Source organism: Alcaligenes sp. DN25 (genome assembly GCF_023674485.1).
Lineage (GTDB): Bacteria > Pseudomonadota > Gammaproteobacteria > Burkholderiales > Burkholderiaceae_B > Alcaligenes > Alcaligenes phenolicus.
Map to the genome: position 1 here is coordinate 172,605 of NZ_CP098408.1, position 455,898 is coordinate 628,502.

Genomic DNA, 455,898 nt, shown 5'->3' on the forward strand with positions numbered 1-455,898 from the left:
TACGCGTCTTCCAGGCCGTCCAGGGCCATGTGGTCATACACGGTGGAGTGACCGTAGCGGTAGCCTTCGCGGCCTTTCAGCAGCAGGTAGGGAGCATTGCTCATGCTTTCCTGACCGCCGGCCACCACTACGTCCACGCTGCCTGCCTTGAGCAGGTCGTGGGCAAACATGGCGGCTTTCAGACCGGAACCGCAAACCTTGTGAATGGTGGTGCAAGCTACACCCTGGGGCAGACCGGCGCCCAAGGCAGCCTGGCGTGCAGGAGCCTGGCCCTGACCGGCTTGCAGCACGTTACCCATGATCACTTCGTCGACCTTGTCGGCCTGAATGCCCGAGCGCTCCATGGCCGCCTTGATGGCGACGGCGCCCAGTTCGTGGGCGGCCAGATCGGACAGGCTACCCATCATGCCGCCCATAGGGGTGCGGGCGATCGAGACGATGACAACGGAATTAGTCATGAAAGACTCCTGGTTGCAAAGAGGAGACCGGCCCGCGTTTGGCAAACTCGTGCAGCTGCCGATCTTTGTTATACGGAAAAATATTTTCGATCCGACCTTGCGTCACTCGCAAGCGGCACTGAGTCCACCATTCAGGCTCCAGCAGTTCTGCATGGTGGGCCATGAAGGCTTTGCGAATACGAGGGTCGGTCAATAGAAAGTAGCCGAATTCTTCGGGAAATACATCGTTCGGGCCGATGGGATACCAGGGTTCGCTGGCCATTTCGGCTTCTTCATTTGGTGCAGGCGGAATGGCGCGAAAGTTCATCTCGCGCATGTGCTGGATTTCGTCGTAGTCATAGAAGACGACGCGGCCCAGACGAGTCACACCAAAGTTCTTGAACAACATATCGCCGGGGAAGATGTCGGCGGCGGCCAGTTCCCGGATCGCCTTGCCGTATTGCTCCACGGCGGCATTCAGGGCGGGGTCGCTGGCTTTGTTCAGATACAGGTTCAGCGGGGTCATGCGTCGTTCAATGTAGACGTGGCGCAGCAGGATGGTGTCCTCGGACTCTTCCAGCAGGCTGGGCACTTCGCGGCGAAGTTCTTCCAGCAAGGCTTCGGAAAAGCGTGCCTTGGGCAAGGCCACCTGAGCGTAGTCCCAGGTGTCGGCCATGCGCCCGACACGATCATGTTTTTTAACCAGCTGGTATTTGCTGCGTACCGTAGCGTGGTCCATGCCCTGCTTTTGAATCCGGTCGCGGATCAGCTTGAACACATAGGGGTAGGACGGCAAGGTAAATACCGTCATCACCATACCGGCAATACCGGGAGCCAGATCAAAGTGATCGTGCGAGTGCGACAGGTGGTGCAGAAAGTCGCGGTAGAACAGCGTCTTGCCCTGCTTTTGCAGACCGATGGCGGTGTACAGCTCGGCCTTGGGCTTGCGTGGCAGCAGGCTGGACAGAAAGTCCACATAGGCCGATGGCGCTTCCATATCGACCAGAAAATAGGCGCGGGTAAAGCTGAACAGCGTGGACAGGTCGTCCGTGGTGTGCAGCAAGGCGTCTATATACAAGTGTCCTGATGGGCGATGCAAAATGGCAATCGAAAACGGCAGCACTTCACCCTGATTGATCAGGCGGCCCACCACATAGGCGCCCTTGTTACGAAAGAACAGGGAGTTCAGCACCTGAATCTGGCAGTCCGAGCCAATGCGCGAGCCATAGCCACGTGGCAGACGGCGGCACAGTTGACGCACGGCCATACGAGCCAGCGTGCGCACATCGCGCGGCAGGTCGGCAAAGGGGGCGGCCAGACCGAAGTCGGCCAGCATATTGGTCAGGCTGGTTTCCAGACCTTCTTCGGTGGGGTAATAGACCCGATACGAAGGCAGCGCGCCGTCCAGATAATCCGTGGCAACAGCTGGACGCACGAAAATGAATTCGTTGCGAAAGTAATGCCGATGCAGCACACGGCAGGAGACGGAGTTGAAGAAAGTCTCGGCACATTCCGGCTGACGGTGGCCCGACAGCAAACGCACAAACTCCGCCTTGGCTTGCAACCACAACTGCTGCTGGGCCTCGTCCAGATGGGCCGGATCGGAAGGCGTGGGCTGATGCAAACGCAGATTCTGGCTAAGCATGGCCGCGCATTCGCGCACCCGTGTCGCGTAGTACTCGATACGTTCGCGCGAGAGCTGCTGAATACCATGCCAGTCGCCTGATTCGTACAAAGACTTGGCGCGCTGGGCGCTGTAGCGAAACAGCGCATAGTGGCGATTGAACCCATCCAGCATGGCCTGGGCCACCTGGATAGCCGTCATCCCCGGTTTTTGAACCGGGGTAATGACGGTGGTTTCGCCAAAATCAGGGTTGGACATGCCTTTGCCTTTTTAGGCGGTTTCGGCGAACAATTCGCGGCCGATCAGCATGCGGCGGATTTCACTGGTGCCCGCGCCGATCTCGTACAACTTGGCATCGCGCCACAGGCGGCCTGTGGGGAATTCGTTGATGTAGCCGTTGCCGCCCAGAATCTGGATACCTTCACCAGCCATCCAGGTGGCTTTTTCAGCGCTGTACAGGATGGCGGCTGCGCAGTCTTTACGCACAGAACGTACATGGCCTGCACCCAGACGGTCCAGATTCTTGCCCACGGCATAGCACAGGGCGCGGCTGGCTTGCAGGGTGGTGTACATATCGGCCACCTTGCCTTGAATCAGCTGGAATTCGCCAATGGCCTGGCCGAACTGCTTGCGGTCGTGGATGTAAGGAATCACCACGTCCATGACGGCTTGCATGATGCCCAGCGGACCACCGGCCAGCACGGCGCGTTCGTAGTCCAGGCCGGACATCAGCACTTTGACGCCACCATTGAGTTGGCCCAGCACGTTTTCTTCAGGGACTTCACAATCCTGGAACACCAGCTCGCCTGTGTGGCTGCCGCGCATACCCAGCTTGTCCAGCTTTTGGGCAACGGAGAAACCGGCAAAATTCTTTTCGATCAGGAAGGCGGTAATGCCGCGTGCGCCGGCTTGCGGGTCCGTCTTGGCGTACACCACCAGGGTGTCAGCGTCCGGGCCGTTGGTAATCCACATTTTGGAGCCATTGAGCACGTAGCGATCGCCCTTCTTTTCGGCGCGCAGCTTCATGCTGACCACGTCCGAACCGGCACCGGGCTCACTCATGGCCAGAGCACCGATATGCTCGCCGCTGATCAGTTTGGGCAGGTATTTCTGCTTCTGGGCTTCTGTACCGTTGCGGTTGATCTGGTTCACACAGAGGTTGGAGTGCGCGCCGTAGGACAGGGCCACCGAGGCGCTGGCACGGGAGATTTCTTCCATCGCGATCATGTGAGCCAGATAGCCCAGGTTCGCACCACCGTATTCTTCGCTAACGGTCATGCCCAGCAAACCCATCTCACCGAACTTCTTCCACAAGTGCATGGGGAACTGGTCATCGTGATCCAGTTGAGCCGCTAAGGGGGCAATTTCGGCCTGGGAGAAGTCGGCGACAGCGTCGCGCAGCATGTCCAGGTCGGAGCCAAGATCGAAATTCAGGCCGTGCAGGCTCATGAGACACTCCGTGGAAATAAATGGGTTGTGGAATTGTATTTATATTACGTTTACGTAAACGTCATATATATGGGTTTTCCCTTATCGGGACTCCAACTTCAACTGTTCGCTCATGGTGTGACAGATGTCGAGCTGGTCCTGAATCTCCTGCAAGGTCTGATCCAGGTCCTGCCGCTGACGCTCCAGGCGCAGGCGGTGCTCGTTCAGGACTTCCTGATAGTGCTTAAGCTGGGAGGCCGTGTCCATCGGGGATTCATACATATTGATCAGCCGCAGAATCTCCGATAACTGCAGCCCCAGGCGCTTGCCACGCAGAGCCAGCTTCAGGCGGGCACGATCGCGGGGCTGATAAATGCGCTGTGTACCTTGGCGCAGCGGGCTCAAGATCCCTTGGTCTTCATAGAAGCGCAGGGTACGAGGCGTGATGCCAAACTCGTGCGCCAGATCCGATATTGTCCAGGTTGTCGTTGTCATTTTTAGTGTGATTTACGTAAACGTAAACTATCATGCCATAGAGCTAGAGAGGGAACTAGGGCCTTTTAGTATGGACAGCCCTTACGCCCTACAAGAGCCATTCATTGGAGCGAGCATGAATCCTAACGAACAAAAATTGAATTATCCCTGGGCAGATACCCTGCCCCCAGCGGGTGGCAGCCTGGAAGTCGCGCCGGGGGTGCGTTGGCTGCGTATGCCTTTGCCTTTTGCGCTGGATCACATCAATTTGTGGCTATTGCGCGACCAAATCGAGGGGCGCGAGGGCTGGACCATTGTGGATTGTGGCGTCGCCCGTCCCGAAGTGCGCGAACTGTGGGAACAGGTCTTCCAGAGCGAGCTGGAAGGCTTGCCCGTGCTGCGCGTGATCGTTACTCACATGCACCCGGATCATGTCGGTTTGGCGGACTGGTTGTGCCAGCGCTGGAATGCACCTTTGTGGATCAGCATGACGGACTACGCGACCGCCAGGCTGTGGTCGGGGACAGGTGGACGCCAGACTGGCGCGGAGGCCGGTGGCCCGAATGGTGTGGCGGCAGAAGCGCATTTTGTCCGTCACGGCCTGCAAGATGAGAAAGCCCGTGAACAGATTCGCAGCCGTGGGGATTACTACCCTTCGATGGTGCCTTCGGTGCCCGAGCGTTTTGTGCGCTTGATGGATGGTCAGCGTGTGGTGATTGCCGGTCGCCCCTGGCGTTTGATCGTGGGCTACGGCCATGCTCCCGAGCATATGTCCCTGTATTGTGAAGAACTGAAGGTGCTGATCTCCGGTGACATGCTTTTGCCGCGTATCTCCACCAATATCAGCGTGTTCGATACCGAGCCCTTTGCGAATCCCTTGCCTTTGTACCTGAACTCCCTGCTGTCCTATCAGGATCTGGCCCCGGATACTTTGGTGTTGCCTTCGCATGGCAAGCCTTTCCGTGGCATGCACGAGCGCATTCGTCAGCAGCAGGAACATCACGCCGAGCGTCTGGAAGAAGTGTTGGAAGCCTGTGCCCAGCCCTGTACCGCCGCCGATATTCTGCCTGTGCTCTTTCATCGCAAGCTGGACTCGCATCAGATGACCTTTGCCATGGGCGAGGCCATTGCTCACCTGCACGCCTTGTATTTTGATGATCGTTTGCGTCGTGAGATGGGCGAGGATGGGGTTTACCGTTTCCAGCGCATTTAAACACTGGGGCGCCTCTTAATAAGAAGGGGCAATATAGCGACTGTTGGCAGAGGCGACCGGGCCCGCTGGCCTGTGGTAGCGTAGAGCTTTTCTTGCTACCGCCTGCCAACACTATGAGCTCTGATCTCGCCCTGGACACCGCCTTGCAACATACGGGTCTGGCCCCGTTCGATCCGCATACCGATGCGGCGCCGGTGGCCGTGCCCATCATGCGCACCAGCACGGTGCGCTTTCGCAATCTGGACGCTCTGGATCGAGCCCAGGCGGACAAGGCAGATCCTGAAAAACGCTCGGTTACCTACGGGCGCTCGGGCATGGATACTCACGCTGCACTGGAGCAGGTGTTCTGTCAGCTGGAATCTGCCACCCAGGCTTTGCTGGCACCGTCCGGCATGGCAGCGATTACCTTGGGTTTGCTGGCACTGCTGGATTCTGGCGATCACGTGCTGATTGCTGACAGTGCTTATGGTCCGGTGCGTTATCTGAAAAAGACCGTGTTGCGCCGCATGGGCATACAGGCCACGTTCTGTGCACCGACCCCCGAGGAAATGGCACGTCATCTGCAGGACAATACCCGCATGGTGTACGTGGAGTCACCCGGCTCCTTGTTGATGCAAATGCTGGATATGCCTGCCTTGGCGGAGTTTGGTCGCAAGCACGATTTGCTGCTGGTTACTGACAACACCTGGGGCTCGGGCTATATCTACCGTCCCTTGGAATTGGGTTTTGACGTGTCTATCGTGGCTGGGACCAAGTATGTGGCAGGTCACTCCGATTTGATGCTGGGTGCGGTGATGTCGGTTGACCCGGCGATCAATAAGCGTCTGCACGACAATCACTATGCGCTGGGTTTTTCCATCAGCGCCGACGATGCCTGGTTGGCCTTGCGCGGTGTCCGTACCCTGCCCATTCGTATGCGTGAAAGCGCCGCCAATGCGTTGGCCGTGTGTCAGTTTCTGGATAGTCGCCCTGAAGTCACCCGTATTTATCACCCGGCATGGCCGCAGGATCCTGGCCATGTCTTGTGGCAACGTGACTGCACGGGCTCCAATGGCATGCTCTCGGTACAACTGAAGCTGAACAATGCTCAGGCACGCGCATTCGTAGATGCCCTGACCTTGTTTGGTATCGGCTTCTCCTGGGGGGGGTTTGAAAGCCTGGTGCAGTTGGTGGATACAGCGTTTCTAAGTGGCCATAGCTACTGGCAGGACAGCCAGGACAGTCTGGTGCGCCTGCATATCGGTTTGGAATCGACCAAAGACTTGTGCGCTGACCTGACGCAGGCTTTTGAGACGGCGGCGCAGGTTTAACGCTTTAACTGACTAGTCAGGCAATGCACAAACCCTGGCTTAAATGAGCCAGGCTTGCACTGACTTTGGGCAGCAGCTGTCGGCCTATGGGCCAGATCAGACTCAGCGGTAGCCCCTCGGTATCGAGTTGCGGCAGCACGGCGATCAATTCACCGTTATCCAAATGCTCCTGCACCAGCCAGGTGGCTAGCTGAGCGATGCCGCCGTGTGCCAATACAGCCATGATCTGGGCCTCGGCATTGCCTACGACCAACCCCCCTCTTTGTTCCTGTCGTTCTGTCAGGCCGTTGTCATGCAGGATGCGCCAGGGGCCGGTACTGCCATCGGCCCGACCATATAGAACCTTTTCGTGGTGCTGCAGGTCGGCTAAGGCTGAGGGGACCCCTGCACGGTTCAAATAAGTGGGTGAGGCGCAGAAAATCAGGCGCTCGCGGCCTAGATGCTGATAGCCCAGGTGGGGTGAGTCCGGTGCCGGACCACCAATGCGCACGGCCAGATCGATGCCTTCTTCCACAACATCCACAAAGCGGTCTGACAAGGACAGGTGCATGTCCAGACGCGGGTATTGCTGTCGGAGCTGCAGCAACAAGGGCCATACCTTCAAGCGCCCGAATGTGGCCGGGGCATCAATACGCAGCTTGCCTAGCGGGGCCTCATGACGAGAGGCCAAGGATTGCTCGGCCTGTTCCAGTTCAGACAGAACGCGTACGCAACTGTGATAGAACGCCGTACCGGCATCGGTCAGCGCCAAGCGCCGGGTACTACGCTCCAGCAGGCGTGCACCCAGGCGCTCTTCCAGACGAGCCACGCTTTTGCTGATGGCTGAACCGCTCAAGTTCAGCGCCTGCCCGGCGGCGGTAAAACTGCCGGCATCAACGCTGGCGACAAAAGCGGCGATGCCTTTCAGTCGTTCGGATGGGATCATGGCGAATCTATTCTGGAATATTTGTCATTAATAGGAGGAAAATTTACCAGAGATAGGATCTATAGTCTTGAATAGACTGGGGTTTCCTTGATTGCTGGAAGTTGAAGATGTCTACCCTGGTCCACTCAAGCCGGCCTGCCCATGCAGGCAGTGCCTTGGCAGTCGTGATTCTGGCTGCAGCCGCCTTTGTTATTGTCACCACCGAATATTTGATTGTTGGCCTGTTGCCCGCCTTGTCCCGAGATTTGGGAATCTCAATCTCCCTGGCAGGGCAGTTGCTGACCCTGTTTGGCTTTACCGTGATGCTGTTTGGGCCGCCCCTGACGGCCCTGTTGGCGCATGTGGCGCGCAAACCCTTGTTTATCAGTATCTTGCTGCTCTTTGCGGCAGCGAACGCTTTGGCCGCTGTGGCCCCCAATATCTGGGTTCTGGCTTTGGCGCGGTTTTTGCCAGCCATGGCCTTGCCCGTATTCTGGGGCATGGCCAGTGAAACAGCGGGCCGTCTGGCGGGACCGGAAGCCGCGGGGCGAGCCGTCTCCAAAGTGTATTTGGGCATTTCAGCCGCCCTGCTGTTTGGCATTCCTTTAGGAACGCTGGCCGCTGACACAATGGGCTGGCGGGGAGCGTTCTGGATGTTGGCGGCCTTGTCCTTGTTGATGGCCTTGTTACTGGCCGCGTGGATGCCAGCAGTACCGGGAACGGCACGCGTGCGTTTGGCTGAACAAGCCCGCTTGCTGCGCGATAGCCGAGTCATGGCACATATTGCCTTGTCGGTATTGGTCTTTACCGCCATGTTTACCGCCTATACCTATCTGGCCGAGGTGCTGGAGCGTGTCATGCAGGTGCCTGCCGCTTGGGTGGGTTGGTGCTTGATGGGCTTTGGCGCGATAGGGCTGGTGGGCAATTACTGGGGCGGACGTCTGGTGGATCGGAGTGCCTTGCGCAGTACGGCTTTGTTTGTCGTCTTGTTGGGCGTGGCGATGAGTCTCGCGGTGATGGGGGCTTCGTCCTTGTATCTTTGGGTACCTGCCTTGGCCTTGTGGGGGCTAGCGTATACCGCGCTGTTTCCGGTGTGTCAGGTACGAGTCATGCAGACTGCGCCGCAGGCTGAAGCTCTGGCAGGAACCTTGAATGTGGCGGCAGCCAATGCGGGAACCGGTTTTGGGGCGATTCTGGGTGGAGCGATGATTGCGCAAAGTGGTTTGCTGGCTGCTGTGTTAACGGCGGCGATCCTGGCCTTGTTGAGCGGTGTTCTGGCGATGCTCTGGAGACGACTACGCGCTTGATCGGGCGAGGTTGAGGTTTATGCCTGGGAACCGCAAGCGGAAACGCCAAGGGCCCTCAAAACCGGAACGAATCCAGTCTTGAGGGCCCTTGGCTGTATGGCTCAGCCAAACCGCTGATTAGCGGTTGGTGACCATCTTCACCAGCTCTTGAGCTTTGGTGATGCTTTCGTCGTAACCATTGGCCAGTGCAGGGGAAGTCACAAACTTGCCGCCTACTGCCAGACTAGGTGTGCCCTGAATCTGGTAGGTGTTGGACAGTTCGTTGGCTTTATTGGCCTTGGTCTGCACACCAAAGGAGTTGAAGGTCTGCTCGAAGCGAGCCTTGTCTACGCCTTGCGCGGCTGCCCAGGCCGTGATGGTCTTGGCATCAAAAATGCGCTCACGTTTCTGGTGGATGGCTTCAAACACCTTGGGATGCAGGTCCAGACGGTCCATGGCTTCCAGGGTGTAGTACAGCTTTTGCAGATCAGTCATGCCGGCATTGAAGGCAACAGGCACACGGCGCAGTACTACGTTGTCTGGCAGGGTCTTGGACCAGGCTTCGACCTTGGGTTCCAGGATGGCGCAGTGTGGGCAGCTGTAGGAGAAGAACTCCAGCACTTCGGTTTTACCGACGCTGTCCGAGGGCTGAGCCGCAGGCAGGGTAACGTAGCCTTGGTCGGCTTGTTGAGCCAGCGCGCTGGTGGCGGGCAACAAGGTCGCCCCAGCCAAGAGACTGGCACCGACCAGGGATCGTACAAACAATGCGTTCAGCTTCATGAATCAATTTCCTTAATGGGGAAGATGAGGTCTATGACCTGTGCAATGGCGGAAAAGTTCACCTTGGGGCTGCCTTTGGCACAAATTGCTTAGGGTCGGACCACCGAAGTATCAATTTTTTCCTCGGCCAGACGGCTGCGTGCCCGGTTCATTTCGTCTATGCCCTTGAAGGGGCCCATGCGTACCCGGTTCACCGTGCTGCCATTGACCTGTGCACTTTGCACTGAAGCGTCAAAGCCTAGCATCAACAAGCGGGCCTTCATGGCTTCGGCGTCCGCATTGTTGCGAAATGCGCCTGCTTGCAGGTAGTAGGGGGTGGAGGTGGTGGCTGGCTTGGTCGCCGCCGGGGGCGCAGCCGGAGCTGGTGTGGCGGGTTTGCTGGTGGCCGGTGCCGGGATGCTTGGTGTGGCAGGCGCTGTGGCCGGAGGCGTTACCGCAGGAGCGGTATTGCGAGTCTCTGGCTGGCGAGCTGGTTCCGTACCCATGGCGGGCAAGGTGGCGATCAGATCACCCAAGGCGTCCGGTGCAGCAGGCTTGGACGGGATGCTGGGCAAATTCACGGGGGGCAAGGTCAAACCGGGAATGGTGTCGCCCGGCGGAGGAGTTTGTCCACTGGAGCTGCCATACAGGTCCCGGTTCGGGTCCAGCAAGTCTCGCCCTTCAGGCAAGGCAACGGTAGGTTTGTCCCGGCTGGCCTTGTCCACAAAGGGCATGGGCACTTTGGTGACAAACAGGGCAACGGCGACCGCCGCGCCCAGACCCAGAATCAGGCCAATCAGAATGCCGGTATAGGTACCGCCGGAACTACTGGATTTTTTACGTGCTCTTGCCATATCTGCCTATGGGTTTACATACGTTCGGGTGCGGACACACCCAGCAGGTTCAGACCATTGCGAATGACTTGGGCGCAGGCCTGGGCCAGACGCAGACGGGCCAGACGCAAGGTGGTGTCGTCTACCGACACGCGCTCGGCGTTGTACCAGGAGTGGAAGTCCGCCGCGCAGTCGCGCAGCCAGAAGGCAATGTGGTGAGGAGCCAATTCGCGAGCGGATTGGGCCAGCACATTGGGGTATTCGGACAGGCGTTGCAGCAGGGCGATTTCGGTGGGGGCGGTCAAAGGCGTGATGTCGGCCTGAGGAACCTGATCCAGCAGTTCTGCCGACTGGTTCAACACGGAGTTGATACGGGCATGGGCGTACTGGATGTAGTAAACCGGGTTTTCTTCGCTCTTGGACAGGGCCAGATCGATATCGAATACAAATTCGGAGTCGGCACGGCGCTGGATCAGGAAGAAGCGCACGGCGTCCTGGCCTACCCATTCGATCAGGTCACGCAAGGTGACGTAGCTGCCTGCGCGCTTGGAAATTTTCACTTCCTGGCCATTGCGCATGACTTTGACCATCTTGTGCAGGATGTAGGCCGGGAATTCCTTGGGGATACCCAGACCCAGACCTTGCAGGCCAGCGCGTACACGGGCAATGGTGCCGTGGTGGTCGGAGCCTTGAATATTGATGGCGTGGTGGAAACCGCGTTCCCACTTGGCCACGTGGTAGGCCACGTCCGGCACGAAGTAGGTGTAACCGCCTTCGGATTTGCGCATTACGCGGTCTTTGTCGTCGCCTGTGCCCAGTTCCGTGGTGCGCAGCCACAGCGCGCCGTCCAGCTCATAGGTGTGACCGGCGTCGATCAGGGCCTGCACGGTTTTTTCAACCTTGCCGGAGGTATACAGCGAGCTTTCCAGGTAAAAGTTGTCGAACTTCAGGCCGAAGGCTTGCAAGTCCAGATCCTGCTCGCGGCGCAGATAGGCCACGGCAAAGCGGCGAATGTCTTCCAGATTGTCCAGATCACCACTGGCGGTGACGGAAGCACCATCGGCAGCCTGAACGGTTGCGCCGGCCAGATAGTCGCGGGCGATGTCCAGGATGTAGTCGCCTTTGTAGCCGTCAGCAGGGAATTGCTCGCTGTCGGGCTCGATGCCACGGGCACGGGCATGCACGCTGGTGGTCAGGTTGTCGATCTGGTTACCGGCGTCGTTGTAGTAGAACTCGCGGGTTACGTCGTAGCCTTGGGAGCTGAATACGCGGCACAGCGAGTCGCCCAGCGCGGCTTGGCGGGCGTGGCCCACGTGCAAGGGGCCGGTCGGGTTGGCCGACACGAACTCCACCATCAGCTTTTCCTGAGTAGGAGCAAGGTGACCGAAGTTATCGCCCTGTTCAGCAATGGTCTTCAGGACAGCCTGGTGCGTGGCGGTGGACAGACGAAAGTTGATAAAGCCCGGACCGGCAATTTCCGCGCCTGCCAGCAAAGCGGCGGCGTTCGGATCCGCCAGGAGGGTATCGACGATTTGCTGAGCCAGCTCGCGCGGGTTGCGACCGGCTGGTTTGGCCAGTTGCATGGCAATATTGCAGGCAGCATCACCGTGCGCAGCCACTTTGGGGCGCTCCAGCGTGATGTTGGGTTCAGCCTGGGGCAAGATGGCACGGACGGCAGCCTGGAGGCAGGCGATTAATTGAGATTGTTGCTCAGCAAGCATAGGAAAGGTCTGGATTGGTAGAAAGACAACTGCGGCGTGTGGAACACGCCCCAGATGGAAGGCGCGACATTGGCCCGCCGGATAGCCCCACATGATAGCGTGATTTGACGCCAAATTCTTTTCAAGAAGCCTGTCGCTCCCATCCCAGGTGGTTATGTAACCACGTATCGTAAGCGTCCATGTCTACCCAACCCACTTGATTTCCGGGACGGATGCGCCAGCTGTTATGGCGTTTGATCACGGTTTCAATGGATTGTTGGGTAGCCTGCCCCAGACGTGGATGCAGGTCCTGATACATCAGGTTTCGACCCGCTCCGTGATAGTCCACACCCCGCAAACTGCCTTTAGTCAGTCGCAGCCCAGGCAGGCGCATGTCCAGTAATACAGGGTGAAGGACGCTAAGGTCTGTGTGCGCCAGTTCCGCCAGCGTCAGGCCCGTCGCCCTGGCCTGCCAATGCATCCAGGCCAGCGCTACCTTATCCAGATCGCTGATGGTTTCTTCGTCTTCATCAGGCAGCACACCGCCGCCAATTTGGCTGTGCGCGCCGATAAAAGGCATTTCCACGGTATTCATGGCCTCTGCCAGGGCGCTTAAAGGGAAGTAGGCGCGGTGTTCATGCATGGCGACGGCATGAGCAACCCAGCTCCAGGCGTCAGACACACCCAGGCGGTATTGGGAGTTGCTGCCGCCTCCCAGCCCGAACTGGGCCACGGTGTCGAACAGCCCTAAAAAACGGGGCGTGATGCAGGCACGGATGGCGCCGCGCTGCGGATCATTCAGCACAAACCAGCCCTGCTGCACGTGGTCCAGAATTCGATTGGAAAAGTCTCGTGCCAGTGCCGCTCCCCGAGAGAAACCCAGCAAGTCCACGGGTACAGCGTTAGGAGCCGGGCCTTGTTCCTGCATGCGATTCAGAAAATTGTTCCATTGCGACTCCAGAATCTGCCCTGCTCGCCAAGCAGTCAGTGCATCCCAGTTCAGGGTGACTGGATCACCCGGCCCTGCGGCATAATGCACCGCCCCATCCTGATACAACTGCGACAGTTTCCACACATTGCTATTGGTAATAGGAGCCTGTCGTGTGCCATCAAAGGCGAACAGGAGCAGGCCGGTGGGATCAATATGACGCAAAGGCTGTTGCTGTGCGTAACCCACGGCCTGGGTTTGTGGCCAGGGCCCCAACGGGTCCGCTTCCAGATACTGTCCGTGATCGGGTAGATAGGTACGCAAGAGATTGTCGTGCCAGCCGGTAGCCGATTCCGCGTACTGCCCCGGCAGACGTAGATTGAATTCCAGGGTTTCAAGCAAAGGTTCGGCCTGTCCTAAAGGGTTCAGGTCGGCAGCCCAAACCGGCTGGGTTTGCTGATCGCTAATCAGCCGCACAGCTCCCATCAAATCACTATGCAGGTAATACAGCTGCCCTTGTCCGTCTGGCTGATAAACAATCATGCCTATTGGTGTCAGCCCGGCATACAGATAGCGCCGGGAGATGAGCTGGCCGGGTGTAGCTGGTAAATCCAGCTCAGCCATTAATTGCTGGCCGTGAAAGAAGAAGGCACGCTCCTGATTGCCTTGCTTGCGCCAGATGCGTTGGCCAAAGGCATCGTGCCGGTATTCGACCAGTGTGGAGCTTGCTGTTTGCACACGCTTCAAGCGACGGTTGGGGCCGTAGTCCAGATTCAGGTTTCCGACGGCTTTCGCCGTGCCGGAGGATGAACGCTGAATGGAGGCGGCTGGCCTCGGGTGGCGTGCAGCCAGTTCACCGTTGTGGCTCCAGGCCAGCCACTGTTCGGGTTCTGTCTGGTCCTGGCGGAAAGCGATGAGCCGGCTTTGGGCGTCGTAGTGCAACAGCCAATGACGGGTTTGCTGTAGCAGCGGGTATTCATGACGATCCTCCAGCACCCTGCCTTGGGCATCCAGACGGCGGGCTTGTGTCCAGGCAGGTTTGCCATCCGGCTGCAAAAGCATCAAATCCACCGCCTGCCCGGTGCTGTTCGCATGGCTGATCAGTTGAAGGCCATTGCCCCAGGCATAGCCCACCTCTTGTGCGTGGATCACGGTCTGGCTTTGCCCGGTTTGCTTGATCCACTCCAGAGACAGCAATCGTCCGCTTTTGTCCCAGTGATAGCGTAGCTGGCCACCTTCCGGCAGGGTGTGCCGCGTCAGCTTGCGCTGCTCGTCGTACTCAAAGCGCTCGGTCCAGCGTTGGCCGGGACTATGGCGGCGTTCCAAACGGCGCTCTTGTAGTAAACCGGCCCGCAATTTGAGCCATTGCGTTTCTGTGGGATGAAGAATGCGCAGCGCGCCAGGCCCGAGCCAGTCCAGCTCACTGCGTTCAGTGTCCTGACCTTGTTGATGTTCAAGACTGCTCAGGCGTCCCTGTTGGTCGTACTGAATTTGGAGCGCGCCTCCTTCGGCATATTCGAGGTGCGTCAGTTTGCCATTCGGGTTCCAGCGCCGTGTTTCGCTTCCATGCTGGCTGGTTGCCCAACTTTGCAAGCGCCCTTTTTCATTCAGCTCCAAACGTAATGCTCCCCAGCCGCCCTGCCTTTTCTCCAGTCGAGAGAGCGTTCCATTTGCCCGGCGTTGCGCTGTCCAAGGTCCGGCCTGCAACCAGCGCCCTTGTGGGTCATATTGCCATTCCGTGCTGTGGGCCGGACAGTCCCTACACAAGCGGCTTTCCAGTTTTTGTAGCCGCTGCAGGCCTTGATGGTCTCGGTAATGGAAGCGATGTCGCTCCGTACCTATGGACCATTCGCTCAGACCCGGCTCATAGCGTGCCGTCCAGTCTTGCTTGAAGGCGTGGGAGATCAACCTATTGACTCGGCCTTGGGCGTCGTACTCCCATTGTTGGATTGGCTGAGGGGCTTGCCCCGGTGCTTGCAGGCTGCTGCCACCCAAACGGTGCGACCAAGGTGTGGGGGCTGGATGATAGAGACGTTGCATGCCGTCCGGACGGCTGACGCTGGCCAGCCAGATTTGTTGATTCTGCCGTTCCAGAAGCAAGCGAAATGGCCCGGCCGGGGTTTTAATATTGATAGCCGTAGCCGTAGCCGTAGCCGTAGCCGTAGCCGTAGCCGTAGCCGTAGCCGTAGCCGTAGCCGTAGCCGTAGTTGCCTCCGTCGTCGCTGCTGCTACTGCGGCCGTTCCCGCTGCCCTTACCGCCCTTGTGACATGGGTCAGGGAACTGGTTTTAGTTTGGGATTGAACCTGTCCTGATGCCTGAACTTGAGTTTGGTTTTGTCCTGGTTCTTTGCTCTGTTCCAGCCCTGGTAGCGACACCGACTCCTGCGTTTGGCTTTTCCAGTCAAACACCAGCGCTTGGCCCAAATGATTACGGACAGTGTTAACCGCATACGCCTGCGGATGCGTGCCCGCAAAACGTTCTATATCCAGCCACTGCTGGGTAGATATACGCACATGGATTAACCAGCCCTGCTCATCAAACCGCAGAATCAAACCATTCGGCCCTTGCCAGAACCAGCCCGAACTTTGCCGCTGTGCAGGTGGGTACAAGCGCGTTTGTCTTCCATCCGGCATGAACAAGGCATGGCCTTGCTGCCGCAATTGCAGGTCGTAATTCAAGGCCCAGCCAGTTTGCCCAAGTGTCGGTGTGGGGTTTTGCCCCTGCCCATTCCAATGACGCTGTAATTGCAGCAAAGGCCAGGCCTGGCTTAGCGGCAGGTCTGTATCACTTTGGTATTTTTGTCCGCTGAGCAAATCCACGGGATTGAGCAAACCCATATCCGTTGCGGGCTCGGCCTGTTCCCCCAAGGCGGCCGCTGGTGCGCAGCGGGTGGAAGATGGAGGCAATGGACATTCAAGCGAGCTTTGTGACCAGACCAGGGACGGCAAGGTGGTCAAGAGCAAGATTAACCATGGCAGAAACGCGGCAGGCATGAAGGACTCTCCAAGACGGGGAAAATCCTGCTATCTTGCAGGGGTGTGTATCCTGAAAGTCGAATCGGAAACACAAAGATCCATAAGGAGAAACCGTATGCTAGTCGTCTTTAAAAGCAAAGCCGCCGCCGATGTTCTGATGTTCTCTGAACATGCCATGCCTATTCTCCGGGCCGCGGGGCGTTCCTATCCTGATGGTTTGCCCGAGCGTGGCGTGTTCACGGCAGAGCAACTGTCCGAAGCTATTGGCAATATTGAGCGAGCGATCGGGCAGGACCGGGAAAACAAGCATTCGCCCCACGAGGACGAAGACGATGAAAAGGAACACCCGATTTCACAGGCCGTGAGTTTCAGCCAACGCGCCTATCCTTTGCTGGATATGTTGCGCCAGGCGAATAACACTGGCGTGCCGGTGATGTGGGAACCGGCTGATAGCTCCTGGTAGTCTCTGGAATGTCGGCCTGCCGACAATTTGGCAGGCCTTCTTTGCTTAAGCTCCAAAGTTGATCTATTTTTTTTCGGAGATCGTCTATGAGCGCTATGGTGCTTGTGATCTTTAGTCCTCGCCAGCACATAGAGCTGGTCACTCCTATACAAACCATTGACGCGGACAGCGGCAAGCAATCGCGTGACTGGTTTGATCGCACCTGGCAAGAGCTTGGCTGTGAACCCCTGCGGGCCAGCGGCAAAGTGCTGTTGCTGGACAAGATTATGGGCGTGGCCGATGCCCTGGGTTACACGCTGCTGTCGCAAGACGATGAGCGCGCCCAGGAATTTGCACGCCATTGCTTGCAAGCGGTGGGCTCCATGCAAGTTACTGTGGATTTGCCGGGTTTGGCGGTCACGTACTGATCTGCGGCAAGGCAAACGAAAACCGGCTCTTGGGCCGGTTTTTTTTCTTTCTGATTCTTCGGCAAGGGTTGCCGTGTGTGCTGTGACACTCTTATCCTTGCCTGCACCATCTTCAACTTCTTCCTTCCCAGCGCCATGGATCTGAACACGCTAGAAAAGTACCTTGATGCCTCACCTGTGCTGCAAGCGCATAAACAGTATTTCCTGGACCTGGCACAACCGGCGGTTGCCATCCGTTTGGGGCAAGGCCAGGGTCAGCTTTTGCAAAGCCGCTTTGGTGGTCAACCTATGGTTCCTCCAGGCTTTACTTGGCCCGAGCATCCGGACGGTGAATATTTATTTGTCGGCCAGATCAATTTTGCGGAGCTGCCGGAAGGACCGGATCGCCCAGCGAATTTGCCCACGAGCGGGCTGCTGTCGCTGTTTTACGGTATGGATCAGGAAGACGCCATTTTCTGGCGCGATGAGGACTATCTGAAGGCTTTTTACTGGCCGGACACCACTGATTTTCACGAGCTTCAGGCCCCTCATGACTGGGGTACAGCAAGTCGGGAAGTGCTGTTCGAAAACTGCATTGATATTCCTCGCCATGGAGAGCTGCGCAAGGATTGGCCAGTGGATATGGACGAGCTGTATGACTGGTTTGAGGAGCTGGAAGAAAGCGGCGACTTGCCGCGCGACTATCTGCTGGGTCGTCCCTCTTGGGACAGTTTGGGCTATGACCCTACGCCGACGCAGGACGAGTATCCCAGTCAGTCGCCATGGCGTTCACTGCTGACCTTGCAGTCCCATGATGATTTGAACTGGTGCTGGCAAGATGGTGCCCGCTTGATGGCCTTTATTGAAGAGGACAAGCTGCGCGCCAAAGACTTCAGCCGTCTTCAAGTGGATTGCGGCTAAACAGGGGGCAAGCTCCGTGTGGTGAGATTGGCCGTTTAGAGGCATATTGGCACAGCCATTTGTACTGTGCCACGAGCATTGGTTTTACGCTCTGGTGCCGAACAGCCGAACAGCCGAACAGCCGAACAGCCGAACAGCCGAACAGCCGAACAGCCGAACAGCCGAACCAACCGGGCTATTCAAACTGACCAGGTCCAGTCCGACCTGGCCCAGTCCGGTTTACCTACGGCGGGGGGCCACAATCTAATGGCCCGCCCACGAAAAACCCGCCTTGTGGGCGGGTTGCGGGCAGAGCGACGATAAGCCGGGCTGCGAAAGCGGGTCAGGCGCGGTTATGGTGAACCGGGCGGGCGCTTGGGTGGGATCACCACCCAAGTCGCGACATGAAGACGGTATTAAGCCGTGGTGGCTTCAGCTTCTTGCTGGGCGATGGTGTGGCGGTTAACCGCACTCAAGATCGCCAGGAAGGAGGAAGTCACGATGTCGGCGTGGATGCCCACACCAAAGCCCGATGGGCTGTCGCCGATACGCATTTCCACGTAAGCGGCAGCGCGGGTTTCAGCACCGGAACCGATGGCGTGCTCGTTGTAGTCCATGATCTTGATAGACAGATCCAAGGCATTCACAAAGGCAGAGATCGCGCCTTCGCCCGAGCCCTTCAAGGTGCGAACCTGGCCGTCGTGCTCCACATCCACTTCAATCGTGAATTGTTGGCCGCTGTCAGCGTGAGGCTGGCTGATGATGTTGTGCTTGAGCAGCTTGTAGTGCTTCTTGCAGTTCAGGTATTCAGATTCGAAAATGCCGTACACATCTGCAGGCGTCACTTCCTTGCCGGAAGAGTCGGTGACGCGCTGAATGGCGCGGCTGAATTCGATTTGCATGCGGCGTGGCAAGACCAGACCGTGCTCTTGTTCCAGCAAGTAGGACACACCGCCCTTGCCCGACTGGCTGTTGACGCGGATCACCGCATCGTAGCTGCGGCCCAGATCGGCCGGGTCGATAGGCAGGTAAGGGACTTCCCAGATTTCGTCGGCTTTTTGTTGAGCCAAACCTTTCTTGATGGCGTCCTGGTGGGAGCCGGAGAACGCGGTAAAGACCAGGTCGCCTGCGTAAGGGTGGCGTGGGTGCACGGGCAACTGGTTGCAGTACTCGGCGGTGCGACGCACTTCGTCGATGTCCGAGAAGTCCAGTTCAGGGTCCACGCCCTGGGTGTACAAGTTCAGGGCCAAGGTCACCAGGCAAACGTTGCCGGTGCGCTCGCCGCTACCGAACAAGCAGCCTTCGATACGGTCCGCGCCAGCCATCACAGCCAGTTCAGCGGCAGCGACCGCAGTGCCACGGTCGTTGTGCGGGTGCACGCTCAAGGTGACGTTGTTGCGCTGTTCCAGATTGTTGTGCATCCATTCGATCTGGTCGGCGTACATATTGGGCGTGGTGGCCTCAATCGTAGCGGGCAAGTTCAGGATGACACGTTCGTCGGCGGCTGGACCCCAGGCTTTCACGACGGCGTTGCACACCTCCAGAGCAAATTCGGGCTCGGTAGTGCTGAACACTTCGGGCGAGTATTCGTAACCCCATTGGGTTTGCGGATACTTGGCCACTTCGTTCTTGACCAAGCGTGTACCGGTCAAGGCAATTTCCTTGATCTCGTCCTTGCTCAAGTTGAAAACAATCTTGCGAAAGGCGGGGGCACAAGCGTTGTACAAGTGAATGATGGCGCGTTTGGCACCGGCAGCCGCTTCAGCCGTGCGCTTGATCAGGTCTTCGCGCGACTGCGTCAGGACGATGATGGTGACATCTTCAGGAATGCGGTTTTCGTCGATCAGCTTGCGAACGAAATCGAAGTCGGTCTGCGATGCGGATGGGAAACCGACCTCGATTTCCTTGAAACCGATTTTGACGAGTTGCTCGAAAAAGCGCAGTTTGCGAGCCACGTTCATGGGCTCGATCAGGGACTGATTGCCGTCACGCAAGTCCGTGCTCATCCAGATGGGCGCTTTGGTAATGCGCTTGGAAGGCCAGGTGCGTTCAGCGAAGTCGCGATCAAAGGCGACAAAAGGACGATACTTTTGAGAGGGGTTTTTCAGCATTGCCATGGGGATACCTGTCGGACAAAAAGTGTTGATTACTTCTTGCCGTCACCAGCGATTGCAGCATTTACGTAGGCCGGTGGCGGCACAAATGACGTAGATGTGGCTGAGTATTGGCTGCCGAACTGCCACGGGACACTAGGCCCGGCAACCGGACGCTAGTAGTAGCAGCTGGGATAGGCTGGAGGCAGGGGCCGAAGAACGGCCTTCACGCACGGAACGCGACAAGGCTGCTTCAGCGGCGGGGCTGAAACCTTGGCAGGCGTAGGAGAATTGGCGTGCGTGAGTCATGACCGTTAGTCAAACACAAAAAAAACAGGAAGGCAAGCTTTAGGCTTGTGGCCCGTGACGTTCGTAGTCGGCTTGCAGCAGGCGGCTTTGCTGCTCGGCCAGTTCGATTTTGCTAAAACGTCCGGAGCGCAACTCGCTATGGGCTCGTTGTAAATCGCCCACAGTCAACGGGCTGCGCTGGTCGGGCCAGCACCACAAAATCACTTCACGGGCCGGACGGCTGAGTGATCGGGCCAGTTGAGCCACCGTGGACTCGTCGATAATGCGTTGCTGGTTGCGTCGCATGACCCCTTGTACGAAGCCATACAAAAGATAGGCAATAATGAGGGTTATGACGCCCACTACCGTCCACCAGAAAAACGGGTTGTACTGCTTGATCAGCGCCAGGTTTTGAATGCTCAAGGCCTGCAGGCCGGAGTAATCCAGGCCACGCCCAAAGCTGATAAGACGGTTGAGCAGGTCCCACCAGATAATGGCGACCACGATAGTGACTACGGTGCAGATAATAGTGGCCGTGGCGCACAGCTTGAACAGTGTGCTGCGCAGAGCCTGACTATCGTTGGCGGTGGGTGTCTGGGCGTTGTCAGTTTTCATGGAAACGATTGTACCTATGCTTACGCGTCAGTCACTAGATTTACGCCAGCAGCAAACGCTGGTTTTGACGCCGCAATTGCAACAGTCTATTAAAGTGTTGCAGCTATCGGGGGCCGAGCTGGAGCAGGAGTTGGCTCAAGCTTTGCTGGATAACCCCTTGCTGGAACGTCTGGACGTGCAGACGGATGTCGCCGCCGAGCCATTGCCCGAAGCCGCTTCGGGCGAGGCGGAATCCTCGTGGGCGAGCCTTGAGTTTCCCAAACATCAGGGAGATTCGGACGACCCTGACTGGACTCCCGAATCGGCCATTGCCCAGGACCTGGCTGCTTATTTAAGCGAGCAGCTGGGACTGTTGCGTTTGAGCGACCGTGACCGCGCTTTGGCCCAGTTATTGATCGATGAGCTGGACGATAACGGCTACCTGCCCGTCTCGCTGGAAGAGGTGCTGGACTGCCTGCCCGACGAGCTGGATATTGATGAAAGTGATTTGCGCTGTGCGCTGGCCCAGGTGCAGTCCCTGGACCCGGCCGGTGTCGGTGCGCGGGATCTGGCCGAGTGCCTGGACTTGCAACTGATGCAACAGGCTCAGCAATTGGAACCCGCCTTGCTCGATTGCGCCCGCTATCTGGTGCGCGAGCATGTCGGCATTCTGGCCTCTCCCAGTCAGTTGCGTCAGCGTTGTGCCGGTCGCTATTCGGCCGAGCTGGTCGAGCGCGCCCATCATCTGGTCTTGAAGCTGGACCCCAAACCGGGGCGGGCCTGGACGCAGGACGTCTCGGCTTATGTGGTACCCGATGTGCTGTTGATTCGCGGCAAGGACAATTGGCAGGCGGCCTTGAATCCCCTGGCTGTGCCACGCCTGCAATTGGTGAATCTGCACGATTACGAAATTGAAGCGCACCCTGCCTTGCTGGCAGAGCGCCAAAAAGCGACTGGCTTGCTGCGCAGCGTTAACAGCCGTTTCGTGACGATTTTGCGGGTGGCCCAAGCGATTGTGCAGATGCAGCAGGACTTCTTCACGCAAGGTGTGTCGGCGCTCAAACCCATGCAATTGGCCGATCTGGCAGCCGAGCTGGATTTGCACGAGTCCACGATTTCTCGTGCAACGCGGCAAAAGTACATGCAAACACCGCATGGAGTGATGGAGCTTAAACAGTTCTTTACCGTGGCCTTGGCCAGTGCTGATGGCAAGGCTGATCTGTCGGCGGCTTCGGTACGGGCACAGATCGCACAGATGATTCGTGACGAGTCGCCAGCCAAGCCTTTGTCGGATCAGCAGATTACCGATCTCTTGCAGGCTCAGGGCCTGACTTTGGCGCGCCGTACGGTGGCGAAGTACCGGGAAGCGGAAGGTTTGGCACCGGCTTCACAACGCAAGATGCGGGCGGCGGCTGGGGTCTAGGAAAACGGGCTACAGCAGGTCAAAGGTTCCTGGCGAGCCTGGCCGAGCAACTCGCAGCCTTGGACGTCAAAACAATAAACAAACAGGGCCTGCGCGCACATATGAACACGCCCTGCAAAAGCCCTCCTTTGCAGCCATCTGCTCCGCTCAATTAAATAGCCAAGGCTCCTGCTTCTTGCGCTGCTGTTCGTAAGCCCGAATAGTTTCCATCTTTTGCTCCGTCACGCTGACGTCATCCAGCGCTAGCAGCAAACGGCGTCGGCGTTCCGGTTCTATCTGGAAGTGAATGCGCTGATCGGGGCCGATCAACATGCCCGCCTCCAGATCGACCATCCATTCAGCCCAGGGATGATTGGTGGCGGTGACAAACAGGGCATCTACCTGGTCGGTGTTGAGTTGTAATGGCAACAGACCGTTTTTAAAGCAGTTATTGCGAAAGATGTCTGCAAATGAAGTGGCGATCAGCACCGAAATACCCAAATCCTTCAGTGCCCAAACTGCGTGTTCGCGGCTGGACCCGCAGCCGAAGTTCTCGCGTCCGAGCAGAATCCGGGCTCCCTGGGCGTGCGGCTGATGCAGGCAGAAACTGTTGATGGGTTCACGCTCGTCCAGTGGTTTGCCGGGGTAGCCAATGTCCGCGTACCGCCAGTTGTCGAAGGCATATTGTCCAAAGCCAGTGCGCGACAAGGATGTCATGTACTGCTTGGGCAAGATCGCGTCGGTGTCTACATTGGCACGGTCCAGCGCAATCAGGCGCGAGCGCACGGAAGTAAAAGGTGTGTTCATGCGGCGTCCCAGTTACGGATATCGACAAGATGGCCCGCAATTGCAGCGGCAGCAGCCATGGCGGGGCTCATCAGGTGTGTACGTCCCAAGGCGCCCTGCCGGCCTTCGAAATTGCGGTTGGAAGTGGAGGCGCAGCGCTCGCCCGGGTTCAGGCGGTCTTCGTTCATGCCCAGGCACATGGAGCAGCCCGGCTCGCGCCATTCAAAGCCGGCTTGCGTGAATATCTGGTCCAGGCCTTCCTGCTCGGCCTGACGGCGTACCAGACCCGAGCCGGGTACGACCAAAGCTTGCAGCACTGTGCTGGCTACGCGTTTGCCTTTGACCATGGCAGCGGCGCTGCGCAGGTCCTCAATACGCGCATTGGTACAGGAACCGATGAACACCCGGTCTATGGTGATGCCTGCCAACGGCTGCCCGGCCTGCAAAGCCATATAGTTCAAGGCGCGTTGGGCATCAGCTTGTTTGCCCGTGGCAGCGGCTAATGGATCAGGTACAAGCTGGTCGATGGCCGCCGCCATATCGGGCGATGTGCCCCAAGTGACTGTGGGGGCAACCTGCGTGGCGTCGATCAGCAAATGCTGATCGTATTGGCAGCCTTCATCGCTGATCAGCGTGCGCCAGTACTGCTCTGCCTTGTCCCATGCCTCTCCTTTTGGTGCCAAGGGGCGGCCGCGCACATAGTCCAGGGTCTTGTCGTCCACAGCGACCAGACCAATACGGGCCCCCGCTTCGATCGCCATATTGCACAAGGTCATGCGCCCTTCCATGGACAAGGCACGGATGGCGGGGCCGGTAAATTCGATGGCACAGTCCCGTCCTCCATCCGCACCCATGCGGGCAATGATGTGCAGGACCAGATCCTTGGCGGTGCTGGTGGCAGGCAATTCACCTTGCACATCGACCTGCAGGCTGCGCATGCGTTTTGCGGCCAAGCATTGCGTGGCCAGAACATGCTCCACTTCGGAGGTGCCAATGCCAAAGGCCAAGGCCGCAAACGCACCATGCGTGCTGGTATGGGAATCTCCTGCCACGATGCTGGAGCCGGGCAAGGTCATGCCCTGCTCGGGTCCGATCACGTGGATGATGCCCTGGCGCTCGTCATCCAGGCCAAAGTAGCGCAGGCCAAACTCCCGGCTATTGATCTCCATCTGGTCGATCTGTGCCTGCGCCAACGGGTCTTCCAGACGCTGATTGCGGCGGTGCGTGGGCACGTTGTGGTCCACCGTGGTCAGCGCAGTTTCCGGGCGACGCACTTGGCGTCCGGCCAAGCGCAAACTCTCGAAGGCTTGCGGACTGGTGACTTCGTACAATAACTGGCGGTCTATGTAGATCAGATCATGCTCATCGTCTACCGTCGCAACGCGATGTGCATCCCAGAGCTTTTGAAAAAGGGTGCGGGCCGTGCTCATGGTTGGCACACCTTCAAGGCGTAGGCTGGTCCTGCTTTGTGCAGGCGACTTTGAACGGGCTCTTGCGTCAGGGCTGCGATTTCTTCGGCCAAGGGCTGGAGCGCTTCCAGACTCAAGCCTGTTTCCACACCGCTGATTTGGAACATATGGGCCAGATCTTCCAGGCTGGCATTGCCGCTGGCACCGGGGGCGTAAGGGCAACCGCCCAAACCGGCCAAGGCTGCGTCAAACCGACGCCCTCCTTCGCGATACGCGGCCCAGGCATTGGCCAGGGCCAGCCCGCGGGTGTCATGGAAATGGGCGGTGACGCCTTGTTCACCATACAAGCTCAAGGCAGCCTGGGTCAGACGTTCCACATCGGCGGGCGAGCCCATGCCGGTGGTATCGCACAGGCTGACGGAGCTGGCTCCCATGCGTTGCACTTGTTGCATCAGTGCAATCACGTGCGCGGGGGCGACGGCGCCGGTAAAGGGGCAGCCAAAAGCGGTGGACAGGGACACGTTGACTGGCGTTTTGCCCGCCGCTTCCAGCACTTGCTCCAGCTGGGCCAGTGATTGCGCAATGTTCATGCGCAGATTGGCCAGGTTATGCGCTTCAGAGGCCGAAAATACAAAGTTCAGCTCGTCCATATTGGCCGCTAAAGCACGCTGTGCACCGCGCAGATTGGGAACCAGGGCGGTGTAGCAGACTTGGGGCGCGCGCGCGGTCAGGCTAGCCAGCTCGTCGGCATCCGCCAGGGATGGGATGGCTTTGGGCGAGGTAAAGGACGTCAGCTCTATCTTGCGCACGCCGCATCGAGGCAGTGCTTGCGCGATACGCAGCTTGTCCGGCGTAGGCACCCAGCGTGGCACAATTTGCAGGCCGTCACGCAAGGTGACATCAGTTAATAACACGGTACTCATTCCACGATTCCTTGTTCACGCAGAGCTTGGCGGCGCTCCGGGCTCATGCCCAGTTCTTGCAGGATGCTGTCTGTGTGTTCACCCAACTCCGGCCCCAACCATTGGGTGGCACCGGGACTGCGGCTTAGCTTGGGGACGATGCCGGGTATGGTCAGTTCCTGGCCGTCCTCCAAGGTGTGTTTCTCCAGCATGCCGCGGGCCTGGTAATGCGGGTCATCAAGAATGTCGGCGGCGGTGTAGATGCTGCCGCTGGGGACTTCAGCCTGATCCAGCACGCTCAACACCTCTTCCAGGCTGCGGGCCCCTGTCCAGTCGCCAATCGTCTGGTCCAGCATGGCGCTGTGTTCCACCCGTCCGGCGTTGTCGGACAGGTGCGGATCGCTGGCCAGATCAGGACGGTTCATGGCCTGCATCAGACGGATGAAAATGGCGTCACTATTGGCGGCAATCACTACCCATTTGCCGTCGCCGGTGGGATAGGTGTTGGAGGGGGAGATGCCGGGCAGGCTGGCCCCGGTACGTTCGCGCTGATGACCGTTCAGTTGATAGTCTGGAATCAGGCTTTCCATGATGGCAAAGACAGATTCATACAAGGCCACATCAATCATCTGCCCCTGCCCGCCTTCCTGACGTAGATGGTGCATGGCCAGCAGCGCGCCAATCGTGCCGTACAGCGAAGCCAGCGTATCGCCCAGGCTGACACCGGCTCGTACAGGGGGCCTATCCGGATAGCCGGTGCCATAACGCAGGCCACCCATACATTCCGCGATGGCGGCAAAGCCGGGGCGACGGTGATAGGGGCCGTCCTGTCCATAACCGGAGACGCGCACCATGATCAGGCGTGGGTTCAGTGCGTGCAGCGTTTCCCAGCCCAGGCCCCAGCGTTCCAGCACGCCGGGGCGGAAATTTTCAATGACGATGTCGCTTTGCAAGGCCAGTTCACGGGCAATTTCCTGGCCCTCGGGCTGGCGCAGATCCAGCGCAATGGAGCGCTTGTTGCGACTTTGTACGCGCCACCACAGGGAGGTGTCCTTGTGCAACTGCCGCCAGCGGCGTAGCGGGTCGCCCTTGCCAGGCGGTTCGATCTTGATGACATCGGCCCCGAATTGGGCCAGCAGGCTACCGGCATAGGGGCCGGCAATCAAGGAACCCAGCTCCAGGACTTTGATGCCTTTGAGCGGGGGTTCGGTAAAGCTGTTCTTATCCATTTCTGTTTCCTCCAGTTATTGATTCTGGGATAGAAAAAGAAAGTAGAAAAGCAATCAAATATTATGCTGCCATCGTAAAAAATGTGGATGGAAAATAAAAAAACCCGCATGAAGCGGGTTTTATTTTTTAAAGCGTTCTGGGTAACCAAAGAATGATTTCGGGGAAGATTGTCAAAATCACAATCGCCAAAATTTCCAGTGCCACAAAGGGCAGAGCCCCGCGTGTAATCTGCTGTAGCGATATTTGTGGGGCAATGCCCTTGATCACATACAGGTTCAAACCCACCGGCGGCGTAATGACGGCCATTTCGCAGGCAATAATCATCACAATGCCAAACCATAATGGATCGTAGCCCAGCGCCACAATAACAGGCAGTAAAACAGGTGTGGTGATCAGGATAAGAGAAACAATATCTAGAAACATGCCCACGACAATCAGAAACAGCAGCACGAACAGGAGAATGACCCAGGCTGGCTGAGACGATGCCGTAATCAGGGCCACCAGCTTTTGCGGAATCATCAAGCGGGTCATGATGTAGCCAAACAGCAGCGCTGCGGCCAGAATCAGCAAAATCATGCCACTGGTGACGGCGGTGGAGCGCAGAATCTGCAAGGCCGTGCGCCAGTTCATTTCCTTGTAGGCAATGGCAATGATGAATGCCCCTGCAGCACCAATGCCGGCCGCCTCTGTCGGAGTAGCAATACCCAGATAGATCGTGCCCAGCACCAGCAGAATCAGCAAGGAAGCAGCCCAGATGTCTTTCAGGGCGGCCAGTTTCTGTGCCCAGGTAACGACTTCCGAATTGCGCGGTGCGGACTCTGGTTTGAATATCGCAACCAGAGCGACATAGATCACCATCATGACGGTGACCATCAAGGCGGGTAGCAAGGCACCAATGAACAGCTTGCCGATGGATTGATCCGCCATTTCGCCATACAGCACAAAGCCAATGCTGGGTGGAATCAGCAAAGCCAGGGCACCGGCCGCAGCAATCGTGCCGCCAGACAGGCTGGGCGAGTAACCACGCTTGAGCATTTCTGGAATGGCAAAGCGACCAATCGTGGCGGCACCCGCCACGCTGACCCCGCTCATGGCACCGAAAACGGCCGAGCTGCCCACACTGGCTACAGCCAAACCACCGGGCAGGCGGTTCAGCCACAGATAGAACAGCTGATACAACTTGCCGCCGATACTGGTGCGGGCGATGACCTCACCCATCAGAATGAACAGCGGAATGGCGATCAGGGAATAGCTGGCCATGCCGCGGTGCAAGGTGGCGGGAATGACGTCCAGGCCGCCCAGGCCGGATTTCATCAGAATGCCGGAAACACTGGCGACACCCAGTGCGGCAAAAATGGGGGTGCCGATAACCATCAGGATGGCAAAGCAGGCCATCATCAGGCTGAAAATGAGCATGGAATCCATGTCAGAACTCCTTGATGCTGTCGTTGGATTCCACACTGTTCGGGATGAACAGCTGGCGCAGAGCAGCCAGGCCCAGCAAGGTGCCACCCAATGGGATCATGCCGTAGGCAATCCACAGGGGGAAACGCAGCATGGAGGCCGAGCGGTAGTTACGGGCAATCGCGGTTTCCACCACGGAAATACCGGCCCACAGCAGTACCAGGCAGAAGAACAAGATGCACAGCTGCGAAATGCAGGTGGCCAGGCGCTGGCCGCGTGGCGAGAAGCGCATGTGGAAGGCTTCCACGCTGACGTGGCGGTTTTCCAGGTGAACCCAGCCGATGGACAGCCAGGAGCAGACCAGCAGCAAGTACACGCACACTTCGGTGATGTAGATGCTGGGGCTATTAAAGACGTAGCGTGCAATGACGCCGTAGGTGCAGGCAATCATCAGAGCGGCCAGTGCAACTTCGGCCACCAGAATGGCGAGCCGGTTGCTACCGCGCGCAAATGCGCCCAGAAAATGAATAAGTGGATTCATGGTGTCTCCACACGAGGGATGCGCGCCGGCTGGTGGTCCGGCGCGCAGTCACGCGTGATCAGGGCTGGCGGGTTTTTTCGATCAGTTCCAGATAAGCGGGACCGTTTTCAACCTGCTTGCTCCATTCATCAATGGCGGCTTGGGTTTGCTGACGCATTTCGGCCAGTTGAGCGGGCTCAACACGATTGATGGTCACACCGGCTTGCTCGTAGCGTTGCAGGGCCTGGCCTACAAAGGCGTTCACGCGCTCAAACTGTTCTTCGTCGCGCTGGTGGGCGGCCTTGCTGATGATTTCTTGCAGATCAGGTGGCAGGGATTCCCACTTTTTGCGGTTGATGGTCAGCACGGACACATCGATACCGAAGTTGGCGATGGACAGGTACTTGGCCACTTCATACAGGTTGCGGCCAATGCCGGTTAGCAAGGGACGTGGGGTGGCGTCGATCACGCCACGGTCAAAGGCCAGGTACAGCTCGGAAGACGGCATGCCGGTAGGTGAGCCCCCCAGCAGTTGCAGGGCGCGTGCGTCCATGGAGCTGGTCGATGCCCAGACTTTGCCCTTGATGTCCGCGGCCGAGTTGATCGGTGCCTTGCGGCTGTAAAACTCGTACGGGTCCCAAGGGGCCAGGCCCAGCACCACGGCATCGTGGGTGTCACGCAGTTCCTGCTCGGCACCCAGCTTGAACAGACCTTGATCCAGGGCACGCTTCAGGTGGGCCGTGCTGTCAAACAGGAATGGCAGGGTAAAGATGTTCAGCGCTGGCACGGTGCCGCTGGGGTACGTGCTGGTCATGTTGACGATATCCACGTCACCGCGCGACAAGGCTGGCAGCTCCTCGTAGCCATCGAACAGCTGACCGGAGTGGAACACGTTGATCTTGATGCGACCCTGGCTTTCTTTTTCCACGGTCTGAACGAAGTTCTCGATGGGTTTCCAGGCGTATTCGTAGGCCGGGGGCAAATAGGTTGAGAAAGTCAGCTCAACTTCTTGGGCTTGGGCGGGCGAGATGCCCAGCGCCAGGGTGCAGGCGGCCATCGCCGCTGTCAGGGCTTTTTTCATGAGAGTCTCCTGTGGTTTCTTTTTTTGTTGCGCGTTTAAAGCGTGTGTAGATGAGCGATCAAGTCTGCCGAGGGCAGGACTTCGGCGTACTTGCTGGCCATATCGATCAGATTGCTGCGATGTTGGGCTGCCGAGCGGTCAGCCACCGCATCTTCAGCCACGAACGGGGCAAATCCCGACTGCAAGCTGTCCACCACGCTGGCACGCACGCAACCGCTGGTGGTGGCACCGGCCACAATCAGCATGTCGCAGCCCTGATGGGCCAGCAAGGCGGGCAGCGGCGTGCCGTAAAAGGCGGAAGCCTGGGTCTTGTACAGGATGATGTCTTGTTCGGGGTCGTAGTCCAGCCGTGGGTCCAGCTCACAGGCAGTCGAACCACGCAGCAGGCAGCGCAAGGACGAGGCCTTGGTCAGCCACAGATTGGCGTCGGCCAGATGGGCTTCGTAGCCGATGATGGTGAAAATAACGCGACCCTTGCCACGCATGGCGCGAATCAGGGTGTTGGTTTGTTCGATCTGGCTGTCGCAGTTCGAGGCCAGTGGCGTCAAGCCAGGCTCGGTAAAGCCGCGTTGAAAATCGATAACGACCAAAGCCGGCTGTTGCCCCATGGGCAGGGTGCCGTCAAAGCCCCCTTTCAGATTGTCGCTGTCGCGCATCTTGTTTCTCCCCTCACTCTCTATTCCTGACTTAAATAATCAGGTTCCGTATTATGTGCGTAGTCTGTCATCGCTAATGACGTGAGTACAGCGTCAAATTGCGATGGTGCTATCGCAATTGATGATGGCAGAGTGCTTGTCGACCCGCCCTTCCTAGGATGGAATACTGGCTTATGAACATCGATCCCAAATCTTTACGGCTGTTTTTATTGGTGCTGGAACGCGGCACCATCTCGGGGGCGGCCGAGCAGTTTCATATTGCGCCTGCCGCGGTCAGCAAGCGCCTGAGCGATCTGGAGCAGCAACTGGGCGCAGCCCTGATTGAGCGCAGCAACAAGGGTGTGTATCCGACGGCAGCGGGCAAATCATTGGCGGCCATGTCCCAGCGCCTGCTGGACGATATGGATGCCATGGGCGCGCTGATGCGCGACTTTGCCGGCGGGGCCACTGGGCATGTGCGGATTGCGGCCAACCTGTCGTCCATCACGCAGTTTTTGCCGCAGGCTTTGAGCTCTTTTATGGCGCGTCACCCCAAAGTGCGGGTGTCCTTGGAGGAACGTATCAGTGCTGGAGTCGCCCAGGCGGTGGCCGATAATAATGCTGATCTGGGAGTACTGATTCGAGGCGTAGGCAGTGCCGAGGTGGAGTACTACGACTATCGCCAGGACGAGCTGGTGTTGCTGGTGCCTGCTACCCATCCTTTGGCAGGACGGGGGGAGTTGGCCTTTGCCGACACGCTGGATTTCGACTATGTGGGGATGCACACTGGCAGTCACCCCAATTTGCTGCTGTTACGTGCCGCCAGCGAACTGGAGCGCACCTGGCGTTGCCGCGTGCAGGTGACCAGTTACGATGCCCAGTGCCGCATGATTGAGGCGGGGCTTGGAATTGGCATGTTGCCGCGTTCTGTGGCCGAGTCCTATGTACAAAGCCTGGGCCTGGCCTTGTGCGTGATCAAGGAGCCCTGGACCTCACGTCGCGTGGCCTTGTGCGTGCGTAGCCGCTATAGCTTGTCGCCCGCCGCGCGCTTGTTGATGGACCATCTATTGCAGAATTGATGCGACTGTCGTTTTCAGGCCAAGACCGCAAGGGCAGGCTGCAAGCCATTCCCAGGGCTATATCGAGGAAAGACAGTTCTTAATGAGAATGACTCTTGATATTTTCAGGTTTCTTGATAATAATAGTTCTCATGTTTATCTGCATATGTAACGCGATCACCGAGCGTCAAGTACAAGAAGCAGTACGTGGCGGCGCTTCCAGCCTGGCAGACCTGCAAGGTCAGCTTGGCGTGGCGTCTTGCTGTGGCTGTTGCGCGGAGACGGCTCAGGACTATTTGCCCGGCGGACGCTATGCCAATCAGACCATGATTGCCAGTCTTGAAACCGCCCGGGTGGATTACGCTGCCAACGACAGCCTGATCCCTGCCCCTGAGTTCGGCCGTCTTGTTTGTCGCGCCTAAGCGCGTGTTTTTGATCAGGATTTTCCATTCCCGCTATTGTTAGTGGGAATGATTGTTATTGGTCCTGTTACTAACCCAAAAGTGCAACGCTTTCTGGGTGTTTAGCTGTTTTTTAAGCCATGGCACATGCGTGCATGGTAGCCTGTCACATTCATCCCCCATTGTGTTTTTGCCTGCATCGCGCCTGAGTGCGATCTGTGGCGTGAGCAGCATTTGTGGGGGCTCGGCGGCTCCTTGGGGGGAGCGCCGTCAGATTTACAGGAGAACAGCATGTTTGGCGATAAAGTGGTAATTCAGCATCTGAACAAGCAGCTAAAGAACGAACTAACAGCAATCAATCAATACTTCTTGCACGCTCGCATGTTGAACCATTGGGGCTTTAACAAGCTGGGCAAACACGAGTATGACGAGTCCATCGGCGAGATGAAGCACGCCGATATGCTGATCGAACGTATCTTCATGCTGGACGGCCTGCCCAACCTGCAGGACATGCACAAGATCATGATCGGTGAGAACGTGCCTGAACTGTTGGGCTGTGACCTGAAGCTGGAACAGGCTGCCCGTCAGACCGTGGTAGAGGCTATCGAGTACTGTGAGTCCACCCGCGACTACGTGTCGCGTGATTTGTTCTTGAAGATTCTGGACGACACCGAAGAGCACATCGATTGGCTGGGTACACAGCTGGAGCTGATCGAAAAAGTGGGCCTGCAAAACTACCTGCAATCGCAGATGGGCGACCACGAATAAGTCTTTGTGTGGTCAGACCAAAAAAAAGCACCCGTTACTAACGGGTGCTTTTTTATTGTCCTTGGCAGCTTCCTGCTCTGGAAACGAAGCCTTCAATTGCAAAGGCAGCGTAGCCTGGGAAGCGACTACAGACAGCTTAGAAGGACTTGCTTGGGCAGCCAGGCACCTTGCCCCAGGCATTGTTCGGACCGCAGTACTTGTTGCGGGCATCCCAGGAACAACTTGGGCGATCGAAAAAGCCTTTTTGGCTACAGGCATTCAACTCTTGCTGCAGCTGTGCCTGCCAGGCACCGTTATTGTTGCCGGCCACTTGAATATCTTGTGGTGGCGGTGGTGGGGGCGTGCCTATATCTACCGGCTGGATAGGCTCGGAGCCACCCAGGTTTACACGAGCAATCCCTTGCAACTCCCGGTTCTGCTCGGTCATGGCAATTTGAATGGCCTGCTCCAGCGAAATGGACGTGGTGGCCAAGGCAATAGGTGGCTTTTCTTCCGTCAGCGTGGACGTGTCAATTTCCCAAGCGATCGGTGTGGGTGCTTGCGGCACTCCCAGGCGGCCATTGGGTAAAGGCTGCGGCGGTTGCGCGGTAAAGGGTTTGCCATCGGCATCAAGCGTAGGCAAGTCTGACGGGTCGGGGGTGCTGACCGCCATGGACTTTTCAGGGCCGTGCGCGATTAGCCAGTTCCCCAGTTCCAGGCCGCCCCACACTGAAGCACCTGCGGCCAGCAGCAAGACAGCAATGATAAAACGCCAGGGCATAAGCGATGTCTCGGTTGAATCAGGGGCAATCCGGTCGGCCGGATGCGCGTAATTAAAAGAAAAGAGCCGTCATTGTAGCGAAATGTCGGCCCTGCTCTTGTGACAGAATTAGACGGCATCCCCGAAAACGTGTCCACCATGTTCACGTAATGCGTGGAATTCAATGCCCGGATTCAGCTCCTGAGCCACGCGCAACTGCGCAGGCGAGCTTGCTAAAAAGGCAGTGGCCTCGACCACGTCATAAGCAATATTGCCCGCGTTGGTCTCGATAAACTTCTTCATGTCCTTGGGGTCTTTGGCTGTTACCCAGCGAGCCATATTGAAGCGGCTGGACGACAGGCGCGCTTCCACACCGTACTCCGTTTTCAGGCGGTGGGCCACCACTTCAAACTGCAGTTGGCCAACCGCGCCCAGCAGCATCATGCCGCCTGCCATATGGGGACGGAACACCTGAATGGCGCCCTCTTCACCCAGCTGGGTCAGGCCGGTACGCAATTGCTTGGTGCGCAATGGGTCTTTGACCTCAATGGACTGGAACAGTTCGGGGGCGAAGAAAGGCAGCCCGGTAAATTGCAGGTTTTCGCCTTCGGTCAGCACGTCGCCCAATTGCAGGATGCCGTGGTTGGGCACACCGATAATGTCGCCAGCAAAGGCATCATCCAGCAGTTCACGGCGTTGCGACAGGAAGGACACCACGTTATTGGGGCGAATTTCCTTGCCGGTACGAGACACTTTCAGTTTCATCCCGCGCTTGAAATGGCCGGAGCTGACGCGCACAAAGGCCACGCGGTCACGGTGGGCGGGGTCCATATTGGCTTGCACCTTGAACACCACACCACTGAACTTGGGCTCGTCCGGCTGCACTTCACGCTGCAAGGCAGCGCGTGGGCCAGGAGAAGGAGCCAGATCAACCAGTGCGTCCAGCACTTCCTGCACACCAAAGTTGTTGATGGCCGAGCCAAAGAAAACGGGGGTTTGCTTGCCAGCCAGGAACAGGTCCAGATCGAATTCGGGGGCTGCAGCATTGAGCAGCTCGATTTCTTCCTGAGCCTTTGCAAAGGGCTCGCCAAAGCGTTCGGCAATCACAGGGTTGTCCAGGCCAGGGATGATTTCATCCTCGCCATGACGTTCCTGACCGGGCTTGAACACACGCATATGATTGGCGCGCAGATTGAACACACCGCCAAAGCGACGTGCCATCCCGATAGGCCAGGAAAACGGCACCACTTCCATGCCCAGGTGCGATTCGATTTCCGACAGCACATCCAGCGGCTCTTGAACTTCGCGGTCCAGCTTGTTCACGAAAGTGATGATGGGCGTATTGCGGGCCCGGCACACTTGCAAGAGGCGAATGGTTTGCGGTTCCACACCGTTGGCCGCGTCAATCACCATCAAGGCGGCGTCCACGGCGGTCAGCACACGGTAGGTGTCTTCGGAGAAGTCCTGGTGACCGGGGGTGTCCAGCAAGTTGATCACGCAGTCGCGGTATTCCATCTGCATGACCGAGGAGGCCACCGAAATACCACGTTGCTTTTCAATTTCCATCCAGTCCGAGGAGGCGTGACGGCTGGCTTTACGGGCCTTGACGCTACCTGCAATCTGAATCGCACCCGCGAACAACAGCAGTTTTTCTGTCAGTGTGGTCTTACCCGCGTCAGGGTGAGAAATAATGGCAAAGGTGCGGCGTTTCTTGACTTCAGAGCGTATGTCACCGGACGACATTGAAAATCCTTGTGGCAGCGCCAGTCTGGCGCGTGGAAAACAGTGAGCGAATTATCCGTAAAGCAGAGCTTGGGGGCAAGCTGATGCGTGCACAAGGCTAACGCGACACGCTGGCCAATACCGTCCCTGCCAGAATAAATAGCGAACCGAACACGCGGTTCAGCAGCCGTACATGGCTGGCCTGACGCAGCAAATGCAACATGCGAGCGGCCAGCGACGTGTAGCAACCCATGGCCACCAGATCCGTAAAGCACAGGGTCATGGCGATCAGCAGGTATTGCAGCGGCATGGGCCGATTCAAGTCCAGAAACTGGGGCATGATGGCCAGCAAAAATACCAGACCCTTGGGGTTGGTGATATTGATCAGGCAACCCCGTATCAACAAATCGCGAATACGAAAGTCGCTGGGTTCCTGACCTGTGACCTGCACCGGCATGGCGTCGGTGCGCAATTGCTTCCAGCCCAGATAAATCAGGTAGGCGGCACCCAACCATTTAAGCGTGGTGAACGCCAGTTCCGAGCGCGCCAGGACTTGGCCCAATCCCAGGCTGATGATGAATATCTGGATCATGATCCCGATATTCAGGCCTATAGCCATCCAGTAGCCACGCTTGAAGCCGTATTTCAGGCCGGAGGACATGGAGGAAATCGCACCTGGGCCAGGTGAAAACGAAATAACCCAAGAAGCCGCGAAAAAGGCGAGCCAGGTGCTCAGTGCCATGGTGTGCTCGGTTCAAAGGCGGGCGCTGTGCCCGCCTTTGGCAGGCACAGCCCCTTTTCAGGGTTTAGGCTTTGGCTTGGGCAGAACTGCGGTTGCTGCGGTTCGGGCCGCGGCTGTCCTGACGGCCACCGGGGCGACCTTGGCCAGCACGGGCTGCGCCACCGCCTGCACCGCCAGGAGCGGCGCTGCGACGTGGGCGGTTGTCGTTGCCAGGACGGCGCGGACGGCTTTCGCCATTGCCACCACGGCCTTCAGCGGAGCGACCTTGACCACCACCGTTAGGGCGACGGGCACCAGGAGCACGAGCGCCAGGAGCGCTGTTGAAGCGGCGCTCTGCGTAGGTGTCTTCCTTGGCTTCTTCAGCCAGAGCGGCGCGCGAAGGAGGCGTCCAGCCTTCCACCACGATGCGTTCGATAGGATTGCGGGTCATGCGCTCGATCTGCTTGAGCAAACGCATTTCGCTGCGATCCACCAGCGACAGGGCCACGCCTTCGCTACCGGCACGGCCAGTACGGCCAATGCGGTGAACGTAGTCTTCAGGAACGTTAGGCAGTTCGAAGTTGACCACGTAAGGCAGTTGATCAATGTCCAGACCACGCGCGGCGATGTCGGTGGCAACCAGTACCACAACCTTGCCGTTCTTGAAGCCGGCCAGCGCACGGGTACGAGCCGCCTGGCTCTTGTTGCCGTGCAGGGCTTCAGCGGCCATACCGTCCTTGGACAGTTTTTCGGCCAAACGGTTGGCGCCGTGCTTGGTGCGGCAGAACACCAGAACCTGGTTCCAGCCGCTTTCGCGAATGATGTGGCTCAGCAGATCACGCTTGTGTGCCTGGTCAGCCAGAATCACTTGCTGGGTAATCAGTTCGTTGGTGGTGTTGCGGGCAGCAACGGCCACTTCGTCAGGGTTGTTCAGCGAACCACGGGCCAGTTCACGGATTTCGTCCGAGAAAGTCGCCGAGAACAGCAGAGTCTGGCGATCAACCGGCATCAGGCTGATGATCTTGCGAATGTCGCGGATAAAGCCCATGTCCAGCATGCGGTCGGCTTCGTCCAGCACCAGGATTTCCACGCCGGTCAGGTCCACGGTGCGTTGACGCACGTGGTCCAGCAAACGGCCAGGAGTGGCTACCAGAATGTCCAAGGGCTTGCGCAGCGCATGGAACTGGGGGTTGATGTTCACGCCACCAAACATGACCATCGAGCGCAGACGGGTGTGCTGGCTGTACAAACGTACCGATTCTTCAACCTGGGCGGCCAGTTCACGGGTAGGGGCCAGGATCAGCGCACGTGGGCGGCCTGGTTTACGGTTTTGCTGAGGGTTGTTCAGCAGACGGTGCAAGATAGGCAGGGTAAAGCCTGCGGTCTTGCCGGTGCCGGTTTGAGCGGCAGCCAACAGGTCGCCACCTTCAATGACCTTGGGGATGGCCTGGGCTTGAATAGGGGTGGGGTGGGTATAGCCTGCGTCGGTTACAGCACGCAACAGAGGTTCTGCCAGCTCAAGAGAGGCAAAAGTGATTTGAGAGTCCAAGAATTTTCCAGTGACTAGCCCAAAAGCCCTCTTTGGGGCCCTACCAATCCAGGCTAAGGTGTTTTGTTATGGCGACAATGCCACGGCAGGGGCAAGAACGCCGCCTGCTGCAAGAGGCGCAGTGATTGGTGCGCTGCGCAATCTGCCATTATAGCGTGAAATTAGTAAAAATCCTCATTGACCATCTTGTATCATTTTGAGCGGTAGCGTTAAAACAACCTGCTTCAAACGTAAACGGTCAGGCGGATTGCCCTGCCGGATTTGACAGAAATTGTTAAGCGCCGCCATAGACGTACTTGTTATGCTGCGGTACGCGGTTTACGCTTGGCGTGCACGGACCGCCGGGCTCTGTTTGGCACGTGCCCGAGCAAATGGGTCGTAACCCGTTTTTGTTGTTTATCTGCTTATTTTTGCAGGAAAAAAATCATGACATCATGGATACGATGGGTCTTTATCAGCAGCGTGGCGGTTTTGCTGTCGGGTTGTGGGTATAACGAGATCCAGCGCCTGGACGAGCAGGTCAAGGCCGCTTGGTCGCAAACCTTGAATCAATACGAGCGCCGCGCCGAACTGGTGCCCAAGCTGGTCAGCTCGGTCAATGCCTATATGGTGAACGAGCGCGCGGTGCTGACGCAGGTTACCGAGGCGCGCGCCAAGGTCGGCACCATTCAGATGAAAGTGGATGATCTGGACAACCCCGAAGTGATGGCTCGCTTCCAGGAAGCCCAGAATCAGTTGTCTTCGGCGCTATCGCGTTTGATCGCCGTGTCGGAAAACTACCCGCAACTGAAAAGCGATGGCCTGTTCCGCGACTTGATGACGCAGCTGGAAGGCACGGAAAACCGTATTGCCACCGAACGCGGCCGTTATGTACAGACGGTGCAGGAATACAACCTGTTCATCCGTCAGTTCCCTACCCTGATTACCGCCAAGCTGTTTGGCTACAAGGTCAAGGAAAACTACGGCGTGGATCGTCAGAGCGAAATCACGCGTGACCCCGAGGTCAAGTTTGATATTCCTGCGACCCCCGCTCCTGCTGGGTATTGATTAATTCTGGAGGTGGAGTCATGAACGTGCACGATCTTGCACTGACTGCTGGGCCTGGGTCTGCACGTTCTGGCAGGCTGGTCTGGGCCTGTGGTTTGTTGATGGCCTTGTTATTGCTGTGCTGGCCCTGGACGCAGGCGCAGGCCAAACCTGAACCGATTCCCGCCATTGCGGGGTGGGTAACGGATACCACGGGCACCCTTAGCCCGGATCAAAAAGACGCCCTGAACCAGCAGCTCAAAGCCGTGGAACAGGAAAAGGGCGCGCAGGTCGTGATTCTGATGGTACCTACCACAGGCGAAGAAACCATCGAACAATACGCGTTGCGTGTCTTTGATCAGTGGGAAATTGGCCGCAAGAAAGTGGACGATGGCATCTTGCTGCTAGTGGCCAAGGATGATCGCCGTATGCGTATCCAGACCGGCTATGGTCTGGAAGGCGCGGTCACGGACTTGCAGGCGGGGCGCATCATCCGCGAACAGATGACGCCTCGTTTTATCGAAGGCAACTTCTATGCCGGTATCCAGGCCGCAGCCGATAGTCTGGTGGGTCTGGTCAACGGCGAAGAGCTTCCCCCTCCTCCTAAAAATGCCCCTGTCACCTCGTCGGGTGAAGAAGGTGTGTTCTGGGAGCCTTTGCTGGCTGTAGGCGCGATTGTATTTTTTGCTTCGCCTTTGTTTGCCGCCTTTGCTGCTGGTGTGTTCACGCTGGTGGTGTCGGGCAGTATTGGCCTGGCCCTGCTTGCCGCTGTTGTCGGTGCAGGCTTGAGCATGATTGGCCGACTCTTTGGGGCAGGCGGCAAGTCCAGTTCCGGGCGTGCCTCGCGCCGGGGTGGTGTCATTGGCGGCTTGGGCGGTTATTCCTCCGGTGGTTTTGGCGGGAATGGTGGCAGCAGTGGTGGTGGCTTCGGCGGTTTTGGCGGAGGCAGCGGCGGCGGTGGTGGCGGTAGCGGAGGCGGTGGCGCTTCCGGTAGTTGGTAAGGCCACAGGGGAGCGACATGAGTGTGAATTGGAAAGAATTGTCGGGTTGGGCATCGGTGCAAGGCCAATGGCTGCGCCGTCGTCATTTCAATGCCGAAATGTTGGGCCATCTGGCTGAGCAGATCCGCAAGGGTGAAGAGAACCATAGTGGTGAACTGGTCGTGGCGATTGAAGCGGTTTTGCCCGCCCATGAAGCCGATAGCGCCCAGCGTGCCCTTGAGGTCTTCGGTCGTTTACGTGTCTGGGACACACCCTTGAACTCCGGCGTCTTGCTGTATCTGGCCTTGGGTCAGCGCCGTATCCACATCATTGCAGACCGGGGCATCAAGGCCGATCAGGCTCAATGGGCACAGATCTGTCAGCAGTTGGAAAAAGATCTGGCTTCGCGTGAGTATTTGTCTGGTTTGCTGGCCGCTGTCAGCGCGATTGAAACCGTCTTACAACAAGGCGCTCCGGCGCAGACTCCAGGCGTGGCGGCAGTCAATGCCTTGCCTGACGAACCTGTACTTCTTTAAGTGATGGCCAGTGCCATGAAACCGTCTGAATCCGTCGGCTCCTGGCAGCAGCAAACTCTGGTTGAAGCCATACGTTTGCGCGAGACCCTGTGGGGGCCTGTTGAAGACCTGTCTGAATCGCGCCGTGCGCGGGCGGCAGGCGGCTCCTTTGCCCAACGTGTGTCGGCTCGGGCCTTGGCGCTGGCGCGACGCGATGGGCTGGAACAAGCCTGGACGCGCTGGTGGCGTGTTGCCCGCCTTCTATTGATTGCCATGGCGGTGCTGGCCTTGCTGGCCGGGGCCGGTACAGCCGCGGGTGCATTGGGCGATGGCAGTCGAGCCGTGAATGTAGTGACGGCTTTGGGTGCGTTGCTGGGTCTGCACATACTGACTTTTATTTTCTGGCTGTTCAGCCTGGCCTGGTCGGGCAAAAGTAGCGGCACAGGCAGTTGGGCCGGGGATGCCTGGTGGTGGCTCAGTCGCCGCTTCGTCAAAGGCGATGCCAGTCTGGTTCCCCAGGCTTTTGCCGCCGTGCTGGCGCGCCGGGGCAGCCAGTCCTGGCTAGCAGGCCTGATCAGCCATAGCTTGTGGGTGTTGGCCTTTTTGTCGGCTCTGAGCACCCTGCTGTTACTGCTGGCTTCACGCCGCTACCACTTCAATTGGGAAACCACGCTTTTGACGCCGGATACCTTTGTCTGGCTGGTTGAAGGCCTGGGCGTCCTGCCCTCCTTATTGGGCTTTGCCCTGCCCGATACCCTCACCATACGTAGCAGCGATGGCCTGCAAATGCTGGACGCCCAGGCTCAGGCCCTGTGGTCCAGCTGGTTATTGGGCGCGGTGGTGACTTATGGTTTGCTGCCTCGTGTGCTGGCTTTGGCCTGGAGCCTGTGGCAATGGCGTAAGCACACGGCTCGCTTGAGTCTGGACGACAGCTTGCCGGGTTTGGCAGAGCTGCGTCCTCGTTTGATGCCTGTTAGCGAGCCGACGGGTGTGGATGAATTGGCGTCGCCCGACAGAGTGGCGCGCATTCAAAACCAGCCAAGCACGCCTTTGGCGGCCAATGCACTGTGTGTGGTGGGGTTGGAGTTGCCACCAGAACATAGCTGGCCCCCTGCTTTCATGCAGGCGCAGATGCAGGATCTGGGGCGGGTGGACTCGCGGGCCGAGCGTCTGGATATTCTGGGCCGCTTGCAGTCTGCCAGCCCTCGTCATTTGTTGATGGTCTGTGATGCCGCTCAGACGCCGGATCGCGGGGTGGTGGCAACGCTGGTTGAATGGGCACAATTGGCGCAGCAGTCCGATGTGGTGTTGTTGGATGAAGCTTTGGCCGACCCGGATCAAACGCGCCGTCGTAGCTGGCATGAGCGTTTGGTGGCGGCAGGCTTTGCGCCTGGGCAGATTCACGATCAATGGCCTGACTTGTCTTTGAAGGAGCCATCATGAGTGCTGCGGCTTTGACGCTGGCGGTGGTGGGTCACACCAATACGGGCAAGACCTCTTTGCTGCGTACCCTGACACGGGACACGGAGTTCGGTCAGGTCAGCAATAGCCCTGGCACCACACGGCATGTGGAAGGCGCCAGGCTGACGGTGGACGGCGAGGCTTTGGTGGAGTTGTTCGACACTCCTGGTCTGGAAGACAGCATGGCCTTGCTGGACTTCATGGATCAGCTCAGCCAAGCCGGTGAACGTATTGATGGGCCAGAGCGGGTACGTCGTTTTCTGGAATCCCCAGCGGCACAGGGCCGTTTCGAGCAAGAAGCGCGCGTGTTGCGCAAGCTGCAATCCTGCGATGCAGGCTTGTATGTGGTGGATGCGCGCGATCCGGTCTTGAGCAAGCATAAGGACGAGCTGACCTTGCTGGCCTATAGCGGGCGGCCTTTGCTGCCTGTACTCAATTTCGTTCGTAGTCCGCAGGCGCGGGTGCAGGAATGGCGCAGTGCCTTGGCACGCTTGGGCCTTCATGCCTTGGCGGAATTCGATACGGTGGCACCGGCTTTGGATGGCGAGGCCTTGCTGTACGACAAGCTGGCGGTGCTGCTGGAGACGCATGCGGGGGTGTTGCAGCAGTTGAAGGTGGATTTGGCGCAGCAGGCAGTATTGCGGCGTCGGGATGCCTTGCGCTTGCTGGCAGAGCTGTTGATTGATGTGGCGGCCTGGCGTGTCAGTACACCCTCGGACAAGGAGTCCATGGAGCTGGCGGCACAGCAGCTAAGGGAGCCGGTGTTGGCCCGCGAGGCCAAGAGTGTGCAGGCTTTGCTCAAGCGCTACAGCTTTGGCCGTCAGGATGTGGTGGCGGATTTGCTGCATTTCGAGGGCGGCCGTTGGGGCATGGACTTGTTTGATCCCCAGGCTTTGAAGGAATTTGGCGTGCAGTTGGGCAAGGGTGTGGCTGCAGGTGCCATGGCAGGCGCCACGCTGGATGTGATGACAGGTGGCCTGAGCCTGGGAACCGGGACGGTTCTGGGCGCCTTGGCCGGTGGTTTGTGGCAAGGCGCGGATAAGTGGGGCCAGCGTTTGATGGGCAAGTTGCGGGGCGAGACGGAACTTAGCGTGGATGATGCCGTGCTGCGTTTGCTGGCTGTGCGGCAGCTAAGCTTGATTGCGGCTTTGGAGCGGCGCGGTCATGCCGCACAGACGCCGATTCGCCTGGGCGAGATTGATGCCGAGAATTTCGATCAGGCCTTGCAGCGGGAATTGAATGTCTGGCGGGCGCAAGGCCTGCCGGAGGAACTGGCGCAGGCACGGATACATCCGACCTGGTCTACCTTGCGCTCAGACTATGCGCCGGATTCGCGGCGGGAGACCTGTGTGCAGAGCTTGGTGCAGCGTTTGCTGGGGGCGCGTAATGGGCCGAATGCTAACGCTGTCAGGCAGGCGCAGGAATAATAAACCCCGGCTTATTTCTTTTCATCTTTCATTAAGTGCGCATAGCAAACCGGCGAGCTGGGTTCATTGCCGTCGTGTATGCGATCTTCTTCAAGCAAAGCCTGAATCACAGCCTGTTTGAGCACCGTCAGGTACGAGGTTTGCGGGTCGTGGGTGGCGGTTAGCAATTGCAGTTCGCCTTTGCGGGCCAGCTTCATCAAGGAGAGCAAGGAATCAGGATCATGCTCTAGCTGTTCCTGATAGCGACGCTGGAATTGCTCGGGCGAAAGATCGCCGCTATGAAAGCTTTTGCGTAATTCACTTGTGGGGCTGGCCTCGTGCAGCCACTGGATGTCGCCCAATTCGCCTTTGCTCAGGCCGCGTGGCCAGAGGCGGTCTGTGAGTACACGGGCCGATTTGCCGGCAGGCTCATGGACGGCGTCGTAAATGCGACTCAAGGTGATGGTGTAGGGCATGACTGGCTCCGGGAGCGTCAGGCTTTTTGTGTTCACGCGCTGGCGGTCAATGACTTATTGTCTATTTTTTCTGTGAGTCAGAGTCGCGTATCGACAGGTATCGGCGAATCGAGCCTCATGCAGACTAGCAAATGGTTGTGTAGCAGCCTTGCAGCCGTGTGTGGTGAGGTTTCGGATCGCCAATCACATTAGCTGCAAGGCTGCTGTTTTGTATTTATACGGCGTTTTACGCTTTCTTGCTGACCAGTCCGTAGACAAACAGGACGATGATGGCACCCACAATGGAACCGATCCAGCCTGCGCCTTCACCAGGCACGTACCAGCCCATGGTTTGTCCCAAGTAGCCTGCGACAAAGGAGCCGACAATACCCAGGATGGTGGTCATTATCCATCCCATTTTTTGATCGCCAGGCATGATGGCTCGTGCCAGCAAGCCTACGATAAAGCCCACAATAATCATGGAGATAATACCCATCGTGCTACTCCTGTTCTGTGTTTGCCGGTCTGGGATTCGGACCGCTCTGCTTATCTTAGGTATGGAGTTTTTAGGCGTCTATCGTTTTGCGTTTTTGAAACAGTTAAAAACGTCAGGTTTTGTAAATGGAGGGTGTGTAATCAGATTTGCTTAAGTCAGCAAGGCAGGTTTACGTTTTTGCACCCACTGTGTGGCCTGCTCATAGGCGTAGGACAGCTGCAGCACCGCCATGTCGGCCTGTGCAGGGCCCATGATCTGCAAGCCCATGGGCAATCCGGCTTCGTTAAAGCCGGCAGGCACGTTCATGACGGGCAGCCCTGCCAGAGAGCCGCCGATCACGATTTCCATCCAGCGGTGGTAGGTGTCCATTCTGCGCCCGGCGATTTCGCCAGGCCAGTGGGTGGTGCCAGCAAAGGGGAAGACCTGGGCGGTAGGCAGCACCAGATAGTCGTAGGTCTGGAACAGCTTGCGCAGGCTTTCGTACCATTTGCTGCGGTTGATGGAGGCTTGATAGACCTGCGCCCCGCTCAGGTTCAGGCCCCCCGCTACTTCCCAGATCGCCTCAGGCTTCATTTGGGCGCGCAGTTCCGGTTTGGCGTACAGGCTCTGTGCGCTTCCGGCTACGGTGAAGTGGCGCAGCGTCAGCCAGGTTTGCCATAGCTGCTCCATGGAGTAGTCGGGCTGGGCCGCTTCAACGGTGCAGCCTATGGCTTCAAAGCTCTTCAATGCGTTTTGGCACAGGTCCAGGATGCCGGCTTCCATAGGCAGGTAACCGTTGTAGTCGCCCAGCCAGCCAATGCGGGTGCCTTTGAAGTCGCGTTGCAGTTTCCCGGCGAATTGTTGTGGGTCTTGACCGATGCTAAGCGGGGCGCGAGCATCGAAACCGGCCTGGGTGGACAGCAGCATGGCCAGGTCGGACACGGTACGGCCCATGGGGCCTTCGTAGCCCATTTGCTGGAAGAACACTTCGGAGGATGGGCCATAGGGCACGCGGCCTTGGGAGGGGCGAAAGCCGTAGACGTTGTTGAAAGCACCGGGGTTGCGCAGGGAGCCCATCATGTCGCTGCCATCAGCGACGGGCAACATGCGGGTGGCCAGGGCCACGGCGGCCCCGCCACTGCTGCCGCCAGCACACAGATCGGGCTGGTAGGCATTGCCGGTGGTACCGAACACGGAGTTGTAGGTGTGCGACCCCAGGCCAAATTCCGGGGTATTGGTTTTACCGATCAGAATGGCACCGGATTGCCGCACGCGCTCCACGACGATGGCATCTTGTTTGGGCAGATAGTCCTTGAAAATCGGTGAACCGCTGGTGGTGACAATATCGACCGTGGCCGCCAGATCTTTGGGTGCCTGGGGCATGCCGTGCATCCAGCCCATGTACTGACCTGCTTTCAGTTGCTGATCGCGCTTGTCGGCCTGGGCCAGCAGGCCGCTGCGCTCTTGCAGGGACACAATGGCGTTGACCTTGGGGTTCACACGGTCGATGTGGTCCAGATAGGCCACCATCACTTCGCGGCAGGAGACTTGGCGTTGTGCGATCCAGCCCGACAGAGTCAACGCGTCGGCCATGATGATGTCTTGAGCCGTGCCTGGACCGGGAGCGGTTTTTGCGAGGGCCTGGCGTCCCAAGGAAGGGGCCATACCCGCCAGCGACAGCAGTCCGGTGGTTTTCAAAAAGCGGCGGCGTGTACCCAGCGGCGTTGGGGAATCAGTCATGTTTGTCTCCGGTGTTTTTGTAGGGCCATCCAAGTGGCCAAGCCATTCTATGCAGGTACAATGCGCGGCTCAAACGCCAAAAAATCATCAAGTTGATGCGGTCTGTGCATAAGCCGGTTCAAGCGTCAGCAAGGGGACAAGCATGGACTTTCGCAAGCTACGGCACTTTGTGGCCGTTTGCGAACACGGTACGTTTCACCGGGCCGCGCAAGCTGTCCACTTAAGCCAGTCTGCCTTGAGCCGTAGCATTCAGGCTCTGGAGCAGGAGCTGGGTGTGCCGCTGTTTGATCGCAGCAGTCAGCGCATTTTCTTGACGCCTTATGGTCGGGTACTGCTGGAGCGAGCCCCCCGGGTTTTGCAGGAAGGCCGTGCCTTGCAGCGCGAGCTGGCCTTGCTGCAGGGCGAGGACGCGGGCAGTCTGCGTTTGGGCTTAAGTTCGACCCCCGCCGCGGTCTTGCTGCATCCGTGCATGGTGGCGCTGCTCGACGAGTACCCGCGTTTGCGTGTGGACGCGGTGATTGGCCGCACGCTGGAACTGATCGAAGGTTTGCGCCGGGAACACTACGATATGGTGGTGCTGGACGTCAGCGCGGTGACTGATGTGCGTGGCCTGGATATTGAGTATTTGCCTGCCATGGAAGGCGATATGCTGGTACGCGAAGGCCACCCGCTGTTGCAGCTGGAGTCGCTGGACTTTGCTGCGATCAGCCAGTATCCCGTGGCCTGCTCCGTGATCAGTGATGATTTGACTGACCGTCTGATTGCCGAGTTTGGCGCCCAAGGCCATCCCGACAGCTTTGTACGCTTTTGTTGTGATAGCTTCAGCATTCAGCGCGATGTGGTACTGGATAGCGATATGGTCTTGATGAGTGTGCTGGCGGCGGTACGGCGCGATATTGATGCCGGTGATCTGGTGCCGCTGGGCTTTTTTTCTTCTTCCTTGTCCGGGCACTATGCCTTGGTGCGTTTGTCGGGTCGCACGCAACTGCCGGCTCTGGATATTGTGTACGATCTGGCGCGTCGCCTGTGCAGGGCCTAGGCTAGACGCCCCGCTTTCTGATCTGCCTTGTTTGAGGGTTTGCTGATGACGATTCCCTTGCCCATTCTGGACCTGAAGCAGTCAGGTGCCGAACACGTTTTTCGCGCTTTCATCGGCTGGTGGCCAGACGCGCAAACCCGCGCCTGGCTGGCGGAGCAGGCGCTGCACGCACATGCGATTTATGGCGGGCGGATGATGCAGCCTGATCACTTTCACTTGACCCTGGCGTTTCTGGACGGCAGCCGTGTGTCGGATCTGCAGACTTTGGCGACACAGATGGCGCAATGGACGGTGCCGCAGATCAAGTTGGATCTGACCATACGGGATGTATTCGAGAAACCAAGGGTAGTGTGGGCCGGGCCGGACGAGTCGCAAACTCAGGCACTGGCGGCCTTGCAGCAGTGGCATGATGAGATCTGGGCCAAGCTGAGTGCTTTAGGCTGGACGCAGCCGCCGCGTCGTTTTCGCCCGCATGTGTCCTTGTTGCGCCATGCGCGGATTGCCGCCGGTCAGTCCCATTGCCATGCTTTGCCCACGCAGGCCTTTGTGGGTGATGGTGCCGGTCTGATCGTGTCCGTTCCCGGTGAGCTGCGTAGCCAATATCATCTGGCCGCCCTGATGAAGCCTGAAAGGACAGGTGCATGAATATCCGCTTTTTAGAAACCTTTATCTGGATTGCCCGTTTGGGTAGTTTCCGTGCGGCAGCGAACAAGCAGCATCTGACACAAGCCGCCGTGTCGGGGCGGATTGCAGCCCTGGAAGCCGAGTTCCAGAAAACCCTGTTCGAGCGGGGCCACCGCGATCTACGCCTGACTCCGGCAGGTCGAAAATTGATGCAGTACGCCGAGCAGATGCTGGGCATGGAGCACGATTTACGTGAAGCACTGGCAGGCTCCAGCCGCTTGAGTGGTCGGGTACGCCTGGGCGTGGTCGAGTCCATTGTGCATACCTGGTTCAAGGATTTGATTCGTCAGCTGCATGCGCTCTACCCCGAACTGGAAATTGAGCTGACCGCCGAGTCCACCTTGCGCCTTCACGACTTGCTCAAGCGCGGCACCATTGATGTGGCCTTGCAGACCGACCCCATCATGGGGGACGGCATACGCAACTTGCCCATGGGCTCCATGCGCATGGGCTGGGTATGCATGGCCGATGAGTCCATGCCGGTACGCAGCGGTTTGCAGGAGCTGGTGCAACGCTGGCCTTTGGTGACCTTCCCTCGTGGTTCCCAGCCGCATCTGGCCTTGGTGCAGCTGCTTGAGCCCTTGCCTGTGGATCAGGCCCGGATTCACTACGTTTCTTCAATTGCCGCCAGCACGCAATTGATCGAAGCCCAGCCTTGCATTGCCACCTTGCCCCTGGCGGCAGTCAGCCGTCAGCTGGACAGCGGTCTGTACCAGGAAATTGTTTGCGAACATGCCTTGCCTGATTTGCGCCTGGTCGCCAGTTGGCGGCCCGACCCTTTAACGCAGACCGCTCAAGCGGTGATTGGCGTGGCGCTGGAGCGCATGCACCATTTTGCTGCCCAGCATCCTGGCCTGGCTTTACCCCCGCCAGACACGCGTGTCTTCGCGATTTAGCCTTTGAGGGTTTTCCCCTTGCCTGCGCATGTGTACTGAGCGTGGGCTTGCTTGATAATCTATATACCGCGCCATTCGCTTGATCTGATCGCTTTTTCTTATTGCCCCAGGCTGAAATAAACCGTTTGGAATCTGCTTGGCAGCCGTTGGACACTCCCACAAAGAGTGTGCAATGACCTTGATTCGGGAGGGCTGTCGTGTCTGCTACTTTTCGCACTGATCGTGATGCGCCGGGGGAACTGTTCATCTGGACAGACATCGCCCCAGAGCATGAGCAGGATTTCAATCAATGGTATGAGCGCGAGCACATGGCTGAACGCGCTGCCATACCGGGTTTTCAATGGTCGCGCCGTTATGTGCGCCAAGGCGCCGGGTGCAAGTATCTGGCCTTGTATCGCACCGAGTCCCTGCGGGTTTTTGGGACGGCAGAATACAAGAAGGCCTTTGAGCAGCAAACGGATTGGTCCAATACCAACTTTGCCCGCATGAGCAATACCCAGCGGCGCGTGATGGCGGTGTCCTTGCTGGGCGGTGCCGGTACCGGCGCCGTGGTCTTGCTGGTGCGTTTGCCGGAGGCAGCACAACTGGATGTGCTGGCAGCTCAGAGTTCAGCCTATCTGGAGCAAACCGATGGCCTGCTGGCCTTGCGTGTGCTGACGCCAGACCCAGAGCTTTCGACCCCTTTGCCGTCCGAGGATACGCAGCAGCGCAGCCTGGACCCCTACCTGGTGGCGGATCTGACCACCTTGAATGCTGCTCGTACCCTGGCTGCCCGTTTGCAGCAGGATCTGGGGGTGGCGACCAACGATGTATCCGAGTTTTCTTTGTTGTGGGATCTGCAGTCACGGGATCTGAATGCAAGCCGCTCATAAGGCGGCCATCACCTCAATTCTTGGGAGAAGCGACATCATGATCAAAAAACTACTTTCCATGGCTTGCGTTCTGGCGCTGGCTGGCACCGCGCAGGCGGCGACCAACTGGAACATGAGTACCGAGCAGCCTGATAACAACTTCCTGACGCAAAACGCGCGTGAGTTTGCGGCAGACATCAAGGCGGCCACCAACGGGGAACTGAATATCAACGTGCAATCGAACTCGGTGCTGCTCAAGCGCCCCGAGGTCAAGCGCGGTGTACAGCAAGGTGTGGTGCAGGCTGGTGAAATGCTGGTGGCGGCCATTGGCAATGAAGATCCTTTGTTCGAGGTCGATAGTGTGCCGTTCCTGGCCTCGTCCTTCGATCAGTCGGAAAAACTGTGGAAAGCCACTCGTCCCTTCCTGGCCGAGCGTCTGGACAAGCAAGGCATTGTGCTGGTCTATGGCTCGCCCTGGCCACCACAAGGCATCTACACCAAAAAGCCGGTGGAGCAGCTCTCTGATCTGGCTGGTGTCCGTTTCCGTGCCTACAGCCCCGCTACCAGCCGCCTGGTTTCCTTGATGGGAGCAGTGCCCACCACGGTGCAAACACCCGAAGTGCCTCAGGCGTTTTCTACCGGCATTATTGATGCCATGCTGACTTCGCCCGCAACCGGGGTGGATTCGCAGGCTTGGGACTACGTGAAGTATTACTACGACGCCCAGGTCTTCATTCCACAAAGCTTTGTGATCATCAATAAGCGCGCCTTCCAGCGCCTGCCTGAAACTGTGCAAAAAGCCGTGCTGGATGCGGGTGCACGTGCCGAGGAGCGTGGTTGGGCCATGTCGCGCGAGCAAACGTCCAAGTTGACGCAAACCATGGCGGATAAAGGCATGGTAGTGGGTAATCTCAGCGAAAAACTGTCCAGCGAAATGCACGCGATTGGTCAAACCATGACCGAAGAGTGGCTGAAGAAAGCCGGTGCAGATGGTCAGAAGTTGCTTGACGCTTACCGTCAACCATAAGCAAGGGGTGCGTCCATGATCGTTCTGGAGCGTATGGCCAGAGTCTGCGGCGCACTGGCCGCATTCTTCCTGTGTTTGATCGGGGTTGTGGTGACTGCGCAGATTGTGGCGCGCCTGTTTTCCATGCAAATACCCGCCTCGGATGACTTTGCGGGCTGGTTTATGGCGGCGTCTATTTTCCTGGCGCTGCCTTATGCCATGTTGCGCGGGGATCATATCCGCGTCACGCTTTTGCTGCAGGTGATTCCTGAGCGTTTGCATCGCCCGTACGAGCTGCTGGCCACCACGATTGGTCTGGTGCTGGCCGCCTGGTGCACTTGGGAGACGGCTCATTTTGTTTATGAGTCCTTTATCTACAAGGAAGTGGCCCAGGGCATGGTGGCGGTACCTCTGTGGATTCCGCAACTGGGTATGCCGATTGGTCTGGGATTGTTGACCCTGATGTTGTTGCGGCGCTTGCTGCACGCGGCGCAAGGTCAAACACTGGAGGCAACTGAACATGGCTGATTTATCTCAGGCAATAGTGCTGTTTGTTGTTCTGCTTGCCTTGCTGGCCAGTGGCGTGTGGGTGGCGCTGGTTCTGATCGCTTGCGGTATTTTGTCTATCTTTCTGTATGCCGACGCGCCTGCAGGCATTATTTTTGCCACCAAGGCCTGGGACTCCTCGGCCAGTTGGGCCTTGACGGCCTTGCCCCTGTTTATCTGGATGGGGGAAATTCTGTATCGAACACGGTTGGCTGAAGATATGTTCAGCGGCCTGGGGCCGTGGGTACAGCGTTTGCCTGGGCGACTGGTGCACGTGAACACGTTTGGTTGCGGTATCTTTGCCGCGGTCAGTGGTTCCTCGGCGGCAACGGCTGCGACCATCGGGCGCATCTCCTTGCCCGAGTTGAAAGCGCGCGGCTACGACGACAGCATCAGCATTGGCTCCCTGGCCGGAGCAGGGACCTTGGGCCTGTTGATTCCACCGTCCATTGTGATGATTGTGTATGCCGTTGCTGCTCAGGTTTCCATCATCCGCCTGTTTGTGGCGGGTGTGCTGCCCGGCATCATGCTGATGTGCCTGTTCTCGCTGTACATCGCGATCTGGTCCTTGCGCCACCCGGACCGTGTGCCTGCTGATGTCGAAACCTTGACCTGGGGCGAGAAAGTTCGCCGTCTGCGCTTGCTCTTGCCCGTGGTGCTGCTGATCATGGCGGTGATCGGCTCGATCTACGGCGGTATCGCCACCGCCACCGAAGCCGCGGTGCTGGGTGTGATCGGCTCTTTGGTCATCGCTGCGTTTGGACGATCGCTTAACTGGAAGAATTTTGTGGAGAGTTTGCTGGGGGCGGCACGGACCTCCTGCATGATTTCCTTCATCCTGATCGGTGCTGCTTACCTGACCAGTGCCATGAGCTTTACCGGACTGCCTGCGAATCTGGCCGCCTGGATCGGCTCCCTGGGTCTGAGCCAATACGCCTTGATTGCCGTATTGACTGTGTTTTTTGTGATTCTGGGTGCGTTCCTGGATGGCATCTCGATTGTGGTCCTGACCACATCGGTCTTGCTGCCTGCCGTGATTGCGGCGGGTATTGATCCAATCTGGTTCGGTGTCTACCTGATCCTGACAGTGGAAATGGCGCAGATCACCCCGCCTATTGGCTTTAACCTGTTTGTGATTCAGGGCATTACCGGACGCAATCTGTTTGAGCTGGTGCGCATGGCGTTTCCGTTTTTCCTGTTGCTGGTTCTGGCGACAGCCCTGGTGACGATATTCCCGCAAATCGTCATGGTCTTGCCCAACGCCATGTAAGGGGGAAGGGAGATGGCAATGGCTTACGTAACTCTGGGTTCTCAGCGCTACAAGGTAGAGCGCGCCTGGACTCAGGCGGACATCAGCAGTATCACCAGTGTGGCGGTGCTGGCTGATGGGCGCATCGCCGCCTTGCTGCGTCGCCCGGCCTGCGTGCTGGTGCTGGCACCGGATGGGCAGGTGTCGGCGCGCTGGCCCCTGGAGGAAATCCTGTGTCCGCACCATATCAGCGCCCGGCCGCAAGGTGGGGTGCTGGTCACGGATCTGGACGGGCATCAGGTTCTGGCGCTGGACGCCCAAGGCAATGAGCAATGGCGTTTGGGCAAACCCGAGCAGCCTCGCTGGCAAGAGCCCTTCAACCATCCCACGCATGCTGTCGAGTGCGCCGATGGGGGCTTATGGGTCACCGATGGCTACGGCAATACGGTGGTCCATCGCTTTGACCCGCAACGCCAATGGCTGGCGGCATTAGGCGCGCCGGGCTCTGGTCCCTTGCAGTTCAGCACCCCCCATATGCTGGCCTGTGCCGCCGACGGCTCGGTCTGGGTGGCTGATCGGGAGAACAACCGTGTCCAGCACCTGGATGCGCAAGGCCGTTATCTGGGCGAGCTGCGCCCCATGCACAAGCCCATGGCGGTAGCTGTGCAAACAGACGGTACGGTGTTAGTTAGTGACCAAACGGCCAGTCTGTCCTTGTTCGATCCGGATTCGGGCACCTTGGTGGGGCGTTGCCGGGTACAAGGCGTGTACGGGCACGGCCTGTCCGCCGGTTTGGATGGGCGCATTTATATAGCGGAAATGTTGCCGGATTGTTTGACCTGCTTACAGCCTGCTTAATTGTCCACAAAGCATGAAAAAGTAGTCGGCGCTATGGAAGCTCTCAGAGCAAATCCATTAGACTATGCGCATGAATACGTCCGTGCCTCTGTATGTTCGTACAGATTCCTCCGGCCAGCTGCAATTGCTAGGCGATTGGTCCTTGCGTCACTACGAAGCGCTGCAAAGCAGTTTGCGCTCGCTCAGTGACAAGCAGGGCCGTTGGTCTTTGGATTTCAGCGAACTGAAGTCGCTGGACACCACGGGAGCTCAAGTTCTCTGTGAATGGCTGGGTGCCGAGCGTGTGCAGGCGGCGCTGGACAGTGCGCAAGGCTTGTCCAAAGAGCGCCATCAATTATTGCAAACCGTTGCCAAGGCGATGAGCCGCATGGACCATGAGCAGTTGGTTCCGGCGCGTTGGGGCATTACAGATTTGTTCGAGCGCGTGGGCCTGTCCATGGTCCATATTTCGCGCAATGTGCGCGAGCTGCTGGGCTTTATCGGCCTGACGCTGGAAACCCTGATTCTGAACATGCTGCGGCCCAGCCAGTGGCGCGTTACGTCGATTGTGGCGCAGCTGGAAGAGACGGCCTTTAACGCCGTCCCTATCGTGGCTTTGCTGACTTTCCTGGTGGGCGCGGTGATCGCGTTTCTGGGGGCGACGGTGCTGGCGGACTTTGGTGCCACCATTTACACCGTAAACCTGGTCGGCTTTTCCTTTTTGCGTGAATTTGCGGTGCTCTTGACTGCTATCCTGATGGCAGGTCGCACCGCCAGTGCCTTTACCGCGCAGATCGGCTCCATGAAAGCGAACGAGGAAATCGACGCTTTACGTGCCCAAGGCTTGAATCCCATGCTGATTCTGGTCATTCCGCGTGTACTGGCCATGTTGCTGGCCATGCCTATTTTGACTTTCGTGGGGATGGTGGCCGGGATCTTTGGCGGTGGGCTGGTCTGCGCCCTGATTCTGGATATTTCACCCACCATGTTCATCAATATCTTCAATCAGGATATTGATTTGCGGCACTTTGTGCTGGGCATGGCCAAAGCCCCGATCTTTGCCTTTTTGATTGCCGTCATCGGTTGTCAGGAAGGTTTCAAAGTGACCGGTAGTGCGCAGTCCGTGGGTGAACATACGACCTCGGCAGTGGTGCAGTCCATCTTTATCGTGATCCTGATTGATGCGCTGGCAGCACTGTTTTTCATGGAGATGGGATGGTAGAGGCCACCGCTCGTCCCATTATTCAAGTACGTGACCTGGATAATCGCTTTGGCGATCACGTCGTGCACGAGCATCTGGATATGGATGTGTATCCCGGTGAAATCGTGGGCGTGGTGGGCGGCTCCGGCACGGGCAAGTCCGTGCTGCTGCGCTCCATTCTGGGATTGCGCCCACCTACTGGCGGCACAGTACGCATTTTTGATCAGGAAATAGGCACGCTGTCACCCGAAGCCCGTTCGCGGCTGGAGCGTCGTTTAGGCGTGCTGTTCCAGCAAGGGGCTTTATTCTCCTCGCTGACGGTGGTGGAAAACATTGCCATGCCCCTGATCGAGCATATTGGCTTGTCCCGGTCTTCTGCAGAACATATCGCTGCCATGAAAATGTCTCTGGCGGGTTTGCCGGCCAACGCGGCCACCAAATATCCGGCAGAGCTGTCCGGTGGCATGATCAAGCGTGCCGCTCTGGCACGTGCTCTGGCGCTGGACCCGGAAATTCTGTTTCTGGACGAACCCACTGCCGGGCTGGACCCGGTCGGTGCGGGGGATTTTGACCAGCTTATTTTGACCTTGCGCGATGCGCTGGGATTGACCGTGTTTCTGGTTACACACGATCTGGATACGCTCTACACCATCTGTGATCGAGTGGCCGTGCTGGCGCAAAAGCGTGTGCTGGTTAACGACACATTGGCGCGTGTAGAGCAAGTTGATAACGACTGGATCCGGGAGTATTTCCACGGTCCACGGGGACGAGCCGCCGAACAGGCCCAAAACCGTCGTCAGGAGCATAGTTAATGGAACCGCGTGCCCATCATGTATTGATCGGGGTCTTTACCTTGGTAGTGGCTGTGGCTGCTGTCCTGTTCTCGCTTTGGCTGGCCAAGGCGGGGCAAGATGCCGAGACCCGCGATTACGATATTGTCTTTCTGGAAGGTGTGCGTGGTCTGTCTCGTGGCAGCGCCGTGCAGTACAACGGCTTGCGGGTTGGTGAGGTGCGCTCGCTGCGCCTGGATCCGCACGATTTGCAGCGTGTGCGTGCGCAAGTGTCAATTCAGGCCGCGATCCCTATTCACGAAGATACCCAGGCGCGCCTGGCACTGGCCGGCATTACCGGCCAATCCGTGATCGAACTTAGCGGGGGGACACCCAATAGCCCCTTGCTGGAAGCCACCGGCGATGGCCTGCCCATGATTGTGGCTTCGCCTTCCCCTCTGGCCCAGTTGATGGCCGGTGGTGAAGAGTTGATGACGCAAATTTCCAAGCTGCTGGAGAACGCCAATACCTTCTTGTCGTCCGAAAACTCCAAGTCCCTGTCCGCCAGTTTGCAAAAGCTGGAAGCCTTGATGGGCCAGCTCTCGACCGCTAGCGAAGGCGTGCCATCCCTGGTCAAGGAGTTGTCCCAGGCCAGCCAGCAAGCCACCACCTTGCTGTCGTCTACACAAGGTCTGGTAGACCGCCAGGGCACGCAAGCCATGAATGCCATCCAGAAATCCATGGAGGATTTCAGCCGTGCCACACAAAGCTTGAACAAGCTTTTGGAGCAGAATTCGGCCGCTATTGGCCGGGGTGCTCAGGGTCTGACCGAGATCGAACCCGCCTTGCGTGAATTGCGTCAGGTGCTGGCCGGTTTCCGTGCCGTCACCTCCCGTCTGGAAGATAATCCAGCCGGCTACCTTTTGGGTCGCGACAAATTACAGGAGTTCACACCATGATGCCCACTGTTGTGCGTCGTTTCTTGCAGATATCGCTAGTCGGTCTGGCCGTCTTGTCCACCGCCTGTTCGGTCCTGCCTCAGGCCGAATCCCTGACGTATTATCAGCTTCCCGCTACCAGTTTGAAGGCCCAGCAAGCGCCCGCTTCGCATAAGAGCCTGATTATTCAGGTGAACCGGCCCCACGCCGAGCGCCTGCTGGCCAGCTCGCGCATTACGGTTCTGCCTCAAGGTAACGAGCTAAGTGCCTACAAAGGCGTACGCTGGGGCGACGATGTGCCCGCCTTGTTGCGTAATCGACTGGCCGATGCCTTGCGTGACTCGGCTCAGTTCCGGGCGGTGGTGCTGGATACCGAATCTGTCATCGCTGATGTGGAAGTGGGCGGGACGTTGGGAGCTTTTCAGGTCGAATATATTAAGGGCGCCCCACGGGTACGGATTCAGTTTGATGCGTTAGTGCGCGATCAGCGCTCGGGCCAGTTGATTCAGACCCGTCGCTTTGTCGCTCAACAGGATGTTGTCGGCACGGCCGTGCCACAGGTGGTTGAAGCATTTGGGCAGGCCACGGATGCCTTGTCCCTGCAGGTCAGCCAATGGTTAGCTTCTTTAACGGTCCAGGCTAATACTCTTTAATGACATGTACGAGTCACGTGATGAGCCCCTGATTACGGGGTGGCAATTTGCCAAGCGCCTGTTGGCGCATGCCCTTATCGGCATTGTTTTCGTGGCCTTTTCTCTGATGCTGGGTGCATTGGGCCATATGTGGTTTGAAGAGAATGTGCACTGGCACGATGCCGCCTTGAATGCGGCCATGATGGTCGGTGGGCTGGGGCCGATGGCCTTGCCTGAAACATGGGCTGGCAAGGTGTTCTTTGCCATTTATGGCGCGTATATCAGTCTGGTACTGGCCGCGACTTTTGGTCTGATTATTGCCCCTGTGCTGCATAGAATCTTGCACACCTTCCATCTGGAAGACTAAGCAACAGAAGAAAGGCCCCGCTCTACGCTTTTCGGTTTGCTGCCGCCTGAGGGGGCTTTCTATTGCCTGGCTATGAATCAGCCTTGTACCCGTTCCTGCTCCAACTTGGCGATCAAAGCGGGTAGCTCGTCCATGCGGCGGAAGGTGTCACGCACACCCAGGCGGCGCAAATCCTCCTCCTTATCAGGAACCGGGCAGTAGCCCAGCACCGTGGCGCCTGCGGCCAGGCCTGCACTTGCGCCAGTCACGCTGTCTTCCACGACCAGGCATTGTTGCGGGTCAACGCCCAGCCCTTGAGCGGCGGCCAGATAGACATCCGGGTATGGCTTGTTGCGTGGCGTTTCAGCGCCGCTATAGATATGGGTGCCGAAGTAATCCAGCAGACCAGTCTGGCCCAGTTGCAACACCAGCTTGGCGCGGTCAGCGCCGGACGCGCAGGCAATCATGCCGGGCTTGTCGCGCAGGATCGCATCCAGCGTGTCCTGAATACCGGGAATGGCCATGACTTCATTGGTCAGTGCGTGGTTGCGGCGCATGCGAAAGGCCATCACCCATTCCATATCCAGATCTTTACCTGTCATCTTGCGCACGGTGGGCAGCTCGTCGGGTAGCGCCTTGCCAATGAACCAGTCATAGCACTGCTCATAAGTCATCACCCAGCCTTCTTCTTGCAACATATCCCGCAGTACACGAACCGTGATTGGCTCGCTGTCTACCAGCACACCGTCACAATCAAACAGCACAGCGGAAAATGTCATGGGTAATACCTTTTAAGCCAATAAAACTAGAAGTCTGTGATGATACAGCAGGCCGTCCGCATACAGAATTCAGGTGCAATATCGGCGCCAGACCTTATGGGTCCGTAGCGTGCTTAGTGAAAACCCCGACTTATAAATAATTGATTATTGATATATTTATATCTAAACTAAAATTTCATAACAAACCTTTCTGCGGAAGTTCCGTCATGGTGAATAAAACAACTCGGGTGGTGGCAGCGGCCTTGCTGGCTTTGGGAATGGCTGGCGCGCAGGCAGCGGAAGTAACGCTGAAAGCGGTATCTGTCTTTACGATGGACACCTTCTTTACCAAGCGCTTCAAACAGTTTGTGGACAAGGTCAACGCAGAAGGCAAGGGCCTGGTGCAGATCAACGTGATTGGTGGTCCAGAGGCCATTCCTCCTTTCGAGGTAGGTAACGCGCTACGTTCCGGCGTGATTGATTTTGCCAATACCACAGCCGTATTCCACGCCAATCTGGTGCCTGAAGCATTGGCTTTGACGCTGACGGAAAAACCCATGAGCGAGCTGCGTCAGAACGGCGGCTACGAGCTGATGGACAAGATTCACCGCGAGAAAGCCAACATCACCTGGCTGGCTCGTACGACAGATGGTTTGCAATACCACATCTATACCAACAAGCCTGTGACCTCGGCAGACCTGTCGGGCTTCAAGCTGCGTGGCGTGCCTGTGTACCTGTCCTTCTTCCGCGAAATTGGCGCAACGCCGCTGCAGATTCCACCGGGCGAGGTCTACACCGCGCTGGAGCGCGGCGTGGTGGACGGCTATGGCTGGCCTTCCGTAGGCGTGATGGAAATGGGCTGGCATGAAAAGACCAAATACCGTGTCGAGCCAGGCTTCTACAACGTGGAAGTGGGTTTCTTCATGAACCAGAAGAGTTGGGAAAAACTGGACGAAGACCAGAAAGCCTTCATGCGCAAGCAAATCGAGTGGATGGAGTCGCAGAACGTGACAGAACACCAGATGGCAATTGATGAAAAAGCGGCTACCGAACAAGCCGGTGTGCAAGCCTTGGTTCTGGAACCTGACGTAGCTCGTGCCTTGCGTACCAAGGCTTACGAAGCAGGCTGGGCCGGTATCGATAAATCCAGCCCCAAATACGCCGCGCAACTGCGCGAACTGTTTGGTGGTTATCAGCCTTAAACAAGATTGCTGATTACGTAGTTTTTGACAGTGGACATTGCGCCCTTGGGGACAGTGTCCACTTTTTGATGGTGCCATACGGGCGGCAAGATGCCCGCTCTTTCAGTGACTTTGATCTGCGGAGAAGACGCGATGTCTGCTGCAACTGCCCCGGAAGGCCAGCCTTCCAACACGACCTGGGGGCGTCCTTACGCTCTGTTAATGAACGCTTGCGGAGCCGTTGCGGCGCTGACTTTCGGGCTGATGAGCCTGCTGGTTTGTGCCGACGTGGTGCTGCGCAACCTGGGTTACGACGCGCTGTCCACCAGCGTGGAAGTAACCGAATACATGCTGATCATTGCCACCTTCGTGGCAGCGCCGTGGGTGCTGTACCTGGGCGGCCATATCCGTATCGACGTGCTGTTCAACAATCTGCCCACGTTTGTCCAGCGCTTGCTGGACCTGATCTCCAACCTGCTAGGTCTGGTGGTTTGTGGTGTGTTGGCCTGGCAATGTGCCGTCGTCGCTCTGGATGCTCACGAGCAAGGAGCCATGGTATTTAAAGCCCTGGTGTTCCCGGAGTGGTGGCTGAATCTGCCTTTGCTGTTTGGGGCATCCATGCTGGCGCTGGAATTCCTGCGCCGCCTGATTTCCCGTCCTGTTGAGCAAGGAGTCTGAGCATGGAATGGCACATGGCCTTGATCCTGCTGCTGGGATCACTTTTTCTCTTGATGGCCATCGGCACACCGGTGGTCTTTGCCTTCCTGTCCGTGAACTTGCTGGGCGCGTGGCTGTTTCTGGGTGAAGCGGCTGGTTTGGCCCAATGGGCGCGTAACACCACCGCCTCTATTGGCAGCTTTTCCTTAACGCCCATCCCATTATTCGTCCTGATGGGCGAGGTGTTGTTCCACACCGGATTGGCCTTCAAAGCCATCGACTCCATCGAACGCATGATCTCGCGCGTGCCGGGCAAACTGTCCATCGTCAGTATTTTGGGCGGTACGACCTTCGCTACATTGTCGGGTTCGTCCATTGCCAACACCGCCATGATGGGCGGCGTGATGCTGCCAGAAATGCTGCGTCGCGGTTATCACCCCACCATGGCCATGGGACCCATCATGGCGGTAGGCGGTATCGCCATGCTGATCCCACCTTCGGCTCTGGCCGTCATGCTAGGTAGCCTGGCGGGCATCTCCATTGAACGACTACTGATTGGCGGCATCCTGCCCGGCATGTTGATGGCAGCAGGCTTCCTGGCCTACGTGGTCGTGCGCAGCCGCCTGCGTCCGCAAGACGCGCCCATGAGCGACGAAGATCCAGCCACTCGCCTGAAAGGCTGGGCCTTGTGGAAACCCTTCGTGTTCAACGTCGTGCCATTGCTGGGTATCTTTATTGCGGTGGTTGGCTCGATGCTGGCCGGTTGGGCATCGCCCACTGAATCGGCCGCGATCGGCGTCGTGGCTTCGGTGATCGCCACCATCGCCTACCGTGCCCTGACCCTGAAAGCACTGTGGAAGAGCCTGATCGAAACTGCCAAAGTGTCGGTTGTGATCCTGTTCATCCTGGCCGCCTCCACCACCTTCGCCCAGCTGCTGAGCTTCTCTGGAGCTAGCGCAGGCTTCCTGGGCATGATCAAAGACTACGACCTGTCGCCCTTCGTGCTGGTTATCTGCATGCTCCTGGTGCTGCTGGTCATGGGCATGGTGCTGGACCAAATTTCCATGATGATGATCGCTTTGCCCTTCTTCATGCCCCTGGCCCTAGCCGCAGGTGTGGATACCGTCTGGCTGGGTGTCATGATCCTGATCGCACTGGAAATTGGCCTGCTGACCCCACCGTTCGGCCTGCTGCTGATCGTGATGCAAAGCGTGGCCCCGCCATCTATCCGCTTGCCCCACATCTACAGCGCCGCCGTGCCCTTCCTGGTCATAGAAGTCGGCATCCTGGCCCTGGTCTTGTTCGTTCCCTGGATTGCCGTGGGCCTGCCAGGACTGATCGGCTAAGACAGAGCAGGCAGTCTGAAAGCGGGACAATAAGGATGTTGTCCCGCGAAGAAAGCTGGAGTCTGGAAAAGCTTTCCAAACTAAAAAACCTCAGTTCGGCAGATGCCAAACTGAGGTTTTTTTATGCTCGATAGTGCTGACCATTTTTTGCCGCCTATTTATGTGCAGCAAAGTGATTGATGTGGAAGCGGCGCATAAAAACTTAAATGATTTTTCTGCCTGTTGCTGAGGTCGATTCTGGAGCCGAGCAGGACGCAGGCAGTGTGTGTATCGACAGCGTTCAAGTCAGTTTTTAAGGCTTAAGCGCATAAGCCGCTACGTTTTTAACCTGTGTAGTAAAGCGCACTCAGACATTGGCAAGTACGGGCTTAGGACAGTGACTGTTTACTCCCATCTTTCCAAGCAATTCCTTTCATCCAGCAGCTCCACGATCAACCTTTACTACGATCAGCGATCCCGTTAAGAACACTAAGTCGGAGCATTCAAATCCCGATCAGCAATCGTCCGATAAAAGATGCTGTGAGCTGATTGAGGGGCTGTCCCGGTGTTGGGGCGGATCAGGTGACTTGCCGCCGGCAGATAATTGCGCAGGGGTGCAAGCACCTTGCTGTTTGAGTCCGACGTTTGTGGTTTGTCCGGGGGACAAACCACCGGACGAGTTCAAGGTGCGCCCGTAGCGATTATCTGACCAGGGCACCGGCGCATAGCGCCGGCAGTTGCCAGCCCCAACACCGGGACAGCCCCTTAATCAGCGTCTTATAGCCACCTTCTTCATCGCGTCGAACAGTGGTTGACTCCAAACCTTGAGTCACCCTGATCTCTAAACTCTGGGCATCTAAACCCAACCCCATCCAATCGAGCCATTCCAAAGAAAGCAGTTGAGAAACTGCCTTTACTCTCGCACAGGATCAGCATAGATCCCGCCATCCCGCAAAGCCAAAGCGACCTTATCCCCTCGCTGGACAGCCTCATCCAGCACACGAGCAATCAACACCGGCCCCGCATCGCTGGCAACCGTAGCCAGCATATACACCCCAGTCTCCTCGCCAGAGATGGCACTACGCGTCAATTCTGTGACCACACCAGACGCACACCCCTCAGCCAGAAACTCATCCCCATGACACCTCGGACACAAGAACCGCGCCGGAAACATCCGATGATCACACTGCATACAACGAAATACAGAAGGGCTCATCACAAGGCCTCCAAAACAAGCGCGGTCGAACACATGCCATAGCGATACTCCACCATGCCGTATCCCGTGACCAAACCGTAACGAGCCTGCGCCACCTGACGCTCCCCCGCCTGACCGCTCAACTGACGCATCACCTCCACCAGTCCATGCAGACTGCAAGCAGCCCCGGCCTGCCCAGCCGACAATTGCCCGCCAGAGGTATTCAAAGGCACACGTCCCGTCGCAATCGACTCGTGAATAAACTGCTTGGCGTTATCAGCCCGAAAGAAGCCCAAATCCTGCAATTGAGCCAGAACCATGACGGGGTAGTCATCATAAATACTGAGGACATCCATATCAGCCGGACTCAGCCCCGAGTCCGCCCACAAAGCCGGAGCCAAAGCCGCCAAACCCGTGCTCAAGCCATCGCCTTGCTGATCATCAATATTATGAAAACTGCGTAAAGCCTTTACCGTAATCGCCGGCTGATTCTGCGCCGCCGGATGATCCGCGCGCATCACAATCAAGGCATTGGCTCCATCCACTACCGGCACACAATCCAGTCGCGTCAAAGGATCCGCCACTTGAGGCGCATTCAAATAATCATCCAGACTCATGGGACTGCGATACGCAGCACCCGGATTCATGCTGGCCCATAGCCGCTGGCGCATCACCAGAGCTGCGTAGTCCTCTCGCTCCAAACCCAGCTTGCGCATTTGATTCGCCGTCAGCATCGCAAAGCGATGATTCGGACTGCCAGCCCCTAAAGGGCGCAAATGATCGTAAGTTGTCTGGTTATAGTTTTCGACCAGTTGCTGGAAGTCCTTGGCCTGAAAATGATCCCCGGCCACAATCGCAATACAGCGGGCATCACCCGCCTGTACCGCACGAATAGCGTGCTGCAGAATATTAAGACCACTGGCGCCGCCATTGCTGTCATCCATAATCCAGCCTACCTTCAAGCCCAGCTTCCAGGCCAGATCAATAGCCCGATCCGGTGCATGGGTAAAGGAGGCTACCCCCAGACCATCAATGTCGCTGGCCTTCAGACCTGCTGCGGCAAGAGACTGCTTGAAAGCCTGGGCCAGCAGCTCGGAGGTGCCAAGTTGACCACGCCGGGTGTAGGTGACCTCGGTTGCGCCCAGCAGGCGCACCGTGTCCAGATTGAAATTAGGCGTCATATTGAATTCCTGTGGCAGCCGTCAGCGGCGAACCTGATAGCCTGCTTTTTCTCTATCCCAGGTGTTGGGACCAATGCCGCGATCACGTAGGGCAAACTTCTGAATCTTGCCATTTTCCGTGGTGGGCAAGACCTGGGCAAACTCAATAAAGCGCGGTACGGCAAAGTAAGGCAGACGGCGCTCGCAATGCTGCAGCAGCTCCTCGCAGCTGACCGTGCAATCCGGACGCAACACAATCATGGCCATGACCTCGTCTTCGGCCAGCTCGGACTTGGCAGCATAGACGGCAACCGTATGGACAGCAGGGTGGCTGGCCAAAGCCTGCTCGACTTCGTAAGAGGAAATGTTCTCACCACGACGGCGAATCATGTCCTTCAGGCGGTCCACAAAGCGGTAGTAACCATCCGCATCGCGCACGACGCGGTCACCCGTGTGGAACCACAGGTTTTTCCAGGTTTCGACTGTCTTGTCCGGTTGACCGTAGTATCCCAGCGCGAAGGCGTAGGGTTCATCGGCGCGCAGTAACAGCTCGCCCACTTCACCGTCTGGCAAGGGATTGTCGTGCTCATCCACGACCAGAGCCTCAAAACCTTCCGACACACGGCCCATATAGCCATTGCGCTGTTCCTGAATGCCACGGCCCATGACATAGTTGGTCTCGGTAGAACCAAAGCCATCCAGCAGATGCATGCGGCAGCGCTCCAGAAACTGGCTATGAAACTGCTCGGGAACACCGGGGCCTAATGCAATGCGCGTCTTGTGCAGCTTCTCTGCCGCCGTCTCAGGTTTGGATAGCAAGATAGGCACCATTGCGCCTAGCAGATAGGTAATCGTGGCGCCGGTTTCATACAGATTGTCAAAGAAACGGCTGGCTGAGAAACGCTTGTCCACCACCATGCAGGCGTCGCTGACCAGAGCCTGGAAAAACGTATTCAAGGCATTGGTGTGGAACATGGGCAGGCAGGTGTACAGCACATCATCGGGCTTCATGCCCAGCTTGCTGGCGGTATAAATGCCCCACCAGTAGAACTGGGCGTGCGGGCACTGAACGCCTTTGGAAGGGCCCGAGGTGCCGGAGGTGTACAGAATGGCCAGCGTATCGCCGGGGCCTATATCGGCAGGCTCGCAGTAATCGCCCAAAGCAGGCAGATCGCAGGTGCTCACCGCCAGTGTTTGTGCCGCTTCCTGGCCTTGAATCAACCAGGCTTGCTGGACGGCGGTAGCGCCAAGGTCCACATCGGCCAGTAGCGGCGTCAGATCCGTTTCCACTACCAGCAAACTGGCCTGGCTATTGCACAAGATGTGCTGCAACTGCGCCCCGCGCGAGGCGGTATTGATAGGCACCACAATCGCGCCCAGCCAGCCGCAACCCAGAACCATATCCAGGAATTCGTGGCGGTTGGTGCACAGCAAGGCAACACGGTCGCCACGTTTGATACCGGCACGGCTCAATCGGCTGGCACTGGCAGCGGCCCTGTGCAAGGTTTGCTGGCCGGTGTAGTGAGTGTTGCGGTCTGAAAACAGCGGAGCATCACCCATGCGCTCTGCGCGCAGGCGCAACAGGGCGGGTACCGTGCGTTGCGTGGCAGGTATTGAAAACAGCGGCAATTCAGAAGCAGGAATGGAATGGGCGTGCATGATCTATCTGTCTCCCGGCCAACGCGCGATCAAGGCGGCAAGCCGATATGCATGGGTGAAATTACTAATATCCTGCAAACAGTATACTGCAATATATTATTTTGAAATTCCTGTCCTTCACCGGAAAAACCCGAAGTAGCAGAGCTCACCAGGCAGTGGTATTTCGCGCAAACCAGGGGCGGAGCAAGGACAGAAAAGGGGGCGTTTTGCAGGCCGGAGCAGGATGGCCAGCAAGACGGTTGATCAGGTTTATGGACGACAGTCGATCAGCAACAAGCAGGCCAGGCTCACGTGTTTGAGCCAATGTGCTTCACAATGACTTTGAATAAGCCCACAGGGGCAACGGGGATAGAACAATGAAGGTATGGCTTAAATTAGCAACGTGTTGTGCGCTGATGTTGGGTGCACAGGCCCATGCTCAAAACAAGAATGTGACGCTGGTTGTGCCTTACCCACCGGGCGGTGCGGCTGACCAGTTGGCGCGGGTGATTTCTCAGGAAATGGGCACACGCTTTGATCAGAAAGTCATTGTGGAAAACCGCCCGGGTGCGGGTGCCCAGGTTGCCATGAACGTGGTGAAAAACGCCAACCCCAGCTCCTTGGGTACGGTGTTGTTCCTGGCCGATAGCGGTGCTTACTCCTTGAACCGCCACCTGTACCAACGTCTGAATTACGACGTGGCTACCGACCTGATCCCCATGACGCTGGCTGCCAAGGCGCCGGTGTTCCTGCTGGTCAATAAAGACAGCCCCTTCAAGACGGTTCAGGATCTGGTGGCTGCAGGGCAGAAGCAGGAGCTGACATACGGTTCGCCTGGTATGGGTACGGGCACTCATCTTTTGGGCGAGATGCTGCGCAAAGAAACCGGCGCTCGTCTGGTGCACGTGCCTTACAAGGGCGCAGGCCCCGCTTTGATTGATGCCGTCAGCGGCCAGATCGACTTTATCTTTGACGTGCTGACTGGCAGCCGTGGCTTCCTGGAAGATGGCCGCCTGCGCGCCATTGCCGCTGCGACAACCGAGCGCAGCCCTTTGCGTCCAGACGTGCCTACGATTGCCGAAGCCGGTATCCCCAATGTGGCATTTACCATCTGGTGGGGTATTTCGGCCAAAGCCGGTACGCCTGACGAAGACGTAGCCCGCCTGACCGAGCAACTGACGGCTGTCCTGAAAGAGGATGCAGTGGTCAAGAAATTCGTGGACTTCGGCATTCAGATCGAGCCTTCCACTCCCAAAGAGTTTGCTGATCTGATCGAGCACGATGCTCAGGCCATGGGACCAACCATCAAGGCCCTGGAAATCACGCTGGACTAAAAGACGTGATGGCTTGAAGAAAAAAGGCGCTACGGCGCCTTTTTTTGTTGTGCGTGGGCTGTTCCGGAACCAAGAGGGGACGCTGTCTTCAGCACACAAGGCAATTGCTTGGGCTGATGGGCTAAACCTTGTATATGGGTTACAGCCGGGGCTTTATATTGCCGGTGATTGAGCAGGAAGCATCGACGGCGGCAATCACCGCCTGCCTTGCAGCTTCCTGCTTATGCTGAATCATTAAGCCAGCAGCTCCGCCTGCTTGAGGCAGTAAGCCGAGCAGCAGATGACCAGATTTTCCATGATCAGATGGGCCGCCTGCTCTTCCTGACGCTCGCTGAAAGCCTGACAAATCCCCTTGGCCCGCTGCATGGTTTCCAGACGGAATTGAGGGTCTTGCAAGCAGGCAATCCGGGCCTGATCGGCCTGGTCATGCAGACGCGCCATCGTATCGACCAGCTGCTTGTTGGGCACCATGCTGATCCAGGCGCTGCGGAACGCCCAGTTGGCCTGAATATTGTCGATGGGATCGCCTTGCTGATGGGTAGCTTCAATACGGCTCAAGGCCTGTTCCATGGCCTGCATACCCACTCTGCTTTGATTCACGCAAGCCAGCTTGGCGGCAGGCGGTTCCAGCAAGAGGCGCACCGAGAAAATATCTTCAATATCCTGGGCGGTGTAGACCCGCAATACAAAACCGCGCGAAGTTCCTTCAAGCACCCCTTCGTTTTTCAGTTGCAGCAAGGCTTCGCGCACCGGCATGCGTGAGACATTCAGGCTGGCGGCAATTTCGTTATCCACCAGCCGCACATCAAAACCGATTTTGCCCAAGGCAATGTCCTGGCGCAGCATGCCGTAGACTTGTTCACGGATATTGGGTTCGCGTTTTTTATAAGGATTGGCAGCCATAAGCTCGCCCGGCGCCTGGCGCACGGCAAAAGACTCAAAGGGCTATAGGATACCAAGTAAGCACCGGGGACTGACGCGTTTTATGTCAGGCCAAGTTGCAGGATAATACCTTGTTTTCAGACCAGTACGCAGCAGGAGGGCTAAGCGATGCGGTGGCGGCATGTGGAAATTTTTGATGCGATTTGCCGTGGCGGCTCGTTGACGCAGGCCGCGCAGCTGCTGCATATCTCTCAGCCAGCGGCCAGCAAAATGTTGGCGACTGCAGAAATGCAGCTGGGCTTTCGATTGTTCGACCGTGTGCGCGGTCGCCTGATCCCGACGCGTGAGGCCAGCATTCTGGCTCCCTACGTTGCGCGTCTGCATCAGAATCTGGATGACGTCAGCCGCTTGGCGCGTAATCTGCGCTCCCACCATGAAGGCTTGTGGCGTATTGGCAGCAGCCCGGCTTTTGGTCTGGAGCTATTGCCGGTGGCCTTGAGCCGTTGTCGTCGGGCTCACCCGGCCATGAGTTTCGAGCTGCGCACACACCATAGCGGGGAGCTACTGCAAGCTCTGGAAACGCGCGACCTGGATATGGTGATGAGCTTTGATCAGGGCGAATCTTCCGGCGTGCAACAGCAGGTGCTGGCCCATACCGAGCTGGTGCACGTTACCTTGCCGGGCATTGCGCCTTTGCGTCATTGGGAGGAGATGGGCGAGCGTGCTTTCATCGCTTTGGACGCTGACGATCCCGTTGGCGCGATGGTGGAGGATCTGCTGCAAAGCTATGTCCCCGATGTTGCCCCCTTCATGCGTGTGCAGACCCATTACGTGGCTTGTGGCCTGGTTTTACAACAGGTGGGCGAGGCCCTGGTGGATCTGGTTACGGCCCGAGCCATGCAAGGCCGAGGCCTTGCCATACACCGCTTGCCCGAGCCTTTGCCGATTCCGGTCAGCATTTTGACGGCTCACGACGATGCCGGTTCTGGCTCGCGTGAACGTGTGTTGGACCACATCCGGCAGGCTCTGCTGGAATGCCGTTTTCCGGATTGAGCAGAATGCTGGTTCCATAACCCAGGGTTATGGAGTGCGCCAACTATTCATTGGCGCTCTGCGGCGACCCCCAAGACAATAGAGGCCAGTTATTGGGGGTATTTCCATGCATGTATGTATCATTGGCGCCGGTGTCATTGGGATGAGCACCGCGTTCATGTTGCGCCAGAAAGGGGTGAAGGTCACGGTACTGGAAGCCGGTTCGCAAGTAGCCGGACAGACCAGCTTTGCCAACGGCGGACAACTGAGCTACAGCTATGTGGCCCCCCTGGCCGATCCCGGTGTGTTCAAGGATTTGCCACGCTGGTTATTGAATAAAGACTCGCCCCTGCGCTTCAAGCCTGCGTTGAGCCCGCAGCAGTGGCGTTGGCTGCTGCATTTTCTGAAAGCTTGCCGAGGCGATGTGGTGCGCCGTACCACCGCGCAGATGTTGACCTTGTCCTATCTGAGCCGCGATATCCTGCACGACTGGCAAGAGCGCTTCAATCTGGAGTTTGCCCATCAAAACAATGGCAAATTGATTGTGTTCCGCAGCCCTGGCCCGTTCCAGCATGCGCGTGAACAGGCGCAATTGCAGGCGGATATGGGATCGTCACAACAAGTGCTGGAAGCGGCCCAAGTGCTGGAGCTGGAACCTTCTTTGCAGGCGTTGGGCTTGCGCTTGCAGGGTGCGATTTACACGCCTAGCGAAGAAGCGGGCGACGCTTATCTGTTTTCCGTGGCCTTGCACGAGCGCATGCAAAACGACAGCGACTACCAGTTGAAGCTGAACACGCCGGTGCAGCGCTTTGTAATGGAAGGGCGCGATATCCGTGCGGTGCAAACCGCTGAAGGCGAGATTCAGGCGGATCAGTTTGTTGTTGCCAGCGGGATGGGTACGGTGCCTTTACTGCGTCAGCTGGGTGGCCGTCCTCTGATCTACCCGCTGAAGGGCTATAGTTTGAGCCTCCCCTTGGAAGGCTTGAATCAGGCCGTGCCGGCTATCAGCGTGACCGACTACGAACAGCGCATTGTGTATGCCCGTTTGGGTGAAGTGCTGCGTATGGCCGCGATGGTAGATATTGGTTTTGATGGCCTGGATATTCCCGCTGCCCGTATGGCAACTTTGAAGCAACAGGTGAAGGATCTGTTCCCTGGCCTGCCGCTGGAGCAGGCGCAGACCTGGGCCGGTTTGCGTCCTGCTACGCCTTCGGGCAAGCCCGTTGTGGGGGCCAGCAAGCTGGCCGGTCGCTTGTGGGTGAATGCAGGCCACGGCGCATTGGGCTTCACCTTGGCTTGCGGTAGCGCGGCGATTTTGGCGGCTCACCTGACAGGCGAGGCTTCGCCTATTGATGATGCTCCATTTCGTCCTTAAGCCTTGAAGTAAATGACGGGTCCCTGGCGATCAATGGTTAGTGGCCGGTCATGAGCTGGGGGGGGCTGAGCGTGCGTATGGAATGATTCGTGCCGCCAAGCTTGCTGCTCATAGTCAGTAGCGATGGTTACACGCTTGTAGATGGGCAAGTTTCCTCTTGGAAGCCTGCTCATTTTTTTCAAGTTTTGCTCTTATACCGTCGCTCGTAAGCCTGGCATGGCTTTGAAGCCCGCCGTCAACAATAGAGATAGGCCATAAATCGCTACCGCCAGCACCGGAATCGACCACAGCGCATTGAAATCCAGTGCCGTGAACAGGTAGCGGTGCATCAGGTCGATCAGCCAGGGGTGGATCAAATACACCCCCAAGGTCAACTCCGCCAGATGGGCACTGATACGCGAGTTGATCAAGGGCTGATCCCAGTCACGCAGCAGCAGAATCAGTGCGATGGACATGGGGATGACGGTGATGCTCAGGTAATCATAAAAGTACGCACCCGTTTGTCTATCGTGCGTGATAGCCAGTGCATAAAAGCCCCAGGCCGTTGCCACGATACTGCTCAGCAGCACCGTGATAGTCAGCCAGCGGGGCACATTCACCGGCACTTTGCGCAGCAGGTAACCGAGCAGGAAATAGGGCAGATAGGACAGGAACCAGGTAAAGAAGGGCGCAGAGTGGGTGTTCAAGTCCGGATTGCTGAGGGTGCTAAGGGCGGACAGCACAAAGGCCGCTCCGGTCAGCGCAGCCAGCTGCTTCAAGTTGGTGTTCTGGACCATGCGACGCAAAAAGGGCGTAAACAGGTACAGGAACACAATCATGTACAGAAACCAGAGATGGAAATAAGGCCGACCCTGTAGCAGCCGCTCCAGATAGGGATAGGGGTCCGCGTCCGGCGTCCACCAATGCTGCTTGAAGGCCGTCCAGCCCAAGTAGAAAGCGGTCCAGAACAGCAGCGGAAGCAAGACGCGCGATGCTCGCTTCCGATAGAACAGCTTCATGCCTTCCTGGGGACGAGGCTCGAGCAAGAGTGCGCCGCTGACCATGACGAATACCGGCACACACCAGCGGGTGGCGGCATCGTAAAGGTTGCCACTCCACCAGTTGGCGGTGCCCAACTCGGCGTTCAGGACGGCATAGGCGGCGATATGCAGGCAGACGACAGAGAAAATCGCCACGATCCGTGCATTGCTGATCCAGTTCATGACAAGACAGAAAAATCAGAGACCTCCCCATCCTAACGAGCAGACGTTTCTGATTTGTCCCCCAAATACGGGATTTAGCGTCCAGTTTTATCTGGATGTGACTGTATGGCTGAAGGTGGTATGTGAATGCGGATTGGATGAAATCATCCCGCTCCCTTTCGAGAGAGACTGTAAAAGGGTGTGTAAATTACCAGCGTTATACGGTTAAATAGCAGGCTTAGCCAGACAGACCCGCCAGGGCATTCCTGAGCGGGCGGTGCTGGGCAGGAGTACGGTGGATGGAGCTGGATTTGAGGGGCTTGGATGTGCTGATTGCCCTGGTCGCCTTGGCGCTGGGTTTGCTGATCGGGCTGTGGCTGCGGGCACGCATGAGTGCGCCTATCGAGCAGGCACTGGAAGATCGCTGCACACGTCTGGAACAAGATCTGGCCCATGCTCAGGAGCAGACTCAGGATGCGCAGGATAGGGCAGTGGAGCTGGACAAAGAGCTGATACGCCGCGATGCCCAGTTGCAGGCTCAGGAGATGCGCAATCAGGCCATACAAGAGGACCTGGAGCATAGCCGCGAGCAGATGCGTTTGCAGTTCGAGTCTTTGGCCCAGCAGATTCTGGAGGCTAAAGGACAGACCCTGCGTCAGGATAGCCAACGTACTTTGGATGAAATGCTGCGACCATTCCGGGAGCAATTGGCAGGCTTCCAGCTGCGTGTGAATCAAGTGCACGATGAATCCGTCAAAGGCCAGACCGCCTTGAGTCTGGAACTGCAGCGCATGCAGGAAATGGGTCTGCGCATGAGTGCCGAGGCTCACTCCCTGGCGGTGGCGCTGAAGGGCGACAAAAAGACTACTGGCAACTGGGGTGAAACTCAGCTGGAAAAAACGCTGGAAGTGGCCGGTTTGGTACGAGGTGTCCACTTCGACACACAATGGCAGGCCCGCGACGAGCAAGGCCGCTTGCGATACCCCGACTTCGTGGTGCACCTGCCTCAGGACAAGCATCTGGTGCTCGATTGCAAAGTATCCCTGGTGGATTACGACCGCGCTATTCGCGCTGAGACTGACGAGGAACGTCAACAAAGCCTGCAAGCGCATGTGCAAGCGCTACGCAATCATATTGATGATCTGGCCTCCAAGGATTACAGCGCCTTGGCAGGCTTGAACAGCCCCGGCTTCGTGTTCATGTACGTGCCCATTGAAGCGGCCTATATGCAGGCTTTGCAGCAGCATCATGGCCTGTTTGACTACGGCCTGGGCAAGAACGTCCTGATGGTCTCGCACACAACCTTGCTGCCTATTTTGCGTACCGTAGCCAATATCTGGATGATGGTGCGCAGCAACGAGCAAGCCCATGAATTAAGTCAGCGCGCAGGTGATATCTACAACCAGGTATCCATCCTGGCCGAGCGCCTGAAAAAGCTGGGCGAAACCTTGGGGCAGGCGGGCAAACACTACAACAGCACGGTGACTGCACTGGCCGGCCAGCAAGGCTTGTACGGCAAAGTCAGCCGCTTTGCCGAGCTCTCGGCCAGGGCTAAACGCACTCAACCTGGCATTGAGCCCTTGCATACGGATATAGAGCACGAGCGTCTGGATTGGGTCTTGCCGGAAGAGGCCGCGCCTGCTCAGGACAAAGAGCCGGATGCTTGATGTGAGAGAAGCAGGCTTGATGATATTGGGCAGATATCAGGCTGACAAAGCATATGGCTTACAGCGATTTACTTCCTATTTTGCTCGTCGTGGCTCAGGCATGGGCGGGGCCATGGAAGGACAGCACTTTGGGCCTTGGTTTTTGTTCTGCCTGCCACAGATCGTAGTGGGACTGCATATTGATCCACATCTCGGCGCTGGTTCCAAGCGCGTCGCGCAGACGTAAGGCCATGTCTGCCGAAATACCGGCAGAACCATTGAGGATGCGCGATAAGGCTGCACGCGTTACGCCAAGACGGGATGCCGCCTCTGTGACACTGAGTTCGCCCAAGTATTCCCGCAAGACTGGGCCGGGGTGGGATGGGTTGTGCATACGCATAGTGTTTTCCTAGTGATAGTCCTGGTAGTCCACCAAAACAGCGTCTTCGCCTTCAAAGTAAAAGGTTAGACGCCAGTTCCCGCTAACCGATATTGTGTAGTGATCTTGTACAGATTGGCCTTTGGGGTTTTTGCCCGATAACTTGTGGAGCTTCCATCCGGGGGCGTTCATATCTTCCGCTTGAGTAGCAGCGTGCAGGGCTGTTAGCTGAATCTGGAGGCGGACAGCATGCTTGGCTTGAATGCCGGATTTGGAGCCGGTTTCAAAGTAAGCCTGAAGACCCTTGTGTCGGAAGCTCTTAATCATTTGTATAGTGTATATGATCGCTATACGATATGCAAATATTGACGTTATTCTTGTCCTATTTGCTGTTTCGCCTGGGGTTGAGTTTTTGAACTGGCTGAGGGGCGTTGAGGCTGGTTTAGTGCGGTCGATGGCTTTTATGGTTGAGCGCCATCATCCTGCTCAATAAGCTCCAGCCATTGCTCCACCAATTGCGGTGCACTGAACAGATAGCCTTGCAGCGCATGGCAGCCGCGACGCAGCAGGAATTCTTTTTGCTGCTCGTTCTCCACGCCCTCGGCCACGACATGCAGGCCTAGCTGTCTTGCCATTGCCAGCACCGTGCGCACAATGGCGTTGGCTTCCTGTTCCATGGGTACGCCCAGGATCAGGCTGCGGTCCATTTTCAGCTCATACAGAGGCAGGCGGCGGATGGCGGCCAGGTTGGAATAGCCAGTGCCAAAGTCGTCCATGGAAAAGCGGATACCCAGGTCTTTCAGCTCGCGCATCATGGAGTTGGCGGAGGAAAAGTCTTCCATCAGCACGCCCTCGGTGATTTCAAAGATCAGGCGATGGGCCGGTGCGCCGCTGGTTTCCAGGATCTGGCGTGTACGGCGGGCAAAGTCAGGGCGGCGGAATTGAATCGGGCTGACGTTGATGGAAATGGGGAAGCTGCATTCCTGGGTCTGCAGCAGCAGATCACAGACGGATGCCATGATCCAGTCGCCCAAGGGGGTGATCAAGTCCGTGCTTTCGGCCAGCGGAATGAACAGGTTGGGTGTCAGCATGCCGCGTGTCGGGTGCAGCCAGCGCAGCAGCACTTCGGCCCCGCTGATGCGGTTTTGCTTGTCGTACTGGGATTGGACAAACAGGCGCAACTGATCCGAACCAATAGCAAATCGCAGGTCGTGCTGCAGGCTCAGGTGTTCTTCAAGCGCCTCTTGCATGCCAGGTTCGTACAAGGTGATCTGGTTGCGGCCATTCTCCTTGGAGCGATACATGGCGGTGTCGGCCTGACGCATCAAGTCTTCAGAGGTCAGCGTACTGTCGGTAATCAGCGCCAGGCCGATACTGCTGCTACTCAGGTAGGAGTGGCCTTCGATGCTGTAGGGCTCTTCCAGACGGGTGCGTACCAGTTCAGCAAATTCCAGTGCTTCTTTGTAGCAGTCGCGCACAGTGCCGGGATGCAGGATTTTCAGGATGACGAATTCGTCTCCGCCCAGGCGGGCCACGATGTCCTGGGGATCAATCATCAAGGACAAGCGGCGCGCGACTTTGCGCAGCAAGGCATCGCCAATCGCGTGCCCTCGTGCATCGTTAATGTGCTTGAAGCGGTCCAGATCCAGGAAGTACAGCGCACCGGGTCGTTTGTACGGCTCTATGGTCTGCAGGTGACGTTCCAGACGCTGCAGCAGCAGGCGGCGGTTGGGCAGCTCGGTGAGCGGGTCATAGAAAGCCAGCCGGTAGTTCTCTGACTGCGTGGCTTTCAGGGCCGAGATATTCGTGGAGATACAGTACAGACTGGTCTGCCGGGTCTCGGGGTCTTTGACCGGCATTTTGATGGAAAAGAACGTGGCGCGTATATCGCCTTTCCGGTCGCGTACCACTTCTTCCACGGCCAGGCGTTCACCGCTGTACAGCACCTGCTCGTCGTTATGGCGGAACTCGTTAATAGTTTGTTTGTTGGCGTACAAATCCTGGTCGGTTTTGCCCACAATGCTGACGGTCGTGTAGTTCAGGTCTTCGCACAGCTTGCGGTTGGCGTACTGATAACGAAACTGATCGTCCTTGATGTAGACGTACGCATCAATCGCATCCAGTACCGTATGCAGATGGTGCTCGGTACGGACCAGTTTCTTGCGTTGACGACGCAGGCCAATGCGCATCAGGGTGACGGTCAGCAGGGCAATGGTCAGCAAGACACCCAGTGTCAGCAAGGCGGGGATAATCCAGGGCTTGGTCGGTTTCTCGATCAGGCGCAGGCCCCATTGGTTCAGTGTTTCTGTGTAAAACGGGTCGTTATTGTCTTGCCATTGCTTGATGTGAGTATCAATGGCGGCCAGCAGGTCCAGGTGGCGGTCCTTGGCCGTGACAAAGTAGGTATTGGTTGGCTCCAGCCGGATGGGGGCGGTTTTCAGGCCATGCTCGCCCGCATGGCGCACTCCAAATAAATGGCCGACTACGGCGGCGTCGGCCTGTTTGCTTTGGACCAGTTTCAGGGCATTGTATTGGGAGTCAGTAATGACCAGCCTGGAACCCAACTCCAGTTTCTGCAAAATATTGTAGAGCTGGGTTAGTTGCAGGGTGCCGCTCATGACAGCAATGCGCTTGCCATTCAAGTCGTTCAGAGCACCGATATGGGTGGTTTTACCTGTGAAGATCTGAGACCAGTCCTCCAGCACGGCGCGACTGTGAAAGCTGTACAGGGCGGCGCGCTCAGGGGAATAAGCCAGGCCGGGCACAATGTCCAGCAAGTCATTTTGCAGGGCATTCAAGCATTGCTGCCAGTCGCATTGCACGGCTTCCAGAGTCCAGCCTTCACGCTTGGCAATCTCCAGCAGGAGTTCGCCCATGATGCCGCCGGGCCTGGCTTGGCTGTCCAGCAGCAGTTTGGGTGGGTTTTCGTAAATACCCACGCGCACAATATGCTGCTGGGAATGCGGTGCAGCATGGGCGGCGGGGGCGACGAAACCCAGAGTGGCCAGCATGCCTAGCACGTACATTGCCCTGCGCAGCGATAGAGTAAAAAGGCGGGGCAAATTCATAGGGTAGAGGCTGCACAAAGCAGGTAATCGGGGGCGGGTGCGGTCATGCAACAATGATGCGACTAATTTAACTGAATATTGAGATGCGGGGCGGATGCTGCCACATTTCGGGCACAAATAGCAGGGAGCAGGCTAATGGCGGATTGTGAAACGGTAGAAGTGTGTGTTAAAGGCCGGGTGCAGGGGGTGGGGTTTCGGGCAAGTGCGCTGCGCCATGCTCATCTATACGGCGTCAAAGGTTGGGTCAGTAACGCGGCCAATGGGTCGGTTGAATTGGTGTTGCAGGGCAGTACGGATGCGATTGACCAGATGGTTAGCTGGCTGCATATTGGCCCTGAACAGGCCCAGGTCGAGCAGGTAGATATCCAGCGTTCTTACACAGACAAACGCTACGATTTTTTTGATATACGTTAGCGCGGCAGCGTTGACGGCAGAAGCTGGTGGGGCGCATTTCACCGACAAACAAGTGATTACGTGTCGGATAGTTTGCGGGCAAACCCTAGGAAAACACTTGTTTTTTTTTAGTCGGTTCAGATTACCATTCGTTTTATTTCCAGCAGAACGTCGATGGAAGCCGAATGGAACCTTTGCTGCGACTGCAACGCATTTTGCCAGAACTGACGCCTGAGTTGCTTCGGGCTGCCCAGTGGGTTGAACGCCATCCTGTTGAGGTCAGCCTTTGGTCCATGCGCAGGCAAGCTCAGGCCTTGTCAGTGGCTCCCGCCACGATGCTGCGTTTGGCACGGGCTGCCGGTTATGACAGCTATGACCGTTTCCGGGCGCCGTTTCAACAAGCCTTGCATCGCAATGACGACACCATGGCTTCGCGGGCTCAATCCTTGCAAGGTAGTCGCGCTGCAGAACAGCAGACCCAGGCCTTGGGCCAGCAGCAGGAGGCAGCCGTGGAGTCTGTCCTTCGGCTTAACCCGGCGGGCAGTCTGGATGCATGTGCCAAAGCCATTCTGGCGGCACCCAAGGTTGGCTTTCTAGGGGCGGGCGCCAGCTTTGCCTGCGCCTTCCAGATGCATTACGCCTATCAACTGATGTGTGGCAACGGGGTGCTGCTTAACCGAGCCGCAGATGTATTGGTGGAGCTGGAAACTGGCCTGGAAAGTGGTGGTGTGCTGCTTGTGATCAGCCAGGCCCCGTATGTGAAGGCCGTCGTGAACAGCGTTCGCTCTGCGGTGGAGCGTGGCACGACCGTGGTGGCCCTGACCGATAGCGTCTTGTCACCCATTGCACAAGGTGCCAAGCATGTATTGCTGTTTGATCCTCATACGGGCAAGCAGCCCATGGCCAGCTTTTTTCATTCCTTGGTAGGGCCTGTGACCGTAGCCGAACATCTGCTGGCTCGTATCGCTGCACAGGGCGGCAAGACAGTGGTAGAGCGTCTTGCGCAGCTGGAGTCCTCATTTCGCCGTCAGGAGATTTATTGGCAGGATGGTGATGTTGCTGTCACTAATCCGCCTTGAGCACCACGATAGAAAGTAAACCGGGCATTCCGGCAATTCAAATGGGGTCCACCCCAAGGGAGACAAAAGATGAAGCACACTGCAAAGAAAACAGGTAAGAAACTGGTGTTGGCATCAAGCACAGCCGCCGCTTTATGTGCCATGTTATTGAGTCCTTTGCCGGCCAGTGCCCAGCAAAAATTTGTCAGCATCGGAACGGGTGGGGTGACAGGGGTGTATTACGCGGCCGGCGGAGCTATTTGCCGGTTGGTGAATAAAGACCGTGGGACCGATGGCGTGCGATGCTCTGTCGAGTCTACCGGCGGTTCGGTGTTTAACGTCAATACCATCAAGGCGGGCGAACTGGATCTGGGGGTGGTGCAGTCCGACGTGGGCTACAACGCCTATAACGGCGAAGGGCAGTTCAAGGACGGCGGTGCCTACACCAAGCTGCGCTCGGTGTTTTCCATCCATCCCGAACCCTTTACGGTGTTGTCGCGCAAAGAAGCCAATATCAGTACCTTTGACGACTTCAAGGGCAAACGGTTTAACGTAGGCAATCCGGGTTCGGGCACACGAGCATCGATGGATCAGTTGCTGCAGGCAATGGGCCTGGATAACAGCTTTTTCTCGCTGGCCTCCGAGCTGCGCCCGGACGAACATGGTCCAGCCCTGTGTGATGGCAAGATTGATGGGTTCATCTATGGAGTCGGGCACCCTTCGGCCAATATTCAGGACCCGACCACATCTTGTGGCGCCAAGCTGGTTCCTCTGACGGGGCCTGCTGTAGAAAAACTGGTCGAAACCTATCCTTACTATGCCAAGGCCGTCATTCCGGGTGGTCTGTATCCTAACAACCCAGACGATGTCCAAACTTACGGTGTTTTAGCGACCTTTGTGACGTCAGAGGATGTCCCTGAAGAGTCCGTTTATAACGTCGTCAAAGCCGTGTTCGACAACTTTGATGATTTCAAGCGTTTGCATCCTGCATTGGCAAACCTGAAAAAAGAAGACATGGTCAAGAACGGCCTGTCTGCTCCTTTGCACAAAGGGGCTGAAAAGTACTTCAAGGAAAAAGGGCTGTTGTAAGGCGGCCTGATATTGACCAGGCTGGCTACGCTGGCCTGGTCGCAAGTGCCACCGCACCGGCAGTGGTCTTGCTTCTGGTTTGGAGTTCCTGGGCTGCCTGGCCCAGGTGATCGGTGCCTGGTCGTTTGACCCGGCTGCATCGGCGCTTCAAACCAGACTTTCCTGGAGATATATGCAAATGACACAACAAGAACAGAAGAAAATGGGGCCGGACGTCGCCCTGACACAGGATGAAACGGCAGAACTGGAAAAGCTGGTTGCAGACGTAGACAGGGGCGGGCGCACTGTTGCGGGCGCAGCGGGCATGGTTTTGTTTCTGGCGGCCATAGGCTGGTCCTTGTTCCAGCTTTGGTACGCTTCCCCGCTGCCCTTTGCCCTGAATATGGGCATTTTCAATGACACTGAGGCGCGTGCCCTGCATTTGGGCATTGCCATGTTTCTGGCCTATCTGGCTTTCCCTGCCCGCAAAAAGTCGGCTCGGGACAGTATTCCAATTCATGACTGGGTCCTGGCTCTGATCGCTGCTTTTTGCGGCTCATATTTGTTCTTTTTCTATAAAGAACTGGCCATGCGCCCAGGCATCCCGACCACAATGGATGTGGTCGTGGCCAGTGTTGGCCTGGTGTTGTTGCTGGAGGCTACACGTCGCTCTTTGGGTGCGCCGATGGCCGTGTTGGCACTGATCTTTATCGCTTATATTTTTCTCGGCCCCTGGTTGCCGGATGCCCTGTCTCATCGTGGTGCTTCATTGCAGCGCCTGGTCTCGCATATGTGGCTGACTACCGAAGGGGTTTATGGGGTCGCACTGGGCGTTTCGGTTTCTTATATCTTTATTTTTGTATTGCTGGGCTCCTTGCTGGATCGTTGCGGGGCGGGCAATTACATGATGCAGGTCTCGTTTGCCTTGCTGGGGCATTTGCGTGGTGGGCCTGCCAAGGTTGCCGTGGTGTCCTCGGCGGTGAATGGCATTGTGTCTGCGTCCTCCGTTGCCAATGTGGTGACGGGCGGTATTTTCACGATTCCCCTGATGAAGAAAGCCGGTTACGGCGGTATTCGGGCCGGGGCCATTGAAACGGCGTCTTCCGTCAATGGCCAGATCATGCCGCCTGTCATGGGAGCGGCGGCCTTCCTGATGATTGAGTATGTTGGCATTCCCTATACCGACATCATTCGACATGCGCTGCTGCCCGCGGTCATTTCGTATATCGCGTTGTTTTATATCGTGCATCTGGAAGCGCTCAAGCTGGGAATACAGCCGATGATGTCATCGGGCAAACCCAGAACGTTCATGCAGAAGCTGGCCGGCTGGGGCATGGGCACGGCGGGTACTTTAATTGTGATGGGACTGGTGTACTGGATAGGCGTAGGGGTTCAGGCGGTAGCTGGTGCCGCCGCTATCTGGATTTTGTTGTTCCTGCTGCTGGTTCTGTATGTGTTTTTGCTGAAAGTGGCTGCAGACCACGAGGACCTGCCCACCGATATCAATGTCAACACACCGGTGCGCCCCGAACCGTGGCCAACGGTGCGAGCCGGTTTGTATTTTCTGATCCCTATCGGCATTCTGGTCTGGTGTCTGACGGTAGAAGTGATGTCTGCGGGCCTGTCGGCCTTCTGGGCCGTTGTGGCCATGTTGTTCCAGATGGCAACCCAGCGTCCCATCATTGCCTGGTTCCGCAAGCAGGCGACAGCTCAGCCATTGCGCCAAGGCGTCGGTGAAGTCTGGGTGGGGCTACAGGAAGGTGCCCGCAATATGGTGGGCATCGGCATTGCTTGCGGGACGGCCGGCTTGATTGTGGGTGCTATCACCTTGACGGGTCTGGGCCTGCGCATGACAGCTTTTGTGGAGCTGGTCTCCATGGGCAATGTGCTGGTCATGCTGTTTTTTACCGCCGCTGTGTGTCTGGTTTTGGGCCTGGGTATGCCTACCACTGCCAACTACATTCTGATGGCGACCTTGATGGCGCCGGTGGTGGTGGAGCTGGGGGCGCAAAGCGGCATGATCATTCCGCTGATTGCCGTCCATATGTTCGTGTTTTATTACGGGATCATGGCGGACATCACCCCGCCTGTGGGCTTGGCCACTTTTGCAGCCGCTGCCATTTCAGGGGAGGACCCGATCAAGACAGGGGTGCAGGGCGTGACCTATGCCATGCGTACGGCCGTGCTGCCCTTCATGTTCATCTTCAATCCCATGCTCTTGTTGATCGGCATACATGGTGTCTGGGAGTTGATTATGGTCGTGGTGGGAGCGACCGTGGCTTCCCTGACATTTGCGGCGGCAACCATGGGATGGCTGCGCATCAAAACAAGCTGGCTGGAGACCGTCTTGCTCCTGTTGGTGACGTTCATGCTGTTCCGACCGGACTGGTTCATGGACCATATCAGCGAGAAGTACCAGAGTCGCCCCGCGTCAGAGTTGATGCAGATTGTTCAGAACACGCCAGACGGAGGCAATCTGGTGGTGCAACTAGCGGGGATGAATCTGGAGGGTAAAGACTTGCAGAAAACAGTGGCTGTATCATTGCCCGGCTTGCCGCAAGGAGATGGGGCGGCCGGCTTGGCAGCGGCGAGCAAGCGTTTGTCTCAGGCTGGGCTGACGGTGATGGCTTTCGGCGATACGGCGCAAATTGCCTCGGTGGCTTTTGGCAGTTCAGCGCGGCGGGCCGGATGGGAGCAGGGCTGGGATATTCAACAGGTGAAAGTGCCACATCCAGATCGTCCTTCCGAGTTTTGGGTTTATATTCCTGCTTTTCTGATTCTGCTCTGGTTGTGGTTAAGGCAAGGCCGCCGGATCCGTCATGATGCCGCCCCACAAGGTGCTGTCCAGAGTTGAGCGAGCCAGCAGCCTCGGCGGCGGCTGATAGTACACTGATGCCACTGGATGGCTGGCCCGCTGCAATAGCGGGCCATTTTCTATCTATTTTGTTTTTGTAATGACACCAATAACAAGTGTGCCGCCCCTGCCTTCGCGCAATGGGGTCAGCCCCAGCAAGGTATGGTGCCCACGCGGGCCCTGGCTTTTGCTGGAGGAGTTCTTGCTGGAACGCTTCCCCCATGTCAGCCCCGAGGTCCTGCTGGACAGACTGGCACGAGGCGATATTCTGGATCAGGACGGGGTGACGCAACATTTTGGTTCGCCTTATCAGCCCGATCGTTGGTTATGGTACTTCCGCATGGTGGAAAACGAAGCGGTCGTCCCTTTCGATATGCCCGTTCTATACGCGGATGAGCGTCTGATTGCTGTGGACAAGCCGCACTTTCTGGCTACAACGCCGGGCGGTCGCTACTTGTACGAAACTGCGCTGACTCGTCTGCGGCGGGACTTCGGAGAGGATGGCATCAGCCCCATTCACAGGCTGGACAGGGAAACGGCGGGTATCTTGCTGTTTTGTCGTGATCCTGCGGCTCGCGGGGCCTACCAGTCCCTGTTTCAGCAGGGCGGGATCGAGAAAGAATATGAAGCGGTCGCGCCGTTTCAGGAAAAGCTGGCAAATGGGCTGCTGTACAGCAGCTGCATGAAAGAAGTGCCCGGCAAGTTTGTCATGTGTGAGGTTGAGGGCGAGGCCAATAGCAGCACCGAAATTATTTGCGAACGCCACTGGCAGGCTGAGCAGGGTCAGGAGCTGGCCTTGTACCGCCTGCGTCCCAAAAGTGGCCGCAAGCACCAGTTACGCGTGCATTTGAGCAGCCTGGGGGCACCTATCATCAATGATGTGTTCTACCCTGAGCTTTTGCCGGAGCGTGACGCGGACGACTTCAGCCAGCCCTTGCAGTTGCTGGCTCGGCACATTGCCTTTGTGGACCCCATAACGGGTGAGCAAAGACGCCTCAGCAGTCAGCGGCAGCTGGAATTGGCTTGAGCCTATTGGCATTGCGCTTGAGTACGCTATTGTCGAACAGCCACAGCCACAGCCACAGCCAGTCTTGCTGCTGGTGCCCTTTATCTAGCCAGCTAGTCCAAGGGACGATGGCGAAAGCCCGAACCTTAATAGTCGCGGAAAGCCGCCTCTATCTCATCGTGCTCCAGTTGAGCAGCCAGACACAGCATTAATAAAATTCGGGCCTTTTGAGCAGGCAAGTAATGCGCGGCAATGGTGTTGTGATCCTGGTCATACGCACTGTCTGTCACAGGTCCTGCATGGATGCGAGAAGCCCGCACACACACCACGCCTAGTCGGTGTGCCCGGCTGACACCTTCCAAGGCTCCGGGGGTCAGGCTGCCGTTGCCAGTCGCCGCCACCACAATGCCTTGCACACCGCTTTGTGCGGCGTGGCGGTACAGTTCGGCCAAAGTATCGGGGTGATCGTAAAAAATCTGCACTTTAGGAAGGCTGTGCAAAGAGCGCACATCGAACAGGCTGCTGTGCGTATGGGGCAGCAGCGTACGCATCATGAAGCGCGGCTGCCCGCCTGCAACCAGACCCAAGGGGCCGGCATCGGGTGAACCGAAGGCGCTGGTCTGAGTGGTGTGTTGTTTGCTCAGGAAACGGGCGCTGTGTATCTGGTCGTTCAGCAGTACCAGTACACCTTGATCCTGTGCCAGCGAAGAGCAGGCTACTTGCACGGCCTGATACAGATTCAGCGGACCGTCGGCACTCAAGGCCGAAGCCGGGCGCATCGCCGCCACCATAACCACGGGTTTGTCGGTTTTCAGGGTCAGGTGCAGGAAAAAAGCGCTTTCTTCCAGCGTATCGGTGCCGTGGGTAATGACCGCGCCGTTGATGTCCGGTCGTGCGAGCAGAGCATTGAGCTTGTGGGATAGCTCCAGCAGCATCAGCGAGCCCATGGCCCGGCTGTCCACGTTGAAAATCTGATGGCACTCCAGATCGGCCAGCTCGGTGATACCGGGCACGGCTTGCAATAGCGTTTCTACGCCCTGGGTGATGTCGTAGTCCGTCAGACCAAGATTGGATTGGGTTGTGGCGGCAATGGTGCCGCCGGTGCCTACCAGGGCCAGTTTGGGGCGAGTCGGCATGTGAGGGTGCTCCGCGTCCAGTTGTTGCGCTAGGGGGTGCGGAGAGCCTGGGGTGGCGCCGGTTTAACGGCGCACTTTCAACCAGCGCTCGACCAGGTGCACCACCGATAGCAGGGTAAAGTTGATCAGCAGGTACAGCAGACCCGCAATAACAAAGGTCTCGATGATGGCGTAGTTCTGGTTCATCAAGCGTTTGGCATGACCGGTCAGGTCCATGACGGCAATGGTCGAGGCCAGACTGGTGCCTTTGATGGCCAGCACAATTTCATTGCTGTATGCGGGCAAGGCCTGGCGAATCGCCAAAGGAAACGCCACGCGACGAAAGCGCATCCAGGCGGACATGCCGATGGACTTGGCTGCCTCGATCTGGCCCACTGGCACAGCCTGAAAACCGCCCCGGAAGACTTCACTGACGTAGGCGCCACTGTTCAGACCAATGGCCAGAATCGCGCAGCGCATGCCGTCGCTGAACAGCCACCACAACGTGGGTGAGTCCTTTACAAAACTCAGGGTGCCCACACCGTAGTACAGCAGGAACAACTGCACCAGCAATGGGGTGCCACGAAATACCGTGCTGTAGCTAAAGGCAAAGCTGCGCAAAATGCGGCTATGGGACTGGCGCATCAGGGCCAGTGACAGGCCGATGAACAGCGACAGCACAATGCCCCACAGACCGATATAGACGCTCATGCCGAACCCCTTGAACAGGGTTTCAACGGTGGTATTGAATAATTCCAGATCAATCATGCCTGGGCTCTCATGCCTTTGCCGGTATAGCGTTCGGCCAGCAAAAACAGGGCCTGACTACAGGCACCAATCAGAAAATAAAGCACGCCTGCAATCAGGTACATGGCCATGGGTTCGCGCGTGTTGGCGGCTCCCAGGGTCGCGGCCCGCATGATCTCGACCAGACCCACCAGGGAGATCAGAGCCGTGTCTTTCAGTGCGGTTTGCCAGACGTTATTGGCGCCGGGCAGGGCGTACCAGAACATTTGCGGCAGGATAATGCGGCGCAGGCGCTGCCAGGGGGACATGCCAATGGCTTTGGCGGCCTCGATCTGGCCTTCGGGAATGGCTTGCAAGGCACCGCGAAACACCTCCACGCTGTACGAGCCTGCAATCAGGCCAATGGCCAAAATGCCGACCAGTGCGGGGAACCAGCGCGTCATCACATCTTCCATGCGCATGAAATCGGCCAGATCGGAGACGACTTGGACCGAGCCAAAAAACAGCAGGTAGATGATGAGCAGCTCGGGGATACTGCGAACAACCGTGGTGTACAGGCTAACGGGGCCACGCAGCCAGCGTGGCCCGTTGGTCTTGATGCTGGCTCCTGTAATCCCAATGACTACGCCCAGGGCCATGCCCAAAACGGAGATCAGCAAGGTCATTGCTGCTCCGCGAAGGAACATCCAGCCCCAGCCTTCGCGCAGCACATTAAAAATGGTCTCTAGCATCAAGTGGTACTTCTCGACTTATTTCTTGCAGATCTCGTAGTTGGCGATGTCGATGTCAAACCACTTTTCGCTGGCGGTCTTGACGGTGCCATCGTCGATCAGCTTGCACAGGGCAGCGTCAACCTTGGCTTTCAGTTCTGCATTGTCTTTGTGAATACCGACGGCAATGCCATAACCCAGAGTTTCAGGGTCGGAGGAGCCTTTGATGACCAGCTTGGACAGGGCAAAGTTGTCCTCGCCGACTTTATGCAGGAACTTGGACTGGGAGGTCAGGTCGGCAAAGGTGCCGTTCAGACGACCGGCGTCCAGATCGATTTGCATCTGGTCCAGGGTCTCGTAGTTCTTGACGGTGGTCTTGGGGGCTTTCTTGGACAGGAAAGCGCCGTGAGTGGTGCCACCTTGAACGCCAATGGTTTTGCCAGCCAGGCCATCAAAAATAGCTTGTTCGTTGTCGGCACCGACCAGTTCACTGTTCTTGGGCAGAACGAAAATGGCGTCTTCAACGGCGTAAGGAATACTGAAATTCACGCGCTTGGCACGCTCGGGGGTGTAGGACATGCCCGAGATGATCAGGTCAAAGCGTTTGGCATCCAGCGAAGGAATCAGGCTGTCAAAGGCTTGCACGATGAATTTGCAATCGCTGTTCAGCTCCTTGCACAGGGCAGCGCCCACGTCGGCGTCAAAGCCGGTGACTTTACCGGCTGCGTCCACCATGCTCCATGGTGGGTAACCGCCTTCGGTACCGATTTTCAGGGTGTCTGCCATTGCAGCCTGGGAGCCCAACAGGGCCAGGCTGGCACAGATCAGGGTCTTGCTGAGGAAACTCATGGTCTGGCTCTCCTTTGTGGATAGGCTGGTCAGAGCCGTATTGGCCCTGCTGGTTTTCCAGCCGGTGTCGTATTCACGAAGCGATGATCTTACTGCATTGGTTGTAGAAACTGCTGTAGACGCTCGGATTGTGGCCTATCGAACAGATCTTTGGGATGGCCACGTTCTTCAATCAGGCCGTTGTGCATGAAAATGGTCTCGGAAGAGACGTCACGCGCAAAATTCATTTCGTGGGTGACCAGGATCATGGTGCGGCCTTCCTGGGCCAGTTGGCGAATCACGCGCAGTACTTCGCCCACCATTTCCGGGTCCAGCGCCGAAGTCGGTTCGTCAAACAGCAAGACATCCGGGTCCATGGCCAGGGCACGGGCAATGGCCACGCGTTGCTGCTGACCGCCGGACAATTCGGCCGGGTAGGCATCGCATTTGTTGCTCAGGCCCACCTTGCCCAGTAGTTCGCGGGCGTATTCAGCCGCTTCACGGGCCGGGCGGCCTTTGACGTGGATGGGGCCTTCAGTGACGTTTTGCAGCACCGTGCGGTGCGACCACAGATTGAAGTTCTGAAACACCATCCCCAAGCGGGCGCGGACTTGTTCCAGCAGGCGCGGATTGTCTGTCTGGCAAATGCCCTTGCGATTGCGATGGCTGCGCAAAATGTCATTGCCGATCTGGATTTCGCCCTGATCGGGGACGACCAGATGGTTAATGCAGCGCAGCAGGGTACTCTTGCCCGAGCCGGAGGCTCCAATAATGGAGAGTACGTCGCCCTTGTGAGCTTGCAGGGAAATGCCCTTGAGCACCTCGTTGGTGCCAAAGCGTTTGTGGATGTCGCGTACCTGGACCGCCGCGTTCAGGTCATTGTTATTCACAGCAACGTCCTTGCGGTCAAAGAGAAAGGGGGTAAGGGTTTCATACGGGTGTCATATCCTGGATGCCCCGATTCTACCGCTTTCCCCCTGTTTTTTTTGCACAAGCGCTGTATTTTGCTCATAAAAAGCGGCATAAACCGGGTACGCCGCCTTATGAGTTTATGGATACAGGCCGCGTACCTGACGAGATTCCAGAATGCGGGCGCAACCCACGATAAAGGCAGCCGTACGCAAGGTGACGTTGTGCTCTTTGGCAACCGCCGCCACCGTGGTGTAGGCCGAGCGCATCATCATTTCCAGACGGTTGTTGATCTCGTCCTCGGTCCAGAAGAAGCTGGAGAAGTCCTGGACCCATTCGAAGTAGGACACGGTTACGCCACCGGCGTTGGCTACCACGTCCGGAACAATGATCACGCCCTTGTCGTTCAGGATGTCGTCGGCTTCCGGGGTGGTGGGGCCGTTGGCGCCTTCGATCACAATGCGGGCGCGGATGCGGTCGGCATTGTTCTTGTTGATCTGGCCCTCCAGCGCGGCCGGGATCAGCAGATCGGTTTCGATATGCCAGAAGTCTTCGTTGGAAATGGCCTCGGCATTGGGCGCTCCGGCCAGACCTTTGTGCTGTTCCATGTGGTTCAGCAAGGCCAGTACGTCCAGACCGTTGGGGTTGTATACCGTGCCGGTGTGATCCTGTACGGCCAGCACTTTGGCACCGGCTTCCTGGAACAGGCGGGCAGCGGTGCCACCCACGTTACCGAAGCCTTGCACAATGACGCGGGCGCCATTCAGGTCGATACCGGCGTCGCGGGCCGCTTCACAACCCACGGTATACACGCCGCGGCCAGTGGCTTCCACACGGCCCAGGCTACCGCCCAGGGAGACAGGCTTGCCGGTGACCACGCCGGTGCTGGTGCCACCGACATTCATGGAGTAGGTGTCCATCATCCAGGCCATGGTCTGGGCGTTGGTGTTCACGTCCGGGGCTGGAATGTCCTTGTTGGGGCCAATAATCACACCGATTTCGCTGGTGTAGCGGCGGGTGATGCGCTCCAGTTCGGCCTGGGAGTGGTTGCGCGGGTCAATACGAATACCGCCCTTGGCACCGCCAAATGGCAGGTTCACGGCAGCCGATTTGATCGACATCCAGGCAGCCAGAGCCATCACTTCGGACAGGGTGACATCCTGGTGGTAGCGCACGCCGCCCTTGCCTGGGCCACGGGAAGTATTGTGCTGAACGCGGTAGCCCTCGAAGTGGGCCACGGTGCCGTTATCCAGTTCAATGGGTACGTCGACAATCAGCGTGCGCTTGGGGCGCTTGAGTGTTTCAACCCATCGGGACAGTTTGCCCAGATACGGAGTGACTCGCTCCACTTGTTCGAGATAAATACCCCACGGGCCGACGTCGTCGGCGTTCAGGTATGACGGCAAAGCATGGGTGGGACGATCTGTCATGAGCTCCTCGATAAGGTTGGGGAAACGGGATACGAGTACACAGTGAAGACGTGTGATTGCGCACAGACGCAGAACCTGGCAAACACGCTGTGGATGGGCTTAGCGGTGGCCGTGTGCAACAGTTATGCTATCGGAAATGGCCGCTGTTGTGTTTGCAGCGTTTGCGATGGTTTTATCTGGGTGCGTGTGCATTGATGGCTTCTTCTGACTCTTCCCTTTCTGGTCGCTTGGCGCAATTGCGCCAACGTATCGAACAGGCTTGCTTGCAGGCCGGCCGCCCTGCTGATGCGGTGGCTCTTTTACCGGTAAGCAAAACCTTTCCTGTGCCCGTGCTGGCTCAAGCCCTGGATTTGGGCCTGTCGCGAATGGGCGAGAACAAGGTTCAGGAGATTCGAGACAAGCAGGCAGAGCTGGCCGATCGCGCGGTGCAGTGGGTGATGATAGGCCATCTGCAGAGCAATAAGGCCAAAGATATTGCACGCTTGGCCAGCGAAGTACAGTCTTTGGACCGTTTGTCCCTGGCTCAGGCCCTGGATCGACACCTGCAAAACGAGCAGCGTAGCCTGGACGTGCTGATCCAGGTCAAGACCTCGCCCGAGCCCAGCAAATTTGGTTTGGCCCCTGAAGAACTGCCCGCCTTCATGCAGTCCCTGCGTTCGCTCGATACCTTGAAGGTCCGTGGTCTGATGACCATGGCCGTCAATAGCGATGACCCCCAGGCAGTCCGCGCCTGCTTTGCCAGCCTGCGCCAGTGGCGCGATCGTCTGGTGGAGTTGGGCCATGAACAGGTGCAAGGCCTGTCCATGGGCATGAGCGGTGATTTCGAGCTGGCGATTCAGGAAGGTTCCACTGAAGTGCGAGTGGGTTCGGCCCTGTTTGGCGCACGCGATTACAGCTAATCGATATCCGCATCGTTACTAATGCCCTGTGCAGGGCTGTCCGCGCATAATGTCTCTGCGCATCCCGGACGGGAAGCTTAAAACTTAAAAAAATAGCGCCAAAAGCGCTGTCTACACGCATGGAGGAGACATCATGCATTGGAAGAACTTTGGAGCCGGTGTGCTGTTGCTAAGCGCCAGCCTGACAGGAACGGCCTTGGCAGCAGACTGGCCCCAGTCTGCCGTCACCTGGGTAGTACCTTATCCCGCAGGCGGCGGTTCAGATGTGATTGCCCGGCTGGTCGCCAAGCAGCTGGAAAGCAGCCTGGGCCAGACCTTGATTGTGGAAAACAAACCGGGGGCCGCCACCATTATCGGCGCGACCTATGTCAGCAACGCCAAGCCGGATGGTTATACCGTAGGCACGGCTGATTCGGGCACACTGGCCTTTAACTCCTCTTTGTACAGCAAGCTGCAATATGACCCGGCTGCCTTCACCTATGTGGGCGGTCTGGCCCGCTTCCCCCTGATGCTGGCAGTGCCACAGGAGTCGCCCTATAAAACCGTGGCCGATCTGTTGGAAGCAGCGCGTAAACAACCTGAAAAGCTGACGTCCTCGTCCGCTGGCAGTGGCTCTCCACACCATTTGGCTTTGGAGATGTTCAAGCAGCGCACGGACACCAAGATCGTGCACGTGCCTTACAAGGGAGCCGCACCCGCCATTCAGGATTTGCTGGGCGGTCAGGTGGATATGTCCTTTGTGGATTCCGCCGCAGCGCTATCCAACATCAAGGCCGGCAAATTGCGGGTGCTGGCGGTTGCCACGCCCGAGCGTAGCAGTCTGTTGCCTGATGTGCCAACCATGGCCGAAGCGGGTATTGCCGACTTCTACGCCTATGCCTGGCAAGGTTTGGTGGGCCCATCCAAGATGGACGAAGGCGCCCGTCAACGCTTGAGCCAGGACTTGATGCAGGCCCTGAAAACGCCCGAGCTGGATCAGCGTATTCGCGAGATGGGGGTGGAACCCATGCCCATGACGCCCGATGAATTCCAGGCTTACGCCCAGCGTGAACGCGCTGAATGGGCCACGGTTATCGAGCGTGCGGGCATCCGTATGGATTGACCTTGATGCGGTCAACAGTGGCCGCATAATCAGGCGGCATATTCATCGCCGTAACGTTTCAGACCGTCCAGGTCCAGCACCTGGACGCCACCATACTTGATCAACAACAGCCCTTCGTTTTCCAGTTGGCGCAGGGCCTGGTTGGCTCGTTGGCGCGACACACGCGCCAGGTAGCCGATCTCCTCCTGGGTAATGTCCAGGCGCAGACCTTTTCCGGGGTAGAGCAGCGGGTTGAACAGCTCTGCCAGACAGCGTGCCACGCGGGCATCGGGGGTAGACAGGCTGTTGTATTCCGCCTTGCCGATAAATTGCGCCACACGTTCATTGAGCTGATGCAGGAGGTAGCGGTTGAAAGCAATGCTCTGGTCCAGCAAATCGTTAAAACTGTGTACGGGCAAGCGGGCCACCTGGCTGTCGCGCAAGGCGACCACATCGTATTTGCGCTCTTCGTTTTTCAGCAAGGAGCCTTCGCCTATCCAGCCACCGGCGGGTACCCCGGTCATGGAAGCGATCTTGCCTTCGGAATTTCCCACCGACACTTTGAGCAAACCCGAGAGCACGCCAATCCACGCGGTGGCGCGTTCTCCCTTGCGTTCGACGATGGCCCCGGCCTCGTATGCGGTGATCAGTGTGTCGCGGCGGACACGCTCTTGCAGCTCGGGTGTCAACAAGCGAAACCAGGCGGCTCGCTCCGATAAAGCATCTACAACATGCATGAGGATTAACCCTCGATAAAGGTCGAATGTCATGTCCGTGACAATCTTCGGGACGGGCAACCGATAACTTGATTATTAACAGGCTGCAAATAGCTTGAGGGCATAACATCTGCCTTCTGCCGCAATCATAAGCAGCCTCCTGGACCATAACAAGCCGGGAAAATTCGGAGGAGACATGGTTGTGCGGATGGATAAAGAGCAGGTAGCGGGTTTACCCGGCACCTTCCCAGCCTGGATAGAACACCATGCCCAGGTGCGCGGCAACAAAGTTGCCATGCGCGAAAAAGACCTGGGAATCTGGCAGACCTGGACGTGGCAAGAGCTGGCTGAACAGGCCGAGCAACTGGCTGCGGGCCTGGCCGGGCTGGGTGTCAAAGACGGTCAGCACGTCGCGGTGATCGGTGAAAACCGCCCGCGCCTGTACCTGGCCATGATGGCGGCGCAAATGCTGGGCGCTGTGCCCGTGCCTTTGTATCAGGATGCGGTAGCCCAGGAAATGCTGCACGTATTGCTGGATGCCAGCATACGCGTGGCCGTGGTCGAGGACCAGGAGCAGGTCGACAAGCTGCTGGAAGTCTGGGACCAGTGCCCCGATCTGGATGCGCTGATCTATGACGACCCACGCGGTCTGCGCAATTATCAGCAAGAACAGCTGCAATACATCGAGCAGGTCATGGAGCAGGGCCGCCTGCAATTGGCGCGGGATCCGGACTGTGTGCGACGCATCTGGAAGGCCATTACGCCTGACCATGCCGCCGCCATGTTCTACACCTCCGGCACCACCGGCAAGCCCAAGGGTGTGGTACTGACTCACGGCGCGCTGGTGGATCGTGGCCTGGCCATTCAGGAACTGGAATCGCTGACCGATGCCGAGGAAGTGCTGGCCTATCTGCCCCCCGCCTGGATCGGGCAGAACATGTTTTCCTACACGCAGTTCCTGGTCACGGGCTTTACGGTGAATCACCCTGAGTCACCCGAAACCGTGTCCATCGATCTGCACGATATTGGCCCGACCTATTACTTTGCGCCTCCCCGCGTGCTGGAAGGCTTGCTCACGCAAGTGACTATCCGCATGGAAGATGCCGGTGCCCTGAAGCGCGCCTTGTACAAGCGTTTCATGTCTCTGGCGCACCGTGTGGGTGTGCAGATTCTGGACAAGCGCCCCGGCGTGGGGATGTGGGATCGTCTGTGCTATGGCGTGGGCAATATCCTGATCTACGGCCCCTTGCGGAATGCCCTGGGCATGAGCCGCGTGCGTGTGGCTTACACCGCCGGTGAAGCTATTGGCCCCGACCTGTTCGACTTTTACCGTTCCATTGGCATCAACCTGAAGCAGCTCTATGGCGCTACCGAGACCTCGGTATTCGTCTGCGTCCAGGAAGACGGCCATGTGCGTGCCGACACCGTAGGCCCACCTGTGAAAGGCGTGGAAATCCGCGTGGCCGATAACGGTGAAATTCAGGTGCGCAGCCCCGGCCTGTTCAAGGAGTACTACCGCAACCCCGAGTCCACCGCCGAGTCCTTTACCGAGGACGGCTGGTACCACACGGGTGATGCCGGTTATCTGGATACCGATGGTCAGTTAAAGATCATCGACCGTGCCAAGGACGTGGGCAAGCTGGCTGATGGTTCCTTGTTTGCACCCAAGTACATCGAGAACAAGCTCAAGTTCTTCCCCTTCATCAAGGAAGCCGTGGCTTTTGGCGATGGTCAGGAGGAAGTGTGTGCCTTTATCAATATTGATCTGGAGGCCGTGGGTAACTGGGCCGAACGTCGCAACCTGCCCTATGCCGGTTACACCGATCTGGCGGGCAAACCCGAGGTCTATGCCCTGATTCGGGACTGTGTGGCTCAGGTCAATGCTGATCTGGCGAATGATCCCAAGCTGGCAGGATCTCGCATCAGTGCCTTCCTGATTCTGCACAAAGAGCTGGACCCCGATGACGATGAACTGACCCGTACCCGCAAAGTACGTCGCGGCTTTATCGCGCAAAAGTACAAGGTTCTGGTCGACGCCCTGTTCAATGGCCTGGACAGGCAGTTTGTGGAGACAGAAGTGAAGTTTGAGGATGGGCGCAGCGGTCGCATTTCGGCAGACCTGCACATTGAGCGCATGACAGACGCAGCAGCAAGGAGCGCATGATGAGTGAGGCGCAAATGCCGGGCCGTCGCATTGGCCCAGTGGTACTGGATTTGAAGAATATTTCGCTGTCCTTTGGTGGTGTGAAAGCGCTGACCGACATCTCGTTCAACATCCGTGAACACGAGATCCGCTCCATCATTGGCCCGAACGGCGCAGGCAAAAGCTCCATGCTGAACGTCATCAATGGCGTGTATGCACCACAACAAGGCGAGATTGTCTTGCGTGACCAGAGTTATGCCCGCATGAACTCGCGTCACACCGCCGAGCAGGGCATTGCCCGCACCTTTCAAAACCTGGCTCTGTTCAAGGGCATGAGTGTGCTGGACAACATCATGACCGGCCGCAATCTGCACATGAAAAGCGGGGTGTTTGCCCAGGCTTTCCGACTGGGTGGTGCCGAGCGTGAAGAGATTCGCAACCGTGAATATGTGGAAGGCATCATCGACTTTCTGGAAATCCAGGCCTACCGCAAAACGCCGGTAGGACGCTTGCCTTACGGCCTGCAAAAGCGGGTTGACCTGGGGAGGGCACTGGCGATGCAACCGAGCATTCTGCTACTGGATGAGCCCATGGCGGGCATGAACATCGAAGAAAAGCAGGATATGTGTCGCTTCATTCTGGATGTGAACGAAGAGTACGGCACCACGATTGTTTTGATTGAACACGATATGGGCGTGGTCATGGATATTTCGGACCGTGTGGTGGTCCTGGACTATGGCAAGAAAATTGGTGACGGAGTACCGGACGAAGTACGACAAAACCCGGACGTCATTCGCGCCTATCTTGGCGCTGGCCATTGAGGGGAACGGACATGGCATTTTTTCTTGAAACCTTGCTGGGCGGGCTGATGAGCGGGATGTTATACGCCCTGGTCGCGCTGGGCTTTGTCCTGATCTTCAAAGCATCGGGTGTCTTTAACTTTGCACAGGGTGCAATGGTGCTGGTGGCCGCGCTGGCCATGGCCCGTCTGTCCCAGTGGATTCCGCAGTTGCTGGGCATGGAGCCGGGCATCCTGGGCAATGTGCTGGCTTTCATTGTCTCGGCCATCTTGATGTTTGTGCTGGCCGTCGTCATTGAGCGCTGGGTGCTGCGCTATCTGGTGAATCAGGAAGGCACAACCTTGCTGATGGCCACGATCGGTATCAGCTATCTGCTCGACGGTCTGGGTCAGATCGTGTTTGGCAGCTCCGTGTATTCCATTGATGTGGGCATGCCCAAAGACCCGGCTTTCATTCTGGAGTCCATGTTTGAAGGCGGTGTGCTGGTCAGTCTGGAAGACTTGAGCTCGGCCGTGGTGGCGGCCTTGCTGGTTGTGGCCCTGGCCATCTTCTTCCAATACACCAGCGTGGGCCGCGCCCTGCGTGCGGTGGCGGACGATCATCAGGCAGCGCAATCCATTGGTATTCCCTTGAACCGTATCTGGGTGGTGGTCTGGACCGTAGCCGGTTTGGTGGCTCTGGTTGCCGGCATTATCTGGGGCTCCAAATACGGGGTGCAGTTCACCTTGTCGACCGCAGCGCTGCGCGCCTTGCCGGTGGTGATTCTGGGTGGTCTGACCTCGGTGCCCGGCGCTATTGTGGGTGGCCTGATTATCGGTGTGGGCGAGAAAGTGTCCGAGGTTTACCTGGGCCCTTATGTAGGTGGCGGCATCGAGATCTGGTTTGCTTATGTGCTGGCCCTGGTGTTCCTGCTGTTCCGACCACAAGGTCTGTTCGGCGAGAAGATTATTGATCGCGTCTGAGGTGGAGTCGATATGATTTACCGCGAAAATGGTCAGTTCAAAAGCAGCTATCGGGCTGACCAGCAGATTTTTCCCATCCGCCAGGATCGCTATGTGGTGTTGGGCTTGTTGCTGGTGGCATTCCTGCTGGTGCCAGCCATGGCATCCAACTACTTCCTGCAAGCTATTCTGATCCCCTTTCTGATCCTGTCTTTGGCAGCGATTGGCCTGAACATTCTGGTGGGCTATTGCGGCCAGATTTCCATCGGTTCGGGTGCTTTCATGGCTGTGGGTGCGTATGCCGCCTGGAACTTTGGTGTCCGTATTCCGGAGCTGCCACTGGTCCTGCAGATCCTGCTGGGCGGCGTGTTCGCCACCTTGGTAGGCGTGGCCTTTGGTATCCCCAGCTTGCGTATCCGTGGCTTGTACCTGGCCGTCACGACCTTGGCCGCACAGTTCTTTGTGGATTGGGCTTTCCTGCGTATTGCCTTCTTCACGAACTATTCGCCTTCCGGCAACGTGTCGGTGCCTGCCTTGAGCGCCTTTGGCTTGCCGGTTCAAACCCCCATGCAGAAGTACCTGTTCGTGCTGATCTTCGTGGTGGTGTTTGCTCTGCTGGCCAAGAACCTGGTGCGTGGTGCGATTGGCCGCCAATGGATGGCCATTCGTGACATGGACGTGGCCGCAGAAGTGATTGGTATTCGTCCGGTCTACGCCAAGCTCACCGCCTTTGCCGTCAGCTCTTTCATCATCGGTGTGGCCGGTGCCTTGTGGGCCTTTGTGCACCTGGGTTCCTGGGAGCCGCTGGCCTTTGACCTGAACCGCTCCTTGCAGTTGCTGTTCATCGTCATCATCGGGGGTCTGGGCTCGATCGTAGGTAGCTTTTTCGGTGCCGCGTTCATGGTCTTGCTGCCCGTGTTCCTGACCAACGTGCCGCACTGGTTTGGTGTGTCCATTGGCGTGGATACCGCCTCGCATATTGAACACATGGTATTCGGTGCCCTGATCGTATTTTTCTTGATTGTGGAGCCGCACGGTTTGGCTCGACTCTGGAGTATTGGTAAGGAAAAGCTGCGCTTGTGGCCCTTCCCCCATTAACAGCAGGTAGGCAGTTCATTACAACAACAGCCCCGCCAATCGGGACGGGGTACTTAGACAAATGGTACTTATCGGAGGACCAGGAGATGACAACACGACTGAAACGCGCTGTGCTCGGTTTGAGTGCTTGCGCTGCAATGCTGACCATGAGTACAGCCGCTGTAGCAGCCGAGGAACAGTACATTCCCTTGCTGACCTACCGCACCGGCTCCTTTGCCCCACTGGGTATTCCATGGGCCGATGGCAAGCTGGACTATCTGGCTCTGGTCAATGAACGTGACGGCGGTGTGAATGGCGTCAAGCTGGTATACGAAGAGTGTGAAACAGCGTACGCCACCGACCGTGGCGTGGAGTGCTACGAGCGCATGAAAGGCAAGAACGGGGGCGCTTCGGGTTTTGATACCCAGTCCACGGGCATTACCTTCGCGCTGACCGACAAGGCCTTTGTGGATGGCGTGACCATTGAGACCATGGGCTACGGCCTGTCGCACTCGGCTAACGGTGCGGTATTCGAGTGGAACTTCCCGCTGCTGGGTACCTACTGGACTGCGGCTGACGTCATGATCCAGGACATTGCCAAGCAAGTTGGGGAGGACAAGCTGAAGGATCAGCGCATTGCGCTGGTTTATCACGACTCGCCCTACGGTAAAGAGCCTATCGCCCTGTTGCAGGCACGTGCCAAGGAACAAGGCTTCAAGCTGGATCTGTACCCGGTGACCGCCCCTGGCGTGGAGCAGAAATCCACCTGGCTGCAAGTGCGCAAGAACCGTCCTGACTTCGTCCTGCTGTGGAGCGCCGGGATCATGACGCCTACCGCCATCCGTGAAGCTCAGGCTGTGGGTTACCCACGCGACAAGATCTACGGCATCTGGTGGGCAGCTTCCGAGAGCGATGTGGTCGATCTGGGCCAGACCGCCAAGGGCTACAAGGGCATCACCATTCACAACAGTGCTGGGGACGGTCCGGTGCATGACGCTGTGCGCGAGATGCACGCCAAAGGCAAAGGCGCTGAAAACGGTGACAAGTACGTCGGCACGCTGGCTCACACCCGCGGCATGATGATCTCCATGATGCAGGTTGAGGCTATCCGCACCGCACAAGAGAAGTTCGGCAAAGGTCAGCACATGACCCCCGAGCAAGTGCGCTGGGGCTTCGAGAACCTGAATCTGGACGAAGCACGCCTGAAAGAGCTGGGCTTTGAAGGCATCATGCGTCCCGTCAAAACCTCGTGCAACAACCACATGGGTGATGACTGGGCCCGTATCGTGCAGTGGGACGGCAGCAAGTTCGACGTCGTGTCCGACTGGTATCAGTCCGACAAGAAGTTTGTCGATCCTTTAGTCAAGGAAATGTCGGCTAAATACGCCGCCGAGAAGAAAATTACGCCTCGCACCTGCGAAGGCTAAACCCAGGCGCCCAGGGTTCGCCCTGGGCACTGCATTGCGTGGGGAAGATTATGAGTGAGACCGTAGGCCAAGTGGATGAGACGCCCATCTTGTTGGACGTCAATGGCATCGAAGTGATTTACAACCACGTCATTCTGGTACTCAAGGGCGTGTCCTTGCGTGTGCCAGAAGGGCGGATTGTTGCCTTGCTGGGCGCCAACGGTGCCGGTAAAACCACGACCTTGCGGGCCGTATCGAATTTGCTGCGCGCCGAGCGTGGCGATGTGACCAAAGGCCAGATCCATCTGCGTGGCGAACGTATTGACCAACTGACTCCGGCTGATCTGGTCAAGCGCGGCGTGGTGCAGGTGATGGAAGGGCGCCACTGTTTTGCGCACTTGAGCATTGAAGAGAATCTGCTGACCGGGGCTTATACCCGTACCTTGTCACGCGGCGATTTAAGCGCCGAGCTGGACAAGGTGTACCAGTATTTTCCGCGTCTGAAGCAGCGCCGTACCAGTCAGGCCGGCTATACCTCGGGCGGGGAGCAGCAAATGTGTGCCATTGGCCGTGCCTTGATGGCCGACCCGGGCATGATCTTGCTGGATGAACCCTCCATGGGCCTGGCACCACAGGTGGTGGAAGAAATTTTCGAGATCGTGCGTGACCTGAATCAGCGCGAGCGCGTCAGCTTCTTGCTGGCCGAGCAAAACACCAACGTGGCCCTGAAGTATGCCGACTACGGCTACATCCTGGAAAACGGCCGCGTCATGATGGATGGACCCTCCCAGGCCTTGGCCGAGAACGAAGACGTCAAGGAGTTCTATCTGGGTGTGTCCGGGGGCGAGCGCAAGAGCTTTCGCGACAATAAATTTTATCGACGACGCAAGCGCTGGCTGGCTTAACTCCCAAGGATTTCCAATGTATCAGCAGGGCCTGGCCTGTATTGAAAGCAGCAGGATCAGCACAGGAGCAGGCCACCGATCGGGATGCACACAAGGTGCCGCCCTGACCCCTTTTGACGTTTTTAGTTTTGGGCAGCTTCTGGCTACACGGGGTGTGGTAGCAGAGCTTGGTATCGACACCTGTCTGTCTGCGGACAGAACGTCGGCTGGGCGCGGGAGTGTTTGAATGCCAATTCATCCCACTGGAGGAGAGATGAGCGAATATTACGACGAGCGCGAAACCCTGGAGCCGGACGAGCGCGAAGCCGATTTACTGTCCCGTTTGCCGCAGGTCTTGCAAGCGGCCGCAAAAGGGGCCCCTGCGATTGCCAAGCAACTGGGTCCGGTTGATCTGGCCGCCGTGCGCAGCCGCGAGGATCTGCTGGCCATTCCGGTGTTTCGTAAAAGCGAGCTGCTGAAAGCCCAGCTGGAAGCGCGCGAGCAGGCTCGCTCCGGGGCGCCGTCTGCGGATTACGCGCAGTCCGTATTCGGGGGCTTTTCCTCCATTGCCTGGGGTGCGGCCCGCAAGGTGTTTGCCTCGCCCGGTCCCATGTACGAGCCAGAAAGCCGTCGTCCGGACTATTGGGGCTTTGCACGTGCACTGTACGCGGCCGGTTTCCGCCGCGAGGAACTGATTTTCAACTGCTTCTCCTACCACTTCACCCCGGCTGGTTCCATGATGGAGACCGCCGCACATGCCCTGGATTGCACGGTGTTTCCAGGAGGCGTGGGTCAAACCGAACAGCAAGTACAGGCCATGGCCGATTTGCGCCCGCATGGTTATACCGGCACCCCCAGTTTTCTGAAGATCATCATGGAAAAAGCCCAGTCCATGCAGATTGCGCTGCCAGGGCTGAGCAAGGCCTTGTTCTCCGGCGAAGCCTACCCGCCTTCCTTGCAAAAATGGTTCAGTGAGCACGGGGTGGCAGGCTACCAGGCCTACGGCAGCGCTGATCTGGGCATGATTGCCTACGAAACCCAGGCCCGCGAAGGCTTGGTGCTCAATGAAAACCTGATTCTGGAAATTGTGCGTCCTGGTACAGGCCAGCCGGTTGCACCGGGCGAAGTGGGCGAGGTGGTCGTGACCTCCTTTAACCCCGACTATCCGCTGGTGCGTTTCGGGACAGGAGACTTGTCTGCTGTCATGCCCGGCCAGTCTCCCTGCGGTCGTACCAACCAGCGTATTCGCGGCTGGATGGGGCGGGCTGACCAGACCACCAAGGTGCGCGGCATGTTTGTGCATCCAGGGCAGGTGGAGCAGATTCGTCTGCGTCACAAGGAACTGGGCCAGGCGCGCTTGGTGGTGCGTGGTGCCAGTGGACAAGACCAGATGGTGTTCCAGGTAGAAGTCGCGTCCAAGCCTGAGGGTTTGGAAGGCGCTTTGGCCGACTCGATTCGTGAAATTACCAAACTGCGTGCCCAGGTGGAGTTCATGGAGCCAGGAGCCTTGCCTCGGGATGGTAAAGTCATCGAGGACCAACGCAGCTACGATTAATTAGCCATGTAGATATGCACACAAGTAGCAGTCGGGCTGCGGTACTATGCTGGAAAATAGTCAATACCTATATCTTTGAGGAGAGCCCGATGCGTTTTGTGCCAGTTTCTGCTGTAGTCCTGGCCTTGATGGCCAGCATGCCTGCTGCCCACGCCGACACCCTGGACAACGTCAAACAGCGCGGTCACGTGCTGTGTGGTGTGACCACCGGATTTGCCGGTTTTTCTGCCCCTGATGACAAGGGCACGTGGACGGGTCTGGATATCGACGTGTGTCGCTCGGTAGCCGCCGCCACCCTGGGCGACGCCAGCAAATTCAAGGCCGTACCCTTGAACTCGCAGCAGCGCTTTACGGCCCTGCAGTCGGGCGAAATTGATCTGTTGGCTCGTAACACCACCGTGACTCAGCAGCGTGACACTGCTGTCGGTGCGATCCACGCCGGTATCAACTTCTACGACGGTCAGGGCTTTTTGGTGTCCAAGAAACTGGGCGTATCCAGCGCCAAGGAATTGAACGGTGCCACGGTTTGTATGCAGACTGGCACGTCTAACGAAAACACCATGGCTGACTGGGCCCGTGCCAACAAGGTTGAGTACAAGCCTGTAGTGATCGAGCAGTTCAACGAAGTGGTTAACGCTTTCGTGGCTGGCCGCTGTGATGTGTTCTCTACCGACGCTTCCGGTCTGGCGTCGATCCGTATCTCCAAAATGGAGAACCCGGACGACTACCTGGTGCTGCCTGAAATCATTTCCAAAGAGCCGCTGGGCCCATTCGTCCGTCAGGGTGATGATGCCTGGCTGAACATTGTGAAATGGTCCATTCAGGCCAGCTTCAACGCCGAAGAGCTGGGTGTGACCGCTGCCAACGTGGACGAGAAGCTCAAGAGCAATAACCCCAATATCCAGCGTTTGCTGGGCGTGACTCCCGGTGCCGGCAAAAACCTGGGCCTGGACGAGAAATGGGCTTACAACATCATCAAGCAAGTTGGTAACTACGGTGAGTCCTTCGAGCGCAACGTGGGTAAAGGCAGCCCGCTGCAAATCGAACGTGGCCTGAACGCCTTGTGGATCGACGGTGGCCTGATCTACGGTCTGCCGATTCGTTAATCCTTTCGGGATTCGCGATATGCAAAAAGCAGCTCTCTTTGAGAGCTGCTTTTTTATTGACTGTTCGATCTGGGGGCGATGACGTTGATATGCTTTTTGCCTCGCCCGGCGATATGGGCTGCCCTGAACCCTCGGTGTAGGTATCACCGTGTATTGGAACACGGCGATAGATAGGCTGCTTAACTGCAACGTACGGTTCTCGGTTTATCCCCATATGGTTAGCCGTATGGGGCAAACAGAGAGACTTAGCTCTTGCGCCGCAATACCAGCGAGATCTTGGCAAAGGCCACTTGCAGATCCTGTGTGGCACCCTGAAAAATCACAGGGCGGCCACGCCGGGTAAAGCAGATCAGGCGCTTGGAGTTGAATAGAGGTACAAATTTGGCAAAGTGAATATCCTGCCATTGCACCTCCCGTTTCATGATCCAGTTCTGGCGTATACCGTTCTGGTCAATCGTGGTGACGCCGTGCCACATATGCCAGGCAATCAGAATCAGGCCGGTAAACAGCAGGACCAGGCAGCCCGCCAGGACGGGGCTGATGGCGGCCCCTTGTGGGGAGCTGGCCACCAGCGCGAAACGCACGCCGATCAGGGCCAGCACAATCCAGGCGCTGGCTGCTACCCATTTGGGCCAGGAACGGCCTTGAATGGGAAGCGAGCCCAGATCCTTCAACATGGCATCAATTTCCTCTTTCGAGGGAGCTTGGCTCATCAGCACGCGGCGGCCCCTTGCTTGCGGGCGGCCAGAGCGTTACCGGCGTTGCTGGCCGATTTGCGCTTCAAATGAGCCGAAATCCATTGCCCCGTGTCTACCACGGCGTTCAGATCAATGCCGGTTTCAATATCCAGCCCTTGCATCAGGAACAGCACGTCTTCGGTGGCGACGTTGCCGGTTGCACCCTTGGCGTAGGGGCAGCCGCCCAGACCGGCTACGGAGCTGTGAAAGATATGGATGCCAGCTTGCATGGAGGCAACGATATTGGCGATGGCCTGGCCGTAGGTATCGTGGAAGTGGCCGGACACATGAGCCGGGTCAATGTGCTCGGTTACCATGCGCATGACGTCATACACCTGGCGGGCCGTGCCTACGCCGATGGTGTCGGCCACATCGATCTCGTCACAGCCCAATTCGATCAGGCGTTTGCCCACTTTCAGCACATTGGAGGGAGCCACAGCGCCTTCATAGGGACAGCCGAAAGAACAGCTGATGGAGCCGCGCAGACGCAAACCGGCTTCTTTGGCAGCCTGGGCAACCGGGGCAAAGCGCTCCAGCGATTCTTCGATGCTGCAATTGATATTGCGCTGGGAAAATGCCTCACTGGCGGCGGCAAAGATCACCACTTCGTCAGCCTTGGCGGCCAGGGCACCTTCAAAACCACGCATATTGGGTGTCAGAACCGAATAAATCGTACCGGGACGTCGGTCGATAGCAGCCATTACATCTGCGCCGTCCGCCATTTGCGGCACCCATTTGGGCGAGACAAAGGACGCGGCTTCCACGTTCACAAAACCGGCGTGGGACAAGCGGTTGACCAGTTCGACCTTGATGTCGGTGGGGATGAATTCTTTTTCGTTCTGCAGGCCGTCCCGAGGGCCGACCTCCACAATCTTGACGCGCGATGGGTATGACATGAAGTTTCCTGAAGGGGTAGATGGCTGGGGCTGGAAGGCCCTTACGTAATCGTCATGATACCTCTTGAAGGCCAGGGCTGGCGTCCTAGGAACTGCCCTATGGTCTTTAAGGTTTCAAGCGTTGAAAGCGTCCGTCTGCCAGGGGCTCGATGCAGCCTGCCAGCTCCAGTTCAGCCAGAACGGCGGGCAGTTCGGTCGCCAGCAGGCCTGTGCGTCGCATCAGCTGTTCGGGGCTGAGGGGCGCAAAATCGATACGCTCCAGAATAGGGCGCAATTCCTCGGGCAAGGCTTCATAAGGATTGGGTTTTGAACCAGTTTGTGGAGCCCTATCCAGATTGAAGTCGCCTTGCACATTGCCCAGTTCGTCCAGAATATCCTGGGCGCTTTCCACCAGTTTGGCACCTTGGCGTATCAAGGCATGGCAGCCGCGAGCCAAGGGGGAGTGAATGGAGCCGGGAATGGCAAAAACTTCTCGACCTAATTCTCCGGCCAAACGAGCCGTGATCAGGGAGCCACTTTGTTTGGCCGCTTCAACCACCAGTACGCCTTTGGCCAAGGCAGCCACAATGCGATTACGGCGTGGGAAGTGATGGGGCATGGCCCGGGTGCCCAAAGGAAACTCGCTCAGCAATAGACCGTCAGCGCTGATCTGATGAGCCAGATCGCGGTGTGCTGCCGGGTAGACCAAGTCCAGCCCCGTCCCCATCACGGCAATAGTGCCTGCGGAAGAAGGGCCGGCTTTTAACGCTCCTTTGTGTGCCGCCTGGTCGATGCCGCTAGCCAGGCCGCTGATGATGCACCAGCCTCTGGAGGCCAGAGTAGCTGCAAAATCTGTCGCGATTTCCTGGCCGGATTGGGTGGCATTGCGGGCTCCCACAATAGCCAGTCCTTTGCGTTGCAAGGCTCCCAGATCGCCGTTGGCATATAACAGCAAAGGAGCGTCGTGCAGGTCCAGCAAGGAGGCGGGATAGGTGGGGTCAGCCAGCGTCACGATATGGTGATTGGCTTGCTTGAGCCATGCCACCGCTTGTTCAATCTGCGCCTGCAGCTCGTCCAGTGGTTCCTGGCTTAGTTGCACAGCCAGTTCGGCCGGAAGATGGCGCGACAGGGTTTGAACCGAGCTTTGATAGATTTGCGGTGGAAGCCCACAGGCAGCCAGCAATTGCCGGGCCTGGGCGGGCGCAAGCTCTGGCTCCAGCGACAGGCGCAACCAGGCACGCAATTCTTCCGAGATTTCATCCGAGCTAAAATGATCAGGCATAAGGTAGTGTGGCACGAAACCGATCTTTGTTCTGTGTGGCCCGGACGTTTGTATCCAGTGTGACTGCCGCTTCGGGGGCTAGGGCTTCATATGCTGCCGGGGCAATCGGGTGCCGCCCTGAAACTTGTTTTATTATATCGACTTATCGCTTTTTCTTCGGACATGACAATGGCTTTGCTTCCTATCCTGAAATTTCCTGACCCACGTCTGCACACGGTTGCCAAACCCGTGCAGGAGGTCGACGACCGTATTCGCAAACTGGTCAAGGATATGGCCGAGACCATGTATGACGCGCCCGGCGTAGGGCTGGCCGCGACGCAGGTTGACGTGCACGAGCGCGTGGTGGTCATTGACGTATCGGAAAGCGGCAATGAATTGCTGGTGCTGATCAACCCGGAAATCACCTGGAAAAGCGAAGAGCTGAAGGTCTACGAAGAAGGCTGCCTGTCTGTACCTGATACCTACGACAAGGTTGAGCGCGCCGCCAATATTCGCTTCAAGGCCCAGAATGAAAAAGGCGAGTGGTACGAGAAAGAAGCCGATGGCCTGCTTGCCGTGTGTGTTCAGCATGAACTGGACCACCTGGATGGCAAGGTGTTTGTGGAGTACCTGTCCGTGCTCAAGCGTGAGCGTATCCGCAGCCGTCTGCGCAAGCAGCAACGTGAAGCACTGAAGGCAGGGCAATAGTCGCCATGCGTATTGTTTTTGCCGGCACTCCGGATTTTGCCCGTATCGCCCTGGAAGCCCTGTTAGCACAGGGCTTTGATGTTCCTTTGGTCATGACGCAGCCAGACCGTCCAGCTGGCCGTGGCATGAAGCTCAGTCCCAGCCCGGTCAAGCAAGCCGCTGTGAACGCTAATATCCCGGTGCTGCAGCCGCACAGCTTGCGTCTGGATGGCAAGTATCCCGAGGAAGCAGCCCAGGCCCGCCAGACCTTGCTGGATTTACAGCCGGATCTGATGGTGGTGGCAGCCTACGGTCTGATTTTGCCCAAGTGGACTTTGGAGCTGCCGCGCTATGGTTGCTTCAATATTCATGCCAGCCTCCTGCCTCGTTGGCGCGGTGCGGCACCGATTCAGCGTGCAATTCAGGCGGGTGATGCGGCCACGGGCATTACCATCATGCAGATGGATGAAGGCCTGGATACCGGCGATATGCTGGTGCGCAGCGAGCTGGCGATTCGTGATGATCACAGTGCCGCAACCCTGCATGACGATTTGGCGCAGCTAGGTGCACAGGCCTTGCTGGAAGCCTTGCAGCAAGTGCGTGATGGCACCTTGCAGGCGACTCCCCAGCCAGAAGAAGGTGTGACCTACGCCGAGAAACTGTCCAAGGCCGAATCGGTGCTGGATTTAGGCCAACCGGCCAAGGAGCTGGAGCGCCGTATTCGCGCGTTTGACCCAGTGCCTGGCTCCACCCTGTCCCTGCCCGGTTTGGAGCAGCCCGTGAAGGTTTGGCGCGCTCAGGCGCTAGAGCAAAAGCATTCAGCAGAACCTGGTGAGGTTCTGAACGTCAGTGCCCAAGGCATTGACGTGGCTTGCGGTGAAGGTGTGTTGCGTTTGCTGGAGCTGCAAAAAGCCGGTTCCAAGCGTCAGCCCGTCGCCGTCTTTGTGCAGGGCTGGCAGTCTCGCTAAGCCTTGCCACCTGGACTCAGGCGCCAGACCTGTTCTGGCGCCGCCACTCCAGAGTCCCAATCACAATGCCGCTGGTACACACCACGGCAATCCCGATCCAGGTAAAGACATCCGGGAACTGACCCCAGATCAGCCATCCCAGCGCGGCTGCGGCCACAATTTGCAGATACACAAACGGGGCCAGCAAAGACGCCGAGGCGCGTTGATAGGCCTGTATTTGTAGCAGATGGCCCAGACAACCCCACAGTCCGGTCGAAATCAGAATCAACCATTGGAAAAAGCTCAGCTCTTTTAAGGCAGGCAGGGCGGCGGGCAGTAAAAAGGGTAAGGCAATGGTCAGGCAGATGCTGCCGACTGCACCGCTCCAGATCAGGGTGGTCAGCGAATTGTCCACGGCCACGCGACGTGTTGCGATAAATTGCGTGGCGAACAGACAGGCGGTCATCAAGCCAAACATCACCCCTATTGGGTGCAGGCCAGCGGTAGGTCGGATGATGATCAGCACGCCCAGAAAGCCGACTCCGGCAGCTACCCAGCGACTGATGCGCGGTGGCTCTTTCAGAATCCAGGGGGCAACAGACAGCACCAGCAAAGGGGCCAGAAAGTTGATGGAGGTGGCTTCGGCTTGAGGCAGATAGCTCAAGGCGTTGAAAAACGAGAAGGTGGACAGCATCATCACTGTGCCACGCAAAATTTGTGCTTTGGGGCGGGAGCTGCGCAGGATCTTGCGGCCCTTGACCGGCAAGACCAGCGCCAGCACTAATCCCAGATGGATGACGTAGCGAAACCAGCACATCACCAGCAGGGGCACGCCAAAGCCCATGATCCATTTGCCGCTGGCATCCAGACCCGACAGGGCCCAGGAAGACAGAATCAGAATGAGCACCCCCGCCAAGGGAAAGACCGTGGGTGTCAGGGTCTGGGGCAAGGAGGAGGACTGGGGTGTGCTCATGACAGGCTCCTGACGAAAAGCACAAGGACGGCCGGATGGCCGTCCTGGAAGGAACGTAAATCTTACTGGATTAGCGTTTGCGCAGGGGTAATACCCGTTCGATTGCTGAACCTACTGCCAGCAGATGTTCGTCGTGGTAGGCAGGAGCTGCTACCATCAGGCCCACAGGGGCTTCATCAGCGGCATGACAAGGCAGCGACAGGGCGCAGCCGTCCAGGAAGTTGATCAGGGTGGGGTTGCGCAGGACCAGGCCGTTAGTGGCGAAGTAGACGTCGTCCGACTCTTTCAGATCGGCAATGCGGGGAGCGACAACGGGCACGGTAGGCATCAGGACGGCGTCGTAGCGCTCCAGACGGCTTTCCACCGCGCTGATCCAGGCCTGGCGGGTGTCTTGCAGTTCGATGTAGTCGGCGCAATCGATGTCCTTGCCGCGCAGGATGCGGGAGGCCACGCGTGGGTCGTATTGCTCGCCCTTGCTTTGCAGGGTGTCGCGGTGCACGGACCAGGCTTCGGCGCAGACAAAACCGCCTTTGCGGTTGATCTGCGGCAGTTGGTCAAACTCGGGCAAGTTGATTTCCTCAACCACAGCGCCTTGCTCACGCAGCAGGGCGATGGCACGGTCAAAGGCGGCGCGCACGGTTTCATCAATGCCGTCAAACACAAAGGTCTTGGGCACAGCCAGACGCAAGGTGTCCAGGGCAGGTGTTGCCACGGGCACATAAGGCTGATCGGTCAGGATGGAGTCCACAATGGCACAACACTCTACCGAGGCAGCCAGAGGGCCATTGGAGTCCAGGCTGCGCGACAAAGGCATGGTGCCTTCGCTGGGAACGCGCTCGGCGGTGGGTTTGAAACCGGTCAGGCCGTTAAAGGCCGAAGGAATACGGATGGAGCCGCCCGTGTCGGTACCAATGGAGAAAACCGACATGCCTTGAGCGACGGCCACGCCGGCGCCGGAGGACGAACCACCCGGGATGCGGGCATTGTCACGGTCCCAAACGGAACGAGGCGTACCGTAGTGGGGGTTGATGCCCAGACCGGAGAAGGCAAACTCGGTCATATTGGTGGAGCCGATCAGAATGGCACCGGCGCGCAGCAGGCGCTCCACAATGGTGGCGTTCTGTTCGGCCGGTTCGGCGTCTTTCAGTACAGCCGACCCACCCAGAGTGATGCAGCCCGCGATGTCATGCAGGTTCTTGACCGACATGGGCAGACCTTCAACCAGCGAGCGGCTCAAACCGGCAGCGCGCAAAATGTCGGAGGCTTTGGCGGCGGCCAGAGCCTGTTCAGCAAACACTTCGATGAACGTGGCAGCGCCGTCACGGCTTTCGTCCTGGATACGGTCCAGGGCTTGCTGGGTCAGTTCGACCGAGGTGGTTTCGCCACGATCAAGAGCACGTTGCAGTTCGGTAATAGTCGCTAGCATGGGTCACTCGCAAAATAAATGGGTGGGGCGGGCTGGGCCAGTTTAGGCTACTTCAGGCAGGATTTCGGTTACGTAGGTATGACGGATGCTGCGTTCGCGGCGGGGGTCATACAGTTCCATGGTGAACTGGGTTGCAGGACGAATGCCGCCGATGGCACCCACGGTACCGCAGGTCATGCCAAAGCCTTCAGGCATGGTGGTGGACTGGAAGTAGCCTTCGATCAGCTCCAGCGGGTTCTTCAGGGTGGACAAGGGACCGTCCTGGTACAGAACTTCCTTGCCGTCTTCCTGAATGTAGGCGCGGATGATCAGCTCGTCCCAGTAGTCGGCCACGTCGCTGAACAACCAGGCTTCGCGAGCAACGGGCTTGGCGCAGATCTGCTTGGACAGGGCCACGCTGTGGGCTTCCAGTACGCGGTCCGTGTGGTCCGAGGCCAGGCTGACCAGCAGGCGGCCCTGGTGGTTGAACACAAACACTTCGGTCTCGCCGGACGAACCGGAGCCCACGACCTGGATGTCGGCATCCTGGATCATCTGGTTGGCGGCGATGCGGTAGTACAAAGGCACCGAGCTAGGGCGCGGTACGCCCAGTTCGGCCAGCTCTTCAATATGGTGCTCGATGGCAGCCAGATCGCGGCCAGCCCAGCCGGCCACGATGCAGTGCTGCAAATCAGCTTCGATGATTTCAGTGTGGGTGGCCTGGGCCAGTTCAAAGGTCAAACGCATAGCAGTACTCGTTTACTCAAAGACAGATTGGGATTAACCGAACAGGCGTGGCAGCCACAAAGCCAGATCCGGGAAGATAGCCAGCAGGCCCACCATGGCCAGCAGCATGATCACAAAGGGCAGGCTGCCCATCATGACGTCATTCATGCTGCCGCTCTTGCGCAGGCTCTGGACCACAAACAGGTTCAGACCAACCGGCGGAGTGATCAGCGCCACTTCCACCAGAATGATGATGGCAATACCCAGCCACACCGGATCAAAGCCCAGGGCGATCATGATGGGAGCCACGATAGGGATGGTGGTGATCATCATGGACAGGGTTTCCATGAAGCAGCCCAGCACCAGGTAGAACACCACGATGATCATCAACATGACCATGGGCGAGACACCCAGGCCCGTGATGGCGTCGGTCAGCGCATTGGTCAGGCCAGTGGCGGACATGACAAAGTTCAGGAAGGCCGAACCGATCACGATCAGCATGATCATGGCGGTGGCTTTCATGGTGCCTTCCAGCACTTCCTTGATCATGTTCCAGCTCATACGGCCCGAGAAGGCAGCCAGAATCAGAGCACCGACCACACCCAGGGCAGCAGCCTCGGTTGGGGTGGCAACACCGGCGTAAATCGAGCCCACGACCAGCAGGAAAATGCCCAGTGGTGGAACCAGGTGCACCAGGCTGGCAAAACGCTGGCCCCAGGAGGCCTTGATCTTCGCACCGCCCCATTTGGGTTTGACCATACATGCAGCAGCAATTGCCAACATGAACAGCAAGGCCATGCCCAAACCGGGGATGATGCCGGCCAGGTACAGCTTGGGCACCGAAGTGTTGGTCAGTACGCCGTAGATCACCAGGTTGATCGAAGGCGGAATCAGAATGCCCAAGGTACCGCCAGCGGCCAGACTACCCAGGAACAGAGGCTCGTTATAGCCTTGTTTCTTGATTTGCGGCAGGGCCACGGTGCCCACGGTGGCAGCAGTGGCCACGCTGGAACCGGAGGTGGCGGCAAACAGGGCGCTGGCACCAATGTTGGCGTGCATCAGGCCGCCGGGCAGCCAGGACAGCCACAGGCTCATGGCGTTGTACATACGTTCAGCCATGCCCGAGCGCAGCAGGATCTCGCCCAGCATGATGAACAGGGGAATGGCCACCAGCAGGAATTCGTTGCTGGTGCCCCAGGAAATTTCACCCAATGCGCCGGTCAGGGGCAGCATGGAGTACAGCGGGTCCAGAATCAGGCCCAAAACACCCAGGGCAGCGCCCACGGGAATGCTCAGTCCGATCAGAACGAGCAAGAGAGTCAGTGCGGTTGTAATCATTTGGCGTCCCCTTGCACCATGCGTTTGCCAGCCTCGGCTTCTTCAGAGGCTTCTTCCTGGGTGCTGCGGATACCGCACAGGGATTGGATACCGGCCAGGTCACCTGTAATCAGGGCCAGGCTGGAGCGCAGCAGCATCAAGGCCAGAACGACGCATAACCAGATCAGGCCGCCCACCCACAGGAACTGGGGAATCCACAAGGGAGTGCCCATGGCGGTGTTGGCGGTGGACTGGTTGGTCCAGGACAGGCCGGCCACGTCGGTGGCGTACAAGGTCAGGTAGACAATGAAAACAGACAGGGCCACCAGAGCAATCCAGTCCAGCAGGGCAGCCAGACGAACAGGCAGGTGCTGGTAGATGGCGTCGATACGGATATTGGCCCGTTGCAGGGTGGCAAAGGACAGTGCCCAGGAAATGCTGATGGCAAAGGCATAGCCGGACAGTTCATCCGAGCCGCCCAGAGAGCTGCCACTGAATTTGCGGAACAGGACGTCCGCGGTGATGTAGAGGGCGCTGATCAATGTCAGGCTGCCTGCGAACCAGATGGCGACGCGCGACAGGGATGTGGCGGCGGACAGCAAACGGTTCAGCATGGCGAATTTTTCGGTATTTTCCATGATGTCTACCCCGTACAGGGTCTAGGAGGGAGGGGCCTGGGGTACAGGCAGCCTGCCACCGTGAGTCCGGTGGCAGGCAGGACGTACAGATTTACTTCTTGGCTTCGAAGCCCAGGATCGGGCTCAGGCTGGTGTTGAATGCAGCCACGGTGTCGGCGGCGCTACGCTCGGCCCACTTGGGAACCACGGTCTCGCTCATGACTTTCTTGAGCAGTTCACGGTCAGCGTCGGTAGGCTTGACCAGAGTCATCTTGCCTTTGACGGGCTGCGTGCAAGCGTCGGCGCCCGTGTTGCAGTCATAGCCTTCCTGTGTTTCCTTGGCAGCGGCAACCCAGATTTCTTCGGTCATGGCCTTGATGTTGCTGGCCAGGAACTCTTGAACTTTGGGGTCCAGCTTGTTCCAGGTGCCCAGGTTGGCAGCGTGAATCTGTTGGTTCCAGTTGATTGGCATTTCGTACAGCTTGGAGCTGACTTCGTACCATTTGGCCGAGTAACCGGACATGGAGCCGGTAATGGCGCAATCGACCACGCCGTTTTGCAGTGCGGGAACCACTTCACCGAATGGGATGGTCACGCTGTTGCCGCCCAGAGCCTGAACGAATTCAGCCTGAGTACGGCTGCTGGTACGCACCTTCTTGCCTTTCAGGTCGCTCAGGCCATTGAAGTTGCCATTGCAAAACAGAACTTGGGCAGGGTAGGTGGAAAAGCCCAGAACCTTGACGTTGCTCTTGGCGTAGAACTGTTCGTAGGCGGGAGTGAACGCGTCGGTCAGCTTCTTGGCCACTTCAATATCGGGAGCCAGACCAGCCAGGTCGATCGCTTCGTTAATGGAGTTGTCGCTGGCAAAGTAAGCCAGGGTGGCGGTACCGAAAGGAATCACACCTTGGCTGATCAAGCGCATGATTTCAGGACCTTTCAGGCCCATGTCGTTAAAGCCCTTGATATCGGCCGTGATCTGGCCGCCGGACAGCTCAGGTACTTTCTTGGTCCAGAAGGGCTGCTCGGTGTTCTGGTAGGCGGTCAGGTTGCTCAAGCCACCGACAACTTTCAAAGAAGTCTTGGGCAGTTCCTGGGCCATGGCAGCAGAGCCCAGGGCCAGCGAGCCCAAAGCCAGGGAGGTCAGTACGATTTTTTTCATAAGGTGCTCCTAATAGCGGTCCAGCTGTATGGTTGATAGAGTGCGCTCCCTGTTTGAAGGGGCTGCATATTGAAACCAAAGGGGTGACCGGTTTTGTGTCGGTCAAAACTTGCTTAAAGCGCGGCCAGCCGTGTGTTGGGCAGATCGGTAATCAACATATGGCCAGGGGCATGCGTGATACAAAACTGCGGCTTGGCCTGGGCGGCGACGGCTTGAGGGGTAACGCCGCAAGCCCAGAAAACGGGTAATTCGTCGGAGCCGACTGGCACAGCATCGCCATAGTCGGGTTGTTGCAGGTCGCTGATTCCAATCAGGGACGGATTGCCAATATGAACCGGGGCACCGTGCACGGACGGAAAGCGCGAGGTGATCTGAATGGCGCGAATGGCATCGGCCGCACGCATGGGGCGCATCGATACCACCAGCGGGCCAGACAGGCGCTGTGTGCCCTGGGTCTGGATAGAGCTGCGATACATGGGCACATTCACGCCCGCACTGATATGGCGTACATCAATGCCGTCGGCCAGCAGCGCTTCTTCAAAGGAGAAGGAGCAGCCAATCAGAAAGGACACCAGATCATCGCGCCAGACATCTTCAATGTTCAGTGGCTCGGCGCTGAGCTCGCCGTTCTGCCAGACACGGTAACGAGGGAAATCCGTGCGCAGATCAATCGAGCCACCCAAGGTTGGCACCTGAAACTGACCGGGTTCCGTCACGGCTAATAAAGGGCAGGGTTTGGGGTTGCGCTGACAAAACAGCAGGAACTCATCGGCCCAGTCTTTGGGCAGAATCATCAGGTTGGCCTGCACATAGCCTGCGGCCAGTCCTGCGGTAGGACCAGTATGAGTTTCTTGACGGATCAGCTCGCGGCATTTTTCAGCCTCGGGCGCCAGCACAGGCAGGGTTTGCAGGTTCATGATGACCACTCGCACAAAGGGGGTTGATCACAGCCTCGGATTGCAACCGATCAGATAATTTGTGTCCAATCGTATGTTTGAATCCTAGGCCATAACGATTACTTATCGGACTGCACGTATTGTTGGGCGATTTCTTGGGCGTGATTGGCCACGACGCGGGCAATATGACTGTCCGGAGAATCCATCCAGCAGGCAAAAAATTCGATGGCCGGCAGGGGTTGATCCACCTTCAAAAGGCGCAGTTTTCCCTCGGAAAGCTCGTCTTTTATGACCTCGGGAGCCAGCACGCTGGGGCCCATGGCATGACGCGTCATTTGCACGATTGTGCTTAGCGATGCACTGCCAAAAATACGTGGGGATTTGACGCCGGCACGCAGCAAAGCTTCGCGTGTGGCGAGGTAGGGAACGCTACCGGATGGATAGGTGATTACAGGGTAAACCCCTAGCTCGGAAACGCTGACTTTGCGGCCATGCAACTTCAATTCGGGACTGGCGACCCAGCCTAACTGATAAGCGCACAGTCGAATGCATTGTTCTTTGGGATCCTGGCCTACGCCCACAATCATGGCCATATCAATCTGGAAGCTGGCCAGTTGCTGGCGCAGCACGCTGGTGGTGTCGACATGAATCTCGATGACCAAAGCAGGGTATTCCTGATGCAGCTTGTCGATCAGCTCATGCAGCCAGGTCTGCACAATGGTTTCAGCCACCCCCAGACGCAGCAGGCCGCGGATGGCGTTCTGCTCTTTGGCGGCGCGCAGCATCTCGGTACGCAGATCCAGCATGCGCTGTGCGTGCGACAACAACTCCTGGCCTTTATCGGTCAGCTTGATGCCCCGGGCACCCCGATCAAACAAGCGCAGCTCCAGACTGGATTCCAGTCCGGCGATACGCTGAGAAATAGACGGTTGGGTCGTGTTGAGTTTTTCGGCAGCTGCCCGGAAACCGCCAAGCTCGGCAACCCATACAAAGGCTTCGATCTGTTTGAGATCAATCATGTTTCCGGTCCAGAAAATAGGCAGTCTTATTATGCCTGATGGCAATTGGCGGGCATAAGTAGAGCAGGCGGATATTTTTCTGCATCTTTGTTTGATTGGACGCGGCCACCACTATAATTCGCCCATGACTTGCAAGATACTGATTGTGCGTACGTCCTCTTTGGGAGATCTGGTGCATATGCTGCCAGCAATCTCGGACATTGCACGCCATGTGCCCGGTGCACAAATTGATTGGCTCGTAGAAGAGAGCTTTGCTCAGATTCCGGGCTGGCATCCGGCAGTAAATGAAGTGATCCCGGTGGCGCATCGGCGCTGGCGCAAACAGTGGTGGTCTGCCCAGACACGCCAGGAACGCGCCGCCTTGCGCGAACAACTGCAATCACGCCAATACGATGTTGTGCTGGATATGCAGGCGCTGATGAAATCCATCTGGCTGGTACGGCAGACTAAAGGCTGTCGTCATGGGCTGGATTGGAAGTCGGCGCGTGAACCGCTGGCCTCGCTGTTCTACGATGTGCGTCATCGCGTCGGTTTCTGGCAGCCTGCTGTGTTCCGTCAGCGCAGCTTGGCCGCGTCTGCCTTTGGCTATCAGTTTGAAGGCGCTCCTGATTTTGGTTTGCAGGGTCTGGCCGCGCAAGCCCCCAAGGACGAGGATCCGTACGCCATCATCATGCCGTCGGCCAGCCGCGACGATAAGCTCTGGGAGCCGGAGAACTGGCAACAGGTCTTTGATCGCCTGCAAGGGGAAGGGATGGCACTGCGCTTGTTGGCGGGCAGCCCTGCCGAGTCTGCCCGTGCCGAGGCGCTGATTGTCGGTCGCAGCCAGGCTCAGGTGATGCCACGAATGGAGTTGACGCCTATCGCTCTGCAATTGGCTGGAGCGCAAGTCATGGTGGGTCTGGACAGTGGTCTGACGCATTTGTCAGCCGGTTTGGGTCGTCCTACTATTGGTATCTATAAAGCCTCGACCCCTGTGCGTACCCCCCTGGAAGGTTCCGCCTACACCGCCAGCCTGGGTGAGCGTGGGCATCCTCCTTCAGCGGAAACGGTGCTCTGTGCCATCGATCAGGCGCTGGGGCGGACAGTAGTGCCGGAGGCGGCCTTGTTGGACGCGCTAAAAGGCTAGTTCGGGTCTGATCGCCAATTCGTTTTTTTGTCAGCCGGCTTTGTGCTTACAATACGCGATGCTAAGGGGCCTGCAGCCCCGCCTGGGTGCAGGCCCTTTGTCTGCCTGACATTATTTTCTATTCGTCTTCCTGGTAGCGCCGAGCGTGGCTTGGCTGCTGCTGATTTCGTACTGAGGCTAAGCGGGTGAACCGATTCTTCTATACCGCCTCTATTCGTATATTGGCTCCAGCCTTGATGGCCTGGATGGGCTTGCGTGCCCGTCGAGCTGGTGGCGAATGGCAGGTGTTATCGGGGTCCCGCTTTGGTTTTTATGGTTCGCTGCCTGCGCCCAGGAAAGCCCCGGTGTGGGTGCATGCGGTCAGCTTGGGTGAAACGCGTGCGGCGCAGCCTTTGATTCGTGCTTTGCTGGATCAGGGTGAGACGGTCCTGTTAACCCATATGACAGTTACGGGCCGTACAGAAGGTGCGACTGCGTTTGCGGCTGAGATTGCCAGCGGGCAATTGCTGCAACAATGGCTACCCTACGACTTTCCGGGCTCGGTACGACGTTTTTTCGCCCATTACCGGCCATGTGCCGGGGTGCTGATTGAACGCGAGGTGTGGCCCAATCTATTGGCTGCGGCACGCCGGCAAGGTGTTCCCATGATGTTGGCCAGTGCCCGGTTCTCGGAAAGTGCATTGCGTACCAGCCTGAAAGCAGGTTCGGTCATGCGAGAGGCCTACCGCTCCTTCAAGTTGATCTATGCACAAAGCCTGGCTGATGCACAGCGGCTGGAGTTGGCGGGCGCACAAGGCGTGCGCGTGTCAGGGAATCTGAAGTTTGATGTAGTTTTGCCACAGGACAAGATTGCACGTGGCCGTGGCTTTGCCAGTGACCTGGGACGGCGTGTGGTGGTGATCGCCAGTACGCGCGAGACTGAGCATGTCGATTTCATTGATGCCATTGCCCATTACCTGCGCCGTGAACGCAAGCATGGGAGCGAGCTGCATAGCCCCGTCCTGTTTGTTGTGATTCCACGTCACCCGGAGCGGTTTGAAGAAGCGGCAGATTATCTGAATCAGCTAGGTTTGCGTTCCGTGCGGCGTAGCGAGTTGCTGGAGCAGGGCGATACCAGCACCAGTGCGATCAAGGCTTGTCGTGAAGTGGATGTGCTGCTGGGCGACACCCTAGGTGAAATGCACTGGTATTACGGCCTGGCACGAGTCGCCATTGTGGCGGGCAGCTTCCAGCCTTTGGGCGGGCAGAACTTTATCGAGGCCTGCGCAGTGGGTGTCCCTGTGATTGTGGGCCCGCATACTCATAATTTTGCCCAAGCCATGCAAGATGCCATGCAGGCCGGCGCTGCGATACGTGCGGGTACGCCAGCCTTGGCGTTGCAGCAGGCACTGGAGCTAGTAGATGATCCAGCACGCCATCACAAAATGGCTGATGCGGGTTTGCATTGGGTTCAAATGCACGAAGGCGCAGTGCAGCGTGTACTTTCTGGATTGGCACAAATCCGCGATTAAATACGTAGCTGTTTATTAGCTAATAAGTATTTAGTTTTACGCGTTTTGGAATTTGTGGCGATTTGAGGACAGCTCGTCTTGATTTGGATCAAGTTAAATAAAAAAGCCCGCATTTAGCGGGCTTTTTTGAGATCTAAAAACTAATCGAGATCGATTTACAGTTTTTGGATGCTCTTAGCTTGTGGACCCTTTTGGCCTTCAGCCGACACGTACGAAACGCGCTGGTTTTCTTCCAAGGATTTAAAGCCCGTGCCCAAGATGTCGGAATGGTGAACGAAAAGATCTTTGCCACCGTTGTCGGGGGAGATAAAGCCGTAGCCTTTTTCGTTATTGAACCATTTCACGATACCGGTTTCTGTTTGCATTTCCTGCATTCCCTAAAAATGACGAGCAATCTGCTCAAAAAAGATTGTCAAGATGTAAAAATCAGGGCAATGAGTATTAGAAACAATACCGTATTGAACAAACTTCGACGAACTTGAAATCCTGCACCGCCAATCGTAGGGGGTATTTAACCTGTAAGTCAAGCTAAATCGACCCTCTGCGTGGTTTTAAGGCAGTGTTTGATCAACAATTGCAACCAAGCTTGTTATCGTAACGGACCCCTCTGCGCCCCTCGTTAAAGTCCGTGGTATTTACGACCAAATTCAAGCGTAGCATGAAAGAAACCGGACTTGCTACCACAGTCGTAACGTGTGCCTTCATATTCATATGCATATACCGCACGACTTTCCAAAAGACTGGCAATTCCATCCGTTAATTGAATCTCTCCACCTACCCCTGCTTGAGTGCGTCGCAGGTGGTCAAATATTTCCGGTTCCAATACATAACGGCCTACAACGGCTTGTGTAGAAGGGGCTACTTCGGGTGCGGGCTTTTCAACAATTCCATTAAGTCGAGTTGCTTTTGAGTCGACTAAATTACCCGAAACAATTCCATATTTATTTGTTTCATTTCTATTTACATTTTGAGTTGCCACAATACTTCCGTTGTATTGATGCGCAGCCTCAACCAGTTGCCGCGATACGGGTGTGGTGGCGTCGATCAGGTCGTCCGCCAGCAGGACCAGGAAGGGCTCGTTGCCCACGATGGGTGCAGCGCACAGCACGGCATGGCCCAGACCCAGCGCGCGTGGCTGGCGGGTGTAAATACAGCTGACATGGCTGGGAATGATGTTTTGAACGGCATCCAGCAACTCCAGCTTGTTCTTGCCTTCCAGTTCGTGTTCCAGTTCCGGGATGCTGTCAAAGTGATCTTCAATGGCTCGCTTGTTGCGGCCGGTGATAAAGATCAGTTCTGTGACTCCAGCGGCAATGGCTTCTTCAACGGCATACTGAATCAGCGGCTTGTCGACAATAGGCAACATTTCCTTGGGCATGGCCTTGGTGGCAGGCAAAAAACGCGTGCCTAGACCAGCGACGGGGAAAACAGCTTTGCGTATGGGTTTCATAGTGTCGTCAATCGAGGATCAAGGGGAAGCGGGCGTTGGATGGGCCGGGGTTCCAAGTTGAATGGCATCTTGGTTACGCTGCGAAAACTGTCTAGGCTCACGGCCTTGTTCGCTGGGGGGCGTGCCAAAAAAGCCTTGTCCAAAAGCCAGCAAGGCAAGGTTTGCCACCAGGATCAATATGAAAAGCAGTCGCATCGCAAATGCCCTGAAAAATACAGTTCAACCCAAGATTGTACGGGTAGGGGAGTTTAAGTTCATCCGTTTTAATGCTAATCGTATCTATGGGTCACCGGCAGTTCACAGGCAAGAGGGGGCAGAGGGACCGTTATAAGCTCGAATCGACTTACGGGTGCGCCGCAAACAGCGACAGACCTCGCAAGGCAGGAGTTTCCAGCTCGTGTAGATGGGGGGGCTCTATATTGAGCAAACGGCAATGATGACTTAATTGTTCTAACAGTTCTTGCTGGGCCAGTGCGCGGCCACCGCCCGCCAAAAAGACCAATGGGCTGTGTCCCAGATGCTGACGGCCTTTCTCCCATTGTCGCAACACGGCTCCAGCCTGTGCGGCAGCCACCCCGGTACTGATAGCTTCTTGAGTATTTCGTGGGAACGCCGCAGTTTGCCCATGCGCCTCAGGAAGCTGCGCCGTATTTTGCTTGAGTGAAGCCAGCATCAAGCTGGGACCGGGCAGAATGGAGCCACCTAAAAAGTGACGCACTCCATTTTGTGCAGGTCCCAGCAAGTCAATTGTGGTAGCAGTACCAAAGCTGATCAGCAAGGCGCCTTGGTCGACCGGGTATTCCTGGGTTAGCAAATCGCTTAACCCTAATAAGGAGGCCCAACGGTCGGCACCCAATTGGCCAGCCTGTTCATAATCGTTGTGTAGCCCAAAAGCCTGCTCTTGGGCCTGCAACCAGCGTACCGAGCCCAAGCCCAGACGGCTGACGGCTGCATCAATTTGCGCTTGGACCTGTGGCCCGGCCACATTCACCCCTAGTGCTTGTACACCTTTTTGTTGGGCGAATTCTTGCAGCGGGGCCTGGCCTGCCTCCAGCCAAACCGCCAATTGATCCAATTGGTCGGCATGCACGCTAACCGGCTGGCTTTCGCGCGCGCCGCTTAAAGGATGACACCACCCTAGTTTGATACGGGTGTTGCCAGAGTCGATGAGCAGGGTCATGCCGGATCGTTAGAGCTAAAAAGGGTGCAGTATAGCGATCAGCGGTGAGCGCGAACGGAAACTTCGCCCACTGTGACCGCACGTTCGGAACCATCGGGGTGGCGCAATAATAATTGCCCCGAGGTATTGATGCCCGTCACGATGCCTGTATGCAGGACTTGGCCATTGTCAATAATATGGACTTGCTGGCCAATTAGTGCGTCAACTTGCGCGTAGCGTGTAGGCAGATCAGCAAAACCGTGGGCTGTGACATGGTTCAGGCTCAGGTACAGGCTTTGCGCGACTTTGGCCACAAGGTCCGAACAGCGTGCCAGAGATGCTTGCTGGGAGTGCTCAGCAATGCTGGTCCAGTCTGCAATGGCGCGTTGCGTGTTCTGGCTGATGGTCTCTGCCTCACGCAGGTTCAGGCCTATGCCGATAATCACCACATGATGGTCACTGGAGCTGGGCGCTGCACTGGCGCGGGTCGCCTCAACCAGAATGCCGGACAGCTTGGCCTGATCCCATAGCACGTCATTCGGCCATTTCATGGCCAGACGATTACGCACTGCCGGTTCCAGAAACTGGCGCAGTGCTTCCGTTGTTGCCAGACCGGACAGCGGCGAAAGAGTAGGCAGCTGCCGCGCAGGCAGAAAAATATCAAAGGCACAGGAAAACATCAGGTTTGCACCGACGCTGTTCTCCCATGTGCGTCCGGCACGCCCACGACCACGACTTTGCAGATGTGCGCCCAGCAACCAGGGACGCACACGCGGCCCGGATTCCTGACGAGCCAGGGCAAGCAAGTCGGCGTTGGTCGATTCGGTCGAGTCTACCCAGCGTATCTGGGGAAAATGTGGCAAGCGCGTACGCAGCTCTGCCACCATATCGCGCGGGCTGGGTAGGGTGAATGCAGAAGAGGTATTCATGACAATCCGGTACACTGGATGAGTTAAACGTAATCTTATGTGATATTTGATCTGAGCATGTCTGAACGCGTAGATACAATCCAATTTTCCGGCCAGGCCGGTGTTATTGACTGTGCTCTGGACTGGCCAGCGGGCGAGCCCAAGGGCTGGGCCTTGTTGCTGCATCCTCACCCTTTGCATGGTGGGGCACGTAACAACAAAGTGGTGACAACCTTGTCGCGCAGTGCCACTCAACATGGTTTGCTGGCAGTACGCCCGGATTTCCGTGGTGTCGGAAAGTCTGCCGGGGAGTTCGATAGCAGCCGCGGCGAAACTGCCGATATGCTGGCTTTGATTGAGCAATTCCCATCACATTTCCCGCAGTGGAGTTCCGGCCCATCCATGTTGGCCGGGTTTTCATTTGGCACGGCAGTCGCTGCTCAAGTGTATGCCAGCCTGCAGGAAGCCCAGGCACCTTTGCCCGGCGCCTTCATCCTGACTGGTACTGCGGTCAATCGTTTCCGCTTCCGGGATGTCAGCCCTCCTGCCGATACCTTGCTAGTGCACGGTGAAACCGACGATGTCGTTCCCTTGTCGGAAGGCATGGACTTTGCGCGTGAGCATCAGTTGCCCATGGTTGTGCTGCCCGAGGCCGGCCACTTTTTTCATGGCAAGCTGATTCAGCTGCGTGAGTTGGTCAGCCGTCATTTGGCCGGGCTTGGAACCTAAGCCGGGTTTTGCTTTCAAATCGTTGCGTTTTCCTGTTCAGACTCAGGGGCCTTGCCCCTCACAGGCCCAGATGGCTCTGCCATAATGGGTTCTTTCCGCCACTGTCAAAGCAATCGATTTTTTCCATGACTTCTATTCAAAAATTTGCATCTCCAGTCCTCTCTCGTTGTGTGGTGGCACTTGCCCTGGCGCTGCCTATGGTGGCTCAGGCACAGACTCAAACCCCTACCCCGACAGAATCGGCTCAAGTGCTTGGCGTTCAGACGCCTGCCTTGCCAGGTGATTTGTCCGTTGTACCCGCACCTAGCCTGACGGCACGTGCCTGGTTGTCCATGGACGTTAATAGTGGCCAGATCATCGCGGCAGAAGGGCTGAACGAACAGGTCGAGCCTGCCTCCCTGACCAAGCTGATGACGGCCTATCTGGTCTTTGATGCTTTGGAATCCGGTCGCCTGAAGCTGGATCAGACCGTTGTGATTTCGGACAAGGCATGGCGCACCGAAGGTTCGCGCATGTTCGTGAAAGTTAATTCGCAAGTGGCCGTGAATGATCTGCTGCAAGGTGTGATCGTGCAATCGGGCAATGATGCCTCTGTTGCCTTGGCCGAAGCCGTTGCGGGTAGCGAAGGTGCTTTTGCTGCCTTGATGAACGAAGAAGCCGCCAAGCTGGGTTTGACGGCCACGCATTTCAAGAACTCCACCGGCTTGCCTGACCCCGAGCATCTGACCTCGGTACGTGATCTGGGCGTGTTGTCCGCTGCGCTGGTTGCCCGCTTTCCTCAGTACCTGCACTACTACAGCCAGAAAGAGTACACCTATAACAATATCAAGCAGCCCAACCGTAACCGCCTGCTGTGGCTGGACAATACAGTTGATGGTTTGAAAACCGGTCATACCCAATCGGCAGGTTACTGCCTGGTGTCGACGGCCTTGCGCGATGGTCGTCGTGTGGTGTCGGTTGTCGTGGGTACAGCGAACGATGCCGCCCGTACAGAAAACAGCCTGAAGCTTCTGAACTGGAGCTTCCAGAACTTTGAAACGGTCAAACTGTACGACGCCAGCAATCCTGCTGTCACCGCCCGTGTTTGGGAAGGTGAGGTCGAGAATGTAGGCCTGGGTACAGAAGGAGCCTTGTGGTTGACAGTTCCTCGTGGCAAGTCCTCGGAAATCAAGCCTGTTGCCAACTATACCCAGCCTTTGCTGGCTCCGTTGAGCAAGGGTGACAAGGTCGGTACACTGACTTTGTCCCTGGATGGCAAAGTTTTGGCAGAGCAGCCTTTGCTGGTGCTGCAAGATGTGCCCGAGGCAGGCTTTTTTGGTCGTATGGCCGACAAAGTGCGCTTGATGTTTGAGTAATTCCTTGGTGCGAGGCTAAATCCTATGATTGCAGGCATTGACCCCGACAGCATTGTTTATTTGAACGGCGATTTCGTGCGCCTGGGCGAAGCGAAGATCTCGGTACTGGATCGTGGCTTCATCTTTGGCGACGGCATTTATGATGTCGTGCCTGCTTATCACGGGAAACCTTTCCGTATAGATGGACACCTGGGGCGCTTGGAGCGCAGTCTGGCAAAAGTGGGCATTACCAATCCTTTCACTCGACGTGAGTGGGAAAAGCTGGTGCTGGATATGCTGGCACGTTCAGGCCGAGGTGCCGACTGCATGGTCTACATTCAGGTGACGCGCGGTGTTGCCAAGCGCGACCATGCCTTCCCCAGCAATGTGCCGCCCAGCATCTTCATCATGGTCTCGCCCTTCAAGCGTGTGCAGCAAGAACGCGAAACGGGTTTGAAGGCAGTGGCTATTGAAGATGAACGCTGGCTGCGTTGCGATATAAAATCCGTTTCTCTGCTGGGCAATGTGTTGGCCAAGCAGCAGGCGGTTGAAGCCGGCGTGGACGAGGTCATTCAGTTCAGAGACGGTTTTCTGACCGAAGGGGCCTCCTGCAATATCTGGATTGTGCGCGACGGCACTTTGCTGGCACCCATGCGCAACAATTTGATCCTGGAAGGGATTCGCTACAGTTTGATGGAAGAGCTGGCCGCCCAGGCGGGTATAGCTTTTCAGGCGCGTCAGATCTCTCGTGAAGAGGTCGACACTGCCGATGAAATTATGATGACGTCAGCCACCAAAGAGGTGCTGCCCATCGTTGTATTTAACGGTCAGCCCGTCGGTGACGGACGACCCGGCCCTGTCTTTGCCAAATTACGTGAGGGCTATGACAAGGCCATCAAGGCTGCGGAGCAAGCATGACCATTTCCCCCGAAGAATCGTTGATCGAATACCCCAGTGACTTTCCTATCAAAGTCATGGGCCAGACTCACGAAACCCTGCAAGACGAATTGCTGGCTATCGTGCTGGAACATGATCCAGGCTTTGACGCTGCCACTATCGAGGTGCGTCCCAGCAAGGCAGGCAACTACACGGGCCTGACTTTCACGGTGCGCGCTGTTTCGCGTGAGCAGTTGGATAACCTTTACCGTGCCCTGCATGCGCATCATCTGGTGCGTGTGGTGATGTAAAGCAGGGATCAGGCGTTCATGTCCGACTCAGTTCGTATCAAGTGGTTTGAGCGGCCTAGCGCCTATGAACCCATCTGGCAGGCAATGCGCGACTTTACCGAGCAGCGCGGGCCAGAGACTGCTGATGAAATCTGGCTTGTCGAGCACATGCCTGTCTACACGCAAGGACAGGCCGGCAAGCCGGAACATCTGCTGAACCCCGGTGGCATCCCCGTGGTGCAAACCGACCGGGGCGGGCAGATTACCTATCACGGCCCTGGGCAGTTAATGGTGTACTGCCTGTTTGATCTGCGCCGGGTAGGCCTGTACGTCAAAGAATACGTACGCCTTTTGGAAGAGGCTGTTATTGCCTGTCTGACGCATTTTGGTGTCGAAGGAGCTTGCTGCAAGCCAGGGGCACCGGGTGTCTATGTACCGCAAGGGGTGGCAAGCCAGGAGTTGGCCAAGATTTCCGCATTGGGGATCAAGATTCGCAATGGCCGCTCTTACCATGGACTGGCCTTGAATATAGGCATGGATCTAAGCCCATTTAGCGGTATCAATCCCTGTGGCTATGAAGGGCTGCAAACAACGGATATGCGTTCGCAAGGTGTTGTGGTCCCTATGGACGAGGTTGCACAGTATTTGTCTAGTTATCTATCGCAAGCGATGGCTCTGCGCCTACAGGCAGCGGCAGCTTAAATAGCGCAGCGATAAAGCGCCGCATGTGGCGGCGCTCATCTTTATATTGTTATTTATTCGTCAAGTGCCGCCTCAGGTTCCGCTCCAGTGCGGCGCGCGTTTCTCGATAAAAGCATCAATACCTTCGCAGGCATCATTGCTCATCATATTGTCAGCCATGACCTGACCGGCGTAGTCGTAGGCTTGTTCAATAGCCAGGCTGCGCTGGCGGTAGAACATGGCCTTGCCTGCGCGGACGGCGACCGGACTCTTGGCCATGATGCTGTCGGCCAGTTTCTGTACGGTTTGATCCAGCTGGTCTTCGGCTACCGCGTAATTGATCAGCCCCAGCTCTTGAGCTCGTTGGGCGCTGATGAATTCGCCAGTCATCAACATTTCCATGGCGGCCTTGGGTGGCACGCAGCGTGACAGGGCAACAGCAGGGGTGGAGCAGAAAAGACCAACATTAATGCCGGATACTGCAAAGCGAGTGGACTCGACGGCCACAGCCATATCGCAGGTGGCAACCAACTGACAGCCCGCTGCGGTGGCCAGCCCTTGCACACGAGCAATCACCGGCACGGGCAAGGCCAGCACAGCTTGCATGACCCGGCTGCAGCGGCTGAACAGATCCCGGTAGTAGTCATGTTCAGGTTTGGAGCGCATCTGTTTCAGATCGTGCCCGGCACAAAAGGCCTTGCCTTCCGCCTGAATGATGACGCACTGCAAGCTGGGGTCCTGGGCCAGCTTGTCCAGAATGTGTTGTAAAGAGTCCAACACTTCTTCAGACAGCGCGTTGTACTTGGCGGGCCGGTTCAAGGTGATGCGGGCCAGTCCCTGATGCTGTTCCAGCAGGACGGGATCGGCGAGGTGCTCTTGTGACATGCAAGTCTCCGTACTTATAGTATGTGCAGGTTTTATTTTCGGGTGTTGCTGCATCGTTAAGTCGACCTCTATATTAGAGGGGTCTGGTACAAACTATCGCCCTTGTTCTAGGCGCTTGTAAAGCGAAGGGGCTACAATCGATCACTGCGCCCATCGTTTAGTGATGTTGCCCGCACGCTGTTTTTCTATTTAGACGCCTATGACCACCCCTACAGATACGTCCGTCGATTCCAAACCTACTGTGCGCCCTCGCGTTGTCGAATACGACGCAACGCAAAAGCAGAAGGCCGAGGCCAAGACCTCGCGCATTCCCATTAAGGTCGTGCAGGCAGAGCGTTTGAAAAAGCCTGATTGGATTCGGGTGAAGGCGGCTGCACCGAATTCCCGTTTCTACGAGATCAAGGAAACTCTGCGCGAGCACAAGCTGTTCTCGGTGTGCGAAGAAGCCTCCTGTCCCAATATCGGGGAGTGTTTTGGCAAGGGCACGGCCACCTTCATGATCATGGGCGACAAGTGCACACGTCGTTGCCCATTCTGTGATGTTGGCCATGGCCGTCCTGACCCGCTGGACGAGAATGAACCCGCCAACCTGGCCAAGGCCATTGGTGCCATGAAGTTGTCCTACGTGGTTATTACCTCCGTAGACCGTGACGATTTGCGTGATGGTGGCGCTGCCCACTTTGTGGAATGTATCCGTCAGGTGCGCGAGCATTCGCCAACTACGACCATTGAAGTGCTGGTGCCGGACTTCCGTGCACGTCTGGACCGTGCGTTGGGGATCCTGAATGCCTGCCCTCCAGATGTGATGAACCACAACCTGGAAACGGTACCTCGCTTGTACAAGCAGGCGCGTCCTGGTTCGGATTACCACCACTCCTTGAAACTGTTGCAAGAGTTCAAGAAGTTGCATCCAAACATTCCAACCAAATCTGGTTTGATGGTTGGCTTGGGTGAGACCAACGAAGAGATTCTGGAAGTGATGCGCGATATGCGTGCTCACGATATTGATATGCTGACCATTGGCCAGTATTTGCAGCCATCCGGCCACCACTTGCCCGTGATGCGCTACGTGACGCCTGATGAATTCTTGATGTTTGAGCGCGAGGCCTATGCAATGGGCTTTACCCATGCGGCGGTTGGTGCCATGGTGCGTTCGTCCTATCATGCAGACCAGCAGGCGCATGCAGCAGGTGTGCAACCTTAAAGATAAGAGAGCAGGTCTTTGTAAGACTTGGCTTTTATTTGAAGAACCCGGCCTTGGCGCCGGGTTTTTTATGACTTCCGGGTTTTCCGGTGTTGTTGATCCGCGTCTGCCTGTTTTTTACAGGTTCCAGGACAGCCAGCGAGCCGTTAGCGGTTTTTGGGGCATGTATCCCTGGCTGCCTGTATCAATGCTTGCCGGTGTCTATTTATTCGGACGGTGGGCTTTCTACTGCATCACTCTGGGCCAGAGCCTTGGTAGACAAGCTCTCTATATAAGGCTCCAGCACTTCGTCGTAATCTTCGACGCCCAGATACCAGGCCGTCAGACCTTTGCTGTCTTGTTTGAGATCAGTCCAGCAGAATAAAGAGCGATCAAAAGAGTCCTTGATGGTCTCGTTCACAAACTTGAACAATTCATCCAGCAAGGGCAGGCTGCTTAAGGGGACGGCAAATGGCGTTTCTCCCTGAAATTGCCAGCCATATTGTTCGAGCAGTTCGTTCGACCAAAGAGCATGTTGTTCTTGAGAGCTTAATTCTGGATTGGCAGGGCTTAAAGGCATGGTTCTGGATCAGGTAAGGGGAACGGATGGTCAAGCGCCGGTGGCAAACCATTGTATGGGAGCGACGCCTTGCTCCTTGAGCCACTCATTGGCTTGCTGGAAATGACCGCAACCAATAAAAGGAACAGGGGGGCGGCGAGCAGCCAAGGGGGAAGGGTGATTGGCTTTCAAAATTAGGTAAGGATGCTGGGAGTGCTGCTGAATCAGTGCTTCTTTGGCTTGGGCGTGGGCACCCCACAACATATAAACAATAGGGCGTGTAGTCTGCTGGGCCAGGTTCATCAGCAGGGAGTCAGTAATCTGCTCCCAGCCTTTCTTGGCGTGAGAGGCAGGCAAACCATCTTCTACAGTCAGCGATGTATTCAATAGCAAGACACCTTGTCGACCCCAGTTGCTCAGATCATGACTGCTTGGCAAGGCGGTGTCGGGATACTCCAGCTCCAACTCTTTAAAGATATTGCGCAGACTGGGTGGAGCCGGGCAGGTGTCAGGCACAGAAAATGACAGGCCCTGTGCCTGATTGGGCCCGTGATAAGGATCCTGGCCCAGAATCACTACGCTGACTTTTTGCAATGGCAGCAGCTCCAGTGCGCGGAAAGGGGCGGCCGGATAAATAGAGGCGCCATCCTGGCACTCCTTGTCCAACCACTTGGCCAGAGTTGCCAATATGTCTTGCAGCTCCGGGCGATCCAATGTGGCACGCCAGTCGCTGGGAAGGCGGGCAATTTGATTCAGGATGTTCTCGGTCAGGAGATTGCCGGAGAGTAGTTCCTCACCAATCAGGCTGAGCTGTGCCGCAGGGGCTTGAGAAGATGAGCGGGCCATAGTCTGCATACAGAGTTATTTGTCCGCCTATTGTAATAGGGGAGAGGTGGCCTACCTATCTGCTTGGATGGGGTGCCTCTATATAGAGAGGGGTTTGGCGGTCAAAAGTAGGTGCTTGGTATGCCTCTATATATAGAGGGATGACCGGCGCTCTATATATAGAGTGTTGTAGACCAGGTTCCAGATTAGCGGTCCATGGTGGTAGCCTGGGATTTGTGTAGCCTTCCCCAGGATTGCAACTGCATTCTTATCTTGTCTGTCTGTCTGTCTGTCTGTCTGTCTGTCTGTCTGTCTGTCTGTCTGTCTGTCTGTCTGTCTGTCTGTCTGTCTGTCTGCGAAAATACGTTTGGGGCGGGAATTCAGCGCGAAACAGGAGAATCGATGCTGAGCTGGAGAGGATACGCCTGGAATCGACCTGTTCTGCGATGGGGCATCCGGGCGTTTCACCTGCCAGTTCTGGTGTCTCTCCAGCTATGAACGAAATATAGTCATTTTAGTGTCATTTGGTTACATTTAAATTTTATCATATATAACAATGATCTAAGTGGAAAAGCACTGTAAACCGCCTCTTTTACATGAAATTTTGAGGTAAAAAACTTGCAAAGCGGAAAATCCTCGTGCTATAGTTCTTTTCTCGCTGCAGCACACACAGGGTTTTCCCCGAAGCGCCGCAGAGAGCAGTTAGACAAGTTTCACCGCCTTGGCCAAGAGGCCCGCACCGAAGCTTGAATGACTGGTCAGGAAACTGACAGGGTGTAAAACCCGGAGCTTGACAAATCAGAAAATTCTGTGTTAAAGTTCTAGGTTCTGCTCCAGAGAACGCAACGTTAAGTTTTTAAGCGGTTTTGCAGGTTGAAACGGTTTTGAGAATTTACCCTTGTTTGTGAAGTTGGATAGTTAACCTCACGGTTGATTGTTCAGTAGGTAAGAAAGAACGAAAGTTCTGGTTTAAGCGGGATAAGTTAGACGGTTTTAAAACTTTCTAACTTCTTCAAAAAAACGCTTGACACACTACCTGATCTGCTTCATAATCTCGTTTCTCTGCTGCTAACACAGCAAGGCACGAAGCGCCAAGCGCGACGAGCCAGCCGGGTTAGTCAGTAGAACGACAGGCAACTGTCACTGCTCTTTAAAAATTAACAGCCGATAAGTGTGGGCGCTTGGAATGAGCGAGTCGAACCCTTCGGGGATCGCCACAAGTTTGTATCAAGTGCTCACAAACGAAAGATGAAGAATTACCTTGTGTAACTCTGAATTTTTCTTTGAGACACAATCGGTCTCGTCGCAAGACGGGACAACCACAGAGATTAAACTGAAGAGTTTGATCCTGGCTCAGATTGAACGCTAGCGGGATGCTTTACACATGCAAGTCGAACGGCAGCGCGAGAGAGCTTGCTCTCTTGGCGGCGAGTGGCGGACGGGTGAGTAATATATCGGAACGTGCCCAGTAGCGGGGGATAACTACTCGAAAGAGTGGCTAATACCGCATACGCCCTACGGGGGAAAGGGGGGGATCGCAAGACCTCTCACTATTGGAGCGGCCGATATCGGATTAGCTAGTTGGTGGGGTAAAGGCTCACCAAGGCAACGATCCGTAGCTGGTTTGAGAGGACGACCAGCCACACTGGGACTGAGACACGGCCCAGACTCCTACGGGAGGCAGCAGTGGGGAATTTTGGACAATGGGGGAAACCCTGATCCAGCCATCCCGCGTGTATGATGAAGGCCTTCGGGTTGTAAAGTACTTTTGGCAGAGAAGAAAAGGTATCCCCTAATACGGGATACTGCTGACGGTATCTGCAGAATAAGCACCGGCTAACTACGTGCCAGCAGCCGCGGTAATACGTAGGGTGCAAGCGTTAATCGGAATTACTGGGCGTAAAGCGTGTGTAGGCGGTTCGGAAAGAAAGATGTGAAATCCCAGGGCTCAACCTTGGAACTGCATTTTTAACTGCCGAGCTAGAGTATGTCAGAGGGGGGTAGAATTCCACGTGTAGCAGTGAAATGCGTAGATATGTGGAGGAATACCGATGGCGAAGGCAGCCCCCTGGGATAATACTGACGCTCAGACACGAAAGCGTGGGGAGCAAACAGGATTAGATACCCTGGTAGTCCACGCCCTAAACGATGTCAACTAGCTGTTGGGGCCGTTAGGCCTTAGTAGCGCAGCTAACGCGTGAAGTTGACCGCCTGGGGAGTACGGTCGCAAGATTAAAACTCAAAGGAATTGACGGGGACCCGCACAAGCGGTGGATGATGTGGATTAATTCGATGCAACGCGAAAAACCTTACCTACCCTTGACATGTCTGGAAAGCCGAAGAGATTTGGCCGTGCTCGCAAGAGAACCGGAACACAGGTGCTGCATGGCTGTCGTCAGCTCGTGTCGTGAGATGTTGGGTTAAGTCCCGCAACGAGCGCAACCCTTGTCATTAGTTGCTACGCAAGAGCACTCTAATGAGACTGCCGGTGACAAACCGGAGGAAGGTGGGGATGACGTCAAGTCCTCATGGCCCTTATGGGTAGGGCTTCACACGTCATACAATGGTCGGGACAGAGGGTCGCCAACCCGCGAGGGGGAGCCAATCTCAGAAACCCGATCGTAGTCCGGATCGCAGTCTGCAACTCGACTGCGTGAAGTCGGAATCGCTAGTAATCGCGGATCAGAATGTCGCGGTGAATACGTTCCCGGGTCTTGTACACACCGCCCGTCACACCATGGGAGTGGGTTTCACCAGAAGTAGGTAGCCTAACCGCAAGGAGGGCGCTTACCACGGTGGGATTCATGACTGGGGTGAAGTCGTAACAAGGTAGCCGTATCGGAAGGTGCGGCTGGATCACCTCCTTTTAGAGCGAATGGCTCGCAAAGCGAAAGCGTCCACACTTATTGGCTGTTAGTTAATGTCATGACCATTGAAGGTATCGCCCACTGGTGATAGATGGGTCAGTAGCTCAGTCGGTTAGAGCACCGTCTTGATAAGGCGGGGGTCGTTGGTTCGATTCCAACTTGACCCACCAACGATTACCTCGGGGGATTAGCTCAGCTGGGAGAGCACCTGCTTTGCAAGCAGGGGGTCGTCGGTTCGATCCCGTCATCCTCCACCACCGCTTTTGTGGTTGGTTGTCGATACAGCAAGGTTCATGACAGAGTATAGGGCACAGGCAAACAACGGTTAGCCTGGCGCTAGATTCAACGAAGAGTGTTCTTTTTAAAGAATACTGCTCGTTGGGTTATGCAACCCACGAATTGCTCTTTAACAATTAGGAAGAAGCACAACGAAGGTGTGTTGTCTAATAAACGCAAGACGATTAGTCGCCTTGTAATGACAATACACGGGTTGTGATTGCAACAGAACAAATTATGTTCAACGAAAGTTCTCAAAAATATAGACGTTGTTCAGTCTTCGGATTGGATAACAGCTAAGGATTGATGAACGGCAACAACGTATACTCATATTCCTATAACAGCATCAAGCGTTATAGGATCAAGCGAATAAGTGCATATGATGGATGCCTTGGCGATCACAGGCGATGAAGGACGCGGTAGCCTGCGAAAAGCTACGGGGAGCTGGCAAACAAGCTTTGATCCGTAGATGTCCGAATGGGGAAACCCACCGTAGTAATACGGTATCCCATGCTGAATACATAGGCATGTGGAGGCGAACCGAGTGAACTGAACCATCTCAGTAACTCGAGGAAAAGAAATCAACCGAGATTCCGGAAGTAGTGGCGAGCGAAACCGGACCAGCCTGGATGTTTTAGCGTAGTGAATAGTCGAATGGAATGGAAAGTCCAGCCGTAGCAGGTGATAGCCCTGTAGGCGAAATTCAGTACGTGGAACTAAGCATCGAACAAGTAGGGCGGGACACGTGAAATCCTGTCTGAATATGGGGGGACCATCCTCCAAGGCTAAATACTCGTGATCGACCGATAGTGAACCAGTACCGTGAGGGAAAGGCGAAAAGAACCCCGGAAGGGGAGTGAAATAGATCCTGAAATCGTATGCATACAAACAGTAGGAGCACCTTCGTGGTGTGACTGCGTACCTTTTGTATAATGGGTCAGCGACTTACATTCAGTGGCAAGCTTAACCGAATAGGGGAGGCGTAGCGAAAGCGAGTCCGAATAGGGCGATTCAGTCGCTGGGTGTAGACCCGAAACCAGGCGATCTATCCATGGCCAGGTTGAAGGCACGGTAACACGTGCTGGAGGACCGAACCCACTAATGTTGAAAAATTAGGGGATGAGCTGTGGATCGGAGTGAAAGGCTAAACAAGCCTGGAGATAGCTGGTTCTCTCCGAAAACTATTTAGGTAGTGCCTCGTATATTACTGCCGGGGGTAGAGCACTGTTATGGCTAGGGGGTCACAGCGACTTACCAACCCATGGCAAACTCCGAATACCGGCAAGTACAGTACGGGAGACAGAGCACCGGGTGCTAACGTCCGGACTCAAGAGGGAAACAACCCAGACCGCCAGCTAAGGTCCCTAACTATGGCTAAGTGGGAAACGAAGTGGGAAGGCATAGACAGTCAGGAGGTTGGCTTAGAAGCAGCCATCCTTTAAAGAAAGCGTAATAGCTCACTGATCGAGTCGTCCTGCGCGGAAGATGTAACGGGGCTAAGCCATAGACCGAAGCTGCGGATGTGTACTTTTAGTACACATGGTAGGAGAGCGTTCCGTAAGCCTGTGAAGGTGTTCCGTGAGGAATGCTGGAGGTATCGGAAGTGAGAATGCTGACATGAGTAGCGATAAAGGGGGTGAAAAGCCCCCTCGCCGTAAGTCCAAGGTTTCCTGCGCAACGTTCATCGGCGCAGGGTGAGTCGGCCCCTAAGGCGAGGCAGAGATGCGTAGCTGATGGGAAGCGGGTTAATATTCCCGCACCGTCGTAGAGTGCGATGGGGGGACGGATTGCAGAATGTTATCGGGGTGTTGGATGTCCCCGTTGGCGCATCATAGAAGGCACTTAGGCAAATCCGGGTGCGTAATTCAAGGGTGTGACTGGATAGAGCTTCGGCTCTAAACTAACTGGAAGCAGTTCCAAGAAAAGCCTCTAAGCTTCAGCTCTACGAGACCGTACCGCAAACCGACACAGGTGGACGGGATGAATATTCCAAGGCGCTTGAGAGAACTCAGGAGAAGGAACTCGGCAAATTAATACCGTAACTTCGGGAGAAGGTATGCCTCATTAGTGTGATGTGCCTGCGCACAAAGCATGAAGAGGCCGCAGTGAATCGGTGGCTGCGACTGTTTACTAAAAACACAGCACTCTGCAAACACGAAAGTGGACGTATAGGGTGTGACGCCTGCCCGGTGCCGGAAGGTTAAGTGATGGGGTGCAAGCTCTTGATCGAAGCCCCGGTAAACGGCGGCCGTAACTATAACGGTCCTAAGGTAGCGAAATTCCTTGTCGGGTAAGTTCCGACCTGCACGAATGGCGTAACGATGGCCACACTGTCTCCTCCTGAGACTCAGCGAAGTTGACATGGTTGTGATGATGCAATCTCCCCGCGGCTAGACGGAAAGACCCCATGAACCTTTACTGTAGCTTTGCATTGGATTGTGAACCGGCCTGTGTAGGATAGGTGGGAGACGTTGAAGCGTGGTCGCCAGATCGCGTGGAGTCATCCTTGAAATACCACCCTGGTCTGTTTGCGGTTCTAACCTAGGTCCCTAATCGGGATCGGGGACCGTGCATGGTGGGCAGTTTGACTGGGGCGGTCTCCTCCTAAAGTGTAACGGAGGAGTTCGAAGGTACGCTAGAGACGGTCGGAAATCGTCTTGATAGTGCAATGGCATAAGCGTGCTTGACTGTGAGACTGACAAGTCGAACAGGTACGAAAGTAGGACATAGTGATCCGGTGGTTCTGTATGGAAGGGCCATCGCTCAACGGATAAAAGGTACTCTGGGGATAACAGGCTGATACCGCCCAAGAGTTCATATCGACGGCGGTGTTTGGCACCTCGATGTCGGCTCATCTCATCCTGGGGCTGTAGCCGGTCCCAAGGGTATGGCTGTTCGCCATTTAAAGAGGTACGTGAGCTGGGTTTAAAACGTCGTGAGACAGTTTGGTCCCTATCTGCCGTGGGCGTTGGATACTTGACGGAGCCTGCTCCTAGTACGAGAGGACCGGAGTGGACGTACCACTGGTGTATCGGTTGTCATGCCAATGGCATTGCCGAGTAGCTACGTACGGAAGAGATAACCGCTGAAGGCATCTAAGCGGGAAACTCGTCTGAAGATTAGGTATCCCGGGGGCTTGACCCCCCTGTAGGGTCGTCCGAGACCAGGACGTTGATAGGCTGGGTGTGGAAGTGCAGTAATGCATGTAGCTAACCAGTACTAATTGCCCGTGTGGCTTGATCCTATAACCCTTGAGGTTGTAGTGAGTTAAGTTGTTGACCACAGAACGTAATATTGAAGTGCAGCGCAACCCGCGCTTGACACCTTCGTAACCGCTGCTAGTTGATCCGTACTGATCGCTAGCGGTGTGCTTCTTCCAATTGGCTGGGGCGCCCCTTAAAAGACGACTCGGCAACCAGTTACGCTTGACGACCATAGCAAGGTGGTCCCACACCTTCCCATCCCGAACAGGACTGTGAAACGCCTTTGCGCCGATGATAGTGGACGGACGTCTGTGAAAGTAGGTCATCGTCAAGCTCTTATTCCTCAAAACCCCCGCAAGCATCCCTTGCGGGGGTTTTGTTTTATGCGGCGACAAAAGCGCAGGCTACCGGTCTGTCTCGGATTGCTCGAAGGCCTGACCCTGGACCGCCCGGTTCAGGCGTACCGCCACCCCTCCTGGCCCGTTCCGGGCTGCGTGTATTCCTTATTCTTACCGACGCCGATTGGCCCAACCCTAGCAGGTCGGTCTTGGCATCCTGTCCCGGCACCCTAGGATTGACCTTCAATCCGTCGTTGCTTACCTGCAGGGTGTTCGGTCGTTCTACTCTTCGCGCTTGTAGCATTAGTTGCTGAGCTTTCTGTACCAATCAGCTTTGATGACCAAGATAGGGCGTACAGCTGTCGGCATTAGGTTCTGTATGGCCATATAACGTGCCTAGTTATTACCCGCCTTTGTCCTACTCGTCCTCCCTGATCCTCCTGAAATTCCTACTCAGTTTTCTCTTTAACGTGGACGTTGCTGGTTCTGTTAAGGCCTATCGCCTCCATGCAGAATTCAAGTCGATTTGGAAATGAGGTTGTTCCCAATCAGTTTCCCCTCTCAATATTCCCTGCCTCTAACATGGTCAAATTTGACCGCTTCTTGCTTGGATCTGTTCCTAAGTCATGCTGAACTAGCTGTTCTGACTATCTTTTTACGTCCTCTTTAAAGCCTCGATTTATCTGTTTGACGTGTATCAATCAGGCGTCGAGCTAATCTGAACAAGAGGGAACGGAGTATGTCAGTCTAGCTATGGTTCTATTTGGCTTACGGAAAAGATATGGCGGCTCAAGACATGGCCTCGCAGGCAAGCAATGAAGAATTGTCAGACACTAGGTTAGTGCAGGGTGAAGGGTCGGGACGCTGGAAGCGGATACAGGCGCAGCTGGCTCATCTGCCTATATTCAAGGAGCTGCCACCGGAACAACTGGAGCCCATTGCTAAAGGTACTCAGGAAGTACACGCTTTGCGTGGTACGACTTTATTTCACAGTGGAGATCCTTGTTTGGGCTTTCACATGTTGGTCTATGGTCGGGTGAAGCTGGTATTTGTCTCGTCCACGGGCTCAGAGCGCGTCGTTCGCCTGGTGGGGCCAGGAGAGGGGTTTGGTGAGGCGCTGATGTTCATGGGCCGTAATTACATTGTGACGGCCCAGACTTTGGTGGACTCTCTGCTTTTGCATATCAATAGAGACACCTTGATGGAGCAGCTGGAGAAGGGCAGTGATGTTGCTCGCCTGATGCTGGCGGGTTTAAGTGAGCGGCTTTATCGCTTGATGGGCGAGTTGGAGGCCTATACGCTGCAAAATGGTGTGCAACGTCTGGTGAATTACCTTTTGCAGGAGTGGCCGGGCGAAGAGGGTGTCCCCTTCAGGATCGATGTCGGTAAGTCCGTCATTGCTTCCCGCCTGAATCTGACCCCGGAGCACTTATCACGTACCTTGCGTGATTTGATGGACCGGGATCTGATTCGGGTTCAGCGACGTAATTTTACGATTCTGGACAGCGCGGCTTTGCGGCAATATGGTGTTCTGACTGATATGCGCGGATAGCGCGCAGGCTACGGCGATAGCGCTGCCAGGCTGTGCATAGATTCCAAGTCAAGCTTGCAAAAGACAGCAGCAAAGCAGGAGCAGCTATCCAGGCGAAATACTCGATCCCCAAGCTCGCACCTGTCCAAAGCACCAGACTTAGGCTATGCAAAGCCCAATGCGCGCGGGCGGTGGACGCGGGGATGTAGTTGGCAGTCTTGGGGATAAGGCGTAAGAGGGCACGCGTGTGCTCGGTATTGTCCGTATCCATGCTGACATGCTCCTGGGCCTCGCGCCAAAGCAGAAAGGGCACGATGGTATAGAGCATCCCACAGACGACGGAACCCAAGGCTCCCATAATGAGCAAGACACCAATCGCCAGCTCTGCGTTGGAGACGGCGGGATTGTGGGTCCAGAAGTTCAACAGAACAGCAATCAACAGGCTGCTTAAAGAGCTGTACCAGAATAAAGTGCTGGCTCCTGCTGTCGGACGCTTGCGTTTCCAGAGGCGCGCCCACGTAATCACCGCCCATAAGCCGTAGCTTAAAAAGATCAGGTAGGTGACCAGATCACGCAAAGGTAACCAGGAGCCAGGTAAGGAGGCCAGGGCCCACTGTGCAATCAACAAGGCTCCTACGACCCAAGGTAGCCAACGTACTAGAGGCGCCGGGTAGAGTTCGGTGATTTGAAAAATAGGCAGCAGTTGGAACGACATGGCAATCAGCAGCAAGCCTGCCCAAGCTGCCAAGCCCATCGTCATGTGAAGATTCAGCAAATTGGCGACGGCTTGTTCGCTTGCCAAGGCGACCAGCATGGCAAGCCCCGTTGAGACAGTCAGCAACAGTCCTAGCAAAGCCAGTCGGATAGGAGCAACGATTTCTTTGGCGCCGCGAAAGACGTCGCGCCGAGAGCGCCACAAGGCCAGCATGGCAGTCAGTAGATAAGCCCCCAAAGCAAAGGCAAGACAAGCGCCTGCCAGCGTGTAAGCCCAGCTTTGCCAGCTAAGAAAGCCCGTCATCAGAAATAGTGTGCCAGCGCTGAGCAAGCCCCAAAAAGCTAGCGCCTGACCGCGTGACACCTGAATACGCACATTGCAGGCCACGGCCAGAATATGTGCCAAAGAGGCAAACATGGCACTGCCCACGATCCCCAAGGTCCAGGCATGGGTTATGGCCAAGGTGGCGGGGTGCCAGCGGGAGTTGAATAATTCCGGTCCGCTATAGAGCGCCAGCATGGCAGCCAGCAGTCCAAAAAAAGGGACATTCGCAAACAGGGGCAAGGTCAGTGACAAAGAGGGTGACTGATCCAGCGATAAAGCGCGTTGCATAGACTTAGTTCCTGCGGATGATGAGCTTGAAGCCGTTTTCTTGGTGGGTGCCGTGATACTTGAAGCCGCTGCGTCGCAGGATTTCATACAAGGGGAAAGGTTCTCGATCCAGCCACATGAGCAAGGCCTGGGTGGGAGCCAGTTCAGCCAGTGCTTCCAGGCAATGCTCCAAAGGCTCGGGTGCGGGCAGGCCGCGAGTATCCAGCGTGATCTCAGTTTGTGTCATCAAGACTCCAGCACGAAAGGCTTGGAAGGCATTGTGGACCATTCTGCCCGCCTATGGCGCAGGCAAAGTGGGACTTGTTTGCCACGGGTCAGGAGGTGGGAAGAATTTGATATGCGTTAAGGCCCCTTAATTTCAGAGCAGGCATAGTGGTGGTCTTGTCGAGCCAGGATCCACCCTGGCCAGATTGCTGATCGGGGAGTGTCATGAATACAGCGTCCACGGCTTTAGCCGCATCCGATAACCCGCAGATGGAACTGGTTTGCCCAGCGGGCAGCTTGCCTGCTTTGAAAGCAGCCATTGATAACGGAGCCGATAGTGTCTATCTGGGGTTCCGGGATGCCACCAATGCCCGGAACTTTGCCGGGCTTAATTTTGATGCACAGGCGATTGCACAAGGGATTGATTACGCACACCAGCGCGGCCGCAAAGTTTTGCTGGCTCTCAATACCTACCCGCAACCCAATGCCTGGCAACAGTGGCGCGACGCGGTGGACCGAGCTGCCCAGGCTCAGGTCGATGCGGTCATCATGGCAGACCCAGGTTTGATGGCCTATGCCAGTCAGGCACATCCCAATCTGCGTTTGCACTTGTCGGTGCAGGGTTCAGCCACTAATCCGGAAGCCATCAAGTATTACCACCAGAACTTCGGTATTCAGCGCGTGGTTTTGCCGCGTGTCCTGTCCATGACCCAAGTGGAGCAGGTCTGTGAGCAGGTCCCTGTTCAGGTTGAGGTTTTTGGCTTTGGCAGCTTGTGCGTGATGGTGGAGGGCCGCTGTGCCTTGTCCTCCTATGCCACTGGTGAGTCCCCCAATACACATGGAGTCTGTTCCCCCGCCGGGCATGTGCGCTGGGAGCAGACTGATCAGGGCCTGGAGTCGCGTCTGAATGGTGTGTTGATCGACCGCTATCAGGATGGTGAAAATGCGGCTTACCCCACTTTGTGCAAAGGGCGTTTTGATGTGGCGGGCGAAAACTATTACGCACTGGAAGAGCCCACCAGCCTGAACACCTTGTCCTTGTTGCCACAACTGTTGGCGGCGGGTGTCAGCGCAATCAAGATTGAAGGCCGACAGCGCAGCCCGGCTTATGTGGCTCAAGTTACCCAGGTTTGGCGGCAAGCCATTGATTCGGCCAAATCCACGCCAGCCCGTTATTCAGTCCATCCGGCCTGGATGGGGGCTTTGAACAAACTGGCCGAAGGGCAGCAACATACGCTGGGTGCCTATTCTCGGCCCTGGAAGTAGAGCATGGGAGGCTCAATCATGAAATTATCTTTAGGCCCCTTGCAGTATTACTGGTCCCGCGTTGCCACGATGCAGTTTTATGAGTCGGCCTGCGACTGGCCGATCGATGTGGTGTATCTGGGCGAGACCGTATGTTCGCGTCGTCACGAGCTACGACTGGATGATTGGCTGGATATTGCCCAGATGCTGGCCCAGGCTGGCAAGGTGCCGGTTCTGTCTAGTCAGGTCTTGCTGGAGTCCGGGCGGGACGTGAATACGCTACGCAAGGTCACCGAACAGGCTGATTATCTGGTCGAAGCCAATGATATGGGAGCAGTACGTTTGATGCAGGGTCGGGACTTTGTCGCTGGCCCTTTTTTAAATGTTTATAACGGGCCAGTGCTGGATTTGATTGCTTCTCAAGGCGCGGTGCGTTGGGTGATGCCTCTGGAAATGGGCCGTGCAGGATTGGCGCAGTTGCAGCAAGACAGACCTGCCGGTTTGGAAACCGAGGTCTTTGCCTTCGGGCGTTTGCCCCTGGCTTTCTCGGCCCGTTGCTTTGCGGCGCGTAACCGCAATCTGCCCAAGGACAATTGCCAGTACGTGTGCATGGACTATCCCGATGGCTTGCTGCTGGAAACCCGTGAAGGGCAGGGTTTTCTGACGATTAACGGTATCCAGACTCAATCCGCCTGGGTGTACACCTTACTGGAGCAGGTACAGGATTTGCGCGATTTGGGTGTGAATATGCTGCGTTTGAGTCCGCAATCTCAGCATATGGATGCGGTCGTGCATTTGTTTAATGACGTGATTCAGGGGCGTATTCAGGCAAGGGATGCCCACGAGGATATGCTGCCTTTACTGCCCGCTAAGGCCTGCAACGGTTTCTGGCATGGTCGCCCCGGTTTGGAATGGGTGTCGCCGGTGTCAGAGCGTTTTTAAGGGAGGGATGGAAGAATGAATGAAATAACGACTCCCCGTTTACCCGCTGTTGTGGCGGGTGTTTTAAGCCGATTACCTCCGTGGCCCGGCTCCCGCTTGTTTTGTACGGGCTTGAACGTGCTGATGCGTCCGCACTTGCCGGCTGACATTGCGGAACGGTTGGAAGGGCGAGCTTTACGCATACAGGTGGCGGATGCCGGCTTAGCGTTTGACTATACGTGGCGCCAAGGGGCTTTTTATCCTCTGTCGGCACGCGTACAACGTCCGGATTTGACTCTGAAAGCGGATCTTTGGGCTTTTTATCAGCTTTTGCAGCGGCAGGAAGATCCGGATACCTTGTTCTTTAATCGACGTCTGTCGATTGAGGGTGATACCGAATTGGGTCTGATGGTGAAAAACACCCTGGACGCCTTGGACCCCGATATTCTGCATCCGCGTGCAGTGCTTAAACAGGGTAAAGCAGCTTTACAGGATGTGCTGCGCCGCCCGATACGCACCCCCGCTTCTTCCTGAGACAATTAAGAGCGTCGCACTTCAAAGTGCGGAAACAGCTTCTGGAGGTTTTCCAAAACTTCCGCTCCCGGGTAGGCCTGCAAAGCCTGCCCAGTTTCATTCAGGAAATCATCATCACAGCCTTGTGTGCGGAAAATCTGCACGGCATAGCGCTGGACGCCCAGCTCATGCAGGTGTTGTCCCAAAGCTTGTACCGAGGCGGGACTGTGCAGCTGGGGATGAATAGTGCTGCGGCACTCAAACAGAACGTCTTCGTTCAGCAGCAACTGCAAACTGCGTAAGGGCGCAGCGGCACTATTGCTGCGTTGAGTAATGGCGTCGTAGTGACTGAACTCTGCCTTGATATCCAGGCCTATCCAGTCCACCCAAGGCAGGATTTCCAGCAGTCTGGCCGGATGTGTGCCTGCGGTGTGTAAACCGATTTTGAAACCCAGCCTGCGCACCGCGCGGATGGCGGAGCCCAGGGCCGGGTCCAGTGTGGGCTCGCCGCCGCTAAAGACGACGGCATCCAGCAGGCCGACGCGGCGATTCAGAAAGTCCAGCAAGGCGTTCCAATCAATAGCACTGTCTGGTGTGCGCTCTTGCAGGTGGGGGTTGTGGCAGTAGCCACAGCGCCAGGGGCAGCCTTGCACAAAGATGACAGCGGCTAATTGGCCGGGGTAATCCGTAGCCGAGAAAGGGGCGCAGCCACCCACTTTCAATGCCACTTTGTGGGCAGGCGTGGCCGGGTAAAGATGGCGCGTGGCGTAAGTCATGGAATTTGACCGGGCTGTTTATCGGGTGGGGACGGTATTGCTTGCGCAGGCGCTGGCTTCGGTGAAGTAGCGTCGCTCATGAAACTCACCTTGCTTGCCAATATTGAAAGACGACATGGGACGGTGATAGCCCATGACGCGTGTCCAAATTTCGCAAGGCTGGCGTTCGGAATCTTGAAGAGTGATGGTGTCGGTGTTCATGAATAACTCCTTGGAAAAAAGGGCCGTCACGCTATGCGGATGTGACTAGCCTGGGTGTGTGCCAAGAGGCTGGTTGTAGATAAAGGCTGAGGACAACTAAAAGCCTGGTTTTAGTTGAGCCAAGTGGATTGGGTTTAGCCTGTCGTGGTAAAAAGTTGGCTTGAAGAGATCGGCTTTAATGGACTGGTGTCGGTGTCGGTGTCGGTGTCGGTGTCGGTGTCGGTGTCGACGACGGCGTTGACGTGTCCGCGATAACTTCGTTTTGAACGTCAGCCTCGGCCCGAGCTTGAGCTAACTTGTTGGCCAGCAATTCGCTGTCGCAATGCGGGCAAAACTCATGTTTTCCAGACAGATAGCCGTGCTTGGGGCAGATAGAAAATGTGGGCGTAACGGTGATGTAAGGCAAGGAAAAACGGTTCAAGGCTCGTTGCACCAGATTGCGGCAGGCATCAGTGCTGGACAGTGCTTCGGTCATATAGAGGTGCAGCACGGTGCCGCCGGTGTATTTGCCTTGCAGCTCGTCTTGTCGCTCCAATGCCTCGAAGGGGTCTTCAGTAAAGCCCACCGGCAGCTGTGAGGAATTGGTGTAGTAGGGCATTTGCTCGGTCCCTGCTTGCAGAATGTCGGGCCAGCGGGCGCGATCTTCTTTGGCAAAGCGGTAAGTGGTGCCCTCGGCAGGGGTGGCTTCCAGGTTGTACAGGTGGCCGGTACTTTCCTGAAACTCCACCATGCGCTCCCGAATATGGTCCAGCAAACGCAGGGCAAAGCGGTGCCCCCACGGCGTGCAAAGATTTTGCTTGTCCTGGGTAAAGTTGCGGATCATCTCGTTAATGCCGTTCACTCCCAGTGTGGAAAAGTGATTGCGCAAGGTGCCCAGATAGCGGCGTGTGTAGGGAAACAGCCCTTGGTCCATATGCTGCTGGATCACCGTGCGCTTGATTTCCAGGCTGTCGCGGCCCATTTCCAGCAGTTCATCCAAACGGGCAAACAGACCGGCTTCATCGCCTTGATACAGATACCCCAAGCGGGCGCAGTTCAGGGTGACCACTCCCAGGGAGCCGGTTTGCTCGGCAGAGCCAAACAAGCCATTACCGCGTTTGAGCAGCTCGCGCAGATCCAGTTGCAGGCGGCAGCACATGGAGCGGATCATATTGGGTTCCAGCTCGGAGTTAATGAAGTTCTGGAAGTAGGGCAGGCCATATTTGGCCGTCATGGCAAACAGGCGCTCGGCATTCGGGCTGTGCCAGTCAAAATCCCGGGTGATGTTGTAGGTGGGAATCGGGAAGGTGAAGGCACGGCCACGGGCATCACCCTCGCTCATGACTTCGATATAGGCCTGGTTGATCATGTCCATTTCGGCCTGCAGATCCCCGTAGCAAAACGGCATTTCTTCGCCACCTATTTGCGGAACTTGCTCGCGCAGGTCTTCGGGGCAAACCCAATCAAAGGTCAGATTGGTAAAGGGCGTCTGCGTCCCCCAGCGCGAGGGTACGTTCAGGTTGTAGATCAGTTCCTGCATGCATTGGCACACCTGCTTGTAGCTCAGGCCGTCCTTGCGGATGAAGGGCGCCATATAGGTATCAAAGGAGCTGAAGGCCTGAGCTCCGGCCCATTCGTTCTGCAGGGTGCCCAGAAAATTGACGACCTGGCCAACTGCACTGCTTAGATGCCGCGGTGGGCCGGATTCAATCTTTCCGGGTACGCCATTGAGCCCTTCGTTCAGGAAAGTGCGCAAGGACCAGCCGGCGCAGTAGCCAGAGAGCATGTCCAGATCGTGGATGTGCAGGTCGGCCTGACGGTGTGCCTGGCCGATTGCTTCGGGGTAAACGTGGCTGAGCCAGTAGTTGGCAATCATCTTGCCCGAGCTGTTCAGAATCAGACCGCCCAGCGAGTAGCCCTGGTTGGCATTGGCTTGCACGCGCCAGTCCTGGCGGTCCAGATATTCAGTAATGGAACGGATGATGTCCAGCTGAGCAACTGGACGCGAGGCAGTTTCCTGGGTAGCCATATTTTTCACAAGAACCTATATATAGTGATTTTTAGGATTCACGACACTATATATGGTGGTTTTTGAAGGGGCTAGGCGATTGTCGTCCAGGCTTGATCTAGGTTAATTTTGTGCTCGAAGTGACTGGGTCAAGGGGGGTGTCGGAAAGAAGTCGTTGGGCACTCCTTACTCTGATCGTTCGTAGGTGGAGATTTGTGAAGTCGAGGTGGTCATGCTGCCAGGTATAAAGAGTTGGCTATGGCCATGCTATGCAAGCAAGCAAGCAAGCAAGCAAGCTGTTTATGTGGGTTGCGTGCAAGTAGCACAACAGCAGCTTGGCTCCTGCCGGTGGAGTCGCACTGTAGCGGGCTCCACGGATAAGCGGTGTACTTGTCTGTTACAGTGCGCCGTCTCTTTTCCGGGAGGCAAAAAATACCCGCTGACTTTTTACAGGCCAGCGGGTATTTCTTTAATAGCAGGACTTGAATAGCGGGTTTAGTGCTTGAATCGTGCTTTTAGCGCAATACAAAGTGCCTGCTGATACTGGCTGACTTGCTCAAGCAGGCGTTCTTCGTGGGAAGCCCAGCCTTGCTTTTGTTCTTCTGTGCGCATGGGGGCGGGTGACCAGGCAGAGTCCGGAAAGAAAGGGTCGTCCTTCCAGCGAGGGATGACGTGCCAATGCAGATGCGGCACTTGATTTCCGAATTGAGCCAGATTGATCTTGGCGACTCCCAGTTGTTCACGCTGAGTCTGCTCAACCACATATACGGCTGCCATGATGTGCTGCCGTTGTTCTTCAGACAGGTCTGTCATTTCAGCCACATGATCTTGCCAGATTACCCGTGTATAGCCGGGAAACGGGCTGTCCGTGACGGCCAGTACCTGCAGCCCTGCACCCGACCATAGCAATTGATCGGGTTTCAAGGCACACAGGGGGCAAGCGTAGGTGCTCATGCAGGCTGACCGAAGAACAGGTTCTGCAAGGCAACGCCTGGATCAGGTTCACGCATGAAGGCCTCACCAACCAGGAAGGCTTGCACCTGGTTCTCGCGCATCAGGGCCACATCTTCAATGGTGTGAATACCGCTTTCGGTGACAACGCGTTTTTCGCTGGGGATAAAGGGCAGCAGGTCCAGCGTGTTCTGGGTGCTGGTTTCAAAGGTGCGCAGATTGCGGTTATTGATGCCCAGCAGGCTGGTCTTCATTTGCAAGGCAATATCCAGCTCAGCGCGGTCATGTACTTCAACCAGGACGTCCATGCCCAGTTCGTGGGCCATTTCTTCGTATTCCATCAGCTGATCCTTCTCCAGCGCGGCGACGATCAGCAAGATGCAGTCGGCACCCATGGCTCGGGCATGGATGATCTGATAGGGGTCAATAATGAAATCTTTGCGCAGTACGGGCAGTGCGCATACGGCACGGGCCTGGCGCAGGTGGTCGTAGGAACCCTGGAAATACTGGATATCGGTCAGGACCGACAGGCAGGCCGCGCCGTGGGCGGCGTAGCTGGAGGCAATCTCAGTCGGGTTGAAGTCGGCACGGATCACACCCTTGGACGGGGAGGCCTTTTTGACTTCCGCAATAATGGCAGGCTTGCCTTGAGCGATCTTGTCTTCAATGGCGCTGGCAAAGCCGCGCAGGTCGTTCCGGTTCTTCGCTTCGCGCAGCAGATCGGACTCGCTGCGCAGTTGGCGGGCGGTGACGACTTCAGCTCTTTTGGTGTCGAGGATCTTGGCCAGAATGTCGTTCATGGGTTTAACTTCCTTGTATAAGCGCGGAATTGTTCGAGTTTTTCGCGTGCGGCACCGTTGGCAATGGCCTCAAAAGCCATGCGCAGGCCTTGTTCAATGGAGTCGGCGTGGTTGGCAGCATAGATGGCCAAACCAGCATTCAAGCCCACGATATCACGAGCCGTACCCTCTTGGTTATTGAGGGCTTCCATAATCATCACGGCAGATTCTTCCTTGCTGGAGACGCGAATGCTGCGGTTGGAGGTCATGGCCATGCCAAAGTCTTCGGGGTGAATTTCGTATTCCCGCACCTGACCGTCTTTCAGTTCGCCCACCAGGGTGGCCGCACCCAGAGAGGCTTCATCCATACCGTCCTTGCCGTGCACGATCAGCACGTGTTTGGCCCCCAAGCGTTGCATTACGCGCACCTGAATACCGACCAGGTCGGGGTGGAAGACGCCCATCAGCTGGTTGGTCGCACCGGCAGGATTGGTCAGCGGGCCCAGAATGTTGAAAATAGTGCGCACGCCCAGCTCTTTGCGGACGGCAGCCACGTTTTTCATGGCTCCGTGGTGAGCGGGGGCGAACATGAAGCCGATATTGGTTTCGGCAATGCTGTCGGCCACTTGCTCGGGCGAGAAGGTCAGGTTCACGCCCAGGGCTTCCAGCACGTCTGCACTGCCGGACGAGGAAGACGCACTGCGGTTGCCGTGCTTGGCTACTTTCACCCCTACGGAGGCGGCCACAAACATGGAAGCGGTTGAGATATTGAAGGTATTGGAGCCGTCGCCACCTGTACCGCACATATCCAGCAGTTCGTCCGGGTTAGGCGTAATGACGGGGGTGGCAAATTCGCGCATCACCTGGGCGGCGGCAGAAATTTCACCCACGCTTTCTTTTTTCACGCGCAGGCCCATCAGCAAGGCAGCCGCGATCTGAGGCGACATTTCGCCGCGCATCAGCATACGCATCAAATGCAGCATTTCGTCGTGGAAGATTTCCCGGTGTTCGATACAGCGCACCAGTGCTTCGGTAGGAGTGATGGTGTTCATGATTTAAAGGTCCAGAAAGTTCTTCAGTAAGGCGTGGCCATGCTCGCTTAGCACCGACTCGGGGTGAAACTGCACGCCATAAATAGGCAATTCGCGGTGACGGACACCCATGATCTCGCCGTCTTCGGTTTGGGCGGTTACTTCCAGGCAGTCGGGCAGGCTGTCGCGCTCGATGGCCAGGGAGTGATAACGGGTGACGTTAAAGGGCGAGGGCAAGTTGCTGAATACGTCCGTGCCCTGGTGAGTAATAGGGGAGACTTTCCCATGCATGATTTGCTGCGCACGGATAATGCACGCACCAAAAGCATGTCCGATTGCTTGATGACCCAGGCAGACGCCCAGAATCGGTAGCTTGCCGGCAAAGTGCTGGATCAGTGCAACCGACAGGCCCGCGTCTGCAGGGGATTTGGGGCCGGGCGAGACGCACAGATGGCTGGGATTCAAGGCTTCAATTTCTTCAAGTGTGACTTGATCGTTGCGTCGTACCACTACTTCCTGACCCAGTTCTCCAAAGTACTGGACCAGGTTATAGGTAAACGAGTCATAGTTATCGAGCATCAGAAGCCTAGCCATCATAACACCTTGATTTCAAAATAAATTTTCATTACACACAAGCTCCGTTACACACTCTATTACACACATTGGCATTGGATTGCCTTGGAGTCAGCGTATCCATGATCCAGTGGTGCCACGATGTCGGGTGGAGTGATGCGTGTAGATGACGATAGTCGTCATGGGCGTGCCGGTCAGCACCGGCCCGTGCAGCGATCTGCGTGACCGCGCAGATCGCTGCGTCCCGCGATGTCGAGAGGACGCGCAGGAAGAGGTTCAACAGATAAGAAAGTTGGGGCATGAAAGCAGTCTCCTTGAAATTGGGAGCCGCCTTGCCGGGAGCGCGATGACACTGAGCCTTGCCGGTTCGGCGGCAAGGTGCGGCGCGATGCCGCAGCGACGTGCCGCTTCTATGAGAAGCGCCACCACCAACGGAGGTTGGACGTCGCGGAAAAATTCATCTGAAAGAAGATCCTATCGTTCTTTTCGTCAACTGGCCTGACGTAATTTGTCAGGCGCATGTACAGCGCGCTCCATTATAGCATCTGTCCAGAAGCTGGGCGATAGGCCAAGAAAAATTTCTACCTGCACCACAGCACGATACCGAAGCTTGTTCGAGTTGCGCAGCCAAAGCTTGCAATGGTTCAACGCCATTGACCTCGGGACGCTGGGGGTTCAAGCCCTTGGCAGATTGTCATTATTTTTATTTCATCTAACAGCATTCTTTTTAGACCCAGTCACTCTCCGTATCCCACCTAATAGCTGCGCTTTTACTCTGGAATCCACATCCCAAAGCGCATGGCTCACTCTCTTAGACCTATGTAGCCAAGCGGTTATGAAAATTCAGACTTGTTGAATATTGGTCTATCCATAACTCTCACGTAGGTGCGCAGAGTAAATGTCGAGCTGGTTGAACATTCCGCCATGACCTGGATTGGCGCTCGTCGATCGAACATAAATTAGCTCATATTTTCGACGAAACGATGACATTTTAAATACGTGTGCACGGCGCCAGCTAGTTCTTAAGGCTCTCGAAAAATCAAAATCCGAAAGTCGGAAATTAATCTGACTTACAGGGAATGATTTAGAGAACGCGATAGGAGATGGATGCATGCACGATAGTCCGCCTATTTCAAAAGTCTACTATCTTCCCATCGAAGCAGCTATACGCTGGGCCGGTTTATTGAGATATACGAATGAAATTCTGCCGTCGATATCTTCGTATCGACACTTACCGAAGACGATCGACTGCCCGAGATGGAATGAGCTGCGTTTGTTCTTGGAGCGAATCTATGACGCAATTCAGAACGGGGAACTCGCATATGGGCGCGATGGCATTACATCGAATGACAAATCGCTTTGGGATTCCCCAAACCTGACCGTGCGGCACGTGGACCTTAAGCGATGGATGCGTGAACACTATCCAGAGCACCGACCAGGGTTCCTCTTTACTCGCAGCGAGCGTATAGCTCATCCCATCATCACACTAGAAACCGGGCAAGCCATGCTTGTCGAACGGCTGGCCCTGAAATCCGCCTTGGACCAGTACAAGCGTCAACTGAACGAATTACAGGAAAAATACGACGCTCTGCTCAAACAGTCCACCATGATTCCCGCCTGCGCCCAATGCCCAATCAGTGATCGAGCCGAGGCCACCTATCTAAACATAATCGGCGGGATGCTGGATCTGATGCTCGGCCAGTCTCCATCGGGCACCTCGTACTCCAGTTTCAAAACCCAGGAGGCCGTGGTGAGCGCATTGGTGGCTCATCACAGCGGAGCCATGGGCATCGCGGAGCGGACGTTGAACGGCAAGTTCGCAACGGCAAGGCGTCGCCTGCGTAGCGCAAACGTTTGAGGTTTGCCAGCTTGTATGTGCAGTCGCGGATATTGCATTTGCAATGTCTTTCCGCAGCCATGTCTATTGAATAGAGGTCACGCCAACAAACGCCACTGAGCGTTCAGGAGTGACCGCCATGTCGCAAACACCTGTACTGCAACCGAACGAGCGCCGCATCCTGCGGCTGGATGAAGTCGAAGCCAAGTCTGGCTTCAAACGCGCCCACATCTACAACCTGATGAAGAAACGCCAATTTCCCCAGGCGCTGCGTCTAGGCGTGCGCGCGGTGGGTTGGGACTCGATCGAGATCGACCAGTGGATCGCCGAACGCCTCAACAACCGCACGTGACTCGCTCTCCCTCGGAATTCCCCATCCCCTGACGGAGAGCGCCATGCAGGTTGTATCCATTATCTCGACCAAGGGCGGTGTCGGCAAAACGACCGCCGCCGCCAACCTCGGCGGACTTGCCGCTGACGCGGGTCTGCGCGTGCTGCTGCTCGACCTCGACGTGCAGCCCACCTTGTCCTCCTACTATGAGCTGGCACACCGCGCGCCGGGTGGCATTTATGAGCTATTGGCGTTCAACGAGCACGCCGTCGACCAGCTCGTATCCCGTACAGTCATCGGAGGCCTGGACCTGGTGGTCTCGAACGACCATCGGGGCGAGTTGAACACGTTGCTGCTGCATGCGCCTGACGGACGCCTGCGGCTGCGACACCTGCTGCCGGTGCTGGCTCCCCTCTACGACTTGGTGCTGATCGACACCCAGGGCGCGCGCTCGGTCCTGCTGGAAATGGCAGTACTTGCCTCCGACCTGGCACTATCGCCTGTGACGCCGGAAATTCTGGCAGCCCGCGAGTTGCGGCGGGGCACCATACAGTTGTTGGAGGACATTGCGCCGTACCGACATCTTGGGATCGAGCCCCCGCCACTGCACCTACTCATCAACCGCGTCCACCCTGTGTCCGCCAATGCACGGCTGATCCAGCAGGCGCTGCGCGACCTGTTCGAAGACCACGTCGGTATCCGCGTACTGGAGACCGACGTGCCGGCCATCGAAGCCTATCCACGCGCGGCAACGCGTGGCCTGCCCGTGCATCGGGTCGAATACCGCCAACCTTCGGGCAGAGTCGCACCCTCGGCGCTCGACACAATGCGGTGCCTTGCCAACGAACTGTTCCCGCTGTGTCAGGACAGATTCGCTCGGGTGTCCGGTCGCTTGCCGCGTCCTCTTGATACAGGGAGGTCTCATGGCGAACGCATATGAGCTGGCTCGAGGCCACAAACGGCTACGCGCCATTATCGAGTTCGCGGTCGGTGAAGGGTGGCACGTCAAACGCACACCTGGCGGGCATCTCAAGTTCACCAAGCCGGGCTGCGCCTCAATCTACACCAGTTCGACCGCGAGTGACCACAGGGCTGTCCTCAACGCTCGTGCGCAGATCCGCCGGGCCGAGCGCGAGGCCTGCACGACTCGGGTTGCAAACGCCAAGGATTGCGGCCATGGTTGAGATGACCTCCCAGGACATGGCGGGCAAGCTACTTGCCGCCGGGTTCGAGCGCAACGGCCCGTCGGCCACGGCCTTGAGCGACCCGATTGCCGACACGCCGATGGTCGTGACGCTGGACCAGTTGCGACCCTACGACCACGACCCCCGAAAAAAACGCAACTCGGCCTACGATGAAATCAAGGCCTCCATCCGCGAGCGCGGCCTGGATGCGGCGCCAGCTATCACACGCCGTCCTGGCGAGGCGCACTACATCATCCGCAACGGCGGCAACACTAGGCTGGCGATCCTGCGCGAACTCTGGGCAGAAACGAAGGACGAGCGCTTTTTCCGCATATCGTGCCTGTTCCGGCCTTGGCCTGCGCGCGGAGAAATCGTCGCGCTGACCGGGCACCTGGCCGAGAACGAACTGCGCGGCGGCCTCACGTTCATCGAGCGCGCCCTCGGAGTCGAGAAGGCACGTGAGTTCTATGAAGAAGAAACCCATACCAACCTGAGCCAGTCCGAGCTGGCCCGCCGCCTGGCCGCCGACGGCTTCCCTGTCCAGCAGTCGCACATCAGCCGCATGGCCGATGCGGTGCGCTACTTGTTGCCCGCGATCCCGACGGTTCTCTATGGTGGCCTCGGCCGCCACCAGGTCGAGCGGCTGTCGGTCATGCGCAAGGCCAGTGAACGCACGTGGGAGCACTATGCCAAGGGCCGCTCCCTGCCGCTGGACTTCGACAGCTTCTTTCAGGAGGCGCTGTCGCAGTTCGACGCCCAGGCGGACGAGTTCTCGCCCCAGCGCGTACAGGACGAGTTGATCGGTCAGATGTCCGAACTGCTGGACATCGATTACGACGTGCTTGCGCTGGATCTGACCGAATCCGAGAGCCGTCACCGCGCTCTGGTCAGCGACCCAACCCCGCCATCGGCGCCGCCGGCACTGCCTGAGCCTGGGGCCATCGTGCGGCCGCCGATCGAACCGGCACCGTCCCCCGATACACCAGCACCTGCTGCAGGCCTCTCTGCGGCCGCGCCGACAAGGCCCCAGGACGATGCGACCCCGAGTGAGGCATTCGCGGCCAGCCCTGCGGCAGCGGCGGGCGATCTGCTTGCCGAGCACATCATCTCCCCGGCGCCAACTACGGAGCGGCTCCAGTCCATCCAGCGCATGGTCGCCGACCAGCTAGGCGATGCGCTGCCGTCCGACTTCTCGGCCAACGTATTGCAGTCGATTCCAGTGCAGGCTGGCGGCCTCTATCCCATCTCGGACATTTGGCATATCGAGCCTGGCCTCGACACACCCGATCGCCTGCGCATCCACATCGCGCAGTTCGCGCGCGAGATCGCGGGCGAGGCCGACCTGGACGAGTGTGTCGAGGATTGTTCTGACGGCATCGGGTTCGCGTGTCGTGCCCCGGCCCAGGCTTCGTCGCCGCTCGCACGCGCCGTGCTCGCGCTCCTGGTTTCCCTGGCTGGTCAGCAGCCTGCCGACGTCGGCTTGGATGGCGGGCACTTCGTTACCGACCTGCCAGCGATGTTGCACGGCCAGGGCCAACGTCACGACGACGGGGCCCGGCGATTGAGCGACACCGCGCTGGTCAAGCTGTTTCGGCTGCTGCGGCTGGCCCGGCGCCTGCTGGATCTGGAAGCCGGCGCTGTCGGCTCTGGGACCTGAGCCAGAGAGGCCCGCATGTCCGCACCGAACCCACTCAACCAGGCCGTCATCGCGCAGGCGCTCTACGACCTGCGCAACGGGCAACTGCGTCGCTGCAAGGCGATGGGGTTCGGTGAGGAAGAGTTGGATGCGCTCAAGCATCCGGCGCTGATCAGCGTGCTGGCGAATTCCAACGTCTCTTGGTGCTCAGTCTCCGTAAACCGGGAAGTGCTCCAGCGATTGCTCAAACAGGCGCAGGACGTGGAGAAGGAGATCGCCACCGTCGATCGCATGCTGCGACTGGGCGCCAGTACGGAAATGGTGAGCCGCTTCTACGGACTGACGCATCAGGAAGTCGCGTTACGGCGTGAAGTTCTCGGTCTTCCCAAACGCAAGGGGCGTCATCCGGTTCTGGGCGAGGAGCAGGACACGGAGTTGTGGCGGCGCTGGAAGGCAGTAACCAGCAGCAGGAATGTCGAGCTGGTGGATGAGACCTTGGTTCTTGATGCGGCAATGGACCTCGCCGAAGGCATGGAACTGCCGCTGTCGGTGGTCTGGGCTGCAATCAAGAACTGGATCGATCAGGGGTTGGGTTGAATCATGGTCGTGGACGACGCTGCATCACGAGCACCACGCCAAGGCCCCGTCGCCCTCGCTGATCTGTTCGACAGCGCGTTGAAAGACCTTGCACCGAGACCTCGCCAGCCCGCGCCGGCACCCGCACCCGCACCCGCATCCGCATCCGCATCCGCATCCGCATCCGCATCCGCATCCGCAAAGTCTCCTGTGCCTGCAACCGGCGACGGTTTTCTGTTCAGCGGTAATCGACACGAGAGCGTGCCTCGGCGGCTGTTCCTCGACCGACGCCTGACGCCGCTGGAACGCAATGCCTGGCAAGTCTTCCGGATGATGCTCAACGAGGATGGCGTCACTGCATTTCCGACGTATGAGCAACTTCGGCCGTGGCTCGCGTCAACGCCCTGCGCCGGACAAGCCTCCCACGAGACCGTGGCACGGGCGCTGACGCTGTTGCGCCTGACACGTTGGTTGAGTCTCGTGCGCCGCAGGCGCGACCCCAAGACCGGGCGCATCCTCGGCAACCTCTATGTCCTGCACGATGAGCCTCTGACTCCGTTCGAGGCAATGCAGCTTGACGCGGACTACTTGCAACTTGTCAGCCAGGCCCTGGACCATTCGGCCAAGGCCGTTCAGGTCGTGGGCTTGCATACCCTCAAGGAGATCGCCGAAGACCCGTTGCTGTCCGGCCGCACGCTGCCCTCGCGGCTGCAGGTCCTTGCCGAACGCCTCGCAAGCCAAGACATCGGGACGCAGGAGAGTTATCCACAGAAGGACATGGTTCAGGATTCCGAAGAAGGGGCGCCGAGCCTTCTTCGGAATCCTGAACACCCTTCTTCGGAATCCGAAGCAGGGCCGAAACCCGCGTCAGACGGCGCTCTTCGGAATCCGAAGCAGGACCGTACTGTACGTAGTAGTCGTATTAATGAAGTACGTACTACTGCGCGTGAGCGTGGGCAGTCGTGCGCGATGCCGGGAGTTCGTCTGCCGGATCGCTTCCTCAACTTGAAGGAAGAGCAGCAGGCCGGTGCCATGGTGGCATTGCAGCAGGTCGATGCTCCGCTACGCCAGGCCGTACTGGACGAATGGGCAAATCGCTGTCGCGGCAGCACCATCCGCAACCCGGCAGGCTACCTGTTCGGCATCATCCAGCGGGCCATCCGTGGCGAGTTCAATGCATGGGCCAAGCAAGCTGGGTCAGCATCGCCACCTGTCTCTGCACGCGATACATCGCCTGAGCCGCCGCGTAATGTGGTTCCGCCCGAGGTAGCCAAGCAGCACATCGACCGGTTGCGCGATCTTCTGCGCAAAAGCTGACGCTGCCAGCGGCAAGGTCATGAAGTGGACGCCTGTGGCCGTCAGTAGAGCTATCCCCAGGGGATAGATGTACTACAAGGTGTAACGCAATGGGGATGGACGGCTTACTTCCGTCCACGGGGCTGCTTTGTCGTCGGTTTCATGGACAGCCCCACTATCTGCGCGAGCAGCGCTCCATGGCGTTTGTTGGAGCTATCCCCAGGGGATAGCTCGTACCGCGGGCAGCCACTACCACGACAACCGGGGACCAGTTCATTTCGGTTTGTTGACTGACTGCCTTCCGCTGCGTGCCGATCCTGATCGCTCTTTCTCCTACCGCGAGCGGACACCATGGCAACCAACGAACCTCTGCAACTCAATCTCGGCTCTTTGCGCAGCGCGATGTCGCTGACGCTTCACACCCATCACGCTTCGCGCATCTGGCATGGCCGCGCCGCCGCCGAGGGGCGAGCAGGCATTGTCGGGCTCAACGGCTACATCGCCGTCATGAACAAGATGAAGCGCGGCTCGGAGCAGGACGACCCGTACAGCGACTGGTGGATGTTGCGTATCGAGGAAAAGCTCGACCAGACCAGGACCACGTTGCAATCGCTGCGCGAGCAGGTGGACCAGGCGCTGGCCGGTGTGCCTGCAGCGTTGAGCTTGGGCGAGAACCTCAACGTGCAGCCGGTGAAGCTCCCCTTGTTTGTGAACGCGCAGCTCGGCTTTACCGCCGTCTATCTTCTGGCCGACTACGACGACATTGCCCGCAAGCTGATCCTTGCCCACCACACCGCGCTGATTGATCGCTCGACATTGGAGCGCTGGCTCAATGAAGGCGCTCACGCCCTGCGCAGCCTGTTCAGCCTGGCACAGCAGTACCGCTACTCGGGCTGCACCCGCGACGACTTCGCGGCGAAGAACGCAGCAGCACGCGCAGCGCTGGAGAAGTTCGGTGAACTGCCGCAGGACGTGCTCGAAGGAGCGCGCCGCTCGAAGTTTGCGCCGCCCGTCGTGCGTCGTGGCCTGCAACAGCGTGGTGATAGCGCTGTCGCAACTGTCCCTCCCAGCGATGAACCCACTGCCGACGACCCTGTCGAGGACAGCACCGGCGAGGATGAACAGGCATGAGCGACCCGAGCCGCGAACCGCGCTACTTCCGTCGTCTGGAACAGACAGCCTTCATTAGGCTGGAACACGCGGCCTCTCTAAAAGGCCTTTTAAAGCCCTTTAAAGGTAAAGGGGACTTCGAGGCCTGGGCCAGTCAGTGCTTCGCCATGCGCGACGAGTTGATTGCCCTGGCGCAGCGGCAGGTGTTGCAACAGGCAGTCGGCCATCCCTTCCACCTGCTACCCATCGAGCTGGCCCAGCAGACCACTGGCGCAGGAACAACCTTTCTGCGCTGGCGCAGGCACGACCGCTCGGCCATGGGCGTAGCTCTGTGGCAGGAACTGATGGCGAGCACCGCCACGCCGGTCAACCTGCTGGCCGATCTGCATGTCATCGAGCTTCAACGCATCACGCTGAACATGCAGATCAGCCTGTTGCACACCCTGGGCAGGCAGGCGCAGGAATGCGCCAGCAAATCCGCCGATGCGGATGACGCCTACCTGCGCCGGCTCAAGTCAACCCCACCCGCACTGCGCGATCAGTGATCGCGCCGGGCGACCTGCGCCCGCTGCCGAACAGGTGCGGGTATTTCAACCACCATGGAGATTGCAATATGAGCACGCATTTTTCCGGCGAAGGCAACATCGGTTCACCCCCTGATTACCGCGAATTTCCCAGCGGCAACGATGAACCGCGGCGCTTGCTGCGGCTGAACGTCTATTTCGACAACCCCGTCCCCACCAAGGGCGGTGACTTCGAGGACCGCGGCGGCTTCTGGGCTCCCGTCGAGATTTGGCACCGCGATGCCGAGCACTGGAAGGACCTCTACCAGAAAGGCATGCGCGTGCTGGTCATCGGCCGCATGGAGCGCGAACCCTGGACGGACAACGAGGAACAGCCACGCGAAACCTGGCAAATCAACGCCCGTAGCGTCGGCATCCTGCCGTACCGCATCGAGTCTGTGACCCTCAGCCCGAAGCCGCAGCAGGAGGCAGAGCCAAAGCCCCAGGCCAACGACGATTCGGCTGCGCCGAAAGAGACAAAGCGCAGGAAGTGACCTGCATGGAGGGCGGCCGGCATTCTTCGCCGCCCCCCATGCAATCAGTGCGGACAAGGCCGATCCCTCGGCAGGCGATCAAGGCATGATCTGCAGCGCTTCGATGCCGTAGCCGTTGATGGAATTATCCCCAGGGGATAGCTCCATGGAAGTCCACTGACTTCCATGCGCTCCCGGAAATCGCGGCTCCCGACGCGCGCACCCTCGGCCACGCGCCATTCCCACTCTCGCCATTCCACCCAGTGAAAGCGGTCGCCACCGCATGCGGCTTGTTTGCTGCTGCCTCTGGCAGTGATCGGCATCCTCGAATCCAGCAACTCAATGAACTACGGAATTCGGATGGACGGACATGCGGCTGTTCTTGTGCGAGAAGCCCTCTCAGGGCAAGGATATTGGCCGTATTCTCGGCGCCACGCAGCGGGGTGAAGGCTGTCTCAGCGGCTCCGGCGTCACAGTCACTTGGTGCATCGGCCATCTCGTAGAAGCAGCTGCGCCCGAGATCTATGACGCGGCGCTCAAGCGCTGGTCGCTGGAGCAGTTGCCCATCATTCCCCAGCAGTGGCGGGTCGAGGTCAAGCCAAAGACCGCTACGCAATTCAAGGTCGTCAAGGCGCTTCTGTCGAAGGCGACCCATCTCGTCATCGCCACCGATGCCGACCGCGAAGGCGAACTGATCGCCCGCGAGATCATCGAGCTTTGCGGCTACCACGGCCCCATCGAACGCCTGTGGCTCTCGGCGCTCAACGATGCGTCGATCCGCACCGCGCTCGGCAAGCTGCGGCCTTCGGTCGACACGCTGCCGATGTACTACTCGGCGCTGGCGCGCTCGCGCGCCGATTGGCTCGTGGGCATGAACCTCAGCCGGTTGTTCACCGTGCTGGGCCGGCAGGCAGGCTACGACGGTGTGCTTTCGGTTGGTCGCGTACAGACGCCGACATTGAAACTCGTGGTGGACCGCGACCGCGAGATCGCGGCTTTCAAGTCGGTGCCGTTCTGGGCCATCGACGTGACCCTGTCCGCAGGCGGTCAAGCTTTCAACGCGCAGTGGCTTCCGCCCGATGGCTGCACCGATGACGCGGGCCGCTGCCTGCAACAGCCCATCGCCCAGCAGGCCGCGCAGCAGATTCGCGCCGTGGGTAGCGCCCAGGTGGTGTCAGTGGAAACCGAGCGTGTGCGCGAAGGTCCGCCGCTGCTGTTCGACTTGGGCACGCTTCAGGAGGTTTGTTCCAAACACCTCGGGCTGGATGTGCAGGAGACCCTTGAGATCGCCCAGGCCCTGTACGAAACGCACAAGGCCACCACGTATCCGCGTTCGGATTCCGGCTATCTGCCCGAGAGCATGTTCGCCGAAGTACCTACGGTCCTGGACAGCGTGCTCAAGTCCGATCCCTCACTGCGCCCAATCATGGACCAGCTCGATCGCTCCCAGCGCTCGCGCGCCTGGAACGACGGCAAGGTCAGCGCCCACCACGGCATCATTCCCACGTTGGAGCCCGCCAACCTTTCCGCTATGAGCGTGAAGGAACTGGCGGTGTACCGGCTCATCCGGGCGCATTACCTCGCCCAGTTCTTGCCCCATCACGAGTTTGACCGCACCGTGGCGAATCTCGCCTGCGGTCAGCAGACGCTGGCGGCCACCGGCAAGCAGGTCATCATCAGGGGCTGGCGTCTGGTGCTGGCCGAGCCGCAGGCAGACGAGGATGGTGACGGCGCAGCGCTCAGCCAGGTACTGCCCGCGCTGCGCGAGGGCCTGGCATGCCAGGTGGCCGAGGCCGAAATCAAGGCGCTCAAGACGCTGCCTCCGAAACCCTATACGCAGGGTGAACTGGTCAAGTCGATGAAGGGCGTTGCGCGCTTCGTGACCGACCCTCGCCTGAAGCAGAAGCTCAAAGACACGACGGGCATCGGCACCGAAGCCACGCGCGCCAACATCATCACCGGCCTGCTGACGCGGGGCTATCTCGTGAAGAAAGGTCGCTCCATCCGTGCATCGGAGGCAGCTTTCACACTGATCAATGCCGTGCCCGCAGCGATTGCCGACCCCGGCACGACGGCTGTTTGGGAGCAGGCACTCGACATGATCGAGGCCGGACAGCTCACCCTGGATGTGTTCATCGGCAAGCAGGCCGCTTGGATCTCACAACTGATCGCGCAGTACGGCAGCACCTCGCTGTCCATCAAGGTTCCGCAGGGACCGCCTTGCCCGCTGTGCGGCGCTCCCACGCGCCAGCGCACCGGCAAGAGCGGCCCCTTCTGGTCATGCAGTCGCTACCCCGACTGCAAAGGCACGCTGCCGGTTGAATCCGGCACGTCCAAGCGTGGTGCCTCGCGCGCCCCGCGCCGCAGCGGCACAGGCCGCAAAGGCGTCTGACCAACCCCGTTCCCCGTGAGCCGTCCCCGCCATCGGCGGTGTGGCCCGTGTCCCGCATGCCCTGCGGGACGCCCAGCGCGCATTGCCTTCCCGATTCGTGTGCGCGTCCCGTCCGGCCGTCCCCGGCCATGGGACTTGAAGGTGGCTTCTTCCGCGAACAGCGCTGCGCGCGTTCTCCTGATCTGCGTTCCTTCCGCCCCTGCGAAGGGTCCCCCGATGGCTTGCCTTTCCAGGCTGTGCGAACCATCGGGAGACCCTTCGTGGTCAGCGGTATTCGATGCCGGTGCCCGCCGGCGCAAAAACGGGCTCCCTTTGTGCGCGGATGTGCGCCTAGACGATGCCGGCCCCAGCCACGACATGGGCCGGGTGTGATTGCTGACAGCAGACGGTTCTAGCGACGACCGGGCCTGCCAATCAGCCCACGGGTGGTTCTTCTTTCCCCCCTAGCCGAAGGCCGCAGGGCCTTCGGCGCCTTTCTCCTGCCTATCAACGTCCCGGCCCGGCCATTGGCTTGGGCCACAAAAACAGGAGATACGACATGCACCCTCAAACTCGCAACGCGCCGCTGCTGTACGGCAGCGTGTGCAGCGGCATCGAGGCCGTGAGCCTCGCCTGGCAACCTCTCGGCCTGCAAGCCGCGTGGTTCGCCGAGATCGAGCCGTTCCCGAGCGCCGTGCTCGCCCACCGTTACCCCCGCGTACCCAACCTGGGCGACATGACCGCACTCGCCCGCCAAGTTCGCGACGGCACCGTGCCGGCGCCCGACATCCTGGTCTGCGGCACGCCGTGCCAGTCGTTCAGCGTTGCCGGTGCGCGTCGAGGACTGGAGGACCCGCGCGGAGCCTTGACCCTTGCCTATGTGGAGTTAGCCAATGCCATCGACCAAACCCGTCACCAAATCTGCCGCCCGCCCGTCGCGCTCGTCTGGGAAAACGTCCCGGGCGTCCTCAGCGACCGCAGCAACGCCTTCGGGCATTTCCTGGGAGCACTCGCCGGAGAAAGCCGTGCACTCGAACCGCCAGGGCAAAAATGGGCGCACGCAGGTTGTGTGTTTGGACCCCGGCGCCGCATCGCCTGGCGCGTGCTCGACGCTCAATATTTCGGCGTCGCCCAACGGCGCCGTCGTGTGTTTCTTGTCGCAAGTGGTGGAGATGGTCTCGATCCCGCCGAGGTACTTTTTGAGCGCGCGGGCCTGCTCGGGAATTCTTCGCCGGGCTTCGCGCCGTGGCAAGGCGCTGCCGGCGCTGCTGGACCTGGTGCTGCGGCAGCAGGCGGCTTCGCAGGACTGAAACAGCCCTACGGCAAGGCCACGATGACGTTCGGGTTCGGTGGCGGCAACACGGCGGGGCCAATCGACGTGGCCGCCTGCCTGACCGCAGCACCGGGTCCAAAGAACGACTTCGAGGTCGAAACCTTCCTTGCACAGTCCGTCGCAGGCCACATCAGCCACACGCTCAGTACCGCCAACGGCGGCAAAGGCAGCAGCGAGGACGGCACTGGCAAGGGAATTCCGATCATCGCCTTCACCGCGCAGGGCTGCGGTGCAGATGCGACGATGGAATGGGCGCCAACGCTGCGTGCGGGTGGGCATTGCCACAGCCACGCGAACGCAGGCGTGGTGCCGGCCATTGCCTTCGCACAGAACTCCCGTGGGGAACTTCGGTTCGAGTCGGGCCACGGCCAGCTTGCCGGGACGCTATCAACGGGAGGCGGCAAGCCGGGCCAGGGCCGGCCCATGGTGCTGGGCGTGACGCTGCGCGGTCGGGCCGAAGGTCTGGCCGCCCAGTTGAGCGGCAGCATCTCCCCCGCCTTGCGTACCAGTGGCGGCGGCGGGGACAAGGCGCATGTGCTGGCGCCCGACTACGAAGCGCACTTCCGCTGCGACTGGAACGACCCCGGCCCCGGCGACTGGTCACAGTGGCGGGTACGGCGGCTGATGCCGGTGGAATGCGAGCGGCTGCAAGGTATGCCCGACAACTACACGCTGGTTCCTTACCGCGGCAAGCTCGCCGCCGACGCACCTCGCTACAAGGCGATCGGCAATTCCATGGCAGTGCCCTGCGTTGCGTGGCTGGGCCAGCGGCTGGTGCAGTGCCTGCACAAGACGGGATCAACAGCTTCGGATTGATGCACGACGACGCCAGCAGGCCGCGCCATTCTTCGTCCTGCATTGCCGACGTGTCGGCAACAGCCAGCAGCCACGGTCGTCCGGGCTGCGCCGCGGAATCTTCCGCGCCGACCACCTCGTCCGTTCCGTATCGTGCCGCGGACGCACGCCCATCCGGGCGTCGATGCGACTTCTCTGGGCCATTCCGCCCGTTTCTCTTCAAGTCCGGCAGCCGCCTGATCGACGCCTCCACGCGTCGGCCCGGGCCACGCCTTTCCAACCTCAGCGCCTCGGCGCACACCTTTTCCAAGGAGCCATCCATGAACACCATCCGCTTGCAAACTAACCAGCACCGATTGATCGCCAACCTGCGACATGCCTTCACCGTTCATTCCATGCTCGGCGAGCTGTTGCAGAACGCCCGACGCGCCCAAGCTCGCCATATCAGCGTGACTGCCGAGGGCGACACGCTCACCGTCAGCGACGACGGCACGGGCATCGCCGACCTGCAAACCCTCATCTACATTGCCGAGTCCGGCTGGGACGAGGACCTGATCGCTCGCGAGAACGCCTTTGGTCTGGGCGTGCTGTCCACGTTGTACTTCGCCCAGCACCTGAGCGTGCATTCGCGCGCGCAGGCGTTCAACGCCGCCACCGCGACCATCATTCGCGGGGACGGTATCGAGGTTCGTCAGGTGTCACCGCGCGCGGGCACCGAGATACGCCTGGACGGCGTGCAGTTACCGCAGTCCGGACGAACGCTGATCGAATGGGCCGAGCGCGAACTGGCCAGGCTGTGCGAAGCCTTTCCTGTTCCGGTGTCGTTCAATGACATCGAGATCGTCCGCCCCCTTGCTGGTCCAGATCTGCCTTGGCGGCAGACCGCCATGGGCCGAGTGCTGCTCGACCTGTCCGCACCAAGCACGCAATGGCGCTACTTCCTCCAGGGCCTGCCAGTCGGTCGGGAACCGCTCTACGGCAAGTACCAAGTCGTACTGCTGCCAGACGACACCCTCGCCAGGCTTCCTGATCGTCAACATCTGTTGAACGAATCGGACGACCACAAGCTCATCCAGGCAGCGATCGATCAGGCCTATCGCGAAGGGCTGATTGAGGCCAAAGCCCAGTTGGCGGCCAGCGAGTTTGTCGAGCACTACGCGCAAAGCTGCCTCAACTCGTCCAACGCCGATCTGCTCAACGACGTGCCCTTTGTTCCCCGATCCTGGTTTCGCAATTGGGAGCATGAGCCGTCCGGCTTTCACTGGGCACATTACTCGGTCGGGGGCCTAGTGGCTCGCGAGGTACTAGAACAGCTCGGAGTCTGGACCATCAGTACGGACGAGGACGACGCGCACACCGTTGAGGTCTATCTCGAAGCCGCAAAGGCATTCCTGCTGCAGGAGCCGGGTCTGGATGACGGGCACTGGCTCAAGACGCTGGTAAGAACCGTCACGCCAGAGCAGATCCAGGTCCGTTCGGGCGCAACACTGCATCGCGACAGCAGTCGGTGTTTGGCCGACGACGAGGTCGATCTGGAGTTGGTCGAGTCGCTGCATGTGGGGCTGGAGGGCGAGCTGGAGCACGCGGTGCAAGCCGTGCGCAAGGGCAACACGCTCTACCTGACACCGGAAGCCGGCGGGCGTACCGAGTTCATATCGGACTACATCTTCGATGATCGCTATGACGAGGACCGTGAGTATGAAGATGCACAAGCCATTCTCACTTTCATCGCCGTGGGCTGCTCGGACGCACCTGATCGCGTGCTCGCTGCCTTACTGCCGGGCTTTCTACGCCATACCGCACAGCCCAAGCTCGCCAACGCCACCGTCTGCCTCAGCTTCGATGCCGAGGGCAAGCTGCACGCAATTGCTTGATCATCCGCCATCCGCCATTTCCGCTCCCTTCGGGGAGCTTTTTTTGCGTTCCACGGCAATGCGGAGGCCGCGAATCCCCATTGCCGCATGACCTGTACAGGTAAGCCTCCGATGCTGTTTTCATGCGTTGCTGATCTGATCAGCACCATGCCTGCAGTCAGGGTGTCCAGGCTGCCGTGGGGTCCGCCCATGCAACCCGCCAGTTCGCCTCGGCATCTCACCAGCGAACGCTGCCCACCGGGGCATCGATGCCTCCTTTCTCCAACCCACGGGATGGTCGCCACATCCCGTCAGGGGCGTGTCGCCTCCCGGTCAATTTCAGGATTTCCCATGGAAAACATCACCAAGCAAGACCGTATTACGCTGAAGAACCTCAAGGTGGCCGACTTCGCCAGCGAGGAAACGCTGTGCTTCACTGCCACCGTCGTGTTCGACGGCGCTCCCATCGCCGAGGCCCGCAACGACGGCCACGGCGGTTCGACATTCCTCCGCGCGCTCACCGGCAAGGCGGCGCTGCTGGCCAATGCCGAGTCGTTCGCCAAGGGCCTGCCGCCCGCCTTGTTCGACCCCGAGCACGAAGGCCCCCCCGCGTCAGAATAGTTGTCGCCCCGATAGATTCTTGAGTCTCTGACTTCAAGACTCTTACCTTGGTGGTAGGTGGCTGTGGAGCTTGTGGGCGAAGGCCTGCGCGGTGGGCAACGCACCAGCGTTGTCCACGGCAAGCTGGCCGGTGCGCGAAGCGCATCGTCCACAAATCCACAGCCTCGCCTTCCCACCGATTTTTGAAGCACGGGGGCGTTGAAGAGGACGAATTGGCTCGATACGGACAAGCATTCAAGGATCGCGCGGTGGCCAGGCTGCTGCCGCCCGAAAGCGCCGCGGTGGAAGCCGTGGCAGGGGAGATCGGCGTGAACGCCGACACGCTGGAGCGCTGGCGCTCCGAGGCATTGGCCAAGCCGGCGCGCGAGCGCATCTGGACGGCTGCGGCCCGGCTGGAGGCGGTCATCACGACGGCAGCCATGGACGAGACGGCGCGCAGCGCCTGGTGCCGCAAGAACGGGGTGTACGCGCAGCAGCTTGCGCAGTGGCGAGGCAGCGCCACCCAGGCCCTGGCGCAGCCGCACGAGCAGCCCGCCAGTGCGCAGCAGACCAAGCAGGACCGCCGCCGCATCAAGGAGCTCGAGCGCGAGCTGCAGCGCAAGGAAAAGGCCTTGGCCGAGGCGGCCGCCTTGCTGGTGCTGTCAAAAAAACTCGAGGCGATCTTCCCCAGGGAAAAGGGCGAGGCCGAATGATCGGCCTGGAAGATCGCCGCAACATGGCCCAACACATCGAGCAGGCGCACCACGAGGGCGCCCGGCTCGCCGCAGCCTGCGAGTTCGCCGGCATCAGCGTGCGGACGCTTCAGCGCTGGAAGGCCCAGGATGGGCTGCAAACCGGCGACGGCAGGCCTACGGCCCTGCGTGGGACCCCAGGCCATGCCCTGACGCCCGAGGAGCGCCAGCGGCTGCTGGAGGTGGCCAACGAACCGAGGTTTGCCGACATGCCGCCGGCGCGCATCGTGCCTGCCCTGGCCGATGAGGGCGTGTACCTGGCCAGCGAATCGAGTTTCAGCCGCGTGCTGCGCGAGGCCGGCCAAAACCGGCACCGCAGCCGCGCCAAGGCGCCGCGCAAGGTCCGGCCACCCACCACCCACGTGGCCACCGCCCCGGCGCAGCTGTGGTGCTGGGACCTGACCTACCTGCCCGCGCAGGTGCTGGGACGCTGGTTCTACCTGTACCTGATCCTGGACGTGTTCAGCCGCAAGATCGTCGGCTTCGAGGTGCATGCGACGGATCACGCCGACCATGCGGCCCATCTGGTCAAGCGCACCGCGCTGGCCGAGGGCATCCACGCGATGGCGGCCAAGCCGGTGCTGCACGGCGACAACGGCTCGACCTTCAAGGCAACCACCGTGCTGGCGATGCTGCACTGGCTGGGGATCGACCCGTCGTATTCGCGCCCTCGCGTGAGCAATGACAACCCGTATGTGGAGAGCCTGTTTCGCACCGCCAAGTACCGGCCCGAGTTCCCTGCCGGCGGCTTCGTCGACCTGGACCATGCTCGCGGCTGGGCGGCCGAGTTCGTGCGTTGGTACAACCACGCGCACCGCCACAGCGGCATCGGCTACGTGACGCCGGCGCAGCGCCACGCCGGCACTGACCGCCACATCCTGCAGGCTCGGCATGAGCTGTACCTTCGGGCGCGGCAAAGCAATCCGGGCCGCTGGTCTGGAGAAACCCGCAACTGGCGTCGCATCGACGTGGTGGCCCTCAACCCCGAGCGCGAAGCGACCGTTTGCGCCGGCGAACTTCCAGGAGGCAACAAAGAACGACTGGCTGCGTGATTCAGGCGACAACTACCTTGACACGCACCGAGGCGCAGAGCCTCTTTCCATCGACATGTCGCTCGATTTCCTTGTCGATCATCTGGCCGATGCCATGCACTCGGAGCGCAAGGTGCGCACCGCGTTCAACCGCGACATCGGCAACAAGGTGCTGTTCATCAAGGACGGCAAGCTGAAATACCTCAAGGGCATCAAGCTCAAGGCCATCGCCGATCGCAAGGCGTACTTCGCTTCGCTGCGCGCCCGGCAGGACCAGCCCATCGTGATCCTCGCCGAGCTTCCGTCCGAGCAGGCATTCGACCTGTGGAAGCAGCATGTCCTGGGCGACAAACCCGACTGACCCGGCGCCTTCGCACCGTCCTGACGGCCCCGCACGACGCGGGGTTGTCATTTTCCGCTGCGCATGAATCGGGACTGGGCCGGATGCGGTTTTTCAACTGACGCAGCGCGGCTCGCGCACGAAGCTGCCCACATGTTCGCTGATTCGTCAGCACATGCCAGCAGTCAGGGTTCAAGGCTGCGCGGAGTTCACTCCGTATCACCCACCAGTCCGCCCAGCATCGCCCTGCGGACGAGCGTCCTCGCGACGCCGATGCACCTTCGTCAACCCCAGCGGGAGCTGCCATCCCGTGCGGGCCTGGTCGCCTCGCATCCTCCAAGGAGTCCGACCATGCCACGCGCCTCTTTCGGCGAGCTCGCCTTGTTCTGCACCGGCAAGCAATTGCCGCTCGAAGTCCTGCATAGCGCCGCCGGTCACTACATCGGAACGCGCGATTCCCAAGGACCTGTCTCGCGGGAGTCCCGCGAGTACTTCCGCAGCTTCGCCGCCGCGGAACGCGCCCTCGCAAGAGGCGGCTGGTCTCAGCTCGTCATCCCCTGATCAACTCTAGAAGGAATCCCTCATGAGCCAGCTTCCCCTGGAAGTTGCCGAGCAGATCGCACGGGAGCAGCAGCACTTCGCCGCTGCTCCCGATGCGTTCTTCAAGGCATGGAAACGTGGTGTGCAGATCGCAGGTCCCCGGTGGTTCGGCGACGGCACCAAAAAGGGCTTTGAACAAGCCCAGGACAAATGGGCGCTATGCCCCAACGTGCGGCAGATCAGCAGGTCCCTGGGCTTACTGAGCAGCGGAGAACGTATGTTCCTCGCCGCGATGGTGAGCTTCTACAACGCCCGCAGGAGCGCTTCTTTGCTACGCCGGTGCGGGTTTGAAGGCCTGGCCGATCTGAGCGGCCTCGATCTTGCACGCCGCCGGGTCATCGCCAGCCTGGTGCTGCACTACAACGGCTGGTAAGCGGTCGACACTGTTCTTTTTTCGTCAATCCCAGGAGGGACGCTGGCTCCCCTTGGGTGTCGGTGTCCCTCCTTGTTTTTTTCATCAAGGAGGTTTCCATGTCTCAGATTCCCAGTATGTCCATCGTGCTCGAAGGCGGCATGGTGCAAGAGGTCATTGCACAGGCTTGGCCGGGCACGGTGCCATTACCACGCCTGGTGGTTGTCGATTACGACATCGAAGGCGACGACGACCGGAACATCACCCGGTTTCACATCGGCACCCAGCCATATGAGGCGGCTTGCCATCCCATGATGCCCGACCTGTTTGAGGCCTTTGCGATGGCCTTGTCACCCCGTCAGCTTCTCGGGCCACTTGGCGAGCCGGTCGAATCCACCGGCACGGCCTCGTCAATTGTCGTGGTCCAGCGCTTGCAACAGCGCGTGATGGCGCTGGATCGACAGGTCAGCCTCAAGCAGGCACCAGAAGGCATCGACTACGTCCGGCTGCATGCGGAAGTCTTCGTCGGACTGACCGAAGTTCTGCAATCCATGGGCGTGGCCGACCACAACGCGTCCTGATCTCATCATCAACGTACTGCCCGTGGCTTTTTGGCTTCGGGTCTTTCCCATGCGGATGCTCTGTCCGCATGGGCCGGCTCCGCTCACTTCACGAAAGGAGCCACCATGGCAAACAACTACTACGAAGGCACCGGCGTACTCATGCTCGACCGGGTGACCCCTGTCATCAAAGCACTGTTCGGCGGTTTCGCGCTGGACGAAAACTATCCGGGCAACGGGCAGGCCTACATCGCCCAGATCGCCGAAACCAATGATCCGCAATGGTGCGATGTCTTTGGCGGTCTGGAAGATCTGGCCGCGCAGCTTGGCGTCCCCATGCCCGAAGACGACGAATCGGAAGACGAAGGCTCGCTGATCCCGCAGGTAATCGAACGGCTGGCCGAGTTCTTCGGCAGCAGCAAGGACGAGGAACTGGCGAACCTGATTGAACACCACAAGTTCGAGGACAGCGCCGATCTCGACGCATTGCTTCTGATCGCAACCTGCCTGGACGACGGCCATCACCTGAGCGCCATTCAATTCGAGGGGTGCTGGTATTGCAGCAAACCGCGATTGTTCGAGTTCGGTGGCGACGGCAGCTATCTGAGCCGGGAAGTTCAGGTCGCCCGAGCGTCTTCACAGGCCCTCCAACTCGGAGACCAGTTGCGCAAAGCCATTCTGGCCTCCGACGCAGAAGAGGCCTCGGCCGTGATCGCCATGGAGGCCGGCAGCCTGCTCGCCGGCATCAATGACGGGCAATTTCGTATGAACGTACGTCGCCGCGTTGCAGAGCGGCTGGCCCAAGCGCCAGCACTCAGTGCTGCCTGACGCATTTTCTACTTCCAACCCACCGGGGTCTCAATCCCCGATGGGGAGTGGCCTCGGTATTCTCTATCCTGGAGTAATCCATGTCCGAGTCCGACAACCCCTTCATCCGCGGTTATTCGAATCTGCGCATTGTTCGTACACTGCTCATCACCTGCGAGGACGATTCTCCGCCGGTATGGCGGCCGCTGCATTTAAGCCAAGCACCCCTGCCTGACGATCAGGCAGCACAGTTCCCATGCCTGGTCGGTGCCGACTTCGCACTGATCATCGAGGGCCAGGAGGTACCTGCCGATCTGGAGGCACTGTGCCAAACCGAAGGCATCGTGCGCTCGGTGGTCTACGCAATCGAGGGCTATGACTTCGACGGTCGCCCATGCCATGTCGGGGACACCTACTCCGAAGAGTCAGCTCGGGAGGTGATTCGACGGCTGAGCTTCGAGACCGGCTACTACAGCCGGTGCTGGGAAATCAGCAGTGCACACATCAGCCACGAAACCGGCCAGTACCTCGCCAATCTGGCAGACCTCGCCACGCCAGAGGCCTTTCTGTTCATCGCCTTCCGGGTTCCGTACAGCCCGGCGATCGGCATCAAGCTGATCTCCACGCCCTGGACGGATAAGAACCTGGAGTATGCCGAAGGCATCAGCGCGGAACACCTTCGCCAAGAGCACCGGAGAAAGGGCATGCCAGACGACCTGGCGAACATCCTTGACCTGGCTGGCCAGGCCGATGTGCGCATCCTCATCCTCGACGCAGATGCGCCCGTGTTGCTGGGCCTACCGCTGGTCGAGTCGTAGTAGCCGCGTTACGCGCCAGCCTTCCTCTTTGTCCCCCATGCCGGCCCGTCCCCTCACCAGGAGCCGGGCTGGTCCATTTTCATAGGAGCAACCCCATGTTCCCCGACCTCATCTCGCCCGCACGCGACTTCGAGCATCAGCTTGGAGCCTGCGTCAACGCCATGGGCCAGGACGACGCCATCGGCCAGATCCTGGTATTCGAGCGCATGAGCGGCACGCTGCACATGCGCCATATCGACAGCGCCGACCTGGTGGACACCGACATTGACGACTACGAAATGGTCGTGTTCGACGGTGGCAATACAAGCGGTGACACGTGGAAACACGTGTTCTTCCCACGTCAGCGCGAACACTATTTCGTGTGCGGAGCCTGACATTTCCAGCCCCTTTCGAGGGGCTTTTTATTGGTGCGCCCGGCAGGGCGCACCAATAAAAAGCGGGACGCAATCGTCCCGCATGGGCAAATCAGTCATCTTGAAGGAGGAAAGCATGCTTTCCTCACGTCACGGCACCATGACATCCACTGCCAAGAAAATTACTTCCGCAAGCTCCGAACGACTGGCTCTTCATCGCTGACTGACAGATTCAGATCGTCATAAGTGAAGACGGTACTGTCCCTTTCACCAATCTTTCTCACCACCGGATTGGGGCTCTGATTGAAATTCATGCTCAGGCTTTGATTGGAATAATGCCCTACCGGATCGATATAGTATTTGAAGTCGATGATCTTCTCGATATCGATCTCGGCATAGGCGATTCCTTCCGTTTCGGCGGGGACCAGATCGCTGATCGGTTCGCCATCGGGCCCATAGATCCTGGTGTGACCGCTTTTGAATGTGTTGAAGTAATCTCTCTCTTCCTGCGTCTCGCACAGCATGTCCTTCATTTCTTCTGAATAGATGGACGACGTCATCAGCACGAAGGCCTGATTGCAGATTGCGTAGTGGCTGCTTGCTGTTTCATCGTCGAAGAATCCGGGCCATGCAGCCACATGAACCTGCTCGTTCTGTGAGTTCATCGCAGCGATATCCAGAGGCACATTGTGTTCCCAGCACATCAGGCCTCCGAGATTACCGATTTCCGTCTCGAACACCGGCATCATGCTGCCATTGCCATCGCCCCAGCAAAGGCGCTCCGCGACAGACACGCGCATCTTGCGGTGTTTGCCGATCAGATCACCGTCCGGATTGAACCATAGCTGCGCAAGATAGAGCGAACCACCATCCTTCTCGCTACAGGAAATACAAACGTAAATCTTGTTCTTTCTCGCTGCCGCACTGATCTTCTGGACAGCCTCGCTCGGAATCTCGACTGCGTTCAGATAGAGTGTGTGATAGAACCGCCTTGTGTATTCCGGATGTCCAAGGAATGCGAACCATGGATATCCCGGAATAAATGCCTCCGGGAACGCCACTAGCTTGGCACCGTTCGATGCAGCTTCTTCGATCAGTTTCACCGACTTCTCGACAGTTGCGTCCAGATTCAGATAAACAGGTGCTGCCTGTATTGCCGCAGCCTTGAATTTAGGGTAATGCGCCATGATCCAGTCTCCTTGATTGTCATTTGAAGGTGAGATCGCTTACCGCCGCAACAGTGCGGAACACGATCCTTTCGAGCATGCCCGTTTGATGCCCATCCATGCTCAAGGTAACTGTATGGCTCGACACCGGTGCGTGTCAAGGTAGTTGTCGCCTGAATCACGCAGCCAGTCGTTCTTTGTTGCCTCCTGGAAGTTCGCCGGCGCAAACGGTCGCTTCGCGCTCGGGGTTGAGGGCCACCACGTCGATGCGACGCCAGTTGCGGGTTTCTCCAGACCAGCGGCCCGGATTGCTTTGCCGCGCCCGAAGGTACAGCTCATGCCGAGCCTGCAGGATGTGGCGGTCAGTGCCGGCGTGGCGCTGCGCCGGCGTCACGTAGCCGATGCCGCTGTGGCGGTGCGCGTGGTTGTACCAACGCACGAACTCGGCCGCCCAGCCGCGAGCATGGTCCAGGTCGACGAAGCCGCCGGCAGGGAACTCGGGCCGGTACTTGGCGGTGCGAAACAGGCTCTCCACATACGGGTTGTCATTGCTCACGCGAGGGCGCGAATACGACGGGTCGATCCCCAGCCAGTGCAGCATCGCCAGCACGGTGGTTGCCTTGAAGGTCGAGCCGTTGTCGCCGTGCAGCACCGGCTTGGCCGCCATCGCGTGGATGCCCTCGGCCAGCGCGGTGCGCTTGACCAGATGGGCCGCATGGTCGGCGTGATCCGTCGCATGCACCTCGAAGCCGACGATCTTGCGGCTGAACACGTCCAGGATCAGGTACAGGTAGAACCAGCGTCCCAGCACCTGCGCGGGCAGGTAGGTCAGGTCCCAGCACCACAGCTGCGCCGGGGCGGTGGCCACGTGGGTGGTGGGTGGCCGGACCTTGCGCGGCGCCTTGGCGCGGCTGCGGTGCCGGTTTTGGCCGGCCTCGCGCAGCACGCGGCTGAAACTCGATTCGCTGGCCAGGTACACGCCCTCATCGGCCAGGGCAGGCACGATGCGCGCCGGCGGCATGTCGGCAAACCTCGGTTCGTTGGCCACCTCCAGCAGCCGCTGGCGCTCCTCGGGCGTCAGGGCATGGCCTGGGGTCCCACGCAGGGCCGTAGGCCTGCCGTCGCCGGTTTGCAGCCCATCCTGGGCCTTCCAGCGCTGAAGCGTCCGCACGCTGATGCCGGCGAACTCGCAGGCTGCGGCGAGCCGGGCGCCCTCGTGGTGCGCCTGCTCGATGTGTTGGGCCATGTTGCGGCGATCTTCCAGGCCGATCATTCGGCCTCGCCCTTTTCCCTGGGGAAGATCGCCTCGAGTTTTTTTGACAGCACCAGCAAGGCGGCCGCCTCGGCCAAGGCCTTTTCCTTGCGCTGCAGCTCGCGCTCGAGCTCCTTGATGCGGCGGCGGTCCTGCTTGGTCTGCTGCGCACTGGCGGGCTGCTCGTGCGGCTGCGCCAGGGCCTGGGTGGCGCTGCCTCGCCACTGCGCAAGCTGCTGCGCGTACACCCCGTTCTTGCGGCACCAGGCGCTGCGCGCCGTCTCGTCCATGGCTGCCGTCGTGATGACCGCCTCCAGCCGGGCCGCAGCCGTCCAGATGCGCTCGCGCGCCGGCTTGGCCAATGCCTCGGAGCGCCAGCGCTCCAGCGTGTCGGCGTTCACGCCGATCTCCCCTGCCACGGCTTCCACCGCGGCGCTTTCGGGCGGCAGCAGCCTGGCCACCGCGCGATCCTTGAATGCTTGTCCGTATCGAGCCAATTCGTCCTCTTCAACGCCCCCGTGCTTCAAAAATCGGTGGGAAGGCGAGGCTGTGGATTTGTGGACGATGCGCTTCGCGCACCGGCCAGCTTGCCGTGGACAACGCTGGTGCGTTGCCCACCGCGCAGGCCTTCGCCCACAAGCTCCACAGCCACCTACCACCAAGGTAAGAGTCTTGAAGTCAGAGACTCAAGAATCTATCGGGGCGACAACTATTCTGACGCGGGGGGACACTTTCCCGCCACAAGAACCAGCCATGACGGGAAAAGCGGATCAAAGACAGCACGAGACTGCCTGCACCACGTTCGGCAACTATCTAAGAATCAGGCCTTCAGCACGCGGTAGGGTGAGGGAGTAACCAGCCATCCTACCGCTCCCTCAGAACGGAAAAACCGGTACGGCGCGGTGCCGTTTCCTGCGAGCGGGTATCCCATTACAGGGTCATCCTTGCCTCCATGCTCGTCGGCGATGCCGACACATGCCCAGGTAGCCGAGACCTTCAAGGCTGCGAGCACGGGAAACCGTGCTGGTCGATGCTTTCCACGGACGTACCGCGTCCATCCACGCCACCCACAAGGGACCTCTCCCTTGCGGGCGGGGAATCCCTTGTTTCTTCCTCAAGGAGATTCCCCATGGACCGTTCCTTCATCAAATCCATGATGCCTTCGCTTGTCGCAGGCCACGTGCCCCGCAACGTGCGGTCGTTCAAGTACCGCGTGTTCGACGATCAGCCGCAGTCTTCGACATTGGGCTTCGCTATCGACCCCCAGCCATTCGACGGGAAGGTAGTCGCAATCACTGACGACGCCATCGTCGTCAAGCTCAAGCCCAGCGAATTCGCTGTGCTTGATTCCAAGCTGGTGACCACCGTTCCCGACGAAGGCGCCAAGGTGCATATCCAACCCTACGCACGGCGCCGTTTCGATGGCTTGCGCGCGGACACCCCGGAAGAGCGCACTGAGATGACGTCCGACGGCATTCCCTACACCGTCAAGACGCATATCCTCGGCTCCGCGCCTGCCAAGCTGCCCATCCCCGAGCCGCAGTGCATGGAACTGGGCCAGCTCATCCAGCAGTTGGAGGAAATGCCGGCGCCCGATGGCTTCCGGCGGATCACCCACATGCTGGTCGATGCCGGTGCTCAGGATTTCACCTGGGTCGATCCGACGCCGTCCAAGATCATCGCGACGCCTCCCGCGATCAGCTTTACGGTCTCGACCGCGAAGTTCGAGGGCCGGGTGACGGTGCTGTACGACCGAGGCGGCGACACCTACGTGGTGGAGCTACACCGCGACGGCGAATTGGTCGATCGGCATGACGAGGTGTATTTCGACATGCTCGGCGAAGTGCTGGAGCGACTCATCGACGACGGGCATTGGCGCCTGATCGATGTGAGCGTGATCGACACCAAGGCTGCCCGGCAGCGCCAGGCGGTACCAGCGTGACTCCGAGAACTGAATCCTGGCGGTTCTTCGGCTGACCCGAGGCTTTCGCCACGGCGTTTCAGCCCCCTCTGGCCATGTGCCACACAGGCTCTTCATCCCTTCGGGTGGAGGGCCTTTTCTCTATTCCACACAGGAGATTTCAACCATGTCACTGCGATTCAAAGGCTCCGACCTGCGCCCCGTGCTGACCGAGGCGATCGCCAGCCAATGCCGCGTCATCCTGGTTAAGGATCATGGCGTGTACTTCCTCGCCGAGCAGGGAGAGCGCCGCCCGGATGGGCGCGTGAAGCTGCTGGCCTATGCCGTCGGTTGCAACCCGGATACCGACCCATTTGACAACTGGTGGGAACTGGCGCGTGCCGAACTGGGTGGCGACGACTTCGCGGAGTACTTCGATCCGAAGGACCGCGTATTCACACGCATTCTGCACACCGCAGACGACCTGATGCTGTCGGCCACCGCTACGCATCTGTCGCTGGAGGTGGCGCCTCCCGCATAGCGCGGCAACCGCCACTCGGCCCTCACAGCCCCCACACCGGGGGCTTTCTTTTCTCCGCATCGCGGCGCTCGCCGCGCGTGTGAGTTCGTCTCCGGCCACTAAGGCCTGCCTCGCCGGCCAACCCGCCGATACGCCACCGGAGATGACCGTATGCACGATCCATTCAAGATCACCCAACCCACTTGCATCAGCTTCAGCGGCGGACGCACCAGCGCCTACATGTTATGGCGCGTGCTGCAAGCCAATGACGGCCTGCCTGCCGATACCGTGATCTGCTTTGCCAACACAGGTAAGGAAGTCGAGGCGACCTTGCGCTTCGTGCGCGATTGCGCCGAGCACTGGCAGGTGCCGATCCGCTGGCTCGAATACTTGCCCACGGAACAGGGCTTCGCGCTGGTCGATTTCGATCGGGCCAGTCGCGAAGGAGAACCTTTCGAAGCGCTGATCCGCAAGCGCCAGTACTTGCCCAATCCCGTCGCACGCGGCTGCACGGCTAGCCTGAAGATAAGGCCGATGCACCGCTATCTGCGGCATCTGGGCTGGACGGACTGGGACCAGATGATCGGCATCCGCGCCGACGAGCAGCGCCGCGTCGCCAAGATTCGCGCGCGCGGCCACTCCACAGAATCCACCCACGAGACTATATGCATGCCGCTGGCGGATGCCGGCGTGACTGTTCGCGACGTGAGCGCCTTCTGGCAGGTTCAGCCATTCAACCTGAATTTGCTCACGGTTAACGGACGCACGCTCGAAGGCAATTGCGACCTGTGTTTCCTGAAGCCGCGCGGACAGCGCCTGGCCCTCATCAAGGCGCGGCCCGAGGCCGCCACCTGGTGGATTCGCATGGAGTCGCTGAACCTGGCGAGCAAACCCAATGGCGCCCGGTTTCGCGCCGATGGCCCCAGTTACGCGGACCTGGCGCGCTTCGCCGCCGACCAGGGCGACTTGTTCGATCCCACTGAGGAGTCGATCGTCTGCTTCTGCGGCGACTGATGCGTACGGAAAGGCCATCGACCTCGCCGCGGCTGCAACTGCTATGGCAGACGCTGCGCACTGTGGAAAAAGGGATGCGCCCGGTTGCCGATTGATTGCTGTCGCGCACGCGAGGCCCGGCCATGCTGACCCCATGCCTGCTGACGTTGTCAGCGACATGCCAGGCAACCATCGGTCTTCGAGGTTGCGGCGCAGTTCCCACTGCGTGACTGAGCCAGCTCGCACCGCATCCGTCCGCGAGCGGCCGCCAATTTCTGGTGGTGGATGCTTTCGCCTTATCAACCCACCGCGGGGTTACGCACCTTTCCCCGCATGCGTGGGGCCGGTGTGTCTCCGCTTCTTCCCTATGGAGATTCACCATGAGCACCACGTCCAACGAGAAATCGTATTTCGACATCCACACCTCGGGCATCGGCTACATCCAGCGCGCCCGTGAAGTACCCGTCAGGGGCGGCCGCCGTGCGCAGCCTTTCCTGGCATGCACGATCGCCGCGATGGTCGGCTCCGCCAAGGACCCGATCTACCGCTACCTCGACGTCAAGGTCTCCGGTGCCGAGGCCAAGAAACTGGTCGAGCGCCATATCGGCATTGACGACCCGAAGCAGCGTCCGCTGGTGCGCTTTCGCACCGGCGATCTGCGCGGTGATCCGTTCATCCGCGACAAGGGTGACAAGAAGGGCCAGGCCGGCGCGTCCCTCAAGGCACGTCTGCTCAAGTCCGAGCTGTTGGACCGGGCCGAACTGGCTTCGATCAAGCAGCATGAACTGATCACCCGTGGCATCGGCTACCTCAGTCGAGTGAAGGACGTCACCCCCAAGGATGGCGATCCCTTCCTGTCGTGCACCATCGCCGCCCTGAACGGGCCCGTCGATGAACCGGAGTACCGGTACTTCGACACCATCGTCGCCACCCCTGAAGCCGAGCATCTGGTTCGCCGGTGCATCCAGGCCATCGAAGGGGACCGCAAGGTGCTGATCAGCTTCAAGTTGAACGACATGAAGATCGATCCGTACATCCGCACCAAGGGCGAGCGCGCCGGGGAACCGGGTGCGAACCTCGAATCGACACTGGTCCACATCGGTCTGATCAAGATCGATGGCGTCCAGGTCTATCCGACGAGCCCGGCGCAAGCCGAGCCGCCGCAAGCTGAGGACGCACCCGCGCCCGAAGCCGAGGACGTTGCCGACACCGCTGCCGAACAACCCGCCGAGTCCGCCGAGCGCGAGCCCGAGGCGCAAGTCGAGGAGCAGGAGCCGGCGCTGGCTGATCCGTTCTGATCCGGCATGGCCCCTCACGGGGCCTTGCCTTTTTCCTATTTCCCAAGGAGAACCATCATGGCAGCCACAACGGCACCCACAAGATCAGTCCTGCCTATCGTCGTCCCGGGCCAGCTCACGTTGCGGACCATCCGCGGCAAGAACGGCCCGTTCACGGTTGGTCGCCTGACCACCCCCATCGGCGAGTTCGCCGTCAAGGACGCGGAACTGGAGCAGTACCCCGAAGGCAAGTACGACGGGGATTTCGTCATCCGCTACATCTTCGCGAAGTCCTATCCGGTCGCAGGCGGCGCGCGATTTGAAGTCCGCGCCAACCTCGACGGCATGACGCTCAACGGCATCGACAAACTGAGCCGTGACGAGGCCCGCAGCTTCGCTACCCAGGAAGTCGATCCGCTCGATGAAGAGCAAGGGGCGCAGCCTGCGGCAACGCCGGCCAAGCCCGTCAAAGCGTCCAAGCCCGCACCCGTGCAGGCGTCGGCGGACCCGCTGGTCGATACCACGCCCTTCGGAGTGGATGCGCCGGTGCCTGCTGCTGCCACTGCCTCCGGCAGTGCTGAAGACGGCGACGCCGCACTGTTCGGCATCCTGTGGCCGCTGGGCGAGTCCGTGAAACTGGATTCGACCATCGACCGCCGCGCCCTACGTGCGCAGATCGCTCGCCTGGGCGAACTGGGCTACTCGCTGGACTTCAAGACGCAAGAGTGGAGCCGCGAGGCCGAACTGCAACCTGCGTGATCTCAGGCGCCGCATCCGCGGTGTTCTTCATCCACCCGCCGGGGTTCTTTCCCCTCGCGGGGGGAGCCCCGGTTTTCTTTTGGAGGTTCCTATCATGTCCACCATCGCTTGCGATACCCCATCACAGCCCACGGCAGATGCCCGCCCGCTGGATGAACCCGCCTGGCGGGCAATCTGCGACACCACGGCTGAGCAATCAGCCAAGGGCTGCGGGCTGTCTTATGACTACTACGTAGAACGCTTCAGCTCGTCAATAGGCGCTCAAGCTCGTCAACTGCCCGAGAACCAGCGCCCCCAGGCTCTGCAAATCGCACGGGAATGGGGCTACGAAACACCTGCCGAACGGCAGGAGACCCAAGACTGGAACGCTGCACACGGCTACTGCTCACATGGCATCGAACTGGGTTATTGCCCGGCTGGTTGCGGTTCATAAGGCCGCACTGGCATCCACCGCATAGACGGCATTTCACCACCCGCTGGGGACTCTTCCCTGGCAGGGAAGCCTCCGGCCTGACTTTTCTAGGAGGCTCTCATGGGCTGGTACTTCTCTCATCAATCGCGATCCGACTTGATCGCAGAACTGATCGCACCGCAGGAGACTGAGCGCGCCAGCGTGAAGGTCATCGCCCACACGATGCGCGGTAATGTCCTTTGGTCCGTGGTCGAAGTGACCGCAAAGGCCGAAGGCGTGCATCGTGATCTTGCACCGGGCCAGTCCCTGCGCACCATCCGGTGCGATCTGCTTGAACGCAGCGACGGCCAATGGGGCTACAAGCCATTGGACGAGTCCATGCACCCGTACTACTACTCGTGCCCGTTGAGCTACCTCGGCATGGCACCGGAACAGTCCGCCGACTGGCGCACAGGCGTTCGCGCCTACCACGCACGACGGCGCACACCCACGGCATCCGCCGAGGCACTGACGGCCTGAGAACGGCACACGCCACGCAGCCCGATTTTCTCTTCCTGCATCTGCTTCATTTCACACACCCGCCGGGTCTGCTTCCCGTCGGGGAAGCGACCGGCGATTTCAATCACGGAGCTTCACCATGAGTCAGCACTACTTCGAGACGTCCTACAAGGGATTTCCCATCACCGTCATTCTCGGCTGGGATCGGCCGATGCAGCACTTCTTCCTGCTCATCCGCAAGCCGGCCGAGCTGGAAGACGACACCATCCAGGTTCTGGACGAGAACTTCCTGTACAGCAATCTGTACGAAGCAGACCCGTTCGGCCACGACCTGGACTACTACCGCGAAGTCCTGCGGCGCTTTCAGGTCTGCGTGCCAGAAAGCATGTTCAACCAGGTTCAGATCGACGCCGTGATGAATGCGGGCAACCGTTTCGTCAAGCATGAGGCCGATGGTTCGTTCGCCGAACTGTCAGCCTGACGTCGCCTGCGACGCAGCCGGAGCATTCCCTTCGGGCACTGCGCGCTTTCCATCCCTAACGGGGCATTCACTGCCCCCTGCGGGCGGTGCGCCCCTCACATCGAGGACACCACCATGCCCGCACCTTCATCCAACCAGCCCCTGTATCGGATCGACGAATGCACCGACCTCATGGCCGATGCCTGCGTCTGCAGCGACCAGGGTGACCTGATCTTCCTCTCGGTCTGGGCGCGCGACACCGCGATCCAGCAGTTCATTGGGCGACTCACCCTGGGTCGCAGCGAAGATGGTTTGGACCAGTTCCACGTCATCACCGATCAGGGCGGCTCGCTGCCAGTATTCGTCGGTTCGGTCGACCGCCTTGAGAAGCGCCTGACCCGCAGTTATCGCCGCACTCTGTTCGGCTCGATGGTCAATCTCTGGCTGTTCGACCGGCGCTGCATTCGGCCCGACAAGAGTTCGGCCAGCGCCTTGGCACTGCTACCGCGTTCTGCGGCCGATCCCACGTCACGCCTGTGGCACCTGGTCAAGGACACGTGCCCGCTGCCGCTGCTGGACCACTGGCAATCGCCAGTCCTGGCGCTGCTGCGCGAGCGCGAGATGCTGCGTTCCCTGCCGATGGCCCTCGGGCCGCTGCAAGGGTTCCGGCTTGCCATCGACGTTCCGGCGCTTACCAACGCGCTGGGTGAGTTCATCCGTGACGGTGTGCTCACCGCCCATCCGCCCCGGGAGCCGGTTTTGGCCGACCTGGAAACGACCGTCGCCTGACGTTCCGCCGATGAATGCGTGCCTTGCGCGCATCCGTCTTTCCCTTCATCCCCGCCAGACAGGAGACTTCCCATGGCATTGATGTTCCCCCGGCTCGCCAGGAATTTCGCGAAAAATGGGTATTACCCAACTGACGAAGCCACACTCGAAAGAACCCTCAGCGCACTGGCGCCCAGCGATGGGCCGATATGCATTCTGGACCCCTGCGCCGGCGAAGGCGTCGCCATCGCCGAGGCCGCCCATGCCCTCGGGCCTGAGCTGGCCGGCGCCTACGCGGTCGAGTTCGATCAGGAACGGGCCAACCATGCCCGGCTGCTGGTCGACCACTGCATCCACGGTGACCTGATGGACACCATGATTTCGCGGCAGGCCTTCGGCCTCTTGTGGCTCAACCCGCCCTATGGCGATCTCGCAAGGGATGCCAACGGCAACCTGGGCTACGAAGGCAAGGGCCGCGGACGGCTCGAAAAACTGTTCTATCAGCGCACGCTGCCCTTGTTGCAGTACGGCGGCATCCTGGTCTTCATCATTCCGTTCCATGTGCTGGATCAGGAGATGGTTGGCTGGCTGACACGGCATTTCGCCGATCTGTCCGTCTTCCAGGCTGTGGACAAGCAGTTCAAGCAGATCGTGATCTTCGGCCGTCGTGTCCGCCAGCGTGAGCAGGCTGGCGATGACGTGAAAGCCTCCCGCGCCCGACTGCTGCAAATCGGCCTGGGCGAACTAGAAGCGGACGAGCTGCCGCCCGAATGGACGTTGCTGCCGTATGTGGTCCCCACGTCCCAGGCCGAGCCGGAGTATTTCTACCGGATCAGCATGGAGCCCGAGCAGTTCGCCGACGAAGTGCGGCGCCTCAAAGGCCTGTGGCCCGCGTTCGAGACCCATCTCGGCGCAACCCAGCAGACCCTGCGTGCTCCGGCACGCGCCTTGTCACAGTGGCACCTGGCACTGGCCCTCGCGGCCGGCGCGATCTCCGGTGTCGTGCAGTCACCCACCGGCCGCACCCTGGCCGTCAAGGGCGACACGTTCAAGCAGAAGTCTTCCGCCGTGGAGTACCGCGAGCGCGATGACGGCTCCTTGGCCGAGACCCGCATCCTCACCGACAAGTTCGTCCCGGTCATTCGTGCCTGGGACCTTACCCCTGACTCAGCCACGCTGGGACAGGTTCTCACCATCCACTGATCCCTATGGGCGGCTCACCGTCCGATCTTCAACCTTTGCAAGGAGTATTCCCATGCTGTCCATCTTCAAGGGGCGCAAGCCCCAGGTTCCACCACTGTTCGCACTGGGCACGCTCAAACTGAGCGAGAAAGTGCATTGGCTGGCGAGCAAGAGCCTCATCGACCCCTTGCCCTATGTGCAGCGCCACGTGCGCGGCGATTGGGGTGAAGTCGGCGAGCCAGAGCGTCAGGCGAACAACACCGCGCTGGAGCAAGGCACGGCGATGACTTCGCGCTTTCCGATCACGCCGCGGCTCTACCTGCTGGTCATCACCAGTGGCGACCAGCGCACCACCGTCGTGCAACTGCCCGAAGAAGGCGCAGTGAACTGATCGCCGAACGCCCGCAGTCGCAGCGTTCTTTCCACCGACCCAGGTCCTTCGCCCCGTTTGGGGCCTTGGGCCTTCCACCATCAGGAGCCCGTCATGGCACCTAATGTCTTTCCTGCAAACGCGCCCATTTCGGTGGTGCCAACGGCGCTATTCGCCACGGGACTTATCGTCCTGACGCCTGGGGTGAAAGCTCTGGCGCGTCGCGGCTACATCAATGTCCGCACCTGCCTCGACCGGCATCGGAGCGGAGATTGGGGCCAGATCGACGCTGATGAGCGTTTCATCAACGACCACATCGGTCTCAAAGGGCGAGAAAAACTCTTCTCGCGCTATCCCGTTTCACGCGGCATCTGGATGGAGATTTGGACCATGTACGACCGCAGCATGACGGTTCTTCTCCTGCCTTACGAGTAACCGCATTCGTGTACTCACCGAGCGCCTGCACCAGGGGCGTTCTTTCTTTCCACCCACCGGGGCACTTCACCCCGATGGGGCGAGGTACCTCTTTTTCTTAAAGGAGTCACCTCCATGTTCACCCCTGCGCAACACGTTTTTCCCAGGTTCAACCCCGGCCAAGTCATCATGACCTCGGGTGTCGCCAACCTGGTCCAACAAGGCCAACTCAATCCGCGTCCCTATCTGCTGCGACATCTGTCCGCCGACTGGGGTGACCTCGACGACAGCGACCGACGTCAGAACGACGCCGCGTTGAAGTCGGGCGAGGACCGCTTGTTCTCGGCCTACGAGATCGGCCCAAGCCTGAAGGTCTGGGTCATCACCGAATGGGATCGCAGCGTCACGACGTTGCTGCTGCCCAGCGAGTACTGATCTTCTTCATCACCGGCCAGATCCCGAATCCAGCCGGCTCTTCCTTCCCACCCTGGGGCATGCCACCGCCCCTTGGGGAGTGGTGCATGCCCCGTTTTCTTGGAGCATCACCATGAACGCACAAGTCATCGAAGCGGCCCCAGCCATAGATCCTTCGTCCCTGGACGATGACCTGCTCGAACAGGAATCGTCCGAACTTTCCCTGAGCCTTCAGGATTTCGTCTCCGAATTCGGCGACGAACTGCTGGACTCCCTCAACCGGGCCAACCCGCCCGTCTATAGCGGCACGCCGCGCCCGCACCGCCAACTGGTGCTGGCGGGTCTGAAACGCCAGTTGTTCCCCGCCCAGGCCGAGGTCGTGCATGCGGCCTCGGAACTGCTCGTCAACCAAGGCGAGCGGGCCGTGTTCGTCAACGGCGAAATGGGCACCGGAAAAACCACGATCGGCATTGCGCTGGCCGCGGTCCTGCATGCCGAAGGCTATCGCCGCACGCTGGTCCTGAGCCCGCCACATCTGGTCTACAAATGGCGCCGGGAAATCCTCGAAACCGTCGCGGGCGCGAAGGTCTGGGTGCTCAACGGCCCGGACACGTTGCTCAAGCTCATCAAACTGCGCGAGCAACTGGACGTGCCATCGCCAGCGCAGGAGTTTTTCGTCCTCGGTCGTGTGCGCATGAGGATGGGGTTCCACTGGAAGCCTGCCTTCGCGCGCAAGCGTACCCGTCACGGTGACGTGGGGGTCTGCCCGCACTGCGGGGAGGTCATCACCAACCTCGACGGCGAGCCGATCAGTACTCAAGAGCTGGAGGCGGAGGAATTCCGTCGCAAGTGCACTGGCTGCGGCGGCGCGCTGTGGACGCTGATGCGTCCGCGGTCACTGTCCAGCAGCGATCAGTCCTCGGCCGTGCTGCGCGCTTTGAAGCGAATTCCCACCATCGGCGAAGCCACCGCGCAACGCCTGATGAAAACCTTCGGGGACAGCTTCCTGGCCTCGATGCTCGGCGACAACCTGCACAACTTCATCAACCTGATGGATGCGAGCGGGAAGTTGGTGTTCTCGGATCGCCAGGCGCACCGCATGGAGCGGGCCATGGCGAACATGGAGTTCGGCTTCGGTGAAGGCGGCTACCAACCCAGCGAATATGTGAAGCGGTATCTGCCGCGAAGCACGTTCGACCTTTTGCTCTGCGACGAGGCGCACGAGTACAAACAGGGGGGGTCCGCACAAGGCCAGGCCATGGGTGTCATCGCATCCAAGGTCCGCAAAACGGTCTCGCTCACCGGCACGCTGATGGGCGGATACGCGGAGGACTTGTTCCACCTGCTGTTCCGCGCGCTTCCGGGCCGCATGATCGAAGACGGCTACGTCCCCAGTCGCAACGGCAGCATGAACGCCGCAGCGATGGCTTTCATGAGGGACCACGGTGTCCTCAAGGATATCTATTCCGAGTCCGGTGGTCCGGCACACAAGACGGCCAAGGGCAGCAAGGTCACGGTCAGAACGGTCAAGGCCCCAGGGTTCGGCCCCAAGGGCGTACTGCGCTGCATCCTGCCGTACACCATCTTCCTGAAGCTGCGAGACATCGGTGGCGTGCTGCCGCCGTATGACGAGGAATTCCGGGAGGTGCCGATGAGCGCCGAGCAAGGCGAGGCGTATCAGAAGCTGGCATCCAGCCTGACCCAGCAACTCAAGGAGGCCCTGCGCAAGCGGGACACCACCTTGCTGGGCGTAGTCCTCAACACGTTGTTGGCGTGGCCCGACTGCTGCTTCAGGGCAGAGACGGTCCGTCATCCACGCACGCGCGACGTGCTGGCGTTCACCCCGGCCCAGTTCAACGAGCTGACGGTGATGCCCAAGGAGCGCGAGCTGATCGACATCTGCCGTCAGGAGAAGGACGCGGGTCGCAAGACCCTGGTGTATTCGGTCTATACCGGCACGCGGGACACCACGAGCCGGTTGAAGATGCTGCTGGAACAGGAAGGTTTCAAGACGGCGGTGCTGCGCGCAAGTGTGGATGCCAGCCAGCGCGAAGACTGGATTGCCGAGCAGATCGAACGGGGTATTGACGTGCTCATCACGAACCCAGAACTCGTCAAGACTGGGTTGGACCTGCTCGAATTCCCGACGATTGTTTTCCTCCAATCGGGCTGGAACGTGTACACGCTGCAGCAGGCCGCGCGTCGCTCATGGCGCATTGGTCAGAAGCTCGCTGTGAAGGTTATCTACCTGGGGTATGCCGCCTCTTCGCAGATGACATGCCTCGCGTTGATGGCCAAGAAGATCCTGGTCTCGCAATCGACCTCGGGCGACGTGCCCGAATCCGGGCTGGATGTGCTCAACCCGGACGGTGATTCCGTCGAGGTCGCACTGGCCCGGCAATTGGTCGCCGCCTGATCCCCACGCCAACGCCGGCCTTGCGCCGCCGGCTTTTCATTGTTCCCACCTTGCAGCCATGCCCACGTTCTTCGTGGGCGTGGCTGCGCTTTCTTTTCAAGGAGCTTTCCATGAACACCCATACCCAAGCCATGCCCGAAACCGTCAAAGTTCGCCTGACGCTGGACGTGGCCTATCTGCTCAACGGCGAGGCCGCGCCGGAATTGCTGGCACGGCTGCAACGCATGTGCGAATGCGCCATCGGCGAGGGGCTGCTGACCGGCGATACCGCCGCGGAAGTGGAAACCTGGTCGATCGATGTGTCTAAGGTGCCCTCGGCGGCTGACCGCGAAACACTGGAAGCCGAGATCGTCACCTTCATGCAACAGCGCATCGATGACGGCAACCTCGGCGCGGAGGACATTCCCGTGCGCCTGGCGCGCTACGGCATGATGGCCCCCGAGGCATTCGCCGACGAAATGCGCGAGCGCATGGGGATGGCTGACGAAGCGCCCTCGGGCCAAGCTGTCGTCCCCTCGACCGAACCTGCCGACGGCAGCGAGATCGAGGTGCAAGTCGCAGTCGCCTGCGCCAATGCCTCCGGCAGCCCTGACATGCCGATCTTCAAAGTCAGCATCACCCAGGAGGAATACGACCTGGGTATCCACTATGACAAGGCCAAAGACTTGGCCGAAGAAGCCCAGTACGAAGGGCCGTTCGTCTGCTTCGATGCCGCCGAATATGGCCCCATCCTGTCGGCCGCTCGCGAATTGGGCCTTGTCCCGCAAGTCGTTGCGGTCGATATGAGCTATCGCCAGATCCAATCTGTCCGCTGCGACGCCGGCCAGATCAAAGTCGTCTGTTTCGATGCCAGCGACTTGGGTGGGTATTCGTCAGCAATGGAGATTCGGCCAATCGGCGAGAACGGCCAATTCATCCGCTGTTGGGCTCATATCCAATTGGCGCAGGTCGATCCTGGACTGAAGCAGATGGTTCGGGAATGATTCGGTGCAGTCTGACCTACGTTCCCACTGGCCCCTTCGGGGGCCTTTTCTTTGAGCGGGGTGCTGTCAGCAAATGGGACGCAGCGTGGTTCGCATTGTTTGCTGCTGCATCCGGTCTTAGCGGCGATGGTGAGGGCTCGATGTTTCAGGACGCTGAGCTTATGTGCCCCTTTCCACTTTGGTATCACCATCCCGAACGCCGCCTGCTGGTAGGAGTTCTCGGCCTGTTCTGGTCGGTGCTGGCTGGCGGCTGCACGACGACGACTGCGCTGCCCGCGCCTGATGCCATCGAGGAAGTCTCAGCCGCGCCCGAACCCGAGACGCCCGAGTACATCCCCGTTATGCGCTACGGTCGCTACACGTTGGTCGAGCTAGCGCCCAAGGCGGCGCAGCGGGATCTGCTGTTGCAGACCATCGATGTGTCCATGCCCGAAGATGCCCGCGCCACCGTCGGCGATGGGCTGCGCCATGTACTCAAGCGCAGCGGTTACGGCTTGTGCCAGACGGCGCACGCGGTGATCGAGTTGTACGCGCTGCCGCTGCCGGCGGCGCACCTGCACCTCGGCCCCATGACCTTGCGCGATGCGCTGCTCACACTGGCCGGCCCGGCCTGGGAACTGCACGTGGATGATCGCGCACGACAGATTTGCTTCGAACAGCCCGCCGACAGCGTGGCTATCGAACCCGCACCCGAGCCACTCGCCGCCGAGGCGGTGCAGACGTTCCCGCTGGAGCCTTCGATTTCTGGAGGTCAGCCATGAACGCCCCACACTCTGCCCGGCGCCCGGCCGCCGCCGTGGTGTTGCAGAGCCTTCTGTGGCTGTGGCTGATCGGCCTCAGCGCCTTCGTAGCCTCAGGCTACCAGACCATGAACGACCAAGCCGACCAGGAACGGCTCGATTCCCGCCTGCAACGCCTGGAAGCACAGGCGGCGGGACTGGCCGAGACCTTCGAGGCCATTCAGCAGCGTCCGGCCGCCGCAACAGTGGCAGACCTCGAAGACACCCGCCAAGTCCTTGAAGCCCGAGCTGCCCTGGTTGAGAAAACGCTGAGCGGCTATGCCGCTGCCGACGACATTCAGGCGCTGCGCGCGGAGGTCGAGCAAATAAAGGCGCGTCAGGCCGCTGCGCCTGTTCCGCGCACCGCAGCACCCGCCCAGCCGCGCGCATCGGGCAAGGCTGCCGCCAAGCCCGAACCGCCGCCGCTGCCGTTCCGCGTCGTCGGCGCCGAATTGCGCGCTGGCCAGCGCAGCGTGTCCGTCGCGCCGAGCAGCGCGGACTTCACGCCAGATCAGTTTCAGGTGCTGCTGCCAGGTGATGCGCTCGGCCCGTGGCGCTTAAAGGCGATCGAGGGCAACACCGCCGTGTTCCAGGCCGGCGACCAGACCCGTCGCGTGGCGATTCCCTGACCGGAGCACACCACATGAAGCCGTCGATCATCCTTTTCGCGTTCCTGCTGGCATCCGCGCAGTTGCCCGCCTGGGCGCAGCAGCCGGCCACCGCTCCGGCCCGCAATGCGCAGAGCCAGGAGCGTCCGCTGGTCACCCGAACCCCGAACGACCAGGTAGCAAGCGAATGGGGTCTGCAACCGCAGGAATGGGCGCGCTATCGTGAGTTGATGGACGGGCCGCTGGGCATCTACTCGCCCAACTTGGACCCGCTGTCAGCCCTGGGTATCGAGGCCCGCACTGACGAGGAACGGCGGCGCTACGCAGAACTGCAGGTGCAAATCGAAGCGCGCCGCGTCGAGAAGCTGCTTGCCTATCAACGTGCCTATGACGAAGCCTGGCAGCGCCTGAACCCCGGCATGCAACGGGTGAACATGCCTGACGACAAGCCCAGCGCCGGCGCAGTGCGCGGCAGCGGCCGCATGGCGGTGTTCGTCAAGGACGGCTGCGCGGCCTGCGGACTGCTCGCGCAGCGCCTGCAATCCTCGGGTACCGAGTTCGACCTATACATGGTCGGCAGCCGCCAGGACGACGCGCGCATCCGCGACTGGGCCAAGCGCGCACAGATCGACGCGGCACGGGTGCGTAGTGGCAGCATCACGCTCAACCACGACGGCGGCCGCTGGCTGTCGCTGGGCCTGCCCGGCGACCTGCCGGCTGTTGTCCGCGAGGTGAACGGCCAATGGCAGCGCCAGCCCTGATCCCCGCACCCGGTTGGCAAACGCTGTTCGCGCTGCTGTTCGCCATCAGTCTGCACGCCGGCACGGCCCATGCCCAAGAGGTCCCGCCGCCAGCGTACCAGCTTGCTGCGCAGCGCGTCGGCATCCCCTCGACGGTGCTCTACGCCGTGGCCTTGCAAGAGAGTGGCGTCCGCCGCAACGGGCGCATCGTCCCCTGGCCTTGGTCACTCAATGTCGCCGGCCAGTCACGCCGCTTCTCCACTCGCGCCGATGCCTGCTCCGGTTTGCAGCAGGCAATGCGCTCCACGCCGCACACGCGCATCGACGCGGGCCTGGGCCAGATCAACCTCGGCTACCACCAGCAGCGCTACGCCAGAGCGTGCGACCTGCTCGACCCGTACCGCAATCTCGCCATCGCGGCCGAGATCCTGAAGGAGCAGCACACCCCAGGCGAGGACTGGTTGCTGGCAATCGGTCGCTACCACCGTCCCGCGGGCGGCGAGCCTGCCGCCCGCTACCGGCGCAGCGTGTCCCGCCACCTCGCCCGTGTGCAGGGTACGCACCCAACCACTGCGGCGTCCGCCGCGCGCCAGGAGAACTCCCCATGACTAAATCCCATCTGGCCAATCTCACGTCCAAGAGCCTGCTAGTGCTACTCGCGGCACTACCGCTGGTCACGCATGCCGGTGAGCCGCTGATCGTGGTCGAGGACCGTGGCGGCGCATCGGCGCTGCCGTACTACGAAGCCCTTAACCTCCAGCCGCGGGGCAACGGTGCGGCACGATCGCCCATCCCGCCGCCGCAGCTTCCCGCAACACCAGCAGATGAGACCGCCATGCTGCCGGTGCGCAGCACGAAGCTCACGCCTGGCATCGTCGCGCGGCGGGTGATCGAGGCGCCAGGCCTGCGGCCTTTTGTGGTCGTCGGCGACGATGACGCCTCCCAAGCCTGGCTTCGCCGCCATGCGGCCTCATTGCGCGAGCGTGGCGCGGTCGGTCTGGTGGTCAATGTCGAGACCGCGCAATCCCTGGCACGGTTACGCACACTGGCGCCTGGCGTGCCGATGGCACCCGTGACCGGCGACGACCTGGCCGAGCGCCTTGGGCTGCGCCACTACCCGGCGTTGATCACGGCCACCGGCATAGAGCAATGAAGTCATGTCGGGGAAACAGCCGGTTGAGGTTCTTCTTCGCCCAGCAGTGGAGCTATACACCGTCGCAGCGTGTGCAGGCGCCGCGTTTCTGTCCCTGGTGGCCCCGTGGTCACTTGCGCTGAGCCCAGCCATGGGCGTTGGCAGCGCGCTGGCGTTCGGCGCGTACGGCGCGATCCGGTATCGCGATGCCCGCGTCATCCTGCGCTACCGGCGCAACATCCGCCGCCTGCCACGCTATGTGATGACGAGCAAGGACGTGCCCGTCAGCCAGCAGCGCCTTTTTGTCGGGCGCGGCTTCCTATGGGAGCAGAAGCACACCCATAGGCTGATGCAGACGTACCGGCCGGAGTTTCGCCGCTACGTAGAGCCAACGACGGCCTATCGGCTGACGCGGCGTCTGGAAGAGCGCTTGGAGTACGCGCCGTTTCCGCTTTCGCGCCTGCCCGCGCTCACGAACTGGGACGCGCCATTCAATCCCGTGCGACCGCTGCCGCCTGTAGGCGGCCTACCGCGCCTACACGGCATCGAGCCGGAGGAAGTGGACGTCAGCCTGCCGCTGGGTGAGCGCGTCGGGCATTCGCTGGTGCTGGGCACGACACGCGTCGGCAAGACTCGGCTCGCCGAATTGTTTGTGACCCAGGATATCCGCCGCAAGAACGCCGCGGGAGAGCATGAGGTCGTGATCGTCATCGACCCGAAGGGCGATGCTGACCTCCTGAAGCGGATGTACGTCGAGGCCAAGCGCGCGGGCCGCGAAGGCGAGTTCTACATCTTCCACTTGGGCTGGCCGGAAATCAGCGCCCGCTACAACGCCGTGGGACGCTTCGGGCGCATCTCGGAAGTCGCCACCCGCATCGCAGGCCAACTCTCGGGCGAAGGCAATAGCGCTGCATTTCGCGAGTTCGCCTGGCGTTTCGTCAACATCATCGCGCGGGCACTGGTGGAGCTGGGACAGCGCCCAGACTACATGCTGATCCAAAGGCACGTCATCAACATCGACGCGCTGTTCATCGAGTACGCGCAACACTACTTCGCCAAGACCGAACCCAAGGCATGGGAGGTGATCGTCCAGATCGAAGCCAAGGTCAATGAGAAGAACATCCCGCGCAACATGATCGGGCGGGAGAAGCGTGTGGTGGCGCTGGAGCAGTACCTCTCCCAGGCGCGCAACTACGACCCTGTGCTTGATGGCCTGCGCTCGGCAGTCCGCTACGACAAGACCTACTTCGACAAGATTGTTGCCAGCCTCTTGCCACTGCTGGAGAAGCTCACCAGCGGCAAGATCGCCCAACTCTTGGCCCCGAACTACTCCGACCTGGCCGACCCGCGTCCGATCTTCGACTGGATGCAGATCATCCGTAAGCAGGCCATCGTCTATGTCGGCCTGGATGCGCTGTCTGATGCCGAGGTCGCCGCAGCGGTCGGCAACTCCATGTTTTCCGACCTGGTTTCGGTCGCAGGGCACATCTACAAGCACGGGATCGACGATGGCCTGCCTGGCGCATCGGCCGGAACGCGCGTTCCGATCAACGTCCACGCCGACGAGTTCAACGAACTCATGGGTGATGAATTCGTGCCGTTGATCAACAAGGGCGGCGGCGCCGGATTGCAGGTCACCGCGTATACGCAGACGCTTTCGGACATCGAAGCCCGCATCGGCAACCGCGCGAAGGCGGGCCAAGTCATTGGCAATTTTAACAACCTCTTCATGCTGCGTGTGCGCGAGACGGCCACCGCCGAACTGCTGACCCGTCAATTGCCGAAGGTCGAGGTCTATACCACCACCATAGTGAGCGGCGCGACCGACAGCTCCGACATCCGCGGTGCGACGGATTTCACCAGCAACACGCAGGACCGCATCAGCATGTCCAGCGTGCCGATGATCGAACCATCGCACGTCGTTGGCCTGCCCAAAGGTCAATGCTTCGCGCTGTTGCAGGGCGGCCAGCTTTGGAAGGTTCGCATGCCGCTGCCAGCCCCTGACCCAGATGAGGTCATGCCGCGGGATTTGCAACAACTCGCGGGCTACATGCGCCAGAGCTATACCGAGGCCACGCAGTGGTGGGAGTTCACCAGCTCCTCGGCATGGCAGGACGCAGCTTTGCCCGACGACCTGCTGGATGATGCTGCACCGACCAAACCTGATGCGGAGGCTACCGACGCCGACGACGGTGCCGATAACGAAGTCTCGCCATGAAAGATGCCGCCTCGACCGCGCAGCGGGAGCAGAACCAGCGCCAAGGTCTGATCGTCGGCACCATCATCTTGCCGTTCCGGCTGCTCGGGGTGTTGATCGGTTCGCTGCTGTTCTCCATCGTGGTGGAGTGCGTCGGCATGCACCTGTTCTGGAAAGACCAGGGCTGGCGTCATTCCCAGCAGATGTTGCAGTACGAGCTGGGGCATCTGTCCACCCACTTCACGCGCAGCGTGGTCGTGCAGGAGCCGGGGCGCACGGCGCACGAACTGGTGGATACCGGCTACGAATGGGTGTTTGTACGCTCGGGATTGATGGAGCGCATGAGTCAGACCGCCGAGCGCGCCCGCACGCCCAGCCAGGGACAGACGCGTAACTTCCGGTACTTCATCAGCCAGGTCTATGTCTGGACCGAGAGCTACCTGATCGCGGCGGCCTTCACGACGCTGACCTTTCTTGTGCGATTGCTGGTTCTGGTGCTCACGCTGCCGCTGATCTTCACGGCGGCGTTTGTCGGGTTGATAGACGGCCTGGTGCGGCGTGACGTGCGTCGGTTCGGCGCGGGCCGGGAATCCGGCTTCATCTATCACCGTGCGAAAGCCAGCCTGATGCCGCTGGCCGTGCTGCCTTGGATCACCTACCTGGCGCTGCCGATTTCGGTGCATCCGCTGCTGATCCTGCTGCCGAGTGCCGCCTTGCTGGGATTGGCTATAAGCCTGACCGCCGGCAGCTTCAAGAAGTACCTCTAGACCATCAATCCGGTCGTCCGCGAGTTCCTATTGATTGCGGCCTGAAGTCGCCCTGACCTCCACGATCGAGCCATTGCTGATCACACAGGAATGGCGCGATGGTGGCTTCAACCTGGCTGCGCGCTGCACATCGCGGCGTGCCCACTCTTCTCGTGACGGTCCTCCTGATGGGCCTGTCATCGATGGCTCTGGCCGAGTCCCCGGCGCAGCGTCAGGAACTGGTCGGTGCGTTGCGTCAGCTCGACGCGCTGGAGCGCACCGTCACGGACAGCGCCGCGCATGCCCCCGTCATCCCGGGCGAGCGCTACCACTTCGATTACCCGCGGCTGCTGGCTGACCTAGCGCACATGCGCGCTGGCATCCAGGCCCATCTCACGCCGTCGCGCGCCCAGCCGCGCGACCCCGCCGAACTGGCCGGCGACTACCGCACCGAGCGGGGCGTCGAACCATCGCCGGCGACGACTGCGCAGGGCAAGCTATGAACGGCGCCCAGGTCTCGGCTTTTCAAGCCAACAGCGGCATTGCGCCTTCCGCGATGGCGACCGTCCTGGTCGGCGTCGTGTTCGCGGTCCTGCTCGTCTGGGGCGTCTGGGCCATCCGAACGGCCTACGTGGGGTGGTCCGAGAGCCGCCTCAACCAGCGCCAATTCCTCGGCGTCTGCGTCCGCTTCGTCGCGATGTACCTCGTCCTGACGTTCTTCCTCCTCTCCTGACCTGAAAGGCATGACCATGCAAAACCGCATCCTCAATTCCCGTCTCGCCCAGCGCGCCGCCGTGGCCCTGGGCACCGCCGCGCTGCCTGCGCTGTCGTTTGCGCAGGGTCTGCCGCAGTTGGAGAACCCAACTCGCGGCACGGGCAACGGCATCATGGAAACGATCAGGAACTACGGCTACGACATCATCATGCTCGTGGCTCTCCTGGTCGTGGCGTCGATGTTTATCGGTGTCTGCTACCACGCTTACGGGACTTACGCGGAAATCCACACCGGCCGCAAGACCTGGGGCCAGTTCGGCTTGACCGTGGCGATCGGCGCCGTGCTGCTCGTGATCGGCATCTGGCTGCTCACCGAAGCCACCGGCATCCTGTGAGCAGGTGCAGGCCATGTCCGAGCACCAGCACATCCGTGCCGACGGAACGGTCACGTTCCTGCCGCACCGGCTCAACCGCCATCCCATCGTCGTGCGTGGCCTCACGGCGGACGAACTGTGGATCTGCTGCGGCCTGTCCGGCGGTGCGGGTTTGCTGATCGGCGCGCCGCTGTCCTGGGTGTTCCGCACCATTGCGCTGGCGCCCACATTCATCGTGCTCGGTGTGGCTTTTGGCGTTTTCGTAGGCGGCGGCATTCTGCGCCGGCTCAAGCGCGGCCGGCCTGACACCTGGCTGTACCGGCAGTTGCAGTGGCGCATCGCCACGCGCTATCCGCTGATGGCTGGCTGGGTGGGCGGTCATGTGCTGATTTCGCGTTCGGGCTTCTGGACCACCCGAAGGAGCGCTCGATGAGCCGTTTCAAGAACGAGATCACTCACCTGCAGGCGCACATCAAGACGCTGCGACTGGGCGCGGGCGCGCTGGTCATCGTCGCCCTCGTCATGGGTGGCGGCTGGTGGAGTGCCCCGCGCGATCTGACGATCCACGTCCCGCCTGACCTGCGCTCCGGCAGCACCCGCAAGTGGTGGGAAGTGCCGCCCGAATCGGTCTATGCGTTCACGTTCTACGTGTTCCAGCAACTCAACCGCTGGCCGACCAATGGCGAGGAAGACTACCCGCGCAATCTGCACGCGCTCTCGCCGTACCTCACGCCGGCCTGTCACGCGTTCCTGCGTGCCGACTATGACTACCGGCGCAGCACGGGCGAACTGCGACAGCGCGTGCGCGGCATCTATGAAATCCCGGGCCGTGGTTATGGCGACGATCCCACCGCCCGCGTGCGCATTGTCTCCGACCGCGACTGGGTGGTGACGCTGGACATCAGCGCCGACGAGTACTACGGCGCTGAGCAGGTCAAGCGCGCTCTGGTGCGCTACCCCATCAAGGTCACGCGGGTGGACGTCGATCCCACGCGCAACCCGTTCGGCCTGTCGCTCGACTGCTACGACGGCACGCCCCAACGCATCAACGCTCCGGAGCCGACGCGCCAGGCATCTGGCGGCCTGTCTCCGCAAGCGCCTCAAGGAGAAACCCCGTGAAGCACCCCCTACAGCATTACTTTCTCGCCGTGCTGGGGCTGCTGGCCATAGCATCGACACCTGTAGCCCATGCGGTGGAAATCCTGCGCTGGGAGCGCATGCCGCTGGCCGTTCCCCTGAAGGTCGGCCAGGAGCGCATCGTGTTCATCGACAGGAACGTCCGGGTTGGCGTACCGGCCGGCGTGGGCGAGCGCCTGCGCGTGCAAAGCGCGGGCGGCGCGGTGTACCTGCGGGCGAGCGAGCCAATCGAGCCCACACGGTTGCAACTGCAAGACGCGGACAGTGGCGCATTGATCCTGCTGGACATCGCCGCCGAGCCGACCAAGGACGGCGAACCTGCACTGGAGCCGGTTCGCATCGTCGAGGGAAATACCGCCCCAGCGCGCTATGGCGACCAGCCAGCGGTCGCCGATGAAGCGTCGGCACGCGCTGGTGATTCGGCGAGCGCGCCGTCGGCCCGGCGCGAAACCCCGGTCCCCGTCGTACTGACACGGTTTGCCGCGCAGAACCTCTACGCACCGTTGCGCACGGTAGAACCGCTTGCGGGCGTGATGCGGGTCAACCTGCGCCGCGACCTGGACCTCGGCACGCTGATGCCGACGTTGCCAGTACGCGCCGTCGCACTCGCCTCTTGGCGCCTGGAGGATCAGTGGGTCACCGCAGTGCGCCTCACGAACAACAGTGCCGCCTGGACCACCCTCGACCCGCGCGTGTTGCAAGGCGATTTCCTCACCGCCACTTTCCAGCATGACGCGTTGGGCCCACGCGGCACACCGGAGGATACGACTGTCCTGTACCTGGTGACGCGCGGGCGGAGCCTGGCGCAATCGCTGCTGCCCGCCGTTCATCGCTTCGACCCGGCCGTTCATCTGCCGCAGACGGGCGCAGATGAGAATGGCAAGGAGGCCCGCCATGCGCAGTAATGGACTCCTGAAGTGGCTGATGATCCCTGTCGCGCTACTGGTGCTGTTCATTGGCGTCCGTCTGTTCTCGGGCGACGGGGCATCGACACCTTCCCAAACCGACGCGGGGAGCCAGCTCACGCCCGAAGAGATGAAGGCGCTGGGCATCGAGGGCGATACCCCGCGCGATACCGTAGCCACGCTGGTCGCGCAGGTCAAGCAACTGCGCACCGAGCTTCAGACCGCGCTGTCCGACAACAAATCCCAGCGCGAAGAAAACCAGCGCCTGCGCCAGCGCGAGAACTCGATCGATCAGCGCATCAACTCCGCGCTCGAATCCGAGCGCTCCAACCTGCGGCGCGACCAGCAGCAAGCCGCGAGCGAGCGGCAGCAGACTGAAGGCTTGCTCGCGGACCTGCAGCGGCGTCTGGAGAGCATCGGCGGTCGTGGCGGCGGCCATGCCGATCTGCCGGTGGGTCTGGGACTGCACGACGGCGACGAGACCGGGATGGAAGGCGGTGTGCGCTGGGTGGAACCGGACGACGCGAAGAAGGCCGAGGGCCGCGGCTCGTCCAGTGGCGCCATGAGCTTCCCGACGAGCTTCGGACCGGCGCAGCGCACGCTGGAAACCACGGCGGAAACCGTGGCGAACGCGGGTGCGCGCGCCGCCGGCGTCAAGACTGCCAAGGCTGTCTATACGGTGCCGACGAACTCCACCCTCATGGGATCGGTGGCCATGACCGCCCTGATCGGCCGCGTGCCGATCGACGGCACCGTGAACGACCCGTACCCTTTCAAAGTCCTGGTGGGCCCCGACAACCTCACGGCCAACGGCATCGACATTCCCGACGTGGCGGGCGCCGTGTTCAGCGGTACAGCGTCGGGCGACTGGACGCTCTCGTGCGTGCGCGGGCAGGTGCGCAGCATCACCTTCGTCTTTCATGACGGAACCATCCGCACCATTCCCGAGGACCGCGAGGGCAACCAGCAGAACAACCAGCAACGCGATGGCCTGGGCTGGATCAGCGATCCCTATGGCATTCCCTGCGTCAGTGGAGAGCGACGCAGCAACGCCCAGCAGTACCTCGGTTCGCAGGCCCTGATCACCGCGGCCGGTGCGGGCGTGGCCTCGCTCATCGAAAGCGACAGCGGCCAGATGTCCTACGTCGGCTCGGACGGCTCCATCGGCACCGTGGGCATCAGTGGTCAGGAAGCCGTCGGTCGGATTCTCGCCGGCGGCGTCCAGGAAATGTCGAACTGGGTCAACAAGCTCTACGGCCAGGCCTTCGCCGCCGTCTATGTGCAGCCCGGCGCCAAGGTCGCCGTCCACCTCGAAAAGCCGCTCGCCATCGACTTCGATCCCGAAGGCCGCAAGGTCGATCACCGCGCAGGAGAAAGCCATGCTCTCGAACTTGAATAAGGGCCTTGCGCTGGCCGTTGCCGTTGCGGTGCTCGGCGGCTGCGCCACAAGCAAGGAAAAGCTGCTCCCGCACGGCGACAGCACGATGATGGACATCTGGCAGCAGAACGCCGGTGACGGCGGCGGTGGCGCCGGCCAGGTCGCGCGCAGGCAATTGCTCGATGCACGCCAGAGTCTGCGCAGGCCGCTGACCGAGGCCGACGTTGCCGCGCCCACTGAGCAGATGCGCTACACGCGCACGGCGCGCAACGAGGTCTATCGCCAGTTCCACCGCCTGCCGAACCCCGATCTTGTCATGTATGTGTACCCGCACCTGGCGGGTACAGACCCCGTGCCGGTTCCGGGCTACACGACGGTCTTCCCCCTCTACCAGCGCGTACAGTACGCCATGCCGGGCGAGCGCGTGGAGGACTACTGATGCGCTGGAAACTCCCCTGGCCGAAGCTGGCCGCATCCGGGGCTGGCCATGACGAACAGCCGGACGGCTGGCAGCGCCACGTCGAAGCCTTGCGCCAGGCTGGCATCCCCGAACCTGGCGCGGCGCTCCAGGGCAGCAGGCCGGCGACCCTAACCGACGAGCAGGCGTTGTACGACGTCGCGCCATCGTTCGCGGAACTGCTGCCGTGGGTGGAGTTCCTGCCGCAGTCGAAGTCCATGCTGCTGGAGGATGGGCAATCGGTCGCGGCCTTCTTCGAGCTGGTGCCACTGGGCACTGAGGGCCGGGAACCCGGCTGGCTCGCGCATGCCCGTGATGCCTTGGAGAACGCGCTCCAGGACTCGTTCGATGAACTGGATGAGAACCCCTGGGTGCTCCAGCTCTACGCCCAGGACGAACCCAGCTTCGATCAGTACATGCAGACCCTGCGCGACTACGTGCAGCCGCGTGCCCGCGATACCGCCTTCACCGAGTTCTACCTCCGCTTCTTCGGCCATCACCTGCGCGCAGTGGCCAAACCGGGCGGACTGTTCGAGGACAGGGTGGTCACGCGGCTGCGCTGGCGCGGCCAGACGCGGCGTGTACGGATGGTGGTCTATCGCCGGGTGACCGGGCAAGGACAGGGCCAGGCGAGCCGCCGTGGCCAGACGCCGGAACAGATGCTCAATATCGTCTGCGACCGCCTTTGCGGTGGCTTGGCGAACGCCGGCATCCAAGCCCGGCGCATGGTCGCGACGGACGTTCACGACTGGCTGCTGCGGTGGTTCAACCCCAATCCCGCGTTGCTAGGGCCTGGGGTCGAGGACCGCGAGCGCTTCTATGCGTTGGCACGCTATCCCAATGAGACCGAAGACGGCGAAATCGAGCTGGCGAGCGGACGGGATTTCAGCCAGCGGTTGTTCTTTGGGCAACCGCGCTCCGACGTAGCGCGCGGTACCTGGTGCTTCGACGACATGCCGCACCGCGTGCTGATCACCGACCGGCTACGGATGCCACCCGGCGTCGGGCATCTGACCGGCGAGACCCGCAAGGGCGATGCGATCAACACGCTGTTCGACCAGATGCCCGAAGACACCCTGATGTGTCTGACGATGGTCGCCACACCGCAGGATGTCCTCGAATCAGATTTGAATCACCTGGCGAAGAAGGCCGTGGGCGAAACCCTGGCGTCCGAACAGACGCTCAAGGATGTGCACGAGGCCCGCTCCCTGATCGGCAGCGCGCACAAGCTATACCGGGGCACGCTGGCGTTCTACCTGCGCGGTCGGGACGAAGCCGAACTGGATCGTCGCGGGCTGGATCTGGCGAACGTGATGCTCAACGCCGGCTTGCAGCCGGTGCGCGAGGACGACGAGGTGGCTCCGCTCAACAGCTATCTGCGCTGGCTGCCGTGCTGCTACAACCCCAGCCAAGACCGCCGCAAGTGGTACACGCAACTCATGTTCGCCCAGCACGCGGCGAACCTGTCGCCGGTATGGGGCCGTGCCCAGGGCACGGGGCACCCCGGCATCACGATGTTCAACCGTGGCGGTGGCCCGATCACCTTCGACCCGCTCAACCGCCTGGACCGGCAGATGAACGCCCATCTGTTCCTGTTCGGCCCCACCGGCTCTGGCAAGAGCGCCACGCTCAACAACCTGCTGAACCAGGTCACTGCCATCTACCGGCCGCGGCTCTTCATCGTGGAGGCTGGTAACAGCTTCGGTTTGTTCAGCGACTTTGCCAGGCGTCTGGGCCTGACGGTCAACCGCGTGAAGCTGGCACCAGGCTCGGGCGTGACCCTGGCGCCGTTCGCCGATGCGCGCCGGCTGATCGAGACACCCAGCGACGTGCAGACGCTCGATGCCGATGCGCTGGATGAAGACCTGCCACCCGATGCCTCGGCCACGGAGCCGGACGAGCAACGCGACGTGTTGGGCGAGTTGGAGATCACTGCGCGGCTGATGATCACAGGTGGCGAAGACAAGGAAGAAGCCCGCATGACGCGGGCCGACCGCTCGCTGATCCGCCAGTGCATTCTGGATGCTGCCGAGCGCTGCGTAGCCGAGAGGCGCACGGTGCTCACGCGCGACGTGCGCGATGCGTTGCGCGCGCGTGGCAACGACAGCACGCTGCCAGAGATGCGGCGCGTGCGGCTGCTGGAGATGGCCGATGCCATGGACATGTTCTGTCAAGGCACCGATGGCGAGATGTTCGATCGGGACGGCTCGCCTTGGCCCGAGGCCGACATCACCCTGGTGGATCTCGCGACCTATGCCCGTGAGGGTTACAACGCGCAGCTCTCCATCGCATACATCAGCCTGATCAGCACCGTCAACAACATCGCCGAACGCGACCAGTACCTGGGCCGTCCGATCGTCAACGTCACCGACGAAGGCCACATCATCACCAAGAACCCATTGCTCGCGCCTTACGTCGTGAAGATCACGAAGATGTGGCGCAAATTGGGTGCGTGGTTCTGGCTCGCAACGCAGAACATCGACGATCTGCCGCGTGCCGCAGAACCCATGCTCAACATGATCGAGTGGTGGGTCTGTCTTTCGATGCCGCCGGACGAGGTGGAGAAGATCGCGCGCTTCCGCGAACTCTCGCCCGCCCAGAAAGCGTTGATGCTTTCCGCACGCAAGGAAGCAGGGAAATTCACCGAAGGCGTGATCCTGTCGAAGTCGATGGAGGTGCTGTTCCGGGCCGTACCGCCAAGCCTCTACCTCGCACTCGCGCAGACCGAACCCGAGGAGAAGGCCGAACGCTACCAGCTCATGCAGCAGTACGGCATCACCGAACTGAAGGCGGCCTTCAAGGTCGCCGAGAAGATCGACCAGGCGCGCGGCATCGAGTCGCCGGCCCTGGACCTGCCGCAATAGCCGGAGAATGTCATGACGCCCAAACGACCTTCCATTCCGATACAGATGCAGGCGTTCCGCCGTCGGCGCTGGCGGTCCCGCTGGCTTTGGATGTTGGGAGCTGCACTGGTGGCACTGCTGCTGATCTGGCTCGTAGCCAAGTCGCCCGGTGAATCCACGCCGCAGGCTCCTGCGCGAGTCGGCACTGCACAGGTGGAGGGCCCTCCTTGGCAGATGGGGAATCCTGAAAGCCGTTTTATGCTGACGCTCTATGCAGACCTCGAATGTCCGTTCTGCCGGGCGTACTTTCCGCTTCTCAAGCGCTGGGTGAGCGAGAACTCAGACGTGGCCCTGCAATGGCACCACCAGCCGCTGGCTATGCACGAGCCGGCCGCATCGGCCGAAGCACGCCTAGCGGAATGTGCCGCTGAGGTCGGCGGACATGCTGCCTTCTGGCAGGCCATCGAATGGGTCTATGTCCATACGCGCAGCGACGGCCAGGGCTTGCCCGACGGCCTGAGCTATCCAGACCTTACGCCAGCCATCGAGCACTGTCTGGCAAGCGAGCGACCGGATGCGGTGATCCGTGCCCAGGCCGAGGAAGCCACGAAGGGCGGCGTGACCGCCACGCCATCCATCAGGCTGCATGATCGCCAGACCGGTCAGGCAATCCTGCTACAGGGACCGATCGAGGGCGATTCTCTGCTATCTGCCATGGACATGCTGTCCGCTGACGAGTCAGCCGCCACATTCAGCACCGAAATGCCTGCCGACGTTGTCGGCGACATGCCCAGGTAGCCCTCGGTCTTCAAGGCTATGGCGCGGTTGCCCGCGCTGACCGCTACCCGTTCGCTCCGCATCCTGGCCGCGAACAATCACCGCTGCGCGGTGGTGGATGCACCTTGTTCTGTTGTTCCTATCCCCAGGAGGGCTTGCCCTCCCAGGGCGTGCGTCCTCCGATCTCGCCATCCGGAGGTTCACCATGTCTTTCGTCGTCAATGACTCCTGCGTGGAGTCGCTTTCCACCATCGCTGCCCAGCACGAGGACTGGATCATCCAGCAAGCCATCGCGCTGCTGGAACAGCGGGTTTTCAAAGCCGGTCCCCGGCTCGAGCGACCAGCAGCCGTGCGGGACTACCTGCGTCTGAAACTGGTCGCCGAGCCCAACGAAGTATTCGTCGTTGTTTTCATGGACAGCCTGCACCAGGTGCTGGCCTACGAGCCGATGTTCAAAGGCACGATCAATTCGGCCACGGTGCACGCGCGTGTCATCGTGCAGCGTGCATTGGAGCTGAATTCCGCTGCCGTCATTCTTTCGCATCAGCATCCCTCGGGAGCCACTGAGCCGTCGAATGCCGATCGCTCGCTGACCCAGCAACTGCAGGCCGCGCTGGCGCTCATCGATGTTCGGGTGCTGGACCACATCATCGTCGGCCAGGGAATTCCGTACTCCTTCGCTGAGCACGGCTTGCTGTAACGCATCGCTTCATTGATCACAGCGGGGGCTTCGGCCTCCGCTTCTTCCTTGCCGCGAAGCAAGCAGGTATGCGGGGTGTCCGCGATTCGCATTGTTTGTGGGGGCAGCACCGGGTTCTGCGTTTGACTATGGTCCTGATCAACTTCCGGGACACGCGTCATGCCAGCATCTTTTCCCAGGTTCGCGCCAAGCTGGCGATCCCTTGGCCTGGCCGTTGCACTGCCGGTGTCCTTGGGTGTTTTCAGTCCGGCCACATTCGCTACCGATGCTACCGATGTGCTGGTCATCACCGACAGCCGCCATCCGGTCAAGACCATGGGCGGCGAGCAGTTGATCGAGCTGGACGAAGCGCACCGGATTGAAGCGGAGCTTTCTGCGGAACTGCCCACCGAACCCGAGCAGGCGACCGCCATCGTCAAGCGCCGACTGAACAGCGCCGGCACCGATCTCCAACGCCGCATCGCTTCCGCCTACCAGGGCGTCACCGACGCATGGAGCCTGGGCATCACCAGCATCCCGGCCGTCGTGGTGGATCAACGCTACGTCGTCTATGGCGAACAGGATGTGGCCCGCGCAGTCGCGCGCATCGAGCAGCACAGGAGGGCCCAGCCGTGACCCGCCCATTCGACCTGATGCGCCGCCTGCGTGCTAGCGTGGCGTCCGTGCTACTGCTCAGCGCCACGGGCAGCTATGCGCTCAACACCGCAACCATCGTAGGCTCGGTGGCATCGCCAGACTGCCTCGAATACCGGGTGGTAGGCATCTGCTACTGGCTCTACTGCACCTGGACGGGCTGCACGGTGCGCACGTCCGTCAAAGTGCGCCACTACATCCCCGATGCGGTCGTCTCCAGCTACAGCAATACCGGAGAAAACCCTTGGGTCGAGGTTCAGGCGATGAGCACGCCCAACCCTTCGGCCCATGCCGGTGGCGACGGCACCACGAACGAAGACCACGAGAACAATCTTGCGAAATTCAAGAACGCCGATGTCATTGGTCATCCCGGCGTCGAGGTATTCAACCAGTTCGTCTCGTCGTCGGGCTACTTCTGCGAGGGCGCGGGTACGGCGTTCATGCCGTATCTGCTCAGCACCCTGGACACGCTGGCCTGGCGTTACAACGTGCCGGAGATGGTCTATCCGGAGGCATTGATCCCCGGAATGCGCGAGATCGGCGCGCGCTCGACGTTGAACCTCTGGGGCAACGTGTATCCGCGCGGAGGATTCCTGCACCAGACGGACGACCACAAGGCTGGCGCCGTGGTGGCCCAGCGTGCCGGTGATGTCGTCACTCGCCGCGGGCAGTTGCATGTGTACCAGCCGCTGCTTGCCAACTCTCGTGATGGCTATTGGCCGGCTGGCGATCTGGTCGAAGGCGACGCCTCGACGGGAAAGTGGCAGGAACTCACACCCGTGCTGTCATCGTCGTGCTCGGTCTTCCCACGAAGCGGTTCCCTCAAACAGGCCCAGCAAGGCGATTACGCCTGGGCGTTGTGGCGGCCCTATGCGTGCTGCGAACGCCGTGGGCAGGTGTTCCTTGGCAGCGTTGATTTCCTCTGAGGTGCCACGATGAAGCGTCCTGAACCGACGAATCTCTCCACCAGGGCGTACCGCCTTCTGCGTCCGACGGTACTGGCCGGCGCGCTCGTCCTGGGTTGCGGCCTGGCATGGGCGCAGGCCGGATACCAGAACAGCGGCGCCGTCATCGGCGATGACGTTATGTACTCGATCGGCGGCGGCAGCGCAGTGTCCATGGGCCGTGCCGCCGGCATGCGTTCGATCGGGGTAGGCGTGGGGTGGAACAGCAACCTGATCTGCGGCGACATGAGCATCCAGACCACGCTGCGCAATCAGCTCAACGGCATCACGAATGGTTTCCAGCAGATCATGGGCAGCGTGATCCAGAGCGCCACGAGTGCCGTGGCATCCCTGCCTGCGTTGATCATCCAACGCGCCGATCCTGGCTTATACAACTTGCTCACGAATGGCGTGCTGCAGGCTCGGCTGGATTTCGACCGTTCCAAGCTGACATGCCGCGCCATGGCCGAGAAGATGGCCGAGACGGCGGGCGGCCAGCTTGGCTGGAACCAGATGGCCGAAGGCATGGCGCTGCGCGATGCGGTGTCGAGCACGGACGCCGTGTCGGCCATCGAGCAGGCCGAGACGCGCCGGGGCAATGACGGCGTGCCCTGGGTGGGCGGTAGCAATGCCGGTGGCGCAGGCCAGCCGGCTATCCGGGTGGTCGGCGATGTGACCCGCGCGGGCTACAACCTTGTCAACGGTCGTGGCGTGACCGACACCTCCTCCATCGCAGCGTCCAGTTGTGCGAGCCTGTCGTGCCAGACCTGGACCTCGCCGCAGCAGGCGATCGAATGGGCCACACGGGTCCTCGGGGAGCAGGAGCAGCGCACCTGCGATTCCTGCACCAAGACCGAGACGGTGCCCGGCGTCGGACTGACGCCGCTGATCCAGGAGGAGTACGAGGCGAAGCTGGAAACCTTGCAGGAGCTGATCTCGGGGACACGCAACACGACGTTCGAGAACCTGCGTGAGGCGAGTAGCGCCTCGCTGCCCATCACGCGCGGCGTTATCGAGGCGCTGCGCGACGAACCGGATCAAGACCTGCTGGCGCGGCGCCTGGCGTCCGAGGTCGCGCTGTCGTCGGTGTTGGAGAAGGCATTGCTGCTCCAGCGGACCCTGCTGACGGGCAAGAAGGAACCCAACGTGGCGGCCAACCAGTTGGCGGTCGAGGCTGTGAACCACGAGAGCGATACGCTCGACCGGGAGATCCGCAACCTCAAGACCGAGCTGGAGTTGCGCCGCGAGCTGGCCAACAACTCGCCGATGGCCATCATCCAGCGCCATGGTACGCGCGCGGCTGGTTCGCGCGGCGTCTATGAGGGCGATCCGGTGCCCGACCGTCTCGATCAACTGCAGAAGGGCAACCCGGGAGCCCGGCCATGAGTCCGATGCGCGCGAACTGGATGAGCCGGAGCTGGCTGTTCAGCCGGCGCGCGGCGAAGGCGCTGCTATGGACGGTGGTGATTGTCGCGGCTGCCGTGGGAGCCAACGTCGTTGGCATCTACCTTGTCGGCAGCGTTGCTGGCTGGGAGCAGTGGCTGGCGGCTGCCGCGGGCTACTTCCTGGTGTGGCGGTTATGCCTGTACGGAGCGACCGTCTATGGGTGGATCTGGATGCGCCGCCGGCTGCTTGCACGCGAGGACAACGCACAGGCACGGCGACGCCTGGTGCGCAGCGAGATTGCCGGCGTCGTCGCCATCGTGGTGTTGGAAGCCAGCCTGCTGATGCAGGCCGCTTGAGGGGAGATTCGGGTCATGACGCTCTACACCACCGACTACTTGGAGTACTACCTGACCCTCGTGTCCTGGATCGTCCATAACGGCATCTGGACAGTGCTGGTCTCCAGCGGCGTCTTCGCGCTGCCCTTCGTGACAATCGTCCTGCAGGAGTGGTTGAAGGCCCGTGCGGAAGGCGCCGACGAGGGCAATAAAGGCGTGCTGAGCGCCGCCCGCATTGAGAACCGGGTGTTCGTCGCCATCGTGGTGGTGATGTTCGCCGGCATCCCGTTCATCGACGTGGACCTCAACACCATTCGGTACGACAGCTCGCGCTCGGCGCAATGCCAAGTCAGCGCGCCGCAGCCTACCGACACAGGATGGTCGCAGTCCTTCTCGACGCTCAACAACCAGAGCGCCAAGCTGCCGGTGTGGTGGGCCTTCATGCACGCGCTTTCGCGAGCCGTTACGGGCGCTTCCGTGGCGGCGATCCCCTGCGGTACCGATTTGCGGCAGATGCGCATGGAGATCGACGCCACGCGCATCGACGATCCAGTGCTGGCCCAGGAAGTGGCGGATTTCTCGCGTGACTGCTATGGGCCGGCCCGCGCCAAACTGTTCATGCAGCGTCCGCAGCTTGATGAAGCACAGATGCACGACGTGACCTGGGTTGGCTCGCGCTTTTTCACGGACACGGCTGGCTACTACGACAACTATCGGTCTAGCACGCCGCGCGAGGACTGGCCCTACGATAGCAACCGCGATGCTGGGCTTGTGCAGGGGTCCAGCGGCGGTGGCTATCCGACTTGCCGGCAATGGTGGACCGACGGCAGCAACGGCCTGCGGGCACGGCTTCTGGGCCAGGTGAACCCGAGCTTGCTGAATCGCTTGGCAGGTTGGGCCGGGTTCCTGAGCCGTGCTGAGGTGGACGATTCGGTGATCCGCGCGATCGCCTCTCCGCGGCAGCAGAAGCTCAACCAGGGCTCGGTCTATACCGACTACGGCGGCCAGATCGACAAGAGCCTGCCGAACATCGTGACGCGTGCGGCAGGCGACGTTGGCATGGCAGTTGGAGGAATTGGGGCGTTCCCTGCAATGGACGTGGTGCGCCAAGCGTTGCCCATGGTGATCGCACTGCTCAAGATGGCATTGGTGATCTGCATTCCGCTCGTGCTGGTCGTCGGCACCTATGACCTCAAGACGGTCATCACCGTCAGCGTGGTGCAGTTTTCACTGTTCTTCGTCGATTTTTGGTTTCAGTTGGCTCGCTGGCTCGACAGCACGATCCTGGACGCACTCTACGGGTGGGGCTGGGGCTGGAACCGGCCGCATAACAACTTCGATCCGTTGGTCGGCTTGAACAATGCGTTCGGAGACCTATTGTTGAACTTCGTCATGGGGACGATGTTCCTGGTCTTGCCGGGATTCTGGCTGGCGAGCCTCACCTGGGTCGGGATTCGGGCCGGGCACGCCATCCAGGGACTCTCAGATGGCAGCAAGAGTGCTGGCCAAGCAGGCGGCAAGGGTGCTGGAGCACTCACCGGGGGCAAGCTGAAGTAGCGCGGGTGTATTCAATCGTCGGTGTACAACTCGTGCGATGTGTCGTTGTACAGATTCGGATCGTAGCCGGACGTCTTTCGCAATTCGGCGAGGTCAGTGAAAGGCCACTCTTCCTCGTCAGGGGGATTGATGGCGACGGCCCATCCCGCAACCATCACACCCAGCACCGCGACGGCGAACCAGAAGGTAACGTAGAACAGCAGGCCCAGCGCAGTTAGCTTGACCACCCATAACAGCGCAGCGGCACCAAGCGCCGGCACACCCTTGGAGACCAGCCAGTCCGACACTCGCCGTTCGCCGCGGACATAGGACCGCCATCCTCGGCCGACGCTACGGCCGAGGCGTTCTGCGGTACTGCTGCGGGTTGTCGTGTTCATGATCGTCTCCTGCTACATGAGGAATACCTACTTCAGTTTGCGCCAAGGTTCTGCTTGTGGCTCCGAGACGCTCTCTCCCTGCTTCAGGGCGCTTCGTCATCAGGTTCCACGCCGATGCGGTAGGTTGCAACGAAACGCGGCCAATCCATATGGTCAACCAGGTCGATGTCCTCGATGACGCTGACCTTCGCTTTCGCGCGCTCGAACAGGGCGATGCTGGCGTCGGGATAGTTGTTGCGCGATGGATAGAGTACCCCGTCGAACAGCGGCAGGTCGTCACCGCCGAGCATCGCATGCACTTGGGCGGACACCTGCTGTGTGTACACGTAGTCTCTGCTGGCCAACTGCTCCAGATTCAAGCCGAAGTGTCCTGCCATGACGCCCGATGCCGTGAGGTCGGCCAAGCACAGATCCTCCAGGACGCCTACTGCGCGCACCATCCGGCTCCGGACTTCTTTCAGCGCGATCGAGCGCTTTGTGTCCGCGAGCCATTGGTGCTTGTGAAACATCGACTCCATCAGCGCCGTGGGAAGATCGCGGCCCAGGTAGAGCACGCCGTAGTTCCGCGCGGGGGCATCGTAGCGATTGGTGCCGTCGTGGCCGTAGTACAGCGGGCTGCCCCGATACGCGATTCGGCTCACGTGCTGGAGCAGTACACCCGCATCGATCGGGAACGACGGCAACTTGATACTCACGGCGACCTCATCTCAATGCACTTGGACGCCCAGCACGTTGAACACAGCGCTAGCCACGTCGTCGATCGAAGCAGGTGTCACCGCGTCCACTGGCGAACGCCCACCCAGACCCTCCAGCGGTTCGGATAGTGAGCGATAGATGGTCCAGTTGTCGACGCCCTCGACCTCCTGGAGCACGGTCTGCGTCAACTGCTGTTTCACCGGGTCGAGTTGCCAGTCGGGCAGCTTCTGACCGCGCGGCCCGACATTTAACGCCAGCAGCCGACGGGCGAGGATGTCCTTGTAGATCTGCTGGCGCGACTTGTCCGCCAATTTGGCGAACTCGGCCAGCGGCAGGTTGTGCGGTTGCTCGAAGGCGTCCAGCAAGATGGCGCGGCCGCGCTGGATGTCGGTTTCACCAGGCCCCCAGCGCGTGTCGGTCCGCAGTGCGGCCGCTTTGCGTGCCAAGGTCTGCTCCAACGTCTCCATTTCCAGGCTGGCAGGAAGCTCCACCGCCTCCACCCGCTCGTGGACGAACGCCTGCAGCTCGGCAGCGAAAGCTCCGGCATCCCGGATTTCGACGGTAGCGGCGAATCGACGCACATCCTCCACGGTGACGCGCGGCAGATGGTCAGCAATGAATTCAAGAGTCTTGGGCATGGTCATCTCCCACAGGAGGTTTGAGACAGCAATCACTCTAGTCTCTTATGTCTCACTTGTCAACTTTGTAAACCTTGGAAAGATGGCTCGCCCTAGCAAGCCCGTTGCCACCTGGCTGGGCAGTGGGATCCACTCAGCATAGAACCGGCCCCCGCGCCGGGGCGACCTCCAATCCGAGTAGGTCCAGTTCTCTTTGACGGTGGAGCCGCGTTCTGGACAGCGCTATACCTAAATGGTTAAAGGGCAAATGGCTAGGTAAGGGGCAAGGGAATGGATGGCAAGGGGAAAGGCCCTACCTCGAAAAGGCAAAAGGCCCCTCGGCTGGCTCACCATCAGGACACCCTCATGCTCTCTCTGTTCCAGCGAAAACGGACGCCGATCGCGGCCACTGCTGCGGCGACACCACCCGCCGATCTCCCCAAAGGGCTGACGCGGCCCGAGTCGGCCGCCTCGCTGCTCGCGCTGCCGCGCAGGCAGAAGCTGATGGAGCACATCTGGCAGCGCACGTGCCTGTCCCACCGGCAGTTCGCCACCCTCTATCGTGCACCGCTCGAGCGCTACGCTGAGCTGGTTCAGCAGTTTCCCGCCTCCGAAAGCCACCACCACGCCTATCCCGGCGGCATGCTGGACCACGGTTTGGAGATCGTCGCCTATAGCCTGAAGCTGCGGCAATCCCATCTGCTGCCCATCGGCGCCACCCCCGAGGACCAGGCGGCACAGTCCGAAGCCTGGACCGCCGCCGTCGCCTATGCCGCGCTGCTGCACGACATCGGCAAGATTGCGGTCGATCTGCATGTCGAGCTGGCCAACGGCAGCACTTGGCATCCGTGGCACGGTCCTGTGCATCAGCCATATCGCTTTCGCTACCGTGAGGACCGGGAGTACCGCCTGCACGGTGCCGCAACGGGCTTGCTCTACCGTCAGCTGCTGGACGCCCAGCTTCTGGACTGGCTCAGTGGTTACCCCGCACTGTGGGGGTCGCTGCTCTACGTCCTTGCAGGTCAGTACGAGCATGCGGGTGTCCTGGGCGAGCTCGTCGTGCAGGCTGACCGCGCCTCCGTCGCCCAGGAGCTTGGCGGCGATCCGGCGCGCGCCATGACCGCACCCAAGCATGCGCTGCAGCGCAAGCTGCTGGATGGGTTGCGTTACTTGGTCAAGGAAGAGTTGAAGCTGAACCAGCCAGAGGCTTCCGATGGCTGGCTCACCGAGGATGCCTTGTGGCTGGTGAGCAAGACGGTCTCGGACAAGCTGCGCGCACATTTGCTGTCCCAGGGAATCGACGGCATTCCTGCGAACAACACCGCCGTATTCAACGTGCTGCAAGACCACGGCATGCTGCTGCCCACCTCGGATGGAAAAGCGATCTGGCGCGCGACCGTGACCAGCGCGACCGGCTGGTCCCACGCGTTCACTCTGCTACGTCTGGCTCCCGCGCTGATCTGGGAATCCGGCGAGCGACCAACATCCTTTGCAGGCACGATGGCGATCGACGTAGCACCCACTGAAAACGAGGCGGGCGCACCGGCGACGTCGCCTGTGATCGAGGTGAAGCCCGTCTCAGAAAGCCAGGAGGTCCCACATTGGGGGGGCGATAGCGCCGCCGCCTTGGTTTTGCCGCCCGCAGCCCGATCCGCGCCCGACGTTCTGGAGGACATGCTGTCAATGGTGGGGTTGAGCGGCGCGTCCGGTGCCGAGCAGGATTCAGAGGCCGTCTCGGGGCAGGACCATTCCGCGCAGCCCGATGCTCACATGGCAGCGCTTGCTGCTGCAGCAATTCCTTCGTCATCCATATCGACTGGTGCACGTTCTTCGACGGCAGCGAAGCCGTCGGGCGAACATTTCATGGTGTGGCTGAAGCAAGGTATTGTCTCGCGACGACTCATCATCAACGACGCGAAGGCGCTCGTGCATACCGTGAGCGAGACAGCCTATCTGGTCAGCCCGGGCGTGTTCCAGCGCTACGCGCAGGAACACCCGCAGGTCGGAATGTTGGCCAAGCAAGAGAACCAACAGGATTGGCAATGGGTGCAAAAGCGCTTCGAGCGCCTGCAGCAACATCGCAAGCAATCCAGCGGTCTTAATATCTGGACATGCGAAGTGACAGGACCCAGGAAGTCAAGGCGTTTACACGGCTACCTTCTGTCCGATCCGCACCTCATCTTCGTTGAAGTCCCACCTGACAATCCGTACCTATCTCTCGGCGGCGCATCGTGACGAACACGACCACCGCCGAAGCAAGTGCAATGATCGCTGCCGTCAAAAAGGCGTGTGAGAATCCCGCGCTGTAGCCATCCTGTGCAAGCGAAGTAATCGTGGCCGCGAGGTCGGGTGGATAAGCCCCTACGGCACGCTCGAGATCTCCCGCTGCGATGCTGTCGACGAATCCAGGCTCTATCGGCAAACGCTCCGCTGCCATTGCCTGTTCGAGTGCAGAGCGTGTGCCGCTGGCTAGCACCGCTCCCAGTCCGGCAAAACCGAGCAGAATTCCCGAGAAACGTGACGTGGTGCTAATGCCGGATGCCATTCCTGCCCTATGCCTGGGCACGGTGCCCATGATGGCCTTCTGCGTTTCGCCGTTGAGCAGCCCGCCACCTGTTCCCAGGATTGCCATTCCGACGATCAGCAACAACTCTCCCTGTTGTCGGGCGGCGAACATCATGGTCAAGTTCCCCAGTGCAACGATGGCGAGACCCAGAGTCAAGATGCGTGAGCTGTCCAAATAGGGCGAAAGTCGCCGGCCGACTTGTGGAAAAATCAGCATCGCAAGAGCGAAGGGCAGCATGCCGATTCCCGCCGCAAGTGCTCCGTTGCCACGACCGTTTTGCAGAAACAGCGGTAGCAGCGATGCCATTACCTGGGCCGACGAGGCGTAGGCGAACATCGCCAACACGGCTCCCACGAAGGGCCAAGCCGTGAAAAGCTCAAGATCGAGCATCGGATGAGTGCGACGCCGTTCGACCCAGACAAAGACAGCGAACAACAACAGGCCGCCCGCAATTCGCAACAAGACTGGGCCGCTCATCCAACCGTGGCTGGGTCCGACGATCAGGGCCCAGGTGACACTAAACATGGCTAGTGCGAAGAGAACGATTCCCGGGATGTCCAAGGTCCGGGGTGTTGGATCACGCGACTCCTCCACCAGCGTAAGTACCGCTATCGCCAGCAGTACACAGATCGGAAGGTTGATGTGGAAAGCCCAGCGCCAGCCGAGCACGCTGCTGATCGCTCCACCAATCAGCGGCGAGACGACCATCGTGAGCCCCATGATGCCACCCCATACCGCCCACGCACGGCTACGTGCGTTCTCATCGTGGAATGTGTGTCCGATGATGGCCAAGGCAGGGGCGAGAAGGAACGCGGCTCCCACTCCCTGCACCGCCCTTGCCAGATACAGCCCCGGTGCCGAAGGTGCCAAACCACAAGCCAGCGATGCAATTGCAAAGAGTGCTATCCCGAAAAGAAAGACCCTTCGTCGGCCATAGCGGTCAGCGATGGAGCCAGCGGGAAGGAGTAGGGCTGCGAAGCATAGAACATAGGTACTGATGACCCACTCTACTTCGGCAAACGAGGCCTGTAGATCCCTGGCGATGGTCGGCAGAACGATACCTACGACGTTTGTGTCGAGGACGGTCATGGCGCAGCCGGTTGACGCGACAAGGAGAATTGCAGTCTCTTTCCTCATCGCGGGGCGGGTAACTGAATTATTCATTGTGGGATCGGCTATTTGAGTGCCGCTATGCCGGCTTGAGCGATTTCTTCATCATGCTGGGGTGTGTCCGCAGATACTCCGATCGCTCCAACAGTGTGTCCGTTGACGACGATAGGAAGTCCGCCACGCATCAGGACGAAACCTTGGGCGGTTATGGCGGCAGGTCGAGGACCGTTGATCGCATCCTCGAGCGCACCGCTGGGACGTCGAAAGAGCGCAGCGGTGCGCGCCTTACCTGGAGCGAGTTCTACACCTGCTGGCACAGCCGCGTTGTCCATGCGCAGCAGAAGGATGGGCGAACCGGAGCTGTCGACAATGGCAATCACGCACGGCCAACCGGACGCTTGTGCCTTGGATTGCGCAGCTGAGAGGACCTGTTGTGCGGCAGCAAGCGTGAGCACTGGCTGGCTTGGCAACTCGACTGCGGCCGCTGGCAACGAAGCCAGTGCAAGGGAGCCAGCAAGCGCAAGTGCCGCTGTCAGATGTGAAAAACGAGACATCACGAAACTCCAATGAAAGTAGATGTTGTCATTGAAGCAGGGCAGACAATTCAGTTCAATAAAGCAGTTTGTTAAGATAATTCAGTAAAACTGAATAGAAAATTCGATAGCCATGGACATCCGTCATCTCCGCTCGTTCGTCACGGTTGCAGAAAATCTGCACTTTTCACGCTCTGCTGAGCAGCTTGGGCTATCTCCCCCGACACTGACTGCGCAGATTCAGGAAGTCGAACGCTTGTTGCAGGCGCGTCTATTCAATCGAACAAAGCGGTCAGTCAGCTTGACACCTGCTGGAGAAGCCTTCTTGACGGAAGCGCGCGCTACCCTCGACCAACTTGATAGGGCGATCCACGTGGGGCGCCGTGCCGGTCGCGGCCAAGTCGGAAGAGTGGAGATCGGCTATGTGGGTTCAGCAGCCTTCTTTGGCGTACTCCAGGACCAAGTTCAGCGATTTCGCAATCAATGGCCTGACGTCATGGTGAACACAAAGGAGTTCCCAACCGACCAACTTACGCCCCTCCTCGAGGAAGGCCGGATCGACGTGGCCCTCGTACGGACGCCTGTGCTCCTGCCACCTTCGATCTCAAACCATATCCTGGCCCGAGACAGATTCTGCTTGGCTTTGCCAGCAGACCATGTCTTGGCGAAGACGCCCAGTGACATTCGCCCGCGGGCACTCGCGAACGAATCGTTTGTGGTTCCGGAACAGGGGCTGGGGTTGCGCGAGGTAGCCAAGCGCGGGAAATTCAATCCTCACATCGTCTCGGCCCCTGGAACTTTGGTTGCGGTGCTGACGCAGGTGGCGCTTGGTGTTGGTGTCGCGGTCATTCCCAGTATCTTGACCCAAATCATCCAAATGCCAAACGTGGTCTACCGGGAGATTGCTGGAACTGCCATTACCTCGGAGGTAGAGGCGTTATTTCGACGACATGAGCGGTTGCCGACTGTGCGCAACCTAATCGGCCAAATCCTTGAGACCGACGCAAGCCTGTGGAAAGGGGGGATCTCCTCAAATATGCAGATCAACACGCCGTGAACAGAACGCTTAGCGCCCGCCACAACGTATTTCTAGGAAGCAATCAGGAATGATGAAAGATGAGACGCTCCAATTTTTATCCTTCGAGAAATGTTGAGAGGTACTGGTTGAACACGGCCGGTTGTTCGAGATACGGTAGATGGCCAGCATTTCGCAACAACACCATTGAGGATCGACGGATCAGCCTGTGCATCTCTTGAACGCAGTATTCGGGTACGAAGCCATCGAGTATGCCACGCATTAAAAGCGTCGGTGCCATGATGCGCGGCAGCACCGCGCGCTGGTCGTATTCGATGAGCTCGCTGAAAAGCCTCTGGATATGCGCTGCATTCAATTGCAACGCAGCGCGCCGAAAACCGTTCGCTATGGTTGAATGATCCTTTACGCCCATCAGTTCGATCAGTCTGTCCGCCCATAGTTGTCGTCCGCCCGGCTGCCCAAGCAGCGCGTAGAGCTTCGCACGTTCGAGGCGATCAGATTGCTCTAGGTGTGCGAATGCATTGACAACGACCAGTCGGCGTATGCGCCGTGGCATCTGTGCTGCCAAATCCAGGCCCACTCTCGCACCCTTGGAGAGTCCACACATGTCCGCCGTCTCGATCTCCAAGTGATCGAGCAAGGCTGCGAGCACATCCCGGTACGCGGCGAACGATACATCCAGTCCCTCTGACTCGCCGTGACCTGGAAACTCCAAGCAAATCACGCGTTGTCGGGGGGCGAAGTATTGCCGCTGGTACGTCCAGTTCGAGGCTCTTCCACCCAAGCCATGAAGAAATACCAATGGCCTTCCTATTCCTTCGTCGGTGTAGTGGATGCGGTGCGTTCGCCAAGACATATACATAGGTTGGACCGCTTCTTAAAGATCGTCTTTATGCGGAATGAATGAGCTCAATGTCGTTACGCCTCGTCCTTGGGCGGAACTAAGCGACGGTGGTCTTCAATGCTCCCGCGGCGGTACATCCCTGGCCCGACGCCATAACGACGCTTGAAAACCCTGTTGAAGGCAGCTTCTGACTGATATCCGACGGCCTCACCGATATCTCCTATGCTGCGGTGCGTCCGATTCAACCATTGAGTGGCCTGGGTCATACGGATCGACAGAAGCAACTCTGCTGGTGTCGTGCCTGCCACGGCGCGGAATGCGCGCACGAAGGTGGCGCGCGACATGCCGCACACCTGTGCCAATTGTTCGAGTGTCCATCCCTGGCCTGGCTCGGCCAGCATCTCGTGCAGAGCGCGACTCAGCCTCGGGTCAGCCAACAGCGAGAAGAGTCCAGGTACGGCATGCGCTTGTTCAAGCCAAGCACGAAGCAAAAGCAGCAGAAGTGCGGACGCGAGATGGGAAACAACCGCACTGGCACCAGGGCGCGGCTCATTGGTTTCGTCTCTCAGGAGCTTGACCAACGCCTGCAACCCGACAAACTCGGTTCTGTCAGCGGTTCGTACCAGCACAATGTCAGGTAGCGCATCAATGAGCGTGCGTGATCCTGCAGCGTCGAAGTGGAATTGTCCGCACAGAATGTCGGTCGCTGGACCGGCAGCCTCGTTCGTCAACCTGACCACCGGCGTTTCGCGGTACATCGTGTACATCGGTGTTTTGTCATCGGAGTCGGCGGTGTAGAGCAGATGCGCGTGACCACGAGGAAAGACGAGCATGTCTCCGGTCTTCAAAGCAAGTGAGCCGTGACCATCGATATCGACCATCGCCTCGCCATCTACCACCAGGTGATACGGGGCAACGTGTGCAGGCGCAGCTGAGTGCGCCATCCTCCATGGAGCATGGAAACGACAACGTGTATCCAGCTCCGTACGTACAGGATGCAGCAGGAGGAGCTTGCTGAGAGCATCTTGAGGAAGCAATATGATTTCACCCCATCTGTTGTCGTTAATCCTTCCATATTGCACCGCCGTGCAGACTCATGCACGGCGGTGCTGTAGGAGGCCTATGCCTCTTGCTCTGGATTGACGGCCGAATCTACAACCACGTCAGCGTCCCGGCGCACTGTCTCCGAACTCGCGATGGCACGGATATGCGGCGTCGGCTTGCTGTGCACGGCGAGGCTGAACAGGTCGGGACGCGAATAGTGTCCGACCGAATCCCTGATGCGCTTGGCGTTGGTGATTGCGGAGAAATCCAGATCGGCGATCAGGATGCCTTCGCCATCGGTCAGCGGCGGAACGATATGCTGACCGTCCGGACCAATAATGGCAGTCATGCAGCCGCCAGTCAGCACCTTCTGCATGCCAGGATCGTCGACGATCCTGGCACGCTGTTCGTCGGTCAGCCAGGCAGTAGCGTTCACTACGAAGCAGCCGCTTTCCAGCGCGTGGTTCATCAGCTGGGTCTCGGTCTGCTTGCTGAAAACAGGGCCGAAAATCGAGCCAATATACGTGGAGATGTGGATTTCCTCGTGTTGGGCAATGAGAGAGAAGCGTGCCAGGGGGTTGTAGTGCTCCCAGCACGTCAGCGCACCCAGACGACCCACGGTGCTCTCGACGACCTTGATGCTCGTGCCGTCGCCTTCGTCCCAGATCAGGCGCTCGTGCGGTGCCGGAGAAATCTTGCGATGTTTCTGGATGAGCGAACCATCCACGTCGAAGATAAGTTGGGTGTTGTAGAGCGACCCATGATCGCGCTCGGTAACGCCAACCGCCAGGACGATCCGATGACGACGCGCAGCTTCGCTGAGTGCCTCGGTCACAGGGCCAGGAATGCGCACCGCATTCTCATAAAGCCGGTTCTGTTCGGCACCCATGGCTGCGGGTGCCAGAACGGCGGAGAAGTAGGGGTAATGGGGAATGAACGTCTCCGGGAAGACGACGAGCTGTGCGCCTTTGGCTGCCGCTTCGGCAACGGCGTCGAGTACCCGGCGCAGCGTTGCTTCAGTGGTTTCCAGGTCCGGGGCGTATTGGACGGCCGCAACGCGGACCGTCCTGGATTGTGATTTCTGTTGTGTCATGGTGAGTAAGCGCCTAATAAGTGGGTGGAAATCCTCTTCGATTCGTCCCATAGCCAAGCCGCATGCGGTCTGAAAAGGGTGAATGCTTGGAGGAGCCGAGATAGCAGGGATTGCTATGTCTTCCACCAGTCTAGGTACGCCGACTGATTCTCTCCATGCTTGAGCGAGTCATTTTGTTGCTCAACAGGCTCAATTTACCATATGGATGGTACTTTCTTCGTGGATCGCAAGGTGGCCGGTCATGCTCCGACTTAGCTCAAGTGCCTTTAGATATGCCGCATCCACATCTCCGGTGATGAACTTTCCATCAAAACATGAAGCTTCAAAATGCAATAACGCTGGGTTTTGGTCCCGCACAGCTTGTTGCACGTCGTCTAGGTCTTGATAGATCACCGCGTCCGCGCCAATTGATAACGCGATTTCTGTTTCGTTTTGCCCGTTCGCTATGAGTTCGGCCTGTGTAGGCATGTCGATACCATAGACATTTGGATATCGGACAGGGGGCGCCGCTGAGGCAAGGTACACCTTGTTCGCACCAGCTGCGCGGGCCATTTCGATAATCTCGCGACTTGTCGTGCCGCGGACGATGGAATCATCCACAAGGAGAACATTTTTTCCCTTGAACTCGATACCCATGGCGTTGAGCTTCTGCCGTACCGACTTTTGCCGGGCTTCCTGTCCAGGCATGATGAAGGTTCGGCCGACATAGCGATTCTTAATCAGCCCCTCTCGGTAGTTCAAGTTGAGGCGTGACGCCAATTGCATGGCGGCAGGACGCGACGAGTCGGGAACGGGCATGACCACATCAATGTCGCCCAGACGCATGGACCGGGCAACCTTGTTGGCAAGATACTCGCCCATTCGCAGCCGGGCGCCATAGACCGACACACCATCCAGGATTGAATCAGGCCGTGCGAAGTACACGTACTCGAAGAGGCATGGCGTCAGCCGAGCCTCTTGCGCGCATTGGCAACAATGGAAGCTACCATCAAGGTCGATGAAGATCGCCTCCCCGGGCGCCACATCGCGCACGAAATCAAAGCCACCTCCATCGATGGCCACCGACTCTGAAGCGATCATCCATTCCGGACCTTCTGGCGTTTCACGCCTGCCGATGCACAATGGTCGAATGCCATATGGATCGCGAAATGCAAGCAAGCCATATCCTGAAATCTGCGTCACTACGGCATAGGCACCGCGTATGCGCTTATGCAAAGCGGACACCGCACTGAACATGATGTTCTCATCCAGGGATAACGCGGTGGAGACCGATTGGAGTTCTTGCGCCAAGACATTCAACAACACCTCTGAATCGGAGTCTGTGCTGATGTGCCGACGATCCGCCCTTAGCAAAGAATCGCGCAGCTCACGCCAATTTGTCAGGTTGCCATTGTGCGCAAGCGTAATGCCAAATGGTGCGTTGACGTAAAACGGCTGCGCCTCTTCTCTGTTGTCATTGGAGCCCGCCGTGGGATAACGCACATGTCCGATTCCGCTGTTGCCAATTAGTGAACGCATATTACGGGTGCGAAATACATCACGTACCAAGCCTGAATTCTTATGAATGCAGAAGCGATGTCCGTGTGCAGTGGAGATGCCTGCCGCATCCTGTCCACGATGCTGTAGCAACAGCAAACTATCATAGATCAATTGGGCTACCGGGCTACGCCCAATAATTCCGACTATGCCGCACATGGTAGTCCTCAAACTTCTAAACAGTAATGCAACGCAACTTCCAATAGGTAAGTGTCGACGCTTGGAGAGAACCTATAAAAATAACCTTCGTAAAGTCTGCTGAGAATGTTGATTCGGCTCAAACTATTGCTTATCAGGCTCAAGTTTTGGGAGGACATCATTGTCTGCTACGGTTTTCGGACCCGTTACGTTTTAGATGTCAGCTATGCGAGCCGTTCGGGATTGCGATTCCTTTTGCGCGCTTCTCCGAGAATCTTTGTTGATTTCCACGCAGAAGTGACCCACTAACCCCCGGGATTTCCATCCAAACCTGACCCACGTACTAACCCTAACCTGCTGCTTCTTTGAGCAGCAGGAGACCAGGAGTGATAGACGTGGCAACACTGAGTGTCATCAGGCGCTGGGCCCTGCGAGAGCAGCTGTCCATCAGGGAGATCGCCCGCCGCACGGGCCTCTCGCGCAACACCATCCGCAAGTACCTGCGAGCAGGCGAGGCCGAGCCGCGCTACCCCAAGCGGGTCAGCCGTTCCGGGCTCGATCCCTTTGCCTTGAAGCTCTCGGGCTGGCTCAAGACAGAAGCAGGCCGATCCCGTAAGCAGCGGCGCACCGTCAAGCAGATGTACGCCGATCTGCAGGCCCTGGGCTATACCGGCTCCTACAACCGGGTTGCCGCCTTTGCCCGTCTCTGGCAAGAGCAGCGCGTGGTGGCCCAGCAGACCACCGGCTGCGGCACCTTCGTTCCCCTGGCCTTCGGCCCGGGCGAGGCCTTCCAGTTCGACTGGAGCGAAGACTGGGCAGTGCTGGCCGGAGTGCGCACCAAGCTGCAGGTAGCCCACTTCAAGCTCAGCCACAGCCGAGCGTTCTACCTGCGCGCCTATCCGCTGCAGACGCACGAGATGCTGTTCGATGCCCACAACCATGCATTCGCAGTCCTGGGCGGTGTGCCCCGCCGTGGCATCTACGACAACATGCGCACCGCTGTAGACCGGGTGCGCCGTGGCAAGGAACGCGACGTCAATGCGCGCTTTGCGGCCATGGTCAGTCACTTCCTGTTCGAGGCCGAGTTCTGCAACCCTGCCTCCGGCTGGGAGAAGGGCCAGGTGGAGAAGAATGTGCGCGATGCCCGTCATCGCCTGTGGCAGGTCGTTCCGCCATTCCCTGGCCTGACGGAGCTCAATGCCTGGCTTGAGGAGCGCTGCGTGGCCTTATGGAATGAGATCGAGCATGGCAAGCTGCCGGGCACCGTCGCGGACGTCTGGGCCGCGGAGCGGGCTGCCTTGATGCCGGTGCCCAGGACCTTCGATGGCTTTGTGGAGCACACAAAGCGGGTCTCGCCCACCTGCCTGGTCCACTTCGAGCGCAATCGCTACAGCGTACCAGCGCCGTATGCCAATCGGCCGGTGAGCCTGCGGGTCTACGCGGATCGCCTAGTGGTCGCGGCCGAAGGCCAGATCGTCTGCGAGCACCGGCGCCTGATCGAACGCAACCACCATGGTGCGGGACAGACCGTCTACGACTGGCGCCACTACCTGGCGGTGTTGCAGCGCAAGCCCGGGGCCTTGCGCAATGGCGCGCCGTTCCTGGAGTTGCCGCCCGCCTTCAAGCGCCTGCAGGCCACCTTGCTCAAGCAACCCGGCGGCGACCGGGAGATGGTGGAGGTTCTGGCACTGGTGCTGCACCACGATGAACAAGCTGTGCTCGCCGCAGTGGAGCTGGCCATAGAGTCGGGAGCTGCCAGCAAGACCCACATCCTGAACGTGCTCCACCGCCTGCTGGACGGCAAGCCCGCTCCAGCACCGGTCACCTCGCCCCAGGCTCTCAAGCTGGCGGTGGAACCCCAGGCCAATGTGCTTCGCTACGACCAATTGAGGGAGGTGCGCTATGCGTCATGACCCTGCCATCGCTTCCATCGTGATCATGCTGCGCGAGCTCAAGATGCACGGCATGGCCCAGGCGGTTGCGGAACTGGCCGAGCAAGGTGCGCCGGCCTTCGACGCAGCACAGCCCATCCTGTCCCAACTGCTCAAGGCCGAGACCGCCGAGCGGGAGGTGCGCGCAGTGGCTTACCAATTGAAGGTGGCCAGGTTCCCTGCGTACCGGGACCTGGCTGGGTTTGACTTCGGCCACAGTGAGGTGAACGAGGCACTGGTACGCCAGCTGCACCGCTGCGAATTCTTGGAGAACGCCAACAACGTGGTGCTGGTGGGTGGCCCGGGTACGGGCAAGACCCACATCGCCACAGCCCTCGGGGTGCAAGCCATTGAGCACCATCACCGCAGGGTGCGGTTCTTCTCCACGGTGGAGCTGGTCAATGCACTGGAAGAGGAGAAGGCCAACGGCAAGCCCGGACAGTTGGCCCACCGGTTGGCCTATGCCGATCTGGTGATCCTGGATGAACTGGGCTACCTGCCATTCAGCACGTCAGGAGGAGCCTTGCTGTTCCACCTGCTGTCCAAGCTGTACGAGCGCACCAGCGTTGTGATCACCACCAACCTGAGCTTCAGCGAATGGGCCAGTGTGTTCGGGGATGCCAAGATGACCACGGCACTGCTGGACCGACTCACGCATCACTGCCATATTCTGGAAACCGGCAACGACAGCTACAGGTTCAAGAACAGCTCCGCACAGCAACCACCACAGACCACCAAGAAGGAGAAGGCGACCAAGAACTTATCCACAACGTGAGCGTGAAGTTCACGAACCAGGGTGGGTCAAGATTCGATGGAAATGGTGGGTCAGCTTTGCGTGGAAATCAACAGAGAATCTTCTCCGAGAGACACTCCGAATAGGTATCGTCCGTTTCAAAGTGAACGATTCCATGATCGAGGAAGAGATCGACTATGCGTCGAGCTACATCAATCCCCGTCTCCCCAAACTGCTCAAAGATCTTGCTCTTTTCCGCCGAAGGTGGCCGTACCCAGGCTCAAGGCGGGAACCTTCAGCCTAGAGCGACCCAACTGTCTGTACCCCATCGCAATCTCTGTAAAAACACGTCATGTTGAATCGACCAGAATTTCCTAGACAGTATTGAGCCTCATGGAATTGAGTCTCTCGAACTCTACAGGAGATAGGCCCTCTGCAGAGGAATGCCTGCGAATGGGGTTGTAGAACATTTCAATATAGTTGAAGACATCGCTGCGCGCATCCTGCCTTGTGGCATAGGTTTTTTTACGGATGCGTTCGCGTTTGAGCAGTTGGAAGAAGCTTTCTGCCACGGCGTTATCGTGACAGTTACCGCGCCTGCTCATACTGCAGCACAGGTTGTGGTCCTCTAAAAAACTCTGCCATTCATGGCTTGTAAATTGACAGCCTTGATCCGAATGAACAATGACTGTTTCACTGGGTCTTCTGCGCCAAACAGCCATATGCAGAGCATCGAGCGCAAGCTGCGTATCGATGCGACTGCCCATTGCCCAGCCCACCACTTGGCGAGAGTACAAATCAATCACCATAGCCAAGTACAGCCAGCCTTCATGTGTTGAGATATACGTGATGTCCGTGACCCAGGCCATGTTAGGGGCCTGCACCGTGAATTGCTGCTCCAGCAGATTGGGAGCCACTATCGCTGGTGCGCCTGCTTTGGAATATGGGCGTTTGCGATAGCCTCTTTGTGCTTTTAGGCCTTCGCGGCGCAGCAGCCTGGCAACGCGATGCCTGCTGCAGCTCTCGCCCAAATCGCGCATATCCATGGTCAGCTTGCGGTAGCCATAGACTCCGCCACTCTCCAGCCATGCCTGCTTGAGCAGGCCCAGCAGCCTACGGTCGTCAAGGGCACGTTCACTCTCAGGCTTGGCTTTCCAGGCGTAATAACCGCTGGGGTGCAAATGCAGCATACGGCACATGCGCGAGATACTAAAGACGGCCTGATTGCTTGCTATGAAGGCGTACTTCAATCGGACTGACGAGCGAAGTACGCCGCTGCCTTTTTTAGGATATCTCTCTCTTCGGTGACGCGTTTGAGTTCAGCTTTTAAACGGCGCAACTCTTCGCTTTGGCCGATCTGTTCACGACGCTGTGCTACGGGCATTTGCTGCAGCTTGATCCATTTGTAGAGGCTGTGGGTGCTCACACCAATACGGCGTGAGACATCGGCCACGCTGTGGCCATGTTCAAGGATTTGCTTGACTGCTTCAATCCTGAATTCTTCGGGGTAACGTTGTGCTTTCATTTGGGCTCCTATTAAAACTGAAATAGGAGGCTCAAAACTATCTACTAAACCCTGGTCGATTCAGCTTGAAGCAAAGTACGCGAGCTTGGCAGGAATGGAAATGACGGGAGATGTTGCGAAGGTGTGGTCGCGCATCAGTGAAATGGGACAGTTGTTCCACGCCGCAGATGTCATCGTCATGGGTGTTCCGATGTGGAACTTCGGTATTCCGTATAGGTTGAAGCATCTAATCGATGCTGTCACACAGAAGAACGTGCTCTATACGTTCGACGGCCAGAATCTTGTAGGCACGCTGGGCGGCAGGAAACTGGTAGTTGTGGCTGCCCGCGGTGCCTCCCTCGGGGGAGACTATCCAGAGAAGGAATTCGATTTTCAGCTAGCCTACCTACGCACGTGGGCGCGCATGGTAGGCATCAATGAGGTGCATGCCATCACTGTGGAAGGAACACTGTTTGGACCGGAAGCTGATGCTGCAGCGCGAGGACCTGCCCGTGAAAGTGCTCGTGAGCTTGGTTTGGCTCTTTGAGGGTTCTAACGGCAGATGAAGAAACCGAATATAAATCCTGCTTCACAGTCTTCGGTCCTTCATTTTCCTTTGAATACTGCATAGCGGACTTCATCGAATGTGAACCGTGGAAGTCTGGCCCAGGGGCATTGTTGGTCTCCTCGTTCAAGCTAAAGGTTTAATAAAAGAGAACTGCTGCCTTCTGCAGCGTAATCCAGACGCCCCAAGCCAAGGGAACACTGACGCACGCCCAAGCGGCCAGCACCAGAGCCAACGGTGTACGGAACGTTGAAGCGCTTGGCCCGTGCACTTGCGTCGCAGTTGTTCGATCATGGGCGAGAGCCTTCTCACGCACCAGCTCCTCGTCGCTCATGAAGTGCTTCGCATGCACGGGTCTGATCGCAAGATTGCAGAGGAAGCCTAAGATGAGCATGCCGGCGAGGATGTACATGGTGACGTCGTACGCCTGCGCACGTGGCACACCGATCGATAACTGGTATTCGCGGATGTAGTTGACTAAGACCGGTCCGAAGACGCCAGCAGCGGACCATGCTGTCAGCAACCGACCATGGATAGCTCCCACCATCTGGGTCCCGAACAGATCGGCCAGGTAGGCAGGCACTGTGGAGAAGCCGCCTCCATACATCGACAGGATCACGCAGAATGCCCCTACGAACAGCGCCAGTTGACTCATGTGGCCAGTCCAGGGAATGGCGGCATACAGCACGAACCCCAGCACGAAAAAAATCATGTAGGTACGCTTGCGCCCCAGTCGATCGGATAGGCTCGCCCAGAAGAATCGTCCGCCGATGTTGAACAAGCTGAGCAAGCCGGTAAAGCCAGCGGCAATGGCGGCTATGGCTCCCATTTGTTCGCGGTTGAGGTCGGCGTAGCCAAGCGCTGTGTCACCGATCAATTGACCGCCGAACATTTCCTGGAGCAGCGGCGAAGCCATGCCGATGATGCCGATGCCGGCAGTCACGTTCAGACACAGGACGCACCACACGAGCCAGAATTGGGGGATGCCCCAGACCTTGTTCACGTGAACGTGACGCTGGGTAATCATCACGTTGCTGGAGTGAGTGGCAGGAGGAGTCCAGTTCGCGGGTTTCCAGCCGCTAGGCGGCACGCGGTAGGCTAGCGCCCCGGACATCATGAAGACGAAGTAAATCGCAGCCATGCTCAGAAAGGTTTGCCAGACACCCACAGAGGTCGACGTCGCGTAGTACCGCATAAGTAGATCGGCCAGCGGTGCACCGATCATGGCGCCGCCTCCGAACCCCATGATGGCCATCCCGGTCGCCATGCCGCGCCGGTCGGGAAACCACTTGATCAACGTGCTGACAGGGGAAATGTAGCCCAGCCCCAGACCGATACCACCGATCACGCCGGACCCCAGCCACAGCATCCACATCTGATGCAGATAAACGCCGGCTGCCGAAATGACCAACCCACCACACCAGCAAAGGGCCGAGACGACACCTGCTTTTCGCGGGCCGGCCCGCTCGAGCCATCCGCCCCACAATGCGGCGGAGCAACCCAGCAGGACGAAGAACAGCGTGAACATCCACCCCATGGTGGAGATTTTCCAGTCGCAGGAGGTGGTGAACAGCTCGGCCAGCAGGCTCATTTCGGACGGGCAGGCCAGTGGCGTCGCCCCGCCAACAATCTTGGATAAGGGAATCCAGAAGACAGAAAAGCCATAGGCCATTCCAATACAAAGGTGAATGGCCAGTGCTGCTGGAGGAACAAGCCACCGGTTAAAGCCTGGTCCGGCGATCGTTCTTTCTTTGTCTAGGAATCCTGGACGTAAATCGGGCACATCCAATGTGGTCGTATGGTTCATAAGGTGTCTCCTCCAACGGCAGTCAGGCCTTTGGGTATCTTTTTTTATGTGTCAATTTCGAACTACTGATCAAGGCTCACGAAACTCGACCGGTGTAAGTCGCTCGCGTTGAGCAACCACAGCAGACAAGACGAGAGGATTCAATTGGTACTCACCTCCATCACCGTCTGGATGCTGCTCCAGGAAGCTGAGAAACTCCTGGCGCATTCGTGGCTCCCAAAATTTCTGTATATGATTGGCAATTTCTTCAAGCGCTTCTTGTCGGTCTGGCATGGCTTCGAAAAAATCTCCGATCCGATTGGCCATGCGGACTAAATTTCTGATTTCCATACTGGGCTCCGCTACATCAGGAAATGATTCGTTCTGGGTGTGAGTAAATGACGGCGTCGTCCTGACGCATGAATCCGAGCAGTGTCAGATTGACTTGTTTAGCTGTGCGGATAGCCAATGCGGTGGGTGCGGAGACTGCAGCCAGTAGGCCAGCGCCAGCCGATGCGGCCTTATGGACCATCTCGAAGCTGGCACGGCTTGACACTAGAACCATTCCAGTCGCGGCATCCCTGTCGCTACGTACCAGCGCACCAACAAGCTTGTCGAGGGCGTTGTGGCGACCAACATCCTCGCGGACGAATTCGAGGTGGCCGTCAAAGCCCGCCCAACCTGCAGCGTGAGTCGCACCTGTCAATCTGTGCAGCGACTGTCGGGTGCGCATCATGCTCATGGCATGCAGTGCGATGCGTGCGGAAAGGGCCGCAGTCGCTGTCACGGGTGGAATTTCACGAAGCACCTCAGGAAGGGATTCCACACCGCAGAGCCCACAACCCGTCCGGCCGGCCATTGCGCGACGTCGTTCACGCAAGTGCATCGCACACGCACTCGATATCTCGAGCTCCACCACGATGCCGTTGCGCTCCGGTCTCAGTTCTATGCCGCGCACGTCCGATGGTCGATTGATGATTCCCTCGGTCAGAGAGAATCCAAGAGCAAAATCCTCGAGGTCGGTCGGTGTGGCCAGCATGGTCGCGTAGCTGATGCCGTTGTACTCCAGAGCTATAGGAGTTTCCTCGGCTACATGGTCCTCCTGAAAAGAACCTGTCAGCGCGCTCGCATGTATTCGGGAAACTCCGACCCGAGCACTGTCGGCATAGCTGGAGAGGGAAGACGCGGACTGATTCATGACTCCGCCTTCGACTCGTTCATTTGGCGCCAGTTAGTGCCTCACTATCTCGGGCGCGTTCAAGCAGTTCTTCTTGCACACGACGGAAGCGTGAGTACGTGCGCTGCCATTCGGACGGTTGTGTGACTGGCAACACCTGCACAGCCGTCACCTTGTACTCGGGACAATTGGTTGCCCAATCAGAACTGTCTGTCGTGATGACGTTGGCCCCAGACTCGGGAAAGTGGAAAGTCGTATACACAACGCCTGGCTGCATCCGTTCCGTGATGAGCGCACGAAGCACAGTCGAGCCTGCGCGACTTTCGATACCGACCCAATCGCCGTCGTTTATCCCACGGTCTTCGGCATCGACAGGATGGATCTCCAGCCTGTCTTCTGGGTGCCATGTGTTGTTCTCCGTACGACGAGTTTGCGCACCGACGTTGTACTGAGACAGGATTCGGCCCGTGGTGAACAGCAGCGGATATTTGCGCGTCACCTTTTCGTCGCTGGGCACATATTTCGTGATCAAGAAGCGGCCCTTGCCGCGCACGAACTCTCCGATGTGCATGGTTTCCAGACCGCCCTCGGGAGTGTCTTCGTTGCAAGGCCACTGCACGCTGCCGAGACGCTCGATTTTTTTGAACGACACTCCCCTGAAGGTCGGTGTCAGCCGAGCGATTTCATCCATGATTTCGCTCGCATGCGAATAGTGCATTGGCATGCCCAGGGCATTGGCAAGCTTTACAGTGACTTGCCAGTCCGCGTAGCCGCCCTGGGGAGGCATGACCTGGGTGACGCGCGACAAACGCCGTTCAGCATTCGTGAAGGTGCCGTCCTTTTCGAGGAAAGAGGAGCCTGGCAAAAAGACATGAGCGTACTGCGCCGTCTCGTTCAGGAAGATGTCCTGAACAACGATGCATTCCATCGCCATCAATGCTGCAGCGACGTGCTGGGTGTCGGGATCGGACTGCACGACGTCCTCTCCCTCGCAATACAGGCCGCGGAAGCTGCCGGCCACGGCCGCGTCGAACATGTTGGGTAACCGAAGGCCCGGCTCCGGATCAAGCGTGACACCCCACTCTGCTTCGAAATCAGCGCGCACCGTGCTGTCGGAAACGTGGCGGTAGCCTGGGAGCTCGTGCGGGAACGAACCCATGTCGCAGGAACCCTGGACGTTGTTCTGGCCTCGCAGTGGATTTACGCCCACGCCTTCGCGCCCAATGTTACCGGTGATCATCGCCAGGTTGGCAATGGCCATCACGGAGGTGGCGCCCTGAGCATGTTCAGTCACGCCCAGCCCGTAATAGATCGCGCCATTGGGACGATGAGCGGCAACATCTGCCGCGGTGCCGTTACTCTTGCCCGTGGCATATAGACGCGCAGCGCTTCGGACGGTGGCTGCCGACACACCAGTAGTCGACTCGGTCGCTTCCGGTGAGTTTTCCGGCTTGCGCACAAACTCCAGCCAGTTATTGAAGCTGCGCATATCGCACCGCTCTGCGATATAGGCCGAGTCCTGCAACTCTTCTGTGACGATGACATGTGCCATTGCCGTCAGGACGGCGACGTTCGTGCCTGGACGCAGTTTCAAATGGTGTTCGGCGCGGATATGAGGGGACTTGTCGACGAGGTCGATCGTACGGGGATCGATGACAATCAGCTTCGCTCCCTGGCGTAGTCGCCGCTTCATGCGCGAGCCGAACACCGGGTGGGCGTCTGTCGGGTTCGCCCCGATGACCAGCACCACATCTGTTTTTTCGATCGATTTGAAAGTCTGGGTGCCTGCCGAAGTGCCATAGGCCTGACCCAGGCCGTATCCCGTAGGCGAATGACAAACGCGCGCGCATGTGTCCACGTTATTGTTTCCAAAGGCGCCACGCACGAGCTTCTGCACGAGGTAGGTTTCTTCGTTGGTACAGCGCGAGGACGTGATGCCGCCGACCGAAGAACGACCGTACTTGGCCTGGATTCGCTTGAACTCGCTGGCCGCGTAGGCAATTGCTTCGTCCCAGCTCACTTCGCGCCATGGATCGGTGATCGCCTTGCGGATCATCGGCTTGGTGATACGGTCCTTGTGGGTGGCATATCCCCAGGCGAATCGGCCCTTCACGCAGGAATGGCCCTCATTGGCTTTGCCGTCTTTCCACGGCACCATCCGCACGACCTGATTCCCTTTCATCTCCGCTTTGAAGCCACAGCCCACGCCGCAGTACGCGCAAGTCGTAATGACCGAATGCTCGGCCTGACCCAGCATGATGACGGTCTTCTCCTGAAGCGTGGACGTCGGGCAGGCTTGCACGCAAGCGCCGCATGACACGCATTCGCTATCCAGAAACGACTCGTTCTGACCCGGTGAAACACGTGAGGCAAAACCCTTCCCGGAGATGGTCAGCGCGAACGTTCCCTGGATCTCTTCGCACGCGCGGACGCACCGGTTGCAGACAATGCATTTGGACGGGTCATAGGTGAAATAGGGATTGGACTCGTCCTTGGTGTCCTGAAGATGGTTGGCGCCCTCGTAGCCATAGCGAACATTGCGCAGGCCCACTACGCCGGCCATATCCTGCAGCTCGCAGTCCCCGTTGGCCGGACAGGTCAGGCAATCGAGCGGATGGTCAGAGATGTACAGTTCCATCACGCTGCGGCGCAGATCGTGGAGCTTGGGCGTCTCTGTATAGACCACCATGCCCTCTTCGGCCGGGGTGGTGCAGGATGCAGGATAACCGCGCCGACCGTCGATCTGGACCAAGCACAATCGACACGAGCCGAAAGGCTCGAGGCTGTCGGTAGCACAAAGTTTTGGGATATTGATGCCTGCTTCGGCGGCTGCGCGCATCACCGAACTGCCTTCGGGCACCGAGATCTCACGGCCGTCAACAGTCAGCGTGACAAGGTGTTCGGATTCGCGCGCCGGGGTCCCGAGGTCGCGATCACGTTTGAGGACGGTTTCCAGCATGATGGACTCCTTCATGCCGCCGGCGCGGCAGCTAACTCGGCGGAAATGCCGAAATCTTCAGGAAAGTGGTTCAGGGCGGAGAGCACCGGAAACGGCGCCATGCCGCCCAGAGCGCAAAGCGATCCGCTCAGCATCGTGTCGCACAAGTCTCGAAGCAGGTGGATCTGCTGCTCCCCCGCTTCGCCGCCTGCGGCGATCTTGTCCAGGACCTCGACGCCGCGCGTTGAGCCGATGCGACAGGGCGTGCATTTGCCGCAGGACTCTACCGCGCAGAACTCCATGGCGTAGCGCGCCATGTGCAGCATGTCCACACTCTCATCAAAGGCCACCAGTCCACCGTGGCCGATCATGGCCGACGCTTTTGCGTAGGCCTCATAGTCCAGCGGGATGTCCCATTGCGATTCAGGGAGGTACGCCCCCAGCGGTCCGCCCACCTGGACAGCGCGCAGCGGATTGCCTGTGGCGCTACCTCCGCCGAAGTCATACAGCAGTTCGCGCAAGGTCAGTCCAAAAGCCTTCTCAACGAGGCCGCCGTATTTCAGATTGCCGGCTAGTTGGAAAGGCAGCGTGCCTTGCGAGCGGCCCACCCCGTAGTCCTGGTAGAACGCTGCTCCACGCGCCAGAATGATGGGCACCGAGGCCAGCGAGATCACGTTGTTGATCACCGTGGGCTTTCCGAACAGTCCCTGGATGGCAGGCAGGGGCGGCTTAGCGCGTACCAAGCCGCGTTTGCCTTCAAGACTTTCAAGGAGCGACGTTTCCTCTCCACAGATGTATGCGCCTGCTCCCTTGCGAACTTCGAGATCGAAGCGATGGCCGCTGCCGAGCACGTTGTCGCCCAGCCAGCCGACTTCGCGGGCCCGGCCGATAGCTGCATTCAAAGCCTCGATGGCGTGCGGATACTCGGACCGTACGTAGATGTAGCCCAAGGTAGCGCCAGCCGCCACGCCCGCGATCGTCATGCCTTCGATCAGTACGTAGGGGTCACCTTCCATAAGTAAGCGGTCAGCAAAGGTGCCGGAGTCGCCCTCATCGGCATTGCAGACGATGTACTTCTGATCGGCGGGCGTAGTCAGTACCGTTTTCCACTTGATCCCGGTTGGGAAGGCTGCTCCGCCGCGTCCGCGCAGCCCGGACTGTGTTACTTCGTCCACGATCTGCGCAGACGTCATCGAAAGCGCGCGTCGCAGGCCTTCCAGGCCGCCGTGCGCCGCATACTCTTCCAGTGAGAGGGGATCGATGACGCCGACCCGCGCAAACGTCAAGCGTTCCTGGCGCTTCAGGTACGGAATCTCCTCCGTCAGGCCTTGACACAGCGCATGGGCGCGGCCTTGCAGCCACCCGGCGTCAAAGAGCAATGGCACGTCCTCCGGTTGCACCGGGCCGTACGCGATCCTCCCGGTCGGGGTGAGCACCTCGACCATCGGTTCAAGCCAGAGCAGGCCGCGTGAGCCGTTGCGCACAAGGGTGATGGGAACTGCACGGCTTTCGGCCTCGCGCTGAATGGCCTTGGCAACCGCATCGGCGTCCATGGCTAGCGCCGCAGCGTCACGGGGCACGTAGAACGTGACAGGACCAGTCATTGCAGTTCCTCCTGTTCGCACGCAGTCCGAAGTAGCCTGTCGAGTTTGTCTGGTGTGACGCGGGCATGCGGCTGCCCGTCAAGCATCACAGCGGGTGACTGCGCGCAAAGACCCAGGCAGTAGACTGGCTCAAGTGAGAATGCCCCGTCATCCGTTGTGGAGTGGAAGTCGCAGCCCAGGCGGAGGCGAACGTGCTCGGCAAGACGTTCTGCACCCAACGCCTGACAGGACTCTGCACGGCATACCTCGAGCACGTGTCTGCCTGGTGGCGCAGTTCGGAAGTGCGGATAGAAGGTGAGGATGCCGTGCACCTCGGCTCGGGAAAGGCTCATCGCCTCAGCCACGATGGGTACAGCCTCCGCCGGAACATGTCCCAGCGCTTCTTGGATACCGTGAAGGATCGGCAGCAGCGCACCAGGCCGGTCCTTGAGCTGAACTATTGTCCGCCTGGTTATGGCGGCGACTTCGTCCTGGATGCCTACGGCATTGCTCTTGTTATCGATGCCGCCCGGTGCCCTATCCCTAGAGGGCAGTTTGGATTTTGCCTCAGCATGAAACATGGCATGTCTCCTATGTCAGCTTGCCCCGAGTAAGACGTGGCTGGTATTAGCGGCTTTCCGAGGGGAGCGTGCCAAACCACCTTTTCCATATACAAGTCGATTATGTACGGTATAGCTCATATTTTGTATGCGCACAAACCCTACTATGATAGTTGTTGTATGGAATTTGAATGCCTACATTTCATCAACAGGGGGCTCGCCGCGGGGACCACGACCAGCCCCTACAGGAGCCTTATCCGTATACGGGGAACTGTCGGGTCAGGTTGTCTACCTGCTTTAGGACGTTCGCGATCGAAGCATGATCTGTGGGCGCGTCGAGCAAATCGGCAATCAAGTTCGCTGTCAGTCTGGCTTCACCTTCCTTAAAGCCCCTTGTCGTCATTGCTGGTGTACCCAGACGAATACCGCTGGTCACGAAAGGCTTCTCCGGATCGTTAGGGACGGCATTCTTGTTCACGGTGATGTGTGCCTGTCCCAGCACTCGCTCGGCGTCCTTTCCGGTTAGACCACGGCCTCTCAGGTCAACGAGCATCAAGTGACTTTCCGTGCGGCCCGAAACGATTCGAAGACCGCGTTCGGTCAGGGTCTCTGCCATGGCTTTGGCATTTGCCAATACCTGTGCGGCATAGGTTTTGAACTCCGGCTCCAACGCCTCCTTGAGTGCCACTGCCTTAGCCGCAATCACGTGTTCAAGCGGGCCGCCTTGGATGCCTGGGAAGATGGCCGAATTCACGGCCTTCTCATACTCGGCCTTGCACATGATCAGCCCGCCGCGAGGACCGCGCAGGGACTTGTGCGTGGTTGTGGTCACGAAATCGGCATGCGGTATCGGGTTTGGATAAACACCGCCTGCGACAAGTCCGGCGTAATGGGCAACATCGACCATGAACAGCGCGCCACTTTCGTGAGCAATCTCGGCCAGCCGTGAAAAATCAATGCGCAGCGAATAAGCCGACGCTCCGGAAACGATCAGCTTCGGCTTGTGCTCATGCGCCAACCGTGCCACTTGGTCGTAATCGATTTCTTCCTTTGCGTTGAGTCCGTAGGCGACGAAGTTATACAGTTTCCCTGAGGAGTTAACTGGCGATCCATGTGTCAGGTGCCCCCCTTCGGCGAGGCTCATACCCAACACGGTATCGCCTGGCTGGATGGCAGCCATATAGACCGCCTGGTTGGCTTGGGAGCCAGAATTCGGCTGCACGTTTACCGCTTCTGCGCCGAAGAGCTGCTTGGCTCGGTCGATCGCGATCTGCTCGACGATATCGACAAATTCGCATCCGCCGTAATAGCGCTTGCCGGGATAGCCTTCAGCGTACTTGTTCGTCAGTTGCGACCCTTGCGCTTGCATGACGGCTAAACTGGTGTAATTTTCCGAAGCGATCAGTTCGATATGTCGCTCCTGACGTTCATTTTCCCGCTCAATGGCCGACCACAGGTCGGGATCGGCTTGCTGGAGCGTACGGCTGCGGTCAAACATGATGAAGCTTCCTTTCGTTATGAAAAACAATGAAATCCGTTCTAGGGTTTCTGTGTCAGAACCCACTCCGCCAGCTTGTTGGCTTCCTCGACCGAGATCCTGGCATTGGGCGGCATAGGAACCCGACCCCACGCGCCGGTGCTGCCATTGCGAATGCTCCGGGCGAGAATGTCTCTGGCATCTGGCTTGTCGCCATGTCGTGCGGCGATGTCCTGAAAGGATGGTCCAACGACCTTCCGATCGATCTGGTGACAGGCCAGGCAGGCCTTACTTCGAATCAACGTATCTGATGCCGCTGCGCTGTAACTCAGCACGGCCGCTGCCGCACATGCGAACCAAGAGCACGTCCATGCGTACTTGCGGGATCTACTTGTCACCATGGCGTCGTCCTTGTCCGACTGAAGTTCGAGGATGGCTGTTCATAAGGTCAGGTTGCATGGAAGAAGGAAGTTCATGGGTGCTCCTACGGGCTTGAACAACCCGTCCCCAAGCAACTGGGTCTGTGAAATCCGACAACCGATTGCATACAACCTTAACCATACAAATGCTATAATGTATGGCATATATCAATATTGTATGTGTTTATTACTTATTTTGCATGGATTGTCGTGTGGCTAGAGAGGCCGACGCGGAAGAAGCTGCCCGTTTGCGACATCAAGCCTGTGTGCTGCGAGCACCAATCCGTAGCGCATGAAGTTCTGTTTATGGGGAGTGGATGGCCGGTGATCGCAGCCAAGTCACCTGACGACCAAGGGCGGGACAACGACCTCGTCGCAGGTGGCCCGACCAGGCAGTCCACAGGAAACCGAGCCGTTTGGAGATGGTATGGACGACGATGAATTCCGCCGACTGAGTAACCGTCTTCGAAGTCAAGCGCAATGAAGCGACTTGTCCCAAGGTTTTCCAGTGCGCACCATGGCGTTGAGCGTGGTGAGCAACTTGCGCATGCAAGCGACCAGGGCGACCTTGGGCAACTTGCCAGCGGCCTTCAGACGCTCGTAGAAGGCCTTGATGGCCGGGTTGTAGCGGGTGGCCGTGAGCGTTGCCATGTACAGCACGCGGCGGATCTCGAAGCGCCCGCCTTGTACGCGCCGCCTGCCCTTGCTGCCGCCGGAGTCATTGGCCATGGGCGCCACGCCCACCAATGCAGCGATCTCGCGCCGGTTCAGCCGGCCCAGCTCTGGCAGCTCGGCAATCATCGTGGCACTGGCCACCGGGCCGACTCCCGCAGCCGACTGCAGCAGCGTGTCGAGCTCCCCAAAGTGCTCGCGCACATGCGTGACCATCTGCTCTTCGATCTCATCGAGCTGCGCCTTGATCGCCGCCTCGATGGCCTCGATGCTGGCGTGCAGCTTCTTGGGCGTGATCTGCAGCCGTTGGCGCTCCGAATGGAGCATGGTCAGCAACTGGCGCCTGCGCGTGACCAGGGCCGCGAGCCACTGCTGGCGCTCATCGGCCAGGGGGCGCAAGAAGCGCTGCAGATCGTCGCGGCGCAGCAGCACCGCTGCCAGCTCGGCCAGCGTGCGCGCATCCACCGCGTCGGTCTTGGCCAGGCGTCCCATGGATTTGGCGAAGTCGCGCGCCTGGCGCGGGTTGATGACCGCCACGGGCAGGCCTGTGGCCTGCAGGGCACACGCTAACGCGGCCTCGTAGCCGCCGGTGGCCTCCATCACCACCAGACCCACGTCCAGGGGCTGCAGGGCAGCCGCCAGCGCCGAGTGGCCTTCGGCATCGTTGTCAAACCGCTGGGCGCTGCTCTTGGCACCCAGCACACAGACATCCACGTGCGCCTTGGCCACGTCGATGCCCACCGTCACTGAGGTAACAGACATGATCTTCAGATCCCTTGCTTGTGCATGCGCGCTCAATCAAGGCGCGCGTAACCGTTCGGGCTTCACGAAGACCAGCGCGGCGGCCATGCGTTCTGTACTCAGTCACGGGCTCTATCACCCCAGCGCCTACCAAACTGCACGGGCCGGTCTGGCCGCCTCAACGGCGTTCAGACTCTACCGCGCTGGTCTGGTTTAAAGATACAAGCACTGCTGTGCTTGATGCGGTTGAGCACCAGGTCGAAACCTGGTTTCAAGACTTTGATGTCGAGGTGGAAGGGGCACGCAACGGCAGCATGCTGACGCTGACGTTCGTGGACGGCCCAGTGCTGATCAACACCCAACCACCCCTGCATGAACTTTGGGTTGCAGCCCGCGGGGCGGGGTATCACTACCGGCGCAGCGACGGTGATCGATGGCGCGACACGCGGACGGATGAAGAGCTCAGCGAGACGCTGTCGCGGCTATGCAGTGAGCTCGCATCAACACCCCTGTCCGTCGAGATTCCCTGACGCCGATGGCGTTTGCCTCGGCTTGAGTCGGTTTATCCATTTTTCACTACAGGTCACATCATGTCCCGTCTTCCAGTCCATTCGGCGGAGTCCGCCCCTGAAGCAAGTCGTCCACTCATTGAAAAGGTTCAGGCCAACAACGGCTTCGTCCCCAATCTGATCGGCGTTCTCTCAGGCTCTCCCCAGGCCCTCGAAACCTATCTCGGTGTAGGGGCAACGAACGGTAAATCGTCCTTGAATTTGGCCGAGCGGGAGGTGGTTCAACTCACAGCGGCACGCATCCATGGTTGTGGTTTTTGCGTGGCCGGGCATACGGCGACCGTCGTCAAGGGCAAGGTCTTCGGGCATGACGATGTGCTGGCCTTGCAATATGGCGAAGCGCTGTCGGACGCAAAGCTACAGGCTCTAGCAGACTTCACCAAAGAGGTCATCGCCACACGCGGAGCGGTGGCCGATGCCACATTGCGACTGTTCCTCGAGGCCGGCTACTCCGAGCGACAGGCCCTCGACGTCGTACTCGGCGTCAGCTTGGCGACCCTTTGCAACTTCGCCAACAACCTCGCGCGTTCCGATATCAATCCCGAGCTTCAACGCTTTGCAATCGGCGCACTGAGCGAACGGCCAACACTCTCCAGCCCGCGTGCCCAGGACGAAGAACTGGACGTCTGGCTTGCTGATGAAGCCGAGTCGTTGGATCAAAGCTCAGCGCAGACCGATCTTCTTGGACGCCTCGCAGCACGCGGGTTGACGCGTATCGGCGTTCCCGAGGAACTTGGTGGTAGCGGCGGGTCTGCGGCCGAAGTTGTGGAGTCGATCGCGTCATTGGCGCAGGATTCGCTTGCAGCCTCATTCGTTCTGTGGGGGCATCGCTGCTACACCGAATTCGTCATCAAAAGCGATAACCAACCGCTGCGAGAGCGTGAACTGCCCGCGCTGTTGGGAGGCGTCTGGGCTGGTGCGACAGGAATGTCCAACGCAATGAAGTTCGTCTGCGGAATCGAATCGCTGGAAATCGTTGCCACGCCTGTCGATGAGTCCTTCGATCAACAGCCGCACTGGCGGATTGACGGCGCGCTGCCCTGGGTGACGAACCTGAGGGCGGGTGGCTTCAGTGTGGCGGCTGCCGCCCAAACGTCAACGCCGGGCCCTGTGCCAGTGTTCGCCTTCCGCTCGACTCAACCCGGTGTTGAGCGCAGTGCCAATCTTTCGCTCATTGGACTTCGCGGTAGCGATGTGGCCGCGGTTCGGCTCGAAAACGTGCTCGCTGGTCCCGAGGATCTGCTGCATGCAGACTTGGAGGCATGGCTTCCACATATCCGGCCCCAGTTCCTCGGCTTCCAGTGCGGCATGTCCATCGGTTTGGCTCGCGCCAGCATTGCAGCGGCCAGGGAACAGGCCGGTCGCCGTCCCAACCTGCAACCCAAAATTGACGGTTTGGAGCAGATTCTGCAGGCTGACGTCAGTTCACTACTTAATGGCCTGGAAAGCGGCCGTTTCGCTGAGGACCCGGGCGCGTTGTTCCGCTTGAGGATCGCGCTGGCGCGTCACGTCAGCGATGCACTCTCCTTGGAGTTGCAGGCTTGGGGTGGTCGTGCTTATCTGGAGCATCAGGCCCCTGGATTCACACGTCGCTGGCGAGAGGCGGCTTTCATTCCCGTGATCACACCCAGCCTTGCGCAGTTGGAGCTCCAGCTCGATCTGCTGGCCAGTCGCAGGGGCGCGGCCGACAACAAACCCATCGCATTCAAACAATGACTTCGGGACCGAAACAGCGCCCCGCACGCGCGAGCCCGCTGGTGACGACGTTGCACGGGGACGCCCACGGCCCTGTGTCCGCGATACCTCTGCAAGCACAGGGGCTGGCTTACGCATATCAGGAGCATTCCCCCGTCTTCCATGATCTGGATCTGCAGGTGGGCGCGGGTGAGATCGTTGCCCTACTCGGCAGTAGCGGATGCGGCAAATCCACACTGCTGCGAACGCTGTCAGGCCTCGAGCCATTACAACGAGGCCAAATCCGTTTCCTGGGAGAAAGCCTCAGTAGGCCACATCCACGTTCGGCCCTAATATTCCAGAGCGCCAGCTTGCTGCCATGGCGTGACGTGCGTTCTAACGTTGCATTCGGGCTGAACTTCAAGCACCAGCCGAGAGCCAGCGCCGAGGCGAGAAAGGACCGGGTCGAGGCAGCGATCGAGGCAGTCGGGCTGCAGCATCTGGCGCGCAGCTATCCCGCGCAACTCTCCGGGGGACAGGCGCAGCGTGTGGCTCTGGCTCGCGCCCTGGTACGCGAACCCGTCCTGCTTTTCGCGGATGAACCTTTTGCAGCGTTGGATGCCATCACCCGTGCTCAGATGCAGAGCCTGTTGATCACCCTGGTTCAGCGGTGGAAGGCAGCAGTGCTCCTGGTCACCCACGATATCGACGAGGCCATCGTCGTCGCCGATCGCATCCTCCTGATGGGGCGGACTTCGGAAGGGCCTGCGCGGATAGTTCGGGAGTGGCGGGTCGGCATTGAGCGGCCGAGACAAAGTCGCGCCCTGGCTGCGGCCGAACTGCACTTCGAGATACACGACACCTTGCAGTCACTGCATATCTGACTTCCGACCGTATGAAAGGACTCACAGCATGACCCGCTACGACCGCTACCTTCACATCTGCAGCAGCAGTAGCTGCGATTGCCACCTGACCCGCCGCGACGTCTTGCGGCTTGGCGCTCTGACTGCCGCCACTGCGATGGCACCTTTGCTAACCCTGCGCGATGCACGCGCACAGGCCTTCAAGGGTGACGACAAGCCGGTCCGCATTGGATACCTGCCCATAACCGACGCAACCACGCTGCTGGTGGCTCACGGACGCAAGCTATACGAAGCCGAGGGCTTGCGTACCGAGCAGCCCCGGCTCTTTCGCTCTTGGGCGCAGCTGGTCGAGGCATTCATCGCAGGTCAGGTCAACGTCATTCATATGCTTTCGCCCGCAACGCTTTGGATGCGTTATGGAACGAAGTTTCCGGCCAAGGTTGTCGCCTGGAATCACATGAGTGGTTCGGCGCTGACCGTGCTGCCGGGCATCGGATCGGTTTCAGACCTTGGGGGCAAGGTGGTTGCGATCCCTTTCTGGTATTCGATCCACAACGTTGTTCTGCAGCGCATGCTGCGCGAGAACAAGTTGGAAGTCGTAAGCCGCCCTCGAGATACTGCCCTGAAGGACCATGAAGTCAACCTCATCGTGCTCCCACCTGCCGAAATGGTCTCGGCACTCGCCAACAAGAGCATTGCCGGCTTCATCGTCGCCGATCCGTTCAACGCGGCCGCCGAATCGCTGGGCGTTGGTAAGGTGCTGCGCTTTACCGGAGATGTATGGAAGGATCATGCATGCTGCGTGTTGACGCTGGCTGAACAAGACATCGCCGAAAGACCCGAGTGGGTCCAACGTGTCACCAATGCCGCGGTCAAGGCACAGCTCTGGATTCGTGATCACGGTGGCGACACAGCCAAGCTACTGGCACGCGACGGCGAGGGAAAGTACACCCCGCACAACCTTCCCGTGCTGGAGAAGGTCCTATTACCCAATGCCTACCGTCCCTACGAGGATTCGGGCGTCCTGCGTCACAAGGATTGGCAGCAGCGTCGCATTGATTTCCAACCCTACCCATTCCCGAGCTACACCGAGCAACTGGTCGAGTCGTTGCGCGTAACCCGTGTCGAAGGCAACGCGGACTTCCTCGCGAAACTCGACCCAGCCTTCGCCGCGCGCGACCTCGTCGACGACCGCTTCGTGCGAAAGGCGATTGAGCAGGTCGGTGGCTTGCAGGCATTCGGTGTCGAAGGGGGTTGGACTCGGAAAGAGGTGCTTGGTTGATGGGCGGTGGACGCACGCTCCAACGACAGCTGCTTTTGCCGCTCGGCGGGCTGGCGGCAGCCGTCGCATTATGGGCGGTGGGAATCCTAGCGCTTGAGGCGCGCACGCCGATCGCACATGCGTTCTCGCCGGCCGCCAGCGGCAAGGCTCTGCTGGGGCTGCTGGGTAGCGGGGAGCTTTGGCCTCATGTGGTTGCAAGCCTGAAGCGAGTTGCGTTGGGCATCCTGTTCGCTGTCCTGCTCGGCGTGCCCGCAGGCTTGGCACTGGGCATGTCACATGCCTTCCGGCAGGCCGTCACGCCGCTATTTCAGCTGCTGCGGATGATCTCTCCTCTGTCCTGGATGCCTCTGGCGGTCATGGCGCTGGGTATCGGTGATGCCCCAGTGGTGTTCCTGCTGGTCTTCGCCGCAGTCTGGCCGATCCTGCTAAACACTGCCGCGGGTGTTGCTGCGATGGATCCGAACTGGCTGCGACTGGCCAAGAGCCTGAGTGCGACACGCACGGAGATTGTTGTCCAGGTAGTGCTGCCGGGCGTGGTGACCCATGTACTGACCGGATTCCGCCTGGCGATCGGGATCATCTGGATCGTTCTGGTGCCCGCAGAAATGCTGGGCGTCGCATCGGGGATTGGCTATTTCATCCTCGACACGAGAGACCGCCTGGCCTATGACGAATTGATGGCAACGATCGTCGTGATTGGCATCTTGGGCTATGCGCTCGATGCGGCTGCCAGGATAGGCTACCGCCTTTGGACACGCGATCCCGCGAGTTCCTGACATTTGTTCGCGCTTGCCTACCGCCTATCGGTTCTACACGTGGGCGGAGGTGCACGCCGTAACGACTAAGTAGCGCGCCATGTGCGGTGCGATTTTGTCCAGGGACGGTACGCAGCAGACTCGGCCCCCGTTTCTACTCCAAGGGCTCTGAAACTGCTGTGCGAGGAACCTCGTCGGTGAACGAGACCGGCACGAGTGGCTGCCTGTTCACCCGCAACTGAAACACGTCGGGTCGAGCGTAGTGACCAACTACGTCAAGATCGAATTTCCCACGTGAAATAGTGCTGACATCGATCTCAGCGAGAAAGACACCCTCCTCGTCAAAGGTTGGGGCGACCAAGACCTTCCCGAGCGGATCAATAATGCATGAGCCACCTCGAATAAGAACCGTTTTCTCCGGTCCTTGCGTCTTGGCACTATGACCGCTCGGGAAGTCTTCCGAAGTCATGTATTGGCAGGCCGATATCACGAAACACCTCCCTTCCAATGCAATAGTTTGCATCGTGGGAAGCCATGTTTCGCGAGCATCGACGGTGGGAGCGCAGTAAAGCTGCACGCCTTGGGCATACATCGCCGTACGCAGAAGGGGCATGTAATTTTCCCAGCAGATCACTGCACCGAGCTTGCCCAGTTCGGTATCTAGGACTGGCAATGTCGAGCCGTCGCCAAAGCCCCAAACGAGACGCTCCAAGGCTGTAGGCATCAACTTGCGGTGCTTGCCTAGATATTGGCCCTCAGGCCCGTAGAAGAAGACGCTGCAATAGAGCGTTCCACCCGCGCGCTCTATAACTCCCACCACCAGATACACTTTACTAGAGCGGGCCGCTCCAGACAGGACATCAGATTCGGGCCCATGTTCCTCAATGGCTCCTTCGAAGTAGCGACGAAATTCATCCCTCCCTTCATCACTTCGAGTTCCAAGCCGCGCTCCAAAGTCGAGGCCCTTGGGATATCCACCAATAAACGCTTCCGGAAACACGACGAGCTTAGCGCCTTGTCTCGCTGCCCTGTTTGTCAGCTGCACCAGTTTTTCCAAGGTCGCCGGAGTGTCGTATACAACAGAGCCGGCTTGAACAACCGCTGCTTGAAAAGTCTCATTATTTGACATAGCTATCTCTCCTAGAAATGGCCCGCCATTCACTTCAGACAGCGGGGGATAAACACATCGTAGTGATGATTCGAGATTTACAAACGCAACGCTTGATATCGGAGACGCGAAGCGCTAGGGCCGGCACCGACATCGACATGCCGCCTCACTCGGTTCGGTTGGCATCGATAATCGTTAACGCTGTCATATTGACGATCCGCCTTACCGTTGAGCTTGACGTGAGGATATGCACCGGGGCTCGGGCACCCAACAGGAACGGCCCGACTGCAACATTGCTGCCCGCAGCCGTTTTGAGTAGGTTGTATGCGATGTTGCTGGCATCCACGTTGGGGCAGACCAGCAGGTTGGCCGAGCCCTGCAGCGGCGAGCTGGGCAGCAGGCGTTGACGCAGCGCAGCATCCAGTGCGCAGTCGCCGTGCATTTCGCCATCAACTTCCAACTCGGGCGCAGCCGCACGGATCAGTTCTAGCGCCTGGCGCATTTTCTTGCCGGAGGCCGAGCTGTCCGATCCGAAATTTGAGCGTGACAGCAAGGCCACCTTGGGTTCCAAGTTCAGGCGGCGCATCTCTTCAGCAGCGAGCACTGTGAACTCGGCGATCTGTTCTGCCGTCGGGTCGTCGTTGACGTGGGTATCGACCAGCGCCACCGTGCGGCCTTCTAGCAGCAGGATGTTCATCGCAGCGTAGTTCGTGACGCCGTCCTTTTTGCCTAGAACCTGGTCGATGAAACGCAGGTGGTCGTGATAGCCGCTGACCGTTCCGCAGATCATGCCGTCGGCGTCACCCAGGTGAACCATCATGGCGCCGATCAGCGTCAGGCGGCGGCGCATTTCAACGCGCGCCATTTCCTTGGTGATGCCACGGCGGCACATCATTTCCCAGTAGGTCGTCCAGTACTGGTTGAACCGTTCATCGTGCTCGGGATTGGTTACCTCGACATCATGGTCGAGCTTGAGGCGCAGGCCGAACTTCTCGATGCGAGACCGCAGTACGGATGGGCGGCCTACCAGAATGGGGCGTGCCAGCTTTTCGTCAACGATGACTTGGACGGCCCGCAGGACGCGCTCGTCCTCGGCCTCTGTAAAGACGATGCGCGCCCGCCCGCCGTTGGTCACGAGTTGCTTGGCCGCGGCGAACAGCGGTTTCATGAAAGCGCCAGAGTGATAGACGAATTGCTGAAGTTGGGCTCGGTAGGCGTCGAGGTCAGCCAGCGGGCGCGTAGCCACGCCGTCATCCATGGCAGCCTTGGCCACGGCCGGTGCAATCCGGACGATTAGGCGAGGGTCAAATGGCTTGGGAATCAGATATTGCGGGCCGAACGAGAGGCCGTAGGAGCCATACGCGGCTGCGACGACGTCGTTTTGCTCTTCCTGAGCGAGGTCGGCGATGGCATGGACGGCGGCTTTTTCCATTTCACGAGTAATCGTCGTCGCGCCCACGTCCAACGCACCGCGGAAGATATAGGGGAAGCACAGCACGTTATTGACCTGATTCGGGTAATCCGAACGTCCCGTCGCCATGACGATGTCATCGCGCACAGACAGCGCGGCTTCCGGCAGGATTTCAGGGTTGGGGTTGGCCAGAGCCAGTATCAACGGGCGCGGCCCCATGGCGGCTACCATCTCCGGTTTCAATACGTCGCCGGCCGACAGACCCAGGAAAACGTCGGCACCCTCGATCACCTCGATCAGCTTGCGTGCCTCGGTCTTTTGCGCGAAGCGCACTTTGTCCGGGTCCATCAACACGGTGCGACCTTCATAGACCACACCCTCGATGTCGGTCACCCAGATGTTCTCCAGCGGCAGGCCCAAGTCCACCATCAGGTCCAGGCAGGCCAGGGCTGCAGCGCCCGCACCGGACGTGACGACCTTGACCTTCTTGATGTCCTTGCCCACGACCTTCAGGCCATTGATGAACGCAGCCGATACGGTGATCGCGGTCCCGTGCTGGTCGTCATGGAATACGGGAATTCGCATGCGCTCACGCAGCTTGCGTTCGACAACGAAACACTCAGGAGCCTTGATGTCTTCGAGGTTGATACCGCCAAAAGTCGGCTCAAGGCCCGCGATGATTTCCACCAGTTTGTCGGGGTCGGTCTCGTTGATCTCGATGTCGAACACATCCAAACCGGCGAACTTCTTGAAGAGCACCGCCTTGCCTTCCATGACGGGCTTGGAGGCAAGCGCACCGATGTTTCCCAGTCCAAGCACCGCGGTTCCGTTGGTGATCACTCCTACCAGGTTGCCGCGGCCGGTGAAGCGGAAGACGTTGGCGGGGTCCGAGACGATTTCCTCGCATGCGGCGGCTACGCCTGGCGAATAGGCTACTGCTAGATCTCGCTGTGTCACCAGCGGCTTGGTAGGCGTCACCGAGATTTTTCCCGGTACGGGAAACTCGTGGTAATCCAGGGCGGCCTGTCTGTCGGTTGTGTTCATTTCAGTTTTTCTTCCTATCGGTTCCAGGATCACGATTTCGTGTGTGGGAAAAGGCCCGTCGATAGGTAGCGGTCGCCCCTGTCGCACACGACGAAGACGATGGTTGCGTCTTCCACCTTCTTCGAAATTTCCAGCGCCGCCCAGCAAGCACCACCCGACGACGCTCCACAAAAAATGCCTTCTTGCTTGGCGAGCCTTCTTGCCATGTCCTCGGCATCTGTTTGGTGGACATTGATCAATTCATCCACTGCCTCTGGACGGAAGATGCTGGGGCGATATGCCTCTGGCCACTTTCGAATACCGGGGATGCGGGAACCTTCCTCGGGCTGAACGCCGACGATGCGTATTCCCGGATTTACTTCCTTGAGATATCTCGACACTCCGGTGATCGTTCCGGTCGTACCCATGGCGCTGACGAAGTGCGTGATTCGTCCCTGGCTCTGTCTCCAGAGCTCCGGGCCTGTCGTTTCGTAGTGAATGAGTGGGTTGTCGGTATTGCCAAACTGGTCAAGGACCCGCCCGCGACCTTCCTGCTGCAGTCGGGTCGCCGCATCGCGCGCATACTCCATCCCGCCTTCCTTTGGCGTGAGCAGAACATCGGCTCCGAAGGCTTTCATGGTTTGAATGCGCTCGACGGAGCTGTCCTCTGGCATGAGGATCAGCATCTTGTAGCCGCGGATCGCAGCCACCATCGCCAACGCGATTCCTGTGTTTCCAGACGTAGCCTCGATCAGGGTGTCGCCAGGATGGATGTCTCCACGCTGTTCCGCGCGACGAATCATGGATAGCGCGGCCCGATCCTTGACTGAGCCTCCGGGGTTGTTCCCTTCCAGTTTCCCGAGGACAGTGTTTCTTCTTGGCCGATTGCTTTGCGCGTCCACATGCTCGAGTGCGATCAGTGGCGTGTTTCCGATTTGGTCCTCAAGAAGGCTGTGACGTACGTCCATATAGTTTTCATCTCCAACGCGTTGAAAGGCATTCCATCTTCATTGGCATCAATGAAGCCAACGACTCTTTTCCTCCCAGCCGTTGAACCATTGGAGCGCTTTCTCCAAGTTGCCCAATGGGTAGAGGTGCAAGCTCAGCGGGCCCAGGTCGAGGCGTTCGGTACTCTCGAGCAACTCAGTCAGAAACCGGTCTGGCCCAGCCGAGTTCAACAGGGATGTCGTCTCCCATCCGTAACGCTGGAGCAACTCAACAGAAGTTCTGACGCGACAGAGCTTGGCAAACTTGAGTATTCCGGAGACACCGGCTGGACTGGGGATGCCAATTCGAATCGGCGCTTTTATGCCTATTCCCCTGACTCGCTGAATCCAGGCGATGACGGCCAGAGCATCGAATGAAAGCTGGGTGGTGATTTCCACATGCAGCCCCTTGGCCTTCAACGCCTCCACCTTGCGTTGCAGGCTATCCAAAAGAATGGCGCCTTCTATACGTGGATGCCCCTCTGGGTAGCCGGCGATACCGATGGCACTGATATTGGTCTCATCCAGGTATGACCCATTAATCACGTCCAGTGAGTCCCTGAATGGCCCACGTGGCACGGCTGGGTCGCCTCCGACAAGGAAGAGGTCTCTTACCCCTTTGATCTGTACAGCCTGATGCAAAAACGAACGTAGTGCTCCTTCCGACGTGAATCGCCGTGCTGAAACAATCGGTCGTGGAGTGAGCCCCGACGATCGAAGCACATCGATCGCGACGATCCGCTCCTTGGCGGATTCCGCATCAATGAAAGCGATGTTGACCGAGGTGTTGGGAGGCAAATGGGACGCCATATAGGCGAAGCGAAGCGCACCGCCTGCTGTAGTTTCCAAGGAAGGCGTCTGGAAAATAGATGTGCGGACCGCATCCATAAGTATTCATCTCGGGCAAAGTGTTCGTGGGCTCAGGCCACTTGGTGGTAGGGACGGAGTGAGAGATCGCTCACCATTGCTACGGTTTCGGTGTTTCGTTGCGAAACAGGCGGATTGCGATCAGCGCCAGCACCGCCTCGACCGCGGCAAACATCCCGAAAGCAATGGGAAATCCTGCGTCCATGAGCTGACGAAAAGCGAGGCTACCGATCCCGAAGCCAAGAAACAGGGTGCACACGTTCAAGCCCATTGCCTGGCCGGGCCGGTCGCGTCCCACATCCGTGACGATTCCTGCAAGGAGAGGCTGGGTCATGTCATACCCGAGCGAGAGCATGACGACGGGCAGCAAGAACCAGGCAAGTGGCAGATCCTCAACCAACATCAGTACCGCAATCGTGCTCAACCCAAGCCCGAGGGGAAGCAATCGTCCGCGGCCGAACCTGTCGGCGGCACGCCCAATCAGCGGTCCGAGTAGTAAGCCAGGGACCCCGTAGCCAAGGAGTGCAATGCCAATATGCTGCGGCGACAGGCCGTATCTCTGGTCAAGATAGACAGCTAGCCAGGTGAAGACGCCAGAGTGGAACATCGAGTTCACCAGCACGTAGCCATAAGTGCGGGCACCCCGAGGACTTCTAAGCAACTCCCCATAGCCGGTGAGGACAGAGGAGAAGGTCATCGGCGGCATCTTCATTCCCCGCGATAGCCATTCGCGTCTGCACCACAGCAGAACGAGCGTAAGCGATGCCATGCAGGCGACGAGGACCATGACACCTTGCCAGCCAATGGCAGGAGAGATCACCACGCCAAGAGGGGCCCCCACTGCCATGCCGCCGGCCATGGCACCGAAGATCCATCCCAGGGGCCGGCCGCGCTCGGCGTAGGGATACAGCTTGGCCACGACCACCAATGCAAGGGGGACGATTCCGCTTGCCGCAACACCGGTGATCGCGCGCAATATGATCAGGGTCTCAACGGTCCTGCTCAACGCCGTTGCGAGCACCAGCAAGACGAAGAGCGCGAGGGAGCTCAGCATGACCTTGCCAATACCCAGGCGATCAGCGAGCAGGCCAGTGACGAGTGTCGCGATCCCGTAAGGGATCAGGTACGCCGGCACGGCCAAACCAGCTTCGCGCGCCTCTACCTTGAAGAACGACGCGAGTTCGGGAAGCATCGGTGCGATCGCGTAGGCCTGGAAGAAAACGACAAAGGTCGCGAACGCCAAGAGCACCAAAAGTCGTTCCCGGCCTGCCTGGCCAGAATCGGAACTTGCCGCCATATCAATCGGGTGGCTCATTGGGAGGCTGGCGATCGACGTGCGGGAGGCGGATCGATCAGATCGAATCCGGGGCCCGGAGAATGCAGCCGAATTCCGGCGTCTCCCATGGCGCTGGTCACTGTATCGACGTACTGTGCCGACAACGGGGTGAGCGGCAGACGCATGCCCTCGGGGATCAGGCCCATCCGCGCCATCGCCCATTTCACCGGAATCGGGTTGGACTCGATGAAGAGCGCTTGATTGATGGCCGCCATCCGGCGGCTCAAGCTACGGACAGTTGCGAGGTCGCCTGCCAGAGCAGCTGTACAAAGCTCGTGCATGCGGGTCGGCAGGATGTTGGCCGTGACCGAGATATTTCCCTTCGCTCCCATGAGGATCAGTGCCGCGGCCGTCGCGTCGTCGCCACTGTAGATAGAGAAACTCGGCGGCAGCCGGTGCAAGAGTTCGTTTGCGCGTCCGATGTCTCCTGTGGCGTCCTTCAGCCCGACGACGCCGTCGACTTCGGACAGCGCCAGAATGGTTTCCACCGTCATGCTGGTGATCGTGCGGCTTGGAACGTCGTACAGAATCACTGGACCGTCGCCGGCCTCGACCACAGCGCGAAAATGTTGATAGATGCCGGCCTGCGTGGGTTTGTTGTAGTAAGGGACCACGGAGAGGCAGGCAGCAACACCAACCTTCTGTGCTGCGCGTGTCAGTTCGATGGCTTCGCTGGTCGAATTCGCACCGGTACCCCCGATGATGGGGATGCGACCTGCTGCATGTTCCACCGAGACTCGTATCAACTCGATATGGTCGTCGGTCGAGATCGTTGCCGTCTCTCCGGTCGATCCCATGATGACCAGCCCATCAGTGCCCTGTTCGATGTGCCAATCGATCAGCTTTCGGAAGATGTCCCATTCAATGGCGCCGTCCGAGGTCATCGGCGTGACCAGCGCCACCAGGCTTCCGCATATGGCCGAATACTTTGTTCCCATGGTTTTATCTCCTGCCTAAATTCACATCGCCACCGGTTCTCTGGATAGCTGCTTTACAGCTTTTGCCAGCCGGGCCAATCCTTCGTCGATCTCTTCGGTCTCAATGACCAAGCTGGGCGCAAGCCGAATCACATCCGGTCCTGCCTGCAACACCATCACGCCATGTTCAAGACAGCAGTCGATCACATGCTTTGCTTGGCCCTTCCAGCGATCAGTCAGCACGCAGCCAAGAAGCAAGCCGATGCCGCGCACTTCCTTGAACAGGTCGTAGCGCTTGCCGATAACGGTCAATGCCGAAACGAAGTGGGTATGCCGAATCTGGACGCCGCGCAACAGCTCGGGCCGGTCTATGAGCTTCAGTGCCGTCTCGCCTACTGCACATGCCAGCGGGTTGCCACCGAAGGTGCTGCCGTGGGTGCCAAGCTCCAGGTGTCTTGCGGCTTCCTTGGTGGCAAGCATCGCCGCCAACGGGAAGCCGCAACCAATGGCCTTGGCCAAGGTCATGACGTCCGGGACGACATCGAAGTGCTCGTATCCGAAAAGGGTTCCCAGGCGGCCCATGCCTGTCTGCACTTCATCGAATATCAAGAGCGCGCCATGGGTGTCGCAAAGTTCACGGGCGCGTTGCAGGTACGCGCGGCTGGCGGGAAAGACGCCGCTTTCCCCCTGCACTGGTTCAATCACGACAGCGCAGGTATGGCTTGATACGGCTGCCTCCAATGCCTGGATGTCGTTGAACGCGACATGCCGGATGCCCTTGATCGGCGGACCGAACCCTTCGGAGTACTTCGGCTGGCCCGCCACACTGACCGTGAACAGTGATCGGCCATGGAAACTGTTCAAGTTCGCAACGATCTCATGCTTGTCCTCGCCGCCAGTACGAACGCCGTAGCGTCTGGCGAGCTTGAATGCCGCCTCGTTGGCCTCAGCGCCGGAATTGGCGAAGAAGACCCGGTCGGCGAACGAGGCCTGCGTCAGTGCGTGGGCCAGCCGCATGGCCGGCTCGTTGGCGAAGATGTTCGATGTGTGCCAGAGACGCTGCGCCTGGAGCGTGAGCGCTTCAACAAGGTCCGGATGGCAGTGGCCCAAGGCATTGACTGCGATGCCACCGGCGAAGTCGATGTACTCAGTGCCATCCTGGTCCCAAACGCGTGCACCACGCCCGTCGACGGGAACGACGGACACGGGGGCGTAGTTGGGGACCATGACATGTTCGTAAAGGTCTCGCGATACGGCTGCATTCATTGCTGCACTCCTTCCCCCAAAATGCTTTCGAGCGTCGAGAGAAGCCGCGAATTTTCCGATTCGAGGCCCACCGAAATGCGGAGGTGATGGGGCATCCCGTAGCCGTCCATGGGCCGGACGATGATGCCTTTGGCCAGGAGCGCTTCGTAGATCGCTTTAGCGGGACGTTCAAAATCGACGGTGACGAAGTTCGTACGCGAAGGAATCCAGGCGACGCCCAACCGAGAAAAGCCATCCTGCAGCTGTTTCAAGCCCTGCCGGTTCACTTCACGCCCCCGTCGCAGATAGTCGTGATCATCAAGCGCGGCACAGGCACCCGCCAGCGCCAGGCTGTTGACGTTGAACGGCTGCCGGACCCGATTCAGTATCTCGGCGATCTGGGGCGACGATGCCGCGTAGCCGACACGCAATCCTGCCAGCCCGTAGGCCTTGCACAAGCTTCGGGTCACGATCAGGTTCGGATAGCGCGACAGATAGGCCAGACCGTCAGGCAAGGCCGGATCTTCCGCATATTCGATGTAGGCTTCATCCAGGACGACAAGTGTCTCAAGAGGAACCCTGTCCATGAACGCCTCGAACTGCGCACATTCAAACCATGTGCCGGTCGGGTTGTTTGGATTGGCGAGAAAGACGACGCGCGTGTCCTGGTCTATCGCTTTCAAGATCAGTTCGAGGTCGTTTCCCCACTCGCGAGCGGGTATCTCACGCACCTGCGCGCCGGCGGCAATCGTCGCGGACGCATAGACCGAGAAAGCGTACTGACTGAACACCGCATTGCGGCCGGCACAAAGAAATGCCTGAGCGATCGTGATTAACAGCTCGTTCGAGCCGTTGCCAAGAGTAAGCCCATCAGGGTTCAACCCGAACTTGTCCCGGATCTTGTTTTTCAACCGATATCCCGTGCCATCGGGATAGCGGGTAATGGTTTGAAGCGCCTGTTGAATCGCACGAAGAACATTCGGATTGGCGGCTAGGGGATTCTCGTTGCTCGCCAGCTTGATGATGCTTTCGGCGCTTCGCCCCGTCTCTCGTTCCAGTTCCTCAATGGCCTTTCCGGGTACATAGGGTGCCAGGCGATGAACCTCGCTGACGGCAAGCGACAGATAGTTGATAGTCACGATGAAAATAGTCCGTTGATGTTAGCCATGACGCTGTTCGAACTCAGCCATGTAGCCGGCCAGTGCCGTGACAGCGTCTTCCGAGACGGCGTTGTAGATCGAGGCCCGAATGCCACCTTTGGCCCGGTGTCCTTTCAAGCCCAGAAAGCCTTGCTCGGCGGCGCCGTCGAGAAATACCTTTTCAAGCGTTTGGTCGCAGAGCCGAAAAGGAATATTCATATGGGAGCGATCGGCATGCGATATGTCGTTGACATAGAAACCGCTGCGGTCGATTTGGTTGTAAAGGATGTCCTTCTTGCGCAGATTTCTCGCGCGCATGGCTTCCAACCCGCCGAGTGATTTGATCCACTGAAACACCAGACCTGACGCGTACCAGGCGAACGTCGCGGGTGTGTTGTACATGGAGTCATGCTCTGCGATCACGCCGTAGTTCAGGATGTCCGGGCAGTACGGATGGACGCGACCCAGCAGGTCCTCGCGGACGATCACCAACGTCATTCCGCTCGGGCCGATGTTCTTCTGCGCCCCTGCGTAGATCAGGCCAAATCGGGATACGTCCAGCGGGCCAGAGAGAATGTTTGCCGAGAAGTCCGCGACAAGTGGGATTTCATCGCCGATATCCGGTATCCAATGAAACTCCAGCCCATCTATGGTTTCGTTCGCGGTGTAGTGAAGATAGGCCGGCGCCGCGGAGATTCGCCATTCAGGCTCGCGCGGAATGGATTGCGGCGCAACGTCGCGGATCGAGGCTGCGATGTTCACCTCGGCATATCGACCAGCTGCGTCAATGGCCTTGCGGGACCAATGCCCGGTATCGATGTAGTCGCAAACCCGCGGTTCGTGGAGCAGATTCATGGGAATCTGGGAGAACTGTTGGGCGCCTCCGCCTTGCAGGAACAGAATCCGGTAGTGTTCAGGTACGCCCAGCAAGTCGCGCAGGTCCCTGCTCATCTGTTCCGCCATTTCCACGAAGTCGGGCGAGCGATGACTGACTTCCATGACGGAGGCACCAGTCTCACGCCAGTTGAACAGTTCAGTCTGAATCTGCGCCAGAACAGGTTCCGGGAGCGCAGCAGGTCCTGCGCTGAAGTTGTAGGCTCTTTTGGCCAGTTCCATCGTCATTCGGCTCTTTCAGTCGTGTTGCTCGAGAACTGCTGGACGTTTTGTCGCAGCAGCCGGTCTTTGTTTTGAAGCATCAGGTGCTCATCCCAACCAGGCGCATGACTAGTCGCATACCGAGCGCGACAATGCCCAGTGCAGCGACGCTGCAAAACCAGATCAAGATCAGCCATCCGACGCGCCGCAAGGTTTCGCGGCGCGGGTGAGTAGATGGGGCGCCCATTCAGTGGTACCCCTCGCCAACTTTGACCTTTCCGCGGAAGACGTAATAGGCCCACGCCGAATAGCCGAGGATCATGGGAATAATTAGCAGCGCCCCGACCAAGGTGAATCCCAGGCTTTCAGAAGGTGCCGCTGCATCCCAGATGGAAAGCGATGGAGGCACGATGCTGGGCCAGATACTGATGACAAATCCTGTGTAGCCCAGAAAAATCAGGACCAGTGACCAGACGAATGGCCCAGCATGAGGGTCGTCATTGAGCGTGCGCTGGATGTAGTACGTTGCAGCTGCTACGAGAACTGGAACCGGCGCGAAGAACCAGATGTTTGGCAGGCTGAACCATCGATCGGAAATCGCTTGATTGGCCAATGGCGTCCAGATCGAAGCAATGGCAATGGCCACCAACAAGGCAAATGTGGTCGGCTTGGCGATCCGGATCATCTGCCGTTGTAGGTCGCCTTCGGTCTTGAGCACGAGCCAAGTCGATCCCAATAGCGCGTAAGCAATGACGACCCCTATACCCGTAAAGACGGAGAACGGCGTCAGCCAGTCCATGATCCCGGCGGCTGAGCGACCTCCGACGATCTCAACACCGTCGATGAACGCCCCCAGGATCGCACCTTGGAAGAATGCAGCGACGAAAGAGCCCAGCATGAAGGCCTTGTCCCAGAATGGCTTGTGGGCTTCGTCGGCCTTGAAGCGGAACTCGAAGGACACCCCGCGCCAGATCAGCCCAAGCAGCATCAAGATGGCCGGAACATAGAAGGCGCTGAGCAAGATCGCGTAGGCTTTGGGGAAGGCCGCCATGAGGGCCGCTCCACCCAGCACGAGCCAGGTCTCATTGCCGTCCCAAACCGGCGCGACACTGTTGACCATGGCGTCGCGGTGGCTGCGGTCCTTGACGAATGGAAAGAGAATTCCGATCCCGAGGTCGAAGCCGTCGGCAATGACATACATCATCACGCCGAAGCCGATGATCAGAAGCCAGATCAGTGGAAGATCGATACCCATGTCACAGCTCCTTTTTCAAACGTCGGTCGAGGTGGGTTGAGCGGGGTCCGTGGCAGCGGAAAGCGGACGTGCAGGTCGCTGATCCAGTGCATCCCCATCGGGCGGGTTCTCGTTAGAGTCCGGGCCTCTTCCAATCAGCTTGAGCATGTAGCCAACGCCTGTCCCGAACACCGCTGCATACACCACAAGAAGCACGACCAAGGTGACACTAAGCGTCAGTGCCGAGTGGTTCGAGACCGCGTCTGCGGTGCGCATCAACCCATAGACGACCCACGGCTGGCGTCCAATTTCCGTGGTGTACCAACCGGCCAAAAGCGCAATCAGTCCCGAGGGTCCCATGAGCAGGGAAAATCGCAGCAGCGCACGCGATTCGTAGGCTCGCCGGCGCCAGTGCGACCAGGCGCTCCAGAGCGCAAGGACGAGCATCAACATACCCAACCCCACCATGACGCGGAAGGTCCAGAACACAATCGTCGCGTTGGGTCGGTCTTCTCGAGCGAACTCCTTCAACCCTGGGTACTGTCCGCTCCATTCGTGGGTCAGAATCAGGCTGCTAAGGTTCGGAATCTCGATTTTGTAGCGGGTGGTCTCGGCATCCATGTCAGGCCAGCCGAAGAGGATCAACGGGACACCTTCGCCTGGCTTGTTTTCCCAATGTCCTTCCATGGCAGCGACCTTCGCTGGCTGGTGTTCGAGCGTGTTCAGGCCGTGCAGGTCGCCGATGAAGACCTGAAGGGGAGCGATCACGAGCAGTGACCACAGGGCCATGGAGAACATTTTCTTGACCTCGCGCCCGCGGTTACCCTTGAGAAGATGCCAAGCACCCGACGCACCGACCAGTAGCGCGGTGGAGATGAACGCAGCCATCACCATGTGTGCGAGTCGATAGGGAAAGGACGGGTTGAAGATGACCGCGATCCAATCCACCGGTACCACCACGCCATTGATCACCTCGTGTCCCTGCGGCGTCTGCATCCAGCTGTTGGAGGCCAAGATCCAGGTGGCGGAGATCAATGTTCCAATCGCCACCATAACCGTGGCGAAGAAGTGCAGGCGTGGGCCGACCTTGTTCCAGCCAAACAGCATCACGCCGAGAAAGCCTGCTTCGAGGAAGAACGCCGTGAGGACCTCGTAGGTGAGCAGTGGGCCGGTAATGCTGCCGGCGAATTCGGAGTACTGGCTCCAGTTGGTGCCGAACTGGTAGGCCATCACCAGACCCGACACCACGCCCATTCCGAAGTTGACCGCGAAAATCTTGGACCAGAAGTGGTACAGGGTCTTGTAGACCGCATCCTGTTTTTTCAACCACAATCCTTCGAGGATGGCGAGATACGTTGCCAGCCCGATGGTGATGGCGGGAAAGATGATGTGGAACGTGATCGTGAATCCGAATTGAATTCGCGCCAGTTCGAGTGCAGTGAGGTTGAACATGGCTATACCTACCGATTCTGGGAGAGACGATCCAATAGTGTCCGTGGACGCGCCTTGGATTGATCCAGCGCCATCGCTGCCTCTTTCCATCGGACCAGCGGTATCGCTGCTTCGGCGAGCACGCTGGTGTACCCGCACTGGATCAGCATCGAGAATTGGTCAGGCAGCAACGGACCGGCAGCGCGGATGTCGCCGTCATAGCGATGACGCTCCCGAAGCACGCGCGCCAGCGTGAACCCTCGACCATCACGGGATTTAGGGAACTCGATGACGACCACGCGCGTTCGATTGAGCAAGGCAAGCAGGTCGGCGGGGTCTTGGTCTCCCGTGACCCAGACTCCAGTCGCGGTCTTTCCGAACAATTCCTGGTATGTGTCCCATTGCGATAACAGTACAACGCAGTGGTCGGCCTCGGTCAGTTCTTGATCGGCAGCCGGGTACTGATAGGGGTCTGCCAATGGCGTTCCCGCTGTGTCAATGAGTGTCATGAAGTGCCTCCTTGAACAGGCCGATCCCCACGCGACGATAGGTGTCGATGAAGGTTTCGTTCTCGCTGCGATTTTTGAGATAGATGTCGACAATCGCTTCGATGACGTCTGGAACGCTGTCGTAGCCCACCGAAGGGCCCAGGATCGTTCCGACCGCAGCGCTTTCGTCGGCGCTGCCGCCCAGGCTTATCTGGTAGGACTCCTTGCCGCTCTTATCCAGACCGAGGATGCCGATGTGGGCCACGTGATGATGCGCGCACGCATTGATGCAGCCCGACACATTGAGTTTGAGTTCACCGATTTCGCGCTGCTTGGCCTCCTCGAATCGCAGCGCAATACGCTGTGCAACGGGCACGGAGCGCGCTGTGGCCAGACTGCAGTAGTCCATCCCCGGGCAAGCGATGGAGTCCGATATGAGGCCGATATTGGGTGTTGCCAATCCCGCCCTACGCAGCGCCTTCCAGACCGTATAGAGCTGGCTGAGTTCCACATGGGGAAGCACCAGGTTTTGCTCATGAGACACACGAATCTCATTGAGTGAATAGGTTTCCGCCAGGTCGGCAAGCGCTACCATTTCTTCTGCACTGATGTCGCCGGGAATGCCCCCCGCAGGTTTGAGCGAGATCACGGCGCTTATATAGCCCGGGCATCTGTGCGGGTGCGTGTTGTTGCGAACCCAGTGGCCAAACTCTGGATCGGCCTCCAGCATGAGTTCGTGCTCCGGCGATACCGCAGAAAGTTCAGCGAAGTCAGGTGCCACGAATCGCTCACGAATGGCCTGAACGATATCGGGCTCGAGATACTGACGGTCTGCCGGAAGGTTGGTGAACTCATCCTCGATCATCTCGATGAACTTCGCAGGCTTGAGCTCGCGCACAAGGATCTTGATACGCGCCTTGTAGATGTTGTCCCGGCGCCCCAAGGTGTTGTACACGCGCAGGATTGCCTCTACGTAGCGCAGCAGCTCGCGCTCGGGCAGCCAGTCTCGGACTTTTGTGCCGACGATAGGCGTGCGTCCCAGGCCGCCGCCGGCATAGATCTGAAAGCCAACCTCGCCTGCGTCATTCTTTCTGGCGAGGATGCCTATGTCGTGGAACCGCACTGCAGCGCGGTCAACGGGGCTGCCGGTAATGGCGATCTTGAACTTGCGCGGCAGATAGGTGAACTCGGGGTGATCGGTGGACCACTGCCGCAATATCTCTGCATGCACCCGCGGATCGACCACTTCGTCCAGGGCGGCGCCCGCAAAATGATCGGTCGTGACGTTGCGAATGCAATTACCGCTTGTCTGGATGCAATGCAGGTCTGCGTCTGCGAGCACGGATAGAATTTCGGGCGAATCCGACAGGCGCGGCCAATTGAACTGCATGTTCTGACGCGTCGTGAAGTGGCCATAGCCCTTGTCGTAGGTCTTCGCCACGTAGGCCAACTGTCGCATCTAGATGGCGCTGAGCGTGCCATAGGGAATGGCCACGCGCAGCATGTAGCCGTGCAACTGCAGGTACAGGCCATTCATCAGTCTGTAGACCTTGAATGCCTCTTCGTCGAGCTCACCCGAAAGGCGCCGTGCAACTTGCTGCTCGAACTGCTGAGCGCGCGTCTTGAGGAACTCGCGCTCCGACGGGTCGTAGCGGTACACGCCCGCATGCGCGACCTCGACGGGCACGACAGGTCTCTCGCGAACGGTGCTGAGCACCCCCGCACTCTCGGCTTGCTTGCCGAGATCCGGACGTACGGAAGGGCCGCGAGATCGCAGCTGTTCGCGGTAGTCGATCGGTAGCGGCAGTCCTTCAACGATCTGGGCAGCGCGTGGTGTCGGCCCAACGATCAGATTCTGCCCAACCGCATGCTCAGCTGCGAGCTTGGCTCCTTCGAGGCGCTCATCGTCAAAGGCACAGGCCAGCTCCAGGGTATCGACCCATTCAAGAGCTTCGTTGAGCCACACGACCGCGCCATCGTCAAGCCGGTTCGCAGAGATCAGGTGGTGGTCTTTCATCGGGGTGCATCTCCATCACGGAACACTCGGCGCCGAGGACATGAAGACCCCCAACGCCACCTCATCGCCGGGCATGAGAACCATACAACTTTAAAACGTATGGTAAATATGAGACAATGTACGGCAATTATAATCTCCATTGTATGGATTGACAACCGAGGAATTCATATGGCTACTCGCAACGACGCGAGGGGGGAAGCCCGTGCAGGCTGGATCAAGCAACTGACACCAGGTGCCGGGCCGAGATACCTACAGATCGCAGATCTGATCGGTCAAGCCATCGACTCTGGCGAGCTTGTTGCCGGCGATCTGATTCCGGCACAGCGGTGGCTGGCTTCCAAACTGAATGTAGACCTGACCACCGTGACACGCGCCTATACAGAGGCACGTAACCGTGGGTTGATCGCAGCCTATAGCGGCCGTGGTTCATTCGTGATCGGCTCGGCTGCGACGCAAGAGCATGGTGAGATCGATCTCGCGATGAACATACCGCCTCAGCTCGCGGCGGGGTCCATGGCCGACCTGGTGAGGACCGGTATTCAGGAAGTACTGGCGCGTCAGCCTATCGAGACCCTATCCCAGTACCAGGATGGGTTGTCCAATCGGTCAGCAATTCAGGCCGCACAGGCTTGGCTCAGGCCAGCGCTTGACGGGCTGTCGGGCCAGGACCTGATTGCGTGTGCAGGTGCGCAAGCAGCTATCGCCGGCATCTTGGGTGCAATGGCCCGGGCTGGAGATACGGTTCTTTGCGAGCCGTTGACCTACCCAGGGTTTCTTCATGCTGCCAGGCAGTTGGGTCTAAAAGTGATGGCGGTGGACGCAGACGAGGACGGTGTCATGCCTGATGCGATCGAACGTTGCCACGCTGCCAGCGGAGCGAACCTGATCTATCTGAACCCGACGCTACAGAATCCAACTGCACGCACGATGCCAGAAAGTCGTCGACGCGACATCTCAAGCACGCTAGATCGGCTCGACATGACGTTGATCGAGGATGACCCGTACCGATACTTGGTCAGCGACGCTCCGCCTCCAATCACGACTTTGAGCGGGGGCAAGGGTGCCTATTACCTGGCGACCATGTCCAAGTGCATCTGGCCCAGCCTGCGGACGGCTTTTGTTATGCCGCCACCGGGGACGGACGTCTCCCGCCTACAGCAGGCGTTGCGAGTATCGGGGACGGGATCTGCACTTCTCCTGGCACTCGCTGAGCAATGGATACGTAGCGGGGTGGCAAGTCACATCATCCAGGAGATTCAGCGCGAGACGCGGGCGCGTCAGACGCTCGCCAGATCTCTTCTGCCTGAAGATGCCTACGCCCATCCGACTGGCCTACACATCTGGCTTCCCTTGCCAACGCATTGGAACCAGCACCTCTTTGCCCATGCGCTTGAGGACCACAAGGTGGCGGTAGCTTGCTCGGAATCCTTTAACGCGTCAGCCAAAGCGTGTGATGCCATCCGCATCTCCACAGGGGGAGCATCCAACCAAACCTTGCTGAGGCTGGCGCTCACCAAAGTCGCGAAGCTGCTCAAGGAGGATCGCCGACTGGGCTCGAGAGCGATCGTGTGAGGACGTCCCTACGTCTCGGACCTTATACCGATATGCATACAAGATATGTATAATAAACATACAACATACGAATTAATCCATACATTGAGGATGCGTATGTTTTTTATGGGGCCGACGTGAAGGTCCGATGTGGAGGCGTATGCCTTTTCCATCCTTATGAGAGTTGACTCAAATGAACAAACTAGACGTCCTAAACCGCATCGGTACTTCAAAGATAGTTGCGATCATTCGAGAAGATGATCCGGATGTCGCCTTCAAAGCTGCGATGGCATGCGTCGAAGGTGGCATGGTAATCCCCCCATTTTTAACGTGAGTCAGAAGTAGGGGTTAAGCGGCCATGGCCAGCCGCTGAATGGGTGTGAATCCGCCCAAGGCCATGTTTGGGCGTTCGTGATTGTAAGTCCAGAGCCATTGGGTGGCGAAGTCCTGCACCTCCTGTATGGATTCAAACAGATACTGTCCAAGCCAGTCGTAGCGCACCGTCCGGTTATAGCGTTCAACATACGCATTCTGCTGTGGCTTGCCGGGCTGGATATGCTCGATGCGAATCCCTTGCTGTGCTGCCCAGTTCAGCAAGGCTGCACTGATATATTCCGGACCGTTGTCGCAACGAATGGCAGCGGGTCGCCCCCGCCACTCGATCACCTGCTCCAGGGTACGGATCACCCGCCCGGCAGGAAGCGAGAGATCAATCTCCATCGCCAGTCCTTCGCGATTGAAGTCGTCGATCACGTTTAGCAGGCGGTAGCTGCGCCCATCCGCCAATTGGTCATGCATGAAATCCATCGACCACGTGGCATTGACTTCTCCGGGCACGGCCAAGGGCTCTGGCCGCTCACGCACGATGCGCTTCTTCGGCTTGATGCGCAGGTTAAGTTCCAACTCCCGGTAAATCCGATACACCCGCTTGTGGTTCCATGGGTAGCCCTTCACATTGCGCAGATACAGAAAGCACAATCCAAAGCCCCAGTTACGCTGATTGTGCGTCAGTCGAATCAGATGGTCGGCAATCTCTTCATTCTCTGCTGACAGAGCAGCCTGGTAGCGATAGCAGGTTTGGCTGATACCAAAAGCGGTACACGCCAGGCGAATGCTTACAGCATGTGTATCCACGGCGGTTTTAGCCATCTCACGCAGGCGAGATGGCTTCACCATTTTTTTGCGAGGGCCTCCGCAACGATTTCGGCTTTGAGCTTCTCTTCGATGTACATCTTCTTGAGCCGGGCATTCTCGGCCTCCAACTCTTTCATCCGCGCCATGAGCGAGGCGTCCATACCACCGTACTTCGATCGCCATTTATAAAACGTCGCCGAACTGATCCCCAGTTCACGGCACAACTCCGGCACCGTAACGCCACGCTCAGCCCGTTTCAACGTCTCGATGATCTGGCTGTCACTGAATTTCGATTTCTTCATGCAGAACTCCCTCTAACGAGAAAATTCTACTTCTGAATACGTTTGTTTTACGGGGGGATTACCGACCCACAGGCCGAGAGCTGTTCTCTCTTCCTTTTGTGCTGACCGAAACCTTCGTGTTGCTTTTCTCAAGCATCACGTACGGGTATGCGATGCTTGCCCTGCACCGTCACGAGAAGCCAGCTGTTCTGCGGTGGCTTTCCGTCACTTTCTTGCTCGGTGCGATCTTCATTGGCATGGAACTCTACGAATTCCATCACCTGATTGTCGAAGGAGCTGGGCCGAACCGAAGCGCCTACCTGTCCTCCTTCTTCGCCTTGGTCGGAACCCACGGTCTTCACGTCTCTGCCGGCTTGATTTGGATGGCAGTCTTGATGCATCAAGTTCAAAGACGTGGGCTCACCGACAACAATGTGACGCGCCTATCTTGCCTGAGTTTGTTTTGGCACTTTCTGGACTTGGTGTGGATTTGCGTCTTTACCTTCGTCTACCTGTTCGGAGCCTTTTGATGATGTCCGATACAACAACACGAGCCGGAGAGGCTCATGGAAGCTCAAAGAGTTATCTGACTGGGTTTTTACTATGCGTGGTTCTCACGGTCATTCCTTTTGCGCTCGTGATGAATCCGGTACTTTCACGCCCCACGACACTTTTGGTTCTAGTGGCATTTGCGGTGGCGCAGATCGTGATCCAGTTGATTTACTTCCTTCACATGAACCGGTCTTCTGAGGGCGGATGGAATCTCATCAGCTTTATTTTTACGCTGGTGATTCTTTTCATCATCGTTGCCCTCTCGATCTGGATTATTTGGAGCATGCATTTCTACATGATGAGTAGCTGAACAGTGCCTGTAGATCAATCCTCAACGCTGTCACAGCCTGACGGATGTGGCCGTAGTGTTGGACACGTTCGTCCGGGGAGGATATGCGTATGAATGAATTTATGCTGTCAGCCCCGCCAGTGTCGCGGTGGCGTGAATTATGGCTTCTCACCAAACCTGGTGTGGTACAGCTGATTGTATTTTGCGCATTAATCGGGATGCTCCTTTCCTTGCCGAGTTGGCCGACTGTAGGCCAGTGGCACAGGATTATTGTGGCATGTATTGGCATATGGCTTGTGGCCTCATCAGCAGCAACAATCAATTGCCTTTTGGAGAGATCCATCGATGCGCGTATGACGAGGACGTCTTGGAGGCCAACAGCGCGCGGAGCCCTTCCGAACTGGCAGGCAATATTTTTTTCCGCTGCTTTATGCCTGGGTGGGTGTCTGCTCCTGGCCGTATTCGTCAACGAACTGACAATGTGGTTAACACTCGCCACGCTGATTGGCTATGCGCTCATTTATACGCTTATTCTGAAGCCACTTACATCACAAAATATTGTGATCGGAGGCGCTTCGGGTGCAATGCCGCCAGTGCTTGGATGGGCGGCAGTGCACGGCTCTGTTGGTCTCGATGCATTCCTCCTTTTCTTGATCATTTTTGTATGGACGCCACCCCATTTTTGGGCGCTCGCTCTGTATCGAGTTGAAGATTATCGGCGTTCCGGTTTGCCTATGCTCCCCGTGACACACGGCATGGCGTATACGGCGCGACACATATTTCTTTATACGATCGCACTGTCAATCGTTTCGGTTCTGCCGGTGATATTCGGCATGAGCTCATGGCTTTACTTGATCGCGGCGTCTGTTCTGAGTGTGATTTTTTGCCTTCATGCATATCGACTCTGGAGAAACTATTCAGATCAACTGGCGCGCAAGACATTCAGATGGTCCTTGTGGCATTTGGCAGGGGTTTTTCTTGCCCTGCTACTTGACCATTATTTTCTTTGAGACACGAGGTGCCAAACCATGGTGATCGGAATTGACAAGCGAATGTATGTAGCGGCTGTTATATGCACCTTGATGCTCTTAGGTTTAAGCGCATGCAACAGGTCGGAAACATCTGAGTTTCATTCCATCGATGTGACCGGCGCCGATTATGCTAGAACATGGTCCATGCCTGATGCATACGGTCAACAACGCTCCTTGGATGAATTCAAGGGACAAGTTGTATATATCTTTTTTGGATATACCCAGTGCCCAGACGTATGCCCTACGACGATGGCGGAAATAGCTTCGGTTAAAAAGAATCTAGGCACAGACAGTCGTAAGTTCCAGGTGATTTTTGTCACGGTAGATCCTGAGCGGGACACACCAGAAATTCTGCGCGCATATGTAGGTGCATTCGACGAAAATGCCATCGCCTTGGTCGGAAATTCAGAACAATTAGATAAAATGGCCCGCGAATTCAAGGTGGTTTATCAAAAGGTACCAGGTCAATCCGAGGGAACATACACGATGGACCATTCGGCCGGAGGATATATCTACGATACACAGGGAAAACTCCGACTCTATTCCAAATACGGGATGCCTGTAGCGGATCTGACAGCCGACATTGTAAAACTGCTTCAAGGGCGATAAGAATGGGCACCAACGTGTAGGCGACGACATGGACCTGCGACACTTACGTTGCTTTCTAGTTCTGGCCGAGGAGCTTCATTTCTCGCGTGCCGCCGAACGCCTACACATGGAACAGTCGCCCTTGTCTCGCACCATTAAGGATTTAGAGGACGAACTGGGTATTGCACTGTTTGATCGGAATCGACGTGGGACCCGCCTGACGATGAGTGGACAGATATTCTTTAATGATATCAGCCGACTATTTGCCGTACTAGAACAGGCAAAAGAAAATGTGAAGGCTGTTTCCGCAGGTTTTCGAGGAATACTTCGAGTGGCGTCTTCCGATGGAACGATTGAACCAAGACTATCTACTTGGCTTGCCCGCTGCCGGGAAGAAGAGCCTGAGATGGAAGTTCGCCTGTTCGAAGTTCCTCTGGCAGAGCAGCTACGAGGCTTACACGAAGGGAGATTCGACGCTGGTTTTGCCCGCACTGATTATGTAGGATCAGGAATCATCGCCAAACCGATTTGGCAAGATCAACTGATGGTGGCGATCCCAGCACGTCATCCTGTGCTCGCCCATCCACAGGTTCCGTTGAATGAATTAACCAGGTATCCGATAGTCGCAGGTGATCCCAAAATATGCGAAGGGTATTGCCAGCAGATAATGCGACTGTTTCACTCAATGGACCTTGAGCCAAGTACAGTAGAACATGTCACGTCGCTGGATATGATGTTGACCTTGGTCGGTGCGGGTTATGGCCTTGGATTTGTCACCGCTGGGCAAATTTCTGTCTGCAGGCGTTCTGATGTGGTAATTCGCCCAATCTTGGAAGAGGGCCGTGCTGTATTGAGAACCTATCTTCTCTACCTAGAGAAAAACAGGTCGCCACAGCTTCACCGGATTGCTGATCGGTTTGGGTAAACCATACCTGCTAATTACAGCCATGATTCTAGTTCGATCTGCAAAATCACCCCATAGATTATTTCGAGGAAGTTTCTGCGCGAACCAGTATGTGTTCGGTTGCTGTCAGCAGGTCGCCAGCACTGCAGTTCAGGGCTCTCGCGATTTTAAGTATTGCAATCAGGTTCGGCGTATGCTCCCCGCGCTCAATTTTCCCCATGTGAGATCGTTCGATGCCCGCTAGTTGTGCTAAGGCTTCTTGAGCGATTCCTTGTTGCGTGCGGGCGTCTCGAACCACCCGCCCAAACGCTAGAGCAGGTTCTTGCTCGAACGTTTTTGCGCCAATGGGACGACCTCTCTGAATAGTGTGCTTCTGCATAACAGAAGCCTGAGTGATCGCACCTAATCAAACCACGTTAAAAATAACTCTTTCTGAGATAAAATGTGGCTTGATGATTGTCTAGAGGACGTCGGTGTGATTTCAGTGATGCAGCGCTCTCCTGTCCGGCTTTCGGTATCCAAGGAAGCGATGGGCCCCTACTTGACTCGTTGGCTTGTTCAGCAGCGAACTGCTGAGCCAGCCGTCTCGATCCAGCTTTCGGAAGTCTCGTTTGCGGAGCAACTGCTGGGACTGCAGAGAGGTACGTATGACCTCGGGATTTCGGTCTCAAAAATCAACACAGATGGTCTCGACGCGCTGCCACTTTGGCAGGATAGTTTAGGCATTCTCCTTCCCGCCCAATATCCCTTGACCAAGTATTCTTCCATCCCACTCTCGGCTTTTCATGAACATCCCGTTGTGGCGTGGGATCCAGAAAATTCATGGGAAATGCATGATCATGTCAGGATATTGTTTAGGGAAGGTTCGATAACGCCACGAATAAAGGCATATGCCTCTAGTTTTCCCTATCTCATAGTTGCGGTGACGTCAGGGCTTGGAATCGGACTTGCAGGCTGCTCTTGGATTTCTGCCGCGCAACACACAGGCGTGGTCGCAAGACCACTATATGAGTGTGATGACAGATCTAGATTGACTACCTACCTCTTGGTGCCAAAGAAGCCTTGGCGGACTGAGGTGGGTGGATTTGTAAAACGTGCGCTCTATTCTGAAACGATGATAGGCCTCGCTTAGGACACTTTAAGATGAGACCGACGAGCAGCCTGTTGATCGGATCGGTGGAGGGGTAACTGCAATCGCATGGACAGCACTCGCAAGGGGCGGGGCGGCCCCGGATCATTCGGATTCCGGCCGCCGACACAAGTGACAACAGCGGACTTGCCGGGCCGTCTGCGAACGTACCGCGACTCTATGCGCAGTTCGCTCTCGATCTTGCAAAACGAACTTCTGGAGCCACCCAAGTTTCGGAGCGACACTGGCCCGGCACAGGACTATTAAACGATTGCACAAAGACCTCGTTATGCAGCTATCTATCCCGGCTGCATCAGCATGCAGAGGTTACGGACATCGCTCGACCTGCTGAGCGCCCAGCAGGCGTCGATGAGTTCAGTCGTTCGCTCGACATCTATAACTGGGTCCGCGAGTTCATGGAACTTGCGTTCCAAATCGCTGTTCGACATAGGCCGTTGCAGGGAACCAATAGCATGCTCCACCGCTACCTCGACACGTTCGCCGTTACTCAAGACGGCAGTAGCGACGACCGCAGCTTCATCCATGTCCGGGTTGACGGTAGCAATTACTTTACGACGCAGATTCACCACGTCGCGACGCTGGACGATGGAATCGTCGTATTCTGCTTCACCGGCCTTGCCAAAGATCATCCCTGCGGCACATCCGTGATAAACACTGAACTTCGCGGCGAGTCCGTCTGTGGGCTCCTTCTTGCCCGTGAGCTCCAGCACCAAAGAGTGGACTTGCAGCTCGATGCGTTCGACCTGTTCTGGGTGAACGCCTCGCTGCTTGAGTTGGACGCAAGCATCGATGCTTGGGTGGATCACGATCCCGCAAGCGAATGGCTTGTAAGTGTTGAATGAGATCTCGAAGCGCTTCCCCAACTCATCTGTGACTTCGTTCCAGTTTGCCTTGTCGGAGGTCACTTGAACGAAACCACGAGGTGCTTCCAGTGCTCTTTCGCTTGCGGTGAAGCCCTTTCCGGCGAGCAGGGCCGCCAGCAGACCGGCACGCGCAGCCGCTCCAGGGTGAAAGGGTTTCGTCATCGTTCCGAACTGCTCGCGTAGGCCGACCGGTTGAGAAGCCGCAATGCCAAGGGCCATCTGTGTCTGGTGCACATCAAGGTCAAGTATGCGCGCGCATGCAGCGGCTGCGCCCAGCGTGCCCGTTGTGCCGGTAATATGCCATCCTCGGTCATAGTGATCAGGGTACATCGCATTACCGATCCGGCAAGCCACGTCAATGCCGAGCACCAGCGCATCAATGATGCTGCGGCCGCTGGCCCCGGTATGCTCTCCTAGCGCCAGTGCTGCAGAGGCTACCGGGCCAGCAGGGTGGATGATGGTCTTGAGGTGGGTGTCATCAAAGTCAAAAGTGTGTGATGTGACTCCGTTGATCAAAGCAGCGGCAGCCATGTCCACTCGTTCGTTGCGCCCGGCGACTGTGCACTGGGGGGACGTTGCCAGTTCTGCCAGCGCTGCAAGAGTGATGTCCGCTGTCTCGTGGCGCGCTGCCCCAATGGCGCATCCCAGCCAATTCAGAAAGGTACGATGGGCTTCGTGTTCCACTGCATCTTCCCATCCCTGAGAAGGATGGCGTGCCACATGCTCGGCGAGGATTCGGGTGATTGGGGGGGCGTTGTTGTCTGCACTGATCTGCGTATTGCGTGCCATATGAAGTCTCGAATGAGGGGGTGGGGTAGGAGAGTTCGACTTACTGTTTTTTAAAGCCTGTGACCCGAACCAGATCAGCCAGACGCTTTACGTCTGCGGAGATCTTGTCGGCGAATTCGACAGAGCCTGCATTAGCCTGGGGAAGCTGCGCTTCGCCAGATTGCATGGCTCTGATAAACGATTGATCTGCGCGAGCCTTCATGACTGCCTTTTGCAGAATTTCTTGGATTTCCGTAGGCAACCCGGTCGGCGCTAATAGCCCGTACCAGATCATCAGTTCTGCGTTCTTGCAGCAGCTCTGGGCCAGCGTGGGAACATTCGGAAGGCTTTGAATGCGATCGAATGAAGTTACGGCGAGGGCACGTACTTTGCCACTCTTGATTTGAGGCAGCGCTTGGATTGCAGCGTCAAAGAGCGCGTCGATCTGTCCGCCGATGAGGTCCACCATCGCCGGGGCGGTTCCCTTGTAGGGGACGGGAGTCACCTTTCCGCCGAAGGAGCCCAGAAACGTGAGCGCTGCTTGATTGGAGACACTCCCCGCCCCTGCATTACCCAGAGTTACGTTTTCCGGGTTCTGCCTTATGTGTTGCACCAGTTCCTCAACGCTTCTGAAGCGACTATTGACCGGCACCATGAGAATGGAGGGAATACTGGCAAGTTCGGAAATAGCTACGAAGTCCTGTGGTGACCTGTAGGGGACTTTCTGGAATACGTTGGGGTTGAGCGCCTGTGTGCCCGATGAACCTAGTAGCAAGGTATACCCGTCCGGTTGGGCTCGCGCGACTTTCGCGGTTCCGATCATGCCTGAGGCGCCGGGAGCGTTCTCCACGATTACCGGCTGGCCAAGTTCTTTGGCAAGTGGCGATGACAAAGCCCGAGCGATCAGGTCGAACGGTCCACCAGGTGAGAATGGAACGACGATGGTGATTGGCTTTTGTGGGTAACTGTTCGCCGGCTGGGCATGAAGCGAAGAGGCGGTGGCAAGCGTGGCGAATGCGGCGCAGGCCGCCATCACCATCCGCCTATGAACGCTTACGAATCGAATTGAAGTAGTCATGGTCAATGTTCCTTAAGGTTCTTCAGAGGATGGAATCCGTCGCCCCGCCATCGACGGTTAGGCATGTGGCGTTCACGTAGGAGGCAGCGGTCGAACACAGGAATGCAGCGCACGCCGCAATCTCTTCAGCTTTAGCAAGCCGACCAAAGGGGTATTGGGCTGCTAGGGCTGGCCACTCTTCTTCTTGACCAAATTGGTCTGTTGCACGTTGCCTGAGTTGGTCTAGTTTGCGTTTTGTCAGGGTCGCTCCCGGGTGTAGGCCGACCACACGTACACCGTGCACCGAAGCCTGTAGACCCAGTGCTCGAGTCATTGCTATGAGGGATGCATTGACCATGCTTCCCAAGGCATAGGCGGCACGAGCACGCTCTCCCGCAGTGCCGATCACGTTGAGAATTACGCCATTGCCGTTGATCCTCATATGCTCGAATGCGAGTTCCGCCAGGCGCTTGTAGGCGAATAGCTTGAGTCCCATGGCGCGTTGCATCACATGACCAGTGACGTCCCCTAGCGCACCGGATGGAATCGCGCCCGCGTTATTGACCAGGATGTTGATGGTGCCCACTTGCTGCATAAGCGCATCGCAGGCGTCCGGTCCGGTCAGATCGATAGCGATGGTCTGAACCCTTACTCCGAACTGCTCCGAAATTCGATCTGCTATGTGTTCCAGCTTGGGCAAACTTCGGGCAGCAAGAACCAGATGGCAACCTTCCTTTCCGAGCGCTTCGGCTATAGCCTCTCCTATCCCCTGAGAGGCGCCGGTTATCAGCGCGGTTTTCCCGTTCAGTCCCAGTTCCATCGTGTCTCCTTCTTGTCAGTGCTGGCATTAAGCGACCTCCTGCCAAGTTGGGACAAGGGAGAAATCGGACACGCACCTTTTCCGTTTTTTCAATACCGATGAAGGAAGATAGAGGGTGGATAGTTACTGGATGTATGCTTTGGGCAAGAAGGCAGACACTCTGAAGTACAGGATTTCAACCATGGCTCGGATCAACTTACATAGCATGCAAGTGCTCGCCGCGGTGGCTGTCGCAAAAAGCCTTACCCGCGCAGCAACGGAGTTGCACATGACACCTTCGGCGATCAGTAAACGCATTGCTGAACTGGAGCTGCGCTTTGGAACAGCGCTCCTCATTCGCAACAGCGGGGGGGTAGCCCTCACTCCCGCCGGCGAGATTGTGGTGCGATCATGCGACGACATCATGGTCCGCGTGGCAGAAATGACCCGCGAGATCGGCGCCTTGCTCGCCCGGCAGCAAGGCGAGATCAAAGTCATGGCGAATACCACGGCCATTCTTCTTGGGTTGTTTGAGGACGTAGAGAGATTTCGCCAGCAACACGGTGCTGTGAGGGTTCAGATATTTGAAGGCTCAAGCGTTGAAGTTGCCGACGCAGTGAAGAGCAATGAGGTCGACGTGGGAGTGGCGGTGCGCAATGCGAGCATGAGCGGACTACAGCTCAGTCCCTATCGCCACACGGGCCTCAGTGTGATGATGAGCAAAGGTCACGCGTTGGAAGTGCTACCCAGAATCACGAGCCAGGACGTCCGCGGTTACGAGGTAATTTGGTCTCCTCCCGCAGAACTCTTGGACGATCTTCGCGTGAATCATGACCCGTCGCGGGACGTTCGACTTCGTCTACGCACCTTCGATGGCGTTGTGCGTTCTCTCCAGCAGGCGGCAGGAGTCGCTGTGGTTCCGAGTGTCGCAGTACCAAACCCGTTACCGCCAGGTGTTGTTACTGCACCGCTGCAGGTGGAGGGTCCGCAGTTCGAGGTGGTGATCTGTCATGACGCGTCCGTACATGCCGAGCCAGTGAAGCATCAGTTCATAGCCTGGCTGGAGGAACAGCAACGGCAGGAGGAAGACAAGAATAAGTCACGAGAATGAATTTTTGGAAAGCTGCGTTTTCCTGGTTTTCGCTGGCGTGCATGCATGGCACTTAGCACACTTTGCCTTAACTTCAATTGGAAACCGACAGATGATCAACTTCCCCCGTTACAAAGCTGCTGCCGCTCATGTCGCACCCGTATATTTCGACATCGATAAGACAATTGATAAGGCCTGCGACCTTATTGCCGAGGCCGCGCGACAAGACATTCGGCTGCTAGCATTCCCCGAGAGCTTCATTCCAGGCTATCCGCATTGGGGCCGCATCGTCGCTCCCATCGAAACCGACGCCATGTTTGGAGACATGTGCTCCAGGGGACTGCGCATTGATGGACCTGAAATTGCGCGTATCCGCGATGCGGCACGTCGGCACGAAATGGTGGTTTCGATCGGCTTCAACGAAGGGACGGATGCGAGCGTGGGTTGTCTCTGGAACGCCAATGTGCTGATCGGTAGTGATGGTGGCTTTCTCAACCATCACCGTAAGCTGGTGCCTACCTATGTGGAGAAGCTATTCTGGGCGAATGGAGACGGTTCGGGTCTGAATGTAAGCCAGACGGTCCTTGGGCGAATTGGCATGCTGATTTGTGGTGAAAATGCCAATCCGCTAGCGCGCTATGCACTGATGGCGCAGGGAGAGCAGGTACACATTTCCAGCTATCCGTCTGTCGCACCTTCGCTGCATCCGGATGGGACTGGTGGTTATGACATCCAAGACGGTATTCGCATCCGCGCGGCAGCGCACTCCTTTGAAGCGAAGGTATTCAACATAGTTGCTGGGTCCCCGTTTGATGCAACTGCGCGCAAGTATCTGGAACGCATCGGTGCCGAGAGGCTCGCCTTGCTCGACCATGGATCACCCGTCGTGTCGATGATCACCGATCCCTCGGGAAAACCGATCTCTGAGGTAATGCAAGCGGATGAAGGTCTTTGCGTGGCCGAGATCGACCTCGCCAAGGCGCTTCCTGTCAAACGCATTCATGACGTAGTGGGTTACTACAACCGATTCGACGTCTTCAGTCTCAAGGTTAATAAGGCAAAAAATCTTCCAATCGATATTTGCAATTCAGGAAATGAGCAGGCGTTCTTGAAGCAGAACACATCGCCTGCCAGTGAGCACCCAGAAGGCGTCGACGAATTCAAGGCTACGAGGTAAGAGGGTTTAGACGAGATCGGCTACCGCAGGTAGTCAATCGACAGGAGGCAGAGCCTCAGTGCTGTTGTTCAACTGTGTTGTGCATTGCTGCCTCGTTGACACTATGACCGGTATGCTGGGCAAACAGCAGTTTGACGAAGAGAGATCCAGCTGCAGATCTCGATCGATACTCGTGCTGGCCGGTCAACCGTAATGCCGATCGTCGAGACTCGATACGACGTCTACTTCGTGGCCCTTTGTCTCGTAGCGCACAGCACGTACGTCGTGGACCACGATGGAGTCTCGTCTCAGCGAGAGAGTTGGATTCTGAGGCTTTGGTCCATGCCGGTAGGCCTCGCGCTCTGGATAGAGGATGCAAGGATGAAACCAGCGTTCCGGACCTTCTTCTTCGTATTCCCATAACGCAACCTCGGCCGTGGCCTGATCGCCATGAGCGTTTTCCACATCACTAGCCTTGCGAAACAGGACGACGTTGTCACCAGCCGGCGGTTCATCCGGGCGTCGATTCTGAGCAGAGGCATAGACAATGCCTTCGAGGTTTAACGCAAGGTGGGCGGCTAGGTAATCTGCAACAGCCTGTGTCACCAGGTAGTCCCGATCTTGAAGTTCGGGGACCACAGGGGCTGAGATGCGGTCCCCCAAAGTTCGGAGGAAGTCGCGTCGCTGTGCAGCGGCACGCGTGTTCGGATCAAACAGGCTGCTCTCGGGGCTCAGTTCAACCGTCGCCAGTCGCCGCAGATCCAACAGACGTATCGGACGAATAACGTCGAATGCGGCAAGCACTACTCGGCTGCCGACTGGCGGACGCACTTCAGCAATGCAAACTTCAGGCGAAGTTGCTCCGTAGAAAGCCGGCTGACCCTGCCCATTCATTCTTCCTGCCGCGCCAATGCCGGCGGCTGGCGATCCCAGCAGCCGTTCAGGCCACTTAAGCGCTTCAGTTAAGGCTCCGTCCGTCTGGAATACCCGTGCCCGATAGAAGGTGCTCAGGAGCGTTCCGGGTCCTGCCTCCACGACCACAGGCAAACCTTCCATGTTTCGATCATTGGCAAGTTCGCCGAAGATCTTCTCAAGCAGATGGATCGCCTGGGGATTGAAATAGCGAACGTCGCTACGGAGGCTCTCTTCCATCTCCCTCCAAGAGTGGCTGAGTTCCGCTGCCATGCTGGCTTTGCGAACGAACCACGGTTCATCGTCGCCATATCGCGATTCACCGGAACTCGGGTCGTGCCAGAGGCTTGCAAGGCTCTCAACTACTGCCTCAACGGCTTCTTGGGGCATGCCAGTCAAACGGGCGACCGTCGATGGTAGATCCTCCCCAGCGGGGGTGTAATTGAAATGCACCACCGCCATAGTATTGCTGGAGTCCTCGAAGAAGGTGTCGAGAACTTCATCGCAAAGCTCAGTCACCATCCATAGATCGGCTGCGCTTTTCGCGTCGCAATATTCGCAAGGGGTTTTATCTGAAGAGGCATCTTCGACAAGCCGCCGAAGAAACGTGTCGCCAATACAGCTTGAGCAGATGAAGCTCATAGATGAACCTTTAGAGAAAACCAGGTCGACAACATACCCTTAGCAAGAAATCTAGAGATTGTCAGAAGGTTGATAAGAAACGAATTCAACATCCAAGAGGCAGTAGATGAGATTTGCTACTCCCGCTCAATCACGCGCAGCAATGCGGTGCGACGCTCAGACAGCGGGCCAAATAATTGAGTTACATCATCGACGGACATGCCAGCTTGAAGAGAATCGAGAATGTCTGCCCAGTCCTGCATGATGATTTTGCGCGAGCCGATGAATTTTGTATGGTCATAGGGGGCTCGAGAAGAATCCTTGGCGCGCTTTGAGTGTGCTAACTGGAGATCAACGCGCTTTTCAGGATAGCCCAGCAAACTTAGTATCGTCGTCGCAGTTGAGCGAAAACCATGTGATGAGAAACGACCGGCGTAACCCATCCGCTTCAGAGCTTGATTGAGCGTTGTCGCCGACATTACTTGGCCAGGCTTTCGATAGCTTGGAAACAACGCCTTTCCACCACCAGTCAGAGCATGTAGTTCTCGCAGAGCGACTAATGCTTGTTTCGACAGCGGGACAATGTGTGGGCGCCGCATCTTCATGCGTTCGGCCGGAATAGTCCATACCGCTGCATCAAGATCAAATTCTTCCCAGGTCGATTTACGCAATTCGACAGTTCGGACATACGTCAGCGCCATTAGCTTTAATGCTAAGACCGTTGTGCGGTAACCACCCTCACCATCAACCCGATTCAGAAAATCGGGAATCTCGGCCCATGTCAGCGGGGGATTGTGGCGGACTTGCGGACGCTTCACCAACCCCTTTAGTAAGGAGGCCGGGTCGAACTCGCAGATTCCTTGAGCGGCAGCGTAGGAGAAAATCTGGCCGCACCACTGCCGGATCAAAATTGCGACAGTCTTTGCGCCTCTATTCGCCACCTCCTTGATTATCGGGCGGAGATGTGGCGCTCTAATGGTGCTGATCGGCAGCTTGCCGAGCTTTGGGAAAACGTCTTTTTCGAGGTAGGTTGTGACTTGCCCACGGTAGTAGTCACTCCAGTGTGCATTGCTGACGATCCACTCTTTGGCGGTTGACTCGAAAGTGTGTTCGTAAGCCTCGACCTGCAACGCGACCTTGGCCTTCTTTTCGACGATGGGGTCGATGCCTTGCCTGACAAGGGACTTGGCCCAGTCACGCTCTGCGCGCGCGAGCTCCAACGACACTTTGGGGTATACGCCGATGGAGTAGACCTGGGAGGCTCCTCCCAGACGATAGCGATACCACCATAGCTTGCTGCCGTTGGTTTGAACGCGAAGAAAGAGGCTTCCACCGTCACGAAGTTGGTAGACCTTCGGACCTGGCTGTGCTGTCTCGACCTTGCGAGCGGATAAGAGATTGAGTGCCATGTGTATAACGCCTCCACTTTGCCCCGTTACACACAGCATTACACACTTTAGCAGTGGATTTGTCCAGCTTTCAGTAGCCGTCCGCAGACACTCAACTCAATAAAATCAATAACTTATCTGAACTCAGTAGATGTTGTTGGATGTTGATGGACGCCAATGTTAGTTGTCGAGCATGAACAGCATGAGAATTCTCCGGCAAAAAAAGGATGGCAGTGGGGCGATTAAATAGGCTCGTCCAGACCGAATTGCACTTGTTCGGCAGCGCGGATCACGGCGCGTGCCTTGGCTTCGGTCTCTTGCCATTCTTTTTCGGGATCGGAGTCGGCCACGACACCGGCGGCGGCCTGCACATAGAGCATGCCGTCCTTGATGACGCCGGTGCGAATGGCAATAGCCAGATCCATTTCGCCCGAGTAGCTCAGGTAGCCAGCAGCACCACCGTAAACGCCACGGCGTACTGGCTCCAGTTCATCAATGACTTCCATGGCGCGTACCTTGGGGGCGCCGGTCAGGGTGCCCGCAGGGAAGGAGGCGCGTAGCACGTCCATCTGGCTCATGCCGTCTTGCAGTTCACCGCAGACATTGGAGACCAGGTGCTGAACATGCGAGTAACGTTCGATCGCCATGGTATCCGTGACTTGTACCGAGCCGGTTTTGGCGATACGGCCAATATCGTTGCGGGCCAGGTCGATCAGCATCAGGTGTTCGGCGCGTTCTTTAGGGTCGGACTTCAGCTCGGCGGCCAGTGCAGCATCGGCTTCAGGTGTGGCACCGCGTTTGCGAGTGCCGGCCAGTGGGCGAATGGTAACGCGCTCCATGTTGCGGCCATCCTGACGGTGTTCTTCCTGACGCACCAGAATTTCTGGCGATGCACCCACGACCTGGAAGTCGTCGAAGTTCCAGAAGTACATGTAAGGCGATGGGTTCAGCGAACGCAGGGCGCGGTACAGGGACAGGGGCGAGTCGCGGAAAGGTTTGGTGATGACCTGGCCGATCTGCACTTGCATCAGGTCACCGGCTGCAATGTATTCCTTGGCGCGGGCCACGGCCTTCAGGTAATCCTCTTTGTCGAAGTCGCGCTCGCATTCGGTTTGCATGCTGGCGTAGGCGTAAGGGATCACGACGGGTGACCGCAGCTTTTCGCGCAGATCCTTCAGACGACGCTTGGCCAGTACGTAGGCTTCGGGCTGGGCGGGATCGGCGTAGACCAGCAGGTAAGTGCGGCCAGCCAGATTATCCACAATCACCAGTTCGTCCACTTGTAGCAGCATGATGTCCGGCACGCCTTCTTCCTGGTCGGAAGGGAAGGGTTTGCGGTTCATGCCCAGGGACGGTTCGATGTGACGCACCGTGTCGTAGCCGAAGTAACCGGCCAGACCACCCGCAAAGCGGGGCATGCCAGGACGCAGGGCTACTTTGAAACGGGCCTGGAATTGCTCGATGAATTCCAGCGGATCGCCTTCGGCTGTTTCGACAATCTTGCCATCGTGCAGCACTTGGGTATGACGGCCATAGCTGCGGATCACGGTACGGGCAGGCAGGCCAATAAAGGAGTAGCGACCGAACTGCTCGCCGCCCACAACCGATTCCATCAAGCAGCTGTAACGTCCGCCTTCGGGGCCGTTGTGCGCCAGTTTCAGATAAATCGACAGGGGCGTATCCAGGTCGGCATAGGTTTCCGCAATCAGGGGAATGCGGTTAAAGCCTTCTGCTGCTAGGGCATTGAATTCTATTTCTGTCATTGGGATCTCGAGGGTCAGTGGGTACGACGAGCCGGACAGAAACAAAAAAAGCCCGGTCGTTGTGATTACCGGGCTTATTTTCCTGGAGGCGGTCCGCTGTGTACTACTTTGCAGGGACGCCAGACTTCAAGGTTATATCTACCCGATACACGAACGCCACCAGCGCCAATAAGCGCCGTAGATTGTGGATGCGTGAGTGCGAGTAGACATGAATTTTATGACGTAAATATGGTGTTGCGTTTATTGCGCAGCCAGGTGGCCGCGTCGGCAATAGAGGCAACTATACCATCGGAATCCAGGCTTTGCACATCCTTGCCTTCGTTATAGCCGTAAGGAACCAACAGTACGGGGATGTTCGCCGCACGCGCTGCCTGGGCGTCATTCATGGAATCCCCAATGACCAAGGCCTGTTCGGGAGTCAGTTTCATTTGCTCGCAGGCGTAGACAAAAGGCATGGGGTCGGGCTTTTTGCGCGGGCAGGTATCACCGCCCACCACCAGCTCGAAGTACGGGCCCAAACCTGTTTGTTCCAGCAAGGGGCGGGCAAATTGTTCGGGCTTGTTGGTGACCACAGCCAGACGCAATCCCTGGCTTTTAAAGTCATCCAATCCTTCTAGTACACCCGGATACAGGCGGCTGTGTTGGCCATTACATAATTGGTAATGGTAATAAAATGATTCCAATGCCGGGGTGTAGTCGGCAGGAGGTTCAGGTAGATCGGTCAGAGCGCGTCGCACCAGGTTTTCCGAGCCTTTACCCACGAAAGTGGCGATGCGCTCCTCTGGGAGCGGGGGTAAACCCAGGTCGATACGCATGGCATTACATGCCGAGGCCAGATCGGGAATGGTATCGAGCAGGGTTCCATCCAAATCAAACAGCACAGAGAAAATATTCATCTTTTTGTAGCGGACTTGTGACAAAATATTGTCAAATTCCTGTTAAGGTCGAGCAGAAAAAAGTTTTCGGAACGTCGGGTTTTCATTTCGTTTGATTCATCATGTTAAAGCTCCTTACTGCACGCGGGCTTATCAATTTAGTGAGCAAACCGTATTTTGGTACAAGATTGGCTTTCGATAGTCCGTTCAGAAAGGCCCTAGGAGCGGAAGTATGATGCTCGATACATTTCATCAGATTCTCGTAGAAAAACAAGTTACGCCGGTCTTTCAGCCCATTGTGGATTTGCAGTCCGGCTTGATTCTGGGTTACGAGGGTTTGATTCGAGGGCCAAAGGACAGCAGTTTTTATTCGCCCTTGGCCTTGTTTGACGCCGCCCGGCAATGTGGCCGCTTATGGGATCTGGAAGAGCTGTGTTGCCATACCTTGGTCAGCAGTTTCAAGCAGCAGGGTTTGGCGGGCAAACTGTTTTTGAACTCCAGCCCGGATGTGGTGATGCGCATGTTGCCTTCGGCCCGCATCGAACCGCGTACCGGTATGCCTCAGCTGGATGGCATTGATTGGAGCCGGGTGGTGGTCGAATTGACCGAATCCGAGCGTACTGACAGCTACGACTATCTGAATCAGGCTATTGAGCTTTATCGAAAAGAAGGCCTGCAGTTTGCCATTGATGATCTGGGTGAAGGCTATGCCTCGCTGCGCTTGTGGTCCGAATTGCGGCCCGAGTACGTCAAGATCGACAAATACTTTGTGCGCGATATTGATACTGATGTACTCAAGCAGCAATTGGTACGCTCCATTTGCGATATTGCCAGCCATGCTCAATCCGTTGTGATTGCAGAAGGGATTGAAACCGGCGCGGAACTACGCACCTTGCGGTATTTGGGCGTGGCCTGTGGGCAGGGCTATTTGCTGTGTCGCCCTCAACCTAACCCCCCGCCTCAGCTGGAGCCCGCGCAAGCCGCGCTGTTTGGACCATCCACTGTGCGCACTCAGCGTCAAGTGCAAGGCCGTGATTCCATGAGCGTGCGGCGTTTACTGCGTGCCGCGCCTGCGGTGCCTGATAATACACCCACGAATCGTGTGTATGAGCTGTTTCAAAGCCACCCGGATCTTAGTGCCGTGGCTCTGGTGCGAGGGGACAGGCCGACGGGTATTTTGCGTCGTAGTCAGCTTTATGATCAGCTTGCCCGGCCTTATCACCGCGAACTGTATGGCAATAAGCCATGCTCCCTGTTTATTGAAACCCCACCGCTGATTGTTGACTGCGATACCAGCTTGCTGGAGTTGGGCACCTTGATGACGCAGGGAGCGGGGGATGCCTTGAGTGATGGTTTCATCATTACCGGGGCGGGTGAGTATCTGGGCCTGGGCTCCAGTGTGGAGCTGATGCGTGAAATTACGCAGATTCAGATCATGACGGCGCGTTATGCCAATCCACTGACGCAATTGCCGGGTAATGTGCCGATTAATGAGCATATTGATGGTTTGCTGCGTAATCGGCAGAACTTCGCTGTGTGCTATGCGGATCTGGACCACTTCAAACCCTATAACGATTTGTACGGCTATCGCAAAGGCGATGAGCTGCTACGCTCCATGGCCGAGCTCTTCACCCGTTACGCGGTGGCTCGCATGGACTTTGTGGGCCATGTGGGGGGTGACGATTTTATTTTGGTGTTTACCAGCCCGGACTGGGCCGAGCGCTGCCAAAGCATTCTGGACGAGCTGGAAAAAGAGCTGGAGTCCTTGTATAGAGTGGAGCATCGGCAAGCAGGCGGCTATCTGGCTGAAAACCGTCAAGGCGTGCTGGTGTTTCACCCGCTAGTGAGCCTGTCTTTAGGTGTGGTCACAGTCGATGAGCCCGAATTGTATTCGGGCTCTTTAATTGCGGAGCTGGCCAGTTCTGCCAAGGCACAGGCCAAGCGTGTACAGGGCAATGCCTTGTTTGTGGAGCGCCGCCGCCCCGACAGTGCGGTTCGGCAGAGCAGTTATAGCCGCAATACGACGTTGCAGTAGCGGAAACAGCAGGCCGGACGCAGGATTTAGGCCTGCTCTGCCAGAGCGATTTGCGCGCGCATGTCGCGGATGACCTGAGCGTAGTCGGGCTGACCAAAAATAGCCGAACCGGCCACAAAGGTGTCAGCACCGGCTGCACGGATGGCGCCGATATTGTCCACCTTCACGCCACCGTCGATTTGCAGAAGGATGGGCTGACCACCCTCTGCAGTCCACGCATCAATGCGGGCGCGGGCTTGGCGCAGCTTGTCCATGGCGCTGGGGATAAAGGCCTGGCCGCCAAAGCCGGGGTTAACGGACATCAGCAGGACCAGATCCAGCTTGTCCATCAGGTGATCCATCCAGTTCAGCGGGGTGGCCGGGTTGAATACCAGGCCGGCCTTACAGCCGTGGTCACGGATCAGCGACAGGGTGCGGTCCACGTGGCGCGAGGCTTCGGGGTGAAAGCTGATGTAATCGGCACCGGCTTTGGCAAATTCGGGGATCAGCGCATCCACGGGCTCCACCATCAGGTGTACGTCGATGGGGGCAGTGGTGTGGGGGCGCAGCGCAGCACAGACCATGGGGCCGAAAGTCAGGTTCGGTACAAAGTGGTTGTCCATGATGTCGCAGTGAACCCAGTCGGCACCGGCGGCGATAACATTGCGGACTTCTTCACCCAGGCGGGCGAAGTCGGCCGATAAAATACTGGGAGCGATACGTGTGGAGCTGGCTTGGGACATAATAGGTGCCGTAAAGATTAGACATCACGAAAATCGTGGCCATATGTCATCATTATAGTTTCAAGCGGGGGGCTGTGCAGCGCCCCGTATTTGTACAGCCGTAACCTGGAATCCATCATGAAGCCTGACGATATTGAGGTGCAGATCACGCCCCAGTACCTGCCTGAGCAATCCGAGCCCGATAGCAATCAATATGTTTTTGCCTATACCGTACGGATTACCAACAATGGACAGCAGACGGCCCAGATTATCAGTCGTCACTGGATCATTACGGACGACAATCAGCAGGTTCAGGAAGTGCGTGGCCTGGGCGTTGTAGGGCAACAGCCGGTGCTGGCTCCAGGTGAGACCTTTGAGTACACCAGTGGTTGCCCCCTGAACACGCCGTTTGGCACCATGCGCGGCAGCTATCAATGTGTTGGTGAGAATGGTGTGCCCTTTGAGGTCGCCATTCAGGAGTTCATCCTTTCCTCTCCCCGTACCTTGCACTAAGGGCCAAACCCAGCCATGAAGATAATTTATTGCGTGCCAGCCGTACTGCTGGCATTAAGTGCCTGTTCCACCATTCCTGGGGATCAGGGTTCTTCGCCAACGGCTCCGGGTACAGCAGAAGGCGGTCCTGATATCGCTCTGCAACCGTTGCGCGTGCCGTCCTTGTCGGCACTGCCGGAAACCCCGGCGCGTGCGTTGGCAGGGCGTTATCAAGCCGTGAACTGGTCCGCCTTGCCGGGCTGGCAGGCTGATTCGCTGGACCATGTCTGGAAAGGTTTCATCAATAACTGCAAGGGCCTGATGCGTCCTGTCAGCGGTTCGCTGGCCATGCCCGCACGTGCCAATCCCCGTGCCTGGCAGCCTGTTTGTCAGGCTGCGGCTTCTGCCGGTCTGAACGCTGACACCAAAGATACGGCTGCTGTACGTGATTTTCTGCAGCAACAGTTGCAGCCCTGGCGTTTGCTGACCGGCGACGGCAAGGTGGCTCAAAATACGGTCACGGGCTATTACGAGCCTTTGCTCAAGGCCTCGCGCACCCGTAGTTCCAGCTATCAATGGCCGCTTTTCGCTGCGCCGGATGATTTGTTGACGATTGATCTGGGTAGCTTGTATCCCGAGCTGGCTGGCAAGCGTATTCGCGGCAAGCAAGTGGGCAAACGCATTGTGCCTTACGACACACGCGAGCAGATTGTATCCAGGCAGGAGCGCCAGCCACCCGTGATCGTGTATGCGGAAGATCCGGTAGAAGGCTTTTTTCTGCAGATCCAGGGCTCGGGTCGTGCGGTCCTGCCCGATGGCAGCGCCGTGCGTCTGGCCTATGCCGACCATAACGGTCGCCCTTATGCCTCGGTAGGCCAATGGCTGGCCAAGCAGGGCGAGATGCCTTTGGCGCAGACTTCCATGCAAAACATCAAGGCCTGGGCCAAGCGCAATCCGCATCGCGTTCAGGAAATGATGAATGTAAATACCGCTATGGTGTTCTTCCGCGAAGAGGCCATTGTGGATCCGGAGCTGGGCCCTAAAGGTGCCTATGGCATTCCCTTGATTGGTCTGCGTTCCGTGGCTATTGACCCCACGTACGTGCCTTTGGGTACGCCTGTGTACTTGGCTACCTCGCAGCCTGCTTCTAACCAACCTTTGCAGCGACTGGTTTTTGCTCAGGACACGGGCGCGGCGATTAAAGGTGCCGCACGTACCGACTTGTACTGGGGCACGGGCGATCAGGCTGGTGCGCAGGCAGGGCGCATGAAGCAGCAAGGTCAAATGTGGCTGTTGTGGCCACGTCAGGCAGGAGCACCGAGCGCACGATGAGCAAAGAACGAATTGTGGTGTGTGGAGGGGCCTTGGCCGGTATGGCCAGCGCCCTGGGTTTACGCAAGGCCGGGTTTGATGTCAGCATCCTGTCCCCCGCTTACAAGCCTATGGAACTGGCGGCGGGGCAGTATCACCCCCGTGTCTACGCCGTCTCGGTCGCCAGCCAGCGTTTTCTGACGCAGTTGGGTGCCTGGAACTTGATGTCGGCCCAGCGCATTTCGCCAGTGCAGGCCATGGAAGTACATGGTGATGGCGGCGGTTGCCTGAATCTGCATGCTTGGCAGGACGCGCAGGATTATCTGGCCTGGATCGTTGAGTCCGGACAGATGGAGCAGGCGCTGTATCAGGCCTTGCAAGTGTTCGGTGTGCCCTGGATTGAAGACCGTTTCGAGCGTCTGGAAGGCAATACCATCATCACCGCCGGACAGAAGCGCATCAGCGCCGATTTGTTTGTGGGGGCAGATGGTGCCCGTTCCGGCCTGCGGTCTGCCGCTGGCATTGAGCATCATGGTCGTGAGTATGGGGACGCCGGTTTGGTGGCCCACTTCAACGTAGAGCGCCCGCACCAGCAAGTTGCCTTGCAGTGGTTTACTGGCGATTCGATTCTGGCCCTGTTGCCTATGCCGGATGTGGATGGTAGACCGCAAGTCTCCATGGTCTGGTCCGTGCCGCAAGCGCAGGCCGACAAGGTGCTGGCCATGCCCTCAGAGGAGCAGGCGCAGTATCTGCAAAACAGCTTGTTCTCTTTATCCAATGGCCGTTTGGGGCAATTAAGCTTACGTAGCCCGGTACGCGGTTTCCCTTTGACCTTTGAGCGTAGCGGCCTGGTGTCGCCCGGTGTGGCCTTGGTGGGTGATGCGGCGCATCGCGTCCATCCTTTGGCTGGCCAGGGTTTGAATCTGGGTCTGGGCGATATCGAAGCCCTGATCAAGGTCTTGTCCGAGCGCGGCCCGCATTATTCGGTCGGTGATATGCGTGTACTCAATCGCTACAAGCGCGCTCGCGCTGAACCGATTGCGGCCATGCGGGCAGCCACCGATGGCTTGTATCGTCTGTTTGCGGCACCGGGGGCACCGGCTTCCATGCTGCGCAATGCCGGTATGCAAGTGGTGGACCGCCTGCCCTGGGTGAAACGCCGCCTGATTGCGCATGCTGCCGGCGTCAGCCCCGGCGCGCTCTTGTTCTAAGGCCGCTAGGGTCTTGTCGATTAGCAAAGGAAGTACGTCATGATGTTGCACCTTCGTTCTGTATTGGCACTGGCGCTTTTGTCGCTGTGCAGCCTGGCTCAGGCCGCCAGCCCCGCCAAAGTAGACACACGTTTCGAGACTACCCGCCAGGCCTTTGAAGCCGCTTTCCCCGGCGTGACGGTCGATGGTATTCGCGCCACACCATTTCCCAATTTGCTGGAAGTGGAAGTGGGCGGCACCTTGCTCTACACCGACCCGCAGGCCAGCTTTGTGATGCAGGGTTCTTTGCTGGATAGCAAAACTCGTGTTGATCTGACCGAGCAGCGCATGCAGGAACTCAATCGTGTGTCGCTGAATGACTTGCCGCTGGATAAGGCTATCAAGCTGGTAAAAGGCGACGGTAGCCGTCAAATGGTGGTTTTTGAAGATCCCAATTGCGGCTATTGCAAACGTCTGCATACAACTTTGCAGGAGATCGACAATGTTACGGTTTATAGCCTGATGTTTCCCATCCTGGGACCGGATAGCCGCCGCAAAGCCGAGGACATCTGGTGTGCCCAAAACCCCGCTAAAACCTTGAGTGATTGGATGGGGGGCGGAGTGCGACCCGAGAAAGCCTCGTGTGAGCATCCATTGGATCAGTTATTGGCAGTGGGACAAAAACTGCGCGTTCAAGGTACCCCGGCCATTTACTTTGCCGATGGTAGCCGCGCTGATGGCTGGCTGCCTGCTGCCCAGTTGCAGTCTCGCCTGGACGCTGCCGCCCAGTAAGTATTCTGCCTGGTCTTGAGCTAGAACAACCCGCTTTCGAGCGGGTTTTTTATGCCCCATCGTTATGGAAACTATAATTATTTGTGGGGCATGATTTTAAAAGAACAGCGATTAGAAAATAATCCCGAGATGGTTCAGGCGGTAAGGCGGACGTTATTTTGAAGACAAAAAATTTCAAACGCCACATTTGACCATTCTTTACTTTGTGCTCCGTATTCTAGAAGTGATAATTCTAACTATTGATAAAAATAGTATTGTCGGCCCTCGCCGGGACCGTCGTGGGACTGACAATAATTAAATAGTAGGCGCTTATGGAACATGCACACTGCGTGTTGATTGTTTTGGAAGAAGGCGAAGGCTTGCACTACTGGCTGGAGCAACTGCGGGTTTTCGGTACCAAGACAAGCGTTGTCAGATCCCTGGAGAAGGTAGCCGAGGCGCGTCTGAGCCAGGCCGATCTGTTGCTGTTTCCTGTTGAGACGGGCTACGTGCCTTTGATGGTGGCCAAATTGCGCAATGACTTTGGCTCGCTGGGTATTGTGGCCGTTCAGTCCGGCCTGTCTGCCAGTGCTCGTGTGCAGTTGCTGCTGACGGGTGCTGATGCGTGTCTGGCTATGGATGTGCAAGTTCCCGAGCTGATGGCCTGGTGCCATGCCGTGCGCCGCCGTAATGTGTATGCCGCCGTGGGTGCCGCCCAGGCGATGGAAGAGGTTCAGGATCAGAGTGGCCAGCAGGAATGGATCTTGCGCGATAAAGGCTGGACTCTGGTGGCTCCCAATGGGGTGGGACTGGAACTGACGCATAGCGAACGTCAATTAATGGACGCATTCATCCGCCATGCGGATGCCCGTTTCAGCCGTGAAGACCTGATGCGCGACAAAGGCCTGGCTGCCAGTGACAGCCGTGCAGTGGATTCCCTGATCAGCCGTTTGCGCCGCAAGGCCACTCAGGCAGGGGTGGCCTTGCCGATCAAGTCGGTGCACGGCTGGGGCTACACCTTTACGGGCAAGTTGATCGCCCAGCAAGAGCCGCAAGATACTGAAATCATGGAGTTTTACGCCCAGCGCGACGAGCAGGAAGCGTCCCAGCCCACGCCGCTGGAACTCTTGCGTGCGCTGGAAACTCTGGATGTGCTTGATCCGCAGGCCAGCGAAGCGCTGTCTTTCTCTTATCAGTTGCGGGTGGCGACCAGTACGGGCCAATACAGTGGTGTGGACGCCCAGGTGTTCTGGACCTCGCCCACAGGCTTGCGTCTGTCATCGGATCTGGTGCTGCGCCATATGCCTGACGCCATTCACCGTCAGGCTTTGTGCGAATGGATGCTGCGTACTCTGATGGCTGACGTGCGTCGCTGGTGGCAGGAGTATTCGCTGCGTGCCAGCCATATTGGTCTGAAGTTGCCCATCGATATGCTGCTGCCCCTCTATAAGCGCATGCCCAGCATGTTGAGTCAGTTCGAGCTGCAACCTTGCTGTGTAGAGCTGGACTTGTTCAGCGACGAGGAATTGGAAGAAACACCAGAACTGATCCAGGCTTTGCAGTTTCTGAAAGAACAGGACATTCAGGTCTGGCTGACCAGCCCCGATATTGAGAACAGCAAGCTCAACCGTTTGCGTGGCTGGCCAATCAGCGGCGTCAAACTGGAAGCCGAGGTTATTCAGCGCGCCTGCCGTGAACCGACGTTCAAGGCATTGCTGGAAACCGCGTGCCATTTACTGAGCGAGCAGGGCTTTGAGCTGGTTATCAAAGGCGTCGATAACCTGGAACAGCGCGATCTTGCCTTGAATCTGGAGCTGGGTCATTACCAGGGGCGTCTGACCTCGGAATTGATGTCTGAAGATGGCTTCTTGCTGACTCTGGCCAGCAGCGAACCTTCTTTTGGCCAAGGCCATGAAGCTTCCCGACGCTTGAGCGGTAGTGTTTTATAAGCCGCCTTAGCATCCAATTATCTCGATATGTAACTTTAGTTAAGTATTTCAAGCCCGAGGCCGTTACCCAGCTTGTTCGATGGGGCCTCCATGCAGGCCGACCGTGGTGACACGGTCGGTTTTTGCGTACCTGGGACCTGTCTTTTCAGCGTTGCTCGGGGAATATGATGCGTTTGGGCTTGAAACAGAAGTTGTGGTTGCCATTGATCTTGTGCTTGATGGCGTTGGTGGCGGTTTTTGCGTTTGTGAACTATCAGCTCTATCAGGCACAGATGGAAGAGCGAAAAAGTAGTTTGCAGCACATCGTCAATATTGCAGTAAACATTACGCAGGACTATCAGCAACTGGTCAGCAAAGGCGTTCTCAGCAAGGAAGAGGCGCAAAAGCAGGCGCTGCAACGCATCGCTAGTATTCGTTTTGGGCAGGAAGGTTATGTGTCGGTGTTATCGACCGATGTGGTGTCCATCATGAATCCCAGCCGACCGGAGCTGGACGGCCAGAACGTCAGTGCCGTGGTCGACAGCAACGGCGTGCACCCTTTTGCCGAGATGAGCCGCATCGGCCGCAATGGTGGCGAAGGTTTTCTGGAGTATCACTGGCCCAAGCTTAGCGACAAGAGCAATGCCCCCAAACTGGCCTTTGGCAAAGGGGTGACGCAGTGGGATTGGGTGCTGATCTCGGGCGTTTATATCGACAATATTCAGGCGCGCTTCCTGAGCAATCTGCTCAGCTCGTCACTCGTGTTCGTTCTGATCGTGCTGCTGGTATCAGCGGTTACTGTGTTTCTGGCGCGCCAGATCTTTGCCGAGCTGGGGGCTGAACCTAAGGTGCTGCATGATGCTGCTCAAGCGATTGCTGATGGGGATTTGCGGGTTGCTCATTCCCTACGTTCGATTCCGGACAATAGCGTGATGGCCTCCATCGAGCAGATGCGCCTGAAGCTGAACGAGGTCATGCGCACGCTGCAACACAGCAGTGGAGTGATTGCGGACGATACCTCGCAACTGTCTGTGGGCAATCTGGAGCTGTCCAGTCGCACGACTCAGCAGGCGGCGGCCTTGCAGGAAACAGCATCGGCCATGGAAGAGATGACGGGCACCGTTCGCATGAGCGAAGAAAACGCCATGCGTGCCGAGGAAGTCTCCAGCCAGGTGCAGAAAACTGCCCAGCATGGTGGTCAGATGGTCAGTGAACTGGTGGACCGCATGGGCGCGATTCGCGATACCAGTGGCAAGGTGGCGGACATTACCACGGTGATTAACTCGATTGCCTTTCAGACCAATATTCTGGCCTTGAACGCGGCTGTGGAAGCGGCGCGAGCCGGTGAGCAAGGTCGAGGCTTTGCGGTGGTGGCCGGTGAGGTACGTGCTCTGGCGCAGCGCACGACGGCGTCAGCCCAGGAGATTGCTCAATTGGTGGAAGCGTCCTCCAATAGCACCCGCGAAGGCGTGCAGTTGATGGGGCAGGTCGGTGAGGTCATTGAGGAGATGGTCACCGGCAGCTCGCAAGTGATGACGATTGTTCACGAGATTGCGGCTTCTACTCGCGAGCAAACCATTGGTATCGAGCAAATCAACGTGGCGGTGGGGCAGTTGGATTCGGCCACTCAGCAAAACGCGGAGATGGTGAACCAGGTGGCGCACACCTCCAGCGAGTTGCAGGAGCAGGTGCAAGAGCTGGATCGTTTGATTCAGGCTTTCCGTCTAGAGTGATGAATGGCGCCGCCTCGAGCCAGCCGAGGGGTGCGCTGATTATTTTTGATCGTATACTGCTTCTTGGTACTGGGCTTGTCCTGCGGCAAACCGGCATTTAGGAGGATGTATGTTGCGCGCACCTGTTGTTGCTGTATTGATGGTGGGAATGGTTGGGTCGGCTTGGGCGGCTACGCTGCCTTCGGCTCAAGGTGAGGTTCAGGCGCACGAACATCATGAACGAATACTGAGCTTGCAGCAAAATGAGCTGGTGCAAGGCAGTTGGCAGCACAGTGGTGATGTGGCGCTGGAATTGTTCGGCCCGGATGGCAAGGCGATTCGTCATTGGGCAGATGCCCCGGAACGGGGTGGCCCTTTTGGCTTTATTGCCAGCACGGCGGGCGAATATCGTTTGCGTGTGCAGGGGCAGGGCGAGTATCAGTGGCAGGTTGAATCGGTTACGGCTCCCCAAGCGCCGGCTCAGGCCGAGCCTTTGCAAGGCGATGTGATCCGTCAGTGGAGCATGCGCTTGCGCGCGGGCGAGCCGTCTCGCGGTTTCTGGGACTATGTGCAGCGTGTAGGTTCGCCTTTGGTGGAGCGCTACAGCACTACGCATGATCGCGTCACGTTTGTCTGGCGCGGTGCCCAGAACGAGGTGCGTCTGCATGGCGGGCCTTTCTCGTATAGCGATCGCATGCATCGTTTGGGTGAGTCGGATATCTGGTACATCACCTACGATTTGCCGCGTGATGCCCGCTTTGCCTATCGCATGGCGCCGGATGTGCCTTATGTGGGCCAGAACCTGGCGCGCGAAGTGCTGCGGGCGGCGTTGCAGCGCGATCCTCATAATGCCAAGGCTTTGCCGGAAAACAGCAAGGATCTGTTTGATGGTGAGTCGGTCTTGCGTTTGACGCAGGCACCTGCCGAAGTGGTGAGCCTGGAGCCGCAGCAGTTGGGGCAGGGGCAATGGCGTACGGAGCGCTTGCCCAGCGAGGCTTTGGGTGTGGAACGGCAGGTGCAGATTTATCAGCCTGCGGGCACTCGGGCTCAGGAAATTGATCACACCTTGATTTTGTTCGATGGTCGGGACTATCGGGATTTGGCGCGTGCGCCGGCCATGCTGGATACCTTGATTGCGCAGGGGCGCGTGGAGCCTATGTGGCTGGTCCTGGTGGACAATCCGGGCATGGCGGAACGGGCGCGGGAGTTGCCGCCCAATGAGGCTTATATCAAGTTTCTGGATAAGGAATTGATGCCTTGGCTCAAGGCCCAGGGGGTGCAGTCGACAGCGGACAAGACGGCGATTGGCGGCTCCAGCTATGGTGGTTTGGCAGCCATGAATGCCGCTTGGCGTTTGCCGCAACTGTTTGGCAATGTTCTGAGCATGTCGGGGTCGTTCTGGTGGGCTCCGCCGGGTGATACTCGTGGGCAGTGGCTGACGCGGCAGATGGCGGACTCAGAAGCTGTGCCAGTGAAGATTTATATGAGTGCCGGGGTGTTTGAGTCTTCAGGCTCCAGCCGGGATGTCAGCCTGGTGCAGGCTAATCGTCATCTGGATGATGTGCTGCGGGCGCGGGGGTATGACGTGCGTTACGTGGAGAGTGCGACGGCACATGATTTTGTGGCGTGGCGGGATGCTTTGGCCTTGGGTTTGGAGCATTTGTTCGGGATTGAGCAGGTTGAGGCTCCGGTCGAGGGTAAAAAGTAGGCTCAGGAGGCTGGACCGGGGGGCTGTTCGGGTCGGGGCAGGCTCCGGCGGGGCTGAGCGCTTGCTGGTGCTGCGCACCAGTTCCCTTGGCATAAGATTGCTACGGGCGGGGCCTGAACTCGCCAGGTACTTGGTCCCCCGGACCAAGTACAAGCGCCTGGCTCAAACAGCAGGCCCCTTGCATCCCTACGCAATCTCAGGCCCGCGGCAAGCACTCTGATCCGCCCCGCCTGAGCCTGCCCCGACCCGAACAGCATGGTGGCAGTGCTCTTGAGTGGGCCTGCTTTCAACGGTTGTTGGCGGGGGCGGTTGGCACGCTGGAGCTGCTCGATCTAGTTCACAGACTCGACGGAATTAAGAGGTAGCTGATAGGAGGCTACCTGCACTGAGCAGGTCTAATCTGATGCTGACCTGACCTGACCTGACCTGACCTGACCTGACCTGACCTGATTCGATCCGATTTGACCTGACTGAGTCTGTCTTCATTGAGCCGCATTTACGATGTTTCGGTTCGTTCGTATTCTTCCTTGACTTGGCAATAGGTGGTCAGTCCTTATCGGCACTGTCACTAGTAGGGATGTTCGTATGCTTTTGTCCGGCCTCGTTCCGATGGGCAATAAAAAGGGCGGAGATTCCGCCCTTTTTTGCGTCTGGCTGTTTAGCCTTGGTCCAGTGTGGCACCGCCGTCCACGCGCAAGTCGGACAGGGTGATGTGGCTGGCGCGGTCCGAGAGCAGGAACAGGACGGCTTCGGCGATTTCTTCGGGGGTGGCGATTTTTTGCAGGGGGATGCCCAGACGGTAGTTTTCGCCGGAACCCGCGATGACGGTTTCGCGCGAGCTGCCTTGTGCCCACATGGCTTGTTGCATGGGGGTGTCGGTGGAGCCGGGGGAGATGATGTTCACCCGGATGCCGTGTGGGGCCAGTTCCAGGCCCAGGCAGCGGCTCAGTTGGGTGACGGCGGCTTTGGAGGCGGCGTAGGCTCCCATGGCGATGCGTGGTGTGGCGGCGGAGTTGGAGCTGACGTTGACGATCGCGCCTTGCTTGCGCTCGATCATGCCTTTGGCCACGTTGCGGCAGACGTTGAAGACGCCGGTGGTGTTGATGGCAAAGGTGCGATCCCATTGTTCGTTGCTCAGCTCGGTGATGCGGCCCATTTGCAGGACGCCCGCGACACAGGCTAAACGATGAATGGGCCCCAGTTTTTCCTGCCCTTGGGCCAGCGCTGCATCGACGGCATCGGCTTGGCTGATGTCGACCAGGTGGCAGGAAACCCGATCACTGTATTCGGATTGACTCAGTTGGGTCAGTCCTTCTACGTCCAGGTCCAGGGCGATGACGCTGGCGCCTCGTTCCAGCAGTAGTTGGGTGACGGCAGCGCCAATGCCACGGGCCGCGCCCGTGACGGCTATGCATTCACCTGCAAATTCTTGTGGGCTCATGTGTGCTTCCTGTTTAGCTTTGCAGGCTGTCCTGGATTTCGGCGCAGGTCAGGCTGACGCCGCAGCGTTGCGAGACGTGGCGGATCGCCATGTGGTGTTCTTCCAGCGAGAAGTCGGCAACGCCGTCGATAGCCAGGAAGGGCTGCACGTCTTGCATGAAGGCTTCCAGGGCGGTGGTCATGCAGCCGATGTGGGCGTAAACGCCGGTGATGATCAGCTGATCGCGGCCCAGATTGCGCAGTTGCTCACGCAGGTCGGAGCGCTGGAAGGCGCTGTAGCGCCACTTGGTCAGCATGATGTCGTTTTCGGCCGGTGTCAGCTCGGGAACCACGGCTTGTTGCTCATGAAATTCGCTGGCGGTCAGGCCGGGGCCCCAGAAGTCGTTCAGCAAGGCGCGGTCTTTCTCGGGTTGCTCGGTAGGCTGGGCGGTGTAGAACACGGGTATTCCCAGCTTGTGGCAAACCTCGCGCAGGGCGGCAATGCGTTCGATCAACATGGGGATAGGAGCCTGGCTCATATCGTATTTCTGCAGAAAGTAGGTCTGCATATCGTGAATGAGCAGGGCGGCACGATTGGGCTGTGGGCGCCAATTGACGCGGTTGGCTACGGGGGTTTGAGGCAGTTCGTAGCTGGGCAAGGCGTGAATGGTCATGAATCGTGTCTCCTTTAGAGGGTTATGTTCTGGGCCAGACCCAATGAGTTAATCAGGGTCATGAGTTTATTGCCGGTTTCCTGGCGTTCCAGGGCAGGGACGGAGCCGTCCACAATGCCGGCGCCAGCCGATAAGGTCAGCTCTTGCTGGGTGTAATGGCCGCAACGAATGGCGACTGCCCATTCGCCGTTGCCTTCGTGGTCGTTCCAGCCTATGGCGCCTGCAAAGTAGCCGCGATCAAAGACTTCAGTGGCTTCGATGGCCTGCATGGCGGGCTGGGTGGGCAGGCCGCAAACGGCCGGCGTGGGGTGCATGGCCAGTGCCAGCTCCAAAGAGGTGACGGACGGGTCACGCAAACGGCCGCTGATACGGGTGGACAGGTGCCACAGGTTGGCGGTGCTGGTCAGGCTGGGGCCATCAGGCATGTCCAGGGAGTCGCAGAACTGGGACAGGATGCGCACCACGTCCTGGATCACGTAGGCGTGCTCGCGCAGGTCTTTGCTGGAATCCATCAAGCTGTCGGCGCTGGCCTGGTCGCGCTGTGGGTCGGCAAAGCGAGGGGCGGTGCCTGCCAGCGGGTTGACGGTAACCAGATCGCCCTGGCGACGCACCAGCAACTCGGGGCTGGCCCCAAAAAACAGATCCGGGTCTTGAGCCTTGCCGCCCGGCAAGGGCAGGGCGTAGGTGTAGCCGGCAGGATTGCTGTGGAGCATATTGCTCAACACAGTCCGACGGTCCAGGGCTTCGTTCAAAGTGATGGTGACAGTGCGGGCCATCACGGTTTTGGAAATGTTCTGTTCGCGCATCGTGGCCAGGATGCGGCTGACGCTGTCTTCGTAGCCTTCGCCATCAGGCAGCAGGCTTTGGCTGGCAATGCTGTTGCTGGATTTGGCCAACGGCGGGCGTTGTACCGGGCGCAGCAGGACGGGATCGCGCTGATATTTTTTGGGAACGCGCAGGTAAGCCTGGCGAGTCGTGTTAAAGGGGATCACTCCCATCAACAGGGGGGCATCCAGACCTTGCCGAGCGGCTTGCGCCAGCAAGGTTTGGGCATCAGAGAGCAGTTGCCCTTGGGCATTGTTGGTATGCCGCTCCAGTGCCGTGCCGTGTGCCATCAAACTGACGGTGGGAGAGGCAAATACGCTGCTGTCGGCCTGGTAATGACCTAACCATTCTTCAATGGTGGCATGGCGGACTTGGTCGGCTATACGGCTATTCATAGGAGTCCTTTTTGGGGCAAGGGTTTTGCCTTGGCGCCCCTTTTCATGGAAGGGGCGCATCGGGCGGTTTACTTCAGGTGCAGGCGTGTGATGCGGTCAGCCGTCTGGTCATCCTTACCTTTGGATTTGTTGACCAGATAGGCATTGCCTTCGCCATCCAGGGAGACGTGGTTGGGGAAGCTGCCACCGTCCAGGTTGGCAACGATTTCACCCTTACCATTCACGGCCGTCACGGTGCCCGCACCGCGGGAGGCCACGTAAGCCAGGGATGTCTTGGGATCGAACACCACGTTCAGGGCACCGGCACCGATCTTGATGTCGTGCTGAACGGCACCGTCTTTGGCATTGATGATCAGCAGGTTGTCGCTGCCCTGGGCGGTGATGTAGACCTGATCATTCTTGCTGTCTACCGACACGCCAGCCAGACCACGTGCGCCAGGTACGGGGAACACGGTTTGGGCATTGTCGTTTTTCAGGTCAACAATGATCAGCTCGTTGGTGCTGGCGCTGACGGTGTACAGACGGTCTTTTTCAGCATCCAGTACCAGGCTCATGGTGCCGGGTTTGTTGCGGGTTTTCGATTGCAGTTCGATCGGGTCCAGCTGAGTCAGCTTCTTGGTGTCGAATACAGCTATGGTGTTGGCGCCGGGCGAGGACACGTAGGCACGGTCTGTTTTCTCGTCTACAACCACGTCGCGTGGGTGGCTGACGACGCCGTCTTCAAACTGTTTGACCAGTTTCAGGTCTTTCTGGCTGTAGACAGCAATGGAGCTGCTGCGGGTGTTGGTGACCCAGACATTGCCTTGCTTGTCGTCCACGTCCACACCGTAAACGGCTTGAACCTGACCATCGTCACGGCCTTTTTGGGCGGCAGGTGTCACGCTGGCTTCAACCGCCAGGGTCTTGGGGTTCACTTTCACCAATTGCGACTGCTTGACGGGTGGGCGGCCCACGGCGGAAGTCACGAACAGCACTTTGTTCTTGGGGCTGTAGGCGCTTTGGTACAAGCCGGGAACCAGGTGCTGGGATTGCAGTTCGAATTTGTCCTGACCGCTCAGCTCAACTTTTGGGGACACCTTCAGATTGAAGATGTCGGCCGTCGAGGGCTTGCTGACTTGCATGACGACAGGGTGCACACCCACAGCGGCGTCAGCGGGGATGGCGATCTTGGTGCTCAGATTGCCTTCTTTGTCGGCAACCAGGGCTTGAGGGGTCAGGGTGTGACCGTTTTGCAGCAGGGTCACTTCCTGGCCGGGGGTGAAACCACGGCCAGCCAGTTGGGCTTCGGAGCCTGCATAGACCACGCCAGCAGCATTCAGGGAACCGCGAAAGTCAGCATCAGGCTGGTCAAAAGCGGGGGCCGCAAAGGCATTGGCCAGGGACAGGGACAGGACGGCTGCGCTCAGGCCGGCCTTGCGCAGCAGTGCGGCAGGGGTACGGCGAATGCAATTGACATTGATTAGCATCTTTTAATCCTAAATAAAGGTTCGGTCGACAAGACGGTCCATGTAGGAGATCTTTCTACAGGCGTGCAGCAGGCGTGGGTAGAACAAAAGCGAGATGTCAGGCATTGGGCGGGCCATCCTGTTTGCTGGCCGAACGCAGGCCTTGGTTAAACACGCCGAAACCGCAAGCGACAGCGGCACAGGCCAAACCACCCACGGCCACGGCGACTGCCGGGCCTAGCAGACGGGACAGATAACCCATTTGCATATTGCCCAGGGCCTGGCCCAGGGAATATTGCGTCATCCACAAGCTGGAGACACGGCCCAACAGGTAATCGGGGGTGTGGTGCTGAACCAACGCCATACGCATGATTTTGGAGATGGTGTCGGCAGCACCCATGATGGCCAGGCAGATCAGCGCCCACCACAGCGTGGTTTGCAGGGACAGGGCCGCAACCGCCAGGCCCCAGATCAGCACGGCAATCACAATGGCAGCACCTGGACGGGACACTTGGCGGCACCAGCCGCTGGATAAGGCAGCTAGCGTGGCACCGACGGCCGGAGCGGCGTAGAGATAGCCGGTGGCGGTGGCACCCATTTTCAGAATGGTGTCGCCCCACTCGGGCATCAGGGCCAAGGGAGTGGCCAGAATCAGGGCAGCCAGATCAATCAGCAACAGGGCGCGCAGCAAGGGGTGGCTGGCCACAAAACCAAGGCCATCACGCAGGGATTGGAAGGCGTTTTTCTGGGGCTGCTTGCCCGCTTGCGGAGGCAAGGGCGGCAGAGCACGCAAGAGTAAAGGGGTGACGATGACACCGCACAGGACAATCACGTAACAGAAAATCAGACCAGGACCGGAGATCAGTACGCCTGCCAAGGCGGGGCCGATAATACCGCCCAACTGCATGGCCAGACCGGACAGGGCGGCCGCAGCGGCCAGCTTGTCTCGACCGACCAGTGTCGGGGTAGCGGACATCATGGCCGGGACGCTGATCCCGCCTGCCGCACCACCAATGGCAGCGGCCACATAGATCAACCAGACCTGCGGGTTGGGCAGCAGCGTATTGAGCAGGAACAGCACCACGCTGATGATGTAGACACTGCGCGACCAGACCATCAGGCTGCGCCTGTCCATGCGGTCCGACAAGACACCGCCGGCAATCAGTGCCAGTACCATGGGGGTGGCCATGGATACGTTCAGGAAAGCAACGGCCACACTGGATTTGGTCAGCTCATAAAGCTGCACGCTGGCAGCCACCATCAACATGCCGGTGACCAGCACCGTGGCGGCCCGAGCGAAGTAGGCAAAGCGGAATGCTCGACTTTCGATTAGTGGCGAGATATCCAGAAAGAAACGTCTTACAGACATGGCTTATACATCGAGTTCAGGTTGGGCTTGTGCCTGTTCGGCAAAAGCCATGGCCGAGTCCATCAGCGGGGCCATGATGGCCACGGCTTCAGTACCGGTCAAATGCGCGTGCAAGGAGGCAATGTCGTGCACATCCAACTGCCCTGTGTAGGGCTTCCACAAATCGGGATGCAATTGTGTGCCGGCGTGATCCAGCGCTGCGCGGAAATAAAGCATGGGGCCGTCATAGACGTGATGCTCGTACAGGCGCACCAGGCGGTTATTGTTTTCCACTACCTGAAATACGCTGTCCAGACGCGTGTCGGGCAACTCGGCCAGCGGGTGACCGCTGCGCTTGAGGAAGTCCACCACACCCTGACGGGTCAGGGAAACGTCGGGCAAGCTGTCTGGGTCGTGGCCCGCAATATGCAGCAGCGCCTTGTAGATGGCATTGGGCTCGGGGGCCGGTTCGTTACGCCACGCGTCGCTGGGATAGGCGTCCAGCAAGGACAACATGCCTACCAGTTGACCGCGACGACGCAGCTCCACGGCCATGGCCTGAGCAATAATGCCGCCCACGGACCAGCCTGCCAGATGGTAGGGGCCTTGTGCTTGAACTTGCTCGATACGATCCACATACACCTTGGCCATGGCATCCAGGCTGCCATCCAGACCTAGCGAGGCGTCAGACAGCACACTGGCTTGCAAGCCATAAACAGCGCGGCCGGCAGGCAGGTGACGTGCCAGTGCCGCATAGCACCAGGACAAACCACCGGCCGGGTGAACCACAAACAGCGCGGGCTGATCGTTCGGCCCCGGACGCAAGGTGATGACGGCACCAAAACCATCGGCTGCCGCGCTGCCAGACTGATCCAGATGTTTGGCCAGACGGGCAATAGTGGGGTATTCAAAAATAGTGCCAATTGATACGGCCTGACCGCGTGCTTCACGCAGTATCAAGGCCAGTTTGGCAGCCAGCAGCGAGTGTCCGCCCAAGGCGAAGAAGTCGTCGTCGGCGTAAAACGTTTCGCTGCTTTCCAGTACGGTGGCGAAAGCAGCGGCAATTTGGTGCTGAGTGGCACCGTCCAGCGGCAAGCCTGCCGAGCGGGCCTGCAAGGCAGGAACGGGCAGCGCCTTGCGGTCCAGCTTGCCGTTGGCTGTCACCGGCAGGGCATCCAGGCTGATCCAGGCGCTGGGCACCATGTAGGACGGCAAGTGCTCGCCTACATAAGCGGCCAGCGTGTTGTCCGTGCACTGGCTGCCTGCTTGCGGTACCCAGTAAGCCACAATCGCCATTTGACCGGGTATGTCTTCACGGGCAATCACGGCTACGTGGGCCACATCGGGATGACGCGCCAGCAAGGCTTCAATTTCACCCAGCTCGATACGTTGACCGCGCAGTTTGATCTGGTGATCGGAGCGGCCCAGGAAAATAACCGCGCCATCTTCACGCCAGCGGGCCACATCGCCGGTGGCGTACATGCGGTCGCCATGCAGGGCGTAAGGGTCGGGCACAAAGCGTTCTTCAGTCAGGTCCGGGCGGCCCCAGTAGCCTTGTGCCAACTGTCGGCCAGCCAGGTAAAGATGACCGGCCACGCCGGGCGGTACAGGTTGTAACTGCTCGTCCAGAATGTACAGGGCGGTGTTCCATACGGGGAAACCGATGGGCACAGGCTGGGATTGGTCATCCCGCGACGCAGGCCAGTAGGACACGTCCACGGCAGCTTCGGTTGGGCCGTACAGATTGTGCAGCTCGGCGTTCAGCAGAGAATGGAAGCGGTCGCGGGTAGCGGCCGACAGTTCTTCACCACTGCAAAACACCAGGCGCGGAGCCAGTCCACGAGCGGCAGGCTCATCCAGGAAGGCGCTGAGCATGGAGGGCACAAAGTGCAGCACTGTGATGCTTTGTTCGCGCATCAGGCGGGCAATATGAGCCGGATCGCGGTGCGCTTGTGGTGGGGCGACGACCAAGGTTGCACCTGACAGGAAGGGCAGGAAGAACTCCCACACCGACACGTCAAACGTGGCCGGGGTTTTCTGCAAAATTCGATCACCGGCACCAATGCTGTAGTGCGTTTGCATCCATACCAGACGATTGACGATGGCGTCGTGGTTGACCAGCACGCCTTTGGGGGTGCCGGTAGAGCCGGAGGTGTAGATCAGGTAGGAAGGATCGTGCGGACCGGCGGTGGCCCAGTCTGGCGCAGTGCAGGTTTGTTCAGGCTGCGGGACCAGCAAAGAGGCATTGAGCGTGCAACCGGGCTGGCCGACCAGCAGTCGCGGTTGAGCGGCCTGCAAGATGGTGTTCAGGCGATCGGCAGGCTGGTCCAGATCCAGCGGCAAGTAGGCAGCACCAGCACGGTGAATAGCCAGCAAGGACAGCACCAGCTCCAGCGAACGAGGCAGGGCCACGGCAACGATGTCGCCGGTCTGCACACCGGCCAGACGCAGTTGCGCGGCCAGATTGGCGGTTTGTTCGTTGATCTGGGCGTAGCTGAGCTTCTTGCCCTCAAATTCCAGGCCACTTTTTTCCGGGTGAGCCTGCAACTGGGCGTGGATCAGTGCCCACAGCGTTGTTTCAGGAACTGGGTGAGCGGTCTGGTTGACGGTCTCAATCCAGTGGTGGTGTTCGGCATCCGTCAAGGTCGGCACGGCAGACAGGGTTTCAGCCTGCAAAGCGCGCAGCAGGAACTGCTCCAGACGGACCAGATGGGTTTGAATCTGCTCGTCGGTGTACAGACGCGGGTTGGCTTCCACTTCCAGACGCAAGCCACTGGCATCGGGTTGGGCGCGGAAGGTGAAGTTCAAGTCTTCCACGGGGCCAGCGCACAGCACGGTCTGGCTGGCGGTCAGGCCCGCTTGTTCGTAGGGCGCATCGAACGGCAGCACGTTGATGATGGGGCCGTGCAGGCGGCGCATGCCACCGAGCAAACCCAGATCACGGCGCAGTTGTTCACTACGGTAGCGGCCATGACGACGTGCCTGACGCAGAGCCTTGGAAACCTGGATCAGGTACTGATTCAAGGGCTGGGATTCGTCGATCTGCAAACGCAGCGGTGCCACGTTCATGACGGTGGAGACGATACGGGCACTGATATGGCCCAGACGGCCCATCCAGGGCACGCCCACCGTGCATTCGTCCTGGCGGGTGTGACGGCGCACATAGGCGGCGGTCAGGCCCGTCAGAATGTCTGGCCAGCTGATGTCGCTGCTTTGTGCCAATGCTTGCAGGCTGGCTGTCAGTTCGGGCTTGACGGCGCTGCGTGCCAGCAGGAAATGATGATCGCTCAAAGCCTGGGATTCGCTCAGGCTTTGGGCGGGTTCTGCATCGCTTAATGTGTCCAGCCAGAACTGTCTGTCCTTGCTGCGGCGCTCGCTATTCCGATAGCTTTGATCGTCATCCTGCAAAAGGGTGAACGATTCCAGCGCATGCCCATGATCTTCACGGCCACTTAGCAGGGCCTTGTAGAGCTTGACCACTCGCGTCTCGATCAGTGCCATGCCATAGCCGTCAGCGGCCAGATGATGGATACGCTGATACCAAAGATGGTGCTTGGGCCCCAGTACAAACAGGATGTGCCGTGCCAGTGGCGCAACGGTTGGGTCCAGCGGTGTGCGCAGGTCCGCCATCAGCTGGGCTTGGGCTTGTTCGGCCCCGTCTGCGTGGGCAGACAGGTCCACAATTTCCAGTTGAATGGGCTCTTGCGGGCGCAGGTACTGGGCCGGGCCGTCTGGCGTGTCCACCATGCGCAAGGTCAAGGCATCGGCTTCGGTCAGCGTCAGATTGATGGCTTGCGCAAACAGCGCGGTGTCCAGCGCCGAATGGATATGCGTGCAGTGCCCGGTATTGAAAATCGGGTTGAGCGGGTCCAAACGCTGGGCGTACCACAGACCTTCTTGTGCTTCGGTCAGGGGGCGCAATGGCAGTTCGGAAGGGGAGCTAAACATAAGCGTGTTGCAGTAAGAAAATCAACGGCCGTTTTGTTGGGCGCGTTCGATCAGGGACCACCACTGGCCCAAGGTGACCACCGAGGCCATCTCGGAAAACTCGATAGGAGCGCCAGCTTCGCGCCAGCGGGTGGCCAGGGTCATGACGCGCATGGAGTCCAGACCCAGGTCGATCAGATTGTCATCATCCAGAATGTCCTGGGGGTCTTCATGCAGCATGGCGGCAATATCTGCGCGCATGCGTTCCAGGGTAAGTGCAGTACTCATGATTATTCTTGCGTTGTGTTTTCGAGTTGTTCGCGCAGTTGGGCGCGCAATTCCTTGCGGCTGATCTTCAGGGCCGCAGTTTCCATGAAACGGTCCACAAACACGATTTGATCCGGCACTTTGAAGTCGGCCAGACCGCGGCTGCGTATCCATTTCTTCAGTTCAATCGCGCGGGGCTTGTCATCCTTGGGGATGATGAAAGCGCAGCTGCGCTCGCCCAGAAACTCGTCGGGCACCGATACCACGGCAGCATCAAAGACCTGCGGGTGAGCCAGCAGATGATCTTCAATTTCCTCGGCGGAGATTTTTTCGCCAGCGCGGTTGATGTGGTCAGTGGCACGACCCTGAACCATCAAGTAGCCTTCGGGCGTCATGCGTACCACGTCGCCTGTGCGATAGAAGCCGTCCTCGGTAAAGGAGCGGGCATTGGCCGCGGGGTTGTTGTGGTAGGCACGGATCGTGTAAGGACCCCGTGTCAGTAAATAGCCGGTTTCCCCAGGGGCGACCGGATTGCCGTTGTCGTCCACGATCAGGATTTCATCGTCCGGGCTGATGGGGCGGCCCTGTGTGTTGATGATGGTGTCCTCGGGATCGTCCAGGCGGGTGTAGTTCACCAGGCCTTCGGCCATGCCGAACACCTGCTGCAAGGTCACACCCAGAGTGGGACGTACACGCTTGGCCGCTTCGGCGTTCAATTTGGCACCGCCCACCTGGATTACTTTCAATGAATCCAGCTTGGCATCGGTCTTGGTGGCTGCATCCATCCACAGCATCAGCAGCGGGGGGACCAGACTGGTGTCGGTTACGCCTTCGCGCTCGATCAGCTCAAAGCAAACGTCCGGGCTGGGGGCGGGGCTCAGCACCACTTTGGCTCCGGCGTACAGTGCACCCAGAAAACCGGGTGAACTCATGGGGAAGTTGTGGGCAATGGGCAAAGCGCCCAGAAACACACTGTTCTCGTCCAGTCCGGCAATCTTGGCGCTCTCGCGCAAGGTGTAGATGTAGTCGTCGTGCGTGCGGGGGATCAGCTTGGACAAGCCGGTGCTGCCCCCCGAGATTTGCAGGAACGCCACTTCGGAAGGCTGGGCCGCCGATACGGGTACGTCTACATTGGCAGCGCTGCTTTGCAACTGGGCCAGGGACGTAAATTCTTGTGCGTCGCCCACGATGTAAACCTGCTCGACCTGCGGGCAGCGTTCACGCAGTTCGCGTACCAAAGGCAGGTAGTCAAAACCGGCATGAGCGTCCACACCAATATAGGCGCGCGCTTGAGCAGTATTGGCAAAGTGTTCGACTTCGGTGATGCGGTGCGCAGGCAGGACGTACACGGGCAAAAGACCGGCACGGAACAGGCCAAAGATCACACTGACAAACTCAGGGATGTTGGGCAGGTGCACCAGGACGCGGTCGCCCTTGCGCAGACCGGCTTGCAGCAGGCCCGCCGCGATCTGACTGGCGTACTGGTCCAGCGCGCCATAGGTCCAGCGCTGGGTGCCGCCAACAATGGCTTCGCGTTCCGGGTGGTTTTGCGCGCGCGTGCGCAGCAAAGCGCCAAAAGTTTCCCCTTGCCAGTGTCCAGCATCGCGGTATCGCTGGGCAAAAGCGTCAGGCCAAATTTGTTCAACAGGAATAGATTTCATCATGGTAATGAGAACTATTACATAAATAAGCAGGCTTGTCAGATTTACTCGTGCTCAGTCAGCTTGGTGTCAGGCAGTTGAGCGCTGTCCAAAAAGCTGACTGTCCACGGAGCAAAGGGGGTGTTCAGGCAGATGGCGGCGGCATAGTTTTCCACCGGCCGGTGACTGTGCACCACCAAACCTTGCAAGATGGGATGGGGGGATTGTACGGTGCATCCATGATCTGGGTGACCGTCCAAGGATAATTCTTGAGGCTGAATATGAAAACCCGTGCCTGCATGTTTCAGGGCGGCCTCTTTGCCACACCAAAGCGCGTAGAAGTCCAGATCGCTCTTTAGCCAGGACCGCTCGGACGGCACACTGCAATGTTCGACCAGCCCTGCTTTGACGGGCAGGCGCATGGCCTCGATGTCTATGCCTATAGTTCGGTCGGCAATTCCAATCAGCACACGCTCGCCGCTGTGCGACAGGCTAAAGTGCAGATCGGCATCGTCCAGATCCAGCACGGGCTTGCCATGTTCCAGTTGGGTGATGGGAACGGCGCGTGGCGTGCAGCCCAGCAAGGGCGCCAGAAAATGGCGCAGCGCACCGTGGGCCAGCAGGCTTAAATGCTGGTCCGACTGCTGTCTGCGACGGGCAATCACCGCCAAGGTGTGGTCGGGAACCTGGTTTCGTAACCAGGATTCCATACCGTCGGGCAAGGGAAGCGACAAACTGTATACGGACAGCATGTCAAAGTCCCAGATGGCGTTGCAAAAGGGCGGCGTCCTGGCGCAGTTGCTCGGCAGGGCCGTCATACACCAGCTGACCATTACCCAATAACAAAGCGCGTTCGGCCAACTGCAGAGCCAGACTTAAATTCTGTTCGGCGATCAGTACGGTAATACCTTGCTCGTTCAGCGTTTGCAGCTGCGGCAACAAGGTGTCCTGAATCGTCATGGGAGCCAGGCCTTCGCTGGGTTCGTCCAGAACAATAATGGAGGACTGCGTCAGCAGCGCACGGGCCAGTGCCAGCAATTGTCGTTCGCCACCGCTCAAGGCGGAGCAGGAGGACTGGCGGCGTTCGTACAGACGCGGCATGGCTTCGTAGATGCTGTTCAGCGTCCAACGATCATCCGAGCGCGGACGCCGTGCCAGCCCGGCCAAACGCAGGCTTTCCTGCACGGTCAGCGTTGGGAAACGGCCCCGGCCTTGTGGTACCAAAGCCATGCCCAGCAGGGCGATTTTGTGCGTGGGCCAACCTGCAATGTTTTTCCCGTGCACATTGATTTGTCCGCTCCACTGCGGGCCCATATTGAACAGGCAGTGCAGCAGGCTGGTTTTTCCGGCGCCGTTGCGGCCCAGCAGGGCCACACTTTGCCCGGCGGGGATATCCAGCGAAATTCCTTGCAGAATGTCGGCACGGTCGTAGCGTGCATGCAGGCCGGAGATGTTCAGCGCTGTGCTCATGCCGCCTCCAAAGCCAGTTCGCCCAGATAGGCCTGACGCGCGCCTTCGTGCTGGCGCACGGCGTCCGGGGTGTCGCAGGTCAACAAGGTGCCCGATGACAGCACGGCAATTCGGTCACATTCCTGGAAAACAATATCAATGTCATGGCTGATCAGCAGCACGGCACATTGGCCGCGCATGGCGTGGACCAATGCCATGACTTCACGCGATTCGGACTCGGACAGACCAGCGGTAGGCTCGTCCAGCAAGAGCACGCGGGGTTGCTGCGCCAGGGCGATCAGCAAATCCAGAATGCGCTGCTCTCCATAGGACAAGGATCGACCCAGCACATGGCCCCGGCCGGCCAGGGCGCTATGTTCCAGCAATGCTTCGGCTGCTTCTTGGCTGGCGGCGCGGGCGGCCTTGCGGCCCCACCAGTGGTAGGCGCAATCTTTTTTGATGCGCACGGCCAGAGCCAGGTTTTGCAGCAGGGTCAGTTCAGGAAAAATACGGCTGGTCTGAAAGCTGCGCACCATACCTTGTTTGGCGCGTTCAATCGGGCCCAGACTGCGCAGGTCCTTGCCTTCCAGGAATACCTGACCGCTGGAAGGAGTGGCCAGACCACTGATGATGTTGAACAGTGTGGTTTTACCTGCGCCATTGGGGCCAATCAGCCCCAGGGTTTCGCCCGCACGCAGCTCCAGGCTGACGTCCGTCAGGATATCCAGACCGCCTACCTGCAAGGCCAGTTCGCGAGTGCTTAATAAAACGCTCATGCAGACCTCTTGCGTCGTTCTGCCAGACCATTGGGCATGAACAGAACTGTCAGCACAAAGATCAAACCTACCAGTAACTGCCAACGATCCGTGTAGGAGCTCAGGTAGGTCTGGGCAAACAGATAGAAGGTGGCCCCAATAAATGCGCCACGCCAGGTGCGTATGCCACCGATCACACCCATGATGATGAGCGTGGCCGAGAAGCTCCAATGCACTTGCTGCGGGCTGACGTACTGATTCGCAAAGGGATACAGGCCGCCAGCAGCACCCGCTACCGCACCCGCAATCATGAAGGTGTAAAGGCGGATACGCCATGCCTGATAACCCAGGGCGGCCATGCGCAAGGGCTGATCGCGCAGACCGGTCAAGGCCAGCCCGATTGGGGCGCGGCTGAAAGAACGCAGCAGCAACCAGCAGATGACCGCCAGCGCCAGGGCCAGAATCATCAGGGTGTAGGGGGCGCTCAAGGGCAGATCGCCCAGGCTCAGACGCGGGAAACCGCGCAGGCCATCGGCACCGCCGGTGACATCACGCCAGCGAAACGCGACTTCCCAGATCAATTGCCCGGCGACCAGCGTAGCCACCATGAAAAACAGCTCGGAACTGCGCAGGCTGATCAGCGCCATCAATATGGATAGCAGGGTGCCCGCCACAATGCCCACCAGCAGCATCAGCGGCAGGGGCGCGCCCCAATACTGGCTGCTGACGGCGGTGGCGTAGGCGGCAAAGCCGAAAACCGCACCGTGGCCCAGGGTGACCAGGCCGCCGTAACCAATCAGTAGGTTGATGCTAAGGACAGCGCAACCGATCAGTAGAGCTTCGGTGCCAAAGCGCCATAAGAAGGCGTCGCCCCAGAAATAGCTGCTCAGCAAGACCAGGCAAGCCAGAGCAGGCCAAAGTCCAGTGCGCAGCAGGCAGGTGTTGAGCTTGTTCATTTAAACCTGACGCGTAGCGGATTTGCTCAAGCCATTGGGCCAGCAAAGCAGAAGGCCCAGCATGACGGCCAAGGTGGCGGCATTGGCAAAGGCTGGAACCCAGACGCGGGCAAAGGTGGTGACGAAACCCAGAATCAGCGCGCACAGCAAGGTGCCGCGTACCGAGTTCAAGCCGCCAATGACCACCACCAGCAAGGCCAGCAAGAGGATTTCTTCATCCAGACCGGGGTAGACCGACAGCATGCCAGCGCCCAGGGCGCCGCCCAAACCGGCCAGACCGGCGGCCAGTGCCATGCCGATGGCGAACAGGCGACGCGAGTTCAAGCCCAGGGTTTCGACAATCTGGGCGTCCTGCACGCAAGCGCGAATGGCGGCACCCCACAGGGTGCGATCCAGCAGGAACCAGAACAGCAAGGCCAGCGTCAGGCCGGTGACGATCAGGAACAGGCGATAGGTGGGGAAGGGCAAGCCCATGATCCACAACCCGCCACGCAGCACTTGCGGCAGCATGGGCGAGAGCGTGTCGGCACTGAAACCCCAGCGCATCAAATCCGCCAGAATGACGGACAGGCCGTAGGTCAGCAGCACCTGCATCAAGTGGGTGCGCTGGTAGAACTGGCGAAAGGGGAAGCGGTCCAGCAACAGGCCCATCAGCCCGCACAGTGCGAAAGCGGCGGGAAAGGCCAGCCACCAGGGCGCGCCGGATGCCAGCCACTGGACGCTGATATAGCCGCCCAGCAGGAAAAAAGAGCCGTGTGTCAGGTTGATGAAGTTCATCAGGCTGAGCACTAAAGACAGCCCCAGCCCCGCCAACATCAGCAGTGCTGAGAAGGACAGGGCATTGAGGATTTGAAGCAGAAAATAAGACAAGGTGGAGCTCAAGAACGCGGGCCGGGGTCCTGGATACGCTGGTAAGTGTGGACCACCGTGTTAAAGGGGCGACCTTGCGCGTCTTTTTCCACCCGGTTGACGTAAATATCCAGAATGGACTGGTTATTGCGCGGGTCAAAAGCCATGGGGCCAAAGGCGGTGTTGATAGGCTTGTCCAGCAGGGCCTGTTTGAAGGCCGCCTTGTTGGACAGATCACCCTTGACCGCATCCAGACCGGCCTTGATGACCTGGCCGGTCACGTAACCGGAGGTGCTGGCTTCGCCGGGCAAACGGCCACGGCTGGCCTGGTAAGCAGCCACAAAGTCCTGGGCAGCCGGAGCGCCGGGCGATTGGTGGAAGGTACTGACGCCACCTAAAGCAGCTTCGCCCACAGCGGTAATCACGTCTTCCTGATCGAACAGGGCACCGGGGCCCACGATCTGGATCTTGCCGTGCAGTTGGTAGTCCTGCATTTGCTGGTGGAAACGCACAGCGTCGGCACCGGCCAGGAAGGTGTAGACAAACTTGGGGTTGCTGGCAGCCAGATTCATCAGGATGGGCGCGAAGTCGGGCGTACCCAGGGGTGTCCAGATGCGCTCGCCCAGCGTGCCGCCTTGTTCCTGATAAGTATTGGCGAAGTCTTCAATGTATTCGCGGCCAGCGGTGTAGTCCGAACCCAGCGTGATGCCGCCGGATTTTTCAATGTGCTCGAAGGCCCACAAGGCGCCGGTGTGGCCCAGCATCCAGCTGGTTTTGGTGGGGCGGAATACGTAGGGGCTGGCTGCTTCACGAGCCAGGCCATTGGCAGCGGCATTGGAAATGAAGGTAGGCAGTTGCGCATCGTGCACGATGTCACGAATGGCCAGTGCGATATTGGCGCTGATGACACCGCCCAGAACGTCGATCTTGTCGCGCTCGATCAGCTTGCGCACTTTACGGATGGCTTCGTCCGGTTTGCCGTGGTCGTCTTCTACCAGCAACTGCACCTTGCGCCCGCCCATCTCGTAATTGCACTGTTGCAGCATCAACTCCAGACCGGCGCGCATGCTTTCGCCCAAGGAGGCGAAGGGGCCGGACAAGGATGTCAGCAGGGCAATTTTCAGGGGACCGTCTTGGGCGCGAAGCAGGCGGGGAACGCCAAACAGCAAAGGGCTGGCTGCGGCAGCCAGCAAAAGCTGGCGACGTCCAGCACGGGTAGGGGAGAGAGTCACGAGATCTTATTTTCCGTAAGAAAGCCAAGCTTGCCTGGCAGGACATCTCAGGCAGGAGGCTGCGCTACTAAATGTTAATCATTATCATTTTATGGTCTTTCCTGACGTAAATAAAGGCTCATACCCTTGAATGTCCATTTCATGCGTGGGTCTTTAAAAGCAACGCGCCCCGATTGGGGGCGGATTCAGGGTGACAACGGCATGAAAACGGTCACACGGACGCTTTATAAAAAGGCACAGGGCGGGCTATTTAGCGCGCATCTCCATTGATATTGGCGCGAATGCGGTTCAGGAACTGGCGCAACTGGGTCAGTTCTTCCGCCGAAAAGCCCTGGATGGCGCGGTGATGAATGTCCAGAGCCGCGGGCAGAACACGCAGAAAGTGCTGGCGACCTTGCTCATGCAGATGGATCAGTACACGGCGCTGGTCCAGCGGGTCGGGCTGGCGGGACAGGTGGCCCGCGTTTTCCATTACCACCAGGGCGCGCGACAAGGTGGTTTGATCCACGTCGGTATATTGCGCCAGGGTACTGACGCCCAGGCCATCGGTTTCGTTCAGAAAAGCCAGCACACGCCAGTGCAGCAGGGTCAGTTCATGGCTGCGCAGCAAGGTTTGAAAGTCAGCATTTAAGGCCGAGGTGCTGCGATTGAGCAGATAGGGGATAAACGTATCGTGCCCGGTATAGGCGTCAGTCAGAGTACGGCTGGCCATAGTGAAGCGGCTTCCTTGATGCAAAAAAAGCAGGCTACTCGTTCAGAGTGATTGAGTGAGCCTGCGAAAGCCCGGCCAGCGCTGCCATTGGCCGGGCAAGTGGTTGGTTCAGTATCAGTTCGTATGATCCACTTTGCGCTGCAAAGCGGCAATCGTCAGGTTCAGTGCGAAGCCCAGCACACAGATCCAGACCAAGGGTACAAACATATCAATCGTGCGGTAGCTGCGTGCGGCGGCGGTCAGCATATGGCCCAGACCGTCGGTGGAGGCAATCATCTCGGCCAGAAAGACCACCACGCAGGCAATGACGCCTGCCACCCGTACACCGGCCAGCACGGTCGGGCTGATGGCGGGCAAAATGATTTTCCACAGGCAGGCACTGCGAGATGTCCCGGCGGCACGCGCCGACCAGATCAGCTTGCGGTCCACCGTTTGCGCAGCCACCCAACTGGCCATCAGCACAGGGAAAATCGCATCCGAGACCACCAGAGCGATTTTCGATGAGCTTTCAAACCCCATGATCAGGATCAGTGCCGGGTAAAGGGCGATCTTGGGGATAGGGGCCAGCAGACGGATCAGGGCATCCAGCAGAAACGAGCTCCAGCGCGTCAACTGTGCAATCAGCGCTAGGGCCACACCGGCCACACAGGCAATCAGCAAACCACTGATCAGGCGGTAGACGGTGATGCCCAGGTTCTGCCAGAAGTCCGCCTGACCGGCCAGTTCCAATACACGCATCAGAATGGAAGAGGGGGCAGGCAATAATTGCGGGCTGACCCAGCCCGAGCGCGTGCACAGCTCCCAGACAATCAGCATCAAGGCTGGACTGATGCACAAAGACAGTCCCGACAAGTCCCGGCGTTTGGCCGGGCGGGTTGGAGTAGAACGCATAGCTTGTCCCGGTGAGGCTAAGGTTTTGGTGGTCATAGCGTCATCCTTTGTCCATCAGGCTCTGGGTCGAGTCATGCCAGTGTGTGCAGCGTTTGCGGACAAACTCGAACAGCGCATCGCAGGCAATGCCCAGCACGGCCAGCAGCATGATGACGGCATACACCGTGGAGTACTGCGCCATATCCATGGAGGTGAACAGCAGATTGCCTATACCTTCCTGACGCGCAATCATCTCGGAGGACACCATCACGATCAGGGCCATGACCACCCCGACACGGCAGCCAATCATGACTTCCGGCAAGGAGGCGGGCAGAACAATCTTGCCCAGACGGGCAATGGGTCCCATGCCCATGGACTGGGCGACCCAGATCAGCTTGGGCTCGATGCGGGTTGCGCCGTGATAGCTGTGATAGAGCAAAGGCAGGGACACGCCCAGCGCAATAACCAGGATCTTGGAGAAATCCCCCAGACCGAACCACAGCATCAAGATCGGCATCAAGGCCGCTTTGGGCATGGGATAGGCCAGGGCCACCAGAGGATAGAAAGCGGTATAGACCAGGCGGCTGCGGCCCATGGCCAGACCCAGGGGGACGGCCACGACCAGTGCCAGGGCATAACCGGCAAACATGCGGCCAACCGACTGCAGGATTGCCGACCAGGCCATCGGGTCGCTGATCAGGGCAGGCAGTTCGCCCAAGGCCGCCCAAGGGCTGGGGAAGGAATCCAGCCCTACCCAACGGGCCAGCCCTGCCCAGGCCAGCAGCACCAGAATGGCCGCCATGACCAAGGAGGCCCAGCGATGTTCATACCAGTGCTGTGGCGTCATGGGTGGGCCTCCGCCATCAAGGATTGCTCCAGACGAATAATGGTTTCCTGATAGACCGGATTGCGCAGCAGCTCGCTACGGACGCGGGGGCGGGGCAGGTCAATCTCCACTACCTCCTTGATGCGGCCGGGCGAGCCAGTCATGACAATCACGGTATCGGACAGGAAGACGGCCTCGTCCACGCCGTGCGTCACAAAGACCACGGTGTTGCGTAACTGCTCCCACAAGCTGAGCAGTTCCGTTTGCAGGGTGACGCGCGTGTGGGCATCCAGCGCCCCGAAGGGCTCGTCCATCAGCAGGATGTCCGGCTCATAGGCCAGGGTGCGGGCGATGGCCGCACGCTGACGCATACCGCCGGACAGTTCACGTGGATAGAAGGAGGCGTAAGGCCCCAGCTTGACCTTGTCCAGCCATTCGCTGGCGCGCTGTTCGGCCTGGTCCTTGGGCATGCCTTGTTCGCGCATGCCGTAGGCCACGTTTCCCAGCACGGTTTTCCAGGGGAACAGGGCGTACTCCTGAAACACCGGGCCCCGGTCCGGGCCTGGGCCGGTAATGGGCTTGCCCTTGACGCGGATCTGGCCGCTGGAGCAGGACTCAAAGCCCCCTAACATATAGAGCAGGGTGCTTTTGCCGCAACCGCTGGGTCCCAGAATAGACACGAATCGCCCTGCCGGAATGCTCAGGGCGATGTCTTGCAGGGCCGTATGGCTGCGGCCCTGCCGGGTGTTAAAGGTTTTACCGACACCATCCAGTTCAATCATGGTGTTGCCTCGCGTAAATCAGCCCGATAAAAGTCCTGCACGTTCAAGGCTTTCTTCAGGAAACCAGCCTTGTGATAGCGGTCGTAGGTGCCCTGGATGGATTCCAGATTGGGCTGCATATCCGGGACGCGGGCAAAGTCCTTGTCGGTGAACAGGTACTGGGCCAGCAAGTCCTTGGGCGCACGGGTAATTTGTGCCGTGACTTCTACGGCCAGTGCAGGGTCTTTGCTGAGCATGCCCATGGCCGTTTTCAAGTCCTGCACATAGGCGCGCACCACTTCGGGATTGGCGTCGCTATAGGATTTGCTGCAGGCTTCGAAAATCTGTACGGATGGGCTGGCCACTTCGGACAGGGAGAACAGTTTGCGCAAACCGCCTTTCTTCTCGTTCAGCAGGGCAAAGGGCTGGGCCATGGGACCGGCATCAATACGGCCACTGCGAATCGCGTCAGCTGCAGGTGGAAAGCCGGTTTCAACGATTTTTACATCCTTGTCCGGGTCAATACCGTTCTGGCGCAGCCACAGCAGCATGTCGAAGTACACACCGGCTCCATAAGCATTGGTGCCAATGACCTTGCCTTTCAGGTCCGCCGCGGTCTTGATCGGGCTGTCTTCCTTGACGGCCCAGTAGACGGAGAAGTGGTCATCGTCCGAGTGCACGTGCTGGGCCACGATATAGGCTTCCAGACCGCTTTCAATAGCGCCATTGGCCAGCGACATGGGGGCCATGGTGGAGCATTCCAGAACGCCAGCACGCATGGCTTGCACCATGGGCGAAGTGCCCTGGAACTGAGTCCACTGGATTTGATATTTCTTGCCCAGTTGCGGGAACAGCTCGGGGCGCTTGGCCATCAGGTACTTGGCTTCCTCGCCCGGAATGGTCCAGCCTACCCGCAAGGTGGGGACTTCCTGAGCCTGGCTCAGACCGTGACAGCTCATCAGGGCAAACAGCAACGCAGCGGTTTTTTTCATTCCTGTGTCTCCTTGGCAAGGTGTTCGGCGCGGGCAGGGGCCAGGCCGATGTGATCCAGCATTCCCAGTACGCGGGCCAGCACGTCGCGTCGATACGCTTGTTGCTGGTCCACCGGGTATTCGTGAAAGCCTTGTCCGCTGCGCAGACCGTTGCGTCCACTTTCCATATAACGGGTGATGATGTCGGGTACGGCGTAGCGTTCCGGGTCCAGGTTCTGCGACAGGTATTGCCCGGCGTGATACAGAATGTCGTTGCCGCCGTAGTCGATGAACTCCAGCACGCCGATGCTGGCAAAGCGGAAACCCAGGCCGTAGCGGGTGGCCTTATCAATATCGGCTGCGCTGGCTACGCCTTCCTCAACCATGCGAGCGGCCTCATTCATGATCAGGGTTTGCAGGCGTGGAACGATGAAACCGGGGTGGCAACCACAGACCACAGGCACTTTGCCGATGGATTCCAGATTGCTTTGCAGACGGCTCAAGGTCTGCTCGCTGGTGCCGGGGTGGGCACTGATTTCGACCAGTGGAATCAGGAATGCCGGGTTAAGCCAATGTGCGTTCAGGAAACGCTCCGGATGGCTCAACATGGGGGCCAGATCCGAGGCCAGCATGGTGGAAGTGGTGGAGGCGATCAGCGCATCGGGCCGGGCCAGTTCACCGATACGTCCCAGGGCGTCGGTCTTGGCTTCTTGTGTTTCGGGCACGCCTTCATAAATCAGATCGGCCTGGCCCAGCACTTGCGCCGCTGCGCTCAAGGGGGCGACGCTGATGCAGGCCAGATGGTCGTCGATCTGTTCGGTGGCGAACATGCCCAGGTCGGCCAGTTGTTCCAGCGTGGCACGCAACTCCTGGCGTATTTCGGCGTCCAGACGGACACTATCAGCAGGCTGACGGGGTTTGAAATCCAGTAAGGTCACGGCTTGGCCGCGCAGCGCATAGGCCAGGGCGATGCCCCGCCCCATGCGACCTGCGCCCACCGCAACGATACGTTTGATCGGGGCGGGCGCGTTCATCAGGCTCTCCCGGCTTGCAGCATCTCTTGCAGTTGCTCGCGGCTCATCGTGTCCAGACCCAGGCTGGCCAGTGTGCGTTGGCCTTGGCGCAAATCTTCACCCACGATGGCACCGGCAATCGCCAGCAAGCCTTTGGTGACGGGAGCATCTACACCGGCCCAGTCGGCTACCGATGCAAAGAAGGCCAGACCCAGCATGGTGTCTTCACGCATGTAACGATGTTCGTGCAGGTCGATCTTCTCGCGCCAGTCGCCGCTTTTCACCAGCTTGGAGTGCGAGGAACGGTCGCCATACATCCACTGATCGTTTTCATAATGGTCGGACAGCGGGAAGTGCGGGGCACCGTAGCCCAGCGCTTCACGAATGCGCATGCGCTCATTGTCCAGTTGCGTGGTCACGGCACGGACCGAAGGCTGAGTGCCTTCGTTATGAATGTCCCAGGCCGGGAAGTGCTCCAGCGGGCCGGCGTTCATCATGATCAGCGGTGGGTGGATGATGGGGCCGGCGTTCATCAGGGCACCGGACAGGGCATCTTCGCAGCGCTCCACGCTGGGGAAGACCTTGCCAATCACCTCCAGGGCATGATCGGTGTTCCGCGCAGGGTACACGCCAGTAGGCAGGCGGGTGGCGCGGGTGGTGATGTTGATGACGGTATCGCCATGTTTGCGGGCCAGCCAGGGCAGGGTGCCGGTTTCGGCCCAGCTGACATCGGCCTTGTTGCCGGTGCCGCGCACGATCTCGCTCATGATGAAGGAGCCAAAGGTGCCTGGGGGCAGAAATACGACCTGGCCGTCTGTCAGGTGCGGAGCCATGACGCGGGCAATATCGGTTTGTGCAATGGCGGGCGAAGGAATCAGTACCAGGTCGGCACCGGCGATGGCCTCGCCAATATCGGCGCAGACTTTGGCAATGGGGATTTCGCGCTCGCCTGCTTCGTCTTTCAAGGTCATGACTGGCCGGTCCAGCAAGGGCTGCAACTGGGCCGTATCACGACGCCATAAACGGACCTCGTGGCCCTGTTCGCTCAAGTCTGCCGCTGCTGCGTAACAACCGTGCCCGCCACCTAATACCGCTACCTTCATGTTTGTCTCCAATCTCTTTTTTTGATTTCTATGCACTTGCATATAAATACAGACTAAAAGAAGTTGAGGCCTAAAACAAGAGGATGAATGGGGGGAGTTACCCTAGGGCGGGAAAACTTGGATATGAAGTGAAAAGGCGCGTCATGCGCGCCGGGAGAACACGGCTAAGCCGCGCCACAAGCCAGTTCCAGGGCACGCAAGGTGGCTTGTGCCAGAACGTGGCCGTGGCCGGCTCCGGGCAGAACATGCAGATTCGCCTGCATGCCTTGGGCTTGCAAGTGCGCTTGGAGTTTTTGCATGGTGGGCAGGGTAGGCACACCATTTTTGCGTCCTTCCGGGCCCGCTGCCTGAGCGCTAAGCGGATACCAGGCCTCGGAGGCACCGGCCAGAATATCTACCAGCACCGGCTTGTCTACCCGCTCCAGCAAGGTCCAGATCAGGGGATCACGCCACCACAAGGAAGGGCTGGCGCACAGGTAGTGCTGAATGGGCAGGCTTTGCCGGCTAAGGGCATACAGCACAAACAGACCAGCGTAGGAGTGGCCGTACAGGCTGATGCGCGAACGGGTCAGCGCAGGCTCCATGCTTTGGGCCAAGGCTAGCGCCATACGCACTTGTTCGATCATGGCAGGAGCGCCACCCGCCTGCCATTGGGGGACGCGTGGGTCTTCCCATAGAGTGCCGTCCGGGCTGGGCGGGGTGTAATCCAGAGCGCGATAACGTGTGATCTGATCGCGCTCGCCTTGGTAACCCAGCGACAGAATCGCGCAGTGCTGCAAGGCGGGGTGGCCGCTTTCTTCCAGCAAGGGCAAGGTCCACTGACCATCGAGCAGGCACAGCAAAGGCAGGGGGCCTTGTTCTGGCTTGCTGTCTGGCAGGCGTAGCAAGACGTGATGGGGATGGCCGCCCGCAGGCGGCAGTTCCAGTGGAATCAGGCGTGACATGAAGGCTTAGAGGGCGGACTTCAAATCAATCATGTAGGTGCCTTCCATCGGCACGGTCAGGAAGCGCTGGTTCACTTCTTCCAGTGTTTTCAGAGCCGAGACGCCCTGGAAGCGGTCGGGGTGAATCCAGGCGGCCAGTGCTTCGATAAAGATCATGTGCAAAGGCGAATCGTTGAAGGCATGCCAGATGCCGTGGCTATTGCCGCTGCGCACGGCTGGCAGGGCTTGCAGACGATTGCCGTCAATAATGGCTTGCAGGCTTTTACGAGCCTGGTCTTCGCTGACGCCTGTGCCAATAGCCAATCCGCCGGAGGTGGTGCGCTTGCCTGCGCCTGTGCCCGTAGCCACATAGACCGCAGGCGCGCGGGAATTGATGTATTCAAAATTCAGCTTGCCGGTGGAGCTTTTCAGGACATCCGCGCCAATATTGTGGCCACCTGCATAGCTGATCATGTCGTTAAAGGTGCCTGCGCCGGGCGAGTTGCAGCAGTCCGTGCTGCCTGCATGGGCATGCACAAAAACGGGCGGATGATCCTCCTTGGGCAGATCGGCCAGTCGCTGGGCAACGCCCTGCATGTGTTCTTCGTAGAACTGGATGAACTCGTCGGTGCGTTCTTTCTCACCCACGGCGTAGCCCAATGCGCGCAGGCTGGGTACGGTGTTCTCCAGCGGGTTCACAAAGAAGTCGATCACAATGACGGGCACTTTGGCGGCAGTCAGGCGCTGGATCAGGGCCGAGTCGCGTGTGTCCTGGCCGGGAGTCAGGCCCGCAAAGGCGGCCGTCAGCACGACCAGATCCGGACGCAGGGCCAGGGCCTGTTCGATCGAGAAGGTGTCTGCCGTATGGCGACCCACAATAGGGATACTGGCCAGTTGCGGGTAGCGCTTCAGATAGGTCTTGTACTCGTTGGAGAAGGAGGTTTTGAACTCGTCCGACCAGCCTGCAATCAGGTTTGCTGGCTCGGGGTGGACCAAAGCCAGTACCGGGAAGTGACGTGCCTGAGTCAGCACAATGCGTTTGGCGGGGCCAGGCAGGGTAACGGTACGACCCATGGCATCAGTAACTTCGATGGGCTGGGCCTGCACGCCCAAAGGCAAGAGCAAGGTCAGCGACAGCAGCAGGTGGCGCAGGATGTTCATGGGTTCTCCGAAGGTCACAGCACAGGCTCTTGCAGCCCGTCGATAATGATTTGCAAGGTGCCCTGCGAGCAGCTTTCCACGCGGGCACGGACGCCATAAGCCTGGGCCAGCGAGTTGGGGGTAATCACCTTGGCTGGCTCGCCTTGCGCTAGCAGACCACCGCCTTCAATCATCAGCGCATAGTCACTATGGCGCAGAGCTACGTTCAGGTCATGCAGCACGATCAGAGTGATCAGATTGTTGTCGTGGGTTTCCTGGGCCAGCAAGTCCATTACGTGGAATTGATAGTTCAGGTCCAGAGCCGACAAGGGTTCGTCCAGCAGCAGCAGGGTAGGCTTGCGTATCAGGGCTTGCGCCAGGCCCACCAGCTGTTTCTGACCGCCCGAAAGCTGGTCCAGATAGTGCATGGACAAGTGCGCAATGCCCAGGCGTTGCAGGATGTGCATGATGTGCTCATGATCCACATCGCGGGCGTGGCCACCAGGGGCCGAGGCATTGGCCGCCACCAGTACGGATTCAAACACACGCAGGTGGACCGAGGCGGGCAGGGATTGGGGCAGGTACACCACTTTTTGGGCGCGCTGCTCGAAGCTGACGCCGCTCAGCTCCTGACCGTCCAGCAGGATCTCGCCGGTGGTGGGCTTGAGCAGTCCCGCCAGGGACTTGAGCAGGGTGGATTTGCCGCTACCGTTGGGGCCCAGCAAAGCCACCAGTTGACCGGGCTGCAAAGGCTCGATGGTCAGCTTGGACAGAATTTCGCGTTTGCCGTAAGACAGGCTCAGATCGTGGACTTCAAGCATGGTTCACTTTATTTGGCGTCGCAGCACAACGCCCAGGAAGAAGGGCACACCCACCAGCGAGGTGACAATGCCGACCGGAATAATGATGCCGGGCACAATGTTTTTCGAGGCAATCGAGGCCAGAGACAGAATCACCCCACCCACCAAGGCACTGCCGGGCAGGTAGAAACGGTGGTCTTCACCAAATAGGCGGCGGGCAATATGCGGCGCAATCAGGCCCACAAAGCCGATGGTGCCCACAAAGGATACGGCCAGTGCGGCCAGCAAGCTGATACGCAGCAAGGACACCAGGCGCAGGCGTGAGACATTGATACCAAAGCTGGTGGCGCGGTCTTCACCCAGACGCAGGGCGGTCAGTTTCCAGGTATCACGCAGCGACAGCGGCAGAATCAGCGCAAACACCGCCAGCATGATGCCGACCTTGCCCCAGGAGGAGCGCGACAGGCTGCCCATGGTCCAGAACACCAGCCCTTGCAGGGCTTCGGCGCTGGCCACAAACTGCACCAGCGAAACCAGTGCATTGAAGGAGAACACCAGCGCAATGCCAAACAGCACCAGATTGGCGGTGCTCATGGCGCCCCAGCGGGCGACCGCGTCCAGCAGCATGGCGGACAGCAGGGCGAAAATAAAGGCATTGGCGGCAATGGTCCAGGCTTGCGGAATGCCGGGAATCGACAGGTCCAGCACAATGGCCAGGGACGCGCCAAACGCCGCTGCCGAGGAAATCCCCAAGGTAAAGGGGCTGGCCAGTGGGTTATTCAGAATGGTCTGCATTTCCGCACCGGACAGGCCGAGTGCCAAACCAATGGCCATGGCCATCAAGGCATAAGGCAGGCGGATTTCCCAGACGATAACGCGGGTGGTCGGGTCGGACTGTTCCGGGTTGAACAGCGCATGGCTCAGTTCTCCCAGGCTAAGACCCGAGGGCCCCAACATGAAGTCGGCCACAATCGAGGCCAGAATCACAAGAACCAGGGCCCCAACCAGGAGCCAGCGACGTCTGAGGATGTGTTGATAGTCGGCCAGCGCAGGAGCCGGAACAGCAGATGTGGACATTAAGTGTCTGAATGATAACCGTTTACATAGAAAGAAAGTATAGTTCATCAGCCGGGCTTTGGCGTCCTTACCGCGATTCTTTTATGCAGCTTGAACATTTGGATTTTCTTTCCCCATTGGGCCGACAGTATCGTCTGACTTTGGCCTGGCCGGACGTGCCAGCGCCTGCGCAGGGCTGGCCATTGCTGTGCGTGCTTGATCTACCGCAATTTGAAGCGGTGCTGGCCACCTGTGAAAAGCAGGCTCCACAAGCCTGTGCCGTGCTGGGGATAGGTTATGGCGCGGAGGTCTGGCGCGATCAGGACTTCACCCCCGCGCTCAATGGAGAAGCGGGCCACGCGCCAGATTTTCTGGCCATGATGCAGGACGTTTTCTTGCCCTGGGCCTACGCACAGGCGCCTTTGAATGCGCAGCGGCGTTTGCTCTGCGGCCATTCCCTGGGTGGCCTGTTTGCCTTGCATCTGCTGTATCAACAGCCAGAATTGTTCGATGCACTGGTGGTGTCCAGCCCCTCGGTCTGGTGGGGGGAGGGCTATCTGGCTCGACTGCTGGCCCAACCCTTGCCCAAAGCCGCTATGACGATGTCCGTACAGTTCTCCGTTGGCGAGTTCGAGCAAAGCCTGGGCCCGGCAGAAGAAGCCATGCCTGAGGACAAGCGCGAGCTGCGTCGTTTACGTTTGCAAGAGCGCCGCATGGTGGATGGCACCCGCGAACTGGCGCAGGCTTTGGCGCAGCAACAAGGTGGTGAGCCGCGTTTTCGCATCGTGCCGGGTTGTAATCACAGCCAGTCCGGTTTGGCAGCCTTGCCGCAAGGCTGTCTGGAATGGCTGGCTGAGTAGCCCTGTATCTTCTTGCCCACAAAGACGTTCAGCACGGTGATTGCCTGTATCCTCTGAACGTCTCCGAGCAGACCCGTATAATGCTGCTCATGCTTGCTTGAACCGGCTTTTCTGCCCTTCTCGTTCTCTTCTTCCCGTATTTTCAGGTCCCCGCCCTATGGCTGCGCGTCGCGCTTCGTCTGTTTCCGATTCTCCCGTTCCCACTCAAGCGGGCTTGCTGCTCCATCCCCAATGGCTGGATTATCCGCGTCTGGAAGGTGTGGCTCGTCAGGTCGCCAAGAAAGCGCGTTTTCAGGACCGGGCAGGCATACGGCGCGTGTGGCTGAAAGCCTGGCGCTTGCCGCAGGACGCCGCCTTTTTCAATCAGATCATCGCTGCCGAACTGGGTTTGAAGGATGCGGACCAGCGTTTACAGTCCCAAGGTGTGCCCGAGGTCGTGATTCGTACCCTGCGTCTGCTGTATCAAATGAGCGTGGACAAGCTGGATGCGGATACTTATGAAGCCTTGCGTGAGCAACTGCTTGAACAGCGCGCTCAATTGGCCGGAGCGATAGCCTCCCAGTCCTTGCCTTTAAGCGAGAACTGGCCCGAAGCCGAGCGCGGCGCGCGCCTGCAGGCTTTGGTGCAGGCCTGGCAGTCCATGCCTTTAGCGCAGACCTATTTGTGGCAATTACAGGCCGAACAGCGCGATCGCGAGCAACGCAGTCAGCGCTGGGAGCAGGCCCAAAAAGAACGTGAACAAGCGCGTCAAAAAGAACAAAACGATAAACAGCGCAAGTTCAATCAGGCCCAGGAGCGTTTGACAGCCTGGCTGAAAGAGCAAGGTTGCGAGCCGCAACGCATCACCCTGGAGGCCTTCGAGGGCCTGCAAGCCGGGGAACCTGCCCATTGGTTCATGACGGTGTATGGCCGCAATGCCAGTGCCGCTGTCCTGACCCAGGAGTTCAAGCTGGATGCCGAGCAGCAGGAGTTTTTGCTGCAGGCTCAAGCACAACGTCAGGCGCGTCAGCGAGAGCAACGACAGCAGCGTTGGGCCTGGGAGCAGGAGTGCATAGGGTCGGAAGAAACGATGGCCTTGCTGGGCATTACTCGTCAGGAATACGAGCTATGGCTGGCTGATCGCCGCTTGCCCAGTACCAAGCTGGAAGTGCGGGGTGGAACCGTTGGCGGGCGTGATCGTGTCGCCCATCACCCGGATTTATTGGCAGCGATTGATCAAAGCCAGATTGAGCAATGGCGCGAGCAATACGCCAGCAGCTTGAGCAATCGTGAACGTGCGCAGTACCAGCGAGCGGCTGACCGTGCGCGCACACAATGGCGTCAGCAACAAGTGCTGAACCAGATCAAGAAGCAAGAAGCGTGCGATTACGAAATTGACCCGGAAGATCCCTTGCGCCTGTGGTGGCATAAGGACTTGTGGCTGGCGGTGAATGTGCCCGTAGCGGGCGAGCGTCAGCATTGGCGCGCCAATGTGCGTATGCAGGCTGCCGTGCCTTTGCCACGTACCGGCTCGGAGCTGGATCGATTGCCCGCTCGTGTTTCAGTCTTGTTCAACACGGCAGCTCAAAACCGTCTGTCCCAGCGTCTGGAAGATTCGCTGGATGCGTTTTTGCAAACCCAGCGCCCCCTGATTGATGGCTCGTCCTTTCTGGAACTGGCCAAAGCCTTGCGCATGGCTCTGGAAGAGGGCATCGAGCAAAAAGAAATCGAGGCCGGGGATTTTGAAAAGCGTCTGCTCAATGGCCCGGTGCGCCGCATCCTGGAAAGTGTGGAGCAACAGCGTGCCCAGGACTTGATGCGCCTGGGCGACTTCCCGGAAATGTTCAGCCTGGCCCGAGGCATCCGCCGCCATCTGGTGTTCCGTTTGGGCCCGACCAATTCGGGCAAGACGCACGAGGCCCTGGAAGCCCTGATGGAAGCCCGATCCGGCGTATATCTGGCTCCGCTGCGACTGCTGGCCATGGAGGTGCGTGATCGTCTGATGAACGCGGGCATCCCCTGCAATCTGGTTACGGGCGAAGAGCGCGTGATGGTGCCCGGTGCCCAGCACACTGCCTGCACGGTCGAGATGATGGACCCCACGATGGAAGTGCGCGTGGCCGTCCTGGACGAGATTCAAATGTTGCAAGACGAGCAGCGCGGCTGGGCCTGGACTGCAGCTCTGGTCGGTGTTCCGGCCCGTACCCTGTTTGTCTGTGGTGATGCTTCCGTCCTGCGTCCGTGCGAGCGTCTGGTGCGTTCCATGGAAGAGACCATGGAGCTGGAATTTACCGAACGCAAAACCCCGCTGGAGGTCATGCCTTATCCGGTAGACCCGCCGCGAGCCACAGGCAAGCAAGGGCGTCAGGAAGCGCCGTGGCGGGGGCGCAAAGATCGTCAACGTGAAGCTCAGGGCGTGTCCAAAGGTGATGCGGTGGTGGCCTTCACCCGTAAGGATGTCCTAACGCTAAGTGCGCGTTACCGCGCCCAAGGCTGGAAAGTTGCCACCATTTATGGCGCGCTGGCTCCGGAAGTGCGCCGCACCGAGTCCGAGCGCTTTTCCCAAGGCGAGGCCGATGTGCTGGTAGCCACCGATGCGATTGGCATGGGCTTGAACCTGCCGATTCGCCGCGTCCTGTTCTCTACGGTTCACAAGTTTGACGGCCGCTCCATGCGAGCCTTGAACGCAACCGAAGTGCGCCAGATTGCCGGACGGGCAGGCCGCTATGGCTTGTACCCCAAAGGCTATGTGGGGGCGATGGACAAGCAGGATCTGAACCATATTCGTACCCAATTGCAAAGCGACGCCCCCAGCGTGGATTTGCGCTTGCCCATTGCACCCAGCCCCGAGCACGTGCAGGCGCTGGCCTCTTTACTGGATAACAACAATATCGGCGCTGTGCTGCAGTACTTTGCGCAGAAAGTGGCTTCCGATAGCCCCTTGTTTCAGACAGCGGGTTTGAAAGACGCCATCGAGCTGGGCTTTTGTGTAGACCGCCTGGCTCCCAAGCTGGATTTGCGCGAGAAGTTCACCTTTGCCTGCGCGCCGGTGTCCGTGGATAAGGATACGGAGCTGGATTACTTCAAGCGTTGCCTGTCTGCCTATGTGGCACAACGCCCCATGGCCTTGCCACCGGCGCCGTCCTGGCTGAAATCCGCCAGCCCCTCCCGCCTGGAAGACGCCGAATTGCTCAGCAAGCAGATCAGCCTCTATGCCTGGTTCAGCATGAAGTTCCCGCAAGTGTTTGACCAAGGCCCGTGGTTGCCGGAAGTGCGCTCCCTGGTCAGCCGCTTTATTGAGCGCAGCCTGCTGCATCAAAGCGGTTTCGGACAGACCAGCCGCGAGGCTTTTGGTACGCCGTCGCCGAGCAGACGCTGATCTTTTTTTCAGACAAGTGGCTACCGGGCCAGCTAGCATGAAAGCGGCTTGGCTCGATCCGCTTTATATCGTTTGATACACTGTGCACCGTGCGGATGTGTCCGTACGGTCCGGTTAAGGGGTACCATGCCCCTATCCCTGCGCTGATTCTGGCGCCCTCCCTGTTTTCCAAAGCTATCTATGAATTACCGCAAGCTGACCTTGGTGTTGGCGGCGTTGGCGATGCTGGGGCCTTTTGCTACCGATGCCTATCTGCCGTCATTTCACCGTATCGGTGTTGAATTTTCCGTTGACCAGTCAATGGTTCAGCAGACCTTAAGTCTGTATCTGTTTGGTTTTGCCTTCATGAGCCTGTTCTGGGGCATGTTGTCCGACAGCTTCGGGCGGCGTCCCGTGATTCTGGCCTCCCTGATCCTGTTCCTGATCGGGTCCGTGGGCTCGGCGCTGGCCCCCAGCTTTTCCTGGCTGTTGTTCTTCCGTTTGATCCAGGGCTGTTCGGCAGGTGCCGGGCGTGTCGTCGGTCAGGCCCTGGCGCGCGACTGTGTACAAGGGGTGCAAGCTCAGCGCTTGTTTGCCCACATCACGATGGTCTTCAGTCTGGCCCCGGCGCTTGCACCGGTCATGGGCGGCTATTTAAGTAGTTATTCGGGCTGGCGCTCGGTGTTCTGGATGCTGACGGTGCTCAGTATTGCCCTGATTGCGCTGTGCTGGCGGCAACTGCCTGAAACCTTGCCCGTGGCCTCGCGCCAGCCCTTGAAGCTGTGGGTGATTCTGGCTAATTACGCACGGGCCTTGAGCAATGGCCGCTTCGTGCTGGCGATCTCCGCCATTGCCTGTGCGTTTGGCGGCTTTGCCTTGTACATTTCGTCGGCGGCCAGCTTTGTGATTGATGTGCTGGGTCTGACAGAAACCGCCTTTGCCTGGCTGTTCCTGCCCTTCATTGGCGGTATGTTGGGTGGCTCCATCCTGAATGCCCGCTTTGCTGAAAAGCTGGCCCCGGCACGCATGATTCGTCTGGGCCTGTCCATCATGCTGGCTGGCGCCACCTTCAATACCGTGTACAACCTCCTGTTCCAGGCAGAGGTGCCGTGGGCCGTGATGCCTATTTTTGTGTACGCCTTTGGCATGTCCATGGCCTTGCCGGGCATGACGGTGGTGACCTTGGGCACCTTCCCCACCATGCGCGGCCTGGCTTCCTCGGTACAAAGTGCCTGGCAAATGCTTTTGTTTGCCACCGTTTCCGGTGTGGTGGCTCCGCTGCTGTTCGATAGCGGCTTGCTGTTGGCCTTGGGCATGTTGTCGGCGGCTGCCTTGTCGGCCGGATTCTGGTGGTGCAGCCAGTTCCGTTCCAAATCGACCGAGGCTTCCGCCTAAGCCCTATCAGGATCGGGTGCTGCTGTCAGCGCCAGCGCGTTGAGCCAGGCTTGGATTGTTTTCCTGAGCGCCACTGTGATCTGCAGTGGCGCTTTTGCTTTCAGCCGCCGCAGACACGGAAGGCGTAAACCATTGCACCAAGCCCATACCAGCCAAAATCAGCAGCACGCCTAGAATGCGTCCCATATGCACCGGGCGTGGTGTCAGGCCCATCAAACCGTAGTGGTCGATCAGCATGGAGCTGAGCATTTGCCCGGCCACCACACAGACAATAAAGCTGGCGGCGCCCATGCGTGGCGTCAGAATCAGGGCGGCGCTGATGTAAATGACCCCGCCAACGCCACCCGTCCATACCCACCAGGGGGCATGCGCCAGTTGCGCGGTCAGGGGAGCGGGGGCGCGCATCAGCCAGATTGTGGGCAGCACCAGAGCCGCACTGATACAGAGCGACACCAGTGTGGCCCAGAGCGGATGCCCCAGGACCTTACCCAGAACGGCATTGCTGGCAGCTTGAAACGGCACGGCCGAACCGGCAAAGACAGCCACCAACATACTGAACAAAGCGGTACCGGGCATGAGCGTATCTCCATAAGAATCAAAGCTCTATCTTGCACTATTCGCAATTCTTATTGAAATTAATAGTGTGCACAGTCATTATTCGTTCTATGGATGAGCTGCGCCGTATAGACCTGAATTTGATGCTGAGCCTGCATGCCTTGTTGACCGAGCAGCATGTGACGCGGGCTGCCCAGCGTCTGCATAAAAGCCAGCCTGCCGTCAGTCATGCCTTGGCTCATTTGCGCCAGGTGTTCAACGATCCTTTGTTGATACGCCGCGGTTCCCGCTTGGAGCTGACCGCGCTGGCCTTGCAGTTGCAGCGTCCTCTGGAGCAGGCTTTGCAGCAGCTCAATGGCCTGCTGGATGCGGGTGGCTTTGATCCAGCCAGTGAACAACGTGAATTTCGCTTGGCCATGTCGGATTACGGCGCGCAAATTGTCTTGCCACCGTTGATGCGCCGCCTGCGTCGTGACGCACCGGGTATTCGGCTGGCGGTCAGCCAGGCCAGCCGGGAAGCCATGCAGGGTCAGCTGCGGGATGGCGAGATTGATCTGGCCTTGAGCGTGTTCTCGGAAATTCCGGCCGGCTTGCAGGCGCAGACCTTGTTTGAGGAACACCTGATCTGCATTGCGGATCGGGCCAGTCTGAGCGGCGGGCAAGCCCCTGCTTTGGAAGAGTGGTTGCAGCGCCCGCATGTGTTGCTGGCCATGCGTCCGGGAGGGGAAAGTGAGGTCGACAACGTCCTGAATCGGCTCGGTCTTAAACGGCAGATTGCCTTGTCCTTGCCGCATTGGAGTGCGGCTGCCCAAGTCCTGGCGGGCACGGACCTGATTTTGACGGTGTCCAGCCGCAGTGCCGAGCACTTGCGCGAACAGGCTGAACTGGTGTTTTTCCAGCCTCCTCTGCCCATTCCCTCGGTCTTGTTTCAGCAAGTCTGGCATAGCCGTCGCCACGCGGACCCGGCTCATGTCTGGCTGCGCCAGCAGTTGATGCAGTGCTGTTAAAGCCCGTCTTTACTCTTTATGACGGGCTATGGCTTGACGATAGGGCCTGCAGTTTCCGACAATTTATGTTTACTTTTGAATTCTCGTTTTTATCCGTTTAAACGGCTGGATAAAACGTTTTGGATTGCGTTTGTCAGTCCCTGTGTAGTGCTTTTTGAATTGATTGTTGATGAACCCTGCTAATGCCTTGAATCTGGATGAAGACACCTTGCACAAGGAGGCACGAGCCTGGGTCAGCCGCCTGAAAACGTCCTCGCTGACCTCTCGTCAGGCTCGGGAGCTGCGCCGCTGGTGTGGGCGCAGTCCTTCTCATGCATCCGCTTTTGCGCACGCGCGCGAAATGTGGGATGCCATGCCCCAAGATCGTGAAGATTGGCTGCGCGAAGCCAAGTTGATGAAAAAACGTGGCCACCAGCCTTTGCGTCGCGCCCTGCTGGGCGGTTTGCTGCTGGGTGGTGGCCTGTATCTGGTCGCCAAGCCTCCTATGCAGTTGTGGCCTTCCTTGGCTGATTTGCGTGCTGACTATCGCACGGGTGCGGGCGAGCAGCGGCGCGTGCAGTTGCTGGACCATGTCTGGCTGGATATGAATACGCGCAGTCGCCTGAACGTCGGTGACGACCCGCATCTGGGTCGAATTGTGGCTTTGCTGGATGGGGAAGTGGAAGTGCGACAGTCCGAGCGCTCGGCCTCGGTGTGTACGGTGTTTGCGGGTGCTGGCTCCATTCAGACCTTTAATGGCCGTACCAATATCCGCTATCTGGATGGCAAAACCGAAGTCACCTGTTTGTCCGGCAGTGCGCAGGTGGATTTTGGTGGACAGGGATATCGGCTGGCGGCTGGTGAGCAGTTGGTGTATGGACGCCATGCGATCAGCTCGGTACAGACAGTTGCGGCGGAGGATTTCCCGTCCTGGCGTCAGGGCCGTCTGACTTTTCATGAGCAGCCTTTGTCGCAGGTGCTGGCCGAGCTGAACCGCTATTGGTCAGGACATCTGATTTTGCGAGACGCCACGTTAGGCTCTGTCTTGGTCAGCTTTGCCGTCAGTCTGGATAATCTGCCTGAGGCGCTGGACATTTTGCAGCAGTTATATGGCGTGGCGGTGACGCGCTTGCCTGGCGGAATCGCTCTTTTAAGCCGAGCCTGATTGAAAAAGGCCCGCTGTGAAGCGGGCCTTTTCTTTTACTCTTGTGTCTGCTCGGGTTCCTGCAAGCGGCTGACGTGTACCGTTGCAATACGACGTTGGCTGACTTCGGTAATCTCGAAGCGCAGGCCGTCTGCCTCAACGACCGTCCCTACCGTGGGCAGGGAGTCCAGACGCTCCAGCAAAAAGCCGGCCACGGAATTGAAGCTGCTGTCTTTCAAAAGCAGGTCGTCCGCTTCCACGGCTTGGGCCAGCAAGAGCAGGTCTATGCTGCCATCCACTTGCCACAGATTGGGGCCAATCTGCTGAATGGCGGGTTGTTCGTCCTCGTCGGGGAACTCGCCGGCAATGGCCTCCAGAATGTCGATGGGGGTCAGCAGGCCTTCAATCGCGCCGTACTCGTCCGTTACCAGCACGAACTGGCCATTGGACTGCTTCAACATGGCAATCGCACTGAGTACATCGGTGTGTTCGTGCACGATGATGGGCTCACGCAGATCCGGCCACAGTTTGACCTGCGGGTAGTCGTCCAGATCGGCCAGCAAATCCTTGGCGCGAGCCACACCCACCACCTGGTCCAGATCGCCCTGACACACCGGCAAGAAGCTGTGCGGGGTAGAGCGCAGTTGCTGGCGCAAGGTGTCGGCGGAGTCCTCGATATTGAGCCAGGTAATTTCCTGACGAGGCGTCATCAAGGAGCGAATCGGGCGTTCGGCCAGGCTGAGCACACCGCTGACCATATTGCGTTCTTCGGTGCGGAATGCCTGTTCGTCCAGTTCCAGCTGACCCTCGTTGCCGTTGTCGTCCTTGTCTTCATTCTTGCGGTTGCTCAGCATGCGCAGTACGGCTTCCGCAGTACGGTCACGCAAAGGACGGCGTGACTGCGAGCGCTGCAGGCTGCGGCGGGCAATCTGGTTGAAGAACTCGATGAGGATGGAGAAACCAATGGCCGCGTACAGATAGCCCTTGGGGATCTTGAAGCCCAGGCCTTCGGCGGTCAGCGTCAGACCGATCATCAGCAAGAAGCTCAAGCACAGCACCACCACGGTGGGGTGGTTGTTCACGAAGGTGGTCAGTGGCTTGGAGGCCCAGATCATTAGCGCAATCGAGATAATGACGGCTGCCATCATGACGGGCAGTTGATCCACCATCCCCACGGCAGTAATCACCGCGTCCAGCGAGAACACGGCATCCAGCACCACAATTTGGGCTACCACGACACCAAAGCTGGCATAGGCCTTGTTGGTGCTGGAGTGATGATCGCCACCTTCCAGACGTTCATGCAGTTCGCTGGTGGCCTTGAACAGCAGGAACAGACCGCCCAGCAGCAGGATCAGGTCGCGCCCGGAGAAGCTGAGCGGGCCAATGGAGAACAGTGGTGTGGTCAGGGTGACCAGCCAGGAGACGATAGTAAGCAGACCCAGGCGCATGATCAGCGCCAGCGACAGGCCGATCAGGCGAGCACGGTCGCGCTGATGCGGGGGCAGTTTATCGGCCAGAATCGCGATAAAGATCAGGTTGTCGATGCCGAGAACAATCTCCAGCACCACCAGAGTTAATAAGCCGACCCAGATGCTGGGATCGAGTAGCCATTCCATGATGTTGTCCTGTTAGACAGATAAATAAGTGCAAAAAAGCAAAGAAGCAGGGCGCCGCGGCGCGTCAGGCGTCAGACGCGGGGCGGGCGGTGCTCCGGGGCAAATTCGCAGCAAATTGCTGGCAGGCAATAGGTCGGACAAGCCGATGGCCAGGCATGCAGCCAAAAAGACTGAACCGGGCAGGGCAAGGGGGTATCCGCGTGATCGGCGTACTGTTGCATGGGCGTGTGCGCCAAAATGGCGCTGAGCTGATGCAGAGGATGATCGGCGGATGAGACACGGCGTTCCGCAGACTCGGCTGCATCGGATTCGTGTTGAGCGAATAAAGCCGATTGACCACCTTGCACGGTTGCGTGGTAGTGGGAGCTGTAAGCCTGCAGGGGAAGAATAAGAAGCAAGACGACGACGAACCAGCGTCTCATAGTGTCTAAGGGAAGTCGATGACGGTTCAGTATATCGTATGCGGGCTGGCTCAATGCAAGTGTGCTGTGATGATGGATGGTCAGGTCGGGGTGGCAGGGGCCGCCATCGGGGTGCGTGGCAGCTTGGAAATAGGAGAGGGAAAGCTCAGCCCAGGCAGCCAAACCGGCCCTGATCAAAGTCGGCAATTGCCTGGGTAATTTCCTGTTGTGTATTCATCACAAAAGAGCCGTAGGTCAAAACGGGCTCGTCAATGGGCTCGCCGCCCAGCAACAGTAGCTGGGTGTCGCTTTGGGCGTTCAGCCGGATAGTCTGGCCTTCCAGGCTTAGCAACACGACCTGAGCGGGGCGCACTCGCGTTTGCTGGTTCACTTGTACTTCGCCGCGTCGCACCAGCAAGCTGGTGTTCCAGCCCTCGGGCACCTGAAAACAGGCTTGATGCCCGGCCTTGATCTGTATGTCCCACAACAGGAGCGGGCTGTGATGCCGGGCCGCGCCGGGCTGGTCCAGGTATTGCCCGGCAATCACTCGTATCTGTCCGGCCTGATCGGGCAGGGCCAGAACGGGAATGTCTGTGCTGGGCAGAGACTGCTGGCTGGGTGGCAGAGTTTTCGCACAAGCAGGCAGGTTGATCCATAGCTGCACCATTTCCCAAGTACCACCCTGACGGGCGAACGGCTCGGAGTGGCTGGCCTGATACAGCAGGCCGGAGGCCGCACTTAGCCATTGCACATCGCCCGGACCCAGAATGCCGCTATGACCGCTGGAGTCGCGATGCTCCAGCTCGCCCTGATACACCAGCGTGACGGTTTCAAAGCCGCGCTGCGGGGAGCCATGTACCTTGTGCCGACGGCTACGGGCCGGGTAGGGGGTGGGGGCGGCATAATTCAAGCGCAGAAAGGGGCTGTGCCGGTCCGCGTGGTCCTGATGGCTGAACAAGGTACGCGCCGCCAGGCCATCGTCACCCGCCAAAGAGGGGCATGGACTGAGGATGCTGACGACCTTTTTCATGGCATGGGTTCCGATTGAAAGCGCATACCCTCAAGGATAGGGGCGAAACCCCGCTATGATTAGCCCCCGCTATTGCAAAACTGTATTGCTTGGGCGGGCTGGACGAATGTGAGCAATTAGTAACCAAATTAACAAACGTAATCTTCCTGACCGCGCTAGCATTAGCGCACTTTGTTACGTAGAGAGTGGAATGGGGCAGGCTTTTCAGGCCTTGAGCGTCTGGCAGGTAATGGGCGTGGGCTTATTGTTCTTCGGCGGCATTTACGTGCTGTTTGCACTGGGCACCTTGGCGCTGACACATTGGCTTTTACCTGCCTTGGGTTGGGGACGCCCCCTGGACACGCGCCCCTTGCGCCCAGGCCAACTGCGCCGGGAACTGAAGCAATCCGGCACGGCCATTCTGATTTTTGGCACCGGCATGATTTTTCCCTGGGGTTTTTTGCAGCTAGGCTGGGCGCATTTGACGCCTGATGCCAGCGCGACCCGTATTGTTCTGGAAATTCTGGCTCTGGTGATCTGGAACGACGTGCATTTCTGGATCAATCACCGTCTCTTGCATACCCGCTGGTTGCGCCGTTATCACGGCCCGCACCATTCTTCCGTTGTGGTGACGCCGTTCTCCACCTACAGTTTCCACCCGCTGGAGTCGATCATGCTGGGCAATGTGATTTTGCTGCCCATGGTGGTGCATGACTTCAGTTTCTGGTCGCTTTTGTCCGTGCCCTTGTTCAGCCTGTTTTTCAACAGTATCGGCCACTCCAATTACGACTTTTTCCCCCATGTTTCCAGCCGCCATTGGCTGGCGGCCAGCCGTCGTCACCAGCGCCATCACGCGCAGTACAACGGCAATTACGGTTTTCAATTCAGCTTTATGGATCGCCTGTTTGGCACCCGCTTGCCCGACCGTCCCGAGGAGGCGCGGGGATGAGCGCTGCGTGGCGTTTGCGCCAGCCGCGCGATTGGCAAAGCCTGCTGTACCTGATTGCCTACCCTGTGCTGGTGGTCGCGCTGTGGCGGGGCGGCTTCTCCTGGATTCTATACGGCTTGCTGCTGTTCCTGACGCTGGGCGTTGGCGTCATCAACCATAACCATCATCATCTGCGCATGTGGCGGGGGCGTCTCCCCAATCGCTTGACGGACTTCTGGCTGACCCTGGTACAAGGCCATCCCGCTTGCGTGTTCTGGCCTGCGCATGGGCGCAATCACCATCGCTACAAACATGGTGAAAAAGATGTGGCCCGCACCTACCGTTTCTGGCGGGGCGATACCAACGACACGCTGGGCTGGTTGATGCACCCTTTTGAGGCCGTACCTGCGCTGTACCCCATGATTTTTGGCTGGCTGGGTAGCCTGCGCCGTCATTGGCCGGGCGTCTGGGCCTATTGCATGGCGCAGTACGGCGTGTGGCTGGGAAGCTGGGCGCTGGCCCTGGCGCTGGACCCGGTAAAAGGCTTTTTGTACGTGATCCTGCCGCAGCTGCACGGTTTGCACTGGCTGCTGACCACGAATTATCTGCAACATGCCCATGCTGATGGCAGTCATGAGGGCCGTCATGGCGAGCAACTGGCCTATGCCCGCAATTTCGAGGGCCTGGTCAATCCCTTGCTCTTTAATATCGGCCTGCATGTGGCCCACCATGAGCATTCTCGCGCGCACTGGTCCGAGCTGACCCGGCTGCACGACACCGAATACCGAGCCCGCACCCCGGACGCCTTGAACGAAGGGGGGCTGGTGCCTTATATGCTGCGTGTTTTTGTGCTGGGCCTGTTCATGCCCCGCTACCGCAGTCAATCCTTGAACGCCGTGGGCCAGACGGAGCGTCGGCGTGATTCCGTGTAATCAGGAGTATTTCTATGCCCGTGGCCTTTGAGCACGTTGTTATCCATCAGGCCCAGTGGTTTATGCCCGGAGAGCCGGTCGATAACACCGCAATGGATAACTTTATTGCCCCTTTGAACCGTATTTCGGGGCGCATCAAGCAACGCATTCTGGCCGAGAACGGTATTCAGCAGCGCTACTACGCCATTGGTGAAGATGGCAGCACGCGCTGGAGCAATACGGCCATGGCCGCCAATGCCGTGCGTGCGTGCCTGGAGCAGGCGGGTTTGAGCATGGCGGACGTGAGCTTGCTGGCCAGCGGCTCCTCGGGCGGGGATTTGTTGATGCCCGGCTTTGCCAATGCCATTCAAGGTGAGTTGGCCGCTCCTCCACTGGAGGTGCATTCGGTCCACGGAATTTGCGCCGCTGGCGTGACCGCCTTGCAGGCCGTTGCCCAGGGGATCGAGCTGGGGGCGCACCGTCACGGCATGGCCGTGGCCAGTGAAATGCCATCGCGCTTGTTCCGCCGATCGCGCTTTGCCTCGCAAGGCTATCAGGCGGACTTTGACTCACACTTCCTGCGCTGGATGTTGTCCGATGGTGCGGGCGCGGCCTTGTTAAGTCATCAAGATCAGGTTCTGCCCACAACGCAGCCCGGCGTCCGCCTGCGCCTGCGCTGGATTCATCAAAAATCCTTCTCGGGTGATTACCCGGTTTGCATGCAGCTGGGAGCAACGCGTGATTCCACTCGCAGCCATCTGGATTACGACTCCTGGGCCGAGGCCGAGCAAGATGGTGCCTTGTCCCTGCGCCAGGACATTCGCCTGCTGCCGCATCTGTTCGACATCGGCATACACGAATACGTAAAACTGGTGCGTGATGGTTGGGTAGACCCCGAGCGCATCAGCCATTTCCTGTGCCATTACTCCTCCGAAAAATTCATCCCCGTGGTGGCAGATTTGCTGGAACAGGCTGGCCTGGGCATTCCTGCCGAGCGCTGGTACAGCAATCTGCGCTGGCGCGGCAATACGGGCGCAGCGTCCATTCTGATCATGCTGGCCGAGTTCATGCGCGACCGGACCTTGACGCCCGGCGAGCAAATCCTGTGCTACGTGCCCGAGTCAGGCCGCTTCATGACGGCCTACATGCTGCTGGAAGTAGAAGCCTGCGATGCACCAGCCCCGGCTGTGTCTTACCCGTCTGCCAAACAGTCGGCTCCGGCCTCGGTGGATCAGGTGGATATTGCCCCTCCGCATGACCCGGCCACAGCCCCGCAAGGTTTGCGCGATCTGCTGACGCAATTGGCGCCCATCTGGCACGACTATCGCTCCCAAGTGTGGCGTACGCCCTTGCTGCGCAGCCTGCACGACGGTTCGATCCGCATGCAGGATTATCAAAAGTGGATGGCAGACTGGATTCCCCAGGTACGTGAAGGCGCCAAGTGGATGCGCGAAGCGTGCGATTCCCTGTCGCCCACCTATGCTCCGTTAGCCGAGCTGATTCGCTTGCACGCCGGCGAAGAACAGGACGACTTCAAGATTCTGTTCGAGGACTATCAGCATGCCGGTGGCACCGCGACCGAGATCGAGCAGCTGAGCCGTAATCCCGGCGGTCAGGCGCTGAACGCTTACTTGCATGCCCTGGCGGCCAGCCAGGACCCGATTGGTTTGCTGGGTGCGATTTACATTATTGAGGGCACCGGCCAGCGCATTGTTCCTGCCTTGTTACCGCTACTGAAATCCTCGCTGTCGCTCGAACCGAATATGTACCGTTTCCTGCACTACCATGGCATGAACGACGAGCATCATCTGGCCCGTTGGCTGGTGGCGGTGGAGCTGGCTCTGGATTGCGATGAAACAGGCCGCGCCGAGCAGATTATTATTGAAACCGCACGTCGTACCGCCGCTCTGTACCTGATGCAGTTCCAATACGCGAAAGAGTTTTAAGTCATGGATCAAATCCCGGATTTTTTAAGCAAGCCGCATGACCCGCAGGACCCCAATCCTTGGCGGGCCTTGTATCTGGATCGCAGCACGCCCCTGCCTGATGAAGTGAAGCAGGCCTGGCTGGCCGACTCCAGTTCGTCATCGCGCCAGTACCTGCTGCCATTCCTGCGGCCACTGGCGCGCCTGATGATTATCGTGATTCAGGTCGTTAAAACCTTTTTGCCGCGTAAATGGTCGCATTCGGGGCTGTTGCATCGCATTCTGGTCTGGGGCTTGAAGCGCTTTGTCTCGCCACAGGCCAACTGGCTGATTCTGCGTCACTTCCATTTGGGATCACAGGTGCTGGCCTTTATCGCGGCCAATTCGCCCACCCAGGTGCCGACCACGCCGCTCACCCCCATGAACATCGACGAATTGCGCGATCACACCTTTGTGAAGCACGATTTGAATCTGTTCAATTTCGTGATCCGGCTCAATCAGACCTTGCGGGACAATAATCAGGAAATCGGCCCGCCGCAGCGCGTGGATTTCTCCATGATCCAGCCCGTGCCTTTGGCGCTGGACGATATGCCGCAAGGCCCGCTGAACAAGATGGATCTGCAAAGTGCCATCGAACTGTTCACACCCCTGTACCAGTTGCTGCTGACTGATAACGACTTCTGGCGTGCGGCCAATTCCCTGCAGCTGGACGAGACTATCGGGATTTACGCGGCCAAGATTTTGCAGGCACCCGAGCATTTGATTCTGGTGAACAATGGTCACCCCTTGGTGCCCATGTCGACCTTGCGAGCAGGCTACCGCTTGGTGCTGCACGGTCTGTCTACAGAGATGCTGCATAGCTTGCTCAATCAGATGAAGCAGGCGCAAGCGCAGGCAGAGGGGGCTCAAACACCGGATTTGGGGCAGGGCGATAGTTCGATTTCTGCCGAGATGTAAAAACAAAAACGGCTCAATAATGAGCCGTTTTTCTATTGGGCACATGGCCCATTTCCAACCATGCTGTTGGCTACTTTCTGAGACTTAGTTGCGCTTGGTATAGGCCATGTACAGCTCGTGAGCACGGGTTTCAATCGGGCCGTGGGCGTAGTGGCGATCGTCAATGCGATTGCAGTGCAGGACCTTGCCGTTATTGCCGGTGCTAAATACTTCATCGGCATCCAGTACGTCTTGTGGTGTCAGGCTGGCTTCACGTACTTCAATTCCGTCGTCGCGCAGCAGCTGCATGACACGCTGGCGGGTAATGCCGTTCAGGAAGGTGCCGTTCAGCGCCGGGGTCAGGGCAACGCCGTCACGCACAATCCACAGGTTGGCAACAGCAAACTCGGCCACTTTGCCCTTGGAGTCCAGCACGATGGCGTTGTCAAAACCGCGTGCGCTGGCATCACGCAAAATACGCTGGGTGTTGGGATACAGGCAGGAGGCTTTGGCATCGGTAGGAGCCATGGACGGATCAGGGCGCAGGAATTCGCTGAAGGTCGCGCTAAAGCCGCTGTCAGCAGGCAGTGGGGATTCAAAAATATGAATGGCCAGTTGGGTGGTGGCCGGGTCGGGCAACAAGAAGCCGCCGGGTGCGAAATACAGTAGCTTGATGTAGTAGTCCGTAGTGTGAGGCAGCTTTTTCAGGCCCTCGCGCACCAGGTCCACGGTTTGCTGCGGCGTCATCACCGGCTCCATGCCCAGGGTGAGGGCAGAACGGTTCAAGCGCTCGCAGTGCAGGTCCAGATCCGGAGTATGGCCTTGAATAGAACGGGCACCGTCAAAGACCGTGGTGGCCATCCAGAACGCATGGTCGGTCGCGCCAATCAAAGGTGCGCTGGTGCTATTCCATTGACCGTTGGACCACGTGATTTCATTTTTACTCATGGGGCTTTCCTCCTGGTTTTGTTGGGGCGTAGTGGCAATTTATCTTGTCGTTGTACTATTTCCAACACACATAATAGAGAGCAAAAAACGACTTGAGGTGGTGTCAGCGTGCTATCTGATATTTACAAAACATATAACTGGACGCTGGCCGAGCTGCATGCTTTCTGCCTGATCTGTGAATGTCAGAACCTGAGTCAGGCCGCGCTGCGTATCGGGATCAGCCAGTCGGCTATTTCCCTGATGGTGCAACGTTGGCGACAGGCGCTGGGTGATCCTTTGTTTGTACGGGCGCGCTATGGTGTGGCACCCACGCAGATCGCCATTGCACTGCGTGAAAAACTGCAACCGTTGCTGGAAGAAGTGGGCATTGCCTTGACGCAAACCCAAGGCTTCATCCCTGCTCAGTCTACGCGTGTTTTCAAGGTCCATATGACGGATATCGGCCAACTGGTTTTTTTGCCGGGGCTGAACAATTTTGTCGCCAAACACGCGCCAGGTATTCGCCTGGTCATCAAGAATCTGGGCTGGGAATCGCTGGAAAGCGGTTTGAGTTCGGGCGAGATTGATCTGGCGATTGGCTCTTTGCCCATGATTAAAGGGCGAGTGCATTCGCGCGTGTTCCGCCACGAGCGTTATGTGACAGCCATGCGCAAAGGCCATCCCCTGGCCAGAAATGAGCTGGATCTGGAAGCCTTTGTGGCGGCTGATCATCTGGCCATTGATGCCACCAGCAGCGGGCATTCTCTGGTGGAAAACGCCCTGCGCTCCCTGGATATGCGGCGCAATATCAGCCTGACGATTCCCCACTATCTGGCTGCGGAGCAGATTCTGGTTAACAGTAATTATTTGCTGACCGTGCCCAATGTGGCCGTCCTGTCTTTCCAGGACCCTGCCGCCTTGTGCATTGTGCCTACGCCGCTGGCTCTGCCCAGCTTTGATGTGCGCGTACATTGGCATGAGCGCAGTCGACAGGACGAAGGCGTGCGCTGGTTGCGCACGGCCATTTCGGATTTGTTCGGGCAGCGCTAAGCCTATCTGGTGATTAGGATGCGGTTTGCACAAGGGCTGCACACGGTTTGCGAAGGCCGTCGTTCAGCACCTTGCCCATTTGGCTATCAAGCAAATTTCAGCACGGCTTCCAGCTCGTGCTCCCCATAGGTGCCGCCTGTCAGCTCAAAACCCAGTTTCGAGTAGAACGCTTCCGGGCTGCCTTCACCTCGGCTATAGCCTAGCCTAATTTCCTTGTAGCCCTGGTACTTCAGATCGTGGATCAGCAGTGCAATTGCTTTGCACCCGAAACCCAGGTTTTGGAAGGGGGCTGCAATCATGAAACGCCATAAAAAGGCACCAGGATACAGAATGCCTTCGTCGTGGTCGGCACCGATATGCAGCATGATAAAGCCCACCAGGGTGTCATCGGCGTAGATGGCACGGAACCAGGCATTCTCGGAAAAGTGCGCCTCTGCAATGGAGGTGCCATTGTCGGCAATCATGCTGCGCTGTGCGGGAGACAGGGTCTCGCTTAGCTCACATACCTCGTAGACGGTTTGCGAGTTGATGCGACGAAAAGAGACGGTGGCGTCTTTGGAAACGGTTTGTTCACTCATATGAATTCAAGGTTTCATGTTCAGCTAAAAGGCGCTCGGTTCAGGCGTGTTTGGACCCGTAGGTGATGCGTCGTAGAACCGCCTCCAGTGGGCCACGTCCCCAGCGCTGGGCGATCAGGCCTGTCAGGCTCATGGCCAGCAAAGCCAGGCCAATGGAGATCAATAGCAGTGCTGCATTGCCAAAGGAGTCAAACAGATCCAGGCCATAGCTGCTGAAAATCAGACCAGCCAGAATGCCTTGGCTGACATAGGCGCTCAGTGAATTGCGGCCCGCCTCAATCAGTACATTGGGCAAGCTGAGCCATTGTCCGCAACGCAGCAGCAGGTACAGATACACCGTTGCTAGCAAGGGCGCGCCGATGGCGATGCTGAACAGACCCGTCAGCCCCATCAGGTTCTCTTCGTTGGTCACGGAGGCGCTAAAGAAGTTGATCGCCAAAGCCAGTGGCAGGAGCCAGGGCAGGGCGCGCCCCAGCTTTTGTTGTCCGGCGCTATGGGCTTCAAAGAAGTTGCTCTTGGCCGCGGCCAAGCCCATCAGCATGGCTCCAAAGGCCAGTGGACCCTGGTACAGAAACAGGAAAACAAAGGACTCCGGCCATTCGCTGATGCGTGCCAGCGTTGCCTCGGAGAAGGCACCGCCCAAGGAGTACACCGGGGCCATGTCTTCGCTACCGGCCAGCAGATAAGCGATCAGTGCCAGGCTGACAATTTCTACCAGCACCATCAACAACGCCACCTTGATCAAGCCGCGCGGGGAGAGCTTGCGTAGCGGCCAGATCAGCACACCCAGCACCGAGTAAAGCAGCAGGATATCGCCGGTAAAAACCAGCGTCGCGTGCAAGCAACCCAGCACGGCCAGGCCGAACATGCGGCGGAAGTAGCGGCTGCTGAGGGGGACGCCAGCACGTTCGGCAGAGCGTGCCTGGATTTCTATACCCCAGCCAAAAATCAGCGAGAACAGCAGGAAGAATTTGCCCTGAAACAGAAATTCGATCAGGAAGGCAGCCATGTGGTCATAGGAGGAGGATGTGGCTGTCGGGCCACTGTCGCTCAGTGCCAGATAGGGCAGGTTCACCACACAAATACCGATCAGGGCAGCGGTGCGAATCAGGTCGATGGAGGAGTTTCGAGAAGCCGTAGACATGGATGTTTATTGATTGAGCGCTTGTTCAATGCCATAATATTGAGCGCTTGCTCAATTTGTCAATAGGGAGGGAAGGTGATGAGTGAAAAAGAAGACAGTGCCACACGAATTCGACAGGCCGCGGTTGAGGTCCTGATGGAAGTTGGTGTTCGTGCCGCCACCACTCGCATGGTGACCGAACGGGCTGGTGTGGGCCGTGGACTGTTGAACCATTACTTTCGCTGGTCCGAACTGCGGGCCGAGGCTTGGGGCGAGATCTTCGATCAGCTCATGGAATGGGAGGCTGCGCAATCTGCAGACCCTCGAGTTCTGATGGAGGACTACCTGAAGACGGCTTTTGAAGAACGCAATCGCATTTATTGGTTTTTGTGGATTGATGCCACTGATCTGGCCAAAACCGATGCAGCCCTGGCCGTAGTGACCACCCGCGTGCATAAAAGAATGCTGGAACAACTGGCCTCTTACCTGAGTCGGGGCACGGAGCAAGGTTTTTGGCAGGTACCCGATGCCCAGGGCACGGCACTGCGTTTATCTGCGATGTATGACGGCTTGGCCAATATGCTGTTGACCGATTTTACGGATCTGAGCCCTGCCCAGGCCGAGCAGCATTTGCGTCATTTATTTTTTCTGGAAACCCGGCCGATTCTGTCCGGCTCACAAGGCTGAGGGTGCAAGGTCCGTCGTATCAAGGAGAAGTTGTTTGAATAATCAGAACAAAAATGTGCCTGTACGGGCACTGGATAGAATCACCACCTTCGAGGATGGCGACCCCAATGAGAATCCCTGGGTGGCAGGCCAGCCTAAAGCAGAGCTGATCGAGGTTCAGGACTACGACGCGAACTGGCCGGTGCTGTATCAGCGCTTGAGTCAGGAAATTCAGGCGGCCCTGGGCAATAAGGCCCTGACTATTGCGCATGTGGGCTCGACCGCGGTGCTCGGTCTGCCTGCCAAGCCTGTGATTGATATTGATGTGCTGGTGGCCGACCCGGAGCAGGAAGAGGACTATGTTCCTGCGTTGAACGCCTTGGGTTATGAGTTGAGCATACGTGAGCGCTCCTGGTATCAGCACCGCATGCTGCGTCAGGAAGAGCCGCGTGTGAATCTGCATGTGTTCGGCCCGGATTGCCCTGAACATATTCGCCATATCCTGTTTCGGGACTGGCTGGGTACGCATCCCGAGGATTTGCAGCGCTATGCTCAGGCCAAAATGCAGGCTAAAGAAGGGGCTGGCAGTGTGCGGGATTACAACCAGCGAAAGCAGGCAGTAGTGCGGAATATTTATCAAAAGATTTTTGCATCGCAGGGACTGTTGTCTTGAGCCTGGCCGGTGTTCTTGTCCCGGCTGCAGCCTTGACGTACCTACCGCTGACATCAGTGTCCTGCTTGCCAGCTAACACTTTACACACAGGATGCGCCCCATGAGGATTCGTCATTCGCGCCCGGAGGACGGGCAACGTGCGGTTGAAATCTGGCGCAAGGCCGTGGATGCCACGCACGATTTTTTATCCGTGCAGGATCGTCAGGAAATTGATGTCATGGTCTGCGGTTTTCTGCTCCAGGCCAGTTTATGGTTGGCGGTGGATGAGACGGATTACCCGCTGGCTTTCATGCTGCTTGAGCAGGGCCATATGCAGGCCTTGTTTGTGGACCCGGACAGCCGGGGAACGGGCGTAGGAAAGGCTTTGGTGCTGCACGGCTTGAGCCTGCATCCCAGCATGACCACTGATGTGAATGAACAGAATGAGCAGGCTGTAGGCTTTTACGAAAAAATGGGCCTCAAGCGTATTGGACGCTCGCCCGTGGACGATCAGGGCAAGCCATACCCGCTGATTCACCTGCAGTATCAGGTCTGATGGGCATCACGGTTTGATTCGTTTGGCTTGATCCCTCCCTCCGTTTTTATCGACTGTTTTCAGCAAGGTTTTTAAGTATGAGTTTTCCTCTTGCCTGGCAAACCCGACTGGCTGCCGCCAAGGTACAACGTCAAACCATTGGGGAGTCCGGGGCTGATGTCTGGCGTCTGGACTGGCCGGATGGCTCCTGCCAGTTTGTGAAGGCGGAGGACGATCTGCCTTTGGCCGAGCTGCCCGATGAAATTGAGCGCTTGCGCTGGATGCATACGCAAGGTCTGCCTTGCCCAGAGGTGCTGGATACCTTGTTGGCGCAGGGCCGCCATTGGCTGCTGATGAGTGCTGTTCCTGGGCGCGATCTGGCCTGCACAGAGGGCTTGTCTCCCCAGCAAACCGTGGAGTTACTGGCTTCGTCCTTGCAAGGCCTGCACCGCTTGCCACTTGAAGCCTGCCCCTTCGATCATCGCCTGGAGCATCGGTTGGCCGATGCACGTGCCAGGGCGAAAGCCGGCCTGATTGATGAAGAAGATTTTGACGATGAGCGTCAGGGCATGCCGGTTCAAAGCCTGCTGGACGAGCTATATGCCAGCCGCCCAGGACAAGAAGATCTGGTGGTCACCCATGGCGATGCCTGCTTGCCCAACTTCATGGTGCATCAAGGGCAGTTCAGCGGTTTTATCGACTGCGGACGTTTGGGCGTGGCGGATCGTTATCAGGATCTGGCGCTGACGGCGCGCAGCATAGAGCGCAATTTGGGCAAGGAGTGGCTAGCGCCTTTCTTTGCTTTGTACGGCGTGGAAATGGATGCCGAGCGCATCGCTTTCTTCTGCCTGTTGGATGAGTTTTTTTAAACCCGACTGGTCGTTGTCTCTCAAGGTCAGCCACTATTGGCAAATCGGCTTTGCACGCTGCATTTCTTGGAGCAGCAGTGCAGAGCTTGTGCTGCCTGATGAGAAGCTCTGTCGGGCAAAACCAGCGCCGTTTCGGACGCTGGCGATGTGATCTTAGGCGCAGATAAAGTTCAGCTCGCCGATCCCCTGAATGGCAGCCTGAATTCGGTCGCCGGGGGCGGCATACAGCATGGGTAAACAGGTGCCCGTAATGATGACCTGCCCTTTTTGCAGCCCGCCAAGGTGGTGGCTGCCTTGATTAGCCAGCCAGATGAGCAGTCGCGTCAGCTCACCCGCCGGGTTCTGGTTCGGCCCTTGCAGCAAGGGTTGCTGCCCCACTTGCAGGCGTGCCCATTCAGGTTGTAGCAGTGCCATATCCTGCGCGGCGACGCCTTGCGGCTGATAGACCAGCGCACCGTGACTGGCCAGATCGGCCAGGGTGGATAGACGGCCTACGGAGTCACGCTGCGCAAAGCGGGATTCCACAATTTCGACGGCTACACAGATCTGGCTGACCGCCTGCCAGATTTGTTCCATGGAATACGGTGCCTGGCCGGGCGGTAAGTCCTGACCCAGAACCAGGCCGATTTCCACTTCTATGCCGCGCAAGGACAGCTCCTTGCTGGATGGTACATCCGGGCTGGCGTAACGAGAACGCTGGGGCAGGGGGGCGCAGGTGGGCGGGGCCACGCTATTGGCCGCGCCGACTTTCCAGCCTCCTATGGGGCCCAGGGTTTCCATTTGCACGGCCTGGACGCGATAGGCCTGATCAAAAGACACAGGTCGCAGCGCGTCGGGCCAGTCTTCGATGGGACGGTGTTCTTGGCGGGCCTGGAGCAGACGTTGTGCCGTCGCCAGGCAGTCGGTTTGCAGTGTGGTGCTCATCAAGGCTTACCAGCCTAATAAGCAACGGCCCAAGGCCACCGCAACGGTGGCCTGCGTGGGCTCCACGACGGCAATGCCCAAAGCCTGTTCCAGCGCCTCGCGCTGATTGGCCATGCCAGCGCAACCCAGCACCACCACATCAGAACCGTGCTCATCGCGCAGGCGCTGGCCGACTTCTGTCAGACGTTGCAGGGCTTTTTTCTCGTCAGCCAGCTCCGACACGCCCATATTGATAGCCAGGTCGGCGGCCAGGCGATCAGTCACCCCCATTGCACCAAAGTAGCGCAGGTGACGCGGGATAGAGGCCTGCAAAATGGACAGCACCCCAAAACGCTGGCCCAGTGACAAGGCAGTCAGCACGCCGGTTTCGGCAATGCCCAATACAGGCACATCCACTGCTTCGCGCAAGGTGTACAGGCCGGGGTCGCTAAAGCAGGCCACCACATAAGCAGCGGCGTCTTCTTTGACGCTCAGGGCCTGGGCGCGCAAGTGAGGGATCAGGGTGTCAATATCGGTCTGGCTTTGTACACCCGCCGGGCCTTGGGGCAGGCGCAGGCAGGAGATGGCCGGGCCATCGGCCAGACGCAGAGGCTGGACAGCACGGTCCAGGCCATCCGTTACGATCTGGCTGGAATTGGGGTTCAGAACGTAGATATGAGGACGACGGTTCATGATGTTTTTATGTTTGGGTGGGCGGTAGCCCGTTTTGGTGGCTTAGTTTTTCTGACTGAAAGCGGCCTTGCAGGCCGACATACCAGTCAGAACCATGCATGCGTCCGATTGGGTCGTAAGCATCGATATCAATGCGCCCTTCAGGTGTCAGGATGGCGTCGTCGCAGTGCAAATGCAGGATTTCGCCAATGACGATATGGCGTAGCGGGCCCAGGTCCAGCGCGGTGTGCAAGCGGCATTCAAACTGCACTGGGCATTGGGCGATACGGGGCGGCTGCACTTGCACGCTGGGGGCCAGATCCAGGCCCGCCTGCAGGTGCTCGGCCTGACCGGTCGGGTAAGCAATGCCGCAGATGTTCATGGCGCGTGCCATCTTGGCGCTGATCAGGTTCACCACAAACTGGCCGGTGGCCAGGAGATTGCGGGTGGTGTCTTTCAGACCATCGGCAGAGTGCGCATCGTTTTCCAGGCCCAGTGCCAGTACGGCAGGCTCCGAGCCCATCACATTGAAAAAACTGAACGGGGCCGTGTTCACGCGCCCCTGCTGGTCACAGGTCGTGACCAGGGCAATGGGGCGCGGCAACACGGTGTTGACCAACAAGCGGTAGCGTTCGCGTTCGCCAAGCTGATCACAGGACCAGTCCATGTCAGCTCTCCAGGCTCTGGTCCAACATGACAACGGTCTGATACAGAACCCGCGTACCGTCCAGAAGCTGCTCGGACGTAATGGATTCTTCAGGGCAATGGCTGCGACCATTCAGGCAGGGAATGAAGATCATGCCCATGGGGCCGCTGGGTGCCATGTAAACCGCATCATGACCGGCGCCGCTAGGCATGACCATGCTCGGGTATCCCAAAGCGCTGGCAGCCTGCTCGATGATGCTCATCACCTCGGGCGTGCAGTCCGTGGGTTTGGCCAGGCTGACTTGCGCCGCGTCCAGACCCAGGCCCATGGCCTCGATTTCCGGGCGCAACTGGGCCAGCAGTTCCTCAGTGAAGTTCTGCATCAGCTCCTGGCGGTCGCTGCGTACTTCCACCATCATTTCTACGCGTCCGGGAACGGCATTGGAGGCGTTGGGTGTCAGGTTCAGGTTGCCAATGGTGGCGACCAGATAGTCTGGTCCCCCCAGAGCCCGGCGGGCCTTGCGGTCCACTTCACTGATGATCAGGCTGGCACCGACCAGGGCATCACGACGTATGTCCATGGGTGTGGTGCCTGCATGGTCCGGGCGACCTGTGATGATGATGCGGTGGCGGCAAATACCCACGATATTGCTGACCACGCCGATAGGCAGATTGCGCGATTCCAGTACCGGGCCTTGTTCGATATGCAACTCGACAAAGGCGGCGGTATCACCGGGCGCACGACGGGCCTGGGCCAGTTCCTCGGGGCGGCCACCGACGCGGGCAATGCCTTGCGCCAGCGTTTCGCCCTGCGGATTGCGTTCGGCCAGCATGGCGTCGGACAAGACCCCGCCCATGGCGCGGCTGCCTACGCAGGACACGCCATAGTCGCTAGGCTCCTCAGAAAGAAAATCCACCACTTCAAAAGGGTGGTCCAGCTGGATGTTCTGCTCGTTCAGGCAGCGGGCCACTTCCAGCCCGGCCAGCACGCCGATGATGCCGTCGTAGCGTCCGCCATACATCACGGTGTCGCAGTGCGAGCCAGTCGTAATCGGTGCCAGTCCGGGCTTGCGCCCTTCGCGCCGACCAATCAGATTGCCCGCGGCATCCATGCGTACGGTCAGGCCCGCTTCCTCGAACTGCTTCAGCAACCACTGACGCGATTGCAGAAACAGATCGGAGAAGGCGCGGCGGGTCCAGGGCTGGTCGGGTAGCGTGAACGCGGCCAGCTCCTGGGTGCTGCGCCACAGGCGCTCCTGATTCAACAAGGGCATGGCCAGGCTCATGACAATTCGCCTGCCTTGTGCGGACGGATGAACTGACCGTCGCCCGCAGCGTTACGCACGGTTTTGCCGTCCCAGGCCAGTTGGCCGCGCACATAGGTGGCTTCCACACGCACTTGGAACTCGCGGTCCTCGAAGGAGCTCCAGGTGACGGCGGACAGGCTGGTGGACGGGTCAAAACGGTAGGTTTCGGGTTTGACGATCACGATGTCGGCATCTGCACCCACATTCAGCGAACCCTTGCGGTGTTCCAGCAGGAAGTGTTGGGCAGGGCCCCAGCACAATTGCTTGACGACCATAGTGGGGGAAATGCCGTGTTCGGCGCAGCCTGTCCAGAAGGCGGGCAGCAGCGTTTCCAGACCAGGACCACCAGAGGAGTTCTGGAACACATTGTCAAACTGCTTGCGCTCCAGGCCCCAGCTGACGTGGTCGGAGGACACGAAGGTACATTCGTCGTTGGCAATGTGGGTCCAGAGCAGATCCATTTCCGCCTTGGGGCGAATGGGAGGGTAGTGCTTGGTCTTGGCACCGAAGCGGCGGGTGTGTTCTTCGTGGTTCAGCATCAGGTATTGCACGCAGGTTTCAATCGACGCTTTGTGACCTGCCTGACGGTACATATTGCAGATTTCAAACCCGCGCGACAGAGATACGTGCACGGCGTGGGCGCGGGCACCGGTCTGGGCACCGATTTCATAAATGGCACTGGTGGCCAGGTTTTCGATCAAAGGGGTGTGAGCGCGCAAGAAGGCGTCCCAACCCGTATCACCTGCTTCGACCATGCGCTTGATGTTCTTGCGTGTCAGTTCCTGGTCCTGGTTGTGCACACCGCAGGCCAGGCCGGAGGGGGCAATCAGGCGGAAGGCTTCCATCAGGATGTCTTCTTCCACGCGCGGAAAGCGGTTGGGGCTGGCTTCAAAGGTAGAGAATTTGAAACCGCAAACGCCGCCTTCAATCAGGCCAGCGGCTGCTTCCAGACCGTGCTGGTCGTTCAATGTGCCGTAGCAGGCCACGTCCACGTGGCAATCGCTTTCAATGCGGGCAATCTTGTCTTCCAGCTGCGGGCGGGAGGCAACGGGTTCGGGATCGTCGTATGGCATTTCCACCATGGTGGTCACGCCACCGGCGGCCGCCGCACGCGAGGCCCAACCCAGACCTTCCTGATTGGCCTGGCTACCAGAGTGCACCTGACCGTCCAGCACGCCGGGCATGACCCACATGCCACGCGCATCCACATGTTCACGGGCCGAAGGAGCCGCGCCAACACCGCGGGCTGCTACTCGGCCTTCGCGGACGGCCACCCAGCCGTCAGTGATGATGCGGTCGCGTTCAACAATATTTCCTCGTACTACCAGATCAAAGTCGCTCATTATCTTCCTCCTTGGATGGCTCGGGCCCGCGCATCTCGCTTGCCCGCAATCGTGTTCGTTTCCATGATTGAAGCAAATCCAGTCATGAATGTCGTATGCCTATTTATCAGTAAAACATAACGTCATGTTAAGTCTTGCTTGGAGTGCGCCCAGCGCTGCACGTGATAGCGGTCGTGGCCCAGGCACAGGCAGAACGAACCTACGGCTTTGGCCAGTTTTTCCGTGATGTGGCGCTTGTCGTAGGTATTGCGTGTGATGCGTTCCTGGGCCTGCTCCACTTGTTGGCGCAGGCGAGGCATATTCACTTGTGTTAACTGTCGGTCGCGCACGGCAAACTGGCCGTCGACCATCACATGGCGCAGCGCCAGCCCGTCTTCCAGATGCACCAGCTGATTGACCGTGTTGTTATGCGGAATCCAGTTGATATGGGCCAGATCCAGAAACACGATGTCGGCCTTTCGACCTGGTTCCAGACGTCCCAACTGCTCGCCCATGCCCAGGCAGCGGGCGCTGCCTTCGGTGGCGGCGTACAGCGCTTGTTCGGTTGTGACCCAGCGTTCTGTATCCGGGCCGCGCACCTTGGACGAGAAGGAGGCCAGACGCATGGCCTCATACATATTCTGGTTATCGCCACTATTGGAGCCGTCCGTGCCCAGGCCCACGGTAATGCCGCGTTCCAGCATGGAGTTCACATCGGCAATCCCATTACCTAAACGCATATTGCTGCCGGGGTTGTGGGCTACCATGGCACCGCGTTCGGCCAGAATGTCCAGGTCGCGCTCGTCCAGCCAGATGGCGTGTGCCAGGGTGAAACGGGGCGAGATCAGGCCCAGCTTGTCCAGATGCTGAACAATGGTGGTGCCATAGCGTTTCATGCCGGTCAGGGCTTGCACATAGGACTCGCCAACGTGGCTGTGCAGGCCGATATTGCGCTCCGCGCTGATTTCACCGCAGCTTTGCAGGAACTCGTCCGAGCACAGCATGGGAATGGTCGGGGCCAAGGCCACGCGAATGCGGTCGGGGTTGTGCTGCTGATCCAGGAAGTCCGTCAGGCCTGATAGCGTGGCCCGGAACGACTGCGGTGCCAGTTGGGCCACAAACTTTTGCAGCTCTTCCGGTAGGGCTTCGATCAGGCCGGGGACGGACTGGTAAAAGGACAGGTCCGCCATCATGGGCGCTACCGTGGCTCGCATACCGGCATCCACATAGGCTTGGGCGACCGCATTCATGCCTTCCGCTGTGGGTACCGGGACTTCGGAGTACAGGTCGTAGCTGGCGGTACAGCCTTTGAGCAGCATTTCTGCCGCGTTCAACTGAGTGCTCAGGTATTTGTCTTCCAGATGGCGGTCGCCATTGATCCAGGGGCCGGCTGTCAATAGCAGTTCCAGCGACCAGCGATCCCCCATGGCCTTGGCATAGGTGCCGTGGCCGTGGGTGTGGGCGTTGATCAGGCCGGGGTGCAGCAGTTGGTCATCCGCTTGCACCACCGTGGCTTCAGACGGCGCGGGCAGGCCGGGCGGGCCCATGGCTTCGATCTCGCCATTCTTGATCAGAATGTCCAGAGGTTCGGCCTTGGCTTGGGCGTGGGCCAGCACCAGGCCCCCACGGATGACGGTATAACTTGATGTCATGATCAGCTCCGATTGTCCTTGATTGCCCAAGGGAACAGGATGCGTTCGGCGGCAGAAATCACCTGGAAGAACACAATGCCCAGCACGGACAAGATCGCCATGGCGCCGAAGGCAACCGGTGTCTTGAAGAAGGCTGTAGAGGTGGTGATCAAGTAGCCCAGACCTTGGTCAGCGGCTACAAATTCACCGACTACAGCACCCACCACGGACAAGGTGATGGCCACTTTCAGGCCCGAGAAAATAAAGGGCACGGCAAAGGGCAGGCGAATGCGGAAAAACTCTTGCAAGCGGGTGGCGCGGCAGGCACGGACCAGCTCGATCAGCTCGGGCGGGGCCGCCAGCAGGCCGGAGGTCATGGAGATCACCAGCGGGAAGAAGGCCACCAGAAAAGTCACCACGACGCGTGGCAGCTCAGTGGGTCCAAAGATAATGACCAGAATCGGAGCCAGGGCCACCTTGGGGATGGACTGGGTCAGGATCAGCAGCGGGTAGATGGCCTGCTCGAAAAAGCGCGAGTAGGTAATCAGCACGGCCAGCGGAAAGCTGATCACAATCGACAGCAAAAAGCCCAGCATGATGGTGCGCGTGGACACCAGCGTGTGCATCAGCATGGCCTCTTTCATTTGCATGGAATCGGCCCAGATGCGCGAGGGGGCAGGCACCAGGTATTCAGGGATATCAAACAGGCGGCTGGCCAGCTCCCACAGGATGACCACGGCAATCAGGGTGATGGCCGGGACGGTAATTTCATTGAAATCGCGCAGGCGCAGTCGTCGCTTGCGCACGGGCGCGGCGCCCAGGGTTTGAGTTTGCTCGCTCATCAAGCCACCTCGTGTTGGAAAATGAGTTCACGGACGGCAGCGGCACAGCGCGTAAATTCGGGCGTGCCCACCAGAGAAAAGTCGCGTTCGCGGGGCAGGTTTACATCCAGAATTTCGGTAATCTGGCCGGGGCGCGGCGACATCACCACAATGCGGTGACCCAGCATGACGGCTTCGGAAATCGAGTGCGTCACAAACACAATGGTTTTGGGGTCTTCGTACCAAAGCCGCAGCAGTTCCAGCGTCATGGTTTCGCGGGTCAGCGCGTCCAGGGCGCCGAACGGCTCATCCATCAGCACCACTTTGGGGTTGTGAACCAGTGCGCGGCAAATGGCCACGCGTTGCTGCATGCCGCCCGACAATTGCTTGGGGTGGTGGTGCAGAAAATTGCCCAGCCCGGCGGTAGTGAGCAGACGCGTGGCGCGGCTGCGGGCCTGATCGTCCAGACGACCCATGATGCTCGATGGCAAGAGGGTGTTGTCCAGAATATTGGCCCACGGCACCAGCGTCGGGGCCTGGAACACGATGCCGGTGTCCTGACGGGGGTGGGCAACGATTTCATCATCAATGCTGACGGTGCCGGTGGTGGGCATCAGCAAGCCGGCGATCAGGCGTAGCAGCGTGGATTTCCCACAGCCCGAAGCGCCGACAATGGCAATGATTTCGTTGTCCTGGATGTCCAGATTGATTTGTTTCAGCGCCTGAGTCTCTCGCTCGGTATTACGACCGTAGATCAGGTTGACGTCTTGAATGCGTATCACAATGCGCTCCTAGGCGCGCGCCGGCCCGCCTGGGCCAAGCCGGAGCACGCGCGAAAATCAGTTCAGCTCAGGGCTTGGCCGTGCCGTTGGCCTTGACGATGAACTGGGTGTCGTAGGCTTGGTGATAGTCCCAGGCGGGATCCAGGCTTTGGGCTTCTGCAACGGCCTCGTAGGTGTTTTTCATGCGGCCTTCTTCCAGGCTGCCTACTCCGTGCTCGGCACTGAAATCGGTGTAGATGTAGCCCAGCACCGCGTTCAGGTTGCCCATGCAGTCATCAAGGTCGATTTCCGGATTGGCCTTTACGTGGGCCTGACAAGCCGTGTCCGGGTCCTTGCGGGCGGCTTCCCAGGCTTCGATGGTGGCGTCCAGGAAGTTCTGCACCATTTGTGGGCGCTCGGTCAGTGTCTTGTCGGTGGCGAATACGGACAGGGCGTAGATGTTGAAGCCCTGGTCGCTAAAGGGCAGCACCACGATTTCCTTGCCAAAACGCTTGGCCTGCTTGTTCTGGTAGTAGTAGTTGGTGGCCAGGAAAGGAGCGGCGTCCACTTTGCCGTTGATCAGCAGCGGTGCCATGGAGGAGCCGTCAACGGTCACCCACTGAATCTTGTCGGGATCGGTGTTGGCCTTGCGCGCCACCATGGGGAAGTAAAGCTTGTGGCTGTTACCGGGCGAGACGGCAATTTTCTTGCCTTCCAGGCCGGAGAAATCGGTAATACCCGAGTCTTTGCGCACAAACAGGGAATGGGCCGAGTGCGAGAAGGTGGAAGCAATGGCCTTGATGGGAGTCTGGCTGTTCTGACGAGAGGTCAGAATGGCGGAAATATCGGCCAAGCCAATATCGGCCGCGCCGCCAGCCACTTTCAGAACTGTGTCACCCGAACCGGTGCCACGGGTAATCTTCAGGTTGATGCCGTGTTTCTCGTAAATCCCGTTGGCAATGCCGGAGTAATACGGGGCATAGTCGCCGGTGGGGATGAAGTCCAGCATGAGATGAACGTTGTCAGCGGCGTGGGCGGCGGGCGCAGCGGCGGCCAGTCCCAAGCCCAGCACCGCCAGGGTGCGAGCAAGCAGGGTTTGCATGATTTTGTCTCCGTGTCGTAGTTATGAAGCCGCTCTGTAAGCCCGTTGCGATCAAGGCGCGCCGGGATGGCAGCTTGAAAAAATTGAAACATAGGCAAATCAAAATGTCTTATGCTTATTTGTGCTCGAAACATAAGGCTACGTTAAGGGATGCTGCTCAATCTTCGTCAAATCGAGGTTTTTCGCGCGATCATGCTGACCGGTTCCATCAGCAAGGCGGCGCAATTGCTGAACGTGTCGCAACCGGCCATCAGCCGCCTGCTGTCCTATACCGAATCGCGTATTGGTCTGGTGCTGTTCGAGCGTATCAAGGGGCGTCTGTACCCCACGCCCGAGGCGCGTCGGCTCTATCAGGAGGTGGAGCAGGTTCATAACAGCGTGCAGCGGGTAAACGAGGTGGCCACCGACCTGATCGAAAAGCGCCACGGCAGCTTGCACATTGCCGTCAGCCCCAGTCTGGGCCAGACCTTGATCCCCATGGCGGTGACGCGTTTTCGCCAGGCATTCCCGGACGTGAAGGTGTATGTGCGCACGCTGATTTCCAGTGATCTGGTACAGGCTTTGGTCACCCAGCAGGCCGAGGTCGGTGTGGCTATCGTGCCGCTGACGCATCCCAGCTTGCATGCCCAATCCATTTATGAAAACCATCTGGTGGCGGTGTTGCCAGCCAGTCATCCGCTGGCCGACAAGCAGGAACTGGACGCCAGCGATCTGGAAGGGCTGGACCTGATTGGTTATGGCAATGACACTCCTTATGGCCAGATGGTGCAGCAGTTATTTGGTAACCGTCCTGGTGTGCCGCAACTGGCGGTAGAAGTGCGTTTGACGCATATTGCCTGTGCCATGGTGCAGGCTGGAGCCGGGATTGCAATTGTGGACGAGCTGGCCGTGGCAGGCCGGGTCTGGCCGGATGTGGTGGTACGCCCCATTAATCCGCGCACCACCATGCCTTTGCACATGCTGCATTCCAATGTGGTACCGGTGTCGCAATTGGCGCACGACTTCATGGAAGTGGTGATTTCCACAGCCTCCCGAGGCATGCGGGCAGGCTGGGCCTGAGTGATTCATCCATAAATAAACCATCCCCCCACGCTGCGCCTTCGCTTGGCGGCCTCTCCAGGGGGGGACTTACCCTTATCACGGGAAGCTGTCGGGAAATGTGCGTGTTCGCGTATTGCGCCGCGTATAAGGGGTACGGGTATTTGCTTAACCCTGTGTTATGAAGGGTTAATAAAAAAGCATATGACATCAAGGTTTTGCCAATCCTAGAATTAAAGCACTACAAACAGAAAATGGATGGCAAGGAGACCTTATGCAAGGCGTATACACAATCGCCCCGTTGGCTGCGGCTGTATCCCGCAAAAACACCCTGTCCCGCTGGGGACGTGTCAGCAGCAAAGCTGGCTTGATGCTGGCCACATTGGCTGCCGGCGTGGCCTTGAGCCTGCCCGCTCATGCGGTCAACCCCAATCAGGGCAAGATGTTCAAGGTGGCTGCAGACGTGGGCCTGGTTCCGTTTTTCATGCGCGGCACCGATGGCAAGCTGGATGGCTTTTCCAATGATCTGACCCAGGAAGTGGCCCGACGCATGGGTTACGAGGGGGCGGAGGTCATCGACACCCCGTTTTCCGCTATTTTTGCGGGCTTGTTTTCCAGTCGTTACGACATGGTGGCGGCTCCCACCAACACCACACGTGAACGTGCGGAGCAAATGCTGTTTGCCGAGCCGTATATGGCGGGCGGCCTGAGCTTTCTGGCTAAAAAGGGCGCGACCGTCAATGCGCTGGAAGACCTGAAAGGCAAGACCATTGCGGTCAATAACGGCAGCTTCTCGGACCGTTGGTTGCAGGACAATCAGGAAAAATACGGCTACAAGATCCAGCGCTTCAACAAGAACACGGATGCTGTGCAGGCCGTGGCTATTGGTCGCGCCTTTGCCAATATGTCCGAGACTCCTTTGGCACGCTATATCGCCACCCAGACCCCCGCACTGGCCCCGGTCTACGACATGACCACCGAGGCTAACTACGCCTTTGCCTTCCGCAAGGACGACACGGCCCTGCGTAATCGCGTGGATGAAGTGCTGGAATGCATGAAGCAGGACGGCTCTCTGTCCAAGCTGCATGTGAAGTGGTTCGGTACAGAACCCAATGCTGGTACGGCCATGACGGTGATTTTCCCCGGCTATGGCGTGCCCGACTTCCCTGGCTACGAGCCCACCGAGCACACCCCCGACTGCTCCCGTCCTTAAAAGCGCCTTCGCGCTGTTTCTCTAGCTATATGGCCCTGCAGGGGCCGGTCCCCGCCTGCCCGACTGGCAGGCGGTCAAGGAGCGACCATGAGTGAAATTGTCCGCATCCAGGGCTTGCGCAAATCGTTTGGGCAGGCCGAAATTCTTAAAGGCATAGACCTGAGCGTCAACACCGGCGAAGTTGTCGTGATGATTGGCGGCTCGGGCTCGGGCAAAAGTACCTGTCTGCGCTGCATCAACCGTCTGGAAACCCCGACCAGCGGCACGATTGTGGTGGCTGGCAGTGATGTGACCTGTCCGCGCACCGACCTGAACCAGGTGCGCCAGAACATAGGCATGGTGTTTCAGGGCATACACCTGTACCCGCATATGACGGCGCTAGGCAATGTGATGCTGGCGCTGCGCAAGGTGAAAAAAGTGCCCAAGGCGCAGGCCGAAGAGCAGGCCCGCCATCATCTGGAACAGGTGGGTCTGGCCCAGCGTATCGAACACTATCCCAGCCAGTTGTCCGGCGGCCAGCAGCAGCGGGTGGGCATTGCCCGCGCGCTGGCGCTGGAGCCCAAAGTCATGCTGTTTGACGAGCCTACCTCGGGTCTGGACCCGGAGCTGGTCGGTGAAGTGCTGAACGTGATGAAACGCACCCGCGATGCGGGCATGACCATGGTGATTGTCACGCACGAAATGCAGTTTGCCCGCGAAGTAGGGGACCGCATTGTGTTCATGGACCAGGGCGTGATTCTGGATCAGGGCAGTCCCGATGAGATTCTGTGTAAGCCGCGTCACAAGCGTATTCAGGATTTTCTGAGTCGCATGAACTGAGGCTGGCCATGGATCAGATAATTTATTACTTCTTTAACTGGACGCTGATCAGCCCCTATTTGCCCGAGATCATGCAGGGCTTTTGGGTCACGCTGCAAATGGCCGTGATGACCGTGGTTCTGGGCACTGTCCTGGGCCTGGGTCTGGCCGTGTTGCGTTGCTACGGCTGGCGCCCCGTCAATATCTTGATGACCTTGTATGTGGACGTGTTCCGTGCGATTCCGCAGCTGGTCATTATTGTGCTGGTGTTCTTCGCTTTGCCGTCCCTGGGGATTGTGATTGAACCCGTTCCTGCCACCGTTCTGGCCTTGAGCCTGGTGTTGTCTGCCTTTGCAGAAGAAATCTTCTGGTCTGGCATTGCTTCAGTGCCCACGGGTCAGTGGGAAGCGGGCCGTTCCACCGGCATGGGTTTCAGTCAGACGCTGTTTGCCATCATCCTGCCGCAAGCCGTGCGCCTGGCGATTCCACCACTGACCAATCGCGCTATCGGAATTACCAAAGGCACCACGCTGGGTTCGGTGATTGCCGTGCCTGAGCTGCTTAATGTGTCCAGCAATATCCAGTCCAACATCGCCAACCCCACCGCCTTTACGGCCGGGGCCATTTTGTTCTGCCTGATTTTCTTCCCCTTCGTTCATCTGACGAGGGTGCTGGAACGGCGCTATGCGATCAAGTCGTAGGAGTGACGCGCTATGGAACTGATCGATACTTTTCTGAACCCGAAGATTCTTGCCGCCAGCTGGCCCTTGCTGCTTCAGGGCTTGTGGCTGACGGTCAAGCTCTCGGTGATCATCGTGCCGCTGGCTGCCTTGCTGGGTCTGGTGATTGCCTGCCTGCATTATCAGCAACATCGCTGGCTGAACCGCCTGATTCTGCTGTACGTGGATTTCTTCCGTGCCTTCCCGCCTTTGGTGCTGCTGATCTTCATTTACTACGGCCTGCCTTTTTTGGGCCTGCCCTTGAATGAGTTTTCCGCCACGGTGCTGGCGCTGGTTTTGAACAGCAGTGGTTACTTCGCGGAGATTTTCCGTGCCGGGTTGGAGTCGGTGTCCCCCGGACAGAACGAGGCGGCGCGCTCCACGGGTTTGAACGCCCGTCAGGCCATGGCCTATGTGGTTGTGCCCCAAGGTGTGCGCAATGTAATTCCGGATCTGGCCAGCAACACGCTGGAAGCCATCAAGCAGACTTCGATTGCTTCGGCTGTGGCCTTGCCTGAACTGCTGCGTTCGGCCCAGATCGTGCAGGGCGAGACCTATAGCCAGACCCCGCTGGTGGCCGCTGCGCTGATTTACTTCATTCTTCTCTGGCCCTTGGTACGCATGATTTCGCGTATGCAAAAGCCATTTGTTATTCCACGTTGAGCCTAAGCGTAATTATGAAAAATAAAGGTGTCTTTTCCATTTGCCCCACTCCCTTCAAACCGGGTGGTGAGTTGGATTTGCAAAGCCTGGTCAGTCTGGTGAATTTCCAGCTGGAAGCCGGTATTCACGGCTTGGCGATTTTGGGAGTGATGGGTGAACTGCACAAGCTCAGTACCTTTGAGCGTCGGCGTGTCATTGAAACCGTCGTGGCGGCAGTGCGCGGTGCGGTGCCGGTCTGGGTGGGAGTGCGGGCCATGGGAACGGCAGCGGCGGTGGAGCAGGCTCGCAGCGCTGAAGATCTGGGGGCCGATGCGATTTTTGTCGCTCCCTTGGCGGGGGCGGATGACGATATGCAGGTGTCCTTTTACCGCCAGATTGTGCAGGCTATTCGTTTGCCGGTGGTCATTCACGACTTCCCGGAACTGTTCGCCGCCCGCATCAGTCCGGCCTTGGCTGTGCGTTTGAAGGCAGAGGCGGGTGTGTCCATTCTGAATTCCGAAGACCCACCCGTCGGACAGAAGATTACCGCTGTGCGGGGTCTGTCTGGCGATGCCTTGCCGATCTTGAGTGGCCTGGGTGGCATGCATTTTCTGGAAGAGCTGCAACGGGGGGCCGATGGCGTGGTCACCGGCTTCTCCTTCCCGGAGATTCTGCTCAAGGTCTATGCCTTGCACCGTCAGGGCGAACAGGAGGAAGCCGCCCGTGTGTTTGACCGTTATTGTTCGCTGATTCGTTACGAGTTTCAGCCTTTGGTGGCGCTGGCCTTGCGCAAGTATTCCTATATGCGCCGTGGCATCATCGCCTGCGATGCGACGCGTGATCCGGCGACGGCTCTGGACCATATCAGCCGGGACGAGTTTGAGGCTGTGGTGCGCCGTGTGGGTCTGGACTTGTCTGCAACGGGTGTGCAAACCGTTTAAACCTTGCTGTTCTTGAGTAACTGCTGCATTTGTTGGATTTGCCGGGTAAATAACGTCTGGGGGGCCCCTGCGTTATTTAGCCGGTTTTTTTGCTTGCGCTTCTTTCTTCTTCTTCTTCTTCTTCTTCTTCTTCTTCTTCTTCTTCTTCGGTTTCCTGAGAGTTGGGGAGTGGCGCTGTTTGTGTGCAGAGCAGGAGGTTTTTGAGACAAGGAGCGCAGAGAGCCTGCATGTTTAGATAGTGTCTCGTGAAAACGCCGGTCTGGGCCGGGGGCCGTCCTCCGGGCTTGGCTCCTTGCCGGTGCTGCGCACCGGTGCCCTGGTCAGGCTTGCTATTCGGGCGCGTCCTGAACTCGCGAAAGTGCCTTGTCCCCCGGACAAGGCACAAGCATTTCGCTCAAACAGCAGGACGCTTGGACCCCGAATAGCAAGCCTGCCTGCGGCAAGAAGCCTGAATCGCCCAGAGGGCGGCCCCCGGCCCAGATCGGCTCACAATGACTATCAATATGAGACTTTCGTCCTTTTTGGGCCTGGCGGTATGTAGCCCTTTGGGCTGCTGTAGCGGCGTGAGGAACTTGAGGGAGCGAGGTTTGCGTGTTGGTCGTCGCTCTCAATAGTTAGCGGTGGGTGTGGGGGGACGCAAAAATAGGAGCCAAGCACTAACTATTGAGAGCCAGGCACTTCATGGGAGCATGAACCTTGCGCAGGATATCCCGCTCAACAAAATTGTTGTGCGTAATCGGGAGCTTGTCGTGCGTCTTTGACGCCAAAGCCAATGCGCTTGCCAAGGTGATTGTTGTTGTCTCAGTCTCTTGTTCTTTTAGGTTTTCTTGCTCACTCAGGCGCTTTTATAGGCGCATAAGGAGTTGGTACAAGGACGAGAGGTGCTGCGGCCAGGCGGCTTTGGGTTGAAAAGCCTTTGACCAGGAGCTGGCCTCTAGCCTGCCTGGGTATTGCCGGAGTTTTTGAAGTGGCAGGAGCCGCGCAGTATGATCAGACATTCTGCCCTTGGATCGGGATTGCCATGTTTGCCTATGTCGGGCTGCGTACTGCCTGCTTTGATACGCCTTTAGGGGCGATGCGTCTGCTGGTGGACGCTCAAGGAGCCTTGCTGCGTCTGGACTTCGAGGAAGAGACCGTACATGGTCTGACACCCGAGCAACTGGCCGGGCTGATCCCGGAACCTGCTTTGGCCGAGCCCGTGCAGACTCAACTGGACGCGTATTTTTCCGGCAAGCTGCAGCAGTTTGATCTGCCTTTCAGCCTGCAAGGGACAGAGTTTCAGCAACAGGTCTGGCAGGCCTTGCTGACTATTCCCTATGGTCAGACCTGGACCTATGGCCAGATGGCCGAACATCTGGGCCGTCCCAAGGCGGTCCGTGCTGTGGGCCAGGCCTGCGGCCTCAATCCCATCAGCATCATCGTGCCCTGCCATCGCGTGCAGGGTGCCAATGGCATGTTGACCGGATTTAGCTCCGGCTTGCATCGCAAAGCCAGCCTGCTGGGCTTTGAACGCCGCGTGCATTTGACTGGCACGGGCGACATCCAGGCCAGCATGCCCGCCCAGCTGGATTTGTTCTAAAGCAGGACAGGGCTCACTCCGTACCCAAATCAACAAGCCTCCGTGCACAGAATCACAAGTCCGGGCTTGTCCTCGTCCCTATACTGGATTCGTTAAGAATCAACTATTCCGTGTGGAGACAGACTATGGGGCAGGACGTACAAGCCGAGCGCAAGGCGATTCGCGAACACATGATTATTGACGGCAAACCCGTCACTGAATCTCAAGGGCCCACGATTCCCGTCTACGATCCCGCAACGGGACAAGTGATTGCGCACCAGCCCGAGGCCGGTGCTCAAGGCGTGGATCTGGCCGTGCGTGCTGCGCGCCAGGCTCTGGAGCAGGGCGAATGGGCTCAGATGTTGCCCGCTCAGCGCGAGCGCCTCTTGTTGCGTTTGGCTGATTTGATTGAATCCCACGCGGATGAGCTGGCTCGTCTGGAAACCCTGAACAACGGCAAGCTGCTGTTCTTCTCCTACGGTCTGGAAGTGGCTGCCAGCGCACAATGGCTGCGTTACATGGCTGGCTGGGCCACCAAGATGAATGGCGAATTGCTCTCGCCTTCCATCGGCTTTCCTCCCGGCGTGAAATACCACGCTTACACCCGCCAGGAACCGGTGGGTGTCGTGGGCGCTATCGTGCCCTGGAACTTCCCGTTGCTGATGGCGGTGTGGAAGATTGCGCCTGCCATGGCCGCCGGTTGCACCGTGGTTCTGAAGCCTGCTGAAGAGACACCGCTGACCGCCATTCGTCTGGCCGAGCTGGCTCTGGAAGCTGGTTTCCCCGCCGGTGTGATCAACGTGATCACGGGTCGTGGCGAAAGCACAGGTGCGGCTTTGACGGCTCACCCTGGCGTGAACAAGATCTCCTTTACCGGCTCCACGGAAGTGGGCAAGTTGATTGGTCATCAGGCCGTCAACGACATGAAGCGCATGTCCCTGGAGCTGGGCGGCAAATCCCCCGTGGTCATCATGGACGATTGCGATGTGGACATGGCCATTCAAGGTGCGGCCAACGCCATCTTCTTTAACCAGGGCCAGGTATGTACCGCCGGTTCGCGTCTGTTCGTGCAAAAAGGCATTTACGAGCGCGTGGTCCAGGGCGTAGCCGATCTGGCTTCTTCCATGACTCTGGGCTCGGGCTTTGAGCAGTCCACCCAGATTGCTCCGCTGATTTCCGCCCGTCATCAGCAGCGCGTGCAGAACTATATCGATGTGGGTCGCCAGCAAGGTGGTCGCATGTTGGCAGGCGAGGGTGCTCGCCCCGAGCAGGGCTACTTTGTACGCCCCACCGTGTTTGCCGATGTGGCTCCTGATGCCCGCATCATGCGTGAAGAAATCTTTGGTCCCGTGGTGGTCGCGACCCCGTTTGATACCGAGGCGCAGGCACTGCAGTTGGCCAACGATACAGACTTTGGCCTGGGTGCCAGCGTCTGGAGTCAGGATCTGGCCCGCGTCCAGCGTTTGACCACTGGTATCAAGGCCGGAACCGTGTGGGTCAACACCCACAACATGCTGGACCCCAGCATGCCCTTTGGTGGCTACAAGCAGTCCGGCCTGGGTCGGGAGCACGGGCGCGCTGCGGTAGAGGCTTACCTGGAGACCAAATCGGTCTGCATGGCCTACCCGGCAGCCTAGCTAGGGATAAAGGCGCGAACACAATAACGATACCGTTCGCGCCTCTTTGAGGAGACAACAATAATGTATGCAATTTTGCAGCGGACCGCTCTGGCCTTGGCCTTGAGCGGCGTCAGTGCCGGTGCCGCCCTTGCGGGCGACCCCAGTGCGCGGGACTGGATTCCTGCTCCGGTAGGGACCGACATCCTGGCGGTCTACATGATGGGGCTGAAGTCTCACGGTTTTTATGATCAGGGTTCACGAATTGGCGACAGCCCCAAGTTGAATGTGCAAGGCATGATTTATCGTCAGATGCACTTTCGCGAACTGGCCGGCAAGACGGTGCAGTACGAGCTGATCGTGCCCGGTTTTCGTAACACGCTGGATGTTCCAGGGCAAGACCGGGATCGCATGACCGGGATTGGTGATGTGACTGCCGGTGCGGCCGTGTGGCTGCACAACGATCCGGAAAACCGTTTTTGGTTTGCGTGGGAGCCCTTCATTACCTTGCCCACTGGTCGTTACCACGGCTCGCAGGCTGATGTGTCCTCCGGCAAGAATCGCTGGAGCACGATCCAGGACTTTGCGATTGTGAAAGGCTTTGGGGAGTCCTCCTTTGTGGAAGGCGTGGCGGAGTTCGAGTTCTTTGGCAACAACAAGAACTACTACGGCCAGACCCTGAAAAAAGACACGGCAATCCGCCTGATGGCCCTGGTTTCAACCAACCTGACTGAAAAGACTTATGTGGGTATGCGCTACCGCTACGAGACAGGTGGCCGTGAGCGGGTCAATGGCCAGACCACGGCGACGCGTGCACGTAACCACCAGTTGGCCGCCGAGATTACCCACCAGTTGACTGACGCTCACCAGGTGCAATTGCAGTACATCCATGATTTGAAAGTCGAGAATGGCCCGCGCATGCGCGGCCTGCAATTCCGTTATGCCTATGCGTTCTGACAGCGTGGACGCCCATGAGGAGAGACATCCAATGAAGTCTAAATTTAAATTAACGACCGCCGCCGCCATGTTGGGGCTGATGGTACTGGCCGGTGGCGCGCAGGCCCAGGACAAGCCGCGCGAAGTCCTGACAGGTGGTCACAGTGTGTCTGCCCCGCAGGAAAACCGTATCTATGTCATGGACTCGGTGTTCATGCACCTGACCGAAAGCCGTGTGCACGTTTATGACTACACCAACGGCAAGTTCCTGGGCATGGTACCCACCGCCTTCAACGGCCACGTGCAGGTGTCCAACGACGGCAAGAAAATCTACACCATGACCACCTATCACGAGCGCATTACGCGTGGAAAGCGCTCGGATGTAGTGGAAGTGTGGGATGCCGACAAGCTGACCTTCGAGAAGGAGATTTCCCTGCCACCCAAGCGTGTGCAAGGTCTGAACTATGACGGTCTGTTCCGTCAGACGACGGACGGCAAGTTCATCGTGCTGCAAAACGCCTCGCCAGCGACCTCGATCGGGATCGTGGACGTGGCCAAGGGCGACTATGTGGAAGACGTCACAGCTGCCGCCGGTTGCTGGAGCGTGATTCCCCAGCCCAATCGCCCCCGCAGCTTCATGACCATTTGTGGTGATGGTGGCCTGTTGACCATCAATCTGGGCGAAGACGGCAAGGTCGCCAGCCAGTCGCGCAGCAAGCAGATGTTCTCCGTGAAGGATGATCCGATCTTTATCGCTCCGGCTCTGGATAAGGACAAGGCTCACTTCGTGTCCTACTACGGCAATGTCTACAGTGCTGATTTCAGCGGTGACGAGGTCAAGGTAGATGGCCCCTGGTCCTTGCTGAACGACCAGGACAAGGCCAAGAACTGGGTGCCCGGTGGCTACAACCTGGTGGGTCTGCATCGCGCCAGCGGTCGCATGTATGTGTTCATGCATCCCGATGGCAAAGAGGGCACTCACAAGTTCCCCGCGGCCGAGATCTGGGTCATGGACACCAAGACCAAGCAGCGTGTAGCCCGCATTCCAGGGCGTGATGCCTTGTCCATGACCATTGATCAGCAACGCAATCTGATGCTGACCCTGGACGGTGGCAATGTGAACGTCTATGACATCAGCCAGCCTGAACCCAAGTTGCTGCGCACCATTGAAGGCGCCGCAGAAGCATCCTTGCAAGTTCAGTTCCACCCAGTTGGGGGTGTCTGATATGGACCCGGTCCTGACCTACGCCAGCCTGGCTTGCTTGGCCGTGCTGATGGGACTGGGGGCGCTGGATAAACTGCGTCACTTCAGCCTGTTCGAGGCAGCCGTTGGCGGTTATCGATTGTTGCCGGAAGTGTTGTTACGACCGTTCAGTGTGCTGTTTGTCGCTGCCGAGGCCTTGAGTGCGCCTTTGCTGCTGTGGCCAGCCAGCCGTTCGCTGGGGGCGGTTCTGGCCCTGTGCGTCCTGCTGGTCGCCACCAGTGGCATTGTGATGAACCTGCTGCGTGGCCGCCGCGATGTGGATTGCGGCTGCTCCGGGCTGGGGGAATCCTCCGGTGGTCTGTCCTGGTGGCTGGTGGCTCGCAATGCCTTGCTGGCTGCGCTGGCCGTGGCCAGCGGTGACTGGGCCATCAGCAGCGCCCGTGAACTGGTCTGGGTGGACGGTTTGACCTTCTTTGGTGCCACCTTGGCCTTGCTGGGCCTGTACTATGCGGCCAACCAGCTGATCGAATCCCATCTGAAATTCCAGAAAATGCAGAATTCTTAGGAGACCTAAATGACCGCTTTAATGATTTCCAACGTCATTTTATGGGTAATCGTACTGGCCCTGGTGCTGGTTGTACTTGCCCTGTCGCGCCAGATTGGCGTGTTGTATGAACGGGTTGCCCCCATGGGCGCCCTGACTATGGATAAAGGCCCGCAGGTGGGTGATGCCGCTCCCGTCATGGAATTGCAGGACCTGCGCGGTCGTGCCGTTACCGTGGGCGTGGCTGGCCCGCGTAGCCAGTTGATTTTCTTCATGTCGCCTACCTGCCCGGTGTGCAAGAAGCTCTTGCCGATTCTGAAGTCCATTCAGGGCTCGGAAGGTCAGTGGGTAGATATTGTGCTGGCCAGTGATGGCGAGATGCCCGAGCATCTGGCTTTCTACCAGAAAGCACAACTGGACGCCTTCCCTTACGTCCTGTCCACACAGCTGGGCATGGGCTTTCAGATCAGCAAACTGCCTTACGCCGTCCTGATCGACGAGAACGGTGTGGTGCGCGGCAAGGGTCTGGTCAATTCGCGTGAACAGCTGGAAAGCCTGTTTACCGCCAAAGACCTGGGCGTGGCCTCGGCGCAAGAATACTTGGCCGGTGACTCGGGCATGAAGCAAGTGCAGGTATCACGAAAGGAGAACGTCAATGCGTTGGCTGGATAAATTTGGGGAGAACCTCTCCCGTTCTGTGGCCCACAAGACTTCGCGTCGCAGCGTGCTGCGCTCGGTGGGCAAATTAATGGTCGGTTCGGCCTTTGTGTTGCCTGTATTGCCGGTGGCTCGCGCCGCCGGTGGTGGTGGCAGCAGCAGTGGTGCCGATCACATCAGTCTGAATCCCGATCTGGCGAATGAAGACGAAGTGAACTCCTGCGACTACTGGCGTCATTGTGCGGTGGACGGGTTCCTGTGCTCTTGCTGCGGTGGCACGACCACCACCTGCCCTCCGGGCTCGACGCCTTCGCCCATCTCGTGGATTGGCACTTGCCACAACCCGCATGATGGCAAGGACTACCTGATCAGCTACCACGACTGCTGCGGCAAGACCGCTTGCGGCCGCTGCCAGTGCAACACGCAGACCCGTGAGCGTCCTGGTTACGAGTTCTTCCTGCACAATGACGTGAACTGGTGCATGGCGAACGAGAACAGCACCTTCCATTGCACGACATCGGTACTGGTTGGCTTGGCTAAAAACTAAAAAAACCCGTCGGGCTGCCAGTCATGCGGGAAGAACGGTCCTTGGGACGCCAGTTCTTTCCTGCACAGGCAGCCCCCAGGGTTTGAACAAGGTGCCGGGCGGTCAGGATGGCGTTCGGTCACTTAAGGAGGCATCACTGTGTGGACATCTTTGCGCCTGGCCTGTTTGGGCGCCGTACTCCTGGCGTTTACGCCTTGGGCCCATGCCCAAGAAGAGATGGCCGGAACGGGCGATTACCTGCAAAGTTCGCAGGCTTTCAAAGACTATATGCTGCAATGCGCAGGTTGCCATCGCTACGATGGCCAGGGCCTGACGCATCGGGGCATCCCCAATTTCAACCAGTCCATTGGCTTGTTTACACGCTTGCCAGCTGGACGGGACTATATGATTCGAGTGCCCGGTGCCTCGCAGTCGCAACTGGATAATGCCGATCTGGCTCGTGTGCTGAACTGGATTGTGGCCAAGTTCAGCCCGGAAGAAATGACACCCGATTACCGACCCTTTACCTCGGCCGAGGTAGGGGCATCGCGCCGGCATCGTTTTGATGATGTACTCAAGGCGCGTACGGAGCTAACCGTCAAGATGAACAGTATGGGTCTGGAGCCTGCGCCCTACCTGTACGGCTCCATGGATCGCTGATACAGCGGGTTAACGACCGTAGACGCTTGAATTTTTTAGGGCTATAAGAAAGGGGGCATATTCTGCCCCTTACCCCGATCAATTGCGTTGGCCGAAAGGGCACTCAGGCAATGTCTATGTTATTGCGCACTCCCTCTGCTTCTTTCAAGAGCCTGGCTGCTTGGCAGGAAGTGGTGTGCGCGTACTTTGTGCCCTTGGAAGTTCAGCCGGATTCTCGCCGTGGTTTCTCCAACCGGGCGGCCACCGATCGCATGGGTTCGGTCGATGTCATGGAACTGTGTACCAGCGCGCAGCGTGTGCGTCGTACCCAGGCCTTGGCCAGCCGATCCGAGCAGGCGCTGTACAAGGTCACCTTGCAGATCAGTGGCAGCAGTCAGATTCAGCAGGATAATCGCAGTGGCATCTTGCACGCCGGGGAGTGGGGCATTTATGACACCACCCGCCCTTACGAAGTGGCCGTACAGGATCAATCCCATTTTCTGGTCTTGCAGTTCGAGGAAGAGCGTTTGCTGCCTTGGTTGCCCTGGCTAAGCGATGCGGTGGCCCGCTCGTTCTCCGCCACGACAGGTCCGGCCCGAATTGCCATGGATATGCTGCGTTTGGGTTTGCAGGAGCGCGGGCACTTGTCGCCCTCGGCCTTGAGCGAACTGTCCCAGACCGTGATTCGCATGATGGCTCTGAGCCTGGCCGATGGTCGCCCGGTGACGACCGAGTCCGCCCTGGACGAAGTGCGGCGCGGGCAGCTGCTGCAAATTCAGCAATACGTGCAGGATCATCTGGGTGATACCGGTTTGAATGCCCAGTCCCTGGCGCTGCAGTTTCGCATTTCACGCCGTTATCTCTACAAGCTGTTCGAGCTGTGCGGGCAAGCGCCTGCCGATTACATCATGGCCGCCCGCCTGGAGCGCGCCTGTCAATTGTTGGTGGACGGCAAACCTGGTCGGCAGATCAGTGAGCTGGCCTGGCAAATGGGCTTTTCCGACGCGGCCGTGTTCAGCCACGCCTTCCGGCGACGCTATGGCGTATCGCCCAGCGAATGGCGTCGCAGCCGTATTTGCGGCGATTAAGTACAGCTACGTAGACGCAACTCCGACTTATCGCAGACGGGTCGGATTTCTATCCTAGAGGCTCATGATTATGGGGCGGCCGGTGTGGTTCGCCCGGCTTCTCAAGGACAGTCTTATGCGTCTACACCTCGATTGTGCGTTGCTGCACACCCAGCCATCGTGGGCTCAGAATTTACAGGCCATCGTCCCGCCTTGCGAGCGCTTGCAGCTGCATGTTCTGCAGGCGCCACCACCGCCCCATCCCGATCAGGAGTATTTGTTTTTGCGCAGCGCATCGGCCTTGCTGCTACGTTTTGATGCCTGTCTGATTCCCATCGAAGCGGCCACCCTGATTCACGTGCGTCGAGCCTTGTCGGTGGCCCAAGGTCATTTGCCAGTGCCGGTCTTTGGTTTGCTGCGGGGTGCCATCAAGGCCGCGGCCCTGACAGACCTGCTGGAACTGGGTCTGGCAGACTACGTGCGCGAGCCTTTATGCCTGGACGATTTGCGCGCCCGCATCAATCGTCAGCGTTTACAGACCTCTTCCCACGCTTTGAATGAACCGGGGCTGTCGGGTCGGATACACTATAGGGTGCAGGAAAACCAGGATCTGGTCCTGCACCCCGGCCCAACGGAGCAGCGCCTGTCGCAAACGATCTTGCAACAGGAGGGGACAACGCTGGAAGCCTATGCCGCTGCGGTAGCCTCGCGCTACGCCAGCAGCCAGGAATCTTTCAAAGTTGCCAAGGGACGGATAGTGGCCCGCTTCGAGCAGGCTTATATCCACGCCGCCCTTGATCGCCATAGCGGCAATATCGCCATGGCGGCCCGCTCCGCGCAAAAGCACCGGCGTGCTTTCTGGGCACTGATGCGCAAACACCATATCGATGCAGCACGCTTTCGATCCGCGTCAAACCCAGACGACGAACACGATGGTTAAAATTAACAGGCATTTTTCAATAGGGATTGCCGTGTCTTTACCTCAATTAAAAAACGATGTTTTCCTGCGCTCGCTGTTGCGCGAACCTGTGCCTTACACCCCCATCTGGCTGATGCGTCAGGCCGGGCGTTATTTGCCTGAATACAATGCCACCCGTGCCCAGGCTGGCTCCTTCATGCAATTGGCTCAGAATCCCGAATTTGCGTGCGAAGTAACCTTGCAGCCCCTGCGTCGTTTCGATCTGGATGCCGCCATTCTGTTCTCGGACATCCTGACCGTGCCACACGCCATGGGCCTGGGTCTGGATTTCGTCGCTGGTGAAGGCCCGCGTTTTGCCCGTCCTGTACGCAACGAAGCCGACGTCATGGCGCTGGAAGCGCCGGACATGTCCAAGCTGCAATACGTGTTTGATGCCGTATCCCTGATCCGCAAGGAACTGGACGGCAAAGTACCGCTGATCGGCTTTGCCGGCAGCCCCTGGACCATTGCCTGCTACATGGTGGAAGGCCAGGGCTCGGACGACTACCGTCTGGTGAAAAGCATGATGTATCAGCGTCCGGACCTGATGCACCGCATGCTGGAAATCAATGCCCAAACCACCTGCGAATACCTGAACAATCAGATCCGTGCTGGTGCACAGGCTGTGATGCTGTTCGACAGCTGGGGTGGTGTGTTGTCCGACTCCCTGTTCCAGGAATTCTCCCTGGCCTACACCCGTAAAGTGGTTGATGGCCTGATTCGCGAGCATGACGGCAAGCGCGTCCCTGTCATCGTCTTTACCAAGGGCGGCGGCATGTGGCTGGAAGATATTGCTGGCTGTGGCGCTGATGCCATGGGTGTGGACTGGACGGTGAACCTGTCCCGTGCGCGCGCTCGTATTGGTGACAAACTGGCCTTGCAAGGCAATCTGGACCCCATGACCATGTTCGGTGGCGAAGAAGCCATCCGCCGTGAAGCCCGTCGCGTTATTGACGACTTTGGCCCTGTGGGTCAGGGCGGTCACGTGTTCAACTTCGGTCACGGTATTTCGCGTTTCACAGACCCGGAAGCCGTGGGCATTCTGGTCGAAGAAGTGCACTCCTACAGCCGTCGACACCACAGCGTTTGATAGTCTTTGCGCACGGGCTGTCGCAGCTTGTGCGCAAAGTTATGCACACAGACAGAGCTGGGTTTGAGGTCTTTATATTTAAGGTTTAATTTCAATACCCAGTTTTAATTAGTTGATTTCTCTGCGTTTTATCCTTATTTCAGAGATATTGAAAATTAAATTGTATCTGTGCTTGCTTCTTTGTATTTTTTGTTCATGTCATTTTCCCCAAAGTTATCCACAGGTCGCTAAGCTCTTGACTTATCAGGCTTTCAGCCAGGCCAGCCCTTTTTTGAACCACCATCCATGACCGCCACTCCTGACGCTATTTCTGCATCGGCAAGCACCGGACCTTTCTGGCTGCATGTGGCTTTGGACGTTCCCCTGGATGGGGTGTTTGATTATCAGCACCACGAACCCGTCCTGATCGGACAGCGGGTCATTGTGCATTTTGGGCGGCGGCAGATGATAGGCGTGGTGGTGGCTTTGCCGGAGCAACCTTCCTACCCGCCCGAGCAGGTCAAAGCGATTGATCAGCTGCTGGATGACTTGCCGCCTTTCCCGCAGGACTGGTTGCGGATGGCGCGCTTTGCGTCTACCTATTACCACCGTCCGCTGGGCGAGGTCATGATGCCGTCCTTGCCAGGGCCTTTGCGCAAACCCTCTGCCTATCTGGGCAAGCGTTCCGCTGGTGGTCCGGTATTGCGCATGGCCAAGCGCAAGGAAAAGAAGGTGGAGCCGGTGGACAGCGACGTCCTGCCCGTGCTCAATGCCGAACAGCAGGCTGCGGTAGATGGCATTGTGGCGGCCAAACCCGGTAGCTGCATGTTGCTGCATGGCGTAACGGGTAGCGGGAAAACCGAAGTCTATATGCGGGTGCTGGAACAGGTGCTGGCCGCCGGTCGGCAAGTCTTGTTCATGGTGCCCGAAATCAATCTGACACCTCAGTTCGAGCAGGTCTTGCGTGCTCGTTTGGCGCGCGTCTTGCCCGGCGATGTGCTGGCTGTCTTGCATAGTGGTCTTTCCGAAGGTGAACGGTTGCGCTCCTGGTTGCGCGTCAACAGTGGTCAGGCGCGCATTTTGTTGGGAACACGGCTGTCCATTTTTACCCCCATGCCCGAGCTGGGCCTGATTATTGTGGACGAGGAGCACGACGCTTCTTACAAGCAGCAAGATGGCTTGCGTTACTCCGCTCGGGATCTGGCTGTGTGGCGTGGCTACGATCTGAAAGTGCCAGTGGTGCTGGGTTCAGCCACCCCTTCGCTGGAAAGCTGGAATCATGCTCGACAAGGGCGCTATAGCCTGTTGAGCCTGCCCAAGCGTGCGCGAGAGGTTTCCTTGCCGCGAATGCGTCTGGTCGATACCCGCCATTTGCGCCTGGAGTCGGGTTTTTCTCCTCAGTTGCTGGATGCGCTGGAAGCGTGTCTGGACCGTGGCGAGCAGTCGCTGGTGTTTATCAACCGGCGTGGCTACGCGCCTGTGCTGCATTGCGCCTCTTGCGGCTGGCTGTCTCAATGTCCGCGTTGCACGGTGTACACCGTGCTGCACCGGCAAAATGGCTTCAAGCACAATTTGCAGTGCCACCATTGCGGTTATCAGGCCCCCGTGCCGCGTGCTTGCCCGGATTGCGGCGATCAGGACTTGCAGCCTATGGGGCGTGGCACTCAACGTATTGAAGAGTTTCTGGGCGAGCGTTTTCCTAATGCCCGCCTGGTGCGTATCGACGCGGACAGTACCCGCTTGAAGGGCAGCGCGCAGCAATTGTTCGAGCAGGTGCATGCGGGCGAAGTGGACATCATGGTGGGCACCCAGATGGTGGCCAAAGGTCATGACTTCACCCGCTTGAGCGTCGTCGGTGTGCTCAATGCCGATGCTACCTTGTTCGCCCATGATTTCCGCGCGCCCGAGCGTCTGTTTGCTCAACTGATGCAGGTAGCAGGCCGGGCTGGTCGCCATACCGAAGGGGCGGATGTCATCATCCAGACGGGCTACCCGGAGCAGGCCGTTTATCAAAGCCTGATCAAGCACGATTACATAGGCTTTGCTCAAAGCGCCTTGAACGAGCGCGAGTCCGTGGGCTTGCCGCCTTTTGCCTATCAGGTGCTTCTGTCTGCCGAAGCGCCGCAATTGGCAGATGCCATTCGCTTGTTGACCCAGGCGCGCCGTTTGCCTGAAGAATATCCGAATGAATTTCCGGGCGCGGATCAGGTTTTCCTGTACGATCCCGTGCCCTTACGTGTTTTGCGCGTTGCCAAAGTGGAGCGTGCCCAGTTGCTGTTGGAAAGCGCCCATCGTCCGGCCTTGCAAGCCTTTGTGCGCTATTGGGGGCCACAGGTCGCGCAGTTGGCCAAGCAGCATAAAGTGCGCATTACGATTGAGGTCGATCCCCTCGAGATTTAAGATTCTCCAGGCTCATGTATATGCAGGACGGTAGGAGCATCTTCAGTACATCAGGGTGTATCCTTGTGCGCTATGCAGCTATGCAGCTATGAGCCAATAGCCATGAAGCTGTGGAGCGATGGCTGTAGGGTGATGATTGCTCTGCCGTTGCCATGCCCGCTGTACCTCGCTGCTGCTGTGTCTCTGTGTCAGCCTTTCGCTTGTCATCAAACCGTACTCGGCCTGGCTGGGATGTCACTTTTAGTTCTGCACGTTGTTTGGCGTTGAACCTCGTTTTCTTGCCTAGTATTCACTGATTCCACCATGTCCACCTCCGTCACTACTCCAGGCCATACTGTCCCCACCGACCTGAACGCCATGCAGCGTCAGGCCGTGTTGTATATGGATGGGCCTTGCCTGGTGCTGGCCGGAGCGGGCAGTGGCAAGACACGGGTGATCACACAGAAAATCGCTTATCTGCTGCGTGAGTGTGGGTACACGGGCCGGCAAGTGGTCGCGCTGACTTTTACCAATAAAGCGGCGCGTGAAATGAATGAGCGGATTCGCGCCCTGGTAGATCCCAAGCTGTTGCGAGGGCTGACCGTCAGCACCTTTCACTCTCTGGGCTTGCGCATGTTGCGTGAGGAAGCACAGCACGTGGGTTTGAAGCCGCGCTTTTCCATTCTGGATTCCAACGATGCGCTGGCAATTATTCAGGAACTGCTGGCTACCACGGATAAAGGCCGCCTGAAGTCCGTTCAGCAGGAAATCTCCTTATGGAAAAACGCCTTGATGGGGCCGGACGATGCGGAGCGTGCTGCAAACTCGCCCAGCCAGATCGAGGCGGCTCGTATTTACCGCGACTACGCCGCCACCTTGATTGCCTATCAGTCGGTGGACTTTGATGATCTGATCCGCCTGCCTGCGCAGTTGATGGAAGACAATCAGGAAGTGCGCGAGCGCTGGCAGCGTCAGGTGCAGTATCTGCTGGTGGACGAATATCAAGACACTAATCTTTGTCAGTATCGGCTGGTGCGCTCTCTAACCGGTCAGCGCAATATGTTCACCGTAGTGGGGGACGACGATCAGGCCATTTACGCCTGGCGTGGCGCTACCGTGGAGAATCTGGCGCAGCTTCCCAAGGATTACCCGGACCTGAAAGTCGTGAAGCTGGAGCAGAACTATCGCTCGGTGCAGCGCATCTTGCAGGCTGCCAATAATGTCATTGGCAATAATCCTGTCGTGTTTGGTAAGAAGCTCTGGTCTGACCTGGGCTTTGGTGAGCCTATCCAGGTTCACGTGACAGACGACGAGCAGAACGAGGCCGATTCAGTGGCCATGCGTATCTCGGCAGAGCGCTTCGAGCGTCAGGCCGAGTGGCGAGATTTTGCGGTGCTGTATCGTGGCAACCATCAGGCCCGTATCTTTGAGCAGGCGCTGCGCAATCTGCGCATTCCCTACACCATCTCGGGTGGGCAGAGTTTCTTTGACAAGGCCGAGATTCGCGACATCCTTTCTTACTTGCGAGTCGTTGCGAACGACGATGATGATCCGGCATTCATCCGCGCAGCGACGACACCAAGGCGCGGAATTGGGCAGGCTACCTTGCAGGTCCTGGGTCAGTTTGCGGCGGAACAAAAGCTGTCTTTGTATTCCGCCGTCTCGCAAATCGCTCTGACGGATCGCTTACCGGAAAGGCAGTTGGAGCCTTTAAGTGTCTTTGCGCAGTTTATTGGCCGTATCCAGCAAAGAGCGGACCGGGTAGAGAGCGATCAGGAAGGACACGAGACGGCCGTCAGCGAATTGCTGGACGAGCTGCTGCGGGCGATTGATTACGAGCGCTATCTCTACGATATGTTCGACGAGCGACCCGCGCAGACTCGTTGGGAAAACGTATTGGAGTTGATTACTTGGCTGAAGTCCAAAGCGGCAGACGATCAACTGAGTTTGAATGACTTGGTGCAGCGAGTTGCCCTGATCACCATGCTGGAACGCGGTGAGGATGAAGACCCGGATGCGGTCAAATTGTCCACGCTTCATGCTTCCAAGGGGCTGGAGTATCCGCATGTGTTCCTGGTGGGGGTGGAAGAGGGGCTGCTGCCGCACATTGGGCGCGATGACGAAGATATAGACCCGGATAAAGAAGCCGATATTCTGGCCCAGCGCATTCAGGAAGAGCGGCGTCTGATGTACGTGGGTATTACGCGTGCGCAGCGCAGTTTGCGCTTGAGCTGGTGCAAGAAGCGCAGACGCGCACGTGAGAATCTGGTGCGTGAGCGATCGCGCTTTATTGATGAGATGAAGATTGAAGACCCTGGTGCCCAGGAAGATCCGGCGCAGGCGGCTTTAAGTCCCAAGCAGCGGCTGGATATGCTGAAGAACTTGTTGAACAAGTCTTGAGCAGTGCTTCTTGATCAAGGACGATTTCGTGTTGGGCCTATGTTTTGTGAGGCACCGTCGTTCTGCAGGCCAGCTTTTGCTGGCCTTTTTCATTTTCTGCGGCGCTGGAAGAAACGCTCTCCGTGCCTGGGCTTGTCTTGATCTTGGGGCTGGGGAGACGCGTGGTGAGGTGCTGGCGCCCAATGAGCCAAGGTCCCGGGCGGTGGATGAAGGTGTGCCGCTGGAAAGGCCGTATTAGCAAACGCAGAAAAAACAAAAGCCTGCTAAATCAGCAGGCTTTTCAACATCAAGCGGTGTTTTGCTTGAGCGTTACGACGGTGATGCGTGGCTTACCAGTAGCTGGCCGACATGCGGGAATCGCGGATGCGGGCTTCGTTCAAGGCACGGGTCAGTTCGACCATGTACTTGAACACCACGTTTGCGGCTTTGGAAACTTGTTTGGCCGCTGCTTTGGTCAGTGCAGTTAAAGACACGGATTCACCATTTTCCAGGGCATGCTGCATTACCCCACGCTCAACAGCATCACTCCAGTGAATGTAGTGCGAGTAAGTGGTCATGGTAGACATTTGCTTTCCCTTTAAGGTGAAGGTCTAAGTTACGAGTTCTCATTATAGGGTTTTCCCTAGTCTAAAAGCAAGGGTAAACCCTAGGGATTGGATTAGCCTGTGGTTTTTAAGGGAAAACCCTAGGGTTCTTTGGAAAGGGAAATTAAATCAAAGGCTTATGGGGGTGGGGTTTGCAGGGTTTTGCGGGTTTTAGGTGGGGAGTGGAGTCCTTGCGGCAGCCCTTGCTGGCTTGAGGCTGGGTCGGAGCGGAAGCTTGCCGGTGCTGCGCACCGGTGCCCTTGTCTGGGGCTGTTGTAGGGCGCACCTTGAACTCGTTCAGTGGTTTGTCCCCCGGACAAACCACAAGCGTTGAACTCAAACAGCAAGGTGCTTGCATCCCTACAACAGCCCCAGACGGCGGCAAGCCCCCTGAATGCTCCAACCCAGCCTCAAGCCAGCAAGGGCTTCAGAATGGTGGCAACCAACAGCCGACAACCCACAACTAATCGCTCTGGCTGCTTCTTGCTGCAATCCGTTGCCAGGCAAATAAAGCTGGCAGATATGGATGACAGGCTCGTAGGCAGCAGGCAGCAGGCAGCGAGCCGCAAACAACAAATAAGGACCCGCGAAGTCAGGGGGCCTGGAAGTGATCTCGCTCGCTTGAAGACAAACAGCCAGCCGTTTATCGCGGCTGGCTGTTTGCTTACTGGTACTGCCAAGAAGACTTAGCGGGGAAGTGTTGAACTCCCCATCAAGAACTCGTCTACGGAACGGGCACATTGGCGGCCTTCGCGGATGGCCCAGACGATCAGGGACTGGCCGCGTCGCATGTCTCCGGCGGCGAAGACTTTGGCTCGGCTGGTTTGGTAGTCATCCGTGTTGGCGGCGACGTTGCCGCGCTGGTCGGCTTCTACGGCGAAGGCGTCCAGCACTTGGCGTACGGGAGCGGTGAAGCCCATGGCCAGCAGGACCAGGTCGGCGGGGAAGGTCATTTCGGAACCGGCGATGGGCGTCATGCTCATGCGGCCTGTCGCGGGATCGGTTTTCCATTCCACCCGAACGGCGCGCAGTTCTTTGACTTGGCCGTTCTTACCTTCCAGCTCTACGGTGTTGATCGCCCAGTCACGCTCGCAGCCTTCTTCGTGCGAGGACGAAGTGCGCAGCTTCATGGGCCAGTAGGGCCAGGTCAGCTCCGTGTTTTCCTGCTCGGGCGGGCGGGGCATCAGTTCGAATTGGGTGACTGATTTTGCGCCTTGGCGTGTGCTGGTGCCCACGCAGTCCGAGCCGGTATCACCGCCGCCAATCACTACGACATGCTTGCCTTGAGCGCTGATGGCGGGAGCGCCTCGCGAACCGGCAACTTGCTGGTTCTGGATGCGCAAAAAGTCCATGGCGGGATGTACACCTTGCAGTTGGCTGCCGGGGGCGTCCAGCAGGCGTGGTGTTTCGGAGCCGCCTGCCAGGATGATGGCGTCGAACTGTTGCTCAAGATCGGTAGGGGACAGCACGGTCAGCCCCGGTTCCTGGGCGGCTTGGTCTTGTGCTTGGCCAATATAGGTAGAGGGGAAAAACTGCACGCCCTCGGCCTGCATCTGGGCGATACGGCGATCCAGCAAGTGTTTGTCCAGCTTGAAGTCGGGGATGCCGTAGCGCATCAGGCCACCAATGCGGTCGCTTTTCTCGTACACGGTGACCTCGTGGCCGACGCGTGCCAATTGCTGGGCGCTGGCCAATCCGGCAGGGCCGGAGCCAATGACGGCCACGCGTTTGCCAGTTTTGTGGGTAGGTACTTGTGGTTCAACCCAACCTTCTGCCCAGCCTTTGTCGATGATGGCGTGCTCAATGGATTTGATACCCACGGGCGCACGGTCAATGTTCAAGGTACAGGCTGCCTCGCAAGGAGCGGGGCAGATGCGGCCGGTAATTTCCGGAAAGTTATTGGTGGAGTGCAGCACGTCCAGCGCCTCTTTCCACTGCTGGCGGTAAACCAGATCATTCCAGTCGGGAATGATGTTATTGACCGGGCAGCCGTTGTGGCAGAAAGGGATGCCGCAATCCATGCAGCGGGCGGCCTGCTGGCCTGCCTGCTCGTCGTTCAATACCTGGACAAATTCTTTCCAGTGCTTGACCCGCTTTAAAGGAGCTTCTACGGCTTCTTGCAGACGTTGAAACTCAAGAAATCCAGTCGTCTTTCCCATGATGTGTCGTTTCCTGATGGTGATGGGAAGGGTTCAGGCCGAAGCCGAACGGCGGGTTTTACTGCTTTTGGGTGCGGCTTTGCTCGCTTGCGGGCTTTGCCACAATTCGCTCAATGCACGTCGGTACTCGCGTGGAATGACTTTGACGAATTGTGCGCGGGCGCTGTCCCAGTCTTTCAAGAGCTCGCGGGCCTGGAAGCTGCCCGTGGCCTTGAAATGTTCCTGAACCAGGGTTTGCAAGATTGAATCGTCGGTCTGACGTTCGCCCTGGGCGCTACGGCTGTGCCATTGCGCCATGCTGCTGTTCATCTCTTGCTCGGCCTTGCTCAGGACCGGCTCCAGATCCACCATGCCGGGGTTGCAGCGCAGTTGCAGGCGACGTTGCGGGTCCCACACGTAGGCCACGCCACCGGACATGCCGGCTGCAAAGTTGCGGCCCACTTCGCCCAGGACAACCACGGTACCGCCCGTCATGTATTCGCAACCATGATCGCCCACGCCTTCCACAACCGCGCTGGCACCGGAGTTACGCACGGCAAAGCGTTCACCGGCCACGCCGTTGAAGTAAGCCGCACCGGACAGGGCGCCGTAAAGCACGGTATTGCCCACGATGATGTGGTCCGGGCCGTAGCCACGGAAGTCGTTGGGCGAGCGCACGATAATGCGGCCGCCGGACAAGCCTTTACCTACGTAGTCATTGGCTTCACCCACCAGATCCAGGGTGATGCCCTGCGCCAGGAAAGCGCCAAAGCTCTGACCCGCTGTACCTTTGCACTGAATGTGCAGGCTGTCGTCAGGCAGACCTTGATGGCCGTATTTCCTGGTGAACACGCCCGAGAGCATGGCACCGACGCTGCGGTTGCGGTTACGTACGGGAGTGATGAAAGACAACGGCGTGCCCTGATTCAGGGTCACGGCGCTGCGCTCGATCAGTTGGCGATCCAGCGTGTGTTCCAGGTCATGATCCTGGGTAGCGATCTGACGTGGGGACTCTTCATTGTCCACTTTATGCAGCAGACGGGAGAAGTCCAGGCCCCGGGCTTTCCAGTGTTCGATACCGCTGCGCATATCCAGCCAGTCGCTGCGACCGATCAGATCGTCAAAGTGGCGTACACCCAGCTTGGCCATCAGTTCACGCACTTCTTCTGCAACGAAGAAGAAGTAGTTCACTACGTGCTCGGGCTTGCCCTTGAACTTGCGGCGCAGCACGGGGTCCTGAGTGGCAACACCAACGGGACAGGTGTTCAGATGGCATTTGCGCATCATGATGCAGCCTTCCACGACCAGCGGAGCTGTGGCAAAGCCGAATTCATCCGCACCCAGCAGGGCACCGATCACCACATCGCGGCCGGTTTTCATCTGGCCGTCGGCCTGCACGCGGATACGGCTGCGCAAGCGGTTCAGCAACAGGGTTTGCTGGGTTTCAGCCAGGCCCAGCTCCCACGGCGTACCGGCATGCTTGATAGAGGATAGGGGCGAAGCACCCGTACCACCGTCGTGACCGGCAATCACAATGTGATCGGCCTTGGCTTTGGCAACACCAGCAGCCACGGTGCCCACACCGACTTTGGACACCAGCTTCACGGAGATATCTGCTTGTGGGTTCACGTTCTTCAAATCGTGAATCAGCTGGGCCAAATCTTCGATGGAGTAAATGTCGTGGTGCGGTGGGGGCGAAATCAGGCCGACACCAGGCACCGAGTAACGCAGCTTGGCGATGTACTCGGACACTTTATGGCCGGGCAACTGGCCGCCTTCACCGGGTTTGGCGCCTTGTGCCATCTTGATCTGAATTTGATCTGCACTGCACAGGTATTGGGCGGATACGCCAAAGCGACCGGACGCAACCTGCTTGATGCGCGAGCGCAGCGAATCGTTCTCTTGCAGCTCAATGTCGGCAAATACGCGATCCTGGCCTAACACGCTGGCCAAGGTGTCACCCTGGCGGATGCCACTTTTACCGTGCTGCATTTCGTGCTGGTAGCGCAACTCGTCCTCGCCACCTTCACCAGTATTGGACTTGCCGCCAATCCGGTTCATGGCCACGGCCAGTACGGCGTGGGCTTCGGTTGAAATCGAACCAAGCGACATGGCGCCGGTTGCAAAGCGTTTGACGATCTCGCTAGCCGGTTCCACCTCTTCCAAAGGAATCGCTTGAGCCGGGTCCAGACGCAGTTCGAACAAACCACGCAGTGTCATGTGACGGCGGCTTTGCTCGTTGATGAGCTGGGCGTATTCCTTGTAGGTGCTGTAGTTCTGGCTGCGGGTGGCGTGTTGCAGTTTGGCGATGGAGTCGGCGGTCCACATATGGGCTTCGCCGCGCACGCGTACTGCGTATTCGCCACCGGCTTCCAGATGGTTTTCCAGCACGGGGTCTTTGCTGTAGGCGGCGCGATGCTGACGCAGCGCTTCTTCGGCCACGGTGAAGATATCAATCCCTTCCACCGGGCAGGAAGTACCCACAAAATATTTGTCCACCAGCGAGCGCGACAGGCCGATGGTCTCGAAAATCTGCGCGCCGGTGTAGGACATGTAGGTGGAGATGCCCATTTTGGACATGACCTTGTACAAGCCCTTGTTGATGGCCTTGATGTAGTAGCCCTCGGCCTGGGACGCGTCGATCTGGTTGATCGGGTCCTGGGCCAGATGCTGCAGGCTTTCAAAAGCCAGCCAGGGGTGCATGGCTTCGGCACCATACGCACCCAGCAGCGCGAAGTGATGCACTTCACGGGCCGAGCCGGTTTCCACGACCAGACCCGTGCGGGTACGCAGGCCGATGCGGATCAGGTGCTGGTGAATGGCCGAGGTTGCCAGCAGGGCGGGGATGGCCACATGCTCGGCGTCACAGCGGCGATCCGTCAGGATCAGGATGTTGTAGCCATCGCGCACGGCATCTGCCGCACGGGCGCACAGGGCGGCCACGCTGGCCTCTATGCCTTCCGGTCCCCACGCGCTGGGGTAGACGATGTCCAGTTCCTGGCTGCGGAACTTGCCATTGCTGGCCGCTTCAATGCGCCGGATCTGGTTCATGTCAGCCGGGCTCAGCACGGGCTGGGACACTTCCAGACGCAGCGGCGGGTTGACGTTGTTGATGTCCAGCAGATTGGGCTTGGGGCCAATAAAGGACACCAGCGACATCACCATCTGTTCGCGAATCGGGTCGATAGGCGGGTTGGTAACCTGAGCGAACAGCTGGCGGAAGTAGTTGTAGAAGGGCTTGGATTTGTCGGATAGCACGGCCAACGGAGCGTCGTTGCCCATGGAGCCGGTGGCCTCTTCGCCCTTGCTGGCCATGGGCTGCAGGACGACTTTGATATCTTCCTGGGTCCAGCCAAAAGCTTGTTGCTGATCCAGCAGGTCGCGGGTGGCCAATTGGGGACGCACGCCGGGCACGCTGGGCAGGGAGTCCAGGCGCAAGCGCAGGCGTTCAATCCACTGCTTGTAGGGGTGGGTGTTGGCCAGTTGGGACTTGATCTCGGCATCGTCAATGATGCGGCCCTGTTCCAGATCGATCAGCAGCATCTTGCCCGGTTGCAGACGCCATTTCTTGACGATGCGGTGCTCAGGAATAGGCAGGGTACCGGCTTCAGAGGCCAGCACAATCATGTCGTCGTCGGTAATGACGTAGCGGGCGGGACGCAGGCCGTTACGGTCCAGCAGTGCACCAATTTGCAGGCCATCAGTAAAGGCGATGGCAGCAGGACCATCCCATGGTTCCATCTGAGCTGCGTAGTACTCGTAGAAAGCGCGACGGCTTTCGTCCATCTCGGCGTGTTGCTCCCAGGCCTCCGGCATCATGATCATCATGGCGTGCGGCAGCGAGTAGCCGGCCATCACCAGCAGTTCCAGACAGTTGTCGAAAGTGGCCGTGTCGGACTGGCCTTCGTACACGATGGGGTAAAGCTTTTGCAGATCTGAGCCCAGCACGGCCGATTCCATGGCGCCTTCACGGGCACGTAGCCAGTTGAAGTTGCCCTGTACCGTGTTGATTTCGCCGTTGTGGGCGATCAGGCGGTAGGGGTGGGCCAGAGGCCAGGCGGGAAAGGTATTGGTGGAAAAGCGCTGGTGCACCAGAGCCAGGGCTGAACAGGCACGAGGGTCGGCCAGATCGCGGTAGTAGCGGCCAACCTGGTCAGCCAACAGCAGGCCTTTGTAGACGATGGTGCGCACCGAGGCCGAGGTCACAAAGTATTCCTGGCCGTGGGCCAATGCCATGCGGTAGATGGCGTGGCTGGCGGTCTTGCGGATCACGTACAGCTTGCGCTCCAGCGCATCGGGCACCATCACATCCGGGCCGCGGCCAATGAACAGCTGGCGAATCACCGGTTCGTTGGCCTTGACGGTGGGCGACATGGGCATGGTGCTGTCCACCGGCACATCGCGCCAGCCCAGCATGTGCTGGCCTTCGGCACGTACCGCACGTTCCAGCTCCTGTTCACAGGCCAGGCGGGAAGCGGTTTCCTTGGGCAGGAACACCATGGCTACGCCGTACTCGCCGGGGGGCGGCAGGGTCACGCCCTGAGCGGCCATTTCTTCGCGGTAAAGCTGGTCGGGGATCTGGATCAGAATGCCTGCACCGTCGCCCATCAAGGGATCTGCGCCTACAGCGCCGCGGTGATCAAGGTTTTCCAGAATTTTAAGGCCTTGGGTGATGATGGCGTGGCTCGCCTGGCCTTTGATGTGTGCGATAAATCCGACGCCGCAGGCGTCGTGTTCGTTAGCGGGAAGGTACAAGCCTTGGGCTTGGGGGGGACAGGAGTGTGTCATGGGCGTATCCGCAAAGAACGTGTTAAAGCGGTGCATTTGTTGCAGCGCAAAAAATAAAATACAGCGATTTTTTTTTTGCACGCAAGATTTTTTTGCGAATACGGTAAAAAAAATTAGGGACCTGCTCTCACAGGCCCCTTATCACCCGTCTGAACCGGGTGCAGTGTGGCAAGATCGCTGCACATGCGGGTTTGCGCAGAAATCAGGTCCACACAAGCGCTATTTGCCGCTGCGGTTCTGGCTCATTTGCCCCAGAATCTGCAGAGCTTCTTCGCCTTCCAGCAGTTTGGAAAATAGCTTGCGCTCACGTTCCAGAACCTCCAGCAAAACTTCGCGCTGGGGTTCTCTTAGCAGACGCTTGCTGGTGCGCAAGGCAATGGGAGGCTGCTCGGACAACGCGTGGGCGCAGGCACGGGCGGCTTCCAAGCTATTGCCGTGGTCGGTCAGTTCAGTGAGCAGGCCGTCTTCCATGGCTTGCTCGGCACTGAAGGCTTGTGACAGCAGCAGCCATTCGTTGGCACGGCGTGGCCCCACGTACTGCGCTAGCAGGTGGCTGGAGGCGCCTTCCGGGCACAGGCCCAGTGCGGTGAAGGGCATGCGCAAACGCGCGTCACGGGCCGCGTACACAAAGTCCGCATGCAGCAGCAAGGTTACGCCAATACCCACCGCGTGACCTTCTACGGCCACGATCAGTGGGATGTCGGCTTGGACCAGACTGCGCAGGAACTTGATCGGCGGCGGCATGTCATTGTTGCGCACATTGGACAGCTCCGAGATGTCGTTGCCGGCACAGAAATGCTCGCCCGCGCCGGTCAGAATCAGGGCACGATATTTCTGGTTCTGATTGGCCTGGTCGATGATGTCGGCCAGCTCTTCGTACATGGGGCCAGTCAAGGCATTGCGTCGTTCCGGGCGGTCCAGAATGACTTCCAGCCAATGACCTGCGTCATGAGTCCGTATCATGGCGTGCTCCTGTTCAGGCGAAGGGGGAGGCCAGCAGTGCTGCCTTGGCTTCCTGGTATTCGCGATGCAAACGGGCCACGATGTCGGCAGTAGATTCCACCGAGTCAATGCCACCAATGCCTTGACCAGCGCCCCAGATGTCGCGCCAGGCTTTGCTCATGCCCGAACCGAAGGCGGTGTCGGCATTTTTTTCGCTGTCCAGCTTGTCCGGGTCCAGGCCTGCAGCGCGGATGCTGTCTTTCAGGTAGTTGCCGGGGATGCCGGTAAACAGCGGGGTGTAGACGATATCGGCGGCACGACCCTTGACGATCATGTTCTTGTAATCGTCCGAGGCATTGGCTTCGGTACTGGCAATGAAGCGCGTGCCGATGTAGGCCATGTCCGCCCCCATGGCTTGGGCCGCCAGAATGTCGCGACCCCGGCTCATGGCGCCGGACAGGGCAATCGGGCCATCAAAAATCTGACGGATTTCGTTAACCAGCACAAAGGGGCTCAAGGTACCGGCGTGGCCGCCAGCACCTGCAGCCACCACGATCAGGCCATCCACACCCGCTTCCAGCGCTTTTTCAGCATGACGCAAGGTAGTTACGTCGTGGAAGACTTTGCCACCCCAGGCGTGCACATGCGGCACGATGTCTTGCGGGGCGCGCAGGCTGGTAATCACCAGTGGCACCTTGTGGTCGGCGCACACACGCAAATCCTGCTCCAGGCGGTCATTGGATTGGTGGATGATGTGGTTGATGGCGTAGGGGGCGATACGGCGCTCGGGATGGCGCTCGCGTAGTTCGGCCAGGGTGTCGTCGATCTCGTCCAGCCAATCCTTGAGTTTTTCCTGGGGGCGGGCGTTCAAGGCGGGGACGGAACCGATGATGCCGCTGGCGCATTGTGCAATCACCAGGGCGGGGTTCGAAACAATGAACATGGGCGCTGCCATTACAGGCAGGGTCATAGATTGATAAAGCTGCTGCGTTAATGCCGATGGCATAAGGTCGGTCTCCTGTTATCGAAAGAAGTGCCCTGCCTCTTGAAGGGGCGGGGTCCTGCAAGGAAGATCTGCCGCTGATAATCTATCGTCACCTATTCTAGGACGGTTTATCGTCGCCCGGCTTGGTGCGCTGCACAAATTCCTCCGGCCTCGAAAATGACCATGGTTTGAGCACTTTTTTCTGTCCGTAGACCGGACTAAGAAGACGTAGTGCACAATAAGCGACTTGAAGGATTTTTGTTTGCTATGACCACGACTGAACGAAAAGCGCCCTTGGCGGGATTGCGTGTTCTGGACTTGACGCGCGTGCTGGCCGGGCCCTGGTGTACTCAAAACCTGGCTGATCTTGGTGCGGAAGTCATCAAGGTCGAACGTCCCGGTGCCGGGGACGACACCCGAGGCTGGGGGCCACCGTATCTGCAGGATGGTCACAGGGCGGACACGGAAGATGCAGCCTATTTTGGGGCTGCCAACCGTAATAAAGAGTCCATCATCCTGGATATAGGCACTGCACAAGGTGCCGAGGTGGTGCGTCAGCTGGTCAGTCGCTGCGATATTCTGGTGGAAAACTTCAAGGTCGGTGGCCTGAAAAAGTACGGACTGGACTATGAAAGCCTGCAAGCCATCAACCCGGCCCTGATTTATTGTTCGATTACCGGATTTGGGCAGACTGGCCCCTATGCAAGTCGTCCAGGATATGACTTCATGATCCAGGGGCTGGGTGGTTTGATGTCCCTGACAGGTGAGCCAGGTGGCGAGCCGCAAAAAGCGGGTGTGGCTGTAGCCGATGTCATGACAGGCATGTACGCCACCGTGGCTGTGCTGGCAGCCGTGGTGGAGCGCCACCGTAGTGGCCTGGGTCAGCATCTGGATATTGCTCTGCTGGATTGTCAGGTGGCCATGATGGCTAACCAGAACATGAATTACTTGTGTACCGGACAGGCGCCACAGCGCCCCGGTAATGCACATCAGAATTTGGTGCCCTATCAGGTCTTTGAGGCCAGTGACGGGCATTTGATTGTGGCGGTGGGCAACGATGCCCAGTTTCGCAGTTTTGCGCGGGAGCTGGGTCACCCCGAGTGGGCGGATGATCCCCGTTTTGCGCGCAATGCCGGACGAGTCATGCACAGGGACGAGTTGGTGCCCATGCTGGCGCAGATCATGCGAAGCCGCAGGCGCGATAGCTGGTTGCAGACGCTGGAAGCCGTGGGTATTCCAGCCGGGCCCATCAATACGATGGAACAGGTTTATCAGGACCCGCAGGTGCTGGCGCGCGGCTTGCGCCTGGACTTGCCGACCGGGCAGGGGGGGAGCGTGCCTTCGGTAGCCAGTCCTTTACGTTTGTCGGCCACGCCGGTGCAGTATCGCAGTGCGCCCCCGCGTCTGGGAGAACACACCCGCGAGGTCCTGGCGCGAGTGCTGGAGCTGTCGCCCGACAAGGTCGAGGCCCTTGTATCCGGCTCCGCTGCACAGGCTTAATTTTTATTGCTTTTCGATCAGGTTGTGAATCATGAAACAGATACAAACCATCGCTATTGTTGGCGCAGGTGCTATGGGAAGGGGCATTGCCCAGATTGCTGCCCAGGCTGGCAAGCAGGTCTTGCTGTATGACCTGAATGCGGACTCGGTCAAGGCTGCTTTGGCGGATGTACACGCCGTCTGGAGTCGTTTGCAAGAAAAAGGCCGCATGACGGCTGAACAGGTGGACGCGGCCAAAGCGTGTCTGCAAACCGCCAGCGATCTGCAAGCTCTGGCCCCTGCCGATCTGGTCGTGGAAGCCATTGTGGAGCGTCTGGACGTCAAGCAAGGCTTGCTGCAACAGCTGGAAGAGATTGTGTCGGCCGACTGTGTGCTGGCCTCCAATACCTCTTCGCTGTCCATTACCGCCATTGCCCAAGCTTGCCGCCACCCCGAACGCGTGGCTGGCTATCACTTCTTCAACCCCGTACCGCTGATGAAAGTGGTCGAGGTTATCGACGGCCTGCGCACCTCGCCGGAAGTGGGCGATGCCTTGATGCAAGTGTCGCGCGATATGGGCCACACGCCGGTGCGCGCCAAGGATATGCCCGGCTTTATCGTGAACCACGCCGGTCGTGGCATGAACATCGAGGGCCTGAAAATCGCCCAGGAATGCGTGGCGCCTTTTTACCAGATCGACGCCATCATGCGCGAGCAGGCCGGTTTCCGCATGGGGCCCTTTGAACTGCTGGATCTGACCGCGCTGGATGTGTCCCATCCGGTCATGGAATCCATTTACCGTCAGTTCTACGATGAGCCGCGCTTCCGTCCTTCGCCCATTACCGCCGTGCGTCACGCCGGTAAATTGTTTGGTCGCAAGAACGGCGAAGGCTTCTACAAGTATGAAGATGGCAAGAAACAGGTTCCTCAAGAGCCTGCTGTTCCCGCTGTCACCTCCTTTGCTCCTGTGTGGGTCTCGCCTTACCACGAGCAAGGTCAGGCTCGCGCTCTGCAGTTGCTGAACGAACTGGGTGTGAAAGTGGTGGAAGGCGACCAGCCACCGGCTGATGCGCTGATTCTGTTGACGCCTTATGGTGAAGACGTGGCGACTTTGGTGTCCTTGCATGGCCTGGACCCAGCTCGCACCGTGGCGCTGGATACCTTGTTCGGCTTGGAGAAAGGCCGCCGCCGCGTGCTGATGTGCTCGGCTGCGACCACACCAGAATGGCGCGATCAAGCCTGGGCCATGCTGGCCAGCGATGGTACGGCGGTTAGCGTGATCGAAGACTCTGCCGGTTTTGTGGCCCAGCGTTTAGTGGCGACCATCGTGAACATCGCCAGCGATATCGCTCAGCAGCAGATTGCTACCCCATCAGATATCGACGCCGCTGTGCGTCTGGGCCTGGGTTATCCGCACAATGGCCCGCTGTCCATGGGTGATGCCGTCGGCTCGCGTGATTTGCTGGATGTATTGAACACCCTGCAAGCTGTCACGGGCGATATGCGCTACCGTGCCAGCCCCTGGCTGCAACGCCGTGTCCAACTGGGTATGTCCTTGACGGCATTGGCTCAGTGCAAGGCGCAGTAAGGCCTGAGATTGCTCTCTTGGACGCTTTATAGCGTGTTCTAGAGGTAGATCAGCCTACAAGCTTATGAGTCGGCCTGAGTCCGGGATGACACCGGACTCAGGCTTTTTTATTGGCAGACGGGGGCTGTTGGGGGCGGCGGATAGTTCTTTGCGCCAAGCCCATGGCGGACCCTGCCTGTCTCTAAAAGGCAGCCTGAACCAGGTGCTCAATAAACGGATGCTTAGGCCGGGCTCAGGACTCCAGGAGAGCAGACTATTACTTCTGTGTTTTGGTCGCGGGTATTTTCACCGAGGCCAGGTCCGGATACAGCTCAATCAGCTCGGGTAGCAGCGCATCCTCGCTGAGCGGGATGATGAAAATCGTCTTGCCATCTACGCTGGCTAAAGTGGGGTAACTAAGCTCAAAGGTCTTGCCGTCCTTTTTGAAAGTACGACTGTAGTTCAGTACGGCGTAGTCGCGTCCTGTGCTGGTTTTGCCGAACTGTGCAGTATCCACGTCGTAGTGGCCAGACAGAATCTGTACGGGCTGATGCTCATCCATAGAGCGGCCTACCCGGATCAGTTCGGCAATGGTCTCTGCATGGTCCTTGCCCATTGCTTTTGAAATTTTCTGGATCTTGCGCGGCGACTGAAATTGCAGAATTGTTTCCAGGTCTCTGGCCATGGTGGCTTGCAGCAGCGTGTGCATAGCCTGCTCCAGGCTATCTCGATCCAGGATGCTGGTAGCCTGCGCTGTGCTCTGTGTGGCTGCCGTTGTCGACTCATTGGCGAAGGCCTGAGCCGAAGGAAAAATTAAAGCGGCAAGGGCTGACAAGACGCCCGTCACGGTCAGACGGGCAGCGGAAGTAACACGTGTCATGGTAAGTATCCGCAGCTGTTTGATAGCTGCAGGGTGCAGGGATCCGAGGGCTAGATTGTAGGGGGCAGCTTCTGCATCCGTCATCTGCAACCGCTTCAGGCAATAAAAAAGCCCGATGAATATTCATCGGGCTTTTTGTATTCGCAGGCTCTGTACGGTGCCAGAGCCTTGTCGCAGTCTTACTTGGCGGCGTTAACCATGTGCTGGATGGCAGCACGGATTTCGTCGTCGGAGGCTTGAGAGCCACCGCGTGGAGGCATGGCGCCTACACCGTGAATGGCTTTTTGAACCATAGTGTCCATACCGGATTCGATATATGGCTTCCAGGCCGCTTGATCGCCAAACTTGGGCGCGCCAGCAACACCGGCTGCGTGACAGGCAAAGCAGATGGTGTCGTACAGCTTGATACCGGCCGGGTCGACCTTGTTGTCATCTGCAGCAGCGGTTTGGCTTGCTTTGGGAGCTTCTGCAGCAGGAGCCTCTTCAGCCGGTTTGGTATCGGCAGCCGCAGTGGCTTCAGGCTTGGCGTCAGCTTCTTCACCTTCTGGTGCGGGAGCGTCGGGTTCCTTGAAGTCAGCGCCAGCGGCGTTAGCCATGTAAGCAACGGCACGAGCCACTTCGATGTCGTCCAGCGAAGGGTTGCCACCCTTGGCAGGCATGGCGCGGATACCGTGAATAGCGTTCTTGACCAACTCGTCCTGACCCAGCTTGATCAGCTCGCCCCAAGCGCCCTTGTCGCCAAATTTAGGCGCACCGGCTACACCGGCGCCGTGACAGGCGGTACAGGTGGTTTCGTAAACTTGCTGACCAGTCTTCAGCTCTTTGACGGCATTGGCGTCAACCAGTTTGAAACCGGCAACAGGCTGAATGCGGGCTGCAATGGCTTCAGGGGAAAGGGCGGCGGAGCCAGCACCTGCACCCATGGTGGAGGTAACCAGGCTGACCAGCATGACAATAATCGCGATGGGCACCAAGAAAGCCAGAGCCACGGTCACAAGCAATTGTTTAGGGGTTTTGATCATGGCTGAGTGACCCTCGTTGTGTTCTTCGGGTTTTTGTTCCGTGTTGCTCATTATCGGATCCTGCGAGTTCGTACAAGAAATGACGGGAGGGCCTTTAAAGGCCACCAATAAAGGCTTGCGCCTACCTAATGGGTGTGCGCAAGGACGTGTCTACCAAGCCACCGACCCAGATCGCGCAACCATGGATTATAGCGGAGTGTGTCGCTCTTGTATCTGACTCTTGATTTAGCGCACTCATAATTGCCGGATAGATGCTGAAAAAAACTCCAAACTCGCGCTACAATAGCGAGCTTGGCGTCCGTAGTTCAATGGATAGAATTAGGGTTTCCGAAGCCCTCGATACAGGTTCGATTCCTGTCGGACGCGCCAGAACTTCTTGTTTATACGGCTCTTTAGGGCTGCTTTTCAAGACCTGGTTTAAATTTCCAGTTATAAAGTGTCGCGATGCAAGCAGCCAAAGGCTGCTTTTTTTGTGTCTGTTGTTTGTCAAAACACGGCCTTATGCGCGGTTCAGGTGAAGTGGGCTAATTATTGATCCTGATCATTTGGCCTGGGACGAAATTGCGTATTCGCCTGCGTTGACAGGCGAGCTTGCGCTTGGGAGTTTGGCCGGGACGACGATCAGGCGTATAGGCGATGTCTGGACAGGCAGTGCCTGGAGTCTTGAACTTGTGGCCGTCGCTACAACCAGATGTGCTGCCATCGCAGTCTATGCAAGACAAAAGGGGCCGAGGCCCCTTTTGCTTTTTCCTGAGCAGCTTTCTGGTTTTTAAACAGCTTCGGCACAAATTACATAGTCGTGGCCATGACGCAGACCACCCAAGGTCTGGTTCAAGGCCAGAGCTTGCTTGCGCAAAGCTTGGACATGCTCGGACAAAGCCATGGCCAGGTTGCGGTCCTTCAGACGGCGCAAGCGCCCGTCACACATATCCAGTTGACCGTGGATAAAGCTGTCGCCGTAACGAATGCCAAAGCGCTGCGCATCCACACAGCGATAGCCGGACTGTCGCAGGTGGCGCAGGACCCAGTCCATCGGGTACTCGCGATACGGGCGCTCGCCTGCCAGCAGCAGGCAAGCATCACGCAAACGGCCTATTTCCACAATCAATTTGCCCGCCGGGTCCGTGCTGCTATAGGGCACGTAGGGCTCCAGACCAATAATGTAGAGACGCTGGCCGGTAAGCGGCCGCAGGCGGCTGAACAACTGGTCCTGGGTGTAGGGGGCAAAGCCGTCTATGGCACCCAGTAGATAATCGGCCAGAACCGTATCAAAGCGTTCGCCCTGCAAAAATTCAGGGTCGCTCCAGTTGCCCACCAGCAGACGGTCCTCGGGGCGTTTTTGATCGCCCAGCTCGCGGGTGACTTGTTCGGCCATGCTGGGAGAGGCGGTAATGGCCGTCCAGCGTTCTGTGTCCAGCGTCAGCAACCAGCGCAGCGAACCCTTGCCGGTGCCGGCATCCAGAAAGTTGCCCCAAGGACGCTCGCCCTGCATGTCGGCCACGATCTGGTAGAGGCGGCTACCCGTGTGTATGGCGGTCTTGCTCAAAATTCCACCTGTATCCCGGCCAGGATGTTGCGTCCCATCAGCGGGGCTTGACGGGCAATAAAGGAGGTATGGCGGTAAGCCAACTTGTTCAGCAAGTTATTTCCTCTCAGGTACAGGGTGTAGGTGTTCTGATCCATATGCAGGCGGTAGCTTAAACCCATGCTGAGCAAACCGTAAGACGGCGAACGCTCTTCATGTTCAGCCAGTCGGTCCTGGGCAAAGGTGTGGGTGTAGCCGACAAAGCCGGACCAGTTCTGCCAGTTCAGATCCGTGCGAATACCCAGGCGGGCGGAGGGCATGCGGGGCAGGTTGCGGCCGGGATCTTGCAGTTTACCGCGCACCAGATCGCCATACACGCTGACCGAGACCCAGGACGTGACGGGGTAAGAGGCTTCTGCTTCCAGGCCCCAGAACTGGGCCTTGTCCTGGCTGTATTGAATCAGCTGAAAGTCTTCGTGACGGTCCAGGCTGCGGCCATAAATGTAGTTCGAGCTACGGGTGTAGAAGGTACGTAGATCAAAGCGCAGATCGCCCAGGTGTTTTTGTAGCCCCAGGTCGACAGTATGGCTGGTCTCACGATCCAGGTTTGGGTCGCCACGCTCATAGCTCAGCGTGGCAAAGTGCACGCCTTTGGCAAACAGTTCCTGAGCCGTGGGCAGACGTTGAGAGCGGGACACGGACAGGCTGGCGGCGTATTCGGGTGCGAAGTCCCAGACCGTACCTAAAGAGAAGGAGGTCGCCGTGCCTTTGCGGCGTTCCAGCGTTTGCGAGTCGGGCGTAACGGTTTGCCATTCCTGACGTGCGCCCAGTTCCAGACGCCAGTCGTCCCAGTTCACGCTTTCCAGAAGGAACAGGCCCTGGCTGCGAGTACGGGTGGGCGGAATGAAGTTTTCAGCACCGTCGCGGGACGCAAAATCAGACTGGCTGGTCTGCAGGCCGATGACCCCTTCAAACGGTCCCCAAGGGTTGTGTTCCAGTTCCAGGCGCGTGTCGTAACCGCGATTGGTGAAGCGGGTGCCATCAATATCGCCATCTTTTTCAACGTGCTGGTAGTTGGTCGCACCAGCGCGCAGGCGAGCCCGTTTGAAGCCGGGCAGAGGGTCACGCAGTTCGCCACGGATATCGAAACGCTGAGTACGCAGGTGAGCGGTGGCCGAGTGTTCGTGATCATGTTCGTGGCTGTGGCCATGGTCGTGGGCATGGCCGTGATCGTGACTGTGGCCGCCGCAATGCAGAGTGGCGCCGTGCGGGTGGCAGTCCTCGTATTCGTGGCTGTGACCGGGCAGACCGTAGCTGCCTTCACGGTAGGAGTAGGCCGCGCCTATATAGCCACGGTCCCCAATAAAGGAGAGGCCAACGCTGCCTGTGTCCGTGCTGGAGTCGGAGTCCTTGACGCGTCCATCGGTCCAGTTGGGGACGCGATAGTCGCGGCTACGGTGCGAGGCACCTTCTACGTGCAAGGCGATATTGCCTTCGCCGGCTGTCATTTCGATTGCGCCGATTCTGCCACGGTCAGCCGTGGAGCCCTGGGCACGTACCGAGCCTTCAAAACCCTTTTCGGGAATGGCCGTGGGGATCTTGCGATCCAGCACGTTGACCACGCCACCAATAGCACCGCCCCCGTAAAGCAGGGCCGATGGGCCGCGCAGCACTTCAATGCGATCCGCTTGCCAGGTGTCGACCGTGATGGTGTGGTCGGGCGAGATGGCCGACGCGTCCATGACCTCTGCGCCATCGCTCAGAACTTTGACGCGGGGTGCAGTTTGGCCGCGAATGACGGGGCGGCTGGCACCGCTACCAAAGCTGTCTACATGGATGCCGACTTCACCGTCCAGCAATTCACCCAAGGTGCTGCTGCGGCGCAAATCCAGTTTGGGGCCTTGCAGGACCGTGCTGGCGGTGGCCAGCTCGGTTTGTCGCAAGGCCAGGGGGCTGGCAGAGATTCGGATAGGGGCCAGTTCAGGGACAGCTTCTTCAATTTCATTGGCTTGGGCCGAGGCGCACAAAAGCAGAGCCAGGGCTAGTGGCAGGGGACGGGGTTGGAAACGCATCTCATCTTCCGGTTTGTTAATTTTCGAGATGTTATAACATAACAATAATTATTCGAAATAGAGGAAAAGCCATTTTGAGAAAAGGGAGAAAGAGAAACTTCCTGCTGTATGAGCCTGCAGGTAACGGTCAAAAAAAAGCCGCCCTGGGGCGGCGGCTTGTTGTAATTGTGTGACGCTTAGCTGTTTTCCACTTCAGGCGGAATCAGATTGCGTTCGTAGCGATGGACGTAGTCCTCAAAGGACTCCTGATCCTGCGCTTCGATATCAATCTGGGCTTGCAGAGAATCTTTGGCCTGTTGCTCGAAAGCGGCTTGCTTGTCGGCAGGTAATGGATGGGCCAGCAAGGTCTGGTGATGCTCGCGGCTGCGTTGCAAGGCGTAGTCGTGAAAGCTCAAGCCGGTTTCGCGCAAACGGCTCAGCAGTTGAGCCGACGGTGTCAGTTCCGGGTTTTCCAGTTTGCGGATTTGGGCTTGCACAGCTTCTGTGTGACCTTGGGTATCCAGGGCCTGATCCAGCATTTGCGCGTAAGGCAGCAGCGATTCCAGAATTTCGTGGCCCCAGTCTTGCAGGCTGACGCTCTCTTTTTGCTGATTGGTCAGCATCAAGCCGGGGCGACGGCCTTCGCGCACGACGGTTGCAAAATTGTTCTTGCTGTCCTGACAGTAGCCGCCGTCCGGGAAGAAGGGGCTGTCTTGCACGGCACAGAACAGCAGGAACGTATCCAGGAAGCGGCAGGTTTGCTCGGAAATTCCAGTAGGCGATTCAGGGTCTATATCCAGACAGCGAACTTCGATGTATTCCACACCGCGCTGGGCCAGGGCTGTAGCCGGGCGCTCGCTGCGCTGGGTGGTGCGCTTGGGACGAATGCTGGAGTAGTACTCGTTTTCAATCTGCAGGATATGGGTGTTGAGTTGGATCCACTCGCCATCGCGGTGGGTACCCAGTTTTTCGTAATCCGGCCAAGGAGTTACGGCAGCGTGATACATGCGCATCACAAAGGTGTCCAGGTCGTTGTAGCAAAGCTGAAGCTCGGCCTGGGCTTCCTTGTTGTGATAGCCCAGATCGCTCATGCGCAAGCTGGTTGCCCAGGGCATGGTCAAGGTGTCCTCGTCGATCTTGTCCAGATTGTTGCGGCGACCTTGCAGGAAGTTCGCATCCAGCACGGGCGAGGCACCCAACAAGTACATCAGTAGCCAGGAATAGCGCGTGAAGTTGCGGATCAACGCCAAATACCCATTGGAGCGCTGATCTTGCAGATTGTCGCCACAGACATTCAACAAGGGCCAGATGCCATCAGGCAGGGAAAAGTTGTAATGCACGCCGGCAATACATTGCATGGGCTTGCCATAACGTTCGGCCAGGCCACGGCGGTATACATGCTTGAGCATGCCCGTGTTGGACTTGCCGTACCAGGCAATGGCAATGTCTTTTTCGGCGGGCAGCAATGCGGGCATGGACTGGTTCCAGATAATCTCCTGGTCCAGCTTGCCAGCCACAAAGGTGTGGATGTCGGTCAGCTCCTGCAGCACGTCCTCGACCCGGGCTTGCGGCTCGGTAATCAGCTCCAGCAGGGCCTCGGCGTAGTCGGTCGTGATATGGCCGTTGGTCAGGGCCGACCCAATGGCTTGCGGGTGGGGGGTGTTTGCCAATTGGCCCAGCGCATCGACGCGCAGTCCTTCTTTTTCGATGCCGCGCAAGATTCCCGTCAAAATCTCGGGATTCTGTTGCAGGGCAAGGCGGCGTTCGTGGCTGGTGTTCATGGTGGTGTTTCCCACTTTCGAAATCGGGTGCAAGATACGGGACTGTTCAAGGGGGCCTGGCCCCGTCTATAAATAGTAGTCCGACCAGACTTGCTTTGTTAAGTTGCGCCAAAAGGCGTATCGGGCAGGGCGAGTATAAGACGGCTGTTTAGCCAGCCGATGAAAAGCATGAAACGGGATATGGGATTAGCACCATGATGATCAGGCGCATGACCGCGGTACTGGCGGCTTTCTTGATGTTGGCAGCCTGCAGCCCAGAGTTTAACTGGCGCAAGGTTCAGCTTGAACAAACGGGCCTGTCGGCCATGCTGCCCGGCAAGCCCACGACCAGTCACCGACTGTTGGATTTCGAGCAGCATCAACTGGATTTTTACCTGACCACCGCCACGGCAGGCGGGCAAAGCTACACCGTGGGCCATGTGATTTTGCCCAAGGAACTGCAGCAGGACGAGGCCGCTCGCCAACGCTTGTACGAGGCACTGCACGATTCCCTGCGCGAGAAATTCATACCCGATGGGCAAGTCAGCGAGAAAAACCAGATACAACTACCGCCACCCGGACAGATTTTCTTCATGACGCGCGATGTGGGCGGTGTGGCCTTGCGCCTGGAAGCGATGATACGCATGGAACCAGGCTGGCTGGTGCAGGGTTTTGTTATGACGGATTCCGGGAAGGCCCCGGACGCGGCTCAGGCAAAGGTTTTCTTTGACGGCTTAGCTCGCTAGCCGGGTCGCCGCTGATCAGGTGCTGTTGCAAGGCCAGGGTAATGGCAGCTTGGCGGCTATAGACTCCAAGCTTGGCGTAGGCGTTCTGGAAGTGGAAGTTGATCGTGCGTTCAGTAATGCCCAGGATGATGCTGATTTCCCAGCTGGTCTTGCCATGGGCAGCCCAGTTCAGGCAGGACTGCTCGCGTGAAGTTAAGTGCGTCACGGTAAAGACATTCCTCATGCATTCGTGGTAGACGTCGGGCCAATGTACTCAAATTTAGCTTAGCTGGCAGACAAATGTGCATGAAAATAATGATGTAAATCAAAGCATTGTCTTTTCTCTGACGTTACCGTTGCCCAGAGTTCTGAATCGATCCTGGCTGGTCGATTTGGACGCCGCGCCGCAGCGATGCTAGAATTTTGTCTTATACGTTTTGCGCCGATTTGCCTGATCCGCTTGCGGGCGCTCCATAAATCCAGCTAAAGAGGTCCTGATGGCCACTGATTCCGTCCCTAGCGCCGACACTGGCGCCCTTAGCCCATCCTGCGGTTTGATCCCCGAAGGTTCTGTGGGCCCTGTACATGCCGAACTGATCGCCTTTGACGAACCCCTGCATCTGCGCAGTGGGCAAGTGCTGCCCAGCTACGAGCTGGCTGTCGAAACCTACGGCACCCTGAACGAAGAACGCAACAATGCGGTGTTGGTGTGTCATGCACTCAATGCCTCGCATCACGTTGCCGGTTATTACGACGACGATCCTAAAAGCATTGGCTGGTGGGACAATATGGTCGGCCCCGGCAAAGCCGTTGATACGGATCGTTTTTTTGTCATCGGGGTCAACAATATCGGCTCCTGCTTTGGCTCTACCGGCCCGTCCAGCATCAATCCGGCCACTGGCAAACCTTGGGGCTCCGAGTTTCCCGTTTTGACGGTAGAAGACTGGGTGCGTGCCCAAGCCCGTCTGGCCGACTACTTTGGCATTCGCAAGTTTGCGGCCGTTATGGGTGGCTCCCTGGGTGGCATGCAGGCCCTGAGCTGGGCCATCAGCTGCCCGGAGCGCGTGGAAAACTGCGTGGTCATTGCCAGTACCCCGCGCCTGTCGGCCCAGAACATCGCTTTTAACGAAGTGGCCCGCAGCGCCATTTTGTCCGACCCGCAGTTTCACGGTGGTAATTACTACGAGCACGGTGTGGTGCCCAAGGCTGGCCTGGGTGTTGCTCGCATGGTGGGCCACATCACCTACCTGTCCGACACCGTCATGGCCGAGAAGTTTGGCCGCAACCAGCGTGCCCCAGCCCAGGGCGGCGAGTATCACTACAACTACGGCGTGGAATTCGAGGTCGAGTCCTATCTGCGTTATCAAGGCGAAAAGTTCTCGCGTTACTTTGACGCCAATACCTATCTGATCATCACCCGTGCGCTGGATTACTTTGATCCGTCGCGCCAGCACCAGGGGGACCTGGTCAAGGCGCTTGAAAAGGTGCAGGCCAAATTCCTGCTGGTGTCTTTCACCACGGATTGGCGTTTCTCGCCCGAGCGCTCGCGCGAAATCGTGCAGGCTTTGTTGCGCAACCAGCGTGAGGTCACTTACGCCGAAATTGATGCTCCGCACGGGCATGACGCTTTCCTGCTTGAGGACCCTCGTTATCATGCCGTTGTGCAGGGATACTATGACCAGATTGCCGCTAATTTGGGCTTGCCTGCGCGCACCCGTACTACAGGGGTGTTGGCAGAATGACTAAGCCGCAAACTCAGGTGGATGCCGCCATGTTAAGACCGGACTTGCTGCGCATTGCGCAGTGGATTGAGCCAGGTTCGCGTGTGCTGGATCTGGGCTGTAACGATGGCACCTTGTTGGCGCATCTGCGTGACACGCGCCAGGTTGTCGGAACGGGGGTGGAGCTGAACGACCAGTTTGTGATTGCCTCGGTACGCCGTGGCGTCAATGTCATTCAGCAGGACTTGGAAAAAGGCCTGGCGCTGTTCAGCGACCAGCAGTTCGATACCGTTGTCCTGTCCAAGACACTGCAATCCATGCACCATACCGAGCACATCCTGCGCGAGATGGCGCGGGTGGCGCGGTATGGTATCGTCTCGTTTCCTAACTTCGGTTATTGGCCGCATGGCTGGAGCATTTTGCGCGGGCGCATGCCAGTCACGGGCGAAATGCCTTACCAGTGGTACAACACGCCCAACATCCATTTGTGCACCATGAAAGACTTTCAGGATCTGGCCCAGGCGGTGGGCGTACGTATTCTTGATCGTGCTGCCTTCAATGGTCGCGACACGGTGCGTTTTTTGCCGGGCTGGCGCAGTACCTTGGCCATGTATCGTTTCGAGTCTCCCCATTTTCTTGCTGCTTAGCGCTAATAAGGCCTGACGTGTCACGTGTCTATACCAGTCCCCGAGTCTTGCCTTTGCTGATTCTGGGGTTCGCCAGCGGCCTGCCTCTGGCCCTGGTTTCAGGCACCTTGCAGGCCTGGGCAACAGTTGAAAATGTTTCACTGACCGAGATTGGTTTTCTGACCCTGGTCGGCTCGGCCTACACGCTGAAGTTTCTCTGGGCTCCCCTGATTGATCGCTACGCGCCGCCGTTCATGGGGCGCAGGCGCGGCTGGATTCTTGTCACTCAACTGCTGCTGGCCGCCTCCATTGCGGCCATGGGCCTGTTTTCTCCCTCGGTGAATTTGACCGCACTGGCCTTGCTGGCCGTGTGGGTGGCCTTCTTGTCGGCCACGCAGGACATTGCCTTCGATGCTTATTGCACGGATGTGCTGCAAGCACATGAGCGAGCGGCGGGGGCGGCGGTCAAAGTCATGGGCTATCGCATTGCCATGATTGTGTCCGGCGGCCTGGCCCTGATTCTGGCGGACCGCTGGCTGGGCTGGTCCAACACGTATTTTCTGATGGGTGCCTTCATGGCGCTGTGCGCGCTGGTGACCTTGATTTCACCCGACCCGCAGGAACAAAGCCGTCCACCGCGCAGTTTGTCAGAAGCTGTGATCGCGCCTTTGGCAGATTTTTTCTCGCGTCCAGGTGCCTGGAGCGTTCTGGTGCTGATTGTGCTCTACAAGTTGGGTGATGCTTTTGCAGGTGCCTTGTCCACCACTTTTCTGATTCGTGCAGCTGGCTTTACCTTGTCCGAGGTCGGCACCATCAACAAGGTGTTTGGCTTGGCTGCTACCGTGGTCGGAGCCTTGATGGGCGGGGCGATCATGGCTCGTCTGGGCTTGTATCGTGCCTTGATGATTTTTGGTGTTTTGCAGGCCGTCTCCAACCTGGGTTACTGGCTGATTGCGATTGAAACTTCGCCATCCATGTGGCTGATGGGGATTGTGGTCGGTCTGGAAAACCTGTGTGGTGGCCTGGGCACAGCGGCTTTTGTCGCTTTGCTGATGGCTTTGTGTAATCGGACCTATTCCGCCACTCAATTTGCGCTGCTGTCGGCCCTGTCGGCAGTGGGGCGTACCTATCTGGCCGGGCCTCTGACGCCTGTGCTGGTCGAATCCCTGGGTTGGCCAGGCTTTTTTATTTGTACCGTCTTTATTGCTGTGCCTGGCTTGCTGATGCTGCGTTGTTATCGGGGTCTTATTCAACAGCTTGATGCGTAAAAAATATCATGCTCTTACTTGTTCTCTACATTATCGCCATCACTGCAGAGGCCATGACCGCAGCGCTGGCCGCGGGCCGTCGTGACATGGATTGGGTGGGGGTCTGTACCATCGCCTGTGTCACCGCTCTGGGCGGTGGCTCGGTGCGGGATGTGCTTTTAGGGCATTACCCGCTGACTTGGGTACAGCATCCTGAATACCTCTGGATCACGGCAGGGGCGGCCATTCTTACGGCTTTGATCGCTCCGATCATGCGGCGTTTGCACAGCCTGTTCCTGCTGCTCGATGCCATGGGACTGGTGGTCTTTACCGTGATTGGCTGTCAGATCGCGCTGGAAATGAAGCTGCCCATTACGGTGGTGCTGCTAAGCGGCATGATTACCGGTTGTGCCGGTGGCGTCTTGCGCGACATCTTGTGTAATGACATCCCCTTGCTGCTACGCAAGGAGATGTATGCCAGCGTATCCATGCTGACCGGCGCTTTGTATCTGGGTGCCCAGCATCTGGACTGGCACCCGTATGTGACCCTGCTGGGTCCCATGATTATCGGCTTGAGTTTCCGTATGCTGGCTCTGCACCGCAATTGGCAGATGCCCCGCTTCGTCTATCGAGACGAGTGGCGCTAGAGCCAGCCTGTCTTGCCGGGTCAGGCCACGCCTAACCAGCGCAGGACTATAGGAACAAAAGGAACCAGCACGGCAGTCATGATCCCGTTCAGGCTCAGGCCAATGGCGGAAAATGCCCCAATCGTTTCGTGAACCTGCAAGGCACGTGCCGTACCAATGGCATGTGCCGTTACACCCACCGCAAAGCCCCGAGCCTCGGGGCGATCAATACGCAGCAAGTTCAACAGCGGGCGCGCCATGATCGTGCCCGCAATCCCGGTAATGGCAACCGCCACAGCAGCCAAGGAAGGCTGACCGTCAAATTGTTCTGCCAGGGCCATGGCAATCGGCATGGTGGCCGAGCGTGGGGCAACCGACATGATGGTTTCAATTGATCCGCCCAAAGCCCAGGCAATCAGGACCGTGCTGAAAATAGCGGTAACCGAGCCAATGATCAGGGCAATGGTCAGCGGCTTCCAGATCTTGCGCAGCTGACGCAGTTGACTGTAGAGCGGTACAGCCAGGGCGACGGTTGCCGGTCCAATCAGGAAGTGAATGAACTTGGCCCCTTCAAAGTAAACGGGGTAAGGCGTGCGGGTCAGCAAGAGCAGGGCCACAATCACAACGACCGAGACCAGAATCGGCAACAAAAAGGGGCTACTGCCCGACTGGCGGTACATCCAGACCGAGCCTGCGTAGACCGAGCAGGTCAAGGTCAGCCACAGCAGGGGCGAGCTGGATAAAAAGACCCAGATTTGAAAAAGTCCGTCCGTCATTATTCTTCTTCCTGACGATTCTTAAGCAGACGATTGAGCACCAGGGCTGTGACCACCATGGTGATGACGGTGCCGCCCAGGGTGGCGATCAAAAAGGGCTGCCATTCCTCGGCCACCCGATCAAAATACAACATCACGCCAGTGACAGCGGGGATGAACAGCAGCATCAGGTTCTGCAACATGACACTGGCCGTGCTCTCCAAAGAGCTGGGCACGCCGCCTCGAATCAGCAAGGCGGCAGTCAGAAGCAGCATGCCGGCCAAAGGGCCTGGCAATGGCAAGGACAAGGTCTGCACCAGGATCTCGCCTAATAGCTGAAAGGCGAAAAGGGCAGTAATCGCGTAGATCATGAGAGTTTCCGTAAAGGCACGAAAACGCCAGGCGGCAAGCCTGGCGTAGGTAAGGGGTCTGGCTAAGGGGTTAGTGTGCCATACAAGATAGCCAGGCTGTAAGCGTGCTGCTTATATCGAATTGCCTATAGTAAGTGGCCTGCATCAATGCTTGGCGGGGCTGTTTTGCGCACCCACCCAGGCCTGAACCTCGATTTCCACATCCACACCACCCGCCAGTTTGGCTTGTACCAGAGAGCGGGCCGGGAAGTTGCTGCCCAGGCGTTCTTTATAGATTTTGTTGAATTGCTCGTACAAGGCAATATCAGATAAATAGACCGTGGCTTTGATGACATGGCTGAAGTCGGCACCTGCCAGCTTCAGGGTCTCTTCAATCCGGTCCAGCGTGGCATTGGTTTGATCTTCAATGCTGCCGCGTATGATTTCGCCTTTTTCATTCAGCGGGATTTGTCCCGACAGGAATAGAAAGTCCCCGGCCTGCACGGCGCGGGAAAAAGGCATGTCCGAGTCGCCCAGATAGCGTTTGATCGCAGTCGGTTCTGCGGTTTTGCCCGTGTTGGCGGCATAGGCGAGGTTGCTGGCGCCAAGACCTAAGGCAGAACAAGCCAGCAAAATGTGACGGGCCGAAGCAAAAAAACGCATCAGGATTCTCCTTGGACTAGGGGAATTCAGTGTGCCATAGCCAGGGCCAGGCAGCGTTAATTTGTGTGACGGCCCGTCGGCCTGAAGGCTGCTTAGGCGCGATCGCCCAGCCAGGCCTGCACTTCGATTTCTACGTCTACGTTTTTGGCCAGCTTGGCTTCAACCAGCGAGCGGGTAGGCAGGGTGTCGCCAAAGCGCTCGGCGTAGACTTTGTTGAAGTCGGCAAACAAGGCCATGTCGGATAACCAGACAGTGGCTTTGACTACATCGGCCAGGGTGGCGTCAGCCAGAGCCAGGCCTTCGATCAGGCGATCAAAGACGGCGTGGGTCTGGTCCTGGATGGAACCGCGCACCACTTCACCTTGGGCGTCGTAAGGAATCTGGCCGGACAAGAACAGAAAGCCGCCAGCCATGGTGGCACGCGAGAAGGGTAGTGGCAGTGGGCTGGCAATACGGCGGATACCGGACATGGAATACTCCTGATAGGGATGGTGGAAAATTCGGACTAGGCAGCAATGCGCGTTTATTCGCGTCTCTTGCCTACAATAAGGCGTCACTATACAACTTCAAATGAGGAGCGAGACGACGTGAGCAAGGAAATTTTGCAACGCCTGGACCAACTGAGCCAGGCCGCGCTGGCCAGCGGTGATTTGTTGCCCGTGCAAGCTCAGGAAGAGCTGCTGCACGATCAGGGACTGACATTTTTTGTGCGTTGGGTATCCACTCTGGCGGCCAAGGATGCCGCCAGCGTCTCGATTCCAGGTGGACCACGTGACCCCAACTTCAATCCCTTTTTGCCACCTGCTCCGGCACTGACAGTGGATGACGCCAGTAGTACGCACAATATCGTGCTGAACAAGTTTGCCGTCTGTGATCTGCATCTGGTGCTGGCCGACAAGGTGTTTTCCGAACAGCTCAGCCCGTTGCGCGAGATTGATTTCCGAATTCTGGCGGATTTCCTGGCCGTGCAAGGCGGTCTGGGCTTTTATAACGGCGGTGGCCCGGCTGGGGCCAGTCAGCGTCATAAACATACACAATGGATTCCGCAGGCGGCTAGCAACGGCTCGCTGGCCCTGTATCTGGACAAGCTCCCTGCCCAGGCTGCGGCAGGCAGTGCGCATCAACATCCCGCGCTGGCTTTTGAACACTGTTTTGTGCGGTTGCAGGATGCGCAGGAGCCGGATGTCTTGACAGCCAGTCTTTTGAGTTCGTACCGAAATGCCTGCAATGAGTTGGGATTGGAAACGGCAGAAGATGGCTTGCTGCCGCCACATAATATGTTGGCAGGCCAGGGGTGGATGCTGGTGGTGCCTCGCAGCGTGGAGTTAGTTGACGGTATTTCGGTCAATGCACTGTCGTATGCAGGCTGCATTTATGTGCGTACCCCCGAGCAAATAGATCTGGTCCGCCAAATTGGCCCACTGGGTGTGCTGGCTCGTGCAGGCTATGCTCGCCGCGCCTGATTCTTGGGTTTGACCCAGCTGGACACGATGAACCCCGCTACAGCGGGGTTTTTATTTGGATTTTCCGTAGCTTTATGAATCTATATTTACTCTTTGGAAACAAAAATAAAATATGGATGTTTAATGCAGGTTTAATTTCTATTCGTTGCGGTTTGCTAAGCAATTAATGGGTGTTTAAAGAAAGAAATTGAAATAGTGTAACTTTTGTTTTTGGAAATTAAGTAAATAGGGGGTTTAAGAAAAATAGCTCATTTATAAGCAAGTCTTCTTGATTATTAGAATTTGTTCTAATTTGGAGTAATACGGCCTGTCTGATCTTGGGTGGATAGCTTATGCACGTCTCGTCTGAAGCTCATATTCTATTTATTGCTCCGGAACCGGCCGGTGTTGCAGACTTGCTGGTTTTATTACGCACTAATTTTGGTCGAATCAGTTTTGCGCTGGATGCGCAACAAGGTCTGGCTCGATGCCAGTCTCTGCGGCCTGATTTCATCTTGAGTGAATATCATCTACCTCGCTTGCGCGGGGATTCTTTCATGCGTCTGTTGCGCGCCAACCCGCAGACGGCGGCTATCCCTGTCGTATTTCTGTCGGCCTTGTCGTGTGCTGACAGCCAGTTGATGGCGTTGCGCAGTGGTGCTCGTGACTTCATCGATTATCGAACGAATGTGCAGTTGGTACTGGAACGGATTCGTTTGCATCTGAGTTTGAAGGAGATGCCTCAAGCGGGTGGTTCTCATGATTCCCCTTCTAGCCTGGAGGCTTGTCATGGGCTGCAGGTGCGCCATCATTTGGTGCAGGCTGTGCAGCAGTACGTGCTTCACAATCTGTCTGAGCCCCTGAGCACAGAGAGTCTGGCCGACTTGTTCGGGACGACGGGCAGACGCCTGAATGAGCTTTTCAAGACAAGCTGCGGCTTGACTGTGCATGATTACGTGCGTTCCAGCCGGATGAGATATGCCATGCATTTGCTCAGGGGCACGGATATAGCTGTCACGAACGTGGCGGTTGAGGCCGGTTATGTGAACCCTGCCAATTTTGCTACTGCCTTCAGGCAGTACAGCGGCTTGTCACCCTCAGTCTACAGGCAGCAGAACAGAACTAATATTTAGAGCTAAATTTAAATTGATGATTCAATGAAAGCTCATGTTTTGCAATAATTCAAACGGCTAACGTAAGAATTCAAAAGTAATTATTAAAAGTTGGTAAGAGAATAAAAAATATCCGAATAGGTGTAAGGGTTCGGTAAGACTTTTCTGAGTAATAAATTTCAATTTATCGCCATAACGAGGTGAGGGGCTGTGCTGTGCCTTGAAACTTTGTTACGCCAGTGCGAGGAATGAGCTCAGGGGGGCAGACATGACTAATTACTTTTGTAAGCGAACAGATCATGAACAGAATCTATAAGTCGGTTTGGAACGAGCGGACAGCAACCTTTGTGGCTGTTGCGGAAAATACCAAAACCTGCGGTAAGCGCAGCAGCGCAGGGTGCAGTGCATCGCCAGCTTTTGCAGGCTTGCGACCGGTCCTGCAGTTGCGCTCAGTTGTTCTGTCTTTACTGCTCCTGGGTGGACTTTCCTCTCCTGTTACCGCCCAGATAACAGACGGTTGGGAGCTTAGCGTGGATGGGGCCACTCCCTTCCATGTTATTCCGGGTGGGGCGTTCGTCCTGAGTTCGGGCAGTAATATGGTCTTGACCCAGACAGGTCAGGCCGTCTCTGTTGCATTGAGCTCTGACCTTAACGTGGACTCTGTCACGGCCACTGGCGCAATCAAAGGGGCGAGTGGGGAATTCACTGGGCAGTTAAGCGCGGGCTCAGCCGTCTTGCAAGGCGGATTACAGGCAAGCTCTGCGGCTATTACCAATACTGTGACGGCTGGTAATGTGAACACCGGTGGTTTGACAGTTGCAGGCAACAGTAGCTTGCACGGGGTGAATGTAAATAACAACAAAATCACTGGCTTGGCGGATGCGACAGTCAGCGCTGCCAGCACGGAGGCAGTGTCTGGCAAGGTTTTGTATGGTGCGTTGAACTCGGGCGATGGAATGAAATATTTCCATAGTAAGTCAACCAAGGCCGATTCAGTGGCCAGTGCAGCGGATGCGCTGGCTATCGGTCCGCAGGCTTTAGCCTCCGGTGAGGCAGCTCTGGCGGCGGGGCTGCAGTCCCAGGCTGCGGGCAAGGAATCGGTTTCCCTGGGTGCTCGTGCTGGAGTCGACAACACGGTTGTCAATGGGGTGATGATTGGCAGTGATGCCGGGATACAGAGCAAAGGCAATGGCTTGGTTGCTTTGGGTAACAAGGCGGGCCAGCGGCTGGAAGGTAACAATAATGTAGCAATTGGTAATGCGGCGGCCAGCTTGGTCGATCCTCTGGAAGTCGACAACACGGTTGCGGTTGGTAATCAAGCCCAGGCCAAGGCAACTGGAGCTATTGCGGTGGGCAATAGCGCGAATGTAGGTTTGTTGGCGACCAATGCAATTGCATTGGGGCACAACTCCACCGTTGCGCAGGATGCTGCCGGGGCAACGGCGGTGGGTTCAGGAGCAAGGGTTTGGGGCGTCGCTGGTACCGCAATGGGCACTGGTGCAAGTAGTTCCGGGACAGGATCCACAGCGATTGGTAACGTGGCCGAGGCATCCGGTAGTGCTGCTTTTGCCGGGGGGAGTGGCTCCAAGGCATTCGGTAGTAATTCGGTGGCAGTAGGCGCAGGGGCGATGAGTAACACCACTTCAGGTGTGTCTATTGGAGAAGGCGCCGGCTCGAATGCGGGTACACCGGTGATTGGCAACCGCTTCGGTCAGGTGGCTGTAGGGGGGCTGGCAGGGCAGGGAGTATATGGTGGTTATAACGTCGCTCTTGGCTACAAATCAGGTAGTGATATCACGGGCGACGATACGGTTTCTATTGGACGGGAGGCGGGCAACAAGCTTACTGGCGACCGTACGGTCAGCATTGGCTACGGTGCCAATAATCTGCCCGGTCAAACGGGTTCAGGCAGCCCGGTTGCCCCACCCGTGAAAGCGGCACATGCAGTCTCCATTGGTGAGCGGTCTCGTTCAGGTGCAGATGGCTCTATTGCATTGGGTTCCATGGCTACCGTCGTTGATTACGATATTGGCGGCATTGCGATTGGTAATCAGGCATTGGTTTATGCGGGTACTTCAACCAATGCGGCTGCAGGTGGAATTGCGTTGGGCGATCAGGCTCATGTCACGCATGCCAATAGCGTTGCAATTGGTGCCAATTCGAGGTCCGTCCAGACAGTGGGAGCGGGTTACGGTTCCGCATCTGGGGCATTGTTACCTTCATCCAGTGTGTCAATTGGCACGGTAGGAGGGGAGCGTCGCTTAAGCAATTTGGCTGCTGGCCGTTTGGATACGGATGCAGTCAATGTCAGTCAGCTCAAGCTGCTCCATGGGGATTTAACGGCCATTGTGGGTGGCAACTTGAAATGGGACGCAAACGGGCAGATGACTGGCCCGGCATTTATTATTAAAGACGAAAACGGGAATGATCATACCTATACCTCTATCGGGTCCGCATTTGAGGCCATGCGCACGGGGGTAGCAGGAGCGATTTCGGGACTGTCTGCTGTCACCTACTCCAATGCCGATCGCAGCTTGATTGATCTTGACAGTTCGACAGGAGCACCTGTGCGAATTTCCAATTTGGCCGCAGGGATAGCTGCAGGTGATGCTGTCAACAAAGGACAGTTGGAAGAACTGGAGTCAACGCTGATTGCGAGCCGCCAGCGCTATGTCAGTGTTAACTCCTCCAATAACCCCAATGAAAATAATAACGGTGCCACTGGTGCTGATGCGATAGCCATTGGGGCTGTGGCTCGTGGTTCCGGAACAGGGGCAACGGCGATTGGCTTGAATTCATCAGCGGGTGGGTTGACACAGGCAAATCTGACCACCGCTATTGGTTCACATACCGAGGCCTCGGGCTTGGGGGCTACCGCCTTGGGCACCTCTGCCACGGCAGCGTCCGAGAGCTCCATTGCCCTTGGTCAGGAGTCGCGGGTATCGGATACGTCGAATTACGCGGTGGCCATTGGCTACAAAGCAGAGGTGATGGGTGATGCGCTGGCGCACGCCAAAGGAGCTGTGGCAATTGGGGAGCAGGCTCGAGTTACCCAGGAAGGGGGGATTGCTTTTGGACGCAATGCCTACGATCAAGCGATAGATGGCATCTCGATTGGTACCAGTTCCAGTGTTGCTCGGGGAGCAACGCAGAGCGTGGCGCTGGGCAGTGGCTCCTCGGCCTCGGGCAGCCAGTCCGTGGCGCTGGGCCATCAGGCTTTTGTGGCAGGCAGTGGCTCCCTGGCCTTGGGGCAAGGCAGCAAGACCCGTGCCAGCAATGCTGTGGGTGCCGGTTCGGATGTCGAGGCTGATGGTCGCCGTTCCATTGCTGTGGGTGACAAGGCCAAAGCCGGCTGGATCGAAGAAAAAACAGGTCCCAATGGCTTGATCGAATACATCATGCACGGTGAAGGGGCGATGAGCGTGGGCGCAGGCTCCAACGCCAAGGAAGATGGTGGCTTGGCCCTGGGCTTCAAGGCCATTTCCGAAGGCCTGGATGCCTCGGCTCTGGGGACTAATGCCCAGGCTTTGGCGGCCGGATCCCAGGTCTGGGGTAAGGATACGCGCGCTTCTGCCGAGAAGTCGCTGGCGATGGGGCAGGGCGCGATTGCCAATGAGACGGCAATTCAGGGTATGGCTCTGGGTGCGGGTGCAACCGTGTCGGCAGCCGGTGCAGTGGCGCTGGGGGCGGGGGCCACAACGAATGCGGCTTACACGTCCTCGACTGCGCGTTATACAGGCACGGTTACCCAGGAAGCCAGGCAGGGTGTGGTATCGATCGGTAATGGTTCAGAAAAACGCCGTATCACCAATCTGGCCGGTGGTCAGGATCTGACTGATGCGGTCAACGTTGCTCAGTTGATCAAGCTGGACCAGGATCTGACGGCCCTGGGGACCAACTACAGCGGCAATAACTTCAGTAGCGGCAACAGCAATACGACGATTCACAAGAATCTGGGGCAACGCCTGGAGATTCTGGGTGGGGCGACGACTGCGGGTAATTACAGCGGTGCCAATCTGCGCACCCAGGTCCTGAATGGTCAGTTGCAGGTACAGATTGCCGAGACCCCGTTCTTCAAGGGTGCTGATATGGGCAGCCAGAAGATCACCAATGTGGCCAAGGGAACCACAGGTACCGACGCGGTGAATCTGAGCCAGTTGACGGACGCCGAAGGTGGCTTGACGGCCAAGGGCATGGAGTTTGCTGCACAAAGCGGTACAGCCGTACATCGTGATCTGGGCCAGACACTGACCATCAAGGGCAGCAATGCCAATCTGAGTACCTCCACGGTGGGGGGCGATACAGTGCAAGTGGCTCTGAATGATGATCTGACACTGACCAGCGTCACCACAGGTGATACCGAGATGACGACCGCGGGAGTGAAGGTCAAGGGTGCCACGGGCAAACCTGATGTCATTCTGGGCAATACCGGCTTGACGATCGGGCAAGTCAATCTGACCAATGCCGGTCTGACCGCCTTCAATGTGGTGATCAATGACCAGGGCATCAATGCTGGTAATCAGAAGATTACCGGCGTGGCCAAAGGCGTGGCGCCTACTGATGCGGTGAACGTCAGTCAGTTGGAAGGCCGTGATGATGGTTTGACCGCCAAGGGCATGAACTTTGCGGGCAGCACCGGCACGGCAGTGCATCGTGATCTGGGAGAGACGCTGAAGATTGTGGGCAGCAATAGCAATCTGAGCACCAGTGGCGACGGCGGCGATACCTTGAGCATTGCCTTGAATGACGATCTGGACCTCAAGAGTGTGACCGTGAAAGGCACGGGTGGCGCTCCTGATGTAGTCATGAATAATCTGGGCTTTGCTATCGGGACGAACATTGCCTTGAGCACTGCCGGACTGCGCGCTGGCAACGTGATGGTGTCGGCAACGGACAATGACATTACCGGCTTGAGCAACCGTACCCTGACGGGGGCCAACTTTGGCAAGAGCGGTCGTGCCGCCACTGAAGAGCAACTGGATCTGGTGCGGGGCGAAACCCAGAATCTGGGGGATCGTGCTGTCAAGTACGACCTGAATCCGGACCAGTCAGTGAACTATGGCAAGGTCACCATGGCCGGAGCCGAGTCTACTGATGGCGGTCGTACGGGTGGCACGGGCATCACTAATGTGGCGCGTGGTGATATCTCCGCGAACAGTACCGATGCGGTCAATGGCAGCCAGATTCACGATATGGGTGAAAGCATCGCCAGCGGCATGGGTGGGGGTTCGAAGTTCGAGAACGGCAAGCTGGTTACGGAGCTGAACGTAGGCGATAAAACCTACAACAACGTGAACGATGCTTTGGGTGGCTTGAATACCAAGGTAGAGAACGTGACCGAGCTGGCCAGTGCGGGCTGGAACATCCAGACCAATGGCGATACGGCCAGCAATGTGGCCCCCAAGTCTACAGTGCAGTTCCTTAATGGCGACAACATCGAAATCTCGCGCTCCGGTACGGACGTGACAGTAGCCCTGGCGCAGGACATCAAGGTGAACAGTGTGGCGGCCAAGTCCGTCACTACCAATGAAGTGAAGATTGTCGATGGCCCAACCATGAATCAGCAGGGTATCGACATGCACGACAAGACCATCAGCAATCTGGCCGATGGTCAGGCACCGCAAGATGCCGTCAACGTGCGTCAGTTGAACCAGGCGACCTCCAATATCACCAATCAGTTCAACCATCTGGACCGTCGTATCGACAAGGTGGAGAACCGGGCGAGTGCTGGCGTGGCAGCCGCCATGGCAATGGCCGGTTTGCCGCAAGCCTATGTTCCCGGCAAGAGCATGTTCTCCGTTTCTGGCGGTGTATGGCGTGGTGAAAGTGGCTACGCCATGGGTTTGTCCACGGTGACAGACAGCGGCAGTTGGGTCCTGAAGGGCAACGTTGCGGGATCCTCCCGTGGTGATTACGGTGGCTCGGTGGGTGTGGGGTATCAATGGTAAAGGGGTGAGGGATAAGGGTCGCGTGCCTGGGCACGCGGCCCTTTTTTCTGGGCTATGCCCGGTGTCTTGAACGGGGCCGCAGCGGCGGGTCAAAGCGGAGAGTGAATATGGCGACAACGCATAGTCAAACAGGGCAAGCAGTACTGGGCACGGCGATAGGCATGATGCTGTTTTTACTGGCCGGGTGCCAGACCACAGCAGCAGGAGGCGGGGCTGATTTGAGCCCGCCTGCACTGGCAAGCAACTATGAGCGGGAAGGGGCAGATGGAACACGCAGTTTTTTGGCCTCTCAGACACAGCGCTCGGTGCAGGTTCCTCAAGTAGATTTCTACGTGGGAATGCGCCAAGCCTCCCCCGGTCTGGTGCAAGTGCAGGGACCGCAAGGCCCTCTGTGGTTGTATCCGCAAGTTGTTGTGCAACGCAGCGATTTGACGCGTGTGGCGTCCTTGCGGACCGAACAGGGACAGCATCTTGTTCGATTCCAACTGAATTCTTTGGGCGCGCGTAAGTTGGCCGAGATCAGCTCTGGTAATGTGGGAGCCTTGCTGGTTTTGGTCATGGAAGATCAGGTGGCACAAGTCGCCCGAATTGGCGAGCCCTTGAAGCAGGGGGCTATTTATCTATCCATGCCTGACGACGCAGCAGCACAGCGTTTGTTAAGGCAGGTCCAAGGGTAAAAAAACATAAAGTGCCTGATAGGGCCAGCAAGGGTGAGGACTATGACGGTAGAACAGATTTTTCTGTTGTATGACGACAAGGCTGGTTTGCAGCAGATCGCTTTGGAGTCGGAGCAGTGGGGGGGCAGGATCCAGACGGTAGAGACGATGGAGCAGTGTCTGTCTCAGGCACATGCTTGCGGGGCGGAGACGGTGTTTGCTTTGGTGTGTCAGGCAGACAACGTTTTTTTACACATCAATCGTTTGCGTATGGATTTTCCTGCTGCCGGCGTCATCGTTGTGCGGCGCGACAAAATGGCCGGCCTGGAACGTGGACATTTGTTGCTTGCCGGGGCGGACGCCTGCTTCGATCAGGAGGCTTTGCCGGTGGAGGTGGTCGCTTGCGTGCAGGCCTTGCGCCGGCGTGGTTATGCCCTGCAGCGAAGCTTGCGTGATTCTCCTGCAGAGCCGGTCAATGCAGGCAATATCGCTTATAGATCCGAGCAGGAGCCAGATTCCCAGCTTTGGGATTTGATGGAGAATGGCTGGACCATGATCACGCCCAGAGGGCACTCGGTCATGTTGACTCGCGGCGAGCGACGTATTGTCCAGGTTCTCTTTGCTGTCAGCCCCCAAACCGTAGAGCGCGATCGTCTTTTTCCGCTGGAGGACGGGCGGGAGGCAACTGCCCGTTCTGTGGACGTTTTGATCAGTCGCTTGAAACGTAAATTAACCGCCATGGGAGAGGAGCTGCCCATTCGTTCGGTACGCGGGGAAGGCTACGCCTTTGTGGGTAAAGTGCCCGTAGCATGTCAGGAGCTGGCACGCGTGAGCCTTAATAATGATGAGGTCTATGAATGACTCGGAAAGGGCTTGATAGCCCGTTCTCGATGCTGAAACAGCATGATATAGACCCTTAAATTTTAAATATGTATAATTGGTCGCTCTGGTTCATTGAATCAGCTTCTCGAGCAGGCCGTTCAGGTGCGACAAAATTGCATAAAAAAATGACGGCCCGTTCTTCAACAGGTTGTTGCGCAACAACCCGGCTTTAGCCCGAAACACCTTGCCCGGCCCTTGGGTCGCGGAACAACCAGCCGACTGTCTCACACGACATCGGCCTGCAACAGAGCGGCTTGTCTCTGGCCATGTTTATTTGCTGTAAGGCCCGCAGACTCGCCGCAATGTGAGGCACTTTGCGCTGTGTCTTGCTTTTTTCTCGCTTTGGCTTGTGCCAAGGGCGGGGGCGTGTGCGCGCGCGTTCGGTTCAAGTGTTTCGGTTCTGGTCCTGGGATGGGTGTCGCCCAGCGCGTTAATGCGGAATCGGCATGCATGCGAGTGAGCCAGGTGGTGCAAGTGGCTCTCGCGCAGAAGAGAAAAGGAAAGACATGCAAGAGGCGGAGTTTTTTACGCTTTCAACCACGACGGCCATATTGTTATTGGTCGGCTTTTATGGCGCGACGTTCCTGATGTCGCTCATGATTGGTCAAAAGAAAGAAAACGTGGACGGATACATGGTATCCAACAGTGCGGTGGGGTTTGGCCTGTCGGCGGCCAGCATGATTGCCACCTGGGTATGGGCGGCGTCGTTTTATGCAAGCGCGACCTCGGGCTTCAAGTACGGGCTATCCGGCCCTCTGCATTACGGGCTATGGGGAGCCTTGATGATCTTGTTCATCTACCCCTTCGGGCGACGTTTTCGCCAGTTGGCCCCGCAGGCACACACACTGGCCGAGGTGCTGCATGCACGGCACGGCTCGTCCAGCCAGATGATTATGGCGATTTCCAACGTGGTAGGCAGTGGTATCAGCCTGATGGTGAACTTCACCGCGGCAGGTGCGTTGGTCTCGATCCTTAGCCCTCTGACATTTATTCAAGGTGTGCTGATTGCGGGTCTGGGCGTCTTGTCCTATACCCTGTGGTCGGGGTTCCGCGCCTCGGTGATGACGGACTTTGCCCAGCTGGTTGCCATGATTTTGTCGGCCGTGGTCATTATCCCGCTGATTTTCTTTAACGCCGGTGGCCCGGAGATGGTGCAGGCCAACTGGTGGCGTCTGGATTCCGAGCAAGCCAACTTCTATTCCACCAAGGCAATTCTGGAGCAGGGGGCGCCGTATTTTGTGGCGGTGCTGGCTTACGCGATTGGTAACCAAACTATTGCCCAGCGCCTGTTCGCCGTACGCGAGGACCTGATCAAACCCACTTTCCTGACGGCCACCATTGGCTATGGTGCCGTGGTGATTGGTCTGGGCATGTTGGGTTTGCTGGCTCTGTTCACCGGCTTGCAGCCTGTGGATGGAAACATGAACAACATCATCCCGCAGATGGCGTCCACCTACTTGCCGCCATTTGGCATTGCCTTGTTCTTCATCCTGGTGGTGGGCTCCTTGTCTTCCACGGCGGACTCGGACCTGGCTGCACTGTCGGCCATTGTGATGACCGACATCTACGCCAAGAACATTGCACGTGGTCGTCCAAAACCAGCCCGCATGTTGTGGTGGGGCCGTATGACCATGGTGGTTGCCACGATGGTGGGTGTGATCTTCGCCAGCCTGAAGCTGGATATTCTGGTCATGCTGGTGTTTGTGGGTGCGTTGTGGGGCGCGATTGTGTTCCCGGTCATTGTCAGCTTTTACTGGGATCGTGTTACCAACAAAGCCTTTAGCTGGTCGGTGTTGTGTGCCGTCGTGCTGTTTACGATCGTGCGTTTCGAGCTGATTCCTATCGAAGGTGCGGTCGCCGTGTTCTACGAGATTACCGCTTCGATTGGTGGCGGTGTGGTTGCCGGTCTGATGGCTTTTGCCTTCTTCCGCAGCCGTATTGCGATTGCGGTGGGGGTGATTGCCACTGCGATTCTTTTGCCCAACTTCATTGGCTTCTTGCGTGAGTACATTGTTTTGCTGGGTTCCCTGACCGCCTATGGCGTTAGCGCTGTGGTGTGTGTGGCCATCAGCTTGCGTAGTCAGGAACGTTTTGATTTCTCTGTGCTTGCCGAGCGTGTGCAGTCGTTTCACTACGATGACACACCTGCACCGAGCAAGCAGAAAGTTCGGGAGTCGAAACAAGGTGAGCCGGCCTCGGCTCGTGCTTGAGAGTATGAGACAAGACGTTAAAAGGAGAACACTATGCTTATGACGATTTACTTTCTGGTCTGGCCGGTCATGTCGGCCATCATTCTGGTTCTGCTGGTCGGTAACCTGGTACGTGACTGGCGCAACGCCCGCAAGACGGGTGAGTCCATGGTCTAAGGAGTAAAAATCCCCGCCCTGTTTTCAGGGCGGGGATTTTTTTATGATGCGCAGAGCCCAAGCCAAGACCAAAGCGCCGCATAGGTGCCAGACGGTGCTCAGGCCAAGATGGTGAGTACAGGCATGAAGTCAAACCTGTGTGCTGTTTAGCGTCTGATGGTTCTGCTGCGCAGACCTTATCACTCGTAGCCTTGGGGTCCATGGCTTGTTGGCGGGCTTAAAGCAGGATGCGCTGACCGGCATGGATCAGCAGGCGCAGCGAAAACCCCAGCAGTAGAACCCCTGTCACGCGCTCAAACCAGGTCCCCATACGCAGGAATCGCTGACGTACGCGAGGATTGGTAAAGATCAGGCTGACCACAATAAACCAGCCCGCATTAACCAGGCACATCCAGACGCCGTAGAGCATCTGGGTCGTCAAAGGCGTGCTGGCGCTGACCACGGTAGTAAACACGGCCAGAAAGAACAGCGTAGCCTTAGGGTTGGTGGCATTGGTCATGAAGCCCAGCGTCAAGGACTGGCGCACGCTGACAGCAGCGGGTTTGCCATTGTCGGACTCGGCCAGGCTCACTTCCATCGGTGTGCTGGCCTGGCGCAGGAATCCCCAGCCTATATAGAGAAGGTAGGCACCTCCCAATACCTCGGCCACACTCATCAGCCAGGGGGTGGAGTGCAGCAGGGCTCCCACGCCCATCAAGGTATAGATCACATGCACGGAGATTCCGGCGCCAATACCAATGGCAGTGGCAATACCGGCCTGGCGGCCTAGCCGCACACTTTGGCGGATGGTGACAGCAAAATCTGGTCCAGGGGCAATAACGGCCAAAAAATGAATCAAAGCCAGAGTAGCGAACTCTGGCCAATAGGTTTGCAACACGTTAACTCCAGAAGGTCAGCGGCATGGCCGGACCGCGATATCCCACAAAGCAAGACAGGCTCAGGCGCAAATCGCCCTTGCCGGGGGTGACGGCATGCATTTTGCGAGAATTGAAAATAATCAGATCGCCCGGACCGGGGCGTATCTGTACTTCGGGGGTGCCCAACAAATCAGGATGGATGCCATAGCTGTCGCCACGCATTTCATCAAATTCATCCGGGCTCAGTTCGGTTTGCCAGATTTGCAGTTCACCTCCTTGTTCGGGCATTTTCAAATAGACATTGGCGGCCAACTGGCCTTGTAGACTGATGGCCTGGTAATTACCGGGGGCGTCCTTGGCCAAAATGTCGTGATGCGCCAGAAAGCGCACATCGGGTTGCACCACGCGCGACAAACCCACATACATTTTCTTTCCGTACAAGGTCTCCAGTGTGGCTCCGGCAGGCCAGACTTCATCCAGCGTGCAACGCAGCACGTCAATCGGGGACAGGTAGGGGGCGCAGCGGCGGCGCAGTTCGTCGATATTGTCAAAAACCCCCTCGAAATAGGAGGCCATGCGTTCGGGCTGGTTTTCGGCTTCGTAAAAAGCCATGCCAATGCGGCCAATGCTCGGAGCGTTCACATAGCGATCAAAGCCTTTGTCTATGATTTGCTCGCCCAGCTTTTGTGAGGTGGGCGCATCAATGAAGCCGGAGAGGCGGATAGCCAGGAGTTCGCCATTTAGCAGGGACTGCATATGCTCAGTCCGCAATCGTTCGGTCTCTAAATACATATCTCACTTCCCTTGGGGGTTCTAAAAGAATTGTTTTTCTTTTCCGATAATAGCCAAAGCTAATACACTGCCATGGTTTTTATTATTTATTAATTCATCATTTCATAATGAATGCTCAATTCATCTTTTTTGTTTTTTATACGGATTATTTTCAGTCCATTTAATTCGGATGTGTTTTCAACATGTGTGCCGCCGCAGGGGTAGCACCCCAGGCTACCAATTGCAACCTCGCGGAGCCCTTCCTGAAAACTGATGGAAATTGGCTGAGCCAATTGAATCTGTTCAGCACAACGATTGGACAAATCATCCAGAAAGGGGGGCAGAGCATCCTTGGGGTTGCGAAAGACCACCCGTGACTCGCCCCGCCAGTGATGCGCCTTTACGGCCTGCCAGCCTATGCGTTCAACCAGATGGCCGATAAGGTGGCCGGCCGTATGCAGGCGGGCGTGCTCCAGTCGGTGAGCGCGATCAATATGCAGTTCTACGGGCCCCAGGGGCAGGCGCACATGCAGGTAGTGCAGCACGTGGCCGTCGCGGTTTTGAGCCACATGCAGGACCTCGTGCCCATTTATCGTGCCTTTGTCGCAAGGCTGACCTCCGCCTTGGGGATGAAATAAGGTTTTATCCAGCCTGACAGCATAACGCTCATTTTCGGAGTGATAACACTCCAGGATTTCCGCTATGCAGGTAAGACTATTGCTAGTCAAATATAATTTATCTTGCATTTTATTACCTGTAGGTTGGTTTTAAGGCATTGTAGGCATAGTGAGCAGTCCTGATAATTGCAATTCATTGAAATAATTTATTCCCTATGAGCACAAGTAATCTCACTTCCCTGATGAGCGATATGGTGGTTTTTGTCAAAGTGGTGGAGACCGGCAGCTTTTCCGAAGCCTCTCGCCACCTGGGCTATACCCCGTCGGCAGTCAGCCGCTCCATTGCGCGTCTGGAGAAAGGTTTGGGAACGCGGGTATTGCAGCGCACGACGCGTAAATTACGGCTAAGCGACAGTGGCCAGGCGATTTACGAGCATGCCCGTGACATGCTGTCCTGCGCCCAGGCCGCGATGGAGATCTCAGGGCAGTTCCAGACCGAGCCGGAGGGGCAGATACGCTTGAGTGTTCCCAAAGCCGTGGGGCATTTTCTGATTCATCCGCATATGCCGGATTTCCTGGCGGCGCACCCCAAAGTGAATGTGCTGATGAATCTGGATGATCGCTATGCAGACCTGATCGACGATCAGCTGGATCTGGCGATACGCATCACGGATCAGCCGCCGCCCGGTTTGATGGGGCGTCATCTGACGGATATTCGGCATGGCTTGTACGCCAGTCCGGATTATCTGGCCGAACACAGCCTGCCCGTTCATCCTCAGCAGTTGCGCGAACATAGCTGCATCTACCTGGGCGAGGCACCCAGCGATTCACGTTGGCGTTTCAATAAAGGCGGGCGGGTACTGAATGTGTCGGTTAGCGGGCGCTATGCGGCTAACCATACGGGTGTGCGTCTGGATGCGGTAGAGCGCGGCTTGGGGATAGGCAGTTTGCCCTGCTTTGTGGCCAGGGAGCCGGAGCTGGAAGGGCGTATTGTGCGCGTGCTGGCCGATTGGGAGTTCCGCACGCAGTATTGTGGTGCCTTGTGGGCCTTGTATCCGCCCACCCGCCATTTGCCTCCCAAATTGCGTTTGTTTGTGGAGTTTCTGGCGGGGCGCCTGGGAGGTGGCCGGACGGAGGCGCTCAAGGTGCCGTTTTAACGCGAGTCGTCGGAATGAATGTGCAAGGCTTCAAGGAAGCGCGACACCATATTGTAGGTAGCGATGGTGGCGGTCAGCTCAACCGTCAGTTTTTCATCAAAATACTGGCGTACGTCCTGAAAAACAGCGGGCTCCACTTGCACATTCAGAGTCATGGCATCGGTGTAAGCCAGCACAGCACGCTGAATGGGCGTGAAGGCATCGGAGTCTTGCCAGTCGGGCAGGGCATCCAGTTGGGCTTGACTCAGCCCCTCTGCCAGCGCGATAGGGGCATGTTGATCGGCCTCGTAAGGGGCACGGTTCAATAGGGCTACGCGCATGATGACCAGTTCGCGCAGATCGCCTGGCAGGCTGCTGTTGTGGCGTATGCCGGTCAGGTGATTCAGCCAGCCTTTGGCAATGGGTGGGCTGTGCAGCAGCATCTGGTACAGGTGCAAGACGCTGCCGCGCTCTGCAATGATCTGTTCTACCAATGGGGCGGCGTCGGGGGCTTTCAGGTCAGCATAGGGTAGGCGGGCCATGGTTCTCCTTTATGTATAACTAGCGGTGCCTCTTGCGGCTGGCTTGCCGCAGCGCAGTCAGCAGAGCGTTCTGACTGTTTGTTCGACGCTCTGCTCGACGGGTTTATCGGGGCAGGATGTGTTCGATGGTTTGGGTCAGACGTGTCACGATTTCGTGAATGTCGGCCTCGGTGCAGATAAAGGGCGGTGCCAGCAAGATATGGTCGCCGTGAACTCCATCTATCGTGCCACCCATAGGGTAGAGCATCAAACCTTGGGAAAACGCATGCTGCTTGATCTTGGCGTGGGTTTTCAAGCCAGGGTCCAGCGCTTGCTTGCTGGCCTTGTCTTGCACCAGTTCGACTCCGACAAACAGGCCACGACCACGTATATCACCCACATTGGGGTGGCTGTCCAACGCCTGATGCAGCTCCCGGCGCAATTGCTCGCCGCGCTGACGGACGTTTTCCAGCAACTGGTCTTGCTCAATCACTTGTTGCACGGCTAAAGCACCAGCGCAGGCTGTGGCGTGACCCATATAAGTATGGCCGTGCTGAAAAAAGCCCGAGCCATTCAGGATGGCCTGGTAAATCCGGTCACTGGCCAACATTGCACCAATAGGCTGATAGCCCGCCCCCAGACCCTTGGCAATGGCCATGATGTCCGGCACGACTCCGTCCTCTTCGCAGGCAAACAGATAGCCGGTACGCCCCATGCCCGACATGACTTCATCCAGAATCAGCAGCACGCCGTGCTTGTCGCAAACCCGACGGATCTTTTTCCAGTAATCGCCTACTGGCGCCAAGGCACCAGCGGTCGCGCCCACTACAGTCTCGCCGACAAAGGCCGCGACGTTCTGGGGACCCAGGCTTTGAATCATGTCGTCCAGTTCCTGAGCCAGACGGTCGGCATATTGCTCGGCACTTTCATCACTGCCTTGGTCGCGGTAGGGGTAGCAGGGCGAGACATGCTGGGCCGGAGCCAGTAGAGGCAGGAACGGCTTGCGACGCCATTCATTGCCGCCAATGGCCAAAGCCCCCAGCGTATTGCCGTGATAGCTCTGACGGCGTGCGATGAAAATATGACGCTCGGGCTGACCAATCTCCACGAAATATTGCCGTGCCAGCTTCAGGCTGGCTTCTACGGCCTCCGAGCCTCCGGACAGAAAGTACACATGGTCCAGATCACCGGGGGATCGGCTGGTCAAAAAATCTGCCAGGTCCTCGGCGGCCTGGCTGCTGAAAAAGGAGGTGTGGGCGTAGGCAATCTGGTCCAGCTGTTGCTTGATGGCAGCGATCACAACAGGGTGGCTATGGCCCAGGCAGGATACGGCCGCGCCACCGCTGGCGTCTATATAAGCGTTGCCATTGCTGTCCACGATGCGGATACCATCACCTTTGACGGCGCAGGGCAAGGTTTGTTTGGGGTTGCGATGAAAGACATGTGTCATGGCGCAGATCCAGAAAGTAGGCCCGGAAGGATTTTCAACGTATGTTGAATATATAATAATACTTTCAACAAATAAATCATCATTGATTTGTCGGGACAGGTGGATAAAGGCCTCACTGTTGCGCCCAGACTGCATTTGCGCCCGATATATACTTGATGTCCCCTTTTGAAGCGTGTTGGCCCATGAACTCCTTGAGCAATCTGACCGAGCGTATTCAGGCAGTGTTTGCCACCATGTCGCCGCAGTTCCAGCAAAGCGCGCGCTATGTGCTGGATCATGCCGATCAGGTGCCCTTGATGTCCATGCGTCAGTTGGCCGCGCAGGCACAGGTGCAGCCTGCCACCTTGCTGCGCTTTGCCCAGTCTTTGGGCTTTGGCGGTTGGGCAGAGTTCAAGGCTGTGTTTACCCAGGCGCTGCATGGCCAGGGTGCACGGCGTTATGCCGATCAGGCCCGGGCGGTGGTACGCAATCGAAATAAAGAAGATCGCCTGGCGCAGACGCTGACAGCACAAATGGATACTCTGGCGCTGCTGCGCGAGGTGAATGAAGCACGCTTGCCACAGGCTGTGGAATTGCTGAACAAGGCCAAGCGGGTTTTTGTGGCCGGGTTCAGAGCCTCTTTTGCACCCGCTTTTTCCTTTCATTATCAGTACCGTCTGTTCCGGCCCTCGATTGGCTTGTTGCGTGGCGAGTCCGGTACTCTGGATATGGATCTGCGGGCGCTGCAAAAAGGGGATGTGCTGGTCTTGTTCGGTTTTGCACCGTATTCCCAGGAAGCCGTGCTGGCCCATGCAGCGGCCCGACAGGCAGATGCACAAATCCTGGCGATTTGCGACAGCTTGCTTGCCCCTATTGCGCAGCAGGCAGATGCCACATTATTGTTTGGAACCGACAGTCCGTCTTTTTTTCCTTCTCTGGTTGCTGCACAGGCACTGGTGGAGGTCTTGCTGGAACAGGTTCTGGCCAAGGCGGGCAGTCGTGCTGTTAGCGGTATTGAGTTGGTTGAAAATCAATTGCACCAGTCCGGTGCTTACTGGAAATAGACGCAATGGCTAAGTTGTCCTATCTGGAGTTAAGTGGTGGTCCCAAAGAAATTGGCCATTCTTTGGGACGTTTCGGAGCCCCCGCCGTGCATGCCTACTTGCTGAACTCAGCAGCATGGCAAGGCATCATGCAATCGAAGGGGACGGCTGTAGCCGGTCAGCTGGCTCAGTACACCGAGCGTTATTTCCCCCGAATATGGACCGAGCTCCAGGGCCTGGCATTGGGTCTGGAGCTCCCCTTTGAGGATGTTTTCTTGTGGAATTGCCGGGGCGACTTGTGGGCCATGGCTCCCGATGGTTGCACCACCGTGCAAATGCCCGCCCAGGGCGAGCCTCGTCTGGTGCATAACGAAGATGGTGATCCAGGTTTTGCCGGTTACTGCGGGGTGGCCAAATTCATCCCCGACAGCGGCATGTCCTTTGTCTCTTTTCTTTACCCTGCTTCCTTGCCGGGCCATAGCTTTGCAGTGACCCAGGCCGGTTTGGCCATGACGGTGAATAATGTGCGGGCTCGGCATGTGGCCCCAGGGGTGCCGCGCATGGTCCTGACCCGCGCCATGCTGGATCAGCCTGATCTGGATCAGGCAGTAGGGATCTTGCAGGATCACCCACGTTCCGGCGCTTTCCATTTGAGCCTGGCGCAGCGTGGCGATCCACGCTTGCTGAGCGTGGAGTTCAGTGCCGAGGCCGTTTCTGTGCAGACCATTGAGCAAAACCATCTGCACGCCAACCATGCGGTACATCCGTCCATGAAAGGCTTTGAGCAGCGTATTACCCGGTCGTCAGAGCTGCGGCAGGAGCGTGGGGATCAATTGTTGGCACAAGCCGGTGCTGCGCTTGATCCTTTGACCGTCCTGGCGGATCAGCACCATGCGGAATTTCCGATCTGGCGCTGTGACCCAGCGGACAGTGATGCGGAAAACACCCTGGCTACTGTGGATATTCAGGTGGGCAGCCAGTCCTTGAAGTGGCAGGTCTATGAGGACCCCACGGACGAGCCTGTGCTGAGGTTTGCGGATACCACTCGCATTGATCTGGCCTGAAAAGGAATAGGGCTCTGCTAAAGCAGGGCCCTATTCTTATAGTCGCAGTCGCGATGGGGCGATCAGCCCTTGCCAGGCTCGTTGCGCTTGGGCTCCCACAGCACGTCAGAGCGGCCTGCATGGCGGTTCAAGGTACGCGCCAGCACAAACAACAAATCCGACAGGCGGTTCAGATACAAGCGCGGGCCTTCTTGCGGCAAGGATTCTGAGGGCACCGCCACGACGCTACGTTCTGCACGACGCGCCACACAACGCAGTACATGTGCTTGTGCGGCTGCGGGGCTGCCACCGGGCAAAATGAACTCTTTGAGTATGCCCAAGGGCTCGTTGTAGTGACGAATCGCTTGGTCCAGACGTTCTACATGGACGCTGCCTATGACCTGATGGCCAGGGATGCACAGCTCGGCCCCCATATCGAACAAGTCGTGCTGAATGTCGGACAGCAGGACATCAACATCCTCGGGCAGTGCCATGCTGCGCAAGACGCCGATATAGCTGTTCAGTTCATCCACGTCGCCCAGGGCATGAATCAGGGGGGCAGTCTTGGGCAGGCGGCTGCCATCGCCCAGGCCCGTTGTGCCATCGTCGCCGGTGCGGGTGCTGATAATGGAAAGTCGTGTGGACATGAAGAAGCCTTATGTTTCGGCAGGAGTAGGGGTGCCTTGAGCCAAATTGACCAGGGCATCGCCAGTGACGCGTACCACGCGCCAGTCTTCCAGCACTTGGGCCCCCTGATACTTGTAGAAGTCGATTGCGTTCTGGTTCCAGTCCAGTACTACCCACTCCAGGCGGCCACAGCCTTGGGACACGGCCATTTGAGCCAGATGGCGCAGGGCAGCAGCGCCCAGACCGTGCTTGCGGTGAGCCGGGTCTATATACAAATCCTCCAGATAGATGCCGCGGCGATCCAGGAAACTGGAGTAGTTGTAAAACCACATAATGTAAGAAATTGGTGCGTCGGGCTGATCCTCAGGAGTAATCACCAGGCAGTAGGCACTGGGCTCGTCGGAGAAGAAACTGTTGCGCAGAGACTCAACGCTGGCCTTGAAAATATGCTCCAGTTTCTCAAAGGCGGCCATATCGCGCATCAGGCCCAAAATGGCCGGAAGGTCTGCGGGGGTGGCTGGACGCAGCACATACCCTTTAATAAATTCGCTCATGCTTTTGCAAAGGTTTAGCGTTATGCTTGATCGGAAACAGACGCCTCAGGCGTCCGAAAGTAGGCATTATGAGCTAATTGTCTGGCTCTGCCCAATTTGCAGGAGTGAAAAATGACGTGGACGAAACGAAGCGCAGCCTTGGCGTTGGGAACTTTGGGTGTGGTAGCTGGCTCGGCATATGTCGTGGTCGCCCAGGCTCAGGAAGCCAGTGCGTCGGGTGAAGTGCGCCGACTGGATGCCGAGGCCGGCAAAATTACCATCAAGCATGGTGAGATCAGCGACCTGGAACTGCCCGCCATGACATTGGTGTACAAAATTGATCCCGCCTTGCTGGCCAACATCAAACCGGGTGACAAGGTAAAGTTCACTGCCAAACGTGACGGTGGTGATTACGTGGTCACCAAGATCAGCAAATAAGCCTGTTTGAGTGGGTTGATAAAAGCCGGGTTCGCCCGGTTTTTTCATCTCCGACGCAGGAGAAACACTGGTGTGGGTTCGTGGTCGAGATGACAGGGTGATGTGATGACCATCGCGTTTACGTTGACAGGGTAGAGCCTGATGCCGTGTTGGATGTGGTCTGCAAGCGAAATGTAAAAAAAGGGGCAGAGAAATCTGCCCCTTTTTCATGTCCGATCGAAGTCAGGCTTACAGCACGTAGCGCGCCAGATCCTGGCTGGCTGCGGTTTCCTGCAGCTGTCTGTTCACGTAGTCCGCATCAATGACCACGTTTTGCTCACCGTGGCTGCCAGCGCTGTAGGACAGCTCTTCCAGCAGTTTTTCCATGACGGTGTACAGGCGACGGGCACCAATGTTTTCGGTACGCTCGTTGACCTCAAAGGCCAGCTCGGCCAGACGCTGGATACCGTCGGGACGGAAGTCCAGTTGTACGTCTTCGGTGCCCAGCAAGGCTGCGTATTGCTTGGTCAACGAAGCGTCGGTCGTGGACAGAATCTGTACAAAATCCTGGGCGCTCAGCGATTCCAGTTCCACACGGATGGGGAAGCGGCCTTGCAGTTCAGGAATCAGATCCGATGGGCGGGACAGGTGGAACGCACCCGAGGCAATAAACAGGATGTGGTCGGTACGTACCACCCCGTATTTGGTGGTGACGGTGGTGCCTTCTACCAAAGGCAGCAGGTCGCGCTGCACACCTTGGCGGGACACATCGCCGCCGCTGCCCTGGCTCTCGCCTCGCGCCGTGATCTTGTCGATCTCGTCCAGGAACACGATGCCGTTCTGCTCGGCATTGGCCACTGCAGCAGTGCGCAAATCGTCTTCATTGACGCGACGGGCCGCTTCTTCTTCGGTCAGTTGCTTGAAGGCTTCCTTGACCGTCAGCTTGCGGGCTTTGGTCTTTTCCTGACCCAGACCGGAGAACATGCCGCGCAACTGCTCGGTCATCTCTTCCATGCCGGGAGGGGCCATGATTTCCATACGAGGCATGGCCTGGGCCATCTCGATTTCAATCTCGGTATCGTCCAGCTTGCCTTCACGCAGGCGCTTGCGGAACACCTGGCGGGCAGAGTTATCCTCGCGTTGGGGTTGGCCGTGGGCATCGCGCGAAGGGGGCACCAGCACGTCCAGAATACGGTCTTCAGCGGCTTCCTCGGCCTGGGTGCGCACACGGCGCATTTCGATTTCGCGGGTTTGCTTGACCGAAATATCCACCAGATCGCGAATGATGGTTTCAACGTCGCGGCCTACATAGCCCACTTCCGTGAACTTGGTGGCTTCGACCTTGATGAAAGGCGCGTTGGCCAGCTTGGCCAGACGACGGGCGATTTCGGTTTTACCCACGCCGGTGGGGCCGATCATCAGAATGTTCTTGGGGACGATCTCGCTACGCAGGGGCTCGGCAACCTGCTGGCGGCGCCAGCGATTGCGCAGGGCCACGGCCACGGAGCGCTTGGCCTTGCCCTGGCCAACGATATGCTTGTCCAGTTCGGAGACGATCTCTCCGGGAGTCATATTAGGTGTAGACATGGTGGTGTATCCGGCTGTCAGAGTGTTTCGACGATATGGTTCTGGTTGGTGTAGATGCACAGATCACCTGCGATCTCCAACGATTTCTTGACGATGTCGGCGGGAGCCATATCGGTGTTTTGCAGCAAGGCCATGGCGGCAGATTGGGCATAGGAGCCGCCCGAGCCGATGGCGGCCAGGCCATGTTCGGGTTCGAGCACGTCGCCATTGCCGGTCAGCACCAGCGTGTGCTCCTTGTCCGCCACCAACAGCATAGCTTCCAGACGGCGCAGAACGCGGTCGGTGCGCCAGTCGCGCGTCAGTTCGACGGCGGCGCGCAGCAGGTTGCCCTGGTGCTTTTCCAGCTTCGCTTCAAAGCGCTCTTGCAAGGTGAAGGCGTCAGCCGTCGCACCGGCAAAACCGGCCAGGATGCTGTCATTGTACAAACGGCGAATTTTGCGGGCCGTGCCCTTGATGACGATATTGCCCAGGGTGACCTGACCATCGCCGCCAATGGCGACCTGATCTCCGCGGCGTACACAGACAATAGTAGTGGCGTGAAATTGTTCCATGATTTCCTTCCTTTAAGGTTCCCATCTGGGGGCCGGGCAAGAAATTTCAAGCGCATGACAGCAGGAAGTTTTTGCCGACTGAGGGTCGTGCCTGGTAACCGGGCTGAAACAGGGTGGCTTCCCTTGGCAGGGGCTGTTGCAGGGGTTCTCGTATGTCGCCTGGCTTCTTGGCGTGCAAGCAGCCTGTTGGCCTGCTAGCGGTAGACGCAGCCGGCTTTTTTGAGCCTGCTTATTTTCAGCAGCGTACACAAGTGGGTTGGATCGAGTTGGGTGACCCACAAAAAAGCCCGCCAGAATGATCGGGCGGGCTTTTTATCAGGGTGATAGGCCTTGCCGCCTATCAATCCCCAAACATCTTTTGACGCTTCTCGCGACGCTCCTGGGCTTCCAGAGACAGGTTAGCCGTTGGGCGTGCCAGCAAACGTGGCAGGCCGATGGGCTCGCCGGTTTCCTCACACCAGCCGTATTCGCCCGAATCGATCAGGGCGATGGACTGTTGCACTTTCTTGAGCAGTTTGCGTTCGCGGTCGCGGGTACGCAGCTCCAGAGCGTGTTCTTCTTCGATCGTGGCACGGTCAGCCGGGTCAGGAACGAACTGGGTTTCACGCAGGTTTTCCGTTGTAGCACCCGCGTTGGCCAGAATGTCTTGCTCCAGCTGGCGCAAGCGATGCTTGAAAAACTCCAGCTGGGCGGCGTTCATGTAGTCTGACTCAGGCATCGCCAAAAGCTCCTGCTCGGTCAGCAGGGTTGTAGTACTGTCATGTGACTTAGTTGCCATGATGCTTACCTCTTGTTGACGTCTGGGAGCCTGTAACTGTCGTCACGCGCAATCGCTCCGCATTTACTGAATAATTATTAATTCAAACCAGGCAATTCTCCAGGCCCTGGGTGAATATGTCTTGTGGCAATTTGCGGCCAATAAAGACCAGCTTGGTGCCCTTTTTATCTTTGGCCAGCCAGGCATTGCCAGGCTCGGCGCTCATCATCATGTGTACGCCCTGAAACAGCATACGGCGATTGATGCCCTTCAGATACAGGATGCCCTTGTAGCGCATCAGATCTGGTCCAAATACCTGGACAATGCCCGACAGGAAATCTTCCAGACGCTCGGGGTCGAAAGGACGGTCCGAACGGAACACGAAAGCCCCGATTTCGTCATTGTGAGCTGCGTGCTCGTGGTGGTGATGATGGTGATCGTGTCCGCAGCCCGGACCGCACTCGCCTTCGTCGCCGTGGGCATGATCGTGGTGGTGATCATGGCCGTCCGCCGCATCGGGGTGTTGCTCTGCCAGGAATTGAGGATCAATGTCCAAAATGGAATTCAGGTTGAAACCGCTGACTTCCAGCAAATCCTTGATGTCGGTTTCACCGAAGTGAACCGGCGTAATCGTGGCTCGCGGGTTGATGCGGATCAGACGGGCACGCAGGGCCTCGTAATCCACATCGTTGACCAGATCTTTTTTGGAGATCAGCAGGCGGTCCGCAAAACCAACTTGTTTTTGAGCTTCTTCTTGCTGGTCCAGTGTGGCCATGCCGTGTTTGGCATCCACGACCGTGATGACCGCGTCCAGCCGATAGTAGTCGGCAATATCATCGTCCATGAAGAAGGTCTGGCAGACCGGGCCGGGGTTAGCCATGCCGGTGGTCTCGATGATGACGCGCTCGAACTTCAGTTCGCCTGCCTGGCGGCGAACGCGCAAATCATTCAGGGTGCGCATCAGGTCACCACGCACGGTGCAACATACGCAACCATTGCTCAGCTCAACGATTTCTTCTTCGGAGTCCTGCACCAACAGTTCGTTGTCGATACCTTCCGGCCCGAATTCGTTCTCGATGACGGCAATGCGTCGACCGTGATATTCGCTCAGGATGCGCTTGAGCAGCGTGGTTTTACCAGCGCCCAAAAAACCAGTCAGAACAGTGACTGGAACCATGTTGTTCAGATCTGATGCCGCGTTCATAAACATGCCTCGCAGTGGCGGGCGAAAGGTACAAGGCACGGCACCAACCGCGGCTTCCTGCACCCATCTGCTCCGCACGAAAACAACGTGCGATTACATCACAGCCTTGCCTGTTGGGCAAACGGTGATCTGTAAAAATTCACAGAGGTTTGCCAATAGATCGGGGAATATATACCGATTGGCGGCAAAATACCACGTTTTAGGGGGCAGATAAGGGTTTTCGCTCGTTTTTAGCTGCAACGCAACGTTGGCACAGGCCGCGCAGTTCAGTTTCGTGGCCGGACAGGGCAAAGCCCGCTCCGCGCACACAGTCGGCCAGCCTTTGACTCAGGTCCGGAGCGCACAGCTCCACCACGGTGCCGCACTGGGTGCAGACAATCAGCAAGTCGTGCGGGTGGCCGCCGGCATCCACACAGGCCGTCCAGGCATTGACGGCATCCAGGCGGTGGATCAGGCCTTCTTCCGTCAGAAAGTCCAGGGCGCGGTAAACGGTAGGGGGTTTGGCGCCGGGCTGGAACTCGCGAACCAGATCCAGCAGTTCGTAGGCGCGCAAACTGCGCTGGGCCTGAATCAGGATTTCCAGCACCTGGCGGCGAATTGAAGTCAGCCGTTTACCGCGTTCCAGACAAAGCTGTTCAGCGGTAGCGAGCTGATCTTCAATGGCGTTGGGCGTAAGAATATGTACAGGCATGGCGCTTGATGAGGTGTTTGTTATGTTATAACATCTTTGGAGAAATTAAATTCCCAATCTAGCCGCATTATCCCTGTTTCATGTCCTGTTCTCAATTTTCCTCGGCTCCCCGTAGTCCGGCACCCCGCCGTTCGCTCCTGCTGGCTTCGGCCGGGCAGCGCGTACTGGGCGCTTTGTGCGTGTCAGCAGTCCTGTGGTTGCTGACCACCTGGGCATTGGGTGCGTGGTAGAGGCATGAGTTCACACCAAACCTTGATCGAGCTTGACCATGTGGCGCTGGGCTGGAAAGACAAGATAGCCTTGCGCGACATCAGCGGCTGTTTCAAACGCGGTTCGCTGACGGCCATTGTGGGGCCAAATGGGGCGGGCAAATCCACCTTGTTGAAAGGGCTGACAGGGCAGATCAATCCCCTGAAAGGGCGCATTGCCGTCGATAGCGGTTTTCTGGATCAGTTGGCCTTGTTGCCGCAAATGGGCGATCTGGATAAAAGCTTCCCTGTGACAGTGCATGACCTGGTGGCCATGGGAGCCTGGAAGCGCGTGGGTGCCTGGGGCGGATTTCCCAAGGCAGAACATGAACGTATTGGCCATGCGCTGGAGCAGGTGGGGCTGGCCGACTTTGCGCGTCGCTCCATTGGCACTTTGTCGGGTGGGCAATTACAGCGAGCCCTGTTTGCCCGCATGATCATGCAGGACGCCCAGATATTGTTGCTGGACGAGCCTTTTGCTGCGGTGGACCGTGCAACCTCGGACGAATTGATGAACCTGATTCTGGACTGGCACAAACAGGGCCGTACCGTGATGGCCGTGCTGCATGATCTGGATATGGTGCGTAGCTGTTTTCCGCAAACCGTGCTGCTTGCCGGGCAGGTGGTGGGCTGGGGTGAGACCGAGGCGGTGCTGACGCCGGAGAACCTGCATCTGGCTCGCCATTTGTGCGCGGGGGACTACCTATGATGGCGCTGATTGATGTGCTGTTTGGCCCCTTCATGGACTTTGGTTTCATGAAGCGCGCACTGGCTGGTTCTTTCGCCCTGGCTGCAGCGGCCGGACCTTTGGGGGTATTCCTGGTGTTGCGCCGCATGAGCCTGATGGGCGATGCCATGGCACATGCCATCCTGCCCGGTGTGGCGGTTGGATTTCTGACGGCGGGCCTGTCTTTAAGCGCGATGGCCATAGGCGGCATGATTACCGGCCTGGTTGTCGCCTTGCTGGCCGGACTGGTGGCCCGCCTGACACCACAACGGGAGGACGCCAGTTTTGCGGCCTTCTACCTGGTATCCCTGGGGCTGGGGGTGCTGCTGGTGTCCTTGCGCGGCTCCAATATGGATTTGATCCATGTGCTGTTTGGCACGGTGCTGGGCCTGGATGATGCCTCCTTGCTGCTAGTGACCAGCAGCACGACGGTTACGCTGATTATTCTGGCTTTGGTATTCCGGCCTCTGGTGCTGGAGTGCATGGACCCGATCTTTTTGCGCACGCAAGGCGGGCGCGGTTCCGTCGTCCATATGTTGTTCTTGTTCATGCTGGTCATCACGCTGGTGGCTGGCTTCCAGGTGCTGGGAACCTTGATGGTGGTGGGGATCATGATGCTGCCCGCTGCCTCGGCCCGATTCTGGGTGTATTCCGTTGGTCGTCAGATGCTGGTGGCGGCCTTGCTGGGCATGATCAGCGCCTATCTGGGCCTGCTGTTCTCGTACTACTACAACGTGCCTGCTTCGCCCGCGATTATTTTGGCAGCCGGCGCCTTCTATTTTCTTTCTATCACCTTTGGCCCCCAAGGCGGTTTGCTGCGTGCTTATTCCCAATGGCGTGCACGGCGTCGGCGCATGGCCTCTCTCTTGGAGCACGATTGATGAAAATGCGAGACATTTACTCAGGCCGCACGGTGCTGGCCCTGGGCTTGCTGGCGGCCAGCCTGTCGGTGCAGGCGGAGCCTTTGCGTGTGGTCAGCAGCTTCTCGATTTTGAACGATATGGTCAAGGAGATAGGCGGCGACAAGGTTATGGCCAGCACGATTGTGCCCGCCAATGGGGATGCCCATTCGTTTGAGCCGCGTCCCAGTGATGCAAAGACCTTGGCTAACGCGCAACTGCTGGTGATCAATGGTCTGGAGTTCGAGACCTGGTTGCCACGCTTGCAGCAGGCAGCAGGCTATAAAGGGCCGCAAGTCGTGGCGACAGAAGGTATTACGCCTTTGGCATTTGAAGGTGGCGGACACGAGGATCATGCTGGTCATGACCATGACCATGACCATGACCATGACCATGACCACGGTCACGACTCCGAACCTGAGCATGCCCACGACCATGAGCAGACCCACGCCAAAGAGGATACACAGTCCCACGGCGGGCATGACCATAGTCATCAGCACGGCAGCCAGGACCCCCACGCCTGGCAAAGCCTGGGCCTGGCACAGATCTATGTTCGTAATATCAGCAAAGGTCTGGAGCAGGCTGATCCGGCCAATGCCGAGTACTACCAGCGTCGCGCCAAGGATTACGCACAGCGCATTCAGGAGATGGACGATTCCATCAAAACCCGCCTGCAGGCGGTGCCGGTAGAAAAGCGCAAGGTCATTACCTCGCACGATGCTTTCTCTTATATGGGCAAGGCTTACGACATCCGTTTCATTCCCTTGGTGGGGGTATCCAGCCAGGCGGAGCCTTCAGCCCGTGATATTGCGCAGATCATCCAGCAAGCGCGTAGCGAGCAGATTCAGGCCATTTTTGTGGAAAACACGGTCAGCGCAAAACTGGTCGAGCAAGTGGCACGGGAGACCGGCGCCAAAGTCGGCGGCACCTTGTATTCCGATGCTTTGGGAGCCCCAGGCTCGGGCGTGGATACCTACCTGGGCATGATGCGCTCGAACACAGACCAGTTGGTCAAGGCCTTGCAGCCCTGATTCACTCCTCCGGCTTGTCACTGGCCCGGTTCTTGCGTTGTGCCCGAGGATGGGCCTGATCGTAAGCCTGGGCCAGATGCTGGAAGTCCAGACGGGTATAAATCTGAGTCGTGGAAATATTGGTATGACCCAATAGTTCCTGCACCGCCCGCAAGTCTTGTGCTGATTGCAGCAAATGGCTGGCAAAGCTGTGACGCAAGCTGTGCGGGTGGACATGCACTGGCAGGCCGCTGGCGCGGGCATAGTTTTCCAGTTCTTGCTGCACCACGCGTGGGTGAATGCGGGCTCCACGGGCACCCAGAAACAGGGCCGCGCTGGCATCTGCGCTGGTCGCCAGTGATGCCAAAGCCGGGCGCTTTTCCAGCCACTGCTGCAAGGCATGCAGCGCTTTCTCCCCGACAGGCAGGCGGCGCGTCTTGCCGCCTTTGCCACTGACCACCAGCTCACGATCATCCAGCAGTAACCAGCTCTTGGACTGATAGTGCGCGTCCTGGTGATAGTGCGTGTCCAGGCTGACCAGCTCGGACAAACGTAGTCCGCTGGAATAAAACAATTCAAACATGGCCTGATTGCGCCAGCTGACCGGGTCGTCCTGAATGGGGGCGGTGGGGCGGTCCAATAGCTGCTGGGTCTGGTCTACGGACAAGGCCTTGGGCAGAGGGCGGCCTATCTTGGGTGCCTTCAGGCTGGCTGCAGGGTTCAAGGGCCAACCCAGTTCTTTAGTGCGCGCTTGATAGTAGCCACGCCAGGCTGCCAGAATGCGGGCCAGGCTGCGTGGTGCCAGGCCCTGCGCATGCAAGCGGGCGGCAGCCTGTCGCAACTGGCTTTGAGTCAGTGTGTCGGGGTCTGTACCTGGGTACTGCGCCAGCAAGTGGCGCAAATCATTACGGTACGCACTAAGGGTGTGTTCCGAATAGCGTTTTTCGTGGCTTAGTTGATGCAGCCAGCTTTGCATGGCCGGGCTGAGGGCCTGGGGGGCGGCTGGCTGCTTTTGAGGCGTGTCCCCAGAAGGGGAGTGATCTTGTTTTTTCAGGCCGGACATTCGCTTTGATCAACACTGCTGGGCTTGTACAAACGCTGCAGGGCGGCGCTGCACAATTCGCCAATGCCTTCCAGAAAGTCCGTACCCATATCGGCCGTAAAACGCGTGGCTTCAGGCGAGCCCAGAACCAGCAGACCAAACAGGGTGTTCGACTCCGGAAACGTCAAGGGCACAATGGCCACCGATTGCGCGTCTTGCTGCAAATCGGCCAGGAACTCCTGTTCGCGTCGGACGCCGCAATAGGGATTGATCAAGGTGTAGGCCCAGCTGACCAGCGCGTCGTCAGCCAGCACTTCGTCCGGATTCCAGCAGTGCAGGCGGACAACGGGCATTTCAAAAATGCGCTCCAGGCTGCTGCAGATAAGAGCGGGGAGGGCACCGGGATCGGACTCGGCCAGCATCTGGCAGTTCCATTGATGTAGTTGACGCGAGATCTTTTCATTGCCACGAGCATTGGCGACCAGTGTGGCCAGTTGGCGCTCGGTTTTCTTGCCGCGCTCGCGCAGCAGCATGATCTGGCGCTCGCCCAGTGAAATAGCGCGGCTTTGATGGGGGTGCGGCACCATCAGTTTGGAAAAAACATCGGCATGCGCGTCGAAGAAATCAGGGTTGGCTTTCAAAAACTGGGCCACTTCCACGGCGCTAAGGCTGTTGGGGGTATCCATGTCTAGAAGGTTTCCTTTCTGGCTAGGGACGCACACAGTGCATCTATATCGACTTGTCCGGTAAAGACGGTTTGGGCCGGGCCGCTCATGCGTAGCGCCTGTCCGTCCCATTCAATGCGCAGACTGCCTCCACGAGTATCAACGACAACCGGGCTTTGGAGCAATCCCCGCCGTATGCCTGCCACCACAGCCGCACAAGCGCCTGTGCCGCAGGCCAGGGTCTCACCGGCGCCGCGCTCGTAGACGCGCAGCTTGATGTGATGGGCGTCCAGAACCTGCATGAAACCGGCGTTGACCTTCTGAGCAAAACGCGGGTGAGATTCGATGAAGGGGCCGACGCTGGCAACCGGCGCCTGCAGCACATCGTCTACCACCTGCACGGCGTGCGGATTGGAGATGGACACCAGCGACAGGGCGACAGGTTCGGCTTGATCGGGTACGGGCAGAAGCCACAGCGTATCTTCGCCCTGAGCTTTCTGTTCCAGCCCGCTAGGGTCAAAAGCGACATCGGCAGGGGCAAATCGGGTGGTGCCCATCATGACATCCACGCCAAGCTCCGGATCGTCATTCAAACTGATGATGCCGGTACGAATTTGTGCTCGTAAAGGGTTGGCCGAGGACAGGCCTTGTTCGTGTACGAAGCGGACAAAGCAGCGAGCGCCGTTGCCGCAATGTTCGACCTCGCCACCGTCAGCGTTGAATATGCGGTATCGGAAATCCGCGCCGGGTTCGGTTGCGGCTTCAACCAGCAAGATCTGGTCCGCCCCAATGCCAAAGTGACGATCCGCCAGCGCGCGGGCGCGTTCGGGGGTCATTTCAATGCTTTGCCTGACACCATCCAGCATGACAAAGTCATTGCCCGCGCCGTGCATTTTGCTGAAACGCCAAAGCGAGGAAGCGGGCTGGGGTGTGGTGGGGCTGTGCATGATGGGGCCTAGTAGATGCCGGGTTGACCTTCAGGGCGGGTTTTGAAGCGTCGATGTACCCAATAATACTGCGGCGGGTCTTCGCGCACATATTTTTCGATCAGGGCATTCATGCGTTCCGTGGCTTCTTCCAGGCTGCCTTCACCCGGAAAGTCGGACATGGGTTCCAGCACCTGAATATGGTAGTGACCAGTCTCGGCGTCCACGCGGGAAATGACCGGAATCACCAGCGCGTCCTGGTTGCGTGCGATCTGGGCTGTGGACAAGAGCGTGGCCGCCGGGACATTGAAAAAGGGCACAAAGGCCGAGCCCTTGGTGCCGAAGTCCATATCAGGCAGGTAATAAATCGGCTGGCCCTTTTGCAGCGCACGCATCAGACCGCGAATGCCGTCTTTGCGAGAAATCAGCGGGACGGAGGAGAAGCGGCTACGGCCTTCGTACATCAGGCGATCCACATGGGGGTCGCGTTGGGGAGTGTAAAAGGCAACCAACGGCGAGATGGACATGGACAGGCGTGTACCCGCCGCATCCATACCCAGAAAGTGAGGCACCAGCAGCATGACCTTGCGACCCTGTTCCAGAGCCTGGGTGATGTGTTCTTCGCCCGTCAGGTGCAGAGTGTTCAGAATAGTGCTGGGCAGACCAAACCAGAGCAGGCCCCGGTCCAGATAGGATTGGGCCAGCAGGCGAAAGTGCTGCTTTTCCCACTCGCGACGGGTGCTCTCGGGCGTGTCTGGAAAGCATAGATCCAGATTGGTACGCACGATATGACGGCGGCGGGAGGCAAAGCGATGCACCAGCCCGCCCAGCACAGCACCCCAACGCTGGCGCGTGCGTACCGAGGCACGGCCAAAGTAGGTGAAAACGGATTTGAGCAGCGGGTAAGAATTAAAACTCATGGGGTGGTATCGCCAGGCAAAGGGGGCGCATCGTGGGGAATCTTGTAGCGGTTATAGCCCCACAGATACTGGGTGGGGAAACGGCGTATCAAGCTTTCCATGGATTCGTTGATCAGGGTGGCCAGTTCCGTCGGGTCTTCGGGCAACGGCTCGGGCAGGCGCAAGGTGTGAATATGCCAGCCGCGCCCTTTAGGCAGGCGCTCGGCAGCGGTCACAATCACAGGCACATTGGACTGACGGGCCAATTTGCCAGCCAGTGTCATGGTCAGGGCAGGGCGACCAAAAAATGGGGCCCACACACCATCGCCACCACTGGGGACCTGGTCGGGCAACATGCCTACCGACTCACCTCGGCGAAACGCGCGAACCAGTTCGCGCACGCCTTTGATATTGGCGGGTACGGCATGCAGGCCTGGCAGCTCACGTGACTCCACCATCAAGGGTTCCAGAAACGCTTGACGAGGCGGGCGGAACAGAACGGTCATCGGATCCACACCGGAAAAGTAGCGCGCAATCATCTCAAAACAGCCCAGGTGCGGGGTCAGGTAGAGTATGCCGCGCCCTTCGGCCAAGGTTGCTTGTACTAGGGGCAGATTGTCGATTGTGCAGTGTTCCAGACAGGCTTGCGGGTGCAGCCATACGCGCGGGGTTTCCACTATCATGGCCCCCGTTTCTCCGGCAGCTTGTCGGAAGAACGCCGGAGAGTTGTAGCCCGCTTGACGACAGTTGCTTTGCAGACGGCGGCGATAGCGTCCGGGAAAGGCGTAAATCAGTCGGCCTATAGCTCTACCCAAGCCATGCAGGACGGGTAAAGGCAGGCGAGCCATCAAGCGCAAAAGAGCCACTAGCATGGGCCAGGCAATCCTTGAAAATGAAGTTTTGCTGAAATAAATACGTATTTTCGCTTAAAATAGATTGTATCGCTGAGTTAAACGACAACTTGCGGAGCGATCGGGCAGCAAGCTGCCCACTATAAACCGCTAAAGCGTCGCGCCCCGTCTATCGTATCCACATCGCTGGCTTCGAGGTGCAACGCAGTTTGTTCAACCTCGTGCTGATTATCAGCCCTTATTCAAGGAAGCTACGCTGTGAACAACAACGACTTTCTCTTTACATCCGAATCCGTTTCTGAAGGCCACCCCGACAAGGTAGCCGACCAGATCTCCGACGCCATCCTGGACGCTATTTTCGAGCAAGATCCTCAGGCACGTGTTGCTGCCGAGACCTTGTGCAATACCGGTCTGGTGGTGCTGGCTGGCGAGATCACCACGCACGCCAACGTGGATTACATCCAGGTTGCCCGTGACACCATCAAGCGCATTGGCTATGACAATGGCGATTACGGCATTGATTACAAGTCCTGCGCCGTTCTGGTGGCCTATGACAAGCAGTCGCCCGATATCGCCCAAGGTGTGGATCGCAGCCCAGAAGAGTTGCTGAACCAGGGCGCTGGCGACCAGGGTCTGATGTTTGGCTACGCGTGCGACGAAACCCCTGATCTGATGCCTGCTCCTATCTGGTACGCCCACCGCCTGGTACAGCGCCAGAGCGAGCTGCGCAAAGATGGCCGTTTGCCCTGGTTGCGTCCTGACGCCAAGTCCCAGGTGACCTTCCGCTACGTGGATGGCCGTCCTACCGAAGTGGATACTGTGGTGCTGTCCACTCAGCACGCGCCTGAGATGTCCCAGAAAGACATTCACGAAGCCGTGATCGAACACATCATTCGTCCATGCTTCCCTTCGGATCTGCTGACCGAGAAAACCCGCTTCCTGGTGAACCCCACCGGCAAGTTCGTGATTGGTGGCCCTCAAGGCGATTGCGGTCTGACTGGTCGCAAGATCATTGTGGATACCTACGGTGGCGCATGCCCTCACGGCGGTGGTGCTTTCTCCGGCAAGGACCCCTCCAAAGTGGATCGTTCCGCTGCCTACGCCGCCCGTTATGTGGCCAAGAACATTGTGGCAGCCGGTCTGGCCCGCCAGTGTCAGGTGCAACTGAGCTACGCCATTGGTGTGGCCGAGCCTATCAATATCACCATCTACACCGAAGGCACAGGCGTGATCCCGGACACCGAGATCGCCAAGCTGGTTCGCCAACATTTCGATCTGCGCCCACGCGGCATCATCGAAATGCTGGATCTGCAGCGTCCCATCTACTCCAAGACTGCTGCCTACGGTCACTTTGGCCGCAGCGAACCCGAGTTCAGCTGGGAAGCTACGGACAAGGCCCAGGCTTTGCGTCAGGCTATCTAAGCGATGTGCAGATAGGCAAAGGCCGCTTGCGGGCGGCGCTTTGCTGCAGTTTGACAGCGTTGTCGGGGCCGGGAAACCAGTCAGCCAGCAACGCTGGGTGGGACGGGCAAGTGCCAGTCTCATGAGAAGAAATTATGATTTTTACCCGTGGGGCTGTCTTCCCAAGATGATCCAAACGGGTACAATCACCCACATTCATTTGCCATCCTCGAGGGGCGTTGCGACAAGACTCACGGTCTTGCCAGGCTCGGGGCATGGATAGGTGGTATCCACCTTGGAGAACGACGCTCACCACGACCTGCATGGCGGGCTGCTGGTGAGAATTCATTTGCTCTCCCTGCAGTCTGCGTGCCGTATAACGGAGCCCGACTGTGACTTTTACCGATTACAAAATTGCCGATATTTCCTTGGCTGAATGGGGCCGCCGCGAGCTGACCATTGCCGAGACCGAAATGCCTGGCCTGATGGCCACCCGCGAGGAATTTGCTGCCTCCCAGCCCCTGAAGGGCGCGCGCATTGCCGGCAGTTTGCACATGACAATCCAGACTGGGGTTCTGATTGAAACCCTGACTGCCCTGGGCGCTGAAGTGCGCTGGGCATCGTGCAATATCTTCTCCACTCAAGATCACGCAGCCGCTGCCATTGCCGCATCTGGCGTGCCTGTGTTCGCCGTCAAGGGCGAAACCCTGGAAGAGTACTGGCAATACGCCCACGACATTTTCGATTGGCCCGGTGAGCAGGCCAACATGATTCTGGACGACGGTGGCGACGCTACCTTGTTGCTGCACCTGGGTGCCCGTGCAGAAAAAGACCTGTCCGTTCTGGACAAACCCGGCAGCGAAGAAGAGCGCGTCATGTTCGCCTCCATTCGTGCCCGTCTGCAAAACGACAAAACCTGGTACTCCACCCGTCTGGCCCAAATCAAGGGTGTGACCGAAGAGACCACCACAGGCGTGCACCGTCTGTACCAGATGGCCAAGAAAGGCGAACTGGCTTTCCCTGCCATCAACGTGAACGACTCGGTGACCAAGTCCAAGTTCGACAACCTGTACGGCTGCCGCGAGTCCCTGGTGGACGGTATCAAGCGTGCTACCGACGTGATGGTTGCCGGCAAGATCGCCGTGGTTTGCGGCTTCGGTGACGTGGGTAAAGGTTGTGCTCAAGCACTGGCCGCCTTGCGCGCCCAGGTTTGGGTTACCGAAATTGACCCTATCTGCGCCCTGCAAGCCTCGATGGAAGGCTACCGCGTTGTGACCATGGAAGAAGCCGCTGACAAGGCTGACATCTTCGTGACTGCCACCGGTAACTACCACGTGATCGACCGCTCGCACATGGAACGCATGAAAGATCAGGCCATCGTGTGCAATATCGGTCACTTCGACAATGAAATTGACGTGGCCTCGGTGGAAGATCTGGAGTGGGAAGAGATCAAGCCTCAGGTTGATCACATCATTTTCCCTGATGGCAAGCGCATCATTCTGCTGGCCAAGGGCCGTCTGGTGAACCTGGGTTGTGCTACTGGTCACCCCTCTTTTGTGATGTCGGCTTCGTTCACGAACCAGACCATTGCACAAATTGAACTGTTCACTCGTGGCGAGAACTACGAAACGGGTAAAGTATATGTACTGCCCAAGCATCTGGACGAAAAAGTCGCTCGTTTGCACTTGAAGAAATTGGGTGTGAACTTGTCGACCTTGTCTCAGGCGCAGGCGGATTACATCAACGTACCTGTGCAAGGGCCATTTAAGGCTGAGCACTACCGCTACTAAAACGCACCGGCGTCTTCGGACGCCTATTCTTGGAGCCCTATCATGACTTTGCTACTTGTCTGGATCCTGAATGCTGTTGCCCTGCTGGTTGTCGCCTACATCCTGCCTGGTATTACGGTTGCCTCGTTTGGCTCGGCACTGATCGCTGCGCTGGTACTGGGCCTGCTCAATACCTTGGTCAAACCTTTGCTGATTGTGCTGACCTTGCCCATCACTATTGTGACTTTGGGCTTGTTCCTTCTGGTGCTCAACGCCTTGGTGTTCTGGTTTGCGGGCTCCATCCTCAAAGGCTTCCAGGTTGAAGGCTTCTGGTGGGCCGTGATTGGGGCGATCGTCTACAGTCTGGTTTCCGGGCTGCTGTCGGGATTGTTAATGAAATGAGCAACAAGCAAACCTTGAGCCTGGAGTTTTTCCCGCCGCGAGATATCGCGGCGCAGGAAAAACTGGTGCGCACCGCCAAGTCCTTGATGGGCCTGAACCCCGCCTATGTCAGCATGACGTTTGGAGCCGGTGGCTCCACCCGTGCTGGCACGGTCGATGCGGTAGCACTGCTGCAAAAACTGGGCTTTGATGTCGCACCGCACTTGTCGTGCATTGGTACGGCGCCCGCGCAGCTTGGCGAGATGCTGGACAATTACCGCGATCAGGGCATACGACGTATCGTGGCCCTGCGCGGTGACTTGCCTTCGGGTATGGGTGGTGACGCGGGCGAACTGCGCTATGCCAGCGATCTGGTGTCATTCATTCGTGAAAACTATGGCGAACACTTCCATATCGAAGTGGCCGCTTATCCCGAGATGCACCCTCAGGCCACAGGCTTTAGCGACGACCTGGGTCACTTTGTGAACAAGGTCAAGGCTGGTGCGCACGGTGCGATCACGCAGTACTTCTTCAACCCGGACTCGTATTTCAGCTTTGTTGAGCGAGCCCAGGCGCAAGGAGTCACGATTCCGATCACACCGGGCATCATGCCCATTACCAACTCGTCCCAGTTGCTGCGGTTCTCGACCATGTGCGGTGCAGAAGTGCCGCGCTGGATTCGCCTGCGACTGGCCGATTTTGGTGATGATCGTGCATCGATTCGTGCTTTCGGTATCGATGTGGTGGCACGCTTGTGTCAGGACCTGCTCGATGGCGGCGCTCCTGGCATTCACATGTACACCCTGAACGGGGCAGATGCGAGCATGGCTATTTTGCCGAATCTGACCTGGCGCTAAGCACTTCGCGTCGCGATAAGAAACCCGCCACATTCATTTGGCGGGTTTTTTCATGGGGAACTGACTAGCCAGCATCTGACCCGGTTTAATCAGCTGCTTGGCAAACAGAGTTGTGGATTAAACAGTTTGTGGTAGCGGGTTACTTATAGTTCCGGAGCGGGCACAGCCCAGCCTTTATCAGTCAGAATACTGTCCAGGCGTTGGTCGTGCGGGGCGGGCTGGTAGGCCTGGCCGGATAAATCGCCCACTGCCCAGGCAATGCCAATGCTGGTAAAAGCGTGGTTTTGTTCTTTCAGCGCCGCCAAGGTCCGGTCGTAGTAACCCTTGCCATACCCTAGACGATCACCCTGTCTGGTGTAGCCCAGGGTTGGGACCAGGACAATATCCGGTTGCATGGTTTTAGTGGAAATGGGGATTTCGATGCCGTAGCGACCCTTTTCCATTTTGGTCTCGGGTGTCCACTCGACAAAGCTCAAAGGGGCATCGGCCTCTTTGACAACGGGCAGACAGACATTGATGCCTTCCTCTTCCACCCATTGAAGCAGCAGTGGGCGCAAGTCCGGCTCCTGGGCCATAGGCCAGAAAGCGGCAATGGTAGTGGGTTCGGTACGGCCCTGTTCACGCAGGCGGCTGCGGTTGGTGGCCAGCCAGGTAAATAGACGGCCCCGTATCAGCAAAGCGCCCCGGTTGGTGTCGATGGAGGGCTGCCCGGCTCGCAGGTCTTTTAGTCGCGTGCGCAGCGCGGCTGCGTTATGCTCTACGTTCTGAATCATGGGTGATTTTCTAAAGGCCGTCACTATGGGTATCAACCAGCTAAAGTACCAGAAAACACCAGCTTGGGGCATGGCATCCATGCTTCCTCGCCCGCCCTTGAGCGCTTTGGTGGTGTTTGCCCTGGGTTTGGTCGGCTGTGCGGGGGCGCAGTCGCCGCAAGCCCAGACTCATTCCCCGGATCCTGCCGTTGCCAAGCAAGCTGTCGCGTTGCAGCCTGCCAAAGAAGCCGTGCGTCGCTGGGATCGAGTCCCGCCTGTGCCGCCAACGGCCCGCCAGGCTTTGATTGACGCCCGTGATGCCATGCAGGCCAAGCGCTGGACAGCGCTCGATGCTCTGGCTCCGGTTGCCGCTAATGATCCTGTTCTGGGTTCTTACGCCGAATACTGGCGCTTGCGCCGGATTTTGCAGGATACGACCACGCCCGTGCCCGATGAGCAAATTCGTTTGTTCCTGAGCGGCAATCAAGACGAATACCTGGAAAATCGCCTGAAGTCCGACTGGATTGTGGCGGCCGCGCGTACCGGCAACTATGCTTTGGTGCGTGAGCTGGCCCCCGTTCACGCCCCTACCTCGGCTGTGAAGTGTGCAGTAGCGTCAGCACAGAACATGGCCGGTCAGCCTGTGGATGTGCAGGACTTGCTGGCGTCGTTCTCTCCAAGCCAGGCCTGCTGGTCGGCACTGGACCAGTTGTACGCCCGTAAAGTGATCAGCAAGAATCAGGTCCGTGATCTGATGCGTGATGCTCTGGAAAATAATCGCACATCCCAGGCCCGCCGCCTGGCTGCGATTATCTTCACTGCGCCGCAAATGAAGGATTACACCGCCTTGATGGCTTCCCCGCAGAAGTGGCTGGATCGTAATGTGAACAACAGTTCGGTCAATCCGGAGCTGGTGTCCTTGGCCTTGTCCCGTCTGGGTCGTGGTCAGCGTGATGCTGCAGCGGCCTATATCGACCGTACCTGGGCCGGCAAAATCCCTCAGGAGAACCTGAATTGGGTGTGGGGCCAGTTTGGTCTGATCAGTGCCTTGCGGGTGGAAGACGATGCGGCCAAATGGTATCGCCGCTCCGGTCGTACCCCCATGACGGATTACAACAATGCCTGGCAAGTGCGCGCCGAGTTGCGTCAGAGCACCATCGAGTGGAAGCATGTCTCTGCCGCCATCGACAAGATGAACGATGCGCAAAAGGCCGAGCCGGTTTGGGTGTACTGGTCGGGGCGTGCCCATGAAGCCTTGGGTCATAAAGATCAGGCGCGTGCCAAGTTCCAGTCCATTGTGGGTGATCTGAACTTCTACGGTCAGTTGGCCACAGAAGAGTTGGGCCTGACACCTTCCTTGCCCCCACAGCCGCAACCTTTGACGCCGCTGGACATGCAGGATGCCCGTACCAATGCGGGCTTGCTGCGTGCGGTGGAGCTGTTCAAGCTGGGCTGGCGTCCGGAAGCGGTACCCGAGTGGAACTTTGCCTTGCGTGGCATGAACGACAGACAGTTGCGTGCAGCAGCCGAGTTTGCGCGCGAGCAGCATATCTACGATCGCGTGGTGAATACCTCCCTGTTGACCAAGAACGAGATCGACTTCAGCCAGCGCTTTATCGCGCCCTTTGAAGGCCGCGTAACTGAGCAGGCCAAGTCCATCAATCTGGACCCGGCCTGGGTGTATGGCCTGATCCGTCAGGAATCGCGCTTTATTACCGATGCGCGCTCGGGTGTCGGGGCATCGGGTTTGATGCAACTGATGCCTGCCACCGCCAAATGGGTGGCCAACAAGATCGATATGCGTGACTTCTCGCCCTCCCGTGTGAACGAGTTCGAGGTGAATACGGTGCTGGGTACCAATTACCTGAATATGGTTCTGGGTCAACTGGATGGATCGCAGGTTCTGGCATCGGCAGGCTATAACGCAGGGCCAGGTCGTCCCCGCCAGTGGCGCTCGCGCTTGAACACTCCGGTAGAAGGGGCCATTTTTGCAGAAACCATTCCTTTTACTGAAACGCGCTTGTACGTGAAAAACGTGCTCTCCAACGCGACCTATTACGCCATGATGTTCAGCGGTCAGCCGCAGTCCCTCAAAGGGCGTTTAGGTACGATCTCGCCTTGATGAGTCCGTCCATGCTTGATAACAGACAGCAAGCAGCTCTGGCGGCCCTGATGGGGCCGCCAGATCCTGTTCTGGACGGTTTGCAGGTCTATGTGGTGGGTGGCGCGGTTCGCGATGCCTTGCTGGGGCTGCCAGCGGGTGACAAGGATTGGGTCGTAGTCGGTGCCCGGCCCGAAGACCTGGCTGCCCGAGGTTTTGTTCCCGTAGGTGGCGACTTCCCCGTCTTTCTGAATCCCCATAGCAAAGAAGAGTTTGCCCTGGCCCGGACTGAGCGCAAGTCGGGCCGTGGTTACAAGGGCTTTACCTTTTACACCGGCACAGACGTGAGTCTGGCGGACGATTTGCGTCGCCGTGATCTGACCATCAATGCCATGGCCGTGGATGCGGCGGGGAATCTGCACGATCCCTTGAATGGTTTGGCGGATTTGCAGGCCCGTCTATTCCGGCATGTGGGCACCGCGTTTAGCGAAGACCCGGTACGCTTGCTGCGTTTGGCACGTTTTGCGGCCCGCTTTACCGAGTTCACCGTGGCCGACGATACCTGGGCTCTGGCACGTGATCTGGTCGAGCAGGGCGAAGTGGACGAGCTGGTGCCCGAGCGCATTTATCTGGAAATAGCCAAAGGCTTGTCTGCCAAGCAGCCCGCTCGCATGTTCGAGGTACTGCGGGAAGTCGGCGCACTAGAGCGTGTCATGCCTGGTTTGAATTACAACGATCAGGTGGGCCACCAAGTGCAGGTCGCTAAAGACAGGCGTCTGGATCTGGCAAGCTGCTTTGCCGTTCTGTGCCATATTTCGGAAGCCCCAGGACAGGTGGCCGAGCAGATTCGTGCTCCTTCTGAATGGCGCGACCAGGCCCGTCTTTTGCCAGTGCTGTTAGCCAGCCCTGCCTTGTTGCAGCCTCGTGCAGACGTGGAATCTGCCTTGCAAGTCATGGAGTCTTTGGATGCCTTGCGCAAACCAGAGCGCTTTACTCAGCTGATCAGTGCGGCGGCCTGTCTGCAAGACGTTCCAGAGCTGGAATGGGACTCTTTGCGAAAGGTGATGGCCAGTGTGGATGCCGGTGCAGTTGCTGCTCGATACAAGGCCGAGCCAGGCAAAATCCGTGAAGCGGTGCGCGCAGCTCGATTGGCAGCTTTGGAGCAGTCTGTTTAGTCTATGTGTGAGCAGCCTGGAGTGCACACTCAGAAAATAAGCGGCTAATAGGCCGCTTATTTTTTTCTGCTGAGTGCGTGTTCGTCTAGGGGGCGGTGTCTCGTGGGAGTGTTCTGGCGCGGTTGCTTCACGTAAAAACGGCAAGGTATATACCCTGCCGTTTGCTGATCTCTGCTTATGGCTCTTGAGGGAAATGCCCTCAGGAAGTTCCTCAAGGCCGCTTTACAGACGCTCGCGTCGATCTCCGCTCATTGTGCCCAGCACTGGGGCTGAAATATCGCGCCCAATAATCAGCACTTTGAACAGTTCGCCCATTTCCGCTTCAGACAGCAGTTTGTTGGCGGCACTCATGGTCTGTGCCCATTGCTGTTGCACGGCGGGCGATGGGTCTTCCGGCGGAGAAGCCAGGAAGTTGGTGATGCCGCAATTCATCAGGAAGCGCGCCTGGCTGGTGTAGCCCAGAACATCCAAACCGGCCTCCAGGGCGGCATCCGCCATGGCAGTGAAGTCCACGTGGGCGGTAATGTCCTGCAAGCCAGCCAGCACCAGCGGCTCGGCATGAGCAAAGTGGCGGAAGTGGCACATCAAGGTGCCTTTGTCACGTTGCGGGTGATAGTACTCGCGCTGCGGAAAACCGTAGTCGATCAAAATAGCCGCGCCCTGCTTTAACCAAGTACCCATGCTGCGCACCCAGGCTTCGGCTTGCAGGTTGATCTCGGATAGGTAGAAGGGCTGCGCTTCCACGCGTTCGGCCACCAGCGAAGCCAGATGGTCGGGAGCCGGGCGGGTAGCCAGGTAGAAAGGCGCTGGCAGGCCCTGGGCTGTGCTGTCGTCTGCTGCAATAACGCCCACTTCCAGCACCTTGCCAGCCACATCAAAGGTGAACAGGCTGGCAGGCATGGCATCCAGAACCTCATTAGCCACCACGCAACCCTTGAAGCTGTGTGGCGTGCTGTCCAGCCACTGCACTTGTGCTCGCAGGGGGGCCAGACGCTCTTGCTGACGCGCACGCAAATCAGGCGATACTTCCAGAATTGAATACTGCGGCTCGATACCTTGCTTGCGCAGCTCCGTAATCAGCGCTTGGGCCAAAGCGCCGCTACCCGCGCCGAACTCCAGAACGGACAGGGATTGGCTGCCTTCCAGTACTTCCATGACCTGACGGCTCAAGGTCTGAGCAAACAGGGGAGAGAGTTCGGGGGCCGTCGTAAAGTCGCCCGTTGGCTGATTGCTGCCAAACTTGGTGCTGCCGCCGGTGTAGTAGCCCAGATGGGGGGCGTACAGCGCATGGTGCATCCATTGGTCGAATGGCAGGAAACCGCCTTCATCGGCAATGCGGTCCAGCAAGTAATCGTTAACCTGTGCGACGTGTTTCTTCAGTTCCTCGGACAGGGGAGGCAAACCGTGTGGCAGGGCAGGGGCGGACAATACGTTCATGGCGTCAGTTGGGCTTGTCGTTAGGTGTCTCGGAAGAAGCCGGGGCGGCGCTCTTGGCGCTGGCTTTCTTGGCCTGGGTCACTTGGTGCAGGGTGCGGATCATGCCCACCAGCATCCCGATCAGGATGGAGGTGGCAGCGGCCAGGATGAAGTTGCCGTAGACAAACCATAAAGGCAGGCACAGAACGGCCATCAGCAATATGGGTTTTTGCAGCAGAACTTTCATACACCCTCAAAAAAATAGCGTGGAATCGGGGCCAATTGTAGCCCAGGCCAGTGCTGTGCTTGAGCTTGCCCACTGCTGCGTTACCATGGGCGTTTTGTCTGCTTAGCAAAGAGGTAAGGATGAACGACAGGGGACAGGCCAGCGCCTGGTTACAGGCATGGGCCCATTTGATTCCGAATCCGGGCACGGTCCTGGATGTGGCCTGTGGTCGGGGGCGCAATGCCCGCTGGTTGGCCGAGCGCGGCAATACCGTGATCGGTGTAGACCGGGACCCGGAAGCGGTGGCAGCGACTTCGCCTTACGGGGAAATTATCCAGACTGATATCGAAAACGGTCCCTGGCCTTTTGCCGGGCGCAAGTTCAATGCTCTGGTGGTGACCAAGTACTTGTGGCGCCCCTTGATGCCGACTTTGCTGGAGAGTCTGGAGCCAGGTGGGGTGCTGGTTTACGAAACCTTTGGGGTGGGCAACGAGCAATACAACACGCCGCGTAATCCGGACTTTCTGTTGCAGCCGGGGGAGCTGCTGCGCTGGTGTGCGGACCTGGATATCGTGGCGTATGAGCATGGTTTCCGGGCCGATCCGGACCATATTGTTCAGCGCATTGTCGCCGTGCGTCCGCGTGAGGGCGGCTCTTTCAGCGATTACCGTCTGAATCCGCAAGACGGTGGTGGCAGTATCTGCGAGTAAAGTATGTGCAGTTTTGAGCCAAGCGCAGCGCTTGGCTCAAAGCCATGTATCCGTTGTTGCTTGAGCGCGCGTATCGAATCGCGGCTTAAAACAGATAGGTACGTGCCAGCATGGACAGGGCCACAACAGCGGTCAGGATGCTGAAACCCTGTTGCAAGCGCACAGAAGGAATATGAGGGGCTAGTTGTCGGCCTATCACCATGCCGCCCATGGCCGAGGCTACAAATACCCAGCCGCTAAGGGGAATCTCCGCCCCGTGTGCCAGACTCATGGCCGAAGCGCTCAGGGAGATCAGGGCGATCAGCATCAAGGATGTAGCCACAATGCTATGCATGGACAGGTCGCTGAAACGTTTCAAGGCAGGCACGATCAGAAAGCCGCCGCCCACGCCCAACATGCCTGAAAACAAACCCGCTACCGCACCAATTGAAGCCAAGGTGGCCGTGCCTGCTGGTGTCCAGCGCAGGCGGCCGGTTTCCGGGTTCAGACAACAGGGTGTAAGAGCATGGGCCGTTGCCGCCGGACGACGCAGCATTTTGGTGGCAATCCACAGCATGATGGCGACAAACAGCGTTACCAGCACTTTTTCCGGCAAGGCATGGCTGATGCGTACGCCCAAAGACGTGACCAAAGCGCCTGTAACGGCCATGAACATGGCAGCTCTATAGCGCACGATATGCTTGTACAGACCATCCAGCGCGCCGACCAGAGCGGCGGCGCCTACAGCCAGCAAGGCCACTGGCGTGGCCGCCGTCATGCTGTAACCCATGCCCAATACCAAAGCGGGCACGGCCAAAATACCGCCACCCGCGCCAGTCAGGCCCAGCGACAGGCCAGTCAGAATTCCCAGGATGATTGCAAGCGCCATAAGCCATATGGCGTGACCCCGGTAGGGATCACGCCTTTTTCAGAAAGCGTAGTAATGGCTTATTGTACGCTCTTAACTTCTTTTGGAAATTAGCTTATTTATAAAAGTAATTAATAGGTCAATTTCCATGGCTTGGAGTTAGCCCGAGTTACGCAGGCCAGCCGCAATACCGTTGATCGTCAGGTGAATGACGTGTTGCTTGTTCACACCGCTGCGTGTGGGCTTGTTGGCCTTTTCACCTTGACGGCGATGGCGGCGCAGCAGTTCCACCTGCAAGTGGTTCAGCGGGTCAATATAGGCAAAGCGTTCGGCCAGGGCATCTTGCAAAGCCTGATCGTGCGCCAGCAGTTCGTGGCCCGTAATTTCACGGAACAGCCGGTGTGTCAGTTCGAACTCGTCACGGATTTGCGTGAAGATGGTCTCGCGCAGTTCCTCGTCCTCGACCAGACCGGCGTATTTCAGGCCGATATCCAAGTCAGTCTTGGCCAGCACCTGCTCCATATTGGACAGTAGCGTGCGGAAGAAGGCCCAGTCGCGCGCCATGGCTTGCAACTGAGCCAAGCGCTTGCTGCGGTTCAGGCCATCATTGGGCAGCCCCGATTCCAGATAGCGGTTCAAGGCCGTGCCCATGCCGTACCAGCCAGGAATAGGCAGACGGCATTGTGCCCAGGAGAAACTCCAGGGGATGGCGCGCAGGTCTTCAATGCTTTGCGTGGCCTTGCGCGAGGAAGGACGCGAGCCGATATTCAGGCCAGCAATTTCCTTGATAGGCGTGGACTGGAAGAAGTACTGATCAAAGTTCGGCGTACCGTAGACCAGTTGGCGATAGCTTTGATGAGCCTGCTCGGACATCCAGGCCATGGCGTCACCATACGCAGCCAGATGTTCGTCGTCATTGGACGAGCCTTTGCGTGAACCCAGGCTGGCTTCCAGCGTGGCAGCGACAAACAGCTCCAGATGCCAGCGACCCACGTCCGCATCCTTGTAGCGACCTTGAATCATTTCGCCTTGCTCGGTCAGACGAATCTGACCGTTCACGGTGCCTGGAGGCTGCGCCAAAATAGCGTCGAAACTGGAACCACCGCCTCGGCCTACCGAACCGCCACGGCCGTGGAACAGGCGCAGACGTACTTTGCGGCGCGAGAATACCTGCGCAAATTCACGCTCGGCACGGTATAGCGTCCAGTTGGAGGTCAGGTAGCCACCGTCTTTATTACTGTCCGAATAACCCAGCATTACTTCCTGCACGCTGTCCTGAGCGTGACGCACGCGCTGGCGGATTTCAGGCATATCCAGCCATTCCTGCATGATTTGCGGGCCACGCTCCAAGTCAGGAATGGTCTCGAACAGCGGTACAACCATCAGACCTTGATGCTCGGGCTCGTTGGAGTTGGGCACGATCAGGCCGGTTTCCTGTTGCAGCACCAGCACTTCCAGCAAATCGCTGAGCGTTTCGGTGTGCGACACAATGGTTTGTTCCAGCGCACGCGCACCAAAGCGACGTCGGCATTCGGCGGCTTTGCGCAGAATGGACAGTTCTTTCTCGGTTTCTTCCGAGTAGCGATACCAGGGCGAAACCAGGGGGCGATGGTGGCGCAACTCCGAGCGCAGCAAAGTGACGCGGTCCTCTTCGGACAGTTGGCGGTAATTGACGGGTTCGTCCTTGTACAGCGTGCCTGCCACGCGGAACAGTTCGTCCAGTACGCGCTCGTGCACGTCCGAGCTTTGGCGCAGGTCCAAAGTGGCCAGATGGAAGCCAAAAACCTCCACAGCTTGAATCAATTCGTTCAAGCGCAGGCCGGCAATGGCGCCGCCTTTGTTTTCAGCCAGAGAGTCGGCAATGATTTGCAGATCAGCCTTGAATTCTTGCGGGTTTGCATAGGGTGGGGCGGCGTAAGTGGGGCGATCGGCCAGGTCGCGGCCCAGCAGGTTCTGCGCTGTGGCCGCCATACGGGCGTACAGATGAATAAAGCTGCGGCGATAAGGTTCGTCTACACGGTGTGGCGACGGGTCCTGGCTGCTGGCCGACAAGGCCGCCAGGTCTTTGCTGACACGGTTCAGTGCGTCGGACACGGAGATTTCCGTACCCAGTAAACGAATCTGCTCCAGATAGTGTTGCAGCGCGCGTGTCGACTGGCGCAGCACCGCTTGCTCAACGGTTTCAGGGCCCACATTGGGGTTGCCATCGCGGTCACCGCCAATCCAGCTACCCATGCGCAAAAAGGCGGGCAGAGAACGTGTTTTCTGATCCAGCAGGCTTTTTTTGCCCGGTTCCAGCAAACGGTCCAGGTCGTGGTACAGCTGCGGAATGGTGGGCAGGAAGGTGGAGCCGTAATAGGCCAGGGCGTTATCGATCTCGTCCATCACCGTCAGCTTGTGATCGCGCAGCATGCGGGTTTGCCACAGCAGGGACACCAGACCGGTCAGCTTTTCCTGGGTGCGGGCTGATTGTGTGGCGCTGGCTTTGTGATCCAGTCCGTTCAATTCATCGGCAATGGCCATATGCACAGCCAGCGTACTTTGGCGCTGAACTTCGGTAGGGTGAGCCGTCAGCACCGGCATCACACAGGCTTCTTGCAGATAGCGGCGAATTTTCTTGGCGCTCAGACCCTGGTCCATCAAGGTCTGAATGGCGTGTTGCAGGCTGCCCAGCAGTTTCGCAGGATCTTGCTCTTCGCGGCGACGGTTCTGGTCGCGGTCCTCGGCAATATTGGACAGGTGCAAAAAGTAGGCAAAGGCACGGGCCACGGAACGGGCCTGCGCATCGTTCAGCTTGGGAATGTCTTTTTCCAGAATCCGTGCTTGCTGCGGATCGTGTTCACGTCTGAAACTGACAGCCGCCCGGCGCAGGGCTTCAATCAGCGTGAAGGTCGCCTTTCCTTCGCTATCACGAATCACCTCTCCCAGGGCCTTGCCCAGAAAGCGGATGTCCTGTCGAAGCAGGTTGGAAAGGTCAGGCACGGCCTGCGGCATAATATATCTCCTGTTAAATAAGGGGTTTTGCTGCAAAGGATTCTGGGTGCCAGATCGGTAGCCGCCCTACGGTAAGACGCCTTCCCGACCTTGACGCGCACAAAGCGCCTTGGGACGTTTATGATAGGTATCTTTACATAATTTTCCTGTTCAGAGAGTAGTCATGCCCCAATATCGCTCCCGTACCTCGACCCACGGTCGGAATATGGCCGGCGCGCGTGCCCTGTGGCGCGCCACCGGTATGAAAGACGAGGATTTCTCCAAACCGATCATTGCGGTGGTGAACTCCTTTACGCAATTCGTACCGGGTCACGTACACCTGAAAGACATGGGCCAGCTGGTTGCCCGTCAAATTGAAGCGGTCGGCGGTGTGGCGAAAGAGTTCAACACCATTGCGGTGGACGACGGTATTGCGATGGGCCACGGCGGCATGTTGTATTCCCTGCCTTCGCGCGAACTGATCGCCGACTCGGTGGAATACATGGTCAACGCTCACTGTGCCGACGCCATGGTGTGTATCTCCAACTGCGACAAGATCACCCCCGGCATGTTGATGGCCGCCATGCGCTTGAACATCCCTGTGGTGTTTGTGTCGGGCGGACCGATGGAAGCGGGCAAGGTCTACTCGCCAGATGGCAAGACGGTGGTACAGAAGCTGGATCTGGTGGACGCCATGATTCAAGCCGCTGACCCTAACGTCACTGATGAACAGGCTGAAGCTGTTGAACGTAGCGCTTGCCCGACCTGTGGTTCCTGTTCGGGCATGTTTACCGCCAACTCCATGAACTGTCTGACCGAGGCGCTGGGCCTGTCCTTGCCCGGTAACGGCACCATTGTTGCCACCCACGCTCGTCGCCAAGGTTTGTTCGAGCGTGCTGGTAGCCTGATCGTGGATCTGGCCAAGCGCTACTACGAGCAAGACGACGAATCCGTTCTGCCACGCAACATCGCCACCTATCAGGCTTTTGAAAACGCCATGACCTTGGACGTGGCCATGGGCGGCTCCACCAACACCGTGCTGCACTTGCTGGCCGCAGCTCAGGAAGCCGGTGTGGAATTTACGATGGCCGATATCGACAAGATCTCGCGTCGCGTCCCTTGCCTGTGTAAAGTGGCTCCCGCCACCCCCGAATTCCACATGGAAGACGTGCACCGCGCGGGCGGCATCATGGCTATTCTGGCCGAACTGGCCCGGGCCGACTTGCTGAACCTGGATGTGGGCAACGTACACAGTGGCACCTTGCGTGAAGCCATCAAGCGTTGGGACGTCAAGGGCGACAACGTCAAAGCCATTAGTGACTTTTTCCGCGCTTCCCCCGGCGGTATCCCAACGCAAGTGGCCTTCAGCCAGGACCGTTACTACCAGGAACTGGACACAGACCGCGTCAAGGGCTGTATCCGCGACAAGGCTAATGCTTATTCGCAAGACGGCGGCTTGGCCGTGTTGTACGGTAACCTGGCCATCAACGGTTGTATCGTGAAAACCGCTGGCGTGGATGAAAGCATTCTGACCTTCACCGGCACTGCTCGCGTTTACGAAAGCCAGGACGATTCTGTGGCTGCCATTCTGGACGGCGTGGTCAAGGCGGGTGATGTGGTCATTATTCGCTACGAAGGCCCCAAAGGCGGCCCAGGTATGCAGGAAATGCTGTACCCCACCTCCTATCTGAAATCCATGGGCCTGGGTAAAAGCTCGGCCTTGTTCACCGATGGTCGCTTCTCCGGCGGTTCGTCCGGTCTGGTGATTGGTCATGCGTCACCTGAAGCTGCCGAAGGCGGCAATATCGCCCTGGTGCAAGATGGCGACACCATCGAGATTGACATCCCCAACCGTCGTATTCACCTGGCTATCAGCGATGAAGAAATGGCCGCACGCCGTGCCGAAATGGAATCGCGTGGCTCCAAGGCCTGGAAGCCAGTGAACCGCGAGCGCGTTGTGTCGCAAGCACTGAAAGCCTATGCCGCGCTGGCAACATCGGCTGACCGTGGTGCCGTGCGTGATGTGTCGCAACTGGACCGCTAAGCACTAGTTCTGCTTGTAAAAACCCCACCTGCCTTGAAGCAGGTGGGGTTTTTTTATGCCTGGTAGAAACGTACCGGGTAAATACGAATATTCCAGTGCCATCGTCCTGATAGAATCCATTTTATGCAAAACGGGATCCCATTTTGTTAATTTGGTTTTTAAGGAGGAAGTGATGAGTGAAATAGATCCAATTACCTTGGCTCCGATTCTGAATCCGGGTGGCATTGGTGGCCCGCTGACGGCAGCTCACCGGGAAATGGCGGTCAAGCATCGGGATGATCTGGAGTGGGACAACCTGCGCTACGAAGGGCAGTTCACCAAGATGATGTTCCACCCCACGCAAGACGACCCCACCATTCCCAACGCCGGGGTCGTGAAGTATCTGAAGGGCTCCGGGCACCCTTTGCACAGCCATTACTTTGCCCAGATCTGGTACATCCTGGCGGGCAAGTTCGAGATCAATGGCGTGATCTACGGCGAGGGCACCATGGTGTTTCACCCGGACCCGCATTACGAGCACGCACTGACGACCCTGGAAGATGGCGAGATTCTGTACGTGCAGTACATGGGGCCGACCACCCGCCAGCCTGCGATTTATGAAGGCCGCTTCAATATGAAAACCCGCCGTTCCCTAGAGGAAGAGTCCAGAGCGGTGTAAGCAGTCCCGCTTTAACAGCGAGCTACAGGAAAGCTGCCCATGCCTTTGCGTATGGGCAGCATCAACAAGCAAAAAAGCCCGATCAGGGCTGGCTTGAAACACAAATAAAACTGAACAGAAGTTCAATACCACAGGATGCAGGGGGACGATCATGAAACGAATGACACGAGTGGGAATCGCGGTTCTGGCGATGCTGGGCGCACTGAGCGCATGTGGCAAGGGCGGTTCGGGCGATACGGCAAAGCATGAAAGCAAAGGCCCGCGAACATTACAGCTTGCCCACGTTTCGGTAGAGCAGAACGAAGATATGTACCACCACCTGGCAACGAATTTTGCCAAGCGAGTGGAGGATCAAACCAAGGGGGCCATCAAGGTCCAGGTGCTGGGCGGTGCTCAACTGGGTGGCGAGCGTGATGTGGCTGAAGGCATGCAGCTGGGCACGGTGGACATGAGCCTGCTGGCCAGTTTCACCTTGGGCACCTTCGAGAAAAAAGCGATGGTGTTTGACCTGCCTTACCTGTTCAAGGATTACCAGACCGCCTTCAAAACTCTGGACTCCAGTTTCACGGATCCGATTGAGGCTGATCTGGAAAAGTCCGGCCTGAAAATTTTGGGCTGGGGGCATGGCGGTTTCCGGAATCTGTATAACTCCAAGCACGCAATCCGCAGTTTGTCGGATCTGAGCGGCATGAAAGTGCGTACGCCGGAAAGTCCTATTTATGTGGATACCTGGCAGGCGCTGGGCGTGAATGTCACCTCCATGGCGTATCCGGAGCTGTTTACTGGCCTGCAGCAAAAAACCATTGATGGTGCAGAGAACCCCACGGCCTTGTTCTATACCAGTCGCTTTTACGAAGCGGCCCCTTATCTGTCCCGAACCGAGCACGTGTATGTGGCGATTCCTTTGGTGATTTCCGGGCGGGTCTGGGACACCTTATCGGCTGATGAAAAAGCCATCTTCCAGAAAGCGGCTAGTGAGTCGGTGCAGGAGCAACGTCAGTTCCTGATCCAGAGCGAAGCGCAGATCGAGAAGAAACTGATGGAGGCAGGCGTGTCCATTAATGCCGATGTGGATAAAGCGCAGTTCCGCAAAGCCGTCATGCCGATTTACGAAAAATACAAGACGGTGATTGATCCTGATCTGGTCACCCGTGCTGCGGCGCTTGCTCAATAATCCTGGCGGATAACCATCATGAAACACTCTTTGCTCGATTGGGCCGATAGAGTCAGTACCCGCCTGGATAGCTTATGCAGAACCTTGGGGGCGGCATTTCTGGGGCTGATTGTGCTGGCCGCATCAATACAGGTGGCCGGGCGCTATTTTATGGGTTACTCCCCGCCGTGGATTGAGGAAATCACACGCTACAGCTTTATCTGGATGATCATGCTGGGCACAGCTGTGCTGGTTAAAAGCAATGGTCATGCCGTGATTGACCTGCTGGTGATGCGACTGAAAGGCAAAGCCCGCCAAGTGCATAGCGGCTTGGTTCAGATTGCGATTTTGACCTGCGCACTGGTCCTGCTGGTGCAGGGTTTGCAACTGATTGCCATCGTTTACCAACAGCTTAGTCCTGCCATGCGCATCTCCATGGCCTATGTGTACGCGGCCTTGCCGGTAGGCGGCGCCATCATCGCCGTGCAGTGTGTGAATGCCCTGCTGGACGGGTATCGGGATCAGCCCAGCCAGTCGTTGGAGGGGGTGTAAATGCAAGAAGCTCTCTTACTTTTTAGCTTGATGTTCACGCTGTTCATCGCGGGCATTCCTATCGCCTTTTCCTTATTGCTGTGCAGTGCGCTGTTTTTGCTGTTTACCGGCATGCGGCCACTGATTGTTGTGCCGCAGCGTGTGATGGCGGGGCTGGACTCCTTCCCCTTGCTGGCGGTGCCGCTGTTTATCCTGATGGGAAACCTGATGGAAAAGGCGGGCCTGTCCAGGCGCCTGATTGATCTGATCGACATGCTGGTCGGGCGCGTCCATGGTGCACTGGGCTATGTGACGGTGATTGCTTGTGCGATGTTTGGTGCCTTGACTGGCTCGGCTCCGGCAACGGTGGCGGCTATTGGCGCCATCATGATGCCCGCGATGATCGCGCAGAAATACCCGGCTTCTTTGGCGACAGGGATTACGGCTTCGTCCGGTGCCTTGGGCAATATCATTCCGCCCAGCATTGCCTTGATTCTGTATGGCGCAACCGTCAACGTTTCTATCCCCAAGCTGTTTGTAGCCAATATCCTGCCCGGCTTGTTGATGGCTCTGGCTTTCATGCTGACCCATATACTGCTGACCAGAAAGCTGAAAGTGCCTAAAAGCGCAACGCGTTCCTATACCTCGCAAGAGATGGTCATGGTGGCTTTGAAGGCGATTCCGTCCTTGCTGATGCCTGTTGTGATTCTGGGCGGCATCTATGGTGGTGTGTTCACGCCTACCGAAGCCGCCGCCGTGGGTGTGGTATTCAGCCTGGTGTTGGGTGTGTGCTACCGCCAGTTCACCGTAGGTACCCTGTGGCAGGTCATGAAAAGCTCGGTAGAAACCTCTTCCATGGTGGGCATTATTCTGGGCGCAGCCGGTATTTTTGGCTGGATTCTGGCCTCGGCGCGTATCCCCATGCTGATGGTGACGGAACTGACGCCTTTGCTTGATACACAGTTCCTGTACCTGGCCTTGCTGGTGGTGTTTTTGCTGCTGGTTGGTTGCGTGATGGATGCTGCAGCCAGCATCGTGATCCTGGCACCGATTCTGGTTCCTATCGGCATTGCCTTGGGTGTGGATCCTATCCATTTGGGTGTGGTGTTCTGCGTCAATCTGGTGGTGGGTTTCTTTACCCCTCCCTTTGGCTTGAATCTGTTCACGACGGTCTCCGTATCAGGCCAGCCTTACGAGGTGGTGGTGAGAGGGGTCATGCCCTTTGTCATTGCAGCCATCGTCGTTCTGTTCATCCTGGCTTATGTGCCTGAGATCTCCCTGGTGCTGGTTCGTTTGATGGAGGCGTCAGCATGATGCGCAGTTCCCATAAGGATGAGCCAATCGCCAAACCTGAGAGCGCCGTGGACATGGAGTCTCCCACTTCTATGGATCTGATTTATGCCAGTGCGGATGAACTGCAGCGCTTGTATCAAAGCAAAGTGGTGTCTCCTGTAGATGTGGCGCGGGCTACGCTGGATGCGGTAGATCGCTGGAATCCCATTGTGAATGCCTACTGTTATCTGGACCGTGCCTTGACCTTGCAAGAGGCTGCCGAATCAGAGGCTCGCTGGATGGCAGGTGCGGCACGTGGTCCTTTGGATGGCATTCCGTACGGAGTTAAAGACTTGCTTCTGGTGCGTGGCTTGCCGACTGGCTATGGTTCAAGTGCAGCAAGGATGGCGGACGCTGCCCAGGATGACGCGCCTGCGGTGGCGCGGATGCGTGAGGCCGGGGCGGTACTGATCGGCAAAACGACGACCTCGGAGTTTGGCTGGAAAGGCACGGCGGACAGTCCTTTAACGGGAGTCACACGCAATATCTGGGACTTCAGTCTGACCAGCGGAGGCAGCAGCGGCGGTGCGGCCACGGCGCTGGCAGCGGGGATGGGGACGCTGCAAATCGGTACGGATGGCGGCGGATCCACCCGGATTCCCGCCAGCTTTTGCGGTGTCACCGGCATGAAAGCTAGCTTTGGGGGCGTACCGGCCTGGCCTGCTGGCCCGATGCTGACTTTATCCAATGTAGGCCCCATGGCCCGATCCGTGGCGGACCTGAAAGGCTTGCTGAGCGTCATGATGCAAGCCGACCCACGCGACTGGAACTCGGTACCTTTGCCGCGTCATGTGCGAGCTCCCGTTCGTACCTTGCAGGGCCTGCGTATTGGTTTGCATCTGGATGAGCAGTGCAGCCCCGAGGTCAGGGGCATCATCCAGGCGGCGGCTGACAAGCTGCAAGAGCAGGGGGCGCATATTGTGCCTACCGAGCTACCCCTGGCCGGTGCAAAAGAGCTGATTACAGCGCATTGGGAAGCTGGTACGGCCTGGTTGGTGAATCAAGTCTCTGCGGCACAGCGTCCTTTAGTGGACGAAGGTCTGCGCCAGGTTGCCAGTAAGGGCGAGAAGAACAGCTTGCCGGACTATTACCAAGCCCTGATTGGCCGACAAAAGCTGGGTGAAGCCATGCTTAGACACTTTGCGCAGTTTGATCTGGTCCTGACGCCTACCGTTCCGATATTGCCGTTTGAGGCGGGCCGGGAAGCGCCGTCTGACGCCGCTTCGCAGAATTGGCTGGATTGGAATCCCTATACCTATCCCTTCAATTTGACGCGGCAGCCCGCCATTTCCTTGCCAGCCGGTATCAGCGCCTCCGGTTTGCCCGTGGGGCTGCAACTGGTGGCGGGTTTATATCAGGATGAATGGCTGGTGGATGTTGCCCAACTGGTAGAGGATTGCCTGCAGGTGCGCAGGCCGCGGTTTTAACAGTCGGGTGGTTTGTCCGGGGGATCGCAAACCACCTTGATTGTGCGGTGCCACCTCTCCTTGCGGGTGGCACTGTTTTTTTGCTTAGCGCTCTGGCAACCAGTCCAGGACCAGATTCATGGTCTTGGCAACGTGTTCCGTCATGGCTTCTCGAGCGGCGGTGCCATTGCGATCGGCCAGCGCGGCGATGATAGCCTCATGCTCCAGAATATTTTCTTCCATCAAACGCGGCGGCATTTTCGAGGCAAAACTTAAAGCGCTGGAGACGCTGTCGTTTTGCAGCTCCTGAATCAGCTCGTGCAGGCGCTCGTTGTGACTGGTGATCGTGATCAAGTCGTGGAAAGCGCGGTTGTGTTGCAACCATTCTGACCCCTCCTCGCTGCGCACACGCGTTCGCAAGGTGCGGGCATAGTCGGACTGATGCTGCATCAAGATCTCCAGATCCGAGTCCTTGATCCAGTCCACCGCCAGTTGCGCTGCCAAGCCTTCCAGTTCGGCCCGAATCTGAAATGCCTCGCGGATTGATTTGGCAGAAGGAATAGCCACAATCGTGCGCCCGGTCTTGGTCAACGAGGTCACGCGGCGTGCCTCCAGAAAACGCAGGGCTTCCCGAACAGGGGTGCGGCTGGTCTGAAACTCCTCCGCAAGCTCGTATTGACTTAGCGAGTCGCCGGGTCGGTAGTGGCCGGACTGAATACGTCTCAGGATTTCGTCTGCGATTTCAGTTGAGGATCTCATGGGATACGTCTGGTGAGCTTGCTGCCAGCCGGGCGCGTAGGCACGCTCAATGTCGTGCAAGGCACCGGATGGCATGGGCTGGTTTTATTGTGCCCGAGCTATAGCAAAGGGGCTTGTCTCAGTAAGGGCGATTTGCTTTTCTTGACTGAAGATTATATACAGAATCCATTTTTAATGAATAAGGATCCCAATTTTTTAAAAACCCCTGATAAGGCGGTATGGCACAGCTCTCCCAGTCCTTTACAATCGAACTATTGTTCACTTTGTGTAGAGAGCCTGCGCCATGACTGATGATCAACGCGCTTTGCAAGCCAGTATCCGTGCGGAATTGGGGATCACGGATCATTTCGATGCTCAGGAAGAAATCGAACGTCGCGTCCGCTTTCTAAGTGACTATCTGCTGCGTACCGGCTGCCGCAGCCTGGTCCTGGGGATCAGCGGGGGCGTGGACTCCCTGGCAGCAGGGTGTCTGTCTCAGCGAGCCGTAGAGCAGGCACGTCAGCAAGGCCATCAAGCGCAATTCATCGCCGTGCGTTTGCCTTACGGTGAGCAGGCTGACGAGAAAGACGCCCAAGGTGGTTTGAAGGTTATCAATCCCGATCAGACCTTGGTCGTGAACGTGAAGCCCGCATCGGACGCCATGCTGGATCAACTGCTGGCCTCCGGCCTGAAGTTCCGCGATGCTGCTCAACAGGATTTTCTGATGGGCAACATCAAAGCCCGTCAGCGTATGGTGGCGCAGTACGCGATTGCTGGTGCGAACGGTGGCTTGGTGGTGGGTACAGACCACGCCGCTGAAGCCTTGATGGGCTTTTTCACCAAATTTGGTGACGGCGCTGCTGACATTACGCCTTTGGCTGGCTTGAACAAACGCCGTGTGCGTGCTTTGGCTAGTGCGATGGGCGCTGCTGATGCCTTGGTGTTCAAAGTCCCCACTGCTGATCTGGAAAGCCTTAGCCCCTTGAAACCGGACGAAGACGCCTTTGGTGTCAGCTATGACCAGATTGATGATTTTCTGGAAGGCAAGGTGATTGACGATGAAGCCACGCAGATCATCATCAAAACCTTCCGTGCTTCGGCGCATAAACGTGCATTGCCGGTGGCGCCCTGAGCATGAGTTGAGGGGATAAAGACAGCCACAGTCAGCAGGGCTTTGTCTAAAGACGCCCCTGAATATAGAGAAACGCCCTGAGGCAACCAGCCTAAGGGCGTTTTTTATTGCTCACAAAAAAAAGAAGTCGGGAGCTCTGCAAGAGCAGACTGAAGGCACCAGCACCAGCACCAGCACCAGCACCAGCACCAGCACCAGCACCAGCACCAGCACCAGCACCAGCACGTGATGCCTGTTTCAGCTCTCAAGCGACTGAGAATCACAAGACTTGAACGCCTGTTGTAGATTTCAAGCTTTCGTGTGCAGCGTTTAAGCTGCTTCACAGCAGCAGGAGTAGACTTGGCAAGGCGCGATGTGAGGCGCAGTTCATTGAGGATCAGATCCGAGTTATCTCTATCGAACCGACCCAGTCCTGATGCTGCTATCCAGCCCGCCATGATGAGTCTTGACCCTATGCAGATCGCGGGTGCCGCTTAGAGCTTGCTTCCACCTTAAAAAGTGTTATCAGCTTGTTGTAAGAAACGGGTATTCCTAGGGCTGTGATCATGCTATCGTCAAAAAACTTTCGGGCACCGACCCATGCCCAGACCAATAGACAAGAGGGTCTCCACCGTTTATGCAACCCGTCTTACCCGCATTCCTTATCGCTCGCTGGCTATTGCTGCTCTTGCTGGCCGCAGGCGTCTACTTTTTAAAGGGATTTCTGGTCCCTGTTCTGGCCGCGCTGATCATAGGCCTGGCCGGTTGGCCCTTATATAAACGGCTGGTTGTACGCTGTAATGGCCGCACCGCATTGGCGGCTACATTGGCCTTGCTGGTCGTCATCGTGGTCCTGGTCGTGCCTTTGTCCCTGGCCTTGTCTTTTGCGATCCAGGAAGCCAGCAGCTTCATCACTTGGGCGCTGGCCGCCAACCGCTACGGCACACCGACCCCGGAATGGATCAAAGCCATGCCCCTGATGGGCGAGCGCTTGACCGAATACTGGCAAGTCTATTTAGGCGAACCCCACGCGTTGGGCGAGCTGGTCGAGATGGTTAGCGGCCAGCATCTTGGCAATATCTACCGCATGGTCTTGTCCGCTACCGGCAACGTATTCCACTTGCTGTTGACCGTGCTGTTCATGCTGATCACGCTGTTCTTCATCTTTAAAGATGGTGACAGGCTGCTGGTGCAATTGGATATTGTTGGTGAGCGCATCCTGCCAGGCCGCTGGCAGCGTTTTTCTCGGGTTGTGCCTGCTACTGTTAACTCCACTGTCACCGGGATGGGCTTGATCGCCTTGGGTGAGGGCGTGGTTCTCGGTATCGCCTATTGGATTGCTGGTGTTCCATCGCCCGTACTCTTGGGTGTGATCACCGGCTTTATGGCGTTGATCCCCGGCGGTGCTCCCCTGTCATTCACAATGGTGTCCTTGTATTTAATAGGCTCTGGTCACCTGGTGGCTGGCGTGAGCTTGTTCCTGTGGGGCGCTATCGAGCTGTTCATTGTCGACAAAACACTGCGACCACGCCTGGTGGGTGGCCCGGTAAAATTGCCGTTCTTGCCGACTTTCTTTGGTTTGGTTGGCGGTGTGCAAACAATGGGCATCGTGGGCTTGTTCATCGGCCCGGTCCTGATGGCTTTGTTGGTCGCGATCTGGAGAGAGTGGATTCGTAACGGGCAGGCTGTGGCAGGGGACTAGGGGCTCCATACTCAGAACCAAAAAATTGAGCAGGCCAGGACGGTGTACCTGGCCTGTTTTTTTTATTTGGAATCCAGGTTTGAGTATGGCCAGAAGTGGTGCAGGTGCTTGTCCGCCGAGAACCGTCCGTTAATGCTTAAGCAGTTGTGACAAAGCAGGCGGAAAACGGAGCTTCAGACGGACTTTAGGCGGGAATGTTTTCAGTGCCAGGCTAAATTTAAAAAAATTGCTGTAGCACTTGCCAAAACCCCGAGGAATCTGCGTATAATAACAATCTTTCCTTCCAAGCCTGGATTCCCAGGTTGCCATACCTAGCCCGGGTGGTGAAATTGGTAGACGCAGGGGACTCAAAATCCCCCGCCGCAAGGCGTGCCGGTTCGATTCCGGCCCCGGGCACCACTCAAAAATCCCTAGTGTTCACAAGCACTTAGCGCGATTCAAGTCATAGCCCCAGTACTGGGGGATTTTCCTTAAAGTTCGCTTAGGTACAGTTTCGGTACACTGACGCAGCGCAATGCGTTCGGCTGCATATCATGCAGAGCATGGACAAGAACTGGGGGCCGGCTACTGGCGGTGCAATCAACGGTAAGCGACGCGCACGGTAGTGTATGCATCGGCCTCGCCATCGGCAGGACCATTTCTCGGTTAACTCATACTTCTCTCCGCGTTTCGCTTGGGTAACCTCTTCGGTTGCATCCCGCGTCCGTTCTTGCCGACAGGCTGCATGGCCTCTAGATGCGCCAAGGGGTCGGTCCGGTCCGCGCAGCCCTACGGGCGAGGACACGGCCCCTTGACGCGGCAGGAGTGCTCACACGTTGCGCCCGGGGATAGGCGTTCAGGGCCATTGGCCCGTAACCCCTGCACCAGAGGCTCCCGCCGGCGAGGGTCGAGAGTCCAGAGAGGCAAAGCCTCTTTGGGAAGTGTGCATCACGGATGACCGCCAATACTTCCGTCAATCGGGAAAATCTATTGATAGCCACAAAAACAAGACAATTTCTGCGTGAAACCTTTTTGCCTGTTTTCTCGACAAAGCACCAAAAAAATCCCACACCTTGTAAAATTGCGTTACCTAAAGCACGGGAGACAACCATGGCTGAGATGGGTTCGCACGAAACTGAACTAACTAAAACGATATCCGGTGCCGAGCGCGACCGGCGTGTAGCGGCCGTCAATTACGCACGCGCATCAGTCGGCTTGGAGGGGTTCTCGCTCAGTGCAGCAGATTAAGAACATGCTCAACGGTTCATCAACGGGGACATTGACCTCGAAGAATTTGTGCAACCGCGTAGTGTCTTGGTAAGCCCAAAAGCTTAGTCATGACGAAGAAAATATAGGTGATTGAAGCTAGTGCAGGATAGGCTGTCGCCGGTTTTTGTCACTCAGTTTCAACAGTGCGCTAACAGTTTAGATTCCGGCAAAAAAGCAAAACAATCAGGGCGCAGACGCCAAGGAGGTCGCAGTGTCCGTAAAGAGCCTATCCGATTACTATGGCATTGATCCTGTAACTTTTGATAAATCAGGAGCACTCGATCCCATCTTGGGAATTGACACACGCCTTTTCATCGACCCTCGCCTATTAGATACAACGACTGCGCCTGAACTATCAGGAAGCGCGGCGAAGGTTTCTACTCATTTCTGTGATGTGCTAACCATCGTAGAAAAGATTCAGAAGACCGGTGACGTGTTTTGGCGAGCAGCTGATAAGAAACTTCAGTTTCCTGAAGTCAAAGGGCTATCTATCGGCTATACGGGAGCAGGAGTCGACGGCCGAGGCATGGGCAAAAAGACTCGGGCGAAGCTTCTAGAGACTATCCAAGAGATTATTTCTGCGGGGAACAACGATCCTGCAATATTCGAGCTTGTTGGCGTCTTTGAAGATGGAATTGGCCCTGACTTCATAAGCGACATGATTGCTACAATCATCATGCCTGATTTAATCCGCTTCACGCAGCGGGTTTGCGATGAAACAGGCATTCCTACGGAAGAGCAAAGACTTTCTCGAGACCACCAGAAAGTAAGGCTTCCTAAAAACCCATATTCAGACTCGCCGCTAGTGTTAGTTCCGAAGGATGTATTAAGGGAACTTCCAGTAGCAGAGAACATGCAAGATGTCTTCTACATTGCGGAGCAAAATGAGGAACTCAGGCGTGAGCTAAATAAATACATCGGAGAGTCTTGGCGAGGCAGAACAACTTCGGAAAAAAAATATGGATTGAGGAAGTCTTTTATAGAAAACCCTCAAACACTTAAAGACGTTGTCGCAGCATATCTGAAATTCGACATCAGCCCCTACGATTTTTCAGATGATCCATCAGGACAAGTTCTTTGGTACACAAAAACAAGAAACCTTCCTAATGAACATACTCTTCCTTTAAGTCTCCCAAAGAAACCCACAGCAAAAGATGTTCTTGGTGTTGTTAAATCAATCTGTGAGCAGTTCAGGCACCTGATTGAAGATGGGCAACTATGCAGGTTGCTTTACGACCAAGATGGCAAACCGAAGCACGAATCAGCCGCACAGCTTCTCTTCTTTGGTGTGGCATCAGCATACTGCGAGGCAAACTCTCTTGACCTCTCTCCTGAAAGCGACTCCGGCAGAGGCCCCGTAGATTTCAAGCTAAGCTCAGGGCTTAAAGGCAAGGTTCTCGTCGAAATAAAGCTCACCAGCAACAAGAATCTCCTTAAGGGTTTCCAAACCCAACTTCCGATATATCAGAAGTCGGAAAAAAGCCAGTACGGAATCTACCTTGTCTTAGACAACGGCGGAGCGACGGAACAACGGCTACTGACTTTTAGAGATGCCGTAGGAAAAACCAAGGATCACACTCTCGAGGTTTTTTGGGTCGATGGAACTCCTAAACCCTCCGCCAGCAAGGCCAAAGAATTGTAGGCCCGACGAAGACAGCAGTTAATTCATGAAGCAACCCATAAGAATGCTCTCCCTAGCCCACTTGTTATTATTTCTTAACGTATAAAATCAATACTGAGGAGTTTTCATGTCGTTCGACGCAAAGGTATTCAAAATACTAATAGCTAGCCCAGGCGATGTTGATGAAGAGCGGCAGGCAATACCCGAGGTTATTTCCAGATGGAATATAGCAAACGCAGAATCGAACTCGGTAGTATTGCTGCCGGTAAAATGGGAGACGCACTCTGCACCGTTACTTGGCGATCGAGCACAAGGAGTCATAAATAATCAAATCGTCACTTCGTGCGATATGGCTATCGGAGTTTTCTGGACGAGACTCGGGTCGCCTACCGGTGTCAGCGAAAGTGGGACCGCCGAAGAGATCGAGTGGTTTATAAAAAACCAGAAGCCTGTCATGGTCTATTTTTCATCAAGAAACATAGATCCTACTAAGCTCGACATAGATCAGTACAAGGCTCTGAAAGACTTCGAAAAAAAAATGCAGAAACTTGGTCTAACTGGATCTTATACAAGCATCACTGACTTCAAGGAACAGTTATTGAATCAGATTTCCGTGAACGTACGCCTTTTGCTGTCTGGCACACCGGCTATTCCACCTACAGCTAAGGAAGTTAAAGAGAAGGCGGCATCGCTTAAGAAAATCGTCAAGGAAGGACGCATTTTCATGGAAGATTACGAGAAAGATGGTGAAATCAAATCATTCTTAGTCAAAGGCGACACCAAATCCATTAAAGAGCAACTCAAAGAACTTGGTGGCCGCTGGAACTCCACGCTCGGCGGTTGGATTTTCTCGAAGTCCAAAGAGGTAGAGATCGCTGAATTCATCAAGAAAAATGCCTGACACTGTACCTGTACTGCACCGAGTTTCGGTACAGTACAGGTACAGTGACCAGTTTTCACCAATTCAGGTAAAATACGCTAACCTACTGATTTAAAACTGGTTCTACCTATTTCAACCTACGCTAGAATTCGCGCCATTTCCCTGTAGAAACACTGTAAAACACCGACTCAAAATCCCCCGCCGCAAGGCGTGCCGGTTCGATTCCGGCCCCGGGCACCATCTAAAATCTTCCTGAAGTTCAAACAGTTGGAAGATACCGTAGTGTCAGTCCCTGTTCAGGGAATCAACTCAGCACTTCAATAGATACAGAATCGGTACAGCGATGCTTACCTTTGTCTGCGATTGTCTCCGTCTCGTGCCTTTATCTCTGCTTCCGCTTATTCAGTGACTATGCCTGGTAGTTAGCCGCCTCTGGTTTTGAGTTAGCCTCAGCACAGTGTTATACATCCCCATCAGGTTTCTCTGCATTCCAAAACCTCTTTTGTGGAAGTTCATAAGCTTTTAAAACTATTAAAAAGCATGGAGGGAGTTGTGGCTGTACGTTTTCGACGATCGATTAAGTTGGCTCCAGGCATACGCATGAACTTGAGTGGCTCGGGCACTAGCTGGACCTTGGGGCCGCGGGGCTCAACGGTGAATGTTGGTAAGCGTGGGGCACATCTCAATACCAGTTTTTTGGGATTTTCCGCTCGTCATACCCTATATAAGGCTGCTCCTGCCCCTAAGCCGCGCCAATCTGCCCAGCAAACACAGACTTTCTCTTTGGTGTGTGGGGTCACAGAGCAAGGAATGTTGAGTTTCCATGATCAGGACGGAGAGCCTGTTTCCGAGTCGGTTGTTGAGCTCGCCAAGAAGCAGAACCGCCAGGCTATTCAAAGCTTAATCCAGCGTAAATGCGATGAAATAAATAGTGAATGTGAAGCGGTGGCTAATATCCATTTAGACACTCCTGCGCCTCATATTGCACCCAGGTATGTTCCAGAGCGTTTTCTTCGTTCTGAGCCCTTGCAGCCTGCTTTGCTAAGTGCAAAATGGTGGGAAAAGTTTTTTCCCAAACGTTTGGAAAAATTGAATCAGCTCAATCAGCAGATAGCCAGCGAGCATCAACGGTTATTGGCTGCATGGAAAAGTGATCAGACTCAACATGCTTATGAGCAAGAGCAGCGGCGTAAGCTGCTTGAAGAGGATATCTATCAAGATACGGCAGCGATGGAGCAATGGCTGGAAGCTAACCTCCAGGATATCGCTTGGCCTCGGGAGACGTTGATATCGTTGGACATTGCGGAGCAGGGAGCGCATGTTCACTTGGATATCGATTTGCCGGAGATTGAGGATATGCCCTCGAAGATTGCAGCGGTTCCGGCAAGGGGCTTGAAGCTGTCTGTGAAGGATCTGCCAGCAGTGCAGGTACGTAAGCGCTATATGGCCCATGTGCATGGTGTAGGTTTCCGGATTATTGGGGAAACCTTTGCCGCTCTCCCTGTCGTTCAGGGCATCACTCTATCGGGGTTTTCTCAACGTCATGATCCGGCAACAGGGCAGTTGCGTGATGATTATTTGTACTCCGTGAAGGTGAGTAGGGAGGCATGGTCAGAGATCAATTTTGAGATGTTGCCCATGATTGATGTGGTGGAGGCACTGGCTCAGTTTGACCTTCGGCGCAATATGAGCAAGACGGGGGTTTTTAAACCTATTGAGCCCTTTTGACGGATTAATTTTTTAATGCTGAAAGATCGAGATGGTATGTACTTTAAAAGGAGCCTGGGAGTGGCTCCTTGATGGCTTCATCTGCGTTAGTCGATTTTTATGCTTGTGATACCTGGTAAGTTGAGCCAAGTATTCTCAATATTTACGTCTCTAAACCGATGCTTATTGAGCTTTTAACCACCTGGCAAGTCCCGTCGGCAACACATGCCTAGATTAAGAAAAACGGTAGTACCCAAAAAAGCATGCCTGCTTCGCGACGTACCTTCCTGAATAATTGTTATCACCCGCATCTTTCCAAACCACTTGTAAGTGACAGTAAAAATCAAAAGCCCCTAGAAAAACTGGGGTTGTTCGCTTTGCTTGTTTGTAGTGCCGAAGTGGATTACACCCAGTCAGGGCTCCCCCTTAGAAAAAGGGAAGGGGGATCACCACAATACTGAAAACGATAACGGAGACACAATGGTTCTAAAGATGCCGATATTGGCAGGTGGGTTGCTGGGCGCTTTGCTGGGAATAGGGTCAACTGCCCACGCGCAATCCAATGTACAGCTGTACGGTCTGGTTGATGCCTGGGCAGGCATACATAAGCCTGTAGGAGGCAACAAGCGGGAAGGGACGGTAGGCGGGGGAGGGATGACAACCTCTTATTGGGGCTTGAAAGGCCAGGAGGAGTTGTCCAACGGTGTTCGCGCCGTGTTTGCCATGGAAGGGTTCTTCCGGCCAGAGACAGGTCAGGCGGGGCGGTTCAATGGCGATCCCATGTTTTCTCGTAGTGCTTATGTGGGTTTGCAAAGTGATGATGCAGGCACTTTGACGCTGGGGCGGCTGACTACGCCTTATTTCGTCTCCACCATTTTGTTTAACCCGTTTGGCGATTCCTACACGTTCTCCCCGTCGGTGTTTCACACGTATCTGGGGATGGAAGGCCAAGGTGTGCTGGGCGATTCGGGCTGGAGCAATGCGGTCAAGTACACCACGCCAGACTTCAATGGCCTGACGGCAAACTTGATTTACGGGTTCAGTAACGAGCCTAACAAGTCTGGCTCCAATAAATGGGGTGGCAATGCGCTGTATTTCAATGGTGCTTTCTCGGCGACATTAGCCTATCAGCAGATCAAGTTCGACAATCAGGCGGATGATCTGGAAAACATCATTGTGGGCTTTCGTCATCAGCGAGCAAGCCAGTTAGGCATGGCTTATGACTTTGATTTTGCCAAGGTATTTGCTCAGTTTCAGTACGTGAAGAACACCATTATTAGTGGTGACATCACGATGAAGGGCGGGCAGTTTGGTGTGTCTGTCCCTATGGGCGGCGGCAAGGTGCTGGCTTCGTATGGTCACACGCGTAGTAGTGGGGCCAGTGACGTCAAGCGCAACAGCTGGGCCTTGGGTTACGACTACGAGCTTTCCAAGCGCACGGATGTCTATGCTGCGTATTACAGCGACAAACTGACTGGTTTGTCGCGTGGCGATACGTTTGGTGTGGGTATACGCACACGCTTCTAAACGGTTCACTGCAGTAGAAGGCAAGCAGACGACATGCCCGTAGACGTGTCGTCTGCTTTTTTTTGCTTAATCTTCCCTTCGGTTATCTTTCCTCTTCCTGAGCTTGCGTAGCGCAATGCCTGTGTTCGGCAAAACACAGGCATTGTTCAGCTCAAAACCCTTATAAACTCGCCCACTACCCGATAGCGATATTCGGCGTCTTCATTGAGTTCAATCGCTTCAAACGTAAGTTGGGTAGAGCGGGGCTTTAATAAGATCTTCTTATGCTCCCAGCCCTCTGCCGTCTGGGTTTTGATGCTTTCATATTCTTTGACGGTGAATCTTGAGCCATCGTCGCTATCCTGAGCAGACAAGCACTCTACCAGAACAATTTTGCCATTTCGGCTTCCACCGGGATCCTGGCGGAAAAGGCAGAGCGAGCCACTCGGGATGATCTTGTTCATGGATTCGCCTACGACCCGGCAGGCGAACATATCTTGCTTCGCCTCCATCTCTTTGGGCAGGCCAACCCATTCTTTGTTTTCTACGTGTTGCAATTCACTGAAGCTGCCAGCGGCGGCTTGGAGGTCATAGAAGGGAACGGCATTGACCCAGGGCACCAACGTTGGTGCAGGCAAGAGCTCTTGGGCTGGGGGAGCCTGGTAGCTGGGGATATGTTGCTTGAGATAGGCCCGCAGCGCCGGGTCGCAGGCATAGACGTAAGTGCCCCTGATGCCCCGAAGCATGATGGTTTTGTAGATGTTGAGGATGTACTGCTTCAGTTCTTCTGTGCTTTTTATGGTTTGCTTGCCGTTTCGATCCAGATAGTTTTTTTCGTTGATCGTGATCTGATTCGTGTCGGCGTCGTAGCCAATCTCTGTTCCGAAAATGATGCCGGTGTAGTTCAGGTCGTATCCTTGGGTGGTGTGAATACAACCAACCTCATCTTCTGCCCCCGTCGTGTTAATCCAGTCCGTATTGGTTCGATTCCAACGCAGTTTTACATTGTCTATTTCAATGTCATAAAGCGTGGAGTCTTTTTTCGAATGCCATGGCCAGGCATATCCGGCTACCAGGCGGGCCAAGCCGTAAGTCTGGTTTTTCTGCTCAATAACTTGAACCAGATCTGCGATGTTTTCAAAGAGTAGAAAGTCATATTTTTTGGAGCGGTATTGCTCTTGCTTTGCAAGGTGGACATTCAAAAGCTTGTCTATGAAGTCGACATAGTCCTGGCCTGCTTGGACGCGAAACTGAGAAGTCAGTGTCATTACTCTAGCGTCAGGTGATTGCTTGATCTTTTGAAAGTCTGCCGCGTTGGCGTCCGATGGTTTGATGGACTGATCGGGGTCGTAGAAAAAAATGGCCTTTTTAGCCTGTTGGGTCACCCAATCCACTTCGCTGCAGCTATCTTTATCCAAACCCAAGTCGCTGCAGACCTTGTCGAATATTCCGTAGTAGGAACCCAGGTTGACTCGTTTGCGGAGTCGATGGGACTCGTCCACCAGTACGATATCGTAAGTCTCCCGAGCCAGTTGTGACGGACCGATCACCATGTCAGGGCGCAGGCCAGCCACGTTCTTGAATGCCCGTTTCAAGGTGGCGCGGAATGAAGCCATAGGCACTACCAAGGCCATTCGGGGGGTAGGGAAACGTTGTTTTAGCTGGCTGAGCAGTTCACGTAGCTCGTTTTCCTCTTCGGAAAACTCCTGAAGATTCAGTTCCGCTTCATCAGTATGGATCAGCTTGAACAGGAAAATAGCGAGGACCGACTTTCCGGTGCCTGCTCCGCCTTGAACGACCAGATGACGCAGATTGTCATTGAGCAGAGCGCGCATCATTTCCACCAGGCTTTGACGCTGGTCGAAAGATAGCGCTTTGTATGGGGAATATTTAAAAACGTCGGAGTTATCAATCGACTCTAACGAATGCCTGGCTATGCCTTGGCCACGGAGTTTGTCCCACGTCTCACGAAAGATCTGCGTGTAGACCTCATCTCTTTGGTAATAGTTGTGATCGGACAGGCCCAAATTGCCATTGAGCAATTCGAAGCAACCATCGGCTGCCATGTATTTGATCAACGCCGATTCAATGTCTAGCGTAGCGGACTTGTTAAAGCGTGAGCTGCTGATCA

The 455,898-nt window shown here is 58.1% G+C and carries 416 protein-coding genes, 4 tRNA genes, 3 rRNA genes, 8 pseudogenes and 2 riboswitches (2 of these 433 running past the window's edge); of the genes and pseudogenes, 235 read left to right on the forward strand and 196 right to left on the reverse strand.

The window, feature by feature from the left end:
• The 4 genes from NBV64_RS00740 to NBV64_RS00755 all read right to left on the reverse strand — a co-directional run.
• On the reverse strand, positions 1–458 hold the 5' end (the start) of the coding sequence (locus NBV64_RS00740; protein WP_250756441.1) for an acetyl-CoA C-acyltransferase. 724 nt of this gene lie to the left of the window's left edge; 458 of the gene's 1,182 nt are visible here — the first part of the coding sequence; its start codon is at positions 456–458; its stop codon lies off the left edge, out of view.
• On the reverse strand, positions 451–2,262 hold the full coding sequence (aceK, locus tag NBV64_RS00745; protein WP_250757276.1) for a bifunctional isocitrate dehydrogenase kinase/phosphatase: 1,812 nt from the start codon (positions 2,260–2,262) through the stop codon (positions 451–453). The genes NBV64_RS00740 and aceK overlap by 8 nt, the downstream gene beginning before the upstream one ends.
• Before the next feature lie 69 nt (positions 2,263–2,331).
• Positions 2,332–3,510: an isovaleryl-CoA dehydrogenase gene (locus NBV64_RS00750; RefSeq protein WP_250756442.1), complete on the reverse strand. Its 1,179-nt coding sequence runs from the start codon at positions 3,508–3,510 to the stop codon at positions 2,332–2,334.
• A gap of 81 nt (positions 3,511–3,591) precedes the next feature.
• A complete protein-coding gene (locus tag NBV64_RS00755; protein WP_009463587.1) occupies positions 3,592–3,984 on the reverse strand; it encodes a MerR family transcriptional regulator in 393 nt (130 codons plus the stop codon).
• Positions 3,985–4,099: 115 nt separating this feature from the next.
• Here NBV64_RS00755 and NBV64_RS00760 point away from each other — a divergent pair, with 115 nt between their 5' ends.
• Both NBV64_RS00760 and metC read left to right on the forward strand, forming a co-directional pair.
• Positions 4,100–5,176 carry an MBL fold metallo-hydrolase gene (locus NBV64_RS00760; RefSeq protein ID WP_035269270.1) on the forward strand — a complete coding sequence of 359 codons (1,077 nt, stop codon included), beginning with the start codon at positions 4,100–4,102 and terminating at the stop codon, positions 5,174–5,176.
• A gap of 113 nt (positions 5,177–5,289) precedes the next feature.
• A complete protein-coding gene (gene metC / locus NBV64_RS00765) occupies positions 5,290–6,486 on the forward strand; it encodes a cystathionine beta-lyase (protein ID WP_250756443.1) in 1,197 nt (398 codons plus the stop codon).
• A gap of 16 nt (positions 6,487–6,502) precedes the next feature.
• Here the strand turns inward: metC and NBV64_RS00770 are convergent, their stop codons facing one another.
• On the reverse strand, positions 6,503–7,411 hold the full coding sequence (locus NBV64_RS00770) for a LysR family transcriptional regulator (RefSeq protein ID WP_250756445.1): 909 nt from the start codon (positions 7,409–7,411) through the stop codon (positions 6,503–6,505).
• A gap of 107 nt (positions 7,412–7,518) precedes the next feature.
• Between NBV64_RS00770 and NBV64_RS00775 the strand changes: the two genes are divergently transcribed.
• The gene (locus tag NBV64_RS00775) at positions 7,519–8,697 is read left to right on the forward strand and encodes an MFS transporter (RefSeq protein ID WP_250756447.1); all 1,179 of its coding nucleotides are present in this window, start codon (positions 7,519–7,521) and stop codon (positions 8,695–8,697) included.
• Between the two features lie 117 nt (positions 8,698–8,814).
• On the opposite strand, the gene NBV64_RS00780 is transcribed toward NBV64_RS00775, so the two are convergent.
• From NBV64_RS00780 to NBV64_RS00795, 4 genes are all read right to left on the reverse strand, one after another.
• Positions 8,815–9,456: a thiol:disulfide interchange protein DsbA/DsbL gene (locus tag NBV64_RS00780; protein ID WP_009463582.1), complete on the reverse strand. Its 642-nt coding sequence runs from the start codon at positions 9,454–9,456 to the stop codon at positions 8,815–8,817.
• Between the two features lie 89 nt (positions 9,457–9,545).
• Positions 9,546–10,289 (reverse strand): SPOR domain-containing protein, encoded by a 744-nt coding sequence (locus NBV64_RS00785; protein WP_250756448.1) that lies wholly within the window; start codon positions 10,287–10,289, stop codon positions 9,546–9,548.
• A 14-nt stretch (positions 10,290–10,303) separates the two neighbouring features.
• The gene (gene argS / locus NBV64_RS00790) at positions 10,304–11,989 is read right to left on the reverse strand and encodes an arginine--tRNA ligase (protein WP_250756450.1); all 1,686 of its coding nucleotides are present in this window, start codon (positions 11,987–11,989) and stop codon (positions 10,304–10,306) included.
• Positions 11,990–12,110: 121 nt separating this feature from the next.
• Positions 12,111–15,890, reverse strand: a complete 3,780-nt coding sequence (locus NBV64_RS00795) for a phospholipase effector Tle1 domain-containing protein (RefSeq protein WP_250756451.1) — start codon at positions 15,888–15,890, stop codon at positions 12,111–12,113.
• 97 nt (positions 15,891–15,987) lie between these two features.
• On the opposite strand from NBV64_RS00795, the gene NBV64_RS00800 reads away from it, so the two are divergent.
• The 3 genes from NBV64_RS00800 (at position 15,988) to NBV64_RS00810 (ending at position 17,642) form a co-directional block, all read left to right on the forward strand.
• A complete protein-coding gene (locus tag NBV64_RS00800; protein ID WP_009463576.1) occupies positions 15,988–16,335 on the forward strand; it encodes a DUF1840 domain-containing protein in 348 nt (115 codons plus the stop codon).
• Positions 16,336–16,421: 86 nt separating this feature from the next.
• A complete protein-coding gene (locus tag NBV64_RS00805) occupies positions 16,422–16,742 on the forward strand; it encodes a hypothetical protein (protein WP_009463574.1) in 321 nt (106 codons plus the stop codon).
• Positions 16,743–16,877: 135 nt separating this feature from the next.
• A complete protein-coding gene (locus tag NBV64_RS00810; RefSeq protein ID WP_250756453.1) occupies positions 16,878–17,642 on the forward strand; it encodes a YwqG family protein in 765 nt (254 codons plus the stop codon).
• Positions 17,643–18,037: 395 nt separating this feature from the next.
• Here the strand turns inward: NBV64_RS00810 and leuA are convergent, their stop codons facing one another.
• The 3 genes from leuA to NBV64_RS00825 form a co-directional block, all read right to left on the reverse strand.
• Positions 18,038–19,732, reverse strand: a complete 1,695-nt coding sequence (gene leuA, locus NBV64_RS00815; RefSeq protein WP_031232806.1) for a 2-isopropylmalate synthase — start codon at positions 19,730–19,732, stop codon at positions 18,038–18,040.
• 138 nt (positions 19,733–19,870) lie between these two features.
• Positions 19,871–20,023, reverse strand: a complete 153-nt coding sequence (locus NBV64_RS00820) for a hypothetical protein (RefSeq protein WP_155624357.1) — start codon at positions 20,021–20,023, stop codon at positions 19,871–19,873.
• Positions 20,024–20,062: 39 nt separating this feature from the next.
• Positions 20,063–20,617, reverse strand: a complete 555-nt coding sequence (locus NBV64_RS00825) for a hypothetical protein (protein ID WP_250756454.1) — start codon at positions 20,615–20,617, stop codon at positions 20,063–20,065.
• Positions 20,618–20,633: 16 nt separating this feature from the next.
• On the opposite strand from NBV64_RS00825, the gene rpoN reads away from it, so the two are divergent.
• Positions 20,634–22,019 carry an RNA polymerase factor sigma-54 gene (gene rpoN, locus NBV64_RS00830; protein ID WP_009460262.1) on the forward strand — a complete coding sequence of 462 codons (1,386 nt, stop codon included), beginning with the start codon at positions 20,634–20,636 and terminating at the stop codon, positions 22,017–22,019.
• Between the two features lie 147 nt (positions 22,020–22,166).
• On the opposite strand, the gene leuD is transcribed toward rpoN, so the two are convergent.
• From leuD to NBV64_RS00870, 8 genes are all read right to left on the reverse strand, one after another.
• On the reverse strand, positions 22,167–22,805 hold the full coding sequence (leuD, locus tag NBV64_RS00835) for a 3-isopropylmalate dehydratase small subunit (protein WP_250756455.1): 639 nt from the start codon (positions 22,803–22,805) through the stop codon (positions 22,167–22,169).
• The gene (gene leuC, locus NBV64_RS00840) at positions 22,802–24,214 is read right to left on the reverse strand and encodes a 3-isopropylmalate dehydratase large subunit (protein WP_009460260.1); all 1,413 of its coding nucleotides are present in this window, start codon (positions 24,212–24,214) and stop codon (positions 22,802–22,804) included. The genes leuD and leuC overlap by 4 nt, the downstream gene beginning before the upstream one ends.
• Positions 24,211–25,116, reverse strand: a complete 906-nt coding sequence (locus NBV64_RS00845; protein ID WP_021447115.1) for a hydroxymethylglutaryl-CoA lyase — start codon at positions 25,114–25,116, stop codon at positions 24,211–24,213. The genes leuC and NBV64_RS00845 overlap by 4 nt, the downstream gene beginning before the upstream one ends.
• Complete coding sequence (locus NBV64_RS00850) at positions 25,113–26,324, reverse strand: CaiB/BaiF CoA transferase family protein (protein ID WP_009460258.1); 1,212 nt, start codon at positions 26,322–26,324, stop codon at positions 25,113–25,115. Before NBV64_RS00850 ends, NBV64_RS00845 begins: the two co-directional genes overlap by 4 nt.
• A 127-nt stretch (positions 26,325–26,451) precedes the next feature.
• Positions 26,452–27,750, reverse strand: coding sequence for a TRAP transporter large permease (locus NBV64_RS00855; RefSeq protein WP_250756456.1), 1,299 nt, complete (start codon positions 27,748–27,750; stop codon positions 26,452–26,454).
• Position 27,751: 1 nt separating this feature from the next.
• Positions 27,752–28,270, reverse strand: a complete 519-nt coding sequence (locus tag NBV64_RS00860; RefSeq protein ID WP_250756457.1) for a TRAP transporter small permease — start codon at positions 28,268–28,270, stop codon at positions 27,752–27,754.
• A gap of 58 nt (positions 28,271–28,328) precedes the next feature.
• Positions 28,329–29,330 (reverse strand): TRAP transporter substrate-binding protein, encoded by a 1,002-nt coding sequence (locus NBV64_RS00865; protein WP_009460256.1) that lies wholly within the window; start codon positions 29,328–29,330, stop codon positions 28,329–28,331.
• Between the two features lie 35 nt (positions 29,331–29,365).
• Entirely contained in the window at positions 29,366–29,986 is a 621-nt protein-coding gene (locus tag NBV64_RS00870) for an isochorismatase family protein (RefSeq protein ID WP_009460255.1), read from the reverse strand.
• 173 nt (positions 29,987–30,159) lie between these two features.
• Between NBV64_RS00870 and NBV64_RS00875 the strand changes: the two genes are divergently transcribed.
• The 3 genes from NBV64_RS00875 to bfr all read left to right on the forward strand — a co-directional run bounded on the left by NBV64_RS00875 (position 30,160) and on the right by bfr (position 32,192).
• Positions 30,160–31,044, forward strand: coding sequence for a LysR family transcriptional regulator (locus tag NBV64_RS00875; RefSeq protein ID WP_009460254.1), 885 nt, complete (start codon positions 30,160–30,162; stop codon positions 31,042–31,044).
• A gap of 131 nt (positions 31,045–31,175) precedes the next feature.
• The gene (locus NBV64_RS00880; RefSeq protein WP_009460253.1) at positions 31,176–31,445 is read left to right on the forward strand and encodes a (2Fe-2S)-binding protein; all 270 of its coding nucleotides are present in this window, start codon (positions 31,176–31,178) and stop codon (positions 31,443–31,445) included.
• A 270-nt stretch (positions 31,446–31,715) separates the two neighbouring features.
• Positions 31,716–32,192 (forward strand): bacterioferritin, encoded by a 477-nt coding sequence (gene bfr / locus NBV64_RS00885; protein WP_009460252.1) that lies wholly within the window; start codon positions 31,716–31,718, stop codon positions 32,190–32,192.
• Between the two features lie 136 nt (positions 32,193–32,328).
• On the opposite strand, the gene NBV64_RS00890 is transcribed toward bfr, so the two are convergent.
• The 4 genes from NBV64_RS00890 to NBV64_RS00905 form a co-directional block, all read right to left on the reverse strand.
• The gene (locus NBV64_RS00890) at positions 32,329–32,952 is read right to left on the reverse strand and encodes a hypothetical protein (protein WP_250756458.1); all 624 of its coding nucleotides are present in this window, start codon (positions 32,950–32,952) and stop codon (positions 32,329–32,331) included.
• 108 nt (positions 32,953–33,060) lie between these two features.
• The gene (locus tag NBV64_RS00895) at positions 33,061–34,674 is read right to left on the reverse strand and encodes a peptide chain release factor 3 (protein ID WP_009460250.1); all 1,614 of its coding nucleotides are present in this window, start codon (positions 34,672–34,674) and stop codon (positions 33,061–33,063) included.
• A 97-nt stretch (positions 34,675–34,771) separates the two neighbouring features.
• Positions 34,772–35,395 carry a LysE family transporter gene (locus NBV64_RS00900; RefSeq protein ID WP_009460249.1) on the reverse strand — a complete coding sequence of 208 codons (624 nt, stop codon included), beginning with the start codon at positions 35,393–35,395 and terminating at the stop codon, positions 34,772–34,774.
• Positions 35,396–35,459: 64 nt separating this feature from the next.
• Positions 35,460–36,923, reverse strand: coding sequence for a DEAD/DEAH box helicase (locus NBV64_RS00905; protein WP_009460248.1), 1,464 nt, complete (start codon positions 36,921–36,923; stop codon positions 35,460–35,462).
• Between the two features lie 426 nt (positions 36,924–37,349).
• Here NBV64_RS00905 and NBV64_RS00910 point away from each other — a divergent pair, with 426 nt between their 5' ends.
• The 5 genes from NBV64_RS00910 to NBV64_RS00930 are packed head-to-tail and all read left to right on the forward strand — an operon-like array spanning position 37,350 to position 42,332.
• Positions 37,350–37,970, forward strand: coding sequence for a LemA family protein (locus tag NBV64_RS00910; protein ID WP_009460247.1), 621 nt, complete (start codon positions 37,350–37,352; stop codon positions 37,968–37,970).
• Positions 37,971–37,990: 20 nt separating this feature from the next.
• Positions 37,991–38,950 (forward strand): TPM domain-containing protein, encoded by a 960-nt coding sequence (locus tag NBV64_RS00915; RefSeq protein ID WP_009460245.1) that lies wholly within the window; start codon positions 37,991–37,993, stop codon positions 38,948–38,950.
• A 17-nt stretch (positions 38,951–38,967) separates the two neighbouring features.
• Positions 38,968–39,465 carry a TPM domain-containing protein gene (locus tag NBV64_RS00920; protein ID WP_250756459.1) on the forward strand — a complete coding sequence of 166 codons (498 nt, stop codon included), beginning with the start codon at positions 38,968–38,970 and terminating at the stop codon, positions 39,463–39,465.
• A 15-nt stretch (positions 39,466–39,480) separates the two neighbouring features.
• Complete coding sequence (locus NBV64_RS00925; RefSeq protein WP_250756460.1) at positions 39,481–40,887, forward strand: DUF2868 domain-containing protein; 1,407 nt, start codon at positions 39,481–39,483, stop codon at positions 40,885–40,887.
• The gene (locus NBV64_RS00930; protein ID WP_250756461.1) at positions 40,884–42,332 is read left to right on the forward strand and encodes a DUF3482 domain-containing protein; all 1,449 of its coding nucleotides are present in this window, start codon (positions 40,884–40,886) and stop codon (positions 42,330–42,332) included. Before NBV64_RS00925 ends, NBV64_RS00930 begins: the two co-directional genes overlap by 4 nt.
• 11 nt (positions 42,333–42,343) lie before the next feature.
• Here NBV64_RS00930 and NBV64_RS00935 read toward each other — a convergent pair whose 3' ends face one another.
• The 3 genes from NBV64_RS00935 to NBV64_RS00945 all read right to left on the reverse strand — a co-directional run bounded on the left by NBV64_RS00935 (position 42,344) and on the right by NBV64_RS00945 (position 44,981).
• Positions 42,344–42,787, reverse strand: coding sequence for a DUF488 domain-containing protein (locus tag NBV64_RS00935; RefSeq protein WP_250756462.1), 444 nt, complete (start codon positions 42,785–42,787; stop codon positions 42,344–42,346).
• Between the two features lie 226 nt (positions 42,788–43,013).
• Positions 43,014–43,262 (reverse strand): GlsB/YeaQ/YmgE family stress response membrane protein, encoded by a 249-nt coding sequence (locus NBV64_RS00940; RefSeq protein WP_026483834.1) that lies wholly within the window; start codon positions 43,260–43,262, stop codon positions 43,014–43,016.
• A 150-nt stretch (positions 43,263–43,412) separates the two neighbouring features.
• Positions 43,413–44,981 (reverse strand): amidase, encoded by a 1,569-nt coding sequence (locus tag NBV64_RS00945; protein ID WP_250756463.1) that lies wholly within the window; start codon positions 44,979–44,981, stop codon positions 43,413–43,415.
• Between the two features lie 142 nt (positions 44,982–45,123).
• Between NBV64_RS00945 and NBV64_RS00950 the strand changes: the two genes are divergently transcribed.
• The 13 genes from NBV64_RS00950 to NBV64_RS01010 all read left to right on the forward strand — a co-directional run bounded on the left by NBV64_RS00950 (position 45,124) and on the right by NBV64_RS01010 (position 55,997).
• Positions 45,124–46,020: a LysR family transcriptional regulator gene (locus NBV64_RS00950; RefSeq protein WP_250756464.1), complete on the forward strand. Its 897-nt coding sequence runs from the start codon at positions 45,124–45,126 to the stop codon at positions 46,018–46,020.
• A gap of 45 nt (positions 46,021–46,065) precedes the next feature.
• Positions 46,066–46,665, forward strand: coding sequence for an RNA 2',3'-cyclic phosphodiesterase (thpR, locus tag NBV64_RS00955; protein ID WP_250756465.1), 600 nt, complete (start codon positions 46,066–46,068; stop codon positions 46,663–46,665).
• Positions 46,662–47,600: a LysR family transcriptional regulator gene (locus NBV64_RS00960; RefSeq protein ID WP_009460222.1), complete on the forward strand. Its 939-nt coding sequence runs from the start codon at positions 46,662–46,664 to the stop codon at positions 47,598–47,600. The genes thpR and NBV64_RS00960 overlap by 4 nt, the downstream gene beginning before the upstream one ends.
• A gap of 197 nt (positions 47,601–47,797) precedes the next feature.
• The gene (locus NBV64_RS00965; protein ID WP_250756466.1) at positions 47,798–48,472 is read left to right on the forward strand and encodes a DUF4286 family protein; all 675 of its coding nucleotides are present in this window, start codon (positions 47,798–47,800) and stop codon (positions 48,470–48,472) included.
• A 37-nt stretch (positions 48,473–48,509) separates the two neighbouring features.
• Positions 48,510–49,478 carry a TRAP transporter substrate-binding protein gene (locus NBV64_RS00970; protein WP_009460211.1) on the forward strand — a complete coding sequence of 323 codons (969 nt, stop codon included), beginning with the start codon at positions 48,510–48,512 and terminating at the stop codon, positions 49,476–49,478.
• A 15-nt stretch (positions 49,479–49,493) separates the two neighbouring features.
• Complete coding sequence (locus NBV64_RS00975; protein ID WP_035268627.1) at positions 49,494–49,985, forward strand: TRAP transporter small permease; 492 nt, start codon at positions 49,494–49,496, stop codon at positions 49,983–49,985.
• Positions 49,978–51,273 (forward strand): TRAP transporter large permease, encoded by a 1,296-nt coding sequence (locus tag NBV64_RS00980; protein ID WP_250756467.1) that lies wholly within the window; start codon positions 49,978–49,980, stop codon positions 51,271–51,273. Before NBV64_RS00975 ends, NBV64_RS00980 begins: the two co-directional genes overlap by 8 nt.
• An 18-nt stretch (positions 51,274–51,291) precedes the next feature.
• Positions 51,292–52,110, forward strand: coding sequence for an outer membrane protein assembly factor BamB family protein (locus tag NBV64_RS00985; RefSeq protein WP_009460205.1), 819 nt, complete (start codon positions 51,292–51,294; stop codon positions 52,108–52,110).
• A gap of 64 nt (positions 52,111–52,174) precedes the next feature.
• Complete coding sequence (locus NBV64_RS00990) at positions 52,175–53,311, forward strand: ABC transporter permease (RefSeq protein ID WP_009460199.1); 1,137 nt, start codon at positions 52,175–52,177, stop codon at positions 53,309–53,311.
• The gene (locus NBV64_RS00995) at positions 53,305–54,102 is read left to right on the forward strand and encodes an ABC transporter ATP-binding protein (protein WP_009460197.1); all 798 of its coding nucleotides are present in this window, start codon (positions 53,305–53,307) and stop codon (positions 54,100–54,102) included. The genes NBV64_RS00990 and NBV64_RS00995 overlap by 7 nt, the downstream gene beginning before the upstream one ends.
• On the forward strand, positions 54,102–55,019 hold the full coding sequence (locus NBV64_RS01000) for an MlaD family protein (RefSeq protein ID WP_009460195.1): 918 nt from the start codon (positions 54,102–54,104) through the stop codon (positions 55,017–55,019). Before NBV64_RS00995 ends, NBV64_RS01000 begins: the two co-directional genes overlap by 1 nt.
• A complete protein-coding gene (locus NBV64_RS01005) occupies positions 55,016–55,651 on the forward strand; it encodes an ABC-type transport auxiliary lipoprotein family protein (RefSeq protein ID WP_009460193.1) in 636 nt (211 codons plus the stop codon). Before NBV64_RS01000 ends, NBV64_RS01005 begins: the two co-directional genes overlap by 4 nt.
• 4 nt (positions 55,652–55,655) lie before the next feature.
• Complete coding sequence (locus tag NBV64_RS01010; RefSeq protein ID WP_009460191.1) at positions 55,656–55,997, forward strand: hypothetical protein; 342 nt, start codon at positions 55,656–55,658, stop codon at positions 55,995–55,997.
• A gap of 77 nt (positions 55,998–56,074) precedes the next feature.
• Here the strand turns inward: NBV64_RS01010 and NBV64_RS01015 are convergent, their stop codons facing one another.
• On the reverse strand, positions 56,075–56,755 hold the full coding sequence (locus NBV64_RS01015) for an HAD family hydrolase (RefSeq protein ID WP_009460180.1): 681 nt from the start codon (positions 56,753–56,755) through the stop codon (positions 56,075–56,077).
• A 206-nt stretch (positions 56,756–56,961) separates the two neighbouring features.
• On the opposite strand from NBV64_RS01015, the gene dctP reads away from it, so the two are divergent.
• From dctP to NBV64_RS01030, 3 genes are all read left to right on the forward strand, one after another.
• Positions 56,962–57,936 carry a TRAP transporter substrate-binding protein DctP gene (gene dctP / locus NBV64_RS01020; protein ID WP_009460179.1) on the forward strand — a complete coding sequence of 325 codons (975 nt, stop codon included), beginning with the start codon at positions 56,962–56,964 and terminating at the stop codon, positions 57,934–57,936.
• 132 nt (positions 57,937–58,068) lie between these two features.
• A complete protein-coding gene (locus tag NBV64_RS01025; protein WP_009460178.1) occupies positions 58,069–58,593 on the forward strand; it encodes a TRAP transporter small permease in 525 nt (174 codons plus the stop codon).
• Between the two features lie 2 nt (positions 58,594–58,595).
• Positions 58,596–59,918: a TRAP transporter large permease gene (locus NBV64_RS01030; protein ID WP_009460177.1), complete on the forward strand. Its 1,323-nt coding sequence runs from the start codon at positions 58,596–58,598 to the stop codon at positions 59,916–59,918.
• 892 nt (positions 59,919–60,810) lie between these two features.
• Here the strand turns inward: NBV64_RS01030 and NBV64_RS19045 are convergent.
• The 3 genes from NBV64_RS19045 to NBV64_RS01040 all read right to left on the reverse strand — a co-directional run bounded on the left by NBV64_RS19045 (position 60,811) and on the right by NBV64_RS01040 (position 63,911).
• Complete coding sequence (locus NBV64_RS19045; protein WP_274984788.1) at positions 60,811–60,945, reverse strand: hypothetical protein; 135 nt, start codon at positions 60,943–60,945, stop codon at positions 60,811–60,813.
• 167 nt (positions 60,946–61,112) lie between these two features.
• A complete protein-coding gene (locus tag NBV64_RS01035) occupies positions 61,113–62,273 on the reverse strand; it encodes a thiolase family protein (protein ID WP_250756468.1) in 1,161 nt (386 codons plus the stop codon).
• A gap of 21 nt (positions 62,274–62,294) precedes the next feature.
• A complete protein-coding gene (locus tag NBV64_RS01040; protein ID WP_250756469.1) occupies positions 62,295–63,911 on the reverse strand; it encodes an ATP-dependent acyl-CoA ligase in 1,617 nt (538 codons plus the stop codon).
• Between the two features lie 356 nt (positions 63,912–64,267).
• Between NBV64_RS01040 and NBV64_RS01045 the strand changes: the two genes are divergently transcribed.
• On the forward strand, positions 64,268–65,224 hold the full coding sequence (locus NBV64_RS01045) for a Bug family tripartite tricarboxylate transporter substrate binding protein (RefSeq protein WP_026483815.1): 957 nt from the start codon (positions 64,268–64,270) through the stop codon (positions 65,222–65,224).
• Between the two features lie 234 nt (positions 65,225–65,458).
• Here the strand turns inward: NBV64_RS01045 and NBV64_RS01050 are convergent, their stop codons facing one another.
• Positions 65,459–66,127 (reverse strand): GntR family transcriptional regulator, encoded by a 669-nt coding sequence (locus tag NBV64_RS01050; protein WP_009460173.1) that lies wholly within the window; start codon positions 66,125–66,127, stop codon positions 65,459–65,461.
• A gap of 147 nt (positions 66,128–66,274) precedes the next feature.
• On the opposite strand from NBV64_RS01050, the gene NBV64_RS01055 reads away from it, so the two are divergent.
• Both NBV64_RS01055 and NBV64_RS01060 read left to right on the forward strand, forming a co-directional pair.
• Positions 66,275–67,159: a LysR family transcriptional regulator gene (locus tag NBV64_RS01055; protein WP_250756470.1), complete on the forward strand. Its 885-nt coding sequence runs from the start codon at positions 66,275–66,277 to the stop codon at positions 67,157–67,159.
• A 106-nt stretch (positions 67,160–67,265) separates the two neighbouring features.
• A complete protein-coding gene (locus NBV64_RS01060; protein ID WP_009460169.1) occupies positions 67,266–68,513 on the forward strand; it encodes a D-amino acid dehydrogenase in 1,248 nt (415 codons plus the stop codon).
• Positions 68,514–68,704: 191 nt separating this feature from the next.
• Here the strand turns inward: NBV64_RS01060 and NBV64_RS01065 are convergent, their stop codons facing one another.
• Positions 68,705–69,715, reverse strand: coding sequence for an acyltransferase (locus tag NBV64_RS01065; protein WP_250756471.1), 1,011 nt, complete (start codon positions 69,713–69,715; stop codon positions 68,705–68,707).
• A gap of 278 nt (positions 69,716–69,993) precedes the next feature.
• On the opposite strand from NBV64_RS01065, the gene rmuC reads away from it, so the two are divergent.
• A complete protein-coding gene (rmuC, locus tag NBV64_RS01070) occupies positions 69,994–71,361 on the forward strand; it encodes a DNA recombination protein RmuC (RefSeq protein WP_250756472.1) in 1,368 nt (455 codons plus the stop codon).
• Between the two features lie 94 nt (positions 71,362–71,455).
• Here rmuC and NBV64_RS01075 read toward each other — a convergent pair whose 3' ends face one another.
• The 3 genes from NBV64_RS01075 to NBV64_RS01085 all read right to left on the reverse strand — a co-directional run bounded on the left by NBV64_RS01075 (position 71,456) and on the right by NBV64_RS01085 (position 74,730).
• Complete coding sequence (locus NBV64_RS01075; protein ID WP_250756473.1) at positions 71,456–71,740, reverse strand: HigA family addiction module antitoxin; 285 nt, start codon at positions 71,738–71,740, stop codon at positions 71,456–71,458.
• A gap of 9 nt (positions 71,741–71,749) precedes the next feature.
• A complete protein-coding gene (locus NBV64_RS01080; protein ID WP_250756474.1) occupies positions 71,750–72,046 on the reverse strand; it encodes a type II toxin-antitoxin system RelE/ParE family toxin in 297 nt (98 codons plus the stop codon).
• Positions 72,047–72,180: 134 nt separating this feature from the next.
• On the reverse strand, positions 72,181–74,730 hold the full coding sequence (locus NBV64_RS01085) for an EAL domain-containing protein (RefSeq protein ID WP_250756475.1): 2,550 nt from the start codon (positions 74,728–74,730) through the stop codon (positions 72,181–72,183).
• Positions 74,731–74,922: 192 nt separating this feature from the next.
• On the opposite strand from NBV64_RS01085, the gene NBV64_RS01090 reads away from it, so the two are divergent.
• The 5 genes from NBV64_RS01090 (at position 74,923) to NBV64_RS01110 (ending at position 81,187) form a co-directional block, all read left to right on the forward strand.
• Entirely contained in the window at positions 74,923–75,201 is a 279-nt protein-coding gene (locus NBV64_RS01090; protein ID WP_009460160.1) for an acylphosphatase, read from the forward strand.
• A 164-nt stretch (positions 75,202–75,365) separates the two neighbouring features.
• Positions 75,366–76,259 (forward strand): MurR/RpiR family transcriptional regulator, encoded by an 894-nt coding sequence (locus tag NBV64_RS01095; RefSeq protein ID WP_026483806.1) that lies wholly within the window; start codon positions 75,366–75,368, stop codon positions 76,257–76,259.
• A 69-nt stretch (positions 76,260–76,328) separates the two neighbouring features.
• Positions 76,329–77,327 carry a TAXI family TRAP transporter solute-binding subunit gene (locus NBV64_RS01100; protein WP_009460158.1) on the forward strand — a complete coding sequence of 333 codons (999 nt, stop codon included), beginning with the start codon at positions 76,329–76,331 and terminating at the stop codon, positions 77,325–77,327.
• A gap of 202 nt (positions 77,328–77,529) precedes the next feature.
• Positions 77,530–80,160: a TRAP transporter permease gene (locus NBV64_RS01105; protein WP_425541761.1), complete on the forward strand. Its 2,631-nt coding sequence runs from the start codon at positions 77,530–77,532 to the stop codon at positions 80,158–80,160.
• A gap of 100 nt (positions 80,161–80,260) precedes the next feature.
• Positions 80,261–81,187 (forward strand): pseudouridine synthase, encoded by a 927-nt coding sequence (locus tag NBV64_RS01110; RefSeq protein ID WP_250756477.1) that lies wholly within the window; start codon positions 80,261–80,263, stop codon positions 81,185–81,187.
• A gap of 125 nt (positions 81,188–81,312) precedes the next feature.
• Here NBV64_RS01110 and NBV64_RS01115 read toward each other — a convergent pair whose 3' ends face one another.
• The 6 genes from NBV64_RS01115 to NBV64_RS01140 form a co-directional block, all read right to left on the reverse strand.
• Positions 81,313–82,302 (reverse strand): asparaginase, encoded by a 990-nt coding sequence (locus NBV64_RS01115; protein ID WP_009460155.1) that lies wholly within the window; start codon positions 82,300–82,302, stop codon positions 81,313–81,315.
• Between the two features lie 63 nt (positions 82,303–82,365).
• On the reverse strand, positions 82,366–83,049 hold the full coding sequence (locus NBV64_RS01120; protein ID WP_021447100.1) for an ABC transporter permease: 684 nt from the start codon (positions 83,047–83,049) through the stop codon (positions 82,366–82,368).
• Positions 83,046–83,759, reverse strand: coding sequence for an ABC transporter permease (locus NBV64_RS01125; protein ID WP_009460152.1), 714 nt, complete (start codon positions 83,757–83,759; stop codon positions 83,046–83,048). Before NBV64_RS01125 ends, NBV64_RS01120 begins: the two co-directional genes overlap by 4 nt.
• 18 nt (positions 83,760–83,777) lie before the next feature.
• Entirely contained in the window at positions 83,778–84,587 is an 810-nt protein-coding gene (locus NBV64_RS01130) for a transporter substrate-binding domain-containing protein (RefSeq protein WP_009460151.1), read from the reverse strand.
• Positions 84,588–84,676: 89 nt separating this feature from the next.
• Entirely contained in the window at positions 84,677–85,456 is a 780-nt protein-coding gene (locus NBV64_RS01135) for an ABC transporter ATP-binding protein (RefSeq protein ID WP_009460150.1), read from the reverse strand.
• Between the two features lie 159 nt (positions 85,457–85,615).
• Complete coding sequence (locus NBV64_RS01140; RefSeq protein ID WP_035268560.1) at positions 85,616–86,905, reverse strand: Glu/Leu/Phe/Val family dehydrogenase; 1,290 nt, start codon at positions 86,903–86,905, stop codon at positions 85,616–85,618.
• Positions 86,906–87,099: 194 nt separating this feature from the next.
• Here NBV64_RS01140 and NBV64_RS01145 point away from each other — a divergent pair, with 194 nt between their 5' ends.
• A complete protein-coding gene (locus NBV64_RS01145) occupies positions 87,100–87,804 on the forward strand; it encodes a YggS family pyridoxal phosphate-dependent enzyme (protein WP_031232795.1) in 705 nt (234 codons plus the stop codon).
• Between the two features lie 133 nt (positions 87,805–87,937).
• Entirely contained in the window at positions 87,938–88,906 is a 969-nt protein-coding gene (locus NBV64_RS01150) for a Bug family tripartite tricarboxylate transporter substrate binding protein (protein ID WP_250756478.1), read from the forward strand.
• A 29-nt stretch (positions 88,907–88,935) separates the two neighbouring features.
• Here the strand turns inward: NBV64_RS01150 and NBV64_RS01155 are convergent, their stop codons facing one another.
• Positions 88,936–89,622, reverse strand: coding sequence for a Crp/Fnr family transcriptional regulator (locus NBV64_RS01155; protein ID WP_009460136.1), 687 nt, complete (start codon positions 89,620–89,622; stop codon positions 88,936–88,938).
• 175 nt (positions 89,623–89,797) lie between these two features.
• Here NBV64_RS01155 and NBV64_RS01160 point away from each other — a divergent pair, with 175 nt between their 5' ends.
• The 8 genes from NBV64_RS01160 (at position 89,798) to NBV64_RS01195 (ending at position 99,513) form a co-directional block, all read left to right on the forward strand.
• Positions 89,798–91,765 (forward strand): AMP-dependent synthetase/ligase, encoded by a 1,968-nt coding sequence (locus NBV64_RS01160; RefSeq protein ID WP_021447098.1) that lies wholly within the window; start codon positions 89,798–89,800, stop codon positions 91,763–91,765.
• A gap of 14 nt (positions 91,766–91,779) precedes the next feature.
• Complete coding sequence (locus NBV64_RS01165; RefSeq protein WP_009460135.1) at positions 91,780–92,565, forward strand: ABC transporter ATP-binding protein; 786 nt, start codon at positions 91,780–91,782, stop codon at positions 92,563–92,565.
• A gap of 11 nt (positions 92,566–92,576) precedes the next feature.
• A complete protein-coding gene (locus NBV64_RS01170; protein WP_009460134.1) occupies positions 92,577–93,506 on the forward strand; it encodes a branched-chain amino acid ABC transporter permease in 930 nt (309 codons plus the stop codon).
• A gap of 12 nt (positions 93,507–93,518) precedes the next feature.
• The gene (locus NBV64_RS01175) at positions 93,519–94,583 is read left to right on the forward strand and encodes a branched-chain amino acid ABC transporter permease (RefSeq protein WP_009460133.1); all 1,065 of its coding nucleotides are present in this window, start codon (positions 93,519–93,521) and stop codon (positions 94,581–94,583) included.
• Positions 94,584–94,720: 137 nt separating this feature from the next.
• On the forward strand, positions 94,721–95,989 hold the full coding sequence (locus NBV64_RS01180) for an ABC transporter substrate-binding protein (RefSeq protein WP_009460132.1): 1,269 nt from the start codon (positions 94,721–94,723) through the stop codon (positions 95,987–95,989).
• A gap of 50 nt (positions 95,990–96,039) precedes the next feature.
• The gene (locus tag NBV64_RS01185; protein WP_035268554.1) at positions 96,040–96,873 is read left to right on the forward strand and encodes an ABC transporter ATP-binding protein; all 834 of its coding nucleotides are present in this window, start codon (positions 96,040–96,042) and stop codon (positions 96,871–96,873) included.
• Positions 96,874–97,126: 253 nt separating this feature from the next.
• Positions 97,127–98,407 (forward strand): phenylacetate--CoA ligase family protein, encoded by a 1,281-nt coding sequence (locus NBV64_RS01190; RefSeq protein WP_250756479.1) that lies wholly within the window; start codon positions 97,127–97,129, stop codon positions 98,405–98,407.
• A gap of 128 nt (positions 98,408–98,535) precedes the next feature.
• A complete protein-coding gene (locus NBV64_RS01195; protein WP_250757277.1) occupies positions 98,536–99,513 on the forward strand; it encodes an amino acid ABC transporter substrate-binding protein in 978 nt (325 codons plus the stop codon).
• A gap of 245 nt (positions 99,514–99,758) precedes the next feature.
• Here the strand turns inward: NBV64_RS01195 and NBV64_RS01200 are convergent, their stop codons facing one another.
• The 3 genes from NBV64_RS01200 to dprA form a co-directional block, all read right to left on the reverse strand.
• Complete coding sequence (locus NBV64_RS01200; RefSeq protein ID WP_083055264.1) at positions 99,759–100,226, reverse strand: hypothetical protein; 468 nt, start codon at positions 100,224–100,226, stop codon at positions 99,759–99,761.
• Complete coding sequence (locus NBV64_RS01205; protein WP_009460129.1) at positions 100,226–101,146, reverse strand: hydroxymethylglutaryl-CoA lyase; 921 nt, start codon at positions 101,144–101,146, stop codon at positions 100,226–100,228. Before NBV64_RS01205 ends, NBV64_RS01200 begins: the two co-directional genes overlap by 1 nt.
• Before the next feature lie 106 nt (positions 101,147–101,252).
• The gene (gene dprA / locus NBV64_RS01210; protein WP_009460128.1) at positions 101,253–102,407 is read right to left on the reverse strand and encodes a DNA-processing protein DprA; all 1,155 of its coding nucleotides are present in this window, start codon (positions 102,405–102,407) and stop codon (positions 101,253–101,255) included.
• Positions 102,408–102,575: 168 nt separating this feature from the next.
• Between dprA and def the strand changes: the two genes are divergently transcribed.
• On the forward strand, positions 102,576–103,094 hold the full coding sequence (gene def / locus NBV64_RS01215; RefSeq protein WP_009460127.1) for a peptide deformylase: 519 nt from the start codon (positions 102,576–102,578) through the stop codon (positions 103,092–103,094).
• 5 nt (positions 103,095–103,099) lie between these two features.
• Positions 103,100–104,041 carry a methionyl-tRNA formyltransferase gene (gene fmt, locus NBV64_RS01220; RefSeq protein WP_035268544.1) on the forward strand — a complete coding sequence of 314 codons (942 nt, stop codon included), beginning with the start codon at positions 103,100–103,102 and terminating at the stop codon, positions 104,039–104,041.
• Positions 104,042–104,057: 16 nt separating this feature from the next.
• On the opposite strand, the gene NBV64_RS01225 is transcribed toward fmt, so the two are convergent.
• From NBV64_RS01225 to NBV64_RS01260, 8 genes are all read right to left on the reverse strand, one after another.
• Complete coding sequence (locus NBV64_RS01225; RefSeq protein WP_137431037.1) at positions 104,058–104,993, reverse strand: DMT family transporter; 936 nt, start codon at positions 104,991–104,993, stop codon at positions 104,058–104,060.
• A gap of 70 nt (positions 104,994–105,063) precedes the next feature.
• The gene (locus NBV64_RS01230) at positions 105,064–106,419 is read right to left on the reverse strand and encodes an amidase (RefSeq protein ID WP_035268539.1); all 1,356 of its coding nucleotides are present in this window, start codon (positions 106,417–106,419) and stop codon (positions 105,064–105,066) included.
• A gap of 42 nt (positions 106,420–106,461) precedes the next feature.
• Complete coding sequence (locus tag NBV64_RS01235; protein WP_009460123.1) at positions 106,462–107,145, reverse strand: DUF2848 domain-containing protein; 684 nt, start codon at positions 107,143–107,145, stop codon at positions 106,462–106,464.
• Positions 107,146–107,178: 33 nt separating this feature from the next.
• Positions 107,179–108,462, reverse strand: a complete 1,284-nt coding sequence (locus NBV64_RS01240) for a TRAP transporter large permease (RefSeq protein WP_009460122.1) — start codon at positions 108,460–108,462, stop codon at positions 107,179–107,181.
• Entirely contained in the window at positions 108,459–109,079 is a 621-nt protein-coding gene (locus tag NBV64_RS01245) for a TRAP transporter small permease subunit (RefSeq protein ID WP_009460121.1), read from the reverse strand. Before NBV64_RS01245 ends, NBV64_RS01240 begins: the two co-directional genes overlap by 4 nt.
• Before the next feature lie 91 nt (positions 109,080–109,170).
• A complete protein-coding gene (locus NBV64_RS01250; protein WP_009460120.1) occupies positions 109,171–110,217 on the reverse strand; it encodes a TRAP transporter substrate-binding protein in 1,047 nt (348 codons plus the stop codon).
• Between the two features lie 113 nt (positions 110,218–110,330).
• Entirely contained in the window at positions 110,331–111,134 is an 804-nt protein-coding gene (locus NBV64_RS01255) for a putative hydro-lyase (RefSeq protein ID WP_250756480.1), read from the reverse strand.
• Positions 111,135–111,232: 98 nt separating this feature from the next.
• Entirely contained in the window at positions 111,233–112,132 is a 900-nt protein-coding gene (locus tag NBV64_RS01260) for a LysR family transcriptional regulator (protein ID WP_009460118.1), read from the reverse strand.
• Positions 112,133–112,256: 124 nt separating this feature from the next.
• Between NBV64_RS01260 and waaC the strand changes: the two genes are divergently transcribed.
• Together waaC and NBV64_RS01270 are read left to right on the forward strand one after the other, a co-directional pair.
• Positions 112,257–113,258, forward strand: a complete 1,002-nt coding sequence (waaC, locus tag NBV64_RS01265; RefSeq protein WP_250756481.1) for a lipopolysaccharide heptosyltransferase I — start codon at positions 112,257–112,259, stop codon at positions 113,256–113,258.
• Positions 113,259–113,443: 185 nt separating this feature from the next.
• Positions 113,444–114,769, forward strand: coding sequence for a 3-deoxy-D-manno-octulosonic acid transferase (locus tag NBV64_RS01270; protein ID WP_250756482.1), 1,326 nt, complete (start codon positions 113,444–113,446; stop codon positions 114,767–114,769).
• Positions 114,770–114,924: 155 nt separating this feature from the next.
• Here the strand turns inward: NBV64_RS01270 and NBV64_RS01275 are convergent, their stop codons facing one another.
• The 4 genes from NBV64_RS01275 to NBV64_RS01290 all read right to left on the reverse strand — a co-directional run bounded on the left by NBV64_RS01275 (position 114,925) and on the right by NBV64_RS01290 (position 118,307).
• Positions 114,925–115,134: a cold-shock protein gene (locus tag NBV64_RS01275; protein WP_026483779.1), complete on the reverse strand. Its 210-nt coding sequence runs from the start codon at positions 115,132–115,134 to the stop codon at positions 114,925–114,927.
• A 254-nt stretch (positions 115,135–115,388) separates the two neighbouring features.
• Positions 115,389–116,219 carry a UTP--glucose-1-phosphate uridylyltransferase GalU gene (gene galU, locus NBV64_RS01280; protein ID WP_236780496.1) on the reverse strand — a complete coding sequence of 277 codons (831 nt, stop codon included), beginning with the start codon at positions 116,217–116,219 and terminating at the stop codon, positions 115,389–115,391.
• A gap of 343 nt (positions 116,220–116,562) precedes the next feature.
• Entirely contained in the window at positions 116,563–117,399 is an 837-nt protein-coding gene (locus tag NBV64_RS01285) for a type III pantothenate kinase (protein ID WP_250756483.1), read from the reverse strand.
• Positions 117,400–117,437: 38 nt separating this feature from the next.
• Complete coding sequence (locus NBV64_RS01290; protein ID WP_009460113.1) at positions 117,438–118,307, reverse strand: biotin--[acetyl-CoA-carboxylase] ligase; 870 nt, start codon at positions 118,305–118,307, stop codon at positions 117,438–117,440.
• A gap of 57 nt (positions 118,308–118,364) precedes the next feature.
• On the opposite strand from NBV64_RS01290, the gene NBV64_RS01295 reads away from it, so the two are divergent.
• The 5 genes from NBV64_RS01295 (at position 118,365) to lipB (ending at position 122,217) form a co-directional block, all read left to right on the forward strand.
• Positions 118,365–119,015 (forward strand): alpha/beta hydrolase, encoded by a 651-nt coding sequence (locus tag NBV64_RS01295; protein WP_021447090.1) that lies wholly within the window; start codon positions 118,365–118,367, stop codon positions 119,013–119,015.
• Between the two features lie 125 nt (positions 119,016–119,140).
• Positions 119,141–120,370: a D-alanyl-D-alanine carboxypeptidase family protein gene (locus tag NBV64_RS01300; RefSeq protein WP_250756484.1), complete on the forward strand. Its 1,230-nt coding sequence runs from the start codon at positions 119,141–119,143 to the stop codon at positions 120,368–120,370.
• A gap of 24 nt (positions 120,371–120,394) precedes the next feature.
• Positions 120,395–121,267: a D-amino acid aminotransferase gene (locus tag NBV64_RS01305; RefSeq protein ID WP_009460109.1), complete on the forward strand. Its 873-nt coding sequence runs from the start codon at positions 120,395–120,397 to the stop codon at positions 121,265–121,267.
• The gene (locus tag NBV64_RS01310) at positions 121,264–121,536 is read left to right on the forward strand and encodes a DUF493 family protein (RefSeq protein WP_009460108.1); all 273 of its coding nucleotides are present in this window, start codon (positions 121,264–121,266) and stop codon (positions 121,534–121,536) included. Before NBV64_RS01305 ends, NBV64_RS01310 begins: the two co-directional genes overlap by 4 nt.
• Positions 121,537–121,554: 18 nt before the next feature.
• Positions 121,555–122,217 carry a lipoyl(octanoyl) transferase LipB gene (lipB, locus tag NBV64_RS01315; RefSeq protein WP_250756485.1) on the forward strand — a complete coding sequence of 221 codons (663 nt, stop codon included), beginning with the start codon at positions 121,555–121,557 and terminating at the stop codon, positions 122,215–122,217.
• A 72-nt stretch (positions 122,218–122,289) separates the two neighbouring features.
• Here lipB and NBV64_RS01320 read toward each other — a convergent pair whose 3' ends face one another.
• Positions 122,290–123,081 (reverse strand): enoyl-CoA hydratase, encoded by a 792-nt coding sequence (locus NBV64_RS01320; RefSeq protein ID WP_250756486.1) that lies wholly within the window; start codon positions 123,079–123,081, stop codon positions 122,290–122,292.
• Between the two features lie 199 nt (positions 123,082–123,280).
• Between NBV64_RS01320 and lipA the strand changes: the two genes are divergently transcribed.
• Positions 123,281–124,285, forward strand: coding sequence for a lipoyl synthase (gene lipA, locus NBV64_RS01325; protein WP_021447088.1), 1,005 nt, complete (start codon positions 123,281–123,283; stop codon positions 124,283–124,285).
• A 205-nt stretch (positions 124,286–124,490) separates the two neighbouring features.
• Here lipA and NBV64_RS01330 read toward each other — a convergent pair whose 3' ends face one another.
• Positions 124,491–124,844: a hypothetical protein gene (locus tag NBV64_RS01330; protein ID WP_021447087.1), complete on the reverse strand. Its 354-nt coding sequence runs from the start codon at positions 124,842–124,844 to the stop codon at positions 124,491–124,493.
• Between the two features lie 30 nt (positions 124,845–124,874).
• Entirely contained in the window at positions 124,875–125,669 is a 795-nt protein-coding gene (locus NBV64_RS01335; protein WP_250756487.1) for a uracil-DNA glycosylase, read from the reverse strand.
• Positions 125,670–126,978: 1,309 nt separating this feature from the next.
• Between NBV64_RS01335 and NBV64_RS01340 the strand changes: the two genes are divergently transcribed.
• The 6 genes from NBV64_RS01340 (at position 126,979) to NBV64_RS01365 (ending at position 133,884) form a co-directional block, all read left to right on the forward strand.
• Positions 126,979–128,515, forward strand: a 16S ribosomal RNA gene (locus NBV64_RS01340).
• Positions 128,516–128,608: 93 nt separating this feature from the next.
• Positions 128,609–128,685, forward strand: a tRNA-Ile gene (locus NBV64_RS01345).
• Positions 128,686–128,696: 11 nt separating this feature from the next.
• Positions 128,697–128,772 (forward strand) — tRNA-Ala (locus NBV64_RS01350).
• Between the two features lie 378 nt (positions 128,773–129,150).
• Positions 129,151–132,035 (forward strand): 23S ribosomal RNA (locus NBV64_RS01355).
• 180 nt (positions 132,036–132,215) lie between these two features.
• Positions 132,216–132,328, forward strand: a 5S ribosomal RNA gene (gene rrf, locus NBV64_RS01360).
• The 16S, 23S and 5S rRNA genes sit together here with 2 tRNA genes alongside, the layout of an rRNA operon.
• A gap of 785 nt (positions 132,329–133,113) precedes the next feature.
• Positions 133,114–133,884, forward strand: coding sequence for a Crp/Fnr family transcriptional regulator (locus NBV64_RS01365; protein ID WP_250756488.1), 771 nt, complete (start codon positions 133,114–133,116; stop codon positions 133,882–133,884).
• On the opposite strand, the gene NBV64_RS01370 is transcribed toward NBV64_RS01365, so the two are convergent.
• A complete protein-coding gene (locus tag NBV64_RS01370) occupies positions 133,823–135,190 on the reverse strand; it encodes a hypothetical protein (RefSeq protein WP_250756489.1) in 1,368 nt (455 codons plus the stop codon). The genes NBV64_RS01365 and NBV64_RS01370 overlap by 62 nt on opposite strands.
• A gap of 4 nt (positions 135,191–135,194) precedes the next feature.
• Entirely contained in the window at positions 135,195–135,416 is a 222-nt protein-coding gene (locus NBV64_RS01375) for a DUF2249 domain-containing protein (RefSeq protein ID WP_035268878.1), read from the reverse strand.
• Positions 135,417–135,664: 248 nt separating this feature from the next.
• Between NBV64_RS01375 and ubiU the strand changes: the two genes are divergently transcribed.
• The 3 genes from ubiU to ubiT are packed head-to-tail and all read left to right on the forward strand — an operon-like array spanning position 135,665 to position 138,094.
• Positions 135,665–136,660, forward strand: coding sequence for a ubiquinone anaerobic biosynthesis protein UbiU (gene ubiU, locus NBV64_RS01380; protein WP_009458516.1), 996 nt, complete (start codon positions 135,665–135,667; stop codon positions 136,658–136,660).
• 18 nt (positions 136,661–136,678) lie between these two features.
• The gene (gene ubiV / locus NBV64_RS01385) at positions 136,679–137,581 is read left to right on the forward strand and encodes a ubiquinone anaerobic biosynthesis protein UbiV (protein ID WP_031232782.1); all 903 of its coding nucleotides are present in this window, start codon (positions 136,679–136,681) and stop codon (positions 137,579–137,581) included.
• A 15-nt stretch (positions 137,582–137,596) separates the two neighbouring features.
• Complete coding sequence (gene ubiT / locus NBV64_RS01390; protein WP_035268506.1) at positions 137,597–138,094, forward strand: ubiquinone anaerobic biosynthesis accessory factor UbiT; 498 nt, start codon at positions 137,597–137,599, stop codon at positions 138,092–138,094.
• A 5-nt stretch (positions 138,095–138,099) separates the two neighbouring features.
• On the opposite strand, the gene NBV64_RS01395 is transcribed toward ubiT, so the two are convergent.
• The 7 genes from NBV64_RS01395 to NBV64_RS01425 form a co-directional block, all read right to left on the reverse strand.
• Entirely contained in the window at positions 138,100–138,849 is a 750-nt protein-coding gene (locus tag NBV64_RS01395; RefSeq protein WP_035268503.1) for an anaerobic ribonucleoside-triphosphate reductase activating protein, read from the reverse strand.
• 18 nt (positions 138,850–138,867) lie between these two features.
• Positions 138,868–139,050: an anaerobic ribonucleoside-triphosphate reductase gene (gene nrdD / locus NBV64_RS01400; RefSeq protein WP_250756490.1), complete on the reverse strand. Its 183-nt coding sequence runs from the start codon at positions 139,048–139,050 to the stop codon at positions 138,868–138,870.
• Between the two features lie 175 nt (positions 139,051–139,225).
• Entirely contained in the window at positions 139,226–141,058 is a 1,833-nt protein-coding gene (locus NBV64_RS01405) for a ribonucleoside triphosphate reductase (protein WP_250756491.1), read from the reverse strand.
• 474 nt (positions 141,059–141,532) lie between these two features.
• Positions 141,533–141,991 (reverse strand): HIT family protein, encoded by a 459-nt coding sequence (locus tag NBV64_RS01410; protein ID WP_250756492.1) that lies wholly within the window; start codon positions 141,989–141,991, stop codon positions 141,533–141,535.
• Positions 141,988–142,788 carry an indole-3-glycerol phosphate synthase TrpC gene (gene trpC / locus NBV64_RS01415; protein WP_009458523.1) on the reverse strand — a complete coding sequence of 267 codons (801 nt, stop codon included), beginning with the start codon at positions 142,786–142,788 and terminating at the stop codon, positions 141,988–141,990. The genes NBV64_RS01410 and trpC overlap by 4 nt, the downstream gene beginning before the upstream one ends.
• Positions 142,785–143,819, reverse strand: coding sequence for an anthranilate phosphoribosyltransferase (trpD, locus tag NBV64_RS01420; RefSeq protein WP_009458524.1), 1,035 nt, complete (start codon positions 143,817–143,819; stop codon positions 142,785–142,787). The genes trpC and trpD overlap by 4 nt, the downstream gene beginning before the upstream one ends.
• A 3-nt stretch (positions 143,820–143,822) precedes the next feature.
• Positions 143,823–144,392, reverse strand: a complete 570-nt coding sequence (locus NBV64_RS01425; RefSeq protein WP_250757211.1) for an anthranilate synthase component II — start codon at positions 144,390–144,392, stop codon at positions 143,823–143,825.
• 1,090 nt (positions 144,393–145,482) lie between these two features.
• Between NBV64_RS01425 and NBV64_RS01430 the strand changes: the two genes are divergently transcribed.
• The 22 genes and pseudogenes from NBV64_RS01430 to NBV64_RS01535 all read left to right on the forward strand — a co-directional run bounded on the left by NBV64_RS01430 (position 145,483) and on the right by NBV64_RS01535 (position 165,963).
• Positions 145,483–146,229: a type IV pilus inner membrane component PilO gene (locus tag NBV64_RS01430; RefSeq protein ID WP_066123920.1), complete on the forward strand. Its 747-nt coding sequence runs from the start codon at positions 145,483–145,485 to the stop codon at positions 146,227–146,229.
• A 118-nt stretch (positions 146,230–146,347) separates the two neighbouring features.
• Positions 146,348–146,560 carry an AlpA family transcriptional regulator gene (locus NBV64_RS01435; protein ID WP_066123919.1) on the forward strand — a complete coding sequence of 71 codons (213 nt, stop codon included), beginning with the start codon at positions 146,348–146,350 and terminating at the stop codon, positions 146,558–146,560.
• A gap of 43 nt (positions 146,561–146,603) precedes the next feature.
• Positions 146,604–147,479 (forward strand): ParA family protein, encoded by an 876-nt coding sequence (locus NBV64_RS01440; protein ID WP_250756493.1) that lies wholly within the window; start codon positions 146,604–146,606, stop codon positions 147,477–147,479.
• Positions 147,463–147,723: a hypothetical protein gene (locus NBV64_RS01445; protein ID WP_250756494.1), complete on the forward strand. Its 261-nt coding sequence runs from the start codon at positions 147,463–147,465 to the stop codon at positions 147,721–147,723. The genes NBV64_RS01440 and NBV64_RS01445 overlap by 17 nt, the downstream gene beginning before the upstream one ends.
• Entirely contained in the window at positions 147,716–149,380 is a 1,665-nt protein-coding gene (locus tag NBV64_RS01450) for a ParB family protein (RefSeq protein WP_250756495.1), read from the forward strand. Before NBV64_RS01445 ends, NBV64_RS01450 begins: the two co-directional genes overlap by 8 nt.
• A gap of 15 nt (positions 149,381–149,395) precedes the next feature.
• On the forward strand, positions 149,396–149,956 hold the full coding sequence (locus tag NBV64_RS01455) for a DUF2857 domain-containing protein (RefSeq protein ID WP_250756496.1): 561 nt from the start codon (positions 149,396–149,398) through the stop codon (positions 149,954–149,956).
• 3 nt (positions 149,957–149,959) lie between these two features.
• Positions 149,960–151,252, forward strand: a complete 1,293-nt coding sequence (locus NBV64_RS01460) for an STY4528 family pathogenicity island replication protein (protein ID WP_250756497.1) — start codon at positions 149,960–149,962, stop codon at positions 151,250–151,252.
• A gap of 330 nt (positions 151,253–151,582) precedes the next feature.
• Positions 151,583–152,362, forward strand: coding sequence for a PFL_4669 family integrating conjugative element protein (locus NBV64_RS01465; RefSeq protein ID WP_250756498.1), 780 nt, complete (start codon positions 151,583–151,585; stop codon positions 152,360–152,362).
• Positions 152,359–152,886, forward strand: a complete 528-nt coding sequence (locus tag NBV64_RS01470) for a DUF3158 family protein (RefSeq protein WP_250756499.1) — start codon at positions 152,359–152,361, stop codon at positions 152,884–152,886. Before NBV64_RS01465 ends, NBV64_RS01470 begins: the two co-directional genes overlap by 4 nt.
• Before the next feature lie 68 nt (positions 152,887–152,954).
• A complete protein-coding gene (locus tag NBV64_RS01475; RefSeq protein ID WP_250756500.1) occupies positions 152,955–153,398 on the forward strand; it encodes a single-stranded DNA-binding protein in 444 nt (147 codons plus the stop codon).
• Between the two features lie 349 nt (positions 153,399–153,747).
• Entirely contained in the window at positions 153,748–155,769 is a 2,022-nt protein-coding gene (locus tag NBV64_RS01480; protein WP_250756501.1) for a DNA topoisomerase III, read from the forward strand.
• Between the two features lie 538 nt (positions 155,770–156,307).
• Positions 156,308–157,897: a DNA cytosine methyltransferase gene (locus NBV64_RS01485; protein ID WP_250756502.1), complete on the forward strand. Its 1,590-nt coding sequence runs from the start codon at positions 156,308–156,310 to the stop codon at positions 157,895–157,897.
• Between the two features lie 299 nt (positions 157,898–158,196).
• The gene (locus NBV64_RS01490) at positions 158,197–159,750 is read left to right on the forward strand and encodes an ATP-binding protein (protein WP_250756503.1); all 1,554 of its coding nucleotides are present in this window, start codon (positions 158,197–158,199) and stop codon (positions 159,748–159,750) included.
• Positions 159,751–160,080: 330 nt separating this feature from the next.
• Positions 160,081–160,329 (forward strand): annotated as a pseudogene (locus NBV64_RS01495) (hypothetical protein); the annotation flags it as partial.
• 233 nt (positions 160,330–160,562) lie between these two features.
• A protein-coding gene (locus tag NBV64_RS01500; protein ID WP_099047680.1) for an IS3 family transposase occupies positions 160,563–162,133 on the forward strand; the annotation gives its coding sequence in 2 pieces (ribosomal slippage) (positions 160,563–161,001 and positions 161,001–162,133; 1,572 coding nt in all).
• A gap of 37 nt (positions 162,134–162,170) precedes the next feature.
• A pseudogene (locus tag NBV64_RS01505) lies at positions 162,171–162,473 on the forward strand (hypothetical protein); the annotation flags it as partial.
• A gap of 330 nt (positions 162,474–162,803) precedes the next feature.
• Complete coding sequence (locus NBV64_RS01510) at positions 162,804–163,013, forward strand: hypothetical protein (RefSeq protein WP_250756504.1); 210 nt, start codon at positions 162,804–162,806, stop codon at positions 163,011–163,013.
• Positions 163,014–163,035: 22 nt separating this feature from the next.
• Positions 163,036–163,425, forward strand: coding sequence for a hypothetical protein (locus NBV64_RS01515; protein WP_250756505.1), 390 nt, complete (start codon positions 163,036–163,038; stop codon positions 163,423–163,425).
• A 98-nt stretch (positions 163,426–163,523) separates the two neighbouring features.
• The gene (locus NBV64_RS01520; protein WP_250756506.1) at positions 163,524–163,985 is read left to right on the forward strand and encodes a hypothetical protein; all 462 of its coding nucleotides are present in this window, start codon (positions 163,524–163,526) and stop codon (positions 163,983–163,985) included.
• Positions 163,986–164,090: 105 nt separating this feature from the next.
• A complete protein-coding gene (locus NBV64_RS01525; RefSeq protein WP_250756507.1) occupies positions 164,091–164,792 on the forward strand; it encodes a hypothetical protein in 702 nt (233 codons plus the stop codon).
• 80 nt (positions 164,793–164,872) lie between these two features.
• Complete coding sequence (locus NBV64_RS01530; RefSeq protein WP_250756508.1) at positions 164,873–165,589, forward strand: DUF5983 family protein; 717 nt, start codon at positions 164,873–164,875, stop codon at positions 165,587–165,589.
• Positions 165,590–165,684: 95 nt separating this feature from the next.
• Positions 165,685–165,963 (forward strand): uridylate kinase, encoded by a 279-nt coding sequence (locus tag NBV64_RS01535; protein WP_250756509.1) that lies wholly within the window; start codon positions 165,685–165,687, stop codon positions 165,961–165,963.
• A 161-nt stretch (positions 165,964–166,124) separates the two neighbouring features.
• On the opposite strand, the gene NBV64_RS01540 is transcribed toward NBV64_RS01535, so the two are convergent.
• Both NBV64_RS01540 and NBV64_RS01545 read right to left on the reverse strand, forming a co-directional pair.
• Positions 166,125–167,129 carry a carbon-nitrogen hydrolase family protein gene (locus tag NBV64_RS01540; protein WP_250756510.1) on the reverse strand — a complete coding sequence of 335 codons (1,005 nt, stop codon included), beginning with the start codon at positions 167,127–167,129 and terminating at the stop codon, positions 166,125–166,127.
• Between the two features lie 157 nt (positions 167,130–167,286).
• Positions 167,287–168,857, reverse strand: a protein-coding gene (locus tag NBV64_RS01545) for an IS3 family transposase (RefSeq protein ID WP_099047680.1) whose coding sequence is annotated in 2 segments (ribosomal slippage) — positions 167,287–168,419 and positions 168,419–168,857 — 1,572 coding nt in all. Because the reading frame shifts where the segments join, the coding sequence is not laid out codon by codon here.
• A gap of 632 nt (positions 168,858–169,489) precedes the next feature.
• On the opposite strand from NBV64_RS01545, the gene NBV64_RS01550 reads away from it, so the two are divergent.
• The 38 genes from NBV64_RS01550 to NBV64_RS01735 all read left to right on the forward strand — a co-directional run bounded on the left by NBV64_RS01550 (position 169,490) and on the right by NBV64_RS01735 (position 202,068).
• The gene (locus NBV64_RS01550; RefSeq protein ID WP_250756511.1) at positions 169,490–170,302 is read left to right on the forward strand and encodes a GTPase; all 813 of its coding nucleotides are present in this window, start codon (positions 169,490–169,492) and stop codon (positions 170,300–170,302) included.
• 145 nt (positions 170,303–170,447) lie between these two features.
• Positions 170,448–170,801: a DUF3085 domain-containing protein gene (locus NBV64_RS01555; RefSeq protein WP_250756512.1), complete on the forward strand. Its 354-nt coding sequence runs from the start codon at positions 170,448–170,450 to the stop codon at positions 170,799–170,801.
• Positions 170,802–170,951: 150 nt separating this feature from the next.
• Positions 170,952–171,794 carry a phosphoadenosine phosphosulfate reductase domain-containing protein gene (locus NBV64_RS01560; protein ID WP_250756513.1) on the forward strand — a complete coding sequence of 281 codons (843 nt, stop codon included), beginning with the start codon at positions 170,952–170,954 and terminating at the stop codon, positions 171,792–171,794.
• A 359-nt stretch (positions 171,795–172,153) separates the two neighbouring features.
• Positions 172,154–173,071 carry a DUF3577 domain-containing protein gene (locus tag NBV64_RS01565; RefSeq protein ID WP_250756514.1) on the forward strand — a complete coding sequence of 306 codons (918 nt, stop codon included), beginning with the start codon at positions 172,154–172,156 and terminating at the stop codon, positions 173,069–173,071.
• A 57-nt stretch (positions 173,072–173,128) separates the two neighbouring features.
• Positions 173,129–173,809, forward strand: coding sequence for a DUF3275 family protein (locus NBV64_RS01570; RefSeq protein ID WP_250756515.1), 681 nt, complete (start codon positions 173,129–173,131; stop codon positions 173,807–173,809).
• A gap of 94 nt (positions 173,810–173,903) precedes the next feature.
• Complete coding sequence (locus NBV64_RS01575) at positions 173,904–174,242, forward strand: hypothetical protein (protein ID WP_250756516.1); 339 nt, start codon at positions 173,904–173,906, stop codon at positions 174,240–174,242.
• A gap of 99 nt (positions 174,243–174,341) precedes the next feature.
• A complete protein-coding gene (locus NBV64_RS01580; RefSeq protein ID WP_250756517.1) occupies positions 174,342–174,740 on the forward strand; it encodes a hypothetical protein in 399 nt (132 codons plus the stop codon).
• Positions 174,741–174,858: 118 nt separating this feature from the next.
• Positions 174,859–175,200 carry a hypothetical protein gene (locus NBV64_RS01585; protein WP_250756518.1) on the forward strand — a complete coding sequence of 114 codons (342 nt, stop codon included), beginning with the start codon at positions 174,859–174,861 and terminating at the stop codon, positions 175,198–175,200.
• Between the two features lie 114 nt (positions 175,201–175,314).
• Positions 175,315–175,968, forward strand: a complete 654-nt coding sequence (locus NBV64_RS01590; RefSeq protein ID WP_250756519.1) for a hypothetical protein — start codon at positions 175,315–175,317, stop codon at positions 175,966–175,968.
• A gap of 72 nt (positions 175,969–176,040) precedes the next feature.
• The gene (locus NBV64_RS01595) at positions 176,041–177,150 is read left to right on the forward strand and encodes a DUF6094 domain-containing protein (protein ID WP_250756520.1); all 1,110 of its coding nucleotides are present in this window, start codon (positions 176,041–176,043) and stop codon (positions 177,148–177,150) included.
• 52 nt (positions 177,151–177,202) lie between these two features.
• Positions 177,203–177,520, forward strand: coding sequence for a methyltransferase (locus NBV64_RS01600; protein WP_250756521.1), 318 nt, complete (start codon positions 177,203–177,205; stop codon positions 177,518–177,520).
• Between the two features lie 93 nt (positions 177,521–177,613).
• Entirely contained in the window at positions 177,614–177,934 is a 321-nt protein-coding gene (locus NBV64_RS01605) for a hypothetical protein (protein ID WP_250756522.1), read from the forward strand.
• A 114-nt stretch (positions 177,935–178,048) separates the two neighbouring features.
• Positions 178,049–178,348, forward strand: a complete 300-nt coding sequence (locus NBV64_RS01610; RefSeq protein WP_250756523.1) for a hypothetical protein — start codon at positions 178,049–178,051, stop codon at positions 178,346–178,348.
• 112 nt (positions 178,349–178,460) lie between these two features.
• The gene (locus NBV64_RS01615) at positions 178,461–180,743 is read left to right on the forward strand and encodes a helicase-related protein (RefSeq protein ID WP_250756524.1); all 2,283 of its coding nucleotides are present in this window, start codon (positions 178,461–178,463) and stop codon (positions 180,741–180,743) included.
• A 110-nt stretch (positions 180,744–180,853) separates the two neighbouring features.
• On the forward strand, positions 180,854–181,726 hold the full coding sequence (locus NBV64_RS01620) for a hypothetical protein (RefSeq protein WP_250756525.1): 873 nt from the start codon (positions 180,854–180,856) through the stop codon (positions 181,724–181,726).
• Between the two features lie 161 nt (positions 181,727–181,887).
• A complete protein-coding gene (pilL2, locus tag NBV64_RS01625; protein WP_250757213.1) occupies positions 181,888–182,487 on the forward strand; it encodes a PFGI-1 class ICE element type IV pilus protein PilL2 in 600 nt (199 codons plus the stop codon).
• Positions 182,484–183,134 carry a hypothetical protein gene (locus NBV64_RS01630; protein ID WP_250756526.1) on the forward strand — a complete coding sequence of 217 codons (651 nt, stop codon included), beginning with the start codon at positions 182,484–182,486 and terminating at the stop codon, positions 183,132–183,134. Before pilL2 ends, NBV64_RS01630 begins: the two co-directional genes overlap by 4 nt.
• Before the next feature lie 14 nt (positions 183,135–183,148).
• Positions 183,149–183,874 carry a TIGR03759 family integrating conjugative element protein gene (locus NBV64_RS01635; RefSeq protein ID WP_250756527.1) on the forward strand — a complete coding sequence of 242 codons (726 nt, stop codon included), beginning with the start codon at positions 183,149–183,151 and terminating at the stop codon, positions 183,872–183,874.
• A complete protein-coding gene (locus NBV64_RS01640) occupies positions 183,856–184,461 on the forward strand; it encodes a transglycosylase SLT domain-containing protein (protein ID WP_250756528.1) in 606 nt (201 codons plus the stop codon). The genes NBV64_RS01635 and NBV64_RS01640 overlap by 19 nt, the downstream gene beginning before the upstream one ends.
• A complete protein-coding gene (locus tag NBV64_RS01645; protein WP_250756529.1) occupies positions 184,458–185,006 on the forward strand; it encodes an integrating conjugative element protein in 549 nt (182 codons plus the stop codon). Before NBV64_RS01640 ends, NBV64_RS01645 begins: the two co-directional genes overlap by 4 nt.
• A 4-nt stretch (positions 185,007–185,010) precedes the next feature.
• On the forward strand, positions 185,011–187,203 hold the full coding sequence (traD, locus tag NBV64_RS01650; protein ID WP_250756530.1) for a type IV conjugative transfer system coupling protein TraD: 2,193 nt from the start codon (positions 185,011–185,013) through the stop codon (positions 187,201–187,203).
• The gene (locus NBV64_RS01655) at positions 187,200–187,949 is read left to right on the forward strand and encodes a TIGR03747 family integrating conjugative element membrane protein (protein ID WP_250756531.1); all 750 of its coding nucleotides are present in this window, start codon (positions 187,200–187,202) and stop codon (positions 187,947–187,949) included. Before traD ends, NBV64_RS01655 begins: the two co-directional genes overlap by 4 nt.
• Positions 187,950–188,047: 98 nt before the next feature.
• Positions 188,048–188,431: an integrative conjugative element protein, RAQPRD family gene (locus NBV64_RS01660; protein WP_250756532.1), complete on the forward strand. Its 384-nt coding sequence runs from the start codon at positions 188,048–188,050 to the stop codon at positions 188,429–188,431.
• Positions 188,428–188,661, forward strand: a complete 234-nt coding sequence (locus NBV64_RS01665) for a TIGR03758 family integrating conjugative element protein (protein WP_250756533.1) — start codon at positions 188,428–188,430, stop codon at positions 188,659–188,661. The genes NBV64_RS01660 and NBV64_RS01665 overlap by 4 nt, the downstream gene beginning before the upstream one ends.
• Positions 188,662–188,677: 16 nt before the next feature.
• On the forward strand, positions 188,678–189,037 hold the full coding sequence (locus NBV64_RS01670; RefSeq protein WP_038201357.1) for a TIGR03745 family integrating conjugative element membrane protein: 360 nt from the start codon (positions 188,678–188,680) through the stop codon (positions 189,035–189,037).
• Between the two features lie 13 nt (positions 189,038–189,050).
• Entirely contained in the window at positions 189,051–189,449 is a 399-nt protein-coding gene (locus tag NBV64_RS01675) for a TIGR03750 family conjugal transfer protein (protein ID WP_250756534.1), read from the forward strand.
• Positions 189,446–190,135: a PFL_4703 family integrating conjugative element protein gene (locus NBV64_RS01680; RefSeq protein ID WP_250756535.1), complete on the forward strand. Its 690-nt coding sequence runs from the start codon at positions 189,446–189,448 to the stop codon at positions 190,133–190,135. Before NBV64_RS01675 ends, NBV64_RS01680 begins: the two co-directional genes overlap by 4 nt.
• 29 nt (positions 190,136–190,164) lie before the next feature.
• Positions 190,165–191,058: a TIGR03749 family integrating conjugative element protein gene (locus tag NBV64_RS01685; RefSeq protein WP_425541751.1), complete on the forward strand. Its 894-nt coding sequence runs from the start codon at positions 190,165–190,167 to the stop codon at positions 191,056–191,058.
• Complete coding sequence (locus NBV64_RS01690) at positions 191,048–192,457, forward strand: TIGR03752 family integrating conjugative element protein (RefSeq protein WP_250756537.1); 1,410 nt, start codon at positions 191,048–191,050, stop codon at positions 192,455–192,457. Before NBV64_RS01685 ends, NBV64_RS01690 begins: the two co-directional genes overlap by 11 nt.
• Entirely contained in the window at positions 192,438–192,875 is a 438-nt protein-coding gene (locus NBV64_RS01695; protein WP_250756538.1) for a TIGR03751 family conjugal transfer lipoprotein, read from the forward strand. The genes NBV64_RS01690 and NBV64_RS01695 overlap by 20 nt, the downstream gene beginning before the upstream one ends.
• Positions 192,875–195,757 (forward strand): conjugative transfer ATPase, encoded by a 2,883-nt coding sequence (locus tag NBV64_RS01700; protein ID WP_250756539.1) that lies wholly within the window; start codon positions 192,875–192,877, stop codon positions 195,755–195,757. The genes NBV64_RS01695 and NBV64_RS01700 overlap by 1 nt, the downstream gene beginning before the upstream one ends.
• Before the next feature lie 12 nt (positions 195,758–195,769).
• Positions 195,770–196,534, forward strand: coding sequence for a DsbA family protein (locus tag NBV64_RS01705; RefSeq protein WP_250756540.1), 765 nt, complete (start codon positions 195,770–195,772; stop codon positions 196,532–196,534).
• Positions 196,535–196,718: 184 nt separating this feature from the next.
• Complete coding sequence (locus NBV64_RS01710) at positions 196,719–197,213, forward strand: JAB domain-containing protein (protein ID WP_250756541.1); 495 nt, start codon at positions 196,719–196,721, stop codon at positions 197,211–197,213.
• Between the two features lie 159 nt (positions 197,214–197,372).
• A complete protein-coding gene (locus tag NBV64_RS01715; protein WP_250756542.1) occupies positions 197,373–197,828 on the forward strand; it encodes a TIGR03757 family integrating conjugative element protein in 456 nt (151 codons plus the stop codon).
• The gene (locus NBV64_RS01720) at positions 197,825–198,772 is read left to right on the forward strand and encodes a TIGR03756 family integrating conjugative element protein (RefSeq protein ID WP_250756543.1); all 948 of its coding nucleotides are present in this window, start codon (positions 197,825–197,827) and stop codon (positions 198,770–198,772) included. The genes NBV64_RS01715 and NBV64_RS01720 overlap by 4 nt, the downstream gene beginning before the upstream one ends.
• Positions 198,773–198,781: 9 nt before the next feature.
• Complete coding sequence (locus NBV64_RS01725) at positions 198,782–200,176, forward strand: integrating conjugative element protein (protein ID WP_250756544.1); 1,395 nt, start codon at positions 198,782–198,784, stop codon at positions 200,174–200,176.
• Positions 200,173–200,532: a hypothetical protein gene (locus tag NBV64_RS01730; protein ID WP_250756545.1), complete on the forward strand. Its 360-nt coding sequence runs from the start codon at positions 200,173–200,175 to the stop codon at positions 200,530–200,532. The genes NBV64_RS01725 and NBV64_RS01730 overlap by 4 nt, the downstream gene beginning before the upstream one ends.
• A gap of 15 nt (positions 200,533–200,547) precedes the next feature.
• A complete protein-coding gene (locus tag NBV64_RS01735; RefSeq protein ID WP_250756546.1) occupies positions 200,548–202,068 on the forward strand; it encodes a conjugal transfer protein TraG N-terminal domain-containing protein in 1,521 nt (506 codons plus the stop codon).
• An 11-nt stretch (positions 202,069–202,079) separates the two neighbouring features.
• Here the strand turns inward: NBV64_RS01735 and NBV64_RS01740 are convergent, their stop codons facing one another.
• The 3 genes from NBV64_RS01740 to NBV64_RS01750 form a co-directional block, all read right to left on the reverse strand.
• Complete coding sequence (locus tag NBV64_RS01740; protein ID WP_250756547.1) at positions 202,080–202,445, reverse strand: DUF3742 family protein; 366 nt, start codon at positions 202,443–202,445, stop codon at positions 202,080–202,082.
• A gap of 83 nt (positions 202,446–202,528) precedes the next feature.
• Positions 202,529–203,140 (reverse strand): RES family NAD+ phosphorylase, encoded by a 612-nt coding sequence (locus NBV64_RS01745; protein ID WP_250756548.1) that lies wholly within the window; start codon positions 203,138–203,140, stop codon positions 202,529–202,531.
• A 12-nt stretch (positions 203,141–203,152) separates the two neighbouring features.
• Positions 203,153–203,779 carry an integrase gene (locus NBV64_RS01750; protein ID WP_250756549.1) on the reverse strand — a complete coding sequence of 209 codons (627 nt, stop codon included), beginning with the start codon at positions 203,777–203,779 and terminating at the stop codon, positions 203,153–203,155.
• A 345-nt stretch (positions 203,780–204,124) separates the two neighbouring features.
• Between NBV64_RS01750 and mobH the strand changes: the two genes are divergently transcribed.
• Entirely contained in the window at positions 204,125–205,993 is a 1,869-nt protein-coding gene (gene mobH, locus NBV64_RS01755; RefSeq protein WP_250756550.1) for a MobH family relaxase, read from the forward strand.
• On the opposite strand, the gene NBV64_RS01760 is transcribed toward mobH, so the two are convergent.
• A complete protein-coding gene (locus NBV64_RS01760; RefSeq protein WP_250756551.1) occupies positions 205,935–207,413 on the reverse strand; it encodes an MFS transporter in 1,479 nt (492 codons plus the stop codon). The two genes, mobH and NBV64_RS01760, sit on opposite strands and share 59 nt — an antisense overlap.
• An 86-nt stretch (positions 207,414–207,499) precedes the next feature.
• Positions 207,500–207,988, reverse strand: a complete 489-nt coding sequence (locus NBV64_RS01765) for a GlcG/HbpS family heme-binding protein (RefSeq protein ID WP_250756552.1) — start codon at positions 207,986–207,988, stop codon at positions 207,500–207,502.
• Between the two features lie 112 nt (positions 207,989–208,100).
• On the opposite strand from NBV64_RS01765, the gene NBV64_RS01770 reads away from it, so the two are divergent.
• Positions 208,101–209,024: a LysR family transcriptional regulator gene (locus tag NBV64_RS01770; protein ID WP_250756553.1), complete on the forward strand. Its 924-nt coding sequence runs from the start codon at positions 208,101–208,103 to the stop codon at positions 209,022–209,024.
• Between the two features lie 76 nt (positions 209,025–209,100).
• On the opposite strand, the gene NBV64_RS01775 is transcribed toward NBV64_RS01770, so the two are convergent.
• From NBV64_RS01775 to purF, 4 genes are all read right to left on the reverse strand, one after another.
• Complete coding sequence (locus tag NBV64_RS01775; RefSeq protein WP_342467216.1) at positions 209,101–209,865, reverse strand: alpha/beta fold hydrolase; 765 nt, start codon at positions 209,863–209,865, stop codon at positions 209,101–209,103.
• Positions 209,866–209,921: 56 nt separating this feature from the next.
• On the reverse strand, positions 209,922–210,929 hold the full coding sequence (locus NBV64_RS01780) for an AraC family transcriptional regulator (protein ID WP_250756554.1): 1,008 nt from the start codon (positions 210,927–210,929) through the stop codon (positions 209,922–209,924).
• Positions 210,930–210,967: 38 nt separating this feature from the next.
• Positions 210,968–211,984: a nitrilase-related carbon-nitrogen hydrolase gene (locus tag NBV64_RS01785; protein WP_250756555.1), complete on the reverse strand. Its 1,017-nt coding sequence runs from the start codon at positions 211,982–211,984 to the stop codon at positions 210,968–210,970.
• 189 nt (positions 211,985–212,173) lie between these two features.
• Positions 212,174–213,679 (reverse strand): amidophosphoribosyltransferase, encoded by a 1,506-nt coding sequence (purF, locus tag NBV64_RS01790; RefSeq protein ID WP_250756556.1) that lies wholly within the window; start codon positions 213,677–213,679, stop codon positions 212,174–212,176.
• A 365-nt stretch (positions 213,680–214,044) separates the two neighbouring features.
• Here purF and istA point away from each other — a divergent pair, with 365 nt between their 5' ends.
• Entirely contained in the window at positions 214,045–215,571 is a 1,527-nt protein-coding gene (istA, locus tag NBV64_RS01795; protein WP_250756557.1) for an IS21-like element ISAlsp1 family transposase, read from the forward strand.
• Positions 215,561–216,364, forward strand: coding sequence for an IS21-like element ISThsp10 family helper ATPase IstB (istB, locus tag NBV64_RS01800; RefSeq protein WP_250756558.1), 804 nt, complete (start codon positions 215,561–215,563; stop codon positions 216,362–216,364). Before istA ends, istB begins: the two co-directional genes overlap by 11 nt.
• A 332-nt stretch (positions 216,365–216,696) precedes the next feature.
• Here the strand turns inward: istB and NBV64_RS01805 are convergent.
• Positions 216,697–217,847 (reverse strand): IS3 family transposase gene (locus NBV64_RS01805; RefSeq protein WP_250756559.1). Its coding sequence is split into 2 segments (ribosomal slippage): positions 216,697–217,598 and positions 217,598–217,847, totalling 1,152 coding nucleotides; the frame shifts between segments, so codons are not numbered across the junction.
• Positions 217,848–217,947: 100 nt separating this feature from the next.
• Between NBV64_RS01805 and NBV64_RS01810 the strand changes: the two genes are divergently transcribed.
• Positions 217,948–218,373 carry an FMN-dependent NADH-azoreductase gene (locus NBV64_RS01810; protein WP_250756560.1) on the forward strand — a complete coding sequence of 142 codons (426 nt, stop codon included), beginning with the start codon at positions 217,948–217,950 and terminating at the stop codon, positions 218,371–218,373.
• 157 nt (positions 218,374–218,530) lie between these two features.
• Here NBV64_RS01810 and NBV64_RS01815 read toward each other — a convergent pair whose 3' ends face one another.
• From NBV64_RS01815 to NBV64_RS01855, 9 genes are all read right to left on the reverse strand, one after another.
• The gene (locus NBV64_RS01815) at positions 218,531–220,198 is read right to left on the reverse strand and encodes an OFA family MFS transporter (RefSeq protein ID WP_250756561.1); all 1,668 of its coding nucleotides are present in this window, start codon (positions 220,196–220,198) and stop codon (positions 218,531–218,533) included.
• Positions 220,199–220,267: 69 nt separating this feature from the next.
• The gene (locus tag NBV64_RS01820) at positions 220,268–220,528 is read right to left on the reverse strand and encodes a formate dehydrogenase subunit delta (RefSeq protein WP_250756562.1); all 261 of its coding nucleotides are present in this window, start codon (positions 220,526–220,528) and stop codon (positions 220,268–220,270) included.
• Positions 220,529–220,544: 16 nt separating this feature from the next.
• Positions 220,545–221,375 (reverse strand): formate dehydrogenase accessory sulfurtransferase FdhD, encoded by an 831-nt coding sequence (gene fdhD / locus NBV64_RS01825; protein WP_250756563.1) that lies wholly within the window; start codon positions 221,373–221,375, stop codon positions 220,545–220,547.
• 19 nt (positions 221,376–221,394) lie between these two features.
• Positions 221,395–224,313, reverse strand: coding sequence for a formate dehydrogenase subunit alpha (fdhF, locus tag NBV64_RS01830; protein WP_250756564.1), 2,919 nt, complete (start codon positions 224,311–224,313; stop codon positions 221,395–221,397).
• An 11-nt stretch (positions 224,314–224,324) separates the two neighbouring features.
• The gene (locus NBV64_RS01835; protein WP_250756565.1) at positions 224,325–225,896 is read right to left on the reverse strand and encodes a formate dehydrogenase beta subunit; all 1,572 of its coding nucleotides are present in this window, start codon (positions 225,894–225,896) and stop codon (positions 224,325–224,327) included.
• Positions 225,893–226,456, reverse strand: a complete 564-nt coding sequence (locus tag NBV64_RS01840) for a formate dehydrogenase subunit gamma (protein ID WP_250756566.1) — start codon at positions 226,454–226,456, stop codon at positions 225,893–225,895. Before NBV64_RS01840 ends, NBV64_RS01835 begins: the two co-directional genes overlap by 4 nt.
• A gap of 232 nt (positions 226,457–226,688) precedes the next feature.
• Positions 226,689–227,933, reverse strand: coding sequence for a serine hydroxymethyltransferase (gene glyA, locus NBV64_RS01845; protein ID WP_250756567.1), 1,245 nt, complete (start codon positions 227,931–227,933; stop codon positions 226,689–226,691).
• A 41-nt stretch (positions 227,934–227,974) separates the two neighbouring features.
• Positions 227,975–228,214 (reverse strand): c-type cytochrome, encoded by a 240-nt coding sequence (locus NBV64_RS01850; protein ID WP_250756568.1) that lies wholly within the window; start codon positions 228,212–228,214, stop codon positions 227,975–227,977.
• Between the two features lie 588 nt (positions 228,215–228,802).
• Positions 228,803–229,765, reverse strand: a complete 963-nt coding sequence (locus NBV64_RS01855) for an IS110 family RNA-guided transposase (RefSeq protein ID WP_011804582.1) — start codon at positions 229,763–229,765, stop codon at positions 228,803–228,805.
• 20 nt (positions 229,766–229,785) lie between these two features.
• Between NBV64_RS01855 and cyaY the strand changes: the two genes are divergently transcribed.
• From cyaY to NBV64_RS01880, 6 genes and pseudogenes are all read left to right on the forward strand, one after another.
• Positions 229,786–230,274 carry an iron donor protein CyaY gene (cyaY, locus tag NBV64_RS19050; protein ID WP_274984798.1) on the forward strand — a complete coding sequence of 163 codons (489 nt, stop codon included), beginning with the start codon at positions 229,786–229,788 and terminating at the stop codon, positions 230,272–230,274.
• Positions 230,275–230,334: 60 nt separating this feature from the next.
• Positions 230,335–230,871, forward strand: a pseudogene (locus tag NBV64_RS01865) (carboxymuconolactone decarboxylase family protein); the annotation flags it as partial.
• 87 nt (positions 230,872–230,958) lie between these two features.
• A pseudogene (locus NBV64_RS19100) lies at positions 230,959–232,029 on the forward strand (acyl-CoA dehydrogenase family protein); the annotation flags it as partial.
• A complete protein-coding gene (locus NBV64_RS01870) occupies positions 232,026–232,871 on the forward strand; it encodes an ABC transporter ATP-binding protein (protein WP_250756570.1) in 846 nt (281 codons plus the stop codon). The pseudogene NBV64_RS19100 and the gene NBV64_RS01870, both read left to right, overlap by 4 nt.
• Before the next feature lie 28 nt (positions 232,872–232,899).
• The gene (locus NBV64_RS01875) at positions 232,900–234,132 is read left to right on the forward strand and encodes an ABC transporter substrate-binding protein (protein WP_250756571.1); all 1,233 of its coding nucleotides are present in this window, start codon (positions 232,900–232,902) and stop codon (positions 234,130–234,132) included.
• Complete coding sequence (locus NBV64_RS01880; RefSeq protein ID WP_250756572.1) at positions 234,132–234,908, forward strand: ABC transporter permease; 777 nt, start codon at positions 234,132–234,134, stop codon at positions 234,906–234,908. The genes NBV64_RS01875 and NBV64_RS01880 overlap by 1 nt, the downstream gene beginning before the upstream one ends.
• 133 nt (positions 234,909–235,041) lie before the next feature.
• On the opposite strand, the gene NBV64_RS01885 is transcribed toward NBV64_RS01880, so the two are convergent.
• From NBV64_RS01885 to NBV64_RS01950, 14 genes and pseudogenes are all read right to left on the reverse strand, one after another.
• Positions 235,042–236,016, reverse strand: a complete 975-nt coding sequence (locus NBV64_RS01885; protein WP_250756573.1) for a carbon-nitrogen hydrolase family protein — start codon at positions 236,014–236,016, stop codon at positions 235,042–235,044.
• A 145-nt stretch (positions 236,017–236,161) separates the two neighbouring features.
• Positions 236,162–238,450 (reverse strand): NADP-dependent malic enzyme, encoded by a 2,289-nt coding sequence (locus NBV64_RS01890; RefSeq protein WP_250756574.1) that lies wholly within the window; start codon positions 238,448–238,450, stop codon positions 236,162–236,164.
• A gap of 29 nt (positions 238,451–238,479) precedes the next feature.
• On the reverse strand, positions 238,480–239,397 hold the full coding sequence (gene cysM / locus NBV64_RS01895) for a cysteine synthase CysM (protein ID WP_250756575.1): 918 nt from the start codon (positions 239,395–239,397) through the stop codon (positions 238,480–238,482).
• 48 nt (positions 239,398–239,445) lie between these two features.
• Entirely contained in the window at positions 239,446–240,303 is an 858-nt protein-coding gene (locus NBV64_RS01900; protein ID WP_250756576.1) for a methylenetetrahydrofolate reductase, read from the reverse strand.
• Between the two features lie 79 nt (positions 240,304–240,382).
• Positions 240,383–241,597, reverse strand: a complete 1,215-nt coding sequence (locus NBV64_RS01905) for an MFS transporter (protein ID WP_197541233.1) — start codon at positions 241,595–241,597, stop codon at positions 240,383–240,385.
• Positions 241,594–242,556: a 4-hydroxy-tetrahydrodipicolinate synthase gene (gene dapA, locus NBV64_RS01910; RefSeq protein WP_003460355.1), complete on the reverse strand. Its 963-nt coding sequence runs from the start codon at positions 242,554–242,556 to the stop codon at positions 241,594–241,596. Before dapA ends, NBV64_RS01905 begins: the two co-directional genes overlap by 4 nt.
• Positions 242,557–242,577: 21 nt before the next feature.
• Positions 242,578–243,801 (reverse strand): acetylornithine/succinyldiaminopimelate transaminase, encoded by a 1,224-nt coding sequence (locus tag NBV64_RS01915; RefSeq protein WP_250756577.1) that lies wholly within the window; start codon positions 243,799–243,801, stop codon positions 242,578–242,580.
• Positions 243,798–244,919: a histidinol-phosphate transaminase gene (hisC, locus tag NBV64_RS01920; protein WP_250756578.1), complete on the reverse strand. Its 1,122-nt coding sequence runs from the start codon at positions 244,917–244,919 to the stop codon at positions 243,798–243,800. The genes NBV64_RS01915 and hisC overlap by 4 nt, the downstream gene beginning before the upstream one ends.
• 21 nt (positions 244,920–244,940) lie before the next feature.
• Positions 244,941–246,041: a 3-phosphoserine/phosphohydroxythreonine transaminase gene (serC, locus tag NBV64_RS01925; protein ID WP_250756579.1), complete on the reverse strand. Its 1,101-nt coding sequence runs from the start codon at positions 246,039–246,041 to the stop codon at positions 244,941–244,943.
• Between the two features lie 73 nt (positions 246,042–246,114).
• On the reverse strand, positions 246,115–246,261 hold the full coding sequence (locus NBV64_RS01930; RefSeq protein ID WP_084002079.1) for a DUF2474 domain-containing protein: 147 nt from the start codon (positions 246,259–246,261) through the stop codon (positions 246,115–246,117).
• The gene (cydB, locus tag NBV64_RS01935; RefSeq protein WP_250756580.1) at positions 246,262–247,269 is read right to left on the reverse strand and encodes a cytochrome d ubiquinol oxidase subunit II; all 1,008 of its coding nucleotides are present in this window, start codon (positions 247,267–247,269) and stop codon (positions 246,262–246,264) included.
• Positions 247,270–247,284: 15 nt separating this feature from the next.
• Positions 247,285–248,700 (reverse strand): cytochrome ubiquinol oxidase subunit I, encoded by a 1,416-nt coding sequence (locus NBV64_RS01940; protein ID WP_250756581.1) that lies wholly within the window; start codon positions 248,698–248,700, stop codon positions 247,285–247,287.
• Positions 248,701–248,708: 8 nt separating this feature from the next.
• Positions 248,709–249,188, reverse strand: a complete 480-nt coding sequence (locus NBV64_RS01945; protein WP_003460364.1) for a DUF934 domain-containing protein — start codon at positions 249,186–249,188, stop codon at positions 248,709–248,711.
• A pseudogene (locus NBV64_RS01950) lies at positions 249,175–251,184 on the reverse strand (DUF2849 domain-containing protein). Before NBV64_RS01950 ends, NBV64_RS01945 begins: the two are co-directional and overlap by 14 nt.
• Before the next feature lie 168 nt (positions 251,185–251,352).
• On the opposite strand from NBV64_RS01950, the gene NBV64_RS01955 reads away from it, so the two are divergent.
• Positions 251,353–252,756: an aminotransferase-like domain-containing protein gene (locus tag NBV64_RS01955; RefSeq protein WP_047351262.1), complete on the forward strand. Its 1,404-nt coding sequence runs from the start codon at positions 251,353–251,355 to the stop codon at positions 252,754–252,756.
• A gap of 327 nt (positions 252,757–253,083) precedes the next feature.
• Here NBV64_RS01955 and NBV64_RS01960 read toward each other — a convergent pair.
• A protein-coding gene (locus NBV64_RS01960) for an IS3 family transposase (protein ID WP_131111629.1) occupies positions 253,084–254,171 on the reverse strand; the annotation gives its coding sequence in 2 pieces (ribosomal slippage) (positions 253,084–253,910 and positions 253,910–254,171; 1,089 coding nt in all).
• A gap of 65 nt (positions 254,172–254,236) precedes the next feature.
• On the opposite strand from NBV64_RS01960, the pseudogene cyoC reads away from it, so the two are divergent.
• The 5 genes and pseudogenes from cyoC to NBV64_RS01985 form a co-directional block, all read left to right on the forward strand.
• Positions 254,237–254,680 (forward strand): annotated as a pseudogene (gene cyoC, locus NBV64_RS01965) (cytochrome o ubiquinol oxidase subunit III); the annotation flags it as partial.
• Entirely contained in the window at positions 254,680–255,012 is a 333-nt protein-coding gene (gene cyoD / locus NBV64_RS01970) for a cytochrome o ubiquinol oxidase subunit IV (protein ID WP_250756582.1), read from the forward strand. The pseudogene cyoC and the gene cyoD, both read left to right, overlap by 1 nt.
• Before the next feature lie 89 nt (positions 255,013–255,101).
• Positions 255,102–256,001 (forward strand): heme o synthase, encoded by a 900-nt coding sequence (gene cyoE / locus NBV64_RS01975; RefSeq protein ID WP_425541745.1) that lies wholly within the window; start codon positions 255,102–255,104, stop codon positions 255,999–256,001.
• A gap of 18 nt (positions 256,002–256,019) precedes the next feature.
• Entirely contained in the window at positions 256,020–256,631 is a 612-nt protein-coding gene (locus NBV64_RS01980; protein WP_250756584.1) for an SCO family protein, read from the forward strand.
• A gap of 28 nt (positions 256,632–256,659) precedes the next feature.
• Positions 256,660–257,535 (forward strand): LysR family transcriptional regulator, encoded by an 876-nt coding sequence (locus tag NBV64_RS01985; RefSeq protein WP_250756585.1) that lies wholly within the window; start codon positions 256,660–256,662, stop codon positions 257,533–257,535.
• 58 nt (positions 257,536–257,593) lie between these two features.
• Here NBV64_RS01985 and NBV64_RS01990 read toward each other — a convergent pair whose 3' ends face one another.
• Positions 257,594–257,893 carry a helix-turn-helix domain-containing protein gene (locus tag NBV64_RS01990; protein ID WP_250756586.1) on the reverse strand — a complete coding sequence of 100 codons (300 nt, stop codon included), beginning with the start codon at positions 257,891–257,893 and terminating at the stop codon, positions 257,594–257,596.
• Positions 257,894–257,956: 63 nt separating this feature from the next.
• On the opposite strand from NBV64_RS01990, the gene NBV64_RS01995 reads away from it, so the two are divergent.
• Positions 257,957–258,646, forward strand: coding sequence for a LysR family substrate-binding domain-containing protein (locus NBV64_RS01995; RefSeq protein ID WP_250756587.1), 690 nt, complete (start codon positions 257,957–257,959; stop codon positions 258,644–258,646).
• Between the two features lie 296 nt (positions 258,647–258,942).
• On the opposite strand, the gene NBV64_RS02000 is transcribed toward NBV64_RS01995, so the two are convergent.
• Genes NBV64_RS02000 through NBV64_RS02010 form a run of 3 tightly spaced genes read right to left on the reverse strand, consistent with a single transcriptional unit; the run spans position 258,943 to position 262,172 of the window.
• Positions 258,943–260,316: an MmgE/PrpD family protein gene (locus tag NBV64_RS02000; RefSeq protein ID WP_250756588.1), complete on the reverse strand. Its 1,374-nt coding sequence runs from the start codon at positions 260,314–260,316 to the stop codon at positions 258,943–258,945.
• Between the two features lie 40 nt (positions 260,317–260,356).
• Positions 260,357–261,373 (reverse strand): Bug family tripartite tricarboxylate transporter substrate binding protein, encoded by a 1,017-nt coding sequence (locus NBV64_RS02005; protein WP_250756589.1) that lies wholly within the window; start codon positions 261,371–261,373, stop codon positions 260,357–260,359.
• Between the two features lie 22 nt (positions 261,374–261,395).
• On the reverse strand, positions 261,396–262,172 hold the full coding sequence (locus tag NBV64_RS02010; RefSeq protein WP_250756590.1) for a short-chain dehydrogenase/reductase: 777 nt from the start codon (positions 262,170–262,172) through the stop codon (positions 261,396–261,398).
• 130 nt (positions 262,173–262,302) lie between these two features.
• On the opposite strand from NBV64_RS02010, the gene NBV64_RS02015 reads away from it, so the two are divergent.
• Both NBV64_RS02015 and NBV64_RS02020 read left to right on the forward strand, forming a co-directional pair.
• A complete protein-coding gene (locus NBV64_RS02015; protein ID WP_250756591.1) occupies positions 262,303–263,262 on the forward strand; it encodes a LysR family transcriptional regulator in 960 nt (319 codons plus the stop codon).
• 91 nt (positions 263,263–263,353) lie between these two features.
• Positions 263,354–264,418 carry a carbon-nitrogen hydrolase family protein gene (locus NBV64_RS02020; RefSeq protein WP_250756592.1) on the forward strand — a complete coding sequence of 355 codons (1,065 nt, stop codon included), beginning with the start codon at positions 263,354–263,356 and terminating at the stop codon, positions 264,416–264,418.
• Positions 264,419–264,601: 183 nt separating this feature from the next.
• Here NBV64_RS02020 and NBV64_RS02025 read toward each other — a convergent pair whose 3' ends face one another.
• The 4 genes from NBV64_RS02025 to NBV64_RS02040 all read right to left on the reverse strand — a co-directional run bounded on the left by NBV64_RS02025 (position 264,602) and on the right by NBV64_RS02040 (position 269,977).
• The gene (locus NBV64_RS02025; protein ID WP_250756593.1) at positions 264,602–265,951 is read right to left on the reverse strand and encodes an RES family NAD+ phosphorylase; all 1,350 of its coding nucleotides are present in this window, start codon (positions 265,949–265,951) and stop codon (positions 264,602–264,604) included.
• A 116-nt stretch (positions 265,952–266,067) separates the two neighbouring features.
• Positions 266,068–267,339, reverse strand: coding sequence for a tyrosine-type recombinase/integrase (locus tag NBV64_RS02030; protein WP_003290597.1), 1,272 nt, complete (start codon positions 267,337–267,339; stop codon positions 266,068–266,070).
• Between the two features lie 221 nt (positions 267,340–267,560).
• Positions 267,561–269,081 (reverse strand): anthranilate synthase component I, encoded by a 1,521-nt coding sequence (trpE, locus tag NBV64_RS02035; protein WP_009458527.1) that lies wholly within the window; start codon positions 269,079–269,081, stop codon positions 267,561–267,563.
• Between the two features lie 215 nt (positions 269,082–269,296).
• Complete coding sequence (locus NBV64_RS02040) at positions 269,297–269,977, reverse strand: phosphoglycolate phosphatase (RefSeq protein WP_250756594.1); 681 nt, start codon at positions 269,975–269,977, stop codon at positions 269,297–269,299.
• Positions 269,978–270,188: 211 nt separating this feature from the next.
• Between NBV64_RS02040 and NBV64_RS02045 the strand changes: the two genes are divergently transcribed.
• Entirely contained in the window at positions 270,189–271,991 is a 1,803-nt protein-coding gene (locus NBV64_RS02045; protein WP_021447081.1) for a GGDEF domain-containing protein, read from the forward strand.
• 26 nt (positions 271,992–272,017) lie between these two features.
• Here NBV64_RS02045 and rpe read toward each other — a convergent pair whose 3' ends face one another.
• Positions 272,018–272,713 carry a ribulose-phosphate 3-epimerase gene (gene rpe / locus NBV64_RS02050; RefSeq protein ID WP_009458542.1) on the reverse strand — a complete coding sequence of 232 codons (696 nt, stop codon included), beginning with the start codon at positions 272,711–272,713 and terminating at the stop codon, positions 272,018–272,020.
• 117 nt (positions 272,714–272,830) lie between these two features.
• Here rpe and apaG point away from each other — a divergent pair, with 117 nt between their 5' ends.
• The 7 genes from apaG to NBV64_RS02085 all read left to right on the forward strand — a co-directional run bounded on the left by apaG (position 272,831) and on the right by NBV64_RS02085 (position 281,804).
• A complete protein-coding gene (gene apaG / locus NBV64_RS02055; RefSeq protein WP_021447080.1) occupies positions 272,831–273,205 on the forward strand; it encodes a Co2+/Mg2+ efflux facilitator ApaG/CorD in 375 nt (124 codons plus the stop codon).
• A gap of 15 nt (positions 273,206–273,220) precedes the next feature.
• Positions 273,221–274,516 carry a murein transglycosylase A gene (gene mltA, locus NBV64_RS02060; protein WP_250756595.1) on the forward strand — a complete coding sequence of 432 codons (1,296 nt, stop codon included), beginning with the start codon at positions 273,221–273,223 and terminating at the stop codon, positions 274,514–274,516.
• Complete coding sequence (locus NBV64_RS02065) at positions 274,513–275,706, forward strand: FAD-dependent monooxygenase (RefSeq protein ID WP_250756596.1); 1,194 nt, start codon at positions 274,513–274,515, stop codon at positions 275,704–275,706. Before mltA ends, NBV64_RS02065 begins: the two co-directional genes overlap by 4 nt.
• A 39-nt stretch (positions 275,707–275,745) precedes the next feature.
• Positions 275,746–276,477: a DsbC family protein gene (locus NBV64_RS02070; RefSeq protein WP_009458548.1), complete on the forward strand. Its 732-nt coding sequence runs from the start codon at positions 275,746–275,748 to the stop codon at positions 276,475–276,477.
• A 311-nt stretch (positions 276,478–276,788) separates the two neighbouring features.
• Positions 276,789–278,405: an EAL domain-containing response regulator gene (locus NBV64_RS02075; protein ID WP_250756597.1), complete on the forward strand. Its 1,617-nt coding sequence runs from the start codon at positions 276,789–276,791 to the stop codon at positions 278,403–278,405.
• A gap of 179 nt (positions 278,406–278,584) precedes the next feature.
• Positions 278,585–280,117, forward strand: a complete 1,533-nt coding sequence (locus tag NBV64_RS02080) for a methyl-accepting chemotaxis protein (protein ID WP_164837976.1) — start codon at positions 278,585–278,587, stop codon at positions 280,115–280,117.
• A 109-nt stretch (positions 280,118–280,226) separates the two neighbouring features.
• Positions 280,227–281,804, forward strand: a complete 1,578-nt coding sequence (locus NBV64_RS02085) for an alpha/beta hydrolase-fold protein (protein WP_009458553.1) — start codon at positions 280,227–280,229, stop codon at positions 281,802–281,804.
• Positions 281,805–282,462: 658 nt separating this feature from the next.
• Here the strand turns inward: NBV64_RS02085 and NBV64_RS02090 are convergent.
• From NBV64_RS02090 to NBV64_RS02210, 25 genes are all read right to left on the reverse strand, one after another.
• Positions 282,463–283,245, reverse strand: a complete 783-nt coding sequence (locus tag NBV64_RS02090; RefSeq protein ID WP_250756598.1) for a 2,3-dihydro-2,3-dihydroxybenzoate dehydrogenase — start codon at positions 283,243–283,245, stop codon at positions 282,463–282,465.
• Between the two features lie 13 nt (positions 283,246–283,258).
• A complete protein-coding gene (locus NBV64_RS02095) occupies positions 283,259–283,897 on the reverse strand; it encodes an isochorismatase family protein (protein ID WP_009458555.1) in 639 nt (212 codons plus the stop codon).
• A 14-nt stretch (positions 283,898–283,911) separates the two neighbouring features.
• Entirely contained in the window at positions 283,912–285,117 is a 1,206-nt protein-coding gene (locus tag NBV64_RS02100; RefSeq protein WP_250756599.1) for an isochorismate synthase, read from the reverse strand.
• A 68-nt stretch (positions 285,118–285,185) separates the two neighbouring features.
• Positions 285,186–286,583, reverse strand: coding sequence for a YncE family protein (locus NBV64_RS02105; protein WP_250756600.1), 1,398 nt, complete (start codon positions 286,581–286,583; stop codon positions 285,186–285,188).
• Between the two features lie 97 nt (positions 286,584–286,680).
• Positions 286,681–287,931, reverse strand: coding sequence for an enterobactin transporter EntS (gene entS, locus NBV64_RS02110; RefSeq protein ID WP_009458558.1), 1,251 nt, complete (start codon positions 287,929–287,931; stop codon positions 286,681–286,683).
• A gap of 3 nt (positions 287,932–287,934) precedes the next feature.
• On the reverse strand, positions 287,935–291,858 hold the full coding sequence (locus NBV64_RS02115; RefSeq protein WP_250756601.1) for a non-ribosomal peptide synthetase: 3,924 nt from the start codon (positions 291,856–291,858) through the stop codon (positions 287,935–287,937).
• A gap of 21 nt (positions 291,859–291,879) precedes the next feature.
• The gene (locus NBV64_RS02120) at positions 291,880–292,125 is read right to left on the reverse strand and encodes a phosphopantetheine-binding protein (RefSeq protein WP_003804459.1); all 246 of its coding nucleotides are present in this window, start codon (positions 292,123–292,125) and stop codon (positions 291,880–291,882) included.
• Positions 292,126–292,127: 2 nt separating this feature from the next.
• On the reverse strand, positions 292,128–293,768 hold the full coding sequence (locus NBV64_RS02125; protein ID WP_009462862.1) for a (2,3-dihydroxybenzoyl)adenylate synthase: 1,641 nt from the start codon (positions 293,766–293,768) through the stop codon (positions 292,128–292,130).
• A 41-nt stretch (positions 293,769–293,809) separates the two neighbouring features.
• A complete protein-coding gene (locus NBV64_RS02130) occupies positions 293,810–294,496 on the reverse strand; it encodes a 4'-phosphopantetheinyl transferase family protein (RefSeq protein ID WP_250756602.1) in 687 nt (228 codons plus the stop codon).
• 1 nt (position 294,497) lies between these two features.
• Positions 294,498–295,214 (reverse strand): ABC transporter ATP-binding protein, encoded by a 717-nt coding sequence (locus tag NBV64_RS02135; protein ID WP_250756603.1) that lies wholly within the window; start codon positions 295,212–295,214, stop codon positions 294,498–294,500.
• Positions 295,211–295,969 (reverse strand): ABC transporter ATP-binding protein, encoded by a 759-nt coding sequence (locus NBV64_RS02140; protein WP_250756604.1) that lies wholly within the window; start codon positions 295,967–295,969, stop codon positions 295,211–295,213. Before NBV64_RS02140 ends, NBV64_RS02135 begins: the two co-directional genes overlap by 4 nt.
• A complete protein-coding gene (locus tag NBV64_RS02145) occupies positions 295,966–296,904 on the reverse strand; it encodes a branched-chain amino acid ABC transporter permease (protein WP_250756605.1) in 939 nt (312 codons plus the stop codon). Before NBV64_RS02145 ends, NBV64_RS02140 begins: the two co-directional genes overlap by 4 nt.
• A complete protein-coding gene (locus NBV64_RS02150; RefSeq protein ID WP_250756606.1) occupies positions 296,905–297,774 on the reverse strand; it encodes a branched-chain amino acid ABC transporter permease in 870 nt (289 codons plus the stop codon).
• Between the two features lie 8 nt (positions 297,775–297,782).
• Positions 297,783–298,985 (reverse strand): ABC transporter substrate-binding protein, encoded by a 1,203-nt coding sequence (locus NBV64_RS02155; protein ID WP_230940611.1) that lies wholly within the window; start codon positions 298,983–298,985, stop codon positions 297,783–297,785.
• Between the two features lie 250 nt (positions 298,986–299,235).
• Positions 299,236–299,697 (reverse strand): MarR family winged helix-turn-helix transcriptional regulator, encoded by a 462-nt coding sequence (locus tag NBV64_RS02160; protein WP_009462841.1) that lies wholly within the window; start codon positions 299,695–299,697, stop codon positions 299,236–299,238.
• A 114-nt stretch (positions 299,698–299,811) separates the two neighbouring features.
• On the reverse strand, positions 299,812–300,588 hold the full coding sequence (locus NBV64_RS02165; protein WP_235484294.1) for an ABC transporter permease: 777 nt from the start codon (positions 300,586–300,588) through the stop codon (positions 299,812–299,814).
• A gap of 40 nt (positions 300,589–300,628) precedes the next feature.
• Positions 300,629–301,414 carry an ABC transporter permease gene (locus NBV64_RS02170; RefSeq protein WP_035268452.1) on the reverse strand — a complete coding sequence of 262 codons (786 nt, stop codon included), beginning with the start codon at positions 301,412–301,414 and terminating at the stop codon, positions 300,629–300,631.
• Positions 301,411–302,175, reverse strand: a complete 765-nt coding sequence (locus tag NBV64_RS02175) for an ABC transporter ATP-binding protein (protein ID WP_009462836.1) — start codon at positions 302,173–302,175, stop codon at positions 301,411–301,413. The genes NBV64_RS02170 and NBV64_RS02175 overlap by 4 nt, the downstream gene beginning before the upstream one ends.
• Positions 302,172–303,146 (reverse strand): ABC transporter substrate-binding protein, encoded by a 975-nt coding sequence (locus tag NBV64_RS02180; RefSeq protein WP_009462834.1) that lies wholly within the window; start codon positions 303,144–303,146, stop codon positions 302,172–302,174. Before NBV64_RS02180 ends, NBV64_RS02175 begins: the two co-directional genes overlap by 4 nt.
• Complete coding sequence (locus NBV64_RS02185; protein ID WP_250756607.1) at positions 303,143–304,159, reverse strand: 3-hydroxybutyryl-CoA dehydrogenase; 1,017 nt, start codon at positions 304,157–304,159, stop codon at positions 303,143–303,145. Before NBV64_RS02185 ends, NBV64_RS02180 begins: the two co-directional genes overlap by 4 nt.
• Positions 304,159–305,241 carry an NAD/NADP-dependent octopine/nopaline dehydrogenase family protein gene (locus NBV64_RS02190; RefSeq protein ID WP_083054348.1) on the reverse strand — a complete coding sequence of 361 codons (1,083 nt, stop codon included), beginning with the start codon at positions 305,239–305,241 and terminating at the stop codon, positions 304,159–304,161. The genes NBV64_RS02185 and NBV64_RS02190 overlap by 1 nt, the downstream gene beginning before the upstream one ends.
• 164 nt (positions 305,242–305,405) lie before the next feature.
• Positions 305,406–306,185, reverse strand: coding sequence for an alpha/beta hydrolase (locus NBV64_RS02195; RefSeq protein WP_247966104.1), 780 nt, complete (start codon positions 306,183–306,185; stop codon positions 305,406–305,408).
• A gap of 6 nt (positions 306,186–306,191) precedes the next feature.
• Positions 306,192–307,325 (reverse strand): ABC transporter substrate-binding protein, encoded by a 1,134-nt coding sequence (locus tag NBV64_RS02200; RefSeq protein ID WP_250756608.1) that lies wholly within the window; start codon positions 307,323–307,325, stop codon positions 306,192–306,194.
• 14 nt (positions 307,326–307,339) lie between these two features.
• Positions 307,340–308,125, reverse strand: coding sequence for an ABC transporter ATP-binding protein (locus tag NBV64_RS02205; RefSeq protein ID WP_021447071.1), 786 nt, complete (start codon positions 308,123–308,125; stop codon positions 307,340–307,342).
• Between the two features lie 3 nt (positions 308,126–308,128).
• Complete coding sequence (locus NBV64_RS02210) at positions 308,129–309,181, reverse strand: FecCD family ABC transporter permease (protein ID WP_021447070.1); 1,053 nt, start codon at positions 309,179–309,181, stop codon at positions 308,129–308,131.
• Positions 309,182–309,279: 98 nt separating this feature from the next.
• Between NBV64_RS02210 and NBV64_RS02215 the strand changes: the two genes are divergently transcribed.
• The 3 genes from NBV64_RS02215 (at position 309,280) to NBV64_RS02225 (ending at position 314,752) form a co-directional block, all read left to right on the forward strand.
• Entirely contained in the window at positions 309,280–310,020 is a 741-nt protein-coding gene (locus NBV64_RS02215) for an alpha/beta hydrolase (protein ID WP_250756609.1), read from the forward strand.
• A gap of 157 nt (positions 310,021–310,177) precedes the next feature.
• A complete protein-coding gene (locus NBV64_RS02220) occupies positions 310,178–313,378 on the forward strand; it encodes an SUV3 family DEAD/DEAH box RNA helicase (RefSeq protein WP_250756610.1) in 3,201 nt (1,066 codons plus the stop codon).
• A 180-nt stretch (positions 313,379–313,558) separates the two neighbouring features.
• Complete coding sequence (locus NBV64_RS02225; RefSeq protein ID WP_250756611.1) at positions 313,559–314,752, forward strand: multidrug effflux MFS transporter; 1,194 nt, start codon at positions 313,559–313,561, stop codon at positions 314,750–314,752.
• A gap of 6 nt (positions 314,753–314,758) precedes the next feature.
• Here NBV64_RS02225 and NBV64_RS02230 read toward each other — a convergent pair whose 3' ends face one another.
• On the reverse strand, positions 314,759–315,328 hold the full coding sequence (locus NBV64_RS02230; protein ID WP_250756612.1) for a DMT family transporter: 570 nt from the start codon (positions 315,326–315,328) through the stop codon (positions 314,759–314,761).
• Positions 315,329–315,417: 89 nt separating this feature from the next.
• On the opposite strand from NBV64_RS02230, the gene NBV64_RS02235 reads away from it, so the two are divergent.
• Both NBV64_RS02235 and NBV64_RS02240 read left to right on the forward strand, forming a co-directional pair.
• On the forward strand, positions 315,418–316,314 hold the full coding sequence (locus tag NBV64_RS02235; RefSeq protein WP_009462789.1) for a LysR family transcriptional regulator: 897 nt from the start codon (positions 315,418–315,420) through the stop codon (positions 316,312–316,314).
• A 169-nt stretch (positions 316,315–316,483) separates the two neighbouring features.
• Positions 316,484–317,458, forward strand: coding sequence for a FecR family protein (locus NBV64_RS02240; protein WP_083054338.1), 975 nt, complete (start codon positions 316,484–316,486; stop codon positions 317,456–317,458).
• Between the two features lie 35 nt (positions 317,459–317,493).
• Here the strand turns inward: NBV64_RS02240 and NBV64_RS02245 are convergent, their stop codons facing one another.
• The 3 genes from NBV64_RS02245 to NBV64_RS02255 all read right to left on the reverse strand — a co-directional run bounded on the left by NBV64_RS02245 (position 317,494) and on the right by NBV64_RS02255 (position 320,484).
• Positions 317,494–319,053, reverse strand: coding sequence for a TerC family protein (locus NBV64_RS02245; protein WP_021447067.1), 1,560 nt, complete (start codon positions 319,051–319,053; stop codon positions 317,494–317,496).
• 71 nt (positions 319,054–319,124) lie between these two features.
• Positions 319,125–319,475 (reverse strand): hypothetical protein, encoded by a 351-nt coding sequence (locus NBV64_RS02250; RefSeq protein WP_022983384.1) that lies wholly within the window; start codon positions 319,473–319,475, stop codon positions 319,125–319,127.
• 145 nt (positions 319,476–319,620) lie between these two features.
• A complete protein-coding gene (locus NBV64_RS02255) occupies positions 319,621–320,484 on the reverse strand; it encodes a pirin family protein (RefSeq protein ID WP_021447066.1) in 864 nt (287 codons plus the stop codon).
• 190 nt (positions 320,485–320,674) lie between these two features.
• On the opposite strand from NBV64_RS02255, the gene NBV64_RS02260 reads away from it, so the two are divergent.
• Genes NBV64_RS02260 through NBV64_RS02275 form a run of 4 tightly spaced genes read left to right on the forward strand, consistent with a single transcriptional unit; the run spans position 320,675 to position 325,184 of the window.
• A complete protein-coding gene (locus NBV64_RS02260; RefSeq protein ID WP_026484040.1) occupies positions 320,675–321,412 on the forward strand; it encodes a sterol desaturase family protein in 738 nt (245 codons plus the stop codon).
• A complete protein-coding gene (locus NBV64_RS02265; RefSeq protein ID WP_250756613.1) occupies positions 321,409–322,323 on the forward strand; it encodes a fatty acid desaturase in 915 nt (304 codons plus the stop codon). Before NBV64_RS02260 ends, NBV64_RS02265 begins: the two co-directional genes overlap by 4 nt.
• 14 nt (positions 322,324–322,337) lie before the next feature.
• A complete protein-coding gene (locus NBV64_RS02270) occupies positions 322,338–324,248 on the forward strand; it encodes a beta-ketoacyl-ACP synthase III (RefSeq protein WP_250756614.1) in 1,911 nt (636 codons plus the stop codon).
• 3 nt (positions 324,249–324,251) lie between these two features.
• Entirely contained in the window at positions 324,252–325,184 is a 933-nt protein-coding gene (locus NBV64_RS02275) for a DUF6999 family protein (protein ID WP_250756615.1), read from the forward strand.
• A gap of 84 nt (positions 325,185–325,268) precedes the next feature.
• On the opposite strand, the gene NBV64_RS02280 is transcribed toward NBV64_RS02275, so the two are convergent.
• A complete protein-coding gene (locus NBV64_RS02280) occupies positions 325,269–326,111 on the reverse strand; it encodes a branched-chain amino acid aminotransferase (RefSeq protein ID WP_009462769.1) in 843 nt (280 codons plus the stop codon).
• Positions 326,112–326,219: 108 nt separating this feature from the next.
• On the opposite strand from NBV64_RS02280, the gene NBV64_RS02285 reads away from it, so the two are divergent.
• A complete protein-coding gene (locus NBV64_RS02285; protein ID WP_035268408.1) occupies positions 326,220–327,140 on the forward strand; it encodes a LysR family transcriptional regulator in 921 nt (306 codons plus the stop codon).
• Between the two features lie 86 nt (positions 327,141–327,226).
• Here NBV64_RS02285 and NBV64_RS02290 read toward each other — a convergent pair whose 3' ends face one another.
• Complete coding sequence (locus tag NBV64_RS02290; RefSeq protein ID WP_009462765.1) at positions 327,227–327,718, reverse strand: GNAT family N-acetyltransferase; 492 nt, start codon at positions 327,716–327,718, stop codon at positions 327,227–327,229.
• Positions 327,719–327,758: 40 nt separating this feature from the next.
• Positions 327,759–328,862 carry a DUF418 domain-containing protein gene (locus NBV64_RS02295; RefSeq protein WP_009462763.1) on the reverse strand — a complete coding sequence of 368 codons (1,104 nt, stop codon included), beginning with the start codon at positions 328,860–328,862 and terminating at the stop codon, positions 327,759–327,761.
• Positions 328,863–328,940: 78 nt separating this feature from the next.
• Here NBV64_RS02295 and NBV64_RS02300 point away from each other — a divergent pair, with 78 nt between their 5' ends.
• The 4 genes from NBV64_RS02300 (at position 328,941) to NBV64_RS02315 (ending at position 331,563) form a co-directional block, all read left to right on the forward strand.
• A complete protein-coding gene (locus NBV64_RS02300) occupies positions 328,941–329,528 on the forward strand; it encodes a TetR/AcrR family transcriptional regulator (protein ID WP_009462761.1) in 588 nt (195 codons plus the stop codon).
• Between the two features lie 34 nt (positions 329,529–329,562).
• Positions 329,563–330,180, forward strand: a complete 618-nt coding sequence (locus tag NBV64_RS02305) for a GrpB family protein (protein WP_009462759.1) — start codon at positions 329,563–329,565, stop codon at positions 330,178–330,180.
• A gap of 100 nt (positions 330,181–330,280) precedes the next feature.
• The gene (locus tag NBV64_RS02310) at positions 330,281–330,715 is read left to right on the forward strand and encodes an acetyltransferase (RefSeq protein ID WP_250756616.1); all 435 of its coding nucleotides are present in this window, start codon (positions 330,281–330,283) and stop codon (positions 330,713–330,715) included.
• 77 nt (positions 330,716–330,792) lie between these two features.
• Positions 330,793–331,563: an APH(3')-II family aminoglycoside O-phosphotransferase gene (locus NBV64_RS02315; RefSeq protein ID WP_250756617.1), complete on the forward strand. Its 771-nt coding sequence runs from the start codon at positions 330,793–330,795 to the stop codon at positions 331,561–331,563.
• A 153-nt stretch (positions 331,564–331,716) separates the two neighbouring features.
• On the opposite strand, the gene NBV64_RS02320 is transcribed toward NBV64_RS02315, so the two are convergent.
• The 9 genes from NBV64_RS02320 to NBV64_RS02360 all read right to left on the reverse strand — a co-directional run bounded on the left by NBV64_RS02320 (position 331,717) and on the right by NBV64_RS02360 (position 340,727).
• Positions 331,717–332,487, reverse strand: a complete 771-nt coding sequence (locus tag NBV64_RS02320; RefSeq protein WP_250756618.1) for a 2-keto-4-pentenoate hydratase — start codon at positions 332,485–332,487, stop codon at positions 331,717–331,719.
• A gap of 6 nt (positions 332,488–332,493) precedes the next feature.
• On the reverse strand, positions 332,494–333,159 hold the full coding sequence (locus NBV64_RS02325; protein ID WP_115635294.1) for an aspartate/glutamate racemase family protein: 666 nt from the start codon (positions 333,157–333,159) through the stop codon (positions 332,494–332,496).
• A gap of 7 nt (positions 333,160–333,166) precedes the next feature.
• Complete coding sequence (locus NBV64_RS02330) at positions 333,167–333,805, reverse strand: flavin reductase family protein (protein ID WP_009462751.1); 639 nt, start codon at positions 333,803–333,805, stop codon at positions 333,167–333,169.
• Position 333,806: 1 nt separating this feature from the next.
• A complete protein-coding gene (ertE, locus tag NBV64_RS02335) occupies positions 333,807–335,069 on the reverse strand; it encodes an N-carbamyl-l-glutamate amidohydrolase ErtE (RefSeq protein ID WP_009462749.1) in 1,263 nt (420 codons plus the stop codon).
• On the reverse strand, positions 335,066–336,433 hold the full coding sequence (gene ertD / locus NBV64_RS02340) for a hydantoin-5-propionate amidohydrolase (protein ID WP_009462747.1): 1,368 nt from the start codon (positions 336,431–336,433) through the stop codon (positions 335,066–335,068). The genes ertE and ertD overlap by 4 nt, the downstream gene beginning before the upstream one ends.
• Before the next feature lie 122 nt (positions 336,434–336,555).
• Positions 336,556–338,064 (reverse strand): amidohydrolase family protein, encoded by a 1,509-nt coding sequence (locus tag NBV64_RS02345; protein ID WP_009462745.1) that lies wholly within the window; start codon positions 338,062–338,064, stop codon positions 336,556–336,558.
• A 2-nt stretch (positions 338,065–338,066) separates the two neighbouring features.
• Positions 338,067–338,885: an ABC transporter permease gene (locus NBV64_RS02350; RefSeq protein ID WP_021447064.1), complete on the reverse strand. Its 819-nt coding sequence runs from the start codon at positions 338,883–338,885 to the stop codon at positions 338,067–338,069.
• The gene (locus NBV64_RS02355) at positions 338,885–339,646 is read right to left on the reverse strand and encodes an ABC transporter ATP-binding protein (protein WP_009462739.1); all 762 of its coding nucleotides are present in this window, start codon (positions 339,644–339,646) and stop codon (positions 338,885–338,887) included. The genes NBV64_RS02350 and NBV64_RS02355 overlap by 1 nt, the downstream gene beginning before the upstream one ends.
• Positions 339,647–339,713: 67 nt before the next feature.
• Positions 339,714–340,727, reverse strand: a complete 1,014-nt coding sequence (locus tag NBV64_RS02360) for an ABC transporter substrate-binding protein (RefSeq protein WP_009462736.1) — start codon at positions 340,725–340,727, stop codon at positions 339,714–339,716.
• Positions 340,728–340,877: 150 nt separating this feature from the next.
• Here NBV64_RS02360 and NBV64_RS02365 point away from each other — a divergent pair, with 150 nt between their 5' ends.
• The 6 genes from NBV64_RS02365 to NBV64_RS02390 all read left to right on the forward strand — a co-directional run bounded on the left by NBV64_RS02365 (position 340,878) and on the right by NBV64_RS02390 (position 346,078).
• On the forward strand, positions 340,878–341,786 hold the full coding sequence (locus NBV64_RS02365) for a LysR family transcriptional regulator (RefSeq protein WP_009462734.1): 909 nt from the start codon (positions 340,878–340,880) through the stop codon (positions 341,784–341,786).
• A gap of 253 nt (positions 341,787–342,039) precedes the next feature.
• Positions 342,040–342,978, forward strand: coding sequence for a substrate-binding periplasmic protein (locus NBV64_RS02370; protein WP_026484057.1), 939 nt, complete (start codon positions 342,040–342,042; stop codon positions 342,976–342,978).
• A gap of 87 nt (positions 342,979–343,065) precedes the next feature.
• Positions 343,066–343,797 (forward strand): amino acid ABC transporter ATP-binding protein, encoded by a 732-nt coding sequence (locus NBV64_RS02375; RefSeq protein ID WP_009462730.1) that lies wholly within the window; start codon positions 343,066–343,068, stop codon positions 343,795–343,797.
• A gap of 8 nt (positions 343,798–343,805) precedes the next feature.
• Positions 343,806–344,477 carry an amino acid ABC transporter permease gene (locus NBV64_RS02380; RefSeq protein ID WP_026484058.1) on the forward strand — a complete coding sequence of 224 codons (672 nt, stop codon included), beginning with the start codon at positions 343,806–343,808 and terminating at the stop codon, positions 344,475–344,477.
• A gap of 12 nt (positions 344,478–344,489) precedes the next feature.
• Complete coding sequence (locus tag NBV64_RS02385; protein ID WP_009462726.1) at positions 344,490–345,158, forward strand: amino acid ABC transporter permease; 669 nt, start codon at positions 344,490–344,492, stop codon at positions 345,156–345,158.
• A 14-nt stretch (positions 345,159–345,172) separates the two neighbouring features.
• The gene (locus NBV64_RS02390; protein ID WP_021447062.1) at positions 345,173–346,078 is read left to right on the forward strand and encodes a dihydrodipicolinate synthase family protein; all 906 of its coding nucleotides are present in this window, start codon (positions 345,173–345,175) and stop codon (positions 346,076–346,078) included.
• Positions 346,079–346,154: 76 nt separating this feature from the next.
• Here the strand turns inward: NBV64_RS02390 and NBV64_RS02395 are convergent, their stop codons facing one another.
• Positions 346,155–346,307: a hypothetical protein gene (locus tag NBV64_RS02395; RefSeq protein WP_250756619.1), complete on the reverse strand. Its 153-nt coding sequence runs from the start codon at positions 346,305–346,307 to the stop codon at positions 346,155–346,157.
• A 792-nt stretch (positions 346,308–347,099) separates the two neighbouring features.
• Here NBV64_RS02395 and NBV64_RS02400 point away from each other — a divergent pair.
• From NBV64_RS02400 to NBV64_RS02460, 13 genes are all read left to right on the forward strand, one after another.
• Positions 347,100–347,657, forward strand: coding sequence for a methylated-DNA--[protein]-cysteine S-methyltransferase (locus NBV64_RS02400; protein WP_250756620.1), 558 nt, complete (start codon positions 347,100–347,102; stop codon positions 347,655–347,657).
• 125 nt (positions 347,658–347,782) lie between these two features.
• Positions 347,783–349,273, forward strand: coding sequence for an aldehyde dehydrogenase family protein (locus NBV64_RS02405; protein ID WP_250756621.1), 1,491 nt, complete (start codon positions 347,783–347,785; stop codon positions 349,271–349,273).
• Positions 349,274–349,336: 63 nt separating this feature from the next.
• Complete coding sequence (locus tag NBV64_RS02410; RefSeq protein ID WP_021447060.1) at positions 349,337–350,209, forward strand: transporter; 873 nt, start codon at positions 349,337–349,339, stop codon at positions 350,207–350,209.
• Positions 350,210–350,240: 31 nt separating this feature from the next.
• Positions 350,241–351,413 carry an amine dehydrogenase large subunit gene (locus NBV64_RS02415; protein WP_083054306.1) on the forward strand — a complete coding sequence of 391 codons (1,173 nt, stop codon included), beginning with the start codon at positions 350,241–350,243 and terminating at the stop codon, positions 351,411–351,413.
• Position 351,414: 1 nt separating this feature from the next.
• Positions 351,415–351,957 carry a MauE/DoxX family redox-associated membrane protein gene (locus NBV64_RS02420; RefSeq protein WP_009462709.1) on the forward strand — a complete coding sequence of 181 codons (543 nt, stop codon included), beginning with the start codon at positions 351,415–351,417 and terminating at the stop codon, positions 351,955–351,957.
• A gap of 9 nt (positions 351,958–351,966) precedes the next feature.
• Positions 351,967–352,608 (forward strand): methylamine dehydrogenase accessory protein MauD, encoded by a 642-nt coding sequence (mauD, locus tag NBV64_RS02425; RefSeq protein ID WP_009462707.1) that lies wholly within the window; start codon positions 351,967–351,969, stop codon positions 352,606–352,608.
• Entirely contained in the window at positions 352,592–353,140 is a 549-nt protein-coding gene (locus tag NBV64_RS02430) for a methylamine dehydrogenase light chain (protein WP_137430807.1), read from the forward strand. Before mauD ends, NBV64_RS02430 begins: the two co-directional genes overlap by 17 nt.
• Positions 353,141–353,278: 138 nt before the next feature.
• Positions 353,279–353,779, forward strand: coding sequence for a cytochrome c family protein (locus NBV64_RS02435; RefSeq protein ID WP_021447058.1), 501 nt, complete (start codon positions 353,279–353,281; stop codon positions 353,777–353,779).
• A 110-nt stretch (positions 353,780–353,889) separates the two neighbouring features.
• Entirely contained in the window at positions 353,890–354,846 is a 957-nt protein-coding gene (locus tag NBV64_RS02440) for an AraC-like ligand-binding domain-containing protein (protein ID WP_230940616.1), read from the forward strand.
• A gap of 115 nt (positions 354,847–354,961) precedes the next feature.
• Positions 354,962–355,765 carry a hypothetical protein gene (locus NBV64_RS02445; RefSeq protein ID WP_009462701.1) on the forward strand — a complete coding sequence of 268 codons (804 nt, stop codon included), beginning with the start codon at positions 354,962–354,964 and terminating at the stop codon, positions 355,763–355,765.
• 31 nt (positions 355,766–355,796) lie between these two features.
• The gene (hemE, locus tag NBV64_RS02450) at positions 355,797–356,873 is read left to right on the forward strand and encodes a uroporphyrinogen decarboxylase (RefSeq protein WP_250756622.1); all 1,077 of its coding nucleotides are present in this window, start codon (positions 355,797–355,799) and stop codon (positions 356,871–356,873) included.
• A gap of 285 nt (positions 356,874–357,158) precedes the next feature.
• Positions 357,159–359,252 (forward strand): primosomal protein N', encoded by a 2,094-nt coding sequence (locus NBV64_RS02455; protein WP_250756623.1) that lies wholly within the window; start codon positions 357,159–357,161, stop codon positions 359,250–359,252.
• Between the two features lie 303 nt (positions 359,253–359,555).
• Complete coding sequence (locus NBV64_RS02460; RefSeq protein ID WP_250756624.1) at positions 359,556–361,631, forward strand: UvrD-helicase domain-containing protein; 2,076 nt, start codon at positions 359,556–359,558, stop codon at positions 361,629–361,631.
• Between the two features lie 329 nt (positions 361,632–361,960).
• Here NBV64_RS02460 and NBV64_RS02465 read toward each other — a convergent pair whose 3' ends face one another.
• From NBV64_RS02465 to NBV64_RS02485, 5 genes are all read right to left on the reverse strand, one after another.
• Positions 361,961–362,197, reverse strand: a complete 237-nt coding sequence (locus tag NBV64_RS02465; protein ID WP_022983381.1) for a hypothetical protein — start codon at positions 362,195–362,197, stop codon at positions 361,961–361,963.
• A 704-nt stretch (positions 362,198–362,901) separates the two neighbouring features.
• On the reverse strand, positions 362,902–364,374 hold the full coding sequence (locus NBV64_RS02470; protein ID WP_009462691.1) for a glutamate synthase subunit beta: 1,473 nt from the start codon (positions 364,372–364,374) through the stop codon (positions 362,902–362,904).
• A gap of 33 nt (positions 364,375–364,407) precedes the next feature.
• Positions 364,408–369,141: a glutamate synthase-related protein gene (locus NBV64_RS02475; RefSeq protein WP_250756625.1), complete on the reverse strand. Its 4,734-nt coding sequence runs from the start codon at positions 369,139–369,141 to the stop codon at positions 364,408–364,410.
• Between the two features lie 219 nt (positions 369,142–369,360).
• Entirely contained in the window at positions 369,361–370,104 is a 744-nt protein-coding gene (locus NBV64_RS02480; protein WP_250756626.1) for an enoyl-CoA hydratase/isomerase family protein, read from the reverse strand.
• Between the two features lie 13 nt (positions 370,105–370,117).
• On the reverse strand, positions 370,118–371,089 hold the full coding sequence (locus tag NBV64_RS02485) for an NAD(P)H-dependent flavin oxidoreductase (protein ID WP_009462684.1): 972 nt from the start codon (positions 371,087–371,089) through the stop codon (positions 370,118–370,120).
• Between the two features lie 246 nt (positions 371,090–371,335).
• On the opposite strand from NBV64_RS02485, the gene NBV64_RS02490 reads away from it, so the two are divergent.
• Positions 371,336–372,568 (forward strand): CaiB/BaiF CoA transferase family protein, encoded by a 1,233-nt coding sequence (locus tag NBV64_RS02490; protein WP_250756627.1) that lies wholly within the window; start codon positions 371,336–371,338, stop codon positions 372,566–372,568.
• Positions 372,569–372,599: 31 nt separating this feature from the next.
• A complete protein-coding gene (locus tag NBV64_RS02495) occupies positions 372,600–374,135 on the forward strand; it encodes a 3-hydroxyacyl-CoA dehydrogenase (RefSeq protein WP_026484074.1) in 1,536 nt (511 codons plus the stop codon).
• 256 nt (positions 374,136–374,391) lie between these two features.
• Here NBV64_RS02495 and NBV64_RS02500 read toward each other — a convergent pair whose 3' ends face one another.
• Complete coding sequence (locus NBV64_RS02500) at positions 374,392–374,994, reverse strand: hypothetical protein (RefSeq protein WP_250756628.1); 603 nt, start codon at positions 374,992–374,994, stop codon at positions 374,392–374,394.
• Between the two features lie 179 nt (positions 374,995–375,173).
• Positions 375,174–376,067 carry a c-type cytochrome gene (locus NBV64_RS02505; protein WP_203145166.1) on the reverse strand — a complete coding sequence of 298 codons (894 nt, stop codon included), beginning with the start codon at positions 376,065–376,067 and terminating at the stop codon, positions 375,174–375,176.
• A gap of 243 nt (positions 376,068–376,310) precedes the next feature.
• Here NBV64_RS02505 and NBV64_RS02510 point away from each other — a divergent pair.
• Positions 376,311–376,385, forward strand: a tRNA-Arg gene (locus NBV64_RS02510).
• Between the two features lie 400 nt (positions 376,386–376,785).
• On the opposite strand, the gene NBV64_RS02515 is transcribed toward NBV64_RS02510, so the two are convergent.
• From NBV64_RS02515 to gshA, 3 genes are all read right to left on the reverse strand, one after another.
• On the reverse strand, positions 376,786–377,562 hold the full coding sequence (locus tag NBV64_RS02515) for a class I SAM-dependent methyltransferase (protein WP_035269227.1): 777 nt from the start codon (positions 377,560–377,562) through the stop codon (positions 376,786–376,788).
• Positions 377,559–379,613, reverse strand: coding sequence for a TonB-dependent receptor domain-containing protein (locus tag NBV64_RS02520; protein WP_250756629.1), 2,055 nt, complete (start codon positions 379,611–379,613; stop codon positions 377,559–377,561). The genes NBV64_RS02515 and NBV64_RS02520 overlap by 4 nt, the downstream gene beginning before the upstream one ends.
• A 176-nt stretch (positions 379,614–379,789) precedes the next feature.
• Positions 379,790–381,373 (reverse strand): glutamate--cysteine ligase, encoded by a 1,584-nt coding sequence (gshA, locus tag NBV64_RS02525; protein ID WP_250756630.1) that lies wholly within the window; start codon positions 381,371–381,373, stop codon positions 379,790–379,792.
• Between the two features lie 194 nt (positions 381,374–381,567).
• Between gshA and NBV64_RS02530 the strand changes: the two genes are divergently transcribed.
• Positions 381,568–382,098 (forward strand): hypothetical protein, encoded by a 531-nt coding sequence (locus tag NBV64_RS02530; protein ID WP_250756631.1) that lies wholly within the window; start codon positions 381,568–381,570, stop codon positions 382,096–382,098.
• Here NBV64_RS02530 and NBV64_RS19055 read toward each other — a convergent pair.
• Entirely contained in the window at positions 382,028–382,303 is a 276-nt protein-coding gene (locus NBV64_RS19055) for a response regulator transcription factor (RefSeq protein ID WP_009462666.1), read from the reverse strand. The two genes, NBV64_RS02530 and NBV64_RS19055, sit on opposite strands and share 71 nt — an antisense overlap.
• A gap of 203 nt (positions 382,304–382,506) precedes the next feature.
• Positions 382,507–382,585: riboswitch (SAM riboswitch) on the forward strand.
• On the opposite strand from NBV64_RS19055, the gene metX reads away from it, so the two are divergent.
• From metX to NBV64_RS02555, 4 genes are all read left to right on the forward strand, one after another.
• Positions 382,575–383,819 carry a homoserine O-succinyltransferase MetX gene (gene metX / locus NBV64_RS02540; RefSeq protein WP_009462664.1) on the forward strand — a complete coding sequence of 415 codons (1,245 nt, stop codon included), beginning with the start codon at positions 382,575–382,577 and terminating at the stop codon, positions 383,817–383,819. It overlaps the preceding riboswitch by 11 nt.
• Positions 383,816–384,445 (forward strand): methionine biosynthesis protein MetW, encoded by a 630-nt coding sequence (gene metW, locus NBV64_RS02545; RefSeq protein ID WP_009462662.1) that lies wholly within the window; start codon positions 383,816–383,818, stop codon positions 384,443–384,445. Before metX ends, metW begins: the two co-directional genes overlap by 4 nt.
• Before the next feature lie 17 nt (positions 384,446–384,462).
• Positions 384,463–385,692 carry a muropeptide transporter gene (locus tag NBV64_RS02550; protein WP_250756632.1) on the forward strand — a complete coding sequence of 410 codons (1,230 nt, stop codon included), beginning with the start codon at positions 384,463–384,465 and terminating at the stop codon, positions 385,690–385,692.
• 8 nt (positions 385,693–385,700) lie between these two features.
• The gene (locus NBV64_RS02555; RefSeq protein ID WP_009462658.1) at positions 385,701–386,318 is read left to right on the forward strand and encodes a trimeric intracellular cation channel family protein; all 618 of its coding nucleotides are present in this window, start codon (positions 385,701–385,703) and stop codon (positions 386,316–386,318) included.
• Between the two features lie 20 nt (positions 386,319–386,338).
• On the opposite strand, the gene NBV64_RS02560 is transcribed toward NBV64_RS02555, so the two are convergent.
• The 4 genes from NBV64_RS02560 to NBV64_RS02575 all read right to left on the reverse strand — a co-directional run bounded on the left by NBV64_RS02560 (position 386,339) and on the right by NBV64_RS02575 (position 388,535).
• Positions 386,339–387,073, reverse strand: coding sequence for an LrgB family protein (locus tag NBV64_RS02560; protein WP_021447054.1), 735 nt, complete (start codon positions 387,071–387,073; stop codon positions 386,339–386,341).
• Positions 387,073–387,423, reverse strand: a complete 351-nt coding sequence (locus NBV64_RS02565) for a CidA/LrgA family protein (protein ID WP_009462654.1) — start codon at positions 387,421–387,423, stop codon at positions 387,073–387,075. Before NBV64_RS02565 ends, NBV64_RS02560 begins: the two co-directional genes overlap by 1 nt.
• A gap of 144 nt (positions 387,424–387,567) precedes the next feature.
• Positions 387,568–388,065, reverse strand: a complete 498-nt coding sequence (locus NBV64_RS02570; RefSeq protein WP_009462652.1) for a RidA family protein — start codon at positions 388,063–388,065, stop codon at positions 387,568–387,570.
• Between the two features lie 92 nt (positions 388,066–388,157).
• On the reverse strand, positions 388,158–388,535 hold the full coding sequence (locus tag NBV64_RS02575; protein ID WP_009462650.1) for a RidA family protein: 378 nt from the start codon (positions 388,533–388,535) through the stop codon (positions 388,158–388,160).
• A 117-nt stretch (positions 388,536–388,652) separates the two neighbouring features.
• Here NBV64_RS02575 and NBV64_RS02580 point away from each other — a divergent pair, with 117 nt between their 5' ends.
• The 8 genes and pseudogenes from NBV64_RS02580 (at position 388,653) to NBV64_RS02610 (ending at position 400,471) form a co-directional block, all read left to right on the forward strand.
• On the forward strand, positions 388,653–389,528 hold the full coding sequence (locus tag NBV64_RS02580; RefSeq protein WP_009462648.1) for an ATP adenylyltransferase family protein: 876 nt from the start codon (positions 388,653–388,655) through the stop codon (positions 389,526–389,528).
• A gap of 332 nt (positions 389,529–389,860) precedes the next feature.
• Complete coding sequence (locus tag NBV64_RS02585) at positions 389,861–390,640, forward strand: response regulator transcription factor (RefSeq protein WP_250756633.1); 780 nt, start codon at positions 389,861–389,863, stop codon at positions 390,638–390,640.
• Between the two features lie 278 nt (positions 390,641–390,918).
• Positions 390,919–391,041, forward strand: a pseudogene (locus tag NBV64_RS19105) (ESPR domain-containing protein); the annotation flags it as partial.
• 108 nt (positions 391,042–391,149) lie between these two features.
• Positions 391,150–396,567, forward strand: coding sequence for a YadA-like family protein (locus tag NBV64_RS02590; protein ID WP_250756634.1), 5,418 nt, complete (start codon positions 391,150–391,152; stop codon positions 396,565–396,567).
• A 107-nt stretch (positions 396,568–396,674) separates the two neighbouring features.
• Complete coding sequence (locus NBV64_RS02595) at positions 396,675–397,244, forward strand: SecDF P1 head subdomain-containing protein (RefSeq protein WP_152978318.1); 570 nt, start codon at positions 396,675–396,677, stop codon at positions 397,242–397,244.
• A 42-nt stretch (positions 397,245–397,286) separates the two neighbouring features.
• Positions 397,287–398,084, forward strand: a complete 798-nt coding sequence (locus NBV64_RS02600) for a winged helix-turn-helix domain-containing protein (protein WP_250756635.1) — start codon at positions 397,287–397,289, stop codon at positions 398,082–398,084.
• A 527-nt stretch (positions 398,085–398,611) separates the two neighbouring features.
• Positions 398,612–400,315 carry a sodium:solute symporter family protein gene (locus NBV64_RS02605; protein WP_021447052.1) on the forward strand — a complete coding sequence of 568 codons (1,704 nt, stop codon included), beginning with the start codon at positions 398,612–398,614 and terminating at the stop codon, positions 400,313–400,315.
• 33 nt (positions 400,316–400,348) lie between these two features.
• Positions 400,349–400,471, forward strand: coding sequence for a putative transporter small subunit (locus NBV64_RS02610; protein ID WP_009462638.1), 123 nt, complete (start codon positions 400,349–400,351; stop codon positions 400,469–400,471).
• Positions 400,472–400,688: 217 nt separating this feature from the next.
• Here the strand turns inward: NBV64_RS02610 and NBV64_RS02615 are convergent, their stop codons facing one another.
• The 3 genes from NBV64_RS02615 to NBV64_RS02625 form a co-directional block, all read right to left on the reverse strand.
• A complete protein-coding gene (locus tag NBV64_RS02615; protein WP_021447051.1) occupies positions 400,689–401,348 on the reverse strand; it encodes a LysE family translocator in 660 nt (219 codons plus the stop codon).
• Between the two features lies 1 nt (position 401,349).
• On the reverse strand, positions 401,350–402,084 hold the full coding sequence (locus NBV64_RS02620) for a 2OG-Fe(II)-dependent halogenase WelO5 family protein (protein ID WP_009462634.1): 735 nt from the start codon (positions 402,082–402,084) through the stop codon (positions 401,350–401,352).
• Between the two features lie 125 nt (positions 402,085–402,209).
• Positions 402,210–402,845, reverse strand: a complete 636-nt coding sequence (locus NBV64_RS02625) for an alanyl-tRNA editing protein (protein ID WP_250756636.1) — start codon at positions 402,843–402,845, stop codon at positions 402,210–402,212.
• A gap of 86 nt (positions 402,846–402,931) precedes the next feature.
• Between NBV64_RS02625 and NBV64_RS02630 the strand changes: the two genes are divergently transcribed.
• Positions 402,932–403,873 (forward strand): LysR family transcriptional regulator, encoded by a 942-nt coding sequence (locus tag NBV64_RS02630; RefSeq protein ID WP_051359130.1) that lies wholly within the window; start codon positions 402,932–402,934, stop codon positions 403,871–403,873.
• On the opposite strand, the gene NBV64_RS02635 is transcribed toward NBV64_RS02630, so the two are convergent.
• Both NBV64_RS02635 and NBV64_RS02640 read right to left on the reverse strand, forming a co-directional pair.
• The gene (locus tag NBV64_RS02635; protein WP_026484105.1) at positions 403,870–404,394 is read right to left on the reverse strand and encodes a carboxymuconolactone decarboxylase family protein; all 525 of its coding nucleotides are present in this window, start codon (positions 404,392–404,394) and stop codon (positions 403,870–403,872) included. The two genes, NBV64_RS02630 and NBV64_RS02635, sit on opposite strands and share 4 nt — an antisense overlap.
• Positions 404,395–404,497: 103 nt before the next feature.
• Entirely contained in the window at positions 404,498–405,823 is a 1,326-nt protein-coding gene (locus NBV64_RS02640) for an aspartate aminotransferase family protein (RefSeq protein WP_022983376.1), read from the reverse strand.
• 155 nt (positions 405,824–405,978) lie between these two features.
• Between NBV64_RS02640 and NBV64_RS02645 the strand changes: the two genes are divergently transcribed.
• Positions 405,979–406,866, forward strand: coding sequence for a MurR/RpiR family transcriptional regulator (locus NBV64_RS02645; protein ID WP_235484291.1), 888 nt, complete (start codon positions 405,979–405,981; stop codon positions 406,864–406,866).
• Between the two features lie 5 nt (positions 406,867–406,871).
• Entirely contained in the window at positions 406,872–407,909 is a 1,038-nt protein-coding gene (locus NBV64_RS02650) for a C45 family autoproteolytic acyltransferase/hydrolase (protein WP_009462624.1), read from the forward strand.
• Positions 407,910–407,971: 62 nt separating this feature from the next.
• Here the strand turns inward: NBV64_RS02650 and NBV64_RS02655 are convergent, their stop codons facing one another.
• Positions 407,972–408,535, reverse strand: coding sequence for a cob(I)yrinic acid a,c-diamide adenosyltransferase (locus tag NBV64_RS02655; protein WP_250756637.1), 564 nt, complete (start codon positions 408,533–408,535; stop codon positions 407,972–407,974).
• A 9-nt stretch (positions 408,536–408,544) separates the two neighbouring features.
• On the reverse strand, positions 408,545–409,069 hold the full coding sequence (locus tag NBV64_RS02660) for a GNAT family N-acetyltransferase (RefSeq protein ID WP_009462620.1): 525 nt from the start codon (positions 409,067–409,069) through the stop codon (positions 408,545–408,547).
• A 111-nt stretch (positions 409,070–409,180) separates the two neighbouring features.
• Here NBV64_RS02660 and NBV64_RS02665 point away from each other — a divergent pair, with 111 nt between their 5' ends.
• A complete protein-coding gene (locus NBV64_RS02665; RefSeq protein WP_009462618.1) occupies positions 409,181–409,486 on the forward strand; it encodes a copper-binding protein in 306 nt (101 codons plus the stop codon).
• A 228-nt stretch (positions 409,487–409,714) separates the two neighbouring features.
• Here NBV64_RS02665 and hslU read toward each other — a convergent pair whose 3' ends face one another.
• The 5 genes from hslU to NBV64_RS02690 form a co-directional block, all read right to left on the reverse strand.
• A complete protein-coding gene (hslU, locus tag NBV64_RS02670; RefSeq protein ID WP_009462616.1) occupies positions 409,715–411,052 on the reverse strand; it encodes an ATP-dependent protease ATPase subunit HslU in 1,338 nt (445 codons plus the stop codon).
• 17 nt (positions 411,053–411,069) lie between these two features.
• The gene (gene hslV, locus NBV64_RS02675) at positions 411,070–411,603 is read right to left on the reverse strand and encodes an ATP-dependent protease subunit HslV (protein WP_009462614.1); all 534 of its coding nucleotides are present in this window, start codon (positions 411,601–411,603) and stop codon (positions 411,070–411,072) included.
• A 340-nt stretch (positions 411,604–411,943) separates the two neighbouring features.
• Positions 411,944–412,381: an RNA polymerase-binding protein DksA gene (gene dksA, locus NBV64_RS02680; protein WP_026484112.1), complete on the reverse strand. Its 438-nt coding sequence runs from the start codon at positions 412,379–412,381 to the stop codon at positions 411,944–411,946.
• A gap of 82 nt (positions 412,382–412,463) precedes the next feature.
• Entirely contained in the window at positions 412,464–413,564 is a 1,101-nt protein-coding gene (locus tag NBV64_RS02685; protein ID WP_009462610.1) for a CobW family GTP-binding protein, read from the reverse strand.
• Between the two features lie 199 nt (positions 413,565–413,763).
• Positions 413,764–414,255: a Fur family transcriptional regulator gene (locus NBV64_RS02690; protein ID WP_009462608.1), complete on the reverse strand. Its 492-nt coding sequence runs from the start codon at positions 414,253–414,255 to the stop codon at positions 413,764–413,766.
• A gap of 234 nt (positions 414,256–414,489) precedes the next feature.
• Here NBV64_RS02690 and NBV64_RS02695 point away from each other — a divergent pair, with 234 nt between their 5' ends.
• The 3 genes from NBV64_RS02695 to NBV64_RS02705 are packed head-to-tail and all read left to right on the forward strand — an operon-like array spanning position 414,490 to position 417,160.
• On the forward strand, positions 414,490–415,212 hold the full coding sequence (locus NBV64_RS02695; RefSeq protein ID WP_009462606.1) for a metal ABC transporter ATP-binding protein: 723 nt from the start codon (positions 414,490–414,492) through the stop codon (positions 415,210–415,212).
• Complete coding sequence (locus tag NBV64_RS02700; RefSeq protein WP_031232761.1) at positions 415,212–416,111, forward strand: metal ABC transporter permease; 900 nt, start codon at positions 415,212–415,214, stop codon at positions 416,109–416,111. Before NBV64_RS02695 ends, NBV64_RS02700 begins: the two co-directional genes overlap by 1 nt.
• Positions 416,111–417,160 carry a metal ABC transporter substrate-binding protein gene (locus NBV64_RS02705; protein ID WP_250756638.1) on the forward strand — a complete coding sequence of 350 codons (1,050 nt, stop codon included), beginning with the start codon at positions 416,111–416,113 and terminating at the stop codon, positions 417,158–417,160. The genes NBV64_RS02700 and NBV64_RS02705 overlap by 1 nt, the downstream gene beginning before the upstream one ends.
• A gap of 1 nt (position 417,161) precedes the next feature.
• Here the strand turns inward: NBV64_RS02705 and NBV64_RS02710 are convergent, their stop codons facing one another.
• From NBV64_RS02710 to NBV64_RS02730, 5 genes are read right to left on the reverse strand one after another with little or no spacing between them, the layout of a single operon-like run.
• Positions 417,162–418,202: a tyrosine recombinase XerC gene (locus NBV64_RS02710; RefSeq protein ID WP_009462602.1), complete on the reverse strand. Its 1,041-nt coding sequence runs from the start codon at positions 418,200–418,202 to the stop codon at positions 417,162–417,164.
• Positions 418,190–418,867 carry a DUF484 family protein gene (locus tag NBV64_RS02715; protein ID WP_250756639.1) on the reverse strand — a complete coding sequence of 226 codons (678 nt, stop codon included), beginning with the start codon at positions 418,865–418,867 and terminating at the stop codon, positions 418,190–418,192. The genes NBV64_RS02710 and NBV64_RS02715 overlap by 13 nt, the downstream gene beginning before the upstream one ends.
• 2 nt (positions 418,868–418,869) lie before the next feature.
• Complete coding sequence (gene dapF, locus NBV64_RS02720) at positions 418,870–419,793, reverse strand: diaminopimelate epimerase (RefSeq protein ID WP_250756640.1); 924 nt, start codon at positions 419,791–419,793, stop codon at positions 418,870–418,872.
• An 8-nt stretch (positions 419,794–419,801) separates the two neighbouring features.
• Positions 419,802–420,692 (reverse strand): lysophospholipid acyltransferase family protein, encoded by an 891-nt coding sequence (locus NBV64_RS02725; RefSeq protein WP_009462598.1) that lies wholly within the window; start codon positions 420,690–420,692, stop codon positions 419,802–419,804.
• Positions 420,689–421,543 (reverse strand): lysophospholipid acyltransferase family protein, encoded by an 855-nt coding sequence (locus NBV64_RS02730; protein WP_250756641.1) that lies wholly within the window; start codon positions 421,541–421,543, stop codon positions 420,689–420,691. Before NBV64_RS02730 ends, NBV64_RS02725 begins: the two co-directional genes overlap by 4 nt.
• Positions 421,544–421,780: 237 nt before the next feature.
• Between NBV64_RS02730 and metK the strand changes: the two genes are divergently transcribed.
• From metK to metF, 4 genes are all read left to right on the forward strand, one after another.
• Positions 421,781–422,944 carry a methionine adenosyltransferase gene (gene metK, locus NBV64_RS02735; RefSeq protein WP_009462596.1) on the forward strand — a complete coding sequence of 388 codons (1,164 nt, stop codon included), beginning with the start codon at positions 421,781–421,783 and terminating at the stop codon, positions 422,942–422,944.
• 204 nt (positions 422,945–423,148) lie between these two features.
• Positions 423,149–423,241: riboswitch (S-adenosyl-L-homocysteine riboswitch) on the forward strand.
• A 74-nt stretch (positions 423,242–423,315) separates the two neighbouring features.
• Positions 423,316–424,713, forward strand: a complete 1,398-nt coding sequence (ahcY, locus tag NBV64_RS02740; RefSeq protein WP_026484121.1) for an adenosylhomocysteinase — start codon at positions 423,316–423,318, stop codon at positions 424,711–424,713.
• A 42-nt stretch (positions 424,714–424,755) separates the two neighbouring features.
• Entirely contained in the window at positions 424,756–425,094 is a 339-nt protein-coding gene (locus tag NBV64_RS02745; RefSeq protein ID WP_009462594.1) for a phage holin family protein, read from the forward strand.
• The gene (gene metF, locus NBV64_RS02750; RefSeq protein ID WP_021447042.1) at positions 425,091–425,930 is read left to right on the forward strand and encodes a methylenetetrahydrofolate reductase [NAD(P)H]; all 840 of its coding nucleotides are present in this window, start codon (positions 425,091–425,093) and stop codon (positions 425,928–425,930) included. The genes NBV64_RS02745 and metF overlap by 4 nt, the downstream gene beginning before the upstream one ends.
• A gap of 143 nt (positions 425,931–426,073) precedes the next feature.
• Here the strand turns inward: metF and NBV64_RS02755 are convergent, their stop codons facing one another.
• On the reverse strand, positions 426,074–426,703 hold the full coding sequence (locus tag NBV64_RS02755; protein WP_250756642.1) for a 5-formyltetrahydrofolate cyclo-ligase: 630 nt from the start codon (positions 426,701–426,703) through the stop codon (positions 426,074–426,076).
• Between NBV64_RS02755 and NBV64_RS02760 the strand changes: the two genes are divergently transcribed.
• Both NBV64_RS02760 and NBV64_RS02765 read left to right on the forward strand, forming a co-directional pair.
• The gene (locus tag NBV64_RS02760; RefSeq protein WP_250756643.1) at positions 426,702–428,804 is read left to right on the forward strand and encodes a lytic transglycosylase domain-containing protein; all 2,103 of its coding nucleotides are present in this window, start codon (positions 426,702–426,704) and stop codon (positions 428,802–428,804) included. The two genes, NBV64_RS02755 and NBV64_RS02760, sit on opposite strands and share 2 nt — an antisense overlap.
• A gap of 11 nt (positions 428,805–428,815) precedes the next feature.
• Positions 428,816–429,958, forward strand: a complete 1,143-nt coding sequence (locus NBV64_RS02765) for a tRNA nucleotidyltransferase/poly(A) polymerase-related protein (protein ID WP_250756644.1) — start codon at positions 428,816–428,818, stop codon at positions 429,956–429,958.
• Positions 429,959–430,180: 222 nt separating this feature from the next.
• Here NBV64_RS02765 and NBV64_RS02770 read toward each other — a convergent pair whose 3' ends face one another.
• The gene (locus NBV64_RS02770) at positions 430,181–431,395 is read right to left on the reverse strand and encodes a class I SAM-dependent methyltransferase (protein ID WP_250756645.1); all 1,215 of its coding nucleotides are present in this window, start codon (positions 431,393–431,395) and stop codon (positions 430,181–430,183) included.
• A gap of 4 nt (positions 431,396–431,399) precedes the next feature.
• A complete protein-coding gene (locus NBV64_RS02775) occupies positions 431,400–431,621 on the reverse strand; it encodes a hypothetical protein (protein ID WP_009462588.1) in 222 nt (73 codons plus the stop codon).
• Positions 431,622–431,740: 119 nt separating this feature from the next.
• On the opposite strand from NBV64_RS02775, the gene NBV64_RS02780 reads away from it, so the two are divergent.
• On the forward strand, positions 431,741–432,310 hold the full coding sequence (locus NBV64_RS02780; RefSeq protein WP_250756646.1) for a class I SAM-dependent methyltransferase: 570 nt from the start codon (positions 431,741–431,743) through the stop codon (positions 432,308–432,310).
• Between the two features lie 85 nt (positions 432,311–432,395).
• On the opposite strand, the gene NBV64_RS02785 is transcribed toward NBV64_RS02780, so the two are convergent.
• Positions 432,396–433,178, reverse strand: coding sequence for a sulfite exporter TauE/SafE family protein (locus NBV64_RS02785; protein ID WP_250756647.1), 783 nt, complete (start codon positions 433,176–433,178; stop codon positions 432,396–432,398).
• Between the two features lie 138 nt (positions 433,179–433,316).
• A complete protein-coding gene (gene ppc / locus NBV64_RS02790; protein ID WP_250756648.1) occupies positions 433,317–436,151 on the reverse strand; it encodes a phosphoenolpyruvate carboxylase in 2,835 nt (944 codons plus the stop codon).
• Between the two features lie 163 nt (positions 436,152–436,314).
• On the opposite strand from ppc, the gene ilvD reads away from it, so the two are divergent.
• The 6 genes from ilvD to NBV64_RS02820 all read left to right on the forward strand — a co-directional run bounded on the left by ilvD (position 436,315) and on the right by NBV64_RS02820 (position 443,275).
• Positions 436,315–438,174 carry a dihydroxy-acid dehydratase gene (ilvD, locus tag NBV64_RS02795; RefSeq protein WP_088451286.1) on the forward strand — a complete coding sequence of 620 codons (1,860 nt, stop codon included), beginning with the start codon at positions 436,315–436,317 and terminating at the stop codon, positions 438,172–438,174.
• Between the two features lie 172 nt (positions 438,175–438,346).
• Positions 438,347–438,832, forward strand: coding sequence for a cupin domain-containing protein (locus NBV64_RS02800; protein WP_009462584.1), 486 nt, complete (start codon positions 438,347–438,349; stop codon positions 438,830–438,832).
• 151 nt (positions 438,833–438,983) lie between these two features.
• The gene (locus NBV64_RS02805) at positions 438,984–440,006 is read left to right on the forward strand and encodes a TRAP transporter substrate-binding protein (RefSeq protein ID WP_226348032.1); all 1,023 of its coding nucleotides are present in this window, start codon (positions 438,984–438,986) and stop codon (positions 440,004–440,006) included.
• 18 nt (positions 440,007–440,024) lie between these two features.
• A complete protein-coding gene (locus tag NBV64_RS02810) occupies positions 440,025–440,537 on the forward strand; it encodes a TRAP transporter small permease (protein WP_250756649.1) in 513 nt (170 codons plus the stop codon).
• Positions 440,538–441,830, forward strand: coding sequence for a TRAP transporter large permease (locus NBV64_RS02815; RefSeq protein ID WP_250756650.1), 1,293 nt, complete (start codon positions 440,538–440,540; stop codon positions 441,828–441,830). It abuts the gene before it with no gap.
• Positions 441,827–443,275 (forward strand): amidase, encoded by a 1,449-nt coding sequence (locus NBV64_RS02820; RefSeq protein ID WP_250756651.1) that lies wholly within the window; start codon positions 441,827–441,829, stop codon positions 443,273–443,275. Before NBV64_RS02815 ends, NBV64_RS02820 begins: the two co-directional genes overlap by 4 nt.
• A gap of 84 nt (positions 443,276–443,359) precedes the next feature.
• Here NBV64_RS02820 and NBV64_RS02825 read toward each other — a convergent pair whose 3' ends face one another.
• Positions 443,360–444,013, reverse strand: coding sequence for a GntR family transcriptional regulator (locus NBV64_RS02825; RefSeq protein WP_031232756.1), 654 nt, complete (start codon positions 444,011–444,013; stop codon positions 443,360–443,362).
• Between the two features lie 283 nt (positions 444,014–444,296).
• Between NBV64_RS02825 and nadE the strand changes: the two genes are divergently transcribed.
• The 9 genes and pseudogenes from nadE (at position 444,297) to NBV64_RS02870 (ending at position 453,788) form a co-directional block, all read left to right on the forward strand.
• Entirely contained in the window at positions 444,297–445,124 is an 828-nt protein-coding gene (gene nadE / locus NBV64_RS02830) for an NAD(+) synthase (protein ID WP_250756652.1), read from the forward strand.
• A 616-nt stretch (positions 445,125–445,740) separates the two neighbouring features.
• Positions 445,741–446,805: an AI-2E family transporter gene (locus tag NBV64_RS02835; protein WP_021447032.1), complete on the forward strand. Its 1,065-nt coding sequence runs from the start codon at positions 445,741–445,743 to the stop codon at positions 446,803–446,805.
• 314 nt (positions 446,806–447,119) lie between these two features.
• Positions 447,120–447,204: transfer RNA gene (locus tag NBV64_RS02840), tRNA-Leu, on the forward strand.
• 534 nt (positions 447,205–447,738) lie between these two features.
• On the forward strand, positions 447,739–448,032 hold the full coding sequence (locus tag NBV64_RS02845; protein WP_250756653.1) for an antitoxin VbhA family protein: 294 nt from the start codon (positions 447,739–447,741) through the stop codon (positions 448,030–448,032).
• Positions 448,033–448,264: 232 nt separating this feature from the next.
• A complete protein-coding gene (locus tag NBV64_RS02850; protein WP_250756654.1) occupies positions 448,265–449,695 on the forward strand; it encodes a DUF8370 family protein in 1,431 nt (476 codons plus the stop codon).
• A 106-nt stretch (positions 449,696–449,801) separates the two neighbouring features.
• Positions 449,802–450,575 (forward strand): DUF4062 domain-containing protein, encoded by a 774-nt coding sequence (locus tag NBV64_RS02855; protein WP_250756655.1) that lies wholly within the window; start codon positions 449,802–449,804, stop codon positions 450,573–450,575.
• Positions 450,576–451,094: 519 nt separating this feature from the next.
• Positions 451,095–451,256, forward strand: a pseudogene (locus tag NBV64_RS19060) (DUF4236 domain-containing protein); the annotation flags it as partial.
• Between the two features lie 108 nt (positions 451,257–451,364).
• Positions 451,365–452,282, forward strand: a complete 918-nt coding sequence (locus tag NBV64_RS02865; RefSeq protein ID WP_250757279.1) for a DUF4236 domain-containing protein — start codon at positions 451,365–451,367, stop codon at positions 452,280–452,282.
• A gap of 459 nt (positions 452,283–452,741) precedes the next feature.
• Positions 452,742–453,788, forward strand: a complete 1,047-nt coding sequence (locus tag NBV64_RS02870) for a porin (RefSeq protein ID WP_425541746.1) — start codon at positions 452,742–452,744, stop codon at positions 453,786–453,788.
• 146 nt (positions 453,789–453,934) lie between these two features.
• Here NBV64_RS02870 and NBV64_RS02875 read toward each other — a convergent pair whose 3' ends face one another.
• On the reverse strand, positions 453,935–455,898 hold the 3' portion of the coding sequence (locus NBV64_RS02875; RefSeq protein ID WP_250756656.1) for a DNA/RNA helicase domain-containing protein. The gene runs 223 nt beyond the window's last position; only the last 1,964 of its 2,187 coding nucleotides appear in the window; its start codon lies off the right edge, out of view; its stop codon occupies positions 453,935–453,937.

Bases quoted from the DNA above. Each gene is read 5' to 3' on its own strand.
- aceK (WP_250757276.1), bottom strand. From the start codon at position 2,262: ATGACGGCTATCCAGGTGGCCCAGGCCATGCTGGATGGGTTCAATCGC.
- NBV64_RS00750 (WP_250756442.1), bottom strand. From the start codon at position 3,510: ATGAGCCTGCACGGCCTGAATTTCGATCTTGGCTCCGACCTGGACATG.
- NBV64_RS00755 (WP_009463587.1), bottom strand. From the start codon at position 3,984: ATGACAACGACAACCTGGACAATATCGGATCTGGCGCACGAGTTTGGC.
- NBV64_RS00760 (WP_035269270.1), top strand. From the start codon at position 4,100: ATGAATCCTAACGAACAAAAATTGAATTATCCCTGGGCAGATACCCTG.
- metC (WP_250756443.1), top strand. From the start codon at position 5,290: ATGAGCTCTGATCTCGCCCTGGACACCGCCTTGCAACATACGGGTCTG.
- NBV64_RS00770 (WP_250756445.1), bottom strand. From the start codon at position 7,411: ATGATCCCATCCGAACGACTGAAAGGCATCGCCGCTTTTGTCGCCAGC.
- NBV64_RS00775 (WP_250756447.1), top strand. From the start codon at position 7,519: ATGTCTACCCTGGTCCACTCAAGCCGGCCTGCCCATGCAGGCAGTGCC.
- NBV64_RS00780 (WP_009463582.1), bottom strand. From the start codon at position 9,456: ATGAAGCTGAACGCATTGTTTGTACGATCCCTGGTCGGTGCCAGTCTC.
- NBV64_RS00785 (WP_250756448.1), bottom strand. From the start codon at position 10,289: ATGGCAAGAGCACGTAAAAAATCCAGTAGTTCCGGCGGTACCTATACC.
- argS (WP_250756450.1), bottom strand. From the start codon at position 11,989: ATGCTTGCTGAGCAACAATCTCAATTAATCGCCTGCCTCCAGGCTGCC.
- NBV64_RS00795 (WP_250756451.1), bottom strand. From the start codon at position 15,890: ATGCCTGCCGCGTTTCTGCCATGGTTAATCTTGCTCTTGACCACCTTG.
- NBV64_RS00800 (WP_009463576.1), top strand. From the start codon at position 15,988: ATGCTAGTCGTCTTTAAAAGCAAAGCCGCCGCCGATGTTCTGATGTTC.
- NBV64_RS00805 (WP_009463574.1), top strand. From the start codon at position 16,422: ATGAGCGCTATGGTGCTTGTGATCTTTAGTCCTCGCCAGCACATAGAG.
- NBV64_RS00810 (WP_250756453.1), top strand. From the start codon at position 16,878: ATGGATCTGAACACGCTAGAAAAGTACCTTGATGCCTCACCTGTGCTG.
- leuA (WP_031232806.1), bottom strand. From the start codon at position 19,732: ATGCTGAAAAACCCCTCTCAAAAGTATCGTCCTTTTGTCGCCTTTGAT.
- NBV64_RS00820 (WP_155624357.1), bottom strand. From the start codon at position 20,023: ATGACTCACGCACGCCAATTCTCCTACGCCTGCCAAGGTTTCAGCCCC.
- NBV64_RS00825 (WP_250756454.1), bottom strand. From the start codon at position 20,617: ATGAAAACTGACAACGCCCAGACACCCACCGCCAACGATAGTCAGGCT.
- rpoN (WP_009460262.1), top strand. From the start codon at position 20,634: ATGCTTACGCGTCAGTCACTAGATTTACGCCAGCAGCAAACGCTGGTT.
- leuD (WP_250756455.1), bottom strand. From the start codon at position 22,805: ATGAACACACCTTTTACTTCCGTGCGCTCGCGCCTGATTGCGCTGGAC.
- leuC (WP_009460260.1), bottom strand. From the start codon at position 24,214: ATGAGCACGGCCCGCACCCTTTTTCAAAAGCTCTGGGATGCACATCGC.
- NBV64_RS00845 (WP_021447115.1), bottom strand. From the start codon at position 25,116: ATGAGTACCGTGTTATTAACTGATGTCACCTTGCGTGACGGCCTGCAA.
- NBV64_RS00850 (WP_009460258.1), bottom strand. From the start codon at position 26,324: ATGGATAAGAACAGCTTTACCGAACCCCCGCTCAAAGGCATCAAAGTC.
- NBV64_RS00855 (WP_250756456.1), bottom strand. From the start codon at position 27,750: ATGGATTCCATGCTCATTTTCAGCCTGATGATGGCCTGCTTTGCCATC.
- NBV64_RS00860 (WP_250756457.1), bottom strand. From the start codon at position 28,270: ATGAATCCACTTATTCATTTTCTGGGCGCATTTGCGCGCGGTAGCAAC.
- NBV64_RS00865 (WP_009460256.1), bottom strand. From the start codon at position 29,330: ATGAAAAAAGCCCTGACAGCGGCGATGGCCGCCTGCACCCTGGCGCTG.
- NBV64_RS00870 (WP_009460255.1), bottom strand. From the start codon at position 29,986: ATGCGCGACAGCGACAATCTGAAAGGGGGCTTTGACGGCACCCTGCCC.
- NBV64_RS00875 (WP_009460254.1), top strand. From the start codon at position 30,160: ATGAACATCGATCCCAAATCTTTACGGCTGTTTTTATTGGTGCTGGAA.
- NBV64_RS00880 (WP_009460253.1), top strand. From the start codon at position 31,176: ATGTTTATCTGCATATGTAACGCGATCACCGAGCGTCAAGTACAAGAA.
- bfr (WP_009460252.1), top strand. From the start codon at position 31,716: ATGTTTGGCGATAAAGTGGTAATTCAGCATCTGAACAAGCAGCTAAAG.
- NBV64_RS00890 (WP_250756458.1), bottom strand. From the start codon at position 32,952: ATGCCCTGGCGTTTTATCATTGCTGTCTTGCTGCTGGCCGCAGGTGCT.
- NBV64_RS00895 (WP_009460250.1), bottom strand. From the start codon at position 34,674: ATGTCGTCCGGTGACATACGCTCTGAAGTCAAGAAACGCCGCACCTTT.
- NBV64_RS00900 (WP_009460249.1), bottom strand. From the start codon at position 35,395: ATGGCACTGAGCACCTGGCTCGCCTTTTTCGCGGCTTCTTGGGTTATT.
- NBV64_RS00910 (WP_009460247.1), top strand. From the start codon at position 37,350: ATGACATCATGGATACGATGGGTCTTTATCAGCAGCGTGGCGGTTTTG.
- NBV64_RS00915 (WP_009460245.1), top strand. From the start codon at position 37,991: ATGAACGTGCACGATCTTGCACTGACTGCTGGGCCTGGGTCTGCACGT.
- NBV64_RS00920 (WP_250756459.1), top strand. From the start codon at position 38,968: ATGAGTGTGAATTGGAAAGAATTGTCGGGTTGGGCATCGGTGCAAGGC.
- NBV64_RS00925 (WP_250756460.1), top strand. From the start codon at position 39,481: ATGAAACCGTCTGAATCCGTCGGCTCCTGGCAGCAGCAAACTCTGGTT.
- NBV64_RS00930 (WP_250756461.1), top strand. From the start codon at position 40,884: ATGAGTGCTGCGGCTTTGACGCTGGCGGTGGTGGGTCACACCAATACG.
- NBV64_RS00935 (WP_250756462.1), bottom strand. From the start codon at position 42,787: ATGCCCTACACCATCACCTTGAGTCGCATTTACGACGCCGTCCATGAG.
- NBV64_RS00940 (WP_026483834.1), bottom strand. From the start codon at position 43,262: ATGGGTATTATCTCCATGATTATTGTGGGCTTTATCGTAGGCTTGCTG.
- NBV64_RS00945 (WP_250756463.1), bottom strand. From the start codon at position 44,981: ATGACTGATTCCCCAACGCCGCTGGGTACACGCCGCCGCTTTTTGAAA.
- NBV64_RS00950 (WP_250756464.1), top strand. From the start codon at position 45,124: ATGGACTTTCGCAAGCTACGGCACTTTGTGGCCGTTTGCGAACACGGT.
- thpR (WP_250756465.1), top strand. From the start codon at position 46,066: ATGACGATTCCCTTGCCCATTCTGGACCTGAAGCAGTCAGGTGCCGAA.
- NBV64_RS00960 (WP_009460222.1), top strand. From the start codon at position 46,662: ATGAATATCCGCTTTTTAGAAACCTTTATCTGGATTGCCCGTTTGGGT.
- NBV64_RS00970 (WP_009460211.1), top strand. From the start codon at position 48,510: ATGATCAAAAAACTACTTTCCATGGCTTGCGTTCTGGCGCTGGCTGGC.
- NBV64_RS00975 (WP_035268627.1), top strand. From the start codon at position 49,494: ATGATCGTTCTGGAGCGTATGGCCAGAGTCTGCGGCGCACTGGCCGCA.
- NBV64_RS00980 (WP_250756467.1), top strand. From the start codon at position 49,978: ATGGCTGATTTATCTCAGGCAATAGTGCTGTTTGTTGTTCTGCTTGCC.
- NBV64_RS00985 (WP_009460205.1), top strand. From the start codon at position 51,292: ATGGCTTACGTAACTCTGGGTTCTCAGCGCTACAAGGTAGAGCGCGCC.
- NBV64_RS00990 (WP_009460199.1), top strand. From the start codon at position 52,175: ATGCGCATGAATACGTCCGTGCCTCTGTATGTTCGTACAGATTCCTCC.
- NBV64_RS00995 (WP_009460197.1), top strand. From the start codon at position 53,305: ATGGTAGAGGCCACCGCTCGTCCCATTATTCAAGTACGTGACCTGGAT.
- NBV64_RS01000 (WP_009460195.1), top strand. From the start codon at position 54,102: ATGGAACCGCGTGCCCATCATGTATTGATCGGGGTCTTTACCTTGGTA.
- NBV64_RS01005 (WP_009460193.1), top strand. From the start codon at position 55,016: ATGATGCCCACTGTTGTGCGTCGTTTCTTGCAGATATCGCTAGTCGGT.
- NBV64_RS01010 (WP_009460191.1), top strand. From the start codon at position 55,656: ATGTACGAGTCACGTGATGAGCCCCTGATTACGGGGTGGCAATTTGCC.
- NBV64_RS01015 (WP_009460180.1), bottom strand. From the start codon at position 56,755: ATGACATTTTCCGCTGTGCTGTTTGATTGTGACGGTGTGCTGGTAGAC.
- dctP (WP_009460179.1), top strand. From the start codon at position 56,962: ATGGTGAATAAAACAACTCGGGTGGTGGCAGCGGCCTTGCTGGCTTTG.
- NBV64_RS01025 (WP_009460178.1), top strand. From the start codon at position 58,069: ATGTCTGCTGCAACTGCCCCGGAAGGCCAGCCTTCCAACACGACCTGG.
- NBV64_RS01030 (WP_009460177.1), top strand. From the start codon at position 58,596: ATGGAATGGCACATGGCCTTGATCCTGCTGCTGGGATCACTTTTTCTC.
- NBV64_RS19045 (WP_274984788.1), bottom strand. From the start codon at position 60,945: ATGCTGGCTACGGTTGCCAGCGATGCGGGGCCGGTGTTGATTGCTCGT.
- NBV64_RS01035 (WP_250756468.1), bottom strand. From the start codon at position 62,273: ATGACGCCTAATTTCAATCTGGACACGGTGCGCCTGCTGGGCGCAACC.
- NBV64_RS01040 (WP_250756469.1), bottom strand. From the start codon at position 63,911: ATGCACGCCCATTCCATTCCTGCTTCTGAATTGCCGCTGTTTTCAATA.
- NBV64_RS01045 (WP_026483815.1), top strand. From the start codon at position 64,268: ATGAAGGTATGGCTTAAATTAGCAACGTGTTGTGCGCTGATGTTGGGT.
- NBV64_RS01050 (WP_009460173.1), bottom strand. From the start codon at position 66,127: ATGGCTGCCAATCCTTATAAAAAACGCGAACCCAATATCCGTGAACAA.
- NBV64_RS01055 (WP_250756470.1), top strand. From the start codon at position 66,275: ATGCGGTGGCGGCATGTGGAAATTTTTGATGCGATTTGCCGTGGCGGC.
- NBV64_RS01060 (WP_009460169.1), top strand. From the start codon at position 67,266: ATGCATGTATGTATCATTGGCGCCGGTGTCATTGGGATGAGCACCGCG.
- NBV64_RS01065 (WP_250756471.1), bottom strand. From the start codon at position 69,715: ATGAACTGGATCAGCAATGCACGGATCGTGGCGATTTTCTCTGTCGTC.
- rmuC (WP_250756472.1), top strand. From the start codon at position 69,994: ATGGAGCTGGATTTGAGGGGCTTGGATGTGCTGATTGCCCTGGTCGCC.
- NBV64_RS01075 (WP_250756473.1), bottom strand. From the start codon at position 71,740: ATGCGTATGCACAACCCATCCCACCCCGGCCCAGTCTTGCGGGAATAC.
- NBV64_RS01080 (WP_250756474.1), bottom strand. From the start codon at position 72,046: ATGATTAAGAGCTTCCGACACAAGGGTCTTCAGGCTTACTTTGAAACC.
- NBV64_RS01085 (WP_250756475.1), bottom strand. From the start codon at position 74,730: ATGCTGGCCACTCTGGGTTTCGTCGCCCCCGCCGCCCATGCTGCACCG.
- NBV64_RS01090 (WP_009460160.1), top strand. From the start codon at position 74,923: ATGGCGGATTGTGAAACGGTAGAAGTGTGTGTTAAAGGCCGGGTGCAG.
- NBV64_RS01095 (WP_026483806.1), top strand. From the start codon at position 75,366: ATGGAACCTTTGCTGCGACTGCAACGCATTTTGCCAGAACTGACGCCT.
- NBV64_RS01100 (WP_009460158.1), top strand. From the start codon at position 76,329: ATGAAGCACACTGCAAAGAAAACAGGTAAGAAACTGGTGTTGGCATCA.
- NBV64_RS01105 (WP_425541761.1), top strand. From the start codon at position 77,530: ATGGGGCCGGACGTCGCCCTGACACAGGATGAAACGGCAGAACTGGAA.
- NBV64_RS01110 (WP_250756477.1), top strand. From the start codon at position 80,261: ATGACACCAATAACAAGTGTGCCGCCCCTGCCTTCGCGCAATGGGGTC.
- NBV64_RS01115 (WP_009460155.1), bottom strand. From the start codon at position 82,302: ATGCCGACTCGCCCCAAACTGGCCCTGGTAGGCACCGGCGGCACCATT.
- NBV64_RS01120 (WP_021447100.1), bottom strand. From the start codon at position 83,049: ATGATTGATCTGGAATTATTCAATACCACCGTTGAAACCCTGTTCAAG.
- NBV64_RS01125 (WP_009460152.1), bottom strand. From the start codon at position 83,759: ATGCTAGAGACCATTTTTAATGTGCTGCGCGAAGGCTGGGGCTGGATG.
- NBV64_RS01130 (WP_009460151.1), bottom strand. From the start codon at position 84,587: ATGAGTTTCCTCAGCAAGACCCTGATCTGTGCCAGCCTGGCCCTGTTG.
- NBV64_RS01140 (WP_035268560.1), bottom strand. From the start codon at position 86,905: ATGACAGATCGTCCCACCCATGCTTTGCCGTCATACCTGAACGCCGAC.
- NBV64_RS01145 (WP_031232795.1), top strand. From the start codon at position 87,100: ATGGCTTCTTCTGACTCTTCCCTTTCTGGTCGCTTGGCGCAATTGCGC.
- NBV64_RS01150 (WP_250756478.1), top strand. From the start codon at position 87,938: ATGCATTGGAAGAACTTTGGAGCCGGTGTGCTGTTGCTAAGCGCCAGC.
- NBV64_RS01155 (WP_009460136.1), bottom strand. From the start codon at position 89,622: ATGCATGTTGTAGATGCTTTATCGGAGCGAGCCGCCTGGTTTCGCTTG.
- NBV64_RS01160 (WP_021447098.1), top strand. From the start codon at position 89,798: ATGGTTGTGCGGATGGATAAAGAGCAGGTAGCGGGTTTACCCGGCACC.
- NBV64_RS01165 (WP_009460135.1), top strand. From the start codon at position 91,780: ATGCCGGGCCGTCGCATTGGCCCAGTGGTACTGGATTTGAAGAATATT.
- NBV64_RS01170 (WP_009460134.1), top strand. From the start codon at position 92,577: ATGGCATTTTTTCTTGAAACCTTGCTGGGCGGGCTGATGAGCGGGATG.
- NBV64_RS01175 (WP_009460133.1), top strand. From the start codon at position 93,519: ATGATTTACCGCGAAAATGGTCAGTTCAAAAGCAGCTATCGGGCTGAC.
- NBV64_RS01180 (WP_009460132.1), top strand. From the start codon at position 94,721: ATGCTGACCATGAGTACAGCCGCTGTAGCAGCCGAGGAACAGTACATT.
- NBV64_RS01185 (WP_035268554.1), top strand. From the start codon at position 96,040: ATGAGTGAGACCGTAGGCCAAGTGGATGAGACGCCCATCTTGTTGGAC.
- NBV64_RS01190 (WP_250756479.1), top strand. From the start codon at position 97,127: ATGAGCGAATATTACGACGAGCGCGAAACCCTGGAGCCGGACGAGCGC.
- NBV64_RS01195 (WP_250757277.1), top strand. From the start codon at position 98,536: ATGGCCAGCATGCCTGCTGCCCACGCCGACACCCTGGACAACGTCAAA.
- NBV64_RS01200 (WP_083055264.1), bottom strand. From the start codon at position 100,226: ATGAGCCAAGCTCCCTCGAAAGAGGAAATTGATGCCATGTTGAAGGAT.
- NBV64_RS01205 (WP_009460129.1), bottom strand. From the start codon at position 101,146: ATGTCATACCCATCGCGCGTCAAGATTGTGGAGGTCGGCCCTCGGGAC.
- dprA (WP_009460128.1), bottom strand. From the start codon at position 102,407: ATGCCTGATCATTTTAGCTCGGATGAAATCTCGGAAGAATTGCGTGCC.
- def (WP_009460127.1), top strand. From the start codon at position 102,576: ATGGCTTTGCTTCCTATCCTGAAATTTCCTGACCCACGTCTGCACACG.
- fmt (WP_035268544.1), top strand. From the start codon at position 103,100: ATGCGTATTGTTTTTGCCGGCACTCCGGATTTTGCCCGTATCGCCCTG.
- NBV64_RS01225 (WP_137431037.1), bottom strand. From the start codon at position 104,993: ATGAGCACACCCCAGTCCTCCTCCTTGCCCCAGACCCTGACACCCACG.
- NBV64_RS01230 (WP_035268539.1), bottom strand. From the start codon at position 106,419: ATGCTAGCGACTATTACCGAACTGCAACGTGCTCTTGATCGTGGCGAA.
- NBV64_RS01235 (WP_009460123.1), bottom strand. From the start codon at position 107,145: ATGCGTTTGACCTTTGAACTGGCCCAGGCCACCCACACTGAAATCATC.
- NBV64_RS01240 (WP_009460122.1), bottom strand. From the start codon at position 108,462: ATGATTACAACCGCACTGACTCTCTTGCTCGTTCTGATCGGACTGAGC.
- NBV64_RS01245 (WP_009460121.1), bottom strand. From the start codon at position 109,079: ATGGAAAATACCGAAAAATTCGCCATGCTGAACCGTTTGCTGTCCGCC.
- NBV64_RS01250 (WP_009460120.1), bottom strand. From the start codon at position 110,217: ATGAAAAAAATCGTACTGACCTCCCTGGCTTTGGGCTCGCTGGCCCTG.
- NBV64_RS01255 (WP_250756480.1), bottom strand. From the start codon at position 111,134: ATGAACCTGCAAACCCTGCCTGTGCTGGCGCCCGAGGCTGAAAAATGC.
- NBV64_RS01260 (WP_009460118.1), bottom strand. From the start codon at position 112,132: ATGATTGATCTCAAACAGATCGAAGCCTTTGTATGGGTTGCCGAGCTT.
- waaC (WP_250756481.1), top strand. From the start codon at position 112,257: ATGACTTGCAAGATACTGATTGTGCGTACGTCCTCTTTGGGAGATCTG.
- NBV64_RS01275 (WP_026483779.1), bottom strand. From the start codon at position 115,134: ATGCAAACAGAAACCGGTATCGTGAAATGGTTCAATAACGAAAAAGGC.
- galU (WP_236780496.1), bottom strand. From the start codon at position 116,219: ATGAAACCCATACGCAAAGCTGTTTTCCCCGTCGCTGGTCTAGGCACG.
- NBV64_RS01285 (WP_250756483.1), bottom strand. From the start codon at position 117,399: ATGACCCTGCTCATCGACTCTGGCAACACCCGTATCAAACTAGGGTGG.
- NBV64_RS01290 (WP_009460113.1), bottom strand. From the start codon at position 118,307: ATGAATACCTCTTCTGCATTCACCCTACCCAGCCCGCGCGATATGGTG.
- NBV64_RS01295 (WP_021447090.1), top strand. From the start codon at position 118,365: ATGTCTGAACGCGTAGATACAATCCAATTTTCCGGCCAGGCCGGTGTT.
- NBV64_RS01300 (WP_250756484.1), top strand. From the start codon at position 119,141: ATGACTTCTATTCAAAAATTTGCATCTCCAGTCCTCTCTCGTTGTGTG.
- NBV64_RS01305 (WP_009460109.1), top strand. From the start codon at position 120,395: ATGATTGCAGGCATTGACCCCGACAGCATTGTTTATTTGAACGGCGAT.
- NBV64_RS01310 (WP_009460108.1), top strand. From the start codon at position 121,264: ATGACCATTTCCCCCGAAGAATCGTTGATCGAATACCCCAGTGACTTT.
- lipB (WP_250756485.1), top strand. From the start codon at position 121,555: ATGTCCGACTCAGTTCGTATCAAGTGGTTTGAGCGGCCTAGCGCCTAT.
- NBV64_RS01320 (WP_250756486.1), bottom strand. From the start codon at position 123,081: ATGTCACAAGAGCACCTCGCCGATCCCGTCCTGCTGGAACAGCATCAG.
- lipA (WP_021447088.1), top strand. From the start codon at position 123,281: ATGACCACCCCTACAGATACGTCCGTCGATTCCAAACCTACTGTGCGC.
- NBV64_RS01330 (WP_021447087.1), bottom strand. From the start codon at position 124,844: ATGCCTTTAAGCCCTGCCAATCCAGAATTAAGCTCTCAAGAACAACAT.
- NBV64_RS01335 (WP_250756487.1), bottom strand. From the start codon at position 125,669: ATGGCCCGCTCATCTTCTCAAGCCCCTGCGGCACAGCTCAGCCTGATT.
- NBV64_RS01365 (WP_250756488.1), top strand. From the start codon at position 133,114: ATGGCGGCTCAAGACATGGCCTCGCAGGCAAGCAATGAAGAATTGTCA.
- NBV64_RS01370 (WP_250756489.1), bottom strand. From the start codon at position 135,190: ATGCAACGCGCTTTATCGCTGGATCAGTCACCCTCTTTGTCACTGACC.
- NBV64_RS01375 (WP_035268878.1), bottom strand. From the start codon at position 135,416: ATGACACAAACTGAGATCACGCTGGATACTCGCGGCCTGCCCGCACCC.
- ubiU (WP_009458516.1), top strand. From the start codon at position 135,665: ATGGAACTGGTTTGCCCAGCGGGCAGCTTGCCTGCTTTGAAAGCAGCC.
- ubiV (WP_031232782.1), top strand. From the start codon at position 136,679: ATGAAATTATCTTTAGGCCCCTTGCAGTATTACTGGTCCCGCGTTGCC.
- ubiT (WP_035268506.1), top strand. From the start codon at position 137,597: ATGAATGAAATAACGACTCCCCGTTTACCCGCTGTTGTGGCGGGTGTT.
- NBV64_RS01395 (WP_035268503.1), bottom strand. From the start codon at position 138,849: ATGACTTACGCCACGCGCCATCTTTACCCGGCCACGCCTGCCCACAAA.
- nrdD (WP_250756490.1), bottom strand. From the start codon at position 139,050: ATGAACACCGACACCATCACTCTTCAAGATTCCGAACGCCAGCCTTGC.
- NBV64_RS01405 (WP_250756491.1), bottom strand. From the start codon at position 141,058: ATGGCTACCCAGGAAACTGCCTCGCGTCCAGTTGCTCAGCTGGACATC.
- NBV64_RS01410 (WP_250756492.1), bottom strand. From the start codon at position 141,991: ATGAGCACCTACGCTTGCCCCCTGTGTGCCTTGAAACCCGATCAATTG.
- trpC (WP_009458523.1), bottom strand. From the start codon at position 142,788: ATGAACGACATTCTGGCCAAGATCCTCGACACCAAAAGAGCTGAAGTC.
- trpD (WP_009458524.1), bottom strand. From the start codon at position 143,819: ATGAACACCATCACTCCTACCGAAGCACTGGTGCGCTGTATCGAACAC.
- NBV64_RS01425 (WP_250757211.1), bottom strand. From the start codon at position 144,392: ATGGCTAGGCTTCTGATGCTCGATAACTATGACTCGTTTACCTATAAC.
- NBV64_RS01430 (WP_066123920.1), top strand. From the start codon at position 145,483: ATGCACGATAGTCCGCCTATTTCAAAAGTCTACTATCTTCCCATCGAA.
- NBV64_RS01435 (WP_066123919.1), top strand. From the start codon at position 146,348: ATGTCGCAAACACCTGTACTGCAACCGAACGAGCGCCGCATCCTGCGG.
- NBV64_RS01440 (WP_250756493.1), top strand. From the start codon at position 146,604: ATGCAGGTTGTATCCATTATCTCGACCAAGGGCGGTGTCGGCAAAACG.
- NBV64_RS01445 (WP_250756494.1), top strand. From the start codon at position 147,463: ATGGCGAACGCATATGAGCTGGCTCGAGGCCACAAACGGCTACGCGCC.
- NBV64_RS01450 (WP_250756495.1), top strand. From the start codon at position 147,716: ATGGTTGAGATGACCTCCCAGGACATGGCGGGCAAGCTACTTGCCGCC.
- NBV64_RS01455 (WP_250756496.1), top strand. From the start codon at position 149,396: ATGTCCGCACCGAACCCACTCAACCAGGCCGTCATCGCGCAGGCGCTC.
- NBV64_RS01460 (WP_250756497.1), top strand. From the start codon at position 149,960: ATGGTCGTGGACGACGCTGCATCACGAGCACCACGCCAAGGCCCCGTC.
- NBV64_RS01465 (WP_250756498.1), top strand. From the start codon at position 151,583: ATGGCAACCAACGAACCTCTGCAACTCAATCTCGGCTCTTTGCGCAGC.
- NBV64_RS01470 (WP_250756499.1), top strand. From the start codon at position 152,359: ATGAGCGACCCGAGCCGCGAACCGCGCTACTTCCGTCGTCTGGAACAG.
- NBV64_RS01475 (WP_250756500.1), top strand. From the start codon at position 152,955: ATGAGCACGCATTTTTCCGGCGAAGGCAACATCGGTTCACCCCCTGAT.
- NBV64_RS01480 (WP_250756501.1), top strand. From the start codon at position 153,748: ATGCGGCTGTTCTTGTGCGAGAAGCCCTCTCAGGGCAAGGATATTGGC.
- NBV64_RS01485 (WP_250756502.1), top strand. From the start codon at position 156,308: ATGCACCCTCAAACTCGCAACGCGCCGCTGCTGTACGGCAGCGTGTGC.
- NBV64_RS01490 (WP_250756503.1), top strand. From the start codon at position 158,197: ATGAACACCATCCGCTTGCAAACTAACCAGCACCGATTGATCGCCAAC.
- NBV64_RS01510 (WP_250756504.1), top strand. From the start codon at position 162,804: ATGCCACGCGCCTCTTTCGGCGAGCTCGCCTTGTTCTGCACCGGCAAG.
- NBV64_RS01515 (WP_250756505.1), top strand. From the start codon at position 163,036: ATGAGCCAGCTTCCCCTGGAAGTTGCCGAGCAGATCGCACGGGAGCAG.
- NBV64_RS01520 (WP_250756506.1), top strand. From the start codon at position 163,524: ATGTCTCAGATTCCCAGTATGTCCATCGTGCTCGAAGGCGGCATGGTG.
- NBV64_RS01525 (WP_250756507.1), top strand. From the start codon at position 164,091: ATGGCAAACAACTACTACGAAGGCACCGGCGTACTCATGCTCGACCGG.
- NBV64_RS01530 (WP_250756508.1), top strand. From the start codon at position 164,873: ATGTCCGAGTCCGACAACCCCTTCATCCGCGGTTATTCGAATCTGCGC.
- NBV64_RS01535 (WP_250756509.1), top strand. From the start codon at position 165,685: ATGTTCCCCGACCTCATCTCGCCCGCACGCGACTTCGAGCATCAGCTT.
- NBV64_RS01540 (WP_250756510.1), bottom strand. From the start codon at position 167,129: ATGGCGCATTACCCTAAATTCAAGGCTGCGGCAATACAGGCAGCACCT.
- NBV64_RS01550 (WP_250756511.1), top strand. From the start codon at position 169,490: ATGGACCGTTCCTTCATCAAATCCATGATGCCTTCGCTTGTCGCAGGC.
- NBV64_RS01555 (WP_250756512.1), top strand. From the start codon at position 170,448: ATGTCACTGCGATTCAAAGGCTCCGACCTGCGCCCCGTGCTGACCGAG.
- NBV64_RS01560 (WP_250756513.1), top strand. From the start codon at position 170,952: ATGCACGATCCATTCAAGATCACCCAACCCACTTGCATCAGCTTCAGC.
- NBV64_RS01565 (WP_250756514.1), top strand. From the start codon at position 172,154: ATGAGCACCACGTCCAACGAGAAATCGTATTTCGACATCCACACCTCG.
- NBV64_RS01570 (WP_250756515.1), top strand. From the start codon at position 173,129: ATGGCAGCCACAACGGCACCCACAAGATCAGTCCTGCCTATCGTCGTC.
- NBV64_RS01575 (WP_250756516.1), top strand. From the start codon at position 173,904: ATGTCCACCATCGCTTGCGATACCCCATCACAGCCCACGGCAGATGCC.
- NBV64_RS01580 (WP_250756517.1), top strand. From the start codon at position 174,342: ATGGGCTGGTACTTCTCTCATCAATCGCGATCCGACTTGATCGCAGAA.
- NBV64_RS01585 (WP_250756518.1), top strand. From the start codon at position 174,859: ATGAGTCAGCACTACTTCGAGACGTCCTACAAGGGATTTCCCATCACC.
- NBV64_RS01590 (WP_250756519.1), top strand. From the start codon at position 175,315: ATGCCCGCACCTTCATCCAACCAGCCCCTGTATCGGATCGACGAATGC.
- NBV64_RS01595 (WP_250756520.1), top strand. From the start codon at position 176,041: ATGGCATTGATGTTCCCCCGGCTCGCCAGGAATTTCGCGAAAAATGGG.
- NBV64_RS01600 (WP_250756521.1), top strand. From the start codon at position 177,203: ATGCTGTCCATCTTCAAGGGGCGCAAGCCCCAGGTTCCACCACTGTTC.
- NBV64_RS01605 (WP_250756522.1), top strand. From the start codon at position 177,614: ATGGCACCTAATGTCTTTCCTGCAAACGCGCCCATTTCGGTGGTGCCA.
- NBV64_RS01610 (WP_250756523.1), top strand. From the start codon at position 178,049: ATGTTCACCCCTGCGCAACACGTTTTTCCCAGGTTCAACCCCGGCCAA.
- NBV64_RS01615 (WP_250756524.1), top strand. From the start codon at position 178,461: ATGAACGCACAAGTCATCGAAGCGGCCCCAGCCATAGATCCTTCGTCC.
- NBV64_RS01620 (WP_250756525.1), top strand. From the start codon at position 180,854: ATGAACACCCATACCCAAGCCATGCCCGAAACCGTCAAAGTTCGCCTG.
- pilL2 (WP_250757213.1), top strand. From the start codon at position 181,888: ATGTGCCCCTTTCCACTTTGGTATCACCATCCCGAACGCCGCCTGCTG.
- NBV64_RS01630 (WP_250756526.1), top strand. From the start codon at position 182,484: ATGAACGCCCCACACTCTGCCCGGCGCCCGGCCGCCGCCGTGGTGTTG.
- NBV64_RS01635 (WP_250756527.1), top strand. From the start codon at position 183,149: ATGAAGCCGTCGATCATCCTTTTCGCGTTCCTGCTGGCATCCGCGCAG.
- NBV64_RS01640 (WP_250756528.1), top strand. From the start codon at position 183,856: ATGGCAGCGCCAGCCCTGATCCCCGCACCCGGTTGGCAAACGCTGTTC.
- NBV64_RS01645 (WP_250756529.1), top strand. From the start codon at position 184,458: ATGACTAAATCCCATCTGGCCAATCTCACGTCCAAGAGCCTGCTAGTG.
- traD (WP_250756530.1), top strand. From the start codon at position 185,011: ATGTCGGGGAAACAGCCGGTTGAGGTTCTTCTTCGCCCAGCAGTGGAG.
- NBV64_RS01655 (WP_250756531.1), top strand. From the start codon at position 187,200: ATGAAAGATGCCGCCTCGACCGCGCAGCGGGAGCAGAACCAGCGCCAA.
- NBV64_RS01660 (WP_250756532.1), top strand. From the start codon at position 188,048: ATGGTGGCTTCAACCTGGCTGCGCGCTGCACATCGCGGCGTGCCCACT.
- NBV64_RS01665 (WP_250756533.1), top strand. From the start codon at position 188,428: ATGAACGGCGCCCAGGTCTCGGCTTTTCAAGCCAACAGCGGCATTGCG.
- NBV64_RS01670 (WP_038201357.1), top strand. From the start codon at position 188,678: ATGCAAAACCGCATCCTCAATTCCCGTCTCGCCCAGCGCGCCGCCGTG.
- NBV64_RS01675 (WP_250756534.1), top strand. From the start codon at position 189,051: ATGTCCGAGCACCAGCACATCCGTGCCGACGGAACGGTCACGTTCCTG.
- NBV64_RS01680 (WP_250756535.1), top strand. From the start codon at position 189,446: ATGAGCCGTTTCAAGAACGAGATCACTCACCTGCAGGCGCACATCAAG.
- NBV64_RS01690 (WP_250756537.1), top strand. From the start codon at position 191,048: ATGCGCAGTAATGGACTCCTGAAGTGGCTGATGATCCCTGTCGCGCTA.
- NBV64_RS01695 (WP_250756538.1), top strand. From the start codon at position 192,438: ATGCTCTCGAACTTGAATAAGGGCCTTGCGCTGGCCGTTGCCGTTGCG.
- NBV64_RS01700 (WP_250756539.1), top strand. From the start codon at position 192,875: ATGCGCTGGAAACTCCCCTGGCCGAAGCTGGCCGCATCCGGGGCTGGC.
- NBV64_RS01705 (WP_250756540.1), top strand. From the start codon at position 195,770: ATGACGCCCAAACGACCTTCCATTCCGATACAGATGCAGGCGTTCCGC.
- NBV64_RS01710 (WP_250756541.1), top strand. From the start codon at position 196,719: ATGTCTTTCGTCGTCAATGACTCCTGCGTGGAGTCGCTTTCCACCATC.
- NBV64_RS01715 (WP_250756542.1), top strand. From the start codon at position 197,373: ATGCCAGCATCTTTTCCCAGGTTCGCGCCAAGCTGGCGATCCCTTGGC.
- NBV64_RS01725 (WP_250756544.1), top strand. From the start codon at position 198,782: ATGAAGCGTCCTGAACCGACGAATCTCTCCACCAGGGCGTACCGCCTT.
- NBV64_RS01730 (WP_250756545.1), top strand. From the start codon at position 200,173: ATGAGTCCGATGCGCGCGAACTGGATGAGCCGGAGCTGGCTGTTCAGC.
- NBV64_RS01735 (WP_250756546.1), top strand. From the start codon at position 200,548: ATGACGCTCTACACCACCGACTACTTGGAGTACTACCTGACCCTCGTG.
- NBV64_RS01740 (WP_250756547.1), bottom strand. From the start codon at position 202,445: ATGAACACGACAACCCGCAGCAGTACCGCAGAACGCCTCGGCCGTAGC.
- NBV64_RS01750 (WP_250756549.1), bottom strand. From the start codon at position 203,779: ATGCCCAAGACTCTTGAATTCATTGCTGACCATCTGCCGCGCGTCACC.
- mobH (WP_250756550.1), top strand. From the start codon at position 204,125: ATGCTCTCTCTGTTCCAGCGAAAACGGACGCCGATCGCGGCCACTGCT.
- NBV64_RS01760 (WP_250756551.1), bottom strand. From the start codon at position 207,413: ATGACCGTCCTCGACACAAACGTCGTAGGTATCGTTCTGCCGACCATC.
- NBV64_RS01765 (WP_250756552.1), bottom strand. From the start codon at position 207,988: ATGTCTCGTTTTTCACATCTGACAGCGGCACTTGCGCTTGCTGGCTCC.
- NBV64_RS01770 (WP_250756553.1), top strand. From the start codon at position 208,101: ATGGACATCCGTCATCTCCGCTCGTTCGTCACGGTTGCAGAAAATCTG.
- NBV64_RS01775 (WP_342467216.1), bottom strand. From the start codon at position 209,865: ATGTATATGTCTTGGCGAACGCACCGCATCCACTACACCGACGAAGGA.
- NBV64_RS01785 (WP_250756555.1), bottom strand. From the start codon at position 211,984: ATGACACAACAGAAATCACAATCCAGGACGGTCCGCGTTGCGGCCGTC.
- purF (WP_250756556.1), bottom strand. From the start codon at position 213,679: ATGTGCGGCATAGTCGGAATTATTGGGCGTAGCCCGGTAGCCCAATTG.
- istB (WP_250756558.1), top strand. From the start codon at position 215,561: ATGCGTCATGACCCTGCCATCGCTTCCATCGTGATCATGCTGCGCGAG.
- NBV64_RS01810 (WP_250756560.1), top strand. From the start codon at position 217,948: ATGACGGGAGATGTTGCGAAGGTGTGGTCGCGCATCAGTGAAATGGGA.
- NBV64_RS01815 (WP_250756561.1), bottom strand. From the start codon at position 220,198: ATGAACCATACGACCACATTGGATGTGCCCGATTTACGTCCAGGATTC.
- NBV64_RS01820 (WP_250756562.1), bottom strand. From the start codon at position 220,528: ATGGAAATCAGAAATTTAGTCCGCATGGCCAATCGGATCGGAGATTTT.
- fdhD (WP_250756563.1), bottom strand. From the start codon at position 221,375: ATGAATCAGTCCGCGTCTTCCCTCTCCAGCTATGCCGACAGTGCTCGG.
- fdhF (WP_250756564.1), bottom strand. From the start codon at position 224,313: ATGCTGGAAACCGTCCTCAAACGTGATCGCGACCTCGGGACCCCGGCG.
- NBV64_RS01835 (WP_250756565.1), bottom strand. From the start codon at position 225,896: ATGACTGGTCCTGTCACGTTCTACGTGCCCCGTGACGCTGCGGCGCTA.
- NBV64_RS01840 (WP_250756566.1), bottom strand. From the start codon at position 226,456: ATGTTTCATGCTGAGGCAAAATCCAAACTGCCCTCTAGGGATAGGGCA.
- glyA (WP_250756567.1), bottom strand. From the start codon at position 227,933: ATGTTTGACCGCAGCCGTACGCTCCAGCAAGCCGATCCCGACCTGTGG.
- NBV64_RS01855 (WP_011804582.1), bottom strand. From the start codon at position 229,765: ATGTCTGTTACCTCAGTGACGGTGGGCATCGACGTGGCCAAGGCGCAC.
- NBV64_RS01870 (WP_250756570.1), top strand. From the start codon at position 232,026: ATGACTTCGGGACCGAAACAGCGCCCCGCACGCGCGAGCCCGCTGGTG.
- NBV64_RS01875 (WP_250756571.1), top strand. From the start codon at position 232,900: ATGACCCGCTACGACCGCTACCTTCACATCTGCAGCAGCAGTAGCTGC.
- NBV64_RS01880 (WP_250756572.1), top strand. From the start codon at position 234,132: ATGGGCGGTGGACGCACGCTCCAACGACAGCTGCTTTTGCCGCTCGGC.
- NBV64_RS01885 (WP_250756573.1), bottom strand. From the start codon at position 236,016: ATGTCAAATAATGAGACTTTTCAAGCAGCGGTTGTTCAAGCCGGCTCT.
- NBV64_RS01890 (WP_250756574.1), bottom strand. From the start codon at position 238,450: ATGAACACAACCGACAGACAGGCCGCCCTGGATTACCACGAGTTTCCC.
- cysM (WP_250756575.1), bottom strand. From the start codon at position 239,397: ATGGACGTACGTCACAGCCTTCTTGAGGACCAAATCGGAAACACGCCA.
- NBV64_RS01900 (WP_250756576.1), bottom strand. From the start codon at position 240,303: ATGGATGCGGTCCGCACATCTATTTTCCAGACGCCTTCCTTGGAAACT.
- NBV64_RS01905 (WP_197541233.1), bottom strand. From the start codon at position 241,597: ATGAGCCACCCGATTGATATGGCGGCAAGTTCCGATTCTGGCCAGGCA.
- dapA (WP_003460355.1), bottom strand. From the start codon at position 242,556: ATGGGAACAAAGTATTCGGCCATATGCGGAAGCCTGGTGGCGCTGGTC.
- NBV64_RS01915 (WP_250756577.1), bottom strand. From the start codon at position 243,801: ATGAATGCAGCCGTATCGCGAGACCTTTACGAACATGTCATGGTCCCC.
- serC (WP_250756579.1), bottom strand. From the start codon at position 246,041: ATGACGATGGAACTGGCCAAAAGAGCCTACAACTTCAGCGCAGGACCT.
- NBV64_RS01930 (WP_084002079.1), bottom strand. From the start codon at position 246,261: ATGGGCGCCCCATCTACTCACCCGCGCCGCGAAACCTTGCGGCGCGTC.
- cydB (WP_250756580.1), bottom strand. From the start codon at position 247,269: ATGGGTATCGATCTTCCACTGATCTGGCTTCTGATCATCGGCTTCGGC.
- NBV64_RS01940 (WP_250756581.1), bottom strand. From the start codon at position 248,700: ATGTTCAACCTCACTGCACTCGAACTGGCGCGAATTCAATTCGGATTC.
- NBV64_RS01945 (WP_003460364.1), bottom strand. From the start codon at position 249,188: ATGACACTCATTGACACAGCGGGAACGCCATTGGCAGACCCCTATCAG.
- NBV64_RS01955 (WP_047351262.1), top strand. From the start codon at position 251,353: ATGGCTACTCGCAACGACGCGAGGGGGGAAGCCCGTGCAGGCTGGATC.
- cyoD (WP_250756582.1), top strand. From the start codon at position 254,680: ATGATGTCCGATACAACAACACGAGCCGGAGAGGCTCATGGAAGCTCA.
- cyoE (WP_425541745.1), top strand. From the start codon at position 255,102: ATGAATGAATTTATGCTGTCAGCCCCGCCAGTGTCGCGGTGGCGTGAA.
- NBV64_RS01980 (WP_250756584.1), top strand. From the start codon at position 256,020: ATGGTGATCGGAATTGACAAGCGAATGTATGTAGCGGCTGTTATATGC.
- NBV64_RS01985 (WP_250756585.1), top strand. From the start codon at position 256,660: ATGGACCTGCGACACTTACGTTGCTTTCTAGTTCTGGCCGAGGAGCTT.
- NBV64_RS01990 (WP_250756586.1), bottom strand. From the start codon at position 257,893: ATGCAGAAGCACACTATTCAGAGAGGTCGTCCCATTGGCGCAAAAACG.
- NBV64_RS01995 (WP_250756587.1), top strand. From the start codon at position 257,957: ATGTGGCTTGATGATTGTCTAGAGGACGTCGGTGTGATTTCAGTGATG.
- NBV64_RS02000 (WP_250756588.1), bottom strand. From the start codon at position 260,316: ATGGCACGCAATACGCAGATCAGTGCAGACAACAACGCCCCCCCAATC.
- NBV64_RS02005 (WP_250756589.1), bottom strand. From the start codon at position 261,373: ATGACTACTTCAATTCGATTCGTAAGCGTTCATAGGCGGATGGTGATG.
- NBV64_RS02010 (WP_250756590.1), bottom strand. From the start codon at position 262,172: ATGGAACTGGGACTGAACGGGAAAACCGCGCTGATAACCGGCGCCTCT.
- NBV64_RS02015 (WP_250756591.1), top strand. From the start codon at position 262,303: ATGTATGCTTTGGGCAAGAAGGCAGACACTCTGAAGTACAGGATTTCA.
- NBV64_RS02020 (WP_250756592.1), top strand. From the start codon at position 263,354: ATGATCAACTTCCCCCGTTACAAAGCTGCTGCCGCTCATGTCGCACCC.
- NBV64_RS02025 (WP_250756593.1), bottom strand. From the start codon at position 265,951: ATGAGCTTCATCTGCTCAAGCTGTATTGGCGACACGTTTCTTCGGCGG.
- NBV64_RS02030 (WP_003290597.1), bottom strand. From the start codon at position 267,339: ATGGCACTCAATCTCTTATCCGCTCGCAAGGTCGAGACAGCACAGCCA.
- trpE (WP_009458527.1), bottom strand. From the start codon at position 269,081: ATGACAGAAATAGAATTCAATGCCCTAGCAGCAGAAGGCTTTAACCGC.
- NBV64_RS02040 (WP_250756594.1), bottom strand. From the start codon at position 269,977: ATGAATATTTTCTCTGTGCTGTTTGATTTGGATGGAACCCTGCTCGAT.
- NBV64_RS02045 (WP_021447081.1), top strand. From the start codon at position 270,189: ATGATGCTCGATACATTTCATCAGATTCTCGTAGAAAAACAAGTTACG.
- rpe (WP_009458542.1), bottom strand. From the start codon at position 272,713: ATGTCCCAAGCCAGCTCCACACGTATCGCTCCCAGTATTTTATCGGCC.
- apaG (WP_021447080.1), top strand. From the start codon at position 272,831: ATGAAGCCTGACGATATTGAGGTGCAGATCACGCCCCAGTACCTGCCT.
- mltA (WP_250756595.1), top strand. From the start codon at position 273,221: ATGAAGATAATTTATTGCGTGCCAGCCGTACTGCTGGCATTAAGTGCC.
- NBV64_RS02065 (WP_250756596.1), top strand. From the start codon at position 274,513: ATGAGCAAAGAACGAATTGTGGTGTGTGGAGGGGCCTTGGCCGGTATG.
- NBV64_RS02070 (WP_009458548.1), top strand. From the start codon at position 275,746: ATGATGTTGCACCTTCGTTCTGTATTGGCACTGGCGCTTTTGTCGCTG.
- NBV64_RS02075 (WP_250756597.1), top strand. From the start codon at position 276,789: ATGGAACATGCACACTGCGTGTTGATTGTTTTGGAAGAAGGCGAAGGC.
- NBV64_RS02085 (WP_009458553.1), top strand. From the start codon at position 280,227: ATGTTGCGCGCACCTGTTGTTGCTGTATTGATGGTGGGAATGGTTGGG.
- NBV64_RS02090 (WP_250756598.1), bottom strand. From the start codon at position 283,245: ATGAGCCCACAAGAATTTGCAGGTGAATGCATAGCCGTCACGGGCGCG.
- NBV64_RS02095 (WP_009458555.1), bottom strand. From the start codon at position 283,897: ATGACCATTCACGCCTTGCCCAGCTACGAACTGCCTCAAACCCCCGTA.
- NBV64_RS02100 (WP_250756599.1), bottom strand. From the start codon at position 285,117: ATGAATAGCCGTATAGCCGACCAAGTCCGCCATGCCACCATTGAAGAA.
- NBV64_RS02105 (WP_250756600.1), bottom strand. From the start codon at position 286,583: ATGCTAATCAATGTCAATTGCATTCGCCGTACCCCTGCCGCACTGCTG.
- entS (WP_009458558.1), bottom strand. From the start codon at position 287,931: ATGTCTGTAAGACGTTTCTTTCTGGATATCTCGCCACTAATCGAAAGT.
- NBV64_RS02115 (WP_250756601.1), bottom strand. From the start codon at position 291,858: ATGTTTAGCTCCCCTTCCGAACTGCCATTGCGCCCCCTGACCGAAGCA.
- NBV64_RS02120 (WP_003804459.1), bottom strand. From the start codon at position 292,125: ATGAGTACTGCACTTACCCTGGAACGCATGCGCGCAGATATTGCCGCC.
- NBV64_RS02125 (WP_009462862.1), bottom strand. From the start codon at position 293,768: ATGATGAAATCTATTCCTGTTGAACAAATTTGGCCTGACGCTTTTGCC.
- NBV64_RS02130 (WP_250756602.1), bottom strand. From the start codon at position 294,496: ATGCTGTCCGTATACAGTTTGTCGCTTCCCTTGCCCGACGGTATGGAA.
- NBV64_RS02135 (WP_250756603.1), bottom strand. From the start codon at position 295,214: ATGAGCACAGCGCTGAACATCTCCGGCCTGCATGCACGCTACGACCGT.
- NBV64_RS02140 (WP_250756604.1), bottom strand. From the start codon at position 295,969: ATGAGCGTTTTATTAAGCACTCGCGAACTGGCCTTGCAGGTAGGCGGT.
- NBV64_RS02145 (WP_250756605.1), bottom strand. From the start codon at position 296,904: ATGAACAAGCTCAACACCTGCCTGCTGCGCACTGGACTTTGGCCTGCT.
- NBV64_RS02160 (WP_009462841.1), bottom strand. From the start codon at position 299,697: ATGGCCAGCCGTACTCTGACTGACGCCTATACCGGGCACGATACGTTT.
- NBV64_RS02165 (WP_235484294.1), bottom strand. From the start codon at position 300,588: ATGCGTTCTACTCCAACCCGCCCGGCCAAACGCCGGGACTTGTCGGGA.
- NBV64_RS02170 (WP_035268452.1), bottom strand. From the start codon at position 301,414: ATGACGCCACAGCACTGGTATGAACATCGCTGGGCCTCCTTGGTCATG.
- NBV64_RS02175 (WP_009462836.1), bottom strand. From the start codon at position 302,175: ATGATTGAACTGGATGGTGTCGGTAAAACCTTTAACACCCGGCAGGGC.
- NBV64_RS02180 (WP_009462834.1), bottom strand. From the start codon at position 303,146: ATGAAAAAAACCGCTGCGTTGCTGTTTGCCCTGATGAGCTGTCACGGT.
- NBV64_RS02185 (WP_250756607.1), bottom strand. From the start codon at position 304,159: ATGAACGCGCCCGCCCCGATCAAACGTATCGTTGCGGTGGGCGCAGGT.
- NBV64_RS02190 (WP_083054348.1), bottom strand. From the start codon at position 305,241: ATGAAGGTAGCGGTATTAGGTGGCGGGCACGGTTGTTACGCAGCAGCG.
- NBV64_RS02195 (WP_247966104.1), bottom strand. From the start codon at position 306,185: ATGTCACGCCTGATTCCACTGGAACTGCCGCCTGCGGGCGGCCATCCC.
- NBV64_RS02200 (WP_250756608.1), bottom strand. From the start codon at position 307,325: ATGAACATCCTGCGCCACCTGCTGCTGTCGCTGACCTTGCTCTTGCCT.
- NBV64_RS02205 (WP_021447071.1), bottom strand. From the start codon at position 308,125: ATGCTTGAAGTCCACGATCTGAGCCTGTCTTACGGCAAACGCGAAATT.
- NBV64_RS02210 (WP_021447070.1), bottom strand. From the start codon at position 309,181: ATGTCCACATCTGCTGTTCCGGCTCCTGCGCTGGCCGACTATCAACAC.
- NBV64_RS02220 (WP_250756610.1), top strand. From the start codon at position 310,178: ATGGCTGCGCGTCGCGCTTCGTCTGTTTCCGATTCTCCCGTTCCCACT.
- NBV64_RS02225 (WP_250756611.1), top strand. From the start codon at position 313,559: ATGAATTACCGCAAGCTGACCTTGGTGTTGGCGGCGTTGGCGATGCTG.
- NBV64_RS02230 (WP_250756612.1), bottom strand. From the start codon at position 315,328: ATGCCCGGTACCGCTTTGTTCAGTATGTTGGTGGCTGTCTTTGCCGGT.
- NBV64_RS02235 (WP_009462789.1), top strand. From the start codon at position 315,418: ATGGATGAGCTGCGCCGTATAGACCTGAATTTGATGCTGAGCCTGCAT.
- NBV64_RS02240 (WP_083054338.1), top strand. From the start codon at position 316,484: ATGAACCCTGCTAATGCCTTGAATCTGGATGAAGACACCTTGCACAAG.
- NBV64_RS02245 (WP_021447067.1), bottom strand. From the start codon at position 319,053: ATGGAATGGCTACTCGATCCCAGCATCTGGGTCGGCTTATTAACTCTG.
- NBV64_RS02250 (WP_022983384.1), bottom strand. From the start codon at position 319,475: ATGAGACGCTGGTTCGTCGTCGTCTTGCTTCTTATTCTTCCCCTGCAG.
- NBV64_RS02255 (WP_021447066.1), bottom strand. From the start codon at position 320,484: ATGAAAAAGGTCGTCAGCATCCTCAGTCCATGCCCCTCTTTGGCGGGT.
- NBV64_RS02260 (WP_026484040.1), top strand. From the start codon at position 320,675: ATGGGGCAGGCTTTTCAGGCCTTGAGCGTCTGGCAGGTAATGGGCGTG.
- NBV64_RS02265 (WP_250756613.1), top strand. From the start codon at position 321,409: ATGAGCGCTGCGTGGCGTTTGCGCCAGCCGCGCGATTGGCAAAGCCTG.
- NBV64_RS02270 (WP_250756614.1), top strand. From the start codon at position 322,338: ATGCCCGTGGCCTTTGAGCACGTTGTTATCCATCAGGCCCAGTGGTTT.
- NBV64_RS02275 (WP_250756615.1), top strand. From the start codon at position 324,252: ATGGATCAAATCCCGGATTTTTTAAGCAAGCCGCATGACCCGCAGGAC.
- NBV64_RS02280 (WP_009462769.1), bottom strand. From the start codon at position 326,111: ATGAGTAAAAATGAAATCACGTGGTCCAACGGTCAATGGAATAGCACC.
- NBV64_RS02290 (WP_009462765.1), bottom strand. From the start codon at position 327,718: ATGAGTGAACAAACCGTTTCCAAAGACGCCACCGTCTCTTTTCGTCGC.
- NBV64_RS02295 (WP_009462763.1), bottom strand. From the start codon at position 328,862: ATGTCTACGGCTTCTCGAAACTCCTCCATCGACCTGATTCGCACCGCT.
- NBV64_RS02300 (WP_009462761.1), top strand. From the start codon at position 328,941: ATGAGTGAAAAAGAAGACAGTGCCACACGAATTCGACAGGCCGCGGTT.
- NBV64_RS02310 (WP_250756616.1), top strand. From the start codon at position 330,281: ATGAGGATTCGTCATTCGCGCCCGGAGGACGGGCAACGTGCGGTTGAA.
- NBV64_RS02315 (WP_250756617.1), top strand. From the start codon at position 330,793: ATGAGTTTTCCTCTTGCCTGGCAAACCCGACTGGCTGCCGCCAAGGTA.
- NBV64_RS02320 (WP_250756618.1), bottom strand. From the start codon at position 332,487: ATGAGCACCACACTGCAAACCGACTGCCTGGCGACGGCACAACGTCTG.
- NBV64_RS02325 (WP_115635294.1), bottom strand. From the start codon at position 333,159: ATGAACCGTCGTCCTCATATCTACGTTCTGAACCCCAATTCCAGCCAG.
- NBV64_RS02330 (WP_009462751.1), bottom strand. From the start codon at position 333,805: ATGGACTGGTCCTGTGATCAGCTTGGCGAACGCGAACGCTACCGCTTG.
- ertE (WP_009462749.1), bottom strand. From the start codon at position 335,069: ATGAGCCTGGCCATGCCCTTGTTGAATCAGGAGCGCCTGTGGCGCAGC.
- ertD (WP_009462747.1), bottom strand. From the start codon at position 336,433: ATGAGCGACTTTGATCTGGTAGTACGAGGAAATATTGTTGAACGCGAC.
- NBV64_RS02345 (WP_009462745.1), bottom strand. From the start codon at position 338,064: ATGACATCAAGTTATACCGTCATCCGTGGGGGCCTGGTGCTGGCCCAC.
- NBV64_RS02350 (WP_021447064.1), bottom strand. From the start codon at position 338,885: ATGAGCGAGCAAACTCAAACCCTGGGCGCCGCGCCCGTGCGCAAGCGA.
- NBV64_RS02360 (WP_009462736.1), bottom strand. From the start codon at position 340,727: ATGCAAACCCTGCTTGCTCGCACCCTGGCGGTGCTGGGCTTGGGACTG.
- NBV64_RS02365 (WP_009462734.1), top strand. From the start codon at position 340,878: ATGCTGCTCAATCTTCGTCAAATCGAGGTTTTTCGCGCGATCATGCTG.
- NBV64_RS02370 (WP_026484057.1), top strand. From the start codon at position 342,040: ATGCAAGGCGTATACACAATCGCCCCGTTGGCTGCGGCTGTATCCCGC.
- NBV64_RS02375 (WP_009462730.1), top strand. From the start codon at position 343,066: ATGAGTGAAATTGTCCGCATCCAGGGCTTGCGCAAATCGTTTGGGCAG.
- NBV64_RS02380 (WP_026484058.1), top strand. From the start codon at position 343,806: ATGGATCAGATAATTTATTACTTCTTTAACTGGACGCTGATCAGCCCC.
- NBV64_RS02385 (WP_009462726.1), top strand. From the start codon at position 344,490: ATGGAACTGATCGATACTTTTCTGAACCCGAAGATTCTTGCCGCCAGC.
- NBV64_RS02390 (WP_021447062.1), top strand. From the start codon at position 345,173: ATGAAAAATAAAGGTGTCTTTTCCATTTGCCCCACTCCCTTCAAACCG.
- NBV64_RS02395 (WP_250756619.1), bottom strand. From the start codon at position 346,307: ATGCAGGCTCTCTGCGCTCCTTGTCTCAAAAACCTCCTGCTCTGCACA.
- NBV64_RS02400 (WP_250756620.1), top strand. From the start codon at position 347,100: ATGTTTGCCTATGTCGGGCTGCGTACTGCCTGCTTTGATACGCCTTTA.
- NBV64_RS02405 (WP_250756621.1), top strand. From the start codon at position 347,783: ATGGGGCAGGACGTACAAGCCGAGCGCAAGGCGATTCGCGAACACATG.
- NBV64_RS02410 (WP_021447060.1), top strand. From the start codon at position 349,337: ATGTATGCAATTTTGCAGCGGACCGCTCTGGCCTTGGCCTTGAGCGGC.
- NBV64_RS02415 (WP_083054306.1), top strand. From the start codon at position 350,241: ATGAAGTCTAAATTTAAATTAACGACCGCCGCCGCCATGTTGGGGCTG.
- NBV64_RS02420 (WP_009462709.1), top strand. From the start codon at position 351,415: ATGGACCCGGTCCTGACCTACGCCAGCCTGGCTTGCTTGGCCGTGCTG.
- mauD (WP_009462707.1), top strand. From the start codon at position 351,967: ATGACCGCTTTAATGATTTCCAACGTCATTTTATGGGTAATCGTACTG.
- NBV64_RS02430 (WP_137430807.1), top strand. From the start codon at position 352,592: ATGCGTTGGCTGGATAAATTTGGGGAGAACCTCTCCCGTTCTGTGGCC.
- NBV64_RS02440 (WP_230940616.1), top strand. From the start codon at position 353,890: ATGTCTATGTTATTGCGCACTCCCTCTGCTTCTTTCAAGAGCCTGGCT.
- NBV64_RS02445 (WP_009462701.1), top strand. From the start codon at position 354,962: ATGCGTCTACACCTCGATTGTGCGTTGCTGCACACCCAGCCATCGTGG.
- NBV64_RS02455 (WP_250756623.1), top strand. From the start codon at position 357,159: ATGACCGCCACTCCTGACGCTATTTCTGCATCGGCAAGCACCGGACCT.
- NBV64_RS02460 (WP_250756624.1), top strand. From the start codon at position 359,556: ATGTCCACCTCCGTCACTACTCCAGGCCATACTGTCCCCACCGACCTG.
- NBV64_RS02465 (WP_022983381.1), bottom strand. From the start codon at position 362,197: ATGTCTACCATGACCACTTACTCGCACTACATTCACTGGAGTGATGCT.
- NBV64_RS02470 (WP_009462691.1), bottom strand. From the start codon at position 364,374: ATGGGAAAGACGACTGGATTTCTTGAGTTTCAACGTCTGCAAGAAGCC.
- NBV64_RS02475 (WP_250756625.1), bottom strand. From the start codon at position 369,141: ATGACACACTCCTGTCCCCCCCAAGCCCAAGGCTTGTACCTTCCCGCT.
- NBV64_RS02480 (WP_250756626.1), bottom strand. From the start codon at position 370,104: ATGATACGGACTCATGACGCAGGTCATTGGCTGGAAGTCATTCTGGAC.
- NBV64_RS02485 (WP_009462684.1), bottom strand. From the start codon at position 371,089: ATGCCATCGGCATTAACGCAGCAGCTTTATCAATCTATGACCCTGCCT.
- NBV64_RS02490 (WP_250756627.1), top strand. From the start codon at position 371,336: ATGACCACGACTGAACGAAAAGCGCCCTTGGCGGGATTGCGTGTTCTG.
- NBV64_RS02495 (WP_026484074.1), top strand. From the start codon at position 372,600: ATGAAACAGATACAAACCATCGCTATTGTTGGCGCAGGTGCTATGGGA.
- NBV64_RS02500 (WP_250756628.1), bottom strand. From the start codon at position 374,994: ATGACACGTGTTACTTCCGCTGCCCGTCTGACCGTGACGGGCGTCTTG.
- NBV64_RS02505 (WP_203145166.1), bottom strand. From the start codon at position 376,067: ATGAGCAACACGGAACAAAAACCCGAAGAACACAACGAGGGTCACTCA.
- NBV64_RS02520 (WP_250756629.1), bottom strand. From the start codon at position 379,613: ATGCGTTTCCAACCCCGTCCCCTGCCACTAGCCCTGGCTCTGCTTTTG.
- gshA (WP_250756630.1), bottom strand. From the start codon at position 381,373: ATGAACACCAGCCACGAACGCCGCCTTGCCCTGCAACAGAATCCCGAG.
- NBV64_RS02530 (WP_250756631.1), top strand. From the start codon at position 381,568: ATGATGATCAGGCGCATGACCGCGGTACTGGCGGCTTTCTTGATGTTG.
- metX (WP_009462664.1), top strand. From the start codon at position 382,575: ATGGCCACTGATTCCGTCCCTAGCGCCGACACTGGCGCCCTTAGCCCA.
- metW (WP_009462662.1), top strand. From the start codon at position 383,816: ATGACTAAGCCGCAAACTCAGGTGGATGCCGCCATGTTAAGACCGGAC.
- NBV64_RS02555 (WP_009462658.1), top strand. From the start codon at position 385,701: ATGCTCTTACTTGTTCTCTACATTATCGCCATCACTGCAGAGGCCATG.
- NBV64_RS02560 (WP_021447054.1), bottom strand. From the start codon at position 387,073: ATGACGGACGGACTTTTTCAAATCTGGGTCTTTTTATCCAGCTCGCCC.
- NBV64_RS02565 (WP_009462654.1), bottom strand. From the start codon at position 387,423: ATGATCTACGCGATTACTGCCCTTTTCGCCTTTCAGCTATTAGGCGAG.
- NBV64_RS02570 (WP_009462652.1), bottom strand. From the start codon at position 388,065: ATGCGTTTTTTTGCTTCGGCCCGTCACATTTTGCTGGCTTGTTCTGCC.
- NBV64_RS02575 (WP_009462650.1), bottom strand. From the start codon at position 388,535: ATGTCCGGTATCCGCCGTATTGCCAGCCCACTGCCACTACCCTTCTCG.
- NBV64_RS02585 (WP_250756633.1), top strand. From the start codon at position 389,861: ATGCACGTCTCGTCTGAAGCTCATATTCTATTTATTGCTCCGGAACCG.
- NBV64_RS02595 (WP_152978318.1), top strand. From the start codon at position 396,675: ATGGCGACAACGCATAGTCAAACAGGGCAAGCAGTACTGGGCACGGCG.
- NBV64_RS02600 (WP_250756635.1), top strand. From the start codon at position 397,287: ATGACGGTAGAACAGATTTTTCTGTTGTATGACGACAAGGCTGGTTTG.
- NBV64_RS02605 (WP_021447052.1), top strand. From the start codon at position 398,612: ATGCAAGAGGCGGAGTTTTTTACGCTTTCAACCACGACGGCCATATTG.
- NBV64_RS02610 (WP_009462638.1), top strand. From the start codon at position 400,349: ATGCTTATGACGATTTACTTTCTGGTCTGGCCGGTCATGTCGGCCATC.
- NBV64_RS02620 (WP_009462634.1), bottom strand. From the start codon at position 402,084: ATGCAGTCCCTGCTAAATGGCGAACTCCTGGCTATCCGCCTCTCCGGC.
- NBV64_RS02625 (WP_250756636.1), bottom strand. From the start codon at position 402,845: ATGCAAGATAAATTATATTTGACTAGCAATAGTCTTACCTGCATAGCG.
- NBV64_RS02630 (WP_051359130.1), top strand. From the start codon at position 402,932: ATGAGCACAAGTAATCTCACTTCCCTGATGAGCGATATGGTGGTTTTT.
- NBV64_RS02635 (WP_026484105.1), bottom strand. From the start codon at position 404,394: ATGGCCCGCCTACCCTATGCTGACCTGAAAGCCCCCGACGCCGCCCCA.
- NBV64_RS02640 (WP_022983376.1), bottom strand. From the start codon at position 405,823: ATGACACATGTCTTTCATCGCAACCCCAAACAAACCTTGCCCTGCGCC.
- NBV64_RS02645 (WP_235484291.1), top strand. From the start codon at position 405,979: ATGTCCCCTTTTGAAGCGTGTTGGCCCATGAACTCCTTGAGCAATCTG.
- NBV64_RS02650 (WP_009462624.1), top strand. From the start codon at position 406,872: ATGGCTAAGTTGTCCTATCTGGAGTTAAGTGGTGGTCCCAAAGAAATT.
- NBV64_RS02655 (WP_250756637.1), bottom strand. From the start codon at position 408,535: ATGTCCACACGACTTTCCATTATCAGCACCCGCACCGGCGACGATGGC.
- NBV64_RS02660 (WP_009462620.1), bottom strand. From the start codon at position 409,069: ATGAGCGAATTTATTAAAGGGTATGTGCTGCGTCCAGCCACCCCCGCA.
- NBV64_RS02665 (WP_009462618.1), top strand. From the start codon at position 409,181: ATGACGTGGACGAAACGAAGCGCAGCCTTGGCGTTGGGAACTTTGGGT.
- hslU (WP_009462616.1), bottom strand. From the start codon at position 411,052: ATGTCTACACCTAATATGACTCCCGGAGAGATCGTCTCCGAACTGGAC.
- hslV (WP_009462614.1), bottom strand. From the start codon at position 411,603: ATGGAACAATTTCACGCCACTACTATTGTCTGTGTACGCCGCGGAGAT.
- dksA (WP_026484112.1), bottom strand. From the start codon at position 412,381: ATGGCAACTAAGTCACATGACAGTACTACAACCCTGCTGACCGAGCAG.
- NBV64_RS02685 (WP_009462610.1), bottom strand. From the start codon at position 413,564: ATGAACGCGGCATCAGATCTGAACAACATGGTTCCAGTCACTGTTCTG.
- NBV64_RS02690 (WP_009462608.1), bottom strand. From the start codon at position 414,255: ATGCCTGTACATATTCTTACGCCCAACGCCATTGAAGATCAGCTCGCT.
- NBV64_RS02695 (WP_009462606.1), top strand. From the start codon at position 414,490: ATGAGTTCACACCAAACCTTGATCGAGCTTGACCATGTGGCGCTGGGC.
- NBV64_RS02700 (WP_031232761.1), top strand. From the start codon at position 415,212: ATGGCGCTGATTGATGTGCTGTTTGGCCCCTTCATGGACTTTGGTTTC.
- NBV64_RS02705 (WP_250756638.1), top strand. From the start codon at position 416,111: ATGAAAATGCGAGACATTTACTCAGGCCGCACGGTGCTGGCCCTGGGC.
- NBV64_RS02710 (WP_009462602.1), bottom strand. From the start codon at position 418,202: ATGTCCGGCCTGAAAAAACAAGATCACTCCCCTTCTGGGGACACGCCT.
- NBV64_RS02715 (WP_250756639.1), bottom strand. From the start codon at position 418,867: ATGGATACCCCCAACAGCCTTAGCGCCGTGGAAGTGGCCCAGTTTTTG.
- dapF (WP_250756640.1), bottom strand. From the start codon at position 419,793: ATGCACAGCCCCACCACACCCCAGCCCGCTTCCTCGCTTTGGCGTTTC.
- NBV64_RS02725 (WP_009462598.1), bottom strand. From the start codon at position 420,692: ATGAGTTTTAATTCTTACCCGCTGCTCAAATCCGTTTTCACCTACTTT.
- NBV64_RS02730 (WP_250756641.1), bottom strand. From the start codon at position 421,543: ATGCTAGTGGCTCTTTTGCGCTTGATGGCTCGCCTGCCTTTACCCGTC.
- NBV64_RS02745 (WP_009462594.1), top strand. From the start codon at position 424,756: ATGACTTTGCTACTTGTCTGGATCCTGAATGCTGTTGCCCTGCTGGTT.
- metF (WP_021447042.1), top strand. From the start codon at position 425,091: ATGAGCAACAAGCAAACCTTGAGCCTGGAGTTTTTCCCGCCGCGAGAT.
- NBV64_RS02760 (WP_250756643.1), top strand. From the start codon at position 426,702: ATGGGTGATTTTCTAAAGGCCGTCACTATGGGTATCAACCAGCTAAAG.
- NBV64_RS02755 (WP_250756642.1), bottom strand. From the start codon at position 426,703: ATGATTCAGAACGTAGAGCATAACGCAGCCGCGCTGCGCACGCGACTA.
- NBV64_RS02765 (WP_250756644.1), top strand. From the start codon at position 428,816: ATGCTTGATAACAGACAGCAAGCAGCTCTGGCGGCCCTGATGGGGCCG.
- NBV64_RS02770 (WP_250756645.1), bottom strand. From the start codon at position 431,395: ATGAACGTATTGTCCGCCCCTGCCCTGCCACACGGTTTGCCTCCCCTG.
- NBV64_RS02775 (WP_009462588.1), bottom strand. From the start codon at position 431,621: ATGAAAGTTCTGCTGCAAAAACCCATATTGCTGATGGCCGTTCTGTGC.
- NBV64_RS02780 (WP_250756646.1), top strand. From the start codon at position 431,741: ATGAACGACAGGGGACAGGCCAGCGCCTGGTTACAGGCATGGGCCCAT.
- NBV64_RS02785 (WP_250756647.1), bottom strand. From the start codon at position 433,178: ATGGCGCTTGCAATCATCCTGGGAATTCTGACTGGCCTGTCGCTGGGC.
- ppc (WP_250756648.1), bottom strand. From the start codon at position 436,151: ATGCCGCAGGCCGTGCCTGACCTTTCCAACCTGCTTCGACAGGACATC.
- ilvD (WP_088451286.1), top strand. From the start codon at position 436,315: ATGCCCCAATATCGCTCCCGTACCTCGACCCACGGTCGGAATATGGCC.
- NBV64_RS02800 (WP_009462584.1), top strand. From the start codon at position 438,347: ATGAGTGAAATAGATCCAATTACCTTGGCTCCGATTCTGAATCCGGGT.
- NBV64_RS02805 (WP_226348032.1), top strand. From the start codon at position 438,984: ATGAAACGAATGACACGAGTGGGAATCGCGGTTCTGGCGATGCTGGGC.
- NBV64_RS02810 (WP_250756649.1), top strand. From the start codon at position 440,025: ATGAAACACTCTTTGCTCGATTGGGCCGATAGAGTCAGTACCCGCCTG.
- NBV64_RS02815 (WP_250756650.1), top strand. From the start codon at position 440,538: ATGCAAGAAGCTCTCTTACTTTTTAGCTTGATGTTCACGCTGTTCATC.
- NBV64_RS02820 (WP_250756651.1), top strand. From the start codon at position 441,827: ATGATGCGCAGTTCCCATAAGGATGAGCCAATCGCCAAACCTGAGAGC.
- NBV64_RS02825 (WP_031232756.1), bottom strand. From the start codon at position 444,013: ATGAGATCCTCAACTGAAATCGCAGACGAAATCCTGAGACGTATTCAG.
- nadE (WP_250756652.1), top strand. From the start codon at position 444,297: ATGACTGATGATCAACGCGCTTTGCAAGCCAGTATCCGTGCGGAATTG.
- NBV64_RS02835 (WP_021447032.1), top strand. From the start codon at position 445,741: ATGCAACCCGTCTTACCCGCATTCCTTATCGCTCGCTGGCTATTGCTG.
- NBV64_RS02845 (WP_250756653.1), top strand. From the start codon at position 447,739: ATGACCGCCAATACTTCCGTCAATCGGGAAAATCTATTGATAGCCACA.
- NBV64_RS02855 (WP_250756655.1), top strand. From the start codon at position 449,802: ATGTCGTTCGACGCAAAGGTATTCAAAATACTAATAGCTAGCCCAGGC.
- NBV64_RS02865 (WP_250757279.1), top strand. From the start codon at position 451,365: ATGTTGAGTTTCCATGATCAGGACGGAGAGCCTGTTTCCGAGTCGGTT.
- NBV64_RS02870 (WP_425541746.1), top strand. From the start codon at position 452,742: ATGGTTCTAAAGATGCCGATATTGGCAGGTGGGTTGCTGGGCGCTTTG.